Below are 450,285 nucleotides of genomic sequence, written 5' to 3' on the forward strand. Positions count from 1 at the left end.
GACGGCGCGGGCGCGATCCTGATCAATATCGGCACGATCAACGCCGAGAGCGAGCTCGCCATTCCCAAGCTGCTGGAGGTGGCGCGCGACCAGGCCAAGCCGCTGGTCTTCGACCCCGTCTTCGTCGAGCTCTCGCCCCTGCGCCAGCATGTGGCCCGCGAGGTGCTGCGCTTGCGCAACATCGTCGTGCGCGGCAACGCGACCGAGATGGCGGCGCTCGAAGACACGCTCCAAGCCGCGCGCGGACATGAAGTCGCGCACGAGCATGATCTGACGCTGGTCACGACCGGCAAGATCGACCGCATCGAAGGCCCGTGCGGCGCGTTCTCGGTCGCGCATGGCCACCCCCTGATGACGAAGGTCACCGGCGTCGGCTGCGCGGCCGGCGCCCTGATCGCGGCCGCTTGCGCGGTCGAGAGCAACCCGGCCCTGGCAGCAGCCGCGGCGCTGACCGCCTACGGCATCGCCGGCGAGATCGCCGCCGAACGCAGCAATGGGCCAGGCAGCTTCGCTGTCGCGCTGATCGACGCGCTGGCGGGCATCGACGAGGCCACGCTGCGGGCGCGGATGGGAGAAGAGGGTTGAGCGTCGATATCCTGCTCTACGGTCTGGTCGATCCGCAGATCGCCAGAGGCCGCTCGCTCGCCGACCTCGCCCGTGCGGCCGCCAAAGGCGGCGCGACGCTGATCCAGTACCGCGCCAAAGCGGCCTCGACGCGCGAGATGGTGCGGGAGGCCCGAGCGATCCATGCGGCGCTCGCCGGCACCGGCGTGCCGCTATTGATCAACGACCGCGTCGATGTCGCTTTGGCGGCCGGCGCGGAAGGCGTGCATCTGGGCGCCGACGACATGGAGCTTGCCGACGCCCGCCGCCTGCTCGGCGAGAACGCGATCATCGGCGCGACGCTGGGAGAGGCGGCGGAATTGCCCTACCTCGCCTCCGCGCGCATCGATTATGCCTGCGTCGGCCCGGTCTTCGCCACGCAGCACAAGGGCGATGCCGACATCCCGCTCGGCCTCGACGGCTACGCTGCGCTGCGGCGGCAGGCAGCCGAGGCGCTGGGTTCCCTCCCGGTCGGAGCGATCGCCGGCATCAATGCGGCCAATGCCGCCTCGGTGATGGCCGCCGGTGCGGACGGGGTCGCCGTGATCGGCGCGATGTTCGGGGCCGACGATGTCGAGGGCGCGACGCGGGCGTTGCGGGCTGCGGTCGAAAAGCGCGGCTGACAAACACCCCCGTCATTCCGGGGCTTCGCGCAGCGAAGAGCCCGGAACCCATAACCGCTGTGGTCCCAGAACGAGGCGGGCCCGTCGGCTGCGTGTGTTCGGCCACCTGCGGTTATGGGTTCCGGGCTCGGCCCTGCGGGCCGCCCCGGAATGACGGCGCGGTGGGTGTCGTGAATCCCGCTCTTACTGCGTCGGCGTGAGCGGCAGCGGGACCGGCTTCGGACGCGGCTTGGGCTTGGCGGCGGGCTTCGGCTCGCTGGTGATGCCGAGACGCGCCCGGATCGATGCGGCCCGCGCCTCGGTCATGCGCGCGCCGCAGAAGCCGAGCGAACCCTCGCGCTGGAAGTCGCGGCAGGTCAGTTCGCGCTCGGCCGAAAAGCTCGCCTGCTCGCGCGCGATGGCGCGCTGGTCGGACGCATCGCCCTTGGCGCCCAGCACACGATAGCCCTCGCGCACCGCTCTTTCAGCCGTGCCGCGGGCGGATTCGATCTCCTTGGCGCGAGAGACGAGCGTGCGCGAATCCGGCCCCCACAGGCCGCGCGGATCGATCCGACAGGCGGCGGCCTCGACGACGCAGGGCTGCGCCGGTTCAACCACGAGGAAAGCGCCATCGAGCACATCGAAGACGATCGGGCAGATCGAGGCCTCGAGCTTATAGCGCGGCACGCCGGCGGGTCTTCCCAGCGATGTCAGCGGCACCGGCGCATCGCCGAACGAGATCGCACAGGGCTCGACCAGATTGCTGGCCTGGAACCCCTCGGCCTTGAGCTTCAGCCCGTAGCCCGCCGCGGTCTTGTCGAAGACCGCCTCGCCGAAGCCGCCATTGCGCCTGAGCGTCCGGCCAATGATCGCCTCCTCGCCCGCGACCTTGATCGCCGGCATCACATGGGCGCGCGGTGTCCCCGCTGCGCCGCCGGAGGCAGGCGGCGCAGCCTGTTGGGTGCCGGCCTGGTTCGGCGGCTGGGCGCCGGGCAATTGCAGCGGCTGGGCGCAAGCGAGCGTCGTCCCGCCGACAAGGGCGAGCAAGGCAAGGCTCGAAGCAAGGCGCAGATGTCGGTTCACGTCACAACCCTGGCGAAGGCTCGACCGAGCGAAGGCATGCAAGTCCAAAGAAGGCCCGGCAAACCCGAAGAAAGCTTGGCATTCCGCCTTGAATGACGGGGGCCGCGCCGGCACGCAAGGACACAAGCGCAACACCGGCTGGGAATGATCCCGTCGCGACTCCGCCCGGCCATAGCGACGGCGCCAGATTCTTAATCGGCTCTCGTGTCTTGCAAGGGCGGGAACACCCTCACTATATACGCCGCCAAGAGGCGGTTTAACGACCGTTCGACGTGGAATGCCGGTTTCGCTCGCCGCAGTAGGCGGGGGCGGCCCGGTCCATGGGCCGGAAGGCGGCGCCCAGGCGTCGCGGGCCGGCGATCTGCTCAATTTAAAAGGGATCCCCTCCATGGGTAAAGTTATTGGTATCGACCTCGGCACGACAAACTCCTGCGTCGCGGTCATGGAAGGCTCTACACCCAAGGTCATCGAGAATTCGGAAGGTGCCCGCACCACGCCGTCGATCGTGGCCATCACCGATGACGGCGAACGCCTCGTCGGCCAGCCGGCCAAGCGCCAGGCTGTCACCAACCCCGAGCGCACCTTCTTCGCGATCAAGCGCCTGATCGGTCGGACCTTCGACGATCCGATGACGCAGAAGGACATGCATCTCGTCCCCTACAAGATCAAGAAGGCGGCCGCGGGCGACGCCTGGGTCGAGGCCGACGGCACCGACTATTCGCCGTCGCAGATCTCGGCCTTCACCCTGACCAAGATGAAGGAGACCGCGGAGGCCTATCTCGGCCAGCCGGTCACCCAGGCCGTCATCACGGTCCCGGCCTATTTCAACGACGCCCAGCGCCAGGCGACGAAGGATGCCGGCCGCATCGCCGGCCTCGAAGTGCTGCGCATCATCAACGAGCCGACCGCGGCTGCCCTGGCCTATGGCCTCGACAAGAAGTCGGCCGGCACGATCGCGGTCTATGACCTCGGCGGCGGCACCTTCGACGTCTCGATCCTCGAGATCGGCGACGGTGTCTTCGAGGTGAAGTCGACCAATGGCGACACCTTCCTCGGCGGCGAGGATTTCGACATGCGCCTCGTCGAATATCTCGCCGAGGAGTTCAAGCGCGAGCAGGGCATCGACCTGAAGAAGGACAAGCTCGCCCTGCAGCGCCTGAAGGAAGCTGCCGAGAAGGCCAAGATCGAGCTCTCGACCACGGCCCAGACCGAAATCAACCTGCCCTACATCACGGCTGACGCTTCCGGTCCGAAGCATCTCGCCATCAAGCTCTCGCGCGCCAAGTTCGAGAGCCTGGTCGACGATCTCGTCCAGCGCACCATCGAGCCCTGCAAGAAGGCGCTCAAGGATGCCGGTCTTTCGGCGGGCCAGATCGACGAGGTCGTTCTCGTCGGCGGCATGACCCGCATGCCGAAGGTCCAGGAGGTCGTGAAGCAGTTCTTCGGCAAGGAGCCGCATAAGGGCGTCAACCCCGACGAGGTCGTCGCCATCGGCGCCGCGATCCAGGCCGGCGTGTTGCAGGGCGACGTCAAGGACGTGCTCTTGCTCGATGTGACCCCGCTTTCGCTCGGCATCGAGACGCTGGGCGGCGTGTTCACGCGCCTGATCGACCGCAACACCACGATCCCGACCAAGAAGAGCCAGGTCTTCTCCACTGCCGAGGACAATCAGCAGGCGGTGACGATCCGGGTCTTCCAGGGCGAGCGCGAGATGGCGGCCGACAACAAGATGCTCGGCCAGTTCGACCTGATGGGCATTCCCCCGTCTCCGCGCGGCATGCCGCAGATCGAGGTGACCTTCGACATCGACGCCAACGGCATCGTCTCGGTGACGGCGAAGGACAAGGCCACCAACAAGGAGCAGCAGATCCGCATCCAGGCGTCTGGCGGCCTGTCGGAGGCCGACATCCAGAAGATGGTCAAGGATGCCGAGGCCAATGCCGGCGAGGACAAGAAGCGCCGCGAGTTGGTCGAGGCCAAGAACCAGGGCGAGAGCCTGGTGCACTCGACCGAGAAGTCGCTGAAGGACTATGGCGAGAAGGTCACGGCCGCCGACAAGACGGCGATCGAGACCGCGCTCGACGCGCTGAAGGCGGCCCTGGCGGAAGACAACGCCGAGACCATCTCGGCGCGCACCACCGACCTGATGCAGGCTTCGATGAAGCTGGGCGAAGCCATGTATGCGGCGAGCCAGACGGAGGGCGCCGCCGCAGCCGATGGCGGCGACGAGCATGCGGCTGAAGCCAAGAAGGACGACGTCATCGACGCCGACTTCAAGGACGTCAGCGACGACAAGGGCGACAAGAAGAAGAGCGCCTGATTGCACGACTCCTTTCGCTGAGCGACATGGCCGGGCTTGACCCGGCCATTGCGTTCGCAGAAGGCGTCCTGAAGGAAGATATCGCTCTTCTGTCGGAGGTGGCCGGGCCTAAGCCCGGCCATGATTTCGAGGAGTGCGAAGGGGCGGCTGTTTGATGTCCAAGCGCGACTATTACGAGATCCTCGGCGTTTCCAAGACCGCCAGCGATGCTGAGCTGAAGAGCTCGTTCCGCAAGCAGGCGATGCAATGCCATCCTGACCGTCATCCCGGCGACAAGGGGGCGGAAGCCCGGTTCAAGGAACTGAACGAGGCCTATCAGGTTCTGTCCGACGAGCAGAAGCGCGCGGCCTATGACCGCTTCGGCCACCAGGCTTTCGAGAATGGCGGCGGGGGTGGCGGCAATCCCGATTTCTCCGACTTCATGTCGGACATCTTCGACAGCTTCTTCGGCGATGCCAGGGGCGGCGGACGCGGCGGCCCACGCGCAGCCAATGGCCGCGAGCGGGGCGCCGACCTGCGCTACAATCTCGAGATCGGCCTCGAGGACGCCTTCACCGGCAAGAACGCCTCGATCCGCGTGCCGACCTCGATCGCCTGCGAGGCCTGCACCGGCAGCGGCGCCAAGCCGGGCTCCAAATCGCGGCAATGTCCGACCTGCGGCGGCCATGGCCGCGTGCGCGCCAATCAGGGCTTCTTCTCGGTCGAGCGCACCTGCCCGACCTGCAATGGCCGCGGCGAGATCATCGACGACCCCTGCAAGATCTGCCAGGGCGCGGGCCGGGTCACGCGCGAGCGCACGCTCGCCGTCAACATCCCGGCCGGCGTCGAGGACGGCACCCGCATCAGGCTCGCCGGCGAGGGCGAGGCCGGCCTGCGCGGCGGACCGGCGGGCGATCTCTACATCTTCCTCTCGATCAGGCCGCACGCGATCTTCCAGCGCGACGGCGCCGATCTGTTCTGCCGCGTGCCGCTCGGCCTGACTTCGGCGGCGCTCGGCGGCGAGATCGAGGTGCCGACGCTGACCGGCGAGCAAGCCCGGGTGAAGATTCCCGAAGGCACGCAGACCGGCAAGCAGTTCCGCCTCAAGGGCAAGGGCATGAGCGTGCTGCGCTCGCGCGAAGTCGGCGACCTCTACATCCAGGTGTTGATCGAGACGCCGCAGAAGCTCACCGCCCGCCAGCGCGAATTGCTGCTGGAGTTCGAGCGCGAGAGCTCGCATTCGACCCATCCCGAAGCCGCCGGCTTCTTCGGTCGGGTGAAGGACTTTCTGGGCGGACTCGGCGGCGCGGCATGACCCTGACGTCATTGCGAGCGCAGCGAAGCAATCCAGTCTCGCAGAGCACGGCGGCCCCTGGATTGCTTCGCGGAGCCTGTACTCGGGCTTGCCGAAGGCAAGACCCGGGTGCTCGCAATGACGGGCAGCGGTAAAGCACACAAAAAAACGGGCCGCCTTCCGGCAGCCCGTTCTTCGACCGAAGCCTGATCGCGATCAGACCTTGTCGATCACCTTCTTGACCGCGTCCTTGCCCTTGCCGAGCGCCTGCTGAGCCTCGCCCTTGCGCTCCTGCGCCATGCCCTCGGCCTGGAGGCCGGGCTTGTTCAGCGCCTTTCCGGCGGCCTGCTTGACGTTGCCGGCGGCCTCATTGGCCATGCCCTTGATCTTGTCGGCGGTGCTGCCCATCATCTTGATCCTTCTCATGAATTCGCGCCGCCCTTGCGGCCTGAGATGAAGAAACCAATGGGCCGAACGAAGGTTCCCGGGAATTTCCCGCGGTTCACGGAACGCCTGGCAACTCCGTGGAGACGCTTTGCGCCGCCATTGCGCGCAAGGCTTCGCTGGTTGCGGCATCGGCCGGAAAGAAGGTCTCCAGCGCCAACTCCGACAATGTGATGTCCACCGGCGTGCCGAAGACCGTCGTGGTCGAGATCAGGGACAGCACCGTCTCGCCCAGCCGCAATTGCAGCGGCACCACGATGGCGGGCTCGGCGTCGACCTCCTGCGCATGGCCCTTGCGCGCAGGCTCGACCGGCGCGGGATAGGTCAGCAATTCGGCCAGGAGATCGGCCAGCACCGGATCGGCCGTGGCCCTGATCTGCTGGCGCAGCCGCGCGAGCAGATGCATCCGCCACTCGCCCAGATTCACGATGAGCGGGGCGAGCCCGTCCGGATGCAGGGAAAGCCGCAGCACATTGACCGGCGGCCGCAGCAGATCAGCATCCGCGATCAGGCCAAGCAGCGGCGCAACCGCGGCGTTGGCGGCGAGCAGCGTCCAATGGCGGTCCACCGCCAGCGCCGGATAGGGCTCGTGGCCCTTGAGCACGAGGTCGATCGCCGCCTTCGCCGCTTGCAGGCCGGGATCTTCCAGGGAGCGCTCCAGATAGACCGGCGCATAGCCCGCAGCCAGCAGCAGCGCATTGCGCTCGCGCAGCGGCACGCCGAGATGCTCGCAAAGCAGCAGAACCATGTCGCGGCTCGGCTGCGAGCGGCCGCTTTCGAGGAAGCTGAGATGCTTCTGCGAGATCTCGGCCTCGAGCGCGAGATCGAGCTGGCTGAGCCGTCGCAATTGCCGCCAGTCGCGGATGAGCGAACCGACCATGGGCTGATGATGCTTGTTCATGACGCCAAACCTATCCGAGAGCGACCCGCTTTCAATTACCTCGCGCTTAATCGACCCGCCGACACGATCCCGTCAGCATGGCCTCCATCGACCACGGCCCCAGGCTCAAGACCGCCCCGGCCACAACCAAGGAGACCAGAGCGATGTCCATGATCCAATCCTCGCGCTTCCTGCGGAACGCCCTTGCCGCTGATGCCGCCGCCTGCGCCGCGACCGGCCTGCTGCTCGCCACAGCCGCCGGCCCGCTTTCCAGCCTGTTCGGCTTCCCCGCGGGCTTCCTGCGCGGCGCTGGCCTGGTGCTGCTGCCCTGTGCGGCGCTGCTCGCCTGGCTCCGCGCCCGCGAAATCCTGCCGCGCCTGGCCGTCCACGCCGTGATCGGCGTCAACATCCTCTGGGTCGCCGACAGCATCGCGATCCTGGTCGCGGGCTGGTTCCAGCCAAGCGGGCTCGGCATCGCCTTCGTGCTGGCGCAGGCTGCAGCCGTCGCGCTGATCACGGAGCTCGAGGTGATCGGCCTGAAGCGCTCGGCGGCCAGCTCTTCCGCCAATGCCGCGGCGAGTGTGTGACCAGCAGCCCGTCTGGAGCATTTCCGCGTCTCTCCGAATCGCGAAAATTCTCCATCCTCTTGTTTTAACGCATTTTCTTCACGCGAACCGGTGTCCACTTCGCTCGAAAATGCTCTAGTCGGGGTGCCGGATTTCCGGCACTCCGACACGCAACTGTCATGCAGCCTGACTAGCCGATTGGATTCGCGCTATCCCCTCAACGGAAGCAGGATCGATCCATGCGCCAGTCCTTCATCCTCGCCGCCCTCGCCTCCGAGCTGCTCTGCGGCGCCGCCACGGCCGAGCCGATGTTCAACCGCATCGCGACCTTCTCCGTGCCGCTCAACCTTCCCGCGGACCGGGACGCCATGCAGAAGACGGTCGCCGAGATCATCGCGGCCAACGAGGCCGGCACCCTGCTCGCCTATACCGATGGCGAGCAGAAGGCCGTCGGGCTAATCGACATCGCCACGCCGAACGCACCCAGGCCCGCCGGCTTCGTTCCCGTCGGGGGTGAGGCGACCTCGATCGTCATCCTCGGCGATCTCGCCTTCGCGGCCGTCGTCACCTCCGGCGACAACTTCAAGGAGCCGACCGGGCATCTCGCCACCATCGACCTGAAGACCAGGCAGGTCGTCGCAACGTGCGAGCTCGGTGGCCAGCCCGACTCGATCACGCTCAGCAAGGACAAGAGCCGAATCGTCATCGCGATCGAGAACGAGCGCGACGAGAAGCTGAACAAGGGCGCGCTGCCGCAATTGCCGGCCGGGAACCTGACCCTGATCGGCGTCAAGGACGGCGCGGCCGATTGTGCCTCGCGCCAGGTCGTCGACCTCACCGGCATCGCGGCTGTCGAGCCGACCGACCCGGAGCCCGAATTTGTCGACGTCAACCAGGACGGCCTCGTCGTGGTGACGTTGCAGGAGAACAACCACATCGCCATCGTCGATGTGAAGACAGGCAAGCTGGTCACGCATTTTCCGGCCGGCACGGTCGATCTCAAGGAGATCGACAAGACCCGCGACGGCCAGATCAAGCCCAGCGAGGAGCTGAAGGGCGTGGCGCGCGAGCCCGACGCCGTGCGCTGGCTCGACAATGACCGCTTCGTCACCGCCAATGAGGGCGACTGGAAGGGCGGCTCGCGCGGCTTCACCATCTTTCGCAAGGACGGCACGGTCGAATTCGATTCAGCGGCGACAGTCGAACATATCGCGATGCGCCTCGGCCACTACCCCGAGCGCCGCTCGGCCGCCAAGGGCAGCGAGCCGGAGGGCATCGAGGTCGCGAACTACGGCAATGACCGCCTGATCTTCGTCGGGCTGGAGCGCGCTTCGCTGGTCCTGGTCTACAAGGATGAGGGCCCCGGCCGGCCGCCGCGCTATCTCCAGGCGCTGCCGGGCGGCATCGCGCCGGAGGGCCTGCTCGCCATCCCGCAGCGCAACCTCTTCGTCTCGGCCTCCGAGGCCGATCTCGGCGAGAAGGGCGGAGCCCGCTCCGCCGTGACGATCTATCAGCGCGGCGATCAGGCCGCCGCCTATCCGAGCATCGTCTCCAGCGATGTCGAGGGCGCGCCGCTCGGCTGGGGGGCGCTGTCGGGGCTGGCGGCGCATCCCACGACGCCCGGGCGTCTCTTCGCCGTCATCGACAACGCCTATTCGCCCTCGCGCATTGTCGAGATCGACGCCAGCCAGAAGCCGGCCCGGATCGCCGCGGCCCTGACCGTGACCAAGGACGGCAAGCCCGCCGCCTATGATCTCGAAGCCATCGCGACGCGCCCCGCCGGCGGCTTCTGGCTCGCCTCCGAGGGCAACCCCGAGGCCAAGGACAAGCCGACGCAGAACATCCTGCTGCGCGCCTCGGCCACAGGCGCGGTCGAGGAGGAAATCCTTCTCCCCGAGGATCTGGCGAAGCAGGCCACCCGCTTCGGTTTCGAGGGCGTCGCTGTGACCGGCTCCGGCGCGGAAGAGACCGTCTGGCTCGCCGTGCAGCGCGAGTGGAAGGACGATCCCAAGGGCAAGGCCAAGATCCTGAGCTACAAGCCTGCGACGAAGACATGGGGCGTGCTGCACTACCCGCTCGGCAAGCCGGCCGACGGCGCCTGGATGGGCCTGTCCGAACTGACCGCTCTCGGCAACGAGACTTTCGCCGTGATCGAGCGCGACAACCTCTTCGGCGACAAGGCGGTGAAGACGCTGGCGACCTTCTCGGTCAAGGGCCTGACGCCGGCACCGATTGGCTCGACCACGATCCCGACCGTGGAGAAGGCGCCGCTGCGCGACCTCACGCCCGATCTGATGAAGCTCGGCGGCTACGGCCTCGACAAGGTCGAGGGCATGGCGCTGGACAAGGCGGGCGACCTCTTCGTCGTCACCGATAATGACGGCGTCGACGAGTCCTCCGGCGAGACGCAGTTCTTCGCCTTCGGCAAGATCACGCGCTGAGCAGCAACAAAAAAGCCCCGGATGCACGCATCCGGGGCAGGCGCCTGACCGCGATCGGGGCCAGGTGGGGAGGAAGGGTTACCAGCCGGCGAGCACCGCGCCCTTGAAGCGCTCGGCGACGAAGGCCTTGATCTCGGGGGTGTGATAGGCGTCGACCAGGGTCTTGACCCAGGGCTTGTCCTTGTCGGCGGCGCGGACCGCGATGACGTTGACGTAGGGACCCTTCGGATCCTCGCGCAGGATCGCCGAGGTCGGCTCGATCTTGGCGTCGACGGCGTAGTTGGTGTTGATCGCGGCGGCGGCCACGTCGGCCAGCGAACGCGGGGTCTGCGCCGCCTCGATCTCGATGACCTTCAGCTTCTTCGGGTTCGAGACGATGTCGGCTGGGCCCGGCTTGAAGCCGACGCCGTCCTTCAACTTGATAATGCCCTTGTCCTGCAGCAGCAGGAGCGAGCGGCCGCCATTGGTGGGGTCGTTCTGGATGGCGATGGTGGCGCCGTCGGGCACCTCGCCCCAGCTCTTGTACTTGGCCGAATAGATGCCGAGCGGGAAGTTCACGGTCAGGCCGACGCTGACGATCTTGTAGCCGCGATCCTTCACTTGGTTGTCGAGATAGGGCTGGTTCTGGAAGGAATTGGCCTCCAGCTCGCCGGCGTCGAGCGCCTGGTTCGGCACGACATAGTCGGAGAACTCGATGATCTTGAGATCGATGCCCTGCTTGGCGACGAGCGGCTTCAGCTTCTCCAGGATCTCGGCATGGGGACCGGGCGAGGCGCCGATGCGCACGACCTGATTCTGCTGGGCGAGCGCCGGCACGGCAAGCGTCAGGGCAAGAGCGGCAGAGGCTGCCAGCGCGGCGCGGCGAGTGATGATGGACATGGGATGGGCTCCTTCGGTTGTGCTTGGGATTGCGGATCGAAAATCTCAGCCCTCATCCCAAGGAGCCGGCGCAGCCAGCGTCCCGAAGGATGCGCCTCAGGATGAGGGCCGGGGTTAGGGTTCAGGCGTGGCGCAGGCGCTTGTTGAGGCGGCGGGCGAGCCGATCCCCGATGCTCTGGACGGTCTGGACCAGGACGATCAGGACGGCGACGACGGCGGCCATGACATCGGGCATGAAGCGCTGATAGCCGTAGCGGATGCCGAGATCGCCGAGCCCGCCGCCGCCGACCGCGCCGACCATGGCGGAGAAGCCGAGCAGGCTGACAATGGCGAGCGTGAGCCCCAGCACGATCGCGGGCAGCGCCTCGGGCACCAAGACCTTGCGCACGATCTGGACCGGCGTCGCGCCCATCGAGCGGGCGGCCTCGACGAGGCCCTGATCGACCTCGCGGATCGCCCCCTCGATCAACCGCGCGATGAAGGGCGTGGAGGCGACCGTCAATGGCACGATCGCGGCCGCAGTGCCGATCGAGGTTCCCGCCAGCAAGCGCGTGAACGGGATGATCGCGACGACGAGGATGATGAAGGGCGTCGAGCGCGTGGCGTTGACGAGCGCGCCGAGCACCGCGTTGGCGAAGGGCGCGGCAAACAACTCGCCGCGCTTGCTCGTCGCCAGGAAGACGCCGAGCGGCAATCCCAGCAAGGTGCCGATCCCGGCTGCGACCGCGACCATGGTCAGCGTGTCGGCCGTGGCCTGGAGGATGAGCCGGATGATTTCAGGCGACATGGCCGATGACCTCCACCTTGAGTTCGAGGCTTTTCAGCGCGCCGAGCACGGCACCGAGTTCAGGCTCGCGCGCCGGCACCGAGACCAGCAGGCTGCCGAAGGGCTTGCCGGCAATGGCGTCGATGCGCCCGGCCAGGATGTTGACGTCGACGCCGATGATCGAGCTCAACCGGCTGATCACCGGGGCTGTCGCGTTCTCGCCGGTGAAGGTGATGCGCAGCACCGCGGCGTCGCCCGACCGGGGCTCGATGCGAAGACGGCTGGCGAGATGAGCCGGCAGATCAACGCCGGTCACCGCCTCGACGAAACGCGCCGTGGTCGGGTGCTTGGGCTGCGTCAGCACGGAGAAGGTGTCGCCCTCCTCGACGATCCGCCCGCCCTCGATCACCGCGACGCGGTCGCAGATTTCCTTGATGACGGGAATCTCGTGAGTGATCAGCAGGATGGTGACGCCGAGTTCGCGGTTGACCTGCTTGAGCAGCGCCAGGATCGATTGCGTCGTCTCAGGATCGAGCGCCGAGGTCGCCTCGTCGCAGAGCAGCACCTTCGGCTCGGTCGCGAGCGCACGGGCGATGCCGACGCGTTGCTTCTGGCCGCCGGACAGCTCGGCCGGATAGCGCTCGCGCTTGTCGGCGAGGCCGACGAGATCGAGCAGGCGCTCGACCTGCACCGTGATCTCCGCCTTGGGCGTGCCGGCGATCTCCAGCGGCAACGCGACATTGTCGAACACCGTGCGCGAGGAGAGCAGGTTGAAATGCTGGAAAATCATGCCGGTCGTGCGGCGCCGCGCCCGCCAGCCGGCCTCGCTCAGGCCGGTAACGTCCTCGCCCTCGATCAGGATGCGGCCGGAGCTGGCGCGCTCCAGCCCGTTGACCAGCCGGATCAAGGTCGACTTGCCGGCGCCGGAGCGACCGATAACGCCGACGATCGCGCCCTTGGGCACATCGAGATCGATGCCCGCAAGCGCCTCGACCTCGCTTTGGCCGCGACGGCCGGCGAAAACCTTGCCGACCCGCTCGAAGCGGATGATCGGTTCAGGCAATGGCGGGATATCGATCCCGACGCGAAAGGCGTCAGGCTTCAAAGGGGCGTTCATCATGGCCTCAGAAATGGGTGTGGCAGGACCAGTGGGCAATGCCGAGCTGTTCGTGCGTCACATCATGAATGGATTGGCGCAGGGCCTCATCAGCAGCAGGATCGCACGCTGCCTGCGCAGGCACAGGCACCGCCCTGGCGAACCAGGACGACAGCCAGCGCCAGAGAACGGCGAGCGAGCCCATCGCGGCCTCGTCAGGATGCCAGCCGCGTCGCGCTGTGGCGGCGCGGAGCGGCGAGCTGACGGGCGGCAAGTTCGGCCGCGCTCGGCGTGGCGAAGCGATGGCCCTCGAGCGCATGGAACGCGGCGGACGCGGCGATGAAGGTGAAATAGCGCTCGTCGGGACGGCGATTGACCAGGCCCGCCTGGGTCTCGCCAACCTCGATGACATAAGCCTGCGACGCCTGGACCTGGGACTGCTGGCCGTAACTGGAATGAATATGCGACATGGTTCTGCCTCCGCCGCTCTTGCGGCGCTTGATGGACATCTGACGGATGGAAGAGAGCCGGTGAGCCGGCCTTCAGCGCAGGATCAGCGTCGACAACAGCCCATATCGCGGGCGAGGCGGGGTTCGTCAGGTCGAACGATCAGCATGGCCATGGTCTTCTCCTCATAACTGGAGCCCACGACCACGTCGTGGCGCTTTAGCGTTTGGTGACGCGGCGCAAGCTGCTCGCTCAAATCCCCGCGGCCATCGAACCAAGCCCGATGACAAGCCATAATCTGGCCGGAGATATCCTCTTTGTCAACCCAATCGTTCTTTTAAAGAAACGAAACAGGAGAAAAGAATTTTCCCGCAAGCAGCGCCGTGGCGAAAAATCCTTCGCCGAAGCACCGTGACGGTCGCTGCGCGAGTGCGCGGCTTCACTGGCGCAGCTTGACGGGCGCAGGAATGCGGGTGCATCTGCCCGGCATGCCGGCTTTCGCCTCCCAGCTCGCACGACTGCGCCGCTCCACGCTCGGAGCCTGGCTCGCCGTCGCCTATGCGCTGGCGGTGCTGGCTGCGGGGCTGGCGCCTTCCGCCGCGCTCGCCCATCCCGGCCTCGACGGCGCGCTGCTCTGTTCCGGATTGAGCGCTCCCGGACCTGATGCACCAGAGCCTGCCGGCGAGCTGACGCATTGCAAGGGCTGCCCGGTCAATCCGGTGATCGCCGGCCCGGCGCCGACAGCCCAGGGCATGATCGTCCGGCTGGCCGTTCAGGCGCCTGCCGCTCAAACCATCATCCCAGCGCCGCCGCGCATGGCCGCGTTCGGCCTGCCGCAATCGCGCGCGCCGCCGGTCGCGGCTCCCTTCCGTCTCTGACGGTTCCTATCCGCTTTCATTCGGGCAGGCGCATCAGGCCACCCTGCCGTTTCGCATCCCTGCCCTTCGGGCATGGTCGATGCAGCCATTCAGGATTTTTCGATGAACAAGATTTCGATGAACAAGATCTTGCATATGCTCGCGGCCCTCGCACTGACAGTGAGCGGCGCCGCCGCCTTCGCCCATGAATACAAGGCCGGCCCGCTCAAGATCGGCCATCCCTGGTCGCGCGCCACGCCCGCCGGCGCGAAGGTCGGTGGCGGCTATCTCTCGATCGAGAATACGGGATCAACGCCGGACCGGCTGGTCTCTATCTCCGTGCCCTTCGCGGACAGCGTCGAAATGCACGAGATGGCTGTGGTCGACGGCATCATGACCATGCGGCCGCTCGAAAACGGGCTCGCGATCGCGCCCGGCGCCAAGGTCGAGTTCAAGCCCGGCGGCTACCACATCATGTTCATGGATCTGAAGCAGCCGCTGAAGCAGAACGAGATGCTCAAGGGCGTGCTGAGCTTCGAGAAGGCCGGCACGGTCGAGGTCGCGTTCAAGGTCGAGGCCATGGGCGCCAAGGCCCCTGCCCTCGGCGCGCATACGCATTGAGGAGCGGCAAGACCGCAAAAACAAGAGCGCGGGGAACCCTTCTCCCGGATGGGAGAAGGGCAGGGATGAGGGTGTGCCGCTCATTGTCGGGGCGAGACAGTGCCGCAACGCTGTTTTTACCCGACAGCGTCAGAGACGATGCGGAGCCGCTTGCGTGATCTGGTTGTCTGGCCTGCCCTCACCCCTGCCCCTCTCCCATCCGGGAGAGGGGTTCCCCGCGCTTGATGCCTCACACCTTGGCGCGCGGATCGATCTTCGCGACGCGCGCCAGCAGGTAATCGACCTCGGTCTTCGCCTTGGCTGAGATCGACGAACCCGGCTTGCGCTGGGCGTCGCTCGCGAGGATGCCGCGCTTCATCATGGTATATTTGCGCACGGCGAGGCCGACGCCGAGCTGCTGCTCATAGCGCAGCAGCGGCAGATGCGCGTCGAAGATGTCGTGGGCGGCGTCGCGTTGGCCGGCCTTCTGCAGCTTGACCACGTCGATCAGCAATTCGGGGAAGGCGTAGCCGGTCATCGCGCCATCGGCACCGCGTTCCATCTCGAAATCGAGGAACATGCCGCCATTGCCGGTCAGGATCGAGATCGGCCGCAACGAGCCCTCGGCCTGGAACTTGCGCAAGGTCGAGATCTTCTCCAGCCCCGGCCAGTCTTCATGCTTCAGCATCACGCAGGAGGGGTGGTCCATGACGATCTTGCGGATCACCGCCGGCGTCATGATCACCGAGAGCGTCAGCGGGTAGTCCTGGATGACGAAGGGGATGTCGGTGCCGATCGCCTCGATGGCCTGGGCGTAATAGCCGACGATCTGGTCGTCGGTGCGCAGGGATGGCGGCGGCGCGATCATCACGCCGGCGGCGCCGAGCTCCATCGACTGGCGCGCCAGCGAGCGCATGGCGGCAAAGCCCGGCGCGGAGACGCCGACGATGACCGGCTTGCCCGGCATCTTGGCCACGGCGATCTTGACGATGCGGACCGATTCCTCGGGCTCGAGCTTGGGTGCCTCGCCCATGATGCCGAGCACGGTCGTGCCGTCAGAGCCAATGCCGTCATAGAATGCGAACAGCCGCTCGGTCGAGGTCCAGTCGATCGTGCCGTCGGGATTGAACGGCGTCGGCGCAATCGGGAAGACGCCGCTGGCGTCGGGGGTCAGGCTCATGGTTTTGGCTTTCGAATGGACTGTGTCGATGGACTTCGATTCGGCTCTCAGACGATGCGGGTGCGCACGCTGCCGATGCCGGCGATCTCGCCTTCCAGCACGTCGCCCTTGACCACCGCCGCGACGCCCTCGGGCGTACCGGTGAAGATAAGGTCGCCGGGCGCGAGCACGACGAGGCTCGACAGATAGGCGATCGTCTCAGGCACGCTCCAGATCATCTTGGCGAGGTCCGAGCTCTGGCGAGGCACGCTATTGACGACAAGCTCGATCTTGCCGGCGCTGGGATGGCCGACATGGCTCGCGGGCGCGATCTCGCCGATCGGCCCCGAAAGGTCGAAGCCCTTGCTCATGTCCCAGGGCTTGCCGGTCTTCTTGGCGGCGGCCTGCAGGTCGCGCCGCGTCATGTCGAGCCCGGCGGCATAGCCATAGACATGGTTCAGCGCCTCGGCCTCGGGGATGTCATGCCCGCCGGTGCCGATCGCCACGACCAGCTCCATCTCGTGGTGCAGGTCCTTGGTCTTGGTCGGATAAGGCATGTCGGCGCCGTTGATCAGCAGCGCGTCGGCCGGCTTGGTGAAGAAGAACGGCTCCTCGCGATCGGGATCGCCGCCCATCTCGCGGGTATGCTCGGCATAGTTCCTGCCGACGCAGAAGACCCGGCGCACGGGGAAGAGCCCGCCGCCGGCGACCGGCACCGCGGTGACGGCAGGCGGATCGATCACGTAATTCGTCATGGCTCGGGGCTCCTTCGGATATTTCCGCTGCCGTTCATGCGGGAGCGGAGCGTGCGGGGCAAGGGCCTCGACTCTCGGGACGGGGCTGCATCTGCGACATCGCAAAGACCGGCGCAAGGGCGTTTTGCGGCGCATCATTGCAACCATAGCGGATTGCCCCCTACAGTAAGGCCGGGTCGGCATGAGCCGACCTGAACTGAGACTGAAGGAACAGCACGTGAGCACGGGTACCGTGAAATGGTTCAACGAAACCAAGGGCTACGGATTCATCACGCCTGATCAGGGCGGCAGCGATGTTTTCGTGCATATCAGCGCGGTCGAGCGCTCTGGCATGCGCGGCCTGAACGAAGGTCAGAAGATCAGCTACGATCTCGAGGCCGACCGCAAGACCGGCAAGTCCTCGGCGGTCAATCTCAAGACTGCGTGAGACAACCCCTAGACGGGAAGCCGATCGGCGGCGTCGCTTCCCGAGCCAATGCGAATCTCTATCGATCTACCAGGACTGAAGACGATTCCCGGCATGCCCGTCGCCAAGAGGCGGCGGTCGAAGGGCAAGGGCCAGCCCCAATGGCCCGATTTCCGCGGCGGCTTCTTGTCAGCTGCGACCTGGCGCCGGCCGAAACAGCCGGCCCTTCTCAGCCACCAGCACGATCCCCAGCGCGACCAACCCGCACAGCGAGAAGCCCAGCGTCAGCGGCACCACCGTGCCGTCGAAATGCTGGCCGATATAGAAGCCGATCAGCGCGCCGCCGACCGTGGTGACGAAGCCCTGCACCGAGGAGGCCGTGCCCGCGACATGGCCGAGCGGGTCCATGGCGAGCGCGCCGAAATTCGGCGCCAGCAGGCCGAAGCAGAACATCGCGCCGCCCTGCAGGGCCGTGAAGCTCCAGAGCGATTCATGCCCCGCCAGCGCGATCAGCGCATGCGTGCCGGTGAAGGCGATATAGCCCAGCAGCGCGGCATGCGAGACCCGGCGCATGCCCAGCCTGACGACGATGCGCGAATTCACCAGCGAGGCCACCGCCATGAAGCCCGCGATCAGCGCGAAGATGATGGTGAAGAGCTGCGGCGCCGCGAAGACATCGACGAAGACCTGCTGGGCCGAGTTGATGAAGCCGAACAAACCACCGATGACGAAGGCCATGGCCGACATGTAACCGACAGCGACGCGCGTCGTCAGCGTGGTGCGGAAGGCGGCGACGACGCTGTGAAACTCGATCGGCTTGCGATCTTCCTCATGCAGCGTCTCGGGCAGCCTGAACGCGGCCCAGAGCATCACCGAGGCGCCGAAGATCGTCAGCACGCCAAAGATCCAGCGCCAGGGCGCGACCCAGAGGATGGCCTGGCCGATCGAGGGCGCGAGGATCGGCACCGCCAGGAAGACGATCATGGCGAGCGACATCACCCGCGCCATGTCGCGGCCGGAATAGCAGTCGCGCACGATCGAGACCGCGAGCACGCGCGTCGCCGCCGCGCCGATGCCCTGGACGACGCGCGCCCACATCATCGCCTCGAAGGAGCCGGCGAAGGCCGCCGCGATGCTCGCCAGCACATAGAGCCCGAGGCCGAAGAGCAGCACCGGCCTGCGGCCGAAGCGGTCCGACAGCGTACCGTAGACGATCTGCGCGACGCCGAATCCGAGCAGATAGGCGGTGACGATCCATTGCCGGTGATTCGCCTCCATGATGCCGAGCGTCTCGGCCATTTCGGGCAAAGCCGGCAGCATCGAGTCGATCGCGAGCGCGTTCACCGCCATCAAGGCGGCGGTCAGCGTCACGAAGGAACGGAAGCTCATGCCGTGGCGCGGCAAGGCGGGGTCTACGATTGCGGTCATGTCAGCCTGTGCGGGCGCTCATCCGCGCACGGCGGACATGGAAAGCTCAATTGCCCCTAGAGCGCCGAGTTTTATGCCCTCCGCCAATGCGGGACAACCCGGCTTTGCTGCAGCGCGTCATGCACCGAGCGGGAAGCGCGCTGGAGCAATTGCTCCAGCTGCTTTGTCTTAACGCGTTTTCTTCACGCGAACCGGTGCCCACTTCGCTCGAAAACGCTTTTTATCTCAACGCGTTTTCTTCACGCGAACCGGTGCCCACTTCGCTCGAAAACGCTTTTGTCTCAACGCATTTTCTTCACGCGAGCCGGCGCCCGCTTCGCTCGAAAACGCGTCAGGCCTGCTTCTGCTGCTCGGCGATCAGTGCATTATCGATCTCATCGGCCCGCAGCGCCGCCGGGCGGCCGGAGATGCGCTTGCCATAGGCCTCGAAGGCCGGGCGCTTCTCGATCGAGCCGAATTGCAGGCCCCAGAGGATCTGCGAGCCGAGATAGACATCGGCCGCGCTGAAACGGTCGCCCAGCAGATATTCACCCGCCGTCACGGCCTGCTCCAGCGTGTCCATGACATCGGCGAAGCTGCCATAGCCGATCATCCGGGCCCTGTCGGCTGGCACCTCGAAACCGAGCGCCTTGTTGCTCACCGCCGCCTCCGTCGGCCCCGCGCCGAAGAACAGCCAGCGATAATAGGGTCCGCGCAGCTTGCTGTCCGGCGCTGGCGCGAGGCCGACCTGCGGGAAGGCGTCGGCGAGATAGGCGCAGATCGCGGCGCATTCGGTGACGACCATGTCGCCATGCTTCAGCGCCGGCACCTTCCCCATCGGGTTGACCGCCTTATAGGCGCCCTTCATCGGCGGGCCGAAACCCAGGATCTCGGCGCGATAGGGCGCCCCCACCTCCTCCAGCATCCAGCGAGCGATCCGGCCGCGCGACATCGGGTTGGTGTAGAGCACGAGCTCGTCCGACATGGTGTTCTCCCTGGTCTTGTGGTTTCCGCGACCCTAGAGGTTGTTATGAACCATGGGGTCGATTTGACGCTGGCGATTTTGCGCGAATGCCAGGAGTTCGAGGACGCAAAGAGTTCGAGGACGCAAACCTTCCGGTTTGCTACGAAGAACGACGCCGCAGTCGCGCAAAAGCGCCGCGCCCTGCGGGTGAGGTGAAAACGCCGGAGCTGCAGCGTCGCATCGCTTGCCGATACCCATGGTATCGCCTGCGCAATGCTCCTCCCATCTCCGTCGTTTTGACCTCATCACATCGGCCCCCATGGTTCATAACAGCCTCTAGCCCGACGAGATGGCGCGACCATGTCAGCAGCGATCTGGTCAGCAGCGATTTACTGCAGCATCAGCCCGGAAACCGTATTCGGGCAGAGCTTTGATCTTGCATCGGCTTGTTCCGAAAACCGGTTCGCACTTTTCGGACCGATGCTCGCTTTGATCTCGCATCGGCTTATCCCGAATAACCGGTTCCCACTTTTCGGGCCGATGCTCTATCCTCGCCCGCGAACACGGCGCGGGGCCCATGGATTTGTCGACAGCGCAGCGCGCAACGGTCACGGATGGCAAGATGACCATCGCCGGCGTATCCGGCCACTTCGTCCAGGCCCCGGCGCGCCGGCTCACTGTGGAGGCGAGCGGGCTTGCCGTGCTTTCGGGCTATGCGCTGCGCGACGGCGCGCTGGCCAATGACGGCCGGATCGCCGCGCAGGCTAGGCTGCCCGAGGACAGCCTCGGCCGGGCCGGCCTCAGCGAAGAAGCCGGTGAGATGCCGCTCGCAATTCGCCCCTTGCCCGAGGGCGGCACGGCGGTGCGCATGCTGCTCGTCCTGGCGCATGGCGACGAGGAGCCGGGCTATCACGCCACGCTCTGGCTGCCCGGCGAGGTCTTTTCCGCCCTGAAGCAGGATGTCGAGGCCGGCCGCGCCGGGCGGCTCTCCCTCGTCGCCACCACGAGCCTCTGGCTCGACGAGGCGGAGCGCGACGCGCCCACCGAGCGTCGCGTCGCCTGGCGGCTCGGGCCGAGGCCCGACGATGAGGGCAGCGCCCCGGCGCGCGGCCTAGTCGAGCGTATCGCCTGGAGCGCGGCGGCCCCGGCGCCCGCGCTCGCCCCGGCCGAAGAGGAGCCGGAGGAGACGGTGACCGAAGCCCTGACGCGATTGAACTGGAGCCTGAAGCAGATCGCGCTGGTGCTGGTCTTCCTGATGATCGTCGCCGCGTTGAAGTAATGCCGGCCACGATCATCAGCAGATAGGCCCCCTCAGCTGATAGGCTTGCCTCAGCGGATCGGCGGGGCGTATTGCAGGCCGCCATTGCTCCACAGGGCGTTCTGCCCGCGCGCGATCTTCATCGACGACTGCTGGCCGAGATGGCGCTCGAAGACCTCGCCGTAATTGCCGGCGGTCTTGATCACCTTATAGGCCCAGTCATTGCCGAGACCGAGCGACTGGCCGAAGGAGCCCTCGACGCCGAGCAGCCGGCGGATGTCGGGATTGGTCGACTTGCGCATCTCGTCGACATTGGCCTGCGTCACCTCGAGCTCCTCGGCCGTGACCAGCGCGTACTGGACCCAGCTGACGATATCGAACCACTGGTCATCGCCATGGCGCACGGCATAGGCGAGCGGCTCCTTCGAGATCGTCTCCGGCAGCACGACATGCTCGGACGGGTTCTTGAAGCGCAGCCGCTCGGCATAGAGGCCTGACTGGTCCGTGGTGAAGACGTCGCAGCGGCCGCTCTCATAGGCCTCGGTCGCCTCGTTGTTGGTGGCGAAGGTCACCGGCTCGAACTTCATGTTGTTCTTGCGGAAATAGTCGGCGGTGTTGAGCTCGGTCGTGGTGCCCTGCTGGATGCAGATCGAGGCGCCGCTCAGCTCGCGGGCCGATTTGATGTTCAGGGCCTTTTTCACCATGAAGCCCTGGCCGTCATAATAGAACACCGCCCGGAAATTCAGGCCGAGGATGGTGTCGCGGCTCATCGTCCAGGTCGTCGTTGCCGCGATCAGGTCGCTCTCGCCCGATTGCAGCGCGGTGAAGCGGTCCTTGGAGGAGAGCGAGACGAACTTGACCTTGCTGGCGTCGTCGAAGATCGCGGCGGCGAGCGCATTACAGAAATCGATGTTGACGCCCTTCCAGGTGCCGGACGCATCCGCGAGGCCGAAGCCCGCGAGCCCGGTGCCGATGCCGCAATTCAGGACGCCGCGCGCCTTGATCGCCTTCAGGGTCTGGGCTTCAGCCTGTCCGCCAGATGACAGCCCGAGCGCCAGCAGGAACCCGACCAGAACTCTCCCGTAACGTACCATTTTTTGTCCCCTCATGAGCGCGCAGCTTGGATGCCGGGTTCGAGGAAGCGCCCGCCTGGATCGGGGGTCAATCACTGACGCTATGATAATTGCCGGGCCGGTATTCATCCGGGAAATATGATCCCGCGCCTTCCCTTCTCCCCTGGTGGGAGAAGGTGCCCCGACAGGGGCGGATGAGGGGGCGCCGTGCCCTTTCCGGTTGGTGCCGTGTTCTTCGGCTAGACGGAGAGCTCACAGCGCCCCCTCATCCGGCGCTGCGCGCCACCTTCTCCCGCCAGGGGAGAAGGGTTTTTCCTTGCCTCTTCCTTGTCCGTCCCACGCAACCTCTCGCGCGCCGGCGCGTTTCCCTTTCTCTTGGGGAGGTCATCATGTTCGAAATTCTCGCCGCGCCGGACCATGTCGCCGCCTATCGCCTGACGGGCACGCTGACGGAGGCCGATCTCGACAGCGTCGTCGCCGATATCGAGCGCAGGCTGTCCCGCCACGAAAAGCTCGGCATCCTGGCCGATCTGACCGGCTTCGAGGACATGACCTTCCGGGCCGGGCTCAAGGATGTGCGCTATGGGCTCAGCATGGTGCGGCGATTGAAACGCTTTCCGCGCGAGGCAGTGGTCACCAACAAGGGCTGGATCGAGAGCTTCGCGGCGATCGCCAATCCGATTATCCCGCATGTCGAGGTGAAATGCTTCAAGCCGGCCGAGTTCGACGCGGCGCTGGCCTGGGCAAGCGAGATCGAGGGCGGGCCGGCGGCGTAGCGCTCGCCCCCCGGAAACACCTATCATCGCGCAGCGGGCGGGAGAGCGCATGGCCAGGATCTGCGTCTACGGCGCCGGCGCGATCGGCTGCTATCTCGGCGGGCGGCTGCTGGCGGCCGGGGCCGATCTCGGCTTCGTCGGCCGTCCGCGCAGCGCCGACGAACTGGCCGAGCATGGGCTGACGCTGACTGATCTCGACGGCGGGCAATGGCGCATTCCAGCGACAGGCATCGCTGTGGCGACCGGGCCGGAAGGCGCCGCAACGGCTGATCTGGTGCTGGTCACGGTGAAATCCGCGGCGACGGGCACGGTCGCGGCGGAACTCGCGCAGGTGTTGCGACCGGGTGCAGTGGTGGTGAGCTTCCAGAACGGACTTGGCCATGCCGAGACGCTGCGCGCCGCCCTGCCCGGCCGGACCGTCCTCGCCGGCATGGTGCCGTTCAACGTGGTCTCGCCCGGTCCGGGCGTCTTCCACCAGGCCTCGGCGGGCGGGCTCGTCGTCGCCGAGGATGCGGCGCTGGCGCCCTTCCTGCCGGCCTTCGCCAGTGCGGGGCTGCCGCTGGAGCAGCACCGCGACATGCTGCCGGTGCAATGGGCCAAGCTGCTCCTCAATCTCAACAACGCCGTCAACGCCCTGGCGAACCGGCCGCTGCGGGAAGAGCTCTCGCTGCGGGCCTATCGGCGCTGCCTGGCGCTGGCCCAGGCGGAGGCGCTAGCGCTCCTCGACGAAACCGGCCTGCGCCCGGCCCGATTGACGCCGCTACCGGCGCGCTGGATCCCGCGCCTGCTCGACACGCCCGACTGGCTCTTCGCCCGGCTGGCCGCCCGCATGCTCGCCATCGACCCGACGGCGCGCTCCTCGATGTCGGACGATCTCGCCGCCGGGCGCACCAGCGAGATCGACTGGATCAATGGCGAGATCGTCCGCCTCGCCACGCGCCATGGCCGCACCGCCCCGGTGAATGCGCGCCTGGTGGCGCTGATCCATGCGGCAGAAGCGAGCGCCGAGCGCCCGAGCTGGACCGGCGCGGCGCTGCTGGCCGAGCTGGAGGCGGCGCGCCTATTCCCCGAAGGAGACAGCGGCGTCACGGCAAGGCTCGCCAGCTAAAATTTTTTCCGATCCAACCGGATCGTTCGATTGCTCTAGATCCTTGTTTTAACGCGATTTTTTGCGATTATCGGTGGCTACTTCGCTCGAAAAGGCTCTAGGCGGCCGCGCTGCGAAGATGAACGGCAGTGAACCTTTTCGTTCAGCATCTGTTTCAACTTCGCCTGCTCTATTGCGGCATCGAGAAGAACCCGGAGGAATTCATGCGTCAATTTCTGATCGCCGCAGCCATTGTGCTGGGAGCGGCCGCGACACCAGCGGCAGCGAGCGAGGCCTTCACCGGCGCAAGCGCGCTCGACAAGGTCGAAGTCACCTATGCCAGGCACAACCGCGAGCATCGCATGTGGGAGATCCAGCGGACCCAGGAGATGCAGGCGCGGCGCGGCTACCGCCATCACGATCGTGGCTATGATCGCGGCTATGGCCGCCACCGTGGCGGCCCGCCGCCCTGGGCCCCGGCCCATGGCCGCCGCGACCGCGACCGCTGGTAAGCTCCAGTTTTGACAGAGGGTCCGGCCGAAAGGTCGGGCCCTTTTTTGTTTTGGGGGAGGCGCGGAAAGACCTTGCCCTAACGCCTTCCCCGCCGCGTCCCGCGCCCCTCTCCTGCCCCCAGCGGCCGCGAATCCGGCCTTGGTCCCATCTCGTCGAGTGTCGGCTTCTTCGGGCGGGCGACCGGCTTGGCTTCTCCACCGCCCCAGTTATGCGGGCCCATATCGGCATCGGTCGGCTTTTTCGCGCGCGTCGGCAGGTTGGCGTTGGCGCCGTAGCTGCGCTCGCCCTTGTATTTGCCGGCTGAGGCCTCGACGTCGCCCTGGCGGGCGAGCGGGTCGTCGGAGATGGCGAGTTCGGTCGCCTGGAGACGCTTGATCTCGTCGCGCAGGCGCGCGGCGGTCTCGAATTCGAGGTCGGCGGCGGCTTCGCGCATGCGCTTTTCGAGATCGGCCAGGGCCGCCTTGAAGTTGTGGCCGGCGACCGGCGTGCCCATGCCGGCATCGACCGTGACATGGTCGCGCTCATAGACCGAACCCAGGATGTCGCCGATGGCGCGCTTGATCGATTGCGGCGTGATGCCATGGGCGGCGTTGTAGGCCTCCTGCTTCTCGCGACGGCGCGAGGTCTCGGCCATCGCCCGCTCCATCGAGCCGGTGATGTGGTCGGCATAGAGGATGACGCGGCCGTCGACATTGCGGGCGGCGCGGCCGATGGTCTGGATCAAGGAGGTTTCCGAGCGCAGGAAACCCTCCTTGTCGGCGTCGAGAATGGCGACAAACCCGCATTCGGGAATGTCGAGGCCCTCGCGCAGCAGGTTGATACCGACGAGAACATCAAACGCTCCAAGGCGGAGATCGCGCAGGATCTCGATGCGCTCGATCGTGTCGATGTCGGAGTGCATGTAGCGGACGCGCACGCCGTTCTCGTGGAGGTACTCGGTCAGATCCTCGGCCATGCGCTTGGTCAGCACGGTGACCAGGGTACGGTAGCCCTTGGCCGAGACCTCCTTGATCTCGTCCAGGAGGTCGGCGACCTGATGTTTTGCCGGGCGGATCTCGACCGGCGGGTCGATCAGCCCGGTGGGGCGGATGACTTGCTCGGTGAAGACGCCGCCGGTGCGGTCCATCTCCCAGCTGCCCGGCGTCGCCGAGACATGCACCGATTGCGGGCGCATCGCGTCCCATTCCTCGAAGCGCAACGGCCGGTTGTCCATGCAGGACGGCAAGCGGAAGCCGTATTCCGCCAAAGTCGCCTTGCGCCGAAAGTCGCCGCGATACATGCCGCCGATCTGCGGCACGGTGACATGGCTCTCATCGGTGAAGACCAGCGCATTGTCGGGCAGATATTCGAACAGGGTCGGCGGTGGCTCGCCCGGCTTGCGGCCGGTGAGATAGCGCGAATAGTTCTCGATGCCGTTGCAGGAGCCAGTGGCCTCGATCATCTCGATGTCGAAGGTGCAGCGCTGGTCGAGCCGCTGCGCCTCGAGATAGCGGCCCATCTTGTTGAGCTCGTCGAGGCGGCCGCGCAACTCCTCCTTGATCGACTTGACGGCCTGGGTCAGCGTCGGGCGCGGCGTGGTGTAGTGCGAATTGCCGTAGACCTTGACGAATTCGAGGTCGGCGGTCTTCTGGCCGGTGAGCGGGTCGAACTCCGAGATCTGCTCGACCTCGTCGCCGAACAGGCCGATGCGCCAGGCGCGGTCCTCATAGTGGGCCGGAAAGAGTTCGATGACATCGCCGCGCACGCGGAAGGAGCCGCGGGCGAAATCGCCAAGGGTGCGCTTGTATTGCAGGGCGACGAGATCGGCGATGAGCTGGCGCTGCTCGATGCGCTCACCCAGCTTGATGCCGAAGGTCATCGCCGTATAGGTCTCGACCGAGCCGATGCCGTAGATGCAGGAGACCGAGGCGACGATGATGACGTCGTCGCGCTCCAAGAGCGAGCGCGTGGCGGAGTGGCGCATGCGGTCGATCTGCTCGTTGATCGAGCTTTCCTTCTCGATGAAGGTATCCGAGCGCGGCACATAGGCCTCGGGTTGGTAGTAGTCGTAATAGGAGACGAAATACTCGACCGCGTTGTCGGGGAAGAAGCTCTTGAACTCGCCATAGAGCTGCGCGGCCAGCGTCTTGTTCGGCGCCAGGACCAGGGCGGGACGCTGCGTCTTCTCGATGACCTGCGCCATGGTGAAGGTCTTGCCGGAGCCGGTGACACCCAGGAGCACCTGGTCGCGCTCCTGCCGCGAGATGCCGTCGACGAGATCGGCGATCGCGGTCGGCTGGTCGCCGGCGGGCTCGTATTCCGAATTCATGCGGAAGCGGATGCCGCCTTCGGATTTGTCGGGGCGCGGCGGGCGATGCGGCGTCCAGGCCTTGCCGGGATCGATAAAGGGGCTGCCTGTCTCCAGCAGCATCTGCAGCGACTGCGCCGTCAGGCTCGCAGCGGTCTCGCCCTCGACGCCGTCAAAGGCGGAATCGGCCTTCTTGCCGATTTTCTTCTTCGGCGCGCCATCGCCGGGGCGCGCTTCATAACCGGCCTGCGGCGCGTCGGAAAAGCCGGCGGCGCCGCCCGGGACCGCATTGCCGCGGTTGATCGCCGGGTTGAGCAGATCGGCAAGGTAGCCTTCCAGCGGCTTCAATTCCTGGCGCGAGGCCTTGGAATTGGGCGTGCGCGCGCTGGCGGGCTTTTTCGCGGGCTTCGTCTTGGCGTCGGGAGCAGAGGTCTTGGACATGGCGGCAATATGGGACGGAAGCCGCCCAAGCGCGAGAGGGCAAGGCGCATGGCGGGTCGCATAGCTGACAGGAGATGGCAGGAGGAGACGGCTGTGCGGCGCGCCTTGCCGTGCCTTGCGCGCAAAGCCGGTCCCGCCTGCTGGCCCAGCCTCGCCTAGGAGGCATTGACTCCCAGAGACGCGCTGCAAGAATGCGGCTATAATACGGCCATTGGGGACCGTTCATGTCGGGACAACACTTCGACGCCGGACGAGACGCGCTCGATTTCATCGATGTGCTGACGCGCCTCAACGATCCCCAGACGATCATCACCTCGCTGCGCGACAAGCTCGCCAGCTTCGGCTTCCACGCCTTCCTGATCACCGGCCTGCCGGAGACCGGCGACAGGATCGCCCCGCTCGTGTTGCTGAATGGCTGGCCCGATGGCTGGTTCGAGCTCTATGTCCGGCAGAACTATGCCGATGACGACCCGATCGCGGCGCATTGCAAGACCACGATAAACCCTTTCGTCTGGGACGAGGTCTATCGCCAGGAGGTCGCCAGCGCGCGCCAGCAGGAGATCATGCGGCGCGCCAGCGACTTCAAGATGATCCACGGCTTCTGCGTGCCGATCCACAATGAGGACGGCTTCAAGGCCGTCGTCACCATGGCCGGCGACAAGCCCGACCTGTCGCGGCAGTCCCGCTCCGCCATCCACCTGATGTCGCTCTATGCCCATGCCAAGGCCGAGGCCGCCATGCACGGCACCCAGGGCCATTGCCTCACCGTGCGGGAGCGTGAGGTCCTGACCTGGATGGCTGTCGGCAAATCGACCGAGGGCGTCGCGGAGGTGCTCAATATCCGCGCCGGAACCGTCGAGGCGCATTACCAGAACGCCGCCCGCAAGCTCGGCGCCCGGGGCCGCACGCGCACGGTGGTCGAGGCGCATCTGCGCGGCGAGATCCAGCTTTAGTCTACAGCCCAACGAAAGCGCTGGCACTCCCGGAAAACCGGGATTCCGCCCGGCGCGGATAGGCAGAAAGTTCTTCCTCACGCCGCTGGGGAAGAGCACATGATTCACATCATAGACGCCTCCAATCGCCGGCACTATGCCGACCAGATTGAGGAACATTTCCGCATCCGGCACCGCATCTATGTCGAGGAGCGCCGCTGGATGGAGCTGGAGCGCCCCGACGGGCGCGAGGTCGACCAGTTCGACACCGACGACGCGGTCTATCTGCTGGCGCTGAAGCAGGGCAAGGTGATCGGGGGCTCCCGCCTCGTGCCGACCCTCTGCCCGCATCTGATGAGCGAGGTCTTTCCCTTCCTCGCCAATATCCGCGGCCTGCAGCGCGGCCCCGACATCGTCGAATGGACCCGGATCTTCGTGGTTCCCGAGTATCGCGGCCGCGAATCCGCCGTACTGCACACCGTCCTCGCCGGCATGCTCGAATACTGCCTGGAGCAGAATTTCAGCGCGATCACCGTCGTGATGGAAACCTGGTGGATGCCGCGCTTCCTGGAGCTCGGCTGGGAGGTCAAGCCGCTCGGCCTGCCGACGATGATCGACGGCATGTCCTGCATCGGCACGATGATCAGCGTGACCGAAGAGGCCTGGCGCAACACGCTGGCATTCAAGCGGATTGCGGCCCCGACACTGGTCGACCGGCGGCATGGGCCGCACATCATCAAGGAAAGGCGAACCAACCATGTATGACGAGAACGCCTATTCGGCCTTGTCCTCCGAGGAACGGCAAGACCTCGGAAACGCGCTGGCGACCCTGGTGACGCTGATGAATCGGCACCGGCGCTACGCCCCGCTGCTGGAGGTCGCGTCCCATTTCGACCTCCCCGACGATCTCTGGCTGCTGACTCAGGTCATGGGCCTGGACGATGCCGGGCGCTCAGCGCTGGTGCAGCTCTTCCTGCTGACCAATGGGGCGGTCCAGGCCAAGCCGTTGAGCCAGGACGCCGTCATGCTGGTGAGCCACGATCTCGGCGCCATCTACGAGCGGACCCGGGACCGCGAGCGCGGTGTGGCCTCTCCTCACGATGCGTGAGGTCCGGCTTCCGGGGCCAGCGGGGAACCCCTCTCCGGCATCGAAGTCGAGTCTACCGACTTCGACACTTTGAGTGCTGAACTCGGGTAAGCCCGAGTTCAGTGAGAGGGGCAGGGGTGAGGTGTCGGCCGTTTGACGCTTTGGCCGTGACCTAACCGCTGCTCCCTCGTCATTGCGAGCGCAGCGAAGCAACCCAGGGGGACGTAGAGCGAGCCCTCCTGGGTTGCTTCGCTGCGCTCGCAATGACGGCAAAGTTCCGCGCAACTGGTCCAGGGGCCTGCACCTCACCCCTGCCCCGCGCCCGACTTACGCCCTTGCCAGCCAAGCCTCCATTCCCGCCGCCGCCGCGACGCCGGTGGCGAAGCAGGCCTGCAGCAAGTAGCCTCCGGTCGGGGCTTCCCAGTCCAGCATCTCGCCGGCGACGAAGACGCCAGGCAGCGCCTTCAGCATGAAATCGGTGGTGACCGCGCCAGCTTCGATGCCGCCAGCGCTCGAAATCGCGCGCGTGATCGGGGCGAGGCCGGCGAGCGTGAGGGGAGCGGCCTTGATCAGTGCCGCCAGGGCCGCTGCATTCTCAGGCAAGCGCGGGCTCGCCTCGCGCAGGAGCGCGATCGCAGCCGGCGACAGGCCCGCCGCCTTGCGCAGATGGTTGCTCAGCGTCTCGCCCTTGCGGCGCTTCGCCAGACGCTCGACGAGGCGAGCGGTCTCCATGTCGGGCCGCAGATCGAGCGTGACCACCGCCCTGCCCTCGCGCAGGATCGCCTCGCGCAGCAGGCCCGACAGCGCATAGACCGCACCGCCCTCGATGCCTTCGGCATCGATCATCGCCTCGCCGGTGGCCTGACGCTCACCGAAGCGGATGACGATGCGCTTCAACGGCGCGCCACTGAAGCGCTCACGCATCGTCGCCGACCAGGCCACCGTGAAACCGCCATTGGCCGGCAGCAGCGGCGCGACGGCGACGCCACGCTCCGCGAGCCGAGGCGCCCAGCCGCCATCCGAGCCAAGGCGCGGCCAGCTCGCGCCGCCGAGCGCCAGCAGGGTCGCGCCGGGCCGGATCGTTTCGACCCCGCCGTCGCGGGTCTGGAAGCTGAGCGCGCCATCAGCGCTCCAGCCGGTCCAGTGCATCCCCGATGCGAGTTTAACGCCCTGCCCCTCCAGCCGGCGCAGCCAGGCGCGCAGCAGAGGCGAGGCCTTCATCGCCCTGGGGAAGACGCGCCCGCTCGTGCCGATGAAGCTGTCGGCGCCGAGATCGTCGGCCCAATCGCGCAAGGCCTGGGGCGGGAAGGCGCGGATTGCTGGTTCGAGCCAGGCCTGCGCTCCGCGATAGCGCGTCAGGAACTGATCCAGCGGTTCGGAATGGGTCAGGTTCAGCCCGCCGCGGCCGGCAAGCAGGAATTTGCGCGCCGGCGAGGGCATGCGGTCATAGACTGTAACGGCGTGGCCGGCGGCGGACAGCCGCTCGGCGGCGATCAGGCCGGAGGGGCCTGCGCCGATGATCGCGATGTCGGGTGTCGGCATGGACTCAAACTCCTGCAGCCCGGCTCCGGTTTCGGCTGCCGGGCGGCGGCGAGCGGGATCAGGCCTGCGATGTCAGCTCCTTGTGCACGAGGTGCACCCAATAGGTCGAGCCCAGAGCGAGAATATCGTCGTTGAAATCATAGAGCGGGGTGTGGAGCAGATTGCCTTTGCCCTCCGCCGCGGTGCCGTTGCCGATGCGGATGAAGGCTCCCGGCCGCTGCTCCAGCATGAAGGCGAAATCATCGGCGCCGGTGTTGAGCGGGATCTGCCTGTCCATCTTCTCCGCGCCGACGAGGTCGCTGGCGACCGCCGCCGCGAGCACCGTCTCGTCAGCGGTGTTGATCAAGGGCGGATAGCGGCGCTTGTAGACATAGTCGGCGCTGCAGCCCTGGATCGCCGCCACGCCCTCGGCGAGCACGCCCAGGCGCTGCTCCAGAATGTCGCGCACCGCGGCTGAGAAGCAGCGCGCCGTGCCGGTGACGACGACCTCAGCGGGAATGACATTGGGCGAGGAGAAAGCGCCGGCATTGATGTGGCCGACGCTCAGCACCGCCGGTTCGACGGCGGGAACATTGCGGGCGACGATCGCCTGGACGCCGAGGATGAAATTGGCCAGCGCGATCGTCGGGTCGGTCGCGGTATGGGCGCCGGAGCCACCATGGCCGCCAGTGCCGCGGAAGGTCACGACCCAGGTGTCGCTGGCGGCGAGCATCGGCCCTTGCCTGATGCCGAACTCCCCGGCGCGGCGGCCCGGCTGGTTGTGCATGCCGTAGACGGCATCGACCGGAAAGCGCTCGAACAGCCCCTGCTCGAGCATGACGCGGGCACCGCCCAACCCTTCCTCCGCCGGCTGGAAGATGAAATGGACCGTGCCGCCGAAATCCCGGTGCTCCGCCAGATAGCGCGCGGCACCGAGCAACATGGCGATATGTCCGTCATGCCCGCAGGCGTGCATCTTGCCGGGAATGGTCGAGCGATGCGGGATCTCGCTCTTCTCCTCGATGCGCAGCGCGTCCAGTTCGGAGCGAAGCGCGATGGCGCGCTGTCCGCCGCGCTCGCCCTTCAGCGTGCCGACCACCCCGGTCCCGGCCACCCCCTCATGAGTCTCGATGCCCCAGCCGCGCAGCGTCCGCGCCACCAGGGCCGCCGTCCTGACCTCCTCGAAGGCGATCTCGGGATGGGCATGAATGTCGCGCCGGATGGCGATGAGGTCGGCTTCGAAAGCCTTGATGGCGGGAAAAACGGGGCTGTCGAGCACGGTCTCGAATCCTGGCGGGCGTATGAGCGGCCAAGATTAGAGAGGAACCCTACCTGCAACAATCGACGGAGTCGCAGATCCCCGCTGCAATGGCAAAGCGGTCCGCATTCGCCGCCGTGGCAATCCCTAAGCTCCGTCATTCCGGGGCTTCGCCCTCGGGTCCGACCTTTGGTCGGCCCAAGGATAAACTCCGCGAAGAGCCCGGAACCCAGAACCGATGAGGGTTCCAAGAGGCGCTCGGACATCAGAGCTTCGGCAATGAGCAACAACGGTTCTGGGTTCCGGGCTCAGGCCTTCGGCCTGCCCCGGAATGACGCGCGCTCTTAGCCGCGCGCAAACGTCTCGTCGAAGGCGTAGCCCGCGCCGCGCACCGTACGCAGCGGGTCCTTGGCATCACCGGGCGTGATCGCCTTGCGCAGGCGGCCGACATGAACGTCGACCGTGCGCTCGTCGATATAGACGTCGCGACCCCAGACGGCGTCGAGGAGCTGTGCGCGGGAATAGACCCGGCCCGGCGCCTGCATCAGGAATTCGAGCAGGCGGAATTCGGTCGGGCCGAGATGCAATTCCGCGCCGGAGCGGCGGACGCGGCGCGTCGTGCGGTCGAGTTCGAGATCGCCGGCCGCTAGCAGCCCCGCGACATGGCCAGGCTTGGCCCTGCGCAAGAGCGCCTGGATGCGCGCGATCAGTTCAGGCAGCGAGAACGGCTTGACCACATAGTCGTCGGCGCCGGTGGCGAGGCCGCGCACGCGCTCGGTCTCCTCGCCGCGGGCGGTGAGCATGATGATCGGCACGCGCTCGGTGTCCCGGCGCGTGCGCAGGCGGCGGCAGAGCTCGATGCCCGACAAGCCCGGCAGCATCCAGTCGAGCAGGACGAGGTCGGGCGTGTGGTCGCGCAGATGCAGCTCGGCATCGTCGCCGCGTGCGACGCTGTCGACCTCGAAGCCCTCGGCTTCGAGGTTGTAGCGCAGGAGCAGGGTGAGCGGCTCCTCGTCCTCGACGATCAGGATGCGTGCGGGCATGTCTCAGTTCCGTTCCTGGCATTCAGCCGACACACACCGTCATGCTCGCCCTGGTGGCGAGCATCCACGTCTTGAACACAGGTCTCGACCAGCGAAGACGTGGATGGTCGGGACAAGCCCGACCATGACGGGAAAGCTGCCGGTGCGTTCATTCCATCAGCTCCCCGTCACCGCCTCGACATTGATGTCGGTGGTGTCGAGCTTCGGGCGGTTGAGATCGAGCGACTCGCCGGTGACGAGATAGTGGATCGTCTCGGCGATGTTGGTGGTGTGATCGCCGATGCGCTCGACATTCTTGGCGCAGAACAGGAGATGCGTGCAGAAGGTGATGTTGCGCGGGTCTTCCATCATATAGGTCAGCAATTCGCGGAAGAGCGAGGTGTAGAGCGCGTCGATCTCGTCGTCGCGGCGCCAGACCTCCATGGCCTTCTGCTCGTTGCTCGCGGCATAGGCGTCGAGCACGTCCTTGAGCTGGGCCTGGACGAGCCGGCTCATATGCTCGAGCCCGACCACGGCGCGATGCGGCGGCTGGAACTGGCCGGAGATCGCGACCGCGCGCTTGGCGATGTTCTTGGCGAGATCGCCGACGCGCTCGATGTCGGCGGCGATGCGGATCGCCGAGATCAGTTCACGCAGGTCGTTCGCCAGCGGCTGGCGCCGGGCGATGGTCAGGACCGCGCGCTCCTCGACATCGCGCTGGAGGTTGTCGAGGCGCTGGTCGGCGCTGATCACCTTCTGGGCGAGCGTGGTGTCGCGGCGCACCAGCGCCACGGTGGAATCGCCGAGCATGCGCTCGGACATGCCGCCCATCTCGGCGAGGCTGCGGCGCAGCGCCTCGAGTTCGGCGTCGTAGGAGCGGACGATATGTTCGGTCATCGCGGCGGATCCTCTGGAAGCGAAAACAGGGTTCGATAGTCAGCCGAAGCGGCCGGTGACGTAGTCCTGGGTCTGCTTCTTGTGCGGGTTCATGAAGATGGTGTTGGTCGGCGCGAACTCGATCACCTCGCCGAGATACATGAAGGCGGTGTACTGCGAGATGCGCGCCGCCTGCTGCATGTTGTGGGTGACGATGACGATGGTGAAATCGGTCTTGAGCTGCTCCAGCAGATCCTCGATCTTGCCGGTCGAGATCGGATCGAGCGCCGAGGTCGGCTCGTCGAACAGGATCACCTCCGGCTTCTGCGCGATGGTGCGCGCGATGCACAGGCGCTGCTGCTGGCCGCCCGAGAGGCCCATGCCGGACATCTTGAGCTTGTCCTTGACCTCGTCCCAGAGGGCGGAGCGGCGCAGCGCGCCCTCGACGCGGTCGTCGAGCTCCGACTTCGGCGGCTTCTCATAGAGCCGGATGCCGAAGGCGACATTGTCGTAGATCGACATCGGGAAGGGCGTCGGCTTCTGGAAGACCATGCCGATGCGCGAGCGCAGCTCGTTCACATCGACATCATTGGAGATGACGTTGCGGCCGTCGAGGATGACCTCGCCGGTGGCGCGCTGCTCGGGATAGAGCGAATAGATGCGGTTGAAGATGCGCAGCAGGGTCGACTTGCCGCAGCCCGAGGGGCCGATCAGCGCCGTGACGTGACGGTCACGGAAATCGAGATTGACGTTCTTCAGCGCCTTGTGCTCGCCGTAGTAGAAATCGAGGTTCTTGACCGCGATCCTGACCGGGGCTTCGGCATCGAGCGTTTGCGGGCTCAGTTCCAGCGTCGAAAGCATCGACTTCTTCCTTCAGATCGAACGCGACGAGGGTTCAGGATGGCCGTTCACTTGCTGCCGCGCACGATACGGCGCGCGATCAGCGAGAGCAGCAGGATCGAGACGGTGATGATCAGCGAACCGGCCCAGGCGAGCTGCTGCCAGTTCTCGTAAGGGGCCGAGGCGAACTGGTAGATCGTCACCGGCAGGTTCGAGACGCCGCCCGAAAGCGTCGGCGAGAACCAGAAATTGTTGTTCAGCGCGGTGAAGATCAATGGCGCGGTCTCGCCGGCGATGCGGGCGAGCGCCAGCAGGATGCCGGTGACCATGCCCGATTTCGCCGCCCGCCAGGTGACGCTGGTGATGACGACCGAGGGCGGGGCGCCAAGCGCCGCGCCAGCCTCGCGCAACGGCCCCGGAACCAGCCGCAGCATGTCCTCAGTGGTGCGCACGATGACCGGGATCGCGATGATGCCGAGCGCGACGCCGCCGGCCCAGCCAGAGTACCCGCGGAAGGGCTCGACCAGGATGACGTAGACGAACAGGCCGATCAGGATCGAGGGCGCCGAGAGCAGGATGTCATTGATGAAGCGGATCAGATTGGCGAGCTGCGAGCCCTTGCCGTATTCGGCGAGATAGGTGCCGGCGAGCACGCCGATCGGCGTCGCCACCGCGATGCCGAGGAAGGTCAGCACGATCGAGCCGACGATGGCGTTGGCAAGGCCGCCGCCCTCGGAACCGGGGCCGGGTGTGACCTGTGTGAAGGTCGCGAGCGAAAGCCCGCCGACGCCCTTCACGATCAGCATGCCGAGGATCCAGAACAGCACGAAGATGGCGAGGAAGGTGAAGCCGGTGGCGATCAGCTTCATCGCCTTGTCGGCGGTGCGGCGTGCCGGGCGCACGCGGCCCCATTCGGCACGAGGCGTCTGGGAGGCGATGGAGGGGGTCGTCATGCTCATGGTCGGCGGCCTTATTCAGTAGCTCTTGCTTATCAGTAGCTCTTGACGCGCGAGACGAGGATGCGCGCGATGACGAGGACGACGAAGGTGACGAAGAACAGGATGCAGCCGAGCGCGATCAGCGCGTTGAGCTGCAGGCCGAGCGCCTCGTTGAACTCATTGGCGATGCGCGAGGCGATGGTCGAGCCCGGATCCAGGATCGAGGCCGAGAGCCGGTTGGCGTTGCCGACGACGAAGGTCACCGCCATGGTCTCGCCGAGCGCACGGCCGAGGCCGAGCATGACCGCGCCGATGATCGAGACACCGGCCTGGGGCACCAGGACATGGCGCACGACCTCCCAGGTGGTCGCCCCAATTCCGTAAGCGCTTTCGCGCAGCACGGAGGGGATCTGCTCCAGCATGTCGCGCGTGATCGAGGCGATGAAGGGGATGATCATGAAGGCGAGGATGATGCCGGCGGTGAAGATGCCGAGCCCCGAGGGCGAGCGCGAATAGAGCACCGTGCCGACGAGTGGCAGGCCTTCGACGATGTTGGAGAGCGGCACCTGAACATAGGCGGCGAAGAGCGGCACGAAGACGAACAGGCCCCACATGCCATAGATGATCGAGGGCACGGCGGCGAGCAACTCGATGGCGGTCGCGACCGGCTGCTTGAACCAGGGCGGGGCGAGCTGCGTCAGGTAGACCGCGATGCCCAGCGAGAGCGGCACTCCGATGACGAGCGCGATCAGCGCGGTCGAGAGCGTCCCGACGATCGCCGGCCAGGCGCCGTACTGGTCGTTCTGGGTGTCCCAGACGCTGGAGGTGATGAAGCCGAAGCCGAATTCGCGGAAGGCCGGCCAGCCGCCGACGACCATCGACAGCATGATGCCGGCGAGCAGCACCAGCACGAACAACGCGGCCAGGAAGCTGGCATTGCGGAAGACGATGTCGAACGTGCCCTTGGGGGTCTTGCGCAGCGGCGCAGCAGCAGCGGGCATCGTCTGGGTCACGGCGGTCATCCGCGGGGCTCCGGTAGCATGGGTTGTCCGTCATTCCTGGGCGGAGCGAAGCGCAGGCCCGAGAAGCCCGGGGCTGCGCCTCCTGAATGAGATGGCCGGGTCAAGCCCAGCCATGATGGCGAGCGATCAGAAGATCGGCTTGCCGGAGTTGTCGACGACGCCCTTCCAGGCAGCGCGGACCATGTCCTTGACGTTGCTCGGCAGCGGCACGTAGTCGATGCCGGTCGCGAGCTGGTCGCCGCTCTTATAGGCCCAGTCGAAGAACTTCAGCGCGGCCTGCGCCTCTTCCGGCTTTTCGGGCTTGGCATGGACGAGGATGAAGGTCGCCGAGGTGATCGGCCAGGCCTGCGCACCCTTCTGATTGTTCAGCGAGATGCCGAAACCGGGAGCCTCGTTCCAGTTGGCGTTGGCGGCAGCGGCCTGGAAGGCCTTGTCATCAGGCGCCGGGTAGTTGCCGTCGGCGTTCTGGACCAGCGCGAAGGCGAGCTTGTTCTGCTTGGCATAGGCGTATTCGACATAGCCGATCGAGTTCGCGACCTGCTTGACCGAAGCCGAGACGCCCTCATTGCCCTTGCCGCCGATGCCGACCGGCCACTGGACCGACTGGTTGGCGCCGATCTTGGTCTTCCAGTCAGGCGAGACGCGCGACAGATAATCGGTCCAGACGAAGGTCGTGCCCGAGCCGTCCGAACGGTAGACCGGGTTGATGCTGGCGTCTGGCAGGGTCACGCCGGCATTGAGCGCGGCGATCTTGGGGTCGTTCCACTTCTTGATGTCGCCGAGATAGATTTCGGCGATGAGCTGGCCCGTGAGCTTCAGCTTGCCGGCCTCGATGCCGGCGACGTTGATCGCGGGGACGACGCCGCCCATCACGGTCGGGAACTGGATCAGGCCTTCCTTGGTCAGCTCCTCGCCCTTCAGCGGGGCGTCGGTGGCGCCGAAAGCGACAGTCTTGGCCTTGATCTGGCGAATGCCGCCACCGGAACCGATCGACTGGTAGTTGAGACCGATATTGGTCTCCTTCTTATAGGCTTCAGCCCATTTGGCGTAGATCGGGAAGGGGAAAGTCGCGCCGGCGCCGGTGATGTCGGCAGCCTGGACCGCGCCGGACAGCCCGATCGAAGCGGCCGCGAGAATGAGAATTTTGCGCATTGAGATGTCCTCTCTGGATCGCACGTTTAGCGATCCCGTCAGAACACCTTCTGTGTGACAGACGGATGACATCCTGTCATCAAAGCTGTCACAAACGATCAGGACGAACTCCGTGACACCGGTCCGAGGCGCGGAAAGATCGCCTTGAAAGTCGCGCCCTGTCCCAGCAGGCTCTCGATGGTGAGGCGCCCGCGATGGCGCAGCACGATGTGCTTGACGATGGCCAGGCCAAGGCCGGTTCCACCCGCTTCGCGGCTGGCGGCGGTGTCGACCCGGTAGAAGCGCTCGGTCAGGCGCGGCAGGTGTTCGGGCGCGATGCCGGGCCCGTCATCGCGCACGCTGACGCTCGCCTCGGTCGCGCCGTCGATGACATCGATCGCGACCTCGCCGTCCTTGCGGCCGTATTTGATGGCGTTCTCGACCAGATTCTCCATCAACCGCAGCAATTCGTCGCGGTCACCGGCGACCTTCACCGGCTGCTCGGGCAGCGACAGGCGCAGATTCACATTGCGCTCGCGCGCCATCAGCGTCAGCGAATCGACGATCTCGCGCGAGATGCCGGCGAGATCGACCGGGGTTTCAGGCGCCAGATGGGCGCGCAGTTCGATGCGCGAGAGCGAGAGCAGATCGTCGACGAGGCGCGCCATGCGCAAGCCCTGCTCGCGCATGATCGTCAGGAAGCGATCGCGCGCACCCGCATCGTTGCGGGCCGGGCCCTGCAGCGTCTCGACGAAGCCGAGCAGCGAGGCCAAAGGCGTGCGCAGTTCATGGCTGGCATTGGCGACGAAATCGACCCGCATGCGCTCGGTGACGCGCTGCTCGCTGAGATCCTCGAAGGTCAGCAGCAAGGAGCGACGCCCGCCCGCAGTCCGCAACGCCGCGATATGGATCCGAAAAGTGCGCTCGACCGGCACGCGCTCGACCAGTTCGATGACGCGGCGCCCGCCCTGGCTCGAGACCTGCTCCATCGCCCCGATCAGATCGGGATCGCGCATGACGAGCGTCAATTGTCGGCCCTTGTCGAGCGCCGGGATCAGCGCGTTCATCGCCGGGCTCAGCGCCTGGACGACGCCTTGCGCATCGAGCAGCACGACGGCCGAGCCGAGCGCCTCGATCAGGGCGAGCGTGGCGGGGGCATTGGGGTCGACAGTCTCGAACATCGGGCGCGGCACCTTGCGCTGTCCTCTCGCCACCGAGGCGGGCGCGAGAGCCGGACGACGCGAGAGGATGCCTTCCTGATCGGATCGCCGGCGCACGTCAATTCCCTTGACCCCGCCCACGGGCTAGCTTGCCAGCCAAGGACCAGGAGAAAACAGATGGCCAAGCGCGTATCCATGACGAAAGCCAAGGCGGCCGGCACGAAGGTGCCCAAGCGCGGGGCCACAAAGAAGCAGTCCCCGACACCGGCACCCGCCAAACGAAAAAAGGGCGTATCCGACACCTTCGACATCGAGGCGGAGACCTTGCCCCAACACATCCTCGACGCTGCCTTCCACAGCGGTGGCTACCCCTATGACAAGCGCATGAAGCGCAAGCATTACAACAAGGAGATGGAGCCGCTACAGATCGAGTTGCAGAAGCTCCTCGCCTGGGTGCGCGAGAGCGGCGAGCGCATCGTCATCGTGCTCGAAGGCCGCGACGGCGCCGGCAAAGGCGGCACGATCACCCGCTTCACCCAGCATCTCAACCCGCGCCAGGCGCGCGTGGTTGCTTTGCCGAAGCCCTCCGACACCGAGAAGGGGCAATGGTATTTCCAGCGCTATGCCGCGGAAATGCCGGCGGCGGGCGAAATCGTGTTCTTCGACCGCTCCTGGTACAACCGGGCCGGCGTCGAGCGTGTGATGGAGTTCTGCGCGCCCGACCAGACCGACGCCTTCCTGCGCGAGGCCCCTGTCTTCGAGGGCATGCTGACGCGCGACGGCATCCGCACGATAAAAATCTTCCTGACGATCAGCCGCGAGATGCAGATGATGCGGCTGCATGCGCGCTGGCACGATCCGCTCAAGCGCTGGAAGCTGTCGCCGATCGATTTCGAGGCGATCCCGCGCTTCGACGCCTATTCCGAGGCCTTCGACGAGATCCTGGAGCGCAGCTCGACCGCATGGGCGCCGTGGAGCGTGGTGCGCGGCAACGACAAGTTCCGCACCCGGCTCAATGCCATCCGCCTCGTGCTCCAGGCCATTCCCTACAAGGACAAGGACGAAGCGGCGATCGGTGAACTCGACCACAAGATCACGCTGAGCGCGACGCGCTATCTCGACAAGGGCGGGGAGAAATAGAGGTTGTTAGGGGCTCTGGCGAGGTTCAGCGCTCCCGCCGCCTGATCCGCCTGATCATCTCGTTCAGCGCCAGCAGAACCAGCGCCAGGATGAAAGGCAGCAGGTAATAGATGATGCGGAAGAGCAGCAGCGCGCCGAGCACGCCCTCGTAAGGCAGGCGGCTCAGTGCGACCAGCATCGTTGCCTCGAAGACGCCGAGCCCTCCCGGCGCGTGGCTGGCGATGCCGATCAGGCAGGCGAAGACATAGACCGCCAGGAAGCTCGGATAGTCGATATTGTGCCCGCCCGGCAGCAGGACGAAGAGCACGGCCGCGGCCGCACAGACCTCGCAGGCGCCGAGGCACATCTGGCCGAGCGTGATCCCTAAGCCCGGCAGCGGCAGGTTCCAACCGCTGACGCGGATGGTGCGCTCGCCGCTCGCGATCCAGGCGAGGTAGCCCAGCGTGCCGACCGCCACCGCCGCGCCGACGCCCTGCACCACCAGCGGCGAGGTGCGCGCCAGCCGCGCGACGCCCTCGGAATCATAAAACAGGCAGGCGCACAGGATCGCGCCGAGGCCGAGCCAGAAGGTCAGGCCCGCGATCACCGTCAGGCTCGCGACCTCGGAGGCGCGCACCCCCTTGGGCGAATAGATCCAGTAACGCACCGTGCCGCCGGTCACGATCGGGAAACCGAGCGTGAAGGAAACGGAATAGCTGGTGAAGGAGGCGAGCGCCGTGGTGCGATAGGGGATGGAGAGCCCCAATCGCTTCAGCGCCAGCGCGTCATAGCCGGTGAGCAGGAGATAGCTCAGCGCGGTGAAGCCGAGCGCGAGACCGAGCTGGCGCTGGCTCGCATTGGCGAAGGCCCCGGCGAGCGCGCCGGGCTCGATCTCCCGGATGATGAACCAGAGCACGACCAGCGAGGCGCAAAAGATCGTCGCGCTCGCCAGCGGGCCGAGCCACCACCAACGGCTGCGCCTGCGCAAGGGCATACCTGGCTCATGCGGGCCGAAGGACATATGCGAACTCGCTCGAAGGCTGATCGGGACCGCACGCTGCTGCGCCAGATCCCCGGGCGGGGCGACAGGCCGCAGGACGCGACCTTGCCCGACAGATAACGCCTCGACCGGGATGCACAAGCCGGAACGGCGCGGCGAATGCGCGCCATGAGGCTGGCGCAGGTCGCGCCCGGCGGCTTTTCCGGGACGCGCCCCATTGCAATGAGGCAGCCTTTGCGGCCGCCTCATTGCGTCAGGAATCCCGCCTGGCAACGGAGGCGAAGAGCTGATCGGGCCCCTCGACCTCGACCAGGCGCCGGTTCTCGATCAGCCAGAAGCGATTGCCCACCGTCCGGGCGAAGCTGCGGTCATGCGAGACCAGCAGGCCGCTCGCCTCATGTGCCATCAACTCGGCCTCCAGCGCCTCCTGCCCCTCGATGTCGAGATGGTTGGTCGGTTCGTCCAGCAGGTAGAAGTTGGGATTGGCCAGGCGCAGGACCAGCATCATCAACCGCGCCTTCTGCCCGCCGGAAAGGCGGCCGATGCGACCGTCCTGCATCTCGATTGTCAGGCCCGCGCCGGCCAGCAGGGAGCGGGCGCGCTGATCGCCGACATCGAAGCGCCCGCCGATTGCCGCCCCGGGCGTGTCGTCAGGCGCAAGCTCGGACAGGTTTTGATCGCTATAGCCGAGTTTCAGAGACGGCGTCGCCCTGATCGCCTCCAGCGCTCCTTGAGGTTCCACGATCGCGCGCCTGATCAGGCTGACGAGGCGCGACTTGCCGGTCCCGTTGGCTCCGAGCAGGACGATGCGATCGCCCTGGTTGATCCAGCGCTTGCCCGTTTTGAACAGCAGCGTCCCGTCGGGTGCCGCGATGGTCGCATCGTCGAGCGTGACCAGGACCTTGGCATGGGTGCCGCGATTGGCGAGCCTGATCGCCCCCGCCGAGCGCTCGCGATGCGCGGGCAAGGCGGCATCCTCCAGGCGCTCGGCTCTGTCCTTGAGCTGCTTGGTCTTGACCACCAGGAGGTCGCTGCCGGAATTGATCCCGATATTCCGGAGCTTCGCGGCCTGCCGGCGCAATTGCTGAGCGGTCTTCAGGTCGCGCTGGAACCGGCGCTCCTCCGAGGCATCGACCTCGTCGAGCGCAAGCCGCGCCCGTGTATAGGGCAAGGCGAAGACCTGGGAGCGCTCCGGGCGCAGGAACAGCGTCCGGTTGGTCGTCGCGTCCAAGAAGGCGCGGTCATGGCTCGATATGACCACGGGCACCTCGCGCGGCAGGGCATTGAGCCAGTCTTCCAATTGGCTGATCCGGGCGAGATCGAGATGGTTGGTCGGCTCGTCCAGCAGCAACAGATCGGGCTCCGTCACCCAGATGCGCGCCAGCATCGCCAACCTCTGCCAGCCACCGCTCAGGCGCGAGAGCGGGCGCTGGCGCAGCGGCTCGGGAACCTCGAGCGAGTCGAGCACCACATCGACGCGCCAGCCTTCGCTGTCGGCCTGCTCCGCCGGCAAGGCCTGGCGGACGAGGTCATGGAAGGCCGTGTCAGCGAACCGGGCCGGGATATCCTGCTCGACATGCCCGACGCGCAAGCCGCGCGAGCGCGTGATCTCGCCCGCGCTGGGCTCGCCCCCACCTGCGAGACAGTGCAGGAGGGTCGACTTGCCCCGGCCATTGGCGGCGACGAGGCCGAGACGGTCATTCGCCCCGATCGTCAGGTCCAGGTTCGAAAAGAGCGGCGCGCCCAAGGTGACGCCGAGATTCCTCAGATTGATCAATGCCATTGTCGGTCTCTGCTCTGCCCGAGCCGTGACCAGCATGCGCCGCTAAAGACGCGCGATGCGGGACCGGGGGCCGCAGCCTCCCAAGCTCGGTATGTGTGAAGAGGCGCGAGCCGCGAGCCATTGAAGGCTCAGCGCTGCGCTACCACGAAGGGCAGACCGGGAAGAGAACCGTGAAGCAATCGTCTCTGGTCAGCCCTGCAAACAGCTTTGCAGGGCGTTGACCGGGCCACGCGTATGATGGTGACGAACAAACGTGATCACGCGGCCCTCCTTTCTCGACGAGTTGCCGGATAAACCTAACGCCGTGCGCGACGGCAAGCAATCCTTGCCAGTTCGGGCGCGTTGTTTGCGCTCAGAACCACGCCGTCGGGAGCCGCCTCCAACATCCTCAGCCGGTCTTCCGGAACACCCGCAGCGTCTTGAAGCTGGCAACCTCGTCGACCTGCGCCGTCCTGGCCCAGTCGGCGATAATCGGCTCGGCCGAGGCGTAGGCGAAGGAGCCGGTGTAGAACAGGAGATAGCCGCCGATATCGGTCTGGGCGGTGAAGAGGTCGATCACCTCGCGATCGGTCAACGCGCCATAGGCGTCGTTGGCCTCGGTCCTGAACTCGCAGGCATGGAACAGCGTCACGATATCGAAGCGCGGCAGCAGCCGGGCGTTGCTGGTGTAGATGTCGCCGAAATAGGCTGAATAGGTCTTGGTGATGGTCGGGCTTGCCGTCGCCAGCTTGACGAAGGCGTCATATTCCTTGGGCGAGGCGGTGATGCCGAGCACGGTGTTGTTCAATTCCGGCTCCGCGCAGCGGATGCCGACATAATGATGCCCGCCCGTGCCGAAATGGTAGATGCGCTTGCTGGTGAGCCCCTCCTCCTCCAGCCATTCGACGAAATGCACGTCGCAGGGGCATTGGTCGACGCGCAGGCCCCAATAGACGTCCCAGATGTTCATCGTTGCGGCTGTCATCGATGTCGGCTCCTTGGCATGAGCGCCGGCGCTCCCACCGGCGGCTTGAGGGAAGGATGAGGTCGCAGGCACAGGAGCCTGCGCCCCCGCTGAACCCTTGCTGAACAGCGCTTCATGGCGCCCTACTCAGCCAGCTCGGCATGCGCGCCCGCGCGCGCCTTGTCGGCTCCGGCCATGCGCACGACGCCGCCGGCCCGCTTCAGAACCAGACGATGCGTCGCGGCCTCGGCGAAACCGGCGCTCTGGCCGAAGGCGAGGATGATCGCGTCCGGCCGTGCCGCGCGCAACTCCTCGATCAGCTCCAGCGCCATGTCGGTCTCGAGCGCGCTCGTCGCCTCATCGAGCAGGATGATGTCGGGCGCCTCCAGCTCGGCACGAGCGAGCGCAAGGCGCTGCCGGTCCCCGGTCGCGAGTTCCTTGTCCCAGTCACGAACCTCGTCGAGCCGCGGCGCGAGAGCCGACAGGCCATAGCGTCGCAGAGCCTCCAGCAGAGGCTCGGAGGGACGGGTCAGCCCGGTATCGAGCACGGCCCGCAAGCTGCCCTCGGTCAGATGCAGCTTCTGCGGCACGACCGTCACCAGCGCCTCCCGCGGCAGCGCGATCTCGCCCCGCCCCCAGGGCCAGAGGCCGGCGATCGCCTGGATCAGGGCGGCCTTGCCGAGGCCGAGCTCGCCCGAGAGATGCAGCGTCGCGCCCGGCGGCAGCGACAGCTCGATATCGGCGGCAAGCGTGCGGCCGTCACGGTCGATCAGCGTGACCCCATGCAGCCGCAGCAGGCCGTCGGGGCTCGGCATCACGCTGAGATGATCGCCCGGAGGCTCGCCATCGACGCGCTCAAGCGCATCGGCGAGTTCGTTGACGCGCCGTGCGGCCGCAAGCCATTCGGCGATGCGCATGAAGTTGTCGAGCAGCCAGTTGAAGGCGTTCTGCACCGCCACGAAGGCAGCCGCGACCTGCACGACACCGCCGAGCGACATCTCGCCGGAGAGGTATTTCGGCGCGGCCAGCAGCAGCGGCACCACCGGCACGAGCGCGCCGCTGCCATTGGTGATCCAGGTCAAACGGCCGCGTTGGCGGATCATCGCGAGCCAGCGCTTGACGAGGCCGTCATAGGTCTGCGCCACGGCGCGGCGCTCGCTGGGTTCGGTACGGGCGAGCGCGATCGTCTCGCCATGGTCGCGGATGCGCATCAAGGAGAAGCGCAGCCGCGCCTCGCCCTCATTGCGCGCCGCGATCAGTCGCGGCAGGCGGCGCCCGACGATGCTGATGAGGAGGGAGACGAGTACGGCATAGACGATCGCCGCCAGGACCATATAGGCGGGGATCGTGACCCGGCCGCCGCCGGTCACGATCTGCAGCGCGCCGCCGATCTCCCAGAGGATCTCGATGAAGGTGATGATGGTGATGACCGCCGTGAGCAGGCCGATGGCGAAATCGACCACCGGCTCGGTCGCCCAGCGGACATCGTCGGCGATGCGGTATTCGGGATTGGCCGGCTCGTAACCGGAGAGGCCGAGCCGGAAGAAGCGGCGCTCATTGATCCAGCCATCGGCCAGCTTTGCCGTGACCCATTGCCGCCAATGCACCTGGAAGGTCTCGCGGGCGACGAGGATGACGACGCCGAGCCCGGCCGCGATCAGGACCAGCACCGGAAAGACCGCCATCGCAATCAGCGCGCTCTCGCTGTCCTTCTTCTCCAGCGCGTCGAAGAACCAGCCGTTCCAGCGATTGACGGTGACATTGGCGAAAACGGAGAGAATGATCGCAACTGCGAGCAGGAGTGACCAGAACCAGGCGCGGCGGGCGCTCGCGCCCCGCCAGAAGCCGCCGGTCAGCCCGGCGAAACGCCAGGCGACCTGCCGGTCACTCGGCAGCCCGGCCACGCCCTGCATGTCGTCCGAGCTCGGCAACAGCGACGGATCCCCCCAGACCACGCAACCGGATCGTCCCGCCGCAAGCGAGCCTTAACAGACACTTAGCCGCGACCGAATGAACTTGACATGAACGGCTGATGAACGGAAGCAGCCGGCGCAGCCCCCCTCCCGGCCGCTCGGCCTTTCCTTAGAATCCCTCTAAGATACTGATATTGAATATATATTTCGTATGCTGCATTGCATTCGAGCCATTGACTCGCCAACATCGCGCCTTAAAGACAAGCCCGTTCGCGGCAGGCCGCCACGGCTCCCCTGGCCACCCAGATCGCCGAACCCGAGCAACCACCGCGGCGCGGGCCAGCGGCCGCCTGACGGGAAGCCACCACAACCTCATTCGCCACTAGGCCGAGATGTGACCATGACGCGCCAATCAACCACCGGACATCGCCGGGCGCTGCGCCTCGCAGCCGCTGCGACGTTCCTGTTCATCCCCGCCCTTGCCCATGCGCAGGCCTCGACCATGCCGCACGACCTCTCGCCCTGGTCGATGTTTATGGCCGCCGATATCGTCGTGAAATCGGTGATGGCGGGCCTGGCCTTCGCCTCGGTCGTGACCTGGACGATCGGGCTCGCCAAGACGCTTGAATTGAGCGCCGCCAAGCGCCGACTGCGGCAGGCGACCCGGATCCTGGCAAAGCAGACTACCCTCAGTGAGGCTTCGCTGGCACTCGCCAAGGCGCAAAGGCTCGGCCGCAAGCTGATCGAGGCCGCGGTGGAAGAGATGCACGCCTCCAAGCAGGCCTATGACAAGGACGGCATCAAGGAGCGCGTCGTCTCGCGGCTGCACCGGATCGAGCTCGCCGCCAGCCGCGAGATCGCGCGCGGCACGGGCTGGCTGGCGACGATCGGCTCGACTGCGCCCTTCGTCGGCCTGTTCGGCACCGTCTGGGGCATCATGAATTCGTTCATCGGCATCTCCAAGGCGCAGACTACCAACCTCGCCGTGGTCGCTCCGGGCATCGCCGAGGCGCTGCTCGCCACCGCGATCGGCCTCGTCGCCGCCATTCCCGCCGTGATCATCTACAACCTGTTCAGCCGCGGCATCGCCGGCTACCGCGCCGAGGTCGGCGACGCCGCCGCGACCGTGGCCCGGCTGGTCTCGCGCGATCTCGACCGCGGCCGCAGCGCGCTGCAGCGCGCTGCGGAGTGACGCCATGGCCGGCGGCATCAATGCGAATGGCGGCTTCGGCGACGACGACCTGCCCGAGGCCAGCGAGATCAACGTCACGCCGTTCATCGACGTGATCCTGGTGCTGCTGATCATCTTCATGGTCGCAGCCCCGCTCTCCACTGTCGATGCGCCAGTCGAGCTTCCGGTCTCGACCGCCAAGCCTCAGCCGCGCCCGGAGAAGCCGGTCTTCCTGACGCTGAAGGCCGATCTCGCGATGGTGCTGGGCGAACAGCCCGTCGCCGCCGAGCAGCTCGCCACGGCGCTCGACGCCCAGACCAGGTCCGACCGCGAGCAGCGCATCTTTGTCCGCGCCGACCAGTCGGTCTCCTATGGCGAGGTCGTCAAGCTGATGAACACGCTGCGCGCGGCAGGCTATCTCAAGATCGCGCTGGTCGGGCTCGAAGGTCCGAATTCGCCCGCCCCGGCCACCGGCGAGATCCCCACGGCTCCGGCTTCGCCGACCGGCCCGCAGCCGTAAAAGCCCCAACCCCACGCCGAGGGCAGCCGCAGCGGCCGCTCCGGAACAACCGTTCCCCCGAGAACGCAGTCCAAACCGCGGCCTCTGCGGCGGCCTTGGTCGGGCCGCCGCCTGCCCTGCTTGCCCACAGGTGATCTGCATGGCCCGCGCCCCGGCCCCGTCTTTGCGTGCATGGCGGCGGCGAGCCAGCTAGGCCATGCTTAACGGGCATGACCGAAGCCGCAGTTGCGGCGAACGGCTCAGCGTGATGCAGCAGACGCATGAGCATGAGGGCGCAGATCCTCATGCCTGATGCGTGAGAAGGGAGGATCGCCCGATGATCTATGAAGAGCGCGACTATCGCATCAAGGCTGGCAAGCTTGGCGAGTTCGTCAAGATCTATGGCGAGCACGGCCTGCCGCTGCAGAAGGAGCATCTGGGCAATTTCATCGCCTATTTCACCACCGAGATCGGCGAACTGAACCATGTCGTCGCGCTCTGGAGCTATCAGAGTCTCGACGAGCGCACGGCCAAGCGCAAGACGATGCTGGCCGATGCGCGCTGGCAGGACTACCTCAAGCGCGTCGATGGGCTGATCGACATCCAGAACACGCGCATCCTCAACCCCGTTTCCTATTCGCCACTGCAATGAGCACCGCATCGCAATCCGGCGCGGCCGGACATTTCACCGCCGAAACTCCCGACGGCGCCGTACTGCACGCGACCAGTGAGGGCCAGGGCCCGACGCTGCTGCTCGTCAGCGGGCTGGGCGGTACAGCCGGCTTCTGGAAGAGCAATGCCACGACGCTGGCGCGCTCCTTCCGCGTCATCCGCTTCGACCAGCGCGGCATCGGCGCGAGCACGCGCGGCACCGCCGCCTGCACCATCGACCAATTGGCACAGGACTGCCTTGGCGTGCTCGATGCCGCCGGCGCCGATCGCGCTGTCCTGCTCGGCCATTCGACCGGCGGCTGCATCGGCCAGGCGCTGGGCCGGCTCGCGCCCGAACGGCTCGACGGGCTGATCCTGAGCGCGACCTGGCTCAAGCCCAGCCGCTATATGACCAGCCTGTTCGGCACCCGTCGCGCGATCCTCGACGAGAACCCGCACGCCTATGCCGCGACCGCTGCGCTGATGGCCTATCCGCCAGCCTGGATCGAGGCGAATTGGGGCACTTACGAGGCCGCCCTCGCCGCCGCCCCGGTGACGGCGCAGGCGCGGCAGGTCGTACGTGAGCGCATCGACGCGCTGATGTCCTTCGACGGCTCCGCCAGCACCGCCTCGCTGATGATGCCGATCCTGGTCCTGGGCGCGCGCGACGACATGATCGTGCCAGCCTTCCTGCAGGAGGAGCTGGCGGCAGCACTGCCTGGATCGCGCAAGACGATGCTCGACACGGGCGGGCATTTCTTCCCGGTCTCGCGACCCGACGCCTTCACCGCGAATGTCGCGGAATGGATCGGCGAGCTCTTATGAAGCCGCGCCGCCTCGTCCTGATCGGCTTCGGCGCGATCGCCGGCGATCTCGCTGCCGCGCTGCTCGACGCGCCGCAGCCGGGCAATGCGCTCGGTGTGCTGCTGAGGCCGGGATCGGCCTCGCGCCAGCGCCTGCCACAGAACTGCACGCCACTCTCGGACCTTACGGAGCTTGCAGCCTTCGCGCCCGACCTCGTCGTCGAGGCGGCAGGCCATGAGGCGGTGCGCGGCAGCGTTCCGGGATGTCTTGCGCTTGGCCTTCCCGTGCTGATCTCCTCGATCGGCGCCTTGCATGACGAGGCTTTGCTTGCGAGCCTCGTCGCCACGGCGCGCGAGCATGGCGGGCGCTTGCTGCTGCCCTCGGGCGCGCTCGGTGGGCTCGACTATGTCCGCGCGGTTCGGCATGCGAGCGAGCTGACGCTGCGCTATGAATCGCGCAAGCCTCCCGCCGCCTGGAGCGCGGAGCTCAAGGCGCTCGGCCATGATCCCGACAGGCTCGACGCCCCCGTGACCCTGTTCTCGGGCAATGCGCGCGAGGCAGCGGCCGCCTATCCGCAAAACCTCAATGTCGCGGCAGCGCTGGCGCTGGCAGGGCCGGGCTTCGAGGCGACCGGCGTCGATGTGGTCTGCGACCCCACTGCGACCGGCAACACCCATGTCGTGACCGCGCGCAGCGAATTCGGCACGATGCATCTTGCCATCGCCAACCGGCCCTCGCCGAGCAATCCGAAATCCTCCTGGATCGTCGGCCGCTCGCTGCTGGCGGCGATCGAGCAGTTCTTCGCGCCAGTGATGATGCTGTGACGGCCAGTCGCACCTGATATATAAATACGGCGCAATCCCGTGACGAGACGAAGGACGGACAGGATGAAGCTTGCTGGCAAGATCGCGATCATCACCGGGGGCGGTTCCGGCATCGGCCACGAGGCGGCGAAGCTCTTCGCTGCAGAGGGCGCGGTCGTGATCGTCGCCGACCGTGACGGGGCTGCTGCGGAACGCGTCGCGACCGAGATCAAGAGCAATTCCGGCAAGGCGACCGCACATACGATCGACGTCAGCAAGGAAGCCGAGATCAAGGCGATGATCGACAGGGTCGTCGCCGATCATGGCCGGCTCGACATCCTCGTCAACAATGCCGGCTTCGGTTTCGCCGGCACGGTCGTCACCACATCGGAAGCCGACTGGGACGCGCTGATGGCGGTGAACGTCAAGGGCGTGTTCTTCGGCTGCAAATACGCCATTCCCGTGATGGAGAAACAGGGCGGCGGCGTCATCGTCAACACGGCGTCTGCCGTCGCCAATGTCGGCATCACCGACCGCGCAGCCTATGTCGCCTCCAAGGGCGCGGTCGCCGCGCTGACGCGGGCGATGGCGATCGACCATGTCGCAGCGAAGATCCGGATCAACTGCGTCGCACCGGGCACGATCGAATCGCCCTATTTCGCCAAGATCCTGAGCGGACCCGACGGCGCCGAACTCCGACGCGGCCTAGAGCAGCGCCAGGCGATGGAGCGACTGGGACAGCCCGTCGAGATCGCCAGGGCGATGCTCTTTCTCGCCAGCGACGAGTCGTCGTTCTGCACGGGAACGACGCTGGTTGCCGACGGCGGTTGGACAGCGCGCTGATATATTATAAAGAGCGGCCCGCTCTCCAGACTCCGACCGACAGGATTTTCGCGCATGTACGGACTTGAAGGACGCAAGGCGATCGTCACCGGCGCCGCTCATGGCATCGGCCGGGCCATCGCTGCGCGGCTGCTTGCCGAGGGCTGCGATGTCGGCATTCTGGATTTTGATCTCACGGCCGCCGAGGCGACGGCTGAAAGCCTGCGCAAGGATGGCGGCAAGGTCGCGGTGGCGGCCGGCGACGTCTCGTCGAGCGCTCAGGTGGAGGCCGCCGTCGCGAAGCTGCGCGCGGCGCTCGGCTCCATCGACATCCTGGTCAACAATGCCGGCATCCTGAAGGTCGGCAAGCTGCTCGAGACCAGCGAAGCGGACTGGAAGGCGCATTTCTCGGTCAATGTCGACGGGCTGTTCCACATGACGCGCGCCGTCGCGCCCGAGATGATCGGGAACCGCAAGGGCGCAATCGTCAACATCGCCTCCTGGATGGGAAAATCGGGCGTAGCTTCGTACAGTGCCTATTGCGCCTCGAAATTCGCGATTGTCGGCATCACCCAGTCGCTCGCGACCGAACTCGGCGAGCACGGCGTGCGCGTCAACGCCGTCGGGCCGGGCCTGATTGTCGACACCAAGATGCGCGACGAATCCGAGATCAAGCGCAAGGCCGAGGGGCTGCCCGACGCCTATGAGCGCGCGCAGGCGATCCCCCTGCGGCGGCCGGGCCTTCCCGACGACATCGCCAAGGCCGTCGCCTTCCTGTCCTCAGACGAAGCAGACTACATCACGGGCGAAACGATCAGCATCACCGGCGGCCTCTGGAACGACTGAGCGCGCCCTATCCCGGCTCGCCATATCCGGATTCGTCGAGGGCTGCGGCCTGCACCAGCAAAGGCCTGTAGTCGTCAAGCTCGACGGCGGCAAAGCCGGTGAGGCACAATTCGGCGAGGACAGGCTTTGCCGCCGAGGCCGCGCCAAGCCCCAGCAACGCGCCGCGCAAAGCTGCAACAATCGCGGGATCGAGCCCGGCCGAAGCAGCCAGCAACGGCATCGGCGTCGGCTGCGTCGTCGCGACGACGCGCAGCCTTGCCGCTGTCCCCGGCTCGTGGCGCTTCAGCACATCGTGGAAATAGGAATCGAGCGGCCCGATATCGATGCGGTCGTCGAGCACGGCCTCGATCACCCGGCGCGGCGTCATCAGCTCGCCAACGCTTTCACGATAGAGCGATGCACCAGATTTGACATAGGGCAGCAGGTGTCGGCGCAGCGCCTGGAAGCCGGATTGCGAATGCCTCGCCGTCCAGCCGATGCGGCCACCAAACGAATCCTCCAACGTCCGGAGCGGGCCGTCGGCGCACACGATCAGATCGCTGGCGTAGAGAGGTTTTCCGGATGCGAGCGGGTTTGCGGGAATGGGCGCCGCGATCGGCTGCACGGAAAAGCCGCCACTGGCGAAGGGAAAGCCGCAGATGAAGGCGAGGCCGAGATCCTCGCGCCGCCAGAGCGCTTCGAGCGGCGCGGGCGCGGCATGCTCGATCACCGCAAGCGGCACGCCGGCCTTCTCCGAGACCAGTGCGAACAGTTTCGTCCAGGCAGCGCGAACACCGGCGTTGACCGCATACATCCGCGCATTGGCGACGAGCATCGGCCTGACCCCGTTCAGGCGAAGCGCAGGCGCTGGCCGATGCCCAGCCGCTTGCCCTTCTCCAGCATGGCGTGGCCGAGCGCGATATCCGACAGCGACAGGCCGCGATGCCAGAACAGGATGGTCTCGTCCTCGCTCTCGCGGCCAGTTTTCAACCCGGCGACGATCTGGCCCATCTCGGCATGCAGCGTCGCCTCCGAGAGCTTGCCGGCCTCGACATGGGCGCGCAGGCTACCGAACTTGCCGCCCTTGCACTGGCCCCAATCATCGACGACGAGCTTGCTCATGATGTCGGTCAGCGAGAACTCGACCGCGCTCATCGTGCCATAGGGCACGACGAAGGCGCCCTTCTTGATCCACTGCGTCTTCAGCATCGGGTCGGGCTGGTCGAGCCGCGAGGCTTCGACGACGATGTCGGCGCCCTCGACGCAGGAGCGCCAATCCGGCGTCGCGATGACGCGCTTGCCGAGATCGGCGGAGAGTTTCGCCGCAAAACCGTCGCGGCTCTCGGGCCGGCGCGAATGCACGCGGATCTCGTCGAAATCGAAGAGATGGTCGAGCAGGCGGACATTCCAATAGGCGGTACCACGTGCGCCGATATGGCCGAGCACCTTGGAGCCCTTGCGAGCGAGATATTTCGCGCCGATGGCAGTGACCGCACCGGTGCGCATATCGGTGATGCCCGACGCATCGAGGATCGCCTTGGGGCTGCCGTTGAAGCGGTCGAACAGGGTCAGCACCGCGAGTTCCGAAGGCAGGCCGATCTTGTAGTTCTCGACGAAATCGCCAACGACCTTGACGCCGGCTGCGTCGATCTCGCCGCCGAGCGCACCGCGCAGCACGTTGAAATGGCCGTTCGCGGCCCTGGGCTCGAGATGCATGCGCGGCTCGATCACCGCCTCGCCGCGCCCCTGCGTCGCCAGTGAGCCTTCGATCGCAGCCAGGATCTCGTCATCGGTGATGGCGAGCGCCTCGATGTCGAGGCGGTTCATATAGGTGATGTAGATCGGCGGCATGGCAGCGGGCGCGGACATGGCTCTTGCTCCTCGGGATCAGACCGTTCGACTAGAGCATTTTCGAGCGAAGTGGACACCGGTTCGCGTGAAGAAAATGCGATAAAACAAGGAGGTAGAGTCGGATGATTTCAGATGGAATCACTAGGTGAGCCCATCTGAAATCATCCGGCTCCGGCAGCTTCGGTCAGTGGGAAATGGCAACGCACGCGGCGGCCGGAGCCCAGCTCGCGCAGCTCCGGCATCTCGATCTTGCAGCGCTCCGCGACCTGCGGGCAGCGCGTATGGAAGCGGCAGCCGGAAGGCGGATTGATCGGGCTCGGGATCTCGCCCTTCAGGATGATGCGCTCGCGGCGCCTGGCCGGATCGACGGAGGGGTTGGTCGAGAGCAGCGCTGCCGCATAGGGGTGGGCCGGGGCCTCGAACAGCGCCCTGGTCGGCGCTTCCTCTACGATCTGGCCGAGATACATCACGATCGTCCGGCCGGTCAGCCGGCGCACGACATTGAGGTTGTGGCTGACGACGAGATAGGTCAGCGCGAACTCCTCATGCAGGTCGCGCATCAGATTGAGCAGATCGCCCTGCACGGAGACGTCGAGACCAGCGGTCGGTTCGTCGGCGACGATGATCTGCGGCTCCAGCACCAAAGCGCGCAGGATCGCGACGCGGCGCGCCTGTCCGCCCGAGACCTGATGCGGAAATTTGTCGAGTGTCGCCTCGGGCAAGCCGAGGCGCTTGAGGATGCGCAGCAAGCGGGCGCGGCCCTCGACCATCGGCAATCCGTGGATCTTCAACGGCTCCTCGGCCAGCGCCCGGATGCGCATGCGCGGCGAGAGCGAGGCGACCGCCTCCTGCTTGAGCATCTGCGCCTGCCGGCGGAAGCCGAGCGGATCGCGCGCGAGCCGCGCCGCCAGCGGCTCCCCGGCGATCGTTACGCGGCCGGATGAGGCGGGCAGCAGCCCCATCAGCACGCGGCAGAGCGTGGTCTTGCCCGAGCCGGATTCCCCGACGAGGCCGACGATCTCGCCGCGGTCGATCGCGAAGGAGACGCCGTCGAGCGCCCGCACCTTGCCGTCATAGACGAGCGAGACATCGTCGAAGGCGATCAATGGCGCGCGCTCAGCCACTGGTGCGCTCATGGCAGCACCTCGTATGGCAACACCTCGGCCGAGCGAATGCAGGCCGCCTGCCGGCCCTGTCCCATGGCCGCAAGCGGTGGGTGCCGCTCCAGGCAGATATCGACGGTGTGGGCGCAGCGGCTGGCGAAGATGCATTGCGTCAATTCGCTCAGCGGATTGGGCACCTCGCCGGGAATCGTCGCAAGCCGGCCCTCGTCGCCATCCTCGATCTCGCAGTCGAGCAGCGCGCGGGTATAGGGATGGCGCGGAGCCCGCAGCACCTCGGCGACCGGGCCGGTCTCGACGATCGCGCCGCCATACATCACGCAGAGATCGTCGCAGAGCTCGGCGACGAGCCCGAGATGATGCGAGATGAAGACGATCGAGCCGGAAAAATCCTGCCTGAGCCGGTCGAACAGCGCGACGATCTGGGCTTCGACCGTGGCGTCGAGCGCCGTCGTCGGCTCATCCGCAAGCAGCAGGTCGGGCTCGACCGAGAGCGCCATGGCGATCATCACGCGCTGGCGCATGCCGCCCGATAATTGGTGCGGATAGGCCTTCAGGCGCAGATGCGGATCGGCGATGCCGACCTTGACCAGCATGACTTCGCTGCGAGCAAGCGCCTCGCGCCGCGACAGTTCGGGAAAGCGCCGCCGCAGCACATCGACCATATGGGTGCCGACAGTGAAAAGCGGGTTCAGCGCCGTCATCGGATCCTGGAAGATCATGGCGATGCGCACACCGCGCCAGGCCTGCATCTCATTGGCCGGGAGCGCGAGCAGATCGGTACCGTCGAAGCGGATCTCGCCGTCGAGCCGGCTGACATTGCTCGGGAGCAAGCGCAGCAAGGCGGAGGCGAGCGTCGATTTGCCGGAGCCGGATTCGCCGACGACGCCGAGAATGCGGCCGCGCCCGATCTCGAGGTCGAGCCCGCGCAGGATATGAGCCGGGCCGCGCTCGGTCATGGCGTCGAGCGTCAGCTTGCGGATGCTGACGAGGGGAGATGCGTCAATCATGTCGCCCCCCTCTGTCATTTCGAGGCTTCGCCCTCGGGTCCGACCTTTGGTCGGCCCAAGGATAAACTCCGCGAAGAACCCGGAACCCACGACCGGGTGACACGGTTCGGCAACCGAAAAACGCTCGCCCGGTCGTGGGTTCCGGGTTCGGTCCGATGGACCGCCCCAGAATGACTGTGGTGGTGCCCGCCATCGCTAGCGCTCCCCGTCGAGGCGCGGATCGACCGCGTCGCGAAGCGCCTCGCCGAAGAGCGTGAAGCCGAGCGTGGCAAGAGCGAGCGCGCTGCTGGCGATCACCACGGGGAGCTTGGAATCGGAGAGATAGGCATAGCCGTCATAGATCAGCGTGCCCCAGCTCGCGAGCGGCGGCCTGACGCCGAGCCCGATGAAGGACAGCCCGGCCTCGATGGTGATGACCACGGGAATATCGATCGAGGCGAGCACGACGAGCGGCCCGGCGATATTGGGCAGGATATGCGAGAAGACGATGCGCCAGGAGGATGCGCCGAGCAGCCGCTCGGCCTCGATATAGGGCGCATTGCGCACGGTCAGCACCTGGGCGCGGGCGACACGGCCGAAATGCGGGATCAGCGTGACCGCGACGATGATCACCACGAGCATGGTCGAGGGGCCGAAAACCGCGACGACCGCCAGCGCCAGCACGAGGCTGGGGAAGGACGAGATCACGTCGAACAGGATCAGGATGAGCCGCTCGGACCGCGCCGGCAGCGAGGCCGCGAGGATGCCGAGCAGCGTGCCGGCGATGAGCGCCGTCGAGATCGCGGTCAACGCCACCGCCATCGCGACGCTCGCGCCATGGACGAGGCGGCTATAGAGATCGCGCCCGAGATGGTCGGTACCGAGCCAGTGCTGGGCGGTGGGGCCGGAGAAGCGGTTCAGCACATCCAGCGCATCGGGATCATGCGTCGCCACCAGCGGCGCAAACACGGCCGACAGCACCACGACCGCGACGATAACGAGCCCGACCGCGCCGCCGAGATGCGAACCGATGCGTCGGACGGTGCCGGCTGTCACTGCCAGCGCATTCATTGCCCGGCCGCCTGCTGAGCGCCATCGCGGCGGATGCGCGGATCGATCGCGGAATAGCTGAGATCGACGAGGAGGTTGGTGACGACGAAGATCAGCACCACGACCAGCACGGCACCCTGCAGGACAGGGAAATTGCGGGTCGCGATCGCATCGAAAATCAGGCGGCCGAGGCCCGGTCGCGCGAAGACGATCTCGACCAGCACCGCCCCGCCGAGCAAGCGGCCGATGCCCATGCCGAGCACGGCGATGGTCGGGATGCAGGCGTTCTTGAGCGCGTATTTATAGGTCACCATCCGGCTCGGCAGGCCGTAGGCGCGCGCGGTGCGGATATAGTTCTCGCCCATCACCTCCAGCATGGAACTGCGCATGAGGCGCGCGATGAAGCCGATCCAGCCGACGCTCAGCGCTGTCGTCGGCAGGATCAGGCGCTTGGCCTGGTCGAGCCAATCGCCGGGCTGACCGGCGCCGAGCACGGGCAGCCAGTCGAGCCAGATCGAGAAGATCAGCAGCAGGAAGATCGCGATGACGAAGGAGGGGATCGCGATGAAGGCGACGCTGATGAACGCCAGCGCATGATCGAGCGCCGAACCGCGATGCGTCGCGGCATAACAGCCGAGCGGTACGCCGATCACGACCGCGAGCCCGATCGAGGCGAAAGTCAGAATGAAGGTGTAGGGGATCACCGCGCCGACGATACCCGTGACCGGCCGCCCGGAGAGCACGTCGGTGCCGAGATTGCCGGTCAGGACATGGCCGAGAAAGGTCGGCAGGCGGCGATACCAGGGCTGGTCGAGCCCCATCTCGACGATGAAGCGCCGCGCATATTCAGGTGTGGCCTGCGGACCGAGCAGGGCGGTTGCCGGATCGCCCGGCACGATCGCCGAGAGCGTGAACAGCAGCAGCATCGCGCCAAGCACGATCAGCAGCGTCGTGACGAGACGGCTCACGAGGTAGCGCGCGGTGTCGCTCATTCCTGGACCTGCCGCGGATGACTCCGCGTCTCATCAAAAAGCGCACCGTCATCCTGGGCGGCTGAAAGCCGTCCCGGGATCCATCGGAGGGCTCGGCGGTCTAGGATGGATCCCGGGACGGCTTTCAGCCGCCCAGGATGACGAAGAGGCTGCCTTGAAGCGCCGATCATCGCCGAGTAACCGGCCAACCGCTCAAACGCTCGTGAAGCGGTCGAGCTGCCAGTCGAGCGCGCCAGGCAGATAGGCCGGCTTCACCGAGGCGCGGCGCACCGCGAAGGCGACGTCGTTGGTCAGCCAGACGAAGGCAGCGGACTTGTCCATTTCCTGCTGCGCCTTGATGACGATCGCGGCGCGCTTGGCCGGATCGGATTCGACGATCGCCTCCTGATAGAGCCTGTCGAATTCCGGGCTGTTGAAGCGCTGCCAGTTCCAGGTGCCGATCTGGCTGGAGACGAACCACTGCATCAGGAAGTTGGGGTCGAGCTTGCCGTTGAAGCGCATCATGAACAGATCGAGATTCTTGCCGGCCTCGCCCTTGCCGGCGTCCCAATAGGTGCCGCCTTCCTGGACATCGAGCTCGGCGGTGATGCCGACCTCCTTCAGCAGCGCCTGCGCCACCAGCGCCATGGTCTGGTAGGCTGGTTGGTTCAGGATGGTGATGCGGGTCTTGATCGCGGTCTGGCCGGCTTCCGCCAGGAGCTTCTTGGCTTCAGTGACATTGCGCTTATAGACCGGCGCCTCCGTCCAGGCGCCGAGGATCGGCTGCATGACCAGCGTGTTCAGTCGCGGCGCCTTGCCGTTGAAGCCGGCGAGCAGCATCTGGTCGACATCGAGCGCGAGCCTGACCGCCTGGCGCACGCGCAGATCGGTGAAGGGCGCCTTCTCCATATTGATGCCGAGCCAGACATAGGCCAGCCCCGGCGACTGATCGACGACGATGCCTTGCGCCGAGCGCATCGGCTCGGCAATGGCCGGTGGCAGCACTGCGAAATCGAGCTCGCCCGAGCGCAGCGCCAGTTCCGCCGTCTTCGGATCCTGGATGAAGTTGACCTTGATCTCCTCGAAGGTCGGCTTTGCGCCCGAATAGGTCGGATTGCGCTTCAGCACGGCACCGCGCTGCTTCTCGACCGAGACGACCTGATAGGGCCCCGAGCCGACCGGCTTGGTGTTGTGCTCGACGCCGCGCGCCATCACCGCCTTCTTCGAGACGATGCAGCCCGAAGCGTCGGCGATCGCGATGGCGAGCAGGCCGGCATTGGGCTGCGAGAGGTTGATCTTGCCGGTATATGTACCGGTGACCTCGACGCCGGTCAGGCCGGTCCAGTCGCCCTTATAGGGCGAGATCTTGCCGTCGACGGGCGCAACGGCGAAGCGCTCGAAGGAGAATTTCACATCCTCGGCGGTCATCTCGCCGAAGCCGTCGGTGAACATCTGCCCGGGCTTGAGCGTGAACTCGATCAGGGTCGGGCTGACCTGCTTCAGCTCGGCTGCGGCATCGAGCTCCGTCTCGACCGAGCCGTCCTTCTGCTTGATCAGGCGCTGATAGACGCAACGGATGACATTGGCGTCATGCGGGCCGCCACGGAAGGCGGGATCGAGCACGGTGATGTCGCGCTCGATGCGCACCGCGATGCTGGTCTTGGCCTGCGCCTGGGCCGGCATCGCGCCGAGCAGAGGGCTCGCAGTGGCGGCGACCGAGCCCGCCACGAAGGCGCGCCGGGAAACGCTGAGCTCCAGATCGTTCTGCATGATCGCTCTCCTCTGTCCATCGATCTTCCGACGGCGTCCGTCGGCAAACGAACGAGCGGCCGGGAAGATCCCCCTTGCCGCCATCGTCCGCCGGATCGAGGGGTGAGGTAAAGGGCTGCGCTGCCAGTTCTGTCAGCAATCGCAACGGCAATGCTCACATCTTCGCGCCTTTTGTGGATGGGAGGGCTGTTGCGCGGCTGTCGAGGCTGCGGCTACCGTTCCAGCTGAAGCGCCGCCGGCGCCGCATGCCACCGCCTGCACATCGCAAGGCATCGACGGAGATCCTTCAGCGTGAGCGAATTCCTTCTGGGCGCCGCGCCGGTCGGGCTCGGCTTCGTCATGGCCGCCAGCCGCCCCGGCACGACGGTCGCGCTGGCGCCTGACGCGCGCGACAAGGTGGTCGCGGCGCGCAAGGTGGTGGAGCGCTATGCGCAAGGCGATGCGCCGATCTACGGGCTCAACACCGGGTTGGGTGGCAACGTCGCCTTCCGCCTGGACAAGGCTCAGATCGAGGCGTTCCAGGTCCAGATGGTGCGCGGGCGCTGCATCGGCATGGGCGAGCCTTTTCCCGAGGCGACGGCGCGCGCCATGTGGCTGTGCCGCTTGATCGGCCTCGCCCAGGGCGGCTCGGGCATCTCCCCGCCGGTGCTCGACACGATGGTGGCGATGTTCAATGCCGGGTTGACGCCGGTCATTCCCGGGCGCGGCTCGATCGGCGCCGGCGATCTCGGGCTCTGCGCCCATCTCGGCGCGGCGGTGATCGGGCGCGGCGAGATCTTCGTGAAGGGTGAAAAGCGCGCCGCCATGGAGGCGTTCACCTCGGCCGGGCTGCAGCCGGCGACGCTCGCCGCCAAGGACGGGCTCGCGATCCTGAATGCGAGCGCGGTGAGCTGCGGCCACGCCGCCAAGGTGCTGGCCGAGCTCTCCGACATCCTGCTCGCCTCCGTCGCGATCGCAGGGCTGACAGATGAGGGTTATGCGGCCAATCCGCAGATCTTCGACGCCAGGCTCGCAGCCGCCCGGCCGGCCGGTGGCCAGGAGCGGGCGGCGGCGATGTTCCGCGCGGTTCTCGCGGGCAGCTATCTCCATGACGAAGGCGCGGCCCGCTCGATCCAGGACGCGCTCTCCTTCCGCGTGCTCGCGCAGATCTACGGGCCAGCGCTGACGAGCTTCGAGACGGCGGTCGAGAGCGTCGAAACCGAAATCAATGCGGCGGCCGACAACCCGCTGGTCATGACCGATGACGATTTGATCCTGTCCACGGCGAATTTCCATACGCCGGCGATCGCGCTGGCTTTCGACATGATGGCGATCGTCAACACGCATCTGGCGACGGCCAGCGCCTACCGCACCATCAAGATGATGAACCACCATCTTTCCGGCCTGCCAAAATATCTCTCGCCGGTCGGCGGTGCCTCGAACGGCTACAACTCGCTGCAGAAGACCGCCTCCTATCTGCATGGCGAGATCCGCCTCAAGGCAGCACCTGCGAGCTGCGATGCGCTGCCGGTCTCGGAGAGCGTCGAAGACCATGCGCCGCAGACGGCATTGACGATCCGCAAGCTGGAAGAACAGCTCGTGCCCCTGCGCATGCTGTTTGCGATCGAGGCCGTAGTCGCGGCCCAGGCCGTCGATATCGGCAAGCGGCCCCGGCTCGCCCCCGCCACCAGGGCACTCTACGAGGCGATCCGCGAGAGCGTGCCGATGCTGGTCGAGGATCGCGAGACAGGCTCCGATGCGATGAAGGCGCTGGCGGTGATTGCGCAGCCGAGCTTCGTCGCCGCTCTGCGCAGGGCAATGCCGGCGGATGCGGCGGGTGCCTTCGCATTGTCGCGGAAAGGCTGACGGCGGACGCCTTGCGGCATCGTTCCTGCTTTCCTGCCTGCATTGCGGCAGAAATGGACAGGGACGACAGAACCTGCATCGCAGCGGGCAGAAATCCGTCGCGACTGCCTACAAAGGCCGCTCGGGCGGCTATCGCTGGCATAGGCAGAGGCTATTGGACGATCGCCGCGCTGCCTCGTTATCGTTCTCTTGCGAGCTGGGCCGTGGAGGCAAAGCCGCGGAGGCCGTTTGGGGGCGTTCTCATGTCCGATGCCGGCAGCGGCTCCGGCCCTGTGCGGCACGACCAAGCTATGATCTAGTTCGAGGCGGGGCGGATCGCGAAAAAAGATGCGACCGACGATTAAGACAGTCGAGGCAGTGGGAGACAATGATGACGAGTTCAGCATTCCGCCGGCATCTCGCCGTGACGACCGCGCTTGCAGCCTTCGCGCTGGCGCCGTCCATGGCGTCGGCGCAGACGCCCAAGAAGGGCGGCAGCATCCACGTCGTGGTGCAGCCGGAGCCGCCGATGCTGATGCAGGGGCTGAACCAGAACGGCCCGACCAACATGGTCGCGGGCAACATCTACGAATCGCTGCTGCGCTATGACGAGAAGCTCCAGCCGCAGCCTTCGCTCGCCAAGAGCTGGGAGATCTCGCCCGATTCCAAGGTTTATACGTTCAAGCTCCAGGACGGCGTAACCTGGCATGACGGCAAGCCCTTCACCGCCGACGATGTGGTGTTCTCGCTCGACAAGTTCCTGCGCGAGGTGCATCCGCGCTGGCGCCCGATCGCCAACGGCCAGGTCGAGAAGATCGAGAAGATCGACGACCTCACCGTCAAGATCACGCTGAAGCAGCCCTTCGGCCCGCTGATCCTGTCGCAGGAGGTCGGCGGCGCGCCGATGATCCCCAAGCACATCTATGACGGCACGGATTACCGCGCCAACCCTGCCAACAACACGCCGATCGGCACCGGGCCGTTCAAGTTCAAGGAGTGGAAGAAGGGCTCCTATATCCACCTCGTCAAGAACGAGAACTACTGGCAGAAGGGCAAACCGAACCTCGACGAGATCTATTGGCAGATCATCCCCGACGCGGCTGCCCGCGCCGTCGCCTATGAGACCGGCAAGATCGACGTGCTGACCGGCGGCTCTGTCGATGTCTACGACGTCGCCCGCCTCTCCAAGCTGCCCAATAGCTGCGTCACCACCAAGGGCTGGGAGATGTTCGCGCCTCATGCCTGGCTGACGCCCAACATCGCCAAGGGCGGCCCGCTCGCCAACAAGCAGTTCCGCCAGGGCATGATGTTCGCGATCGACCGCGAATTCGGCAAGGACGTGGTCTGGGGCGGGCTCGGCAAGCTGCCGACCGGACCGATCTCGTCGAAGACCAAGTTCTACTCGGCCGACGTGCCCAAATATGCCTACGACGTCGCCAAGGCGAAGGAGCTGATCAAGGCCTCGGGCTACAAGGGCGAGCCGATCAAGCTGCTCGCCCTGCCCTATGGCGAGGTCTGGAGCCGCTGGGCCGAGGCGATCAAGCAGAACCTCACCGATGCCGGGGTCAACGTCTCGATCGAGACCACCGATGTGCCGGGCTGGACCCAGAAGGCCAGCAACGGCGATTTCGACATGACCTTCAACTATCTCTACCAGCTCGGCGATCCGGCGACGGGCGTGGCGCGCAACTACATCTCGACCAACATCGTCAAGGGCAATCCCTTCGGCAACCAGGGCGCCTATGTGAACCCGGAGGTCGACAAGCTTTTCGCCGACGCGGCGATCGCGCCCTCGGACAGCGCTCGACAGGACCTTTACACGAAAGTGCAGAAGATCCTCGCCGACGACGTGCCCGTGCTCTGGCAGCTCGAGATGGATTTCCCGACGATCTATCGTTGCAACGTCAAGAACCTCGTCAACAGCGCGGTCGGCGTGAATGACGGCTTCCGGGATGCGTGGAAGGAGTGACACGGTCCGCAAGGATCGTGTCATCCCGGACGTCGCACAGCGGCGATCCGGGATCGCATGCAGAGTGAGGCTCCAAGCCGTGCTCTCTCCTGGTGACGGTCCCGTGTCGGCGCAGCGGCACGTCGCGCCGCAGCGCGCACGGGATGACACGCTTCACGAAAGCCTTGAATGAACCTCCTCCACTTTCTCTCCGGCCGATTGGTGAAGGGCGTTCTCGTGCTCTTCGCCATCGCCGTGCTGAACTTCTTCCTAATCCGCGCCGCGCCGGGCGACCCGGCGCAGGTGCTGGCCGGCGAAGCGGGCGCCGCCGACGCCCAGTTGCTCGAACAGCTGCGCCAGCGTTTCGGGCTGAACGAGCCGATCACGACGCAGCTCTGGATCTACATCAAGGGCTACATGACCTTCGATCTCGGCTTCAGCTATCGCCAGCAGCAGCCGGTGCTCAGCCTCGTGCTCGATCGGCTGCCCGCGACGCTGCTGCTGACCGGGGCCGCCTTCGCGCTTTCGCTCGCGCTCGGCATCGTCATGGGGGCGCTGGCCGCAAGGCGCGCCGGGCGCTGGTCGGACAGCCTGATCACGACGCTGTCCCTTGTCTTCTACGCAACGCCGCTGTTCTGGATCGCGTTGATGAGCCAGATCGTCTTCTCGCTGAAGCTCGGCCTCGTGCCCAATGTGGGGTACGAGACGATCGGCGCGAATTACACGGGGCTGGCGCGGGCGCTCGACATCGGCCACCACCTGATCCTGCCGGCGCTGACGCTGGGCCTGTTCTTCACCGCGCTCTATGCCCGGATGATGCGCGCCTCAATGCTCGAGGTCGCCGGCGCCGATTTCGTCAAGACGGCACGGGCCAAGGGCCTCTCGCCAGGCATCGTCTCGCGGCGGCATGTGGCGCGCAACGCGATCCTGCCCGTGGTGACGCTGGCGGGGTTGCAGGCCGGCCAGCTCGTCGGCGGGGCGGTGCTGACCGAGACGGTCTTCGCCTGGCCCGGCATCGGCCGGTTGATGTTCGACGCGCTGGTGCAGCGCGACTATTCCGTGCTGCTCGGCGTCTTCTTCATGTCCTCGGCCATGGTCGTCGGCTTCAACATCCTGACGGATCTGGTCTACCGCATCGCCGATCCGCGTATCGAGGCGGGAGCATGAACTTCCTCAAACGCTTCTGCCGCAATCGCGGCGCCGTGCTCGGCCTGGTGATCCTGCTCGCGGTCGTCGCCTTCGCGCTGCTGGCGCCCTCGCTCTATCCGAGCTCGCCCTGGCGCATGGTCGGGCGGCCCTTCATGGCGCCCTTCGCACTGGAGCGCTTCCCGCTCGGCACCGACACGCTCGGCCGCGACATCGCGGCAGGCATGGTCCATGGCGCACGCGTCTCGCTGATGATCGGCGTCGTCTCGACGATCGTCTCGCTCTTGATCGGCGTGCCGCTCGGGGCAGTCGCCGGCTATGCCGGGGGCTTCGTCGACGACGCGCTGATGCGCTTCACCGAGTTCTTCCAGACCATTCCCTCCTTTGCGCTGGCGATCGTGCTGGTTGCGATCCTGCAGCCGCAATTGAGCTCGATCGTGCTCGCCATCGGCGTCGTCTCCTGGCCGCCAGTGGCGCGGCTGGTGCGCGGCGAGGTGCTCTCGCTGAAGACGCGCGAATATGTCCAGGCCGCCGTCACGATCGGCCAATCGACGCCGCGCATCATCTTCAGCCAGGTGCTGCCCAACACGGTGGCGCCGATCATCGTGATGGGCTCATTGATGATCGGCTCGGCGATCCTGCTCGAATCCGCCCTCTCCTTCCTGGGACTGGGCGACCCCAACCTGATGAGCTGGGGCTATATGGTGGGGGCGGGGCGCACGCGCCTGCTCGACGCCTGGTGGATCAGCTTCTTCCCGGGCTTTGCGATCTTCCTGACCGTGCTGGCGCTCAACCTCGCCGGTGAGGGGCTGAACGATGCGTTGAACCCGCGCCTCGCACGAGGCCGCGAATGAGCGCTATCTCTCCAAAGGCCCCTCCCGTTCTCTCCATCGAGGCCTTGACGCTGGCCCTGCCGGCACTGGCCGACCGGACCCATGCGGTCGAAGGCGTGACGCTTGCGATCGCGCCCGGCGAAACGCTCTGCGTCGTCGGCGAGTCCGGTTCGGGCAAATCGATGATCGCCCATGCCGTGATGGGCCTCCTGCCCAAGGCGGTGAAGCCTGCAGGCGGTGCGATCAGGCTCGCCGGACGCGACCTGCTCAGCCTCGACGAGCCTGCCATGCAGGATGTCCGCGGGCGCGAGATCGGCATGATCTTCCAGGAGCCGATGACCTCGCTCAACCCGGTGATGCGGGTCGCCGACCAGATCATCGAGACCTTCGAGGCGCATGGGCTGCACGGAGCCTCCGAACGGCGCGCGCGCGCCATCGCACTCCTGGCCGAGGTCGGCCTGCCCGACCCCCCGCGCCTCGCCAAGGCCTATCCGCACGAGCTCTCGGGCGGCCAGCGCCAGCGCGTGATGATCGCGATGGCGCTGGCGCTGGAACCCAAGCTCCTGATCGCCGACGAGCCGACGACCGCGCTCGACGTCACCACACAGGCGCAGATCCTCAAGCTCCTCGACAATTTGCGCCACAAGCACGGCACGGCGGTGCTGTTCATCACCCATGACATGGGCGTCGTCGCCGAGATCGCCGACCGCATCGCCGTGCTGGAGAAGGGCGTGCTGGTCGAGGAAGGCACGGCCGACCAAGTGCTGGGCGCCCCGCGCCATGCCTATACGCAAAAGCTGCTCGCCGCCGTGCCCTCGCTCGTGCCGCCCGTGCGACCGGCCTTGCCGGAGAGCCCGCCCGTGCTCAGCGTCGAGGCGCTTGGCAAGATCTATCGCAAGCGCTCCTTCTTCGGCACGGCGCGCGAGGTCAGGGCAGCCGAGGACATCTCGTTCTCGCTGGTCCGGGGCGAGACGCTCGGGCTCGTCGGCGAGTCCGGCTCCGGCAAGTCGACGGTCGGGCGCTGCTGCCTCAGATTGATCGAACCCAATAGCGGGCGGATCGTACTGAGTGGTCAAGGCTCGGGAGATCTCGTGCTCAGCGATCTCGGGCCCGCCGCGCTGCGCCAGCACCGCAAGCGCATCCAGATGGTGTTCCAGGATCCCTTTGCCTCGCTCAACCCGCGCCAGACCGTCGGCCGCATCATCTCCGACGGGCCGGTGGCGCATGGCGTGGCGCGCGTGACCGCCCTGATGAAGGCGCGCGAATTGCTCGAACTCGTCGGCCTCTCCGCCAATGCGGTCGACCGCTACCCGCATGAATTCTCCGGCGGCCAGCGCCAGCGCATCGGCATTGCGCGTGCGCTCGCGCTCGAACCCGACGTGCTGGTGGCGGATGAGGCGGTCTCGGCGCTCGACGTCTCCGTGCAGGCGCAGATCCTGTCCCTGATCAAGGATATCCAAAGCCGGCTCGGTCTCGCCATCCTGTTCGTCACCCACGATCTGCGCGTCGCTGCGCAGATCTGCGACCGCATCGCGGTGATGCAGCGCGGCCGCATCGTCGAGACCGGCCCGACGGCGGCTTTGTTCGCCGCCCCGCAGCACGAGTATACGCGGCAGCTGCTGGCGGCCGTTCCCGGCGGCGGGCGGTTCGGGCACTAATGAGCGCTCCCTCGTCAATCCTGGGTGGAGCGCAACGCAGCCCCGAGAATCCTGGGGCGAGGCGATACTGGTTTTAGAGATGGCCGGGTCGAGCCCGGCCATGACGCGCAAAGCCCTGCCTGCCGCCTGTTCCACCTGCCGGAGCCCAGCCCATGCCTCTCGATCCCGCCCTTCGCGACAAGATTCTCGCCTCCGTCGAGGCCGGTTTTGCCGAGCAGATCGCCTTCACGCAGGAACTGATCCGCTTTCCCTCGCTGCGGGGCCAGGAGCACACCTGCCAGGACTTCGTCTTCCGGGCATTGAAGGATCGCGGCTTCACCATGGACCGCTTTGCGATGGACAAGGCGGCGATCGCGGCCCATCCCGGTGGCGCGCCATTCTCCGACACGCATTCCGATGCACCGATCGTCGTCGGCATCCATCATCCGCGCGCGGAGACCGGCCGTTCGCTGATCCTGCAGGCGCATGTCGACGTCGTACCGACCGGCCCTGTCGACCAGTGGACGCATGCGCCCTTCGACCCGGTGATCGAGGGCGACTGGATGTATGGCCGCGGCAGCGCCGACATGAAGGCCGGGGCCGGCGCCAATTTCTACTGCCTGGACGCGCTGAAGCGCATCGGCCTGCAGCCGGCTGCGACGCTCTATCTGGAGTCCGTCGTCGAGGAGGAATCGACTGGAAACGGCGCGCTGATGACGCATTTGCGCGGCTACCGCGCCGATGCCGCGCTGATCCCCGAGCCCGAATACGAGATGCTGGCCCGGGCCAATGCCGGCGTGCTCTGGTTCCAGTTCGAGGTCCGCGGCGTGCCGGTGCATGTGCGCGAGATGGGCGCTGGCGCCAACGCCATCGACGCCGCCTATCGCGTCGTCGCGGCGCTGCGCAAGCTGGAGGAAGAGTTCAACGCCGAGAAGGCCGGCCGCGAGCATTTCGAGGACCAGCCCCACCCGATCAACCTCAATATCGGCAAGATCGAGGGCGGCGACTGGGCGTCCTCGGTGCCGTGCTGGTGCCGGGTCGATTGCCGCGTCGGGCTCTATCCCGGCGTGACCGCAGAAGAGACCGCCAAGCGCATCGAGGATTGCATCCGAACCGCGTCGCGGGCCGATGCCTTCCTCGCCAACAACCCGCCGAAGGTGACCTTCAACGGCTTCTGGGCGGAGGGTTATGTGCTCGCGCCCGGCAGCGAAGCCGAAGCCGTGCTCGGCCGCGCGCATGAGGCGGCGCTCGGAGCGCCGCTGAAGAGCTTCATGACGGCAGCCTATCTCGATGCCCGCGTGCACGCGCTCTACGACAAGATTCCGGCGCTCTGCTACGGCCCGATGGGCGAGAACATCCACGCCTTCGACGAGCGCGTCAGCCTGGCCTCGCTGAAGCGCATCACCGGATCGATGGCGCTGTTCGTGGCGGAATGGTGCGGCGTCGAGGCCGTCAGCGGCTGAAGCACCACAAACGCGCGCGCGGTCCTGCTCCGGCAAAAGATCGCCGGATCGGTCCGGAGCCGGCTTTGCCCTGGCGGCCCAACAAAGCTGTTGTCGAATGGTCGCCGCGGGGCCAAGGGCGTCGCCAATCGGCCTGGGATGCGTGACACTCTACCAGCTTCGGTCGCGCCTGATTCGCGCCAGGCGCACTCGATTTCGCGCAGCCATGGAGACGCCACCCCACGATGAAGAAGGCCAAGCGCACGCCCGGCGAGGCTCGCTTACAGATCGCTGCCATGCCGATCAGGCGCATGGACGATGGCACGACCGAGATCATGCTCGTGACCTCGCGCACGACGAAGCGCTGGATCGTGCCCAAGGGCTGGCCGATCAAGGGATTGAAGAACCACGAGGCGGCAGCGCGCGAGGCTTTTGAGGAAGCCGGGGTGATCGGAAAGATCAGCGCCAAACCGGCTGGCCGCTACATCTACTGGAAGCGCATGCGCGACCATTTCGTGCTGTGCATGGTGAAGCTCTATCTGCTCGAAGTCGAGCGGCAGCTCGAAAGCTGGGCCGAGCAGGGCCAGCGGCGCAGCCAGTGGTTCAAGCCTGAAGACGCCGCCGATCTGGTCGACGAGCCCGAATTGAGCACGGCCATCCGCAAACTGGCCGCACCAGTGCCGGGCTGATCAGAGGCCCGATTGCGGAGCCGGCATCAGACGCCCCTCCTGCTGGGCCTGCGCCTCCTGCGCCTCACGCAAACGGCTCTCGCGCAGGGCATTGGCGCTTTCCAGGATCGGATAGCCGATCGATGCGACATGGCCGTGGATGCGCTTGAGGTCGCGGATGATGTCGAGATGGATCGCGCTGGTCTCGATCGATTCCGCCCGCCCACTACGCAGCCGCTGGAAATGGCTTTCGGTCGCGCGCCGCTCGGCATCGCGCATCATCGCCTTCTCCGCGAAAAGCTGACGCGCCAAAGCGAGATCACGGCTGGCGAAGACGTTGAGCGCCAGCACCAGGCCCGATGAGACGCGCTGGTGGAAGTCGCGGATCTCGGCCAGGCCTTCGGGCGAGAAGGCATAGCGCTTGCGGATTTTCTTCTCGGCGAGTTCGCGCAGGTTCTTGTCGATGATGTCGCCGATATGCTCGAGATTGGTGATCAGCGTGATGATCTCGAGCAGGCGGCGGCTCTCCTCCTCGGTCAATTCGTTGCGCGACACCTGGACGAGATAGAGCTTGATCGATTCATGGATCGCATCGACCCCGTCATCGGCCTGGGCGATGGCGCGCGAGAGCTTCAACTCGTCCTTTTCGAGCAGCGTCATCGTATCGCGCAGCATCAATTCGACGCGGTCTCCGAGATTCAGCGCCTCACGCATCGCGCAGGCCAGAGCTTCTGAGGGACTGTCGAGCACGGAGGGATCGAGATGGCGCGGCCGCACGGTCGCGTCAGGCGCCTCCTTGCCCGGCATCAAGCGTTCGACCAGCCGCGCCACCGGCGCGACGAAGGGCAGGAACACAAGCGCGCCGACGAGGTTCAGCGCGACATGGAACTCGATGGCGAGACGTGAATCGAGCGTCGGCAGCGTCTGGAGCCAGCCTGCCAGAGGCGCGACGAAGGGCAGCACCAGGAGCGCCAGGACGAGCCGGGTGAACAGATTGGCGACAGCGGCCTGACGCTGCAGCGCGGGCGCGCCGAGCTGGTCCAGCACCGGGATCAGCGCATTGCCGAGATTGGCGCCGATGACGAGGGTCAACGCGGTCGCAGGCGGAAACAGGCCGGACGCCGCAAAGGTCGCGATCAACAGGATGATGGCGATGCTGGAATGGGTCAGCCAGGTCGCGGCGACCGCGACGAGGACCGCCAGCAGCGGTTCATGGCCGATCGCGCCCAGCAGCGTGCGAAAGACCGGTGACTGGGCCAGGGGAGCCGCTGCCGCGTTCAGTTCGATCAGCGAGAGCAGGATGAGCCCGATACCCACGAAGACGCGGCCGATATTGCGGGCGCGGTCCATCGCCTCATTCGCCAGATAGAGCGCGACGCCGATGGCCAGGCAAAGCCCCCAGATCCAGCCCAGATCCATCGAGATCACGAAGGCGGCGAGCGAAGTGCCGAGATTGGCTCCGAGCAGCACGGCCAGCGCCATTGCCGGCACGATCAGGCGGCGGCCGGCGAAGGAGGAGACCAGCAGCGTCGTCGCCGTCGAACTCTGCAGCACCATGGTGACCGCGATGCCGCTGCCGAAAGCCGCGAAGCGATTGCGTGTGAAGCTCGCCAGGGCATGGCGCAGCGAGGCCCCGAAAGCCCGCATCGCGCCCGTGCGCACCAGCCTGACCGCCCAGATCAGCAGCGCGACGCCGCCGGCAAGGTGGATCAGGACTGTGGTGGCGCTCTCGCTGCTTGTCATCGCCGTGGGGTCTTTCTCCGATTCAGGCCGGAACTATAGCGCAAAATTCCTAGTTTTTCATTAGCCAACTTATCTTTAATGACGGAAAAACATGCCGACAATGCGGCAAGATCGGTGAAATTTCGCGCATCGGAATTACGGTTGGCGCAATGCGAGCCAGCCGCGCCTCAGCGCGGCGCGCGCGCCGTCTCCGGGACGCGCTCGGCGCGCGGCGAATGGCAGAAACGCAAGCGATAAGCCCGCGAGAAATGGCTCGCGCTGGCAAAACCGCAAGCAAGCCCGGTCTCCAGCACCGAGAGGCTGGTCTGGCGCAGCAGGTCGCGGGCCCGGTCGAGCCGCAATGCCAGATAATGCTCGCCGAGCGAGCGGCCAAGATGCAGCCGAAACAGCCGCTCCAGCTGGCGCAGGGAGACATTCGCCGTGCGGGCCAGCTCGGCGCGGGGGACGGGATTCTCGAGGTTCTGCTCCATCCGGGCAACGACGCGCAGGAGCGGCGCATGAGCGATGCCGAGCCGCTCGCGCAGGGGCATGCGCTGCGGCCCCTCGCCTTCCCGGACATGGGTCTGCAGGAACCATTCGCTGACCGCGAGTGCGAGTTCGCTGCCATGCTCGCGGGCGATGACGGCGTGCATCATGTCGAGCGGGGCAGTGCCGCCGCTCGAGGTCAGACGATCCCGGTCGATCTCGTAAAGCGAGCGACGCAGATCAAGATTGGGATAGTCCTCGAGGAAGGCCGGGGCGTGCTCCCAATGCAAGGTGAAGCGGTAGCCGGAGAGCACGTTCGCCCGCGCCAGGATATAGGGCCCGCCCGAAACGCCGCCGAGCTTGACGCCGCGCCGCGCCAATTGCCTGAGCCAGGCGAAGGTCGCCGGATGCTGGAAGGCGGCCGGATTGCCGCCGGCGCAGACGAAGACATAGTCGAAGCGGATCTCGTCCCCCAGCCCATAATCGGCCTGGATGCTGACGCCGTTCGAGGCCGGCGCCGGCAGGCCGTCGATCGAGACATGGCTCCAGCGGTAGAGATCACGCCCCGAGAGGCGGTTGGCCGCCCTCAAGGGCTCGACCGCCGAAGCATAGGCGAGCAGCGCGAAATCCGGGATCAGCAGGAAGCCGATATGGGCCGGGCCCTGGCCGTCGCTATTAGTCAACCTGGCGTCGCTGGTGGTCATGTTGACCAGCCTATGATCGTCAATCTCAGGAAGACAAGTCCGGAGCGCCGCTGGCCGCCGGACAAGCCCTCCGGACCTGATCGCTCATGCGCTATTCCGTCTTCTCGCTGCTCGCCCAGACGCTGGCCGGCCATAAGGGCTGGAAGCCGGCCTGGCGCGACGCCGCGCCCAAGCCCGAATACGATGTGCTCGTCATCGGCGGCGGCGGGCACGGGCTGGCGACGGCCTATTACCTCGCCAGCCAGCACGGCATCAGCAATGTCGCGGTGATCGAGAAGGGCTATATCGGCTCCGGCAATGTCGGCCGGAACACCACGATCATCCGCTCGAACTATCTCCTGCCCGGCAACACGCCCTTCTACGAGCACGCGATGAAGCTCTGGGAGGGGCTGGAGCAGGACATCAACTACAACGCCATGGTCAGCCAGCGCGGCGTGCTGAACCTCTACCATTCCGATGCGCAGCGCGACGCCTATGCCAGGCGCGGCAACGCGATGCGGCTCGCCGGCGTCGATGCCGAACTGCTCGACCGCGAGCAGGTGCGCGCCATGGTTCCCTTCCTCAACTACGAGACCGGGCGCTTCCCGATCCAGGGCGGGTTGCTGCAGCGGCGCGGCGGCTCGGTCCGGCACGACGCCGTCGCCTGGGGCTATGCCCGCGCCGCCGACCAGCGCGGCGTCGACATCGTCCAGAACTGCGAGGTCACGGGCCTCTCGATCGAGAATGGTCGCGTTACCGGGGTCGAGACCTCGCGCGGGCCGATCAAGGCGAAGAAGATCGCGCTCGCCGTCGCCGGCAACTCCTCGCGGCTTACCGCCATGGCGGGGATGCGCCTGCCGATCGAGAGCCATGTGCTGCAGGCCTTCGTCTCGGAGGGCGTCAAGCCATTGATCGACAATGTCGTGACCTATGGCGCCGGCCATTTCTACGTCAGCCAGTCCGACAAGGGCGGGCTCGTCTTCGGCGGCGACATCGACGGCTACAACTCCTACGCCCAGCGCGGCAACCTGCCGGTGATCGAGGATGTGATGGAATCGGCCATGGCGCTGTGGCCCGGCGTCGGACGGTTGCGCGTGCTGCGGCACTGGGGCGGCATCATGGACATGTCGATGGATGGTTCGCCGATCATCGACCACACCCCCGTCGACGGGCTCTATCTCAATGCCGGCTGGTGCTATGGCGGCTTCAAGGCGACGCCGGCTTCAGGCTGGTGCTTCGCCCATCTGATCGCGCGCGACGAGCCCCATCCAGTCGCGACCGCCTTCCGGCTCGACCGTTTCGCCACGGGCCGCGTCATCGACGAAAAGGGCGTCGGCGCCCAGCCGAACCTGCACTGACGGGGTCCCAAACACAGCCATGCGAATCCCCTGCCCCCATTGCGGCGCCCGCGACGCCCAGGAATTCACCTATCTCGGCGACGCCAACCCCAAGCGTCCCGACGGGATGGAAGCGACCGAAGCGGCGATGTTCGATTACGTCTATCTGCGCGACAACCCGGCCGGCCGGTTTCGCGAGCTCTGGTATCACGGCGCCGGCTGCCATGCCTGGCTCGTGGTGACGCGCGACACCCGGACCCACGCGATCGAGGCCGCCGAGCCGGCGAAACCGACCAAGGCCGGAGCCGCGGCATGAATACGCAGCCCTTCCGCCTCGGCACCGGCGGCCTGATCGACCGCACGCAGGCGCAATCCTTCCGTTTCGACGGCAAGCGCTACGAAGGATATGCCGGCGACACGCTGGCCTCGGCTCTCCTGGCGAATGGCGTCCGGCTCGTCGGCCGCTCGTTCAAGTACCACCGCCCGCGCGGCATCCTCTCGGCCGGAGCGGAGGAGCCCAATGCACTGGTCGAGCTGCGCGCCGGCGCAAGGCGCGAGCCCAACACCCGCGCAACAGTCGCCGAGCTTTATCATGGGCTGGAGGCGCGCAGCCAGAACCGTTGGCCCTCGCTCGCCTTCGACCTGCTTTCGGTCAACTCGCTCTTCGGCGCCGGCCTGATCGCGGGCTTCTACTACAAGACCTTCATGTGGCCAGCGGCCTTCTGGGAGAAGCTCTACGAGCCGCTGATCCGGCGGGCCGCAGGGCTCGGGCGGGCCGCGGCCCATGAGGATCCCGACCATTACGAGAAGGCCTTCGCCTTCTGCGACGTGCTGGTGGTCGGCGGCGGGCCGGCAGGCCTTGCCGCCGCGCTGGCCGCGGGGCGCAGCGGCGCGCGCGTCATCCTCTGCGACGAGGATTTCCGGCTGGGCGGCGCCTTGCTTGCCGAAAAACGCGAGATCGACGGCCGGCCGGCGGCTGAATGGCTCGCAGCGACGCTGGCCGAACTCGCCAGCCTGCCGGATGTGACGATCATGCCGCGCAGCACGGTCTATGGCGTCTACGACCATGGCATCTATGGCATGGTCGAACGTGTGAACGACCATCTGCCGGTCCCGCCAGCGCATCAGCCGCGCCAGCGCGCCTGGCGCATCAACGCCAAACGCGCGATTCTGGCGGCGGGTGCGATCGAGCGGCCAATCGTCTTCGCCGGCAACGACACGCCTGGCGTGATGCTGGCCGGCGCAGTACGCACCTATGTCAACCGCTATGGTGTGCTGCCCGGGCGCGAGGCTGTCGTCTTCACCAGCGGCGACGATGGCTGGGCCACAATGCGAGACCTCGTGGCGGCCGGAGCAAAGGTCGCCGCGATCGTCGATCCGCGCGCCGAGATCGATGCCGGACTGATGGCACTGGCAAGCCGAACCGGCACGCAGGTAGTCGCAGGGAGCGTGGTCAGCAGCGCCTCGGGCGGCCGGGCGCTCGACCGCGTCACCATCCGGGACGCTTCGGGGCGCGAGCAGAGCATCGCCTGCGATTTGCTCGCGGTCTCGAATGGCTGGAACCCGACGCTGCATCTGACTTCGCACCAGAATACGCGACCGGTCTGGGACGAGGCCATCCACGCCTTCATACCGGGCCAGATGCCCGCGACCCTTTCCGTTGCCGGCAGCGCGGCCGGGCGGCTCTCGCTGGCGCAGGCGCTGGAGGACGGCGCGCGGCAGGGTACGGAGGCCGCGACCGATTGCGGTTTTGCCGCGAAAACCGGGACGCCGTCGCCAAAGACCGATCCGGAAGGCATCGCGATCTCGCCCGTCTGGTGGGTGAAGGGCGGCAAAGGCAAAGCCTTCGTCGATTTCCAGAACGACGTCACCGACAAGGATGTCGAGCTCGCCGCCCGCGAGGGCTTCAAGCCGGTCGAGCATCTCAAGCGCTACACCACGCTGGGCATGGCGACCGACCAGGGCAAGACCTCCAATATCGCTGGCCTCGCGATCATGGCCGAGCTCACGGCCAAGACCATCCCCGAGACCGGCACGACGATCTTCCGCCCGCCTTATACGCCGGTGGCGATCGGCGCGCTCGGCGGCCATCATCGTGGCCGCGACTTCAGGCCGACGCGGCTCGCTCCGACGCATCAATGGTCGCAAGACGAGGGCGCGATCTTCGTCGAGAGCGGCGCCTGGATGCGGGCGCAATACTATCCCAAACCCGGCGAGACCGACTGGCTGACCACCGTGAACCGCGAGGTTCTGGCGGTGCGAAACGGCGTCGGCCTCTGCGACGTCTCGACGCTGGGCAAGATCGATATCCAGGGAGCGGACGCCGCCGAATTCCTGGAGCGCGTCTACATCAATGGCTGGAAGGCCCTGCCTGTCGGCAAGGCGCGCTACGGGCTGATGCTGCGCGAGGACGGCTTCGTCATGGATGACGGCACGACCTCGCGGCTCGCCGAGACGCATTTCCTGATGACCACCACCACGGCTAATGCCGGCAAGGTGATGCAGCATCTCGAATTCTGTCACCAGGTGCTCTGGCCCTCGCTCGATGTCCGCATGGTCTCGGTCTCCGAGCAATGGGCGCAAGCAGCGATCGCCGGGCCGAAGGCACGCGAGGTGCTGCAGCGCGTGGTCGACCCGCAGCACGACATCTCGAACGAGGCCTTCCCCTATCTCGCGGCGCGCGAGATCACGGTCGGCGGCGGCATTCCAGCGCGGCTCTTCCGGATCTCGTTTTCGGGCGAGCTCGCCTATGAACTGGCGGTGCCCGCCGATTACGGCGATGCGATGATGCGGGCGCTGATGGCGGCGGGCGAGCCGCATGGCATCTGCGCTTACGGCACCGAGGCGCTCGGCGTGATGCGCATCGAGAAGGGCCATGTCGCCGGTAACGAGCTCAGCGGCCAGACCACGGCGCGCGATCTCGGCCTCGGCAAGATGATGTCCTCGAAAAAGGACTATATCGGCCGCGTCATGGCCAAGCGCGAGGCGCTGGTCGAGGCGGAGCGGCCGAGCTTCGTCGGCTTCAAGGCGGTCGATCCCGGCCAGCGACTGCGCGCCGGAGCGCATTTCATCGCGCTCGGCCGGCCCGCGACGATGGAGAATGACGAGGGCTACATGACCTCGGTCGCCTATTCGCCGAACCTGAAGCACTGGATGGGGCTAGGCCTGCTCAAGAACGGCGCGAGCCGCATCGGCGAGCGCATCCGCGCGGTCGACCCCGTCCGCAACGGCGATATCGAGGTCGAGATCTGCTCGCCCGTCTTCGTCGATCCCGAAGGAACGCGCCTGCATGTCTGACGCAGCGACGAAGTCTGACGCAGCGATGAAGCCTGGCTGGACGCCCAGGAGCGCCTGGGCCGGCATCCTGTCCGAGGGGTCTTTCGGCGCGAAGGGCCCGGCGGGCGTCATCGTAACCGCTAGGGAAGGAGTAACCGCTAGGGAAGGACTTGGCATCGCCAGCCTGATCGCGCCGGAGGACGGCGAAGCGGCGTTGAGCCAGGCGGTCAAGACGCGCTTCGGGCTCGACCTGCCGACCACGCCTCGGACAGCCGTCTCAGCCGGCCGCACGCTGGTCTGGGCCGGCCCGGGCCAATGGCTGTTCGTGACGGAGAACCGGGCGGGTTTCGCCAACGATCTTCAGGCACTGTCGGGGCTGGCTGCGATCGCCGATCAAAGCGACGGGCGCGCCGTCTTGACCCTGTCGGGCGGCAAAATCCGCACCGCGCTGGCCAAGGGCTGCATGATCGACCTGCATCCATCCGCGTTCCCGGTCGGCAGCGCCGCCTTGACAAGCATCGCTCATATCGGTGTGCATCTCTGGCGGGCCGAGGACGGTCCTGACGGAGCGGTTTTCGAGTTCATGGTCGCGCGCAGCATGGCGGGCAGTTTCTGGTCCTGGTTCTCGGCTTCAGCGGCCGAGTTCAACTGCGCGGTTCGCGTCGGGCGAGGTTGAGCGCAGCGCATCGCGCGCAGCCCGCCTCACCTCTTGCCATTCCTGTTCTTGCCATTCCTGTTTCGATTTGAAGGGCCGCCTCCCCGGCGGCGTCAATCATGCTCGACCGTACCGCGATCCTCACCCTCTCCTGCCCGGACCGCCCCGGCATCGTCGCCGCCGTCTCAACCCTGCTGTTCGAGGCCGGTTGCAACATCCTGGACGCCCAGCAATTCGACGACACCGAGACCGGCCGCTTCTTCATGCGCGTCGTCTTCAACCGTCTCGAGGACGGGCAACAGCCCGCAGTGATCGCCGCCTCGGTCGACGAATTGGCCAAGCGCTTCGGCATGGCCTTCACGCTGCGCGAGCGTGGGGCAAAGAAGCGCGTCATGCTGCTGGTCTCAAAATTCGACCATTGCCTGGCTGACCTGCTCTATCGCTGGCGCATCGGCGAATTTCCGATGGAGATCACCGGCATCGTCTCAAATCACGGCCGCGACAGCATCGCCTCGACCGATATCGGAGATTTGCCGTTCCATCACTTGCCGGTGACGCGCCAGACCAAGATGGAACAGGAGGCCGAAATCTGGCGCTTGGTCCAGGAAACCAGAACCGATCTTGTGGTGCTCGCGCGCTATATGCAGATCCTGTCTGACGGTTTCTCGGCCAAGCTTCTCGGCCGCTGCATCAATATTCATCACTCCTTCCTGCCCGGCTTCAAGGGCGCCAAGCCCTATCACCAGGCCCATGAGCGCGGCGTGAAGCTGATCGGGGCGACGGCGCATTACGTCACGCCCGATCTCGATGAAGGCCCAATTATCGAGCAGGACGTCGAGCGCATCTCGCATCGCGACACGCCCGACGATCTCGTCCGCAAGGGCCGCGACATCGAGCGGCGCGTGCTGGCCCGCGCCGTCCTCCATCATTTGGAGGATCGCGTCATCCTCAATGGCAAGAAGACCGTCGTCTTTACCGATTGAACGGCATAAAATTGCGCTTTATGAGCCAATCTCAAACATATCGCAGCGTTGCGCGCATGCGATGACTCGCGCGCGCCGCACGTTGGAAGTATCGTCCACATCCGCCGTTGCGCTGCACGGTTGACGCATCGATTGGCACATGCCTTGCTCAGGGCAATCGGGGAAAGAGCGGTGCGGTAAGCGCCGCCTGTCGATTTTTGTCGCTTGAAGTGGAGGTAACGAATGAAAGATCATGATCTGCGACGACTGATCGAAGGGGTCAAAACTGGTGCCCTGTCGCGGCGATCCTTCATCAAGAAGGCGGCGGCTGTCGGACTGGCAGCTCCCTTCGCGAACCAGCTGCTGGGATTCAGCGGCGTCGCGATGGCGCAGAACGCCACCATTGAATACAAGCCGACCAAGGCCGGCGGCGGCGGGCCGCTGAAGATCCTGCTCTGGCAGGCCCCGACGCTGCTGAACCCGCATTTCGCCTCCGGCACCAAAGACCAGATCGCCTCGCGCATCTTCTTCGAGCCGCTGGCCGGCTGGGACAAGGAAGGCAACCTGATCCCGCAACTCGCGGCCGAGACTCCGAGCAAGGCCAATGGCGGCCTCTCCGCCGACGGCACGAGCGTCACCTGGAAGCTGAAGCCGGGCGTGAAGTGGCATGACGGCAAGCCGTTCACCGCCGACGACGTCGTCTTCACCTGGGAATACGCCAAGGATCCGGCGACCGCCGCCTACACCACCGGCTCCTACAAGGACATCACGGTCCAGAAGATCGACGACCTGACCATCAAGGTCATCTTCAAGGAGCCGACGCCGTTCTGGGCCGATCCCTTCGTCGGCGTGGCCGGCCAGATCCTGCCGAAGCATCATTTCGCCGATTATGTCGGCGCCAAGTCGCGCGACGCGCCGGCCAACCTCAAGCCGGTCGGCACCGGTCCCTATAAATTCGTCGACTTCAAGCCGGGCGACATTCTCACCGGCGAGCGCTTCACCGACTATCACGTCAAGAACCAGCCGCATTTCGACACGCTCGAGGTGAAGGGCGGCGGTGACGCGGTCTCGGCGGCGCGCGCCGTGCTGCAAACCGGCGAATTCGACTATGCCTGGAACCTGCAGGTCGAGGACGAGGTCCTCAAGCGCATGGAGACCGGCGGCCGCGGCAAGGTCAGCGCGGTGACGGCGGGCGACGTCGAGTTCATCATCCTCAACACCACCGATCCGTGGACCGAGGTCGATGGCGAGCGTTCGAGCATCAAGACCAAGCATCCGACGCTCACGGACCCGAAGGTGCGCGAGGCGATCAACCTGCTGATCGACCGCGACTCGGTCCAGAAGTTCATCTATGGCCGCGGCGGCATTGCCACGGCGAGCTTCGTCAACGCACCGGCCCAGTTCAAGTCGCAGAAGCTCAAATACGAGTTCAGCGTCGACAAGGCGAACAAGATCCTCGACGACGCCGGCTATAAGCGCGGCGCCGACGGCATCCGCGAGAAGGATGGCAAGAAGCTCAAATTCGTCTTCCAGACCTCGATCAACGCCCCACGCCAGAAGACCCAGGCCATCATCAAGCAGGCCTGCCAGCGCGCCGGCATCGAGCTGGAACTCAAGTCGGTCACGGCCTCGGTGTTCTTCTCGTCGGACGTCGCCAACCCCGACACCTACACCAAGCTCTATGTCGACATGGAGATGTACACCACGACGCAGCCGCAGCCCGATCCGGAGCGCTTCCTCCAGCAGTTCCTCTCTTGGGAAATCGCCAACAAGGAGAACAAGTGGCTGGGCCGCAACGTCTCGCGCTACTCCGATCCGGCGGCCGACGAGGCGTTCAAGGCCGCCCAGAAGGAGCTCGATCCGGCCAAGCGCGCCGCGCTGCTGATCAAGGTCAACGAGATCTTCTGCGAGGCGAATGTGATCCTGCCGCTGCTGTCGCGCACCCGCGTCGCCGCGTCCGTGCATAATCTCGTGCATGATCACAGCGGCTGGGACGTCGACACCTGGAACGTCGCGGCCTGGTATCGTAGCTGAGACCCTGGTCCTTCGCGGAGCTAGCGCTTCGTGAAGGGCCTGTTCGCCGCCTGCAGGCACCAGCGTGCCTGCAGGCGGCGAGCCATTTTCGTCCGCGGGCCAACCGCGTGCTCACAGAGACCATTTCATGGCCAGTTATCTGCTCCGGCGCCTGTTGATCGCCATTCCCAGCCTGCTCGGCATCAGCGTGATCCTGTTCACGGTGCTCGCGATGGCGCCGGGCGATCCGTTCTCGGAAATGGCGACCAATCCGAACGTGCCGCCTGAGGTGCGCGAGGCGCTGCGCGCCAGCTTCGGCCTCAACGACCCGATCATGGTGCGCTATCTGCGCTGGCTGACATCGATGATGCAGGGCGACTGGGGCTTTTCCTTCGCCAGCCGCATCAATGTCGACAAGCTGATCCTGCAGCGCGTGCCGACCACCCTCTTTGTCGTCGGCTCCTCGCAGATCCTGGCGCTGCTGATCGCGCTGCCCGTCGGCATCTATGCTGCGACGCGGCCCTATTCGGTGTTCGACCAGATCGCCAACACGCTGGCCTTCGTCGGCTTCTCGCTGCCGACCTTCTTCACCGGCCTGCTCTTCATCCTGGTCTTCTCGGTCGCGCTGGACTGGTTCCCCTTCGTGTATCGCTCCGACATCGCCGCCACGGGCTGGCGCTGGTACTGGGAGATGTTCCGCCAGGCGATCATGCCGATCATGGTGCTCGGCCTGTTCCAGGCGGCCTCCTACACGCGCTATGTCCGCTCGGCGGTGCTCGACGTCATCCGGCTGGATTACGTCACCACCGCCCGCGCCAAGGGCCTGAGCGAGAGGAAAGTGACGCTTCGCCATATCACGCGCAATGCGCTGATCCCGGTCGTCACGCTCGTCGCCCTGCAGATGCCAGCCGTGTTCGGCGGCGCCATCGTCACCGAGCAGATCTTTCGCATTCCAGGTATCGGCTCGCTCTTGATCGACGCGATTCTCGCCAACGACACACCGGTGATCATGGCCGTGACCTTCGTCTTCGCCTGCCTCGTCGTCATCTTCAATCTCATCGCGGATCTTCTTTATGGCTGGCTCGACCCTCGCATCTCCTTCAGCTGAACCCATGGCGGTGCCAGCGAAAACGAGCGCTGCGGTCTCGCCGGGGCGCGAGACCTGGCGGCGTTTCCGCCGCCACCGGCTTGCCATGGCGAGCTCGGTCGTACTCGCCATATTGGTGCTCGGCGTCGTCATCGGCCCCTGGCTCTGGCCCATTGCGATCAACGAGATCGACTTCTCGGCCCAGCTCCAGACCCCGTCCTGGGCTCATCCCTTCGGGACCGACGATCTCGGCCAGGACATTCTGGCGCGGATGATCTATGGCGGCCGCATCTCGCTCGCCGTCGGTCTCGCGGCCATGTTCGTCGCGACCTTCGTCGGCGTCGTCATCGGCGCGCTGGCAGGCATGTCGCGCCGCTATGTCGACTCCTTCCTGATGTGGGTGACCGACCTGTTCCTGTCGCTGCCGCAGCTGCCACTGCTGCTGCTCGTGATCTATCTCTTCCGCGAGCAGCTCAAGGCGGCCTTCGGCGTCGAGGGCGGCGTCTTCGTGCTGATCGTCATCGTCATCGGCGGGCTGAAATGGATGCCGGTGGCGCGGCTCGTGCGCGCCCAGTTCATGTCGCTGCGCGAGAAGGAGTTCGTCGAGGCGGCGCGCGCCCAGGGCGCGACCCGGTTCCGGCAGATGGTCCACCACATCCTGCCGAACGCGCTCGGCCCCGTGATCGTGGCGGCGACCATCGAGGTTTCCTCGGCGATCATCGCGGAATCGACGCTCTCCTTCCTCGGGCTGGGCTTCCCGCCCGACATCCCGACCTGGGGACGCCTGCTCTTCGACGCCAAGGACCATCTCGATTCCGCCCCGCACTGGGCTCTGTTCCCCGGCGCTGCGATCTTCCTCACCGTGCTCTCGATCAACTTCATCGGCGACGGCCTGCGCGACGCGCTCGATCCGCGCCGCGTCATCTGACACAACCATAGAAGGCACCCCTCATGACAACCCCTCCCATCCTGTCCGTGAGCAACCTGACGACGTCCTTCCGCGTCGAGGGTCTGTGGAAGCCGGTCGTGCGGAACGTCTCCTTCGACATCGCACCGAAGGAGACGCTGGCGGTCGTTGGTGAATCGGGCTCGGGCAAGAGCGTGACCGCCCTCTCGATCATGCGATTGACGCCATCGGGCAACAGCCGCATCGAGGGTTCGATCAAGCTGAGCGGGCAGGAGTTGCTGACCCTGCCGGACCCCGACATGCGCAAGATCCGCGGCAACGACATCGCGATGATCTTCCAGGAGCCGATGACCTCGCTCAACCCGGTGCTGACCATCGGCTTCCAGATCGCCGAGGCGCTGATCCTGCATCGCAACCTGTCGCGCTCGGCGGCCGAGGCCGAGACGATCCGCCTGCTGGAGAAGGTCCGCATTCCGGCGGCGAAGTCGCGCTTCCACGAATATCCGCACCGGTTCTCGGGCGGCATGCGCCAGCGCGTGATGATCGCCATGGCGCTGGCCTGCAAGCCCAAGCTCCTGATCGCCGACGAGCCGACGACCGCGCTCGACGTGACGATCCAGGCGCAGATCCTGGAGCTGATCAAGCTGCTGCAGGAGGAGGAAGGCATGTCCGTCCTCTTCATCACCCACGACATGGGCGTCGTCGCCGAAATCGCCGACCGCACGGTGGTGATGTATAATGGCGAGGCTGTCGAGACCGGCGCAACCGAGGACATCTTCGCCCGCGCCCACCACCCCTATACCCGCTCCCTGCTCTCGGCAGTGCCGAAGCTCGGCTCGATGACCGGGCGCCGGCGGCCGATGCGCTTCCCCGTCGTCGATCGCTTGACCGGCGAATCCGATGTGCCGACCGAGACGCCCGATACGGTCGAGGCGAGCGAGCGGCCGGTGATCGAGGTCAGCAACCTGACCACGCGCTTCGAGATCCGCTCCGGCCTGCTCGGCAAGGTCCAGGGCCGCGTCCATGCGGTCGAGAACGTCTCCTTCAGCGTACAGGCCGGCGAGACCCTGGCGCTGGTCGGCGAGTCCGGCTGCGGCAAGTCGACGACCGGGCGCTCGGTGATGCGCCTGATCGAGCCGCTGGCGGGCTCCGTGCTGCTCGACGGCGTCGATGTCCTCAAGCTCAACCAGCATGACCTGCGCGAGCAGCGCAAGCGCATGCAGATGATCTTCCAGGACCCCTTCGCCAGCCTGAACCCGCGCATGAATGTCGGCGCGGCGATCGCGGAACCCCTGCTGATCAACAAGCTCGCGACCCGCTCGGAAGCGCGCGACAAGGTCGCCGAATTGCTGCGCCGCGTCGGCCTTCAGCCCGACATGGCGAGCCGCTTCCCGCACGAATTCTCGGGCGGTCAGCGCCAGCGCATCTGCATCGCCCGCGCACTCGCGGTCGAGCCGCGCCTGATCGTGGCGGATGAATCGGTCTCGGCTCTCGACGTCTCGGTCAAGGCGCAGGTGATCAACCTGATGCTCGAGCTCCAGGCCAGGATGAAGCTCGCCTATCTCTTCATCTCGCACGACATGGCGGTGGTGGAGCGGGTGAGCCATCGCGTCGCGGTGATGTATCTCGGCGAGATCGTCGAGATCGGCCCGCGCGAGGCGATCTTCGGCAATCCGCAGCACCCCTACACCAAGCGCCTGCTCGCCGCCGTGCCGATCGCCGATCCGACGCGCCGTCACGAGAAGAACCCGGTCTCCAACGACGAGATCAAGAGCCCGGTGCGCGCGGCCGACTATATCCCGCCGATCCGGCAGTACCGCGAAGTCTCGCCCGGCCACGCCGTGATGATCTGGGGCGAGGAGTGGGAGAAGCCCACCGTTCAGGGCATCGCCGCCTGAGCTTTTTGAGCCCGTGAAGAACAGAAGCCCGCGGCAGCGATGCCGCGGGCTTTTTGTTGGCCTGGAGCGCCTCACCTGTCATTCCGGGGCTTCGCCCTCGGGTCCGACCTTTGGTCGGCCCAAGGATAAACTCCGCGAAGAGCCCGGAGTGACGCCAAGCGTCCTGCGCTGAACCGTCAGGCGCCGCGGCCGATGCCGTGATAGGTGAAGCCCAGCGCCTTCATCTCCTGCGGCCGGTAGATGTTGCGCAGGTCGACCACGACCGGGCTCTTCAGGGACGCCTTGACGCGCTTCAGATCGAGCGCGCGGAAGGCGTTCCACTCGGTGATGATCACCAAAGCGTCAGCCCCCTCGATACAGTCATAGGGGCCCTCGGCGAAACCGACATTCAGGACCTGGCGCGCCTGCTCCATGCTCTCGGGGTCATAGGCGATGACCTCCGCGCCTGCCGCCTGCAAAGCCGGAATGATGTCGAGGGAGGGTGCATCGCGCATGTCGTCGGTGTTGGGCTTGAAGGCCAACCCCAGCACGGCGATGCGCTTGCCGGCGACCGAGCCGCCGCAAGCCGCGATGATCTTCTCGGCCATGCGCTTCTTGCGCCTGCCATTGACCTCGACCACCGTCTCGATCAGGCGGGTCGGGCTGTTCGCGTCCTGGGCGGTCTTGACCAGCGCGAGCGTATCCTTCGGGAAGCAGGAGCCGCCATAGCCGGGGCCGGCATGGAGGAATTTCGCACCGATGCGATTATCAAGGCCGATGCCGCGCGCCACGTCCTGGACATCGGCGTCGAGCTTCTCGCAGAGATCGGCCATCTCGTTGATGAAGGTGATCTTCATCGCAAGGAAGGCGTTGGCGGCGTATTTGATCAGCTCCGAAGTCCGGCGGCTGACGAAGAGCAGCGGGCCCTGGTTGATGTAGAGCGGCCGGTAGATCTCGGTCATGACATAGCGGGCATGATCGCTGTCGGTGCCAATGACGATCCGGTCAGGGCGCTTGAAATCCTCGATCGCCGCGCCCTCGCGCAGGAATTCGGGGTTGGAGACGACGTTGATATTGGCTCCGGGGCGGACCTCGCGCAGAATCCGCTCGACCTCGTCGCCGGTGCCGACCGGCACCGTCGATTTGGTGACGATGACGGCGTTCTCAGCGGCGAGTACGGCGATCTCACGGGTCGCCTCATAGACATAGGTCAGATCGGCATGGCCGTCGCCGCGACGCGTCGGGGTGCCGACCGCGATGAAGATCGCATCGGCATCGCGTGCCGCTTCAGCGAGATCGGTGGTGAAGGAGAGGCGCCCGGCGCGCATATTCGCCTCGAGCATCGTATCGAGACCTGGCTCGAAGATCGGCACCTCGCCGTTCTTCAGCCGCGCGATCTTGGCGGGATCCTTGTCGACGCAAACCACGTCATGGCCGAAATCGGCGAAGCAGACACCCGAAACAAGGCCGACATAGCCCGACCCCACCATGACAAGGCGCATCCACCATCTCCCAAACACCGCGCACCGGTCAGTCCCGGCGGCCGGTCAGAATTTCCAGCGGTCTAGCATTGCGCCGCACAAGGGCAAAGCGCGCGCGGCCGAAAGCCCTCCACTCAGGAGAGCTACCCTGATCGGCGCTCAGCGAGCGGGTCGTCAGCAGGCGTCACGGAATGCGTTCAAGATCCAGGAGCCAGGCGGCGGCCGATGCATCGCTCGGCGCCCGCCAATCCCCCCGCGGCGACAGCGAACCGCCCGAGGACACTTTCGGACCATTGGGCACGGCCGAGCGCTTGAACTGGCTGGTCTCGAAGAAGCGCCGCACGAAGACCGTGAGCCAGCGCTTGATCGTCGGCAGGTCATAGGCGACCCGCTTATCCGCCTCGATATTGGGCGGCCAGTCGCCGCGCCCGGCATCCGACCAGGCGTGCTGCGACAGGAACGCGACCTTGCTCGGCCGGAAACCGAAGCGGGTGATGTAGAACAGGTTGAAGTCCTGCAGCGCATAGGGGCCGACGAAATCCTCGGTCCTCTGGCTCGGTCCGTCGCCCTCGCCCGGCACGAGCTCGGGCGAGATCTCGGTCGCAAGGATGTCCAGCATCGCGGCCGAGGCATCCGCACCGAAGCGCTGCGATTGCGCCACCCAGCGGATCAGATGCTGGATCAGGGTCTTCGAGACCGAGCCGTTGACGTTGTAATGGGACATGTGGTCGCCGACGCCATAGGTGCACCAGCCAAGCGCCAGTTCCGAGAGATCGCCCGTGCCGAGCACGAGCCCGTTATTCCGGTTGGCGAGACGGAACAGGACGGAGGTGCGCGCGCCGGCCTGCACGTTCTCGAAGGTGATGTCGTAGACGGGTTCGCCCTTGGCGAAGGGGTGGCCGATATCGACCAGCATCTGCCGGCAGGCCGGCGTCATGTCGATTTCCTGCGCGGTGACACCAAGCGCCGTCATCAGTCGCCAGGCATTGGCCTTGGTGCCCTTGCTCGTGGCAAAGGCCGGCAATGTGTAGGCGAGGATGTTGCTGCGCGGTAGGCCGAGCGCATCGAAAGTCTGCGCGGCGACGATCAGGGCCTGCGTTGAATCCAAGCCTCCGGAGACACCGATGACGATCTTCTCGACGCGCGCGCTCTCCAGCCGCTTGCGCAGGCCATGCGACTGGATGTTGTAGGCCTCGAAGCAGAGCTCGTTCAGCCGCGCATCATCGCTCGGCACGAAGGGGAAGCGCTCGATCGTGCGCTCCAGGCCGAGATCGGAGGCGCGATCGGGAGCGAGCTCGAAGCTGACGGTGCGGAAATTCAACCGGTCGCGCAGCGCATCGGCATTGTCGCCGAAGGTGTTCTGGCGAATGCGGTCCATCACCAGCCGCTCGAGATCGATATCGGCGACGATGAGCTGCGGCTCGGCGGCGAAGCGCTCGGCCTCGGCCATCAGCACCCCGCTCTCATAGATCATCGCCTGGCCGTCCCAGGCGAGATCGGTAGTGGATTCGCCAGGCCCCGCCGCGGAATAGGCATAGGCTGCGATGCATCGGCCGGAATGGGCCTTGCACAAGGCGTGGCGCCAGTCGGACTTGCCGATGGTGACATTGCTGGCGGAGAGATTGAGCAGCACGGTCGCGCCGGCCAGCGCCGCGAAGGAGCTCGGCGGCACCGGCGTCCAGACGTCCTCGCAGATCTCCATATGGATGGTGAAATCGGCGATATCGGCGGCCTTCAACAGGATGTCCGTGCCGAAGGGCACATCCTGGCCGCAGAGCACGACGCTTGCCACCGCCGCACGCTCGCCCGAGGCGAACTGCCGGCGCTCATAGAATTCGCGGTAGTTCGGCAGATAGGTCTTCGGCACGGCGGCAAGGATACGGCCGCGATGGATCGCAATCGCGCAATTGAACAGTCGCCCGTCGACGCGCAGCGGCGCCCCGACGACAGCGACAGGCTGCAGCGAGCGGCTCTCCTCGACCAACACTCCAAGCGCGGCCAGCACCGCATCAAGCAAAGCATTCTGCTGCAGAAGATCGTCGATCGCATAGGCGCTGATGCCAAGCTCCGGAAACAGCGCAAGCGAAGCGCCCTGCGCATCGGCGCGGCGCAGCAGGTGAACCGTCTCGGCGACATTGAAGGCGGGATCGGCGACCTTCAGCCGCGGCGCGGCGCAGGCGATGCGCACGAAGCCATGGGTGTGGATGTTGAAGAAACTCATCGCCGATCCAATCCGCCAAGGCGGAGAGCCCAAGGCCGAATACCTTATCGCGCAGGCAGGAGTGGCCGGGCAAGAGCCCCGAGCGCTGGAGAGGTGCAGGAAACAAACGCCAAGAAGACAATGCGATTCTTCACATTTGCGTCTATAGGAAGTCTAATGCAGTCAGCGCGCAGGCCAAAAGCTTCCTATGCGCATAAGATGAACAGTACAGCCAACGGACAAGGGCGGCCACCTGTCGAGAACCACTAAATGTTTGATAAGCTTTGCCTCTTCGCCCATTTCGACAAAGACGACCTCGTTGCCGACTACGTTATCCACTATCTGCAGGCCATTCGCAGCGCGGGCTTCCCGATCGTCGTCATCTCGACCTCGAAGCTGTCAGCCGAGGATGTGGCGCGGCTGAAAAGCGTCGCCCATGACGTGATCCTGCGCGAAAATCGCGGCCATGATTTCGCGTCCTGGGGGCTCGGGCTCGAGCGTTACGCCGACCAGGTCACAGGCCAGCTCCTGATCGCCAATGACAGCGTCTATGCTCCGGTCGGCGATTTCGGCGAGGCGCTTCGCCGCCTGACCAGCGTTGAGGCCGATGCCTATGGCATGATCGAAAGCCTCGAGATCGCCCGCCACCTGCAGAGCTGGTTCCTCCTGCTCGAAAAACGCGTCCATGCGCATCCCGATTTCCGGGCCGTGTTCGCCCAGGATTTCAGCACGCTGGTCAAAACGGACATCATCCGCAATGGCGAAATCGGCCTCTCCCAGACCTTGTTGAACAACGGCTTCCGGCTGCATGCCCTGTTCAGCGGCTTGTCACGAACCGGCCGCGCCATGCACATGTCCTCCAACTACAGCCATTTCCTGTGGCGCGAACTGATCGAGAATGAGGGTATCCCTTTCCTCAAGATCGAGCTGCTCCGCGTGAACCCCTGCCGCATCGCCGACCTGGCTGAATGGCCCGAGATCGTCGGGCGCCACGCACCGGAGCTGGTGCCTATGATCCAGGATCATTTGGAACGCACGGTGACCGGACAAGGCAGGAGCATAGAGGCCATCCAGCGCATCTCCGTGACTCACAACGACATGCAGTCATTCATTCGCCGAGACTACGCCTACGCATCGACGCGCCGGCCCATTGCAGGCTTAGGCAATCTGCTGCTGCTGGGCGGCGTCAGGATGAAGCGGCTGCTCATGCATGCGGTTTACCGCAGCCTGGCGCCGATCCGACACAAGCTCGGCCCCCTGAAGCGCAAATTTCCTCCGCAGTGAGCAGGCTTCCGATCTCGCCATCGGCGGACCAACGCGATTGACAGCCGTGCCCTGTCCTGATTTGGACAGGGCGAACGAAGGCGTTCAACTTGAATTGTCGGCACCAGAATTCGTCGGTGCGGCGAATGAGGACGGCTTTGGCTGTTCCATCGGCTGGCGCCGGATGAGGGACAGGGATTGATGTCTTTGCGTTTCCTAGTCACCGGCGGCGCCGGCTTCATTGGTTCGGCCGTGGTCAGAAAACTGATCGCCGAGACCGAGCACCAGGTTTGCGTCGTCGACAAGCTGACCTATGCCGGCAATCTCGCTTCGCTCGCGCCGGTCGCACAGAGCAATCGCTATCGCTTCGAACAGGCCGATATCGGCGATGGCGAGCGCATGCGCGCGATCTTCGCCGATTTCGCCCCCGACATCGTCATGCATCTGGCCGCCGAGAGCCATGTCGACCGTTCGATCGACGGCCCCTCGGCCTTCATCGACACCAATATCGTCGGCACCTTCGCGCTGCTGCAGGAGGCGCTGCGGCATTGGCGCGGTCTCGACCAGGCACGCAAGGCCGCCTTCCGCTTCCACCATATCTCGACTGACGAGGTCTTCGGCTCGCTCGGTTCCGAGGGCTTTTTCCGCGAGGACACGGCCTATCAGCCCAACTCGCCCTATTCCGCCTCGAAAGCGGCCTCCGACCATCTCGTGCGGGCCTGGCACCACACCTATGGCCTGCCGACGCTGATGACCAATTGCTCGAACAATTACGGCCCGTATCACTTCCCGGAGAAGCTGATCCCGCTGATGATCATCAACGCGCTCGAGGGCAAGACGCTGCCGGTCTACGGCAACGGCCTGAATGTGCGCGACTGGCTTTATGTCGACGACCATGCCGACGCGCTGCTGAGCGTGGCGCAAAAGGGCGTCGTCGGCGAGACCTACAATATCGGCGGCCATAACGAGATGGCCAATATCGACGTGGTCAAGGGCATCTGTGCCCTGCTCGACGAGCTCAGGCCCGATCCGGCCGGCCCGCGCGAGCGCCTGATCACCTATGTCACCGACCGACCGGGCCATGATGCGCGCTACGCGATCGACGCCGGGAAGATCGGCCGCGAGCTCGGCTGGAAGCCGAAGCAGACCTTCGAGACCGGCTTGCGCCATACCGTCGAATGGTATCTGGCCAATTCGGAATGGTGGGGAGACATACGCAGTGGCGTTTATCGCGGCGAGCGCCTCGGCGCGGCCTGATTTCAGCCACGAACAGGATCGAGACCCGCCCGCATGTTGAGCGTCGAAGCCACCGCCATCCCGGATGTGAAGCTGATCTCGCCGAAGAAATTCGGCGATCATCGCGGCTTCTTCTCCGAGACCTATAACCGCGCGAGCTTCAAGGAAGCCGGCATCGACCTCGAATTCGTGCAGGACAACCACTCCCTGTCGGCGACCGTCGGTACGCTGCGCGGGCTGCACTTCCAGTCGGCGCCCTTCGCGCAGGACAAGCTGGTGCGCGTCACTAAGGGCCGCATCCTCGACGTCGCCGTCGATATCCGCGCCTCCTCGCCCACATTCGGCCGCCATGTCGCAGTCGAGCTCTCGGCTGAGAACTGGAAGCAGCTCCTGGTTCCGGTCGGCTTCGCGCATGGCTTTATCACGCTCGAGCCCGATACCGAAGTGCTCTACAAGGTGACCGCGCTCTATGGCCCGCAGAACGACCACGGCATCGCCTTTGACGATCCGGCGCTGGGCATCGACTGGCGCATCCCTCATGACCGGCTCGTCCTGTCCGACAAGGATCGCAAGCATCCGCGCCTTGCCGACCTGCCGCGCTATTTCGGCTGAGGCGCCATGAGGATCGCGGTTACCGGACAGGCCGGCCAAGTTGTGCTCGCCATGCTGGAGCGAGCGCCGGCAGGTGATGTCGTCATCCCGCTAGGCCGCCCCGGCTTCGATCTGGAGCGGATCGAGACGATCGCCCCCGCTCTTGCGGCCTGCCGACCCGACATCGTCGTCAACGCCGCAGCCTTCACCGCCGTCGACCTCGCCGAGAGCGAAGCCGAAACCGCGATGCTGATCAATGGGCAGGCCGCCGGCGAAGTCGCACGCGCTTCTGCCGCGCTTGGCGTGCCGGTGATCCAGATCTCGACCGATTATGTCTTCGATGGTGCGCTGGACCGGCCGTATCGCGAGGATGATACGGTCGGACCGATCTCGGCTTACGGCCTCAGCAAGCTCGCCGGCGAAGCGGCGGTCGCGGCCGCAACGCCGGACCACGCCATCCTGCGCACGGCCTGGGTCTACAGCCCCTTCGGCAAGAATTTCGTCCGTACGATGCTGCGCCTGGCCGAGACCCGCAGCGAGATCGGCGTCGTCGCCGATCAACGGGGCTGTCCGACCAATGCGCTCGACATTGCCGACGCCGTCTTCACTGTTGCGAGGAACCTGTTGGCCCGGCCGCAGGATAAGCACCTGCGCGGCGTCTTCCATATGAGCGCCCAGGGTGAAGCCGTCTGGGCCGATGTCGCCGAGGCGATCTTCGCGCAACGCGCCGCCATGGGGGCAGGTCCGGTCACGGTCAAGCGCATCGCGACCAGCGATTATCCGACGCCGGCAACGCGCCCGGCAAATTCGCGACTCGATTGCACCAAGCTTGCTACCATCCATGGCGTGACGCTGCCCGAGTGGCGCGGATCGCTTTCGAGCTGCCTGACGCGGCTCATGACAGAACAGACGGGATAAACGACGATGAAGGGCATCATCCTGGCCGGCGGTTCCGGAACGCGGCTCCACCCGATGACGCTGGCGATGTCGAAGCAGCTCCTGCCTGTCTACGACAAGCCGATGATCTACTACCCGCTCAGCACGCTGATGCTGGCGGGCATCCGCGACGTGCTGATCATCTCGACCCCGACCGACCTGCCGAACTTCAGGCGCCTGCTCGGCGACGGTTCGGATTGGGGCATGACGCTGAGCTATGCCGAACAGCCCAATCCTGGCGGGCTGGCACAGGCCTATATCATCGGCGCCGATTTCGTCGCCGGCGAGCCCTCGGTGCTGATCCTGGGCGACAACCTGTTCTACGGCCACACGCTCCCGGAAATGATGGCCTCGGCCGCCGCGCGCGCCAAGGGCGCCAGCGTCTTCGCCTATCATGTGCGCGACCCGGAGCGTTACGGCGTGGTCGATTTCGACGCCAACGGCAAGGCGAGCTCGATCGAAGAGAAGCCGAAGGCCCCGAAGTCGAACTGGGCTGTCACAGGCCTGTATTTCTACGATGCCCAGGTCGTCGAGATTGCAGGGAATCTCAAGCCCTCGCCGCGTGGCGAGCTCGAGATCACCGACGTCAACCGGGTCTATCTTGAGCGCGGCGAACTCTCGGTCGAAACCATGGGACGCGGCTTCGCCTGGCTCGACACCGGCACGCCCGACAGCCTGCTCGAAGCCGGTGAGTTCGTGCGCACGCTGGAAAGCCGCCAAGGCCTTCGCATCGCCTGCCCGGAGGAGATCGCGGCAAGGCAGGGCTGGATCGACGCGCGACAGCTCACCAGCCTCGGCGAGCGCCTCGCCAAGGGCGATTACGGCCAGTATCTGCTGCACGTGGCCCGCGACATCAGCGCCTAGAGCCGGGCCGGCGTGGCTTACGCCCCTCTCCAGGATCACACTGACGACCGCGCCCCGGGCACTGTCGCAGCGGCAACCGTGCTCTATCGGCCGGACGCCGGAGTACTGGATGAGCTGCTGACGCCGCTCGAGGCCGACGGCTTGCGCCTCTTCATCTTCGCCAATGGACCGCTGGACGAAGAGATCGAACGCAGGCTCGCGCAGTCCCCTCATGCGGTGCTCATCCGCGCGCCGGAGAATATGGGTCTCGGGCACGGTCTCAACGCCGTCACCGAGGCCGCGGCGGCGGAGGGTTTTGCGTTCATCCTGCTGCTGGATCAGGACAGTGTGCCTGCGCCCGGGATGGCGAGTGCCCTGCTCGCGCATCTGCAAGCCCTCGCTGCGTCCCCGACGCTTCCCCCCGCCGTTATCGGTCCTCTCCTCGTCTCGCCGGCCGAAGAGGGCTATCTCGCCCCCTGGTATTCACGACGCGCGGCGAAGGACGGCGTGGCTGAAGGCGCCGTCGACTTTCTCTCGACCTCGGGCTCCCTGGTCTCGCTTGCGGCATGGCAGGCGGTCGGGCCGTTCCGGGCGGACTACTTCATCGACGGAATCGATGTCGAATGGTGTTTCCGCGCCTGGAGCTACGGCCATGGCTGCTACCTCGCGGAAAAGGTGACGATGCCGCATCGCTGGGGCGGCGCGGCCGAAAACGGCAAGCGCCAGCCGCAAATCCTGCGGCAATCGCCGCTGCGCTCTTATTACTATCTCCGCAACGGCCTCTACGGCCTGCGGCTGGCGCATATCCCGTGGAGCTGGCGCCTTCGAACAGCAGCCCGGGTCACGGCGCAGGCGGCGCTGCTGCTGCTGGCGCACCGCTTCGACCGCCCCATCCGGCGTCTCGTCTTCGGAGCCTTGCGAGATGGCCTGCAAGCACGGCTGGGCCCGGCTCCGCAGGGGATCTAGCAGCGCCTCAGCCCAGAATGCGCCCGCGCAGGTCACGGACGGTGAAACCGCGCGCCCAGGCCGCGATGGTGAAACAGCGCTCGACCGCGTGATGCAGGGTGCCGTCGAGCTGACGCTCCTCCGGTTCGAAATCCTCAGGCTGCAGCTTGAGCTCGCGCAACGCAGCAAAAGCCGCCGGCCTGAACCAGAACATCGAGCCTTCGAAGAAGCCGAGACGAACCGCATCCGCAGGCGCGTCCATCCGCCCAGCCAGCTCCCGCACGCGAGCCTCGTTCTTCATCCAATAGGGTGGGCTCGTGCGGAAGCAATTGCGCCAGCCGACCATGCCGGTCGACGGATCTTCAAAATCCGCAAGAACCCGCAAGGCCGCATTGCGTTCGCCACACAGCATGTCGAACAGCAGCTTGCGACGAATCTCGCCGTCAAGCAGATGCGGGCTGCGCTTGGTGTGCAGCTTGAGCACCGCATCATAGCCATCGAGCGCGCCGGAGCCGAGCACCGTCAGGAAGGGAGCGATGTCGCGGCCCCGGTTCTCGCATGGATGGAGAATGACATCGGGCACGCCAGCGAGATATTGCTTCGTGATCTCCATGCGCTCCGCCGGCAGTGTCACGTGAAGCGGAACGATGCCGGGCAAGACGGCCCGGCATGCGAGAATCTCGTCAAGCAGCTCGGCGTAATAGGCGTGTGCGATCAGGGCGACCTTGATCTCAGGAACCCGTGAAACCGGATTTACGCCGGCCAACGCCGCCCGCAAGCGGCGGCCTGGCCCGGACACGAACAAGGCTCCCAGTGTTACGGTCGCGATCTTGTCCATGACGTGACGCGCAAAGGCGTAGGGGTATTTCAAGGCGTAAGGGTATTTTCTTAAGGCGCTCATTGCAGACCTTGCCTCACAGCCTGATCAGAGCGCGCGAGGGCAAGCCGATTGCGGACCTGCCCATCCGCGCGTTCCGTCGCATTCCCGCCAACCGTCGCGCCTGCAAGCGCGCGCTGGCGTATCGTTGTCGATATCGCTCCACCAGGCGCGCTGCCGCCGGGCCAAACACCGCATTGGAACGCCGCATTTGCCCGGTCGAGGCACTTGCCCGGTCAAAGCGCCTTGATCTTGAAGAAGGCGAACACGACCATCTTCAGCAGCAGCCAGCCATGCGAAAACCGCGAGATCTGCGTCTCGCCATAGGTCCGCGCAGCGTACCGCACAGGCAGGTCGACGGATTTGAGCGACATCTTGGCCGCACCGAAAATCAGGTCGAAATCGCCGAACGGATCGAAATCACCAAAATAGGCCCTGCCTTCCTTGAGCCGTTCGTAGTCGACCCGGCGCATCACCTTCGTGCCGCAAAGCGTGTCGGTGTAGCGCTGATTGAGCAGCCAGGAGAAGAGGATCGAGAAGGTCCTGTTGGCCATGAGATTCAGGAAGCGCATCGCCTCGTCCTCCATCGGATAGACGAGCCGCGAACCGTTGATGTACTCGCCCTTGCCGGAGACGATCGCCTCCCAGAATTTCGGAAGCTGTTCGGGCGGCATGGTCAGGTCGGCATCCAGGATCATCAGAACATCGCCGCGGGCGACGTCGTAGGCCGTGAAAACCGCGTCGGCCTTGCCCTTCCCGGGCTGTTTCATCACCTTGATGTCATATTGAGGATAAGCGGCCTGCACGCGCAGGCACTCCTCATAGGTGTCGTCCTTGCTGTTCCCCTCGACGAAAATGATCTCGATATCGTCACAAAAGCGCGGAATGCGCTGGACGGCGGGTTCAATGTTGCCCTTCTCGTTGCGTGCCGGGACGACGATCGAGACCGATTTGAGTCCATCGTCCTTCATGACCAGCGAACGCGCCACCAGATAGTGACGAAGCGCCAGAGAGCGCACCAGCGGAAGATGGCTGACGAAGCGGTTCAAAGCCGAGCCAAGCCCGAAAAGCCTGAAAGGCGAGATCAGGCGCGCCTCGGATTTCACAGGTTCGAAATCAGCGAGCTCGGCAAACGCCCGCAAATCAGCAGGCGACAACACATTGGAAGGTTCCGACGGCATCCTGATGCCAAGCGCCTCCGCGCCCGACAACAAGGGCTGCCAGAGATGCGAGAAATAGGCGACGACGAGGCGCGTCTTGCGGTCACACAGCCGATGAAGCGACGCGATCAGCGCCTGCACATCCTTGATGTGGCCGAGCGTGTCGACGATCAGGATATAGTCGAACGGCCCTTGAATGGCTGCCAGCGTCTGCGGATTCTCGACATCGCCAACGATGAAATCCAGACCCGCATGGCGGCTGCGCGCGACCTCGATCATCTTCGGGCTGAAATCGACCCCCACGCCGCGCGACGGCTTCAGCGCCGCCAGCGTATCGCCGATGCCGCAGCCGATCTCGAGGACCGACTTGCCCTCGGGAATGATGAAGCGCAGATATTTATTGTCCTCCTCATGGAAGAACGCGGCCTTCTCGCGCCATTGGGCGCGCTGCTCGGCAAAGCGCTCGGAGCCTTCGAAGACCGCGAGCCCTTGACCCGCGAGATCAGGAGTTTCCTGTTTGAACATGGACGATCGAGCCTGAAAGTTGTCGTGCCTGGTTGAGCCTGGTTGAGGTCAACGGCGTCTGTGAAAGATCATCAAACCGCTGTCACGATCCTGGGTCGCCGTGAAGCGCGGATCGGACGAAAGTCTCTCCGCGACGACGCCCGATATACGGTTGAACAGATCGGGATCGCGCTGGCGGTCAGGGGTGAAGGTTACGAGATAGTCTGCGTCGAGGCTGTCGATCCTCGCCAAGGCCTTGTCGAGATCAGCCTCCGCGTAGCCAAGGCTCGTATAGTAGCATCTATATCGCGCCTTGCGTTGCTGCTTCGCCGAAAAGAAGGCGGCAGAATTCGCATTGAATGATGGATACTCCACGCCAATGATCGCGTATCGATTTGGCCTCGACGCGGAACAGCTTTCCGTCACGGCGCGCGCAAGAAGATTCTTGCGATCGGCGTCAAGGTTGACCGGCTTGAGCCAGACTGAGGGCTGGAGCCCGAGCGGATTGTAGCCATGCGCGAAGCTGACCGCGTAGACCGCGTTGCAGCCGACGGCGATGAGGGCCAGGAGCTGGAGCCAGCGCCACCGCAAGACCGTCAGCGCCCAGCCCAGAAGGACGGCAATCATCGGCAGCGTCGGTGACAGAAAGCGCGTCTCTTCGTTGATCTGCATGGCGAGACCGAGAACGGTGAGCGCGATCGTGCCGATCAGAGCTCCCGCATAGAGGAAGCCATTGTCGAGAGCGAGGAGCGGCCATTGATAGCGCGGCGCCTTGACGACGTTCGCGAGCGAAACCGCGAAGGCCAAGGCAATCGGCACGCCAATGACAACAGCAATGAACGGCCAAGGCGACAGCGCCAAGGCGAGTGACTGCGTCCAGAGGGAAAGCTTGCTGCCAAGCGTTCCGACGCTGCCATAGGCCAAGGCGACGTCATTCGAGGTCGCATTGCGAAAATGCTGGGTCATCGGGGTCCAATTGACCCAGTACCAGCCGACACAGGCAGCACACACCAGGACAGCAGCCAACCCGAGCAGGAGCACGTGAACAGGTCGTGCGGCCTGCCTGGCATCCTTTCGGATCAAGCAGGCGACGATGCCGTAAGCGATAAAGGGTATGGCGAATGAAAAACTCGATGCTTTGACCAGCATCGCAAACGCCATGATGAGAACGCCCCATAGAATGGTGCTCGTGACAGCTCGCTGCTCGACCTTCCATATGAGGTCCAACATGATGGCGACGCTCAGCATCTGCAGCGTCTCGGTCAGGAACTGGTGCGACAACCCCAGCGACAGCGAACTGCCGCCAAAGGCGAGTACGCCAGCCAATTGAGCCAGCACGCCACAGCCCATGCGGGCGCAAATCCTGGCGATGAGCAGCAGCGTCGCGAGCTGCGCCAACACGTTGACCATCAAAAGCGCGGGTTCGACATCTCCCAGCCAACGCGACAACGGCGCGAAGAACTGAGCGACCCAGGCGAGCAGAGGCGGCTTCGAGCCGAAGGCGGCGAGAGAGGCCCTGAGCCACTCCCAGCCATTGCCACGACGCGATTGGGCAAGATCGAGAGCGACCTCGCCATACCAGGCCTGATCCCATGGCCAGACCGACGTATCGCGCAGAACCCAGAGGAAAGTGCTGCCGATCAGGCCCAGCACCACAATCACAACGGCTGGGTTGATCCGCTGCGTGGTCACGCCATGAGACATATCGAGAGGAAAACCATACAAGCCGCGTCCAGAAGCTCTCCTTGCAGACGAGCAGCAGTTCAATGTCAAGGGCGCGGATGAAGACAGCTGATGTTTGGCTGCTTGTAGCAGTCCGGACTATTGGCCGAGTGGCTCAAGAGCCTCACAACAGCCCCAATCAAGCGTTGCAGCGGTGCTGGAATGAATGCACGCCGCCTCGCATCCCGATACCCAAATCGAAGGAAAACGCGCCAGCAAGATCGCCCGTTGTTATCGAGCAAAATGTCCCGTTCTGCCCGCGAGCCAGCTCGCAGGAATCTCCGCCTATCGGCCGCTCAGCCTGGTTTTGAGCCATCGGATCGGGGCAGTCGCCTGCCAACTCGTCGATGTCTTCATCCCCTCCAGTTGCCTGCTGAGCAGGGCGATCTCACTGCCGAGCGTGGCGATCTCAGCGCGATATCGAGCCGACGACTCGTCCAGCTCGTGCATTCGTTCCTCGCTGGACAGAAACTCTCCACCTGGCTCGGCGTCGAGCGGAAGCTCGAAATAGGTTACGTTGTCTGACTGAGTGCGATCTTCCGTCAAAACCGAGACACCTTGAATATAGGCGGATTTCAGAATCCTGAATCCCTCCTTCGACAGCCAGTGCTCGAAAAGTTCGCGGCTCATGAAATTTCGCCAACCGGGGTGATCACGGTATGTCCCCGTCGGATTTTGGTCGAACCCGCTATAATGGCAGAATGCGCGCCCTCCCGGCATCAATATTCGCCTTATCTCCTTGATATAACTTCTGATGATATCGCTATCGAAATGCACCATTGCGTCGAACGAGTAAACAAATGACGCAGTCGCGCCTTCTATAATGCGCAAATCCGCCCCAGAATTTCGAAAAACTTCAACAGACTTTGAATTCTTGAATCGCTCTTTCAAGAATTCTATATTTTCCTGATTGATGTCAGTCGCAAATATCTTTCCGCTAATTTGAGCTAGCTTTTCTGTATTTCTCCCGTGGCCCGCCGCTATCTCGACCACATGCTCAAAATTCGCGGATTCAATGATGGGCCAGATCACTGCCGCCCACTGCGTATCCATGCTCTGCTCGGCAGAGTCATAGTACTCGCCATGGGTCCAGTCCCGCCCAACGATCGCAGCCAAGGAGATAATTTCCGAACGCATTCGCCACCTGTCGTTACGCGTCGATCCGGCAGCCTAGGACAGGAAGACATCAGATACAAACGGACACAATTTCCGAAGCGCGCACCGCATGGCTCACGGTGAGCGAGCGTTTCGAACGGCATCGGCCAAGGCTGCTTGCCCCTGAGTTTTCCAACGGCTACACGAACAGGCCGCGCAGAAAGTGGTTGAAACTCTCCAGAATGACTGAAAATACGCTTCCACTGCTCGACGTCAGCATGGTGGTCAACATTCATGCAGGGGGTGGCTACCTGCGGCGAACCATGCGCTCGCTGGAGGCCGCCGCCAGAAAAGCCCGTTCCTCCGGCTTGGAAATCGAGCTGTTGCTGGCGCTCGATCGATCGCCGCCCGAAACCGTGGCGTGGGTCGAAGCCTATCACTCCGACGCTTTTGAGCGCATACGCGTCATTCGGCTGGACAACGGCTCTCTAGGGCTGTCGCGCCAGGACGGACTGCGCCATGCCCGCGCGAACTACATTCAGTTTTGCGACGAAGACGACCTCATCTCGAGCAACACGACGCTCGTCTCGCATCAGACGGCGCTCAAGCATTCTCCCCGGACGATCGTCGTCCCCGAATATCTTTTCGGCTTCGGATCGCTTCATCTCCTGGCGGTCTACAACGGCAGCGCAAGCATACCGCCGATCGCCTTCTTCTCGCAGCATCCGTACATATCGCGACTTTTCGTCCATCGCAGCATCGTCGATCTGAACCAGTTCATCGATGTCCGCCTCGGGCCGGGCTACGCATATGAAGACTGGCACTTCAACGCCACGGCCATCGCCAAGGGCGCCGAGTTCGTGGTCGCTCCGGCCGTCATCCTGTTTTATCGGCATCGCGCGAACAGCCTGTCATCCAACATGAACAGTCAGTCGGCGCGCCTGATCCCGCCGAGCCCGCTGTTCGAGCCGCAAACCTATCTCGCCCTTGCAGCTCCCGGCGCACGGCGCTTCCTCCGATACGGCCAGGACGCGGTCGATTGCGAGACCGAACGCTTGCGTTTCCTGATGTCGCTCTCGAATTGCGAGGAAGTCAGGCTCGCCAACCTGATCGATCCGGCCATTTCACTGGGATCGATGGAGCACTGCCCCGTCGTCTCCACGCGCAATGGCGACTTCGCAGCCGGTGTCGGTTATTTCGAGGCATGCCGACGCGTTGCCGGGCTTCGCTTTACCGAAGTCGGTATCGTCTCGACGCCGACATCTCCGCAAGGCAAGGCGGTTTTCGCCGCGCTCAAGGCACTTTCGGATATCGATAGTGCCACGCGAAGCCTTGTCCTCGTCGATGATCCCGCATTTGACGAGGACATGCCTTCGATGGCCCTCGGCAATGCCGTCATCGTCAATCTTGCGCATCTTGTCGAAGGGTTGTCGGCCGACCAGCGCGATCTCGTCGCCTATCGCCTCATCGAGATCGCCGCCATCGGCGCGCGGCTTCACCTCGCATCCGACACGATGTCAGCACGGATCCTGGGCCGTTATGGGCGGTTGTTGGCGGATCGCGAAAAGATCTTTTACAGGGCGGATGATCGAGCAGTGCCCTTTCGAGGCGTCAGCATGGTCCAACCCGACCCGTTCGACTTCCTTTCGGAGTTCCTCGACGAGGCGACCCTGGTCATCCACTCCTCGGAAACGGGGCAGCAGCGCGATCGAGACAGGCTTGATCGACGCGCGGACATCTGGCGCATCGCCTACTCTCCGGTGGAGTTCGACGCTCAACGGCCCGCTCGACAGTCGTTGAGCCACCGCATTCTGGCGATTGGCCTCACAGCACCGGAAGCGGCGCAGCTGCAGCAACTGTGTCCTGCCGCTGGGCTCAAGGTACGCCTCGTCACGGCCACCGAAATTCCGGCGGAGCACGAACTCGCAAATTTCGATCTGGCTTTGGTCATGAACGGGTCGACGGCGACGTATGACGAACTCCTCGCCCTGCTTCGTGCCGGATTGCCCATTGTTGGGGCCGATATCGCCCCCCTGTCGGAGGTCGTGGGCAGAGGCGCCGTCTCCTTGACGATTTCCGCGTCCGACAGCACAAGGCTCGCCGAGGCGAGGGACTGTTTCGCCGCATTCTATCGTGACGCCTCACTGCGCGAGCGCTTGGCGCTTGGAATTCGGACTTTCCTGGAGACGCACCACTCGCCGGCCAGCCATCGTTCTTGCATCGCAGAACTTCTGAAGACACCGGCAGCCCGCCTCTCCAGCCATTCGTTCAATTAAGATAAACGCCAGATAATCGGCGAAGGGACAAAATCATGACAAAGAAAACTGCCTTGATTACTGGCGTTACCGGGCAAGACGGCGCCTATCTGGCGGAGCTTCTGCTTGGAAAAGGCTATACCGTTCATGGCGTGAAGCGGCGCTCATCGTCGTTCAACACGAAGAGGGTCGACCATCTCTACGTCGACCCACATCGGAAAGACACGAATTTCTTCATGCACTATGGCGACTTGACGGACTCGACCAATCTGATCCGTATCGTCCAGGAAACCCAGCCGGACGAGATCTACAATCTCGCGGCCCAGAGCCACGTAAAGGTTTCGTTCGAAACGCCGGAATACACGGCCAACGCGGATGGCATCGGACCCCTGAGGCTGCTGGAAGCTCTGCGTATCCTGGGGCTCGAGAAGAAATCCAAGTTCTATCAGGCTTCGACATCCGAGCTTTATGGCGCGGTTCGCGAGGTTCCCCAGAGCGAGACGACGCCCTTCAATCCGCAATCGCCCTATGCTGTCGCCAAGCTCTATGCCTACTGGATCGTCGCCAATTATCGCGACGCTTACGGCATTCATGCCTCGAACGGGATTCTGTTCAACCATGAGAGCCCTATTCGCGGCGAGACTTTCGTAACGCGCAAGATCACCCGCGCCGTCGCGGCAATCGAGTTGGGCCTGACGGACAGGCTGTATCTCGGGAATGTCGACGCCAAGCGCGATTGGGGGCATGCACGCGATTATGTCGAGGGCATGTGGCTGATGCTTCAGCAGCCCGAGCCCGACGACTATGTCCTGGCAACCGGTGAGATGCACTCGGTTCGTGAGTTCGTCGAACTGGCGTTTGCGCATGTCGGACGCACCATCAGATGGGAAGGCGCCGGCGTCGACGAGAAGGGCATCGACGCGAAATCTGGCGCAACGCTGGTGGAGATCGACCCGGAATATTTCCGGCCGACCGAGGTCGAGCAACTGCTGGGGGATCCCACGAAAGCCAAGACCAAGCTGGGCTGGTCTCACAAGACGGGCTTCCAGCAATTGGTTCAGGAAATGGTAGCCAGCGACCTCATCGAGGTCGAACTGGAGAGAAAGGGCGGCGTTCGCCATAGCTGAAGCAGTTTGCGGCGCATTCAACTCCAAGATTGCTGGATGGACGGTTTGATCGACATGGACGAAAGCCTATCCGTCGCATTGTCGGCGCACGGCCTATCCGCGGACGCCCGCATCCTGGAGTTCCGCTCGCGGGCAATCAGCGCGCCGACTCTGCGAAAGGCTCTCACACCCGACATCGTCGCGATTTTCCTGAGACGCGACTCTGCCGATCAAGAGCCTTTCTGGCCGTTCTGGCCGCTTGCCTTCGATCTGGGCTTCGTACCCGTCGCGTGTGACGCATGCGGCGATCTCTTCCTGCGTTCAAGCCACGTCACGGGTATTTCGCGCCTGGGCGGCAAGGCTCGCGGCCAGGTCACGATGTCCTCGCTCGGCTCCAACGGCCGTTTTGCCAACCAGATCTTCCAGCACGTCTATGTCAAATTCTACGGTCTACGCTATGGCTGCAGAGTAACCTTTCCCGAATGGGACGGGAACGGCATCTATACCGTCGTAGACCCCAAGCCAGAAGCACCGCTACCGACCGAGCTTCGCTACTATGCCTTCGACAATGACGACATCGACCTCTGGAAATTGGAGGCGCCGCCGGTCGATGCCGATTTCTGGGGTTATTTCCAGGAATTACCTGCTTGTTGGGCGCCTCATCGCCAGCTTCTGCGCCGCCTTTACGAGCTCGAGGAGGCTCAGGCAGCCGATGTCGAACGAAGGCTTTCCGCGCTTACGGAAGGCGACACGCGCCCGCTGATCGCGATCCATGTTCGCCGCGGCGATTATGTCGAACTGCACAAGAACGGCCTGCCCTGGTACCGCCCGGTTCCCGAAGCCTGGTATGCCGACTGGCTCGATGCCGTTTTTGCCAAGCATCCAGACGCAGTCCTCTACGTGGCGACCGACGCGCCCGACGAGGTCCTGCCGGCATTCGCGCGCTTTCGCGCGAAAAGCCTGAGCGACGTTGAAACCGTACCGGGCCTGCCACCCGCAATGCTTGATTTCGAGATCATGCGGCGGGCCGGCCAGCTCGCCGTCTGCAATTCAAGCTTTTCGCGCATGGCGGCAATCCTGGCGCCGGACAGCCAGAACGCCGTCATCGCCGATTTCGACGGGCAGCGCCTCACGCCATTCGACGCCTGGAGCTTCGAGCCATTCTGGTCACGCTTTGAAGGCAAAGGCCTGGAGAAGCAGTCGCCTATCCTGGGCTATGGCGCAGAGCCCAGGCGCCAACGCAATCTCGAGCTACGGCGACAAGCGGCACTGGGGCTGCAGACCTATCGTGATCTCACCAAGCTGGCGGCCGACTACAACAATCTCGCCGAGCGCCATCAGCAATTGGACCATGAGCACAGCCACTTGCTGTCACAGATCGGTCGAGAGGCCGTCAAGGCTGCCGACTTGACCGCGCAGTTGCAGCAGGCTCGCAATGAATCCGCCCATCTTCAGATTGCCATCCGGGGTGAGATCCTCCGGCGGCCAAGCCGGATCGTTCATAGGAGCCTGTTCCGTTCGCTATATCTGGGCACTCGTGTGGGCCGGCGCTTGCTGGGCCCGACATCAGGCTTCGTGACCGCCCATCTCAGCCCGATGATCGATGCCTTGCGGGAATACCGCCACCGCGAGGCACTCCGGCTTGGGAGGCAAGCGGCCGGGAGTCTCTTGCGCCGCTTCTCGATATTGCAACCGGCATCGGTCGCCTCGCCACAGGCCCCGGCGCAGCGGGCCAAGACGCCCAACAAGACCCGCGCCTGGCAGGAGACCGGCTCGCTCTCGCCGGTCGTCGTCAACCGCCCCTTTGAGATGTTGCGCCCAGACGGCCCCGATTTCGCCGAGCAGATTGAACAATCTGCGGCCGAGATTCTCGCAATACCGGCCAGAGGGCTCGAGGCGCTCACGATCGAGCAGTGGCTGACGGCCGGCCTGCTGCTCGCCGAACAGGATATCGATGCGCTGGTAACGGACGCATCACCGGAAGCCGGCCTGCTGTTCGTACGACGAAGCGCCATCCTCCAGGGTTTACCGGCCAATAAGCGCCTCAAGCGTGGCCTCGCGCCAAAAGCCTGGATCGCCCGGCTGCGCGACGGGCTGTCCTCAGGCTATTCCTGCGCCTCGCTGCAGCCTGGCGCCAACGATGTTGTCGCCACCGCGCTCGGCCCACACCATCCGCTTTTGGCAGCGGATGCCATCGGCGGGGCGGAACGTCTCGAAGCAGCCTTGCTGTCGCTGCCGACCCGTCGGCGCGACGACGAGCGGCCGCATTGTCTCGTGGTCGTGCCGTGGCTGCCGATGGGAGGCTCCGAGGTCGTTCTCCTCGACGTCTTGGGCCGTTTGGCAAAGGACTGGCGGATAACCATCGTCACCATGCTGCCAAGCGAGCACGCCATGCGCGGCCTGTTTGCAACCGTGGCGCAGGATATCCTCCATGCCGGCGATCTGCTGGACGCGGACCGGTTGGTCGCAACGCTAGCGGCACTGGTCCAGGTCGAGGGCTCCCGTGCCATCCTGACGAGCAACTCGTCGCTCACCTATGAGCGCGCCCCGGAGTTGAAGGCCCGTTTCCCCCATCTCGCCTTCATCGACATCGTGCATAATGATCTTGCCGAGGGTCATATCCGGAACGCGGCGCGGTATTCGGCGGCTTTCAGCACGCATATCGCGATCAGCGCCAAGGTCCGGAACTCCCTGGTCGCACGCGGTATACCGGCCGAGCGCGTAAAGCTGATTCCGAATGGAATCGACACCGACCTGTTTCAGCCAGCAGCGGACCGCGCATCGCTCAAGGCTGAGTGCGGCGTGGCCGCGGGCGACATCCTGCTCGGCTTCGTCGGCAGGCTCAGTGGTGAAAAGCGACCTGACAAATTCCTCGACGTCGTCTCGCGACTGTCGGGAGCTTTGCCGATCAGGGCAATCATGGTCGGAGATGGCGAGGAACTACCACAGCTGCAAAAGCGCATCGCTACTGAGAACCTGCCGGTCCGCATCATTGCCAAACTGGACCGTTCCAACCTGCCCCGTCTCTATGGGGCGCTCGACATCCTCGTCATGACCTCGTCGATCGAAGGCATGCCGCTGGTGATGCTCGAGGCCCTGGCCTGCGGAACCCCGGTCGCAAGCACTCGCGTCGGCGACGTGGAGCGCATCATTCGCGACGGGGAGAACGGTTTCCTCGCCTCTGTCGACCATGTCGAGGTTCTCGCAGACGGCATTCGCGGCGCGGCCCAAGCGGGGCGGCTTGCAGGCATGCGCGACCAGGCTCGCGAAAGCATCATCACCTCCGGCATGACGCGAGACGCCATGCTGGACGGCTATGCCGAGGTCATGTCCGGAGTCCTGGCGCGCGCCTGACCGGCACTGCCATCAATCAAGGATGCAAGGGCTCGGGATCGGAACGATGAATTTGGCGCCCCATTGGCGCACATGGCTCATCGATTCGACGATCTCCTGGCGAATATTCCAAGGCAGGATCAGAATGTAATCGGGACGATGCTCGTCGATCGCCTCGGCGCCCAGAATGGGGATTCCGGTGCCGGGCACGAAGCGGCCCTGCTTATGCGGATTGCGATCGACGACGAAGTCGAGGATATCCGTCTTGATCCCGCAATAGTTCAGAAGCGTCGTTCCCTTCGCCGCAGCGCCATAGCCGCAGATGCGTGCGCCACCGGTCTTGAGTTCGATCAGAAGCTTGAGCAGGCTCCGCTTCGTCTCGCGGACGGATTCCGCAAAGGCCGTGTAAAACTCATCTGTGTGCAGACCTGCGGCGAGCTCCTCGGCACGCAGCGCTTCGAGCGCGCCGGTTTCCGGAAATGGCGCAGCCTGGTGGCACACGAAGAGACGCAGCGAGCCGCCATGCGTCGATAGCCTCTCCGCGTCATAGACCCGCAGGCCGGCACGCGCGAAGAGCGGTTCAACCGCCAGAAGCGACAGATACGAATAGTGTTCGTGATAGATCGTGTCGAATTCGCAATGCGTGACGAGTTCCAGCAGGTGCGGAAATTCGAACGTCGCAGTTCCTGCAGGCTTCAACAGATTGGCGAAGCCCGATACGAAGTCATTCGGATCGGGCACATGGGCGAGAACGTTGTTGGCCGCGATCAGATCCGCCTGCCAACCGTCCTGGGCCAAGGCTGCTCCCAGCTCGGCGCCGAAAAAACCGACGCGCGTTTCGACATTGAAATTGCGCATGGCAGCTTCAGCGCAATTCGCGGCGGGATCGACGCCCAGACACGCGATTCCGCGAGCAACGAAGTTCTTCAGGAGATAGCCGTCATTGCTGGCGATCTCGATCACGCGCGATGCGGCACCAAGCTCGAAGCGATCGATCATCGCCGCGGCGTAGCGCTCAGCATGAGCCAGCCAGGAGGTCGAGACCGACGAGAAATACGCATAATCCTCGTTGAAATGGACTTCGCGGCTTTCGAAATCCTCAAGCTGCACGAGCCGGCATTCCGAACAGACGAAGGCTCTCAGAGGGTAAAACAGCTCGGCCTGCCGGCGCGCAGCAATGCGCGGAAAGGCGTTGGAGATCGGAGACAGCCCGAGATCGGCGAATGTCGCCGTCAACGCCGCGCCGCAAGAGCGGCAGACCGCACCGGAAAGTTCCATGTTCGACATTGCGCAGGATCTCGAGACTTCGATCAGAGGCATGACCCCATATACGGGTTCGGAAACCGGGGCCATCATGCAGGCTTGATTTTGAGCGGCCGGTGGTCAGGGCCGATCTGCGGCACCTAGAGCACTTCCGCGTTCTCCGAACCGCGAAGCGCCCTAACTACTTGTTTCATCGCATTTTCTTCACGCGAACCGGTGCCCACTTCGCTCAAAAATGCTCCGGCTGCATGAAGGCTTCGATCTCGCCTCGGCAGGCCCAACGCATGTCGGCTCCGCCGAGATAGGCGCCATACCATGCCGCAGTCGCTTCAATCGCTGCGGAGGCTTTCAACCGGTCGCTCCAACCCAGCGTCTCGCGTGCAAGCGTGACATCGAGAGCCAGCGTCCTGGCCTCGGTGGGGCCGACACTCTCCTGTGCCAACCATGCGCCTGGATGTCCCAATGCGCGGCAAAGCTGCCCGACGACATCGGCCACAGTCAGGCTACCCTCCGGGCCAGGGCCGATATTCAAGGCAGGCGGCAACGGGCCATTTGCGACAAGCGCCTGCGCATAGACGAAATATCCGGCCAGACAATCGAGCACATGCTGCCAGGGCCGCGTCGATTGCGGGTGGCGGATCGAGACATGAGTGTGATTCTGGATGGCCCTGACGATGTCGGGCACGAGCCGATCCTCGGCGAAGTCACCGCCGCCGATGACGTTTCCGCCCCTCGCCGTCGCCAGAGGGATACCGGCAGCAGAGAAATAGCTGCGGGCATAGGTGCCGGCGATCAGTTCCTGAGCCACTTTCGACGCTGAGTAGGGCTCGTCACCCCATAGCGGGTCCGTTTCGCGGAACGCGGCCCCCTCATTGCGGTTGCGATAGACCTTGTCGGTGGTGACGATGAGAATAGCGCGCAGGCCGTCCCGATGCCTGAGAGCCTCCAGCAGGTTGACAGCGCCGCCGACATTGCTGGCGAACGTATCGACAGGGTCGCGATAGGCCCTGCGGACCAGTGCCTGCGAAGCGAAATGCAGCACGATCTCGGGCCGCGCCCGCTCGACGCAATCGCGCAGGGCCGCAATGTCGGCGAGATCGCCGATCGTGCTGGTGACGTCGGCATCGACGCCGGCCAGTTCGTAAAGAGACGGTGTCGTGTCGGGCGCGCGCGCGAAACCGAAGACATGCGCTCCCATCGCCGACAGCCAAAGCGCAGCCCAGCTGCCCTTGAAACCGGTGTGGCCCGTCAGCAGGACGCGCCGGCCCTTCCAAAAGCCTGCGTCGACCACCGTGCTCACGGCCAGACCTTCCAAGGTGCGCGGCCGCTGCTCCAGAGCTCTTCCAGCAGGTTTCGATCGCGCAAGGTGTCCATCGCCTGCCAGAAGCCGCGATGGCGATAGGCGCCCAGTTGCCCTTTGCTGGCGAGTGCCTCGAGAGGGGCTCCCTCCCACGACACCTGGTCACCGTCGATCATGTCGATGACCTGCGGGTCCAGCACGAAGAAGCCGCCATTGATGAAGCCGCCATCGCCTGGCGGCTTCTCCATGAAGCGCTTGACCGTGGTTCCGTCCAGATCGAGCGCGCCATAGCGGCCCGGCGGCACGACGGCCGTCAATGTCGCCAGGCGGCCGGAACGAGAGTGGAAGTCGACGAGCGCCGGGATGTCGATGTCGGCGAGCCCATCGCCATAGGTGAAGCAGAAGGGCTGCCCCGGATCGAGATAATCGCGGACCCGCTTGAGACGACCGCCCGTCAGCGTCGTCTCGCCCGTATCGACCAAGGTGATGCGCCAGGGTTCGACGGAGCTCTGATGGTAGGTGATGCGGTTCTCGATCGCGTCGATCGTGACATCGGAGTGATGCAGCACGAAATTCGCGAAGTACTCCTTGATCATATAGCCCTTGTAGCCAAGGCAGATCACGAAATCGCGGATGCCGTGCTGGGCATAGACCTTCATGATGTGCCACAGGATCGGCCGTCCGCCGATCTCGATCATGGGCTTGGGCCGCAGAACCGATTCCTCGGAAATGCGGGTTCCGAGCCCGCCGGCGAGGATGACGGCTTTCATGCCGCTAATCTGCGCTGCCCCGTCGCCGCTCACGGCAGACGCTTTCTGGCCGTGACGTGGAAGCCGACGGTGAATTCCCGCATGAAGGCCTTGCTGTCGAGCACGTAGAAATAGCGCGCAAGCGTACTGCCCATCAGCTCCGACAGCGCCGCGCCATGGTCTCCGTGCAGGTGCTTGTGCCGCTCAAAGGTCCAGGAAAAGCGAGCGCATTCCTGCGCAAGATGGGCAAACCAGCCATGATTGGGCTCGATCGCTTCGACATCGCAGCCGAACTCGTCGAGGAACTTGCGATACCAATGGTCGGTGTAGCCGCCATAGAAGTGATAGGGCTCCTGATGCAGCCCGGAGCCCAGTGGAGCGGACAGGAAAAGCCGCCCGCCGGGCTTCACAATCCTCGCCATCTCGGCAAGAGCCTCGACCGGGCGGGGAACGTGCTCGAGCACCTCCGTACAGAGAATCACGTCATAGGAATTGTCCGGCACGGGGATGGCCGTGATGTCCGAAACGTAGTCGATCTCCGTGTAAGTGCCTTCCGGGCCCTTATATCCGTCATACTGCGCGAAATCGTGCGTTTCATAGGTACAATGCGCGAAAAGATGCTTGTAGGGAGCGGTTCCCGCGCCAACGTCCAGCACTCTCAAACCTGCCTCGACGCTTGCAGCCCTGTCGGCAACCCAGGCATCGCGCGTAGCGGGATTGTAGAGATGGACCGTGTTCACATCGACGCCGCTTTCGTCTGCGGCGCTGCGGATGTGCTCGAGCAGGCCAGGGACGGAGCTTGCCCCGGCCGACGCACCAGGAAACGGTTGGAAACCGGCCTCGACGTCGGCTCGCGTGCGCAGTGAAGCCTGATTCAATTCTGACGGCTGGCCATGCGCCTTATCGTTGTGACGCTTGACCTTGTAGAGTTGGAACAGGAGTTCGGGGAGGAGGAGGAGGGCAGATTTCCAGCCGAATGTCCGGCGCGTCACGCTCGCAAGAAAGCGCGCGAAAGGCGCGTAACGTATCTGGTTTCCGTCGAGCGAACGGCGCTGCAGGCGGGCTTCGTCAACGATGCCAGCGCGAAACAGATCCTGTTTGCTCAGGAGCATCTGCCCCTTCGCAGCCATTTCGATCGTCACCGCGACATCATGGAAATCAAAGGCATCAGGCAGGCGAGCGATCGCTGCCTTGATCGCATGGCTGCGATGTACGCCATAAATCGCACATGGCGCCATATTGACCGTGCGCGTGAGTATGTTCAGCCGAGGATCATGAGATGAACTGGCGACATATCCCATACGATCCGAATAACGATCGATGAAGTGGTAATAGACCCTGAAATCCGTGAATGCCGTCACCCCGGCAGCATCACTGTCGAGCAAGGCAACGCATGCCTCGAGAAATCTCGGCTCCCACCAATCGTCGTCAGCCAACCAGACAAAGTATTCCGTTGAGCACTGCGCCATAACGGCCTTGAAATTCTCACCCGCAGTCAGAATATTCTTCTGGCGAATGACCTGGATATCCTGGAACTTGGAAGCTGAGTTCTGAATGTATGACGCCGTATGATCCGTCGAAGCATTTTCGGAGATGACGACCCGGAAATCTCGGAACGTCTGGGCCGCGAGGCTTTCCAGCGCGCGCGCAATCGTCCTTTGTCCGTTATGCGTCGGGACGCCTACCGTCACGCGCGGCGAAATCGTCATATGCTCAGCTGGCAGATCCTTATAAACCAGACCATCTACGTAAACAGAGTTGATGATATCGCGATAATATATCTTGTAACCCGCCTGCTCCAACTTCTGCCTGACCCCGATAGCGCCGGCTCGGACCCTTTCATTGTCTCTGAAGTCCGGATGCTCATCCTCCAGCTCTACGAGAACAACCTTCGGGCGCCAGCGCTCGATCGTGAAACCGGCGAAAACCTGAGCCTCTAATCCCTCGACATCGACCACCAGTAGATCGAAGCCCGGCTCGATCGCAGCCTTGCCTAGGATAACATCGAGCCGTTCGGTCGCAACTTTGCGAGACTGTCCCTGGTGAAGACCCTTGGCCCAACCGATTTGATTGTAGTCGGCGACTTGAGCTTCGGACAGCGTGGTCAGGGTATCGCCAATATGAAGATCCGCCTCGCCCGCAACATCGGATGCGGCCATTTCGATGACGGTAACCTTGTGATTGGCAGCATGACGCTGACGGCATTTTTCCGCGAATTCCGGGACGGGCTCAATGTAGAGACCACCCCAACCTACATCCGCCAGACAAGAGGTGTTCGAATAGCTTTCGCCATCATACGCTCCGACCTCGACGAAAATGCCATCGCGCCGCTTTCCGAACAGGGCTTCCCATTTGCCGCTGAGGTTGGGGACCTGACAGGTCGTAGGCGGGTTGTAAAAACGCGATGCCATCTCGATTCCCGATCTGCCCATGCTGGAACAAAGCCAGCTTTCGGGTGCATAGTCGGTTCGACCATCGACCTCAAGGCAGGTCGATGTGAGAGTGACGCAATGTTTTAGCCAAGATGGGGCAGAAACGCACCTAACCCATGAAACTCGAAGCCCTGCCCCTGCCCGGCGCATTTCGTATCGTTCTTCAGCCTGCAACAGACGAGCGCGGCTTCTTTGCGCGCCGCTTCTGCGCCGCAACCTTCGCCGATCATGGTCTCGAAACTGATTTCGTGCAGCGCTCGGTCTCCCACAACAACCGCTGCGGCACGCTGAGGGGACTGCATTTCCAGACACCCCCTCATGCCGAAACCAAGATCGTACGCTGCACCCGCGGGGCGGCCTTCGATGTCATCGTCGATCTGCAACCGGGCTCCGCGACCTTCGGACGGTGGCACGGTGAGGTTCTAACCGCCGACAATCACACCGCCCTCTACATTCCCCGAGGCTTCGCCCATGGCTTCCAGACGCTCGAAGATCGCACCGAGATCGACTATGAGATCACGCCTGCCTATGTGCCCGGCTTCGCCAGTGGAGTGCGGTTCGATGACGTCGACATCGGCATCACATGGCCGATCGAAGCTCCGATCATGTCGGAGCGCGACAGGAATTTGGCCACGCTGAAAGAGATTTCGGCCGCCGAATCTTTCCGGCTCCCGTGCTGACTCAGCCCGCCGACTGCGCGCGCCATGCGACGGAGGGTCATCAGATGAGCCCCTTCAAAAGGACCGAGCATGGGAAAGCTTGCCTCTGCGTACCGCAGACGGCATTGCTCTGATCATTCTCTTCCCCCGCCTAGGCCAGACATCCATCCGCGCCAATTCCGCATTCCAGGCCAGTTAATGTCGAAAAACCTATCGACCAGAATGGTTGTCTTCGCCAGCGGGCCTGTCGGCCATCACGCTGTCATGCACCTGACGGAGCATTGGTCGTCGAATCTGGCCGGCGTCGTCTCCGCCGGCCCTGATCCGATACTGGCGAAGCTTTTAGAGACACAATCGGCATCGCTAATCGTATGGGACCCCAAGCTTGCCCAAAAATGCCGCGATGTCATCGCCGCCCTTAAGCCAGACATTATCGTCCTAGCGTGGTGGCCCTATATTCTCAAAACGGCGGAGCTCTGTCTCGGACAGGCATACACGCTAAACATGCACCCCAGTTATCTTCCCCATTGCCGCGGAAAGGACCCGAATTTCTGGGCTATCATTGAGCGGCGGCCTTTCGGCGTCACCATCCACCATGTCGACGAGGGCGTGGACACAGGAGACATCGCGTTCCAGCGGATGATCGAGATTGGATGGGAGGATACCGGCGAAACGCTTTATCACCGGGCAAAGGACGCAATGACCCAGCTTTTTGCCGATGTTTGCCCCCGCATCCTCGCACTGGATATCCCGCGACTGCCGCAGTCTCATGCAGAAGGGAGCTTTCACCTGAGGCGGGAGCTTGATAAGGCGAGTGAAATCGATCTCGAACGACTTTATACGGGGAGAGAGATTCTAGACCTTTTGCGCGCGCGGACATTCCTCCCCCATGCAGGCGCGCATTTCGGCGAGTCCGGGCAGATTTACGATGTTCGCGTGAGCATCCAGAAGCGGAGTGATGCTGTTGAATCCGGTTGAAGAATTCGAGATCGAGAAGCGCAAATTCATCGAGGCGCTTGGCCAGGACGTCGAGCTGCGTCAATTGACCAAAGCTTGGTTCGAGCGCGCTTCGAAACAGCGCTACTCCTATCATTTCACCTGGCTGGGGCGCCCCGTCATCCAGTTTCCGCAAGACCTCATCGCGATGCAGGAGCTGATCTGGACGATCAAACCCGAACTGATCATCGAGACCGGCGTGGCCCATGGCGGTTCGCTCATCTTCTCCGCTTCGATCCTCGAGATGCTCGGCGGTGTGGGGGAGGTCGTCGGGATCGATATCGACATCAGGTCGCATAATCGCAAGGCGATCGAGGAGCATCCGATGAGCAAGCGGATCACGCTCATCGAAGGCGATTCCTGCAGTGCAGCTGTCCTGGAACAGGTGGAAAAGCTTGCCGCCGGAAAATCGCGGATCCTGGTGATCCTCGACAGCAATCACACCAAGGACCACGTCGCGCGGGAACTCGAACTCTACCAGCACTTCGTCATGCCGGGCAGCTATCTCCTGGTGTTCGACACGGTGATCGACGACATGCCCGATTCCTTCTCGGCCGATAGGCCATGGGGCCCGGGCAATGGCCCCAAGGTTGCCGTCCTGGAATTCCTTGCCAAGAACAAGCGGTTCTCCGCCGATCTGTCCATTGATGACAAACTGCAGATCACGGTTGCGCCGAACGGGTTCCTGCGCTGCGTGGCCGCGCCGTGAAACGCATTCCCGTCGCCGGACCGTCGATCACTGCCAGAGAGATCGACTATGTCACGCAGGCCGTTACCTCGGCCTGGTATGGCGACGCCGGGATGTTCCATGGCCGGTTCGAGGCCGCCTTCGCCAGCCATTGCGGGCGGCGCCATGCCATCTCCCTGCCCTCCTGCACCTCGGCGCTTCACCTCGCCCTAATGGCGCTGGATATCGGGCCCGGCGACGAGGTCATCGTGCCGGACGCGACCTGGATCGCCTCGGTTGCGCCGGTACGCTATGTCGGCGCCACCTCCGTCTTCGCGGATATCGACAGAGATAGTTGGTGCCTCTCGCCAGAGGCGTTCGAAGCCGCGATCACGCCGCGGACAAAAGCGGCGATCGTGGTCGATCTCTATGGATCGATGCCGGACTGGGATCGCCTTAACGCCATCGCAGCGGCCAATGGCGTCGCTCTCATTGAAGATGCCGCGGAGGCGATTGGGTCGCGCTGGCGCGACAGGCCTGCCGGCGCCTTCGGCGTGATGTCCGCCTTTTCCTTTCACGGCTCAAAGACTCTCACCACAGGTGAAGGCGGCATGCTCGTGCTTGATGACGAGAAGCTGTTGGAGCGTGTGCAGCGCTTGCGCGATCACGGCCGGGCGCCAGGCGATACGATGTTCTTCAACGATGAGGTCGGCTGGAAATACAAGATGTCGTCCATGCAGGCCGCCCTCGGCCTGGCGCAGCTGGAGCGCGTGGACGAGCTCGTCGACGGTAAGCGACGCATCTTCAGTTGGTATCGCGAGGCTCTGTCGGACTGGAACGGCGGCAGGCTCAACCCGGATGTCGACGGTCTCTACAATTCGTACTGGATGTCGACCGTGGTGCTCGACCGCGAGATTGGCATGACAAAGGAAAAGCTGATCCCGCTGATGCGGCAAGAGGGTATCGATGTCAGGCCATTTTTCTACCCACTCAGCCAATTGCCAGCGTTCCAGGATACTCCAGAAGCAGCAATTGCCCGAGACCGAAACACGGTGGCGGCGACCGTCACGCCTTACGGCATCAACCTGCCAAGCGCCTTGAGCTTGACGAGGGACGATATCGAGCGCGTGGCTTCCGCCCTGAAAAGACTGACGCTGTGAGCGCCCTCACATCGCCCGCTTCTCCAGCGTGATCTGCAAACGGAAGCCAAGAAGCGGCCCGAGCACGGGCAGCAGCGCGTCTTCGAAGCGCAGGGTCTTCTCGGTCAAGGCCGCCGGCCATAGGCACCAGGATTTGAAGCCGCCCGAAAGCGGATAGGCCAGCAGACTGAGCCAGCGGATATCGACGACAGCCAGATCAGGAACGGCGGCGACGACCTTGTCGCGCCCCTGCTTGGAGGCAAACATCAAGGTCGGGATCGCCTGATTGGAGTCGAAGGGGTTGTTGCCCGACTGCGCTTCCGGCTTGAACGGATCGGCATCCATGATCACCGGCTCCTGGTGCAGATGCGTGTAGAACTGCTTGGCGACGACGCTCATTCCCGGCTCGATCATGGCAAGCCGCCCGCCAGGCCGCAGCACGCGTGCCGCCTCAGCCAGGAACGCCACCGGGAACTGCAGGTGGTGCAGCACGTCCAGCATCACGATTCCAGCGAAGTGATTGCTCTTCAATGGCAGGCGATGAGCGTCCGCCACCAGATCGATGCCCGGGAACGGCACGATATCGATTGAGGTGACATCGCTCCGGCCGTGCTTGAAATGGGCGGAGCCGCCGCCAATGTCGAGCAGCGGCCCATCCGGGCAGCTCGTTTCCAAGCGCCGATGGAAATCCGCATAGATCATCCGCAGCGTCGGCTTTTCGTCCCAGATCCGCTTGTGCTCGATCAAGAGATCCGCTGACGAGGCGACATCGACGGATGTCAGGTTGTCAGTGTTCAAGGCGAAACTCTCCAAATCCAGCCAAAGCTAGGTTGCCAGGCAGCAATGCGGTTCTCCGCAGCCTGGGAATCAAACGCGCTCGAGCAACTCGTTTTGCGTCAGAAACCAGCGATACGTCATCTCGATGCCCGATCGAAGATCGAAGCGCGGGCGCCAGCCCAAAGCATTCAACCGCGATATGTCGGTGCATTTCCGCGGCGTGCCGTCAGGCTTGGACGGGTCGAACACGAAGCTGCCTTCATAACCGACGACCTCCGCGATCTGCTCCGCCAACTCCCGAATGGTGACATCGACGCCGGTTCCGACATTGAGGTGCAAGGCGTCGGAATAATGCTCGACGATATGAAGGCTCGCATCGGCGAGATCGTCGACATGGAGGAATTCGCGGCGCGGGGTCCCGCTGCCCCAAATCTCGACGGCGCCGATTCCGCGCGTCTTCGCCTCATGGATCTTCCGCAGCAAGGCCGGCAAGACATGGCTGGACTTGAGATCGAAATTATCGTTCGGGCCATAGAGATTGGTCGGCATCGCCGAAATGAAGTCGCAGCCCTGCTGCAGACGATAGGATTCGGCCAGCTTGAGCCCGGCGATCTTTGCAATCGCATACCATTCATTGGTCGGTTCGAGCGAGCCGGTCAGCAGGGCCTCTTCACGGATGGGCTGATCGGCGAATTTCGGATAGATGCAGGTCGAGCCCAGGAACAACAGCTTCTCGACGCCCAGCGATGCTGCGGCGTGAATGACGTTCATGGCGATCGCGAGATTGTCGAAAAGAAAATCGGACGGATATGTCTTGTTCGCAAGGATGCCGCCGACCTTGGCCGCAGCGAGGAAAACAACCTCGGGGCGCTCCTTGGCCATCCATGCCTCAACTTCGGCCTGCCGCCGTAAATCGACATCCGCGCGACCCACGGTGATCGGCGCGATGCCGCGCGCCTCCAGGGCCCGAACCAAAGCAGAGCCGACCATGCCGCGATGGCCCGCGACCCAGACCCGCTTTCCTGCTAGGTTATAGAGCTTGTCCGGCATCAGGGCGCCTTTCCGCGAAAACTACCCTGCGGCAGATATCCCGTCGAAGAGCCGATCACAAGGACACTGTCTCCGCCCACGCACTTACCGCCCGTCCTGCGAGAGAAGCTTGGAGACGGTCTTGGACAGATCAATTTCGGGATTCCAACCCAGCTGCGATCGCGCGCGCTCAATGTCGAGAACCGCATAACGCAGGTCAAAAGGCCGTGCCGGCGCAAAATTCAGATCGAGTTTCCGGCCCGTCAAAGTCTCCAGCAAAGCAATGACATCGCATTCCGTCATGCCGTGCCCGGAGCCGATATTGAAAACACCACGTGGTCGAAACCGTGGGTCATCGAAGCGAGCAAGCAATTGCGCGAGCTGCTCGACATCGAAATAGTCACGCATATTCCGGCCATCGCCAAAAATCGTGAGAGGGCGTCCCAGGTTCATATTGCGAATAGCCGCCGCGACGAGACCATGCCCTTTGTCAAACTGCCAACGCCCAACTGGATTGGCCACCCTCAGTATCGTGACGCCCAGTTGGTCGGCCTGCGCGAAGAAGGTGAGCATGTTCTCCATCAGCAACTTCCCCAGCGCATAAGCTGTGGGCGGCGACGGCGGCGCGGTCTCGGGGATCGGGGCCTCATGCCCCCGCCCATAGATCTGCCCGCCGCTGGAGGCGAAGACGACATGGCAATCTGGATTGACGGCGCGCAACCTCACCATCAGGGCCGCTGCCTGCGCGGCCTGACCGAACTCGTGTGAAGGGTCGAGGGGGTTGGACGCGGGAAGCGAGTTCGAAGCGAGATAAACCAGCACCGTCGCGCTTTCGAGCACCCGCGGCAATTCTGGAGCATCGGCGGCCAGGGCTGCGATGCTCGGCGCATGGAGGGACAGGAAATCACGGTCGGGGTTGCGAGACACCACGCAGGCCGCAATGCCCCTGGCATGCAATTCCTGACACAGGTGACGGCCGATAAAGCCCGTCCCGCCAAAGATGCAGATGGTCAATTCAAGCACTCCGCAGAGACAGCTCGGCAAAGGCCGCGCCGCCACGAGACTGCGAGTAAGGCTGCTTTTTCATTGAGGCAACGCTTCTCTTAGCGTCCATCCAGACACCTCCCGGAAACAGCCCGCAAACGCGGGAAACCCAACTTGCAGGCAAAGCGCATTGGCCACCAGCAAACGGCGCCCCACACAACTCAAAGCGCGCGGCGCCTTGTCGATGGCGTTGACCGCCAAGCTCATGTAGGAAGGCGCGCGCCACGGCACAGCGAAATCGGCATCTGAACCATGAATTTCAAGAAATTGATCATCGCAGCGAAATTAGTTGTTGGCGCCGCGTTTATCGGTTTCATTCTCTACAAAATCGACATCAAGAATATCACCAACACCATATATAATGCCGATTTATCTTTTTTTGCATTGTCGATCATCTACCTATCCGCGGCCGTCATCTTCAATGCACTTCGTTGGGTTTTTATCAGCCGCGGCCTTTCCCATAGCGTCGAGCCGAGAATCGCGATCATCGGCTATTTCGAAGCCATGTTTTTCAACCAGATTCTCCCAACCGGCTTCGGTGGAGACGCCATTCGCATCGTCCGAGCCTATGATTCCGGTATTGTCGCAGGTTGGGCCACGATCGGCGTCCTGATCGACCGCGCCTTCGGACTGCTGGCCGTCGGACTGGTGTTGCTCGCCGCCCTCGTCAATCATAGCTCGCAGGTTGCGACGGCTCCGACATTTCCGCTGATCGCGGCCTGCGCTGCGCTCATCGTGGGTGGGGCCGCAGGAGCCGCCGGGCTGGGCATGGTCTTGCGGCCGGAAGCCCTTCCAGGCTGGACCCGGCCTTTCGTCGTCTTGCTCAAGGCCTTTGCCGATGTCTTCAAATCACCCAAAGGGTTGGGCTATGTCTTCGCCACTTTGATCGCCTCAAGTGGCCTGACAGTCGCATCGTTCATGGCCTGTGCGAACAGCCTCGGTGTCCAGGTGGGGTGGTGGGACTGCGCCATCATTCTTCAGGGCATGGTGCTTGCCTCATTGATCCCGATCTCGATCGGGGGATGGGGCCTTCGAGAAGGCGCCGCCATCATTCTTTTCGGCGCCTTGGGCATCGGTACCGAGGCAGCCGCCGCGACATCGATCCTCTTCGGCCTCGTCTTGACCGTGGTGGGCCTGATCGGGGCGGCGGTCTGGATGTTCAGCGGCTATCGCCGCGTCGATCTGGCAGCGCGCCTGAACTCCATCAAATCAGCTGAAAAGACTTGAGCGCAGCCGCGCGCGGTCGCAGTTCCAACCGGCTCTTCTTCCCGATCAAGCCGCTCTGACGGCCACTTCGCGAAGAGCCCCATTGGATGGAGGCTGCGCAAGGACCTGTTCCCAGGTGATCGCGCGATGATCGCTTGAAGCAGCGAGGGTGATATCGCGATCGGGCATCAGAAGCGCCAGCGCCTCGAGCGCCCCTCGCGGCATCCATACGGTCAGCCGGTATCGCCACATCCGATAAGCCAGTATCCCGGCTTGAAGCATCGTCACGCCAACAGTCTTCGCGAGCGCCTGCAGTGCGCCGGGCACGGCGTTGACGGCATCGACGGCGCAAAACCTCTCGCGCACGAGCATCGAGCCGCCCTGTTGCTGGACGCCGTTCAACGCCGAGACGGACTGGCCGTGGACCGTGTAGTCGTACAGTGCTTCTTCAACCATGGCGGGCTTGAAGAAACGCAGCCAAATCCCCCAAAGCGCATAGTCCTCGCAATGAGCGGTCCTGGGGTCATGGGAATAGCCGCCCAGCAATTGATAGATGTCTCGCCGGGCGAGCACGCTGCCATGAGGAAAGGGGCAGCCAATCTCGACAAAGAATTTCAGAATGCCACCCCAGTCGCCCGGGCGCACATGAGTTTCGAGCGGCCTCCCTGCAGGCGTCACCAGTGTCATGCCCGTCGCGGAAATCGTCAGGTCGGGGTCTTGCAGGAACTGCTCGAATTGCTTTTCGATCTTACCCGGCAGCCATTTATCGTCCGCATCCAGCCGCGCGATGTAGGGATGGTGGCTGCTCGCAAGGCCACGGTTCAAGGCGTGGACGAGCCCGCCATTGCGACCGGCCCGCACAAATCGAACCTCCTGCACAAGAGCTGGCGAACCGATCCGGGAGGAAAGGCTGGCGATCGGCACGGGGCTGCCGTCATCGACGATCAGGGTCTCATATGCTCCCGGGAAACGCTGATCGCGGATCGATTCGATCGACCGACGCAGCAAGCGGAGATTCTCCGTGCTCGGCTCCTCGAAATACACCGGAAGCAGAACGGTGGTACCCAGATTCTGGTCCCGCCTCATCTTCGGTTCTCGGTCATTTGGCTTTCGAAAATGGAGCGGACCTCGACGAGACGCTCGACCTCCGCAGGCGATAATGCCGCCCTTTCCTCGAAATCGAATGCGGCGAGATCGCGGACGAACCGCTTCAGGCCAAGTCGCCTGGCGGTGAGGAGGCCTTTTTCAAGAACCATCCTCTCGCATTGTTCGAAATGCTCCTGGTTTCGCTTTTCCTTCTGATTGCCGTCTCCGATGATCCGATACTCGCAGAGAACCTCAGGCAGCAGAAAGAACCGAGCCCCTGCATCCAGCAGGCTCACCAGGAAGTCCCAGTCTTCGAGATAGTCGATATCCTCCTGGAATCTCAGCGGGTTCGCAGTCAGAAATGCCGTCCGCATCGCATAGCAATGAATCGGGATGAAATTTCCGGCGACGAGAGCGCTCACCGGCAGTTGCTGATGCCCCGGCTGCGGCGGATTCCACGGCACACGGCTGTTGGCGAGGGCCACGCCGACATCGCAGCCCGTCCGGCTGAGCAGAGCGGCCAGACGCTCGGCGTAGAGCGGATAGATGATGTCGTCGTCATCGAGGAAGAAGGCGAAATCATAGGCGCCGGCATTGGCTCTCACATAGTCCAATCCGACATTCAGCGGGTAGCCTCGGCGCCGCTCCCTGTCGGGCGCTCCAATCACCAGCGCGTCCAGCTGTTGGGAGGCGAGCCATGCTCGCACCTGCGCCTCGACATCGTCTCCGCCGTGGACAACGACACAGGGACGCGTGCTGACGGTCTGGTCGAGCACCGACGCAACCGTTTCCGCGAGCAGGTGGAGACGGCTGCCTTGAGTGCGGATGATACAAAGGCCCGCAGTCAGCGGGCCTGCCAGCGGGGCGCCGCGATCATCGGACTGCCCGGCTAGCTGTTGCGCAAACAGATTCAGGAACCCGCGCATCGCACGCGCTGTCGACAGCGAGGGATTGGCCGCGGCTGCCTTGCAAGCGGAGGCCGGCAGCCAGCGGTGGCGATGCAGGTATTCGGGAATGACCAGGACCGGCTCATCCAGGGCAACCCGCAGCAAGGCCTCATAATCGATTGCGCGATCATCGGCCTCGCCTTCCCGATTCAAAGGTAGATCGCAGCGAACCGCCACGAACTGGCCGGGCGCCAGCCCGCTTTCAAACAGTCGATCGGGACTTGCGTTGCGATTGCGCCGCAGCACCTCGCCATCCCCGGCGATATCGACGGGGCTGGCCAGAATGGACCGGCATCTCGGGAAATGGGCACTATAGAAATCCAGGGCCGCGGTAGCGTGGACCTCGATCTCATCGGCTTCCTCGAGGCTGAAATGCCACTCCGCCCCGGCCTTGAGGAGCGCTTCCTTCAGGCTCCCCCCTGCACCATGCGATGACGCGCTCTCCAGCTCCACGACGAAAGCCGACATATCGGCCGGAAACAGATCAAGGGCGGATTCGGAGTTGAGGTCGGCAACCCCGCCGACGACGATCCAGGTGATCCTCCGCACCCCAACCGCCTCGTAGTCCCTGCCCATCAGCGCCTTCACCGAGGCTGCACATGAACGGAAATGCTCCGTCTCCCCGGCACGGACGGTCACGATCGCGTAGCGCGGCACTGCCTGGCTGCAACGCGCATCCCGGTGCGGCTCCGTTTTCGCAAATGCGCGGCGGATCAGCTCGACTGGCGCCGCCTTCCGCAGAATCTCGATCGTCTGCGCTGGCGGGCGAATGCCGTATCGCCGCGTCAATTCGCTGGTCGCGGCGTGGAAACGCATGTCGCTGGCGAGTTGATCGTCCGGCGTGACGAGACGCGGCGCGAAACGCTCGTCCTCGGCCAGAACACGGCCGCCATACCAGCTGCCATTGAACCAGCCATCCGGCTCGCTTCCCTCCAGCAGGGGCTCACGGGCCTGTGCCCGGGCCATCAGAACAGCATCGGCATCCGATTTCAGTGGATCATTGGCGCGCTGCCCAGTCTCCGACTGCGCGCCGCTCACAATGGAATGCACGAACGGATCGAGGCCGAGGAAAGCCAGAATCGGCCTTTCGCTCGCATAGCGGTCCGGATCGAAATCCGGGCTAGGCCAGCGCCCCTTCGCCGCTCCGAACTGGAGATAGTCACGAATGGGCTCCAAGCCCGAAGCTGCCGCCTCAGGATAGGCCTGGCGGTACCAGGCCGCATCGAACAGGCCGGATTCCGCAATGATGCGCTCAAGCCCGGACAGGTGGCGCTCGTCCCACCAAAGCCTGAGCCTTTCCGGCAGAAGCCGCCTGACCAGCCTCCGCTGAAAGCTCATCCGCCTGAGGTAAAGAACCCGCCGAAGGCCAGCAGTGGTGCGTCGCGCCTCCTCCATGCGTTGCTTGGTTTCATGGAGTTCAAGCAGCACCTGCTCGAGCCGTGCGGATAGCAGGTCCGAGCTCGACACAAGGCGCCGCCGCAGCTCCGATCGTTCAGCGTGCCTGCGCTGCTCGGCGCGAACACGCTCAAGCTCGGCTGCAGGAGCCTGCTCGCCTCCGCGAGCACCCTCCGGCGGAGGGACCGAGCCGACGCCACAGGCCGTATCGCGATGGGCGCCGCAGCTCTCGGCATCCTTCGGCGCTTGGCCGTTCACGGCGCTGACGTCCAAGTCGAGGTTCCTTCGGTAGGCATGTCGATTTCCAGGACGGCCAAGCCCCATCGATAGTAGCTGTCCATTACCCGATCAATACCTTTAGCAACAAACGGACAAGTAAGAATAAACCAATAGCTTTTCAGCTGCTGCTATCGAATTTCGCCGCGGAAAATCGAGCTCTCATAGCCGCGAAGCGCATTATAAGCGCCGGAACGCGGCAATCTCGACGGGTTTGATTGCTGAAAGCAGCGCGCCATTGCAAGAACATGACGTACCAACCCAGCCGCTCCCGCATCCGGCATCACCGGCAGCCAACCCTGCACTGCTTTGGGCCTCCAACATCATGAAGGCATCAGCAATAGCGGCGCCCGTGAGATGCCCTCCAGAGCATGAACCGCATTCGCCCTCCGATCTTGCCAGTCAGGGGCGATCTATGGTCTGACGCGCTCCAAAGGCGTATTGCCGCCGGACCCGACCCCGGAGGAGAACCAACATATGCGATTTATCGCGCTCGGCTCTGCCGATGTCGCCGGCGGTTTCAACTCCTGGCGCATGTGGTGGATGCTCGCGAAGAACGATGTCGCTCGCCGCTACCGGCGCTCGCGGATCGGGCAGCTGTGGCTGACGCTCAGCATGGCGGTCACCGTGCTGGGCATGGGCCTCGTCTACTCGCTGCTCTTCAACACGCCGATCGCATCCTACCTGCCCCATGTCGGCGTCGGGCTGGTGCTGTGGGGCATGATTGCCGGCATCATGACCGAGAGCTGCCTGAGCTTCACCGAGAACGAGAACATCATGCGGCAGATCGCGTTGCCGCGCTTCACCTATCTGCTGCGCACGATCGCCCGTAATCTTCTGGTTTTCGGCCACAACCTCATCATTCTGCCGATCGTCTTCGTGGCTTGCGGAACGGCGATCAACGCGAACATGTTCCTGTTCCTGCCCGGCCTGCTCCTCGTGCTCGCCAACCTCGCTTGGGTCGGCTACCTGCTCGCCATCCTGTCGGCACGTTTTCGCGATATCCCACAGATCATCCAGAGCCTGATTCAGGTCGCGTTCTTCGTGTCGCCAGTGGTCTTCAAGCCGTCGCAGCTCCCCCCCAATCATCCGGTCCTGATCCTGAACCCGTTCGCGAGCATGCTCGACGTGATGCGCGAGCCCCTGCTCGGACACCTGCCCAGCCTCACCGCCTACGCCATCCTGCTCGGACTCCTGATCGTCGGATGGCTCGTTTCGCTGGCCTTCGCAGGCAAGTACTCACACCGCGTCGTCTACTGGCTCTGAGGGCCTCATGGCACATATCGTTCTGGACAAGGCGAGCGTCGAGCTCGCCGTCTATAATTCTCGCGGGCGTGCGCTCAAGCACGAGCTCTTCCGCCGCACGGTCGGGGGCGGCGTCGAGGACCGGCGCGATTCCAGCGTCCAGGTCGTCAAGGCACTGCGCGAGGTCAGCTTCGAGGCCCGGGATGGCGACCGGATCGGGCTCATCGGCGGCAATGGCGCCGGCAAGACCACGCTGCTGCGCGTCCTGAGCCGCGTCTACCCACCGACCAGCGGGCGCGCCGAGATCGACGGGCGCGTATCCTCCCTGATCGACCTCTCCATGGGGATGGACACCGACGCGACCGGCTATGAGAACATCATCATGCGCGGCGTCATGCTCGGCCTTCACCGCAAGCAGGCCGAGGCGATAACGCAGGATGTCGAGGAATTCAGCGAACTCGGCGAGTTCCTCGACCTGCCGATCCGCACCTATTCCAGCGGCATGATGCTGCGCCTGGCATTCGCCGTCAGTACCGCGGTGCAACCCGACATCCTGATTCTGGACGAGGTGATCGGCGTGGGCGACGCCGCTTTCGCGGAGCGGGCCGAACTGCGCATGCACAACATGATCAGCAATGCCAACATCGTCTTCCTCGCATCCCATAGCGACGAGACGATCAAACGCTTCTGCAACCGGACGCTCTGGATGAAATCCGGAACCCTCATGGCGGACGGAACGCCCGAAGAGGTTCTGGCCGCCTATCACGCCGACGGACATCACGCTGCCGGCGAATAAAGCAGGGTGGAGGCCCCCGAACAGCCAGTCCATTTCGCTTTCCCGCCCCGCTTCCCCAACGCCACCCTTCATGCAAGGTTGCGCGTCGGGTTTTGCCTGCACGGGAGCGCGCCATGGGTTGGGTCATTCTGGGGCTGCTCGCAGCCGTCGTCGTCTACCTGATCATCACCTATAACGGCCTGGTCGCGATGCGGCAGCGCGTCGGCCAGGCTTTCGCCGACATCGATGTGCAGCTGAAGCAGCGGCACGACCTGATCCCGAACCTGATCGAGACGGTGAAGGGCTATGCCGCCCATGAGCGCGGCACGCTCGATGCCGTGATCGCGGCGCGCAACGCGGCCCAGGGCGCAACCGGCGTGCATGCGCAGGCTGCCGCCGAACAGCAATTATCGGGCGCCGTCGGCCGGCTCCTGGCGCTGGGCGAGGCCTATCCCGATCTCAAGGCCAGCGCCAATTTTCAGCAGCTCCAGGTCGATCTCGGCAATGTCGAGGACAAGCTCGCAGCGGCGCGACGCTTCTTCAACAATGCGGTCGGCGAATTCAACGGCGCGATCCAGGCTTTTCCGGCCGTGCTGTTTGCCCCGCAAATGGGCTTCACGCCGCGCGAGTTCTTCGATGTCGGCGAGGCGGCGCGGACCCAGCTCGATGCGCCACCGACCGTGAAGTTCTAGAGACGGGCCAGAACAACCGGCAAACGGGGCGGCGGCGATGGTCGGCCAGGCCTTCGGGCTCTACACACATCAGCGCAACAACCGGATCCGCTCCGGTTTCCTGCTCGTCGGGCTGTTCCTGCTGGTCTACCTGACCTGCTGGGGCCTGATCCTGGTCGGCTACGGCTATGGCGGCGTGCCGCGCGGGCGCAGCGCCTTCAGCGAGGCGACGCGATTGTTCTGGTCGTGGTGGCCCTTCATCACGATCGCCACCGCGGCCTGGATCTTCATTGGCTTTCGCATCAATGTCGGGCTGATCGGCGCTGCGGCCGGCGCGACCGAGGTGTCGCGGGAGGACAACCCCAAACTCTACCGGATGCTGGAGAATCTCTGCATCTCGCGCGGCCTGACCATGCCGAAGCTCGCCATCGTCGAGAGCGAGGCGCTCAACGCCTTCGCCAGCGGCGTCAACGACAAGCAGTTCACCGTCACGGTGACGCGCGGCCTGCTCGACCAGCTCGACGACGCCGAGGTCGAGGCGGTGCTCGCCCATGAATTGACCCATATCCGCAATGGCGACGTCAAGCTGATGGTGATCGCTGTCGTCATCGCCGGCGTGATCTCCTTCGTGGGCGAAATCATCTTCCGCAATCTCGGGCGCGTGCGGGTCTCCTCTGACGACGCCAAGAAGGGTAATTTCGTCGCGATCCTGATCGGTTTCGCGGTGATCGCGATCTCCTGGCTGCTCGCCGTGCTGATCCGGCTCTCTTTGTCGCGGGCGCGCGAATATCTGGCGGATGCAGGTGCGGTCGAATTGACCAAGAACCCCGATGCGATGATCTCGGCGTTGCTCAAGATCGCCGGCCGCGCCGATATCGACGGCGTGCCGTCGGGCGTGATGGATATGTGCTTCGAGAACGATCCCGACGATTTCGCCGATTTGTTCTCGACCCACCCCTCCATCACCAAGCGCGTGCAGGCGCTGGTGGAGACCGCCGGTGGGCGCGTGCCGATGATGCCGCCGCAGCCGCCCAAGCTGGCGGACCGGCAGACCCTGCCGGCCATGGTCGAGGAATCCGCCGCACGCGGTCCCTGGGCGCGGCCACCGCAGGGCTAAAGCGTTTTCGAGCGAAGTGGACGCCGGTTCCCCCGCGACAAACGCGAAGCGTTTGCGCGGAGAAAACGCGTTAGAACAAAGAGCGAGAGCAATTGAACGATCCGATCGGATCGGACATTGCTCTATTGTCAACGGCCTCCAGCCCTGACAGATGGCGTTGTCCTCCGCCGTCATTCCGGGACATGGCGAAGCCATGGGCCCGGAACCCAGAACCACTGAGTGTCCTCGCGAAGCGACCCGGCTGCCCGTGCCTTCTCAGGCAGCGGCATCGGTTCTGGGTTCCGGGCTCGATCCTTCGGATCGCCCCGGAATGACGGAGCAGCCTCAACCATAAGTCGGCGTCAAACGCCGTCAGTATAATCAGCCCCGCGCGATCAATTTACCCGGATCGATCTCGAAGACCAGCGGGTAGAAGGTCTCCCAGCGGCTCCAGCGTTGCGAACCCGCCTCGCTGACCGCCCAGAGCCTGCCGTCAGTGGCGCAGCCGAGATCCTCGATGCCGCCCGGCGCCGCATAGCTCGCCAGCACGGCGCCGCTGCGCGGGTCGAGCCGATGCAAGGCGCCCTGCCTGTTTCCGGCACTTTCCGAAATCCAGAGCCCACCCGAGCGATCGAAGGTCGCGCCCTGGGCCAGGAGCGGCAGAGGCAGGCGCCGGGCGGCATCTGCGGGGCCGAGCGGCTCACTGCCTCCTTCGAGGATGCGCGCCAGCGGGATGGCATAGAGCGTAGCCTCGCCCTGGCGGCGAAACGGGCCGAACCAGAGCGCATCGCCATCGCAGGCCAGGAAGGAGGGGCCCATCGCCTTGTCGACGCGTCGCTCCCCGATGATGGCGGGACTGCCGCTGCGGAGCGAAGCCGGGAGATCGAGCGCCAGAAGCCGGCCGGAATTGGCGACGAAGAGCGTCGTGCCGCGTGCCGCCAACCCGCCGGGATGGCCATAGGTTTCAGGCAGATCGAAACTGCCGGCAAGCCGGCCATCGCCTTGCGCCAGGCGAAACACCCGGGAGAGGCCATTGTCCTGTCTGGGATCGACGCTGCGATAGGCCGCGACGAGGATCTCAGCTCCTGTCACGGTCAGCCCCTGCGGCACATAGCCCTCATTCAAGCCGGGCGCCCAATAGCGCCTGCCGATGGCCTGTGCGTTGGGGACGAGGCTCGGCGGACGCTGGTCGTAGCGTGGCGGCTCGCCGGCGATGACAGGGCGATCCTGGGCGCGAGAAAGGCTTGCGCAGAGCAGGCCCGCAGTTGCGCCGGACACGAAGCTCCTGCGATCCGGCAAACTCTTGCTATCCGACAAGCCCGCCATGGCGTGCTCAGCAACCGTCCTTGGCCCAATCGAGGGCTTCCTCAAGCCGGTCATCCCCCCAGAACAGTTCCCCATCCTCGGTGACGAAGGTCGGCGCCCCGAAGATGCCGATCGACTTGGCATATTCGGTCTCGGCCTTGAGACGGCCCTTGACCTCCTCGCTGCGGGAGGCCGCGTAGGCGACGCCGGGATCGGCGCCTGCCGCCTTGAGCGCAGCGTTCAGCACGGCCTCTTCGGCAATGTTCCTGCCCTCGCAGAACTGCGCTCGGAACAGCGCCTTCGAGAAGGCCGGCATCCAGCCGGCCTCGCGCCCTGCGAGCGCGAGCCGCGCCGCGATCAGCGAATTCTGCGGGAAGGTCTCGGGCCGCACGAAGGTGAGCCCGTGGCGGCCGCCGCGACGAGCCATGTCGCGCCACATATAGCGGCCCTTATTGGGGAACAGATTGAACGGTGACGTCGTCCAGCCCTGCGCAGCGAAGATTGGCCCGAGCAGAAAGGGGCGCCAGCGCAGTGTCACGCCAGCCTCCTCCGCCAGAGCCTCGATCCGCAACGCACTCAAGCAGGAATAGGTCGATGCGAACTCGTACCAGAAGTCCAGAACAGGACGCTTCGGCATTCAGCCTCCAAGTCGATGATCTAGGTTGAAATCGCGCGTCCGGAGCTTCGGCTTCCAGACATCCAACTGCAAGGGCAGTCGGTGCGGTCTGTCGCTCGCGATGGGCGTCATCAACACCGATCCATCACGGGAAGACGCGGGATCGATCAGAAGGTTCCGATTGCTTCGCCGCTGAGGCTGCGATAGTGCGCCATTGCGTTCAAAACGCGGCCCGACGGGACGCGGGAGCGCGCAGCAACAGGAAGATTGCCCGATGTCCGATAAAAGCGTGAAGAAGGTCGTTCTCGCCTATTCCGGCGGCCTCGACACCTCGATCATCCTGAAATGGCTGCAGACCACCTATCGATGCGAGGTCGTGACCTTCACCGCCGATCTCGGCCAGGGCGAGGAACTCGGACCGGCGCGCGACAAAGCGCTGCTGCTCGGCATCAAGCCCGAGAACATCTTCATCGAGGATCTGCGCGAGGAATTCGTGCGCGACTACGTCTTCCCGATGTTCCGCGCCAATGCCGCCTATGAGGGCGTCTATCTGCTGGGAACCTCGATCGCGCGCCCGCTGATCGCCAAGAAGCTGATCGAGATCGCCGAAAAGCTCGGTGCCGACGCCGTCTCCCATGGCGCGACCGGCAAGGGCAACGATCAGGTCCGCTTCGAATTGACCGCCTATGCGCTGAAACCCGACGTCGTGGTGATCGCGCCCTGGCGCGAATGGGACATGCGCTCGCGCGAACAGCTCCTGGCCTTTGCCGAGCAGCACCAGATCCCGATCGCCAAGGACAAGCGCGGCGAAGCGCCGTTCTCGGTGGACGCCAACCTGCTGCACGCCTCCTCGGAAGGGAAGGTTCTGGAGGATCCCGCGCAGGAAGTGCCGGACTATGTCTATTCCCGCACGATCTCGCCGGAGGACGCGCCGGACAAGCCGACCGTGATCTCGATCGAGTTCGAGAAGGGCGATGCAGTCGGCATCGACGGCGAGAAGCTCTCGCCCGCGACGCTGCTCGCCAGGCTCAACGATCTCGGCCGCGACAACGGCATCGGCCGGCTCGACCTGGTCGAGAACCGCTTCGTCGGCATGAAGTCGCGCGGCATGTACGAGACGCCCGGCGGCACGATCCTGGCCGTCGCGCATCGCGCCATCGAATCGATCACGCTCGATCGCGGTGCGGCCCATCTCAAGGACCAGATCATGCCGCAATATGCGGAGCTGATCTATAACGGCTTCTGGTTCTCGCCGGAGCGCGAGATGCTGCAGGCGCTGATCGACAAGAGCCAGGAATTCGTCGCCGGCTCGGTGCGCCTCAAGCTCTACAAGGGCGGCGTCCACGTCATCGGCCGCTCCAGCCCGTATTCGCTCTACGACCAGGATCTCGTGACCTTCGAGGAAGGCGCCGTCGCCTATGACCACCGCGACGCGGCCGGCTTCATCAAGCTGAACGCGCTGCGGCTGCGCACGCTCGGCCAGCGCAAGAAGAAGCTGGGGCTGTGACGATCAGCTGAAGCGCGGTGTCATCCCGCACGCGCCGCGGCACGAAGTGCTGCTGCGCAGATGCGGGACCGCGCGACGCGTAAATTCCGTTAACCCGCCAGATCATTCCAATCCGGATTGTCGCGCTCGATCAGCGCGACTTTCCATGCTCTGCGCCACTTCTTGATGACCTTCTCCCGTTCGATCCCCTGCGACGGATCATCGAAAGTCTCGACGTAGACGAGGCGGTCGATGTTGTACTTCGCCGTATGACTGGAGAATTGGTGGCTCTTGTGCTCCGCAACGCGACGTTCAAGATCATTGGTGAAGCCTACATAAAGCGGACCATTCTTGCGGGTCGCGAGGATGTAGACGGCGTAGATGCGGGCGATCATGCGAACTCCGTCGCGGATGGCGAGGGAGTTTAATCCTGCTTGCGGTCCCGTGTCTGCGCAGCGGCACTGCGCGCCGCAGCGCGCACGGGATGACACTGCGTATGTGAACCACCGCCCCATTCGCGCGTTGAGCCTGCACCCCTCCCCCGAGTGCACCTCATGAAGCGCCTGACTCTCCCTGCCCTGCTGATCGCGACATGCCTTGCCGCGCCGGCGCTCGCCCAGACCGCGCCGACCGCCGGACCAACCTCCGGCACGCCGCCGGAGAAGCCGGCCTCGACCGAAATCGCCTCCTGCAAGACGACGGCGCTTCACACGATCTCGGCCAAGGATCCGGAGATCAAGGACATCTATATCGACGAGGATGGGGCGACGATCGCCACCGCCGAAACCAAGGTCGAGGACACGCCGATCACGCGCATCATCATGGGCGAGGCCTATCTGCGCACCGATCGATCGGACAAGCCGCGCCGCTTCCTCTGCCTGCTCGGCGAGAAGGGCAAGGTGCTGCTGACCTTCTTCACGGTGCGGTAAGACCCGAGCGCGGCCGCAGAGCCGGCGCGTTAAAGCGTTTTCAAGCGAAGCACCAGTTCGCCTGAAAACGCGCTAAAATAAAAATCTAGGGCTATTTCTGGTCGATGACCCTGGTCAAGGGCCTGTCCTTGCCGTCGGCGAGCTCCTCGTGCCAGGCACCGTCCTTGTCCTGATAGACGATGCCGTCGGTCGTGCCGGCCAGGGTCTGCCGCGCCGCCGCGCTCGTCGCGGCCTTGAGAGCGGCATCATGCGTGCGAAACGTCTCGGACAAGGCGTCGCCGACCCTGTAGGCCCAGCCGCCATCATGCTCGACAACTTCATATCTGACCGTGACCATCGCGCGTCTCCTGTTTCGACAAGTGAACTGCGGTCCGTCGTTCCTGTTCCTAGAGCCGGATGATTTCAGATCGGATCACCAAGTGATCCGTTCTGAAATCTGAATCCGTCTCTCATCAAGAAGTTAGAGCAGGATCAATGCGAAAAACCGGTTCCCACTTTTTCGCATCCTGCTCTAGCAGCCGCCTACCTCTACTCGCCCGCGGCGCTATCGGCAGCGCGCAGGCCGTCCAGCACCGGCATCGAGGTGATGTTGTAGCCGGCATCGACATGGTGGATGTCGCCGGTCACACCGCCGGAGAGATCCGAGAGGTAATATAGCGCCGAGCCGCCGATCTCCTCCAGCGAAACCGACTTGCGCAAAGGCGAGTTGGCGCGCTGCCAGGAATACATGGCGCGTGCATCCGAAATGCCGGCGCCGGCCAGCGTCCGCACCGGCCCGGGCGAGAGCGCGTTCACGCGGATGCCCTTGGGCCCGTAATCGGCCGCGAGATAGCGCATGCTGGCCTCCAGCGCGGCCTTGGCGACGCCCATGACATTGTAGTTCGGCATCACCCGGGTCGAGCCGCCATAGGTCAGCGTGATCATGCTGCCGCCCTTGGGCATGCGCTGCGCCGCGCGCTTGGCGACCTCGGTGAAGGAGAAGCAGGAGATCACCATGGTGCGCGAGAAATTCTCGCGGCTGGTGTCGGCATAAAGCCCCTTCAATTCGTTCTTGTCGGAGAAGCCGATGGCATGGACGACGAAGTCCAGCGTGTTGCGTTCCGGATCGCCGCCCCAGGCTTCGTCGAGCGCGGCGAAGGTCGCATCGACCGTGGCGATGTCCTCGACATCGCAGGGCAGGACGAGCTTCGAGCCGATGCTGTCCGCCAGCGGCTTGACCCGCTTGCCGAGCGCATCGCCCTGATAGGTGAAGGCCATCTCGGCGCCATGCGCGTGCAAGCTGCGCGCGATGCCCCAGGCGATCGAGTTCTGGTTGGCGACACCCATGACGAGGCCGCGCTTGTTGTGCATGAGGGGGAGCATGGGGATATCCCGAGAGGTCAGCGTCGAGGACTTGTCAAACGGCAGTATCAGTCAAAGCGCTTCAATGAACACGCGAGCGCCCGGAATCATGCAAGCGCCCGAGACGGGCGCCAGCACTATAAATGCTTCTTCACCGCTGCTGCGGTATCCTTGGACGAGGCCAGCGGCACGATCTCGAAGCGGGCGAGATCGGCCCATTCCAGCACCCATTCCTGCAGCAGCGTGACGTCGTCGCATGCCATGATCTGGAAGCAGCGGGCGAAGTCGGCGGAAATCCAGCTATCGACATAGGTCAGGCCTTCGGGCGCCAGGCGGCCGCGCTCGTGGAAGCGGGCATAGATCTCTTTCACCCGGGCCTGGTCGAAATGCTCGATCACCATGAAGAGCATGGGACGTTACGCCTCCAGCCGCTTCATCACGATCGTGGCGTTGGTGCCGCCAAACCCGAAGGAGTTCGACAACACGCAGCCGAGGCCTGCATTGTCGATGCGCTTGCGCACGATCGGCATGTCGGCGAAGGCGGGGTCGAGCTCCTCGATATGGGCGCTCTCGCAGATGAAGTCGTTGTTCAGCATCAAGAGCGAGTAGATCGCCTCCTGAACGCCGGTCGCGCCGAGCGAATGGCCGGTCAGCGACTTGGTCGCCGAGATCGGCGGAGCCTTCTCGCCGGCCCCGAAGACCTCGCGGATCGCCTCGATCTCCTTGGCGTCACCGACCGGGGTCGAGGTGCCATGCGGGTTGATGTAGTCGACCTTGGCCTTGACGGTCTCCAGCGCCATCCTCATGCAGCGCACCGCGCCCTCGCCGGACGGGGCGACCATGTCGTAGCCGTCCGAGGTCGCGCCATAGCCGACGATCTCGCCATAGATCTTGGCGCCGCGCGCCCTGGCGTGCTCCAGTTCCTCCAGCACGACGACGCCGGCGCCGCCGGCGATGACGAAACCGTCGCGCTTGACGTCATAGGCGCGCGAGGCGCGCGACGGCGTCTCGTTGAAGTCCGACGACATCGCGCCCATGGCGTCGAAGAGCACGGACAAGGTCCAGTCGAGCTCCTCGCAGCCGCCGGCGAAGATGACGTCCTGCTTGCCCCACTGGATCAATTCATAGGCATTGCCAATGCAGTGATTGGAGGTCGCGCAGGCCGAGGAGATCGAATAATTCACGCCCTTGATCTTGAACCAGGTCGCGAGCGTAGCCGAGGCGGTCGAGGACATGCCCTTGGGCACGGCGAAGGGGCCGACCTTCTTGGAGGAGCCGCTTTCGCGCGCCTTGTCATAGGCGTCGATCAGGGCACGCGTGGAAGGGCCGCCCGAGCCCATGATGATGCCGGTGCGCTCATGGCTGACCTCGGGCGTCTCGAGGCCCGAATCGAGGATCGCCTGCTCCATGGCAACCTGGTTCCAGGCCGAGCCGCCGCCATGGAAGCGCATGGCGCGCCGGTCGAGCACGGTCGCCGGGTCGAGCGTCGGCGCGCCGCCGACGCGGCTGCGGAAGCCGTGCTCGGCGAATTCAGGCATGAAGGAGATGCCCGATTTGGCCTCGTGCAGCGAGGACAGCACTTCCTGCGTATTGTTGCCGATGGACGAGACGATACCCATCCCGGTGACCACAACGCGTCTCATGCTCGCTTCTCCAGCTCGATATCTCATGCGGCCGGCGCTCCAGGGCCCCGGCTCTTTTCTGTCGTCACCGCGCAAATGGACCGCGCGGCAGGCGCACGCAAGGCTGTGCGGCGCTTTTCCTCAAGCGGTTTCGGGCTTGAACAGGCCGACGCGCATGTCGCTGACCGTATAGATCCGCTTGCCGTCGGCCTCCAGCCAGCCATCGGCGATGCCGAGCACGAGTTTCGATTTGAAGACGCGCTTGAACTCGACGCCGTAGACCACCTGCTTGACTGATGGCAGCACCTGGTCGGCGAACTTGACCTCGCCGACGCCCAGCGCCCGGCCCCGGCCGGGCAGGCCGAGCCAGCCCAGGAAGAAGCCGGTGAGCTGCCAGAGCGCATCCAGGCCAAGACAGCCCGGCATCACCGGATCGCCCTTGAAATGGCAGTCGAAGAACCAGAGGTCGGGGCGCACATCGAGCTCGGCGCGCACCAGGCCCTTGCCGTTGGGGCCACCGGTTTCGCTGATCTCGACGATGCGGTCGACCATCAGCATGGGCGGCAGCGGCAATTGCGCATTACCGGGCCCGAACAGCTCCCCGCGACCGCAGGCGAGGATCTCCTCGTAGCTGAATGACGATTGCCGCTCCATTCTCGTTCCGCTCCGTTCCGTTCCGGCCGTCAGGGACGGCGGTTCATCTGATCTCGCGCCGTGCCTAACACGGCGCTGCGCGGGAACGGAAGGGCGCAGGCGCAGCGATTCCGGCAAAGTCAGGGACGGCGCCAACCTTCGAAGGCTGTGACGGCCGCCACGAGCATCAGCAAAACCCCAACCGCCCGGCCGATCAGGAGCGTCGCATGAGGCCGCGCCGCGAGAGCCCCGCGCCCTCCGCCCGCCACGACAGCCAGCGAACCATAGACCAGCGCCTGCGTCAGCGCGATGATCAGGCTCAAAATGGCTGCCTGGAGCCAGATCCGCCCCGCTTCGGGCTTCAGGAACTGTGGAAACACCGCGAGCATGAACAGATAGGCCTTTGGATTCAGCAGATTGGTCAGCGCCCCCTGGCTGAAGATCGTCCAGGCCGTTCGCCGCTCGGCAGGCTCGACCCTGCCCAGCGCGGCGCCGTTCCGGAACAAACAAAAACCGAGCCAGGCAACATAGGTGGCGCCAAGCAACAGCATGATGTTGAAGGCGGCAGGCACGAGCTGCAGCACGATGCCGACGCCGAGCACGCCGATGACGACGTGGCAGATTCCCGCCGCGATGACACCGCCTGTCGCGAAGAATCCGCCGCGGCGCCCCCCAGCGAGCGAATTCGCCAGCACGAACGCCATATCCATGCCCGGCACGATGACGATGCCGAGAACGAGCGAGAAAAACAGCCAGAGATAGCTCGTATCGGACATGGCGCCGCTCCCGGTGGACCGGAGCATTGCGACAGCTTGCCTCACGAAGCTGTCAGGAGGCGCGCGCCATCCGGAAAACGGCCTCAAGCTTGCGGGGCACGGGCTGAAGCCTTACATCAGTTATAATCTATTCGCGACGCAGCATCCGCGTCAGCCAACCCTATGAAGAGGCCCGCCCAAGGCATGACCGATCTGATTTCCCAGGACCAGGGCTACGGATCGAGCGCGCGACAAGGCTGCCCGTTCCATGATGTGCGCCAGCGCCTGCGGCGCGTGGGCTTGCGTCCGACCCGCCAGCGCGTCTCTCTGGGCTGGCTCCTGTTCGCCAAGGGCGACCGGCATGTCAGCGCCGAGATGCTCTATGAGGAGGCGATGAAGGCGCGCGTGCCGGTTTCACTCGCCACTGTCTACAACACGCTGCACCAGTTCACCCAGGCCGGCCTGCTGCGCGAACTCGCGATCGACGGCGCCAAGACCTATTTCGACACCGACAACAGCGAGCACCATCATTTCGTGGTGGATGGCGAGAACACGGTGATCGACATCCCGGCCTCGGCGGTGGACGTCGCCGAACTGCCGGAGCCGCCCGAGGGTTACGAGATCGCCCGGGTCGATGTCGTGGTGCGCCTGCGCAAGATCGCCAACTGAGGCAGAGGCCCCTTCGCCTAACAGGACAAGCGCGGCAAGAAGGGCGCCTCCGACGTCGTGGCGATACCGAGATTCGCGCGCCTGCGTCCGCCTCCCCTAGTCGATCTTCTCATTGGGGTAGACGCCCCAGAGCCGGTCCTGGCGGAGATAGCCCTCGACCTTGCCGATGCCGACACGGCACCAGGCATTGCCGCAGCTCGCGACATTGGTGATGACGCCCGACTGAAGCTGCGCCACCACGGCCGATTTCTCATCGGCGGAGGCGCGCAAGGTGAAGGTCTCGTCCTTGGCCTTCGACCACGGCGCGACAAGCGCGGTGCGGCGGCCCGACAGCAGGCTGTGCAGGACCCAGCCCTCGGAGCCGTCGGCGTCGCGCACGCGCCGCCAGGTTTCGAATTCGGCGACGATCTCGACCGGCAGGCCGGCGCGCTGATAGACCCAGCGCGTGCGATGTTCCTTGGACGGGCCTTCGCGCAGATTCACCCGGTCCGACTTCAGGCTGACATAGCGCGGCACGGGCAAACCCGTGACCGAGCCCGCCTGCGTATCCTGGGCCAGCGCGACAGAGCCCCCGCTCATGGCCGCGAACATCGCAAGGCCAAGCCAAACACCGCGCACCGACAAACCCAGCATCCGTCCAATCTCCGTCCCACAACAAGGCCGACGCGCCGGACACATCCGGCGAAGGGCCATGTTGTCATCCGCCGCGCCGCCACTTAGACAACGAGGCAAGCACGCGCGGTCACGCCACCCCTCATTCCTGAAGCCCTGCGGTTAATGGCGGGTTGAGGCCAAAAGGCGGCGAAGCACAGGCAAGCGCTGGAGGAGACGTTCATGACGAAGAAAAAGCCGCTGGTCGTCGTGACGCGCAAGCTCCCTGCCGTGGTCGAAACGCGCATGCGCGAGCTGTTCGACGCTCGCCTCAATATCGACGATACCCCGATGAGCCAGGCCGCTTTGGTCGAGGCGGTGAAGACCGCCGATGTGCTGGTGCCGACCGTGACCGACCGGATCGACGCCGGGATCATCGCCCAGGCCGGCGACCAGCTCAGGCTGATCGCGAATTTCGGCAACGGCGTCGATAATATCGACGTGACCAGCGCGGTGCAGCGCGGCATCACCGTGACCAACACGCCTGGCGTGCTGACCGACGACACCGCCGATATGACGATCGCGCTGATTCTCGCCGTGGCGCGGCGCATCGCCGAGGGCGCCCGCGTCATCCCCGACGACGAATGGGCCGGCTGGTCGCCGACCTGGATGCTCGGCCGCCGCATCACCGGCAAGCGGCTGGGCATCGTCGGCATGGGCCGGATCGGCCAGGCGGTCGCGCGCCGCGCCGCCGCCTTCGGCCTGTCGATCCATTATCACAACCGCCGCCGCCTCGACGCTCGCATCGAGGAGAAGCTCGACGCGACCTATTGGGATTCGCTCGACCAGATGCTGGCGCGGATGGATATCGTCTCGGTCAACTGCCCGCATACGCCGGCGACCTACCATCTGCTCTCGGCCCGCCGATTGAAGCTGATGAAGCCCGACGCGATCCTGGTGAACACGGCGCGCGGCGAGATCGTCGATGAGACCGCGCTGGCGCGCATGCTGGAGGCCGGAGAACTCGCCGGTGCGGGGCTCGACGTCTTCGAGAGCGAGCCTGCCGTCAATCCGCGCCTGCTCAGGCTCGCCCGCCAGCACCGTATCGTGGTGCTGCCCCATATGGGCTCGGCCACGCATGAAGGTCGCGCCGATATGGGCGAGAAGGTCATCGTCAACATCAAGACCTTCATGGATGGGCACAAGCCGCCGGACCGGGTGCTGCCCAGCATGCTCTGAGACGAGCGGAGACCGGCGTCGCCGTCTCAGGCCGCGGCAGGCGCGCCGAGGCCGGCCACGACATCGGGCCAGAGCCCGAAATCGTCGATGACCTGCACCGCGCCGGCTTCACTCAGCCGGGCGGCGCTGCGTTGCTTGTCGTGAGAGACGCCGGTGAAGCCGATGACGGTCATCCCGGCGGCACGCGCCGCCAGCACGCCCGGCACGGAATCCTCGATCACGAGGCAATTGCGCGGCGCAACCCCCATCTGATCGCTCGCGAACAGGAAAACATCGGGATGAGGCTTGCCGCGGGCGACCTGCGAAGCCGAGAAGATATGAGGGTCGAACAGATCGACGAGACCGGCAATGCCGAGGTTGCGCCGCAACGGGGCCAGGCTCGTCGACGACGCGACGCAGCGCAGGCCGGCGATCGCGTCGACCGCCTCGCGCACGCCCGGCAGGGCGCGCACTTCGTTCTGCAGCCGCAACGCGACGGCCTCCTCGATCCTTGTCTCGAAATCGGCCGGCAGCGGGCGGCCATGCGCGGCCTCGATGATCCTGACGCCGTCCGACCACGGAATGCCGACGATCTGGTCGACATAGTGGTCGAGGGTCCATTCCGTCAGGCCGAGCGCATGGCAGGCAGCAAGGCTGACCTCGCCATAGAGCGTCTCGGTGTCGATGAGCGTGCCATCGCAGTCATAGATGATCAGATCGAAGCCCATCGTCGCGATCAGCTTCAGCCCGCGCGCGCCGCGTCGAACTGACCGGTCTTGCGGAAGCGCCAGAGATAGGACGGCACCACGGCCTCGACGGAGCTCGGCGCGATGCCGAGGCCGGCGAAATCGCGCGCCTCCGCCTTCGCCGCGGGGGAGACGACATTGTCGCTCTCCAGCAGCGTGACCTGATCACGGGTCAGCTTCAACTCGTTCGGCAGCAGCCCGAGCGTCAGCATGTCGACGATCTCGATGATGCGCGCCTGCAGCCGCGCCAGCGGGAATGGCAGCGAGACCAAGAGGCGCTTGCGGCCGGTGACCTCGCAGATATAAGCGACGAGCTGCCTGAAGCTCTTCACCTCGGGGCCGCCCAACTCATAGATGCGCCCGCCGGCGACCGCACCATCAACGGCCAGCGCGATCGCTTCCGCGACATCGCCGACGAAGGCGGGCTGGAATTTCGTCTCGCCACCACCGACCAGCGGCAGCACCGGCAGCATCCGGGCGAGCGAAGCGAAGCGGTTGAAGAAACCGTCCTCGGGTCCGAACATGATCGAAGGCCGCAGCACGACCGCGCCAGGCACTAGCGCAAGGACGGCAGCCTCGCCCTCGGCCTTGCTGCGGCCATAGCTCGACTTCGCATCCTTGCTGGCGCCGATCGCCGAAATCTGGACCAGCCGCGGGACACCCAACGCCGCGCAAGCCTGGGCGACGGCGCGCGCGCCATTGGCATGGACGCCGGCAAAGCTCTGGCGGCCGCTCTCCTGCAGGATGCCGACCAGGTTGACGACGGCGTCCGCGCCCTTGATCGCAGCCGCGACAGAATCGGGATAGCGCAGATTGGCCTGAACGCCATGGATCTGGCCGACGGTGCCGAGCGGCTGCAGGAAGCCGGCGAGATCGGGCCTGCGCACCGCGACGCGCACGCGATAGCCGCGCTTGACGAGGGCGCGCACGACATGGCGCCCAACGAAACCCGAACCACCGAAGACCGTGACGAGCTGCTGGCTCGGAGGGGACAGATCGTTCGCCATGCTCGTCATGCCTCATGCGCGTTGGTTGGAACGCTCCTAAAGCATTTCGCCCCGATCTGGAAAGGCGGTTTGGGACGCAGCCTGCAGGAATTGAGCGCTACAAGGGAATCGAGCGCGACAAGGGCCTGGACGAGCTCTGCGGAGGCAACGGCCGGAGCTTGAAACATCCTCGCAGCGCCGGGGCCGGCTCGCTCGAACCGTCGTGACGAAATCGCTGCCCCGTCGAGGGCAGGCAGCGCCTTGAAAATGGGCAGTTTTCTGGCTTTTTTGTTCCTCTTTGAGGGCAAGATTAACTCGGCCTTCAATCACCCCCGCTAAAACACACGAAATTTGTCGATATTGCGCGATCGGCCAGGGGATAAGATGAAATCAATTCGGGTCAAAATTCTCGGTCTGATCGGCATTGTCGCCTTCGGCGCCATCATCGCACTGGCCAGCGCGCTCATGGCGATTTCCAGCCTCGAGACGATGAATCTGCGCGTCTCTCGCCAAAATGACACGATGCTAGCTACGGAGCGGCTCAATGTCGCGATCAACCAGCTCAGCGAGGATTCCCGGCTGGCCTATATGTCGCGCAACCCCCATGAGGCGAAGCTCGCCGCCACGGCCATGGAGAAGGGGTTGGGCAAGGTCGACGACCGGCTCAAGATTCTCCTGAAGACCATTCCCGAGACCGAGCGATCGCGGACTGAAAAGATCAGCAAGCTGATCGAGGAATTCGTCGCGAACCGGGTCGAGACGATCCGCCTAGTCCAGGAGGTCTCCGGACGGGCCGCCGACGCCTGGGGCAATGGCGACGCCAGCCGGCGCAATCGCGCTGCCCTGATGGAGGAACTGGCCACGTTCAGCCAGGCCAATGAGGAAACCAGCGACGCGATCGAGGCCGCGACAGCGGCCTTCGCCTCGAAACTGCGCATCATCCTGCCCGTCGCCCTGCTCCTGCTGCTGGGTGCTTCGATTGCCGGCGCCCTGGCATTTTCGCGGCGCGCGATCATCAAGCCGCTGATCGATCTCAGCGGCGTGATGCAGCGCCTGACTGAAGGCGACACCAAGATCGACGTGCCCCATGTCGCACGCCAGGACGAAGTCGGGACCATGGCGCGCGCCGTCTCGGTGCTGCGCGAGAGCACGGAGAAAGTTGCCCTGTTCCAGGAGCAGGAGCGCGAATTGGCCGCAGCGCGGCTGCGGGCGGCGGAATCGATGGCCTCCGTCGTGACGGATGTCGGCGAGGTTGTTGCGGCTGCGGCGTCGGGTGATTTCTCGGCGCGGCTGCAGATCGAACATGCCGACGAGCAGATGCAGAAGCTGGTGGCGGGGATCAACGAGATCAACGCGGTGGTCGACAGCGCCACATCCGAGTTCGCGGCCGCCCTGCAGGCGGTGGCCGGCGGCGACCTGACCTCCCGGATCGAGACCGCCTATCGCGGCAAATTCGCCGAACTCAAGGGCGCGATCAACGAGACGGTGGACCGCCTGTCCACGACGGTGCGCACGATCCAGACGACCTCTGCGGATGTGGGCTTAGCCGCCCGCGAGATCACCATGGGCGCCGATGATCTCTCCAAGCGCACCGAGGAGCAGGCGAGTTCGCTGGAGGAGACTGCCGCCACGACCGAGGAGCTCGCAGCCTCGGTGAAAGCCTCGGCCCAGGCCTCGAAGCAGGCAGCCGCGATCGCAACCGAGGCGATGCAGGCCGCGCAGACCGGAGGCACGATCGCGACCGAAGCGGTCGCTGCAATGGCACGCATCGAGAGCGCCTCGCAGAAGATCTCCGACATCATCCGGGTGATCGACGATATCGCCTTCCAGACCAACCTCCTGGCGCTGAACGCGGCGGTGGAAGCGGCGCGCGCCGGCGATGCCGGCAAGGGCTTTGCCGTGGTGGCCTCGGAGGTGCGCACATTGGCGCAGCGCTCGGGCGCTGCCGCCAAGGACATCTCCGGGCTGATCTCGTCCTCCAACATGGAGGTCGGCGCCGGCGTCAAGCTCGTGCGCCAGGCCGGCGACGCCCTGACCCAGATCCTGGCCGCCTCGCAAAAGGTCGCGGCCACCATCGCCGAGATCTCGGCGGCCTCGGGCGAGCAGGCCAACGGCATCGACGAGATGAGCCAGGCTGTCGCCCATCTCGACGAGATGACGCAGGCCAATGCCGCGCTCGCCGAACAGAGCGCGGCCTCGGCCGGTTCGCTCTCGGGCCGCATCGTCCAGCTCAACGACCTCGTCGCCGCCTTCAGGACGGGACCTGAGGGCGCGACCGCCTCATCGGCCAGCTACGCCCCGGCGCCGCGCCCGGCCGCCAGGGCAAGCGCTGCCCCGGCTCATGAAGCGGCCTCCGAGCCCGAGCGCCTGCGCAAGCTCGCCGAGGCCGCCTTCGGCCAGACCAGGGCAGAAGCTCCAGCCAGATCCGCTCCCGCCCCAGCGCGCACCGCCGCACCGGCCAAGCGCGCCGTCAACGGCCGCGCCAATGACGCCGGATGGGAGGAGTTCTGAGCGGCGAAACGGCGCCCTCAGGCCTGGTCCAAACTCTTCCGTCAACGAAACGACATGAATGTCGATCTATGCGTTGACAGGACCATCCGGCCCCCGTAAACGAACCGCCGTTGCCCAGGTGGCGGAATTGGTAGACGCACCAGCTTCAGGTGCTGGCGCTCGCAAGGGCGTGGAGGTTCGAGTCCTCTCCTGGGCACCACTCTTTCTCTCAAGCAGGAGAAAGAGTCATGATCTCGCAAGATCTTACGGCGCGTCGGCCTTCACAGGGCGGCTCCGCATCTGCCCCTTGCGATGATCCATCCCTCCACTACCAAGTAGGGATTTTTCAGGCTCGATCGTCGTGCGCTGGCGCAGGCTGCGCCAGGTCGCGCGACCGGGCCGAGGCACGATACGCCAGCCCTGATCGCTGCGCCTTCAAGCAACCCGATCAACGCGTTTTAGTCGCGCCACCCTAGCTGCCCCTCGTGCAATGCCGACCCTGCCGGGCGGCGTGCATGCGCTGATGCGGGCGTTCGTCGAACTCAACAGAGCTGCGCGGGATCACGGCCTGACATAGGTCCAGCCTCGCTCCTGCAATTCCATCACATGGACGACGCCGGATTTCACCACCGTCGCCTCGGGAATAAGGGAAATGTCCTTGTTCTCCGCCTTGCTCATATTGCCCTGGGTATTGCCGCAGGCTTTGAAGGAGATCGCCGGGGTGCTCGCCGCGATTGCCTTGATGCGCGCTTTCACCGGTGACGTGTCATCGCGCAGCATGTTCAGGCCGGGCCCGAAGGTCACGATTTCGATCTCCACTTTCTCGCCGCGCTCTTGATAGTACTGCGCGACATTGGTCGCGTTGTTGAGCGCCAAATTCATCGTCCCGGGTTCATTCGTATTCACCTGCAGGACGAGTCGGTGCGCCTTCTTTTCAACAGAAGGTCGCTTGGACGTTTGCGCCGAGGTTTGCTTCACGTCCTCCGCTGCCACGGGCGCAAAGGTGATGAATAGTGCGACACCAGCCACCAGGGTGGAGCCGACAACGTCTCTAAAGCTGATCATCATTGTCTTTCGCCCATGAGTTTGAGGACTATTCGGGACGCGGCTTGGCGGCTTGGCGTGGCCAGTTGCAGGCGGCAGCCAGCTTGCTACGCACCGCCTTGAGGCCGCTAAGGGAGAAATGCCCTTCATGGACGGCGCCGGATCGCGCGGAGAGTCGGATCGCCAGCGCGCCCTCTTCGGGGAGCGACTGCAGCAAACTCACAACATCGCCCCTGAACGCGATGCCTGTCCCGAGCGAAGCCCTGCCGGCTGCAACCCGCACGGGCTGGCTGCTATTGAGGCGGTAGGACAGGTCGTAATCCGTACTGCCGCTGGCGAGGGCCGGCCCCCCGACGACCATCTCCGTCCGGCCGCCACGGCAGAGAACCGAGAGCTGCGCCAGGGACGTACCGGCGTTGTCGCGGGACAACGCGGTGGCAGTGACGATCGGCGTATAATCCACCGGTGACGTCGTCTCGCTGATGACCCAGTCGTCGCCGCCTCGCGGAAGCTTATCCAAGCAGGCCACCCGCTCCGCCTGCTCGAGCTGCGAGCAGGCGCGAGACCGTGTCATGGGATCGGCAGCGCTCTGGGCGAGAGCGGTCTGGCTCACCAGCGCGAACGCTACTGTCACCATGATCACTCTCACCGTAACGCTCGTGGAGCGGAGGCCCGGCGGTCGAGCCACTCCTGCGCCCCCGCAAAACGGTCCAGACCGGGGACTGTCGCAGCGAGATTGATCGACTTCCATTTCTCGTCGAAGCCCGGCCCCTGGAGCTTCTCGATACGGCTGAACAGGAGGTCGACGAAGCGAGCGACGCGATCATAGCGGTTGGTCTGTTGGGCCCAATTGAACGCAACCAGAGCCGTCGGCACCGCAATCGTCGCCACCCGCTCATTGGGCTTGATGAGGCCGGGATATTCGCGGGCCTCCAGCACGGCCGGAAGATAGTAGTCCTCGAACTTGCTCTCGTATTGGACCGCGAGGAACTTGAAGCCGGGCTCGAAGCGTCCGCGCACGAAGGCGTCGACTGGCTTGGACGTGATGAAAACGACGGCGGCGATCTCGCCCTTGCGCATCTGCTCGAGAGCGACCGGATGAGGAATGAACATTTTCTCTGCATTGATGCCGAGGCGGCTGAAGATCATGGGCCCGGAATAGGCGGCAGCCGTGCCCAGCGTATTGAAGTTCACTTTCTTGCCGTTCAGGTCCTGCAGGGTCTGTATCTCGGGTCGGACGAGGATATGCAGTTCCGAGGGGAAGAGATTCAGCAGGTAAGTGATCTTGCGCCGGATCTGGGGGACCTGGATCCTGTATTCTTCCAGCGCATCGGAGTTGATGATCGCCGTATCGACACCACGCAGATAAAGCAGCGCGTTCAGGTTTTCCGTGGCGCCACGGGTGACGATCGGCAGCAGGAGCATATTCGGCCCGTCATCGACGACGCGGGCCATCTCGGCCCCGAGACGCAGCGGCGCACCCTCGATCAATCCTGCGGCAAGGCCGACTGTCCATGCGTTGATCTTCTCCTGCTCCGTCGCGGGCGCAGGTCCGCGCGACGGCACGGCAATACTGCGGGTGTTCGCCTGGGGCGTCTGCGCCTGCACACTGGTTGGCTGGAGCGTCGGCGCAAGCGCAGTCAACGCGGCCAGCAGGAGCCAGAACCGTCCCGGCACAATCTTCATTCCCAAATCCTCATTTGCCCAAATCCTCTTTCGAGCGTGAAACCCAAAGGCGGGAGCAGCGCCTTCGTCGGGCATTACTGGAGCAGCGCGCCGACGCGATCCTTTGCCTCCTGAATGCCGCCGGCCTGCGCCTTCGCGTAGAGCTCGCGGGCCCTCGTCACTTCGCCGCGCGTGCCATAGGTTCCCCAGGCTGAAAGAATGCGGGGATCGTAGGTCTCCGCGAGCATGAAGCTCGCTCGTGCGCTGCCCATCTCGATCGCGCGCTCGAGCACGATCCGCGCAGAGCCGATATCCCCCTGGCCAAGCAGTGCACTGGCGCGAGCGATCAGCCGTATCGCCTCCTGGCCGACATGCGCCTCCGCGACCGCCGGCTGCTCGGTCCCGACGACCGCCACTTCTGGCGGATGCCGGGTATCCTGACTGATCGCCAAGGGTTCGGTCGCTGCAGGCGCGAAGACGCCAAATCGCGGCGCTCTCGATTCCAAGGTCATTGCCGCAGCGCGATCGCGCTCTTGCTGCAGGGTTTGGCGCAGTTCCGCGATTGCAGTCTCTGCTGCCTGCCTGGACTGGCCTGCTTCGTCCTGCGCCTTGCGCAGTTGCGCTTCCAGCGCCTCGCTGTCTTGCCGCGCCGTCGACACCTGGTTCGCCAGCGCGACACCGCGTGCGCGCTCCTCCTCAAGCGCTTGACGTTGCTCTGCCCTGGTTGCCGTCAGCGCCTGTCGCGCAGCTTCAACCTCGGCGAGAGCAGCCACCTTCTGCTGCTCCAGCTGGAGAATTTGCGCATTCCTCGCAGTCTCCGACTGCTTGAGCTGTGCGGTTTCGCTGACGGCCTTGCGCAGCTGCGCCGCCAGCGCCTCGCTGTCCTGGCGCGCAGCCGCAACCTGGTTCGCCAGCGCGGCGCCACGCACACGTTCCTGCTCGAGCGCTTGACGATGTTGCCGCGTTGCCGTGGCCAGCGCCTGCCGCGCGGCCTCCGCCTCGGTTGATAAAACAGCCGCCTTCTGCTGCTCCTGCTGGAGGAGCTGAGCACTCCTCACAGTCTCCGACTGCTTGAGCTGTGCGGTTTCGCTGACGACCTTGCGCAGCTGCGCCGCCAGTGCATCGGTCTCCTGTCGCGCCGCCAACAGCTGGTTTGCCAGCGCCGCGCCACGTGCGCGTTCCTGCTCGAGCATTTGGCGTTGTTGCGCCGTGGTCGCGGTCAGCTCCCTGCGGGCAGCTTCAGCCTCAGTCAGTGCTGCCGCCTTCTGCTGCTCCTGTTCGAGCGATTCTGCGGTTTTGGTAGCATCCGCCTGCTTGGATTGCCCGGCTTCGGCCACCGCCTTGCGCAGTTGCACCGCCAGCGCCTCGCCGTCCTGCCGCGATGCCGATAATTGGCTCGCCAGTGCGGCAGCGCTCACGCGTTCCTGCTCGAGCGCTTGATGGTGCTGCGCGCGGGTTGCGGTCAGTTCCGTTCGCGCGGCTTCGGCTTCCTGCCCGAGGGCGGCCGTTCTCTCGCGCTCCTGTGCCAATGCATGGTCATTCCCGGTCGCCAGGGTGCGGAGCTGCGCGGTGAGGCTTTCGATTGCGCGCCGGGCCTCGGCAAGCTCCCGCGATATTGCAACGGCCTGCTCTCCGTTCTGCGATCGCTGGATTGCGGGTTCCGGGGCCTCGGCAATCCGTGATAGGCGCCCCTGCGCGCCGGCGGCATCGGCATTGCTCGGAGGCAGCGCCGTATTCGAGACCTGGCTCGGCGCCAAACCAGCCCGCGCAAACTGAGTAGGCTTCGGTTGGTCCAGGTCAGGGATCACAACGACAAGCAGGAGACCCACCGCAGCGACACCGCTCGCCAGCGCGATATAGCGGCGCCGACGTCTCGCACGCTCGGCCTGGGCCGATTTACCGCGTTGATTGCTTCTCGCGGGAGGTGACTCTCGGGCGCCAGTGGCTGCCGATACGTCAGCGCGATGGGGGTTGGCGGGCGGCTTTGCGCCGCCCCACTGACCAGTCCAGTGAGTGGCATCGTATGGCTCGGTCGCGCCACCCTTTCCGATGACGATTTGCCGATCTTCTTGTGCGCTCTCTGTCACGTCGCGCATGGAACAGACGCCTATTCAGTTGGCGGCACCACGCCCTCGCAGCGATCGAGATGACCCCGGTTCGGAGGAGAACAGAAGGCGGGCATAGGGGCAGGAGATCGCACTAACGGGGTACCCCGCCTATGCCGCGCGTCCATATGCGGCTTGGGCGACACGTTGGTCCCTTTTCCCAGGCGTCGAAGACGCAGAGCAGCTGCCTGAGGAGGTCGGGGCGAGCCCTTGAGGCCCTGCTTCGCCAACGACACCTGTCCTGCCGCCATCGCATGACCCAGCCCTTGCCGCGACGCTGGTTCCCGACCCGCCAGGACAGTGTCGCCTTGCGGGCCGAACCGCACTATGCATAATGCACAATGCGTAATCTGGATTCACGCGATCCCCTCTTGCGTGTGCTGACGAGCGGCGGGCGACCATGCGGCCTTACCTTCTGGAACTGGCGGGCGTCTCCAAGGCCTTTGAAACGGCCGGCCGGCGGGCGGAGGTCCTCAGCACTGTCGATCTCAGCGTCGCCCGCGGTGAGTTCGTCTCGCTGATCGGCCCAAGCGGCAGCGGCAAGTCGACCATTCTCAACCTGCTTGCGGGGCTGGATAAGCCGAGCGGCGGGAGCATCCGCTATGATGGCCGCCCCTTGGACGGCATCAGCCCGCGGATCGCCTATCTGACGCAGCATGACAGCCTGTTTCCGTGGCTTTGCGTCGAGGACAATGTCGCCCTCCCCCTCGAGATCAGGAACATCGACCGGCAGGCGCGGCGCCAGGCCGTAGGCGACATCCTGAGCAAGGTCGGCCTCGCGGGTTATGAGCGGCATTATCCACGCCAGCTCTCCGGCGGGATGCAGAAGCGGGCCATGCTGGCGCGCACGCTCATCTACGAGCCCGAGACCATCCTGATGGATGAGCCGTTCGGTCCGCTGGACGCGCAGTTGAAGCTGGTGCTTCAGGCGGAGCTGATGCGGCTCTGGTCGGGGTCCGGCAAGACGATCCTGTTCGTCACGCATGACATCGTCGAGGCGATCACCTTGTCGGACCGGGTGGTGGTGCTCTCGAAGCAGCCGACCCGGATCAAGCATATCGAGGAGATCGCGATCGCGCGCCCGCGCGACGTCCGCGATGTGCGCTTCGCGCCCAGTTTCGAGGCCCATTACAAGGCGCTCTGGGACGCCATCGAGATCTTCGGGGCAGCCGAGCATGCCGTCGCGGAGCCCATCTCGTGACGACGCCAGCGCTCGATCTGCCCGCCCCCGCAATGAAGACGACCGCCCCGTCGATGCTGCGCCGGCCGCGCGACCCGGTGCCGGCTTATCGGATCCTGTTCTTCCTGGTCGTGATCGGGGCCTGGCAAGCGGTTTCCGGACGGCTGGTGAGCCCGTTCTGGGTCAGCAGCCCCCTGGAGATCGGCGCGACCTTGTGGGCCTGGTCCTTATCCGGGCTGCTCTGGCGGCATCTCTTCGTCACCTTCCAGGAAACCGCCGCCGGCTTCCTGATCGGCGCCAGCCTCGCCATCACCGGCGCGCTGCTGGTCGGGCGCAGCGAGACGGCGCGGCGCACGCTCGATCCCTTCATGACGGCGATCTACGGGGTTCCGAAAGTCGCGCTCGCGCCCTTGTTCATCATGTGGTTCGGCATCGGCCTGACGCCGAAGATCGTACTTGCCGCCGTCAGCGTGTTCTTCCTGGTCTTCTTCAACACGCTGAGCGGCATTCGGGAGGTCGACCGCCGGCTCGTCGAGGCCATGGTCCTGATGGGCGGAAGCCGCGCCGATGTGCAGAGGAGAGTGGTGCTGCCCGCCAGCCTGCCCTGGATCTTCACCGGGCTGAAGCTGGGCCTGCCCTATGGTTTCGTGGGCGCGGTCGCAGCCGAAATGATGGCCTCGAACCAGGGCATCGGCTTCCTCACGCAGGATTCCGCCGGGCAGTTCAACACGGCCGGCGTTTTCGCCGCGCTGTTTGCCCTCATGGTCGTGACGACCCTCTTGAATGCCGGCCTCGGCGCGCTCGAGCGCCGGCTTTTCCGGTGGCGTTGACGCTTCAAGCCAGAAACAGGCCCGGCCAAGAAACGGGCTCAGGGAGGACAGCATGACCACGCGACGCAGCTTCATCCGATCGGCTCTGGCGCTGCCAGCGCTCGGCCCGCTGACTATGGGCTCCGCCCTGGGACAAGCGCAGCCAGGCCGCCGTAAGCTCACCATCGGCGTCGGCGGCTTCACCTTCGCCTATCTGCCCCTCTTCGTGGCGGAGGCCGCCGGGCTGTTCCGCGACGAGGATCTTGAGGTCTCCCTGGTCCAGACCGGAAGCGGCACCACCGCCATGGCGGCCATGCTCGGCGGCAGCTTCCAGATCACCGGCCTCGTCCTCAGCGATGTCATCCTCGCCGCGAGCAAGGGCCAGAAGATGACGGTGTTTGCGCCCCTGATGACGCAATATGCCAGCGACGCCATCATCAGCAGGGCGGCCGCCGAGCGGGTCGGCATGAAGCCGGACATGCCCCTGCCCGAGCGCCTGAAGCGGCTCAAGGGCCTCACGCTCGCCGTCAGCGGCCGCGGCAGCGGGATCGACAAGATGTGGCGCTATCTCCTCGGCCAGGTCGGGCTCGACGCCGACAAGGACGTGACGCTGACCGTGATCAAGCTGGACCAGATGTATCCCGCGCTGCGAGCCGGCCAGATCGACGGCTACAACACCACTGCGCCCTCGAACAACCGGGCGGTGCAGGAAGGGCTCGGTGTCTGGGTCGCCCGGCCCTCACAAAGCGAGGTCCCCGGATTGGAGAACTTCATCTACACGATCCTCGCGATCGATCCGGCTTTCCTCCAGGCCGAGCGGCCGACCGTGACGCGCTTCGTGCGCGGGCTCGCGCGCGGCCTGGCGCTGATCCATGCCGATCCCATCGCGGCGGCGAAAGCCGTGCATGCCAAGATCTGGGCACAGACCGATTTCGACCTGCTCCTGGCGACAATACGGGACCAGAGAACAGCCTTCGCACCCCGCATGACGCTGAGCGAGGCCGCCTACACCCAGAACCGCGACTTCATGCTGCGCTTCGGCGACGAGGTACGCGCGGTGAAGTTCGGCGACGTGATCGATTCCAGCCTGATCGACGCCGTCGCCTTGTAACGCTGCGGAGCCCCCGCAGGCCCCTTCTCTTCGATCGAGGATGACACCGCCATGAAGACGATCCTGCTCGTGATGGACATGATCAACGACCTCGTCCATCCCGATGGGCCGAACGCCAAGACCTATGTCGCCTGCGGCATGGCCAAGGGCTTGTACGAGAACACAATCACCGCGATCGCAAAGGCGCGGGCTGCAAATGCGGCCATCGGCTATGTCCGTGTCGGCTTCTCCCCGGACTACAGGGAATGCCCGCCAGCCTCGCCGATCTTCTCCCGCGCCAGGGAGGCCGGCCTGTTCAAGCTCGGAAGCTGGGGAACCGAAGTCTTCGCCGGCTTCTCGCCGCAGCCGGGTGATTTCGACATCGTCAAGCACCGCGTCAGCCCCTTCTACGGGACGAATCTCGAGCCCGTTCTCCGCGCGCATGATTTTCGCCGGCTCGTCCTGTGCGGCGTTTCGACCAATGGCGTCGTGCAGGCGGCGGTGCGCGAGGGGCACGACCGCGACTATGCCTGCACGATCCTGGAGGATTGCTGCTGCGGCGCCACCGAGGACGAGCACAACTTCGCCCTCGCAGGCCTGCGGCGCTACGCGGAGATCAGCACGTCGGGATCCGTATCCTTCTGATCCAGCTCTCAGCGGTCCGCGTGACAGCAGGCCCTTGCTGGCTTATGTCGTGGATAATGCACTCCTGCCGCCCGGCATCGCGCGGCAGGTGGATGCACGTTGACGAGCGGAGCCAGCGGCCGAATGACGATGGAATACCGGACCAAGGAAGAGCAGGTCGCTGATTTCCTGCGCGAAGGGATCCTGTCCGGCCAGTTCCCACGGGGGACGCGTCTCAAGCAGGTCGAGATCGCCGAGCTCCTGAAGACGAGCATCACGCCGGTTCGGGAAGCGCTGAAGCTGCTGGAAGCCGAGGGCTACATCACCGGCAGCTCCTATAAGGGCGCCACGGTCGTTCCCTTCGACGTCACCGCCTCCTCCGAGATCCTGATGCTGCGGATGCTGCTGGAAGCGCAGCTCGTGCGCGGCGCGGTCGAGAAGCTGCAGACATCTGATGTCGAGAAGCTGCGCACGCTTGCCGCGGAATTCGAGGCCGCGGCGAAGAAAGGCGACAGTTCGGCCGCCCGGGCGATCAATTACCGCTTCCATCGCCGCATCTACGATATCGCCGACCTGCCGCACACCTTGCACTTCGTGCAGATCCTGTGGGCGCGCTACCCGTTCGACCTGATCAACCGCCTCTCCGGCCGGGCCGAGCGTGCCGCGGCCGAGCATGCCGAGCTGCTCGACCAGATGATCGCCGGCGACACGGCAGGCGCGATGCTGACCACGCGCCGCCATATCGAGACCGGCTGGGCGGAACTGCGCACCTCGCTGAACGAATGATCTGAGCCCGCCCCTTCGCGGCCGTGCGCTCAGCGCGGATCGGCACGGCGCATTTTGCTCTCCCAATAAGTGCATTGTGCATTGTTTTGCGTGGAGAGCTCATGTAGGCTGCCCGGCAATAATCAAAACAAGAGAACAGAGGGAGGATGACCGTGAAACGCCTGCACTCAATCGCTGCCGCCGCGCTGGCCGTCGCATCCATGATGGTTGCCCCGAGCGCCAATGCCCAATCCGCTTCGGCGGGGATCGATACGGCGCAAAAGACCGTCACGGTCGGCGCCTTCACGCCGGTGACCGGACCCGTACCGTTCTACTCCATCCTGACCCACGCCGCCGAAGCCTTCTTCAAGAACCTGAACGAGACCGGCGGCATCCGTGGCTGGAAGGTCAATTACGTCACCTTCGACGACGGCTATGAGCCGGCCCGAAGCGTCGCAGTGACCAAGCGATTGGTGGAGGAGACCAAGGTCTTCGCGCTGGCGGCGCCGGTCGGCACCGCGACGACGGTCGCCGTCATCCCCTATGCGAAGGAAGTCGGGCTGCCGATCATCGGACCGATCGGCGGCGCCAGCGCCTTTTTCGTCGAGCCGAACCTCTTCCCGCTGCTTCCCGATTATGGCTGGTCGGCGGCCTCGAATGCGGAATTCGCGCTCAACGACCTGAAATTCAAGCGCATCGCCTTGCTCTGGGAGAATGACGAGCTCGGCCGTTCCGCCAAGCGCGGCTTCGACCAATATCTCGCCGACCGCAAGATCGAGCCGGCGGAGTCGATCCCCTTCGAGGTGAAGACCACCGATTTCACCCCCCATATCCGCCGCCTGGTGAATTCGGGGGCCGAAGGCGTCATCCTCTTCGGCTCGAACGCCAATCTCGCCGCCGCGCTGAAATCGGCCGACCGGCAGGGGCTGAAGGTCACCTGGTTCGCGCCCTTCTTCACCGCCGACCCCTCGACCGTGAAGCTCGCCGGAGACCTGCTCAACGGCGTCTATTTCTCGTCCTGGCTGCTGCCGGTCTCGGGCGACGATGCGCAGGTGAAAGCCTATCGCGACTCGATCAAGAAATATTATCCGAACGATCCCGTCGGCGTTTTCGGCCTCAATGGCTGGAGCAACGCCGCCCTCTTCGCGACGGGGTTCGCGAAACTGCTCGACAGCGGCAAGCCGCTCACCCGCGAGAACCTGATCGCGGCGATGAACACCCTTACCGATGCGGATGTCGGCGGCTCGCGAAAAGTCTCCTTCAAACCCGGCGACCATCGCGGCACGCGCCAGGAAGCGATCATCCGGGCGAAGGATGGCGGATTCGAGCTGGTCAGGGATTTCCGCCCCTACCCTGCCGTCGTGTTCGACGCGAAAGCTGAATAGTCTTTGTCGCTCACGATCAACGCGCCCACCGAACCCAAGGGTTCCAGGAGTTAGTAATGGTTGATGTTCCCTTGAGCGGGCCGGCACGGCTCGAACGACAGGTCGCGCTGGTCACCGGCGCGGCGGGCGGCATCGGACGGGCTACCGTCGCCGCGCTGGCGGAGGCGGGAGCACGGGTCGTCGCGACCGACATCACGGAACCCCAGGGCGCGTGGCCTCAAGGCGTCAGCTTCCGCCGCTGCGACGTCTCCTCCGCCGCGGCGACGGATTCCGTGATCGACGCGATCCTCGAGGAACATGGCCGTATCGACATCCTGGTCCTCTGCGCCGGGACGATCTCACACGCCCCACTGAGCGACTCCACCGAGGAGGAGTGGCGTGCGATCCTGGACGTGAACCTGTTCGGCGTGGTCAACCCCGTGCGCAAGCTGTTCCCGGTGATGGCCCAGCAGGGCTATGGCAAGATCGTGGCGCTGGGCTCGATCGCAGCCAAGATCGGCGGCGTCGCCTCCGGCCCTTCTTATGTGGCGGCCAAATCCGCCGTGCATGGGCTGATGAAATGGGTCGCCAAGGCCGGCGCCGCCAAGGGCGTCTACGCCAATGTCGTGGCACCTGGGCCGGTGGAGACGCCGATGTGGTCCAAGGTCACTCAGAGGGCCGCGCCCTCTCCGCATGGCAGCGTGCCGCTCGGCCGTTACGGCCAGCCGGAAGACATTGCGCAGTCCATCCTGTTCCTGTGCTCGCCTGCGTCGAACTGGATCACCGGGACGGTGCTCGACGTCAATGGCGGCATGTTGATGGATTGAGACCATGACCGAAAACGCGACCATCGGTTTCATCGGATTGGGCGTCATGGGCGGCCCGATGTGCCGCAACATGGCTCTCAAGCATGGCGGGCGGCTCATCGCCTTCGACCTCAACCCGGCCTCCTTCGATGAGGCCCTGGCGGATACCAAGGCCGAGCGCGCCGCTTCGATCACGGAGGTCGCACGCGCGGCCGACATCATCTTCCTCTCCCTGCCCGGCGGAGCGCAGGTCAAATCGGTCTGCCTCGGCGCGGGCGGGATCAGCGCCTCCGCCCGTGCTGGGGCGATCATCGTCGATCTCAGCACCACCGCGGTCGAACTCGCCCGCGAGGTCGCGCGGGACCTCGCCGCCCACGGCATGGAATTCGCCGATGCACCGGTGGCGCGGACGCGGGAAGCGGCGAGGAAGGGGCAGCTCAGCGTGATGGTGGGAGCCCCCGAGCCACTCTATGAGCGCATCCGCCCATTGATCGACTACATCGCGACCGACGTCACCCATGGCGGCGAGATTGGCTGCGGGCAGGTCCTGAAGCTCGTCAACAACATGTTGGTGTTCGAACATGTCGTGGCACTTGCCGAGATGATGGTCGTCGCCGAGCGCGCTGGCGTGAAGCCGGAGGTGATGCTGGCGGCCGTCTCCAAGGGCTCCGGCGACAGCTTCGTCCTGCGCAATCACGGCATCAACGCCATGCTGCCGCACAGCTTCCCGGACAAGGCGTTTCCGCCGGAATATGTGCTCAAGGACATCTCCTACGTTCTTGAGCTTGCACGCGGCTGCGAGGTCACACCGCATCTCGCCGAGATGACGCGGCGCTATTACCAGGCCTCGGCCGAGACTGGCGGCAGCGGGCGCTATTTCCCGGCGGTGATCGAACTGATCGAGAAGGGCGGCGCGCCCGCCGGCGAGCAGGTGAAGGCATGAGCTTCAACCTGCTGCGAACCGGCGGCGACCTGCTTTCGCTCATCTGGGCCGGAACCGTCGCGGGCTGCCTCTATGCGTTGGGGGCGCTCGGCCTCGTCATGATCTTCAAATGCTCCCGCGTCGTGAACTTCTCGCATGGCAATGTCGCGGGGTTGGCTGCCTTCCTGGTCTACGGCTTCTCGACGGGATCGCTGCTGCAGCTCTCCTGGGGCTCCGCCGTGCTGCTGGCGCTCGTCATCATCGTCGCGCTCGCGGCTCTGACCTATGCGCTCATCGCGCCGTTGATCTTCGAGTCCGAGCTGACCAGCACCATCGCGACGCTGGGCATCGGTCTGATCGCCCAAGGCATCATCCAGCTGCTCTTCGGCGCCGATATCGTGAGCATGGATCTGCCGATCCCGAACTGGCACATGACGCTGCTCGGGCAGCGGATCACCTCCTATGATCTGACGATCCTCGCCGCGACAGGCGTCATCGTCACTGGCCTGTTCCTGGTCATCGACAAGACCCGGCTCGGCATCGCCTTCCGGGCGGTTTCAGCGAACCCCTTCGCAGCGGAGATCTGCGGCCTCAGCCTGCGCTCGGTCCATGTCTTCGCCTGGGTCGTGGCCGCGGCGCTCGGCGTGACGGCGGCGCTGCTGATCGTCCCCACCACCTTCCTGAGCTCGACCACCGTGTCCTCCTTCATGCTGCAGGCTTTCGCGGCGGCGGTCGTCGGCGGCTTCAGCAGCCTGCCCGGAACGGTGCTCGGCGGGATCGTGGTCGGCATCCTCGTCAATCTGTTCAGCTTTTATGTCTCGCCGGAGTTCAGCAACACCTTCCTGCTCTGCGTGATCCTGGTGACGCTGAACATCTTCCCGAACGGCCTGCTCGAAAGGGGAACCGGATCCCGTGTCTGACGACGTCCTTTCGGCTCCACCCGGCGCAGCATCGGAGCGTGCCGTGAGCGAGCGACCCTGGCTCATCGGCGCCTCGGCTTTGCTCGTCATCGCGCTCATTGCGCTGCCTTTGGCTGTCCAGGGTTTCTGGCTCTACAGCCTCGGTCTTTGCTTCGCCAACGGCCTGGGCGTGCTCGCCGTGACCTTCCTCGTGCGATACGCCGGCGAGGTCTCGATCGGCCACAGCTTCTTCGTCGCGGCCGGGGCGTATACGGTGGCGATCGCCGACCGCTCCTTCGGATTATCGGCTCTCGTCAGCGTCTGGCCGGCGGTCGCGCTGGGGGTTCTGCTGGGCATCGGCTTCGCCTTCCCGTCGCGGAAGCTGTCGGGGATCTATCTGGCGGTGACGACGATGGCGCTCGCGCTGGCGCTGCCGGAGCTGATCCTGCAGGCCGGCCCCTGGACCGGCGGGTTCGAAGGGCTCTACGTCTCCCGCGAGCTTTTGCCGGGCGTCCCGAAACCGCTGCAGCAATATTACTTCGCGCTGGCGGCCCTGGTCGTCGCAACCGCGATGCTCGGCAGGTTCCGGCAATCGCGGCAGGGGCTGGCGCTGCTGACCGCCCGCTCCCATCCGGCGGCGGCCGAGGCCTTCGGCATCGGCCGGGACTGGGCGCGCGTCTCGGCCATGGGCATCAGCGGCGGCCTCGGCGCGGCGTCGGGTGCAGCCCTCGCCTTCACCAGCTCGACCGTGTCGCCCAACAGCTTCACGCTATGGACCTCGATCTTCCTGCTCGTCGGATCGGTCGTCAGCGTCTACGGGCTGACGCTTGGGCGCGCCTTGCTCGGCGGCGCTTTCGTCACGCTGGTGCCCCAGCTCCTCGCCGGATCGGGCGACTGGATTCCGATCCTCTACGGCGTAGCCCTTCTCGCCGTCATCCTGGCCGGCCACTACCTGCCGCGCTGGCGCGCCGCCGGGGGGTCCGCATCATGACCAGCGCCAGCGCCCCCGCGCAGCTCGAGGCGAGCAACCTGTCGCTGAGCTTCGGCGGGCTCTCGGTCCTCAAGGATATCGGCGCAGTCTTCCAATCCGGCGAGATCACCGGGCTGATCGGCCCCAATGGCGCCGGAAAGACCAGCCTGTTCAATTGCCTGGCCGGTCTCTACCGGCCGCAGCAAGGGAGCATCCGCTTCGCCGGCACGGATTTCGGCGCACTCCCCACAACCCAGCGCGCCCGGCATGGCATGGCCCGCAGCTTCCAGCATGTCGCGCTGTGCCCCGATCTCACGGCGATCGAAAACGTGATGTTCGGTCTCTCGCGCCTGGGCAGGAGCGGCTGGGCCGGGGCTCTGCTCGGCCTGAAGCTGGCGCGAGCGGAAGAGGCCGACGCACGACACCGCGCCGAGCAAGCGCTGAAACGGCTCGGCATCGCCGAAGTCGCCGACATGCTTCCGGCAGAACTGCCGCCTGGCATCCTTCGCCTGGTCGAAATCGCGCGGGCGATCGCCGGCACGCCAAAAATCCTGCTGCTCGACGAGCCCGCCGCCGGGCTCAACGCGGCGGAGACACGCGAGCTCACGCGGGTTCTGCATCAGCTCAGAACACCCGATCTGGTCATGGTCGTGGTCGAGCACGACATGGATCTCATCATGGAGATCTGCGACCGGATTTATGTCCTCAATTTCGGGAAACTGATCGCACACGGCACGCCGGATGCCGTCCGCAGCGATCCGGAGGTCGCCCGGATCTATCTGGGAGAGGACGATGACTGATCTGCTCACTGTCAGCGGCCTCTGCGCGCGATATGGACGCTATGTCGCCGTCAGCGATGTCGGGCTGAGCGTCAAGACGGGCGCCGTGGCGGCTCTGCTGGGAGCCAACGGGGCCGGCAAATCGACCACGCTGAAGGCCATCGCCGGCCTCGTCCGCGCCGAAGGCTCGATCATCTTCGACGGCGAGGCAGTGGAGAGCCTCAGCACCCGGCAGCGGGTCCATCGCGGCATCGTCTATGTCCCCGAGGGCCGGCAGATCGTCGCTACCTTGTCGGTCGGCGAGAATCTGACGCTCGGCGGCTACCATGTCGATGGCAGCCTGCGCGCGCAGCGGCAGCAGATGGTGTTGGACCTGTTTCCCGAGATCGCCAATCGCGTCAACCGGCCGGCCTGGATGCTGAGCGGCGGCGAACAGCAGATGCTGGCGATCGGGCGGGCGCTGATGGCCGGGCCGCGCCTGCTGCTGCTCGACGAACCGTCCCTCGGCCTGGCCCCGCTCCTGGTCAAGCGCGTCTTCGAGCGGCTCGAGGTGGTGCGCGGCCAGACCAATCTCTCGGTCGTGCTCGTCGAGCAGAATTTCCGGATGAGCGTGCAGCTCGCCGAGGAAGTCTATTTCATGCGCGGCGGCCGGATCGTGAGCCGCCACCCTGCATCCGCGCTGCGCACGCCTTCCGCACGCCAGGATGCGATCAACAGCTATCTCGGCCCCGCCCAGGGCCATGACGAGCCGGCGGCGCTGATCTTGCCGACCTAATCAAGCGCCGGCGCAACACGAGTCAGAACTGCAGGCATTGTGCCTGATGCATTATCAAGCCCTGAGCACACCAAGGTGACTGCGATGCCGACAGCCGGTGCGATGCCTCCCTATGAGCTCTACGCCATCCGCTATGCGACCAACCGCAAGCGCACCCGGGGCCAGAACTTCATTTTCGAGGCGCAGCCTGAGATGCTGCAGCCCATGGACTTCTACAGCTGGGTGGCGATCGGCGAGGCCGGAACCTTCGTCATCGACACCGGCATGGCCAGGGCCAAGGCGGAGAAGCACGGGCACGACTATCTGCACTGCCCCATCGACAGCCTGCGCCTTCTGGGCGTCGCGCCGGAACAGGTGGAACAGGTCGTCATCACCCATCTCCATTACGACCATATCGGGAATGTCAGTGCTTTTCCGAAGGCGCGCTTCGAGCTGCAGAAAGCCGAGATGGACTTCGTCGTCAGCCCCTTCATGCAGAAGAGCTGGTGCCGCCGCGCCTATGAAGTCGATGAAATCTCGCATTTCGTCGCGCTTTTGCATCAGGATCGGCTGGTTCTTCACGGCGCGGACAAGCAGATCGCTCCGGGGCTCTCGGTGCATCTCGTCGGCGGGCACTGCGCGGGGCAGGAAATCGTGCGGGTCTGGACCCGCCGCGGCTGGGTCGTGCTCGCCTCCGACGCGCTGCATTATTACGAGGAGCTGGAGCGCGGCGTGCCGTTCACCGTGGCCTTCAATGTCGCGGAGATGCTGACGGCCCATGACCGGATGCGCGAGCTCGCCGAGTCCGACGCGCATATCGTCGTCAGCCACGACCCGCTTGTGAGCGAGCGTTATCCCGCAGCCAGGCCGGATCTGGCGGACCATATCCTGCGTCTCGACTAGCCGTTCCACCCGCTTTCCCGGGAGGAAGGAAAGCCCGTCCTTCTCCGCCGCGACTGGCAGAAGCAGCATTGACCACCTCGTTCAATTAATGCATTGTGCATTCTCTGAATTAAGAGCGAGGACTGACCGGGAGAGCCAGGGATCGGAAGGCCCCTTCCGATCCGGCCCTCCAAAGAGCTCGCATCCGAACCGCAGGATGAAGCCGCGGCGGCCATCCGCCGTCCTGACTTCATCCGGCAGGCGACATCCGCAGCCGGCTGACAGCCGGGCTGCCATTGAAAGGACATCCACCATGAGCGTCGTCGAAGCCCTGAAGCCCGAAGCCCTGAAGCCCAATGCGAATGTCGGAGACGCTCCGGCGGAGGGAAAGATCACCGACCAGGCGGTCGCCGAGGCGCGCAAGATGATCGGGCTGCAATTGCGCCCTGAAGGGCCCTATCTGCAGGACGCTACGGCGGACACGCTGCGCAATTTCTGCAACGGCATCGGCGATCTCAACCCGATCTATCGCGAAGCGGACTATGGCGGCGCGAGCCGCTACGGCTCGCAGCTCGGCCACCCGATGTTTCCGATGGCCTTTGGCTGGGTCGGCCGCACGCGCTGGGGCCTGCCCGGCGTCCATGGCTTCTATGCCGGCAATGACTGGGAGCTCTTCCGCCATATCAGGCCGGGAGACCGCATCACGGCGATCGAGCGCGTCGTCGGCGTCGAGGAGAAGGAGAGCAAGTTCTCCGGCCGTCTCGTGCTGCAATATGTCGAGGCGAGCTACAGCAACCAGCATGGCGAACTGATCGCCCGTGCGCTCGGCACCTGCACGCGCCACGAGCGCAAGGCGGCGCGCGACGCCGGCAAATACAAGGACATCGTGCCCTACGAATACACGCCCGAGGAGTTCCAGCAGCTCGATCAGGCGATCATGGATGAGGAAAAGAACATACGTGGCAGCCACATTCGCTACTGGGAGGATGTCGTCGAGGGCGAGACGCTGCCCAGCATCGTGCGCGGCCCGCTTTCGCTGATGGACACGATGGGATTTCTCGTCGGCTGCGGGCGCGGCCACACCCATGGCGTCGTCTTCAAGGCGGCGATGAAGCATCCCGGCCATTTCTTCCGCAATCCGGAAGCTGGCGGCGGCATCGAATACACCGGCATCGGCCATCATCGCGAGTCGGTCGCCAAGGAAGTCGGCGTTCCCGGCACCTATGATTATGGCCCGCAGCGCTCATCCTGGATGTGCAGCCTCGTGACCAACTGGATGGGTGACGCCGCCTTCCTCAAGCGCGTCCGCACCGAGATGCGTCGCTTCAACACCATGGGCGATTCGACTTGGTGCAAAGGCAAGGTCAGCCGGAAATACATCAAGGACGGCCATGCCCTCGTCGATATCGAGATCTGGGGCGAGAACCAGCGCGGCGAACTCACGACGCCGGGCCTGGCGACCGTCATCCTGCCGGCGCGCGACGTGAACATTCGCGTCGCCTTTGATGGCGCAGCCCTCGACCTGGACCTCCCTGTCGTCCGCTGAAATCGAGGCACGCCGTGCTCAAGCAGTCGAACCAGCAACCGCTCGCAGGGGTCAGGGTCGTCGAATGCTCGCATGGCGTGGCGGCGGCTTATTGTGGCCGCCTCCTCAGCGTCATGGGAGCTGAGGTGATCCTTCTCGAACCCCGGGGCGGGCATCGGCTGCGAGGCGAGCCTCCCTTCCTGGCCGAGGCGCCGGACATAAGCGCGCTCTTTTCCTATCTCACTGCGGGGAAGCAGAGCGTCATCTGCGACCTCGCGGAGGATATGGGGCGAGCAGAGCTGGATGCATTGCTGGCCGATGCGGATATCCTGATCGACGACACCCCCATCGCGGAGCGGCATGCGCGCGGGCTCGATCCCGACGATCTCTCCCGGCGATTTCCGAAGCTGATCCCCGTCTCGGTCCTGCCTTTCGGAGCCTATGGGCGCAAGGCCGAGTGGAAGGCCGAGGAAATCAACGCCATCCATGCCACGGGCGAGGGCTTCCTTTTACCGAATGGGTTGTCGGTGGAGCTGTTCCCCGAGCGCCCACCGCTGAAGATCTACGGGCACTTCACCGCCATGCAGGGCGGCGTCGCGGCCACTCTCGCCGCGCTCTCGGCGCTATGGGCCGGGCAAGGCCAAGCCGTCGACATATCGGTTCAGGATGCCGGCCTGGCCGTTGCCTGTTTTGCGGTGCAGCGGCTCGGCGACGGCTCGCTCGAACACCGGGTCGAGCGCTCCTTCAAATATGGCGGCGTGCTCGAATGCCGTGACGGCTTCGTCGAGGTCCTGACATTGGAGGAACGCCAATGGACCGCGATGGTCGAACTGATGGGCCATCCCGCCTGGGCGACGGACAAGGCGCTTGACGATGCCCTGGAGCGCAGCCGGCGCGGCGCCGAGATCAACCGGTACATCCGGGCCTGGGCCCGCGAGCACGACGTCGAAGAACTGGTCGGCCGCGCCCAGAGGCTCGGCGTGCCGATGGCGCGCTACAACGCCCCGGCCGACATCCTCTGCGACCGCCATGAGCAGGCCAGGGGCCTGTTTCAGCCTGTCGAGATCCCCGCTGTCGGGACAAGGCCAATGCTGGTGGCGCCATTCCATTTCGGCGGCTCTCCGCTTCGGCTGACAAGCGGCCCTCCGGCTCTGGGCGAACACATGGCTGCCGGCCCTGCCGTCAGGGCGCGCAAGGTCATGGGAGCAGCCGAATGAAGCCCTTGTCCGGCATCAGGATCGCGGATTTCACGGTTCACGCGGCTGGGCCGTTCTGCACGCATATGCTGTCGCAGCTCGGCGCCGAATGCATCAAGATCGAGAGCGCGCTGCGGCCCGACATCTTCCGCAAGCCTCACCCGGTCTATGGACGCAATGGCCCGGCCAGCTTCGATCAGGTAGCGTCGAACAAGCTCTCCGTGCGGATCAATCTGAAGCATCCCGAAGGCATCGCGCTCGCCAAGCGACTGGTCGCCGTCTCGGATGTCGCCGCGGAGAGTTTTCGCCCCGGCGTGATGGCGCGCCTTGGCTTATCCTATGACGCCTTATGCGCGGTGAAGCCCGACATCGTGCTGGTTTCGGTCTCGTCCTCAGGTCAGACCGGCCCTGATTCTCATTTTGCCGGCTATGCTCCCTTGTTCGGCGCCTGGGGCGGGCTCGGCTATCTCACCGGCTATGCCGACGGCCCGCCGGTCGAGATGCGGCATGTCATGGACCATTCGGTCGGGCTGAATGCCGCGATGGCGACGATGGCTGCGCTGCTGCAACGCCGACGGAGCGGCAAGGGCACGCATGTCGATGTGGCGGCCCGTGAAGTGGCGTCTTCCCTGATCGGAGAAGCGCTGCTCGAGGCCGCGACCGGCGGCGCGCCCCGGCGCATGGGCAATGACGACCTGCGCATGGCTCCGCACGGCGTCTTTCCCTCACGCGATCACGATCGCTGGCTGACGATCGCGGTCGGTACGGACCGGCAATGGGCGGCGCTCGCCGGACTCATCGAACAGGCGGGGCGCTCAGTCGACCCCTGCTTCGCCGCGGCAGCCTATCGGCAAGCCCATGGGAGCGAGCTCGATACGCTCGTCGCGAGCTGGACCAAGCAGCAGGACGCGACTGCTGCAGCAGAGGTTCTGCAGCGCGCCGGCATTCCAGCCCATGTCTCCTGGACGACGCGCGACATCGTTGAGGACGAGCACCTCCAGGCGCGCAACGCCATTGTCCACGTGGCCGAGCCCGACGGGCGCATGCGCGCGGCGGTCGGCGTGCCGATGCGCTTCTCCAGGACCTCGGATGTCGGCATCGCGCGCGGCACGCCCCGGCTCGGCGAAGATGAGGACTACGTCTTCGGCGAGCTTCTCGGCATCGGCCGGGCCGAGCGCCAGCGCCTGGTCGAGACACAGGTGATTTTCTGATTGCGGATTGGACAAAACGCTGTGACGGAGCAGAGCAGATTGATAGCGGAAGCCGCCCCCGCCCCGCAGGACTGGTCGGCGTGGATCGGGAAAAGCGAAACGGCGCGCGACATCATCACGGTCGAACGCGCCACAGCGCTCGCCGCGACACTCGACGTACCGGCCCCGGCCGCGGGCGATGCGCTCCCGCCCGGATGGCACTGGATCTTCTTCAACGGTTTCGTACCGCGTAGCGAGGTCGGCGCGGACGGCCACCCCAAACGGGGTGGCTTCCTGCCTCCCGTGCCATTGCCGCGACGGATGTGGGCGGGCGGGCGCATCGACTACCTCTCCCCGCTGATCCTGGGACGGATGGCGACCAAGACCAGCGAGATCACGAAGATCGAAAACAAGTCGGGGCGGCGGGGCAATCTCGTCTTCGTCACCGTCCGCCACACCTTCAGCATGGAGGCCAAGCCATGCATCGTCGAGGAGCAGGACATCGTCTATCGCGATCCGCCACAGCCCGGCGCACCGCCCCCCGCGCCTGAGCCCGCACCGGCCGACCCGGCGCATGTGATCGAACTCAGCCCGGATCCCGTCCTGCTGTTCCGCTATTCCGCGCTGACCTACAACGGCCACCGCATCCATTACGACCGCAGCTATGCGCAGTCGGAGGAAGGCTATCGCGACCTCGTCGTGCACGGTCCCTTGCTTGCGACCCTGCTCCAGGGCCTCGCCGGCACAGCCCGCCCTGATGCGATGCTGCGGCGGTTCTCGTTCAGAGGCCTGGCGCCGGTTTTCGTCGATGCGCTCTTCCGGGTCGAGGCAAGCCCGGGCGCCGGGCCGGACGATCTCCGCCTCTGGATCCGCGATTCCGGTGGCGGCCAGGCCATGGCGGCAAACGCCATCTTCGCTCGAGACACGCCATGAATCGCACCATCCTCACTGGTAAGACCGTCCTCGAGATCGGTTCGATGCTGGCTGCACCCTTTGCCGCCCATATCCTCGCGCAGCTCGGGGCCGAGGTGATCAAGCTGGAGCCGCCCGCCGGCGACCCGACCCGCAACCTCGTCCGCGGCGGGCCAAGCGGAACCTACATCGCCTATAGCCGCGGCAAGAGGAGCCTCTGCCTCGATCTCGGCACCGATGAGGGCAAGGCGGTGTTCGAGCGGCTTCTACCGAGGGTCGACATCGTCCTCCACAATCTCGCCCCGGGCTCGGCGCGTCGTCTCGGCGTCACCTACGAGAACTGCGCAAGGCACAACCCCGACATCGTCTTCTGCCATATCCGCGGCTACAATGACGGCCCGCAGGCCGAGGACCTGGCCTCGAACCCGATCGCCGAGGCGGCGACGGGCGTGATGCATGCGCATCGCATCGACGGGCGACCGACACGGCTCGGCCCCTCCTATCACGACCAATTCGCCGGCTGCTATGCGGTGATCGGAATCCTCGCTGCCTTGCTGGACCCCGCCACGGGAGCCGCCCAGCGCAAGATCGAGGTCGGCCTCTATGAGGCGGGCTTGCACGTCGCGGCCCGGGACTTCGCCGGCATCCAATTGAAGCTGCACCTCACCGGAAAGCCCGATCCGGAACCCTCCGGCGAATTCAGCATGCCCGGCTATGGCGCTTACGAGACCACGGACGGGCGCTGGATCTATCTGGTGATGCTGACGGACAGGCATTGGAGCGATTTCTGGGCGGCGCTGCGCCAGCCGGTCGATCCGAACCTGGCGACGCTGAGGCAACGCAAGAAGGAACGGCCTCATGTCGAGGCGCTGGTCCGGGCCGCCGTCAAGCGTTGGTCCTATGACGAGATCGCGGCGCAGCTTGCTGCCGCGCGCTTCGGCTTCACCGAGGTGCTGCCGATGGAGCGCGTGCTGGAGACGCCGCAGGCCCGCCATGGCGACAAGGTCGCCCATATGCTCTTCCAGGACATGGCCTTCGATCTGCCGGACCTGCCGTTCCAGAGCGACGCTCCCGGCGCCGCCGAACTGCCGCCGCCGCTGCTCGGCGAGCATACACGCGAGATCCTGCGCGGGCTCGGCTTCGGCGACACCGAATGCGACGCGATCATCCAGTCCGGAGCCGCGATCGAGCCTGTTCCGGGCGCGCCGGTCTGGGCGCCGCTGCGCGCGCCGGCGGCCTAGACGGAGCAGCGCATGGTTCTCGAACGAAGCTTCCTGTTCGTGCCAGGCGACAGGCCCGAACGGTTCGGCAAGGCACTTGGGGCGGGAGCGGACCGGGTCATCATCGATCTTGAAGACGCCGTGCTGCCTGACGCCAAGGAGGCCGCGCGCGACCATATCGCGAATTGGGCCTCGTCCGCCGAGGCCAAAGAAGTCGCGGTCCGGGTCAATGCGATCGGCACGGCGTGGAACAGTGACGATCTGCGCCTCGTCGCGTCCCTGCCGAACATCGTCGCGGTCATCCTGCCCAAGGCTGAAAGCCGCAAGACAGTCGAAGCGGTAGCGGCGCGCCTCCAGCGCCGGCAGCAGCTCATCGCGCTGGTCGAGACCGCTCTGGGCTATGTCGACCGCCTCGATCTCGCACGCTCGCGCGGGCTGAGCCGACTCGCCTTCGGCTCGGTGGATTTCTGCAGCGAGACCGGCATTCGCGGCCTGGGCAGCGAGCTCGACCCTGTTCGCATCGAGCTGGTGATCACGTCGGCGGCGACGGGGCTGCCTCCCCCGATCGACGGCGTGACGCTCGAGGTCAAGAACGCCGATCTCCTTGCCGCGGATATCGAGCGCGCAAGACGGCTCGGCTGCGGCGGCAAGCTCTGCATCCACCCCGCCCAGGTCGCGGCCGTGAACGAGGGCTTCTCCCCCACCAACGACGAGATCGACTGGGCGAAGCGCGTCATCGCAGCCGCCAGCGCAAGCGGCGCCGTCACCGTCGACGGCAAGCTCGTCGACAAGCCGGTGCTGGACCAGGCGCGCAAGCTCCTGGCGGCCGGCGGCCGCCATCCAGCTCCGACCTAGCGCGCGAGCTTCGTGCGCATGTCCTTGACCTGGGCCGGCGTCACCGCCGGGGCGGCGTTGCCCCAGCTGTTGCGCACATAGCTGAGAACGCTCGCAACCTCGGCGTCACCCAGATTCCAGGCGAAGGACGGCATCGCCGGAGTCGTCGGCCTTGCCTTGGTCGTCCCGGCCTGGCTGCCCTCGAGCACGACGCGGATCAGGGATGTCGGATCATCGCCGTTGACCACCGGCGCCTTGGCCAGTTTCGGGAATAGGAAGGGTGCGCCCTCACCCGAGCTAACATGGCAGGCCGAGCAGCGGTCAACGAAGATGGCCTTGCCGGCCAGCATCAGGGGATCGCCGGCATCGAGCGGTCGCGGCGGGGCAGTGCCTGCGCCCTTGATGTCCTTGAGATAGGTCGCGACCGCGTTCAGATCGGCATCCGCCCAATATTGCGTCGAGTTCGCGACGACCTCGGCCATCGGGCCGGACGCGATATCGAAACGGTTCGCACCGGTTTTCAGATAGGCGACGATATCCTCGGCCGCCCAGCCACCGATGCCCTTATGGGCGTCATTGGTGATGTCGGGCGCGACCCAGCTCTGCAGGTTCCCGGCACGCAGGAACTGGTCGGTCTTGTCGGCGCCGAGCAGGCTCTTGGGCGTATGGCAGGTGCCGCAATGCGCGGGTCCGTTGACGAGATAGGCGCCGCGATTCCATTCGGCTGATTTGGCCGGGTCGGGCTTGAACTCGCTGGGCGAGAAATTCAGCAGGTTCCAGCCGATCATCACCGTGCGGATGCTGAACGGAAAGGGCAACTGGTTCGAGACGACGCGGTTGCTGACCGGCTCGATCTTCTGGAAATAGGCCCAGAGATCGGCGATATCGGCCTCCGTCATCGCGGAATAGGCCGGATAGGGCATCGCCGGATAGAGCCGCTTGCCGCCCTTGCCGACGCCCTCCTTCAGCGCACCACGAAAATCGGCAAAGCTCCAATTGCCGATTCCGGTCTCGCGATCGGGCGTGATGTTCGATGGGATCAGCTTGCCGAAGGGCGTGTCGAGCGGCGCCCCGCCGGCAAAGGGCTGACCGCCGGGCTTGGTGTGGCAGGCAGCGCAATCGGCCAGGACGGCCTTGTAGCGGCCTGCATTGATGCGGTCGAACAGGTCGGAGGCGAAGCCGGTCGCGCTGACGAGAGCGGCCGCGACGACGCCAGCGAGAAGCGCTGCCTTCTTCATGCCTGCACCAGCTTGCCGGGATTCTTCAGATAGTGGTTGCGGATGGCATCCGCAGCCCAGAAGGCGAGCGCGCCGACAGGGCCGGTCGGGTTCTTGCCGGCGTTCTGCGGGAAGGCCGAGGCGCCGACGACGAAGACATTGGGCACGTCCCAGCTCTGCAGATGGCGGTTGACCGCGCTGGTGTTCGGATCCGTCCCCATGATCGCGCCGCCGGTGTTGTGCGTGCTCTGATAGGGCACGGAATTCCAGCCCTTGCGCGCCCGGCCGACCACCGCCTGCTTGCCGCCGAGCGTGGTCGCGATCTGCTGCATGCGGTCGCTGACCCAGTTCGACATGCGGATGTCGTTGTCGGGGAAATCGAAGGTGACACGCAGCAAGGGCCGGCCGAAGCGGTCCTTATAGGTCGGATCAAGGTCGAGATAATTGCCGCGCGCGGCGTAGGACGAGCCTTGCGAGCTGAAGGTCAGCGTATTGCCGTAATTCTCCTTGGCCGCCTTCTTCCAGGCGCTGCCCCAGCGCGGCGTGCCTGGCGGCGTCGGCCGATAGGCGATCGGCCGACCATTGGTCGGGATGCAGTTGATGCCGGCGCCGCCGACGAAGTCGAGAGCGCCATGGTCGAAGGCGTCGCCATTGTAGTCGTCGACGGTCTGGCCGAGCGCCCCCGCCGCGATGAAGGGGTTGAAGTGCTTGCCCTCGAAGAAGACCTGGGTCGAGGCGTTGGTCTGATAGGCATAGTTGCGCCCGACCGTGCCCGTACCGGTCGCGGGATCATAGGGCGTGCCGATCTTGGAGAGCAGCATCAAGCGGACATTGTGCAGGCCATAGGCGTTGAGCAGCACGATATCGGCGGGCTGCTCGCAGATCTCGCCGGTAACGTCGACATAGGTCACGCCCTTGGCCGTCTTGCCGTCGGATGCAAGATCGACCTTGAGCACCTCGCATTCCGTGCGCGCCTCGAAATTCGATTTGCGCATCAGCACCGGCAGGATCGTGGTGTGGGCGCTGGATTTCGAATAGTTGGCGCAGCCGAAACGCTCGCAGAAACCACAGAAAGTGCACTGCCCCATCGCGATGCCGAGCGGATTGACATAGGCCTTGGAGAGATTGGCCGAAGGCGTCGGGAAGGGATGCAGGCCGATCGAGCGGGCGGCTTCCGCAAACAGCGTCGGCGCATAGGTCATCTGCATCGGCGGCAGCGGATATTCCCGGCTGCGCGGCCCCTCGAAGGGATTGCCGCCGGCCTCGATCTTACCGTTCAGATTGCCGGCCTTGCCGGAGATGCCGGCGAGATATTCGAAGCGGTCGAACGCATTCTCCAGCTCGTCATAGGTGACGCCCCAATCCTGCACCGTCAGATCGGCGATGCGGCCTGCGCCATAGCGCTCGGTCAGATGCGTCTTCAGGACGAAATCGCTCGGGAAGAAACGCCAGGTGTGACCGTTCCAATGCGTGCCCGCGCCACCGACCCCGGTGCCAGGCAAAAAGGAGCCGTAATCGCGCATCGGCAGCGCCGTCTGCGAGATGTTGTTGCGCATCGTCATCGCTTCCTGCGCCGGCTGCAGGAACAGGTCCTTGCGGATGGCGTAGCGCAATTCGTCAGGCGCATAGGCAACGTTGAAATCAGTCGCCGTATCGCGCCAAGGCCCGCGCTCGATCGCGACGACATCGAGCCCGGCATCGGTCAATTCATGCGCCAGGATCGCGCCCGTCCAGCCGAGGCCGACGATGACGACATCCTTGCGGGGCAGTTTCTTCACCATCGTGCCTGATCCCGCCAGTTACTTGCTGCCAACCTTCCACTCCGGCCGCCCGGCGATCGAGAGCGGCGGCAGAGGGAAGGGCTGGTTATGGGCCGTGACGTAGTCGCGGTAATCGTAGCGGGCGCCGGGGAAGCCGAGCAGCTTCCAGCCCGCCATATCCTTGTTGCCGCCATAGATCGGGTCGGCGAAGAAGCCTTCCATCGTGTTCTGCAGCAGCAGGTTGAAGAAGCCGGCGGCTGCGGGATAAGCAACCTTGCCGGTGTCGAAATCGCCCAGCACCTTGTCCTGATCGGCGGGAGCGAGATCGGCAAAAGATTTGCCGGCGAACTGACTCCGAGCGTGCTGCGCCAGCGCGGCAAGCCCGGCGCGGTAGCGCGCCACCGGCGCCTCGGCACCCTGATAGCCCTGCGTCGGCAGACCGGGCAGGAACGGGCCTTGCGTATAGAGCCGCTCGGACGAGCCGTAGCTGCCGGCAAGCTGGCGGTCGATGAAGGTCGCGCAACCCGCCTCCTTGCCGCCGATGCTGAGATCGTCGGCCGGAATCAGGCGGTCAACGATGGCCTCGACCATGCGCGCCTCGTCAGCTGTGAAGACATACCAGCGCCCTCCGGGCAGCGGCTGCGGCGGCAGTGCCGCGAACGGCTTCCAGGGCAAGGTTCCGGAGTGCTCGGCCGCCTTCGCGCCTGCGATGGAGGCCACGAGCAAGGTCATGCCTGTCGAAGAAAGGAAACCGCGGCGACTGGGGCGAAACGGTGTGGATGGTGTCATGCAGGCCTCGACTGTCCGCATCGCTGGTCGGACAAGCCGCAGCCATTGCTAACCAGGCGAGGCTCTACTTTTGATTGAGAACAATCAACATCCGATCAGAGCGGTACTGCCATCCGCCAGATGCATGGGGCTGCCCATGGGAGCAGCCGCCCATGCTGGTGGCCTCTTCCATCGCTGCGCGTCATATGCTGAGACATGAGGGGCGATCAGCTTGTCTCGACGCGACACCGGGCCGGCTCAAGCAATTACGAAGCGAGCCATCACGAAGGATGAAGGCATTCCGATGCAAGTTCTCGATCACAATACCCAGCCCCTGGAAAAGTGGCGCGACGGCGTGATGACCCTGATGCGGGCCTCGGCAACGGTGCAGAGCAAGCAGTTATGCATCTTCGATCAGTTCTGCGACCCCGGCCTGGGAGCCCCGATGCATATTCATGCGGTCGAGGAGGTGCTCGAGGTTTACGAGGGCACAGCCGAGATCTACCTGCGCAATGAGAGCATGATCGTGACGGCCAATCAGTCCGTGCTGATCCCGGCCGGCGCCCGCCACGGCTTCAAGAATGTTGGCACCGGCATTCTGCGCGTGCGCGCGACCCTGGCCGCCGCCATTTTCGAAGCGTCCTATGACGACCGTAATGAATTGTCGCGGCGGTATGTGCCGCAGGATGCATGACGCCTCCCTGCGAGCGCGGTTGGGCGCTTAGGCTACTTGGCCGCTTTCGACCTTGGCCGCTTTCGATGCGGTGTCCTGGATGAGTGGAACGATGAGGCGGTCGATATCGCCCGGCTCGGGGATGTGAATATATTCGATCGCACGGACCGAGGCCTTGAGACCGCTGAGCACCGAGTCCGTGCCCGATGCAAAGACGATGACATCGGCATCGTCACGAGCCAGGGGCGCATCGCCTGAGCCGGCTCCCGCCGAGCGCAGATTCGAGACATGAGGCGCGAAGCGCAGCACGCCCGCCTTCATGATCGGCAGGAATTCGGGAAACCGCGCTACCAGGAGCACGCGCGCCATCGGGTCGATGGAGGCGAGCGCTCGCCTGGTTTCCTCCGAAGGAATGAAGCGGATCGAGACCACGCGTGCGCCCGGCAGGATGCTGGCAACCTCGCGGTGCCGGTTGACGAAGGTGACGACCAGATCGGCCGAGGCCGCGCGCGCCTGAATCGCGCGATCGCGCTGGATCGCATCGATCGTCATCGGCTCCACCGTGGCGCCCTGCCCCAAGCGCGCCGCGATGGCATGGGCGTAGCGCGCCGTCGGCCCGGCGAACAGGCCAACCATGACGACGCTGGCGCTGCGGCCGAGCCGGGCCCGCGAGGCCAGTCGCGCATGGATCAGCGACGCCAGATCGGAGGCGCGCAGGCCCAGCGCCATGCCCTCGTCGATCAACGCATCGATGCGGCGATGAAGCGTCATCAGATCGGGTCGTCCCACTAGGCCGGCCTGACTGCTGCCGGCCACGCTGGTGCCGGCTCCGGCGCGCGTCTCGATGAGCCCGAGCCCCTTCAGATCGCCATAGACCTGGCTCACCGTCATCGGAGCGACGCCGACCCTTGCGGCTAGGTCGCGGACTGACGGCAAGGCTTCGCCGACAGCCAGATCGCCGCAGGCGATGCTATATTCGATCAACCCCTTGAGCTGCTGACGGATCGAAATCGGCAGGTCGCGATCGATCTTGAATTCCATGCCCACCTGCCCCAATCGAGTGTTCTAGTCGAATATAGCAGGTACACTGGCCAGCTGCCCTGACAAGCCACCGAACATTCCCCCCTTCGCTCCATACCATGCAACCCGCACGCGATTGACACCGCTTTGCCGGCCATGGGAGTGTTCTAGTACGATGCTACGCTCGGCCTTTCCGCCCGTCAGAGTTTATCTCCCTCGGCAGCCTTCGGCGGTCGCGGCGCGAACGGCTTCGGCCTCGTGAGCGGATACATCCTGAAGCGTCTCGCCGCGATCGTGGCGTTGGCATTCGGCATCAGCGTCATCGCCTTCCTGATCATCAGACTGATACCCGGCGATCCGGTCGTGGCCATGCTCGGCACGAGCGCGGGAGACAAGGCGCTGATCGAGCGCCTGCGCGAACAACTCGGCCTGACCCAGCCCCTGCACCTGCAGTATTTCGTCTGGATCGGCCATGTGCTGCGGGGCGATTTCGGCTATTCCTACGCCAACCAGCAGAGCGTGAGTTCGCTGCTCGCCTCCAGCTTTCCGGCTACGATCCAGCTCACGCTCGCCGCGCTGACGCTGTCGCTCAGCGGCGGCACCGCGCTCGGCATCCTCGCGGCCCTGAAGCGCAACCAATCGGCCGACACGGCCAGCATGGGGCTCGCTTTGGTCTGCATGTCGGTTCCGAGCTTCTGGCTGGGGCTGCTCTTGATCCTCGCCTTCGCCGTGACCTGGCCGATCTTCGACGTCGTCGGCGGCACCTCATTGAAGGGGCTCGTGCTGCCGGCGGTCACGCTCGCGCTCGGGTCGCTGGGCTTCAACGCCCGCTTCGTGCGCTCGAGCATCATCGCGGCCCTGTCGCAAAATCACGTCACCACCGCCCGGGCCAAGGGCGTGCCGGAGTTCAAGGTCTTCGTCAGGCATGTGATGCGCAACGCGCTTCTGCCGATCCTGACCATCACCGGCCTTCAGGTCGGCCAGTTGCTCTCGGGCTCGGTCATCGTCGAAACCGTGTTCTCGCGTCCCGGCGTCGGACGCCTGCTGATCCAGGGCATCCTGGCGAAGGACTACATGACCGTTCAGGCCATCATCCTGATCATCGCCATCATCTACGCCGTCGCCAACTTCATCGTCGATATTCTCTACCCCGTGCTCGATCCGCGCGTCGCCAACCGCTAGCAAGGATCGCGTGCAATGCCCGACGTCGCCTCGACCGCAGCAACGCTCCCCGCCGGCCAGGGCGACCCCGTTGCCGCAGCGCCGCCGGCATGGTCACGACGGCGCGCAACCTTACGCGCGCTGCGCCATCGCAGCCTGTCGACCGGCCTGCTGATCTGCACAGTCCTGACGCTGGCGGCGTTCTTCGCCCCCCTGCTGACCTCGATCGATCCGACCATGCAGGATCCGATGGCGACCTTCACGCCGCCCTCCCTGATCTATCCGATGGGAACCGACGCCTTCGGCCGCGACCTCTTCGCCCGCGTCCTGTTCGGCGCACGCACGACCATGCTGGCAAGCCTCGCGGTGGTGGTGCTCGGAGCCTTTTTCGGCACTGTGACCGGCCTGGTCGCCGGCTATTTCGGCGGCGCGATCGGCTTCGTCATCATGCGCCTCAACGATCTGTTGCTGGCTTTCCCCGGCATCCTGCTTGCCCTCACCGTCACGGCGATCCTGGGGCCCGGCCTCGTCAACGGCGTCATCGCGATCGCGGTGATCCTCGTCCCGGTCTTCGCCCGGCTGGTGGAAGGGGCGACCGTCGAGGTCCGCAACCTGCCCTTCGTCGAGGCCGCGCTTTGCGGCGGGGCCTCCCCCTTCAGGATCATATCCCGCCACATCCTGCCCAATGTGATGTCCGGCGTCATCGTGCTGACCACCACCTGGCTCGGCATCGCGGCGCTCTGGATCACGGCGCTGGGCTTCATCGGGCTCGGCGTGCAGCCGCCGACGCCCGAACTCGGCGCCATCCTGAATGACGGCCAGAACTACATCACGCTCGCCTGGTGGATCACCGTGTTCCCCGGCCTGTTCCTGTCCCTGTTCGTCGTCAGCGTGAACCTGATCGGCGACGGGCTCAGGGATGAACTCGATCCGACGCTCGATCGCAGCTGATGCCTCACGATGGGAGAGACGAGATGAGTGAACGACAGCGCAACACCAGGATGAAGACGGCGCTCGCGACCCTCCTTGCCGCCGGCAGCCTTGCCCTCAGTGTCGGCGAGCTCCAGGCGCAACCGGCCGCCCCGAACAAGCAGGCCAAGCTCACGGTCGGCTGGGCCGAGCCGATCGACACGCTCAACCCGGCCACGACCGGCGCGCGCAATGTCGGCCCGCTCCTGGCCAACATCTTCGACACGCTGATCTGGCTGACGCCCGATTTCAAGATCGTGCCGCATCTGGCGAGCAAATGGACGATCTCGGAGGACGGCAAGACCTACAGCTTCACGCTGCGCGAGGACGTCAAATTCCATGACGGCACGCCCTTCGATGCCGAGGCCGTCGTCGCGAACATCAAATACATCACCGACAAGAGCACCCAGTCCAAGGTCTCGATTGGCCTGCTCGGCCCCTGCAAGACGGCGACCGCAACCGCGAAATACACCGTCGAGTTCAGCTGCGAGACGCCCTATGCGCCCTTCCTGGGACAGCTCGGCGTGCCCTATCTCGGCATGCAGTCGCCCAAGGCGATGGCCGAATACGGCAAGGATCTCGGCTTGCACCCGACCGGGACCGGCCCGTTCTCCTTCGTCAGCTACGAGCCCAATCAGAGCCTGATCCTCAAGCGCAACGAGGATTACAACTGGGGCCCCTCGGTGCTCGGCCATAAGGGCCCGCCCGATATCGCGCAGGTGCTGTTCCAGATCGTGCCGAACCCGCAGGCGCGCGTCAGCCAGTTCCAGAGCGGCCAGTCGCAGATGATGCAGCAGACGCCCGGCGTCTACTGGAACGCCTTTCAGAAGATGGACAGGTACACGGCGATCCCGGTTCCGATCACGGGGCTCGGCATCTTCGCGCCGATCAATGCAAGCAGGTTCCCAACCGACGATCTCGCCGTCCGCAAGGCGATCCACTACGCGATCGACAAGAAGGGCGTGATCCAGCTCGCCGAGGCCGGTGCCTTCCCGCCGAGCCTGACGCCGCTGCAGCCCAGCATGATCGGCTACGATGCCTCGCTCGAAAGCGTCTATTCCTACGATCCGGCCAAGGCCGAGGCCGTGCTCAAGGAGGGCGGCTGGACCAAGGTGAACGGGTTCTGGGAGAAGGGCGGGAAGCGCCTGACGCTGACCGTGACCGCGATCTCGACCTCGACCTCCTATCCGCTGCTCGCCCAGGCCATGCAGGGCTATCTGCAGAAGATCGGCATGGAGGTGAATGTCCAGCAGCTCGCCTCGCCGGCCTGGCTCGCGGCCAATATCAACGGCGATATGTCGCTGACGCCGCTGCAATATATCGGCGTCGATCCCGATGCGCTGCAAACCTGGTTCACGCCTGGCCAGTACTTCAACTGGAGCCATTTCTCCGACCCCAAGCTGACCGCCCTGTTCAAGGACGGGCAGCAGGAGCGCGATCCCGCCAAGCGCCTGACGATCTATCATGAGGTCCAGAAGATCCTGATGGACCAGGCCGTCATGCTACCGATCCGCCAGAACATCGACCTGGTGATGACGACGAGGAAGCTGACCGGCGTGACCTATACGGGCGGCGGCTTCGAATATCTCGGTGCGGCCTCGCTGGCCGACTGAGCGCCCGGAAACTCAGAATCCGGGCGCGAACGACCCGATCGCGCCCGGATGACCCGACATGACGAGACAGGAGTTCGCCAGTGACGACGCTCATTCGGGCCGACAGGCTCATCGATGGAACCGGCTCGGCGCCTGTCCAGCACGCCGTGCTCGTGGTCGAGCAGGGCAAGGTCGTGGCTATCCATGCCGGCCGGATCCCGGACGGGTTCTCGACGGAGAATGCCGAGATCCTCGATTTCCCCGGCTGCACGATCCTGCCCGGGCTGATCGACACGCATGTCCATCTCAACCTGCCAGGTGACGGCACCACGCTCGAAGTAGCGATGCGCGAGCCCGAGGGCGTGCTGATGGCGACCTCGACCTTCGCCGTCGGCAAGGCGCTCGCGGCAGGCATCACGACGGTCCGCGATGTCGGCGCACTCAACAGCACGGCGATCCATCTGCGCCGGGCGCTGGAGCTCGGCCATGGCGAAGGCGCGCGCGTGCTCGCCTGCGGCCAGCCCATCACCATCACCGGTGGCCATACCTGGTATTTCGGCGGCGAGGCGGATGGCGAGGACGGCCTGCGCCGCAAGGTCCGCGAGATGGCGAAACTGGGGGCGGATTTCATCAAGGTGATGGCGAGCGGCGGCGGAACGCTGAACACGCAATCCTGGAAACCGTCCTTCACGCCCAGGGAGCTGGCGGTCATGGTCGACGAGGCGCATCGCAGCGACCGCAAGATCACGGCGCATTGTCTGTGTGCGGCCTCAATCGACGATGTCGTCGCAGCCGGCTTCGACCAGATCGAACATGCCGGGTTCATCACGGACGGCAAGGGCAACCAGTCCTACGACCCGGCCGTGGCCGAGCGCCTCGCGCGCTCGGGCATTCCCGTGACCAGCACGCTGGCGGTCGGCGGAGCCGTGCTCAGGGCGATGCTCGCCAGGGAGGAGCGCACACCGACCGAGGAGGCCTTCCTGGCGCGGTGGCGCAAAACCTTCGCCGCCAATCTCGACCAGTTCCGCAAGCTGCGCGAGGCGGGCGTGACATTCGTCGCCGGCACCGATGCGGGCTGGCGCTTCACGGCGATCGACGATCTGCCGCTGGAGCTGGCGTTGATGCATCAGGGCGGCATGAGCGCCATGGAGGCGATCATTGCCGGCACGGGCCTGGCCGCGACGGTTATCGGCATCGACGATCATGTCGGCAGGCTGACGCCGGGCCTCGCCGCCGATGCAATCGTCGTCCGCGGCAACCCGCTCGACGATCTCGGGGTGCTGCGCGATGTCCGCTTCGTCATGCGGGGCGGTCAGCCGAAACGGCGCCCGGACCGCGTCGTGGCCTGAGAACGCCTCGCCTGTCCACATGTATGCGAGCCGGACCGATCCGGCCCGTTGAACGCCCGGCCGATTTAGGGCGGCCACGGGCGCACTAGCGTTACGAGCGTCGGCTCATGCCGTCGCGGCGCTCATAGCGCGCCAGAAAGAGCGCGATCCCCTCCTCGATCTGCTCCTCGATTTCGGCCTTCGGGGGCAGTTCCAGGGACAGCATCCCTCTGACATCGAGATCTCCCCGGACGATGCTCAGGAATTGCCGGGCAGCCAGGCTTGGATTGGGGACATCGAGGAGAGCCTTTTCATCCGCCAGGGTGAAAAAGCGCGCGAGCCGTTCTGTCAGGACCACTGGCCCGGCCTCGAACACGACGCGGCCGATCCCCGGAAAACGCGGGACCGCCCCGATAGCGGCGCGCCACAGCTGCACGCAGCGCGAGGCCATGAAGATGTCGATGAAGTTCCGGGCGACACGGCGGAGCGCCGTCGCGACGTCGCCAACCTCGGTATCCGAGAGCCAGATCGTGTCGGTGACGCGCTTGGCTTCATCGGTCAGCACAGCCTCGAACAAGGCTTCCTTATTGGCGAAATGAACATAGAGCGTCGCCTTGGAGACGCCGGAGACTCGCGTGACCATGTCCATGGTGACGGCGTCGAAGCCGTGTTCAAGGAACAGATCGCACGCCGCGACCAGGATCTGCTCGACCTTCCGGCTGCGGCGATCAGGTCGCGCCTCAACGCTTTTCATGCCACCTTCCGGCGGGTTGCTGTTGCGGGTTCCTGGCGTCATGCCGTTTTCGCCCCCCTTTTTTGAACTGTACCGTTTAGTTTCCTCTTGACTCCTGACAGGACGCAGGGCATCCGTCAACGAAATAAACTGAACCGTTTAGTTTAGCAGGTATTCGATGGCACAGTCTCGACAAGACAGGCTCGATCACGTCGCATTCGGACGGAACCGTCCGAGTGCGAAAAACGTGATCGATTCTAAAAGTTTAGAGCATTGCTCCAGCGAAAAACCGGTACCCACTTTTTCGCGCAATGCTCTAGGGCGACCGCGGCGCGGCGTCGGGCCGGGTTTGGGCGTCCTTGCGCTGCTGGCTCTCGCCGGCTGCAAGGATTCCGCGCCGGCTGATGCGCAACCGCCATTGGCGGTGCTGACGCAGACGGCCAAGCCCACACCGCGCGCCCAGACCGTTTCGCTCACGGGCGAGATCAAGGCCCGCATCCAAAGCGATCTGTCCTTCCGCTTCGCCGGCCGCATCGCGACGCGCAGCGTCGATATCGGGGACCGCGTCGTGGCCGGCCAGGTTCTCGCCACGCTCGAGACCACCGAGCAGAAGGCCGACACGGATTCGGCGACAGCGAGCGTGCAAGCCGCCGAGGCGACGTTGCGCCAGGCGAGCGCCACCTTCGAGCGACAGAAATCGCTGCTCGCCAACGGCTATACGACGCAACGCAGCTACGACAATGCCAACGAAGCCTATCGGGCAGCGCAAGCCTCGCTCGACAGCGCAAAGGCCAATCTCGCCACCGCGCAGGACCAGCTCTCCTACACGGCCCTGCGCGCCGAAGCACCCGGCATCATCACCGCGCGCAATGCCGAGGTCGGGCAAGTCGTCGAGGCGGCGCAGGCCATATTCACCGTCGCCCGGGACGGCGCGCGCGATGCGGTTTTCGACGTCTATGAGGCGCTCCTCGTGCAGAAGCCGGCCGACGGCAATGTCGAGATCGCCTTGATCTCGAATCCCGCCATCAAGGTCACTGGCACGGTGCGCGAGGTCGCGCCCGTCGTCGACCCGACGACCGGGTCGGTCAGGGTCAAGATCGGCATCGATCAGCCGCCGCCGGAGATGACGCTCGGCGCCGCCGTCTCCGGGGTCGGCCATTTCCAGCCCCGGGATGTCTTCGCGCTGCCATGGACGGCTTTCTTCACGCAAGGAGGCAAGGCGGCAGTCTGGGTGGTCGATCCGAAAAGCCGCGCCGTCTCGCTCAAGCCCGTCGTCATCGACATCTATCGGACCGGCGAAGTGCTGATCCGCAGCGGATTGAGCGCCGGCGATGTCGTGGTCACCGGCGGGGCGCAGCTTCTCAGGCCGGGCCAGATCGTCGCGCCCACCGCGCAGCAACCGACGGCGCTCCTGCCGGCCAAGGCGGGGAATGCAGGATGAAACACATCGCCACATTCGCCGCCGTGGGAGCCGCCCTGGCGCTCGCGGGCTGCAATTCCGAGAAGAACTCGAACACGAAAGCGGCACCGCCTGCGCGCCCCGTGCTGTCGATCGTCGTGAAGCCCAATAGCGACAAGACGATCGGCTTCGCCGGCACGATCCAGCCGCAATATCAGACGGAGCTGGGCTTTCGTGTGCTCGGGCGCTTGGTCGCGCGCAACGTCAATGTCGGCGATCTCGTCAAGGCCGGGCAGAGCCTGGCTCAGCTCGACCCCTTCATCCTCGCCCTGGCGCTCCGCGCCACCGAGGCCGATCTGGTCAAGGCGCGCGCGCAGCTTGCGAACGCCACCGCCGCCGAAAACCGGATCTCGATCCTGCTCGGGCGGCAGATCTCGAACCAGGCGGACTTCGACACCGCGCAGCAGGCCAAGGAAGCAGCCGCCGCAGCGGTGCAACAGGCCGAGGCCAATCTGGCAAAGGCGCGCGAGCAGCTCGGCTACACCACGCTCAGCGCCGATATCGACGGCGTGGTGACCACGACCGATGCCGAGGTCGGGCAGATGGTCGCCGCCGGCAAGCGCGTGGTTTCGCTCGCCCGGACGGATATTCGCGAGGCCGTGGTCGATCTTCCCGACGACCGCGCGCAGCTCCTGGCGGCGGGCGCGCCGTTCGAGGTTCATCTCCAGGCCGACCCGCTGGTCAAGGCCAATGGAAAAGTCCGCGAAATCGCGCCGCAGGCCGACGCCGCGACCCGGACCCGGCGGATCAAGATCACGCTCGAACAGGCCAGCGAGGCGTTCCGGCTTGGCGCGACGGTGACGGCGACGCCGTTGGAGGCAACGGCATCGACGATCGACGTGCCGCTCTCGGCCCTGCTCGAGCGCGGCGGCGCAACCCGTGTCTGGATTGTCGATACCGCCGCGAAGACTGTGAAGACGGTGCCGGTCCAGGTCGCGGAGCGCAATGGACGTAGCGCCCGGATCGGCGGCGGGTTGGAGGCCGGCGCACGCCTCGTCGTCGCCGGCGTCAACAGCCTGTCCGAGGGGCAGGCCGTCAAAATCCAGGCCGACAAGACCGATGAGAGGACTACCCGGTGAAGAGCTTCAACCTCTCCGACTGGGCGCTGCAGCACCGCTCGCTCATTTGGTACTTCATGATCGTGGCTTCGGTCATGGGCCTGTTCTCTTATTTCAACCTCGGCCGGGCCGAGGACCCTGACTTCACCATCAAGACGATGATCATCCAGGCGCGCTGGCCGGGCGCCACCGTCGAGGACACGATCAGCCAGGTCACCGACCGGATCGAGAAGAAGCTCGAGGAGCTCGACAGCTTCGATTACGCCAAGAGCCTCAACATGCCGGGGCAGACGACGATCTTCGTCAACCTCAAGGACACGACCAAGGCCAAGGACATCCCCGCGATCTGGGTCAAGATCCGCAACATGATCGGGGACATCAAAGGGCAGTTTCCCGACGGCATCGTCGGACCCTTGTTCAACGACAATTTCGGCGACGTTTATGGCAATGTCTACGCCTTCACCTCGGACGGGCTGAGCCAGCGGCAATTGCGCGACTATGTCGAGGATGTCCGCGCCAAGGTCCTGACGGTTCCCAATGTCGGCAAGGTCGACCTCGTCGGCGCGCAGGACGAGGTCATCTACCTCGAATTCTCGACGCGCGAGATCGCGGCGCTGGGCATCACGCAGCAAATGGTCGTTGACACGCTGAGGGCGCAGAACGCGATCTCGCCTTCCGGCACGATCGAGGCCAAGGGCGAGCGCATCAGCGTACGCGTCGGCGGCCAGTTCGCCTCCGAAGACAGCCTGCGGGCGATCAATCTGCGCATCAACGACCGCTTCTTTCGGCTTGGCGACGTCGCCACCATCAGCCGCGGCTATGTCGATCCGCCGACATCCCTGTTCCGCGTCGGCGGGCAACCCGCGATCGGCCTTGCCATCGGCATGAAGCCCAACGCCAACCTGCTCCATTTCGGCGAGGCGCTGAAGGCCGAGATGGCCAAGATCGAGGCGGAGCTGCCGATCGGCGTCGGCGTGCATCTGGTCTCGGACCAACCCGCGATCGTGGAGGAGGCCGTCGGCGGCTTCACCAAGGCACTGGCCGAGGCGGTCGCGATCGTGCTCATCGTCAGTTTCATCAGCCTGGGCGTGCGGGCCGGCTTCGTGGTGGCGCTGACGATCCCGCTCGTGCTCGCCATCACCTTCGTCTTCATGGAGCTCACCGGCATCTCACTGCAGCGCATCTCGCTCGGCGCGCTCATCATCGCGCTCGGCTTGCTCGTCGACGACGCCATGATCGCGGTCGAGATGATGGTGGCGCGGCTCGAGGTCGGCGACACGCTCCAGAAGGCCGCGACCTATGTCTACACTTCGACGGCCTTTCCGATGCTCACCGGCACGCTGGTGACGGTGGCGAGCTTCATCCCGGTCGGTCTCAACGGCAGTGCCGCGGGCGAGTTCACCTTCACGCTCTTCGTCGTCATCGCCGTGTCGCTGCTCGTCTCCTGGGTGGTCGCGGTGCTGTTTGCGCCGCTGCTCGGCGTCACGCTGCTGCCCAAGACGATGAAGCAGCATCACGAGGGACCCGGGCGGCTAACCCGCGCCTTCAACCAGCTGCTGCGCGCCTGCGTGCGCTGGAAATGGCTGACGATTGCAGCGACGGTGGCGCTGTTTGCCCTCTCGGTCGGCGGCATGCGCTTCGTCCAGGAACAGTTCTTTCCGTCCTCCGACCGGCGTGAACTGATCATCGACTGGACCGTCCCACAAAACGCCTCGATCACGCAGACGCGCGACCAGATGGATCGTTTCGAAAAGCAGGCCCTCGTCGGCGAGCCCGATATCGAGCATTGGTCGTCCTATGTCGGCCAGGGCGCGGTGCGCTTCGTGCTGTCCTACGACGTCCAGCCGGCGAGCCCGAACTTCGGACAGATCGTCATCGTGACGAAGGACATCGCCGCGCGCGATCGCCTGCGCCCCAAGCTGAAGGCCATTCTGGCCCGCGATTTCGTCGGCACCGACGCCTTCGTCCATCTGCTCGACATCGGCCCCCCGGTCGGGCGCCCGATCCAGTATCGGGTCAGCGGACCCGACATCCAGACCGTGCGCGCTCTGGCGCAGAAGGTCGCCAGCACGATCGGGCCGAGCAAGGATCTCGGCGACGTCGTCTATGACTGGAACGAGCCCGGCCGTGTCGTCAAGGTCGATGTGCTGCAGGACAAAGCGGCCCAGCTCGGCATCACCTCGGAAACGATCGCGACCGCGCTGAACGGCGTCGTCAGCGGCGCGACCACGACACAGGTGCGCGACAGCATCTACCTGATCAATGTCATGGGCCGAGCGCGCGACGCCGAGCGTTCCTCGATCGACACGCTGCAGAACCTGCAGGTCCAGAGCAGTGCCGGCAAAACGGTCCCGCTCGCGGCGATCGCCAATTTCCGCTACGAATCGGAGCAGCCCGTGGTCTGGCGGCGCGACCGCCTGCCGACGGTGACGGTCAAGGCCAACGTCGTCACCGCGTTGCAGCCGGCGACCGTGGTCAAGGCGCTCGAACCGAGCCTGCGCGAGATCATCACGACGCTGCCGGCCGGCTACAAGATCGTCACCGGCGGCGCCGTCGAGGAAAGCGCCAAGGGCCAGGGACCGATCGTCGCCATCGTGCCCGTCATGCTCTTCGCCATGGCCACGATCCTGATGATCCAGCTGCAGAGCTTCCAGCGATTGTTCCTGGTCGTCGTGGTGGCGCCGCTGGGCTTGATCGGCGTGGTCTCGGCGCTGGTGCCCAGCGGCGCACCGCTCGGCTTCGTCGCCATTCTGGGCGTGCTGGCGCTGATCGGCATCCTGATCCGCAACTCGGTCATTCTCGTCGTCCAGATCGAGCATCTGCGGGAGGAGGGCCGGGATGGCTGGACCGCCGTGGTCGAGGCGACCGAGCACCGGATGCGGCCGATCCTGCTCACTGCGGCAGCCGCCAGCCTCGCGCTGATCCCGATCGCGCGCGAGGTCTTCTGGGGGCCGATGGCTTACGCCATGATGGGCGGTATCATCGTCGGAACGGTGCTGACGCTGCTGTTCCTGCCGGCGCTCTATGTCGCCTGGTTCCGGCTGAAGGAGCCAAGCACCGAGCCCGAAGCGTCGACGGAGACGGGCCACCAAGCGGCCATCGGCTGAGCGCGGTCATCCCGGCCGCCTCACTCCGCCTTCAATCCCTTGTGAATGGCGCAGATATAGTCCGGGCCGATCCCGCAGCAGCCCCCGATGATCCTGGCGCCGCGCCGGCGCCAGTCCTGGGCCCAGCCGAGATAGCGTTGCGGAGCGACATCCTCGCGCAACGCGGAGATGCCCTCATTGGCTGCCGCCTCGCCGGTCTTCTCCGGGAAGGCGTTCGCATAGACGCCGATCGCGATGTCGCTGTTGCCCAGTACTTGCGCGGCGATGTCGACAGCGGGGCCCATCACCTCCGGCCGGCTGCAGTTGAACAGCACCGCTTCCGCGCCCGCCTGCCGAACCGCGGCAATCGCGTCGGCCACGGCTTCGCCCGAGCGCAGCCGGGCCTCGGTCCGGTTGATCTCATCATCCTGCAGCGTGAACGAAACCCAGATCGGCCTCCCGGTCGAGGCGACCGCGGCGCAAGCCGCCAGGGCCTCCGCGATGCAGCTCTGGGTCTCGGCCAGGAAGAGATCGACATGGGGCAGCAGGGCCTGCACCAGAAGGTCGAGCATCGCCGGCGCGCGCGCAGCGTCGAACAGCTCCGGCTGATAGGAGCCGAACAAGGGCGGCAGCGAGCCCGCGATGCGCACGACGCGCCCCGTCCGTTCGGCCTCCTCATCGGCCGCCTGCCGCGCCAGTTTGCCGGCGAGCGCCGCCAGCCGCGCGCCATCGCGTGCGAAGCGCTCCTCGCCGATATGGAACGGCACCAGCGCATAGCTGTTGGTGGTGACGATCTCCGCCCCGCTGACGATGAATGAGCGATGCGCCGCGAGCACCGTGTCGGGTGCCTCCATCAAGGCCAGCGCCGACCATTCAGGCTGGCGGAACGGCGCGCCCATGCGCTCCAGCTCCCGCCCCATGCCGCCATCCAGCACGGTCACGCCAACGCTCGTCGTCATCTCACTCTTCCGATCCGATAGAGCATTGCGCGAAAAAGTGGGTACCGGTTTTTCGCAAGAGCAATGCTCTAAACTTTGAGAATCGATCACGTTTTTCGCATTCGGACGGAACTGTCCGTATGCGACGTGATCTAGGGGATTTCAACGCGCGGAGCGCCTGGCTTCGAGCGCGGCATATCCCTTGATGTCCTCCGCGAGGCTGATGGCAATATGCTGCCGCACCGCCGCTTCGGCCTGGTGCGGCGAGCCGCTCAGAAGGGCTTCGACCAAGGGGCGATGGCTTTCCTCCAGGGGATAGCGTTGCGGCCAGTGCTCCTCCGACCAGCGATAGAGCCACTCCATCTTGGCAGACAGGGCAGAATACCGGTGGATCAGATGCTGGTGCCCGGTCAGCTCGACAATGGCGCGGTGCAGATCGAGATCCGCAGCCACGCGCTGATCCAGCGGCTCCGCTTCCGCAGGCCCGAGCCTTGAGAAGGCTTGCCGCAGCCGCTGCGCCGCGGCTTCTGTCGAGCGCTCCGCTAGGATGCGCGCGGCCAGGCCCTCCAGCGCCTCGCGCAGCGTATAGATCTCCCATATGACCTGCGCGTTCAGCGGCGCCACCCGCCAATTGGAATATGGCGCGCGGACGACGAGCTCATTGCCCTCCAGAGTGAACAGCGCCGTGCGGATCGTCCCCCGGCCGACGCCGAGTCTGTTCGAGAGCGCGACCTCGGTCAGCGTCTCGCCGGGAGCGAGCCGGCCACGCACGATGTCCTCTTGGAGGCGCAGCGTGGCGATGTCGGCCAGACTCAGCCGCTCGATGGGCAGTGAGAGATGGGGATCGGACGACACGGCGTACCTTCAGTTCAATCGACAGGGCCTGCAGTTCAATCGACAGGACCTGCCGTTCAATCGACAGGACCGGCCTGGCCCCGGACGAAACGGCGACAGCGCTCGGAAACCGGATCGAGGAAGACCTGCTGCGGCGGACCCGCCTCCTCGATGCGGCCTTCATGCAGATAAATGGCGTGGCTGGAGACCTCGCGCGCGAAGGCCATCTCATGCGTCACGATCAGCATGGTGCGCCCCTCCTCGGCCAAGGCGCGGATGACGCGCAGGACCTCGCCCACCAATTCGGGATCGAGCGCCGAGGTGGGCTCGTCGAACAACAGGGCGCGGGGCCGGCTCGCCAGCGCCCGGGCGATCGCCACGCGCTGCTGCTGGCCGCCGGAGAGATGCGCCGGCCAGGCATCGCGCTTATCCGCCAGACCGACCTTGGCGAGCATGGCCTCGGCCTCCTCGCGGCATTCGGCGCGGGGCCTGCCTTGCACATGCAGCGGCACCTCCATGACATTCTGCAGCGCGGTCATATGCGGCCAGAGATTGAAGCTCTGGAACACGAAGCCGATCTGCCCGCGCAAACGGCGAACCTTCTGCCGCTCCGCACGCGAAAACCGGTGCGCCGCGCCGGTCAGGACGATCGTCTCGTCTCCGACCGTGACCTCGCCCTGATCGGGAATCTCGAGGAACGGGATGCAGCGCAGCAAGGTGCTCTTGCCCGAGCCGCTGGAGCCGATGATCGAGATGACATCGCCATCGCGAGCCACGAGGTCGATGCCGCGCAGCACCTCCTGCCTGCCGAAGCTCTTATGGATATTGGCCAGTCGGACCGTTGTCGGGGTTCGGACCGTTGTCGGATTCATGCCGGGCTCCGGTCGAGGGCAGGGCTGCGATGGGTCGAAAGCCGGTCTTCCAGCCAATGGACGAGGCGCGTGATCACGGTGACGAGCACGAGATAGATCACCGCCGCGCACAGGAAGACCTCGATCGCGCGATAGGTCTGCGAGACCTCGGCCCGGGCGATACCCGTCACCTCCATCAAGGTCACGACGCTGGCGAGCGAGGTCGCCTTGACCATGCTGGTCACCTCCGCCCCATAGGCCGGCAGCGCCTGGCGGAAGGCCAGCGGCAGCACGATGCGGCGCAGCATGGTCGGGCGCGACATGCCGGCGACCTTGGCGGCCTCGATCGCCCCGCTCGACACGGCGCGCAGGCCGCCGCGCAGGATCTCCGAGGTGTAGGCAGCGTCATTCAACATGAGCGCCAGGACGGCGCAGACATAAGGCTCGCGCAGGAGCGGCCAGAGCAGCGAATGCCGCAGCGCCGGAAACTGGGCGAGCCCATAATAAATCAGGAAGATCTGGATCAGCAGCGGCGTGCCGCGAAAGATGTAGACATAGAAATTCGCAAACTGCGCACCGAGCCAGGACGAGGCCCGCAAGCCCGAGAGCATGAGCGCCAGGACCGCGCCCCCGCCTAGGGACAGCACGGCGAGACTCAGCGTCAGCGGCATGCCGGCCAGCAGCTTCGGAAACACCTCGGCGATGAAAGCGAGATCCATGCCGCTAGCCCCCCACCCGCATGGCCGGCTGGCCGCGCATGGCCCGCCACTCCGCGATGCGGAAGACGAGCCCTGAGACCGTGGTGATCGCAAGATAGATCGCGCCGCCGGCCAGGAAGAACAGGAAGGGCAGTTCCGTCGAATTCGCCGCGACGCTGACGGCCCGCAAGGTCTCGACCAGGCCGGTCACCGAGACCAGCGCCGATTCCTTGATCACCGACTGCCATTGATTGCCCAGCCCCGGCAAAGCCGTCCGCAGCGCCTGCGGCGCGATGATACGCCGGAACATGGTCCAGCGCCTCATGCCCGTGACGCGCGCAGCTTCCAGCGTTCCCAATGGGATCGCATGGAAGGCGCCACGCAGCACCTCCGCCTGCGCCGCGCCGGAGATCAGCCCGATGGCAAGCGAGCCTGCAACGAAACCGCTGATCTCGACGGGGCCGGTATGGCCGAACTGGTTCGCGATCGCGGTGACGATCTGGCGGCCGCCGAAATAGAACAGGTAGATCACCAGCAGGTCCGGAATCCCACGCAGCACCACGCCATAGATGTCGGCGGCCCGGCGCAGCACGGGCGGCCCGGCGATCTTGGCCCAGGCGCAGAGTGTGCCCAGGACGAGCCCGCAGGCGAAGGCGCAGGCCGAGACGGCAAGGGTCGTCAGCCCCGCGGTCAGCAAAGCGTGCCCCCAGCCTCCGGGGCCGAAACCTAGCAGGGTGAAAGCCTCGCCCATCTCAGCCGTATCGTCCGCCACGTCAGAGCGCGGGCGTGATGTCGATCTCGAACCATTTCAGCGCGAGGCGCTTCAGCGTGCCGTCCTCCGCCACCGACTTGAGCGCCTTGTCGAACAGCTCCTTCAACTCGGGATCGCCCTTGCGCAGCCCGACCGCCGAGCCCTGCCCGAGCAGGCCGCCGGCGAAGACATAACCCGAGGCGATCATCTCGCCATTCGACTTTTTGGCGGAGGCGTTGAGGTTGATCGCCGAGGCCATCACCGCATCGACGCGCCCGCTCTTAAGGTCGAGGAAGGTATCGGGCCCGGACGAATAGGTGCGGATGGTGACGACGTCCTTGAGGTATTTGGTCAGGAAGTCGTTCTGGATCGTCGCGACCTGGACGCCGATGGTCTTGCCCGCGAGCGGCTTGGCCATCTCCTCGACCGCCGCCTTCGTCGCAGCCTCATCGGCCAGCTGGATCCGCGTGCCGGTACCCGGCAACGACTTGACGGCGCCGTCCTTCATGATGGCGAGGCCGGAGGGAGCCGCGGCGTAAGGCGTCGAGAAGGCGATGACCTCCTGGCGCTTGGGCGTGATCGAGACCGCGTCCATGATCGCGTCGTATTTGCCGTCGGTGAGCCCGGCGATCATGCCGTCCCAGGCCTGCGCGATCATCTCGCATTTGATGTTCATGCGCGCGGACAATTCCTGCAGCAGTTCCGGCTCGAAGCCGATCAGGCGGCCGTCGGGCGCATGCATGTTGTAGGGGGGAAAGGCGCCTTCCGTGGCGACGCGGATGACCTTCCAGTCCTTGGCGCTGGCGCTGCGGGGCGCGGTGCCAAATACGAGTCCGGCGGCGGCGCCGAGGCCGAGGGTGAGAAAGGACGAACGGGTGATCTTCACGCCGGAATCTCCAACGAAGGGGTTTGAACAGGGCTAGAGGCTATTATGAAAGGACATCGACCGCGGTGCGCACGAGCGCCGCCACGCCCAGGCCGATGCAACGCTCGTCGGGCTGGTAGTCGGAGTTGTGCACGCGGTCGTTGCGTCCGGGCTGGGACGCGCCGACCAGCAATTGGCAGGACGGGATGCGCTCGGAGAAATAGGAGAAATCCTCCGCGCCGAAGCGGCCTTCGAGCTGGTCGATCATGTCCGCCCCGAACTGGGCCGAGACGGAGCGAACCGCGGCATCGACCACGCCGTCGTCATTCACCAGCGCCGGCGCGCCACGGATATAGGAGATCTCGCAGGTCACGCCCATGGCCGCGCCTACACCCTCGCAGATGCGGCGGAAGGTGGCTTCCATCGTGTCGCGCGAGGCCGCCGAGCGGCAGCGGACCGTGCCCTGGAACATGCAGCTGTCGGGGATGATGTTGTGGGTCGAGCCACCGGCAATGTGGCCGATCGTCAGCACGGCCGACTGCGATGGGTCCATAACCCGGGAAATCGCCGTCTGCAGCTGCATGATCATGGCCGAGGCGGCGACGATGGGATCGACTGCCGCATGGGGGCGCGCGGCGTGGCCGGAGCGGCCATGGACGACCACGTCGAACTCGTCGCTCGACGCCGTCGAGGCGCCGCGGACATAACCGAACCGACCGACCGGCATCTCCGGCCGGTTGTGGAAGGCGAGCGCCATCGCCACGCCATCAGCGGCACCATCGGCGACCATCGCGGCTGCTCCGCTCTCGACCGTCTCCTCCGCCGGCTGGAAGACGAGGCGGACGCTGCCGCGCAGCATCGGCGCCAGGTTCTTCAGCACCATGCCCGCCCCAAGCAAGGTGGCGGTGTGGATGTCATGGCCACAGGCGTGCATCTTGCCAGGAATGGTGCTGGCGAAGGGCAGGCCGGTCAGCTCCTCCATCGGCAAGGCGTCCATGTCGGCACGGATCAGCAGGCACGGCCCGGGCGCCCCGCCCTCGATCTCCGCCACCACGCCGACGCGCCCGACGCCGCGCTGCGGCTTCAAGCCGATCCGCTCCAGCTCCGATGCGACCAGCGCCGCCGTCCGCACCGTCTCGAAGCCGATCTCGGGATGGGCGTGGATATCGCGGCGCAGGGCGATGAGCGCCGGCTCGATCGCTTCCACCTGGTCGGCGATGGCGCGGGTCAGTTCGTTCGGGCGATCGTGGGACATCAGCACGCTCAAGGCCATTTTTGAAAATTGCGGCGGCATCTAGCCATAGATCCACCCCTCTCGCAATATGATCGAGGATCGACAATCGACAATATCGGCCTATCCTGTGCGCGATGATCCCTGCCGAAGAGACCCCGATGCACGCCGCCACGGTTCTGGCCCAACTCGACCATTACCTGGACCCGGTGACCGGAGGGCTCGCGCCGTCGATCCATCCGGCCGTCACGCATGCCCCACCCGGAGACGCGGCGTTGCGCCCCGGTTCGACCGCCTCACGCTATGCGCGCTCCGGCAATAGCGGCGCCTCGGTCGCGGAGCGCGTATTGGCCCAGCTCGAAGGCGGAGCGGCCGCCGCGGTCTTCAGCGCCGGCTCCTCGGCAGCCCAGGCTGTCCTGGCCAATCTGCGTCCGGGCGACCATCTCGTGCTGGATTCGGCGGCCTATTATGAATTCGGCGCCATTATCGAGACCTTCGGCCAGCGCTGGGGCGTGACCGTGGCCCGCGCGGATATGTGCTGCCCCGAGGCGGTGCGGCAGGCCATGCGCCGGGGCGAGACGCGGCTCGTCTGGGCGGAGTGTCCCAGCAACCCGCTCTGGCGCGTGCCGGATATCGCCGCGTTGGCGGCCATTGCACATCGGGGCGGCGCGCAGCTCCTGGTGGACGCGACGGTTGCGACGCCGGTGCTGTGCCGGCCGCTGGATTTCGGGGCCGATCTCGTCCTGCATTCCGCAACCAAATATCTGAACGGCCATGGCGATCTCGTCGCCGGCGCGCTCATCACGGCGCAGACCGGAACGGCATGGCGGGAGATCCTCGCCTCCCGGGAAGCGCATGGCAGCATCCTGCCCCCCTTCGAGGCCTGGCTCCTGCTGCGCGGCATGCGCTCGCTCGCCTTGCGCGTCGAGCGCGCCTCACAGACGGCGCTGAAGATCGCCACGACCCTGGCCGCACATCCCGGAATCAGCGCGGTGCATTATCCCGGCCTGCTCGGCGACCCGCACCATGAACTGGCGCGGCGGCAATTCCTGGACGGGTTCGGCGGCATGCTGTCCTTCGAGATCGCCGGCACCGCGGCGGATGCGCTCGCCCTATGCGAGCGGACGGCGGTGTTTCGCCGCTCGACGTCGCTGGGCTCGACGGAAAGCCTGATCGAGCATCGGCGCAGCACGGAGGGCGAGCGCTCCGCCTGTCCAGACGCGCTGATCCGACTCTCGATCGGCCTGGAGCATGCGGAAGACCTGATCGCCGATCTGCAGCGCGCTTTGAGCGGCATGCGCCGCATGGCGGAGACGCCCTCCGCCGAGATGATCTAGAAGAACGACGGTCGCTGCCCCAGGCGATTGTCTGAAAGGAACCGGCATTGGCATTCCTGAGCGAGAGCGAGCCCGCGCGCGGCGTTCCCCTGGCCGTCGCTCCCGGCATTTCCCGCATCGTCGCCAGGAATCCAAGCCTGATGACCTATCACGGCACGAACACCTACCTGATCGAGACCGGCGACGGCTTCATGGTTCTCGATCCCGGCCCCGATGATGTCGGCCATCTCGACGACATCCTGAGGGCGACGAGCGGCGCCGTGCCTGCGATCCTGCTCAGCCACACCCATTCCGACCATCTCGGCGCGACGGCGGCGCTGAAGGCCCGCACCGGCGCCAAGACCTATGCATTTCATCTTAGCGCCGACGACGCCTTCATACCCGACATCCTCCTGCGGGACGGCGACAGTGCGATGGGTATGCTCGCCATCCACACGCCGGGGCATGCCAGCGACCATCTCTGCTTCGCCTATCGGGATGGGATCCTGTTCAGCGCCGACCATGTGATGTCCTGGTCGAGCAGCATCGTCTCCCCGCCGGGCGGCGACATGGCCGACTATGTCAGGAGCCTGCGCCTGATGATGGCCCGCGACGACCGGCTCTATCTGCCGGGACATGGGCCGCCCTTGCCCGATCCCAGGCCCTATGTGCAGGACTTGCTCGACCGCCGGCTCAAGCGCGAGAACGAGATCGCGGCTGCTCTCGCCGCCGGCCCGCTAGGCACCCGGGATCTGGTCGACCGGCTCTATTCCAAGACCGATCCCTGGCTGCAGCTCGCGGCCGAGCGCAATGTCCTGGCCCATCTCCTCAAGCTGAAATCCGAAAAACGCGTCGAGGACAAAGGAGATTTGTGGGTCGCTCTGGAGGCGTGAACGCCTTGTCCGGCCGCAAGCCGACCGCGCCCAAAGCCCATGTCATTGTGACGAAAATCTTTGTGACGAAGATCTTGCCGATGAAGACATGGTCTCGAAGCAGCCCCGCCCTATTCTCGCTGAGATCGTGCTCATCACAGGGATGGGTCGAGCACCTGCTTCCCTGTGAGCGGCCGGGCGCGCCGGAGCGGGCTGAGTGGATAAGAGGTAAGCCGTGGAGATGATCGCGATCATTCTGGCCCTGTTGCTGGCCGTCGTGGTCAGCGGCATGCTTGCGCGGCTTTCGCCTGCACCGCTGCCGCTCCCCCTCATCCAGATCGGGCTCGGCGCGCTCATCGCCTCGGTGGCCGATCTCAGCGTCCAGCTGCAGCCCGACATCTTCTTCCTGCTGTTCCTGCCGCCGCTGCTCTTCCTCGATGGCTGGCGCATCCCCAAGGAGGGGCTGTTCAGGGACAAGGGCACGATCCTGGAGCTCGCCTTGGGCCTCGTCCTCTTCACCGTGCTGGGCGTCGGCTTCCTGCTCAACTGGCTGATCCCGGCCATGCCGCTCGCGGTGGCCTTCGCGCTCGCCGCGATCCTTTCGCCGACGGATCCGATTGCGGTCTCCGCCATCGCCGCCCGGGTACCGGTTCCCAAGCGATTGATGCACATCCTCGAGGGTGAATCGCTGCTCAACGACGCCTCGGGCCTGGTCTGCATGCGCTTTGCCGTCGTAGCCGCCCTGACCGGCACGTTCTCGCTGGTCGGCGCCTTCGGCACCTTCCTCTGGGTCGCGATCGGCGGCATCGCGATCGGCGTCGCGGTGACCTGGAGCACGACGCGCGCGGTGAACTGGGTCACGCGCCGGCTTGGCGAGGAGACCGGCTCGCAGATCCTGATCAGCCTGCTGATCCCGTTCGGGGCCTATCTCCTGGCCGAGCACCTGCATTGCTCCGGCATTCTCGCAGCCGTCGCGGCAGGCATCACCATGAGTTATGCCGACCAGAGCGGACAAATCCTCGCGATTACGCGCGTGCGTGGCCACGCCGTCTGGGACACGGTCCAGTTCGCCGCCAATGGCATCATCTTCGTACTGCTGGGAGAGCAGCTCCCTTTGATCGTCGCAGGCGCGGCGAAAGCCGTGCGCGAGACCGGGCACCATGACCCGGTCTGGCTCATCGCCTATGTCGTCGTCATCACCTTCGCGCTGGCTGCGCTCCGGTTCACCTGGGTGTGGGTGTCGCTGCGCTTCACGCTCGCGCGGGCAGCGCGCCGCGGCGAGAAGCGCTATGTGCCCGGCCTGCGCCTGGTCGCGGCGACCTCGCTTGCCGGCGTACGCGGGGCAATCACGCTTGCCGGCGTGCTGACGCTGCCATTGACGATGAATGACGGCTCGGCCTTCCCGGCCCGCGACCTCGCCATCTTCCTGGCGGCAGGCGTGATCATCCTGTCGCTGGCCGCGGCCAGCATCGGCCTGCCCTTCCTGCTCAAGAACCTGGAGCTGCCTCCCGAGCCCTCCCAGCAGGAAGAGGAGGACCGGGTTCGCAACGCCGCCGCCGAAGCAGCGATCAAGGCGCTGGAGAAGGTGCAGCACAAAATGGGCAGCGGCCGTAACGATGCCGACCTTTATGTCGAAGTCGGCGTGCGCCTGATGGAACTCTACCGTGAGCGCATCGACGGACGCTCCAAGACCGGCGCGGAAGCCGATCTCGCCCGCAAGGCCGATGCGATCGAGCGCGAATTGCGCCTCGCCGGCCTGCGCGCCGAGCGGGACGAAATCTACCGCGTCGCCCGGGCGCGCGGCACCTCGGACGAAATCGCCAGGAAGCTCGTCAGGGAAATCGACCTGCTGGAAGCGCGGTTCGGCCCGGCTTGAGCGTCACCCGGCTCGCAAGACGCATGGCGAGGCTCCGCACCTGATCGTCAAGCTCGGTGGAGAATTGCCTCATTCGCGGGCAACCTCCCTCCATGAGGGAAAGCGCCGCTACCCCGATAAGACTAAAGGTTGAGACCCCAGGGCCGCGCGCCCCATATTCTCGGTTGCCCGCGCAACCAGTCCGCCCTAACTCTTTGAAGACTTGGTATGTCCTGCCAGTCACGGGAATGCGCCCTTGACTGCCCGTCGAGGGTGCGCCTTGCAGCGCAGGTCACCAACATAAAGTTTATAATAATAATAAGAAGCATCAATTCCGAGCAAATCGGAAGAGTGAACCATGCAATAGGGATGGAAACCATGACGATGAAGAAATGGCTCGCCGCCGCAGCTTTCAGCGCTGCTATGACCGGGGCGGCCTATGCCCAGCAGACCGTCAAGATCGGCATCAGCGGCCCCTATACTGGCGGCTCGGCCGCCATGGGCGTCAGCATGCGTGATGGCGTGAAACTCGCCGCGCAGGAGATCAACAAGGCCGGCGGCGTGCTCGGCAAGCCGATCCAGTTGATCGAACGCGACGACGAGGCCAAGAACGAGCTCGGCGTCCAGATCGCGCAGGAATTGATCAACAAGGAGCAGGTGGTCGCGACCGTCGGCTTCATCAACACCGGCGTCTCGCTCGCCTCGCAGCGCTTCTACCAGGAAGCCGAGATTCCCGTCATGAACAACGTGTCGACCGGCACCCTGGTCACGCAGCAGTTCAAGGCGCCCGAGCACAAGGCGAACTACGTATTCCGCAACGCCGCCAACGACACCATCCAGAGCTCGATGATCGCCGAAGCCGTCAAGAAGAACGGCTACACCAAGGTCGCGATCATCGCGGACTCGACCAATTACGGCCAGCTCGGCCGCGCCGACCTCGAAAAGGCGCTCGCAGAACGCGGCCTGAAGCCGGTCGCCGTCGAGAAGTTCAATATCGGCGACACCGACATGACGGCGCAGGCCCTGCGCGCCAAGGATGCCGGCGCCGATGTGGTGCTGACCTATGCGATCGGCCCCGAGCTGGCGCAGACGGTCAACGCCGTCGTCAAGCTCGGCTGGAAGGTGCCGGTCCTGGGCTCCTGGACGCTGTCGATGGCGAGCTTCATCGATGCCGCCGGCGCCAATGGCGAGGGCGTGATGATGCCGCAGACCTTCATCCAGCTGCCCTCGACGCCGAAGCGCAAGAGCTTCATCGAGGCCTATCAGGCGGCCTATAAGGTCGACCGCATCCCCTCCCCGGTCTCGGCCGCGCAGGGCTATGACTCGATGTATCTGCTGGCCGCCGCGATCAACCAGGCCAAGTCGACCGACGGCCGCAAGGTCCGCGAGGCACTCGAGAACCTGACCACCAAGGTCGAAGGCGTCGTCACCACCTATGACAAGCCCTTCAGCGCCACCGACCATGAGGCGATCACGGCCAACATCCCCGTGCTCGGCATCGTCAAGGGCGGCCGCGTCGTGCCGGCCAACCCGGCCGATCTCGAAGGCGCGGGCGCGCTGCGGGTCAAGCCGAAGTCCTGAGCGACGGCTTTCATCAAAGAGTTAGAGCAGGATCAATGCGAAAAACCGGTCCCCACTTTTTCGCATCCTGCTCTTAGGAACAAACCCTCCCCGCCAGGCGGGGAGGGTTCTTCATTACCGGTCGGAGTGTCGGTCCCTCCATGCAGAACTTCTTCCAGATCCTCGTCTCCGGCATTTCCGTCGGCATGATCTACGGCGTCATCGCCTTCGGCTACCAGCTCACCTTCGCCACCTCCAAGACGCTGAATTTCGGCCAGGGCGAGGCGCTGACATTGGGCGCGCTCGTCGGCCTGACCTGCGTGAATGTCCTGATCGGGCTGCATCTGGGCACGCTCGCGGCCTATCTCATCGCCCTGCCCTTCGTCTTCGCCTTCGGCCTCGCCCAGGGCGCGGTCGTCGAGCGGCTCGGCGTCAGGCAAGCCATGAAGACCAAGTCCGAGGCCGGCTGGATCATGGCGACGATCGCGCTCGGCATCATCTTCAAGAACATGGCCGAAAACATCTGGGGCAAGGACCCGCTGAAATTCCCCTCGCCCTTGAGCGAGGATCCGCTGACGATCGCGGGCGTCAATATCCGCCCGATGGAGATCGCGATCGTGCTCGGCGCGCTCGCGATGATGCTCGCCGTCGAGGCCTTCAACCGCCGCTCGATCTACGGCAAGGCGGTGGTGGCGACCTCGAACGACCGCGACGCAGCCGGCTTGATGGGCATCAATACGCCGCTCGTCATCACCTTCTCCTATGCGCTGTCCTCGCTCGCGGCGGCGCTGGCGGGCGTGCTGATCGCGCCGATCACGCTGACCGGCGCCAATATGGGCGCGGCTCTGGGCCTGAAGGCCTTCGCGGTCGCGATCATCGGCGGATTGTCGAGCGGGCTCGGCGTCGTCGTCGGCGGCCTGATCCTCGGCATCACGGAAAGCATGACCGGCTTCTATTTCGACACCGGCTACAAGGATGTTCCCGGGCTGATCCTGCTGCTGCTCGTCCTGTCGCTGAAGCCCGCCGGGCTCTTCGGCAAGACCGCGATCAAGAAGGTCTGAGCCCGCCATGAAGACGCTTCTCTTCATCGCTGGCGTCGTCGCGCTGTTCGCTCTGCCCTTCGTCGTGACCTCGTCCTACTACCTGCCCTTGATCACCACGATCGTGATCTATTCGATCCTGGTGCTCGGGCTCGACATCGTCTTCGGCTATACCGGCGAGGTCTCGATCGGCCATGCCGCGCTCTTCGGCGTCGGGGCCTATACGGCGGGCCTGCTGTCCATGCATTTCGGCCTGGGCTTCTGGTGGGCGCTGCCGGCCGGTATCGTGATCACGGCACTATTCGGGGCACTGCTCGCCTTGCCGGCGCTGAAGGTGACCGGGCCCTATCTCGCCATGGTGACGCTCGCCTTCGGAACGATCGTCGTCACCCTGATCAACGAGATGACCGATCTCGGCCCCTGGCTCAATCACCTAAACCTGACCAACGGCCCGCTCGGCATCGAATTGCGCACGCCGCTCTTCATCGATCTGCGCGACTATATCGACCTCTCGCTGAAGCGGTTGAGGGAGGTCGAGTACTATTACATCTCGGCCATCGCTCTGGTGCTGACGGTGGTGGTGATCAACCGCATCATCGCCTCCCGCTATGGCCGGGCTTTCGAGGCGCTGCGCGATTCACCGATCGCCTCGGACTGCATGGGTGTCAGCGTCTACAAGCACAAGGTCCTGGCCTTCGTCATCAGCGCCGGCTTCGCCGGGCTGGCTGGTGCGCTCTATGCCTATTTTCGGCAGTATATCGCGCCGGAAGCCTTCAACTTCGCCACCTCGATCGAATTCCTGCTCGCCGTCGCCATGGGCGGGCGCAAATCCAGGATGGGGCCGATCATCGGCTCGGCCATCGTCGTCTTCCTGCCCAATATCCTGGCCGATCTCGAATTGTTCCGGATCACCGCCGGGCTGATCGCGCTTGGTGCCGTCGCGGGCGGCTTTTACGCCTGGCGCAACGATCCGAGCCAGGCGCGCAGCATCGGCATCGCCGTGGCGCTCTGCGTGCTGTTCTTCGTGTTCTCGCTCTTCCTCGAGCGCATCGTCGACTACAAGCTCACCATCTACGGGCTGATGATCCTGTTCGTGGTCTATTACCTGCCCGACGGCATCATGGGCTTCGTACGGCAATTGCTCACGCGCCTGTCATTGCGGCGCGGCGGCCGCGCGCTGGTGGCCAGGGAAACCGGAAACGAAGCCCGGGTCTGGGGCGCCACCGCGACCAGCACGCCGCCTGGAGGCACCCTGCTCGATGCGCGGGCGGTGCTGATGCAGTTCGGCGGCCTGAAGGCGCTGAACGCCATCGACATGGCGGTGAAGCCCGGCACCATCCACGGGCTGATCGGCCCCAACGGCTCGGGCAAGAGCACGATGATGAACGTGCTCACCGGCATCTACACGCCGACCGGCGGCGAGATCCTCTTCGAAGGCAAGAGCCTGGTCGGCCGGAACTCGCCCGAGATCGCGGAGCAGGGCATCGCCCGCACCTTCCAGAACGTCCAGCTCTTCGGCGAGCTGACCTGCCTGGAGAACGTCATGGTCGGCCTGCATCACACCTATCGCAGCGGCCTCTTTGCCGTCGCCCTGGGATTGCCGCAGGCCCGCAAGGAAGAGAGCGCTGCGCGCGAACGCGCCGCCAGCATCCTGCAATTCGTCGGGCTCGACGCCCTGGCGAATGAGGAGGCGCGCAACCTACCCTATGGCAAGATGCGGCTGCTCGAGATCGGCCGCGCGCTGGCGCTCGACCCCAAACTCCTGCTGCTCGACGAGCCGGCCGCGGGGCTGACCGCGCCCGATATCAAGGAGCTCATCGAGATCATCCGCAAGATCAAGGCGCATGGCATCACCGTCGTCCTGATCGAGCATCACATGGATGTGGTGATGAGCATTTCCGACACGGTGACCGTGCTGGATTTCGGCCAGAAGATCGCCGAGGGCGTGCCCGCCCAGGTCCAGGCCGACCCGCGTGTGATCGAGGCCTATCTCGGCGGCAGCGCCGCCACGGCCCATTGAGGGGACGAGACCATGCTCCAGGTCCAGAATCTCGTCGCCGGCTATGGCAAGGTGCAGGTGCTGCACCAACTCTCGATCTCCGTGCCCAAGGGCCAGCTCGTCACGCTGATCGGCTCCAACGGTGCCGGCAAGACCACGACGCTGCGGGCGATCTCCGGCATGATCAAGCCCGATGCCGGCGAGATCCTGCTGGCCGGCCGCAACATCGCCGGCATGGCCTCGCATGAGATCACCAGGCTCGGCATGGCCCACTCGCCCGAAGGCCGACGGGTCTTCCCCGCCTTGAGCGTCGACGACAATCTCCAGCTTGGCGCCTTTCCGCGCCTGACCGGCGCGCGGCCCAAGGGCGATGTCGAGCAGGATCGCCAGCGCATGTTCGAGCTCTTTCCGCGCCTGAAGGAGCGCCGCGCCCAGCTCGCCGGCACGCTCTCGGGCGGCGAGCAGCAGATGCTGGCGATGGCGCGGGCGCTGATGCTGGGGCCAGAAGTGCTGCTGCTCGACGAACCCTCGATGGGGCTCGCGCCGCGCCTCGTCGAGGAGGTCTTCGCCACGATCGCGCGGCTGAAGGCGGCCAAGATCACCATGCTGCTGGTCGAGCAATTCGCCGCCGCCGCGCTGGATGTCGCCGATTACGGTTATGTGCTGGAAAACGGCCGCTTGGCCAGCTCCGGCGAAGCCACCAGCCTGAAGAACGATCCGGCGGTGCGTGCAGCCTATCTTGGCGGCAGCCATTAGGAGCGGCGGGGATACGGGGTCAGCGGAGACTATCCGCAAGCGGGCCGCGACAGGCAATTCGCCCGCACCGGACTCGAAGAAATCGGCAATCAGCTCATCGACTTGGCATGCCGGTTGCTAGCCTTCCGGAGATCTGCCGCGTCGCTTGAGGTTTCCGCGTTCGATGCTTGCGCCTGCCCCATCCGGAGCTGTCATCGCCCAGCCCCTGACGCTGGACGGCATCACGCATAGCTATGGCGCAGGTCTAGCGGTCGACAATGTCACGCTGGAGGTGAAGGGCGGCGAACTCGTCGCTCTGCTCGGGCCGTCGGGCTGCGGCAAGACCACCTTGCTGCGGATCGTCGCCGGCTTCATCGAGCAGAGCAACGGCAAGGTCATCATCGGCGACCGCTCGATCGATACGCTGCCGCCGAACCGCCGCGAGATCGGCATCGTCTTCCAGAATTATGCGCTGTTCCCGCATATGACCGTGGCGCAGAACATCGCCTATGGGCTCGCCGCGCGCGGCGAGAGCCGTAACGTGCAAGCCGAACGCGTGCGCGAAATGCTGGCGACGGTGCAGATGGCGGCCTTCGCCGAGCGCAAACCGCGCCAGCTCTCGGGTGGCCAGCAGCAGCGCGTGGCTCTGGCGCGCGCGCTCGCCATGCGGCCGCGCATCCTCCTGCTCGATGAGCCCTTCGCGGCGCTCGACAAGAACCTGCGGCTCGACATGCAAATCGAGATCAAGCGATTGCAGCGGCAATTCGCACTGACCGCGATCATGGTCACGCATGACCAGGACGAGGCGATGGCGATCGCCGACCGTATCGCAGTGATGAATGCCGGCCGGATCGAGCAGCTCGGCGCCCCGGTCGAGATTTACGACCAGCCGGCGAGCCTGTTCGTCAACAGCTTCATCGGCTCCAGCAATCTCGTGCCCGGCACGATCTCAGGCAAGGTCGAGGGCGGCTATGCGGTCGCGCTCGCCAATGGCGCGGCCTGGCAGGTGACGTCGCCGGCGCGGTTCTCGGCAGGGCAGCCGGTCATCGTCTCGGTCCGGCCCGAACAGATGCTACTGGCGGATGAGGCCTCCCCCGCGCGCTTTCCCGTGGCGCTCAAGCTCAGCCTGCCGATCGGCGGCGAGATGATCCACGACGTGACGGCAGCCGACGGCGCCTCGCTCAAGATCGCGATGCCGCGCCGCCCCGGCATGGTCGCGAGCACGGCGGCAAGCGCCTTCTGCGGGCTTGGCGAGCATGCCCGGCCTGTCCTGTTTCCCGCCTCGCCCTCCTGAAACGCCAACCTCGAACGCGGAGACCAAGCGCATGACCGTCACCACACGTCGCGAGCTTCTGGCTGGGGCTGCCGCGCTCGGCTTCGCCTCCGCCCTGCCCTTTCGCGCCAGCGCCGCCGGCAGCCTCACCGCCGCGATCTATCCCGGCACCTGGGAGGAGGCCTATCGCGGCGTACTGGCCCCGGCCTTGAAGAAGAGCGCCGATATCGACGTCGCCTTCGACTCGCTCTTCGCGGTCGACCAGGTCGCCAAGGTGCGCGCCGCGCGCGGCGTGCCGCCCTTCGACTGCTTCGTGCTCGACCCCGGCCCGGCCGCCTCGGCAATGCAGGCCGGCCTGTTCGAGCCGATCGACGCCAGCAAGCTCACCAACGCCGCCAAGGTCCCGGCCGGGCTGATCACTTCGCATGCGGTGACCTGCAACGCCCAGGTCGTCGGCATCGCCTACAACCCGAAGAAGTTCGCGACGCCGCCGAAGAGCTGGGCCGATCTGTTCAAATCACCTTATGTCGAGCGCCTCGGCCTGACCGGCTTCCAGACCACATTCGGCACGGTCTCGATCATCGAGATGGCCAAGGTCTTCGGCGGCTCCGAGACCAATGTCGAGCCGGTCTTCGCCGAGTTGAAGAAGGCGGTCGAGAAGGCCGCGGCCGTCGCGGCGCCCGCCGCGATGCCCGGCCTGTTCCAGCAGGGCCAGATCGACGTGATGTACACCAACACCAACACGGTCGCGATCCTCAAGGGGCGCGGCGTCAGCATCGAATTCGTCAAGCCCGAGACCGGTGCGATCACCTTCCAGACCACGCTGCATATCGTGAAGGGCGCCGACAACGTCGCCAGCGCCTATAAATACATGGACATGGCGATCTCGGCCGAGGTCCAAAGCGCGCTGCAGAAGCAGCCCTACAACATGATCCCGATCAACAAGGACGTGAAGCTGGTCGAGACGCTCGACATCAAGTCGGTGGACGAGCTGACCAAGATGGTCACGCATGACTGGACCAAGATCAACCCGCAGCGCGCCGCCTGGATCGAACGCTTCAACAAGGAGATCACCAAGTAGGGGGTAGCAGCCATGGCTGGAGCGGCAGTGGCAGGCGGCACGGCAGACAAGGTGGATTGGCGCCTCGCGGCGCCGCTCGGCCTGACCTATCTCGCCTTCTTCGCCGCGCCCTTCGCGATCCTGCTCGGCATCAGCTTCTATGCCGATGCCGAGCAGACGCGGCTGGGCCTCGACAGCTGGGCCAAATTCTACGGCGATGCCTTCTATCTGAAGGTGATCGTCGACACGCTGAAGCTCGGCGTCTTCGCGGTCACTGCGACGACCTTGCTCGCCTACCCGCTGGCGCTGCTGTTCCGGGCCGTGGGGCCGCGCGCACAACGCGTCCTGATCTTCATCATCCTGATGCCGCTCCTGACCTCGGTCGTGATCCGCACCTTCGCCTGGATCGTGATCCTGGCGCGGGAGGGCGTGGTCAACCAGACCCTGCTGGCTCTGGGCGTCACGGCTGCTCCGCTCAACCTGCTGCAGACCGAGCTCGGCCTGGTGATCGCGCTGACGCAGATCGAGATGCCCTTGATGCTGCTGCCCTTGCTCACCGTCATGAACCAGATGGACCAGAACCTGGTCGACGCCTCGCGCGCGCTCGGCGCCTCGAAATGGCGGACCTTCTTTCGCGTCATCCTGCCTTTAACCCTGCCGGGCTGGATCGCCGGCGCGACACTGGTCTTCGCCTCGGCGACGACGGCCTTCATCTCGCAATCGGTGATCGGCGGAGCGCGACTCGTCTACCTGCCGGCATTGATCTGGCAGCAATCCATGGTGGTCTATAACTGGCCGTTCGCCGCCGTCGCCTCGCTGACGCTGCTGTTCACCGTGCTTGCCGGCATCATGGCGCTGGGCTGGCTCGGCCGCTTCGCCAGGACGGGTTGAGGGCAAAGGCGATGCAGCGCTCGACCTTCAGCGACGTCACCTATGCATGGGCCATCGGCCTGCTCGCCGGCTTAGGCGTCCTGATCCTGATCGGGCCGGTGCTGATCGTGATCGCGACCTCCTTCACCACCTCGCAGACACTGCGCTTCCCGCCGCCCGAGCTCTCGCTACGCTGGTATCGCGACCTGTTCGATCCCGTGCGCTCGGCGCAGATCCACAGCGCCGCGCTGAACAGCGTCTGGGTCGCGGGGCTTGCGACCATCATCGGGGCGGTGATGTCGGTGCTGGCGGCCTTGGCGATCACGCGGGTGGCGCGGCCCTCGGCGCGCATCCTGGAGGCGAGCTTCCTCTCGCCATTGATCCTGCCGACGCTCTCCTATGGGCTGGCGGCCTTGATGTTCTTCTCGGTCATCGGCATCAGGCCCTCGCTCAACCTCCTGATCGCCGGCCATCTCGTGGTGATCGCGCCCTTCATCTTCCGCACCACGCTGGCGAGCCTGACGCAGCTCGACCCCGCTCTGCTGGAAGCCTCCGCCAATCTCGGCGCCAGCCGGTTCTTCGGCTTCCGCCGCATCACCTTGCCATTGATCGCGCCGGGCATAGCGGCCGGCTGCTTCCTCGCCTTCATCTCCTCGATGGATAATGTGCCGGTTTCGCTCTTCCTGTCGAACGCGCGCACCGGCATGCTGCCGATCCGGATGTGGGGCATGATGGAATCGACGCTGGACGTGCGCATCGCCGCGATCGCTGGCGTTCTGATCCTGGCGACGCTGATCCTGATGATCGTGATGGACCGCTTGACCGGGCTGACGAAACGCATCAGCGGATGACGAGTGGAGACTGGCCTTGACCTATGACCGCGACCTGATCGGCTACGGCGCCAACCCTCCCGACCCCAAATGGCCGGGCGGCGCGCGCATCGCCATCAACTTCGTGATGAATTACGAGGAGGGCTCGGAACCCTCGATGCAGGATGGCGAGGGCTATACCGAGACCGCCCTGACCGAATCGAGCAGCCTCAGCATGGCGGTGAAGGGGCGCGATCTCGCCGGCGAAGGCATGTTCGCCTATGGCAGCCGCGTCGGCTTCTGGCGCTTGATGCGGCTCTTCCAGGAGCGCGGCCTGCCTTTGACCGTGTTCGGCTGCGCGCTCGCTATCGAGCGCAACCCGGAGGCCGCGGCCGCGATCCGGAGCTCGGGCTTCGACGTCTGCTGCCATGGCTGGCGCTGGATCAAGCACTACGAACTCAGCGAGGAGGAGGAGCGCGAGCATATCGCCAAGGCGATCGCCTCGCTCGAAGCCACGATCGGCGAGCGCCCGCTCGGCTGGTATTGCCGCTATGGGCCGAGCGTGAACACGCGCAGGCTCGTGGTCGAGGACGGCGGCTTCCTCTACGATTCCGATGCCTATGACGACGAATTGCCCTATTGGAAGGTCGTCGACCGCAAGCCGCATCTCGTCGTGCCCTATTCGCTCGCCAATAATGACGGCAAGTTCGGCTCGGGCTACTTCGCGACCTCGTCCGACTATTTCGACTGGCACAAGGACGCCTTCGACATGCTCTATGCCGAAGGCGCGACGCAGCCCAAGATGATGTCGGTGGGCCTGCATATGCGCCTGATCGGCCATCCCGCCCGGGCGGCAGGGCTCGCGCGCTTCCTCGACTATGTCCAGGGCCATGAAGATGTCTGGATCACTGGCCGTCTCGACATTGCCAAGCATTGGGTGAAGACGCATCCCTTTGCCGGCACCCTCGCCTGAAGGACCCTATCTTGACCTCGCATGATCTGATCGTCGCGCTCGGCGACACGCACTACCGCGTCGAACGGCCCTTCGGCTCCTGGCCGCAGAACACCGGCTTCGTCACCGACGTCACGGTCGATTCCCGAGGCCATGTCTTCGTGATGCTGCGGCACGACCCGCTGGTGCACCCCAATGATCCCCGCGTGATCGAACTGGCATCCGACGGGACCTATCTCGGCGGCTGGGGCGGCGATCTGATCGCGGATTCCCATATGCTGACGGCGGATGCCACTGGGCGCATCCTCTGCGTCGATCGCGACATGCACGAGATCATCATCTGCTCGGCCAAGGGCGAGCGGATCAGCGGGCTGGGCCAACGCGGCCAGCCGCTCGCGCCCTTCAACCACCCCACCGACATCCATGTCTCGGCCTGGGGCGAGATCTATGTCGCGGACGGCTATGCGGCGAGCCGGGTGCATCGCTTCTCGGCTTATGGCGTTCATATCCAGAGCTGGGGCGAGCATGGCGACGGCGACGGCCAGTTCGGCTGGCCGCACGCGATCTGGACACATGCCGATGGTCGCGTGCTGGTCGTCGACCGTACGCATGACCGCGTCCAGATCTTCGACCGCAACGGCAACCATCTCGGGAACTGGACCCATTTCCGCGACCCCGTGGCGATCTGGGGCGACGAGGACGGCAACAGCTATGTGACCGATACCCAGCCGACCCTTCAGAAAATCGGCCCCAAGGGCGAGAAGCTCGGCCGCTGCCGCCCGTTCCTGAACGGCGCGCATGGCATCTTCGGCACGCCCGAGGGCGATATTCTGTTGGCCGAGAGCAGCCCCAGCCGCCTCACGCGGTTGCGGCGGCTTTGACGATCGCGCCGATCTGCGCGGCTTGAACAGGATGGCGCGGAGGGGCCGGCCCTCGTGATCAGCGTGGCAGCGGAGGCACCGCTGCGCTGAAGGCGCGGGCGATCTCCGTGCGGGTCGCGATCCAGATTGTCCCGCGCCGCCCGGCCAGCAGATGCAGGATGTCGCGGAAGGCGGCGAAGCGCGCCGGGCGCCCGACGATGCGCAGATGGAAGCCGATGTTCAAAAGCCGCGGCAGGCCGCGCGCCGCCTCGTCCTCCAGAACGCCAAGCGCATCCTCGACATAATCGACCATCTCGCGGGCACGGACGAAGCCGTTGGGATGGAAGAACTTCATGTCGTTGCTGTCGAGCGCATAAGGCACGACCAGCAAGGGGCCGCTCGCCGGCGAGCGATCCCAGTAAGGCAGATCGTCGTCAAAACCGTTCGAGGTGTAGAGGAAGCCGCGCTGCGCCAGCAATTCGCGCGTCCAGGGGCTTTCGCCGCCCCTGCAGAAAAAACCCAGCGGCCGCTGCCCGGTCGCGGTCGTGATCGCCTCGACGCAGCGCTCGATATCGGCCGCTTCGCGTTCGGGATCGTCGTAATCGGCATGCGGCCGCCAGCGCCAGCCATGGACGGCCGGTTCATGGCCGCGCGCGACGATCGTCTGCGCCAGCCCCGGCAGGCGCTCGACCGCACGACCGCAGAACAGGAAGGTTGATCGGATCGCGCTTTCATCTAGCGCAGCGAGCATGCGCCAGAGCCCGGCGCGCGTGCCGTAGCCGAAGATCTGCTCCTGGCCCTGGTCGCGCTTGCCGGGTGGAACGACGCTGATCACCTCGCCCATGGTCTCCGAGCGTTGATCGCCGTCGCCGACCTGGAGCTCGGCGCCTTCCTCGAAATTGACCACGACGGAGACGGCGAGGCGCGCGCCGTTGGGCCAAGTGAAATCAGGCCAGACGCCGCCATAGCCGAGGAGATCGCGTTCGCTCATGACGGCAAACCTAGCTGCGACCGGCGCCGCGGCCAATCACGCGCAATGCGTTTTCGCCCGCCATCATGATTGCGAGAGCACAGCTCAGATCTCGGCCGCATCCAGCCGCCGGTACAATGGCAGTGCGAGCGGCGCGATCCGGCGCACGATGCTGCGGAAGGGCTGCCGCCTTGGCTCCGACAGGGGCAGGCCCAGCGTCTCGATCGCCACGCCTTGCGTCGCCCGGGCGAGTTCGCGCCCAAGCGAGATCGACAGCGCCACTGCGCGGCCGTTGCAGCCGACCCAGCCGAAGCCGTCCGGCCCCAAGCGATGGATGCGCGGAAAACCCGGCACCTGCGGCGTCAACAGATTGTCCGGCGTCATGCCGACATAGCCCGACCAGACATAGTCGAACTCGACATCGCCGAGCTGCGGCCAGAGCCGCTTCAGGCGCTCCGCCACAGCCGGCCGCAGATTGGTGCCGCCGGCTCCGGGAAAGACCGCCGCGCCACCGGTGACCAGGCGATTGCGGGCGTCCCAGCGCGCGAAATAGAGCTCGCGATGGGTGTCCGACATGGCCTGCCGGCCTGGGATGACGGTCTTGGCGATGTTGTCGCTGAGCGGCTTGGTCGCCATCTGCCAGGACAGGACGGGGATGACCTCATTGGCGATCCCGGGTGCGAGGCCTGACTCGAACTCGCCGGTATAGGCGTTGGTCGCCAGCACCAGCGCTGGTGCCGTGACGGAGCCCCGCGCGGTCTTCACGCTCCAGCGGCCGTTCTCATGCGCCATCGCGGTCGCGGGAGAGCGGGCATGGATGACCGCGCCGAGCTTCAGCGCGACCTCGGCGAGACCACGGGTGAGCGCGAGCGGATTGATATGGCCGCCGGTCGGGTTCCAGAAGCCGCCGAACCAGGCCTGTGACCCCAGCATCTCGGCGGTCGCGGCGCGATCGAGAAGCGCGACCGGCGCTCCGATCGCGGACCACTCCCTGACCCGCTTCTCGGCGAGCTTGAACCGGCCGGGCGAATGCACCGGCTGCACCCAGCCGGCCTGCTCGGCCTCGGCGGGGATGTCGTATTTGCCGATGAGGTCGAACAGGTACTGGGCGCTGTCGCGCAGCATCGCGTTGAAGCGCTCGCCTGCCGCGCCATGGCGCTTGACCATGGCGGAGGGGTCATGGCCGGCAAGCGTCGGGATGACCTGGCCGTTATTGCGCCCCGAAGCGCCCCAGCCGGGCTCGGCGGCTTCCAGAACTGTGACGCTGACTCCGCTCTCGCGCAGATGGATCGCGGTCGAGAGGCCGGTGAAGCCGGCTCCGATGACCACGACATCAGTGACGACATCCCCTTCCAGCGCGGCGAGGACCGGGCCAGGCTGGGCGGTCGCGGTCCAAAGCGAGGGCGGCCAGGTGACGGAAGAGGAGGCTGTCATGGGGTGGGTCTCGTCAGGCGAAGACGAAGGCGCAGCGTGGTGCGCTTTCGGGTGAAGAGCGCCATCCTCGCCTCGCTTTGTCCCTGCCGCAAGTCGGCGCCTTCCCCCAAGACGGCCAGGGCGAGATGTATTTGCTATAAATCAACTGGAAAAGAGAATTAACTCATCGTTCTTTTGCGTTTTCTTTCCTTCTGTTGAAAGTTTCATCTTCGAAACGCTATGTGTGCAGCGCAGCGCGATCTGCCGGAAACGCTTTGGCGCGCCGGTTGCGCGGCCGGGCCGGTTCGGCTGAACTCGGCGCCTGCTGGCTTTGGATTCAAGGGGGCGTCATGCCACTCAAGCATGTTCTCGGTATCGACCACGTCATGGTTACGGTGCGCGATCTCGATGCGTCGGCCGCCGCCTGGAAGCGCCTGGGGTTCACGGTCTCGCCGCGCGGCACGCATTCGCCGCATCTCGGTTCCGGCAACTACACGATCATGTTCGGCGAGGATTATATCGAATTGCTCGGCATTCTCACCGAGACCGAGCACAACAAGCCGATGCGGGATTTCCTCAGAACCCGCGAGGGCGTGGAGCGCGTCGCCTTCACGACCGACGATGCCGCCGCCGGCGTCGCCGAATTGCAGGCGCGCGGTATCGCCGCGGACGGGCCAGTGCATTTCGGCCGACCGGTCGAATTACCCGGCGGACGTGTCGGCGAGGCCAAATTCAACGTCTTTCGCTGGCCGCTGGACGAGAATCCGGGCGGCCTGCGGATTTTCGCCTGCCAGCACCTGACGCGCGAGACGGTCTGGGTCCCGGAGTGGCAGAGCCACGCCAATGGCGCGACCCGCATCCGGCTGGTTGAAGTTCTCACCGCCGATCCCAAGGCGGCGGCCGCGCATCTGAGCCGGCTGATCGACGAGCCCGCCTCTGAAGTCGAGGGCGGGTGGCAAGTGCCCTCCGGCGGCAAACGCGCCGATGTGCTCTTCTCCGAGGCTGCCGCCTTCGCCCGGCGCTACCCGCAGGCGGCGCGCACTGGGGCTCCGCCCGAGGGGCTGGCTGCGGTCGTGCTGGAAAGCGTCGATATCGAGCTTACAAAGGCCGCGCTCGGCGCAGAGGCGCTCGCCCATGACGGCGCCGTCAGCGTGCCGGCGAGCGCCGCCAACGGCATCGTCGTGAGTTTCGTACCCCAGTAGAGCGCGCCTTCTTTTTGGGCGGCGCCGTTGTTGACGGGCGCCGCCATGGCTCGCATCGTTTCCCTTACGTGATCGCAGGACCAAGGATTTCCGTCATGGACATGACCCGCCGCGCCGCGCTTTTGACCAGCGCCGCCATTGCCGCGAACGTGCTGAACCCGATGCGCCCCTTCGCGCAGGCGACGCCACGCAAGGGCGGGGTCTTCACGGTGCATTACGGCGCGGAGCAGCGCCAGCTGAACCCGAGCCTGCAGGCCTCGACCGGCGTCTACATCATCGGCGGCAAGATCCAGGAGCAATTGGTCGATCTCGACGCGGCCGGCCAGCCGGTCGGCGTGCTGGCCGAGAGCTGGGAGGCCGCGCCCGACGGCAAGACCATCACCTTCAAACTGCGCAAGGGCGTGAGCTGGCATGACGGCAAGCCCTTCACCTCGGCGGATGTGCAGTTCACCGCCATGGAGATGTGGAAGAAGATCCTGAATTACGGCACGACGCTGCAGCTCTTCCTCACCGCCGTCGATACGCCCGACCCGCTGACCGCCGTGTTCCGCTATGAGCGGCCGATGCCGCTTGCCCTGCTGCTGCGGGCGCTGCCCGATCTCGGCTACATCTCGCCGCGTCATCTCTATGAGGGCAAGGGCGATATCCGGCAGAACCCGGTCAATCTCGCGCCGATCGGAACCGGCCCGTTCAAATTCGTGACCTATGAGCGCGGCCAGCACGTCATCGCCGACCGCAACGCCGACTACTGGCGGCCGAACGCGCCCTATCTCGACCGCATCGTCTGGCGCGTCGTCACCGATCGCGCCGCAGCGGCCGCCCAGATGGAAGCCGGCCAGATCCATTACAGCCCGTTCTCAGGCCTGACGATCTCGGACTCCGCCCGCCTCGCCAAGGATCCGCGCTTCATCGTCTCGACCAAGGGCAATGAAGGCAATGCCCGTACCAACACGGTGGAGTTCAACTTCCGCCGCAAGGAGCTCGCCGATATCCGCGTCCGCCAGGCGATCGCGCATGCGCTCGACATCCCCTTCTTCATCGAGAATTTTCTGGGCGATTTCGCCAAGCGCGGCACCGGACCGGTGCCCTCGGTCTCGACCGATTTCTACCCGACCGATAACGGACCGCAGTACCCGTTCGACAAGAAGCTTGCAGCCAAGCTCCTCGACGAGGCCGGCTTCAAGGCTGGCACTGGGGGCACGCGCTTCTCGCTGCGGCTGCTGCCCGCGCCCTGGGGCGAGGACATCTCGCTCTTCGCTACCTTCATCCAGCAGTCGCTCTCCGAGATCGGCATCAAGGTCGAGGTCGTGCGCACCGATGGCGGCGGCTTCCTGAAGCAGGTCTATGACGACCACGCCTTCGACCTCGCCACCGGCTGGCACCAGTACCGCAACGACCCCGCCGTCTCGACGACGGTGTGGTATCGCTCCGGCCAGCCCAAGGGCGCGCCCTGGACCAACCAATGGGACTGGACCGACCCGACCATCGACAAGATCATCGACGATGCCGCCACCGAGGTCGATGTCGCCAAGCGCAAGGCGCTCTATGGCGATTTCGTGCGCCGGGCCAATACCGAAATCCCGATCTGGACGCCGATCGAACAGATCTTCCTGACCGTGATCAACGCCAAGGCCCGCAACCACTCCAACACGCCGCGCTGGGGCTCCAGCTCCTGGCATGATTTGTGGTTGGCGGAGTGAGCGCCTCAACCACCGAACCCGTCGCTTCCGGCCGATTTCCATGCGCGTTCTCGTTCTAGCGGGGCGGCGGCTCGCCGCCTCGATTCCGACGCTGGTCCTGATCCTGATCGGCGTGTTCCTGCTGCTGCAATTCGCACCGGGCGACACGGTCGATGCGATGATGGCGCAGATGGGCGGCGGCGATGCGGCGACCGCGCGCGAGCTGCGCCGGTTCTATGGCCTGGACCTCTCGGTCTGGGCCCAGCTCGGCAATTATCTCTGGCGATTGGTCCGGTTCGATCTCGGCTTCTCCGCCATTTACGGCAAGCCGGTCGCGACCGTGATCGCGGAGCGGCTGCCGGCGACGATCCTGCTGATGACCGCCTCGCTCTCGCTCGCCTTCTTCTTCGGGCTGATCCTGGGCGTCGTCGCCGCGCGCGGCGTCAACCGCTGGCCGGACACGCTGATCTCGACGCTCGGCCTCGTCTTCTATGCGATGCCGACCTTCTGGTTCGGGTTGATGGCGATCGTTGTCTTCGCGATCTACCTGCAATGGCTGCCGGCGGGCGGATTCGAGGACATCACGATCGCCCATACCGGTCTGTCGCGCACATTCGATATCGCGCAGCATCTCGTCCTGCCGACGCTGACGCTCGGCCTGTTCTACATGGCGATCTATCTGCGCATCATGCGCGGCTCGATGCTGGAGGTGCTGAACCTCGATTTCGTACGTACGGCCCGTGCCAAGGGCATGGATGAGACGCGGGTCGTGGTGCGCCATGTCCTGCGCAATGCGCTCCTGCCGATGGTGACGCTGATCGGCCTGCAGGCCGGCACGATGCTGGGCGGTTCGGTCGTGGTCGAGAGCGTGTTCTCGCTGCCGGGCTTGGGCCGTCTCGCCTACGAATCCGTCGTCCAGCGCGACCTCAACACCTTGCTCGGCATCGTCTTCGTCTCGGCGCTGCTGGTGATCGCGGTCAATTTCATCGTCGACCTGCTCTATGCCCGGCTCGACCCGCGCATCACCACGGGGGCCTGAGGCGATGGCGCTGGTGAAGCTCTATGTCCGCAGCCCCTCGGCCATCATCGGCCTGTTGCTGCTATTTGCCGTGCTCGCCATGGCCGCCAGCGCGGGCTGGCTCTATCCCAAGGATCCGCTGGCGCTCGCCGGGCGGCCCCTGGTCTGGCCGTTCAGCAATCCGCGCTTCCTGCTCGGCACCGACAATTCCGGCCGCGACATCGCCGCCCAGATCTTCCACGGCGCGCGCATCTCGCTCCTGATCGGCGTGGTGGCGACGGTGATCTCGATCATGATCGGCATCACCATCGGCGCCTTCGCCGGCTATTATGGCGGCTGGGTCGACACTGCGCTGATGCGCGTCACCGAAGCCTTCCAGACGCTGCCGAACTTCCTGCTGCTGCTGGTGCTGGTCGCGGTCTTCGGCTCGACCATCACCACGGTGACGGTCGCGATCGGCATCGTCTCCTGGCCGGCCTCGGCGCGGTTGACGCGCGCCGAATTCCTGTCGCTACGCAATCGCGAATTCGTCCAGGCCGGGCGCACGCTCGGCCTCAAGGACGCCAAGCTGATCTTCGGCGAGATCCTGCCAAACGCCCTGCCCCCGGTCATCGTCTATGCCAGCGTGGTGATGGCGGTCGCGATCCTGCTGGAGAGCGCGCTCGCCTTCCTCAAGCTCTCGGACCCCAACGTCGCCTCCTGGGGCAATCTGATCGGCGCCGGCCGCGATGTGCTGCGGGTGCAATGGTATGTCTCGGCCATTCCCGGCATCGCGATCCTCGTCACCGTGCTCGCCGTCTCGCTGGTCGGCCAGGGGCTCAACGACGCGCTCAACCCGAGGCTCAGAGGCCGATGAGCCCGATCCTCGTTCTCGACGCCGTCAGCGTGAAGCTGCCGAAGGGTGCGGACCGCTCGCACGCTATGAGCGATGTGACGCTTTCGGTCGCCGCGAATGAAATCCTCTGCGTCGTCGGCGAATCCGGCTCCGGCAAATCGATGACCGCCAATGCGATCATGCGGCTGCTGCCGGGCGGGGTCGAAATCGACGGCGGGCGCATCCTGTTCGAGGGACACGACCTCGCCGGCGTCAGCGAAGCGCAGATGCGCCGGGTGCGCGGCGCCGGCATCGCGATGATCTTCCAGGAACCGATGACGGCGCTGAACCCACTGCGCTCGATCGGCGACCAGATCGGCGAGATGTTCGAGATCCACACGGAGCTCTCGAAAGCCGAGATCGGCGCGCGCGTGCTGGCGCTTCTCGAAGAGGTGCGCATTCCCGATCCCGTGCTCGCCGCAAAAGCGTATCCGCACGAACTCTCCGGCGGCCAGCGTCAGCGCGCCATGATCGCGATGGCGCTGGCGCTCGATCCGAAAGTGCTGATCGCCGACGAACCGACAACGGCGCTCGACGTGACGACGCAGGCGCAGATCCTCGAACTGATCCGCGACCTGCAGAAGCGCAAGGGCACGGCCGTGCTGTTCATCACCCATGATTTCGGCGTCGTCGCCGAGATCGCCGACCGGGTCGCGGTGATGAGCCAGGGCCGCGTCGTCGAGCAGGGCAGCGTCGGCGACGTGCTGGAGAACCCGCAGCACGCCTATACCAGGCAGCTCATCGCGGCCGTGCCGCCGCTGAAGGCGCCGCCGCCGCGCGCGCTTTCGGCCGAGCCGATCCTGAGCATGGAGCATGTCTCCAAGACCTACCGCACCGGCGGCTTCCTCGGGCGCGGGCAGCGCGTGACCCATGCGGTCAGGGATGTCTCGCTGGTGCTGCCCAAGGGCGGTACGCTCGGCATCGTCGGCGAGTCCGGCTCCGGCAAATCGACGCTTGCGCGCTGCCTCGTCCGCCTGATCGATCCGGAAAGTGGCGAGATCCGCCTGAACGGCCGCGATCTCGCTTGCCTGACCCGCGAGGAGATGCGGGCGGAGACCCGCCATATCCAGATGGTCTTCCAGGACCCCTTCGCCTCGCTCAATCCGCGCCGCAAGGCTGGCGAACTGGTGGCGCAGGGGCTGATCGTGCATGGCACGCCGCGCGCGCAGGCTCTGATCCGCGCCAGGGAGCTCTTCGCGCTGGTCGGGCTCGACCCGTCAGCGACCGACCGCTATCCGCACGAATTCTCCGGCGGCCAGCGCCAGAGGATCGGCCTTGCGCGTGCCCTGGCGCTGGAGCCGGATGTGCTGGTGGCGGACGAGCCCGTCTCGGCGCTCGACGTTTCCGTCCAGGCGCAGGTTCTGAAGCTGCTCGCCGAATTACGCCAGCGGCTTGGCCTGTCGATCGTCTTCATCACCCATGATTTGCGCGTCGCGGCGCAGGTCTGCGATCTCGTCGCGGTGATGAAGAGCGGCGAGGTGGTCGAGGCCGGCTCTATCGGAGACGTCTTCGGCAACCCGCAGCATGCCTATACGCGGGCGCTGCTCGCCTCGATTCCCGGCCGCGACTTCGGATTGAAGCGCGAGGCCGTGACGGCATAAGATCAAAGCTTCGCCGCGATCGCGAGCGTCTCATAGCCCGCGGAAGACCGGCTCGCGCTTGCCGAGAAAGGCCGCGACGCCCTCGCGGAAATCCTGCGTCCGCGTCGCCTCCAGAAAGCGCCGGCGCTCGTTCTCCAAATGCGCCTCCAATGGCGTGGCGAGCGCATCGTCGATCAGGCGCTTGAAGCTGCCATAGGCTGCCGTTGGGCCCGCTGCGATGCGCGCGGCGATCTCGCCTGCGCGGCTTTCGAGCTCGGCTTGCGGCACGACCTCGGCGACGATGCCGGCTGCGAGCGCGGCCTGTGCATCGAGAACCTGCCCGAGCAGCATCATGGCGAAGGCGCGTCCGCGCTCGACCTTGCGCGGCAGGAACCAGGTGCCGCCGCAATCGGGCGGCGCGCCGATGCGGTCATAGGCGATGACGAAGCGGGCCTTGTCGCTTGCCAGCAGGATGTCGGCGCTGAGCGCAATGCTCAGACCGGCACCGGCTGCCGGCCCCTGCACGACGGCAAGGACAGGCGCGGGGCAGGCGCGCAAGGCGAGGATCGCAGGGTGGAGCGCTCCGAGCAGCGCATCGACGACCTCAGCCGGTTCGTCGCCGAAACTCGCGACATCGCCGCCGGCCACGAAAGCGCGCCCTGCGCCGGCGAGCACGATGCAGCGCAAGCCCGCATGCGCGACGACGTTTGAGACAGCCTCCCGAAAGGCCGTCGCGGTCGCGACATCGATCGCGTTCAGCACATCGGGACGGTTGAAGGTGATGCGGGCGATGCCGCTTGCCGCATCGAATGTCCCCGTGACCAGTGCATCAGCCATGAGAGACTTTCCTTCCTGCATTCGCCACTTCGCTTGAAAACGCTTTAACGGGCCGCGCCATAGAGGCTCTCGATCTCATGAGCGTATTTCGTCTGGATGCTGGAGCGGCGGACCTTCATCGTCGCCGTGACCTCGTCATCATCATGGTCGAGCTCCTTCGTCAGCAGATGGAAGCGGCGGATATGGGAGACCTGGGCGAGCTGGGCGTTGGCCGCAGCGATCTCGCGCTCGATCAGCTCGCGCACGCTGGCATGTTCGGCCAGGCTGCGGAAATGGGTGTAGGTCAGCCCGGCCTCCTCCGCCCATTGCCCGACCGTCTCGGCATCGATCTGGATCAGGGCCGAGACATATTTGCGCGCCTCGCCGATGACGATGCATTCCTTGACGAAGGGGCTGGCCTTGACCGTGTTCTCGATCTCGGAGGGGCTGAGGTTCTTGCCGCCGGCCGTGATGATGATGTCCTTGAGGCGGTCGACGATCTTAAACTGATCCTGGATGATCTCGACGACGTCGCCGGTGTGCAGCCAGCCATCGGACGAGATCGCGGCTTGCGTCGCCGCTTCGCCCTTGTAGTAGCCGGAGAAGACGATATCGCCGCGGACGAGCAATTCGCCCTCGTCGCTGCGGGCGAGTTCCGCCCCCGCCACAGCCGGACCGACACAGAGCGGCACGAGTTCCGACAAGCGCTGGCCGGCCGCCATGCCCGAGGTCTCGGTCGCGCCATAGACTTCGACCAGCGGCACGCCGATGGTGCGGAAGAAGCGCACGATCTTCGCCGGAATCGGCGCCGCGCCCGTCATCGCGACCTCGGCCCGGCGCAGGCCGATATAGTTCTGCAAGGCGCGGAAGATCAGCCAATAGGACAGAGCGAAGGTCAGGCGCTGCGCCAGCGTGCGCTTGTCGCGCGCGACCTCGGCGAAGGGCTCGCAAGCCGCAAAAGCGCGCTCGAACAGCTTGAGGCGAAAGCCTCCGGCCTCGGCCAGCTTGATGTGGATCGCCGAATTGAGCTTTTCCCAGATGCGCGGCACGCCCAGGAACATGCTGGGCGCAACCTCGCGCAGATCCTCCTGAACGGTGCGGATCGACTCGCCGAAACTCACCAGCGAGCCGTTATAGACCGGCGCCATCGTGGTCAGCATCTGCTCGGCGACGTGGCAGAGCGGCAGGTAGGAGAGATGGCTGGTGGCCGCCGTCAGCCCGATCCGCTCCGAGACCGCGATGGCCTGGGCGCGGATGTTGCGATAGCTCAGCATCGCGCCCTTGGGCTTTCCGGTGGAGCCGGAGGTGTAGATGATCAAGCCGATATCGGAGAGGGACTGTCGCGCCAGCACGGCATCGATCGTGCCCGGCTCGGCTCGCCGCGCGGTGCGGCCGGTGTCCTCCAGGCTCGCGAAGCTGGTGACGAAATCGGTGGGATAGGAGCGGATGCCCTTGGTCTCGACCACCACGACGCGGCGCAAGCCAGGCAGTTCACTGCTGCGCTCCAGCACCTTGTCGACCTGCTCCTGATCCTCGCAGATGACGATCTCGGCGTCGGAATGGCCGAGCACATAGGCGACCTCATTGGCCGGGCTGGTCGGATAGACGCCGACCGTGACCGCACCGACGAGCCCGGCGCCAAGCTGGGCCAGCACCCATTCGACCCGGTTCTCCGAGAGGATCGCGACATGGCCGCCCTCGCTCAGGCCGAGCGCGCGGAAGCCTGCACCGACTGCCGCGGCGCGCTCGAAATAATCGCGCCAGGTCATGGGCTTCCAGATGCCGAAATCCTTCTGGCGAATGGCGATGCGCTCTGGGATCAGGTGCGCTTGCTCGCGCAGCATCTGGGGAAGGGTGAGTTCGGGCAGCGTCACGGGGCGCGTCCTCAGGAGAGCCAGCGCTTGCGGCGCTTGTAGTGCTTGATGTCGCGGAAGCTCTTATGACCGGCCGCGCCCGCCCCCATGCCGAGATAGAACTCGCGCACATCCTGGTCGCGCATCAGCGTCTCGACCGGACCGTCGATGACGATCTTTCCGGTCTCCATGATGTAGGCGTAGTGCGAGACGGCGAAGGCAACGGCCGCGTTCTGCTCGACCAGCAGCATGGAGGCGCCCTGTTCGCGGTTGATGCGGGCGATGATGGTGAAGATCTCCTCGACCAGCATCGGCGACAGACCCAGCGAAGGCTCATCGAGCAGGATGAGTTGCGGGTCGGCGATCAGCGCGCGGCCGATCGCCAGCATCTGCTGCTCGCCGCCGGAGAGATAGCCGGCGAGCCCCGAGCGACGCTCGCGCAGGCGCGGGAAATAGTCGTAGACGATGTCGAAGCTTTTCGGTGGAGCCCGACGCCCCGTCAGCGCGAAGGTCGCAGCCGTCAGGTTTTCCTCGACGGTCAGGTCCTCGAAGATGCGCCGCCCCTCCATGACGTGGAACAGCCCCTTGCGGACCAGCGCATGCGGGGCGAGCGGGGCGATGTCGGCGCCGTCGAAGCGGATGGCGCCGCCGGTGACGGCGCCATCCTCCAGTTCGAGCAGGCGCGAGATCGCCTTCAGCGTCGTCGACTTGCCGGCGCCGTTGGAGCCGAGCAGCGCGACGATCCGGCCGCGCGGCACGGAGAGCGACAGGCCGCGCAGGACCTGCACGGTCTTGTTGTAGATGACCTCGATGTTGGACACGTCGAGGATCGGCGGCGCGGCGCTCGTCATCGTCAGCTCGGCTTCGAGACGTTGATCCAGTCGCCCTGCCCGACCATGACCTTCTTGGCGGCGTCGTACTGGTAGACACGGCCAACCGGGATCGAGTTGCCGGTGATCGTGATCGGCGCGCCGATCAGGCCGCCGGTATCGAAATCCTTGATCGAGTTGAGCGCGGCCTTGAGGTTGGTCGCGGTCATCTCCTGCTTGGCGTCGAGACAACGCTTGCCTGCTTCGCAGAACAGCATGGCGGTCAGGAAGCCCTGCATATAGGCGGTCGAGACGTATTCGGGCCGCATCTGCCGGATCTTGGCCAGCATCGGCGCCTTGGCATCCTCGTCGAAATAATAGCGATAGGGCATCACGCCCATGAAGCCGTTGGCCGCCTCGCCGACCTTGGCCCAGAGCGAATTGTCCATCGACCAGAAGGTGCCCATGAACTTCGTCTTGAGGCCGAGCTGCTTGGCCTGCGTCATGAACTCGGGCAGAGGCGCCAGCACATAGCCGTGGAAGATGGTGTAGTCGGGGTTGGCGCGGCGCAGTTTCAAAACCTCGGTCGAGACGTCGACGGAGGTCGGCGGGGTGACGATCTTCTCGGCGATGGTGAGGCCGAGCTTCTTTGCCATCGCCTCTGTGGTCGCGATCGGGTCACGGCCGAACTCGGTGTCGGAATTCACCAGCGCGATCTTCGCGCCGGGCTGCGTCTTGGCGATATAGGTCAGCAACACGCTGATCATGTCGGAATAGTCGGGACCGGCGATGAACTGGTTCGGATAGGCCTTGGCGTCGTTGAGCTCGGTCGCGAAGGAGGCGCCGGCCATGATCATCGAACCCTTGCGGTTGAGCTCGGGGTTGATCGTCTTCGCGAAACCGGTTGAGTCGCTGTAATAGAAATTCGCCGCGTTCGAGCCGGTGAGCTTGTTGAACACGGCGACCGACTGGTCGACCTTGTAGGCGGTGTCCTCATAGACATAGCGGACCTTGCGGCCGGCGACGCCACCGGCATCGTTGACGAGCTTCACATAGTCGGCGATGCCGTCATTGATGCCGATGCCGGCGAAGGCGAAGACGCCGGTGAGCGGAATCGACCCCGCGATGACGATCTCATTGGCCTGAGCGAGCCCGGGCCGGATGCCGGCGGCGAGCCCACCCGCTGCGATGCCGGCGGCGAGAGCCTGTCGTCTGGTGATGGTCATGGTTGCAGTCCTCCCTTGGTTTTTTCGTTGTCAGGTCTTGAACGGCCAGAGGTGGAAGAAGCGGCGGATGCGCCGCCAGATCTCGGCGAGCCCATGCGGCTCCAGGATCAGGAAACCGATGATCAGCGCCCCGAAGACGATGGTCCGCACCGGCGAGAGGATCGCGACCGCATTGGGCATCCAGGGCGAGAGCAGACCGACGACGAGCTTCAACGCCTCGGGCACCAGCGTCATGAAGACCGCGCCCAGGATGCCACCGAGGATCGTACCCATGCCGCCGACGATGACGGCGGCGAGGAAGAAGATCGAATAGACGAAGGGGAAGCTTTCGGGCGTCACCACGCGGAAGAAATAGGCCCACAAGCCGCCCGCGACACCGGCATAGAAGGAGGAGAGGCCAAAGCTCATCAGCTTGTAGCGCAGCAGCGGGATACCCAGCACCTCGGCCGAGATGTCGCGGTCGCGGATGGCGATGAAGGCGCGCCCGATACGGGTGCGGAAGAGATTGGCGGCGGCGAGCACCATGATGCAGGCCAATGGCGCGATGACCCAATAGAGCGCAAAGGGCCTGGCCAGTTCGAGGCCGAAAAGCTGCGCCGGCGGGATGCTCAGGCCGCGCGTGCCGCCGGTGACCGCAGTCCAGTTCTGGAAGACGAAATGCAGGATGAAGGAGGCCGCAATCGTCGCGATGGCGAGGTAGAGCCCCTTGACCCGCAGGCTGGGCACCCCGACCACCATGCCGACCGCCGCTGTGACGAGGCCGGCCGCCAGCAGATTGAGCAGGAAGGGCGTCCCCAGCCTGGTCTCGGCCAGCGCCACGACATAAGCGCCGACGCCCATGAAGGCGGCCTGGCCGAGGCTGACCAGGCCGGTATAGCCGGTGAGGATGTTGAGCCCCGTTGTCGAGACGATATGGATGCCGACGAGGCAAGCGAGATAGAGCCAGTAGTCGCTGGCGGCGAAGGGGAAGGCCAGCAATGCGACCGCTCCGAGCGCCAGCCACAGGCGCTGCATGGCTGTGTCGAACAGCGCCTGATCGGCGCCATAGCTGTCCTTGAGCGCACCGATCCGCATCAGAGTCGCTCGATCTCGACGGTGCCGAACAGCCCATAGGGCCGCACCATCAGAATGATCAGCAGGAGGCCGAAGGTCGCCAGCAATTTGTATTCGCCGCCGATGAAGGTGCCCGACCAGGCTTCGACGAGGCCGACGATGAGGCCGCCGACCAGCGCGCCGGCGATTGAATCGAGCCCGCCGACGATGACGACGACCAGGGCCGACAGGCCGAATACGCCCATGGTCGGCGAGATACCGCCGACCGCGCCGACGAGGATCCCTGCGCCCGCTGCCGCCACACCCGCAACGATCCAGGCGGCGGAAAATACTTTTGGCACGTCGATGCCGCAGGAATAGGCCGCGCCCTGGTCGGTCGCGGTGGCGCGCAAGGCCACGCCGCCGCGCCAGAAGCGGAAGGCCAACACGAACGCGGCGATGACGATGCTGGCGACAGCGAAGCCGATCGCGATCTTGCGCGAGACATAGGCGTCGCCGATGAACAGCGGCGTCGTGCCCATGAAGTCCGGCAATTGCGTCGGGGCCGCACCCCAGATGATCTCGACGAGGCCGACGAGCACCGAGCCCAGGCCGATCGTGACCATGAAGACCGAGATCGCGCTCTCGCCCAGCATCGGCCGGATGATCGTGCGTTCGACGATGGCCCCGAGCAGGCCGCCGCCGATGAGCGCCAGCGGGATGGCGAGCCAGACCGGCAGGCCGAAGCCCGCCGCGAAGGAGAAGAACAGATAGGCTCCGACCATCAGCATCTCGCCGATGGCGAGGTTCACCACCTTGGTCGCCTTGTAGATCAGCACGAAGGCGAGCGCGGTCAGCGCCAGCAAGGCGCCGGAGCCGAGCCCCGCCAGCGTCACCTCGCAGAAGAAGAGCCAGTCGAACTCCATCACGCCGCCTCCGCCCCCGCGATACGGGCCTTGAGCTGGCCGATGTCGCCAGCGCCGAGATAGGCGCGGATGACCTGCTCATTGGCGGTCACCTCGGCAGGAGCGCCGCGCGCGATCACCTGCCCGAAATTCAGCACGACGACATGGTCCGAGATGTCCATGACGAGGCCCATATCGTGCTCGACCATCAGGATCGTCACGCCCCATTCCTCCTTCACGTCGAGGATGAAGCGGGCCATGTCCTCGGTCTCCTCGCGGTTCATCCCCGCGACAGGCTCGTCCAGCATCAGGATCTTGGGGCGCATGGCGAGTGCGCGCGCCAGTTCGACGCGCTTGCGCAGGCCATAGGCGAGCGAGGCGACCGGCTGGTTGCGGATGTGGTTGATCTCGAGGAAATCGATCACCCGCTCCTCGATCTCGGCGCGAACCTCGATCTCCTCGCGCTGGGCGCGGCCCCAATAGAGCAGGCCGTCGAGCAGATTGGTGCGCATATGGACGTGGCGGCCGAGCTTGATGTTGTCGAGCACGGTCATGCCGCGAAACAGCGCGATGTTCTGGAAGGTGCGGGCAAGCCCGAGCTTGGCGCGCTCCGGCGGATGCAGGCGCGAGATATCGCGCCCCTCGAAACGGATCGCGCCGAGTTGGGGCCGGTAGAAGCCCGAGATGCAGTTGAACAGCGAGGTCTTGCCGGCGCCGTTGGGCCCGATGATCGCCGTGATCGAGCCCTCAGTCACATCGAAGCCGACATCGGACAAGGCCCTGAGCCCGCCGAAGTTCAGCGTCAGGCCGCTGACCGACAGTGCCACATCACCAATGCTGGTCATCGCCGCAACCTGCGACAGGCCGACCCGGTCCTCATCCTCGTTCTCCTCCCCATCTAACCCGCGTGCCTTGGGCATCTTCGGGTGGCTTCATTTCAGTAAGGCGGTCGCAAGACGCTCCTGGCATAGACCCGCTCGACCGGCTCATCGAGGTCGCGCCCGGCGCGCTCGAAGCCCTTGCGCCAATCGGCGATATGGCGGCCCATCCAGAGCGCCGCCTGTACGGCATCGCCGGCCTTGAGCGCATCGATCAGATGACGATGCGCCGCGACGAGCCGCCCCGCGCCTTCGGGAACCCGCCGGACGATCAGCTCCGTCGTCGGAAAGAACAGCAGCCCGGCCGGCTCGCGCGCCAGTTCGAGCACGCGGTTGCGCGTCGCCTTCGCCAGCAGCTGGTGGAATTCGGTGTCGAGATGGGAGAGCCGGGCAGGATCGTCCAGCGCCGCTTCCGCCTGCGCCTGATTGGCTTCCAGCAGCGCGATGATCGCGGCATCGGCGTTCTCGGCGGCCTGCTCGGCCGCCGCGATCTCGAGCACGCGCGCCGTGGCCCAGAGCTCGCGGAAGGTGACTTCGTGGAGGATCAAAGCCCGGCTGATGCGGGAGGACAGGCCGCTATAGCGCGGCAGACTGGCATAAAGCCGCCGGTCCGCGCCGCGCCGCACCAGTCCGCTCTGCTCCAGCACGCGGATCGCCTCGCGCACCGTCGAGCGGTTGACGCCGAACTGGGCGCAGAGCGCAGCCTCCGTCCCGACGCTGTCGCCCGGGCGCATGCGGCCCGACATGATCTCGCGCTCGATCGCGTCGGCGACCAGTTGGTAAGCCGACGCGACCTCAATCTTGTCGAAGCGTTCGAGGGCAGCGACCATCTTCATCCTGTGCCGGGCTTTACCGGGCGACGCTTGTCCTATTGTCCGACAAAGTCAACGTGCGGAAACTCACGGACGAGCCTACCAAGATTTCAGTTTGTCGGACAAAGTCGAGCTCGTTAGCATCGCCGCCAGCGGGCGGCGCTTTTCCAATGACAAGCCCGATATGTCTCATCCTGGGAGGGTCTGATGCCCGAGGCCTATATCGTCGCGGCGGCGCGCACAGCCGGAGGGCGCCGCAAGGGCCGTGTCTCGGGCTGGCACCCGGCCGATCTCGCCGCCGTCATCCTCGACGAGCTGATCGCGCGCACCGGTGCCGACCCGGCGCTGGTCGAGGATGTGATCATGGGCTGCGTCGGCCAGGTCGGCGAGCAATCGACCAATATCGCGCGCGGCGCCGTGCTCTCCTCGCGCCTGCCCGAAAGCGTGCCGGGCGTCTCGATCGACCGGCAATGCGGCTCCTCGCAGCAGGCCCTGCATTTCGCCGCCGCCACCGTGATGTCGGGCCAGATGGATGTGGTGATCGCCGCCGGCGTCGAATGCATGACGCGGGTGCCGATGACGCTCTCCTCGGAGTTTCTCGCCAAGGCGGGTTATGGCGAGGCCAAGAGCCTGCGCCAGCAGCTGCGCTATCCCGACATCGTCTTCAGCCAGTTCAGCGGCGCGGAGATGGTCGCGGAGAAGCATGGTTTCAGCAAGGACGCGCTCGACGCCTTCGGCTTCCAGAGCCAGCAAAAGGCGATCGCAGCGACCCAAGGCGGGCTGTTCGGTAGGGAGATCGTGCCGATCGAGATCACCCTCCCCGATGGCGGCCGCGACATCCACGCGATCGATGAAGGCATCCGCTTCGACGTGACGCTGGAGGGCGTGAGATCGGTCAAGCTGATCCAGGACGGCGGGCGGCTCAGCGCCGCGACCGCAAGCCAGATCTGCGATGGGGCCTCGGGCGTGATGGTGGTCAATGAGCACGGCCTGAAGGCGCTCGGCATCGCGCCGCTCGCGCGCATCCATACGATGACCGTCTCGGGCGGCGACCCGGTGATCATGCTGGAGGAGCCGCTCTTCGCCACCGACAAGGCGCTGAAGCGCGCCGGCTTGCGCATCGGCGACATCGATCTCTACGAAGTCAACGAGGCCTTCGCCTCGATCCCGATGGCCTGGCTCAAGCATAGCGGCGCCGACCCCGACAAGCTCAACGTCAATGGCGGCGCGATCGCGCTCGGTCATCCACTGGGTGCCTCGGGCACGAAGCTGATGACGACGCTGGTGCATGCGCTGCATCAGCGCGGCAAGCGCTACGGCCTCCAGACCATGTGTGAGGGCGGCGGCCTGGCGAACGTCACCATCGTCGAGCGGCTCTGACGCCGCCATTCGCGCGGCAAGGCCTGGTGAGCAGGCGGATGGTGAAATCATCGCCGGCCTTGCCTTCCGCCCGCCGCAGCGTCACCTAAAGGCGATGCATCGTCGTCTCGTCTTCGAGGAGCCTGTCTCGCGCGCCGCGCTATGGAGCCGGCGGCTGGCCTGGTTCTCGCTCGCCGTGCTGCTGCTGTCGGTGCTGGTGTTCCGGGCGGGCGAGCCGAGCCTGCAGGGGCTGGCTCCGATCCTGGGCGCCTATGGCTTCGTGCTGCTCGCGCTGCTCCTGTCAGTATTGGCCTTCATCCGCATCTGGCAATCCGGCCATCGCGGCGTCGGCATGGCGGCCCAGGCTTTCGCCCTCGCCCTGCTGCTGCTCGCGCCGGCAGGCTATGTCGGCTTCAAGCTCGTCACGCTGCCGGCCTTGAACGACATTTCGACCGATATCGACGACCCACCCGCCTTCAGCCGCTCGCGCGTCGCGCTCGATGCGCGCAAGGGCCGTGTACCGCCCGATGTCTCGCCTGAGCTGCGGCGGGCTCAGCGCCAGGCCTACCCCAAGACCTTGCCGATCATTCTGGAGGTGCCAGCGGAGATGGCTTTCGACATCGCCAGGCGCGCGGCGCTCAATCGTGGCTGGCAGGTGCTCGAATCGGCGCGGCCGGGCGGCCGCAGCGGAGCCGGGCGCATCGAGGCGGTGGCGCGCACGCGCCTGCTGCGCTTCTCCGACGACATCACCATCCGGGTGCGCCCGCGTGCCGATGGCAGCCGGATCGATATCCGCTCGGCCTCGCGCCTCGGCGCGCATGATCTCGGCGCCAACGCCGCGCGCATCGCGGCCTTCGCTGAAGAGGTCGAGTTGTTGGTCGAGACCCGCTGAAATTAGATTCGCCGATAGCGGCTCGTCAGCAGCGGCAAGGCGTCGTCGCAGGAGACGGTGCCGCGCAGGACGAGATCCTCCAGCTGCGCCAGCACCGATAAGCTCGCCGCCCCGTGCAGGGCCGGGGCGAGGCCCTGATAGATCGCCGGCACCATCTCGGCGATGCGCTCGTCACCCACGCTCAACCGGTTGAGGATCGCCGCCTCGCGCTGGCGGCGATGCTGCACCAGGCCGCGCAGGAGGCGTTGCGGTTCCATGACGGGACCACCATGGCCGGGCCAGTAGAGGCGGTGCTCCATGCCGCGCAGTTTCTCGATCGAGGCCATATAGGCCGCCATCGAGCCATCGGGCGGAGCAACGACGCTCGTCGACCAGGCCATGACATGGTCGCCCGAGAACAGGCTCGCCTCCTCGGCAAGAGTGAAGGCGACATGGTTGGCGGTGTGGCCGGGGGTATCGACCGCCGTCAGCGTCCAGCCTGGCCCGGAGACATGGTCGCCGTCGCCCATCAGCAGGTCGGGCGCGTAAGTGCGGTCAGCCGCGGCATCGAGCGGATTCACCTCGCCGAGTGCAAGCTCGCGCGCCGCGCGATGCGGGCCGCAGCCGACGATGCGCGCGCCAGTCGCTGCCTTGACGGCGGGGACGGCCGGCGAATGGTCGCGATGGGTGTGGGTGACGACGATATCGGTCACGGTCTCACTGGCCACCGCCGCGAGCAGCCGCGCGACATGGGCTGGGTCGTCCGGCCCCGGATCGATGATCGCGACCCGGCCGCGCCCGACGATATAGGTACAGGTGCCGGTGAAGGTCATCGGCCCGCCATTCCCAGCGATGACGCGCCGGACCAATGGCGAGAGCTCCGCGATCTCGCCCGGCGGGGTCGTGGCCGTCCTGTCGAACTCGATCTCGCCGCTCATGCCGCTGCCTCGCCTTGCGCTCCGGGCCGCCCATGCGCACAGCTTCCGCGCGCTTGTGAGGCTTTGCCGCATTTCCTATAGACGGGAAAGATGGTCGCGCGGCGCGGCCCTGCTGAACAGGATCCAACGCGGATGGCAGACATGCTCCCCCTTCAAGCTCCCACCCTCGTCCATGCGGCGCTCCCGGCGGTCTCGGGTCCGCGAGCCGCTGTGGCCCGCAACATCGCGCTCGCCGTCGCCGGCAGCCTGCTGCTGGTGCTCGCCGCCAAGATCAAGGTGCCGTTCTGGCCGGTGCCGATGACGCTGCAGACGCTGGCGGTGCTCAGCCTGGGCGCGGCCTATGGCTCGCGGCTCGGCGCGGCGACGGTCGCGCTCTACATCGCCTATGGCCTGGCCGGCCTGCCGGTCTTCACCAATACGCCTCCGGTCGCGGCCGGCCCACTCTACCTGGTGGGACCGACCGGCGGCTTCCTCGTCGGCTTCGTCCTGGCGGCGGCTGTGGCCGGCTGGGCAGCGGCGCGCGGCGCCTCCTTGACCCGTCTCATCGTCGGTCTGCTCACGGCCGAGGCGCTGATGCTGGGCCTTGGCTGCCTGTGGCTGGCTCTCGGCGCGCAGATGGCTGGCGGCGCCACGGGCGTCGGTTTCGCCAAGGCCTTCGCCTTCGGCGTTCAGCCCTTCCTGATCGGCGATGCGCTCAAGGTCGCGCTGGCGGCCTGCTTTGTCGGCACCGGCTGGTCGATGCTCCAGCGTCGCGGCTGAACCGCTCGCAGCAACGCAATGTGAAGGCCGGGGGAAACCCCGGCCTTTTTCATGTCGAGATGTCGGGGACGTGCTCTGAAGGGCTCAGCCGGCCGGGCGCGAATCGCCGCAGCTCTTGGGCATGTTGAACGGCCGCAGCGGCTCGCCGCATTTGTCGCAGGCCGCCAGCATGGTCGCCAGGCCGAGAATGCCGATGATCTGGAAGAGACGCTTACGCTTCATGATGTCGAGACCGCTGCTGAATTGGCCCGCAGCGTACAGGGCCTGACCGCGCTTCGCCATCACGGAAATGCTTGCTGGCCGCTCGGGGCGTGAATCGAGACAGCGCCACCGCTGGAACCCAACTCCATCGCTTGCGGGCTACGATCTGTAGCCGACCGCGCGCACCAGTGGACTGCGCGACGAAACCGAGGGCTGCCGCAGGGAAAGGTCGGGCGTTCTGGTCGTGATTTCATCGAGGAACATGGGTTTGGCGAAATAGTAGCCCTGCGCGAGCCGGATGCGCGTGGCGGCTTGGAGGTATACGAGCTCCTCAGCAGTTTCGACGCCCTCTACGATGATTGACATGTCCAGCGCGTCGGCTAGCGATTCAATCGTCTTCAGAATGCTCTGGCTGCGCGGGCGCTGGTGAATCGCGGTTATGAATGAGCGATCCACCTTGATCTCGTCGGCCGTGATGTCAGCGAGCGCCGCCAGCGACGAATATCCGACACCGAAATCATCAATGGAAACGCGCGCTCCAATCTCGCGAATCATCGGCAGGACCTGCGTCTGGAACCGGCTCTTCGAAAGAAACGCTTCCTCAGTCAGCTCGATCATGAACCGTTGGGCGCAGCCGGTGGTTTCGATGGCGTCGACCAGCGAGCGCATGAATACGGGCTCGTCCGCCTGGCGCGCGGCAACGTTGAGGCTGATGGTTGAGGCCGCGCCGAACGCGCCGTCGATACGGTCGATTGCGCCTGTTGCTTCGGCAAGAACGAGATGCGTGATCTCGTCCATGAGCCCCAGCTCTACCGCTAGATTGACGAAGTCACCCGGCGGGTGGATCGTGCCCTCCTCGTCTATCCAACGCAGCAGCACCTCGACGCCGACAACCTCGTTCGAACGAAAATCGACCTTCGGTTGATAGGCGCAGCGGAGGCGTCGGTCTCGCACGGCTAGCCGAAGACGCTGTTCGATCTTCATCCGTTCGCTCGCGGCGTGGTCAACGCCGGGGCTGAAGAACTGCACGCTGCCTTTGGTGGTGCCCTTGATCCGGTACATCGCTCGGTCGGCATTGGAGCAGAGCGCGTCATAGGAGCGGCCGTCGGCTGGATAGAGGCTGACGCCGACCGAAGCGGAGGTGAGGATTTCGCTGCCCTCGATGAAGTAGGGCTCCTTCAGCCTGGCGAGGAAATGTTCGACCCTGGCGGCGATCTCTTCCATCGGCCCCGCGGGCGAGAGCAGCAACACGAACTCGTCACCCCCCACGCGCGCTATCAGATCGCAGGGGCGCAGTTCGCGGCTGAGGCGCCGGGCGACCTTGACCAGCAGCGCGTCGCCGACGGCGTGTCCGTAATAGTCGTTGATGTTCTTGAAGCCGTCGAGATCGAGAAAGGCCAGGGCGAAGGTCTGTTCGCGATCCGATGCCGTCAGCGCTGCCACGCTGCGCTCAAGCAGGCCTCTATTGGGCAAACCGGTGAGATCGTCGAAATAGGCACGCCGGAAGAGATCGTCCTCAAGCGCGCGCTGTTCGGTGACGTCAAGGGAAAGGCGGACCTGATGTGGCACCCCACCGATGGAAAGCGAGAGTTGCTGCACATCGATGGTGCGGCCGGCCAGCGCGGCATCTCGCTGGCCCGCCGGCAAGGCGGCATGAGCCAAACCCTGGCGGTTCGAATAGATCGATATGTCCTGGCTTGCGGCGGCAATTCCGACCGGAATGCCGTCAAGGACTTCCAGCAGGGTTTTGAAGTCGATCGATGCGGTCATCTGCGATCTGTCGCGGCTAGAGCAGGATGCAAAAAAAGTGGGAACCGGTCTTTCGCATTGATCCTGCTCTAACTCTTTGATGAGAGACGGATTCAGATTTGAGATGGGATCACTCCGTGATTCCATCTCAAATCATCCGGCTCTAGCGCTTGAGAATCTGCAGGCGCGCGTCTTCCAGCAGGCGCGAGACGCCAGAGCCCGGCAATTCGCTGGAGCTGTCGGGCACCGGAGGCTCGCGGACGGGGGCGGCACTTGCCTCCTCGTCCTTCACCGTGCCGCGCCACCGCGCAACGACCGTTGTAATGAACTCGCGCTGCGTCGCCACCTCATCGTCAATGGCCGAAGGGGCGGTGGATTCGCTGCGCGGCACCGCCGACTCGCCCAGCCGCCGAAAGGTCAGGCGGGCCGGCATCGGCATGCCCTCGCCGAAGCCGACCACCTCGCCGGTGCCGAGGGAGGGCACGAAATCGAGCAAGTTTGCTCCAGCATCGGCCACGGCCGAGCGGAGCAGCGCTTGATCGTGGTCGTTGGCCATACGCATCGCCAGCAGGGTGGAACACTGCGAGATGATGGTGGGATCGAGCTCAGCCGGCCGCTGGGTGACAAGGCCAAGGAAGACGCCGTATTTGCGGCCCTCTTTGGCGATGCGGGCCAAGGCGCGGCGGGTCGGGCCAAACCCGAGGCTGTGATCGGCAGCAGCGTAGCGGTGTGCTTCCTCGCAGACAAAGAGCAGCGGCATTGCACCGTCGCTCCATAGACCGAAATCAAAGGCGAGCCGGCATAGCACGCAGACCACCGCATCAACGACTTCCACCGGCAAGCCGGCGAGCTGCATGACGCTGATGGGCTTACCGTCGGGCTCGAGTCGGAAAAGATGAGTGAGCAGGCCAACCATGGTGTCGCCACCGACGCTGGCATTCTCAAACATGAAGGCGTAGCGCGGATCGTTCTTGATGGTCTCGATCCGCGTCATCAAGCGATGATAGTTCATGCGCGAGGATCGGTTCTCGAGCTTGCCCATGCGATCATCGATGAGCGCCAGCAAATCCTGCAGCAGATAGGGTACCGGCGTATCCACCGTGTAGCCGGTACGCTTGGGATTGCTTTTCTTGAAGCCGAGCCGATCGGTGGCAGGCTTGTACTGAAGGTAGGTACTCTTGGCGATTGGGATAAGCTCGGAGAGTATTTCCAATTCCTCGGCCACAGCGGGACGGCCGCCATAGATGACGTCGGTCAGTTCCTCGAAGCTGAACAGCCAGAAAGGCAGCTTCAGATTGCGAGGGCTGATGACATTGGCCCGTTCACCGAAACTACGGCCATACTCATTGTGACCATCAAGCAGGAAAATCCGCACATCCGGTCGTGCGTTGAGGATTTCCTGAAGGATGACGGTGACGCCGCTGGATTTACCCACGCCCGTGGAGCCCAGAATCGCGAAGTGCTTGGAGATCAGGCTATCGACGTCGATATGGGCCGAGATGGAATTGTCGTGGTTGAGATGACCGATATTGATCGTGCGTTGGCCAGCCGGGGTGTAGATCAATCGAAGATGCTCGCGACTGATGAGATGGGCCGCGTCGCCGATGGCGGGGTAGTCGGAAACACCGCGGCGAAAGGATTGCGATCCGTCGAGATTGCTGACGATTTCGCCCATCAGCGCGACCCGCGCCACCGCATGGTGCTCCCTGGCGGCTTCGGGAGCGGAAGGCCGCGTCGTAACCTCGGTGATCATGCCAATGAGGGACAGGGGACCGGCATCGATAGCCAGGAATCGACCGACAGTCGCCCTCGCGCCCTTGTCGGGCCAGGGCGCAGGCAGATCGATCTGGGCCTCCGAGCCGCGCACGGAAAGAACGTGGCCGACGGGACCAGCCATTCTGGCGGAGTCCGGGCCTCCATGGTCGTCGCCAAGCTGGTTCACGAGAAGCCCCCTCAAGCAGAAAATGGCCTGCACAGGAACTAAGCATGAAAGGGCTTACGAAGAGGTTGATCCGATTCCCGCAAACAAGACTGTTTAAAATTTGAGTTTCCGCGCCATTAATCCTGCTTCTCCGCGCCCGCTGTTCTTGATGAACTTACGTCATTCATTAATTCTGGACGAGGTCGTCGACGAACAGGAAACCGGCGGGAGCCTTCTCAAGGAAGGCGAGAACGATGAGAGCAGGGTGCATGGGCTCGATTTAATCGACACCGGTCTTCATCTGATGGCGCGCGGCGCGATCTCGTCGACGGATCGGAAATGGTTCCCGCCGAGCTTCCCGGATATTTGATGCAGACACCGACCAAAGCTGCGCCAGGCGCCCGATCTCGAAATCGGAGAGAGCGGTCCGGCCGGGCTGCTTTGCCCGGCCGTGGATGGCGGCGATGTGCCCTTCGACCGAAGCCAACCACCTCGCGAAATTCTCTCGGGCTTGCCCTTCCGTGAGCAGGGCCGGTCAAACCGGCTTCTCCTCCCTCTTGCCGAAATCCAATCGGCAGTCGAAGGGGAGCGCTTTTCGCGCCCGCCAGTTGCAGGCCTTGCGGTCTTGCGACAGCTTCGCCATGCGCAATGCATATGCCATGTGTACGCCCTTTCCTAGGAAGGGGCGGCCCAAGGCCGAAATTCGCGCAAAATCAACAATATTCAGGAAATCCAGTGGTCGGAATGGCAGGATTTGAACTTCCCCCTGCGCAAATCCGATCGTTGAAATTGCTGCTATTTTCGACTTCAGACCGTTCAGTTTTGTACCTCAGCTTTGTACAAAGAAACAAGGCAATCAATCACAGAATGTTGGGTCGGAAAAATGGGAAGGAGCGTATCCAGGGCGCTCGATCAAGTTTTCCCCCGTACCCATCACGTCCGCCACTGCCTACCTGACAGCGTATCGAACTAACAGGGTATTAAAGTATTGGATTGATGCGTCCAAGGTTCTCCGACCGCCAAGACTATGATGGCTTATCGCTTTGAGCAAAGAGCCCGTCTAGCTCCTCTCGGTGAACACCATTCCGGCTGAATTCAAGCACCACATTAGCACGCGCGGTGGTACGATCATGTGTATTCCAGAAATCAGGAGACGGCCGGCACTCTCCGATACGTGCGTGGGCGGGTATCTCTTCGATGCTGTCTTCAATCACACAGACGGCACCGATGCCGGCGTCGGGCCCCTTACGGCTCGTAGCAACGATGTCACGTAGCGTACTCGCCAACGCCCACCCATACCCGAGGTAATCAGCTCGGCGACGCTCCACCACCCTTGCGTCAAAGCTTGCGAACGTACCCTTGTTTGCTCGGAACACGCTCAACTGCTTTTTCTTCCAATCGTCTCCGGGGATCGAACCAATCGAGCCCTCAATCTGTGGATTGGTCCGAGGAGGAATAAACGCCAGCACAATCGGCTCGGCATCATGGACGCATCCGAAGGGACTATCCGGACGCTCAACCGCCTCCTCTTCACAGCCCAAGCGCCACATGGTTCAGGCAGCTAGATAAGAAATGAGGTCCTGAGGCGCTCCGGAGGCAACGATACCGTCACTGTTGCTAGGAACAAATCTGTCGCCTACACGCATCGTACAGCCAAACCGACCATCGCCTTCGACGGTGATTGCCGCATGCTTGCCTCCAAACGACCACTCAAAAACAACTTCGGATGATCCATCTGACCAGACAGCCGGCATCGGTAAGTCAGCGGGAAAGGCGGCGGCTAGCAGCGATGCATCCCGGAACGCCGGACCCAACCCCGGGGCACTGTCTGAAAGGCGCCTGAGTTCGAAGTCGATCCGGTGCGAGGTGGCAAGCCACAGCTTCTCAGCATTTGTGCTGCGACTGGAGACGCCCGCAGGAGCGGCAAGAGATGAAGAAGACAATATGACGGAGGAGTATAAGCCCAATACAAGGATTGCCGCAGCACTCAACTGGGCAGCCTTAGGGACACCCCCAACCTCGTAAGGCCCAGAGGCCCATCGCCTAATGCCACCTTCGGCAACTACATCGCCCGATGGTAGCAGATTGGACGCGACGCCAGAAGACAACGCACCAGCGAAAGCGCGGCGCGACACCCCTTCAACGGTTTCGACGTTCAGCATCAGTACACCACTCAATCGCCTGCCAAAACAGACAGCGCCCCGGTCTCGAACAAGCGCGCCCCTTCTTCAAAGAGCCCGCTGAAGATAGTTTTTGCTTGGGCATCTGAAAAGGGGTTCCTGGGCTGCTGCGCCGTGTTCAGATCTATTTGCAATGCCGCGGCATAAAGATTGGCAACCGGCGCTGCCGGGAGCGGCTGCGACTGCCCCACAGTCAGGTTAATGGCCTGAAAATTCTGCACACTCCAGGCCATTATTCGATTTATAAGGACGCTCTCGTCATCAACACGCAACGCAGACTGTCGATTAACTCGGAAAAAAAGATCAACTGCATCGTCAAATGCAATCGGTATTCCAGTTAAATTTATTATTTGTTTTGCCGCACCAACGGGACCATCTGCCGACCTGATCAGGTTGAAGACTACTGCCAAACGATTTGCAGGCACAGTGTCTATTTTAGTCACGATGTCAGCCAGGGCCTGCGATGCCGCTGGCACGTCGAGGATCGCCGGAGGCTCACTCGGAAAAGTAGCCGAGGGGACGACAGCCTCCTGTGGCAACAGAAACACGTCTAAGCGACCTGGCTGGCTCTGCATTGTCAAACCGAACTCGCCCAGCTTCCCGCTCGCGTTCGACTGCTCCAGCCCACTCGGCAACTGGTTGTACTGAGAATTGGACGGCTTTGAATCCGTGAGCCTCGTAAAGACACTCGACGCATTCTCGACACTCGCCGATGCGGTGAAAAACACAGCTTGAAGAGACTGAGCGTTCCAAGCCATGTTTGGCCCCCCTTGTCGGTCGCTCTTAGCGTACTAACGGATACCGAGGCAACGCTTGAAACCAAATGGAGATAAGCGCCGGACCGCACGCTATCGCTCGGTCCCTGCTGATCTGCGCGTATGCAACGTTGCTACTCGGCAGCGTCGCGCAGTTTGAGCGCGAGATCATGCTGGAGCGGCAGCGGGAGGGCACCGCCAAGGCCAAGGCGGCAGGCAAATGCAAGGGCGGGGCTCCCACGGCCAGGGCGAAGGAAGCTCACGTGGCGCAGTTGCCGGCGCAGGGCATCAGCCTATCGGAGATAGCCTGGCGGCTGGGCATCGGCAATGCAAGCGTTCATCGCATACTAAAAGCGCGACGGCCTGACAGCGCTGCCGTGGCTTCGGAGGAAAAAGTGCAGTGACTGCACATTGCGGCCAGCCTCACACTGATAGCTCGTACCATCGCCGAATGTCGTGATGCCGTTAGCGGCCAGCGACATACAGCCCAGAGGGGCAGTCACAGCACTTTTTGTCGGCGTCAAGATGCCGTTTGTGAGATCCCCAACTGAGCATCCTGCCATTCCTTTAATGTTTGGCCGCTTCCTGCGAGCCGCCACGCAGTGCGACCATTCGCGTTTCGATTGGCGATAACAGCTGCTGCGGCGCTGGCACTTGGGAATGCAACATCCTCCGCAAACTCAAGCAGATTGGGGTCGGACGATGCGACAATGCGGCCGTCCTTGATAAGCTGTTGTCGAAGAATGCCGTAGGAGTTGACCGCGAAATCGCTCTTGGTGGTCGCGAGAGACCCGGCAAGGACGGTGAACTCTCCATCGGCTTCGACCGCACGAGCTTGGTAGCCGTGCTTGCTGCTCAACAGGACGAGTTCCAGCTGCGCGGCCGGCTGCGTGACGCCCACAGATGGCAAGACGCTGCTCACTGGCTTGGCGCGGGGCCTGAGGAAGTCGAAGCCTACCACGGGCAGAACGACCTGCACCTGTGAGATAAAGAACTCCATGTCAGCAATGTCGCTCTCAGGCAAAGCCTTCGGGCTTGGCTCATTGCCATTGGCGACGTTGGCGCGGTCTGCCTGCTTCGTCAGGGCGATGAACCTATTCTCCAGATACCGCACATGCGCCTTGGTGAGGTTCATGTCTTTGGATGTGACAAGGCAGGCTCGGGTCCAGAAGTCCTTGGAGGCGTCCTTCGCGTGCGACTTGATACGGTCCACAACACTGTCGCCTTCACCAATGTACACGCGGGACTTCGTAGGTTGGTCCGGGTCGTCTCCCACGAGGAAGTACACCCCCGTCCTGCTGGCCTCATCGCGCTGAAGTGCATCGCCAAGTCGCGAACGCGGCGCGACGAGCACGTGGCCTGTCCAGTTCATGATCTCTGCGGTGAGAATGCCAGTCGGCGAGCCCTCAACCAAATACAGCCGCACACTGCGACCTTGAACAGTCATCTGGCATCCTCAGAACAGAGACGTAACATCGCGACTCCAACACTGCGGAGAGTTCTCTGTGGGATCAAGATCAGCCGCGCTTGCCTGCGTGAGTCTCGACAGTTATTTTCGCGTCTGTCTCTCAGGGCAGGGACGCAAATAATCGGATCATCGGATGGCTGGCCTTTGCCGCGGCTCCGGGTTGCGGCAAGCCGGCGACCCGTGAGATGCGCTGGCCAAATCGACTTTTCCTCGCGCTTGCCGAAATCTGCTCGGCAATCGAGGGGGATCATCTTTCGCGTCCGCCAGTTTCCAGTCTTGGGGTCTCTCGTAAGCTTAGCCATGCGCAGCGCAAACGCCATGTGTACCGCCCTTTCCTAGGAAGGGGCGGCCCAAGGCCGAAATTCGCGTAAAATCAACAATATTCGGGAAATCCAGTGGTCGGAGTGGCAGGATTTGAACCTGCGACCCCCTCGTCCCGAACGAGGTGCTCTACCAGGCTGAGCCACACTCCGATTAGCTGGTGCCGGGCTTATAGCCAGCGTCGGGCGCGGGCGCAACAGCCTCCGGGGCATTGTGACGCCGATTTCTGCAAAGAGATATTCTGCCGCGGTGCGAATGGTTGCGCGCGGCTGCGCCGCGTTCTAGAAGGCGCGGCACGTTGGGGCGTCGCCAAGTGGTAAGGCAGCGGTTTTTGGTACCGCCATTCGGAGGTTCGAATCCTCCCGCCCCAGCCAGTTCCCCGCAAAAACCTCCAAATCGGCTGCCGCAGTCAAACTGGTCGTGATTCAGCGGCCGCCCCTGATTGCGCAGGGCGGTCCTGAACCGCATCCGCCGGCTGACGTGCTGACGGATCCAGTTTCGGCAGGGTGATCGTCACGCGCAGGCCGCCCTCGCGGCGATTCGCCAGCGCGATCTCGCCGCCATGGGAGGCGATGACAGCGCGGGCGATCGTCAGGCCCAGCCCCGAGCCACCAGTTTCGCGGCCGCGCGATTCCTCCAATCGCACGAAGGGCTGGAAGACGCGCTCCATCTGCGCCTCGGGAATGCCGGGGCCGTCATCCTCGACCGTGATCGCGAACTGTGTCGGCGTTTCCGCGATCACGACGACGGCGCTGTCGCCGTACTTCACCGCATTGCCGACGATATTCCAGAAGGCGCGCTTGAGGGCGAGCAGGCGGCCGAGCACGCGGCCATGGGCGCGCGCCTCGAGCGTGATCCGGCGGCCCTGATCGGCCTCGTCATCGACGATGGTTTCCAGCGCCGAGACGATGTCGATCGGGCGAGCAGCCTCGCTGGAGTCGCCGCCGCGCAGGAATTCCAGTGTCGAATCGATCATCGCCTCCATCTCGGAGAGGTCGGCGTCGACGAGATCGCGCGTCGCCTCGTCCTCGAGCAATTCGGAGCGCAGGCGCAAACGCGTGATCGGGGTGCGCAGATCATGCGAGACGGCGGCGAGCGCCTGGGTGCGCTCGCCGACGAGGCGCTGGATGCGCTCGCGCATGGTGTTGAAGGCGCGCGCGGCGCGGCGCACCTCGGCCGGGCCGGACTCATCGAGCGGCTGGGGCGTCTGGTCGAGGCTGAAGCGCTCGGCGGCGATAGCGAGATCGCGCAAGGGCCGCGTCGCCCAGCGCAGCAGCAGCACGGCGACGACGATGATGCCGATGCCGAGGCAGATCATCACGGTCATCAGCCCGTCATCACCATGCTGAGCCGCGCCCGCCGTCGACGAAAAATTCACCCAGGAGCCATCCTCGAGCCTGACCGAGACCAGCATCATATGGCGGTAGGCATCGGCCTCGCCCGAGCGGAGCGCGCCATCATCGGCGAAGCCGAGGCGGAAGGATTCGGCCGCGAGATCAGGCACGAGCTCCTTGAGCCGGGCTTCCATCGCCTTGGTGCGCTCGGTCGCCGGCGCCGTGCCCAGAACCAGGCTGACCTTGCTCCAATGCACTTCGAGGCTCGCGCTCGACAGGTCATGGGCGACGCGGTCGCGCTCGGGCTCCTGCGGAATGCTGGCGATGGCGCGCTTGATCGAAACGATGCGCTCGGCGAGGCCGCGAGCGCTCTGCTGCGTCGCCTGGCTCTCGACGCCGATATGATAGGCCCAGTAGCCGGCGAGATGGAAAGCCAGCAGCGCCACGACGAGGACCAGGATGGCCCGGCTCGCCACCGTGTCGGGCAGACCCCGTTTCAGCATGCTCCTCACGCCCGCTGCCCTGCGCGCGACCTGACATCGGGCGTGAAGATATAGCCCGCGCCCCTGACCGTCTTGATCAATTGGCCGCCCTGGGCGTCGGCTTCCAGCTTGCGGCGCAGTCGGCTGATCTGGACATCGATCGTCCGGTCGAAGGGATCGTCGCTGGTCCTGGCCTTGGCGTATTGCATCAGCGCCTCGCGCGAGAGCACACGGTTGGCATGCTCGACGAAGACGACGAGCAGGTCGAATTCGCCTGTGGAGAGATCGACCAGCGTGCCCGAAGGCGAGACCAGTTCGCGCCGGCGCAGATCGACGCTCCAGCCGTCGAAGGCCACGGACTGATTGACCTGGCCGGCATCCGCCTTGCGCGTCGCCCGGGCGCGCCGCAGCACGGCGCGCACCCGCGCCAGCAATTCGCGCGGGCTGAACGGCTTGGTGACGTAGTCATCGGCGCCGACCTCCAGGCCCAGGATGCGATCGCTCTCCTCGCTGCGGGCGGTCAGCATCACGATCGGCACCTGCGAGGTCGCGCGAATATCGCCGCATAATTCGATGCCGGAGCGACCCGGCAGCATCAGATCGAGAATGACGAGGTCGATCGCCGTATGCGCCAGGATTTCGAGCATCACGCGGCCATCCGGCGCGCCCGTCACCTGATAGCCGTGACGCTGCAGGAAGCGCGCGACCAGCAGGCGGATCTGCGGGTCGTCATCCACCACCAGGACATGGCCGTGGTCGTCGGCCGTTGCTGTGACGGGTGCCTGATCCAAATCCGGTTATCCCTGCCTGCGCATCAGCTGCACATGTCGTCTGCGGGAGCGAAGAGCCCCCAGTCTCATTTGCAGGATAGCGCCACTCGGCTCTGCGTGCGCGGCCGGCATCGCAACAATTTGTAACGGACGCGGGCCGGGCCCGGTTGCTACCCAAATGCCATCGACGCTCAGGACACGCCACCCCGCGATGCGCCCAAGACTGCTCCTCATCACCTTGCTCGGACTGACGCTTGGCGCCTGTTCGGCCGCGCCTGTTCCGCGCTATCTGGCGCGACCGGCCGATCCCGATATCCGCGTTCCGGCATTGGCCTATCAGAGCGTCGGCGCGGGGTCGGCCACGCTGCGCCCGGCAGAGCCCAAGGACTGGCGCGAGCTCAATCGTCAGGTCGGTCCGCGATCATGACCAAGACGAGAACCGCCTTGCCCATCCCTACCTCCATCCAAGCGGCCCGGATCTCCCGCCTCGCCTTGCTGGCCGGTATCGCCGGCCTGCTCGGCGGCTGCGCCAGCTTCTCGCCCGATGGCGGCGTCGGAACGGCGCAAGCCATCGTCTATTCCGAGCTGAACAAGGATGTCGTCAAGATCGGCGACGATGCCTCCGCCGGCACAGCCAAGGTGCGGGTCGACAAGCTTCTAAAGGCGCCGTTGACGGCCGACAGCGCCGTCCAGATCGCACTGCTCAACAATCGCGGCCTGCAAGCCGCCTTCAACGAACTCGGCATCGCCGAGGCGCAGATGGTCGCGGCCAGCCTGCCGCCCAATCCGCGCTTCGGCATCTCCAAGCTTTCAGGCCGGTTCGAGATCGAGATCGAGCGCCAGGTCGCGGGAAGCCTGCTCGCGCTTGCCACCTTGCCGGCGCGGGCGGAGATCGCGCGCGATCGCTTTGGCGCGGCCCAATTGCGCGCGGCCGAGGCCGTGCTGAAGCTCGCCGCCGAGACGCGGCGGCAATATTATCGCACTGTGGCAGCCAATGCCCAGGCAGCCTTCTTCCAGGAGGCCAAGGCGTCATCCGACGCGGCCTCCGAATTGTTCAAGCGGCTGGGCGAATCCGGCGGCGTCAACAAGCTCAACCAGGCACGCGAATTCGCCTTCGACGCCGAACTCGGCGCACAGCTTGCGCAAGCCAGGCTGCAGCAGCGCCAGGAGCGCGAGCGGCTGGTGCGCCAGCTCGGCCTCTGGGGCGATGACCTCAAGTTCAAGCTACCCGGCACCTTGCCGCCCTTGCCACCGCTGAAGACCGTCAAGGCTGTTGAGGCCGAGGCGCTGCGCAAGCGCATCGACGTGCAGGTCGCGCGCTCCGAGCTCGACCTCCTCGCCAAGTCGCTCGGCCTGACGCAGGCGACCCGTTTCGTGAACGATATCGATCTCCTGGGTCGACGCACCTATGACCGTGGCCGCAGCGTCCTGGCCAATGGCGAGATCGAGCGCGAAGCGAAGCGCAGCCGCACGCTGGAGCTCGAGATCGAGATCCCACTCTATGATTTCGGCCAGTCGCGCATCGTCCAGGCCGAGCAGACCTATATGCAGGCCGCCAACAAGCTTGCCGAGAAGGCGGTCAATGTCCGCTCCGAGGCGCGCGAGGCCTATACCGCCTATCGCGGCTCCCACGAGATCGCCCGGCAGTACCAGACCAACGTGCTGCCCTTGCGCAAGATCATCCAGGACGAGGCGCTGCTGCAGTATAACGGCATGCTGATCGACGTGACCCAGCTCATCGTCGATGCGCGCGGCCGCATTCTCTCCAATGTCGCCGCGATCAACGCCCGGCGCGATGTCTGGATCGCCCATACCGATTTCAAGCACGCGATCATCGGCGGCGGGGTCGGCGGAGGCGGTGGAGCCGTCGTTGCTTCGGCCGGCGGCGGCGGCGATGCGCCAGCGCACTGAACCCAGCGATAGGACATCGACATGACCGCATTGTCACGCAGGGGATTCATCGGCTCGTCGGGCCTCGTGCTCGCGGGCGCGGCCGCCGTCTCCGGGCGAACCGCCTTCGCCTCGGTGCCGGAAGCGCCGACCATGGCGGAGGCGACGACGCAGGCCCCGCTCGTGCCGACATCGGGGCCCGACTACCAGCCGGTCGCGACGCTGAACGGTTGGACCTTGCCCTGGCGGATGAAGGAGGGCTGGAAGGAGTTCCACCTCGTCGCCGAGCCGGTCGAGCGCGAGCTCGCACCGGGCATGAAGGCCTTCCTCTGGGGCTATAACGGCCAGTCGCCGGGGCCGACGATCGAAGCCGTCGAGGGCGACAAGGTCCGCATCTTCGTCACCAACAAGCTGCCGGAGAACACCACCGTCCATTGGCACGGCCAGCGCCTGCCCAACGGCATGGACGGCGTCGGCGGTTTGACGCAGCCGCATATCCCGCCCGGCAAGACCTTCGTCTACGAGTTCGAGCTCCGGCGCTCGGGCACCTATATGTACCATCCCCATTCCGACGAGATGGTGCAGATGGCGATGGGCATGATGGGCTTCTTCGTGGTGCATCCGAAGGACCCGGCCTTCCGCCGCGTCGACCGCGACTTCGTCTTCCTGCTCAACGCCTTCGACATCGAGCCCGGCTCCTATGTGCCGAAGGTCAACACCATGCTCGATTTCAATCTGTGGTGCTGGAACAGCCGGGTCTTTCCCGGCATTGATCCCTTCGTCGTCGGCCTCAACGACAAGGTCCGCATCCGCTTCGGCAACCTGACCATGACCAACCACCCGGTCCATATGCATGGCTACGAGTTCAAGGTCTCCTGCACCGATGGCGGCTGGGTCGACCCTGCCGCCGCCTGGCCGGAGGTCTCGGTCGATTGCGCGGTCGGCCAGATGCGCGCCTTCGACTTCGTCGCCGATGAGCCGGGCGACTGGGCGATCCATTGCCACAAATCGCACCATACGATGAACGCCATGGGCCATTCGGTGAAGACCTATATCGGCGTCGGCAAGAAGGACCTCGCCAAGCGGATCGCCAAGATCGCGCCCGGCTACATGCCGATGGGCTCGAACGGCATGGGCGAGATGGGTGGCATGGAGATGCCGCTGCCCGACAACACCTTGCCGATGATGACCGGCTTCGCCCAGTTCGGCCCGGTCGAGATGGGCGGCATGTTCTCGGTGGTGAAGGTGCGCGATGGGTTGGCGAAGGGCGACTACAAGGATCCCGGTTCTTACAAGAACCCACAAGGCACCGTGGCCTACGAATATAAGGGCGCAGGCCTGACCGAGGCGCCGCGCGCGCAGCCGCCTAAAGCCCAGATCGCGCCTGGCGCCAAGCAAACACCTGGCGCCAAGATCGAGCCGACGGAGTGGCGGGTCAAGGATCCGCGCAAGCCCAGGCTCGGCCCGGACGGCAAGCCGCTGCCCGCCGCCAAGAACCCGCATTCCAACCACTGACCTAAACCACCGGACAGGAGCGAACGCATGAAGCGGACGATGTCGATACCGAAACTGGCCGCTCTGGCCTTCCTGCTCTCGACCGGAGCGGCCTTCGCCGCGCCAGGCGCTGCCGGCCACAGCCACGGCCATGGCGACGAGACCGCCTATGGCAAGCCCGGCGACCCGAAGAAACCAACCCGCCTGATCCAGATCTCGATGGGCGAGCGCGACGGCAAGATGCAGTTCATTCCCGACAGGATCGAGGTGCGGCGCGGCGAGCAGGTCAAGTTCCAGCTGCGCAACAATGGCGAACTCGACCATGAACTCGTGCTGGCGACGCTCGAGGAGAACCTGAAGCACGCCATCGAGATGCAGAAGAACCCCGACATGGAGCATGACGACCCGAACGCCAAGCGCCTCGCGCCAAAGAAGACCGGCGAGATCGTCTGGCAGTTCACCAAGGCCGGCGAGTTCGATTTTTCCTGCCTGATCCCCGGCCACCGCGAGGCGGGCATGACCGGCAAGGTCGTCGTCAAGTGATGAACCTTGCTCCCAAACCAACGACGGAGACCATGATGCGCAGACTTCTCACGATCGCCTTCGTCAGCCTCGGCCTTGCCGGGGCAGCGCTGGCGCAGGACGCTCCGCTGGTGAGCGCGACGGTCAAGAAGGTCGATGAGGCCCAGGGCAAGATCACCCTCGATCACGGACCGATCAAGAACCTCGACATGGACGGGATGACGATGGTGTTCAAGGCGGCCGATCCCGCCATGCTCAAGGATGTGAAAGCCGGCCAGAAGGTGATGTTCACCGCCGACCGGGTCAATGGCCAGATCACGGTCACGAAGCTGCAGAAGGCGAAGTAATACCAACGGCCTTTGACCCCGACTTATGGCTGGGGTTCCGCCGTCATTCCGGGGCGATCCGAAGGATCGAGCCCGGAACCCAGAACCGATGCCGCTGCTTGAGAAGGCACGGGCAGCCGGCTCGCTTCACGACGATACGCATCGGTTCTGGGTTCCGGGCTCACGCCTTCGGCGTGCCCCGGAATGACGGGAGAGAGCAACGCCGTCGCTCAGCACTTAAAGCCCGTTTGGAAAGGTGAGCCCTCACTTGAGGAGCCGCGTAGCGGCGTCTCGAAGGATGTTCCAGCGGACTCCGGTGATGGCTCTGTCCTACCCACCTATACGCCGTCATCCCGGGCGTAGCGAAGCGGAGACTCGGGATCCATGCCGGAGCGCTGCCTGGCAAGGCTCAGGAATGGATCCCGGATCGGCGCCGCTACGCGGCTTGTCCGGGATGACACCGTGGTTCCGAGGATGAACGACCTGCGCCACAAGGCTGTCAGGAAACCTCCCGAGCCCTCACGCCGACGCACGCAACCTGGCGCAAGCCATCCGGATACCGGCTCTAGGCAGGCAGCACCGCCTCCTCATGGCAGGCGCAGTCGGCCTCCTGCCGCGCCTTGCGCTTGGGCTTGCCGGGCACTGGCGCGAGCGACGCGGCCGGGTCGGCGAGATCGGCCAGGATCGGGCAGTCCGGGCGGCCATCGCCGTGGCAGGTCCGGGCGAGATGCGAGAGCGTGCGCGCCATCGCCTGGAGCTCGGAGATCTTGGTTTCGAGATCCTGGACATGCTTCATCGCGACGCTTTTCACATCGGCGCTGGCGCGGCTCTTGTCGCGCCAGAGCGCCAGCAATTCGCGCACCTCCTCGATCGAGAAGCCCAGATTCCGCGCCCGCTTGACGAAGCGCAGCGCGTGGACATCGTCATTGGCATAGACGCGGTAATTGGCCTGGGTGCGGATCGGCGCGGTGATCAGCCCGATGCTCTCGTAATAGCGGATCATCTTGGCGGTCACATTCGAGGCCTTGGCGGCTTGTCCGATGTTCATGGCCCGTCTCCTAGAGCCGGATGATTTCAGATGGGATCACGCAGTGATTCCATCTGAAATCTGAATCCGTCTCTCATCTAAAAGTGAGAGCAGGATCAATGCGAAAAACCGATTCCCACTTTTTCGCATCCTGCTCTTGCGATCGCTTCACTCGGCCGGCGCGAGTTTCGCTGCGGGGGTTTGCAGCGGCGCCGTGGCTGCAACACCGCCGAAGCGCCTGAGCCGCAGCGCGTTGGTCAGCACGCTGACGCTCGACAGCGCCATGGCGAGGCCTGCAAACATCGGCGACATCAGGATGCCGAAGGCCGGATAGAGCGCGCCGGCGGCAACCGGGATCAGCACGATGTTGTAGCCGAAGGCCCAGGCCAGATTCTGGCGGATATTGGCGATCGTCGCCTGCGACAGCGCGATCGCCTTGGCGACGCCGTTGAGATCGCCCGACATCAAGACGACATCGGCGCTCTCGATGGCGATGTCGGTGCCCGTGCCGATGGCGAGGCCGACATCGGCCTGGGCCAAGGCAGGCGCGTCATTGATGCCGTCGCCGACGAAGGCGACCTTGACGCCGCCGGCCTGGAGGGTCTTGACGACCTCGGACTTGCCCGTCGGCAGAACCTCCGCCACGACCTCGTCGATGCCGAGCCGTGCGGCGATGGCCTTGGCCGTGCCCTTGTTGTCGCCGGTGATCATCACGACGCGCAGGCCAAGCGCGTGCAATGCGGCGATGGCCGCGGGCGTGGTCTCCTTAATCGGATCGGCGACGGCGATGATCGCTGCGAGCTTGCCGTCGATCGCGGCATAGAGCGGCGTCTTGCCCGCAGTGGCCAATCGCTCGGCCTGATCGGCGAAGGCTGCGAGATCCAGGCCCAGGCGGCGCATCAGGCGGTCGGCGCCGACCTCGATCGCCAGGCCCTCGACCTTGGCTTTGACGCCGAAGCCGGGCTCGGCGGCGAATTCCGCCGGCTCCGCGAGCGCAAATCCGCGCAAACGGGCCGCCGCGACGATCGCTTCAGCGACGGGATGCTCGGAGCGCGCCTCGACCGAGGCGACCAGACGCAGCACCTCGTCTTCCGCGAAGCCCGGCGCGACCGAAAGGTCGGTCAATTCGGGGCGGCCCTTGGTCAGCGTTCCGGTCTTGTCCAGCGCCACGATCCTGGCATCCTTCAGCGACTGCAGCGCCTCGCCCTGGCGGAACAGGATGCCGAGTTCGGCGCCCTTGCCGGTGCCGACCATGATCGAGGTCGGCGTCGCCAGCCCCATCGCGCAGGGGCAGGCGATGATCAGGACCGCGACCGCGTTGACCAGCGCGAAGGCGAAGGCGGGGCTTGGACCGAAAACCAGCCAAGCGGCAAAGGTCAGCAGCGCCAATGCGATGACGGCAGGCACGAACCACATCGTCACCTTGTCGACGAGCGCCTGGATCGGCAGCTTCGAGCCCTGCGCGGCCTCGACGGTGCGCACGATCTGGGCGAGCAGCGTGTCGGCACCGACCTTGCGCGCGGTGAAGCGGAACGCGCCGGTTCCGTTCACGGTACCGCCGGTGACAGTCGCGCCCGGCTCCTTGCGTGCCGGGATCGGCTCGCCGGTGATCATCGCCTCATCGACATAGGAGAGGCCTTCGAGAACCTCGCCATCGACCGGGATACGCTCGCCGGGCCGCACGATGACGATGTCGCCGGGCACCACGGTCTCGATCGCGACATCGACCTCGGCGCCATCGCGCAGCACGCGGGCGGATTTCGCCTGCAGCGACATCAGGCGGCGAATGGCCTCGCTGGTCTGGCCCTTGGCGCGCGCCTCGAACCAGCGCCCGGTCAGGATCAGCGTGACGATAACCGCGCCGGCCTCGAAATAGGTGTAGTCCGTGCCGTCAGGCAGCCAGTCCGGCGCGAAGGTCGCCACGGTCGAATAGAGATAGGCCGCGCTGGTGCCCAGCATCACCAGCGAATTCATGTCGGGCGCGCCGCGCAGCAGCGCCGGCCAGCCCTTGCGCAGGAAGCGCAGGCCCGGGCCGAACTGCACGAAGCTCGCGAGCAGGAACGAGATCACCTTGATGTTGAACTCGCCGACCTTCCCCGCCAGAAAATGATGCAGCGTCTCCGAGAGATGCATCCCCATTTCAAAGACGAGCAATGGCATGGTGGCGATGGCCGCCGCGATGACGGCCCGACGCAAGCTCGTCTGCTCGACCTCGCGCGCCTGGCGCTCGCGATCTGCCATATCGATGCCGGCCTGGATGGGCTCGGCGGCATAGCCGGCGGCCGTCGCCGCAGCCGCGAGCCGGGACGCGATGTCCGCTCCCCCCAGAACGCGCACGGAGGCCCGTTCGGTCGCCAGGTTGACATTCGCCTCGAGAACGCCGGGCACCGCCTTCAGCGCCTTCTCGACACGGCCGACACAGGAGGCGCAGCTCATGCCGGCGACGCTCAGTTCGACCGTGCTCTCGGAGGGCTCGTAGCCAGCCTTGCGAATGGCCGCGCCGATGGCCGCTGGATCGACCTTCACTGAGGACAGGACGACATGGGCGCGTTCGGTCGCGAGATTGACCGCGACCGATTCCACACCTTCCACCGCCGCGACCGCGCGCTCGACCCGGCCGACACAGGAGGCACAGCTCATGCCGCCGACAGGAATGTCGAGCTGCGTGCTGCGCCCGGCCGTCGTTTTCAGAACCGTGTCAGTCGACATGACGTCACTCCAGACTTATCTGGCGAGAGATATGCTCCTTCCCATAATGGGAAGGTCAAGAGCCTCTCGCCAGCCTAGAGCAGGATGCGAAAAAGTGGGCACCGGTTTTTCGCATTGATCCTGCTCTCACTTTTAGATGAGAGACGGATTCAGATTTCAGACGGGATCACGAAGTGACCCCGTCTGAAATCATCCGGCTCTCGCGCGGAGATGCCGCGGGCGAATGCGCGGTCGCGGTTTCGCCGCCTCAGGCTGCGCTGACGATCGGGAAGCCGCGGATCTGCTCGCCGACCTCGCTCTTGATGGTCAGGCGCGCATGCGTTGCGTCCTTGATCTTGCCGCCGGCGATCAGGGTCGAGGGCATTTCACCCGGCTCGGTTGCGAGGTTACGGATCTGGTAGTCCTCGGCGCGCGGGCCGATCGCCTGCACGACCACGCTCTCAGCCGGCGGCGGCGCGACGACGGCCCCGCCTTTCAGGAAGCTGATCTCCCAGCGCGTCTCGTCCAGGCGCTTGACCTCGGCCTCGAGCCCGCCGTCGAGCGCAACCAGCGCGCCTCCGCGTGCGCCAAGTTTCGGCGGCAGCACTGCCGCGCCCGGCAGGAGCGATTCGCGGGTATGGAAATGCGTGCCGTGAACGACGCGCATGCGGACGCGATAGGCGCCTTCGACATGGCCGCTGGCGAGCACGGAGGAGACGTTTCCGCTGGCCGAGATGGCGAGGGGATGAATCCGGCCCTGGGTGTCGATCGCATCGACCTCGACCTCGTTCAGCGGCGGCGCCTTGTAGTCGGGCACGCCGGCCTCGCTGAAGACGATTTCCCATTGCCCGGCATCGCGCGCGACGATGTCCACCATCTGACCGTGGCCCATATGGATCGATGCTGGCTGCGACATGTTCGGTCTCCGCTTCATTCGCGCCGGCAGGCCCATCCCGCCGGCTTGGCTATCGCTCCGCGCCAAGGGCGTCGGAGGAATTTGGGGCGTCAGAAGAATCTTGGGTGCCAGAAGAATCTGGGCGTCAGAGGAATTTCGTGACCGCCTTGAACTCCTTCAGGAGCTCGCGCGCATCTGTGGGGATGTGACCGGCCGCCTCTTCCAGGCAGTGGTCGATATGCTCCTGGATCAAGATCTTGCGCGCATTGGCGACGGCGTTTTCGACCGCCTGCAATTGCTGCGCGATCTCCAGGCATGAGCGCACATTCACCACCATCTCGATCGTCGAGCGCAGATGGCCCTCGGCCCGCTTCAGCCGGGTGATGATCTCCGGATGGCGGTGGTGATGGATTTTCTCGTGCGGTTCGTTTTTCATCTTGATCCTATCCCCCTGGAGGGGTTATAGCCAAATACGACGACTGGCAAGTGGAAGCTGAATTCTGGCCCTTACGAGCCTTGTCGAAAAGCCAGCACCTTCGCTGGCATGGCTTGAGCTGGATTGATGTCGATGGCCGATACTCCTCATGGCTTGACGCTCGCTTTGCTGCCGGACGAATCCGGCGAGCAGCATAAGGCCGCGCGCCAGTTCTGCCTCGACGTGATCAAGGAATTCTACGGCTCCGACTATCGGGTCGATTGGCATGCCGACCTCGACTCGCTGACGCTGGGGCCGGAGCAATCCTGGTTCAGTGCGCGCAACCGTGGCGCATTCTGGACATTGAGCGCGCCGGACGGGTCGCTCGTTGCGGCGGCCGGCCTGTATTGCCTGACATGGAAGCCAAAGCTGGCAGCAGCCTTCGCCACGCGCTATCCTCACCCGGAACAGGTCACGCAGCTCGTTCGCGTCTATATCCGCAAGGACCAGCGCGGCCGCCAGATCGGACGCTGGCTCAACACGCTTGCTGAAGCCGAAGCCAGGCGCCTGGGCTTTACGACTCTCTATTTGCACGCCAACGCCGACACTGCGGCGACGATCGGTTTCTGGCGGGGACGCGGTTATACCGAAATCGCGAGCGACGAGGCCACAACCCATTTCGACAAGAGCTTGTCGAACACACCAGCTTGATCGGGCAAGCGCCGGCACAAGTCCAGGCGCCTCCCCGGGATCGAGAAGACGAGGACAGGAAGCAAAGCGCCCTCGACCAGAGCCGGTTGGACCGGCCGGTGCGGCGGCTCAGCGGCATGTCCGGATCTGAGGAGCACTGTCGTGCCGTCATTCACCGAACTGCTGGCCCAGGGGGCCGGCAATGCCTGGCTGTTCATCCCGAGCGCGATCCTGCTCGGCGCGCTTCACGGCCTCGAGCCCGGCCACTCCAAGACGATGATGGCCGCCTTCATCGTCGCTGTGCGCGGCACCGTGTTCCAGGCCGTGCTGCTCGGGCTCGCCGCGACGTTCTCGCACACGCTCGTCGTCTGGGCAGTGGCTCTGGGAGGCATGTACATCTTCAAGGGCCTCGATCCCGAGACCACGGAGCCCTATTTCCAGCTCGCCTCGGCGGTCATCATCATCGGCATCGCTTCCTGGATGTTCTGGCGAACCTGGCAGGACCAGCAGCGCGCCAAGCAATATGCGCGCGAGGTCGAGGCCTATGAGAAGAACAAGGCCAAGACCGCGCTGTCGCATCGCGTCGATACCGGCCACGGCTTCATGTCGCTGGAGATCCCACCGGAGAAGCCGGCGCATTTCCGCCTGACCGTCATCAGCGGCGACAAATGGGCCGGCGAATACGTCAAGATCACCACCGAGCGCCCCGACGGCACCAGCCAGGTCTTCAGCTTCCTCGATCGCGACGGCTATATGGAATCGGCCGAGACGATCGCCGAACCCTATGATTTCATGGTGCGGCTCAGCCTCGACCATGGCGACCACGAACATGATTACGACGTCTCGTTCCTCCAGGGCATGGCGGGCACCGATTCCCTGCACCGCCAGGAGAAAGGCCTCGCCGTCGCCACCGACGGCTATATGGACGCGCATGAGCTCTCCCATGCCAACGACATCCGCAAGCGCTTCACCAATCGCGAGGTGACGACCTGGCAGATCGTGATGTTCGGCCTGACCGGAGGGCTGATCCCCTGCCCCGCCGCGATCACGGTCCTGCTGCTCTGCGTCCAGATCAAGCAGTTCACGCTCGGCGCGGTTCTCGTGCTGTGCTTCTCGATCGGGCTTGCGATCACGCTGGTCACGGTCGGAGCGGTTGCCGCGATCAGCGTCCGGCAGGCGACGAAGCGGGTGAGCTGGCTCTCGACCGTGGCCGGCCGCGCGCCGTATTTCTCCAGCGCGCTGATCGTCCTCGTCGGACTCTATACCGGCTATCACGGCTGGACCGGGCTGCAGGCGCAGCATCAGGCTCCGGCCGCGCAGAGCACGCCAGCCACCCAGCCAAAGGCAGGTTGAGCGACGCCAGGTTGAGCGACACAACGCATCAGGGGGAGCGTCCAAGACGCTCCCCCTGATGCGTTTAAGATGAGAGCGCTTTCGAGCGAAGTGGGCACCGGGTCGCGTGAAGAAAGCGCGTCAAAACAAAGAGCTAGAACAATTCCCGGTCAGGAAGCGAACGCACCCTCGCGCTGTGCGATATGGCAGCGCACCAGGGACCCGTCCCCGAGCGGAGCCAGCTCTGGCGGCTGCGCATGGCACAGCGCCTCGGCCTGGGGGCAGCGCCCATGGAAGCGGCAGCCATGCGGCGGGTTGATCGGGCTCGGCGGCTCGCCCCCCAGCGCGGCTGCGCCATAGAGCCCGTTCTCCTCCAGCATCGAGGCCGCGATCAGGGCCTTGGTATAGGGGTGGCGGGGTCGCTCGAAGAGCTCGTCGCGCGGCGCCATCTCGACGATCTGGCCGAGATACATCACCGCGATCCGGTCGCAGAGATAGCGCACGACCCGCAGGTCATGCGAGATCATCAGCAGAGTCAGCGAGAAGCGCTTCCTGAGATCGAGCAGCAGGTTCAGGATCTGCGTCCGCATCGAGGCATCGAGCGCCGAGGTCGGTTCGTCGCAGACCAGAAAGCGCGGCTTCAGGATCAGCGCACGCGCGATCACGACGCGCTGGAGCTGCCCGCCGGAACACTCGCCGGGCACGCGGTCGTAGAAGCTCTCATCGAGCCCGACCTCGCGCAGCATCTCCAGCACCATGGCGCGGCGTTGGCCGCGATCGCCCATGCCATGCGCGCTGAGGGGAGCGTCGAGGCTATGGCCGAGCCGCATGCGCGGATCGAGCGCGCCGAACGGATCCTGGAAAACGAGCTGCGCCTGCTTCCTGAAATCAAGCAGGTCATGGCCGCGCAGCTGCGCCACATCCTTGCCGGCGATCGTGATCGAGCCGCTGTCGGCGCTCGTCATCCGGACCAGCAACCGGGCGATCGTGCTCTTACCGCAACCGGATTCACCGACGAGGCCGAGCACTTCGCCCTCTGGAATCGACAGGGAGACATGATCGACCGAATTGACCACGCGCCGGCCGCCCGGGCCCCAGCCGGCAACCGGGTAGGTCTTCACGAGATCATCCACGACCACGAAGGGCGCAGGCTCCCGATGCGGAACCTCGATCGCGTTCGGCGAGGCAAGGTTCGGCGAGGCATGGGCAACCGATGTCGCGATCATGCCCTGTGCTCCACGGCAGGCATCGTGGGAGCAGCGTTGACGCTCCAGCAGCGCGCCTTGTGCTGGCCGCTGCAGCATTCCAGGCTCGGCTCGGCGCTGCAGCAGGCATGCGCGTGCTCGGACGTCGCCGCGACGCTGCAGCGGGGCTGGAAGCGGCAGCCGCTAGCGATGTCGCGCGCCGAGGCGGCGCCGCCGGGAATCGAAACCAGCGCGCCGGTCTCGTCCCGCTGCAGTAGGGAGCAGCGGATCAGCGCCTTGGTATAGGGATGGCGCGGTGCGCTCAGGACCTCGCGCGTCGGCCCTTCCTCGACGAGGCGACCAGCATACATCACCGCGACCCGCTCCGAGAGCGCAGCCACCACGGCAAGGTCGTGCGTGATCAGAAGCACCGCCATGTTGCGCTTCCGACGCTGCTCGTCGAGCAGGCGCAGGATCTGGGCCTGGACGGTGACGTCGAGCGCTGTCGTCGGCTCGTCGGCGATGAGCAAATCGGGATCGGCGCTGAGCGCGGCCGCGATCATCACGCGCTGCGCCATGCCGCCCGAAAGCTCATGCGCATAGCAGCGCAGCCGCGTCTCCGGCGCGGGAATGCCGACCTCGCGGAAGAGCGCGACGACCCGCTCCAGCGCAGCCTCACGGCTGAGGCCGCGGTGGATACGCAGGCTTTCGGCGACCTGATCGCCGACGCGACAGGTCGGATCGAGCATGGCGAGCGGCTGCTGGAAGATCATGCCGATGCGGCCGCCTCGCAGCGCGTTCAGGGCGGCGGGCCGCATCGCGCCGACATCGTCGCCACCGAAGCGGACCGAGCCGCTCGTGATCGAAACCGAGGGCGGCAGCAGCCGCAGGACCGACAGGGCGGTGAGGCTCTTGCCCGAACCGGACTCGCCGACGAGCGCCACGACCTCGCCGCGCCTGATCTCGAGGTCGAGGCCGTCGATGACCGGACGAGCCCCCGTTCCGATCCTGACCTTCAGCCCCTCGATCGTCAGCAACGGCTCCGCGCCGGGCGCAGCCACAGGCTGAAGGTTCACGGCTGGATGCATCTCGGTCCCGATGGCGGCTGGTGCGATCATGCCTAGTCTCCTGCCGTCTTGCGCTTGGTCTCCAGGCCCTGGCCGATCCAGGTCACGCTGAGCGCGGTCAGGAAGATCGCGAGGCCGGGGCAGATGACGAGCAGCGGGGCACGCTCGAGATAGGGCTGGGAACTCGCCATCATTGCCGCCCAGTCGGCATGGGGCGGCTGGACGCCGAGCCCGATGAAGGACAGGCCGCCGACGGTAATGAGCTTGTGGCCGAAGCGCAGGAACCCCATCGCCGCCAAGGGCCGGATCGCGTTGGGGATGATGTGGCGCAGGATGATGAAGCGGCGCGAGCAGCCCAGGATCTCGGCGGCCCGGATATAGGATTTGGCATTGATTTCGATCGCGAGCCCGCGCGCCAGCCGGGCGAAGGGCGTCCAGCTCACCACCGTCAGCGCCACGATCAGCGTGCCATAGCCCGGCCCCATCAGCGCGATCAGGAAGATCGCCACGACGACGTCGGGAAAGGAGATCAGCAGATCGACGATCCGCATTGTGATCTCGTCGACGAGGCCGCCCTGGCGCGCGCTGATCACGCCGACCACCGTGCCGATCACCGCCGACAAGACCAGGGTCACAGCGGCGATGATGATGGCGAAATGGCCGCCGACCAGGAGGCGGCTGAGCTGGTCGCGGCCGAGATGGTCCGTGCCCAGCCAATGCCGGCTGCTCGGCCCCTGCAAGCGCTGCAGCAGGCTCTGCGAGGCAGGATCATAGGGTGCCAGCCAATGCGCGCAGCAGAGCAGCAGCAGGACCATGGCGAACATCACCACGCCGGCGGAGAAGACCCAGTGCCGCTGGCGCGCGAAACCTAGCGCGCGGCGCAGGATGGAGGGGCGCGAGGCAGCCTTGTTCGCGACATCGAAGAGCGGTGCGGCCATGGCGTCAGGCATGTGCATGGGCCATCCTCACCATCGGATTGAGCACCGCGTAGAGAATGTCGGCGAGCGTATTGATCAGCACGGACAGGGCGACGATCGCGACGAAACTCGCCTGCAGGACCGGAATATCCTTGTTGATCACCGCCTCGTAGATCAATCGGCCCATGCCGGGGATAGCGAAGATGACCTCGACCACGACCGAACCGCCGAGCAGGCCGGCAAGCCAGAGCGCAAACAACGTGACCACGGGAATGGCGCCGTTGCGCACGCCATGGCGCAGCACCGTCTGCGTCATGCCCAGGCCCCGGCTGCGCGCGGCGGTGATGTAGGGAGCCTGCAGCACGTCGATCATCGCCGCGCGCGTCACCCTGGTGAAATAGGCCAAAGGCCGCAGCGCCAGCACCATCGCCGGGAGCACCAGCGACGACATGCCGTCCCAGCCCGCCGAAGGCAGCCAGCCGAGATAGAGCGCGAAGACCAGGATGCCCATCGGCGCCATCCAGTATTCGGGGATCGCGACCAGCGTCTGGGTGATGAAGGTCGCGGCGGTGTCGATGGGCCCGCCCGGCCTCGTCGCCGCCGCCGTGCCCAGCGGTACCGCGATGACGATGGCGATGCCGAGCGCCGACATTGCGAGCGTGATCGAAACCAGCAGAGCGCGGCCGATCTGGTCGATCACCGGAGCGCGGCTGGTGTAGGAATAACCGAAATCGCCATGCAGCGCCGCGTTGAGCCAGCCCAGATATTGCGCGAGCAGGGAGCGATCGAGCCCAAGCTGCTGGCGCAGCGCCTCGACCGCGGCCTGATCGACCTGGAAATCGGCCACGCGGGAGCGCAGGACCAGCACGGCCGGGTCACCGTCGCTGAGATAGGGGATCAGAAAGGCGAAGACCGACACCACCAGCAAGGTCAGCAGCAGAACGGCCAGTCGGCGGGTAACGAAGAGCCACATGGCAGGTTCCTCTCCGCAGCGATGCCAAAAGTTTGGCGCATTGCTCTTGCGAAAAATCGGTGTCCACTTTTCGCGCAAGGCTCCAGGGTTTGCAGCGGAGGCGTCCGCGAGAATCGTGGGACGCCTCCGGTGTTGGCGAAGCGGCAGTTCACTCGAGTGAGAGTTCGGGCGTCAGCGTATACTGATACAGCGGATGGATCTTGTAGTTGCGGACTTTCGCACTGTAGGCGTCGTTGCCGGCCTCGTGGATGACGAAGATGTTCACCGCGTCATTTTGCAGATCCTGAGCCAGTTCCGAATAGACGGCGTAGCGCTTGGCGGGGTCGGCCTCGCCGGCGACCTTGGCCAGTTTCTCGTCGAATTTGGCGTTGCAGTAGTGCGACAGGTTGTAGCCGCCGCCGCAACCATAGTCCGATTGCAGATATCCCGCGGGATCGGCGACATCGACCAAATGGCTGCGCGAGAGCAGCGCCAGATCATATTTCCCCGCGATAATATCTGGCTCCAACGCCTTGTATTCGGCGACGCGGATATTGGCCTTGACGCCGATCGCATTGAACTGGTCCTGGAGGATCGCCGCGAGATCCTTGAACTCGATCTTCTCGACATAGGCGAAGAGATCGAGCGTCAGCGAACCGGGCTTGATGCCGGCCTCAGCCAGGAGAGCCTGCGCCTTCTTGGGATCATAGGCCGCAGGCTTGGCGCCCTTGGGAGCCCAGGGTTCGGCCGGAGCGAAGGGGCCGACAGCGGGCTGCACCGAGCCTTCATAGACGCTGGCCGCGATGCCCTGGAGATCGAGCGCCATCTGCAGGGCCTGGCGGACCTTGGGATTGTCGAGTGGCGCCTTCTTGGTGTTGATCAGCAAGGTGCTGGTGCGTGGCGTGGCGATGCTCTCGATCTTGAGGCCCGCGGTCGATTTCAATGTGGCCAGCGTCGAGGCCGGAACCGCCGCGCCGACATGGGCCTCGCCAGTGCGCACCTGCGTGGCGCGGACATTGGCGTCGGGGATGAACTTGATCTCGACCTCCGCCAGCTTGACCGCCCCGCCCCAGTATTTGTCGTTGCGCTTCAGCGACATGCCTTGCTGGCCGTTGACCCGGGTGATGACAAAGGGGCCGGTGCAGGTGCCGACGGGGTCGATCTTGCCGTCCTTATAGGCCGCCGGCGAAAGGATGCCGGTATTGGCCGCAGCCAGCCGCAGCGGCGTCAGCACGGAGGCGACGGGCGTGGTCACGCGCACCGTGTCCTCATTGATCGCCTCGACCGACTTGATCAGCTTGGGCGAAAAGGCGCGTGCCGGCGCGGTGACCTTGAGCACCGCATTGAGCGCGGCAGCGGCGTTTGCCGCCGTCAGCGCCTGGCCGTCCTGAAAGCTGACGCCCTTGCGCAAGGTGAAATCCCAGGCATCGGGCGCGGTTTGCGTCCACGAGGTCGCGAGCGCAGGTTTCAGCTTGCCGTCGAAATCGATGCGCGTCAGCATTTCGAGACAGCCCGCCTTGGACAGGACGTTGGCGTCGTCGGTTTCGAGCGCGAAGCCGGCGCGCGGCGGGAAATTCTCGGCGATGACGAATTTTCCGCCCTGCGCGGAAGCCGCCCCCGCAACGCCGAGAGTGGAGAGGAAGGCTGCAACAAACCCTGCTCGCGTGATCATGCTGACGACTCCGTTGTTGTTCGCTGTTCCCGTCTCGCCGACTTGCTCTCGCGATATCGGATGGAGCGCCCGCGAAGGCGGCCCCGCCGAGTTCATGATGCCGTCGATCTGATATGTTATAACATTAAGCTACGATAGCGCTCCCGCATGCCTTGCCGGGCCGGCCCGCTCGTTTTCGCGGACGGCTCAATCGCGGGAGCCATCCACCTTGTCGCAATTCGAGACCCAGCCTGGGGCCCCGTATTGTATGGAATTTCCCGCCGACGCCCGAGATTCAGGCAGCGTCTGGCGGATTTCAGGCAGAAGCGCCTGCCAGCAGCGGCGTATAGCCGGCCTTGGTTACGATCGCCTGGATCGCGGCGCTGTCGCTGGCGCCGGTAATGGTGACACGCTTGGAGGCAGGGTCGGCGGTGACGGAGGAACCCGGCAGCGCCTGCTCGATCGCGCCCTTGATCGTGCCGGCGCAGTGGCCGCAGGTCATGTCGTCGACGAGGAGGATCACCGCCTGATCCGGCGTCGCGCCGGTCTCTGTCGTGGTGGGGGCCGCATGTTGGCTGCATGAACACATGAGAAGCGTCCTTTGTGGTTTGGCTGATGGTGAGATCAGGCTGCGCCTTGCCCTGATGGGAAGGTCAAGCGTGTTCCGGCGAAAAATTTCGATTGGCGGGAGCAGTGGCCTGCGGGCTGTCCTCGCCCTTGAAGAAACCCAGCAACCTCAGCGCGTTGAGCGTGACAAGAACCGTCGCCCCCGTATCCGCCAGGACCGCGATCCAGAGCCCGGTCGCGCCGATGATCGTGGTGACGAGGAAGAGCAGCTTCAGCCCGAGCGCGATGACGATGTTCTGGCGGATATTGGCCATGGTCGCGCGCGACAGCCGGATCAGCCTGACGACATCGCCGACGCGGCTCTTCAGCAAGGCAGCGTCGGCGGCCTCGATGGCGACATCCGTGCCCGAGCCCATGGCGATGCCGGCATCGGCTGCAGCGAGCGCCGGCGCATCGTTGATGCCGTCGCCGACCATCACGACATGACCCGCCTGCCGCAAGGCGCGCACGGCCTCGACCTTGGCCTCGGGCATCATCTCGGCCTGGACCTCGATGCCGAGCTGGCCGCCGATGGCTTCGCCGGTGCGGCGGTTGTCGCCCGTCAGCATGACCGCGCGCAGGCCGAGCGCCTTGAGCTCCGCAATTGCGGCGCGGGCGTCCGGGCGCGGCTCGTCGCGCAGGGCGATCACCCCTGCGACGATCTCGCCCTCGAGCACGACCACGACGGTCTTGCCCTGTGCCTCCAGTGCTGCGATCCGATCAGCCATCTCGGTGGGCAGCGCCGCCCGCTCAGCCGCGAAGCGCGGCGCCCCGATGAAGATCGGTGTTTCGCCCAAGAACGCTTCCATGCCCTTGCCGGGAATAGCGCGCGTGGCCGAGACCACGAGCTTGGCAGCCCGGTCGTCCTGCGCCCGCGCCACGATGGCCTCCGCCAGCGGGTGGCTGGATTCGCGCTCGACTGCGCCAGCCAGTGCCAGCAGGCGGCCGGCATTGGCAGCACCCGGCACGATGTCGGTCACGACCGGCCGGCCCCAGGTCAAGGTGCCCGTCTTGTCGAAGGCGACGATCTGGGTGCGGGCCAGCGCCTCGACCACCGCGCCGCCCTTGACCAGCAGGCCGCGCCTGGCCGCCATCGACAGGCTGGAGGCGATCGCCGCCGGCACCGAGATGACCAGCGCGCAGGGGCAGCCGATCAGCAGCAGCGTCAGGCCGCGATAGATCCAGACCGACCATTCCGCACCGGCAAACAGCGGCGGCAGCACCGCCACGAGCAGCGACAGGCCGACGATGCAAGGCATGTAGATGCGCGAGAAGCGATCGATGAAGCGCTCGGTCGGGGCCTTGGCGTCCTGCGCCTCCTCGACCAGCGCCACGATGCGGGCGATGGTGTTGTCCTCCGGCGCACGCTCGACCTTGATGCGCAGCGCCGCTTCCTGGTTGATCGAGCCGGCGAAGATCGCAGCGCCCGGCTCCTTGCCCTTGGGCATGGATTCGCCGGTGATCGGCGATTCATCGACGCTGGAGAAACCGGCGACCACGCTGCCATCGGCCGGGACACGGTCGCCCGGCCGCACCAGCGCGATCTGTCCGATCCGCAGCGAGGCGGCGGCGACTTCGCGCACGCTGCCGCCGTCATCGAGCAAAGCCGTCTTGGGCACGAGCGCCGCAAGCGCGCGAATGCCGGAGCGCGCCTTGTTGGCAGCAACGCCTTCGAGCACCTCGCCGACGGCGAAGAGGAAGACCACGACGGCTGCCTCCTCGATCGCCCCGATGAAGAGCGCGCCGGCGGCGGCGATCGTCATCAGCATCTCGATGGTGAAGGGCGCGCCTGCAAGCGCGGCCATCACGGCACGCTTTGCGATCGGCGCGACGGCAATCACCGTCGCGAGCGCGAAGACCGCGAAGGAGGCCTGCGGGAACACCAGACCGACGGCATAGGCGGCAGCAAGAAGCAGGCCGGCCGTGATCGCCACCCTGCCCTTCGACGTCGTCCACCAGCGGCGCGGCGCCTCGGGAGCCGCAACCGGGGCGGCCTCGCTCACGGTCGAGGGCACAGTGAGCAGCGTCGGCTTGTAGCCGAGCCGGCTGAGCTGAGTATCGATCGCTGCGACCCCGCTGCTGCCCGCGCCGAGGCGCAAGGACAAGGTCTCGTTGGTGATCGAGATCCTGAGATCGCTGACCCCCGGCATCTTTTCCAGAGCCGTCCGGATGGTCGCGGCGCAGCTGCCGCAATCCATGCCGGCGACTTTCCAGCTCAGAGCATCGGCCGCGACGACCTCGGCAGCCCGGTTTGCAGCGGAGTGGGCATGAGCATGGGCGTGATCGTGGCCGCGGTGATCATGGCCGTGATCATGTCCGCAGGCGGAATGGTCGTGCGCATGCTGTTCGGCAGGCTTGGGAGCCGGCGCAGCATGGTCATGGCCGCAGCCGCACTCATCCACGGCAGCTTGCACCGGCGCATGGCCATGAGCGGCGTGGTCGTGAGCGTGGTGATCATGTCCGCAGGCGGAATGGTCGTGCGCATGCTGTTCGGCAGGCTTGGGAGCCGGCGCAGCATGGTCATGGCCGCAGCCACATTCATCCGCGGCAGCTTGCACGGGCGCATGGTCATGAGCCTTGTGGTCATGAGCGTCGTGGTCATGTCCACAAGCAGAGTGGTCATGCGCATGCTTTTCGGCCTGCTTCTGAACCGGCACAGCGTGGTCATGAGCGTGGTGGTCATGGCCGCAGGCCGAGTGGTCATGCTCGGCCCCGGCGTGCACTGCCGCCGCATGGTCATGCTTGCCATGCGAATGGTCGTGATGCTCATGGCCAGCATGGTCTTGGCCAGGATCGCTGTGGACATGATGGTCGTGGCTGCGGGCCTCTGCCGGCTTTGCCTTGGCGGCCTGCAATGTCGGCCCGAAGCCCAGCCGCTTCACGCGCGCCTCGATGGCGTCCGCAGTCGTGGTTCCCTCCGCCAAGGCCAAGCTCAGCGTCTCCTTGGTCACCGAAATCTTGATGTCGGAGACGCCCGGCAGCTTTTCGAGCGCGGTCCGGATGGTCGAGGCGCAGCTGCCGCAATCCATGCCATCGACCTTCCAGGTGATGGATTTCGACTGCGATTCCAGTCCCTTGAGGGCTTCCGCGGGCAGCGTCATCAGAGATCTCCTTGACCAGTGATGACGAGCTTAATTGCTCTAGTCACTAGAGGTTCAAGGGGTATTTTGCAGGCTATGCGGGATTTTCTTCGCTCTGGGAAAGGCGGCGCGATCACAGGCCGGCTCAAGGTCAGCGATCGCACCGTCCCGGAGTTGGACCTCAGAGCGTTTTCGAGCGAAGTGGACGCCGGTTCGCGTGAAGAAAACGCGTCAAAACAAAAGGCTGGAGCAGTTTCCGATCCAATTGGATCGGAAACTGCTCTAGAACGCCAGTTGCACTTTCATCGCGCGCGAGCGGTCCGCCGCGAGTTCGAAGGCCTCGACCGCACGCTCGAACGGCAAGGTGGCGCTGACCAGCGGCTTCAGATCGACGAGGCCATTGCTCATCAGATCGACGGCGAGCTGGAATTCGGCATCGAAGCGGAAGGTGCCGTGCAGGCGCAGTTCCCTGGCGACGATGAGGTTCATCGGCAGGGTCATGTCGCCGCCGAGACCGACCTGCACGATGACGCCGCCAGGGCGCATGGCATCGAGCGCGCCGGCCAAGGCGCGGCCATTGCCCGAAGCTTCGAACAGGACGTCGAAGGTGCCTTTGTCGGCGGCATAGGCCCCGAGCGCTTCAGGCTGCGCCGCGATGTTGACGGCCTGCGTGGCTCCTAGAGCCCGGGCCGTCACTAGGGGCGCATCCGCGACATCGGTCGCGAGGATCTGGGCCGCCCCGCCCAGGCGCGCGACCACGACGCAGAGCGCGCCGATCGGCCCGCAGCCCGTCACCAGCACGCGCTTGCCAAGCAGCGATCCAGCCTGCTTGCCGGCATGCAGGCAGACGGCGAAAGGCTCGGCCATCGCGGCTTCGCCCATGCTGACAGTGTCGCCGACCGGCACCGCCTGATAGGCGTTGACGGTCAGGCTTTGCCGGAAACCGCCCTGGGCATGGGGGAAGCGCATCGCGCTGCCGATGAACTGCATGTTCAGGCATTCATGGCGCATGCCTTCATGGCAATAGCGGCAGGCATTGCAGGGCTGGCTCGGATTGACCGCGACGCGCATGCCGGGAACGAGGTGCGAGACGCCCTCGCCGATCTCCTCGATCACACCGGCGATCTCGTGCCCGAGCGCCATGGGCTGCTTGATCCGCACCGTGCCGAAGCCGCCATGCTGGTAGTAATGCAGATCCGACCCGCAAATGCCGCCCGCGGCAATGCGGATGCGGACCTGGCCGGCTTCAGGCGCAACGACCGCGATATCCTCGATCCTGAGATCGCGAGGAGCGTGAATGATGACGCCTTTCATCGGGATGGCCTCCTTCAAGCCGCCAAAGCGAGGCCGGCGCGCAGCCGCTCGCCCGTGCTGCGGGAGAACAGCACGGCCTCGGAGAGATCCGGCACGACCGAAACCGGGTCGCCGGGTTTGAGCTCGCTATAGCCTTGCGTGGTGATCATGATCTCGCCCGCCACCGCGCCTTCCTCGTCATGGACGGTCGCCGCATGGCTCAGCTTGACCGCGACGACCGATTCCGCGCCGACATGCTCGACGAGGCTGACCGTGCCGGCGAGCTGGCCCTGCCCGTCGGGCGCAGCCAGCGTCAGCGCGTTGGGCCGGATGCCGAGCAGGACCGGGTCACGCCCGGTGCTGCGACCGGCCGCCGCCAGCGCATGCGGCAAAGCCAGGGTCGCCTCGCCGAGCTTGATCATGCCGGCATCGATGCGGCCCTCGATCAGGTTCATCGGCGGGGTGCCGATGAAGCGCGCGACATAGGTATTGGCGGGCGAGGTGTAGATCTCGCGCGGCGTGCCGAATTGCTGGATCACGCCGTCGCGCATCAGGGCGATGCGCGTGCCCATGGTCATGGCCTCGACCTGATCATGCGTGACATAGACGAAGGTGCCGCCGACGCGCTGGTGCAGGCGCGTGATTTCCGCCCGCATCGCCGAGCGCAGCTTGGCGTCGAGATTGGAGAGCGGCTCGTCCATCAGGAAGACCTCGGGCTGGCGCACCATGGCGCGCCCCAGCGCGACGCGCTGGCGTTGCCCGCCCGAGAGCGTGCGCGGGTAGCGGTCGAGCATCTCGGTCAGGGAGAGCGTCCGCGCCGTCTTCTCGACGAGTTCGCTGACGGCCGGCGAGCGCTCGATGCGGCGCTTGGCAAGCCCGCCCAGGAGCGGGATGTGGAACCACCATTTGAACTGCCGCATGATCAGCGGGAAGGCGATGTTCCGTCGCACGCTCATATGCGGATAGAGCGCATAGGACTGGAAGACGAAGGCCATGTCGCGGGCGCTGGGCGGCAATTGGTCGACACGCCGACCGCCGACATGGATTTCACCGCTGGTTGCGGTCTCCAGGCCGGCCAGCATCCGCAGCAGCGTGGACTTGCCGCAGCCGGAGGGCCCGAGCAGTACAAGGAACTCGCCGTCCTCGACCTTCATGTCGATGTCGGAGATCGCGACCTTGTTGCCGAAATGCTTGGCGACGTGGTTGAGCGTGATCGAGGCCATTTATGTTTCTTTCTCAGCCCTTGACGCTGCCAGCAGTCATGCCGGCGACGACATAGCGCTGGACCATCAGGTAAAAGGCGACGGCCGGCAGCGTGTACATCACGCCGATGGCCATGACGGTGTGGATCGGGGTCGAAAGCTCGCCGACGAAGCTGGCGAGGCCGACCGAAGCGGTGCGCAGCTCCTGGCTCAGCACCAGCGTCTGCGCAAAGACGTACTCGTTCCAGCCGTGGAAGAACGCGATCACCGATGCCGCGGCAAGCGTCGGCGCCACCACCGGCAGGACGATGCCGAGCACGATGTCGATGCGCGAGCAGCCGTCGATGCGCGCCGCCTCCTCGATCTCGATCGGCACGCCGTCGATCGCGCCCTTCAGAATCCAGGTGATGACCGGGACCGTGAAGGCGGCATTGGCGAGGATCAGCCCGCCAAGCGTGTCGAGCAGCAGGAGCTTGGCGAAGATCGCGTAGAGCGGCACGACCAGCATCGCCTCCGGCAGCATCTGCGTGGCGAAGAGCACGAAGCCAAGCAGGCCCTTGCCGCGGAATTTGAAGCGCGACAGCGCATAGGCCGGCAGGATCGCCAGCAGGATCGACAGCACCATCGTGCCGACCGCGACGATGGCGCTGTTCCTCAGCCAGAGCAGCACGCTCGTCTTGGCGAAGGTCTCGGCGTAGTTGAACGCCTGGCTCGGGTCGGGGAGCGCCTGCGGCCGGTCGGCGAAGAGGTTCGCCGAGGAGGTCAGCGAGGTGACCACCATCCAGTAGATCGGGAACAGCGCGGCGCTGAGCAGCACCATGATCAGCGCCATGCGCACGGCGTGGGAGGCAGGCGATCTCATCAGCGGCGCCCCTGCGCGCGCTCGGTGCGCTGCGTGTACCAGAAGTAGACGAAGGTCACGACGAGGGCGATCGTGAGACCGATCATGCCGACCGCGGCGGCCTCACCGAGCTCGCGGGTGACGAAGCCGCGCGTATAGAGTTCGATGACGAGCGTCTTGGTCGCGCCGATCGGCCCGCCCTGCGTCATCACCCAGATTAGGTCGAAGCGGCGCAGCGACCAGATCGTGACGAAAAGCGCGAGCAGCGCGACGGTCGGCTGGATCGTCGGCCAGACGGCAACCTTGAAGACGCTGAGCCGGTCCGCCCCGTCCATCGTCGCCGCTTCCCGCACCTCCTCCGAGACGCCCTGCAGAGCCGCGAGCAGCACGACCGAGGCAAAGGGGAAGATCTGCCAGACCGTGGTGAACAGGATCGCCGGCATGGCGAGCTTGGGATTGTCGAGCCAGCTCTCATAGCCGATCTCGAAGTCCATCAGCTTCAGGACGTGGTTGAAGATGCCGTATTGGGCGTTGAGCATCCAGGCGAAGATAGTGGCGACGGCCACGGGCGGCGCCGCCCAGGGCACGGTGACGAGGGCTCGCGCCAGCCCGCGCCCGCGGAACGGCCGGTCGAGCAGCAGCGCCGCCCCGAGACCCAGCGCGATCGCGCAGACGACGCAGGCGACCGTATAGAGCGCCGTGATCCAGAGCACCGAGGCGAAATCGCTGGAGGTTGCGAGGTCGTGATAATTGCGCAGGCCGACATAGCGGGCATCCTGCGGCGCCAGCAGCGAGGTCTGGGTGAAGCTGAGCACGAATTCGCTCAGCAGCGGATAGCCCTGGAACACCGCCAGATAAAGCGCGACCGGCGCGATGAAGAGATAAGGCGTCCAGCGACTCTCCCGGTCTCGCGCCCCGCTTCGCGGGGAGCGGCCGGCCATCGCGGTGCCGAGCTTGGCGGCGTCGGTCATCGCTTCACTGCCGCTCGATGCGCTTCAGCGCCAGCGACTGCGCCTCGTCCAGCGTCTTCTGGACATCGGCGTTGCCGACCAGGATCTTCAGCACCTGCTCAACGACAACCTGCTGGATTTCAAGCGTCTTGGTCTCGAAGCCGAGCACGAGTTGCGGCAGCGCGTAGGGTGTTTGCGCGTCATAGACGCCGAGCCAGGGCGAACGCTCCAGATCCGCCTTCGGCCGCTCGACCGGGGTCGCGACGCTCGCGGCGCCGAGGATACCCTGCAGCTCGGACTGCGCGGCCTGCTGCAACATCCAGTTGATGAAGACGCCGCAGGCTTTCTTGTTCTTGGTGTTGGCGTTGACCGACAGTGCGGTCAGGATCAGGCCCTGCTGGCGGTTCGGGAAGGGCGAGGGCGCGGCCGCGAACTTCAGGTTCGGGTTCTGCGCGGCGAAGATGCCGGCGACACCGCCATTGTCGATGTTCATGGCGATCTTGCCTTCCCAGAACATGCGCCGATAGGTCGCCGCATCGGCGCCCTTCGGGATCACGCCGGCATCGTAGACCTGCTTGTAGGCGGTGATGGCCTCGACGACCTTGGGGCTGTTGACGGTGAGTTGCTTGCCGTCGGCCCAGTTGCCGCCGAAGCCGTAGACGTAGTTCGTCAGGTCCTGCCAGAAGCCGGAACGCTCGGGCATCGTCGCGCGGAAGGCATAGCCGAACTGGCCCTTGCCCGTCGCCTCCTTCGCCGCGGCGAGGAACTCAGGGAAGGTCTTCGGCGGCTCGCCGCCCTTCAGCAGCGCCGGATTGTAGATGAGCTGGTAGTTGGCCAGCTCGAACACGACGCCATAGCGCTTGCCCTCGACATTGAGGAATTTGTCCGGAGCCTGGAAGGTGTACTTGCTCGCATCGACGATGTCGTCGATCGGCAGGATCCGCTTAGCGGGGAGGGCCGCGAAAAAGTCGGTCTGGTCGAAGCGCACGAGGTCCGGCCCGCCGCCGCCGCCCATCTGCGTGAAGACGGTATTGGCGAGCTGGGAGAACGGGATCGCGACCGGCTGCACCTCGACCTTGTCCTGCGAGGCGTTGAACTTCTCGATCCAGGCCTTCAGCTTGTCGCCCCGGCCGGCTTCCGCAAAGGTCGCGGCCGCGAAGGTCACCGTCTCCTTGGCCTGCGCGAAGCTGCGCGTCACGTTCATGGCCGCGGCGCCCGATGCAGCCTGCAGCAATGTGCGTCTCGAAATCCCAGTCATGGCGTTCCTCCGATAGGCCCAAAGGGCGAAAGCGCCCGGTTTTCCAGGTCGCGATGGTTGAAGCAGCTCGCTCAGCCGCGGATTTTTGTCTCTCTCCACGTCAAGCGGCATTCCAAATGCCGCTGCCCGCTCGATCCATGAATTCCAGCCCGGACGACAGGCCGCATCTCCAGCCAGCGAAGGTGGGATGGAGCGCTCGCTCCACTCGGTGCCCCCGAATTCTCTCCGGGGCATGCCGTCTGACTTTCCTCCGCTTCGGAACTTCTTAAGCCTGGTTCCGTCGCGAGCGATGATAGACATATTGTGATATTTTACAATATGAGCCAGCCCACCGTCATCACGAAGAGCATGGCGGCGAAGCAATCCAGCGGGCTGTGTCCCACGTCACCTTGGATTGCGTCACTTCGTTCGCAATGACGGTCTGGGGCAATTTCCGATCCGGTTGGATCGTTCAATCGCTCCAGACCCTTGTCTTAACGCGCTTTCTTCACGCGAACCGGTGTCCACTTCGCTCGAAGACGCTTCAATGCGCGCCGGCGCTGACGAAGTTGCGCAGCTCCGGCGTCTGCGGATCCGCGAACAACGTCTTCGACGGTCCGCTTTCCCAGATCTTGCCCTGGTGCATGAACACCGTCGTGCTCGCCACGGTGCGGGCGAAATTCATTTCATGCGTTACCAACAGCATGGTCATGCCGCCCTTGGCGAGCTTCTCCATCACCAGCAGCACCTCGCCCGTCAGCTCCGGATCGAGCGCCGAGGTGACCTCGTCGAACAGCATCACCTTCGGACGCATCGCCAGCGAACGGGCGATGGCGACGCGCTGCTGCTGCCCACCCGAGAGATTGTCGGGATAGCTGTCGAACTTTTCGGAGAGGCCGACCTGCGCCAGCACGTCGCGCGCCAGCGTCATCGCCTCGGCCGTCGAGACACCCTGGGTGATGCGCGGCGAGAGCATGATGTTCTGCCCGACAGTCAGATGCGGGAAGAGGTTGTAGCTCTGGAAGACGATGCCGACATCCTTGCGCAATTCGCGCAGGCGCTTGGGGTCCTGGTCGACAGTGTGGCCAGCGACCTCGATGCGGCCGGCATGGAAGACCTCGAGCCCGTTGATGCAGCGCAGCAGCGTGCTCTTGCCCGAGCCGGAGCGGCCGATGATCGCAACGACCTGGCCTGTGTCGACGCTGAGCGAGACGCCTTTCAGGACCTCGAGCGCGCCGAACTTCTTGTAGACGTCGTCAATGACTACGGCTGGCATTCATCACCTTTTCGAGATGTCGGCTGAGCCTGGAAAGCGGGAAGCAGATGGCGAAGTAGATCGCTCCCACCAGGGTGAAGATCTGGAAGGCCTGATAGGTCGCATTGTTGACCAGCATGCCGGCCCGCATCAGGTCGACGAAGCCGACGACCTGGACGATCGAGGTGTTCTTCACGAGCTGGACGAGGAAGCCGACCGTCGGTGGCAGCGAGATGCGCGCGGCCTGGGGCAGGATGATGTAGCGGTATTGCTGGCCGCGCGTCAGCGCCAGCGAGGCCGAGGCCTCCCATTGCTGGCGCGGCACGGATTCGATCGAGCCACGCCAGATCTCGGCGAGATAGGCCGAGACGTAGATCGCCAGCGAGGCGGAGGCTGCAAGGAAGGGCGGCAACTCGATGCCGACTGCCGAGAGCCCGTAATAGCTCATGAACAGCACCATGAGCACGGGAATGGACTGGATCACCAGGATGTAGCCGGCGGCGAAGCGGCGCAGCAGCTTCACCCGCGACAGCCGCATGATGGCGAGAACGCCGCCGAAGATGCCGCCGATGACGAAGGCGATGGCGGTGAGCGCTATTGTCCAGCTCGCGGCGCGGAGGATGAAATAGGCCTCGGGCCAACCGAAGGTCTGCATCAGGCTGCCTCCCCATGCGCTTCGGTGACACGGGCGAGCCCGGAGACCTGGGGAAAGATCCTGCGGCCAAGCCAGTTCAGGAAGAGCTTCAGCGAGAGCGCCAGCACGAGGTAGATCACGGTGACGATGATGTAGGTCTCGAAGCTGCGGAACGTGTCCTGCTCGATGATCGCGGCCGTGCCCGAAAGCTCCTGCACCGAGACGAAGGAGCAGATGCTGGAGGCGAGCATCATCAGCACGAACTGGCTCGACAGCGCCGGCCAGACGCGGGCGAAGGCGGGCTGTAGCACGACATATTGGAAGACCTGGCGCCGGCTCATCGCCAGCGCCAGCCCGGCCTCGATCTGCGATTTGTGGATCGAGTCGACGCCGGCGCGGATGATCTCGGTCGCGTAGGCGGCGAGGTTGAGCGTCATCGCCAGCATGGAGGCTTCGAGGCCGTTCATGCGGATGCCGATCTGGGGCAGCCCGAAGAAGATCATGAAGAGCTGCACCAGGAAGGGTGTGTTGCGCATCAGCTCGACATAGGCGTCGACGATGTAGCCGGCCCAGCTATCCGCGAGGCTGCGTAGCGCGCTCATCAGCGTCGCCAGCACAAGGCCGAGCGCGATCGCGACGAAGGACAGCGCGATGGTGAGCATGACCCCGTTCAGGATCATGGGCCATTTGGAAATGACGTCTTGGAAGAGCAACCGCGCGCTCCTTCGGCAGCGATCACGCCGCAACCGGACAAAATCGTCCGATCGCGACAAGCGTGACCGTCAGGAAAAACAGAGCATGGCCTGTGCGAAAACCGGTTCCCGCTTTTCGCGCCATGTTCCCGAGATCGAGGATTGCCGGCACGCTATACGAGGCAGCGCGCCGGCATTCGGGTCAAGCGGATCAGAAGGTCGGGAGCGCCGGCAGCGGGCCGCCGACCCACTTCTCGGAAATCGTGTTCAGCTCGCCGTTCTGCTTGACGTAGTAGATGAAGTTGTTGAGCCACTGGCGCAGCTCATAGGCGTCCTTGCGCATGGTCATCGAGTTGGGCTGCATGCCGAAGACGAATTTGAGCTCGGTCTCGGTCTCGCCGCGCGCCTTCATGGCAGCGTTGGCCTGGGCGTCGGGACCGGCGATCGCCTCGACCTGGCCGGAGAACAGCGCCTGCATGGTGGTGGCGTCGTCCTCAAAGCGCAGGATGGTGAGGTTCAGCTCCTTCTCGCGGCTGGTGAATTCGCGCTCGACGCTGGAGCCGCGATTGACGCCGACCTTCTTGCCCTTGAGGTCGTCCCAGGTTTTGATGGCGACGTTCTTCTTGGCGTAGATGCCGGTCTGGAAGGCGCTGTAGGGGATGGAGAACATCACCGCCTTGGCGCGCTCGGGCGTCGGCGCCAGCGTGGCGACGAGGAAGTCGACCTTGTTGGCTTCCAGCGCCGGAATGCGGGCCGGCGGGGTGAGCTGCACCATCTCGACCTTGACGCCGAGATATTTGCCGATCAGCGCGATGACATCGGCATCGTAGCCGATCGCATTGCCCTGCGAGTCGACGGAGCCGTAGGGCGGGGCGCCGATCAGCACGCCGATCTTGACCGAGCCGCGCTTGATGATGTCGGTGATCGTCTGGGCCGAGGCCTGGCTTGCGGCAAGCATGCCGGCGCCGAGCGCGAGCAGCGTCCCGGCGACCTTGAGATGTTTCATCAGGTTCATTGGTTGCGTTTCCTTGGGCTTCGCGGATGGGTTTGCTTTTTGCCCCGGCTTCGTTCGGCCGGTTGCTTGATCGTCAGGTCGCGGAACGTCCTTCTCTCACGACATCCTTGCTCTCACGACATTCTCGAGCGAGTGGCCGGAGAAGCACCGCTTGATGTTGTCGGCCATGGTCTGCTGGCGGCGGCGGATGGTTCCGCTGGTCCAGCCGGACATGTGCGGCGTCATTAAAACGTTTGAAAGCTCGTGGAAAGGTTGTTTCGACGGCAAGATTTCGGCCTGATCCGGGCCGGGATACTGATACCATGTGTCGATGATCGCACCGCCGATCCGGCCAGCCTTGAGCGCCTCGAACAGCGCCGTCTCGTCGATGGTCGGGCCCCGCCCGACATTGACGACTACGGCGTCCGGCTTCATCGCCGCGAAGGCTGCGGCCCCGACGATACCCTTGGTCTCCTCAGTCAACGGCACCGAGACGATGATGGCGTCGGCCGAGCCCCAGAACGCATCGAGCCGGTCGAGCGTGAAGGCGCGATCGACGAGATCCGAGGTCGCCACGGCGCTGCGATTGGCGACATGGACGTTCATCTCGAAGGCCTTGGCGCGCCTTGCGATCGCCTTGCCGATATGACCGAAGCCGAGCAGGCCGATGGTCTTGCCCGCGATCTCACCATGAACGCGCTCGGGAGAGCCCGCCCAATAGGCCCAGTCGCCCCGGCGCAGACGCTGGTCGGCATCCGCGAGCGGAATGCTGCGGGCAAGCAATGCGCTCATCACATATTCGGCGATCGCCTGCTCATGGCCGAAGCAGTTGCAGACGCTCGCCGAGGCCGGGAGCAGGCCGAGATCGACCGCGTCATAGCCGGCGCCGGGCACATGGAAGAGCTTCAACCGCGACGGAACCGGCAGGCTGGCACCGAACTTCGTGCCGATGATGACATCGGCATCGGCATAAGCGCGCTCATCGGCGCCAACGCCGAGGACATCCGGCAGGATGCGGATATCGGCCTGCGGGCCGACGAGGTCGGCGAAACCGCTGCTGAAGGAGGCGGCGTTCTCGCCGTGGAAGATGATGCGCATGGGCGGGCAGGACTTTTCGTGTTTCAGGGACTTGTCGGGTTTCAGGGGCTTCTTGCGGTTCAGGCGCCGAGCAGGGGCTCGATGCTGCAATCCAGGAGAGAAGGGTCGATCCGGCTCTCCATCTCGTCGAACATGCCGTCGACGAAGGCGATCAGCGCATCCGAGGCCGCGACCGCGCGGTCGACATGCTTGGTGGCGACAGCGTTGAGCACGGCAAGATGATGGTCGATCGTGCCGTCGAGATTCGTCTTCTCGACCATGTAGCTGTGATGGATGAAGCCGATGCGGCGGAAGATGGTGTGGAGCGGCCGCAGCGTATGCTCCAGGAAGGGCTCGCCGGCGGCGGCCAGCACCATCTGATCGATGCGGCGGTCGAGCGTGTTGAACTCGGCAAGCGTCAAGCCATTGCGCTTCTCGCGCAGCAAACGCTCCATATGCAGCATCTGGTTGCGGTGCGAGGGTCCGGCGCGTTCGGCGGCGAGCCTGATGACGAAGCGCTCGATATCGCGGCGCAGATGTAAAAGCACGCGCTCGCGGGCAAGGTCGATCGGCGCGATCTGCAGGCCGTGACGCGGGCGGATGATGATCAGCGTGTCGGCGGCGAGACGGTTCACCGCGTGATGGACCGGCGTCCGGCCGAAACCAGTCATGTCCTGGAGATCCTGCATGGCGAGGAAGCGCCCGGGCGCGAGCTCGCACTTCACCAGCAATTCCTCGATGCGGTGATAGGCCAGTTCGAACAGATTGACGCGGTTGCGGCGCGGCGGAGCGCCGGCTTCTCCCACCTCGATCAGGGCCGGCCGACTCGCGCGCTTGGCCATACTCGCATCTCCTCCGCCGTGGAGCTCATTGGTGCGGCTCCATCTTGGCATCGACCATAAACATGTTGTGATATTTTACAAGCGCTCCTATGGTCGCCCTGCTTTGACCTGATGCCTCCACTTGGAGCTATGGTCGACACGACAATCAACCAAGGCGTTCCCCTGCGCAAGCCGGCGAAGAACGCCAGCCGCCATGGGAGGCAGGCCTTGAAGATCACCGCCATCGAAACGCTGCGGACCGAGGAGTTCGCCAATGTCCTGTGGGTGCGCGTGCATACCGACGCCGGCGTGATCGGGCTCGGTGAGACCTTCTACGGCGCCGGCGCGGTCGAATCCCACCTGCACGACACGCTCGCCATGCGGCTTCTGGGCAAGAACCCGCTGCATATCGAGGCGCTGCATCGCGAGATGTCGAACTTGCCGATGGCGCAGGCCTCGACCGGCGTCGAATCCCGCGCAACCTCGGCCGTCGACATCGCGCTCTGGGATGTCTTCGGCAAGGTCTGCGGCCAGCCGGTGCACCAGATGCTCGGCGGCCTCTGCCGCGACAAGCAGCGCATCTACAACACCTGCGCCGGCTACAACTATGTCCGCTCGCACAACATCAAGCCGGTCTCGACCTGGAATCTCGGCGAGACGGAAGGTCCTTATGAGGATCTCGACGGTTTCATGAACCGCGCCGACGCAGTCGCCGAGAGCCTGCTCGAAAGCGGCATCACGGCGATGAAGATCTGGCCGTTCGACCCGCCCGCGATCGAGAACCAGGGCCTCTACATCACGCCCGCGCAGATGAAGAAGGCGGTCGAGCCCTTCGAGAAGATCCGCAAGGCCGTCGGCGACAAGATCGAGATCATGGTCGAGTTCCACTCGCTCTGGAACCTGCCGACTGCGATCAAGATCGCCCGCGAGCTCGAGCAATACAGCCCGACCTGGTACGAGGATCCGATCCGGATGAACTCGCCGCAGGCGCTGGCCGAATACGCCCGCTCGACCACGGTGTCCGTCTGCGCCAGCGAGACCCTGGGTTCGCGCTTCCCCTATAAGGACATGCTCGACCGCGACGCCATGCACATCGTCATGGCCGATCTGTGCTGGACCGGCGGCCTGACCGAAGGCCGCAAGATCGCGGCGATGGCGGAAACCTATCACCGCCCCTTCGCGCCGCATGACTGCATCGGCCCAGTCGGCTTCATCGCCGCCATCCACGCCTCCTTCAGCCAGCCCAACACGCTGATCCAGGAATCGGTGCGCGCCTTCTATACCGGCTGGTACAACGAGCTCGTCACCACCATGCCGGTGATCAAGGACGGCTATGTCCTGCCGATGGAGGGCGTCGGCCTCGGCGTCGAACTCCTGCCCGCCGTCTTCGAGCGTTCGGACCTCACCGTCCGCCGCACCAGCCTGTAAGGATGGCCGCGATGAGCAATCCTCTCTTCGACCTCAGCGGCAAGACCGCTCTCGTCACCGGCTCGTCGCGCGGGCTCGGCCGCGCCATGGCGGAAGGACTGGCCGTCGCCGGCGCGCGCATCCTGATCAACGGCACGGACCCGGCGCGTGTCGCCGAGACCGTGGCGGAGTTTCGTGCGCTCGGCCATCAGGCCGAGCCTGCCCCCTTCAACGTCACCGACGAGGCCGAGATCCTGCGCGCTTTCGAGGCCTTCGACACGGCGGGCATCGCGGTCGACATCCTCGTCAACAATGCCGGCATCCAGTTCCGCAAGCCGATGGTCGAGCTCGCCACGGCCGACTGGCAGCGCGTGATCGACACCAACCTGACCTCGGCCTTCATGATCGGGCGCGAGGCTGCCAAGCGGATGATCGCGCGCGGCCACGGCAAGGTCATCAATATCGGCTCGCTGACCAGCGAACTCGCCCGCGCCACGGTCGCGCCCTACACGGTCGCCAAGGGCGGCATCAAGATGCTGACGCGGGCCATGGCGGCGGAATGGGCAGAGCACGGCATCCAGGCCAATGCGATCGGGCCCGGCTACATGATCACCGACATGAACCAAGCCTTGATCGACAATCCGAGCTTCGACGCCTGGGTCAAGGGCCGCACCCCGGCCAAGCGCTGGGGCAAGCCTGGGGAACTCGTCGGCACCGCCGTCTTCCTGGCCTCCGAAGCCTCGAACTACGTCAACGGCCAGATCATCTATGTCGATGGCGGGATGTCGTCGGTCCTCTAGAGGCTGTTAGGGCCTCTGGGCTCGAACCCCGGCCGTCATTGCGAGGAGCGTAGCGACGAAGCAATCCAGAGGGCTGCGCCCCACGTCTCCCTGGATTGCTTCACTTCGTTCGCAATGACGGGCTAGAGGACGCGACCGGCCGCCCTATGGCGCGCCGAGCATCATCTGTCCCAGAGCGCGGGCGGTCGCGCTCTGCTCCTCCGCCGAGAGAGCGCTGAGCAATCTGCGCTCCGTCTCGGCATGGTCGCGCATTGCCGGCTCGACCAGGCGGCGGCCCGCTTCGGTCAATTCGACGATGACGCCGCGCCCATCCGTCTCGTCGGCCATGCGGCGGATATGGCCGGCCTTCTCCAGCTTGCGCAGCAGGTTCGACAGGCCGCCCGAGGTCAGGATCAGCGAGTCGAGCAGGGCCTTGGGCGACATCCGGTAGGGTTCGCCCTCGACGCGCAAGGTCGCGAGCACGGCGAAGGCGGGATATTTCAGGCGGTGTTTCGCCAGCGTGCGGTTGACCGCCGTCAGGAAGACCTCGTGCAGATGCAGCAGGCGACCGACCACGGCCTTGCCCGAGCAGTCGATCTCGGGGAACTCGCGGCGCCAGCGCTGCATGCCCGCGCCGACGCGATCGCTCTCCCAGAGCGCAACCGGCTCTTCGGTCTCGATACGTCGCTGGGCGTCGTTGCGCATGCCGATCCTCCTGATCCCGCCTCCTGATCCTGCCCTTCCGACCATGATGCGCGCCGCGCCGCAAGGGCGATTGCAAGGGTTTGAGGCGTCCAAGGTATCTTTCATTTATCTTTCTTGAAAGATAAATTGAGCCATGCCATGCTCCCCTGGAATGGCGGGCGAAAGGCCCTGCCCTTCGCGCCGAGAAGCCGCGGAACAGCGGTTGGCGCCACGCAACAGACGGGGACCTGCAACCATGCGCCACAAGTTCTGCTTCGCGACCGCCACCGCCATCATCTGCGCCGGCTTCTCGCTCGCCGCCCGGGCCGAGGAACTCGTCGTCGGCTCCTTCGGCGGCTCCTTCGCCGACAACGTCAAAGCCTGCCATGTCGCCGCCTTCGAGAAGGCGACGGGGGCCACCGTCTCGCTCAAGCTCGGCAATTCATCGCAATTCGCCGCCGCGATCCGCGCCACCGCCGGCAAGCCCGACATGGACATCGTCTATATCGACAACTCGCTGGCCGCCCAGACCCAGGGCGAGAAGCTCAACGAGATCATCGACCGCAAGAAGCTCAAGAATGCCGGCGACGTCATCGCCTCGGCCTGGGGCAAGGACGACGCCTATGTCGTCGCCATGGTGGGCGCGACCGCGCTCGTCTACAATCCAAAGCTCGTCAAGACGCCGCCAACCTCCTGGCTCGACATCGCCGACCCGGCCTACACAGGCAAATACGCGATCGGCGACATCAGCGGCACCGCAGGCCTGCACTACCTGCTGGCACTGAACAAGCTCAAGGGCGGCACGCTGGAGAACATCGATCCCGGCATCGAGGCGATCAAGCCGATCGCGAAGGGCTCGGCCGTGCTCTACACCCAGGCCGACCAGTTGCTCTCGCTGTTCGAGCGCGAGGAGATCGCCATCGCGCCCTGGTATCCCGACCGCGCCGGCGTCGCCATCGACAAGGGCCTGTCGCTCGCCGTCGCCTATCCCAAGGAAGGCGCGGTCGGGATCCTGCCGGCAGTGATCATCCCCAAGGGCACGGCCAAATCGGAGCTGGCGCATAAATTCCTCGACCAGATCCTTTCGGCCGAGGGTCAGGGCTGCTTCTCGGAGCGAGCCTATATCGGCGCGGTCAACACGAAGGTGAAGCTCTCCGACAAGCTCCAGAAGATCGTCCCCAATGGCGAGAGCCTGGAGAAGGCCTGGTTCATCGACCCCGAGATCATCGCCAAGAACAGCGCGAACTGGACGCGCCGCTGGCAGCGCGAGGTGGCGCGCTGAGCTTGGCGCGGACAGAGGAGAGCAGCCGGTGAGCGCGCTGAGCTTCGAGCGGCTGGGCAAGTCCTATGGCGAGGCCGAGGTCGTCAGGGAGGTCTCGCTGACGATCGCGGAAGGCGAGTTCGTCTCGCTGCTGGGACCGTCCGGCTGCGGCAAGACGACGATCCTGCGCATGGTCGCAGGGCTCGTCGCACCAAGCCGCGGCCGCATCCTGATCGGTTCCGACGACGTCACGGCGCTGCCACCCAACAAGCGAGGTCTGGGGCTCGTCTTCCAGTCCTATGCGCTGTTTCCTCATCTCACCGTCTTCGAGAACGTCGCTTTCGGCCTGCGCCGCCGCAAGGTCTCCGGCGCGGAGCTCGACCGGCGCGTCAAGGAAGCGCTCACCCGCGTCAGGCTGGACGCCTATGGCGAGCGTTTTCCGCGCCAGCTCTCGGGCGGCCAGCAGCAGCGCGTCGCGATCGCACGCGCCATCGCGCCGCAGCCGCGCGTGCTGCTCTTCGACGAGCCGCTCTCCAATCTCGACGCGCAATTGCGCGACGAGATGCAGATCGAATTGAAGCGCCTGCAGCGCGGGCTCGGCATCACCACGCTCTTCGTCACCCACGACCAGGGCGAAGCGCTCTCCATGTCGGACCGCGTCTGCGTGATGGCCAAGGGCGTGATGCAGCAATTCGCGACGCCGGAAGACATCTATCACCGGCCCGCCACCGGCTTTGTCGCGAGCTTCATCGGCAGGCCGAACCGGCTCCAGGGTACAGTCGCAACGCGCAACGGCCAGGGCGGCAGCTTGCAGCTGGGCACCGGTCTCACCCTGCAGGCGGCCCATATCGACGCAGCCGTGGGCGCCAGGGTCGATGTGGTCATTCGCCAGGAGGCGATCCGGCTGCGAAGCGGTCAGCCCGAGCCCGATGCGCTGGCCGGCACGGTCGCCCTGCGCTCCTTCAGCGGCGCGCGCGTGCAATATGTCGTCAAGCTCACTGAGGGCGTCGAGCTGATCGCCGAGACCACGTCCAGCGGCCCGGATTCGGCGCTCGACCCCGGCACTCCGGTGTCGCTTGTGATCGATGCAGGCTCCGTCTTCGCGATGGCCTCAGAGGGAGCGGCCGCATGATCGCGCCCCGACACGGGCTGATGCTGCTGGCGCCGCTCGCGCTGGTGCTGGCGGGCTTCTTCCTGCTGCCCGTGCTGATGATGCTGCCGACGAGCTTCCGGGAATACGCGCCGGGAACGGGCATCGCGCCGGGCGTCTGGACGCTGGAGAACTACACCCGCATCGTCACCGATGATTACTATCGCGAGGTGATCTGGCGCACGCTGGGGCTCGGGCTCTTCGTCACGCTGGCTTGCCTGCTGCTCGGCTATCCCCTCGCCTTCCTGATTGCGCGCGGGCCGGAGCGCTGGCGCGTGCCGCTGATCCTGCTCGTGATCTTCCCGATGATGCTCAACCTCGTGGTGCGCTCCTTCGGCTGGATCGCGCTGCTGTCCAATCGCGGGCTCGTCAACAACCTGCTGATCCAGCTCGGGCTGATCGCCACGCCGTTGAAGCTGATGTTCAACCTGACCGGATTGATGATCGGGCTGACCCATATCTACCTGCCCTTCATGGTGCTGATGCTGGTCGCGGCGATCCGCAACGTGCCCCGCGATGTCGAGGCGGCGGCCGCGACGCTGGGCTCCAGCCGCCTGCACGTCTTCGCCGCGGTGACGCTGCCGCTCTCGGCGCCAGGCATTCTCGCCGGCTCGATCCTGGTCTTCGTGCTGACGATCAGCGCCTTGGTGACGCCGCGCATGCTGGGCGGGCCGACCTACAAGGTCATGGCGACGCTGATCTATGACGAATACATGCAGCTTCTCGACTGGCCGAGCGGCTCGGCGCTCTCCTTCGCGCTGACCGCGATGGCGATCGGCGTGATCTGGCTGTCGAGCCGGCTGACCAAGCGCTGGGCGGGCATGGCATGACGAGCGCCAGCGACAGCGACGACCGGCCGGGTTCGGCCGTGACCATGGCGGCCTTCGCCGTCATCGTCGTCCTGCAGATTCCGGTGATCGTGGTCGTGCTGGCCGCCTTCAGCACGACCTCCTATCTCACCATCCCGCCGCAAGGATTGACGCTCGCCTGGTTCGGCAAGGTGCTGAGCGACCCGAGCTATCTCTCGGCGATCCGGATGAGCCTGATCCTGGCTTGCGGCTCCACGGTGATCTCGCTCGTGCTCGGGGTCGCGGCCGCCTATGCGCTGTTCCGCAAGGCGCTGCCGGGATCGGAGGCGATCACCTCCGTGCTGATGGCTCCGCTCGTCCTGCCGGCAGTCGTGATCGGCGTCGCGCTGCTGCAATATTACAGCCTGACCGGGCTGCGCGGCAGCCTGTTCGGCCTGCTGATGGCCCATGTCGTCATCACCGTGCCCTATATCGTGCGCTCGGCACTGGCGAGCCTTTCAGGGCTCGACCTCGCCGTCGAGGAGGCCGCGCGCGTGCTCGGCGCGAACGGCTTCGAGGCCTTCCGGCTCGTGACCTTGCCGCTGATCCTGCCCGGCCTCGTGGCCGGCGCGCTCTTCGCCTTCATCACCTCGCTCGACAATGTCCCGGTGACGATCTTCCTGATCAGCGCCAACCAGACGACGCTGCCGGTGCTGATCTTCTCCTCGGTCGAGATGGGGATCGACCCGAGCGTCGCCGCCGTCTCGACGCTGCTCATCGCCGCCACCGGCATCATCCTGCTCATCGCCGAGCGCCGCTTCGGCTTCCATCGCTTCGTCTGAACACGAGTTGAAAAGACCATGCCTCTCACCAGCAAGGGTTTCCCGCTCTTCCTGACCTTCGATCTCGATGCCGAGACGATGTGGACCGGGCGCGATCCGGCCTATGCCAACCGCCCGATCCTGATGTCGCAGGGCGCCTATGGCTGGAAGGTCGGCACCGGCCGCGTGCTCGACCTGCTCGACCGCTACGGCGTCAAGGCGACCTTCTTCGTGCCCGGGCTGATCATCGACCAGCGCGAGGGGCTGATCGAGGAAATCCTGAAGCGCGGCCATGAGCTCGCCCATCACAGCTACAGCCACAAATGGATTTTGAGCCTCACGCCCGACGAGGAGCGCGAGGAGATGGAGAAGGCCTTCCAGTCGATCCTGCGCGTCAGCGGCAAGCCTCCGCGCGGCTGGCGCTCGCCGGCGGCCGAGATCAGCCCGATCACCATGCCGATGCTGGTCGAATACGGCTTCGACTACTCCTCCAACTTCTTCGACGACGACTCGCCCTATCTGCACGAGGTCGAGGGCCGGGAGACCAAGATCGTCGAACTGCCCTTCCGCTGGGTGCTCGATGACGCGCCCTTCTTCCAGTATTCAATCGTGCTGCCCGGCCGCACCATGCAGGCCCCGTCCGCGCTGCTCGAAGCCTGGAAGAGCGAGTTCGACGTGCTCTATGCCGAGGACCGGATGATGATGATCGGCATGCATCCCGAAATGATCGGCCAGCCATCGCGCATCAAGGTGCTGGAGGGGCTGATCGAGCATGCCCTGAAGCATAAGGATGTCTGGATCGGGCGCTGCGACGAGATGGTCGACGATATGCGGCCTGGTCTGGAGACAGCGCGGGCGGAGGCCAGGCGATGAGCGGCGCGCTCGCCGGCCGGCGCATCCTGATCACCGGCGCCGCCAAGGGCATCGGGCTTGCAACGACCGAGCGCTTCATCGGGGAAGGCGCGCGCATCGCGGCACTTGACCGGGACGAGGTTGCGCTGGCGGCTTTGGCCGAGCGTTTCGACCGCAGCCAGCTCCATCCGGCCAAGGCCAATGTCGGCGACCCGGCTGCCGTGGCGGCTGCCGTGGCCGAGAGCACTGCTGCTCTCGGCGGGCTCGACGGCATCGTCAATGCCGCCGGCATCGATCTCGTCGCCGCTATCGAGACAATGGCGCTCGCCGACTGGAGCCGCGTGCTCGCCGTCAACCTGACCGGGCCGATGCTGGTGATGCAGGCGGCTTACCCGCATCTCAAGGCGGCCGGTGGCGGCACCATCGTCAATGTTTCGTCGGGCGCCGGCCTCGCGCCGCTGAAGCACCGCACCGCCTATTGCGCCTCGAAAGCCGGTTTGCAGATGGCGTCCAAGGCGCTCGCCATGGAGGCGGCGGAATTCGGCATCCGCGTCAACACGATCTGCCCGGGCGCCGTCGAGACGGAACTCTTTCGCTCCGGCATCGATGCATCGCCCGATCCGCAGGCAGCCTATGAGGCCGTGCGCGCCCGATACGCGCTCCAGCGCGTCGCCGCGCCCGACGAGATCGCCGCCGCGATCCTGTGGCTGACCTCAGCTGAATCCTCCTACGTCACCGGCACGGCGATCGCCGTCGATGGCGGTCGCACCTTTCATTGAGGAGCCACTGATGACCGCCAGCGCAGGCCGCTTTTCCGGCAAGGTCGTGGCGATCACCGGCGCCGCCCATGGCATCGGCGCAGCCACCGCCCGGCGCTTCCTTGCCGAAGGCGCGCGCGTCGCCGTGATCGACCGCGAAAGCGAGGGTTTTGCGGAGAGCTTCAAGGACGTCCCGGCCGAGCGGTTGCTGACGATGGCGGGCGACTGCACCAATGCTGCCGTGCTCGCCGATTTCCATGCACGTGCTGTCTCGGGCTTCGGGCCGGTCGACATCCTGTTCAACAATGTCGGCCAGAGCGGGCGCGAACGCGCCGCCCAATTCCATGAATCGGAGGAAGAGGTCTGGCGCTTCGTGCTGGAGGTCTCGCTCTTCACCACGATGCGGATGTCGCGCCTCGTCGTGCCGGCGATGCGCGAGCGCGGCGGGCGGATCGTCAACATGTCGAGCGATGCCGCTTTCGTCGGCGATGCCGGCCTGACCGATTATGCCGCCGCCAAGATGGGCATCATCGGCTTCACTCGCGCCTTGGCGCGGGAACTCGCGGCCCATCGCGTCACCGTCAATGCGGTGGCGCCCGGCGCGATCCGCACCCGCGCCCATGACCGGCTGACGCCTGCCGTGATCGAAAAGATCAAGGCGACGACACCGGCCGGCTTTATCGCCGAGCCCGAGGATGTCGCGGGCTGCGTCGCCTTTCTCGCCAGCGAGGACGCCCGCTATGTCACCGGCCAGACGCTGCTGATCGATGGCGGCCGCTGGATGATCTGAGGGGAACACCTATGACCGCCATTGCCGACCTTTCAGCGATCGACCTCGCCGCCGCGATCAGGGAGAGGAGAATTTCACCCGTCGAGGCCGTCGATGCCGCGCTTGCCCGCATCGAGGAGAAGGCGGAACTCAACGCCTTCATGGCTGTCTGCGCCGAGCGAGCGCGCAGCGAGGCGAAGGCGGCCGAGGCCGCGATCATGAACGGCGCCTCGCTCGGCGCGCTCCACGGCATTCCCTTCTCGGTCAAGGACCTGACCAATACGGAGGGCGTCGCCACTACGCAGGGTTCCGCGCTGTTCGCCGGCACGCTGCCCTCTTCCGATGCCGTCGCGGTCGCCCGGGCGCGGGCAGCGGGCGCGATCCTGATCGGCAAGACGACGACGCCGGAATTCGGGCACAAGCCTTTCACCGAAGGACCGTTCTTCGGACGCACGCTCAACCCCTGGAGCCACGCCCATAGCTGCGGCGGCTCTTCGGGCGGCGCGGCGGTCGCGGTCGCGGCCGGAATGGGGCCGCTGGCGCTCGGCTCCGATGGCGGCGGCTCGATCCGGATTCCGGCGGCCTGCTGCGGCGTCGTGGGCCTCAAGGCGACACTCGGCGCGATTCCAAACCTGCAGGCGCCCGATCTGTTCGGAGCCAATTCCTATGTCGGGCCGATGGCGCGCGACATCGCGGATACGCGGCTGATGTTCGAGGTGCTGGTCGGGCCCGACCGGCGCGACCCTTACGGCCAGGTCGAAGCCCTGCCGCGCCGCGTACTGGGCGAGGCCGAGCGCCCGCGCATCGGCTTCCTGCTGCGCTGTGGCAATGTGCTCGATCCGGAGGTCGAGAGTTCCGTTCTCGCCGCGATGAAGCAGGCCGAGGCACTCGGCATGATCATCGAGCCGATCGAGCTCGATCTCGTCTCGCTCGAACCGCATTTCCTGGTGCTGCTGCGCTCGCTGCTGCTGGCGCGTTTGGGCGGCCATGCGGCGCGCTCACCCGAAAAACTCGACCCGACGCTCATCGCCACGATCGAGGCCGGGCGCGCCTACAGCGCCGCCGATCTCTATGAGGCGCAGTTCGCACGCACGGCCTGCTTCACCCAAATCCAGGACATCCTGTCCCGCTTCGACCTCATCGCGTCACCGACGCTGTCCGCCCCTGCCCTGCCGGTGGGGCTCGATCCGCTCGGTCGCATCGCAGTCGCGGGGCGCGACGCCGGCACGATCCGCGGCGCTTGGTATCCCTATACCTTCCCCTTCAACCTCACCGGCCATCCGGCCCTGTCGATGCCTTGCGGCCTCTCCGGGAGCGGCCTGCCGATCGGCCTGCAGCTCGTCGGACGCTGGCATGAGGACGGCTATCTGCTCGCTATTGCCGCGCGCCTGGAAGCCGCGCTCGGCTTTGCAGCACGCCCGCCCGCCTAGACCATCCCCTTGCCGGCATCCGAGCCGCGCCGCGCCTGGCGCGCCCTCAAGCTCAGGATCGCAGCGAGCGCCAGGCCGATCACGAGGAAAGAGACGCCGGTGGTGACGGTGCCGAGCGCATAGATCTCCGGCGTGGTCACGGTCGAGGTCAGCGCCTGGAGTTCGAGCGGCAGGGTGTTCTTCTCGCCGATCGCCTGCGAGGAGCGCGCGATCTCATCCCAGGACAAGGTGAAGCCGAAGAGCCCGACGCCGATCAGCGAGGGCAGGATCACCGGCAGGATGACATGCCGGAAGGTCTGCCAGGGCGTCGCGCCGAGATCGCGCGCCGCCTCCTCCAGCCGGCTGTCGAAGCGGTTGAAGATCGCGAACATGATCAGCAGGCCGAAGGGCAAGGCCCAGGTCAGATGCGCACCGAGGCCGGAGGTGAAGATGCCCATGGCGGTGGTGTAGCTCTCGGCGATGAAACCCGGCGCATAGGCCTTCATCACCTCGTCGAAGAGGCGGAATTGCAGGGCGATGCCGAGCGAGGTCACGATCGAGGGCACGATCAGGCTGGCGATGGTGACGTAGAACAGCAGGTTCTGGCCCTTGAAGCGCTTGCGGAAGGCCAGCCCCGCCAGAACCGAGAAGACCATGGTGATCAGCATCACCGTCAGCCCGAGCTGGAGCGAGCGCCAGAAGGCCGATTTGATGTCGACGATGCCGCCGCCGCTCCAGAGCTTGCCGAACCAGTGCAGCGAGACCCCGTTCATCGGGAAGGTCATGCCGCCGGTCGGCCCCTGGAAGGAGAGGACGAAGATCGCGATCATCGGGCCGTAGAGGAACAGCACGAACAGCCCGAAGAAGGCGGCGAGCCAGTAGAAGGAGGCGGGACGGCCCTCGCGCATCAGGATTCAAAGCTCCTTCCGAATGTCGACGAAGCGGTTCAGCGCCGTGATGATCAGGAGCGTGATCGCAAGCAGGATCACGGCGTTGGCCGCCGCCGGCGGAAATTGCAACGCATTCAGCCGCGTCTCGATGATCTTGCCCGCCGAGGCGATCTGCTGGCCGCCCATCACGCCGACCGTGATGAAATCCCCCATCACGATGGTGACGACGAAGATCGAACCGATGACGATGCCGGGTTTGGCGAGCGGGATGACCACGTTCCAGAGCGTCTGCCAGCCACTGGCGCCGGCGTCATAGGCGGCCTCGAGCAGGCGCTTGTCGATGCGCGCCATCGAATTGAAGATCGGGATCACCATGAAGAAGGTGAACAGGTGCACGAAGGCGAGCACCACTGAGAATTGCGAGAACAAGAGCCATTCGATCGGCTGATTGATCAGGCCGGCATTCATCAGGGCGCTGTTGACGAGGCCGTTGCGGCCGAGCAGCGGCACCCAGGAGATCATCCGGATGACGTTCGAGGTCCAGAAGGGAATCGTGCAGACCAGCGCGAGCGTCATCTGCATGGTCACGGACTGGACGTGGAAGGCGAGGAAATAGGCGATGGTGAAGCCGATCACCAACGTGATCGCCCAGACGATCAGGCAGAACTTCACCGTCGAGAGATAGGTCTTCAGGATCGTACAGAGTTCCGGCAGTTGGTCGTAGCAGCCCTCGAAGGTCTCGACATAGGAGCGCGTCGTGAAGCTCGGGATGATCGAATAGTCGTTGTAGTCCCAGAACGAGACCATCACGACGAAGAGCAGCGGAACGACGAAGAACAGCGCGAAGACGCCGGCAAAGGGCAAGGCCTGGAGCCAGGCCGGCGGCGCGTAGGCGGTTTTCGTCGCTGGCATGGGTGGGATTGCGCTCAGTTCGGGTCGCGAATTTCATCACCGAAACGCCCGCTGGCCGGCGGACGCTCGCATTGACGCGTCATTCTCGGGCTTGCCCCGAAAACCTCATGACCAGTTGGCTGGAATCAGAGATGGCCGGGTCAAGCCCCGACCATGACGGTTCTGATCACCTCACGCAGCGATGAACTCGTTCCATTTGCGGACCATGTAGTCGTTCTCGTCCATCACCGCGTTCCAGCAGGCGACATTGCCCATGCGGTCGTCATAGGAGCCGCCGTCACGCGTGGCGCCGGCCTTCTCCAGCAACGAGCCGTCAGGCGCCTTGATGTCCTTCTCGGCAGCCTTGCCCTCCATCCAATAAGCCCATTCATAGGGCTCCATATTGGCCTTGGCGGTGGAGAGGACGGCGGAATAATAGCCCTGCCGGTTGAGATAGGCGCCGGCCCAGCCCGACAGGAACCAGTTGACGAATTCATAGGCGAGCTCGGCCTTGCGGCCCGTGACCGATTTCGACAGGCAGAAGCCCGAAGCCCAGGAGCGGTAGCCCTCCTTCAGCGGCTGGAAGGTGCAGGCGATGCCCTTGGTGCGCACCGCCGTGACGGCCGGCGACCACATCGACTGGATCACCGTCTCGCCCGAGGCCATCAGGTTGACGCTCTCGTTGAAATCCTTCCAGAAGGCGCGGAACTGACCGCTCTTCTTCGCCTCGGTCAGGACCTTCATGGTGAGGTCGATCTCGGCGCGGGTCATGTTGCCCTTGTCGGGATATTTGTAGAGGCCGGCCGCCTCGACCACCATCGCCGCATCCATGATGCCGATCGAGGGGATGTTGAGGATCGAGGCCTTGCCCTTGAATTCCGGGTTCAAGAGCTCCTTCCAGCTCTCGATCGGGCGCTTGATCAGATCGGGGCGGATGCCGAGCGTGTCGGCGTTGTAGACGGTCGGGATCAGCGTCACCCATTGCGTCACGCCCGAGGCGAACTTTGTCGAGTTCGCGCCCTCGACGAACATCACCTTCTTGGGCGCGGTGCCCTGGTCGCCGATGACCTTGCCATTGGGCAACTGGCCCTTGGTGAAGACCGGCGTGATATTGTCGAACTCCTTGATCTTGCGGGCGTCCATGCCGAGGATGTTGCCGGACGGCACGAGCTTCCTCAGGCTGAAATATTCGGTGTCGAGCACGTCGAACGAGTTCGGCTGGGTGATGACGCGCTTGGTCACGTCGTCGGTCGTCGCCGAGATGTATTCGATCGTGATGCCGGTATCGGCCTTGACCTTCTTGGTGATGTCGTCGGCCTGGTTCACAGCCGTTCCGAGATAGCGCAGCACCTTGGGCTCCTGCGACCAGACCGCAGGGAAGCCGGTGATCGCGCCCGAACCGGTGGCCACGCCAGCAGCGGCGCCGGCGCCCTTCAGCAGCGTGCGCCGCGAGACGCCTTTCGTATCCTTCGTCGTCCTACCCATCACTCTTTCCTCCTCGTCTATCTTGCTCATCGAGCTTGCTCGTCGGTCTTGTTGTCAGGGGGCGGTGCCAAGCCGGTGGATGTCGGCCTCGCGCCAGCTGACGGCGACGGTGTCGCCGGGGTTGAACGGCTCGGCATCGAAAGCGGCTTCGCTCAGATTGGCGGTCAATTCCGTGGCGAAATCCGCCGCCAGGCCGATCTGGACATAGGAGCCCTGATATTCGACATCGCTGACCACCGCGGTACGGGCTGCGCCGTTCACGGCCTTGGTCAGGCGCAGCTTGTCGGTGCGGACCGCGATCGCGCCTGATGCATCGGCGACGATGTTGTGGCCGCCGATGAAGCGGGCGATGAAGGCGGTCGCCGGCGCATTGAAGACCTCGCGCGGCGTGCCGGCCTGCTCGATCAGACCCTGGTTCATCACCACCATCAGATCGGCCAGCGCCATCGCCTCGTCCTCGCCATGGGTGACGTGGATGAAGGTGATGCCGAGTTCCTTCTGCAGCTTCTTCAGTTCGGCGCGCATCTTGATGCGCAGGAACGGATCGAGTGCCGAAAGCGGCTCGTCGAGCAGCAGGATCTGCGGCTTGGTGATCAGGGCGCGGGCGAGCGCGACGCGCTGCTGCTGGCCGCCGGAGAGCTGCGCCGGCAAGCGCTCGGCATAGCGCTCCATCGCGACGAGCTCGAGCAGGCGCATCGCCTCCGCCCGGCGCTCTGCCTTCGCGACGCCACGCATCTTCAGGGAGAAGGCGACATTGTCGACGCAGGAGAGATGCGGAAACAGCGCATAGCTCTGGAACATCATCGCCGTGCCGCGCCTGGCCGGTGGCAGATCGGTGACGTTGGTCGGGCCCAGGATGATGTCGCCTTCGCTCACCGCCTCATGGCCGGCGATCATCCGCAAGGTCGAGGATTTGCCGCAGCCGGACGGGCCGAGCAGGCAGCAATAGGTGCCGGCCTTGACGCGCAGATTGATCGCGTCGACGGCAACCGTCGCGCCATAGCGCTTGGTGACCTGAACGAGCTCGAGATCGGAACCGCGCAATCCTGCCTCCTGGTTGGGCATGGGCCCCTACAAGGGGCGTGCCAAACGCCGAGCGGCCATCGCGGCTGTGCATGCCGGGTGGCGGCAGCGCGATTTTCGTGGACACAGTGTCCCGGAAAAGCCGGCAAACCGCTGAACGATTAGGCATTCGCACAAATCAGAAGCAGGTCTTGCCTGCCGCATCCGAGCCGCCGCCCTTGCCGGCAAAGCTGCACGGATCGCATCTTGCCGAGCCAATTCGTCACGGAAGCGCGCATATCTGCGGTGCCATGCACGCAGAACGCGCTTGATCGAGGCGATCTTCCGGCAGAGTAAAGATGACGAGATGTCGATCGCGCCAGGGCTGGCCGGTCATCAGAGTGAGGGGATCACCATGGTTTCGCGCAGGGATATCGCCACCGCCATCGGCGCGGCGGCCGTCGGGATAGCGGCTGCCGGCATCGTATCGCCGGCTGCAGCCCAGGCGCCGGCGACCGGAGGCGAGACCGCCTTCGAGCGCATCCGCCGGACCAAGAAGCTGCGCATCGGCGCGGTGGCGGGAGCGGCCCCCTATTACAACAAGGATATCTCCAGCGGTCAGTGGGGCGGCTTCTATATCGACCTGTCGAAGGCGCTGGCCGAGGAGCTCGAAGTCGAGCTTGAGATCCTCGAGACGACCTGGGGTAATTCCGTCCTCGACCTGCAGGCGAACAAGATCGACATCTTCTTCGGCCTCAACCCGACGCCGAAGCGCGCCCTGGTGATCGATTTCTCGGTGCCGGTGTTCAACAACGCCTTCACGATGATCACGAAGAAGGGCCTGGGCAAGAAGACCTGGGACGATTTCAACAACCCCGCCCTCAAGATCACCGTCGATGCCGGCTCCTCGCAGGACCAGGTCGCGACACGGCTCTGCTCGAAAGCGCAGATCTCGCGCTTCAAGAGCGTCGACGACGCAGCTGCTGCCATCATGACCGGCCGCGCCGACGCGCAATGCATCGTGATGATGCTCTCGCTGACCATGCTCAAGAAGAACCCGGCGCTCGGCGAGCTCGTGGTGCCGACCCCGGTCTTCGCCACGACCTCGAATGCAGGCTTCCGCCGCGAGGCCGACCAGACCTGGCCCAAATATGTCAACACCTGGCTCGAGTTCAATCGCGGGCTCGGCCTGATCCGCAGCGTGATCATCAAGAACATGGAGTCGGTCGGCATCACCGAAGCCGACATGCCCGCCGGCGTCCAGCTCTGAAGGCCTAGCGCCCGCCAGCCAACGACCCTGCCTGCCCCATGCGGGCCGGCAGGGTTGCCCGACATCGTTCCGTGGCGATCCTGCCCGGAGCAATGCCCTCGGGCCCTCTCTTGGATGCTTCACCATGTATCAATGGGATTTTGGCTCGCTCTGGAGCTATCGCTGGCTGTTCCTCAACGGCTTGTGGGTCACGGTCGGCTTCACCGTCGCCATCGTCGTGCTCGGGCTGCTCATCGGGCTTGTGGGGGCGCTCGCGAAACTCTCTCCCTTCGCTCCGCTGCGCTGGCTCGCGCTGGCCTATATCGAGGTCTTCCGCTGCACGCCCGTGCTGGTGCAGCTGGTCTGGTTCTACTACGCCCTGCCGATCCTCAGCGGCATCGAGATCTCGGCCGTCACGGCCTCGATCCTGGCGCTCTCGCTCTATGGCGGCTCGTTCTACGCCGAGATCATCCGCGGTGGCATCGTCTCGATCGACCCCGGCCAGCCGGAAGCCGCCGCAGCGCTCGGCATGACCCCGTTCCAGTCGATGCGCCGGATCATCCTGCCACAGGCGCTGAAGCGCATGATCCCGCCGCTGATGAACCAGTCGATCATCCAGTTCAAGAACACCTCGCTGGTCTCGGTGCTGGCTGTGCCGGACCTGCTCTATCAGGGCCAGATCGCGGCGCATGACAGCTATCGGCCGCTGGAGGTCTACAGCGCCGTGGCGATCGCCTATTTCGTGCTTCTCTTCCCGCTCACGATCATCGTGCGGCAAGGCGAGAAGAAGCTGTCCACGAGCGATTGAGGCTAGGCGATGGACACAAAACCCAAGATCGAGACGCCCAAGATCGAGGTTGCCGCGCTGCGCAAGCAGTTCGGCGAGCTCGTCGTCCTCAAGGACATCAACCTGAAGGTCGCGGCCGGGAGCGTGGTGGCGCTGATCGGCCCCTCCGGCTCGGGCAAATCGACCCTGCTGCGCTGTATCAACCTGCTGGTGACGCCCGATGGCGGACGCGTGCGGGTCGGAGAGGACAGCTTCGCCTTCGGTGTCGGCAGCAAGCCACCCAGGACCAGGGAACTCGCCCGCTTCCGCACCAATACCGGCATGGTGTTCCAGCACTTCAACCTGTTCCCGCACATGACGGCGCTCGGCAACGTCATGGAAGCGCCGATCACCGTTCGCAAGAAGCCCAAGGTACAGGCGCGCGAGCAGGCGCTGGCGCTGCTTGCCAAAGTCGGGCTCGCCGACAAGGTCGATGAATATCCCAGCCGCCTGTCGGGCGGGCAGAAGCAGCGCGTCGCCATTGCGCGCGCGCTCGCCATGGAGCCCGAGGTGATGCTGTTCGACGAGGCGACCTCGGCGCTCGACCCCGAGCTCGTCGGCGAGGTTTTGGGCGTGATGCAGAAGCTGGCCTCGGAAGGCATGACGATGGTGATCGTCACCCATGAGATCGCCTTCGCCCGCGAGGTCGCTGACCGCGTCATCTTCATGCGCGACGGTGTGGTCGTCGAGGAAGGACCGGCGCGGCAGGTCATCGATGCGCCACGCGAAGTGGCGACGCAGGCCTTCCTCGGCCATTTCCATCGCGGCGGCGCGGCTCAAGCCCCGGCTGAAAAGGCGCTGTGATGCCCAGCCTCGATCGTGTCTATCTCGTCACCGGTGCCGCGAGCGGAATCGGCCGGGCAACCGCGCAGCTGCTGGCCGGACCCGGTATCGGCCTCGTGCTCCATACCGGCACCAATCGCACCGGGCTCGACGCAGTCGCCGAGACGGCTCGCACTGCCGGGGCCAAGGTCGAGACCATCCTTGGCGACATGGCTGCGAAGGCGACCTGCGACCAGATCGTGGCGCTCGCGGCCGACAGCTTTGGCAAGCTCGACGGCCTGGTCGCGGTTGCCGGTCATGCCCGCAGAGCCGGCATCATGGATCTGCCCGAGAGCGAGATCGGGCAGGCAATGGACGAATCCGTCGCCGCCCTCATGCGGATGGCCCGCGCCGCACGCCCGCTGCTGAAGGCCAGTGGCAGCGGCCGGATCGTCGCCACCTCGTCCTTCGTCGCCCACGCCCTGCGCACCGATCTCCAGCCCTTCGCCGCGACGGCTGTGAGCCGCGCCGCGCTGGAGACGGTGGTGAAGCTGATGGCGCATGAACTCGCCGCTGATGCCATCACCGTCAACGCCGTCGCGCCCGGGCTGATCCGCAAGGACGAAGGCAGGGGCAGCAAGCTCAGCCTGGAGGCGATCGCCCGCATGGAAGCGATCATTCCGCTCGGGCGGCGCGGCCTGCCCGAGGAGGTCGCGACCATGATCGCCTTCCTCGCCTCGCCGGCTGCGTCCTACGTCACCGGCCAGATCATACACGTCAATGGAGGGCTCGCATGAGCCAGGACATCATCAACCAAGCTGTCGTCGAGCGCATCAGGCTCTTTTTCATCGAAAGCCCGATCAAGATGGCCCGGCTCCAGGGCGTCGGGAACGTCAAGGGCACGGTCAAGCGCGTCCTCGTCGAGTTGACGGCAAGCGACGGCGTGGTGGGCTGGGGCGAAGCTGCCCCCTGGGAGGTTTTCACGGGCACGGCGGAAGCCGCGCTGGCGGCGATCGACGTCTATCTGCGCCCGGTGCTGATGGGCCGCCCCGTCAAGCGCGTGCGCGAGACCATGGCGTTGCTCGACCGCGCGCTCGTCGGCCATGCCGAAGCCAAGGTCGCGATCGAGATGGCGCTGCTCGACATCGTCGGCAAGGCCTCGGGCCTTTCGGTTGCCGACCTGCTCGGCGGGCGGGTGCGCGACACGATCCCGCTCTCCTTCTCGATCGCTGATCCGGATTTCGCCGCCGATCTCGAGCGGATGCGCGCCATGGTCCCGGCCGGCAACGTGATCTACAAGGTCAAGACCGGCGTGAAGCCGCATAAGGAGGATCTCGCCCATCTCGAGGCGATGCGCTCCGAATTCGGCGACGCGATCGACCTCAGGCTCGACTACAATCAGGCGCTGCAGCCTTTCGGCGCGATCAAGGTCCTGCGCGATGTCGACGCGTTCGCACCGACCTTCATCGAGCAGCCGGTTCCGCGCGACAATCTCGACGCGATGGCCGCTTTCGTCGCGGCGCTGGACACGCCGATCCTGGCCGATGAAAGCTGTTTCGACGCCCGCGATCTCAACGAGGTGATCCGCCTCAAGGCCGCAAACGCGATCTCGGTCAAGCTGATGAAGGCGGGCGGGCTGCTCAAGGCGCAGGCCATCATGGCGATCGCCGACCAGGCCGGGCTGCCGGGCTATGGCGGCACGCTCTGGGAGGGCGGCATCGGGCTTGCCGCCGGCACGCAGCTCATCGCCGCGACGCCCGGCATCTCGCTCGGCTGCGAGTTCTACATGCCCCACCATGTCCTGACCGAAGACGTGCTGGAGGAGCGCGTCGCCAACCGCAACGGGCATGTCGTGGTGCCAAACGGGCCGGGGCTCGGCATCCGCGTCAGCGAAGCCTCGGTGCGCGCCAATGCGCGCATCCTGGCCGAGCGCTGAGGCTTTTCATACTGGCGGCCTTCAGCGCTGACCGATGGCGTTATTCTCCGCCGTCATTCCGGGACATGGCGCAGCCATGGGCCCGGAACCCAGAACCGTTGCGTGTCATCGTGAAGCGAGCCGGCAACCGGTGCCTTCCCAAGCAGCGGCATCGGTTCTGGGTTCCGGGCTCGATCCTTCGGATCGCCCCGGAATGACGGCGCAGCCTCAGCCGTAAGTCGGTGTCAAAGGCCGTCAGTATCAGTCGACGATGAAGAGCTTGGCGCCCTTCGTCGTGCGCGAGCGATGCGCTTCGGCTCCGTCGGCGACCTGATAGCTCATGCCCGGCGTCAGCACCGAGACGCGGCCATCCTCCAGCGTCGTCTCCAGCTCGCCTTCGAGGCAGAGGATGACGTGGCCCTTGCTGCACCAATGGTCGGCGACATAGCCCGGCGAATATTCGACGATGCGGACGCGGATCTGATTGTCCTGCGGCCCGAAGAAGCGCGTGCGCCAGGTCGCCTCGCCCTCCTCGCCGGCATGGCGGGTCGGTTCGACCTGCGACCAGTCGACCGTGGAAAAGGCGATCTCGGACATCTTCATGGGAGTGGCTTTCTCATGGACTTGGCTTTCTCATGGACGTGGCTTGCGCTTCAGGTTGAAGGCGGATGCGGCAGAGGCGGATGCAGCCGGGCTCAGGCGACGCTGAGACCTTCGACGCCGTGCTTGCGGATGAGGTCGGCAACGAAGCCCGAGCTTCTGGCGGCCTCGACGAATTTGGTGAGATAGGCAACCGCATCGCTCGTCGCCTTCGGGACGCCGATCGCCTGCTGAACCGCCATGAACTGGCCGTCGAGGATGCGTGTACCAGGTGTCCGCGCCACATCGCTGTTGAGCCGCGGCCGCAAGCCTGCGAGCGCATCGAGCTTCTTGTCGCTGAAATCCGCCAATGCCTCGTCCATCGTGGTCGAGCGCACCAGTTCGGCATGGGCGATGTTGCGGTCGAGCCAGAGCCCATAGGCGGTGCGGCCGGTGACGGCGATCCGGACGCCTGCCGCATCAACCTCGGCCGGGCTCTGGAAACGCGATCCTGCAGGAACGAGATAGGTCGCCTCGATCGCGGCATAGGCCGGCGTGAAGCTGATCACCTCCGCGCGCTGCGGCTCGGCCCCGATCAGGCCGATATCCCATTCGTCGCGCGCCGCTGCATCGGCCAGCAGGCCCGGCGATTCATAGGGCACATAGCGCAGCGCGACACCGAGCGTGTCGGCGATCGCGCGGGCCATGTCGGGCGAGACGCCGGCGGGGCCGCCATCCGGCGTGCGGCTCGATACCAGCAGGAAATTCGACAGGTTGATGCCGGCGCGCAGCACGCCACCGGGCGCCAGACGCTCGCGCAACTCTTGAGGCATCCGCAACTCTTGCGGCATCGTGCCGATATCGGGGCGAAATGACATGGCGGCGTCCTTTATCGTGGCAGAGCCGTTCTTCATCGTGACAAAGCATTGCGCGAATGCCGCGCAAGATGCCGCACCGCCAGACAATGGACTACACGATATCCTGGGGCTCGCGCAGCTGCGTGACGCGCATCCCGGCTATGAGCATCGCCTCAAAACGCCGCAATCAGCCGAAATGGCAAGCCAGCGCGCCAGCCGCCACAGCGCGCAAGGGGGGCCGTTCGACCCGGCAGATATCGGCCGCCATGGCGCAGCGCGGATGGAAGGCGCAGCCGGGAGGCGGCGCGATCGGGCTCGGCACCTCGCCCGACATCGGCCGGCGCGCGCGATTGGGCTTCTCGACATCGGGAATCGTCTCGAGCAGCAGCCGCGTATAGGGGTGGCGCGGATTGCCGAAGACCTCGTCTGCCGGCCCCGTCTCGACGAAGCGGCCGAGATACATGATCGCGAGCTGGTCCGACATGTGCCGCACGACCGAGAGATTGTGGCTGATGAAGAGATAGGTCAGCCCGAACTCCTTCTGGAGTTTGACCATCAGGTTGAGGATCTGCGCCTGCACGGAGACGTCGAGCGCCGAGGTCGGTTCGTCGCAGACCAGGAAATCGGCCTCGGTCGCAAGCGCACGCGCAATCGAGATGCGCTGGCGCTGGCCGCCGGAGAAGGCATGCGGATAGCGGGAAGCATCGGTACGCGACAAGCCGACGATCTCCAGAAGGTCGCCGACGCGCTGCGTGATCGCCGCCTCGTCCTGACGCAGCTTCAATTCGCGGATCGGCTCGGCAATGATGTCGCCGACGCGCCAGCGCGGGTTCAGCGAGGCGTAGGGGTCCTGAAAAATCATCTGCACGCGCGGCGGGCCGATCGTGCCGTCGAGGCGCGTGATGTCGGAGAAATGCAGCGCGCCTTCGGTCGGCCGCTGCAGGCCCACCACCATGCGCGCCAGCGTCGATTTCCCGCAGCCGGATTCGCCGACGATGCTGAAGGTCGTGCCGCGCTCGACCGTGAAGGAGACGGTCTCGACCGCCCGCAGGATACGGCGCGGCTCGCGCGTCAGCAGGCGCGACAAAGCCGGAGCCGAGACGTCGAAGCGGCAGGAGGCCGCCGAGACGGTGAGGATAGGGCCGCTCTCACGCATGCGCCGGCTCCATCAGCGGGAAATGACAGGCGGCGGCATGGGCCGAGACCGGCAGGCCAGGCTTATGTTCGCGGCAGAAATCGCTTGCGAACCCGCAACGGGGATTGAAGGAACAGCCTTCCGGAATGGCGTTCAGACGCGGCATCGCGCCGTCGATCTGGTTGAGGACGGCGTTGCGGGTGTGGACGCTCGGGATCGAGGCCATCAGCCCGGCCGTGTAGGGGTGATGCGGCCGGCGCGTCACCTCCGCAACCGGGCCGATCTCGACGATGCGCCCGGCATACATCACCGCGACCCGATCAGCCGTCTCGGCAATGACGCCCATATCATGCGTCACCAGCATGATCGCCGTGCCGTGCTCGCGACAAAGGCGCTTCAGCAGCGTCGTGATCTGCGCCTGGATCGAAACGTCGAGCGCCGTGGTCGGCTCGTCGGCGATGATCAGCTTCGGCTCGGCGCAGAGCGCGAGTGCGATCACGACGCGCTGGCGCATGCCGCCGGAAAACTGGTGCGGATACTGGTCGATCCGCGTTTCTGCGGCGGGGATGCCGACTTCTTTCAGGAGATCAAGCGCGCGCTTGTGCGCCTGCGCCTTGCCGACCGGGAGATGCGTCAGGATCGTCTCGACAAGCTGGTCGCCGACGGTCAGCAGCGGATGCAGCGAGGTCAGCGGATCCTGGAAGATCGCGCCGATCTGGCGGCCGCGCAGCTTGCGCATCGGCTCGGGCGGGAGATTGTCGATACGCCGCCCATCGAGATGGATCGATCCGCCGCTGATGCGCCCCGGCGGATCGAGCAGGCCGATCACCGCCGTTCCGGTCAGGGATTTGCCGGCGCCGGATTCGCCGACCACGCCGAGGATCTCGCCGGGCGCGATGTCGAAGGAGACGCCATCGAGCGCCGTCAACGGGCCATGCCGGCCATCGAAGACAATGCGCAGATCGCGCACCGAGAGCAGCGGCGAAGCGACGGCGTTCATAGCCCCACCCCCGCGCGCTCGACCGGATAGCTCGAGGAGAAGATCTCGCTCATCGGTGGATTGCCATGGGTGCGCTGCGGATAGCGCGCCATCACGCCTTCGAACTGCTTCTGAGCACGGAGCTTGTCCGCCGCCTCGTCGACGCCCGGGATCACACGCTCCTCCATCACGAAGCGTCCGTCGATGATCACGGTCGCGAAATCGCGGCCATGACCAGCGAGCAGCATGGTCTGGATGGGGTCGATGACCTGGCCGAGATGCGGGCAGTCGAGATCGAAGACGGTGATGTCGGCGCGCGCGCCGGGCTGGAGCCGGCCGAGATCAGGGCGGCCCAGCGCATCGGCCCCGCCAATCGTCGCTGCATCGTAATAATCCTCGCTGCGCGCCGCATGGGCGCTGCCGGCCATGGTGCGAGCCAGGATCATGCCGACCTGCAGGTTCATGATCATATCGGGCGGGCTCGTATCCGTGCCCATGGCGAGCCTCACGCCCATCTCGCGATAGCGGCCGAAATGGTCGATGGCATTGCCGTGCCGGCCTGAGACCAGCGGGCAATGCACGATCGTGGCGCCCGCATCGCGAATGATCTCGAGGTCGCGGCCGGGGCGGTCGACATGGCGGCTGCCCGAGACATAGGTGCCGTGCGGCAAGAGCGAACGCTGGTCGAGGAAGCCGAGGCTCTGCAGCCATTCCGGCGGACTCATGCCATGCTGGGCCAGCACGAGGTCGTACTCGATCTTCGACTGGCAGCAATGCAGGCGCACCGGCACCTTCAAGGCGCGCGCGGCAGCAGCCGTGCGACGCAGCAATTCGGCAGTCGACGTCTCGATTCGATCCGGCGCCAGCATGGTGCGGATCAATCCGCCGGCCGCGCCTTCGTTGCGCTCGCAGAACTCGATCGCGGCATCGAGCTCGGCCAGGCCGCGCGGCTCGTCGTAATGCGTGGTGATGCGGCCATCGGCCTCGACCAGCTGATTGCCGGTGCGATAGGCCGGGCCGAGATAGGCGCGCAGGCCAAGGCCGGCGGCCGCTTCTGCCGCATCCTGGAATTCCTCGGGCGTCTCGCCCCAGGCACGGTAGAACAAGGAGGCGATCGGCAGCGCGGTGGTGATGCCGTTGCGGATCAGCGTGGCGAAGGCGTGCTTCTTCTGGAAGGCCAGCTCCTCGCGCGAATACATCTCGTAGGGGCCGGCTTCGAGATAGGAGCGCGGCCAGACGCGGCCCTTCTTCCAGGCCGGCTGGTTGTCATAGGCCAGGATCGTGGTGTCGAGGTCCGAGAGCGCGTCACAATCGACGAAGCCCGGCCCGATCAGCGCATTGCCGTAGTCGATACGGCTGGAAACCTCGCCCGGAAAACCATGGCCGATGAAGACGACTTCACCATCCTCGAAGACGATCTCACCGTTCTCATAGAGGCGATGGCGCCCCTGCGCGTGGCCGACGAGCCAGCGCGCGGTCAGGAGGATGCGCCCTTCCGGGCGTTTGGCGGCGCGCAAGCTCACGGCGCGGTCCTGATCGAGACGCCGTCACGCGCAACGACCTTGCCGCGCTTGACGACGCGGCGCTTGGGCGAGCGGGTGACGACAGCTTCCGCGACGGTCTCGCCCGGCAGGATCACGACATCGGCAGTGCTGCCCTCAGTCAGCCCGTAGCCTTCGATCTCCATCACCTTGGCGCCCTCGTTGGTGCAGACATCGAGCGCCATCCTGAGTTCATCGTCGCGGCGGAAATTATTGCGCAGGCCGACGAACATGGCGCGCTCCAGCATGTCGGCATTGCCATAGGGCCCCCAGGTGTCGCGGATGCCGTCATTGCCGGAGCAGACGCGCACACCGGCTTCGATCAGCTTGCGCACCGGCGGAGCCGGGCGGCTGGCGGGCGCCGTCGTCATGATCGCGATGTCGAGCTCGGCGAGCTGCGCGATCAGCGGATCGACCAGCGCGGCATCGACACCGAGGCAGAAGGCGTGGCTGACCGTGACCTTGCCTTTCATGCCAAGCGCACGCGTGCGCTCGACGATCAGGTCGAAGGAGAACAGCCCCATGTCACCGGGCTCGTGCAGGTGGATGTCGAGCGGCTTGCCGTATTTTTGGCAGAGCGCGAACACGGCATCGAGATGGCCCTTGGGATCGCGATCGATGGCGCAGGGGTCGAGCCCGCCGACGATCTCGCAGCCGGCCTTCATCGCCTGGTCCATCAGCTCCAGCGTGCCCGGCCGGCGCAGCAGGCCCGATTGCGGGAAGGCGACGAGCTCGATGTCGACGATGTCGCGATAGTCGTCGCGGGTGCGCATCACGCCCTCGACACCCCATAGGCCATGCTCGGTGTCGACATCGACATGGCTGCGGATATGGGTCGAGCCCATCAGCGAGGACTGGATGCTCTGCCGGGCCGACTGCCTGTAGGGGTCGATGTTCAGGCGCTTCTTGTTCTCGCGCTCGTTGTCGATCTTGTCGAGGAGCTTGGGACCGACCTCGTTCTTGTACCAGGGCAGGCCCCAGAGGCTCTTGTCGAGATGGGTGTGCGCCTCGACGAGGCCGGGGATGACGATCTCGCCGCGACCGTCCTCGACCGGCACATCGGCGGGCGCCGCGATGGCGGAGGCAATGCGGCTGATCTTGCCGTTCACGACCAGGATGTCGGTGGCGGCATTGCCATAAGGGCGAACGTTGCGAAGGAGTAGGGAGGCGGTCATCTCAGGCGTTTCCTCGTTGTTTTTTAAGCGTCACGGTCGAGCTTGCCGCCCCGTCATGCTCGCCCTTGTGGCGAGCATCCACGTCTTGGACACGCCCCTCGATCGAGGAAGACGTGGATGGCCGGGACAAGCCCGACCATGACGGGAAAGGGCATCGCCTCGCCGTCATCACCGCAGCTTCGGGTTCAGCGCGTCGCGCAGCCAGTCGCCCAGCAAGTTGACCGAGAGCACGATCAATCCGAGCTGGAGCGAGGGGAAGACGACCAGCCACCAGGAGCCGGAGAAGAGATACTGGTTGCCGATGCGGATCAGCGTGCCCAGCGAAGGCTGTGTGATCGGCATGCCGACGCCCAGAAAGGAGAGCGTCGCCTCCGACAGGATGGCGAGGCCGAGATTCAGCGTTGCCGCCACCATCACGGGGGTGAGCGTGTTGGGCAGGATATGGCGGGCCATGATCCGTGTCGCCGCGACTTTGATGATGCAAGCGGCCAGCACATATTCCTTGCGACGCTCGACCATGGTCGAGGCGCGGACCGTGCGGGCATATTGCACCCAGTTCGTCAGCGAGATCGAGACCACGAGCACGACGGCGGCGAAGGGCTCGCGCAGCGCCGGCGGCAAGAGCTCGCGGAAGATCGCGCTGACCAGGATCGCCATCAGCAGCGTCGGGATCGAGAGCACGGTATCGCCGAGCCGCATCAGCAGATTATCGATGCGCCCGCCATAATAGCCGGAGACCAGTCCGATGCTGACGCCCAGCGCCATCGAGACGATGACGGCGGCGATCCCGATGATCAGCGAGACGCGTGTGCCGTAGAGGATGGCGGAGAGCACGTCGCGCCCCTGCGGGTCGGTGCCGAGCAGAAAGGGCCACTCGCCATCCTTGGCCCAGATCGGCGGGATCTCGGCCTTATCGATGAAGATCTGCGAGAGGTCGTACGGGTTCTGAACTGCGATCAGCGGGGCCAGCAACGCCGTGGCGATCAGCAGGACGAGCACGATCGCCGAGAGCCAGGCCGCCGGCGTGCGCCGGAAACTCCAGCCGATATCGCTGTCGAGGAAACGCCGCAGACGGCCGGGCTTCTTGGCATCCAGGGCCTTTGCAGATTCAGCGGGCATTGGCGGCTCCCGAGATCGCATCTTCGCGCAGGCGCGGATCGACATAGGCGTAGAGCAGGTCGACCAGCGTGTTCAGCGAGACGAAGATGAAGGAGACCACGATCAGATAGGCGGCCATCACCGGGATATCGACGAAGGTCACGGCCTGGACGAAGAGCAGGCCCATGCCCGGCCACTGGAACACCGTCTCCGTCACCAGCGCGAAGGCAATCAGATTGCCGATCTGCAGCCCCGTCACGGTGATCACCGGCATCAGGCAATTGCGCAAAGCGTGGCGGAAGTGGACTGCGCGCAGCGTCAGTCCGCGCGCCCGGGCGAAGCGGATGAAATCGGTGCGCATCGTCTCCAGCATCTCGGCCCGGACCAACCGCATCACCAGCGTGATCTGGAAGAGCGAAAGCGTGATGCCCGGCAGGATCAGCGCCAACCGGCCAGAGGGTGTGAGGAATCCCGTGCTCCACCAGCCGAGCTGCACGACCTGGCCGCGCCCGAAGGCCGGCAGCCATTGCAGCGTCACCGAAAACAGCAGGATGAACAGGATGCCGAGCGCGAAGCTCGGCAGCGAGACGCCGAGCACCGAGACGAATTGCAGGAATTTGGCCAACCAGCTGTCGCGCTTGATGGCGGTGTAGACACCCAGCGGAATTCCGACCGCGAGCGACAGGAAAGTCGCCACCAGCACCAGCTCGAAGGTCGCGGGGAAGCGCTCGGAGATCAGCGTGAAGACCTCCTGCTGGTTGCGGTAGGAGATGCCGAAATCACCATGCAGCGCATTGCCGACAAAGGTCGCGAACTGCAGGAAGAAGCCCTTGTCGAGCCCGAGCCTGATGCGCAATTCGTCGCGCTGCGCCTGGCTCGCCTGCTCGTTCAGCATCAGTTCGACGGGATCGCCGACGAAGCGGAAGATCAGGAAGGCGAGGAAGGCGACCGCGAGCATGACGCCGGCCGCGTTCAGCAATCGTTTGAAGAGGAAGGCCGGCATCGTCGTTCTGCTCCCTAAGCTGCGCGAACCCTGCCGTCATTCCGGGGCTTCGCCCTCGGGTCCGACCTTCGGTCGGCCCGAGGATAAACTCCGCGAAGAACCCGGAACCCACGACTGGGTGCCGCAAGGACAAGCGGCGATTGCAGCCGCTCGCCCGGTCGTGGGTTCCGGGTTCGCGCTCGCGGCGCACCCCGGAATGACAGCGACCTCACTTCATCGTCGTCAGCCACAGCCTCGGCTTGTTGTCGGAAGCCTGCACGGTCGCGGCCACGGTGTTGCGCATCGCCCAGGCCATCGGCTGCTGGTGCAGCGGGATGAAGAGGTGCTCGGCCTTGGCGATCTTGAGCGCCTCCATCATCATCGGGATGCGCTTGCCGTTGTCGAGTTCGACGCCGGCCTTGTCGATCAGCGCGTCGATGCGCGGATCGCCCCAATTGCCCCAGTTGAACACGCCACCCGAACCGCTCTTCGAGCGCATCACCTGGATCAGGATCGAATAGGCGTCGATCATCGGCTCATTGGCCCAGCCGAAGGAGATCACGTCGAACTCGCCCTTGACGCGCTTGGGCGTCTGCTGGCTGCGCGGGCCGAGGCTCAGATTGGGCCGCAAGCCGGCGCGCGACCACATCGAGGCGACCGCCTGGCAGAACTCCTCCTCATTGACGAGACCGTCGCTCTGGCAGTTCATCTGGAAGGAGAAGCCGTTGGGATAGCCCGCCGCCGCCAGCAGCTTCTTGGCGCCGTCGAGGTCGAAGGGCAGGCGCACATCCTGCGAAGGCTCATAGCCGGGAATGGCCGGAGCGATCAGGGCGCCGGTGTTGCGCGACAGGCCGCGCATGGCGCGCTTCTGGACGGCGTCGATGTCGATGGCGCGGTAGAGCGCCTCGCGAACGCGGATATCCTTGAGCGGATTTTTATCCTTCACATCGCTCTCGAACAGCGTGTCCTTGAGATTGAGCGCGAAGATCACGGTGCGCAGTTCATTGGTCTGCAGCACCTTGACCTCGGGCGAGGCCGACAGGCGCGGCAGATCCTGCAGCGGAGCAACATTGGTGAAGTCGATCTCGCCCGAGAGCAGCGCCGCGACACGGGTCGAGGCCGAGGCGATCGGCAGGAACTCGATCGTGTCGATGTTGTGCTGGGGCTTGTCCCACCAGTTCGGGTTCTTGACGTAGACGGTCTTGGCGTCGGCGCGGCGGCTCTCGACGATGAAGGGGCCGGTGCCGTTGGCGTTGTCGGTGGCATAGCCCTTCACGCCCTTGCCGGAATCGGTCGGCAGCAGCGAGTTGTTGGCGACGAGCCAGGCCTTGTTGAAGATGAAGATGTTGGTGAGGTCGTTCAGCAGCAGCGGGTAAGGGCCGTTGACCTCGATCTCGACAGTGTAGTCGTCGATCTTTTTCGAGGATTTGTAGGCCGGCAGATTGCCCTTGAGCGGCGAGGCATCGTTGGTGACGCGCTCCAGCGAAGCGACGACGTCGTCGGCCGTGAACGGGTTGCCGTTGTGGAACTTCACGCCCTGGCGGAGCTTGAAGCGCCAGACCGTCGGCGAGACCGTCTCCCAGGACTCCGCCAGTGCCGGCTCGATCTTGAGATCGCCGGTGTAGCGCACCAGCCCCTCATAGACATGGTTCAGCACCGAAAGCGTGAAGGTGTCGCCATAGGAATAGGGGTCGAGCGAAGCGATCTCGCGCGCCGCGCCCCATTTCAGCGTCTTCGCCTCGGCCGCGCCAGTCAGCGCGAAAGCGGCGATGGCCGCCAGCATCCAAGCTCTCTTCATCGAAACTCTCCCTTTCGATGAGCCCGCTGCGCGTCTTTGGCGCTCGCCCGGCCCGCCACCCTCGTCGATGCCGCATTCTCAGCCAGATTGGCGCTTTCCGCGGCAATTCGTGTGCGATTAATAATCAATCTTGCATACGATTATGATATCGTATTGTATGCGATTATTGAAGACAAGCGAAAAACTGGAGCGGAGCCGAATCCCGTGACATGGAGTGAGCCTCAGAGGGCTGAACCAGGACAGAAACGGGCTGCGATGACCGATTCCCGCCAACCCGGATTGCGCGCGCAATCGGTATACAGAGCGCTCCGGCGCGCCATCATCGAACAGGCATTGAAGCCCGGCATGAAGCTGCCAGAGGATTCGATCGGCGAGCAGCTCGGGGTGAGCCGCACCCTGGTGCGCGAGGCCTTCGGTCGATTGGCCGTCGAAGGCCTGGTCGAGCTCAAGCCCAATCGCGGCGCCTCGGTGGCCTATCCGACCCTGGAGGAAGCGCGCGACGTCTTCGATGTGCGCCGGGGGCTCGAGCGCCTCGTCGCCGAGAACCTCGCCGGACGGCTCACCGCCGCACAGGCCGCCGAGCTCGAGGATCATGTCCGGCAAGAGGACAAGGCGCATGGCCAGGACGGGCCTGAATCCATCCGGCTCGCCGGCGAGTTCCACATCAAGCTCGCCGAGATGACCGGCAACGCCCTGCTGCTGCGCTATGTCCAGGAGGTCTCCTCGCGCTGCTCGCTGATCCTGGCGATCTATGGCCGGCCGCATTCCTCGGAATGCGCGGTCTCGGAGCATCGCCAGCTGATCGAGGCCCTGCGGGCGGGCGATGGCGCACGCGCCGCCCATCTCATGGACCACCATCTCCAGGCCGTGGTGACGCGGGCCCTGCTGACGCCGCGCGCCGAGCGCGACATCCGCGACCTGCTCGCCCCCTATGCCCTCAGCGAAGGACTGAACCCGCCGTGACCGACCTGTCGACAGAGCCGAAGCCCATCGAGGCAGCCCCGCCGGTCGTCACCTTCGATTTCGCGAAGCTTTCGCCGCGCGAGCGCTACAAGCTGCTGATCGGTGCGGTCGTGCCGCGCCCGATCGCACTGGTGACGACGGTCGATGCTCAGGGCGTCGTCAACGCCGCGCCGTTCTCGTTCTTCAACTGCCTCTCGGCCGATCCTGCGATCCTGGCGCTCGGCGTCGAATACCGGCCGACCGGCGGGCAGAAGGACACCGGCCGCAATGTCCGCGAGACGCTCGCCTTCACCGTCAACATCGTCTCCGACGCGCTGGTCGAGGGCATGAATATCTGCGCCGTGCCGTTCGAGCCCGGCATCGACGAGCTGACTCAAGCCGGCCTCACCGCCATGCCCGGCGTCAAGGTGCCCTGCCCCTGGATCGGCCAGGCGCCGGCGGCGTTCGAATGCCGCCACCACACCACGCTCGGCATCGGCAATTCGCGCGAGATCATCCTGGGCGAGGTGGTCTATGCGCATTTCCGCGCCGATACGATCGATGCCGAGAAGCTCTATGTCGATCCCGCCGCACTCGACGCCGTGGGCCGCATGGGCGGCCATGGCTATGCGACGACACGCGACTATTTCGACCTGCCGACCATGTCGGCAGCGACATGGCAGTCCGATCCCGCCGCGGCGAACCGGCGGCGTTAGTTCAGTCCTTCACGACGAGGGGTAAACGGGGCTAAGTCAAAGCGGGCGGCGCAGGCTGGCGCCGCGCCCTCACGCGAAGCGGCCCCGATTTGAACCTCAAATTTCTCGAAACCTTCGTCTGGGTCGCGCGATTGCGGAATTTTTCGGTCGCGGCCGACAAGCTCTGCACGACCCAGGCCGCCGTCTCGAACCGCATCGCCACCCTGGAGCGCGAGCTCGGCGTGCGCCTGTTCGAGCGCGATCTGCGCACCGTCAGCCTGACCTCGCATGGCCAACGCGCCTTGCCCCAGGCCGAGGCGATCGTGCGCATGGTCGGCGAATTGGAGCGGCTGATCGCCGATACCGGGCAGATGCGCGGCACGGTCATGATCGGGGCGATCGACTCGATCGTCTATGCCTGGCTGCCGCGACTGATCGAGCGGGTGAAGGTCGCTTATCCCAATATCACGATCGATTTGAACGTCGACACCAGCCTCAACCTCGCCCGCCAGATCCAGGACGGCCAGATCGATCTCGGCCTGATCATGGGGCCCGTGGTGGCGCCCCATATCCGCAACATCGAGCTGTGCACCTTCGAATGCGTGTGGGTTGGTTCGCCGCGCCTTGCCCTGAAACCGGGGCGGCTGGCCATCTCCGATTTCGGCGACTATCCGATCTTCGCCCATTCCAAGGGCTCCCAGCCCCATCAGGCTATTTTGCGCGCGATCGAACTCGCGGGGCTCGATGCGGGGGCGGTGCGCATCTTCAACGCCAACTCGCTTGCCACCGTCACGCGGCTGCTGCGCGACGGCGTCGGCGTCGCGGCGCTGGCGCAGGTCGTGGTGCAGGAGTTCCTCGACAGCGGCGAACTCCGCACGCTCGATGTCGACGCCCGGCTGCCGGCACTGCATTTCCATGCCGTCTTCGCCGACAATCCCGGCAATGCCCTGCCGGCGCTGATCGCGGACATGGCGGTCGAGATCGCGGCCACGCAACCAACCGCCTGACGGCGTCGCCCCTGCCCGCGAATGCGGCAGGGGCTGACCATGCCGGTCTCATAAGCAATTCTTGTCGAGGCGAACAAGAATTTCGCGTTTGCCGCGCTTCGCCAGGTTTGGTCTGCTGCGAGACGGCCGCAACAGAGCATGATGTTACCCGGCAACCGGGCTTCCTCGTCACGCGTCACGCTCAAGGCCTTTGCAGGGAGAACGCCGGTGAAAGTCTCGCTCATCCAGATGAACTCGCAGGATGACAAATCCGCGAACCTCAAAATGGCCAAGGCGCTGATCGAGAAGGTCGTCGCCGAGGAGAATCCCGATCTCGTCGTCCTGCCGGAATATTACGCCTTCCTCGACGGCAGCCCGGAGGCGATGCGCGACAGCGCCGAGACCTTCCCAAATGGCGAGAGCTACCGCCTGATGTCGGGCCTGGCCGAAAAGCACGGCATCACGCTGCATGCCGGTAGCGTCTGCGAGCGCGACGGCGACGACTATTTCAACGCCACCATCGTGTTCGGGCCGGACGGAAAGCAGATCGCGCATTACCGCAAGATCCACCTGTTCGACGTCGATGCGCCCGGCGGCGTCAGTTACCGTGAATCCAACATGGTCTCGCGCGGCAAGGACATCGTCACCTACAAGGTCGACGACACCACCGTCGGCTGCGCCATCTGCTACGACATCCGCTTCCCCGAGCTCTTCCGCAAATTGCGCGACGCCGGCGCCGACATCATCGTCCTGCCCGCCGCCTTCACGCTGATGACCGGCAAGGACCATTGGGAGCTGCTGGCGAGGGCGCGCGCCTGCGAGACGCAGACCTGGTTCCTGGCGACCGGCCAGACCGGCACCCATGCCCAGGGCAAGAACGCTTGCTACGGCCACTCCATGGTGATCAATCCCTGGGGCCATATCGCAGCGCAGGCCTCCGACGGCGTCGGCACGACCAGTGCAAGGCTCGATTTCGATTACACGGCCAAGGTCCGCGCGGCCGTGCCTGTCGCCAACCACCACGTCGTCGCCTGAGCGGAAAGCCCATCATGTTCATCGTCAATCCCATGCCGGCGCAGATCTCCGCCGACCTCGTCGCCCTGCTCGAGCAATGCGAAGTCGCGACCATCGGCCATGTGCTGCATTCCGGTTTCGTCGATCGTGAGATCCGCGCGGTCCTGCCGACCAAGCGCGTCGCCGGCACCGCCGTCACCATCCGCATCCCGCATGCGGACTCGACTGCCCTGCACTACCTGACCAAGATGGTGCGGCCGGGCGATGTCGTCGTCATCGACCGCTGCGGCGACACCAAGCATGCCTGCTGGGGCGGCGTCGTGACCCATTCCATGAAACTCGCAGGCGTGACAGCGGGCGTGATCGACGGCCCGGCGACCGACTTCTCCGAGATCGTCAAGACCGACATGCCGATGTGGTGCCGCGGCCCCTCGCCGATCACCACCAAGATCCTCGGCACGGAGGGCGCGATCAACGTGCCGGTCAGCGTCGGCGGCCAGACGATCGAGCCCGGCGATGCCGTGCTCTGCGACGAAAGCGGCGTCGTCGTGCTCAAGGCCGCCACCGCGGAAGCCTATGCCCGCCGCGCGATCGAGATGCAGCAGCAGGAGCTCGTGCTGCTGGAGCGCCTGCGCAAGGGCGAGAAACTGCCCGACATCTCCGGCGCGACCGCCATGGTGGAGGGCAAGCTCGCCAAGGCCTAAGGACCGGAAGAATCGACTGAACAGCCTGACGACGGGCGGATAACCGCCCGCGCATCACAAGAGAGGGGATTTCGCATGCAGATTTCGACCAAATTCGCCATTGCCGCCGCCATCGCGGCAGGGCTTTCGTCCCATTCCGCCATGGCCCAGCAGACCGTGACGCTGATGGCCTATTCCGGCCTGTTCCAGGAGCGCTACACCAAGGCGGTGGTCGAGCCGTTCATGAAGGCCAATCCCGGCATCAAGATCGAATATTTCCCGATGCCGAACTCGGCCCAGATGCTGGGCAATCTGCGCGCCCAGAAGGCCGCGCCGCAGGCCGACGTCGCGATCATGGACGTCTCGGTCTCGAAGGCCGCAACCGACGAGAAGCTGCTGGTCAAGATCGACGAGAAGACCAGCCCCAACGTCGCCGACCTGTTCTCGGCCGCGCGCATCGCCGATGTCGACGGCGTCGCGGTGACCTTCGACAACCTGGTGATGCTCTACAACTCCGACGTCGTGAAAGAGGCGCCCACGAGCTGGATGGATCTCGCCGACAAGAAATACGCCGGCAAGGTCGCGATCCCCGGCATGCCCGATATCCAGGGCCTCTCGCTCGTCCTGATCCTGGAGAAGGCGCGCGGCGGCTTCAACCATATCCGCAGCGTCGACAAGGGCATCGCGGCGATGGGCGAGATCGCGCCCAACGTCCAGACCTGGGAGCCCAAGCCGGAGGTCTATCCGGTGATCATCTCCGGACAGGCGGTTATCGGAGCCGGCTGGAACGCGCGCGCCCAAGTCAATGCCGACAGCTCCAACGGCAAGCTCAAGGCCGTGCTGCCGCAGGAAGGCAGCGTCTTCCAGATCAACACGATCAACCATGTAGCCGGCGGGCCGGGCAAGGACGCCACCGCCAAGTTCATCGACTACGCGCTGAGCCCCGAGGCGCAGAAGGCCTTCACCGAGAGCATGTTCTACGCTCCGACCAACGCCAAGGCGCTGATTTCGGAGGCGGCGATCGCCCGCACCGCCGTCAAGTCGATGGACAAGGTCATCCCGGTCGACTGGATCGCTCTCGCCAAGGTCCGCGAGCCGATCATGGACCAGTGGCGCCGCAAGGTGATCCCGCTGAGCCGCTGATCGAACCGAAGGGCTTGTACGATAGGGCTTGCATGATCATGACCGACCGCATCACCGCTCCGGCCGCCGGCCAAGCCGGCGAGGGCTTCCTCTCGCTCAAGGGGCTGACCAAGAGCTATGGCGGCTTTGCGGCGGTCGACAATCTCGATCTCGAGGTTCCCAAGGGCGAGCTCGTCGCCTTCCTCGGCCCCTCCGGCTGCGGCAAGACGACTTCGCTCAGGATGATCGCCGGCCTGGTGCCGGCGACATCGGGCCGCATCGTGGTCGGCGGGCAGGACCTGACCGAGGTCCCGACGCACCGCCGCGACATGGGCCTGGTTTTCCAGAGCTACGCGCTGTTTCCGCATATGAGCGTGGCCAGGAACGTCGCCTTCGGGCTGGAGATGCGCAAGGTCGGCAAGGACGAGATCACCCGGCGCGTGAAGGAGGCGATCGCGCTCGTGCATCTCTCCGGCAAGGAGGAGCACCGGCCGAGCCAGCTTTCCGGCGGCCAGCAGCAGCGCGTGGCACTGGCGCGCGCACTCGTCGTGCGCCCTTCGATCCTGCTGCTCGACGAGCCGCTCTCCAATCTCGACGCCAAATTGCGCGACGAGATGCGCAATGAAATCCGCGACATCCAGAAGCGGCTCGGCATCACCGCGATCTTCGTGACGCATGACCAGGTCGAGGCCTTGACTATGTGCGACAAGGTCGTGGTCATGAACCAGGGCCGGCTCGAACAGGTCGGCACGCCGGTCGATCTCTACGAGACGCCGAAGACCGCCTTCGTCGCCGGCTTCGTCGGCCGCAGCAACCGGCTGAAGGCCACGGCCCGGGACGGCGTGGCCGAATTCGCCGGCGAAAGCTTCGCCGCGCAAGCCGGCCTCTCCGGCCCCGTCGAGATCATGGTCCGCCCGCACCGCGTCGCGCTGTCGGCAGCGGGCGCGGATGTGACGGCCGGCGACCACCGCGTTTCCGGCGTTGTCGCGCGCACCATCTTCGCCGGCGATATCCTGCAATACGACGTCGATGTCGCCGGGCAGATCGTCTCGGTCGAGCTGGCGACGCGCGGCGGCGAGACCGTGCTGCAACCGGGCGCCGCCGTGATCCTGTCCTGGCGCCGGCAGGACGTCTTCGTCTACGGAGCCGCAGCGTGAGCGCGGCTGCCGCCATCGCGGCCCCGGCGCCGGTCTCGGACGCGCGCAGGAGCGGCCTTGCGCTGGTCGCCCTGCTGATCGCGCCGATAGCGCTGGTCAATGCGCTCGGCTTCCTCGTGCCGGTGCTGAATCTGGCGCGGATGTCGTTCTACGAGGTCGAGCCGACCGGCGCGATGCGCGAGGTCTATACGCTCGCGACCTGGCTCACTGTCTTCCAGGACACGTTCTACGCCGAATTGATCCTGAACAGCATCACGGTCAGCCTCGGCATCACGCTGCTGACCCTGGTCTGCTCCTACCCGATCGCACTTTATCTGCACCGCTCCAGCGGCACCTGGCGGACCATCCTGCTCGTGCTGGTGATCTCGCCATTGCTGACCTCGGCGGTGGTGCGCACCTATGGCTGGATTGCGATCCTCTCCGATAGCGGGCTCGTCAACAACGCGCTTTCCGCCATCGGCATCGCGCCGCTGCGATTGATGTTCAACAAGACCGGCGTCGTCATCGGCCTCACCGAGATCCTGATGCCCTATATGATCCTGGCGCTGCTCGCCGGTTTCGGTAGGCTCGATCCGCGCGTCGAGGAAGCCGCCTCCACATTGGGCGCGCCGCCCTTCACGATCTTCCGCCGCATCATCCTGCCATTGACACTGCCGGGCATCGCGCTCGGTTGCCTGCTCTGCTTCGTGCTCGCGGTCTCCTCCTTCATCACGCCGAAGCTGCTTGGCGGCGGCCGCGTCTTCCTGCTCGCCACCGAGATCTATGATCAGGCGATCGTGACGCTGCACTGGCCGCTGGCTGCCACGCTCTCGATCCTGGTGCTCGTCATCTTCGGCGGCGCGCTCGTGCTCTATACCCGCGCTCTACGCGCGATCATGTGAGGGAGGCTGATCATGGATGAACGTCCCGTCTCGCTCGCCCTGAAGCTCATGGCGCTCACGATGTTCGTGTTCCTGCTGGCGCCACTGATCGTCGTCGTGCCGATCTCGTTCTCCGGCGACAGCTACATGATGTTCCCGCCCTCGAGCTGGAGCCTAAAATGGTATCCGGCGATCTTCGCTGATGGGAAGATGACCTCGGCCTTCTGGACGAGCCTGCTGCTCGCCTTCGTAGTGACGGTCTTGAGCCTGCTGATCGGCTTGCCGGCGGCCTATGCGCTGGTGCGGCTCAAGCCCCGCGGCTCGGAAGCGATGAGCGCGCTGTTCACCGCGCCGCTGCTGCTGCCCACCATCGTGCTCGGCCTCGCCATCCTGATCGTGTTCTCACGCTATGGCCTGCTCGCGACCTTCCAGGGGCTGGTCGCCGCTCATCTCGTGGTGACATTACCCTATGCGATCCGGGTGCTGGCGACCGCACTCGCGACCCTGCCGATCCCGATCGAGGAGGCGGCGGCGACGCTTGGCGCCTCGCCCTTCACCGTGTTCCGCCGCATCACCTTGCCGATGATGAAATCGGGGCTGATCGGCACGACGGCGCTCTGCTTCCTGGTCTCCTTCGATGAGGTGGTGCTGTCGCTGTTCATGACCGGCCCGCGCATCTCGACGCTGCCGGTGGCGATGTATCACCATGTCGAGCAGCAGGCCGACCCGCTGGTCGCGTCGCTCTCGGTCCTGCTCGTCATCCTCACCTTGCTCGTCGTGCTCGTGGTCGACCGGACATCCGGCCTCGCCAAGACTTTCGTGAAGTGACGCGCAAATGAGTTTCAAACACATGGAAACCGCGCGACCAGGGAGGCCAGATGGTCCCCATTTCCGCTGAGACGGGCCGCTAGAGCGTTTTCGAGCGAAGTGGACACCGGTTCGCGTGAAGAAAACGCGACAAGACAAAGAGCTAGAGCTGTTCAACGATCCAATTGGATCGTTGAACAGCTCGGGAGCGGCCGAACCGAACACCAATTCCAAGACATGACCTGCTCGCCCTGGCGAGCGGGAGCACCGGAGCTTTGCCTCATGCAGCAAGATATCCGCATCGCCGTCGACATCGGCGGCACCTTCACCGACATCGAAATCCTCGATGCAAGCTCGGGCGCGATCCATCAGATCAAGACGCCGAGCACGCCGGCCGATCCCTCGATCGGCCTGTTGACCGGCATCCGCCAGGCCTCCGAGCGCTTCGGCTTTCCGATGCAGGCGGTGCAATACCTGCTGCACGGCACGACGATCGCGACCAATGCCGTGCTCGAACGCAAGCTGCCATTGGGCGCCATCGTCACCACGGCGGGCTTCGAGGATGTCATGCAGATCGGCCGGCATGGCCGCACCGATGTCTATGCGATCACCCTTGCCCAGCCCGAGCCGCTGGTCGCGCGCCGCTTCTGCTTCGGCGTGACCGAACGTGTCAACGCCGAGGGCAAGATCACGGTGCCGCTCGACGAGGACGGCGTGCGCCGCATCGCGACCGAGCTCGCCAGGGCCGAGGTGAAGTCGGTCGCGGTCTGCCTGCTGCACGCCTATGCCAATCCTGCACATGAGCGCCGCATCGGCGCGCTTCTCACCGAGCTGCTGCCGAATGTGGCGATCACGCTCGCCTCCGACATCTCGCCGGAGATCCGCGAATATGAGCGCATGTCGACGACGGCGCTCAACGCCATGCTGGTGCCGATCGTGCAGCGTTACACCGACCGGCTCGCCGGACGGCTTAGGGATGAGATCCCCGAGGCCCAGGTCTATCTCGTGCAGTCGAATGGCGGCGTCTCGGGCCTTGCCAAGGCGGGACGCGAGCCGGCGCGATTGCTGCTCTCAGGCCCGAGCGGCGGGGCGGCCGCGGCCAGGCGGCTCTCAGTCGAGCTCTCCGAGCCCAATCTCGTCGCCGTCGACATGGGCGGCACCTCCTTCGACGTCTCGGTCGTCCATGACGGCCAGATCTCGATGGTCAATGAAGGCGAGGTCGATGGCTTGCCGGTGCGGCTGCCGATGATCGAGATGCGCACCATCGGCGCCGGCGGCGGCTCGATCGCCTGGGTCGATGACGGCAACCGCCTGCGCATCGGCCCGCATTCGGCCGGCGCCGACCCCGGCCCGGCCTGCTACGGCAAAGGCGGCACCCGCCTGACCGTGACCGACGCCAACCTGTTGCTCGGCCGTCTCGACGGGGCGAGCTTCATGGGCGGAGCGATGCCGCTCGACCGCGAGGCCGCGCGCAAGGCGGCGCAAGAGATCGCCGCCAGGCTCGACCTCTCGATCGATCAGGTCGCGGCCGGCGTCATCGACGTGGCCAATTCAGCGCTCGCGACCGCGACACGGCTCTCGCTCTTCGAGAAGGGCATGGACCCCGAGGATTTCGCGCTGCTGTCTTTTGGCGGCGCCGGCGGGGTGCATGCCTGCGAGGTCGCGGAAGAGCTCGGCATAAACCGCGTGATCTTCCCGGCTCATGCCTCGACGCTCTCGGCCTGGGGCATCCTCTGGTCCGACATCGCCCATGATCTCAGCGCCACGCAGATCGGGCTCTTCGCCGAGCTCGCGCCATCGCTCAGTGACAAGGCGAAGCGCCTCATCGCCGAGGCGCAGGCGCTGCTGGCAGAGGACGGCGTCGCCCCCGAAGCACAGCGCTTCGAATGGGCCGTCGACCTGCGCTATGCCGGCCAGGCCTTCGATCTGCGCGTGCCCCTGGACGGGGCGGATTTCTCGGCGATTGGCGTCGCCAAGGCGACCGCGGCGTTCCACGACCTGCATCGCCAGCGCTTCTCCTATGATGAGCCACAGGTCGCGGTCGAGATCGTGGCGCTCAGGCTGAAGGCGGTCGGCGGGTTGGCGAAACCCGTGCCCGCGCGCGGCGGCCTTCATCAAACAGAGGCCTCGACCCGCAGCCGGCCCGTCCATGGTCGCCATGGCGCGGTCGCGACACCGGTCTGGAACCGGGATGCGATCAGCAGCAGCCAGCCCCTCGCCGGCCCCGCCATCGTCGAGGAACCCTATACCTCGGTCTATCTGCCAGCCGGCTGGACGATCCTCACCCATGCCTCGGGCGCGCTCGTCGCCGACCGCAGCGCCAGCCATTGAGGTCTGACACCATGAGCGATCTTCAGCACGGCATCGACCCGATCCGCCTCGAAGTGATCCGCAACGCGCTCGTCGCGGCAGCCGAGGAGATGAGCATCACGATCTGGCGCACCAGCCGCTCGACCGTGGTGCGCGAGATCCTCGATTTCTCCACCGCCGTCTTCGATGCGCAGGGCAACAACATCGCGCAATCCGCGCGTATTCCGGTCCATCTCAACTCGATGTCGGACTGTCTGCGCACGATCCTCGACCGCTTCATCCCGCTCGAGCACTGGAACGACGGCGACGTCATCGTCACCAATGATCCCTATTCCGGCGGCCAGCACCTGCCCGATATCCAGACCTTCCGGCCGGTCTTCGTCGATGGCAGGCGCGTCGCCATCGTCGGCACGCTCTGCCACCATGTCGATGTCGGCGGCGGCGCGGCCGGCAGCTACTATGCGGGCGCGACCGAAATCTTCCATGAAGGCATCCGCATCCCGCCGCTCAGGCTCGTCGACAAGGGCGTGCTGAACAGCGGCGTCTTCGAGATGCTGCTGCACAATGTCCGCCAGCCCGACGAGACCCGCGGCGACCTCAACGCCCAGATCGCGGCGCTTGGCATCGGCGAGCGCGCGGTCGCACGCATGGCGAAGAAATACGGCTCAGACCCGCTCGCTGCGGCGATGGCGGCGATCCTCGACGGCTCGGAGCGGATGATGCGCGCCGCGCTAAAGGCATTGCCGGATGGCGAGGCCTGCTTCGTCGAACTGGTCGATGATGATGGCCAGTCGGACGAACCGATCCGGCTCCAGGTCAAGATCACCAAGACGGGTGAGACGATCGGGCTCGACTTCGCCGGCTCCAGCCCCCAGGTGCGCGGCCCCGTCAACAACACGCCGGCGATGACCTGCTCGGCGGTCTATTACGCGCTGCTGGCGGCGCTCGGCGGCGACATTCCGGCCAATTCCGGCTGCTACCGCGCCGTGACCGTGACGCTGCCTGAAGGCAGCGTCGTCAACGCCGCCTTCCCCGCGCCGGTCGCGGGGCGCATGGTCGTCAACCACCGCATCGCAACGGCCGTATTCGGCGCGCTGGCGCAGATCGTGCCCGAGCGCATTCCGGCGGCCTATTATGCGATCTCCTATGTCTACGCGTTGCAGACGACCAACCCTGCCGGCAAGCGCCAGGTCTATTTCGACATCGAGGTCGGCGGCTGGGGCGGCCATGCCAAGGGCGACGGCGCCAGCGCCCTGTCCTGCGGCCTGCACAACAACACCAATGCCCCGATCGAAATGGTCGAGGCGAAATATCCGGTGACCTTCACGAAATACGGACTGATCCCGGATTCGGGCGGCGCCGGCCAGTTCCGCGGGGGCCTGGGCCTCGTGCGCGAATGGCGGCTCGATGCGGCGGAAGGCACGCTCTCGACCAATTTCGAGCGCTTCCGGCACGCCCCCTATGGCATCCAGGGCGGCGAGCCCGGCTCGCTCAGCCGCACCACGGTGACCCGCACTGACGGCTCGCAGCTCTCGCTGCGCTCGAAAGTCTCCGGCATTCCGCTGACGGCCGGCGACATCGTCACCATCGAGACCTCCGGCGGCGGCGGCTTCGGCGACCCTCGGAAGCGCGACCCGCAGCGCCTCGCCAAGGATCTCGCCGACGGCATGGTCAGCCCGCAACAGGCGGCCTCGCTCTATGGCGCCGAGATAAAGAAGGGAGCCGCGGCATGAGCGCTCATCAGCCAGCGGACGGCGTTCCGCTCAGCCTCGCGCAGGTCGAGACACTGACGCGACGGGCCTTGCTCGCCTGCGGCGTCGACCCGCGCAACGAAGCTGCGATCACCGCCTCCGTGGTCGCAGCCGAGGCCGAGGGCATCCATAGCCACGGCCTCGCCCGGCTGCCGACCTATTGCGAGCATGCCAGGGTCGGCAAGATCGACGGCCGGGCGCGGCCGGTGCTCGACAGCCCCAAGCCCGGCCTGGTCCGTGTCGACGCCAAGGGCGGCTTTGCCCATCCGGCGATCGATTTTGGTCTGCCGGCGCTATGCGAGGCGGCGAAGGCCCAGGGCATCGCCGCGCTGGCGGTGACCAATTCCTATAATTGCGGCGTCGTCGGCTACCATGTCGAGCGCATCGCTCGGGAGGGCCTGCTGGCGCTCGGTTTCGTCAATGCGCCGGCCTCGATCGCGCCGATGGGCGGCACCCGACCGGTCTTCGGCACCAACCCGATCGCCATCGCCGTGCCCCGCGCCGGCCGCCCGCCACTCGTGCTCGACCAGTCTTCGAGCGTCGTCGCCAAGAGCGAGATCGTCGTCCATCAGCAGCGTGGCGAACCGATCCCGCTCGGCTGGGCGCTCGACAGGGACGGCAACCCGACGACCGATCCGAAGGCGGCGCTGGCGGGCGGCACCATGGTACCGGCAGGCGGCTACAAGGGCGCGGGGCTTGCCCTCATCGTCGAGATCTTCGCCGCCTGGCTGACCGGGGCCAATCTCTCGATCGACGCCTCTTCCTTCGCCGACAATCTCGGCGGCTCGCCCCGCACGGGCCAATGCTTCATCGCGATCGATTTCGGAGCGCTGACGGAAGACGGCGCATCAAGCCGTCTGGAGCGCCTGTTCAGCGCGATCACCGGGCAGGACGGCGCGCGGCTTCCCGGCGAGAGACGCAATGGCGCGCGCCAGCGCACCGCACGCGATGGCGTCGTGATCTCGCGCAAACTGTTCGAGACGATCGAGGCTTATGCGGCGGCGGCATGACCATGCCCCAACCGCATCGTCCTCCAACGCTGCGGCGCGCCTCAGTCGCCTTCGCCCGGCCCATAACCCGGCAGCCGCGAGACGACGCCGACGATCGGGCGCAGATGCTGCTCCAGCACTGCGCGCGCCTGCGCCTCGTCGCCCGCCTGCAAGGCCGCGAGCAAGGCGCGATGCTCGATCCGGATGCGATCGACCCGGTTGGGGTCGACGCTCATCGCCGTCATCGCGACACGCTGCTGCCGCGAGCCGAGCGACTGATAGAGCTCGGACAACACCTCGTTGCCGAGCGCACCGACCATGGTGAAATGGAAACGCCGGTTGAGCTCGACGCGCGGAAAATGATCGCCGCCGGCGAATTTCTCCATCTCATCGAGGATCGTCGCCATCTCGGCTGGGACGGGAATTTTCTGCTGGCAGATCCGGGCAACCGCATAGCCTTCGATCATGCGCCTGGTCTCGTAGAGGTCGACAAGCTCTTGCGCCGTCACCTGCCGGACGAGCGCGCCGCGGCGCGGCAGCAGGTCGATGAAACGCTCGGCCTCCAGCCGGTGGAACGCCTCGCGGACGGGCGTACGCGACACCTTCATCGCGGACGAAATCTGCTCCTCCTCGATGAAGGAGCCGCCGGCGAAATGCCCGCGCAGAATCTCTTCCCGGACATAGAGATAGACCCGCTCACGGGCGGGCTTCGTGACCGATGGCTGCGCCTGGCGCGGCTTCATGTTTCCATCCGTTTGCAGCATGCGACCGCATTTCATAGCGAGCGGGGTCGTAGACATCAAAACATCCGCCACGTATACATGAGGCATCATGAAATTGCACGACGAGCGGAAAGACCGAATAGAGGCTTGCGCGCAGCCGGGACTGGCGCAGGATGTGCCTGCTCGGGCCGCCGGGCGCACCGCACCATGATGGCGCTTTTCTTGCTCAGCGCGGCGACGCCCGAAACCGGCGCCGAATGCGGCCCGAAGCAAAGGATCAGCGCATGACGATCTCCCGCCGCACCGTCCTCGGAGCAGGCCTCGCAGCTCCGCTGCTGGCATCGCCTCTCCTCTCCCGGCCTGCGGCGGCGCAGCGCGCCAACGGCATTCTCCGCTTCGGCCTCTCGGCCTTTCCGCCCAACCTCCAGCCCTGGGTCTCTACCGGCGCATCGGCCGGCACGGTCAAGATGCTGACGCATCGCAGCCTGGTCACCTATGACAGCAAGGGCGAATTGCGCGGCGAGCTGGCGGAATCCTGGGCGATCGACGGGGACGGCGCCTGGGTCTTCAAGCTGCGCCAGGGCTGCCTGTTCCATAATGGCGAGCCGGTCACTGCCGAGGACGTGAAGTGGTCGATCGAGCAGATCGCCGGCGAGAAATCGACGGCCTATATGCGCTCCCAGTTCCAGGGCATCGAGCGGGTCGAAATCCCTGACCCGCGCAGCATCCGCATCGTCACCAAGGAACCCCAGGCGACGCTGCCGACCTGGTTTGCCAACTACAACACCTTCATCATCTGGCGGAACTCGACGGCGAATGAGCCGATCGGTGCCGGCCCCTTCCGACTCGTCGGGCAGGAGCGCGGCAGCTCGCTTAGCCTCGTGGCCTTCGAGAAGTTCTACAAGCCCGGCTTCCCCAAGCTGAAGGGCATCAAATTCATCGTCTATGCCGACGAGAACCTGCGCAATGCCGCGCTGCAGTCCGGCGATGTCGACATGATCGAATATGTGCCGTGGCAGTCCATGGCCGCAGTCGAGGCCGATCCGCGCCTCAAGCTCGATACTGTCGAAGGGCCGTTCATGGACGTGCTCTTCAACGGTACGAAGCCGCCCTTCAACGATGCGCGCGTGCGCCGCGCCGTCGCCCACGCGATCAAGCGCGAGGACATCGTCAAGGTCGCCTTCTTCGGCCGCGGCAAGCCGCTCGAAGGCCTGCCGATCGTCGAGGGCACGCCCTGGTACGACAAGGAGCTGGCGCATGGCTGGAACTACGACCCCGCTCGGGCCAAGGCGCTGCTGACCGAAGCGGGCTATGCCAGCGGCTTCCAGACGACGCTGCTCTCAACCGCGCAGTTCGGCATGCACAAGGACACCGCCGAGGTCGTGCAGCAGCATCTGGCGGCGATCGGCATCCAGTGCGAGCTGCAGCTGCCGGACTGGTCGACCCGCGTCTCCAGAGGCTCGCGCGGCCAGTACGACATGGCGATCCACGGCGTCTCCGCCGACAACAACGATCCCGACGGATTGACTGTGGTGCTCGACACCTCGCTCTCGCCGACCCATGGCCGCTCCTTCAAGGTCGATGCGCCGCGCACCGTCGCCGCCCTGGCGAAGGGCCGCGCCGAATTCGACCAGGCCAAGCGCGTCGCGATCTACAAGGAGATGCAGCGCGCGGCGTTGGAGGAGGTGCCGCTCGTCGGTCTTGCCTGGCGTGAACAGGGCTATGGCATGGACAAGGGCGTCAAGGGCTTCACCAACCTGCCCGGCGCGCTGACGACGTCGTCCGGCGGCATGCTCGAAGAGACCTTCTTCGGATGAGCGCTATCTGGTTCGCACATCGCATCCTGATCGCGCTGGTCCTGGCCTGGATCGTCGCGACGATCGTCTTCATGGCGCTGCACATGGTGCCAGGGGATCCCGCCGAGCTCCTGCTTTCGACCGGCGGCACCTCGCCCGACCCTGCGACCGTCGCAGAGCTGCGCGAGAAGCTCGGGCTCAACCAGCCTATCCTGGTGCAATATGGCAGCTTCCTCGCCGGCTTGCTCAGGGCCGATCTCGGCAATTCGCTCGTCGACGATTATCCGGTGCTGAGCGAGATCGCGCTCAGGCTGCCGCGCACGCTGGAGCTCATCTTCGCCGGGACGCTGCTTGCGATCGCGATCGGCGTGCCGGCCGGCGTCTATGCGGCGCTGCATCGCGGCGGCCGGTTCGACCGGATCGCGTCCGGCGTCACCGCCCTGCTGCTGGCGATACCGGTCTTCGTGGTCGGCACGCTGCTCGTGCTGCTGTTCGCCCAGACCCTGCGCTTGATGCCGGCCGGCGGCTTCACGCCGCTGACGCAGGACCCCGTCCTGCATCTCAAGCTCCTGACCCTGCCGGCGATCGCCATCGGCAAGGGGCTGGCGGCCGTGCTGTTCCGGATGACGCGGGCCTCGATGCTCGACGCGCTGGCCAATGACTATGTCCGCACCGCGCGCGCCAAGGGCCTCGCGCCCGGACGCGTGCTCTTCGTCCATGTGCTGCGCAACGCGCTGAACCCGGTCGTCACCGTGCTCGGCCTGCAGATGGGCACCTTGCTGGGAGGCACCGTTCTGGTCGAATACGTCTTCAACTGGCCAGGCCTCTCGACGCCGCTGCTGCGCGCGGTCGAGGCGCGCGACTACCCGATGGTGGTCGGCATCGTCCTGACGATCTCGGTGCTGTTCCTGCTGATCAACCTGATTGTGGAACTGATCCACGCCCTCCTCGATCCCCGGGTCAGCGCACCATGAAGCGGCTCTGGTTCCCCGGCGCCTTCGTCGCGCTGATCATCCTCATCGCCATCGCCGCGCCCGTGCTCGGCCTGCCCGACCCGGTGCGGCAGGACATCGCCCGGCGACTGGCCGCGCCGACCGTGACCTCCTGGCTCGGCCGCGACGAATTCGGCCGCGACGTGCTCTCTCGCCTGATCTGGGGCGCCCGCACCAGCCTGGGCGTCGCCTTCGCCTCGGCGCTGACGGCGGGCTTCATCGGCGTCGTGCTCGGCCTGATCGGCGGCTGGTCGCGCGGCACCGCCGCCTTCCTGTCGGTGCGCAGCATGGACATCATCCTGTGCTTCCCGCCCGTGCTGCTGGCGCTGCTCGTGGTGACCTTGCTCGGACCGGGCGCGGCGACGCTGATCCTCGTCCTTTCCGTCCTGTATCTGCCGGGCTTCGCGCGCGTGACCTATTCCGAGGTGCTCTCGGTGCGCGGGCGCGACTATGTCGAGGCGACGCGCGCACTCGGCGGGCGCACCTGGTACATCCTGCTGCGCACGGTGCTGCCCAACATCGCCGGCCCGATCCTGGTGCAGTTGTCGCTGGCGGTCGCCGCTGCCGTGGTGCTCGAGAGCGGCCTGTCCTTCCTCGGTCTCGGCGTCGTGCCGCCGGCTCCGTCCTGGGGCCTGATGATCCGGGGCGCGCGCGCCACCATGGAGCAGGCGCCGCTGCTCCTGGTCTGGCCCTGCGCCGCGCTGACGCTGACGATCCTCGCGATGAACCTGCTCTGCGACGCGCTGCGCGACGCCGTCGACCCACGCACGTCGGGACGTTGACCCGCCGGGACCTCTTTACCACCAGCCTCGACACAGGAACCTGACCCATGGCTGCAAAGACCGATCCGCTCGTCCATATGGGCACGATCTCCGGCGGCGAAGCCCGCGAGATCCTGAAGACGAATCCCGTGATCCTGCTGCCGATGGGCAGCCATGAGGATCAAGGCCCGCATGCGCCGATGGGCGATTATCTGCTGGCCGAGAAGATCGCCGAGCTGGCCGCCATCCGCGCCACCAAGGCCGGCACGCGCACGCTCGTCGCCCCGGTCCTGCCCTTCGGCGGCGCCGACTGGTTCGGCTCGATGACCGGCGGCATCGCGATCTCGCAGGCGACGCTGACCACCGTCATCGCCGAGATGGTCGACAGCCTGCATCGCAACGGCCTGACCCGCATCATCGTGATCAACGGCCATGGCGGCAATGTCGGGCCGATCGGCGAGGTCGCGCGCGAGCTCTATCTGCGCGAGCAGATTGTGCTGCCGAGCCTCTATCTCTGGCGCATCGGCTACGGCCTGCTGCCCTCGATCGTCGGCGCCGAGAAGGCCGCCGCCGTCTCCGGCCATGGCGCCGACCCGCTGACCTCGATCGGCCTGCATCTCTTCCCCGAATTGATCCGCAAGGATCTGATCCCGGAGGGCAAGCCGTTGAAGCGCGACCCCATCCTCGACCTGCCCTTCACCGGACTGGGCACCGCAAGCTTCGAGGGCGCGGAAGTCGCAATGCCCAACGAATATGACGAGGTTTACAATCTCGGCGTCGCCAAGGGCGATCCCAAGCTGTGCTCGGCCGAGACCGGGGCGGCGCTGACCGAGAAGCTGACCGAGATCTGCGCCCGCTTCATCGCGCATTTCGCCAGCAAGATCGAAGCCTGAGCGTCCGTTTCCGATGAGGATCGGCGGCGCATCGGCGCCGCCGGCCAACAACCCCTGCAGGAGGTGTCCCCATGCCGACACGGCGTCTCGTCATCCAGGCCGGCCTTGCCAGCATCGCCGCCCCCGCGATCGTTCGGGCGCAGGGCCTCAGCGGCTCGATCACGCTGATGTCCTATAGCGGCATCTTCCAGGACAATTACACCAAGACCGTGATCGAGCCGTTCCAGCAGGCCTTTCCCGGCATCAAGGTGAACTTCGCACCCGGCGGCACCTCGGCCCAGATGGTCGGCAGCGTGCGCGCCCAGAAGGCCGATCCGCAGATCGACGTCGCGATCATGGATGTGACGACCTCGAGCATCGGCAATAGCGAGGGCCTGTTCGAGAAGCTGACGCCAGCGGAATTCCCGGTGCTGAACGAGCTCCTGCCCGAGGCGCGGGCGGGCGGCGGCGAATACGGTCCGGCCGTCACCTTCGACCATCTCGTGCTGGTCTACGACACCCAGAACCTCAAGCCTCCGCTCACGACGCTCGCCGATCTCTGGCGGCCCGACCTCAAGGGCCAGCTCGCGATCTCGGCCCCGCCCAATATCCAGGGCCTGGCGCTGACCGCGATGGTCGAGAAGATGACCGGCGGCGACTATCGCAAATCGATCGATGGCGCGATCAAGAAGCTGCGCGAACTCGCGCCTTCCGTGAACACCTTCGAGCCCAATCCCGACGGCTACTCGCTGATCCTCAACGGCGTGGTGAAGGTCGCCACCGGCTGGAACGCGCGCTCGCAGCTCTATGCCGACCAGACCGGCGGCAAGATCGCTGCCTTGCTGCCGCCGGAGGGCTCGGTCTTCCAGATCAACACGATCAATCTGACCGCCGGCTCGAAGAACCGCGCGGCCGCGGCCGCTTTCATCAATTACGCCCTGTCGCAAGCCGCGCAGAAGGCCTTCACCGAGCGCATGTTCTACGCGCCGACCAACGCCCAGGCCGCGATCGACCCCAAGGCCATCGCCCGCACCGCCGCCGCGCCGGAAAGCCGCGCCCGCATGATCGGGCTCGACTGGAACGACGTGCTCAAGGTGCGCGACCAGTGGAACAACCGCTGGCGGCGCGAGGTGATCGCGGCGGCACGGTGAGCAGAACCACCCAATGAGCTATCTCAAACTATCCGGCCTGCAGAAGCGCTATCGCGATTCCGTCGCGGTCGATGACGTCTCGCTCTCCGTCGAGCAAGGAGAGGCCGTCGCACTGCTCGGCCCCTCCGGCTGCGGCAAGACCACGACCTTGCGCATGCTGGCGGGGCTGGTCGATCCCGATCGCGGCGCGATCCACCTCGACGGGACCGAGATCACGCGGCTGCCGGCGCATCGGCGCAATATGGGCTATGTCTTCCAGTCCTATGCGCTGTTCCCGCATCTGTCCGTCGCGCGCAATGTCGGCTTCGGGCTGGAGGAGCGCGGCGTCAACAAGGCGGAGATCGCGCGGCAGGTCACGGAAGCGCTGGCTCTGGTGCGGCTGGCCGGCCTTGACGGGCGGCGGCCGCGCGAACTCTCGGGCGGGCAGCAGCAGCGCGTGGCGCTGGCGCGCGCATTGGTGATCCGGCCCGCCGTGCTCCTGCTCGACGAATCCCTCTCCAATCTCGACGCCAAGCTGCGCGACACGATGCGCCACGAGATCCGCTCGATTCAGCGCTCGCTCGGGATCACCACCCTGTTCGTCACGCATGACCAAGTCGAGGCGTTGACGATGTGCGACCGGATCGCGGTGATGAATCGCGGGCGGATCGCGCAGATAGGCTCGCCCGAGGACATCTATGAGCGCCCGGCGACCCGCTTCGTCGCCGAGTTTGTCGGCCGCGCCAATGCGCTGCCGGCGACGCGCGACGCGGAAGGCCGCGCCGTGCTCTGGGGCCAGGCTCTGCCGGTCAAGGCCCCGGCAAGTGGTGAATTCGACCTGTTCGTCCGGCCGCAACGCATGCGGATCGTGCCCATCTCCGAACCCGTTGCGGATGGCATGGCGCGCGTCACCGGCCGCGTGCTGCGCAGCGTCTTCGTCGGCGACCATGTCGAGGTTCTGCTCGAGGGAGCAGGCGGACAGCTCACGATCGAAACGCAATCGGGCACGGCTGCCTTGCCGGAGGGCGCCGAGGTCGCGGTGATCTGGCAGGCGCGGGACACCTTGCCCTTCGCCCGCGAAACGCCATGACCAGTGCAGCGCGCCTGAAGCTGCTGGTCCTGCCCGCGGCGCTGTTCGTGCTCGCGGTCTATGCTTGGCCGACGCTCGGCCTGTTTCGAAATGCCTTCCACGAAACCGGCCCGACCGGCGCAATGATCGAGGCCTGGTCGCTGAAAACCTCGCAGGAGGTCTTCAGCGACGGCTTCACCTTCGAATTGACGCTGAACTCGCTCTGGCTCTCGCTCAGCGCGACCCTGATCGCGCTGATGCTGTCCTACCCGGTCGCGCTGTTCCTGTTCCGCACCAATTCGCGTTTCCGCGGGCTGCTTGCTGTGATCGCGATCATGCCGATGCTGATCTCGGGCGTGGTGCGCGTCTTCGGCTGGCTCGCGATCCTGGGCGATCGCGGCCTCGTCAACACGCTGGCCCAGTCACTCGGCCTGATCTCGACGCCGCTCAAGCTCGTCTTCAACTGGACCGGCGTCACCATCGGCCTGGCCGAGAGCATCATGCCCTATATGATCCTGGCGCTGCTCGCGGGCTTCGGCCAGCTCGACCGGACACTGGAAGAGGCCTCGCGCAGCCTGGGAGCCTCCCCAGTGCGCACCTTCTGGCGCGTGACGCTGCCGCTCAGCCTGCCGGCGCTGGCGCTGGCGGCGGGGCTGGGCTTCGTGCTCTCGATGTCGGCCTATATCACGCCAAAGCTGCTCGGCGGCGGGCGCGTCTTCGTGCTGGCGACGGAAATCTTCGAGCAGGCGACAACCAACACGAATTGGCCGGTGGCCTCGGTGCTGGCGATCTATACGCTGGTGCTTCTGCTCCTGCTGCTCGTCGCCTCCAACATCGCCGCAAAAGGATTGCAGCGATGAACGGCGCCGGACGCGTTCTCTCCAGCCTTGCGGCGATCGTCTATGTGCTGATCCTGGCGCCGATCGCGATCGTCGTGGCGCTGGCCTTCTCCGCCGATAATTTCATCCTGTTCCCGCCCTCCGGCTATTCACTGCGCTGGTTCAACCAGCTCGCGCATAATACGCCCCTGCTGAACGCGCTGTGGCTCAGCGTGCAGATCGCCTGCGTGGTCACGCTGCTCTCGCTGGCGCTCGGCGTGCCCGCGGCGCTCGCGCTGAACAAGGGGCAGTTCCGCTGGCGCGGCGCATTGACCAATTTCTTCCTCGCGCCGCTGCTGCTGCCGACCCTGATCACCGGCCTTGCGCTGCTCCTGTTCTTCACGCCCCTGCGCTTGACCGCGACCCTGCCCGGCCTCGTGCTCGGCCACATGACCGTGACCGTGCCCTTCGTGATCCGGATGATGACGACGGCCTTCGCGACCTTGCCCGACGATATCGAGGCCGCCGCCGCGACGCTTGGCGCAAAACCCTGGCGCGTCGTCTGGCGCGTGACCCTGCCGCTGGCGACGCCGGGGCTGATCGCCTGCGCCTGCCTGTCCTTCCTCCTGTCCTTCGACGAAACGGTGATCTCGCTGTTCCTGTCGGGACCGCGCGCCGCGACCTTGCCGGTCGAGATGGTGCGCTATGTCGAGGGCCGCACCGACCCGCTGGTCGCAGCCCTGTCCGTCTTGCTGATCGTCGCGACGCTGATCGTCGTCGTCATCGTGGAACGTCTTGTCGGCGTCGCGCGCGCCGTTGGAAAATAGGAGAACACCATGCCCGATTACCGCATCGCCCCCATGCCCGAGCAGCTGCCGGCCGCGCTCGTCGAGAAGCTCCAGAAGGTCGAAACCGCGACCATCGGCCATTCCCAGCACTGGGGCTTCATGGATCGCGGCATCCAGCCGCTGCTGCGCGGCAAGCGCATTGCCGGCGCCGCCGTGACGCTCGCCATCCCCGGCCAGGATTCGACGCTGCTGCACCATACGCTCGGCCTGCTGCGGCCCGGCGACATCCTCGTCGTCGACCGGCTCGGCGACGACAAGCATGCCTGCTGGGGCGGCGGCGTTACGGTCGCGGCCAAGGCTGCGGGCGCGATCGGCGGCATCGTCGATGGGCCCTGCACCGACCTGACCGAGATCGAGGACAGCGATTTCCCAATGTGGTGCCGGGGCATGTCGCCGATCACGACGCGGCTCTACAATCTCGGCGGCACGCTGAACCTGCCGATTTCCTGCGGCAATGTTCCGGTCAAGGCCGGCGACGTCATCCTGGCCGATGAATCGGGCGTGCTGGTGCTGCCGCGCGACGAGGCCGAGGCGATCGCCGATGCCGCGCTCGCCCGGCAGGAACGCGGCGAGCGCAGCCAGGACCGCGTCAAGGCCGGCGAAAAGCTCGGCGACCTTTCCGGCGCGACCAAGATGGTGCTCGACGCCATCGCCGCGGCGAAGGGCTGAGACGACACCGTGACCTCCTCTCCCCCTGCCCCGCGCGTCGCGACCTTCACCTGCGAGAAGAAGCCTGCCACCGGCTCGCGCGGCATGGTGGTGACGAACCATCCGCTGGCCTCGGCGGCGGGTTCGCAGATGCTGCTGGCCGGCGGCAATGCCGTCGATGCCGCCGTCGCCTCGCTCTTCGCGCTCACCGTCGTCGAGCCGATGATGGTCGGCATCCTCGGCGGCGGTGTTGCGCATATCCGCATGGCCGATGGCCGCCATGTCGTGCTCGACGGTCTCTCGACCGCGCCGCTCAAGGCGAGCGCGGAGATGTATGACTGCCTCTCGGACGAGGTCGGCCGGCAGCGCGACGTGCGCGACCGGCTCAACGTCGTCGGGCCGAAGGCGGTCGCGGTTCCCGGCGCGCTCGCCGGCTGGTGCGAGGCCTTGGCGCGCTTCGGCACGCTCTCGCTTGAGGAGGTGCTGCAGCCGGCGATCGGACTGGCCGAACGTGGCTTCGTCACGACGCCCTATCTCTCCAACTGCATCAGCGACAATGTCGCCGACCTCGCGCGCGATCCCGGTCTTTCGGCGCTGCTGCTGGTGGGAGACAAAGCGATAGAGCCCGGCACGCGGCTGGTTCAGGCCGACTACGCCAGGAGCCTGCGCCTGATCGCCAAGCAGGGACCGGCTGCGCTCTATGACGGTCCGCTCGGCAAGGCGCTGACGGATTTCATGGCGGCGAATGGCGGCCTCATCGAGCAGGCCGACCTTGCCGCCTACAAGGTCGCGACGCGCGAGCCGGTGCGCGGCTCCTATCGCGGCTACGAGATCGTCGGCCCGCCGCCGCCCTCCTCCTCGGGCGTGCACATCGTGCAGATGCTCAACATCCTCGAGGGCTACGACATCGGCTCGCTCGGCTTCGGCTCGGCGGATGCCGTCCACCTGCTGGCTGAAGCGCTGAAGATCGCCTTCGCCGACCGGGCTGTGGCCACCGCCGACCCCGCCTTCATCAAAGTCCCGGTCGAGCGCCTGATCGACAAGGCCTATGCGGACGAGCGGCGCACGCTGATCGCGATGGACAAGGCCAAGAGCTGGAGCGCTGGGCTCTCGGGCGGTGAATCCGCCGACACGACCCATGTCACGGTCGCCGATGCCCAAGGCAATGTCGTCACCTCGACCCAGACGATCAACGGCCTGTTTGGCGCCTGCACGCAGATCCCCGGCACGGGGATGCTGACCAACAACTACATGTTCAACTTCGACCCGCATCCCGGCCGCGCCCTCTCGATCGCGCCCGGCAAGCGCGTCTTCACCTCGATGGCGCCGATGATGGCGCTGCGCGACGGCAAGCTCGCCTTCGCGCTCGGCCTGCCCGGCGCGCTGCGCATCTTCCCCTCGGCGCTGCAGGCGATCGTCAACCTGATCGACCACGGCATGAGCCTGCAGGAGGCGGTCGAGGCGCCGCGCGTCTGGACCGAGGGCGGGGCCCTCGAGCTGGAGGCCGCGATCCCCGACAGCGTCGCAGACGAGCTCACGGCGCGCGGTCACAGGATCGTCCGCATGCCGCGCGTCGCCGGTGGCATGAACGCCATCTCCTTCAACCCCGACGGCGCGCTGACGGGCGCCGCCTGCTGGCGCGCCGACGGCACCCCCGTCGCGATCTCCGGCGGGCTCGCCCGCGCCGGCGTGCGCTTCACCATTTGACCCATCTGCGACCGGATCCCTGACCATGCCCGAAACCATCGTTCTGCTCGACATGACCTCTCCCGACCGCGCCAAGAAGCTGCGCGCCCTCCTGCCGCCCGGCTTTGTGCTGACCCACGGCACGGCACGCGGCGACGAGCACATGAAGCAGATCATCGCCGAGGCCGACTACGCCATCTCCGGCCAGGTCGGCGTTTCCGCCGATGTGCTGCGCGCGGCGAAGAAGCTGAAACTCCTGCATAAATGGGGCGTCGGCGTCGACAATATCGACGTCGCCGCGGCGAAGGAGCTTGGCATCAAGGTCGCCCGCACCACCGGCAGCAATGCCGTGCCGGTCGCCGAATTCACGCTCGGACTGATGCTCTCGGCGCTGCGCTATATCGGCTATGGCCATGCCGAGCTGAAGAAGGGGCATTGGGCCACCGGACATCTGCCGGGCGAGACCTTCATGCTCTCGGGCAAGACGGTCGGCATCGTCGGGTTTGGCGCCATCGGCAAGAATGTCGCCAGGCTGCTCAAGGGTTTCGGCTGCACCATCCTCTATTCCAAGCGCCAGCCGCTCAGCGCCGCCGAAGAAGCCGCACTCGGCGTGAAGCACGCCACGATGGCCGAGCTTCTGGCCCAGTCCGACGTCGTCTCGCTGCATTGCCCGCTGACGCCGGAGACCACCAATCTGATCGACAAGGCCGCCTTGGCCGCGATGAAGAAGACCGCCGTGCTGATCAATGTCGCGCGCGGTGGCGTCGTCAACGAGGCCGATCTGGTGGTGGCGCTGCGCGCCAAGGACATCGCCGGCGCGGCGATGGATGTCTACTCGGTCGAGCCGCTGCCGGCCGAGAGCGAATTGCTGACGCTCGACAACATCGTCGTGACGCCGCATCTCGCCGCCATGGCCGCCGATAATTTCGCGCCGACGGTGACGCGGATGTTCGCCAATATGGCCCATGTCTCGCGCGGCGAGCCGGTGCCGCCGCTCGATCTCGTCGTCTGAACGAAAAATCGCCGGAGCGTTTTTCGCTCCGGCGATTGTGTCTTTCGAGACGTCAGGCCGCTTCGGCCAGCCTCTGGACCGGCGGGTGATCGACCTGCTTCAGCGGCTTATTGCCGGTCAGCTTGCGCATCAGCACGTAGAACACCGGCGTCAGGAAGATGCCGAAGGCGGTGACGCCGATCATGCCGGCGAAGACCGCGACGCCCATGGCGTGGCGCATCTCGGCGCCGGCCCCGGTCGACGTCACCAGCGGCACCACGCCCATGATGAAGGCGAGCGAGGTCATCAGGATCGGGCGCAGGCGCAGGCGGCTCGCCTCGATCGCGGCCTGGACCGGCGTCCTGCCCTCGAACTCCAGTTCGCGGGCGAATTCGACGATCAGGATCGCGTTCTTGGCGGATAGTCCCACCAGGACGACGAGGCCGATCTGGGTGAAGACGTTGTTGTCGCCGCCCGTGTACCAGACGCCGGTCATCGCAGCGAGCAGGCCCATCGGGATGATCATGATGATCGCGATCGGCAGGGTCAGGCTCTCATACTGGGCGGCCAGCACCAGGAAGACGAGCAGAATCGCCAGCGGGAAGACGAGCAGCGACGAGTTGCCCGCCAGGATCTCCTGATAGGTCAGCTCGGTCCATTCGAAGGCGAAGCCCTTGGGCAGCGTCTCCTTGGCGATGCGCTCGGCAGCGGCCTGGGCTTGCCCCGATGAGTAGCCCGGGGCGGCGCCGGCATTGATGTCGGCGCTGAGGAAGCCGTTATAGCGCATGGCGCGTTCCGGCCCGGTATCGTTGCGCACGTTCAGCACGGCGTTGAGCGGCACCATCTCGCCCGATTTCGAGCGGACCTTCAGCTTGCCGATATCCTCGGCATAGGCGCGGAAGGGCGCATCGGCCTGGACGCGCACGGTGTAGGTGCGGCCGAACTTGTTGAAGTCGTTCACATAGGACGAGCCGAGATAGATCTGCAGCGTCTCGAAGACATCGGTCACGGCAACGCCGAGCTGGCGCGCCTTGGTGCGGTCGATATCGGCATAGAGCTGCGGGACGTTGACCTGGAAGCTCGAGAACATGCCGGCGAGTTCGGGCGCCGTCGCGGCCTTGGCCATGAAGGCCTTGGTCGCCTCGTCCAACGCCTTGTAGCCGAGGCCGGCACGATCCTCGATCTGCAGCTTGAAGCCGCCGATGGTGCCGAGCCCCTGGACGGGCGGCGGCGGGAACATGGCGATGAACGCCTCCTTGATGCCGGCGAACTCCTTGTTGAGCTGCATGGCGATGGCGGCACCATTGAGATCGGGCGTCTTGCGCTGGTCGAAGGACTTCAGCCCGACGAAGACGATGCCGGCATTCGAGGAGTTGGTGAAGCCGTTGATCGAGAGGCCGGGAAAGGAGATCGCGTTCTCGACGCCGGGATGCTTCAGGGCGATCTCGTCCATGCGGCGGATGACGTCCTCCGTGCGGTCGAGCGTCGCGGCGTCAGGCAGTTGCGCGAAGCCGACGAGGTACTGCTTGTCCTGGCCGGGCACGAAGCCGCCGGGGATGGTGCGGAACAGGCCGACGGTCAGCGCCACGAGGCCGATATAGACCACCATCATCACCGTCTTGCGGCCGAGAATGCGCTTCACGCCGCCGCCATAGGCCTGCGAGGAGCGGTTGAAGAAGCGGTTGAAGCCGCGGAAGAACCAGCCGAAGACGCCATCCATGACGCGGGTCAACAGGTCCTTGGGCGCATGGTGCGAGCGCAGCAGCAGCGCGGCAAGCGCCGGAGACAGCGTCAGCGAGTTCACCGCCGAGATCACCGTCGAGATCGCGATGGTGAGCGCGAACTGGCGGTAGAACTGGCCGGTCAGGCCGCTGATGAAGGCCAGCGGCACGAAGACCGCGACGAGCACCAATGCGATCGCGATGATCGGGCCGGAGACCTCGCGCATCGCCTTGTAGGTCGCCTCGCGCGGCTCCAGGCCTCCTTCGATGTTGCGCTCGACATTCTCGACCACGACGATGGCGTCGTCGACGACGATGCCGATCGCCAGCACCAGGCCGAACAGGCTGAGCGCGTTGATCGAGAAGCCGAAGAGATACATCACCGCGAAGGTGCCGATGACCGAGATCGGCACGGCGACGAGCGGGATGATCGAGGCCCGCCAGGTCTGCAGGAAGACGATGACGACGAGCACGACGAGCGCGATCGCCTCCAGCAGCGTATGGACGACGGCCTCGATCGAGGCCCGCACGAACTGGGTGGTGTCGTAGACGATCGAGTAGTCCACGCCCTCGGGCATGTTCTGCTTGATCTCCTGCATCACCTCCCGGACACGGTCTGCAATGGCGATGGCGTTCGAGTTCGGGGCCTGGAAGACCGGGACCGCGACGGCCGATTTGCCGTTGAGCAGCGAGCGCAGCGCGTATTCGGCCGCACCGAGCTCGATGCGGGCGACGTCGCGCAAGCGGGTCACTGCGCCCGACGCACTGGTCTTGATGATGATGTCGCCGAACTCCTCCTCACTCTGGAGGCGGCCCTGCGCATTGACCGAAAGCTGCAGGTCGAGCCCGGGCGCGTTCGGCGAGGAGCCGATGACGCCGGCGGCCGCCTGAACGTTCTGGGCGCGGATCTCGTTGACGACGTCGCTCGGCGAAAGGCCGTGCTCGGCCATCCTCTGCGGATCGAGCCAGACGCGCAGCGAATAATCGCCCGAGCCGAAGAGCTGGACCTGGCCGACGCCATCGATGCGCGCCAGCCGGTCCTTGACGTTGAGGACGGCGTAGTTGCGCAGATAGGTCATGTCGTAGCGGCCGTTCGGCGAGGTGATGTGGACCACCATCGTCAGGTCGGGCGAGCTCTTGATCGTGGTGACGCCGAGGCGGCGGACCTCTTCCGGCAGCCGCGGCTCGGCCTGGCTGACGCGGTTCTGGACGAGCTGCTGGGCCTTGTCGGGGTCGGTGCCGAGCTTGAAGGTGACGTTCAGCGTCATCACGCCGTCGGTCGTCGCCTGGCTCGACATATAGAGCATGCCTTCGACGCCGTTGATCTGCTCCTCGATCGGCGTGGCCACCGTCTCGGCGATGACGCGCGGGTTGGCGCCAGGATACTGCGCGCGCACCACGATGGTCGGCGGCACGACCTCGGGATATTCCGAGATCGGCAGGACGCGCAGCGAGAGCAGGCCTGCGACGAGGATCAGCACGGAGAGGACGCCGGCGAAGATCGGCCGGTCGATGAAGAATTTGGACAGGTTCATGGCACGCCCCCCTTTGGAGCGGATGTCTTTGAGACGAAACGCGTCGTCGTCCCGGGCCGGCGCGGCTTTGCCGTTTGCCCGGGACGACGTGGCGTTTGTGTTTGCGGGCTCAGCGTTGGGCGAGTTCGGTCTTGGCCGCGCGCAGTTCGGACTTTTCCGCCATCGGCACGGATTCGGGCGCGACGGTCGCTCCCGGCCGGATGCGCTGCAGGCCATTGACGATGATCCGCTCGCCGGCCTTCAGGCCGCTGGTGACGATGCGCAGCCCGTCATTCGACGCGCCGAGCGTGACCTCGCGCCAGGTGGCCTTGCTGTCGGCGCCGACGACGAAGACGAACTTCTTGTTCTGGTCGGTGCCGACGGCGCGATCGTTGATGACCAGCGCCGGCTCGGAACGGGCCTGCCCCATCTGAACCCGGACGAACTGGCCCGGCATCAGCTTGCCGCCGGGATTGTCGAGCACGGCGCGCACGCGCACCGTGCCGCTGGCGGCGTCGATGCCGTTGTCGACGAAGCGCAGCTTGCCGGTGAAGCTCGCGCCTTCGCTGGTCGCGGTCGTGAGCCTGACCGGGATTTGTTCGAGCGAACGATTGTCCTCCGGCAGCGAGGCCAGGGCGTCGAGCACCGTCTTCTCGTCAGCATTGAAGGCGGCATAGATCGGATCGACCGAGAGCAGCGTCGTCATCAGCGGCGCGCCAGCGCCCGCCGCGACGAGATTGCCGATAGTGAGGTCGAGCCGGCCGATGCGCCCGCTGATCGGCGCGCGGATCTGGGTGTAGTCGAGGTTGAGCCGCGCGGTCTGCTGGGCAGCCTGGGCGGCGCGCAGATTGGCCTGCGCCTCCCGCAGCGCATTGAAGCGCGTGTCGAGATCCTTCTGCGAGACGTTGCGGCTCGCCATCAATTGCTGGCCGCGCTCATTCTCGCCGGCGGCCAGCGCAACCCGGGCTTCCGCCGCCAGCACCTGCGCCTGCGTCCGTTCGAACTCGGCGAGATAGGGAGCTTGGTCGATGCTGATCAGCAGGTCGCCCTGCTTGACGAGGCTGCCCTCGCGGAAATGCACAGCCTCGACCACGCCGGAGACGCGCGAGCGCACCTCGACGCGCTCGATCGCCTCCAGCCGGCCGGAGAACTCGGCCCAGGCGACGAGATCGCGCTGCTCCACGGTCGCGACCGAAACCGGGGTCGCCGGCGGGGCGGCGGGCGGGGTGTCGCCCTGCGCGTGATTGGCGGTGGCGTTGACGATGATGACGGCCGCGAGCGAAACGCTGGCGGCAAGGCCACCCAAAAGGCGACGACGGTTCGTTCCCTGAAACATGGGTCCATTCCTTCCAAGAGATAGACGATGAAAATTGCTGCCGGCAGCGCGCCTAGAGCCGGATCCGATCAGGTCGAATCGACCTGATCGGTGAATCCGTCTCTAATATTTGATAGAGAACGCGTTATCCGATCAGGTTGCATCGCAACCTGATCGGCGCGTGCTCTCGGCGGCGCAGTCAGGGCATAGAATTCAGTGACATGGTTGCATGCCAGACAGAGGCAGGAGCCTTCCTGGGGAGCGCCGGCATAGGCATCCGGCCATTGCGTCGGGCCAGTCTGCACATGGTGGCGGACCGTCACACCCGCTTCCTGCAACCGCGTTGCATAGTGCGCGGCTTCGTCCCGCAGCGGATCATCCTGCGACGAGATCAGGAGCGCAGGTGCGAGGCCCGCCAGCCGCGAGGCGTTGAGCGGAGCCGCGTAAGGGTGAGCCGCCTTGTCCGGCGTGCCGAGATAATCGGTCCAGCCATCGGCCCAGCGGCAGCCGACCGGACCAGCCTCGGCCGTCCGCAGCGAATAGGTGCCGAGGCAGGCATCGAGCATCGGCGAAAACAGGATCTGGCCGGCAAGCTCCGGTCCGCGACGATCACGCGCCATCAAGGCAAGCGCAGCTGCAAGGTTGCCGCCGGCTTCCTCGCCCGCCACATAGAGCGGCGCATGTTTCGAGGCCCAGCGGGCACGGCCCTTGGCGAGCGTCTGGAGCGCGGCATAGGCGGCCTCGAGCGCCTCGGGAAAGCGGTGGCCAGGCGCCAGCGGATAATCGATCGACATGACGATAGCCCCGGCCTCGGCCAGCGCCGTCGCAACCGCCTCGCCTTCCGCCAGCGAACCGCTGCTGAAGGAACCGCCATGGAGATGCAGGACAAGCCCGGCCTCGGGCTCGATCTCGGCCGGGGCATAGAGCCGGGCGGCGAGCGAGCCCTGCGCAGCCGCAATCGTCTCCTGCCGCCAGAAGACGGCGCGCCGGGTACGAAGTTGCGGAAGGGGCGAAATGGACATGGGGCGGCCAATTGGTGTTGCAGTGCAGCGTGATTTAAGTGATGCTCGTGGAGCAATAAATGGCATATTTGCTCATTCATTATTTCCACAGGGAAACAATGACTGAGCGGCCTGGGAGAATGGGATGGACCAGCTCAACGCCATGCGCGCCTTCGTCCGGGTCGTCGAGGCCGGCACCTTCACGCGCGCCGCCGATCTGCTCGACATGCCCAAGCCCACCGTGACGAAACAGATCCAGCAATTGGAGGCGCATCTGCGCGCCAAGCTGCTCAACCGCACGACCCGGCGCGTGACCGTGACGATGGACGGAGCCGCCTATTACGAGCGCGCCCTGCGCGTGCTGAGCGAGATCGACGAACTCGATTCCAGCATGGCGCTGTCGCAGGCCCGGCCGAGCGGGCGGCTGCGCGTGGATTGCAGCACCTCGCTGGCGATGGCGGTGCTGATACCCGCATTGCCCGGCTTCCATGCGCGCTATCCGGAGATCCAGCTCGATCTCGGCCTGAGCGACCGCCCGGCCGACCTCGTCGCCGAAAATCTCGACTGCGCCATCCGCGCCGGCGAGATCCAGGATCAGAGCCTGATCGCGCGGCGCATCGGAGAGATGTACCTGATCACCTGCGCCGCGCCCGACTACATCGCCCGCCACGGCACTCCACACCATCCCAGCGAGCTCGAGGCCGACCACTACATCGTCGGCTACCGCTCCGCCGGCACCAGCCGCACCGTGCCCTTCACCTATGTCGACGCCAAGGAGAGCATCGAGGTCCGGGGGCGCTATATCGTTTCGCTCAACGAGGGCGCCGGCTACGTCGCCTCGGCGGTGGCGGGGCTCGGAATCATCCAGGCGCCGAGCTTCATGGTGCAGGAGCATGTTACCGCAGGGCGGCTCGTGCCGCTGCTCTCGGGCTGGTGCTCGGCGCCGAAGCCCCTGCACATCGTCTATCCGCCGAACCGCCATCTCAGCAACAAGGTGCGCGTCTTCGTCGACTGGCTGGCCGAGCTTTTCGGCAAGAACGACCTGATCCAGCGCAAATCCAGCCTGCCGCATAGCGAGGCCTGCGCGGCCGGTTAGCCGAATACGATCTTCGGTCTGATGCTCCAGCTAAAAGGTCTCGGCCCATGGCCTGAGATCGACCTCCATCGTCCAGGCATTCCTCGGCTGGCGCAGCACATCGAGATAGCTCTGCGCGATAGCGTCAGGATCGAGCGTATTGTCGGAGGCGTCCGGCCGCTTGGCGCTGCGCACGCCGCCATCGATGACGAAATGCGCGACATGGATGCCTTTCGGCCCAAGCTCGCGCGCCGCGCTCTGGGCAAGGCCGCGCAGGGCGAATTTGCCCATGGCGAAGGGTGCCGAGCGGGCAAAGCCCTTGACGCCGGCCGTGGCGCCGGTGAGCAGGATCGCGCCCCGCTCCTGCGGCAACATCCGCCGCGCCGCCTGCTGCACGACCAGGAAGGCGCCGAAGGCGTTGACCGATAGCGATTGCGCCACCGTCGCCGGATCAAGCTCGGTGAGCGGCCCGCGCACGGCCATGCTGGCATTGTAGATCACGATATCGGGCTCGCCGAGCCTGGCCTCAACCTCGTCGAAAAGCCGCGCGACGCCGACCGGATCCGAAGCGTCGGCCGCGAAGACCGATGCGCCGGTCTCCGCCGCCAATGGCGCGAGCTTCTCGATATGGCGCGCGGCCAGCGCGACCTGCACGCCGCTGGCCGACAGCTTGCGGGCGAGCGAGGCGCTGATGCCGGGGCCGGCCCCGACGATCAGCGCGGTACGATAGGGAAAGGCCGTCATGGGCTGGCTCCTGCGACAGGTTCGGTGGGATCAGGCCGCGACGGGCTTCAGGCGCGGCATCGCCGTGCCACGCAGCGTCACCACGAAGGCGGCAGCAAACAGGCAAAGCGCCCCGGCGATGAAGAAGGCCGGCAGATAGCTCTCATAGACCGTCCGGCTGAAGCCTGCGCCATAGGCGGCGAAGGCCGCACCGATCTGGTGCCCGGCAAAAATCCAGCCGAAGACGAGATTGGACTTCTCGCCGAAGCGATCGGCCGCGATCTTGATCGTCGGCGGCACGGTCGCGACCCAGTCCAGCCCATAGAAGACGGCAAAGAGCGACAAGCCGTAGAAGGAGAAATCGGTGAAGGGCAGATAGAGCAGCGAAAGCCCGCGCAGGCCATAATACCAGAACAGCAGCCAGCGGCTGTCATAGCGGTCCGAGAGCCAGCCCGAACCGACCGTGCCGATGAAATCGAAGATGCCGATCATCGCGAGCACGCCGGCCGCCGTCACCGCCGCCATGCCGTAGTCCCCGCACAGCGAGACGAAATGGGTCTGGACGAGACCATTGGTGCTGGCCCCGCAGACGAAGAAGGTGCCGAACAGAACCCAGAAGGTGTGCGTGCGCGAAGCGTCCTTGAGCGCAACTAGCGGCGACATCAGCATGGCGCCGAAACTCGCAGCCTGAGCCGGGGCCGGCACGAGCGCGTCGGCGCCATAAGGGGCGAGCCCGATATCGGAGGGACGATCGCGCATCAAGGCGAGCACGGCGACGACCGCGACGACCAGCATGGCCAGGACGAAGACGAGCGCACTACGCCAGCCGACCTGCTCGGTCAGGCTCGCGAGCAATGGCAGGAAGACGAGCTGGCCCGTCGCCGTGCTCGCCGTCAGCAGGCCAAGCACGAGGCCCCGCCGATGCGAGAACCAGCGCGTCGCGACCGTCGCGCCGAGCACCATGGCGGTGAGCCCGGTGCCGAGGCCGACGACGATGCCCCAGAGCAGCACAAGATGCCAAAGCTGCGTCATGAAGAAGGAGCCGAGGATGCCGCTGCCGATCAGAGTGAGCGCAACGGTCGCGACCCTGCGCACGCCGAAGCGGTTCATGAAGGCCGCCGCAAATGGCCCCATCAAGCCAAACAGCATCAGGCGGACCGCCAGGGCCGAGGAGATGTCGGAGGTCGCCCAGCCGAATTCGCGCTGCAGCGGGGTGATCAATACGCCGGGAGCGCCAACCGCGCCGGCCGTCACCAGCATGGTCAGGAAGGTCACGGCGGCGACGACCCAGCCGTAATGGATTCCGCGTCGCGCCAGCAGCCTCGCGAGCGCCGAGGTCGGGGTCAAACTATCGGCGAAGGACGCCATGGCAGTCTCCTGTTGTGGGTATCTACCCGCAAATTGTCGAGAAAATCAGATCCGATTCAGGATCTCGCGTAGTTCCTGCGTGGCCTTGACGCCCATTCGCGCTTCCAGGGCCGCCTGCGCCGTCTCCCAAAGCGGCGCGGCCTCCTGCAGAACCCGACGCCCCGCCTCGGTCAGCGTCACCGTCGCCTCACGCCGATCCTTGCCGCTGCCGAGCTTCACCAGGCCCATCCGCTCGAGCACGCGGACATTGCGCCCGATCGTCGAGCGATCGAGCTCCATCCGCCGGCCGAGCTCGGTCAGGATGACGGGCTCCAGACGCGCGATCGAGCGCAGCAAGCTGAACTGGGCGATGTTGATGCCCAAGGGCGCCATCGCCTCGTCGTAGAACGCCGCCATCCGCCGGGTGGCGGATCTCAGGACGGTGCAATAGCAATCAATGCTCATGATGCGGGTATATGCCCCTACCATGAGCGAGGCAAGTCCCCGCGAAGCTGGAGCGGCCCTGCAGCACGCGCATATTGCGGCTGCGAGGGTCTCAGCTCAAAAGATGAATTCGTCCAGCGCATCCGCAGGCGCGGCCGCGACGGAGGGCGCCGCTTCCTGATCGGGAATGCCGCACTCAGCCATCACCGCCTTATGGATCGCGCGCTCGGCAGCCATGGTGTAGCTCGGCCAGACATGCTGCTGGAACAGGTCGCGCAGGCAAGCCACCACCCCCTGATCAAGCTCCTCACCCGTCGTGGAACGGCCGAGCTCGTCGGCCGCGGAGGCAATCAGATCACTCATCGCCCCAGTGTTGGAGAAGGACAGCCTCGCCTCGGCAAGAACGCTACAGAAGCCGCTGCCTTCCCGCGCCAACTGATCGAGCGTCGCGCCAAGACGATCACCCGTCTGGCGCATGGCGGAAAGCGAACCGCGCATCGCCTGGTCGAGCGCGGCGAAATGAGCGGCATCGAGCCTGCCATCGCATTTGAGGCCGGCGGCGGCCGCCTGCATCTGCGCAAAGGTCGGCGCCAGGCGATCCGCGTCGCCGGCGATCTGATCGGCGGCGAGTTTCAGCTCCTGGGCGATGACGACGAGGCTGCGCCCACCCGTGCCGATACGGGCCGCGCGCAGGCCCGCATTCATGCCGATCAGCACGATGCTGGTCACGGTGTCGGCCAGATTGGCGACCGTCTGCTGGCAGGTGTCGAGCACCGTCGCGAGGACCTCCGTGACGCGATCGACCCCGGACCGCGCCCGATCGCATTTGCCGAGCAGATCAGAGGCCTGCGCCAGATCGGCCTCGAGATCGGTGAGGAAGGAGGCTGAGCTGGCACCGTCTCCCTGATACAGCGAGCGCACGAGGTCGAGCAGACCTCCCGTGTCGCCGGCGAGCAGCGCCAGCGCCGCCTCGATCGCCTCGGCATCGCCGCCGAGCGTGGCCGCGCTCTCCTGAAGCTGAGCCGATTGCAGTCGGCGCAGCGTCAGAATGCCCGCCTGTCTTTCGCCTTCGCTCAATCCGGCGCCGGCACCGGTCCCTTCCCTGAGCGTTCCGACCAGCCGCAGCCCCGCAAGCGCGTGCTCAAGCCGCTGCCTGATGCTGTCGCCCGATTGCAAGGCGATGATCGCGCCACCGGCGGCGGCCGCGATCCTGCCGGAATGGGTCGCGGCATCATGCGTCAGCGCGACGCTGCGCTGCTGGCGCTCCGCCACGACGGCCAGCGTCTGCTCCAGATTCGTGGCCAGGTCCGAGAGAGCGTGGCCGTAACGTCCGTCGAAATCGCGCTGCGCCGCAAGCGCTGCGCCGAGCAGGCCGCTCAGGCGCTCATAATCGCGGGCACAAGCCTGGATGGTGCGCTGCGCCTGCGTCGTCAAGGTCATGATCTCGCTGGTGAAGTCACCGAAATCGCGCCCCGCGGCCTGTATCGAAACGGCCTCGATCCGGGCGCTGCGGGCGAGGATGGTGATCAGGCGCATATGGTCGAGCAGGCGATCCAGCGCCTGGGAGGCCGCGTTGCCATGCTTCGCCAGCTCCCGCAGCGTCGCCGTCTCGCCCTGGAGACCATCATTGATCGCTCGCAACTCGCCGGCGAGCCCGGCCAGGGCCGCGCCGGCTTGGGCGATCTCGCTGCCGGCCAATTCGCTCGACAAGGTCGACAGCCGCTCCTTCAAGGTCTCGAACAGGCTGAGGCCCTCGCCGAGCTGCCGGCCAGCCGTGGCGAAGGTGAGATCGATCTCGCGCGCGCTCCCTTCCAGCGAATGGATCAGCATCGGCAGCACCGCATCCCCCTCAAGCATCACACCCCCACGCATCCCGATGCCGACCTCAAGCGCTTCGCGCATTTCTCACGCCCCCGCCAAAGTCGCATGCGGCCAAGCCATGATCTCCTGCGGCACGCGCGCAAGCTTGACGATGCGCTCCGCCGCGCCGAGCTCTATCGCTTCCTTGGGCATGCCGAAGACCACACAGCTCTCCTCATCCTGCGCCAAGGTCCTGGCGCCGGCCTTGCGCATCTCGAGCAGGCCTCGGGCGCCGTCATCACCCATGCCGGTCATGATCAGGCCGAGCGCGTTGGCGCCGGCATATTGCGCCGCCGAGCGGAACAGCACGTCGACGGAGGGACGGTGGCGCGAGACATGCGGGCCGTCCTTGATGGCGATGCGATATTGCGTGCCGGAGCGCTGCAGCAGCATGTGGTGGTTGCCCGGTGCGATCAGGACGCGGCCGGTGGAGAGCTCATCGCCATCCTCGGCTTCCTTGATCTCCATCGCGCAGATGCCGTTCAGGCGCTTGGCGAAGGCGGCCGTGAACTTCTCGGGCATGTGCTGGACGATGGCGATGCCGGGGCAGAGGGCGGGCAGCGCCTGCAGCACCTCGCGCAGAGTCTCGGTGCCCCCGGTCGAGATGCCGATGCAGACGATGCGGTCGGTCGCATGCCGGACACGGCCCGGCACCGGCGGCGGCATGATGACATCCGCGGTCAGCTTCTTCTCGACGGGAACGCGCGCCTCGCGCAGCCGCACACGCGCCTGCGCCGCCGCCCGAACGGCATGGCGCAACCGGTCGGCGGTCTCCATCAAGGCGTTGCGCGTGTCGATGCGCGGCTTGGGCAGGACATCGACCGCACCGGCTTCAAGCGCATCGAACAGCGCCTTGGAACCGGCCTCGGTCAAGGTGGAGCAGATGATCACGGGGATCGGCCGCTGCGCCATGATCTTGCGCAGGAAGGTGAGCCCGTCCATGCCCGGCATCTCGATATCGAGGATCATGACGTCGGGCAGCTCGGTCTGCAGGCGGCGCGCGGCGGCGAAAGCGTCGGCCGCCGTCCCCATCACCTCGATGCCGGGGTCTTCGCTCAGGATCGTACTGAGGACCTGGCGCACGGAGGCGGAATCATCGACGATGAGGACGCGGATGGGCTTGCGGGTCATGCCGCCGACCTCCCGAGCGCTGCCGGGTAGGCCTGATAGATGGTCGGCACGACCGATCTCAATCCGGCGATGCCGCCGCCGGCCATCGATTCCGAATGGCCCAGCATCAGATAGCCCCCCGGCCGCAGATGCGAGACGAGGCGCGCCAGCACGGCGGCCTGCGTCGGTTTGTCGAAATAGATCAGCACATTGCGGCAGAGGATCACATCGACGTCGCGGTCGAACGGGTAGCTGTCGTCCATCAGGTTCAGATGCTCGAAGCGGACCCGCCGGCGCAGTTCCGGCGCAACCCTGACCAGATCCAGATGCGTATCCTTCGAGCGCATCAGATAGCGCTGCTGCATGGGCGCTGGCACCGGCGCTACGAAGGGACGCGGATAGATCGCGGCCCGGGCCTCACGCAGCACTTCGGTCGAGATGTCGGTTCCCAGGATCGAGAAGCGCAGCTCCTTGCCGGCCTTTGCCCGGCCGGCATTGACGAGGTCCTGCAACACCATGGCGGCGGTATAGGCCTCGGCCCCGGACGAGCAGGCGGCGCTCCAGAGCTTGAGGTTCAATGGACCGGGTCCCTGGCGCTGGGCGAGCTGGGGCACGGCGACATCGCGCAGAAACTCGAAATGGCTCGGCTCGCGAAAGAAGTCGGTCTTGTTGGTGGTGACGCAATCGATCAGCTGGACCAGCTCGCCATCGAGGCCGCCATGCTCGAACAGATGCGCGCCATAGGCCGCCAGGCCCGAGAGCCCCAACGCCCGCACGCGCTTGCGCAGCCGCCCCTCCACCATGGTGCGCTTGGTCTGGGGCAGCTTGATGCCGACGCGCGTCTCGATGACCGCTACGATCGCCGCGAAATGCCTGTCGGTCAGATGATCATAGGTTTCCGGCGTGGCGGGCTTCATCGTGTCAAGCCGCGCTCTCGGTGGCCAGGCCGGCAAGCACCGGCAGGTCGTCCGATTCCATCAGGCGCTCGAGGTCGAACACGACGATGAAGGCCTCGCCCTTGCGACCGATGCCGGCGATGTAGTTCGACTGCCAGCGGCCGCCGACATCGGGAGCCGCCTCAGTATGGTCGTCATCGAGCCCTGTAACCTCGAAGACGCGGTCGGCGACGAAGCCGACGCCCAGCGTGCGGCCCTTGACCGGCACGTCGAGGATGATGATCCGGGTGGCGTCTGTCGGCTCCATGCGAGGCAAGCCGAGCTTGGTGCGCAGATCGACGATCGGATAGCCGGTGCCGCGGACATCGATCATGCCGAGCAGGAAACTCGGCGCGTGCGGCAGCTTCGAGACCGGGCGCATGTCGAGGATTTCCCGGACATTGCGAATATCGATGCCGAACAGCTCCTGGTCGATGCCGAGCGTCAGATATTGGGCGGTGTCAGCCATGATGGCCTCGCGATGATGCAGGGGAAGGCAGCAGGCCAGACGGCCCGACCGGGCGACCCGGCCCCGCCGGAGAGCGGAGCCGGGCCATCCGATCAGGTGCGGTGAAAGGCGGCGTCGTGCTGGTCCTCGCCGCCATCCATCTCGAAGGTGAAGCCACCATTGGCGATCTTCCTGGACGGGCGGGCGGGCACGGCTGCGGCCGCAGCCTTCTTGGGCCGAAGCGCCGCCGCCATGGTCGAGGCCTTGCCGCGCAATTGCTTGACCGCCCTGTCGACGACGACCGGCTTGCCGGCCGCATCTCCCGCCAGCCGGAAGAAGGCGATTGTGGTCTGGAGCTGCTCGGCCTGGGCTGCGAGCTCCTCGGAGGTGGCCGAGACCTGCTCGGAGGCCGCCGCATTCTGCTGCGTGACCTTGTCGAGCTGCTGGATCGCCTGATTGATCTGGGTCGAGCCGACATCCTGCTCGCGGCAGGCGGCTGTGATCTCCTCGACCAGCTCGGCGGTCTTCTTGATGTCGGGCACCAGCTTGGCCAGCATCGAGCCCGCCTCCTGCGCCACCTTCACCGTATCGGTCGAGAGTGTGCCGATCTCGGCGGCCGCCGCCTGGCTGCGCTCGGCCAGCTTACGCACCTCGGAGGCCACCACCGCGAAGCCCTTGCCGTGCTCGCCGGCGCGCGCCGCCTCCACCGCCGCGTTCAGCGCCAGCAGATCGGTCTGGCGTGCGATCTCCTGCACGATCGTGATCTTGGCCGCGATCGTCTGCATCGCATCCACCGCGCGGCCCACCGCAATGCCGCTCGCCTCGGCGTCCTTGGCCGACTGCGCCGCGATCTTCTCCGTCGTCGAGGCGTTCTCGGCGTTCTGCTTCACATTCGCCGCCATCTCCTCCATCGAGGACGAAGCCTCCTCCGTCGAGGACGCCTGCTCAGTCGAGCCTTGCGACAATTGCTCCGCGCTCGCAGACAGCTCCTGCGAACCAGAGGACATGTTCTCGGCGGCTCCGGTCACCTGGCCGACGACCTCGCGCAGCTTGACCACCATGTTCTCGAGCGCGATGCCGAGCGTGTCCTTCTCCGATAGCGGCTTGGCTTCAACAGTCAGATCGCCATTGGCGATCGAGTCCGCGACAGCGGCCGTCGCGTTGAGATTGGCGGTCATGCTGTTGAGCGCGGTGACGAGATCGCCGATCTCATCCTTGCTCTTGACCGCGATGGTCTGGCTGAGATCGCCGATCGCCACGGCATTGGCCAGGCCAACCGCGCTCGACAGGCCGCGGCTGATGCTGAGCGCGATCCAGCTCGCGGCTGTGACCGCAATGAGAAGCGAGGCAAGCACGATCGAGATCAGCAGGGTCTTGGCGAAGGCGGCAGCTTCCGCAGCGGCGACCGCAGCCGAATCCGCCGATTTCGCAACGAACGCGCCATAGCTGTCCAGCGCCGCGGTGAGTTCGGTCGCTGTGGCGGCGCCGACCGTTGTCGTCGAATTGGTGGCCTTGATGGTGCCGGCCTCGGCAGCGATCGCGACCGTACGCAAGGCCGACGTGATGCCCTTGTCGTAAGCCGCCAGCATGGGGCCGGTCGTCACGCCAAACCGAGCCAGATCCTCGGCCGCCTTGGCAAGGCTCGCACGTACGGTCCGCGCCTGCTCCTCGACAGTCTTCTGCTGCTGTTCGACCTCGGCAACGGTCGGCAAATTGAACGTGAGAGCCGCCGAACGCGTCAGGCGCAGCCATTCGAGGCGCACGTTCTGGAAAGCCAGAGCCGCGCGCAGCAGCTCCGGCGCCGCATCCGGCTTCGTCGCTTCCGCGATCGCCGGAGCGGTGGTCGCGGTGACGGCCTGAATCAACGGCATCGTCTCGGTCTGCCAGGCTTCGGTGGCGCGGTTGCTGGAATTCAGCTTGGCGTTCTTGAGCGTCTCATCCTGCACAGCCGCGAAACGATTGGCCTTGTCCGTGATCTGCGCGAGATATTTCCTGCCCTCCTCGCTCGCGACACGGAAGAGTTCGTCCTTCTGCGTCATGGCCGCGTTGCGGCGCTCCACCGCCCTCGCGGCGGCGCTCTCGGTGTCCTTGTCGGTCGCAGCGAGAACCGCATTCTTTTCGGATCTGATCGATACGTTGAAAGCATCCGAGATATTTCCGATCGCATCGATCCGCTTCGTCCAGGTGACGAGCGTGCCCTGCGTTTCGGTCATCTCGGACAGTTTTTGGTAGGATAATCCGCCAGCCGCCATCGAGAGGGCGATCACGACGCCGAAGGCCCCAGCTAGTTTGGTCTTGATGGTCATACGCATGGCGGAGCTCATGAAGAGAGGAAAATCGCGAAGGGGTTGCTAGGCGACGGCGGTCGGCGTCTAGGTCGCGACGCCCCAGCCAAGCCGGAGCGTCGCGGATCAGTTAGGAGGCGCGGCGGAACTGGGCGTCCTGAGCATCCTCGGTATGGTCGAGGTCGAAGGCGAACCCGCCTCCAGTCGTCATCTTGTTCGAGCGGGCGGGAGCCGGCTTCGGCGCCGCCTTCTTGGGCGAGCCGGCGCGAGCCATCTGCGCCGCCTTGGCCTTGAGCTGCCCGACAGCGCGGTCGACCTCCTTGCCGCCTTGCTCGATGCGGAAGAAGGCGATTGTGGTCTGGAGCTGCTCTGCCTGGGCTGCGAGCTCCTCGGAGGTGGCAGAGACCTGCTCGGAGGCCGCCGCATTCTGCTGCGTGACCTTGTCGAGCTGCTGGATCGCCTGGTTGATCTGGGTCGAGCCGACATCCTGCTCGCGGCAGGCGGCCGTGATCTCCTCGACCAGCTCGGCGGTCTTCTTGATGTCGGGCACCAGCTTGGCCAGCATCGAGCCCGCCTCCTGCGCCACCTTCACCGTATCCACCGAGAGCGTGCCGATCTCGGCGGCCGCAGCCTGGCTGCGCTCGGCCAGCTTGCGCACCTCGGAGGCCACCACCGCGAAGCCCTTGCCGTGCTCGCCGGCACGCGCCGCCTCGACCGCCGCGTTCAGCGCCAGCAGATCGGTCTGGCGTGCGATCTCCTGCACGATGTTGATCTTGGCCGCGATCGTCTGCATCGCCTCGACCGCCTTGCCGACTGCAATGCCCGAGGCTTCCGCATCCTTGGCCGATTGGCCGGCCATCTTCTCCGTCGTCGAGGCATTCTCGGCGTTCTGCTTCACATTCGCCGCCATCTCCTCCATCGAGGAGGACGCCTCCTCCGTCGAGGACGCCTGCTCCGTCGAGCCTTGCGACAATTGCTCGGCGCTCGCCGACAGCTCCTGCGACCCAGCCGACACGTTCTCGGCAGCCTGGATGGCGTCGCCCACAACCTGGCGGAGCTTTTCGACGGTGCCGTTCAGCGCCGCCATCAGATCGCCGACCTCGTCATTGGTGCTGGGCGTCACCGTGCGGGTCAGGTCGCCGGCCGCGACGGCGTTGGCCAGGGATACCGCGCTAGAGAGACCGCGGCTGATGCTGATGGCGATCCATGCCGCGGCGATGAGGGCGATCAGCAGGGAAGCCGCAACAGTGCCGATTAGCAGCGAGCGGGCCAGTGCGGCCTCCTGCCGGGCACTCTCCGCAAGCGAATCCATCTGCGTTATCGTCAGCTTCTGATAGTTCTCAAGAGCTTCGATCGTTTCGTTGAACGCCGCCCGACCTTCGCCGCTGGCGATGCCGATGACCTTGGCGTTGCTGGCGTCCCTCATCAGCGGCGCAGCCTGATCGACGGCCTTCAGATAGCGATCGAGTTCGCCGGCCATCGCGCCGGCGGGAATACCGGCCGAAGCGAGCTTGTCCTTCAGCTCGTTCCCGACGAGCTTGATCGAACGGGATGCGGTGGTGATGTCCTGAAAGGCCGTGTCAGCCTCTGCGGCAGTAGCCGCATCGAGTCCTGCGGGCATCGCCTGTGCAATGCGCAGCATCTCAATCTTGACGTTCTGGAGGCTTGCGTTCGCCAGCGGCGCCTCGGCGCCGTTTGTTCGGGCGATTTCAGCCGTGACTCCCTCGAAGATGCTCGACAGGGCCTTGGAAGCCGGCAGGGCACCCGATTTCCAGAGCTCTGAAGCGCGATGGCCGGAGCCCTCTGCCAACAGCTTGGCGACCTGATCATCAAGGTCTGCAGCCTTGCTCAACTTGACTGTTACGGTATCGAGGAGACGCTTGCCTTGCTCGCTGGCGACCGCATACAGTTCATCGCGCAACGTGGCCACGGTCTGGCGGCGCGTAACCATCGCGCGCTGGTTGTCGACAAGCTCCTTTTCGGTCGTGGCAAGACGCATGCGGGTCAGCGCCCGCTGAGATCCTTGTATTGCATCGACCGCGTCGGAGGCCTTGCGTGTACGCTGGGATTGCTCGACCAAGCGCTCCTGTGTTGCCGTCATCGAATTCAATCGCGTATAGCCGATTCCACCTGTGAGCATCGTCAGAGCGATGATGACGCCGAAGGTCGAACCCAATTTCGCCTTGATCGAGAAACGCATCGTAAGCCCCCAAATGGAGAAAAATGCTCAGCCCAGGATGCGGGCCATGTCGGGAACGATGACGAATTCGTCGTTCCACTTGGTGATGAAGCGGATGAAGTCCGGGCGCCATTGGCTGCCCAGGCGCGGCGTCTGCTGGGCGTGTTTCGTCGAGACCTCGGTGACCTCGTAGACCTTGTCGGCAAGCAGCCCGAGCGTGACCGGGTCGCCGTCAATCTCGACCTCGACGACGACGATGCGGGTGTCGGGCGTCTGGGAAGTCCTGGTCATGCCGAAGCGGATGCGCAGATCGGCGAGCGGGATGACGTTGCCGCGCACATTGATCAGCGCGGGCAGGAAGGAGCGGGCGCCGGCGACGCGCGTCACCGGAACCGGATCGATGATCTCGCGGACCATGTCGGTCTCGACGGCGAAGATCTCGTTGCCCAGGCCCACCATCAGCACCTGCAGGCGGGTCTCGATCGCAGGTGTCGGACCTGTGGCCGGGGTCGCTTGACTCTGAACCTGTTGCATCACGCGGCCTCCGGCGTTCTGTCGCTCTCGGCGCGGCCCTGGCCGAGCATCACGAGCTGGGCGACGTCGAGGATAAGGGCTGCCGAGCCATCGCCGAGGATGGTGGCGCCGGAAAACATCGTGACGTCGGCATGGAGCTTGGAGAGAGACTTGATCACCGTCTGATGGCTGCCGATGATCTGATCGACGACGAAGCCGATGCGGGTGTCGCCCATCATGGTGATGATGATCTTCTGGTGCGGATCGGCCTCGCCCTCAGCCTCGAAGAGATCGCGCAGGCGCAGGAAGGGCACGAGATCGCCGCGCACATTGAGGAAGCTGCGTCCCTTGGAACGGGCCTCGATCGCCGGCGTCAGCTCGACGCATTCCTCCACCGCCGAGAGCGGGATGATGTAGCGCCCCTCGCCGACGCGGATCAGCAGGCCCTCGATGATGGCCAGCGTCAGCGGCAGACGCAGCGTCACGCTCGAGCCGTGGCCGGGAATCGTGGTGAGGTCGATCGTGCCGCGCATGGCCTCGATCGTGCGTTTGACCACATCCATGCCGACGCCGCGGCCCGACAGCGCCGAGATCGTCTTGGCCGTCGAAAAACCCGGATGGAACAGGAACTGGTGGATCTCGTGCTCGCTCAGGGGCGCGCCCGGCTGGATCAGCCCCTGCTCCTCCGCCTTGGCGCGGATGCGCGCGGTGTCCAGGCCCGCCCCGTCATCCTGTACCGTGACGAGCACCTGCGCGCCGACATAACGCGCGGCAAGCTCGATGCGCCCGGTCACCGACTTGTTCGTGCCTGCACGCCGCTCGGCGCTCTCGATGCCGTGGTCGATCGCATTGCGAATGAGATGGACGAGAGGGTCGGCAAGGCGCTCGATCATGGTCTTGTCGAGCTCGGTATCCTCGCCGATCGTGACGAAATCCACCGGCTTGCCGAGATCACGCGAGAGGTCGTGGACAAGGCGGCGGAAGCGGCCGAAGAGCGAGCCCATCGGCACCATGCGCACGCCCATGGTCGTGTCGCGCAGGCCCGACGCCAAGCGCTCGATTTCCTCGGCGATCGCCTTGATGGCAAGGTCCGTGCCGGCATGGGCAAGCTGGCTGAGCCGTGCCTGGGCAATGACGAGTTCGCCGACGCGGTCCATCAACTCGTCGAGGCGCTCGGCCTGGACACGGACCGTCGAGCTCTTGTCCTCGGCGCGACGATTGAACTCGATCTTTTCTTGAACCGGACGCTCGACAGCGACAGGCGCCACCTCGTCGGCAGGCTCGCGCCGCACGGGTGCGATGGCGGCCGGCATCGACATGTCGAGCGGCGCCATTTCCGGCGCGGGCAGATCCAGTGCCGAGATGGTGAGCTTCATCTCGTCGCGCACGAACATGAAGACATCCTCGATCTCGTCCTTCCCGCAGGCGCTGTGCAGCGTGACGGTCCAGGCGATCAGGCAAGCCTCGGGATCAAGCGCGGCCAGCTCGGGAACCGCATCGAGATTGGCCTGCACGCTGCAGGGACCGAGTGCGCGCAGATCGTCGAGAAGAACGAGCGGATTGGTGCCGTTGCGCAGGATTTCGGGCTCGAAGGCGATCTCGATCAGCCAAGCGGTCGGCGTGGGCGCCGCTTCGCATCCGACATCAGTAACCGGCTTATTGTCTGCCGCGGCGGCAGGCCCGCCAATCAGGCGCTGCAATTCCTCGACAATCGCCTCGCCGATGATCGGATCGGTCGAATCCGGATCGTCGATCAGGGTGCGGATATAATCTTTGGCCGCGAGCGAGACGGTGACGATGTCGCGGTCGGCGTCGATCTTGCCCTTGCGAATGAGGTCGAAGGCCGTCTCAAAATCATGGGTGAAGGCCGCGACCCTGTCGAAGCCGAACATCGCGCCCGACCCCTTGATCGTATGCAGCGCCCGGAAGGCGGCGTCGATCAGATCGCGGTCCTGCGGCGTCTGGCCGAGATCGAGCAGCACGGTTTCCAGGCTGTCGAGCAACTCGGCCGCTTCCTGACGGAAGGTCTCGGTCGGATCGAGTTCCATCATGTGCGCACCAGCTTTGCGACGACGGCAAGCAACTGCTCGGGCTTGAACGGCTTGGTGATCCAGCCGGTCGCACCGGCGGCCTTGGCCTCCTGCTTGACGGCATCGTCAGATTCCGTGGTCAGGAAAACGATCGGCACGCCCATGAAGGAGGGCAGTGCGCGCAGGCCCCGGATCATCGCCATGCCGTTCATCACCGGCATGTTCAGATCGGTGATCACAAGGTCGAAGCTCTGCGTCTTGGCCTTGGCAAGCCCTTCCGAGCCGTCGCCGGCCTCGACCACATTATGGCCGGCCGGACCAAGCACGAGCTTGATCATCTGCCTTACGCTGGGGGAATCATCGACGGTGAGAATCGTCGCCATGGCAATCAGACCTCGCTGATGAGAATGCGGTCGGCGGAAGGCGACAGGGCAAGGCCAGCCCGCGCCAGCGTGGTGCTCAGGACCTCCGGCACACCCTCCAGCCGCAGGAGGCGCCCGGATTCAGCCGCCGTCTTGCTGGCCGAGACCAGGAGTTGGACGGCAGCGATGTCGCAAGCTGTGATCGCGGAGCAATCGATGACGAGATCGCCGCTCGATTTGAAGGCGGCGACCACTTCAACATGGAAAGGCCTGATCGAGCGCAAGGAGCAGTCGACTGGCATATTCACCGCTGGCATGAACACTCACTTTCCGTTGAGTCACATCGCCACGAGACAAAGCGATATACCCAACCACGCAACACTACTTACTTCCTCAAGCTTGCGCACAGAGGACCGCAACCCGAGCACTAAACCCGCGGAATTATTTGAAGCTTAACGACCAATTACCGCTGACTATTCTCGGTTAATCCTGATTGATGTATTAACCTCGAATCTTATCTTGCGCCGATCGTCACAACCCTGCGTCCAGCGAATCCGGCTTGCGCCGGACGTAAATCGACTGCATGATTCGTAATATTGACCGTCGTACTTCTTCAGAAGGTTCGGTCAACGGAAGTGGGACATGGGGCATTCAGCATCGAGCCCGCCGGAATCCAGATCCGGCGGCGGTTACGGCTACACTCACGCGCTATCCAAGACTTGCGCGCGATCCAAGACCGGTCGAGCGGGGCCGCTTTCGTGGCTTGCCGTCTCCCTCGTCTGTCTCGCGGAGCGCGCCGATGTCGGCTGACTATCATAAAGGCGCGGTTCATCCGGCTCGCACGCGGCATTTCGTGGCGCACGACATTGACGAGGCGATCGAGCATTTCGCAGCCTGCGGTTTCAGGCTCGCGCTTCAACCACTGGGCGCCCGCTCGGGACGAATCGAGTTCAACGCGATCAGCCGGGCCTGCGACGGCATGTTCTTTTTCCGCACGAGCTTCGAGGAGCCGGTGGAGATTCGGCACCACGAGGTTTTCGACGGCTTTCAGATCGTGACGCCGCTGAGCGGCTCGACCACGATCATGCTTGGCGATGACAATATCGAATGCGCGCGCTCGGGCTCCATCCTGCTCGACATGCGCGAGGTGAAATCAGCGCGCCGCTCGGCCCGGTCGGAGAACTATTCAATCCAGATCGAGCAGCGCCTGCTGACGCATCGCCTCTTCGAGCTCACCGGCGCGCCGGTCTTGCGCAGGCTGCGCTTCGCGCCGCAATTCGATGCTCGGGACCATGCGTCACAAGCCTTGCGCGCCTTCCTCTCCGCGCTCGATCGAACGATGCTGCTGCCCACGCTCGAGGAGGCACCACACAGCGCCGGCAAGCTCTCGGCGCTGCTGATCGACCTCATTCTCGAGATTCTTCCGCATAATTATCAAGATGCCTTGTCGCGCCACGCGAAGATCATCGTTCCCAAACATGTCAGGCGGGCGATCGACTATATCGAGCGCCATGCCGATGGTTCACTTTCGCTGGAGGAACTCGTCCCCGTCTCCGGTGTCAGCCTGCGAGCTCTGCAATATGGCTTCCAGAAATTCCTTGGCGTCTCGATCTCGGAATATGAGCGCTCGGTGCGCCTGGACCGCGCGCGCCGCGACATCGAGCACAATCCAAGCGAGCGCGTCGCTGTGGTCGCCAAGCGCTGGAATTTCTCGAACTTCACGCGCTTCAACACGCAATTCGAAGCCGCTTTCGGGATCAGCGCCGTCGCCTTGCGCGCCAGCCGCAACCAGCATGCGGAGCAGCACGAAACCGGCGAGTGACGTGGTCGGACCGTCTTAGAGCGTTTTCAAGCGAAATGGACACCGGTTCCCTCGCGACAAACGCGAAGCGTTTGCGCGGAGAAAACGCGTCAAAACAAAGAGCTGGAGCGGTTGAGCGATCCAATCGGATCGGAAACTGCTCTAGCCCATCCAGCCCTTGAGCAGGGCCTGCGCCCAATCCTCGCGGCCATTCGCCTGTGCGCGGCGGGCGGCTGCGGCCCAGTCATAGGCAATCGCCTGGAACGCGACCCCGACCTTGTCATCCTCCACGGTCACAAGCGCGAAACGGGCATGGGGCGAGCCGCTTTCCGAGACATGGGCTGGCGCGTCGGGATCATCATAGGCCGGGCAGCCGACACTGCCCGGGTTGACGATGGTGGCGCCGCTCCCCAGCCGCAGCAGACGCGGCAGATGGCTGTGGGCGCAGAAGATCAGTCGCGAGGCGTTCCCGTCCAGCCTGCCTTCGACCTCCTCCAGGGATGCCGGCAGCAGGCGGCCCGCCACGACGCTCTCGAGCAGATAGGTGTTGTCGTCCTGCGGGCTGGCATGGATGCACAAAGCGCCCGCAACGGACAGGCTGAAGGGCAGCGCAAGCAGCCAATCGCGCGCCTCCTGATCGAGCTGCGACCAGGCATAGGCGTCGGACAAGCCAAGTCCGGCGAGGCTGGGCGCGCCGAGCACCCGGTCGTGATTGCCCCGAACATGGTGGAACCCGCTCTTGCGCAGCAGCGCGACGGACTCGGCCGGCCAGAGCGGGCTCGACGCGCAATCACCGAGATTGACGACCGCATCGAGCTCCAGCCCGGCGAGCCGCTCCATCACGGCCTCCAGGGCCGGGAGGTTGCCGTGAACATCCGCGATGACGCCAAGCCGCATGTCGGGACCAGCCTTTCCCTATCGATGACCGCCCCGATTCGCCCGGGAGCCGTGACAGGCTAATACCTCTCGAAGCTTCCCGCACGAGCGATTCATCCAATCCTGATGCGAGGCTCATGCTATAAGGCCTCATTATGGAATGAGGCGGATGCGCGCACGGCAACTCGAAGTCTTTCGCATGGTGATGCGCTGCGGCACGCTGACCAGCGCAGCCGAGGCGCTCAACGTCTCGCAGCCGGCCTTGAGCCAGATCCTGCTGCACACCGAAGACGAGCTCGGCTTCAAGCTGTTCCTGCGGGTCAAGGGCCGATTGATCCCGACGCCCGAGGCGGAGGAGCTCTACCCGGAAGTCGACCGGCTGTTCAGCGATCTCGAAGGGTTGAGGCAGCGTGCCGGCGACCTGCGCCAGGGCAAATCCGGCGTGGTGCGGCTCGCGGCCTCGGCGCCGCCATCACTCGCGCTGGTGCCGGAAGCCTTGCGCCATTTCCGGGCGGCCCATGCCGATATCCGCATCCTGTCCTATGTCGTGCCGGCCGAGGTGATCGTGGCGATGCTGGATCGCGGCCAGGCCGGCCTCGGCATCGCGATGACCGATCAATCGTTTCCCCTGATCGACACGGAGATCATCGGCCACACCCGGATCGTCTGCGTCCTGCCCTCGGCCCACCCTCTCGCCTCCCGCGAGGCGATCGGCCCAGCCGATCTGCGCGGCGAGACACTGATTTCCTATCGCGCCGAATCCCTTCCCGGGCAGTTGCTGCGCGCGGCGCTGGGGCGCGAGGGCGTTTCCTTCCAGCCGGAGATGGAAATCGACGTCTCGATCATCGCGCTCGCCTTCGTGCAACAGGGGCTCGGCATTGCAATCGTCGACGGGCTTTTGCCCTGGCACAGCTTTCCGGGGCTGGTGACCCGCCCCTTCCGGCCGAATGTCGCCTTGCCGCTTTGCCTGCTGACGAGTTCGCGCCGGCCGCTTTCGCGCAATCACGAATTGCTGCGGACCCATCTGCGCAGCGCCTGCAAAAGCCTCGGCCTCGAACAGCACGAACCCTGATTCCATAAGCCAGGCTTATCCGCCTGTCGCATTTTGCTCTTTGACGGTGCCGCCCCCTGCCCTCAGATTGCCAACTGCATTCTCGCGAGCGGACGGTTTCATGAGCTGGCGTATCGGCGTCGACATCGGCGGCACCTTCATCGACTTCTGCGCAATGGAGACCGGCACCAACCGGTTCGAGACCATCAAGGTCCTGACCACGCCGAACGAGCCCGGCAAGGAGCTGCTTGACGGCCTGAGCCTCCTGCAGGAGCGCCATGGCGTGGCGCCCGAGGAGGTTATCTCCTTCGTCCACGGCACCACGGTCGGCATCAACACCATCATCCAGCGCAAGGGCAGCCGGCTCGCCCTGATCACCACCGCCGGCTTCGAGGACGTGATCGAGCTCGCCCGGCTGCGCATGCCGGAGATGTATTCGCTGTTCTGCGCCAGGCCCGAGCAATTGATCCCGCGCGACCTGATCCATGGCGTCAGGCAGCGCCAGCTCGCCAATGGCGCGGTCGCCGAGGAGCTCGACCGCGCGGCGCTGGCCGATGTCATCGCGACAATCCGCAGCAAGGACGTGGACGGGGTCGTCATCTCCTTCCTGCACGCCTATCGCAATCCCACTCATGAGGCGCAGGCCAAGGCGCTGATCGCAGAACTTGCGCCGGAACTCTTCGTCTTCACCTCCAGCGAGGTCTGGCCGGTGATCCGCGAATATGAGCGCAGCACGACTGCGATCCTGAACGGCTATGTCCATCCGCGCGTCGCGGGCTATCTCGGCGCGCTCGAGGCAGCTCTCGCCTCACGCGGCGTGCCGGCCGGGCCGATGCTGACCAAATCCAATGGCGGGCTGATGAATGCGCAGACCGGCAAGCGCGCCTGCGTCAACATGCTGCTCTCGGGCACGGCATCGGGCGTCATCGGCGCGGCCTATCTCGCCGAACAGGCCGGCATCGCCCATGTGCTGACGCTCGATATCGGCGGCACCAGCGCCGACCTCGCCTTGATCATCGATGGCAAGCCGCAATTCGGCACCGGCGAGACCGTCGGCGACTTCCCGCTCTTCGTGCCCAGCGTCTCCGTCACATCCATCGGCAGCGGCGGCGGCTCGATCGCCTGGGCCGATGCCTTCGGCGTGCTCAAGGTCGGGCCGGAAAGCGCCGGCTCGACGCCGGGCCCGGCCTGCTATGGCCGCGGCGGCACGCGCGCGACCGTCACCGACGCGATGGCCACTTGCGGTTTCCTCGGCCATACGCCGATCGCCTATGACCAGATCGGCATGCGCCGCGACCGCGCCGAGGCCGTCATCGGCGAGCTCGCCGGGCTCTTGGGCCTCGCCTCGCAAGCGACGGCGGAGGCGATCATCGCGGTGGCGGTCTCGGAGATGTTCGTCGAGGTCAACAAGCTCGTCGCGCGCTATGGCGTCGATCTGCGCGAATTCACGCTGATGCCGTTTGGCGGCGCCGGCCCGATGCTGGGCTGCTTCCTGGCGCGGGAGCTCGGCATTCCCCATGTGATGGTGCCGCAACGGCCAGGCGTGGTCAGCGCGCTCGGCGGCCTGATCGCCGATGTGAAGGGCGACTTCATCCAGACGATCTTCGCGCCCTCCGCAGCAGAATCCTTGCCGCGTCTCAGGGAAGCGCTTCTCCGGCTCAAGGCCGACGGCTCGAGCTGGATCAGGGATGAGCAGGGCTTCACCGGCCAGGTCATCGAGACCCTCTCGGCCGATATGCGCTATCATGGCCAGTCCTTCGAGATCGAGGTGCCGCTCTCCGAGTCCTGGCTGGCGGAGGGCGACATTGCCGCGATCGACGCCGCCTTCCACCGCCAGCATCTGGCGATTTACGATTTCAACGACGAGGCCGGCGAGGTCCAGATCGTCAATCTGCGCCTCGTCGTCAGCGGGACGACCGAGCGGCCAGGTCTCGCCCCCGTACCGGAGGCCGCATCCGGGACCGTCGCAGCCGAGCGGTTGATCCCGGTCTGGCTCGACGGAGCGAGCCAGGAGGTTGCGCTCTATCACCGCAACGCGCTGCGCCATGGGCACAGCTTTTCCGGCCCCGCCATCGTGGCGCAGGACGACACCACCATCTGCATTCCCGCCGGCTTCGAAGCCCATGTCGATGGCTGGCTGAACCTTCACCTCACCTTGCGGACGGAGGCTTGAGCATGGTCGACAAGGTGACATTGCAGGTTCTGGCGAACCATTGCCGAGCGGCGGCCGAGAACATGGCCTACACGCTCTACCGCACGGCGCATTCGACCTTCGTCAAGGAGACCGAGGACTTCACCGTGATGGTGATGGACAGGACCGGCCGCGTCGTCGCCGTGCCGATGGATCTGGGCGCGACCTGGTATCCGGGCATGAACTACAACCGCGCCATCGAGCTCGTCGACGAATACCGGCCGGGCGACATCGCCTTCACCAACGACCCCTATAGCGGCTACCTCGCGACGCACGCCCCCGACACGCATCTCTGGAAGCCGATCTTCCATGAGGGCGAGATCGTCTGTTTCGTCGGCGGCCATGTCCACAACACCGATATGGGCGGCGCGGTGCCCGCCAGCCTGTCGCGCTCGCTGACCGAAATCCACCAGGAAGGCATCCGCTTCCCGCCGATGACGCTGATGCGCGATGGCGTCTTCGACGAGAAGGTGCTGCGCATCATGATGATGAATGTGCGCAAGCCCGACCTCAATATGGGCGACCTCAAGGCGCTGGCCGGCGCGCTCAACACCGGCGAGCGCAAGATCCAGGCGATGATCGCCAAGTTCGGCGCCAAGGGCTTCATGGAGGGGCTCGACGGGCTGATGGACTATGCCGAGCACCAGGCCCGCGAGATCCTGCGCTCGATCCCGGACGGCGAATATTTCTTCTCCGACTATGCCGATGAGGACAGCGTCGACGGCAATCCCTGCCGGCTCGCGCTGACGCTGACGATCAAGGGCTGCGAGGCGGTGCTCGATTTCACCGGCTCCGACCCGCAGCTCGGCTCCTCGCTCAATGTTCCCACCGGCAGCGACCCGCGCCACACCCTGCTGCTCGTCGGCGTCTATTACGTGCTCTACACGCTCAACCCGCAGCTCCTGCTCAACTCCGGCCTGACGCGCCCCTTCACCTGCATCGCGCCCGAGGGCACGGTGCTGAACCCCTCCTTCCCGGCGGCGGTGGGCATGCGCAGCCTGACCTGCGGGCGGGTGCGCAGCCTGATCTTCGGCGCCTTCAGCCTCGCCATTCCCGAGCGCATGCCGGCCGCGCCGGCGGGCTCGAGCTCGATCGTCAATGTGATGACGACCGACGAAAAGACGCATCGCAGCATCATCGCCGCGATCAATCCGGTGGTCGGCGGCGGCGGTGGCATGCCCCACCGCGACGGCCCCAACGGCTCGGGCGCCGACGCCGCCTATCTCAAGAACACGCCGATCGAGATCACCGAGACGGAGGTGCCGATCCAGTTCGTCCGCTATGGCCTGCTGCCCGATTCCGGCGGGGCCGGGCGCTGGCGCGGCGGGCTTGCGACCGTGATGGAGTTCAAGGTCTTCGCGCCCAACACCCGCATCACCGCGCGCAACCGCGACCGTTCGATCTTCCGGCCCTGGGGCACGCTGGGCGGGCTTTCGGCCGAGCCGTCGAACTTCATCATCAATCCCGGTGCCGCCAATGAACGCGTGCTCGGCAACACCGACATCGCCGTCACCGAACCCGGCGACATCATCCATATCCACTCGCCAGGCGGCGGCGGCCGCGGCTCGGCCCTGGAGCGGGAGCCCGAGCGCGTGCTGCTCGACGTCGCACGCGGCTATGTCAGCGTGGCGGCGGCGAAACACCGCTATGGCGTGGTGATCCGGGACGGAGCGGTCGATGCCGAGGCGACAGCTGCGCTCAGGGCCGAGATGAAGCCGAACGCGCATGGCGGGCATTTCCATTTCGGCCCGGAGCGCGACGCTTTTGAGCGCGTCTGGCATGCCCGGAACTACGCGGCCCTGACGCGCCTGCTAGCGGCCCTGCCGGTGCATTGGCGCTTCTTCACCAAGACGAAGATCTTTGCGGCGATGCGCGAAGCCGGCTCGCAAGCTGACGTCACGAGCGCTTTCGGTAGCGTCCGGCTCGATTATCCGCAGGTGCCGGAGATCGCGCTCGCGGCGGAGTAAGGCCGGACTGACTGAAAACCTTGCGCTGTTGCGCACACTCAATAGCCCGCCGCCCAATGAGCGAGATCGTTTGCGCTTTCCTCGCCTGCGAACATGCCAAGAATGCGCTCGCCGAGGAGCGGGCCGAACTTGAACATCTGGCCGTCACAGTTCGTGACGACGAGGCCGCGCCCGGTCTGCGCGACCTCGAAGCGCCGCGTGGCCTCGAGCACGTAATAGCCGACCTGGATGCGTGTCGGCCGATAGGCCTCGAAGTCGCGGAAGTAAGGCTCGAAAGCGCCAAGGATGGCGCGGCTCTCATTTTCCAGATCAGAGCCGAAGCCGTCCTTTTCGGGACGCGCCAGCCGGCGATGCGCGGAGTAACCGATCTTGAGGCCGGCGCCGCGGCGATCGGGCAGCGTATAGCCAGTGTGGTCGCCAAGGGCCGCGATCGCGGGGGCGTCTCGCCAGCTTTGCTCGTATTGCGCCGGCGGCTCGACATAGCAGAGCCCCTGCCGATAGACCGAGGCCTCGCCATAGCGCTCCGGCAGCAGCGTCGGCCGCCAGGCCCCGGCCGCGACCAGCAGCAGATCGCCAGCAACCTCAGAGCCGTCGACGCGGACAGCGATGCCGGCATCGAGATCGACCCGCGCGACGCGGCAATCATGCTCGATGATCCCGCCATGGTCGCGCACCCATTGCGCCAGCTCGGTCACGATACGGCCGGCGAAGAGCGGCCCGCCGGGAAAGGAGACCACGCCCCAGGCATGCGCGGGCAAGCTCAGATGCGGGCAAAGCGCCTCGACGCCGTCGCGGGAGAGCACCTCATGGGGCAGCCCGACGGCCTTGAAGGTGTCGAGGGTCTTCTGCGCGTAGTCGCCGGCCTCCAACGAGATCGCGATTGCGCCCGTATTCTCGAAATGCACCGTACCGAGATCCGACCAGAGCCGATCCCAGGCTGAAAAAGCCTCGGTGACCATGCGCGTGTAGCCAGCGGCAGAACCGTAGGGGTAGCGGATCATGCGGTGGTTATCGAAGGAGGCCGCCTGTGGGTTGGGCGCAGGCCCCTGCTCCAGGACGATGACGTCATGACCGCGCTTGAGGGCAGCCCGAGCAACCGACAAGCCGACGATGCCGGCCCCGATGATGACGATACGGCTCATGATTAGCTGTCCTCGGGAACGTGGCGCCTTCAGGCGCTGGCAGGAGCAACCGTCACGGCATCGCCGGGCTTGATCTCGCCGGGGACCAGGACGTCGCAGTAGATTCCGAAATTGCGGTTGTGACGCTTCACCACCGTGCGCAGCAGCTCGACATCGAGCGGGATGCCGTCCTGCGCGATGGTGATGAAACCGCAGCGCCCACAGGGGATGCTGCCCTTCAGGACGACGTCGCCGATGCGGATTTCGCGGCCGAGCCAGCCATTCTCCGGAATCGGCTCCTGTCCGTCCGGCCAATCGACGACGATGTTGGGTCGGAAGCGGCGCTCGTCGACGACGCTGCCCGGCATCTCACGCTCCAGGCTCCGCATCGCGGCCGTGCTCAGGAGATGGATCGGCGCATGCTCATAGCGCGGCCGAAACCCCTCCTGCCCGCGCCGGACGAACGGCTTCAGTTGCGCCGGGAAGCCGAAGAGCGAGGACAGCTTCTCGATGACCTCCGCATCATCCGGCTTTGCCCAGGAGGTGCCGTCAGCCGAGATGGCAGCACCATCCAGAGCCGTCCAGCGGGCATATCCGCGGGAAACTTCGATGAAATGCTTCTCGCGGCCGGGCGAAGCGATGCGCTCGCTGGACGCATCGACGACGCCCCAGAGCCGATCGCCGACGACGCCGGACGCGTCGAGCGGGGCGACATCCAGCCGCTCGCCAGCCATCGAACTGACCGGATAGCGCCAGAGCGCCGCAACGCTGCCGCTCATGGCAGGTCGAGGCGCGGGTCGAGCGCATCACGCAAGCCGTCGCCGACGAAGTTGAAGCTGGTGACGGCGAGCGTGATCGCGGCTCCCGGCAGGATCGCGAGCCAGGGCGCGCTGGTGAGGTAGCTCTGGGCGCCCTCCAGCATATTGCCCCAGCTCGGCGTCGGCGGCTGGATGCCGTAGCCGAGGAAGGAGATATAGCTCTCGGCCAGGATCGCATGGGCGACGTTCAGCGTCGCGGCCACGACGATCGGCGCGACCGCGTTCGGCAGCAATTCGCGGAACATGATGCGCACATTGCTGGAGCCCATCGCGACGGCCGCCACAGCGAAATCGCGCGTGCGCAACGAGCGCATCTGCGCCTCGACGACCCGCGCCACCTCCATCCAGGAGGTCATCGCGATCAGCATCACGATCGAGGGAACCGAGGGCGAGATCAGCGCCGAGATGGCAAGCAGCAGGAAGATCGAGGGAAAGCACAGCATCGCATCGACGAAGCGCATCAGCGTGGCGCCGATCACGCCTTCATAGAAGCCCGCGACCATGCCGACGCAGATGCCGATCGCCATGCTGATCACCATCGCGGAGAAGCCCACCGCGAGCGAGATGCGTCCCGCCATCAGCAGGCGCGCGAGGATGTCGCGCCCCAGCGGGTCGGTGCCCAGCACATGCGGCCCGGAGAAGGGCGGTGCGAAGCGCTGGCGGATGTCGATGAAGGTGTCGTTATAGGGCAGCAGCATCGGACCAACGATGCAGGCGAGTGTCATCAGGACGATCGCCGTCGCGCCGAAGACCGCGAGCTTGTGGCGGCGGAAACGGCGGAAGCCCGGGCTGTTCCAGAAGCTCGGCGGCGGGGCCAGGCTGGGTTCAGCCGTGCTGATCAGTTCGGTGCCGCTCATCAGCCATTCCTCGCGATACGGGGATCGGCAATGCCGTAGAGCAGATCCGCGATCAGGCTGCCGAGCAGGACGAGCACGGCGGTGAACATCAGGATGCCCATCACGACGGGATAGTCGCGATAGCTGATCGAATCGAGAAAGAGCCGGCCCATCCCCGGCCAGGTGAAGACGGTCTCGGTCACCAGCGCCCCGCTGAGCAGGGTGGGCACATGCAGGCCGGTGATGGTGATCATCGGCAGGAGCGCATTGCGGAAGGCGTGGCGCAGCAGGACGCTGCGCTCGGGCAGGCCCTTGGCGCGGGCGGTGCGGATATAGTCCTGGTTGACCACCTCCAGCATCGAGGAGCGCATATAGCGGCTCCAGACCGCGGTCGAGACCAGGGCCAGCACGATGCAGGGCCCGATCAGATGGTGCAGCTGGTTGAGGAAGGAGCCGTCGCCGATGGTGTAGCGATTGCCCGAAGGCAGCCAGCCGAACCCGACCGAGAAGACATAGATCACGACCAGGCCGAACCAGAAGGTCGGGATCGAGAGCGCAATCATCGCACCGATCGTCGCCAGGCTGTCGAACAGCGAATAGCGCTTGATCGCGCCCAGAATGCCGATCCAGGCGCCGAGCAGCATGGCGAGCAGCGTCGAGGTCAGCATCAATTCCAGCGTCGCCCCGATATGGGAGGCGATGATGTGGAGCACCGGCTGCTGGTCGCGATAGGACAGGCCCCAATCGCCGCGCAGCATGCGCCAGAGCCATTCGGCATATTGCACCGGCAAGGGCCGGTTGAGGCCGAGCTGCTCGGCGATGCGGTCGAGATCGGCCTGGGTCATCTCGCCGCTCGCCGCGAATTGCGAGAGCGGCCCGCCCGGGGCCAGATGCAGGATGGCGAAGCCGATCATCGAGACGATGAGCAGCAGGACCAGTGCCTGCATCAGCCTTTGCACGAGGAACGTGCTCATGGTGCGTGGTTCCGGGCGGAGCGCATCATGATCTCAGCGCGCCCAGTACCAGACGCCCATGTTCCAGGTGTTCTGGCGGGCGTTGATGTTGGGTTCGTAGCCGACGAGGCCTTCCTTGTAGCCCTCGATCGGAGCGTACTGGAAGATCGGCAGGATCGGCAGCTCGTCGCGGGCGATCTCCTGCAGCTTCCAGTAGATCTCCTTGCGCTTGGCCTGGTCGAAGGTCTCCTGGCCGGCCTTGAGCAGCTTGTCGACCTCGGCGTTCTGCCACTGCATCTGGTTGGCGCCGCTGCCGTTCTTGGCCGGGATCGCATCAGACGCGAAGCGCGAGGCCGGATCAGGGTCGATCACGGTGCGGAAGGCCGTGCCGACGAGCAGCGACTGGAATTTCGAGCGGGTGTAGAAATCGCCCCAGATCACGGCCGCCGGCATGTTGCTGATCGTCATCTTGACGCCGACCTGCTGCCAGTCCTGCATCATCAATTGCTGGCACTGCTCGCGCAGTGCGGCGCCCGTCGTGGTCGAAACCGCGAATTCGAGCGGCACACCATTCTTCATGCGCACGCCCGAGCCCGAGCGCTTCCAGCCAGCCTCGTCGAGGATCTTGTTGGCCTTGGCGAGATCATATTGCTGCTTGGGCAGGTTGGGGTTGTAGGCCCAGGATTCCTGCGGCGCGAAGGACTCGGTCGGCTTGTGGGTGCCGTAGTAGATGACGTCGATGATCGCCTGCTTGTTGATCGAGGCGTAGAGCGCCTGGCGCACCGCCTTCTCGGCCAGGATCGGGTTCTCCAGGTTCGGCATCAGGATCTCGAGCGAGGCGTTCGGGATCATCACGACCTTGCGGCCCGGCAGCTTCTTGGCTTCCTCGTAGAAGTTCGCGGGGATGCCGGTGCCGATGATCAGATCGACCTGGCCGGTGCGGAACTGGGCGTAGAGCGCGGTCTGGTCGGGCACATATTTGAGGACGGCCTTCTCCAGATAAGGGCCCTTGCCATGGTACTTCTCATTGGCGACGAGGGTGATGTTGTCACCCGGCTGGCGCGTGCCCCATTTGAACGGGCCGGTGCCGACAGGCGCACCGTTGAAGGGGGCGGTGTTGGGGTCGCTCGCCTTCTCCAGCAGATGCTTGGGCACGATGAAGGTGTTGGAGAGCAGCGCGAGATAAGGCGCATAGGCCTTTTCCATGCGCCAGGTGATCTCCAGCGGCCCGGTGACCTTGATGTCCTTGACCAGGGCATGGCCGACGCGGGTACGGCTCTTGAAGCCCGGCGCGTTGATGAGTTCGAGGGTGTATTTCACATCCTCGGCGGTGAAGGGCGTACCGTCATGCCAGGTCACGCCCGCGCGCAGCTTGACCTTCCAGGCCAGGCCGCCTTCCGAGATGCCGCCATTCGCCTCGCTGGGGATCTCGGCCGCAAGGTCGGGCATCAGATTGCCCTGCGGATCGGCCAGCCACATCGTGTTGAAGACCTGCATCCAGACGGTCTCGTCGACCTCGATGCCGGGCATCAGCGGGTTGAAGGCGGTCGGCTCCTGCGACAGGCCGACGACGACCTGGCCGGTCGGCTTGGCTGGCGGCGGCGGGGCGGCCTTGGTCTGGGCGCGGGCACCGAGGCCGGAGGCGGCGAGCAGGGCCCCAGTGCCGAGCGCAAGAATTTCGCGGCGATGCAAGGCCGGCATCGGGAAGGTCGATTTGATCGTCTCGTCGGAATGCTTGGTCATCGAGAAACCCCTCTGTTCTTTGTTTTGCGGAAGGCAATCCGAACCGGCGCGACGCGCGCCCCGGCCTGATCCAGATCAGTTCGACCGTTTGGCCACGCGCTCCCGCTTCGTCTGGCGGGCCGCTCATGGTTGGCCGATCTTTTGGTTGGCCGATCCTTTGGTTGGCCGATCTTGCAACCTTCCCCCTAGGTTAGGCTTGCGGCGCCCTCATTCGGATACTGATCGCTGCCGCACGCCGGATAGAATCTGCCGATTCGACCGCCATCGACGGCATAGGCTTCTGCGCCGGCTCGGCTTCTCGCCGGAGCCATTCCCGGCCCACTCTCAAGTCCAGTACCAACTGCCGGCATTCCAGGCGTTGGAGAGTGCGTTGACGTTGTTGGCGAAGCCGATGAGCCCGACCTTGGTGCCCTCGACCTGAACCGACTGGAAAATTGGCAGCATCGGCAGATCGTCAAGGATCAGCGCCTGCGCCTCCCGGTAAATCTCGGCCCGCTGGGCCATATCGGTCATGGCGATGCCTTTCGCCAGCAAGCCGTCGACCTTGGGGTTCTCGTACTGGCTGACATTGGAGCCCGTACCGGCCTTGAGCGGGATCGCGTTGCCGCCGAAGCGGTGCATCACGTCGGGATCGGAGGCGACCGTGTAGGTCGTGTTGGTCATCAGGCTGTCGAACTGGGACTCTGCCCAGAACTTCGCCCAGAGCACCGCGGCCGGCATGTTCTTGATCGTCATCTCGGCGCCGATCTTGGCCCAGTCCTGCACCAGCAGCTGCTGTGCCTGTTCGCGCGTCGGATTCCCGGTCGTGGTCGAGTTGGTGAAGGCGAGACGCACGCCGTCCTTCACGCGCACGCCGTCGGGGCCGGGCTTCCAGCCGGCCGCGTCGAGAATGGCCCTGGCCTTGGCCGGATCATGGACATGGCGCGGAAGCGCGTCGTTAAAGGCCCAGCTCTGCGGCGGCATGAAGCTGGAAGCCGGAAGGGGGAGCCCGTAATAAAGCGCCTCGACGATCGCCTTCTTGTCCATGCCGAGATAGAGCGCCTGCCGGACCGCCTTCTCCTTCAGTGCGGGATGGGCGAGATTGAGCGTGAGGTTCTCGACGGAAGCCCGTGGGCAAAGATGCACGACGACGTTCTTGAGCGTTTTCGCCTCGGCGTAGTGGTTCGGCGGAATGCCTTGGAGGCCGATATAATCGATCTCGCCCGTCCGGAACTGCGTGTACATCGCGTTGAGGTCGGGCACATAACGGAAAACCAACCGCTCCAGATAAGGCCCTTCGCCGAAATAAGCCGTGTTGGCCGCGAGCAGGACATGACTGCCGGTCTTGCGCTCGACGAACTTGAACGGGCCCGTGCCGACGGGATTTGCATGAAAGGGCGTCGCGTTCGGGTCAGTCGCACCATCGAGCAGATGCCTGGGCACGATGAAGGTCCAGGCGAGGAAGGACAGGAACGGCGCAAAGGGCTCCTTCATCCGCCAGCTGATCGTGCTGCCTTCCGTCTTGACGTCCTCAAGGAGACTGAAGCCGGAGCGGCTGCGCGTACGGAACTGCGGATTCCGGATGAGATCGAAGGTGAACCGGACGTCTTCGGCCGAGAAATCCCGGCCGTCATGCCATTTGACGCCCTCGCGCAGCGTCACCTTCCAGACCAATCCATCGGCGGAAATCCCGCCATTGGCCACGGTCGGCACGTCCTTGGCCAATACGGGGACGAATTTGCCAGCCTGATCCAGCGCCCATAGCGGGCTGAACAGATTCCACCAGACGCCCTGATCGACCTCGTTCGCCGGCATCAGCGGGTGCAGGACGGTGATCTCCTGCGAATAGCCGATGACCGCCTGTCCCTTTGGCGCGGATGGCGGCCCCTTCGGCTTCGGCACCGGCTGTGCCTGGAGTTGCGAGCCCCAGGGCGCGAGCGCCAGGACAGAGGCACCCAGCAACAGCGCGCGGCGGGAGACGGCACCGCCCTCGGACGGCTCAGCTTCACGGCGATCTGTCATCGCATGGCCCCCTGTTGCTGCGGACGGCGATCCGCGCATGGATTGAAATATTCATTTTATTGATTTTCACGTCAAGCCAATTGCACGAACCGCAGATATGGAGCGAGATGCCCACTCCTGGCGGAAAACGCCACGTCGAACGGCTTGAAGCAATTTTTGTATCAATGCCGTTGAAAGAACGAGATTTTCGAGGCTTGAGGCTCTGCCGCCAATTGCATGGCTCCGCGCAATCCCATATGAATCTTATTCATTAAGATGGAAATATGAGCATCATGCCCGCGAATAGCGCACGCGACATCAAGGTGGCCGAGGCGATGCCTCCCCCCGAGGGCGGCGCCAAGCAGATTGGCGAGAGGCTGCGCAACCTACGCGGCGAGCGTAATCTCACCATTCTCGATCTTGCGGCAAAGGCCGGCGTCTCAGCCGGCATCATCAGCCAGATCGAACGCGGCAACTCCAACCCGTCGATGAAGACGCTGCAACGCATCAGGGCCGCGCTCGGCGTGAATCTCTGGGAGTTCCTGGCGCAGCGCGAGCCGCAACCGACCGAAGACCCGCCCTTCGTGCGGCGCGGCGCACAGCGGCCGCGTATCGTCGTCGGTGAGACGCGGCTGGTGAAGGAACTGCTCTCGCCCCGCAATGACGAGAATCTGCGCTTCATGATCGTGACGCTGCCGCCGGGCGGAAACAGCGAGGACGTGCTCATCGGCACCGGGCAGAAGGGCGGCTATGTCATGTCGGGCTGCATCGAGCTGACCGTCGGCGAGCGCACGGCCAGGCTTGCCGAGGGTGACAGCTTCCAGTTCAAGAGCGATGCCCCGCACCACATTGCCAACCGCTCGGATGCGGACGCCAAGCTGCTCTGGATCATGAGCGTCCTCGACACGCATCTTTAGAGCCCAGTTTAGAGCCCAACCCTTCCCCTGAAATACGCCACGCCAAGGAAAGCCAGCCCATGTCGCCTCCGGTCACGCGCATTCGCAGCGATGAGACGCTGCCGAATTCAGCCGACGTCGTCGTCATCGGCGGCGGCATCGCCGGCATCACCACCGCCTATCATCTCGCTAGGAAGGGCCATTCCGTCGCGGTGGTGGAAAAGGGCTATGTCGCGGGCGAGCAATCGAGCCGGAACTGGGGCTGGTGCCGCCAGCAGAATCGCGACCTGCGCGAATTGCCGCTGGCCCAGCGCGCCGTCGAGATGTGGAACGGGCTCAACGAGGAGCTCGGCGCGGATACGGGCTTCCGACGCACCGGCCTGGTCTATGTGACGACCAAGCAATCCGATCTCGACGCCTGGTCCAACTGGACCGACAAGGCACGCGAGATGCAGATGCATAGCCGCGTGCTCTCCGCCGCCGAAGCCAAGGCGATGTCGCCGGGCTCGACCGAGAATTGGGTCGGCGGCATCCATTCGCCGACCGACGGCAAGGCCGAGCCGGCGCTCGCCACCCCAGCCTTCGCGGAAGCGGCCCGCAGGCTCGGCGTGACAATCCACCAGGATTGCGCAGCACGCGGGCTTGAGACCTCGGCGGGCCGCGTCTCGGCGGTCGTCACCGAGAAAGGCACGATCCGCACCAGCACCGTGCTGGTCGCCGGCGGCGTCTGGACCTCGATGTTCTGCCGGCACCACGGCATCGACATGCCCTTGGCCGGCGTGCAGTCGACCTCGTTCTTCACCGCGCCGGCGCCGGAGGTCACCGTCGGTGGCATCTCCACGCCGGACGTTACCTTCAGGCGCCGGCTCGACGGCGGCTACACGATCGGCATCAGCGGGCGCGGGCTGCTTCGGCTCAGCCCGCAGGGGATGATGTACGCCAAGCCGTTTTGGGCCACCTTCAAGAAGCGTCACAGGCTGCTGACCATCCGCGCCGACAAGACCTTCTTTTCGGGCCCCGAGGCCCTGATGCGCTGGAGCAACGACAGCATCTCGCCCTTCGAGAAAATGCGAACCTACGACCCGCCGCCGCAGGAAAAGCTGATCAGCTTCGCGCTGAAGCGCATCGGCGAAATCTATCCGCAGCTCGCCGATGTGAAGATTGCGCACAAATATGGCGGCCTGATCGACTTCACGCCCGACTGGGTGCCGGTGATCTCAGCGATCGACAAATTGCCGGGCCTGCATGTCTCGGCCGGCTTCAGCGGCCATGGCTTCGGCGTCGGGCCGGCGGCCGGCCGGCTCGCGGCCGACATCATCGCGGGCGACGCGCCGATCGTCGATCCCCACCCCTATCGCTACAGCCGCCTCGTCGATGGCAGCGATCTCGGCGAACCCGGATTGATGTGAGCGGCGCCAACGGTCCCTTTTCCCCTTCGGCGCAGCTCCATCCGGACCGCGCCACAACTCGGATATCCCTCGACATGATCACCCGTCACGAGAAGAGCGCCCGGCTGAGCCGCGTCGTCGTCGCCAACGGCTTCGCCTTCCTCTCCGGCATCACGGCCAAGGATCGCAGCGGCGGCGCCAAGGAGCAGACCGCTGACATCCTGGCGCAGATCGACCATTTCCTCGCGCTCGCCGGCACCAGCAAGTCGAAGATCGTCACAGCCAATATCTGGCTGAAGGATATCGGCGCGTTCAATGAAATGAACGCAGCCTGGGACGAGTGGGTCGACCCCGAAGCTCCTCCGGCGCGCGCCACCGTCGAGTCCCGCCTTGCAGCCGAGGCGATTCTCGTCGAAATCCAGGTGCAGGCGCTAGTGGAACGAATTTGACATTTGCTACCCGCCCGATATCGGCCGCGCGGCAAATGTCAAATTCATAAGTTCCACTAGAAAACCAAAGATTTGCTAGTGGTTTTGGTGATTCCGACATTTGCTCCGAGCTCGATATAGATCGGGGAGCAAATGTCGGAATCAAACCACTAGTCTGACGCAGATCGTGCTGCGAGGGTGGGCGAAGGAGACGGACGAAATGCGCACCCTGCAGGACACCGCCAAGGCATTGGCAAACGAGACGCTCACCGCCCGCGCCCTCGTGGAGGAATGCCTGGCGAAGATCGCCGACCCCGCCGGCGAGGGCGCACGCGCCTTCATCTGCGTCTCGGCGGACGCAGCCCGCAGCTCCGCCGACGCGCATGACGCGCTGCGGCGCGCCGGCCGCGCGGCCGGCGCCTTCGCCGGCATCCCCTTCGCGGTGAAGGATCTCTACGACGTCGCCGGCGAACGCAGCATGGCCGGCTCGCGCGCGCTCGCCGACAGCGCGCCGGCGAAAGCCCACGCACCGACGATCGCGCGCATGCTGGCAGCCGGGTTCATCCCCATCGGTCGCGCCAACATGACCGAATTCGCCTATTCCGGCATCGGCGCAAACCCGCATTACGGTACGCCGCTCAGCCCCTGGGACCGCGCCTCGCGCCGCATCCCCGGCGGCAGTTCATCCGGCTCGGGCGTGGCGGTCGCGGATGGGATGGCGATCGTCGCACTCGGTAGCGACACTGGCGGCTCGTGCCGCATTCCAGCCGCGCTTTGCGGCATCGTCGGCTACAAGCCGACCGCGCGGCGGGTGCCGCTCGACGGCGTCATCCCGCTTTCGGGCAGCCTGGATTCGCTTGGACCGCTCGGCGCCAGCGTCGGCTGCTGCGCCATCGTCGACGGCGTGCTGGCGGGCGAGACGCCTGCCTTGCCCGCGGCGCGGCCAGTATCGGGCCTGCGCCTGGCGATCCCGACCCAGATCGTGCGTGACGGCATGGATGCGACGGTTTCCGCCGCCTTCGACAAGGCGATCACACGGTTGAGCGAACTCGGCGCACGCATCGTCGAAATCGATTTCGCGCCGCTATCCGAGATCGGCCAGGCCATGGTCACGGCCAAGGGCGGTTTCGCGGCGCCCGAGGCCTTTGCCTGGCACCGTGAGTTGCTGGCGAGCAAGGGCGATCTCTATGATCCGCGCGTGAGCAGCCGGATCGCGACCGGCGCGCAGATGCTGGCCGCCGACTATATCAATCTGGTTCGGGCGCGGCGCGCTATCATCGCCGCGATGGATGCGCAGACGGCCGAATACGATGCGCTGGTGATGCCGACCTGCCCGATCATCGCGCCACGCCTCGACGAGCTCGCCGGGGATGCCGAGTATTTCCGGCTCAACGCGCTGCTGCTGCGCAATCCGAGCCTCGGCAATTTCCTCGACCGCTGCTCGATCAGCCTGCCCTGCCACGAGCCCGGACAAGCGCCGGTCGGACTGATGCTGACGGGCGAAACCGGTGGCGACCACGCCTTGTTTTCGATCGCGGCCGGGGTCGAGGCCGCCCTGCGGCATTGAGACCGACGCAGGCGCAAAGATGATCCAATGCCGGCGGCCGCTCGCGCGCTAACGTCGCGACGAGACTGTCCCCCGGAGCCTTGGATTCATGTCACCGACGATCGAACGCATCGCCAGCGACGAGCGCCTGCCGACCGAGGTCGATGTCGTGGTCGTCGGCGCCGGCATCGTCGGCAGCGCCGCAGCCTATTACCTGGCGAAGCGCGGCCATTCCGTCGCGCTGCTGGAGAAGGGCGTCGTCGGCGGAGAACAATCGAGCCGCAACTGGGGCTGGTGCCGGCAACAGAACCGCGATGCGCGCGAATTGCCGCTCGCCATGCGCGCCATGGAATTGTGGGAGCGCTTCAACGGCGAGATCGGCCGCGATATCGGCTTCCGGCGCAGCGGGCTGGTCTATGCCAGCAACGATGCCGACCAGATCGCGCAATGGGAGAAATGGCGCGGAACGGCCCGGCAATTCGGCATCGACACGCGCATGCTATCAGGTGCCGAGGCCAGCGCCATGACAAGCGGCACCGGCAAATCCTGGCTCGGCGGTGTGCATTCGATCAGCGATGGCAAGGCCGAACCAGCCCTGGCCGCGCCGGTGCTCGCTCATGGCGCAAGACTGAACGGTGCGACGATCCATCAGGATTGCGCGGCGCGCGGGCTCGACATCACCAATGGCGCCGTCACGGGCGTAATCACCGAGAAGGGGTCGATCCGGACCCGCTCCGTCATTCTCTCCGGCGGCGCCTGGGCTTCGGCCTTCTGCCGCCGCCACGGTCTCCGCTTCCCCCAGGCGAGCGCCCGCCAGTCAATTCTGCGGACGGAGATCGCGCCGCAACTGCTCGATGCGCTCTACACGCCCGACTGCGCGCTGACACGCCGGCTCGACGGCAGCTATACGATCGCGATCAGCGGCAAGGCGACGCTCGATGTGACGCCGCAGGGCCTGCGCTATGCCCGTGACTTCATGCCGATGTTCGTCCGGCGCCTGAAGGCGCTGGAGTTCGGGATCGGCCCCTCCTTCTTCAAGGGGCCCGAAGCCATGATGGGGAACTGGGCCTTCGACAAGGAAACGCCGTTCGAACGTATCCGCGTGCTCGATCCCGCCCCCAGCCGCAGCGCCATCGCATTGACGATGGCGCGGGCTCGCGCGCTCTATCCCGCACTCAAGGATGTCGGCGTCCGCGAAAGCTGGAGCGGCTATGTCGATTCGACGCCCGACGCCGTGCCGGTGATCTCGCCTGTCGCCGGGCTGAAGGGCTTTGTGCTCGCGGCCGGCTGCAGCGGACATGGCTTCGGGCTCGGACCCGGCATCGGCCATCTCGCCGCCGACCTCGCAGTCGGAGACACGCCGATCGTCGATCCCAGCCCCTTCCGGCATTCACGGCTGATCGACGGTTCGAAGGGCGAGATCGGCGAATTCTAGCCCGACTCAACCACGCGCCAGGCCGTGGCCGTATCGTAGAAGAAGCGCTCCTCGGCGATGCGGTCGCCGCGCCAGCGCTGGATCGCGAGTTCCTCGAGCCGCCTGGTGACCCCGTTCTGGTCGGTCGCGTCGAACACCCAGTTGATCACCACCCTGTCGCCATCGACGAGAACCGCACGGGCGGGGTGGGTGTGCATTCGCTGCAATCGGGCCAAGGCCTTGGCCTCATGGGCCATCAGAACATCTCGCCCCCGGCGTGGCTCGGCCGCGTTCTCCTGCATCGAGGCGTCCTCGCAGTAGAAGTCCCGGATAGCGCCGACATGATCGCCGCTGACGACGGCGGCGACGAAGGCCTCGACACGCTTGCGATCAGGCATGCGCTGCTCCCTGCTGATGTTACCCAGCAGTCTTCTACTCCGTTTTCTGCGGGCGGCATCGCTTGAAAGCGCAGGGTCCGTCAGGCGGCCAACGTATCGGCAAGCCGTGCGATCATCGCCATCGCGCCGGCGAGTTCGCCGTCGGTGATGTATTCCTCCGGCTTGTGGGCGCGGTTGACGTCGCCAGGCCCGCACACGATCGCAGCGATGCCCGCTGCCTGATAGAGCCCGGCCTCGGTGCCGAAGCTGACCGCCTGCTGGCGCGGCATCCCTGACGCCGCCTCGCTCAGCGCGACCAGCGGATCGGCCTCGTCGAGATCGAGCGGCGGGTAGTCGCTCATCGTCTCGAAGCCGAAGCCGACGCGATGGCCGGTCTTCTCGGCTGCCGCGCGAATGCGCTCGGCCTCCCCTGGCAGGAAAGCCAGCAGGCTGGCCGGCTCCTGGCCGGCGATGGCGCGCGCCTCGATCTCGAAGACGCATTGCGCCGGCACGATATTGATGCCGGTGCCGCCATGGATGGTGCCGACCTGGATCGTCGAATAGGGCGGCGCGAAGGTGGACGCGAACGGGCCTTCGCCGGCATGCCGCAGCGCCTCGGCCTGCACGGCCGCGATCAGCTGCGCGGCATAATGGATCGCGTTGTCGCCGAGGTCGGGGCGGGAGGAGTGCCCGGCCTTGCCGTCGACCGTGACGCGCTGAGCGATCTTGCCCTTATGCCGCAGCACCGGATGCAAGCCACTCGGCTCGCCGACGATGCAGCCCGCCGGCTGCGGACAGAGCTCCGGCAGCCGCGCGATGAGATGGCGCACGCCGACGCAGCCGACCTCCTCGTCATAGGACAGCGCGATATGGACCGGGCGCGCCAGCTTGCGCGAGACGAGATCAGGGACGCTCGCCAGCACGCAGGCGACGAAACCCTTCATGTCGACAGCGCCACGCCCGATCAAGCGCTCGCCATCGCGCCGCAAGCTGAAGGGATCGCCGAGCCACCCCTCGGGAGCCGCCGGCACGACGTCGAGATGCGCCGACAGGATGATGCCGCCGGGCACGCGCGGTCCGATCGTGGCGAAGAGGTTCGAGCGGTCTCCCTCCGGCCCGGGCAGGACCACGCTCTCGACGCCGTGGCCGGCAAGAAAGCCGCGGACATGCTCGACGATTGCGCCGTTCGGCGTACGGCAGATGGAAGGAAAGGCCACGAGATCGGCCAGCACGGATTCGACAGTCATTGGGTATCCGCCATCAGGTCATATGCGCTCGGTCGAGCGACGATGGCAGGAGCCTAACAGAGCCCGCCGGCCATCCCGCGCATCCTTTCGCCTGCTGCGGCAATCCATGCCGAACCGGGCCATCTGATCGGCAGAATCTTCGCTGGGCCGGATACGATTCCATCTCCGTACCCGCGCATGCACCCTAGTCTTAGGTGCAACGTGGCGGATTGGGCCGTCGCGGCCACATCCGAAGACGAGAGACGCAATGAGCACCGCTCGGCCGAAATTCATCACCTTCGACTGCTACGGCACGCTGATCGATTTCCAGATGGGGCCGGCCGCGCGGCGGGTCTACAGCTCCAGGCTGACGCCCGAGGTGATGGACGGGTTCTACGAGAGTTTTCGAGGCTATCGTCTCGACGAGATCCTGGGCGCCTGGAAGCCGTTCGACGAAGTCGTCCACAACGCGGTCGAGCGCAGCTGCAAGGCCTGGAACGTGACGTTCGACCCGGCAGATGCCCAGAGGATCTATGACGAGATTCCGAGCTGGATTCCGCATCCCGACGTGCCGGCCGGCCTCGCCAAGGTCGCCAAGGAAATCCCGCTCGTCGTCCTCTCGAATTCGATGACGGACCTTATCCCTTATTCCATGGCCAAGCTCGGCGCGCCCTTCCATGCCGCCTATACGGCGCAGGAGGCGCAAGCCTACAAGCCGCTGCAGCGGGCCTTCGAATATATGTTCGACATGCTGGGCTGCGGGCCGGCCGACGTCATGCATTGCTCGTCAAGCCTGCGCTACGATCTGATGACCGCCTACGACATGAAGATCGGCCAGCGTGTCTTCGTGAATCGCGGCCATGAGCCGGGCATCGATTTCTACGGCTATCGCGAGATCAAGAGCATCGAGCAACTCCCCGGCCTGCTCGGGCTTTGACGCGCATGCGCGATTTCAATCCCGATAGCGTCGCCTTCGCCAAGGGCCATTTCATCGCCGGCGCCGTCGTCGATGAGCCCGGCGAGCGATTGAGCGTCGCAAGACCATCCGACGCGGTGGATTATGCCGAATTGCCGATCGCGTCGGTCGAGACGGTCGATCGCGCGGTCAAGGACGCGACCGAGGCGGTGAAGCGCAGCGGCTGGGCGACGCGGCCGCCGCGCGAGCGGGCGCGCGCCATGCAGCGCTGGGCCGAATTGATCGAGGCGAAGGCCGAGGAGCTGGGGCAGCTGGAGGCGCTGGGCTCGACCCGGCCGATCGCCCAGGCCGTGACCGGCGACGTGATGGGCACGGCGGAAGGCATCCGCTTCTTCTCCGAATATGCCGACAAGCTCGGCGGCGAGGTCGCGGCGACGCGAACCGACCATTTCGGCATGATCGTCTCCGAACCCTATGGCGTCGTCGGCGCGATCACGCCCTGGAATTTTCCCCTCAGCATGGCGTCCTGGAAGGTCGGCCCGGCGCTGGCCGCAGGCAACGGCATCGTGCTGAAGCCCTCCGAGCTCACGCCATTCTCGACCGTGCGGCTGGCGCAACTCGCCATCGAGGCCGGTATTCCCGCCGGCATCTTCAATGTCGTGCAGGGCACGGGGGCGGTCACCGGTGATGCGCTGAGCCGCCATCCCGGCATCGCAAAGCTCTCCTTCACCGGCTCGACCCGCACCGGCATCGCGATCATGAAGGCAGCGGCCGAAAGCGGTATCAAGCCGGTGACGCTCGAGCTCGGCGGCAAGAGCCCGCAATTGGTCTTCGCCGATGCCGATCTCGACAAGGCGTCCGACTGCATAGCCGGCTCATTGCTTGCCAATGCCGGACAGGCCTGCGTTGCAGGATCGCGCCTGATCGTGCAGCGGCAGGTCGCCGACGCGCTGGTGGCGGCGTTGAAAAGCCGGCTCGCGCGCGTGGCGCCCGGCCCGACCTGGAAATCCTCGACCGGCTTCGCGCCGATCATCTCGGAATTGCAGGCGCGCCGGATCGACACCATCCTGGCGCGCAGCCGCGAGCAAGGCGCCGAGGTGCTGCTGGGCGGCAGCCGGATCGAGGGGCATGGCGGCGCGTTCTACCAGCCGACCCTGCTCGCAGGCGTCACGACCGAGAATGCCGCCGTGCGAGAGGAAATCTTCGGCCCGGTCCTCACCATCCAGAGCTTCGAGACCGAGGAAGAGGGTTTCGCGCTCGCCGACCATCCCGAATACGGGCTGGCGGCCGGCGTCTACACCGCCGATCTCGGCCGAGGCTTGCGGGCCGTGCGCCAGCTCAAGGCCGGCACGGTCTGGATCAATCGCTATAGCCGCACGCTCGACTTCATCCTGCCGACCGGCGGCTATAAGAGCTCCGGCATCGGCAAGGATCTCGGCCGGCAGGCTGTCGAGGCCAATCTGCGGCATAAGACAGTGCTGATCGATATCGGGGGGTGAGGCTGCCGTCGGCGCCGCGCCTTCCTTCCCCACGCTCTTTATACGTCATGCTCGGGCGTAGACTCGAGCATCTCGCGACGAGAGAGCCTCTCTTTGCCGATGCCCCATCCGGCTTGAGATTCTCGGGTCTACGCTACGCTCCGCCCGAGAATGACGGCGTAGGATCATGACATTGACCGGCTAATAGCTCGCCCGCAGCAGGCCGAGGGTGGGGTGAAGCTTGTCGATCGCCTCGATCTCGGCGCGCAACTCGGCGATGATCCAGTCGCGGATCTCCTTCACGATCGGCCGGGCGGGACGGTTGGGCGGCGTGACCAGCACGCAGACACGGGCTCCCGCCGTCAGCCGGTCGGAAGCCGGCGTCAGCGCGCCCGAGATCAGCGCATGCGAGACGACCGTGCTCCAGCCGAAGGCGATGCCCTGCCCGAGCAGCGCCGCCTGCACGACCACCGCGTAATCGGAGAAGCTCAGCGTCTTGACCGGGCCGGAGCGGCCGGTGGCGAAGGGCGGATACTGGCTCGGCCAGTCCAACGAACTGTCGGTCAAGTGGATGATGGTGTTGCCGTCCTCGGCGGAGCCCGGCCCGGCCGATCCCGGCCGGCAATAACCTGGACTGCACACCGGCAGCATGACTTCCCGGATGACGAGCGAGCCGGGCTGGACGACCTCGTCGGCTGCTGCGAAGCGCATACCGAGATCGACATTCTCGACCGGACCGCGCAACGACCCGGCGATCATCTGGAAGCGCAGATCTGCGGCCGGAAAACGCCTCTGGAAGCGGTCCATGCGCGGCATCAGCCAATGCGTGGTGAAGGCCGAGGAGACGGAAAGGGTCACCGTCTCCTTGCCGGCGCGCAAGTGCTCGATCTCGCGCAATCCCGCCTCGATGCTGCGGAAGCCGTCGGAGACGCGACGGTACAGCGTCTCCCCCTCCGGCGTCAGGACCGCGCCCTTGCCGCCGCGCTCGAACAGCCGGACGCCGAGATAACTTTCGAAGCGCGCCAGCATGCGGCTCACCGCCGGTTGGGTGACGTTCAACTCATCCGCCGCGCGCGTGAAGCTGCCGCCGCGGGCCGCCGCCTCGAACACGAAGAGCGCATTGCTAGACGACACCATGCGGCGCAGATCTGACATTACATGAGGTTATGGCTTTCCTGATTATTTGGCAATTGCCGTCTCGCGCCGAAACCCCTTTCATGAGCGGGTCGAATGCAGCTTGCGGCGACGGGTTCGCAGAGGCCCGCGCCGCCAGACGGCATGCTCGGGACGGCACGGCCAGGTCATAAGCCATCCTTATGGCGTAGCCTGAAATCGGTCCTTGTCCGCGCCCGCCAGCAGCCGCTGTATTCATGACGGGAGAATTCAGAATGGCAGAGTTGGGCGGCGAGCGCGTCGAAATCCGGTCCGCGAGCAAGATCTACGGATCGGTGCGGGCGCTCGACGACGTGTCGCTCGATGTCGCGCCCCATGAATTCGTCTCGTTGCTCGGCCCTTCCGGCTCGGGCAAGACCACCTTGCTCGGCATCCTCGGCGGCTTCATCCAGCCTTCGGGCGGGTCGATCCATTTCGGCGGGCGCGACGTCACCTTCACCCCGCCGCACAAGCGCGACATCGGCATCGTCTTCCAGAACTACGCGCTGTTTCCGCATATGAGCGTCGGCGAGAACGTCGCCTTTCCCCTCAGGGCGCGGCGCTTGCCGAAATCGACCTATGCCGAACGCGTCAGGGGCGCGCTCGCGATGGTCGATCTTGCCGGCTATGAGGAGCGCGGCATCGCCCAGCTCTCGGGCGGCCAGCGCCAGCGCGTCGCGCTCGCCCGCGCCATGATCTTCGAGCCGCGCCTGATCCTGATGGACGAGCCCTTGTCGGCGCTCGACAAGCAATTGCGCGAGACCATGCAGATCGAACTGCGCCAGCTCCACAAGCGGCTCGGCGCCACCATCATCTATGTCACGCATGACCAGCGCGAGGCGCTGACGATGAGCGACCGCGTCGCCATCCTGAAGGACGGCAAGCTCATCCAGATCGACGCGCCGGCCCGCCTGCACGACCACCCGGCCAACGCCTTCGTGGCGAGCTTCATCGGCGAGGCGACCTTGCTGCCGGTCAAGCGGATCGATGCCTCAAGCGTTGCGCTCGCAGGCGCGGTGCTCAAGACCAGCCGCCCGATCGCACCTAACGGCGATCTCGTGCTGGCGATCCAGACCGAGAAACTGCTGATCGAGGACGGTACCGGCGCGCCCGAGCGCAACCGCTTCTCGGCCCGCGTGACCGATGTCGTCTTCCAGGGCGAGAGCCTGCGCGTCTTCCTCGCGCTCGACGACGGCGCCGCCTTGAGCCTGCGCCAGCCCAGCCATTACGAGGCCGCCCGCCGCATTCCTCCGGTCGGCGAGCGCCTCGCGGTCAGCCTGCATCCGCAAGACACGATCATCGTCCCGAAAACGGACGGCTGATCGAGCCCTTTATCCGTCCAACTGTCCAAATCCTTCCAACTACCCAAGAGAAGTCGACGCCATGGCGCTCAGTGATTTCAAGGTTCTCACATTCGATGTCGTCGGCACGCTGATCGACTTCGAAAGCGGCGTTCTCAATGCGGTGCGCCGCATCGGCGGGCCAGCGGCAGCGAAGCTGAGCGACGACGAGATCTTCGCGCCCTATCTCAGGGGGCGCGAGCTCAACTACGAGCGCTCCAGCGAGGTGATGAAGCTGGTCTACATCCACCTTGCCAAGGAACTCGGCCTGCCTGCCGACGAGGCTTCCGCCGACTCCTTCCAATACGCCATTTTGCAGCATCCGGCCTTCCCGGATTCCGTCCAGGCGCTGGCGCGGCTGCGCAAGCACTACCGGCTGGTCGCGATGACGAATGCCGACCGCTCGACCTTCACCTTCTATTCGCACACGCTCGGCAACCCGTTCCACGACAGCGTCACCGCCGATGAGGCGATCCATCCCAAGCCCGATCCGCTGTTCTTCGCCTTCAATCGCGGCCGCCAGTCGGCCTTCGGCTACAAGCAGGAGGAGATCCTGCATGTCGCCCAGAGCCAGTATCACGACATCGGCGTTGCGAAATCGCTCGGCTACAAGACCTGCTGGATCGAGCGGCGCCAGGGCCAGAAGGGTTTCGGCGGCACGCCGGCCGTTCCCGAGCTGACCAGGCCCGACTACCATTTCCCGACCTTGGCGGCGCTCGCCGACGCGGTCGAGACCGAAAAGGCGTAAGCGCCGGTGCCCAGCGGAGCGCCCTGGCAAGCTCTCGATCCCGCGCCGTCGCTCTGGCAGGCGACGGCCGCGCCATTGCGCGACCTACCGCCTTTGCAGGGCGACGCGCAGGCCGATGTCGTCATCATCGGCGCGGGCTATACGGGGCTGTCGGCGGCGCATCACCTGGCGCAAAGCGGTCTCCAGCCGATCGTGCTGGAGGCCAACCAGCCGGGCTGGGGCGCGAGCGGCCGCAATGGCGGCGTCATCACCGCGAAATTCCGCATCTCCTTCCCCGCCATCGCATCGGCCCATGGCCGCGAGATGGCGCGGCGCATGTACGATATCGCGCTCGAGGCGACCGATGTCGTCTCTGAGCTCGTCGATGAGTTCGGCATCGAGAACGCGGCCCTGACGCGCTCGGGCCAGGTCAAGGCGGCGCATAACCAGGAGACCCTGAATTACGCCATCACCGAGGCGCAATGGCTGAAGGCCGAGCTCGGCGACACCACCATGTCGGTGCTCAGCGCCGATCAGGTGCGTGAGGAGACCGGCTCGGACGGCTTCATCGGCGGCGTGCTCAATGCCGGCTCCGGTGGCATCCACCCGCTGAACTACCTGCATGGCCTCGCCAGGGGCGTCACCAAACGCGGCATCGCGATCCATGCCGAGACGCCGGCCTTGCGGCTGCGGCGCGAGGGCAGCGGCGTGCTGGTCGAGACGCCGGGTGGAATCGTCCGGGCGCGGCAGGCGATCATCGCCACCAACAGCTATTCCGACCTGACCCCGGCGACCGCCTCCTTCCGTACCACGCTGATCCCGTTCCGCAGCGCCATCATCGCGACGGACAAGCTCTCGCCCAATCTGGCGGCGAGCGTGATGCCGACGCGGCGGACCTATACCGAGACCAAGCGGATGATGCGCTGGTTCCGCATGGTCGACGACCGGGTGATTTTTGGCGGACGCGGCGCCTTCGGGAAGAAGGATTCAGCTTCGGCCTTCCGCGCCCTGCACAAGGCGATGACCGGCATCTTTCCGCAGCTTTCGGAGGTGCCCCTGGCCTATCGCTGGTCCGGGCTGGTCGCGATGACGCTCGACTCGGTGCCCCATGTCGGGCGTCTCGACGACCGCGTGATGTTCGCGATGGGCTATAATGGCGCGGGCGTCGCGATGTCGAGCCTGATGGGGCGCTACCTTGCTGCCTACGCGCGTGGCGAGGCGCCCGATGTCGGGCTGCTCGACGCCGCCCGGATGCGGCGCGTGCCCTTCTACCCGCTTCGAGAACCGGCCGTCCGCATGGTCGCCGGCTGGTATCAGTTTCTAGACGCGATCGGACGGTAGCTCGAAGATCCGATCCAAAAACAGGGGACTAGACATGCTTAAGCACGATTTGGCCAAACGACGCCTGAACACCCGGCTTGCCTGCGCGACTGCAGGTCTCGCCATGGCGCTGATGAGCACGGTCCCGGCATTCGCCGCCGAGCAGATGCTCTTCGTCTCGCAGGGCGGCGCCTATCAGAAGGCGCAGACGATCGCGATCCTCGACCCCGCCGCCAAGAAGCTCGGCATCACCATCAACCAGGACAGCGTGCCCGACGCCTGGCCGATCATGCGTTCGCAGGTCGCCACGGGTAAGCCGACCTGGGACGTCGTCGACGTCGCCACCAATTTCTGCCTGCGCGGCGGCGAGCAGGGCATCGTCGAGAAGCTCGACTTCAGCAAGATCCCGAACGCGGCGGCGATGCCGGCGGAATATCGCAGCGACTACTCCATCGCCTACGAATTCTATTCCAGCGTGATGGGCTACAGCCTGAAGAAATTCCCGGACGCGGCCACCGCGCCCAAGACCTGGGCCGATTTCTGGGACGTGAAGAAATTCCCCGGCCGGCGCTCGCTGCGCAACCACCCGCTCGCCACGCTCGAAGCCGCGCTGATGGCCGACGGCGTCGCGCCCGACAAGCTCTACCCACTCGATGTCGACCGCGCCTTCAAGAAGCTCGAGGAGATCAAGCCCAACATCACCGTCTGGTGGACCTCGGGCGCACAGTCGGCCCAGCTCCTCAACGATGGCGAGGTCGACATGGTGATGGCCTGGAACGGCCGCATCAGCGCGCTGGTCAAGGAAGGCGCCAAGGTCACCTACACCTATAACCAGGGCATCCTGCAGAGCACCTCGCTCTGCGTGCTCAAAGGCGCGCCGAACCTGCCGACCGCGATCAAGTTCCTGAACGAGGCGGTCGATCCGGTGCACCAGGCCAATCTGCCGATGCAGATCGATTACGGCCCGGCCAACCCGAAAGCCTATGACACTGGCGTGATCCCGGCGGCGCGCGTCGCGGAACTGCCGAGCGCGCCGGCGAACGCCAAGGCCCAGGCGCTGATGTCCTATGCCTGGTGGACCTCGGCTGCCGGCGAAGCGGCGGAAAAGCGCTGGCTCGCCTTCACCCAGAAGTAAGGAACGTCATTCTCGGGTCCGCGCCAGGCGCGGACCCGAGACCTCTTGAAATGATGCTTGGGTCGAGCTCAAGCATGACGGAAGAGACGAGATGAGCGCGATCGACCCATCCCTCCGCTACCAGCGCCGCGAACAGGGGCTGATGCTCCTGCTCGCCTCGCCGGCCGTGATCGTGATCGTGGCGCTCGTCGTGCTGCCCGTGGGCTGGCTGATGGGCCAGTCCTTCTATGATGGCGGCTTCACGCTGGAGCACTACAAGCGCATCTTCAGCGAGGACATCTATTGGCGCAGCTTCCTGCTGACCTTCCGCATCGCGTTTACGGTCACGGTCCTGACGCTCATCCTGGGCTATCCCGTCGCCTATGCCGCCGCCCATGCCAAGCGGCCCTGGGACATGCTGATCCTGTCCTTCGTCATCCTGCCGTTCTGGACCAGCGTCCTGGTGCGCGCCTATGCCTGGCTCGTGCTGCTGCAACGCACGGGCGTAGCCAATCAGGTGCTCGAGCGGTTCGGGTTGATCAGCGACCCGCTGGCGCTGGTGCATAACGAGCTCGGCACGGTGATCGCGACCGTCCACATCCTGTTGCCCTTCATGGTGCTGCCGCTCTACTCGACCATGCAGAAGATCCCGCGCGACCTGATGCTGGCCGGGGCGAGCCTCGGCGGCGGACCGCTCCATACCTTCCTGCGCGTGTTCCTGCCGCTGTCCCTGCCCGGCGTCGTCGCCGGGCTGACGCTGGTCTTCGTGCTGACGCTCGGCTTCTACATCACGCCGGAGCTGCTCGGCGGCGGCCGGACGATCATGATCTCAATGGTCGTGAGCCGGAATGTCGAGCTCTACAATCAATGGGGCGCGGCGAGCGCGATCGGCGTCGTGCTGCTCGTCTGCGTGCTGGCGATCTTCATGTTGGTCGGCCGCATCATCCCGCTCGACAAGATGCTGGGGCAGAAATGAAACATCCCCTCCTCCCGCGTCTCGCCTTCGGCCTCTTCGTCGGGCTGGTGCTGGCCTATCTGATCGTGCCGCTCGCGATCATCGTGCCGATGTCGTTCTCCGGCACGCGCTTCCTGACCTTCCCGCCGCCGTCCTTCTCGCTGCGCTGGTATGAGGAGTATTTCGGCAACCCGGCCTGGATGCAGGCGACCAAGGTGAGCCTGACGATCGCAGCGCTGACGGTTGCGCTCGCGACGCCGCTCGGCGTGGCCGCCGCCTATGCCATCAGCAATTCGCAAAGCCGGCTGATGCGCTCGCTCCACATGGTGCTGATGCTGCCGCTGATCGTGCCGATCATCATCATCGCGATCGGCATCTTCTTCGTCTATGCGAAGGTCGGCCTGATCGCGACGCTGCCCGGGCTCGTTCTCGCCAATGTCATGCTCGGCCTGCCCTATGTCATCACCTCGGTGGTCGCCGGGCTGCAGAGCTTCGATCCGGCGCAGGAGATGGTGGCACGCAGCCTCGGCATGAACCGCCTGCGCGCCTTCCTCAGCGTGACATTGCCGCAGATCAAGGCCAGCGTCTTCGCCGGCGGCATCTTCGCCTTCATCTCGGCGATCGACGAGACGATCATCTCGCTCTTCGTCTCGGGCGGGCAGTATCAGACGCTGACGCGAAGGATGTTCACCGCGCTGCGCGACGAGATCGACCCGACCATCGCCTCGATCTCGACCTTGCTGACGGCGGCCTCCTTCGTGCTCGTGCTGCTGGCAATGAGCGGGCAGAAGAAGGCGGCGTAACAAGTATAGGACGCTCAACCCATAGCGCCTGTTTTGAAACTCGCTCTGGTGAGCCGGCTGGCGCGGATTTCGAGAACCGGAGCGCCGCGGACTTCATGTCCGTGAGCACCGGAAGCGCAGAAAGCTGCGTCAGACGGCCGCCGGAGTAGAGTTACGCGGCGGCTCAGTGCCGCCAGTCCTGATAGCGGTAATAGGCCCCCACGAAGGGCAGGAACCAGGGCGGGCCGAAATGACCGGGCACGGCCGGCCAGTCGAGCCCGGCCAGCGGGTTCGCCTTGGCGTCGCCGCCCATGACGCGCGCCATGATCTGCCCCATATGCACCGACATCTGCGTGCCATGGCCGCTATAGCCCAGCGCGTAGAACAGGCCGTCGCGCTCGCCGGCGCGCGGCAGGCGGTCCGAGGTCATGTCGACCAGCCCGCCCCAGCAATAATCGATGCGTGTGCCGGCGAGCTGGGGGAAAAGCTCCAGCATCCGCGCCTGCAGGATCGCACCGCTCTTGGCGTCCGATTTCGGGCTCGACAGCGCAAAGCGCGCCCGCCCACCGAAGATCAACCGGTTGTCGGGCGTCAGGCGGAAATAGTTGCCGATATTCTTGGTCGTCGTCGCGGTGCGCCGCGTCGGCATGATCGAGGTCGCGAGATTGTCCGAAAGCGGCTCGGTCGCGATGATGAAGCTGCCGACCGGAACGATGCGCCGCCGCAACCAAGCGAAGGGACCCTCTCGGGAGGCGCCAGTCGCGAGCAGAACCTGCCCGGCCTCGATCTCGCCGCGCGTCGTCACGACCCGGTGCGTGCTGCCGTTCAAGCGGTGAAGGCCGGTGACGCGGGCATTCTCGAAGATGCCGGCGCCGCGCCGCGCCGCCGCATTCGCAAGGCCCGCGCCGAAGCGGCCCATATGCATATGGGCGCCGCGCGGGAAGACGAGGCCGCCATGGAAGCCGTCCGAGCCGATCTCGGTCCTGGTCTCTTCCGGCCGCACGATGACGAGATCGGGCTCGACCGTGCGCTGCAGCAATTCGGCGCTTTTTTCGAGCTTGGCGAAATGCTCGGGCTTGGCGGCAAGCTTGATCTTGCCGGTGCGACGGAAATCGCAATCGATCGCCTCCTCCGCGACCAGCGCCTCGACCTGATCGACGGCGGCGTCAAAAGCGCGATAGAGCGCGCTCGCACGTTCAAGCCCGAGGCTCGCGGCAAGGCCTGCGAGATCATGCGCCGTACCGTTGTTGCAATGCCCGCCATTGCGGCCCGACGCCTCGCCAATGACGCGGCCTGCTTCCAATACAGCTACGCTCGCGCCGGATTTCGCCAGCGCCAGCGCCGCCGACAGGCCGGTGAAACCGCCGCCGACGATGGCGACATCGACCTTGCCGGCGAGTGGTCCAGCCGTATCCGCCTCGAAACGCGGCGCCGAATCGAGCCAATAGGGTTCCAGTTTCATGAGCATACGGGTCCGCGCGTCGGCATGAGCTATCAGGGTTCGTGAAGCGTATCGAGCCAATTCAGGGCAAACGTCGACCCTGGATCAGATCCAGCCCCGCCGCCCCAGCTTGCATCAAGTTAAGCCTCTGTATTGTATGAATTTTACTATTCTCGAATGCTCCCGACGGACCTATACTTGCGTTCCATTTCGCACGAGGCCAGCAGCGGTGGTTTACAGAACGGCCAAGCGCAAACTCGACTACGACATCGACATCCGGGCGATGACCGAAGCCGATCTGGTGCAGGCGCATCAGCTCTCGATCGGCGTCGGCTGGCCGCACCGCCCCGAGGATTGGCGGCTGGTGCTCGAGGTCGGGCACGGCTTCGTCGCCTGCGACGCGATCGGACGCGCGCTCGGCTCGGCGATGTGGTGGCCCTTCGGCGAGCATTTCGCCACCTGCGGCATGGTCATCACCTCGCCCAGGCTGCAGGCGCAGGGCGCGGGGCGGCGCCTGATGGACACGATCTTCGAACAATCCGGCGCGCGCGATCTGCGCCTCAATTCGACACGGGCCGGCTACCGGCTCTATCGCTCGCTCGGCTTCGAACCGGTCGGGCGCATCTTCCAGCATCAGGGCCGGGCCCAGCTTTCAGAGCCCCCAACCGGGGACGAGATTGCAGTGCGCAGCGTCGTCGCAGCCGACCGCGACGCCATCGCCCGGCTCGACGGCATGGCCTATGGCGCGGACCGGGCGCGGGTGATTGCGGCCTTGATGGCGCAATCGGCCGGGACGATCGTCGAGCGCAATGGCGAGGCGGTCGGCTTCGCGCTGTGCCGGCGCTTCGGCCGCGGCCATGTCGTCGGGCCGATCGTCGCCGAGGACGACGCGATGGCGATCGCGCTGACGAGGCCGCATGTCGCCGCGCATGAAGGCGCCTTCCTGCGCGTCGACACCGCCCAGGAGCAAGGCTTGTTCGGCGGCTTCCTCGAAGCCAGCGGCATGATGATTTTCGACAGTGTGACGACGATGATCCGCGGCCGCAATCACGGGGCGCAGGGCGCGGCACGCACCTTCGGGCTGGTCAACCAGGCCTTGGGCTGATTTGGCGCTGAGCTGAGCACATTGTTTTGTCGCGTTTTCTTCACGCGAACCGGTGTCCACTTCGCTCGAAAACGCTCTGGCGGTCAGACTTCGAACAGCACCGGCAGCGGATAGCCCGATTTCTGGATCGGCGTCTTGATGACGATGTAGCTGAAATATTTCGAGATGCCGAGATTACGGTCGAGCAGCGTCTCGATCAGCGACTGGTAGTGCGTCAGCCCGCGCGTCACGAACTTGACCAGATAGTCGTAGCCGCCGCTGACCAGATGGCATTCCACCACCTCGTCGACCCGCCGCAGCGCGGTCTCGAAGCGGATGAAATACTCCTTGGTATGGTCGGCCAGCGTGATCTCGGTGAAGACCGTGATGGTCTCGCCGAGCTTTTGCAGGTTGATCGTCGCGCCATAGCCGGAAATGAAACCGGCCTGCTCCAGCCGCTTCACCCGCAGCAGGCAGGGGCTTGGCGACAAGCCCACAGCATCGGCCAGGGTGACATTGGTCATCCTGCCATTGTTCTGGAGCTCGACCAGAATCTTCATGTCGATGCGGTCGAGCCGCACGCCCGGTGTCACGACGAAAGCCTCACCATCACGCTCCTCAAGCCGGACGGTCTCGTCTCGCCGGCCGGGAGAGCGTAGACGGTTCGGCTGGCCTCGGCAAAGCGAGGATCATGCCGGCATCGCCGCGCTCAGCGCAGCTCTGCCTTGACCTCGGGAATGGCGAGCATGTCGTCGAGCGTCTGGCGCAGGCGCGCGACGATCAGGTCGATCTCGCTTTCGCTGCAGCAGAGCGGCGGAGCGAGCCCGATGATGTCGTCGGCGAAGGCCCGGAAGATCACGCCATTGGCGTAACCGCGCGCAAAGAGATGCTCCGGCAGCCTGGCCGCGCGGGAGAATTTCTCCTTGCTCGCCTTGTCGGCGACGAGCTCGATACCGGCGAGCAGGCCGCGCGCCCGGACCTCGCCGACGAGAGGATGGTCGGCGAGCGTTGCCAGCTTCTTTTCGAAATAAGCGCCGACGCGCTGGCCATTGGCGAGGATGCCGCCCTCGTCATAGAGCCGTAGCACCTCGAGCGCGACGGCGGCCGAAACGGGATGGCCGGAATAGGTCTGGCCATGACCGACCGGCCCACCGTCCGGGGCATTGTCCTTGATGCCCTTGTAGACCTTCTCACCGATCGCGAGCGCACCCAGCGGCGCATAGCCTGAGGTCAACCCCTTCGCCATCGTCATCATGTCCGGCACCACGCCTTCCGCCTCGCAGGCGAACATCGGCCCGGTGCGGCCAAAACCGGTGATGACCTCGTCGGCCAGGAAGAGGATGTCGAGTTCGGCCGCCGTGTCGCGCATCGCCTTGAGCCATCCCTTTGGCGGCACGATCACGCCGCCCGATCCGACGACCGGCTCGCAGAAGAAGGCCGCGACATTGTCCGCTCCGAGTTCCTCGACCTTGGCGCGAAGCGAGGCGACGCTGGCCGCGATCACCGCCGCATCGTCGGAACCGGTCGGATTGCGATAGGCGTAAGGAGCGGCAACGTAGTGCTGGACATGGGAGGGGAAATCGAAATTCGCATGGAAGGCCGGCAGCGCAGTGACGCCGGCACCCGTCGAACTCGAGCCGTGATAGCCGCGCTCCAGCGAGAGGATCGCCTTCTTCGTCGGCCGGCCGGTGACGTTGTAGTAGAACTGGATGAGGCGCAGCGCGCCATCGATCGCGTCCGACCCGCCCAGCGAGAAATAGATGTGATTGAGGTCGCCGGGCGTGATCTCGGCGAGCTTGGCCGCGAGCAGGATCGTCGGCTCGCTGCCGAAGCTGAAATAGCCGGTCGCATAGGGCAATTCACGCATCTGCGCGGCTGCCGCCTCGACGATGCTCTCATGCCCATAGCCGACATTGACGCACCAGAGGCCGGCGAAGCCGTCGATCAATTCATGCCCGTCCGCATCGGTGATGAAGGCGCCCTTGGCCGACTTCATGATGGTGACGCCGCGCTTCTCATGACCGGCCCAGTTTGCCACCGGATGGACCCAATGCATGCGGTCGAGAGCTTCGAGCGAATTGACGGTCATGGGCACAGGCCTTGGTGAGTGGATGCTCTGGAGAAGGAAGGATCGGGCGCGTCAGACCGCGGCGGCCTGGATATAGGTGCCGCGCGCAGCCCGAGGCCTCTCGGGCTGCGCCAGGTCTCGCAGATAGCGCCCCGGCGTCACGCCGCAGATGCTCTTGAAATGGCGCGAGAGATGGCTCTGGTCGAAGAAGCCGGCCTCGGATGCGGCCTGCGCCATCGGCACGCCCTCGCGCAGCAGCGCCTTGGCATGGCGAATGCGCCGGTGACAGATGAAGCGATGCGGCGTCAGGCCGACCTGCCGGCGAAACACCGTGACGAAGCGACAGACGCTCAGGCCCGCGAGAACGGCGAGGTCCTCAAGATAGACGCTGTCGGTGAAATGCCGCTCGATATGGACAAGCGCACGCCGGATTCCGGGATTGACTCCGGGCGGGAGCTTTTCGCCGAGATCAAGAACGGGCTCTTGCATGGACCAGCTTTCCTCGCTCACGGCACTGATGCCGCTTCGTCACAAGGCTAGAGGCAAGCCGCCATGCTGTTGGCGCGACGTGGCGGGCCGCGATGACATCCCCTGCGCTATTGGCTCACGGCGACAGCAGATCATGCTTCGAGCGTTCTCGATCACCCCATGGGCAATAGACCTACCCACGCAGAGGTGCCTCGGCACGGTGGTCCGCTAGAGACGGATTCAGATTTCAGATGGCATCACGAAGTGATCCCAGCTGAAATCTGAATCCGTCTCTCATCTAAAACTGAGAGCAGGATGCCGTCTCCGGCTAGATCATACCGGTGATATGGGCGGTGATCAGCACCCGGGGATCGCTCCAGAGCGCATGGCCCTTGGGAAGCTGCGCCTCGGAGGAGACATCCAGCACAGCGGCCGAAACCTGGCCGTCGTCGAGCGCGGCGAGCAGCGCATCCTGATCGAGATGATCGCGGCCACCTGCACTCAGCAGCCTCACGCCACGCGGCAGTTTCGCAAAAAGCGCGGCATTGAGCCCGACGCGCGCCTCTCCGGCCGGCGGCGGCAGGCACACCAGGATCTCGCTGCGGGCGAGAAATTCCGCCATCTCGTCGGGGCCGGCAGAACAGGTGACGCCGTCGATCTCGTAGCGCGAACCGCTCCAGCCCGCGACCTGGAAGCCAAAACCCGCGAGCTTGCGGCAAGCGGCCTCGCCAAGCGCACCCAGCCCGAGAACGCCGACATGGCGGCTCGAAGCCGGCAGGATCCGCATCTGCTGCCAGCCCTGGCTGCGCTGCATGGCGATATAGGGCACGAGGTCGCGATGCAGCGCCAGCACCGACATGGTGACATATTCAACCATGCCATCGACGATGTCCGGCTGATCGGACTTGGAGAGAAGCGCCATCATATCCGCCTTGATCCTTTCGCACCCGGCCGGCTGAGACTCAGCCGAGTGCCTGGTTGATCACCGCGTAGAGCCGCGCGGGACCTGACGGAACCGGTTTTTCGCCGCGTACCATCGAGGTCACGGGGCCTGCAGGTTTCAGGCCGTTCTGCATCAGCCAATCCTCCAGCCCGGTATCCAAGGGAACATCGATCCGCAGGAACTGGCCGCGTCGCTCATAGAGCCAATGCGCGATCAGGGTTTGTGCATCGCCGCCATTGGCGGCGACCACCGGGCCGATGACATGCCCCCGACCGAAGCGGCGCAAGACGCTGAAGCCGACAGGTTCGCCGTCTCGCTCCAGCACGATGCATTCGCCGCAAGCGAGGAGCACCTTGAGCGCCGGCTTGCGCGGCAGTCCCGTCGCCTGCGTATCGAACCGCTCCAGCAGCGGCAGGTCATCGGGGCCGCCGAGGCGCAGCGTCTCGCCGGGTTGCAGCACCGGCGCGGCGTCGGCGCGCGAGACGCCATGGTGCTGGAGCACGCCGCCCCAGGGCACGAAGCCGTTCCTGGCGTAAAGCGGCTCGCCCGCTACCGTGGCGTTGAGCAGTTGCGAGCGCCCCTGCGTCTGTTCGAGCAGGGCGCGTATCAAGCGCTTGCCGATGCCGCCGCCCTGCTGCGCGGGCGAGACGATGATCGAGCCGAGCGTGGCGTGCGTCTCGCCATAGGGCCACCACAGCGCCGACGCCACGATCTCCTCGCCCAACGTCGCCACGACGCCATGGCCGAGATCGATCAACATCTCCCAGTCTTCGGCGCGATGCGGCCAGCCGACGGCGTGCGACAGCGCCTGGCAGGCGACGGCATCGGCCAGCGCAACCTCGCGCAGGACCAGGGCCTCTTGAGGGGCAGTGTCGGACATGACGGACTCCAGGGCCGGGACCGCGGCGCGAGCGTTCACGCTCAGCCGGCGACCTCCTGCACGACATAGAACTTGGCGACGTGAACGCTGCTGTCCCAGGCGCAGGGCGCGCCATGGACGACGAAGACGCTGTCGCCTTGATCGACGCGCGTGACGGTTCCATCCGGCCCGGTCAGATCAATGCTGCCCGTCACCACATGCATCAGCTCGTTGAGGCGGTGCGGGCGCAAAATCCGGCGATAGGGCGTCGAATCCCAGGTTCCGGCCCGGAAGCGCGTAGCCTCGTCGGTGAAGGCGTTGAAGCTGCGGCATTGCGGCGTCGGCCCGACCAGCGCCTCGGCCGGCGGCGCGGCGGAGGGTGAAAGCGGTGCATCCGCCAGGATCTCCTGCAGACCCGGCGCCGCCGAACTTACTCCGCTGGCGGCGCAGAAGACGAGGCGCGTGCCAGGCTCCGCCTCGACCTTCACCGCGGTTCCGCGCGCGATCACGGCGCCGCGGCCGGGCGAAAGCTCCAGGGCGGCCTTACCGGGCTCGGCAAGGCGCAGATGGCCGGAGACGACCACGACGAATTCGGTATGCGGAAACGCTGCGCTCTCATAGGCACCCGCCAGATTCACCCGGCCCGCAGTCATGGCGTCGGGCCCTGTCCAGGCGATATCGCGCCCGGCGCCGAAGGGGTCGTTCTCGCCCAGCGCGGCTGACCGGAAAGGCGTCGCGAGCGGCGCATCGCCAGCCCGGTTGAGAAGAAGGATTCCTGAGGACATCAGCCGCTGTTCCGTTGACTCGAGATGTCCCGAGCTAACGCGAATGGCCCGGGCGTGATTGGACGGTTTTGTCGGCGCATACCGGACATGTTGCCATGCGCGGCCGATCCGGCTCAGAGCGTCCGGGTCACCTTGTTGAGATGCGGGGGATTGTCAGGATCGAGCCCGCGCGCGACCGCAAGCGCGGCAATGCCGCCATAGAAAGCCCGCGCCTGGACGAGCGGGGCGAGCGCGGGGGAGACGTCAGGCGGCATCGGCAGGGCCGCGCTGACATTCGAGCCATGTCCGGCATAGGCGATCTCGGCGCCGAAGCGCGCGAGCGCCGCCGCGACGGACAAGGTGCTGTCGCGGCCCTCATCGGCTGGATCGAGCACGATCGCCGGGAAGCCGGGGCCGACCAGCGCCAAAGGTCCATGCAGCACTTCGGCGGCACTGAAGGCCTCGGCGTGGATGCGGCAGGTCTCCTTGAACTTCAGCGCCATTTCCTGCGCAATGCCGAGGCCGAGGCCACGGCCGATCACATAGAGGCTGGCGGCATCCTTCAGCCCCGCGAACATGGGCGACCAGTCGCAATCGCCCGCCTCGGCGAGCCGCCGCGGCGCCTGCTCCAAGGCAGCGACGAGCGCCTCGTCCTGGCTCCAGGCCGCAGTGAGATGAAGGAAGGCGATGCAGGTGGCGAGGAAGCTCTTCGTCGCAGCGACGCTTTTCTCCGGCCCCGCCCGCAACGGAACCAGCACATCGACCAGATCCGCCAGCGGCGAAGCCTCGTCATTGACGAAGCCGACCACCAGCGCGCCGCCGCGCTTGGCAGCCTCGGTCAAGCGCAGGGCGTCGGGGCTATGGCCGGATTGCGAGACGGCGATGAACAACGCGCCGGAGAGATCGAGCCTGCCGCCATAGACCGAGGCGAGGCTCGGGCCCAGCGACGCCACGGGCAAGCCCAGCGTCCGCTCGATCAGGTATTTGCCATAGGTCGCGGCATGGTCCGACGAGCCGCGCGCACAGCTTGCGACGAAGGCGGGTCTTTGCCGGCGCAAGCGCTCGCCAAGCTCTGCCATGACCACGGCATTGCCCGCGATCTGCCTTTCGGCGACCAATGCAGCCTCGGCGGCCTCGCTCGTCAGAAGCGCTTCAGGCATCGATGCGACCATGCTCCTCGAGCAGCGTCTTGCTGATATCGGCGACCCGGCCGCGAGCGAGCCGCACACCGGCACCACCCACCCCCTGGACGGAGAGTGTGCCGCACGCAATCCCCTCGGCAAGCGCCTGGCCCGGTGGACGGCCCGCAATCCAGGCCGCGATGAAGCCCGCGTTGAAGGCATCGCCCGCACCAGTCGTGTCGAGAACCGGGCCTCCCTGTGGCGCAGGCAGGTTCAGGCTCTGCTCGCGCTGAAACAGGCGTGCACCGGCCGCACCATCCTTGATGACGACGACGGGGAAATGACGGGCGAGCCGGCGGCCCGCCTGGTCGAGATCCTCGCAGCCGGCAATCGCCCGGGCCTCGGAGGCGTTGGGCAGGAAGATATCGGTGCCGGTCGAGCGCAGGACCAGATCAGGGTCGTGGATCAGGGCGTCGTCCCAGCTCGGATCAAGCGAGACGGTGAGGCCTGCGAGCTTGGCGAGCGAGACCAGTTCCGGACTCTCGGCGAGCGTCGCGAATTCGGCGATGTGCAGATGGCGCGCCTCGGCATCCGCCAAGGCGGCTTCGAGGGTGGTGGGCCGCGCCTTGCCGGCCCGGCGCGACAGGAAGGCGCGTTCGCCTGCTTGCACCATCACCACGGTGGGTTGCGGCCCGGCATCGGGCGCCCGCTCGAGCCAGCGCAGATCGACACCGCTCTGCTGCAGAGCCGGTGCAATGACCTCCGACAAGGGATCGGTTCCGATGCGCGCGAGCAGCGCCGCCCGCTCGCCCAGCGCCGCCAGATGGGCCGCCGTGATGAAGCCGCCGCCCCCGGGCACGACCGAGACATCCTTGGCGAAGCGCTCCTCGCCGAGCCGGGGCAGCGCCTCCAGCCCCCGGAAGACGAGATCGCAATAGAGCCGGCCGATGCTGAGGACGAGATTGCGTCCACCCTTCATAGTGCGCGCTCGCTTGCAGCATCAAACAGCGTCAAGGCAGCCACGGGCGCGCCGAGCCGCACTGCCTCGCCGACAGCCGGGGGCGACTTGGCGGAGGCTGAGGCCAGGATCAGCCCGCTACCGAACTCGACATGGACGAAGGTCTCGGAGCCGAGCGGCTCGATCACCGCCACAGTGCCGGTCAGCACGAGATCGGCCGGCTCATCGCCCGCCAGAACCCGCAATTGCTGCGGCCTGACGCCGACAAGGACATCCGCGGGGATCCCCTCTGGGCTGCCCGGCAAGGCGACAGGTTTCTCGCCCAGTGTCAGCGTCGCAATCCCGGCCTGGGTCGTCACGCAGCCGGGCAGGACATTCATGGTCGGCGAGCCGATGAAGCGGGCGGTGAAGACATCGGCGGGCTTCTCATAAAGCTCCATCGGCGCTCCGACCTGGAGGATGCGGCCATCGCGCATCACGACGATGCGATCGGCCAGGGTCATTGCCTCGACCTGGTCATGCGTGACGAAGACGATGGTGGTGCCGAGCCGCTGGTGCAGGCGCTTGATCTCGAGCCGCATCTGCGCGCGCAGTTGTGCGTCGAGATTGGAGAGCGGCTCGTCGAACAGGAACACCGTGGGATTGCGCACCATGGCGCGGCCGATGGCGACGCGCTGACGCTGGCCGCCGGACAAGGCCGAGGGCCTGCGCTCCAGCAACGGCTCCAGCCCGAGAATGCCGGCGACCTGCTCGACCCGCTTGCGCTTCTCGGCCTTGTCGAGCTTGGCCGTATGGAGGCCGAAGCCGATATTCTCGGCGACGCTCATATGCGGGTAGATCGCATAATTCTGGAACACCATCGCGATGTTGCGATCCTTCGGCTCCAACCGGTTCACGACCCTGCCGCCGATGCTGATCTGCCCGCCGTCGATATCCTCCAGCCCCGCGATCATGCGCAAGGTCGTCGACTTGCCACAGCCGGAGGGGCCGACGAAGACGACGAACTCGCCATCGGCGACAGCGAGGTCGATGCCGTGGACGACCTGCGTCGCGCCATAGCGCTTGACCAGCCCTTGAAGTTCGATACCCGCCATTACGCCGTTTCCATCAGAGCGGCGAAGGCCGCGTCGAGTTCCTGCCGCGCCGCTTGTTCGCGCATGGCGATGTCGGCTGCAGCGCCATCAGCCGCAGCGAGCCTGGCGCGATAGCCCGCCAGCGCCTTGCCCAGCGCTTGCGGTCCTGGCCCGCCGAAGCGCTCGCGCACCGCGACGAAGTTTTCCGGCGAGACCACGCCCGCAAAATCGCCTGCCGTCAGCGCCGGCTCACGGCCGGTGTGATGGCGGAAGGCCTCAAGGAAGGGGGCATAGCCATCGCGCGGCAGATCGCCGTCGAGCGCGACGACGGCACGCGCGACACTGGCTGCAATCTCATGTGCGGCTCGGAAGGAGAGCCCCTCGCGGCGCACCAGCGTATCGGCGAGTTCGGTGATGGTGATGCAGGAGCGGCGGATGTTCTCGGCGACACGGCGGCCGTCGACGCTCATCGATGGCAGCAGCGCGGCGAGCAGATCGAGCACGCGCTCGCCCGTGGCGAAGGCCTGGTAGCCGGCCTCGTTGGTCTCGCCTTCCGCGTCGTTCATGTCGGTGAAAGGGGTGTTGTGGACGACGTCCCTGACCAAACGGGCGCGTGCCATCGCCTGCGAAGAGAGATGGCGCAGATGTTCGATCGGCACCGGATTGCGCTTCTGCGGCATGATCGAGGAGATCTGCACGAAGGCATTGGGCACATAGAGCTGGCCGACCTCGAAGGCGGTCCAGACCTGGAGGTCCTGGATCAACCGGCCGAGATGCAGGAAGACCAGTTCGACCGCGCTATAGGTCGCGGTGACGTAGTCGATCGCGGCGATGCAGCCATAGGAGTTTTCCAATGGCGCGGCGAAACCCAGGAGATGTGCGACGCGGGCCCGGTCGAGCGGGAATCCGGAGGTGGTGATCGCGGCCGCGCCCATCGGCGAAAGGTCGAGCAATTCGCGCGCCTGGATCAATCGCTCATGGTCGCGCAGCATCACCTCGATGCCCGCCGCCAGATAATGCCCGAAGGTCGTCGGCTGGGCCGGCTGGCCATGGGTGTAGGCAACGATCAGCGTCGCCTTCTCGCGCTCGGCCAGGGCCAGCGTCGCGGCGATCAGCGCGCGCAGCTTAGCCGCAAGCCGGTCGAGGCGCGGCTTCAGCGCCAGTTTGAACAAGGTGTGGTCGATGTCGTTGCGCGAGCGGCCGGTGTGCAGACGGCCGGTGTCGTCGGGGCTGAGCCGCTTGCGCAGCTCCGCTTCGATCAGGAAGAAGAAATCCTCGACCTCCCCGGTATAGCTCAGCGCGGCCGGGTCGATCTCGGCATCGATCTCATCAAGCGCCCTAGCGATCCGGCCAGCGGTCTCGCGCGGCAGGATGCCGGTCTCGGCCAGCATGACGAGATGGGCACGGTCGATGGCGCGGAAAGCCTCGACATGATGGGTCTTGGCCCCGTCGAAGAGCGGGCGCAGCACGGTTTCCTTGTAGACCGGATCGGGGAAGACGGAGGCGTCGCTCAGGCGCGGATCTGCATGCTGACTCATCGGATCAACCCTTCAGACCGGCCATCACCACGCCGCGCACGATGTAGCGCTGCAGCACGAGGAAGACCGTCAGCGTCGGCAGCGTCGCGAGCGCCGCGCCCGTCATGATCAGCTCCCACTGGATCTGCGACTCCACGGCGAAGCTCGAGAGGCCGACGGGCAGCGTGTAGAGTTCCTTGCTGGTCGTCACGATCAGCGGCCAGATGAAGGCCGTCCAGTTGCTCAGGAAGGTGAAGATCGCGAGCGCCGAGAGCGCCGGCGTCACCAGCGGCATGGCGATGCGCCAGAAGATCGCGAATTCGTTGAGCCCGTCGACGCGGGCGGCTTCGAGGAAGTCGTCGGGCACCGTCTCGAAGAACTGCTTCATCAGGAAGGTGCCGAAGGCCGTCATCATGCCCGGGAACATGATGCCCCAATAGGTGTCGAGCCAGCCGAAATTCCGGGCCATGACATACCAGGGAATGACCAGCATCTCGGTCGGGATCATCAGGGTCGAGAGGATCGCCAGGAAGACGATGTAGCGCCCGCGGAACTGAAATTTCGCCAGGGTGTAGCCGACCAGGCTGTCGAAGAAGACGTTCGACAGCGTCACCGCCGTGGCGATGCCCAGCGAATTGCCGAACCAGCGCAGAAAGCGCCCGTCGGACAGCACCGTGACATAGTTGTCGAGCGTCGGATGGGCCGGCACCAATCTGAGATCATAGACCTCGGAGGCGTCCTTCAGCGAGGTCGAGAACATGAAGAGCAGCGGCGTAATCATCAGCACGCCGCCCGCGAGCAGCAGCAGCCAGATGGCGATGCGGCCGGGTTGGAAACGGCCAGACTTGGCAAGGACAGACTTGGCAAGAAAAGACTTGGCAAGAGCTGGCATGGCAAAGGACAGCGCGGCCATCAGCGGTCCCTCAGCAGGCGCAATTGCAGGAAGGAGACGGCGAGCAGGACGAGGAAGAGCACCACCGTCTGCGCCGCCGCATAGCCCATCTCGAAGGAGGAGAAGGCGGTCTGGTAGATCATCAGCACGAGCGGCTTGGTGGCGTTCAAAGGCCCGCCGGGATCGCCGCTCGTCATGTTGTAGACCTGGTCGAAGATGCGCAGGAAGCCGATCGAGGAGAACACGACGAGGAAGATGATCGTCGGTTTCAGCAGGGGAATCGTGATCCGGCGCAGGATCGTCAGATTGGAGACGCCGTCGATGCGGGCCGCCTCGTAATAGGTGTTCGGGATGGCGCGCAGGCCAGCGAGGAAGATCACCACCTGGAAGCCTAAGCCCGCCCAGATCGCCGGCGCCAGCACCGAGGGCAGAGCCTGGCTGGTCGAACGCAGGAAGGGCTGCTGCGGCAGGCCGAAGCTTGAGAGCAGATCGTTGATCATGCCGATCGGCACCGGCTGGTAGAACCAGCGCCAGACCCAGGCCATGGCGGCCGCCGTCGTCAGGAAAGGCAGGAAATAGAGCGCCCGGATAAAGCCGTGCAGGAAGCGGACTCGGTCGAGGTGATAGGCGATGGTGAAGGCCAGGATCAGGCTCACCGGCGTGCCGATGGCGAGATAGAGCACGGTGTTGCGGAAGACCTGCCAGAACACGACATCGGCCCAGAGCCGCTGGAAGTTCGCCAATCCGACGAAGCCGGGCTTGGAGAACAGGTTCCAATTGGTCGTCGACAGATAGAACGCCTCGACCGTCGGATAGAAGCGGATCAGCGCGTAGAACAGGATCGGGACGGCCAGGAAGGCCCAGGCCCAGACGACCTGCTTCCGGCGCAGGGAGAGCCCGCCCCAGAACCGGCCGCCGGAGGTTTCCTGTTGAATTGGCATGCTCATCGCGACGAGATCTGAACTCTACGGGAAAACTGTTTTTGGTTGCCCCGCCCCGTCATTCCGGGCGGAGCGAAGCGGAGGCCCGGAATCCATCGGAGGGTTCCGGAGCTCTAGGATGGATTCCGGATCGGCGCGGCTTCGCCGCTTGTCCGGAATGACGATGCGGTTCCGAGGAAACTCGCCCCTACTTCTTGTAGAACTTGTCGAGGATCGCCTGTTCGGCCTTGGCCGCGTCAGTGAGCGAGGCCTTGGCGTCCTGGTTCTGGATCAGCACGCGGTTGATCATGTCGAGCGAGACCTGGCGCTGGCCCATCTCGTCGACGAAGACCGTGGCATGGGAATAGTTCAGCGCCTTGAGGAAGGGTCCGTAGATCGGGTGATTCAGGTTCTTCTCGGTCTCGGCCGCGGCCTTGCGGGCCGGCAGTTCGCCGACGGTCTCGAGCCAGAGCTGCATCGCCTCGGGCGAGGTGACGAAGGCCATGAACTTCTTGGCAGCTTCGAGCTTCTCGCCGGTTGGCTTGGCGGTGATGGCGTTGACCCAGTAGCTGGCGAAGTTCGCCTTCTTGCCGTCAGCGCCCGCGGGCAGTTCGGCGACGCCCCATTCGAAGGCCTTGATCGCCCCGAACCCGCCGAGCCGGAACGAGCCGTCGATGGTCATCGCGGCGCGGCCGGCGCGGAAAGCGGCCTGACCTTCATCCATGAAGCCGACCTGGCCGACCTTGTGGACGCGCTGGAGATCGGCATACCAGTTCAGGGACCTGGCGCCAGCCTCGCTGTCATAGGTGACCTTCCGGTTGTCGTCGCTATAGGGCGCGCCGCCATTCTGGCGCAGCAGCGTCTCGCGCCACCAATGATAGTCCTGCCCGGGGAAATCGAGCGTGATACCGGCCGAGAGCATGTTGCCGGCAGCGTCGCGCTTGGTCGTCTTCTTGGCCGCATCGAGGAGTTCGTCGATCGTCGCGGGCGGCTTGGCGGGATCGAGACCCGCTTCCTGGAACAGCTTCTTGTTGTAGAACAGCGCCAGCGAGCGCACCGCGGTCGGCAGGCCGTAATACTCGCCGTCGCGCTTCATCGCGGAGACGATCGGATAGAATTCCTTCTCGATCATCGCCGGCGGAAAGGCGTCGCGCGGCAGCGGCTGGATGAATTTGGCGGCGACGAAATTGTCGAGCCAGCCATAGAACAGCTGCACCACATCGGGCCCCTGGCCGGCGGGAACCGCGGCCGCGATCTTGGTCTGGTAGTCGGCATAGGGGAAGGTCGTGTGCTTGACCTTGATATTGGGATTGGCAGCCTCGAACCGCTTGATCAGCTCGTTCATCGCCTTGATGCGGGCGTCGAAGACATATTGCCAATATTCGATCTCGACCGTCTGAGCCGCCGCGCCGGTGACCGCACCGAACGAAACCAGCAGACCCAACAGCATTCCTCGAAAGCCGCGCATGATCCTCTCCCCTGTCGTGACGACGCCTGTGCCCTTGCCCTCGAATTCGGCATTCAAGACGTGCGACCGTCATGCTCGCTCCAGCCCCACCATCCTGTCAATCTATTAATTCACTTGAGTTGGATTAATCGAAAGCGCAGCCTGTCGATCTCAACAAGCACTGGCCCATCATGCCTCACCGCCGCTCTTCCCCGTCCCGCAGCGTCGCCGTCGGTACCAATCCCGAGCGAACGCGCAGCCATAACCGCCGCGTGGTGCTGGAGACGGTGCGCCAGCACGGCCGGCTCGGCCGCTCCGACATCGCCGCCCTGACGCGGCTGACGGCGCAGGCGGTCTCGAACATCGTCGCGGAGCTGGTCGACGAAGGTTTCTTGATCGAGTTGGGCCGCCGGCGCACGGCGCGCGGCCAGCCGCCGATGGAGCTCGCGGTCAATGCCGATGGCGGCATGACAGCCGGCATGGAGATCGCGGCCGACCACATCACCACCGTCCTGGTCGATCTCGCCGGCGAAGTCCGGGCGCAGCGCATCGTGCCCTTGGGCGATTCCGCGCTCGAGGCCGTGCAGGCGCTCGCCGCTGCCGAACTCGCCCTTGCCCGCACCGGGACGGGATTGCCGCGCCGCCTACTCGGCTGCGGCGTGGTGATGCCGGGCCCGTTCGAGATCGAGGGGATGAGCTCGGTCGGCTCATCACCCCTGCCGGGCTGGGCCGGGCACGATGCCGGCCAGCTCCTGTCATTGGCGCTGCTGACACCCGTCACGATCGAGAACGACGCGACGGCGGCCGCCGTCGGCGAGCATCTGCACGGGCTGGGGCGGAACCTGCGGCATTTCTGCTTGATCTATTTCGGCGCGGGCCTTGGGCTGGGCACCATCATCGGCGGGCAACCCTATCGCGGCGCCTTCGGCAATGCCGGCGAGATCGGCCATATCCCGGTCGTCCAGAACGGGCTCGCCTGCGCCTGCGGCGGCCAGGGCTGTCTCGAACGCTATGCTTCGACGCACGCGCTGAGCGAGGCCCTGCGTGCCGCCGGGATAGCGCATGCCGGCCCCGACGAGGTCGCGCAGTTGCATCTGGCCGGGCACCCCGCCGTGCTGGGCTGGATTGCGGAAGCGGCCCGACTTCTCGCGCCGATGCTGGTGATGTTGGAAAACCTGTTCGACCCGGAGACGATCATCCTGGGCGGCGGCTTGCCGGATGGCGTCATCGACGCCTTGATCGACGCGATGTCGCCTTTGGCCGTCTCGGTCTCGAACCGGTCGGGCCGCAGCGTGCCGCGCGTGCAGCGCGGCGCGACCGGCAGGCTCACCGCGGCGCTTGGCGCAGCCGCCTTGCCGCTGCTCGACACGATGACGCCGAAACTCGACCGCACCGTTCTGCATGAGCAGGACGAAACCGCGGCAGCAGAAGAGGCCTCCTAACGATCAGCCGGCGGTCGCTCTCGCAAAGAAGTCGACCGGTCCCATCTGGCCGCCCTTCAGGACGATATCGAGATCGTCCAGGCGAGGATCGTCGCTATGGGTCCGGCAGAGCGGCGCGCCCGAAGCCAGCGGGCCACGATAGGACAGCCCCCAGATATCGAGCGATTTGACGGCGAGGCTCGACGTGTCGCCGCCGGCGACGACGAGCCTGGACAGGCGCGCTTGCGCAATGATGCCGCGCAGCAGCAGGCCGGTTGCCGCCGCGACGCTGCCGGCATTCTCCGGAGCCTGCGACGGACGCTCGGTGATCAGCATGACATGGCCCTCCGTCAATCGCCGGAGAGCCTCCTGCCGCAGCGCCTCGGCATAGGCTTCGTCATCGAGGAGTCTGCGCGGCTCGATCGCCAGTTTCGCAAAGCCCGTCGCCACTTCGACCTGCGCCCTGGTCACGGGCGAAAGGCTGCCAACCAGCGCCAGCACGGGACCATCGCGCCGCAGCGGAACGGCCCTCGCATCCGCGGCCTCCTCCTGGACACCCCACAGGCCAGCCAGCGCCTGGGCGACGGAGCTCGGACCGACGGCAAGCATCGGCTGCGCCTGCGCCCGCTGCGAGATCAGCTTGCCGATGACCGGGAGATCCGAGGCGCGGGCGACATCGAGCAGGACTGCGCCAGGCTCGGTTGCGAGACAGGCCGCGAGCGCATCCTCCGCCCCGCCCTCCCAATTGCGATAGTCGAGCAAGGCGATCCGCTCCAGCCCCTGCGCCATGAGATGTCGGCGCAGATCCGCCTCCGCCATCGGCGTGACCGGGTGCACGCTCATCGTCGGATGGCGGTCGATCCTGTGGACCACACCGCCGATGCCGGCCGCGGCGAACAGGTTTCCGAACAGGCAGTAGCGGCCGAGATTGGGCTGGCCGCCGAGGATCGGCAGGAACGGATTCTGGAAATAGGGGCGCAGCGCCTTCACCGCCGCGCCGATGCTGCCGACATCTGGTGCGCTGTCGAAGGTCGAACAGCATTTATAGTGCAGCAGCGTGACGCCCTGCCCCGCGAAGAAGCGTCCGGCCTCGTCGAGCTCGGCTGCCATCGCGACGGGTTCCATCGAGCGGGTCGCCCCGGCGATGCCGATGGCGTCGAGCGGACCGGCAGCGATCAATTGCTCCGGCGTCGGAATCCGCAGGAACAGCAGCGCGCGCCGCCCCTGTTCCGCCAGCGCCGACAAGGTGTCGGTCGCGCCGGTGAAATCGTCGCCATACCAGCCATAGAGCGGCGATGAGTTTGTCATCAGGGTCTCAGCCAGCGAGCTTGCCGAAGAAATCGAGCGCCTGCCGCAATTCGCCCTGCGTCCTGGCGGCGTCCTCCAGCGAAATGCCGGCTGCCACGGCGTCCCAGGCCTGGCGGATGCTGACCACGCCGGCCGTCGGTCCACCGGGATGGGCGAGGATGCCGCCGCCGGCCATGAAGAGCAGATCGGAATGGCCGATCGCATCCCAGGTCGGCTGGGCCGTACCGGCCCATTGGCCCGAGGAGAAGGCCGGCATGACGCGGTCATCGATGCCTGCGCTCAACGGCGTCACGCAATCCCTGGCGGAGGCGACGACCTCCTCGTCCTCCTGCGCGAATTTGCCCTGCAGGCCGTGGACATGCATGTGATCGACGCCGGCGAGCCGCCAGAGCGTCTGATAAGCTTGGAACGAGATACCGAGCATGGGGTGGCGCGAGAGCGCGCCATAGCCATTGCGATGGCCGTGCACAGTGAGATAGGTCGAGCGCCGCAGCGTCTCCATGGCCGAGAACCCGCACCAGTTCAGGCTCATCATGACGCAGGTGCCGCCCTCGCGCACCACCAGATCAGCATGGCGGCGCATCGCGTCGGTCTCGTCGGTGATGTTGAAGGCGACCATCACCGCCTTGCCGGTGCGGTCCTGATGGCGGCGCACGGCTGCCATCACCGCTGGCACGCGCTGCGCCAGCGGCGCATGGACGGGATCGGCCGAGATCTCGTCATCCTTGATGAAATCGAGGCCTGCCTCGCAGAGCTTGGCGACGAGCGCCGCCGTCTCCTCCACGCTCAGGCCGACATTGGGCTTGATGATCGAGCCGACCAGCGGACCTTGCGGGACACCCGTCAGCCGGCGCGTCCCGACGATGCCCTGGCTCGGCAGCGGGAAGCGGGCCCGGAAGGAGGCGGGCAGCGTGATCGTATCGAGCCTGAGGCCCGTGACCTCGCCGAGATCATAGAGATTGCCGGCGACGATCGCGGCCAGGGTCGCCAGATTGGCGCCGACATTGTCGACCGGAAACGAGATCGCGACACGGGCCCGCCGCCAGGGACCGGAGACGCCTTTGCGGGCGAGCCAGGCATTGGGCAGGCTCGGCGTGGCGACCGTTTCAAGCTCCTCGACCTTGGTGACGACGGCGCTCGCCCGCTCGCGCAATTCGTCGGTCTCACCGGCGACGCGGGTGAAGGTGCCGCTGGACTGCTCGCCCGCCATCACCTGTGCCACCTTCCTCGGATCGAGCGGTGTCTCGATCAGATAGGTCGCCTCGAAACGCTCACTGGTCATCTCGTCGATCCATCGTTGGGCCTGCCATCGTTCGGCTTGCCATCGTCCGGCCTGCCGTCATTACACGAAGGCGCGGCCGAATAAGCAATCCGGGGAACCGCCCGCGAGACACAGGATTGCTTCACCGCGCTCGCAATGACGAGGGGAAGGCCCCACCTCGCCGTCCCGCCCTCAGAGCTTGCTGAGATCGGGGAATGGACGCACGGGATCCTTGCCGTCCCAACTCTCGGCGGCCTCGCGGATCAGGCGGAACATCTCGCCCTTGGGACCGGCAACCTCCGACAGCTCGATCACGGTGCCGGGATGGTAATGCGTGTCGAAATAGATGAAGCGGCCGCGCTCGCCGACTTCGCCTGACATCACCGGCTTGAAGCCCTGCCCGATCAGGCGTTCGAGATCGGCATCGTAGCTGTCGGTCCAGTAGGCGACATGCTGCAGGCCGCTATGCCCGGCTTGGGTGAAGTCGCGATACATCGAGGGCACGTCGTTGCGGCATTGGATCAGTTCGATCTGGAGCGGCCCGGAATTGGCCAGCGCGACCGAATTATGCGGCTCGTAGCTCTCACCCTTGTAGCGGTAATTCTTGATCGGAACCTTCGGGTTGTAGAAGAACGGCCCGACGCCAAGGACACGGCTCCAGTAGTCCATCGCCGCCTCGATATCGGGGACGACATAGCCAGCCTGGCGGATCTGGCCGAAGAAACGGCTCATGGGAATGCCTCGCGTTCGAAGAGCGGTGAAGGATCAGAATTTCAGGAAGCCGGTGGAGATCCACGGCACGGCGGCGACCACGACGAGGCCGATCAGCAGGGCCAGCATGTAGCCCCAGATGTATTTCAGGCCCTCGTCGGGGTTGATCTTGCTGATCGCGCAGGCGCCGTAATAGCCAACGCCAAAGGGGGGCGCGAAGAGGCCGATGCCCATCGCGAAGATCACCACCATGGCGTAATGGACCTCGTGGACGCCGACCTGCTTGGCGATCGGGAACAGGAGCGGCCCGAACAGCACGATCGCCGGAATGCCCTCCAGCACGCTGCCGAGGATGATGAAGGCGACGATCGAGATCGCCAGGAAGCCCCAGGTTCCGCCGGGCACAGCCGCCATGATCTTCGCCAGATCCTGCGAGAAGCCCGACTGGGTCAGGCCCCAGGCCATGGCCGTGGCGCAGCCGACAATGAAGATGATCGCGCCCGTCAGCGAGGCGGTGTCGACCAGCATGCGCGGCAGCCGGCGCCAGTCGAACTGGCGGTAGACCAGAAGCCCCATCACGACGGAATAGGCGATGCCGATGGTCGAGACCTCGGTCGCCGTCGCCACGCCCTCGACGACCGCGGCGCGAATGACGAAAGGCAGCGAGACGGCCGGCAGCGCGACCAAAGCGAGCTTGCCGATCTCGCGCTTCGAGTAGCGCGCGACATGGCTGAGATCCTCGCCGCGATAGCGCCACCAGATCACGAAGCAGAGCGCGGCGCCGAGCACGACACCGGGCAGCATGCCGCCGGTAAAGAGCGCGGCGATCGAAACGCCCGTCACGGAGCCGATGGTGATCAGCACGATCGAGGGCGGGATCGTCTCGGTCTGCGCGCCTGTCGCCGAGAGCAGGGCGACGAGGTCACCGGGCTTGGCGCCGCGCTTCTGCATCTCCGGGAAGAGCACCGGCGCGATCGCGGCCATGTCGGCGATCTTCGAACCCGAAATGCCCGAGACGAGATACATCGCCCCGACCAGCACATAGGACAGGCCGCCGCGGACATGGCCGAGCAGCGAGGCGAGGAACTGGATCATGGCGCGGGCCATGCCGGTCATCTCGATCAGCGCGCCCAGGAAGATGAAAAGCGGCACGGCGAGCAGGATGAGATGGCTCATGCCCTCGTCGAGCCGCCCGACCATGACGATCAATGGCGTCGCGGTGGTCAGAGCGAGATAGCCGAAGGTGGCAAGCGCGAAGGAGAAGGCGATCGGCACGCCGGAGAAGACGTTGAGCGCCACCACCCCGACGAAGAAGACCACGAGGTTGAGCTTGCCCAGCGGCTTCAGCATGGGGCCGGCAAGCCAGAACAGCAGGACGAGGGCAACTGTGAGGCCAAGCGCCAGCAGGACGGGCTTGAGCGAACCGAAGCGCAGCAGCCGGAAACACGCCGCCAGCAGCATCAGCCCCATGCCGACGGGGATGGCCGCCGCGCGCCAGGCATTGGTGATCTCCAGCGCCGGGGTGACGATGAACCTCTCCTCCTCGGCATATTCCAGCGCGTGAGGCAGGATCATCAGCAGGAAGGCGATCGAGGCGGTGATCGCCAGCGCCTCCAGAAGGCTGCGCGCCCCTGGCCCGACACGGCTGACGAGGCCGGTCATGCGCATATGCTCGCCGCGCCGGAGCGCGACGACCGCGCCCAGCATCGACAGCCACAGGAACAGGATCGAGGCGAGCTCGTCCGACCAGATCAAGGGTTTGTGGAAGACATAGCGCGCCGTCACGCCCGCGCCGAGGATGACGATCTCGATCAGGACAAGTGCGGCCGCCACGGCCTCGACGAGGCCGCCGACCAGGCGGTCGAGCTTGCCGGCGAGATGCGCAATGCCATTCTCGGGGGCAAGCGCAGGCGACAGCACCGCATGTCCATGCATGACTGGGTTCTCCATCGGCTCGACCGCGCGACGCGCCGGCCTCAGGCCAGCTTGCCGACGGCGCCTTCGAGTAGCCCCCAGGCCTCGTCCCCGAAGCGCCCCTGCCAATCCTTGTAGAATCCGGCTTCGCGCAGCTTGGCGCGGAAGGAGTCGGGATTGGTCTTGTTGAAGGCGAGGCCCTTCGCCTGCAGATCGGCCTGGACCGTTTCGTTGAGGCCCTTGATGTCGGCGCGCTGCTTGACGCCGGCCTCGTTGATGGCGTCGCTGACGATCGTCCTGACGTCGGCCGGCAGGGCGTTCCAGGCGCGGCCATTGGCGATGAACCAGAAGCCGTCCCAGATATGGTTGCTGACGGCGCAGTTCTTCTGCACCTCATAGAGCTTGGCGACCTGGATGATCGGCAGCGGGTTCTCCTGCGCGTCGACGATCCTGGTCTGGAGCGAGGAATAGACCTCGCTGAACTGCAGGCTGGCGGGAGCGGCTTCCAGCGCCTTGAACATCGCGATCGAAAGCGGGCTCACCGGCACGCGGATCTTCAGGCCCGCCATGTCCTTGGCGGTCTCGATCGGCTTGCCTGATGTCGTCATCTGGCGGAAGCCGTTGTCCCACATCTTCTCGAAGGCGAAGAGGTTCACCTTGGCGATCGCGGCACGGACATGGGCGCCGAGCGCGCCATCCATCGCCTTCCAGACCTGGTCGTAATCGGCAAAGGCGAAGCCCACCGCATTGATCGCAGCGACAGGCACCAGCGTCGCGATCACCAAGGCGGACGGCGTGAAGAAGGTGATGCCGCCATTGCGGACCTGGCTCAGCATGTCGGTGTCGCCGCCAAGCTGGTTGTTGGGGAAGATCTTGATCTCGACCCGGCCGTTGGTCTTCGCCTTGATCTGTTCGGCAGCCTCGGCGGCACGCACGTTCAAGGGATGGCTGAGCGGCAGGTTGTTGCCGTATTTCAATTCGATCTCGGCGGCGCGCGCGATATGCGGCATGCCGATGAGGGGAATGGCCGGCGTGGCGGCAAGCGTGCGCAGCACCGTGCGGCGGGTCAATGACGTCATTGTATCCTCCCTGGATCGCCTTGCGACCTGATTGTTCGTCGTCTTCTTGCCAAAACGATAGGAATTGCCGATGAGGTCCGTCAAACTCATTCTCTGATGGTTTTTGATTGGATTTGAATGCCTCTCTCTCAGAATGACAACGCTATGGACGAGGGCGCGGAGAGCCTGCCGCGCCGCCGACTCATGGCACGGATGGACGATGTGGCGCGGCTCGCCGGCGTCTCGAGCGCGACCGTCGACAGGGTCTTGAATCAGCGCCCCGGCGTGCGCGCGGTCACGGTGCAGCGCGTCCTGAAGGCGGCTGGCGAGCTCGGCTACGTCATGGATGGCGCCCTGCCGGCCAGTGCGCTCAAGCCCTTGCGTCTCGCCTTCCTGATCCCCGCCGGCACGAACCGCTTCCTCGGCATGCTCGGGCGCTTGATCGGCAGCTCTCAGGACCAGCTCGCCTCGTTCAACATGCGGGCGCGCGTCGACTATATCGAGAGCTTCAAGCCCGAATTGCTGGCCCAGCATCTGCGCCGCATCGGGCGCGATGTCGACGGCATCGCCTTCATGGCGCTGGAGCACCCGACGGTGCGCGAGGCGGTCGACTGGTTGGCCGAACGCGGCGTGCCGACGGTGACGCTGATCTCCGACATCGCCAAGACGCGGCGCGTCGCCTATGTCGGGCTCGACAACCGCTCGGCGGGGCGCTCGGCCGGATACCTCATCGCCCGCTTCATCGGAGCCAAACCCGCCAAGGTCGCGATGATCGCCGGCAGCCTGAGCTATCGCGCCCATGAAGAGCGCGAGATGGGCTTCCTACATCTGTTCGAGGAGCTCTTCCCGGCAATCGAGGTCGTCGGCCTGCGCGAGGGCCATGACGACGAGGCCAGGAATTATCGCCAGACCAAAACCCTCCTGGCGCAGCATCCCGATCTCGCCGGCATCTACAATATCGGCGGCGGTCCCGAAGGCATCGCCAGGGCGCTGAAGGAGGCCGGCCGGCAGCATGAGGTCGTCTTCGTCGGCCATGGCCTGACGCCGGAGACGCGGGCCTTGCTCATCGAGGGCGCGATGGACGCGGTCATCACCCAGAACCCGCAGACGGCGCTGATGGATTGCGTCGCGATCTTCGCCAATCTGCGCGCCGGGCGGCCGGCCTTGCACGGCACGGCAAGCCCGCGCACCGAGATCATCCTGCGCGAGAATCTGCCGTGAGCGACGGTGGCCTCAGGCCTTGAAGTGCATGCTGACCAACACGGTGATCTCCGCCCCCGCGGGCAAGGACGCCGCGACACGCAAAAAATTGCCGAAATGGGCGACGCGCTGGAAGGTGACGGCGTTCTCCACCGCCGGCAGGTCGAATTCCGAGCCTTCCGGAGCCCAATGCATGCCGTCGGCCGAGATCTCGATGCGCGCTTTGGGGAGTTTGCCCTTGGGTGGCTTCAGCGCCCGCACGAAGATGACCGCCTCCTTCGCCCAGCCGGCCTCATAGGGTTCGGTCGCGCTCATCCCTGTCCAGATCTCGTTGCGGGCGACGATGGCGGTGAGGTTCTCGGGCAGCATCAGAAGTCTCCCGACAGGCAGACGGAATCGAGATAGGCGAAGGCGCGCTTGTCCGTGTCGGTCTCGGCGAAGAAGCCGATATTCAACATGCACCAGAGGTTCTTCATCGCCGGGATGCGGATGCAGTCATAGGTCGACATGTCGAAGACGCGGTCATTCACCTGGAAGCGCGTCGCCTGCATGGTCGCGAGGTCGAAATCGAAGCGCAGATAGTGCCAGTTCACCTTGGTCGGGATCTCGTTGTAGCAGAGCCGCTGCTCGCCGCCCGGCAGATCCTCCCAGTCAGTCGGCGCGAGATGGTAATGCGTGATCGTCTTGCCGGCCGTGCCGATCGGCTTGATCGGCGTCGTCTCGCGCTTGAACTGCCATTTCTGCAGGTGCACGCCGTTTTCGGCGTTGAGGAAGCGCAGATGCGGCATCACGCGATTGCCGCCCGCACCATGCTGGTCGCCGACCTGGAGATCGTAGAGGAAGCCGAAGGAGCGGATGTCGGTCTCCGAGAGCTGGAGCTCGGTCGCCTCCGGCTTGAAGGTGAAATAGGTCTCGAGCCGGATCGGGCCGGCCTTGCGGAAGGTCAGGCGCTTGATCGCGACGTTCTGCGCGCCCGTCTTCGGCCGCGTCGCGATCTTCAGCGCATAGGAGCCGTCGACCCCGCCATGCGAGCCGAAATCCCAGTTCGGCAGGGTCGAGAGCATGGCATGGCTGTGCTGGGCGTAGCCCGGCAGCATCGCGTCGAGCGAGTGCTCGTAATTGCCGACGAGCTGGGTCCAGCCACACATGCCGCGGTCGAAATCATCGAGGCAGATGATGCGCGGCAGCGGGTCGAAGCGGCTGAGTTGCGGGTCGGCCTCGCGGATGGCACGGCGCATGTCGTCGAGCTGCGAATTGGGTGAGGTCATTGGTTTCTACCCCTTCACCGCGCCGGCAGTCAGGCCGGCGACGAGATGCTTCTGCATGAGGATGACGAAGGCGAGCACCGGCAGGAGCTGGACGGTCGAGGCGGCGAAGAGCACGCCCCATTCGACGCCCTCGACCGCACCGATCATCTCCGAGATCACCAAAGGCGCGGTCTTGGCCTTGGTGGTGGTGAAGATGAAGGCGAAGAGAAACTCGTTCCAGGCATAGACGATGACGAAGACCGCGACCGCGAGCATGCCTTGGGCCGCCATCGGCAGAATGACGCGCCAGACGATCTGCATCTGCGAAGCGCCGTCGATCATCGCCGCCTCGTCGAGCTCGCGCGGGATCTGGTCGATGAAGGTGCGCATCACGATGGTGCCGAGCGAGACGAAGAAGGTGGCGTAGAGCACGATCAGGATCAGATGCGTGTCGTTGAGGCCGAGCCAGTTCACCACCGGAAACAGCGGCAGCGTGATCACGATCGGCGGGATCAGGCGGATGAAGATCAGGAAGAAGGCGCTGGCCTGCAGGCCCTTCGAGGCATGGCGCGAATAAGCGAAGCCGGCGAGCAACGAGACCAGGACGGCAAGCACGGTTGCGCCGACCGTGACGATGAAGCTGTTCCAGAGCCCGAAGAAGAAGTCGCCCCAGCGGCTCCAGAGCAGTTCGTAATTCGCCAATGTCGGCGCGAAGCTGAAACGCGAGGTCAGCGAGAAGATATCGCGGTCCGATTTGAAGGAGGACATCGCGATCAAGGCGATCGGCAGAACCGACCAGGCGACGATGACGAGGACGCCCAGCAGCTTCAGGGCCGCGCGAGGGAGGGAGGGTGATTTAGACATGCTTGCCGAACATCTCCCTGTAGAGCCGGCGCAGATAGAACAGCGCGAGCAGGAGCGAGGCGAGCACGAGCAGCCAGCCTGTGGCGGCTGCCGAGCCGAAGGCGTTGTAACGAAAGGCCTCGAGATAGAGATAAACCGCCAGCACCTCCGTGGTACGCGCCGGCCCGCCGCCGGTCATCAGCCAGACCTCGGAGAACAGCCGGAAGGCGAAGATGTAGCGGAACAAAGCCGCGATCAGCAGGGCCGGCATCAGGAGCGGCAAGGTGATGCGGCGAAACGCGGTCCAACTGCTGGCGCCGTCGATCGCGCCGGCCTCGTAGAGATCGCTCGGGATCGAGAGCCTGGCGGCGTAGATGATGATGAACGAGAAGGGCAGATGCAGCCAGATCGAGAGCAGCGAGACCATGAACAAGCCATGGCTCGGCTTCACCGCCCATTCGATCGGCGGCAAACCGAAGAAGGAGAGCATCTGGCTCATCATCCCGACATCGGGCTCGAACAGATAGCGCCACATCACCACGGCCGAGACCTCGCTGACCGCATAGGGCGCGAGCACGATGGCGAGCAGGATCGGCCGGAACGGCACGCCCGAGGCGAAGAACAGCGCCATCAAGAGGCCAAGCAGCAATTCGAGATGCACGACCACCGCGACGACGATCACCGTGTTGACGAGCGCGCGCCAGAAATAGGGATCGCCCAGGACTTTGGCGTAGTTGGCGAGGCCGACGAAGCTTGCCGCCTGGCCGAAGGAGGACTGGTTCAGGCTGAGCCAGAACACGTAGATCGCCGGCAGGAAGATGATGCCGCCGACCATGAGCTGGACGGGGCCAACCAGCGCGATGGCAGAAAGGGGTGTGCGCGCGGTCATCAGGCGATCCGGAAACGCTGGAGCGCGTCGCGATCGATCTCGACACCGAGGCCAGGGCCCTGCGGCACGGCGAGCTTGCCGTCGACCAGTTGCCTGCCCTCGCCGACGATCGGATGCGTGAAGGCATCGCGCAGCGGGTTCTCATAGACCATGCACTCGAAGGTGCGGAAGCTCTCGGCGGCCGCTGCTAGCTGGAGGCTGGCGGCGACGCAGATCGCGCCGGACCAGCCGACATGGGGGGCGTAGGCCGTGTTGAAGGCAGCGGCGAGTTCCGCGATGCGCCAGGTCTCGGTGATGCCGCCCGAGCGCGTCACATCGGGTTGGATCAGCCCCAGCGAACGGTCCTGCAGCATGATCAGCGCCTCGGAGGCGACATAGTCGCTTTCGCCCGCCGCGAGCCTGATCGGCAGATGCTGGGCGAGTCGACGATAGCCCTCGCGATCATGCGGCGCGATCGGTTCCTCGAAGAATCCATAGCCGAGATCGGCCAGCGCCCGGCCCACGATCAGCGCGTCATCGACATCATAGGCCCAATTGGCGTCGACATAGAGGGCGATGTCGTCGCCCGCGAGCTTGCGGATGAACCGCGCCCTGGCGATCGCATCCTTCAGCGGGTGGCCGAGCTTGACCTTGATCTCGCGGAAGCCGGCTTTCAGCGCAGCAGTGACTTCCGCCTCGACCGTCGCATCGTCGAGCCAGTTGATCGAGGAGGCATAAGCCGCGACCTGCGTGCGCCCGATGCCGCCGAGCAGCTTGTGGATCGGCAGGCCGGCCTGTTTGCCGGCGATGTCCCAGAGCGCGATATCGATGCCCGCGATCGCCTCGACCAGCTGCCCGCCGGGCCGGCCAGAAAGCGCAGCGCGCATCGCCTTCCAATGAGCGCGCCGGTCAGCCGGGTCCTTGCCGATCAGGCGGGGACCGAGCACCTCGTCGATCAACCGCGCATAGCCGGCCGCGCCGCGCCGCGCCAAGGCCTCGCCGAACCCCACCACGCCGTCGCTGGTCACGACCTCGACGACGACAAGCTCGATGGCGGGATAGTCGCCCTGCGAGGTGCGCTGCACCTTGGCAAGCGTGGCGCGCAAGGGATGCGCGATGATCTGCGTGATGCGGCTTGCCGTCATGGCGGCGCTGTCCTCCCCAGGACATTGAACTTATATGAGACATTAAACTTATCTGATAGGTTGATCAGTTGCAAAGATGAGCAGCATCTGTCAATCATCAATTCATGGAGACGATGATGAACGACGCCGCCCTTGCAGCCGCGATCGACAACGACCCGTTCGGCGGGTCCGATGTCGTGCCGACGCGGCTCGGCGACGCGCTGATCGCGCGCATCACCCAGGCGATCCATGACGGGCGCTTGAAGCCGGGTGACGCGCTCCCCTCGGAATCGCGGATCGCGGCCTCCTTCGGCGTCAGCAAGCCGATCGCGCGCGAGGCCATCCGCCAGCTCGCGGCGATGGGCGTGGTTCATATCCAGCAGGGCAAGGTCACGCGCGTGCAGGCGCTGAACGCCGCCCCGCTCGACCGCTTCTTCCGTTTCGCCGTCAGCGGCAGCAAGACCGGGCTGATCGAGGCGGTCGAACTGCGCCGCATCCTCGAGCCGCCGATCGCCGCTCATAGCGCCGAACGCCGCAGCGACGCCGATCTCGAGCGCCTGCGCGAGATTCTGCAGCGCATGGAAGCCGCGCTCGGCGACGTGCCGCTCTGGATCGAAGCCGATCTCGATTTCCACGAGGCCGTTGCCGCATCAGCGGGCAACCGCCTGCTCGATTTCCAGATCAGGGGCCTGCGCCCGGTGATCCGGCAGGTGATGGAGATCTTCAATTCGCGCGAGGCCCGCACGCAGGCCGATTGGCGCCAGACCTATGAGCGGCATGTCCGCGTCGTCGAGGCCATCGCCATCGGCGACACTGCTGCGGCCCAGGCCGCCATGAACAAGCATTTCGAAGCGGCTGAAGCCGCCATCGCGGAAATCGCGGCATCCCGGGAGGAATATCATGACGGCAGGACAAGGGCTCGACCGTAGGAAACTACTCGGTGGCATCGCGGGTCTGAGCTTCGCCGGGCTGAAGTCCGCGCCCGCCCTCGCGCAGGCCGGTCCGCTCAACGTCTTCGCCCACCGCGTCATGCAGACGGTCGCGACCGGCGCGCAGGGCGGCGACATCACCAGGGATTGGAGCCAGAAGACCGGCACCACGATCCAGTGGACGACCTTCGATACCGGGCCGCTGCAGGAGCGGCTCTTCCGCGAGGCGAGCCTCGGCGAAACATCGGTCGATGTCGGTTTCCTCTTGAACACCCAGGCGATCCCGCGCGCCGCCAACCTGTTCGAACCGCTCGACGACTATCTCAAGCGCGACCCGCTGGAGGATGCGGCAGACATCTTCCCCGGGCTGATGGAGGGGATGAAGGTCGGTGGAAAGCAGCTCGCCATCCCCTTCCGCCATGCCTCCTCGGGCCTGCACTACAATGAGGAGCTTCTGGCCGAAAAGGGCTTCAGCAAGCCGCCAGCGACGATCGAGGAGATGATCGAGATCGCGCGCGCCTGCACCTATCGCCGCAGCGACGGCACGGCGGTGACGGGCCTGTGCATGCCAGGCGTGACCTATCCCAATGTGATCGACATCGCGCGGGCCTGGGACGGCGATTTCATTACGGCCGACTTCAAATGCGTCGCCGACCAGCCGGCCATGCTGAACGCGATCAAGCTCTTGCGCGCACTCTTCGAAAGCGGGGCGTTTCCGCGCAATTTCGCGACGCTCTCGCCCGAGGACGTCAATGTCTGGATGCAGACCGGCCGCGCCGCGATGAGCCTGCAGAGCATGGGTCGCAACCGCATCTACAACGACCCGCAGAAATCGAAATTCCCTGGCAAAATCAAGACGGTCGCGGTGCCGGCCTCGAAGACGCTCGCCGGGAAATACGACGCTGCGCCGGCCAAGGTCGAGTTCTGGGGTCTCGTCATCCCCAGGAACGCCAGGCGCAAGGAGCTCTCCTGGAGCTTCATCAAGGCGATGGTCTCGAAGGAAGCGACGCTGAAGGCCGCGCTCAACGGCAATGGCCCGGTGCGGGCCTCGACCTATGCCGATGCAGGCTTCGCCGGCACCGTGCCCTATGCGACCGAGGAGCTGAAGGTGCTGAAGGTGGCGCGCGTGCCGATGCCCGCCTTCGACGAAGCCGCACGTGCCGGCGACCTGTTCAAGGAGGAGGCGGAAGCCGCCGTGCTTGGATTGAAGACGCCGGAGGAGGCGATGGCCTCGCTGGTCAAGCGCGTGCAGCCACTGCTGCCCGCCTGAGATCGAACACATCACAACGCGCGAGACAGCGCGAGCCAAACCCTTGGAGGAAAGCCATGACCACATCCATCTCCCGCCGCGCATTCGGCCTGATCTCGGGCGCCGCCGCGGCGTCGCTCGCCTTGCCGGGCATCGCCCGCGCCCAGGCAAAAACCGTCACCGCGCTCGGCCACCGCGTCCACCAGACCTCGGCCACGACCGGGCCGGGCGGCGACGCAACCGAGGCCTGGCGCAAGCAATCCGGCGCAACCGTCAACTGGGTCACCTTCGGCGACGTCAACGCCATCCATGAGCGGCTGCTGCGCGAGGCGACTTTGGGCGAGACCACGATCGACGTCGCCTATCTGCTCAACGGGCGGGCCGTGCCGCGCAATCTCAAGCTGTTCGAGCCGCTCGACGCCCTGCTGAAGGATTCAGCCATCGAGGCGCTGGATGATTTCGCGCCGGGCCTGATCGCGCCGATGAAGCTCGACGGCGCGCTGCACGGCATCCCCGTCCGCCACGCCACCAACGCGCTGATCTACAATGAGGCGATCCTGGAGGAGCGTGGCGTCAGCAAGCTGCCGGCAAGCTTCGAGGAATTGGCGGAGCTTGCTCGCAAGCTGACCTTCAAGCGCGACGACGGCACGCAGGTGAACGGCCTCGCCTTCACCGCCGTCTTCGCCTCGAACTTCCTGACGCTCGCGCGCTGTCTCGGCGGCGACTACATGACCCCCGACGGTAAGCTCGTCGCCAATGAGCCCGGCATGGTCAAGGCGCTGACGCTGCTGGCCGATTTCTACAAGGCCGGTGTGCTGCCGCGCAATTTCGCAACCGTGAACAATGAGGAGATCACGACCTGGATGCAGCAGGGCCGCGCCGCGATGACGATCAACCCCTTCGCCCGGCTGGTAACCTATAACGACCCGGCCAAGGGCAAGTATGGCGGGCGCTTCAAATCGCTGCTGCCGCCAATGGCCTCGGATCTCGCCGGCAAAGTCGCCTATGCACCGACGACCGAATTCTGGTCGCTGGTGATCCCGAAGAACGCGAAGCAGAAGCCGCTGAGCTGGGAGATGATCCGGGCGCTGTCGTCCAAGGCCGGGACCTTGGCCATGGCCCTGAACGGCAACGGCCCGACGCGGGTTTCGACCTATACCGACGAGAAGCTGAAAGCCGCGATGCCCTATGCCGCCGATGAGGCTGCGGCGCTCAAGGCCTCGCGCATCCATCTGCCCGCCTTCGACGAGCAGGCCCGCGCCCACGACATCTTCCTGGAGGAGACGCAGGCCGCCGTGCTCGGCATCAAGCCGCCGCAACAGGCGATGGATGACGCGGTCAAGCGCGTGAAGCCGCTGCTCGGCTGATGGGCGGGACACTGTCAGGACGCGTCGCCCTCGTCACGGGCGGAGCGCGCGGGATCGGGCTGGCGATCGCGACGGCGCTCGCGGAAGCCGGCGCGCATGCGGTCCTGCATGATCGCGACTGGGAGGCGGCCCAGGCCGCGACCGCAGCGCTTCTCGGCAGCGGAGCCTTGGCCTCCAGCCTGATCGCCAATCTCGCCGAACCGCTGGCTCCCGCCGCCATGCTGAGAGAGCTCCAGGCGCGCGGATCTGAGCCGGACATCCTCGTGCTCTGCGCCTCCGCGGAAATCCGCGAGGGCTGGGACGCTGTGAGCGACCAAGCCCTGCAGGCCCAGAGCGAGGTCAACCTGCACGCGACGGCGCGATTGATCAGGAGCTTCCTGCCCGGCATGGTCGCGCGCGGCTTCGGCAGGCTCATCGCGATCGGCTCGGTGCAGGAAGCGCGCGCCAATGCCGACTGCATCTACTACGCCGCGACCAAGGCGGCGCAGACCAGCATGATCCTCACCCTCGCCCGCACGCTGCGCGCGCCGGACGTGACCTGCAACGTGATCCAGCCCGGCGCCATCCGGACGGAGCGCAACCGCGCGATCCTGGCCGAGCCCGGTCGCGAGGCGCTCGCGCTGGAGCGGATCCCGCTCGGACGGATAGGCGCACCGCAGGACTGCGCCGAGATTGCGCGGCTGCTGTGCTCGCCCGAAGGCGCCTATATCAACGGCGCCGAGATCGCCGTTGATGGCGGCATGCGGCTGTGACCGCGCTCAGAGCATGATGCCGAAAAGTGGAAACCGGTTTTCGGACGACATCATGCTCTAACTCTTTGATGAGAGGCGGATTCAGGTTTCAGACGGGATCACTTTCTGATCCCGTCTGAAACCATCCGGCTCTAAGCCGACAGCAACCGCCCTTCGGCGATGTCGCGGGCCCTGTCCTCTGCGGTGCGTTCCGAGGGCGGACCGTAGCCGCCAGCACCCGGCGTGATGATCTCGACGATCTGCCCCGCTTCCAGCGCGCCGTCACCCTTGACGAAGGGACCGACGCCGTCGCTGAAGGCAAAGGAACCGCCCTGCCCGGATTCGCCGCCGGCGATGCCCCAGGGACGCGAGTTCAGGCGGGAATTGTCGACATTGAGGCGGCAGGGCGCCTCGGCACGGTAGACGCGGCGCAAGCCCATGCCGCCGCGATGGCGGCCCTGGCCGCCGGAGCCGTCGACCAGTTCGTAGCGCAGCAGGGTCAATGGATACTCGACCTCCAGCGCCTCGACCGGCAGGTTCGAGGTGTTGGTCATGTGGACATGGACGCCGTCGAGACCATCCTTGGTCGCACGCGCGCCCGAGCCGCCGCCGATGGTCTCGAGATAGACCCAGAGATCGCCGCTGCCGGGCCTTGCGCCCATGAAGGTGGCGGAGGCAACCGCGCCCGAGCAGGCGGCGATGACGCGTTCCGGCACGGCTTGGGCAAGCGCACCGTGGATCAGATCGACGACGCGCTGGCAGGGCGCAATGCGCCCGTTCACCGCCGCCGGATGCAGGCAGTTCAGCACCGTGCCTTCCGTCGCCGTGATCGTCAGCGGCCGGGCGAGGCCGGCATTGGGCGGGATCGTCGGATCGGCCACGGTCTTGACTGCATAATATACTGTCGAGAGCAGCGCGGTGTAGACCATGTTGAAGCCGGCGCGTGCCTGGGGCGGGCTCTCGAAGGCGAGCTTCATCTCCTCGCCCGCGACCGTGATCGCAACCGAGAACTCCATCGGCTGCTCGACCTCGGGATTGTCGAAGAGATCGGCGAAGCGATAGACGCCATCGGGAATCGAGGCGATGCCGGCGCGCATCTTGCGCTCGGCATAGTCCTGCAAAGCCTTGCCGGCCGACAGCACGGTCGTGCGGCCATATTTGTCGCAGAGCGCGCGCACGCGCTCGACGCCGAGGCGGTTCGCCGCCATCTGGGCGCGCAGATCGGAGAGGCGCTCGCGCGGGACCTGGCAGTTGAGCAGGATCAGCTCCTGCACGTCCTTCATCAGCACGCCGCCGTCATAGAGCCGGATCGGCGGGATGCGCAGGCCCTCCTGATAGATATGGGCGTGGCCGCGATCGGCGAAATCGGAATGGTGCGCCGTGTTGACCGCCCAGGCGACCATCACGCCGTCATGGAAGACGGGCTCGGCCAGGACGATGTCGGGCAGATGGGTGCCGCCGCCCTCATAGGCGTCATTGCCGATGAAGACGTCGCCGGGCTTCATCTCGGCGACGGGATGGCGCTTCAGGATATGCGGAATGATGCCGATGAAGGAGCCGAGATGCATCGGGATGTGCTCGGCCTGGCAGAGCGTGTCACCGGCGATGTCGAAGAGCGCGGTCGAGCAGTCGCGGCGCTCCTTGATATTGGTGGAATAGCTCGCCTTGACGAGCGCCTCGCCCATTTCCTCGGTGATCGAGGCAAAGGAGGAGCCGATGACCTCGACGGTGATGGGATCGACGGTGACGGTGGCGCTGACGTTCATCACGGCGTCTCCAGGATCAGGTTGAGATAGGGCTCGACGGTCGCGATCATCCCCGGCAACAGCACGGTGGTCGAATCCATCTGCTCGATGATCGCCGGCCCCGCGATGACATTGCCGGATTTCAGCTTGTCGCGATCGTAGATCTTGCACGCCACGAAGCCGCCGGCCTCGGGAAACCAGACCTCGCGGCTGCCGATGATCGCATGGCCCGATTCCGGCCCGGCATCGGCTTGCGGCCGGAACTCAGCCTTGGGCACGAAGCCTATCGCCTCGACGCGGTAGGTCACGAGCTGCACCGCCTCGCCTTCGGCAACGAAGCCGTAGAGCCGCTTATGCGCCTCGGCGAAGCCATCGGCCAGGGCTGCGATGGTCGCGCTCGAGATCGGGCCTTCCGGTACGTCGATCGACAATTCGTAATTCTGGCCCTGATAGCGCAGATCCGCCGTGCGCCGGAGCTTGCGGTCGCTGGGCGCGACCTTCTCCTCGGCGAACCAGTGCTCGCCCTGCGCGACCAGGCCGGCATAGGCCTCGGTCATCGCACCGACCAGACCGTCGCCCAACGTGGCAAGCCGGGTGGTGGCGAAATTGGCGCGCAGATCGGTCAGCAGCAGGCCGAGCGCGCAGCCGATGCCGGGATTGCGCGGCACGACGATGCGCTTCATCTCCAATTCGCGCGCCAGCCGCGCCGCATGCAGCGGACCGGCGCCGCCAAAGGCGACGAGCGCGTAGTCGCGCGGATCATGCCCGCGCTGGACCGAGACGACGCGGATCGCCTTGGCCATATTGGCGGTGACGACCGAGATGATGCCCTGGGCGGTGGCCATCACGTCGAGGCCGAGCTGGTCGGCGAGACGGACGATCGCCTGTTTCGAGAGATCCTGCCGGATCGGCATGCGGCCGCCGAGCAGATGGGTCGGGTTCAGCGTCTGCAGTACGACATTGGCATCGGTGACGGCGGGCTCGGTCGCGCCACGACCATAGCAGACCGGACCGGGATCGGCGCCGGCACTGCGCGGGCCGACCTTGAGCAGCCCGCCGGAATCGATCGCGGCGAGCGAGCCGCCACCAGCCCCGACGGTGTGGATGTCGAGCATCGGCGCCTTGATCGGGTAGCCGTGGACGATCGCGTCGCTGGCGAACTTCGCCTCGCCGCCGCGCAGCAAGGCGACGTCCGAGGAGGTGCCGCCCATGTCGAAGGTGATCAGGTTTTCGATACCGGTCATCTGGCCGATCGCCTGCGCGGCGACGACGCCGGTCGACGGCCCCGACAGCACGGTGCGCACCGGCAGGCGGGCGGCCATGTCGAAGCCGATGACGCCGCCATTGGACTGCGTCAGATGCGGTGTCGTGGTGACGCCGAGCTCCATCAGCCGGTCGGCAAGGCGGCGGATATAGCCCTGCATGACCGGGCCGAGATAGGCATTCACCACCGCCGTCGAGATGCGCTCATATTCGCGGAACTCGGGCGCGACCTCGTGCGAGGCGCAGATGAAGGCCTCCGGAAATTCCTCGGCGACAATGCGCTTGGCGGCCTGCTCATGGGCGGGATTCACGAAGCCGTAGAGGAAACCGATCGCCACCGCCTTGACGCCGGCCGCTTTCAGCGCGCGGGCGGCAACACGCACGCCCTCTTCATCGAGCGGAATCTCGACCGAACCGTCATGGCGCAGGCGTTCCGAGACACCGAAGCGCAGATCGCGGGTCACCAGAGGCGGCGCCTTGTCGACCTGGAGATCGTAGAGATCGGGGCGCTTCTGGCGGCCGATCTCGATCAGATCGCGGAAGCCCTCGGTGGTGATGAGACCGGTCTTGACGCCGCGATGCTGGATCAGGGCATTGGTGCCGACAGTGGTGCCATGGCCGAAATAGGCGACTTCGCTCGGCTTGGCGCCGACGCGTTCGGTGCCTTCCTGCGTGCCGCGCGCGATGGCGCGGGAGGGATCATCCGGGGTGGAGGGCACTTTCCAGACCGCCACCTCTCCGGTCGCGTCGTCGAACAGACAGACGTCGGTAAAAGTTCCCCCGGAATCGATCCCGATCCGCCAAGCCATGAAGCCACTCCCGCCTTCAGTTCGATGTCACGCGCCAGAGCCGGATGATGTCAGATGGGCTCACACAGTGATCCCATCTGACATCTGAATCCGTCTCTCATCTCAAAGTGAGAGCAGGATCAATGCGAAAAACCGGTGCCCACTTTTTCGTATCCTGCTCTTGCCATACCGGGCGGCGTCGACCATGCCGCGCCGTGGCCGAAGCCCCCTTGATATCCGCAGACCATAGCGGCGTGATCGGCGCCGGCGGCAAGCGCCTCATCCAGACCCGCGCCATGCAGCAGGCGCAGGATGAAGGCGGCGATGAAGCCGTCTCCAGCGCCCAACGTATCGACGATGCGCGCCTCGCTGATACCGTGAGCGTGGAAGACGCCGTCCGACAAGGCCATCGAGCCGCGCGCGCCCCGGGTCACGACCGCGATCCGCGCGCCCTGACCGATGCAGCGCTCCAGCAATGCGCGGCACTCCGCATCCGAGCCATTGGGAAAGGACAGGAAGGCGATATCGAGCGCCGGCAGCGTCGCCGCCAGATTGGCGTCGGTCCAGCGCTCGGAAAAATCATAGGACAGCAGGCGGGCGGCGCCCCGTATCGTCTCAAGTTCGGCCTCCAGTTCGCTATAGACGCTGGAATGGACGAGATCGAAGCCCGCGACATAAGCGAGGTCTTCAGCGCCGAAGCCGCCCCATTGCCCGCGCACGCCGCGCTCCGAGCGCAGGAAGCGGCGGTCATTGCCGTCATGGCCGATGAAGGCACGCGCATTGCCGCCAGGCAGGACGCGGCACTGCGTGGTGTCGACGCTCTCCTGCCGCAAGGCGTCGATCAACAGCATGCCGGCCGCGTCCGTGCCGATGCAGCCGAGATAGCCGGCCTGTGCGCCAAGCCTGCGGGCGAGCACCGCGACATTGACGGCGTTGCCGCCTGGAAACTGCAGGCCCCGATCGACATAGGTGTCGACCGTATTGTCGCCGAGGCCAAGCAGCCTGTGGGCCATCGCCGCGCTCCGCTCAGTAAGCCACTTTCCACATATAGCGGCGGGTCGTCAGCGGCTGGTTGTGCAGCACCGAGAGATGCACCGACAAGCGCTTCAGCGCCGATTGCAGGATATAGGGCGCCACGATGGGGCGGATTTCAGGCGCGATGCCTTTCATCGCGAAATCGCGGGAATCATATTTCATCACGCGCTCGGCATAGGTGTCGCAGAAGCTCGAGACGCGCTCCATCAGCGGGCGGCTCGGATCCTCGCCGGTGATCAGGATCAGCGGCGTCGAGCGATCGACGATCTCGAAGGGGCCGTGGAAGAACTCGGCCGCCTCGATCGGGTAGCTGTGCAGCCAGAGCATCTCCATCAGGATGCAGACGCCGAAGACATAGGCCGTGGTGAAGCCCGGCCCCGAGGCGACGTGATAGAAATTCCGGTCCTTGGCGTAGAGCGCCGCATCGGCCGCGGCGCGCTCCTCGTTCTGCTCGGCCGCGTCGGCAATCGCGCCCGGCAGCGCATCGAGCGAGGCGAGCAGCTTGTCGCCAAGCGGCCAGCCTTCCTTCTCCGTCATGATGCCGCCGACCAGAGCCTGCATCAGCATGAACATGGCGATGAAGGATTCGCTGGTGTCGCCGACGATGAAATGCTGCGGCACGGCCTGCGCCAGCGGCTTGTCGGCATATTGGCTGAAGGCCACGACCTGGCAGGGCTTGTCCTTCAGGAACCGCGCGGCAGCGACCGTCTCCGGCGTCGTGCCCGATTTCGAGGCGAGCAGCACCAATGTGCGACCATCGAGCCGGGGCGGGTCGATCGCCATGAACTCGGCCGGGAAGTAGCGGCGCACCTCGATGCCGGGCGAATAATGCTCGAGCCAGTATGTGATGCCGAGCATGGCGCGGTTGGCCGAGCCCGCCGCGACGAAATAAATCCGGTCGACGCCGCCAGCGAGCTTGCGGCCGAGCGCGAAAGCCTCGGGCACCGCAGCCTGCGTCTGAGCGAGGCCCTCCAGCACGCGGGGGCGGTCGTAAGCGATGGACATGAGAGCAAGCCACTTCCTGACGGACGAGAATTGGTATATACCAACCAGCTATACCAATTGCTGTCAAGCATAGTCCAATCAGCACGGATATGTCGTCACCTGGGTTGGCCTGGCGCGTTTTTCGGCTTCCAGTGATAGGAACCGGGCGCTATCCCAGTTCAACTGCGACGACGGGAATCCGAGAGACGCCAGCCATGCGCGAACCCGTGAAGCGGGCCAAGCCGATCTATGTCGAGGTGCAGGACTACCTGCTCGACCTCATCAACGGGCCCGATTGCGGCCCGGGAGACCGGATTCCGTCCGAGCGCGTTCTGGCGGACACGCTGCGCATCAACCGCATGACCGTGCGCAAGGCAATCGACAAGCTCGTCGAGCGCAATGTGCTGGAGCGCAACGGCACCAGCGGCACGCGCGTCCCCCTGGTCCAGGTCACGCGCCCGATCGAAGTCAGCTCCTCGCTCGGCATCACCCGGATCATCCGCAACTCCGGCGGCAGTCCGGGCAACAAGCTGCTGCATTTCGGCGAGGAGGCGGCGACCGAGAGCATCGCGCGCCGGCTCGATCTCACTGCTGGCGCCGACCTCATCATGTTCCGCCGGCTGCGTACGGTGAATGACGAGCCGTTCTGCATCGAGACGAGCTATCTGCCGGCACTGCGCTTCGCCGGGCTGGTCGCGGAGGATCTCGTCGCCGGGCAATCGCTCTACGCATTGCTGAAGGCCCGCTACGGCGTCGAGGCCAGCGCACGCGATCGCGAGATCGGCGTCGGTACCGCGACTGACATGGAAGCCCGCCTGCTCTCGCTCAAGCCCGGCTCGCCCACCCTCGTGCTGAGGCTGGTGGCGCGCGACGGCAGCGGCGCGCCGATCGAATACATGAAATCGGTGAACCACCCCCACCACGTCGTCTTCCGCAATTCCACGCCGACCCCGCAGGACTGACCATGCCGCCGCTCATGCCCCGCCCCCGCCGCGAAGCCGGCTCGCCCCCTTCCATCGGGGAGAGCCCCTGATGGGCATCACCATCGAGACGATCGACCCCGACGCCACGCTGCCTGGGAGCAGCGATGTCGTCGTCATCGGCGGCGGCATCATCGGCATCATGACGGCGATCTTCCTGGCCAAGGAGGGGGTTTCCGTCACCGTCTGCGAGAAGGGCGAGGTCGGCCACGAGCAGTCCGGGCGCAACTGGGGCTGGGTCCGGATCATGGGCCGCGACGCCAGCGAAATCCCGCTCGGGCTGGAGAGCATGCGGCTCTGGTCGGAGATGGACAAGCTGGTCGGCGGCGATACCGGCTTCACTCGTTCGGGCATCGTCTATGTCGCCGACACGCCCGGCAAACTCGCCGAGCACGAGGCCTGGCTCGACCATGCCAAGCAGTACCAGCTCGATTCACGCCTGCTGAGCGCGCGCGAGATCGAGAGCGTACTGCCCGGCTGCAAGCGCGCTTTCGCAGGCGCCCTGTTCACACCGAGCGATGCCCGCGCCGAACCACAAAAGGCCGTGCCGGCCATGGCGCGCGCGCTGCAGCGGCTCGGCGGGCAGGTTCTGACGCGCTGCGCCGTGCGCGGCATCGAGACCAAGGCCGGCCGGGTCAGCGCCGTGGTGACGGAGCGCGGCACGATCGCCTGCCAGCGCGTCGTGCTCGCCGGCGGCGCCTGGTCGCGGCTCTTCCTCGGCAATCTCGGCATCGACTTCCCGCAGCTCAAGGTGCTGGGCTCGGTCCTGCGCACCGAGCCCCTCGATGGCCCGCCCACCCATGCCGTCGGCGGCTCGGACTTCGCCTTCCGCAAGCGCCAGGACGGCGGCTACACCATTGCCCATCGCGGTGCGAGCGTGGCCGAGATCGTGCCCGACAGTTTCCGCCTGATGACCGATTTCCTGCCCTCCCTCGTCAAGCAGCGGCACGAATTGAAGCTGCGGCTCGGCCAGCGCTTCCTGGAGGAAGCGAAGACGGTGCGGCGCTGGACGCTCGACGAAACGACGCCCTTTGAAAAAACCCGCGTGCTCGACCCGGCGCCTTACGACACGATCCTGAGCGAAGCGCAGGCCAATCTCGTCGCGGCTTTCCCCGCCTTCAAGGACATGAAGGTCGCACAGGCCTGGGGCGGTTTCGTCGATGCGACGCCCGACGCTGTGCCGGTGATCGGCGAAGTGCCGCGCCTGCCCGGCTTCTTCATCGCCAGCGGCTTCTCCGGCCATGGCTTCGGCATCGGCCCGGGAGCGGGCCGGCTGATCGCCGATCTCGTCGCAGGCAAAACCTCGATGATCGACGCCAAGCCGTTCCGGTTGGAGCGTTTCGCGCGGCTGGAGCGGACAACGCGGGCTGGGTGACCGCTCCGTCATGCTCGCCCTTGTGGCGAGCATCCACGTCTTGACCACGACCTGCGACCAGCGAAGGCGTGGGTGGTCGGGACAAGCCCGACCATGACGAGGTTAGCGTAGCGGCCCGAACGCCGCAGCCTCAGGAGAACGACGTCTCTTCCATCGAATAGGCCGAGAAAAAGTTCGTGCTGCCCGGATAGCTCTTGAAGCCGGTCACGCCCTTGACCATGCCATAGCCCTGCGAGCGCCAGGCAAGACCGACGAGGGGCGCCTGTTGGAGGGCTACCTTCGTCAGTTCGGCATAGATCGCCTTGCGCTTGGCCGGATCGAATTCCGAGCGGCCCTTGACGAAGAGCGCGTGGATTTCGGGCGTCGGCATCTGCCAACTACGGGCCATATTGGCTGGCAATTCGCCGTCGATCAGCGGCGCGAGGCCGTCGGGGTCGTTATTGTCTGCGGTTGTGCCCTGGATCATGAACTCATAGCGGCCCTTGCCGGCGGCATCGATGCGGCCAGCCCAGTCGGGCAGGTTGAGCTTCACCTCGATGCCGATCTCGCCGAGATGAGCCTGCACCACTTCGGCGGTAGATTTGTGCATCCCGTATTGCGCTGTCGAGAGCAGCGTACAGGAGAAGCCCTTGGGCAATCCCGCTTCGGCCAGCAACTTCTTCGCCTTCTCGGGATCGTAATTCCAGAACTCCGAGAGCGTCTTGTCGAAATAGGGGCTCCCGGGCGATATCGGGATGCTTTCCAGCTTGCTACCTCGGCCGAAAAAGGCTGCCTGGACGATCTCCTCGCGGCGAATGGCATGGGCGACCGCCTGGCGCAGGCGCACATCCTTGAACGGCCCGCTGCCGCCATTGAAGTTGATGCCCATGAAGGGGCCGTCGGCGGCGACCAGGGTCAGGCGCGGATCCTTCTCGATCACGCCCATATGCTGCCAGGGTACATATTCGATCAGGTCGATATCGCCGGCCTGCAGCGCCGCGACCCGCAGGTTCTCATCGGCGTAGGCCGTCAGCTTGACGCCGGCGAGCTTGGGCAGGCCGGGCTTGTAGTACTTGTCGAACTTGGCGACCTCGATCGAGACGCCGCGCTCCTGATCCTTGAGGGTGAACGGTCCGGCGCCAACGCCCAGACCGGCCCGACCCTCGATCGAGTCCTTGGCGATGATCGGCATATGCGGGCTCGCCAGCCAGATCGGCAGCGTCGCCGTCGGCTCCTTCATGACGATTTTGACCGTGCCGGCATCGGGCGTCTCGATCCGCTCGATGCCGCCGAACTCCGACTTCATGAAGGCGGTGGAATTGGGCGCAGCGACCTGCTCGAGGGTCCATTTGACGTCTTCCGCCGTCACCGGCTTGCCGTTGTGGAAGGTCGCCTTGCGCAGCTTGAAGATCCAGCCGGCCGGGCCGTCCTGCGTCCAGGATTCCGCCAGTTCAGGCCTGACTTCGCCCTTGTCGTCGAAACCCGTCAGGCCACGGAAGATCAAGAGCTTGACCGTCAACGCGGCGGTGCCGGTATGGACCCAGGGCTGCAGGCTCGGCGGGAAGCTCGACAGGCCGAAGCGCAGCACTTTCCCCGAGGCTTGCGCAAAGGCGGAGCCTCGAACCAGCGGCAGGCTTGCCCCGGCAGCAAGGAGGGCACGGCGCGAAATCATCGTCATCGGAAATCCCCTTTTTTTATCAGCCTGAAGCCAGCATGGATTGGTGTATACCAAACTGTCAATCGCGGCCCTCGACTGGCGCGGCGCGCCCTGCATCGGGCGTGCCATTGCATCACGGCGATCGAACGGAGCCGACAGCCACAGGCAGCCTATTCTTCTCCGTCATGGATGCCATCACGAAATAATCACCCGAGCCGAACACCCCGCGGAGCAAGCCGTTTCCGAGCGGTTCGGCTTCGCGCGCCGCCAAACACGGGCCGCGACAGGCGAAAACGGTCTCATCGAACATGGCTGGACGCCGCTTGGCCTCGCGTTTGATCGTCTTGACAGCAGTGAAAGGCTTGAATGGTATACACCAAGCCGCTCCTCCCGAGCCGGCCAACCGATCGCCGGCCGCATGACGAAACCCGTCGAGCCCGGCGCACCACGCCTGAAGGAGGCCTTCCGTGAGCGAGATCATCAAAGTCAAATCCGGCAGCAAATACGAGGATTTGAACAGCTACTCGCGGGTCGTCGTCGCCGGTGACATGATCTTCGTCTCCAACACCGCCGGCCGCAACTACAAGACCCGCGCCATCGCCAGCGATGCCAAGGGCCAGGCCGAGCAGGCCTTCAGCAATATCGAGGGCGCGCTCGCCGCAGTGGACGCCTCATTGAAGGATGTCGTCGCGATCAAGGTCTTCGTGCCCGATATCGCTGACATGGAGCAGGTCAACGAGGTTGTGGGCCGCAAGTTCAGGGGCATCGACCCCGCCAACACCACGACCTGCACGCCGCTCGGCCAGCCCGAGCTCAAGGTCGAGTTCGAGGTCACCGCCTATAAGCGCCGCAAGCCCGACGAGGCCGAAAAGCGCATCAGCGTCGACCTCTCCTGAGGTTCGGCCCGATGCCTGACGTCGTCATCGTCGGAGGCGGGATCAGCGGCGCGGCGGCGGCCTATGAGATCGCGCGCGCCGGCCATTCCGTGACGCTGTTCGAGGCGCGCAGCCTCGCGGCGATGGCCTCCGGCTGGACGCTTGGCGGCGTCAGGCAATCGGGCCGCGACCCCGCCGAATTGCCGCTGGCGAAGGCGGCCGTCGCACGCTGGGACGGACTCGATGAGGAGCTTGGAGCCGCGACCGGCTATCGCCGACGCGGCAATCTGCGCCTGGCGCGGACGGAAGCCGAAGTCGAGGTGATCCGCGAGCTTGTCGTCCAGCAGCGCGGGCTTGGACTCGAGATCGACTATCTGCCGGACAATGCCGCCATCCGTGCGATCGCGCCGGCGATTGCTCCGTCAGTCCTCGCCGCATCCTTCTGCCCGGGCGACGGCCATGCCGACCCGATTCCGGCGGTGCGGGCCTTCGCCGCCGCGGCTGCGCGCCATGGCGCGGTGATCCGTGACGGCGTCGGCGTGCGGGCGCTGATCCGCTCCGGCGAGACGATCACCGGCGTCGAGACGAATGATGGCGAGATCGTCTCCGCCGGACGCGTCATCCTGGCGACAGGCGTCCATGCGCCCGAACTGCTGGCGCCGCTCGGGCTCGACCTGCCCCTGCGGATCAGGCTGGTCTGCGTGCTGCAGAGCGTGCCGCTGCCGCCCTTGTTCGAGCAGGTTTTCGGCGTCGCCAATGCAGATGCCGCCGGTCGGCAGGAGATCGACGGGCGCCTGCGCGTCACCACCGGCATCGGCGACTGGCCGCATGAGCCCGGCTCCTGGAGCCCCGACAATCTCGCGCCGCGCGCAGCCGACATCGCCACCTTGATCGATCGGGTGACACAGGTTCTACCAGTTATGGCGGATGCCGGAGTCTCGCGGATCTGGGGCGGGCTGATCGACCTCACGCCCGACGCACTCCCGGCGATCGACGCCCATACCGGGATCGACGGGCTGGTCGTCGCGGCAGGCTTTTCCGGGCATGGCTTCGGCATCGGCCCGATCACCGGCGAAATCCTTGCCGATCTTGCGCTGATGCGGCAGCCGCGCTTCGATCTCAGCCCCTTCAGGCTAGGCCGCTTCGCCGGTTCCACCGCCCCAGATTCCGTGCTGACCTTGCACGGCTAGAGGACAGTCCGATGCTTGCCGCCACCGAACGCGTGATCCTGATCTCCGGCGCCAATCGCGGCATCGGCCGCGCGGTCGCGCAGGCGCTGTATGAGGCCGGCTACAAGCTGAGCCTGGGCGGGCGCGATCTCGCTTCGCTCAAGGCGATGAGCGCCGATTGGGACGAAACCCGCATCCATATCGCGCACTACGACGCGCAGGATTGGGCGACGCATCGGACCTGGACGGATGCGGCGGTTGCGCGCTTCGGCCGGATCGACGGGCTCGTCAACAATGCCGGCATGCACAGCGCCATTACGTTGCGGGAACCAGACGAAGCCGTGCTCGACGCGATCTGGGCCGTGAACTGCAAGGGCCCGCTCAGCCTGATCCATTGCGCGCTGCCGCATCTGGAGGCGAGCGGGGCAGGCCGCATCATCAACATCGCCTCGATGTCGGGCAAGCGTGTGCGCAACGATGCCGTCGCCTACAACATGACCAAGCATGCGATGGTGGCGCTGACCCATGCGGCGCGCCGGATCTCCTGGGACAAGGGCGTGCGGGCAACCGCGCTCTGCCCCTCCTTCGTGCCCACCGACATGACGGCGGCGAGCAATGCGATGAACCGCCAGGACATGACGCAACCGGGCGATCTCGCGCAACTGGTTGCTACTGTCCTCGCTCTGCCTAACAATGCATCAGTCGCGGAGTTGCTGGTGAATTGCCGGCTGGAGGATACGCTCTGACGGGTTTGGCCCGAAGATTGCGGACAGGTGTCGGCGAAACCGCCGGACGCATCGAATATCCAAGAAAAGCAGGGGAACAACGATGAAAAAAACCGGACTGGTGATCGCCGCCGCGCTCGCGGGGGCCCTGTTGGGCTCGCCGGCACTGGCTCAGAAGACAGTGCTGACCGTCGGCATGCAAAGCACCGATGCAGGCGTGCTCGATCCGCATCTGAACTCCGGCACGCCCGGCAAGGCGATGCTGCAATGGATGTTCAACGGCCTGGTCCGGATCAAGCCCGGCGAGCTCTCGCCGGAGTTCATGGAGCCTGATCTGGCCGAAAGCTGGACCTCCTCGACCGACGGCAAGGAGTGGACCTTCAAGCTGCGCCAGGGCGTGCAGTGCCATCACGGCTATGGCGAATTCACTGCGGAGGATGCGGTCTATTCGCTGGCCCGCGCCGCCAACAAGGAAACCTCGGCCTTCTCCTCCGACTACGCCGCCTTCGACAAGGTCGAGGCGCCCGACAAATACACGGTCAAGATCACGCTGAAGCAGGCCATTCCGAGCCTGCTCGGCATCGTCATGAACTATCATGGCGGCAACATGGTCTGTAAGAAGGCCGCCGAGGAACTGGGCAAGGAAGGCTTCGCCAAGAAGCCTGTCGGCACCGGCCCGTTCATGTTCCAGGAATATGTGCCGCAGCAATACGCCAAGCTCGTCGCCAACCCGAACTATTTCCGCGGCAAGCCGAAGCTGACCGAGATCCTCTACCGCTTCATCCCGTCCGATTCCTCACGCGATCTCGCCTTCCAGTCCGGCGAGCTCGACATGATGCTCGGCCGGCAGGAACAGGCCTGGGTCGACCGCATGAACGCGCTGCCCGGCGTCAAGGTCGTCGCCATGGGCCCGGCCGAGATGTCGATGCTGCATCTCAACATGAGCCAGCCGCCGCTCGACAACCTCAAGGTCCGCCAGGCCATCGCCTATGCGATCGACCGCAACGCGATCTGGCAGTTCCGCGGCAAGAACATCTCCCGGCCGGCCGTCTCGGTGGTGCCGTCGGGCTATCTCGGCACCGACGAGAAGGCGCCGCTCTACCCGTTCGATCTCGCCAAGTCGAAGGCGCTGCTGGCCGAGGCCGGTTTCCCCAACGGCGTCACGGTCAAGGCGATCAACACGACGCTGCCCTCAATGTTGAGCTTCACCGAAGCGACGCAGGCGCTCCTGAAGCGGGCCGGCATCACGCTGGAGATCCAGCCCGTGGAGCACGCGACCTTCCACCAGCAGATCCGGCAGGACCTGTCGCAGGTGGTCCACTTCCAGGCCGCGCGCTTCCCCATCGCGGATGTCTATCTCTCGCAGTTCTTCCATTCGCGCGCGATCGTGAAGACGCCGACGGCGGTGACGAACTTCTCGCACTGCAAGGTCGCCGATGCCGAGATCGATGCGGCCCGCTCGGAAACCGACAAGGCCAAGCAGCTCGCGCTCTGGAAGACGGCGCAGGAGAAGATCATCAAGGAAGTCTGTGCGATCCCGGTCAACGAGATGATGCAGCTCTGGGCCTATAAGGACAGCCTCGACCTCGGCTACGACCTCAAAGCCTCGCTCAATCTCGGCCCGCCGGTGCTCGAGACGACGCGCTTCACCAAGTGATCCCTTGAGGAGCGGCCGAAAACGGCCGCTCCTTTTCTCCTGCTGATAGCGGCATCATGGGCGCCTTTCTCGTCAAACGGCTCGGCTTTGCGGTCGTCACGCTCTGGGCCGTGCTCTCCCTCGTCTTCGTCGTGGTGCGGATCGTGCCGGGCGACCCGGCGCAGGTCATCCTCGGCGACCAGGCCGACGCCACCGCGATTGCGGCGATGCGGACACGGCTCGGTCTCGACGCATCTCTCATCGAGCAATACTGGACCTTCCTCAGCGGCGCGATCCGGGGTGACTGGGGCGTCTCGCTCGTCACCGGCCGGCCGGTGATCCAGGAGATCCTCGCTGTCCTGCCCTGGACGCTGGAGCTGACCGTGGTCTCGATGCTGATCGGCGTCGCTATCGGCGTGCCGCTCGGCGTCTGGGCCGCGATCAACCGCAACCGCATGCCCGATTATGTGACGCGCATCGCCTCGCTCCTGGGCTTGTCCTTCCCGCCCTTCGTCTCGGCCATCATCCTGCTGATCCTGTTTGCGATCATGCTGCGCTGGTTCCCGGTGATCAGCGCCCGCTCCGGCTCGGCCTCAGCCTGGTTCCAGTCGATGGCGCTGCCGGCGCTCAATCTCGGATTGATCATGGCGGCCTACATCACCCGCGTGGCGCGCTCGGCGATGCTCGAGGTGATGCAGGAGGATTATGTGCGCAGCGCCCGGGCCAAGGGCGTGCCCTGGCGTGTCGTCGTCTGGCGGCATGCGCTGCGCAACGCATTGATCCCCGTCATCACCATCGTCGGCCTGTATCTCGGCATCCTGATCGGCAATTCGGTGCTGACCGAGATCGTCTTCAACCGGCCGGGCCTGGGCAAGCTCATCGTCGGCGCGCTGAACCAGCGCGACTACACCATGCTGCAGGGCATGATGGTGATCTACACGCTGATCGTCGTGCTGGTGAACATCGCCACCGACCTGACCTATGCCTTCGTCGATCCAAGGGTGAAGTTGTCATGAGCGCCTCGGTCCATGATGCCGGCCAGGCCGCCCCGCCGCGGCTGCGCTGGCTTGCCGCCACCATCGGCGCCTTCAACGCCAACAAGACCTCCTGGGTCGGCCTCGTCATCGTCGTCGCGGTGATCCTGGCCGCCGTGTTCGCGCCCGTCATCGCCCCGCACGACCCGCTGGAGCAGAACATCCTGTCGCGGCTGCAGCCGCCGCATGACGACTACTATCTCGGCACCGATTATTTCGGCCGCGACATCCTTTCGCGGCTGCTCTACGGCGCGCGGATCTCGCTTGTCATCGGCGTTGCCTCGACCGTGATCGCGCTGGTGCTAGGGTCGCTGATCGGCATCCTGGCCGGCTGGTATGGCGGGAAGTTCGATGTCGTCGTGATGCAGACGATGGACATCCTGCTCGCCTTCCCCTCGCTCATCCTCGGCCTGATCCTGGTCGCCATGCTCGGCCCCTCGATGGAGAACATCACCATCGCGATCGCGCTGACCTCGATCCCCTCCTTCGCCCGCATTGCGCGCGCGCCGACGATCTCGGTGAAGGAGCGCGACTATATCGAGGCCGGAAGAGCGCTCGCCTTCTCCGACGTCCGGATCATGGCAGGCCATATCCTGCCCAACATCTTCCCGGAGATCCTGGTGATGGGCTCGCTCTGGCTCGCCAACGCGATCCGCACCGAGGCTTCGCTCGCCTTCATCGGGCTCGGCGTCAAGCCGCCGACCGCGACCTGGGGCGGCATGATCCGCGAGGGTTTCGAGAACATCCTCGACAGCTACTGGCTCGTGCTGGCGCCGAGTCTGGCCATTCTGATCATCGTCTTCGCCCTCAACATCCTCGGCGACGGTCTGCGCGACGCCATCGACCCCAAGCTGAAGGGCGAACGATGAGCCGGCCTGTCCTCTCCGTCCAAAATCTGCAGACGGCCTTCCGCGTCGGCGGGCAATGGCGCTGGGCGATCGAAGATCTGAGCTTCGACGTCGCGCCGGGCGAAACCGTCGCGATCGTCGGCGAATCCGGCTCGGGCAAATCAGTCACCGCGCTCTCGATCATGCGGCTCGTCTCCGCCGCGAATGGCCGCATCGAAGGCAAGATCGCGCTCGAAGGCCGCGACCTGCTGGCGCTCTCGGAAGAGGAGATGCGCAAGGTCCGCGGCAACGACGTCGCGATGATCTTCCAGGAGCCGATGACCAGCCTGAATCCCGTGCTGACTGTCGGCTACCAGATCTGCGAGGCGCTGCGCTATCATCGCGGGCTCGACAAGGCTGCAGCCGAGGCCGAGGCACTGCGCATGCTAGAGAAGGTGCGCATCCCGTCCGCCAAGACGCGCTTCGGCAACTATCCGCACCAGCTTTCCGGCGGCATGCGCCAGCGCGTGATGATTGCGACCGCGCTCGCCTGCAAGCCAAAGCTCCTGATCGCCGACGAGCCGACGACTGCGCTCGACGTCACGATCCAGGCGCAGATCCTTGAACTGATCAAGACGCTGCAGGACGAGGAGGGCATGTCGGTCCTCTTCATCACCCATGACATGGGCGTCGTCGCCGAGATCGCCGACCGCGTCGTGGTGATGTGGAAGGGGCGCAAGCTCGAGGATGCGCCCGCTCCCCAGGTCTTCAATGCGCCGGTGCACGGCTACACCAAGGCGCTGCTCGCCGCCGTGCCCAGGCTCGGCGACATGGAAGGGCATGGCAGGCCGCTGCGCTTCCCCCATATCGACCCCGATAATGGCGAGGTCCGTGGCAAGCCGGTCGAGGCGGCCGACACGGTCAAGGCCGAAGAGGCGCCGCTGCTGGAGGTCTCCGGCCTGACGACACGCTTCGGCATTCGTGGCGGCCTGCTCGGGCGTTTGCGCGGCCGGGTCCATGCGGTCGAGAACGTCTCCTTCACGCTGCAGCGCGGCGAGACGCTGGCACTGGTCGGCGAATCCGGCTGCGGCAAGTCGACGACCGGGCGCTCGATCCTGCGCTTGATCGAGCCCACGGCCGGCACGGTTCGCTTCGAGGGCCGCGACGTCACCGGTTTCGGCAAGGGCGACCTGCTCAATGTCCGCCGCGACATGCAGATGATCTTCCAGGATCCCTTCGCCAGCCTGAACCCGCGCAAGAGCGTGGGCGCGGCCATCGCCGAGCCGATCGTCGTCCATGGTCTCGCCAAGGGCGCGGAGGCCAGGGAGCGCGTGGCGGAGCTGATGCGTCGCGTCGGCCTCTCGCCCGCCATGGGCACGCGCTACCCCCATGAGTTCTCGGGCGGGCAGCGCCAGCGCCTCGCCATCGCGCGCGCGCTCGCGCTCTCGCCCAAGCTGGTCGTGGCGGATGAGGCGGTCTCGGCGCTCGACGTCTCCGTCAAGGCGCAGGTGCTCAACCTGATGCTCGACCTGCAGGCCGAGTTCGGCCTCGCCTATCTCTTCATCTCGCATGACATGGCGGTAGTCGAACGGGTCAGCCATCGCGTCGCGGTGATGTATCTCGGCGAGATCGTCGAGCTGGGCACACGCGAAGCCGTCTTCGCCAACCCGCGCCATCCCTATACGCGCAAGCTGCTCTCGGCCGTGCCGGTGCCTGATCCGGCGCGGCGATCCCTGCGTCGCGAACTCGCGATCGACGAGATTCCGAGCCCGATCCGCTCGCTCGACTGGCGCGCTCCGGCGCAGGCGCTGGTCGAGGTCGCGCCCGGCCATTTCGTCAGGCAAGCGGTGTAACGGAGCCTATTCGACATGATTCCCGGATGAGGGGAGTCCCAGCGCTGCCCTCATCACTCGAGTATTTCCGCGTTTCTCCGAAACACGGAAATGCTCTACCTCCTTGTTTATCGTATTTTCTTTACGCGAACCGGTACCCACTTCGCTCGAAAATACTCTAGGCACCGATGCGGCGGCTATCTTGCTGCTTTTCCGATGGCATCAACCAATTGGCTCATCGGGAAACAGATATGCTCCGTGCAGCGTCCAGGCGTCCTCGCCCATCGCTATCCACCGTGCTGATTTGGATCAGCTTCACGATCCTGTTCTGGATTTCGCTCTGCGTGGCGGCCGGCCGCGCCATCTGGTTCTGGTGATCACGCATCGTCCTTCGCGCCGAGATAGGCTCCGAGGAGATAGCCGCTCTGAAGCGCGGCAAGATAGCCAATCAGGACGAAGATGCTGAACAGCGTAAGGCTGCCCAATATCAGCCATAGCAGCACCATGGCGACCACCAGCACGGCGCTGGCCGCCAGAATTGCGATATAGCTGTACGATAGCCCAATCAATATGCCGACCAGGAACAATATCCCTGCAATTATCATAATTCATCGCCGGCCATACGCATCCCCAGCGGATACGAAGGCAGCTTAAATTGGCGCATCGACAAACATCAAGTCGGCGTTGTGGAAATTATAAGTAGATTTATTAAATCTATACTAAAATTTTATTCACTATTTCAAATCAACACCCTGCACGACAACCACATCAAGCCATAAATTGACGCCGTCACCGGCGACAAGCCACACGCCGCCGCCTGGCCTGGCGGAGCGTTTCGCAGAGGCGCGCTTGGACGATCGACGAAATCGACGCTCCACCCGTTTGCGGGTCGTTTCGGCTCAGCCGGCGCGGAAACGGCTTGCCGCAGCCGAAGCCCCAATCCGCTCATCCTCGGCGAAATGTTCGCCGATCACCGCCGCGCCGTCCGCGATCGCCTTGCGGATCAGCCTGACCGCCTTTTCGGTGTCGCGCCGGGCCAGCGCCTCCAGCAGCAGATCATGGTTGTGCGGCTCGCCCAGCCGGGCGGAATCCACAGGGAAGAGATAGTTCAGGCTCGGCCCGATCTTGAGCCAGAGCGATTCGATCACCGCATAGAGCGCCGGCATCGCCGCGCGCTCATAGAGCATCAATCGGAATTCCTTGTTCTCATGCAGAGCCTCGCGCGCCGCGTTGCGCGCCCGGGCATCCTTGAAGCGCTCATTGATGGCGCGCAGGACGATGAGATCCTGCTCGGTCAGCAATGGCGTCGCGCGCTCGACCGCGAGGCTCTCGACCACCATGCGGATGTCGATGATCTCGCGATAGCCCTCGAGCGAGAGAGCCGGCACTGTGAAGGACTGCGCCGGCGCCATCTCCAGCGCACCGCTGGCGACGAGCTTCAGCAGCGCCTCGCGGACCGGGGTGGGGCTGGTGCCGAGCCGCGCGGCGAGATCGCGCGCGACCAGCCTTTCGCCGGGCTTCAGGCTGCCTTCCATCAGCGCCTGCTTGAGCGTTCTTTCGACATGCCCGGTCAGGCCGCCCTTGGGCGCGATCGGCAATTGGTCAAGGCTCACGAAGCGGCTCCGTCGGCGGAAGCGCGGAAGATGTCGCGGCGCTTCGTGATTGGCAATGGCTGGCCGCAACGCCCGACAGCGCGGCGTCGCGCCTTCGTCGCAGCCTCCCAAACCATGGCTGATCTGCCCATCAAACGTTCTCCCGCCTGCCGCAAATTCAGACGCAATATCTCTTGCGGTCAATGTTACAGAATATATTCTGCAGCGCGACGGAATTCTGGCGCGGCCGACAAGGCCGCCATAAAAAAGGGGATTGCCATGCGACGGATCCTATCTGGAGTGCTGGGCCTGGGCCTGCTGGCGGCAACCGCCGCGTCGCCCGTCCTCGCTGCCCCCAACGAGCTCGTGATCGGGCGCGCGGCCTCGGCGGCAACGCTCGACCCCGGCTTCCTGCGCGAGGCGGGCACGCTGGTCGACAACATCTTCGACACGCTGATCCTGCGCGACAAGGAGATGAAGCTGATCCCGGGCCTTGCCCTGTCCTGGGCCGCGATCGACGACACAACCTGGGAGTTCAAGCTCCGGCCCGGCGTGAAATTCCACAATGGCGAGGCCTTCGACGCCACCGCAGTCAAATTCACCTTCGACCGTGTGATCGACCCCGACGCCAAGTCGCCGACGATTTCCTATGTCCGTTCCGTGGTCGGCGTCGACGTGGTGGATTCGTTGACCGTGCGCGTGCGCACCAACGGCCCCGACCCGTTGCTGCCGACGCGGATGAGCCGCTACCCCGCCTATATCGTGCCGCCGAAATACATCGCCGAGGTCGGCAAGGACGTCTTCGCCCGCAAGCCGGTCGGCACCGGGCCCTACAAGGTCACCGAATTCGTCCAGGACGACCGCGTCGTCATGGTCGCCAATCCCGATTACTGGCGCGGCAAGCCGACGATCGGGCGCGTCGTCTGGAGGCCGATCCCGGAGGCGACAGCCCGCATCGCGGCGCTGGTCTCCGGCGAGGTGCAGTTGATCGAGGGCGTGCCGGCCGAGCTCGTCGGGCTGGTCAAAGCGAGCCCCGAGCTCAATCTCGAGCAGGTCCGCAATGGCGGGCTGACGATCTATCTCGGCCTGAAATCGGCCGAGAAGCCGCTCTCCGACGTCAAGGTCCGGCGCGCGCTCTCGATGGCGATCGACCGCAAGACCATCGTCACGGAGATCCTCAAAGGTCTGGGCACCGCGACCGGCAGCCAGACCAGCCCGGCCGATTTCGGCTACAAGGCGATCGAACCGCCGGCCTTCGATCCGGCCAAGGCCAAGGTGCTGCTGGCGGAAGCCGGCTATCCCAATGGCTTCTCGATCAAGATGCAGGTGCCGCGCCGCTACATCTCCTCGGCCGAGGTCGGCCAGGCGATCGCGCAGCAATTCGCCGCCATCGGCGTCAAGGCCGAGCTCGAAGTGCCGGAATGGTCGGTCTATGCGCAGCAGGTTCCGGCCGGCAAGCAGGCGCCGATCTACATGCTGGCCTGGGGCTCGACCCAGACGCTCGACGCCGACGCCGCGCTCTTCGCGATCCTGCGCACGGGCGAGCCCTATTCGACCGTCTCGATGCCGGCGCTCGATGCGCTGCTCGACCAGAGCCGCAAGATCGTCGACGCCGATAAGCGCAAGGCCGTGCTGCTGGAGATCCAGGACAAGATGGTCGAGGATGTGCCGCTGCTGACGCTCTACCAGGAAGACTCGCTCTATGCGGCGCGCAAGGACCTCGTCTTCAAGGGACGCCCCGATGCCCGCCTGCCCCTGTTCGACCTGAAGTTCGGTCCGTGACACCAGAGCTGAGACGCTCTTTTGCCGGCATCGATGGCTGGGTCGGCGCAATACTCTTGATCGCCGTCCTGCTGCTGGCCGCGCTCGGCCCGCAGCTCTGGTCGCTCGATCCGATCAAGGGCGTGCTGACCGCGACCTTCAAACCGCCCGGAACCATCGTCTCCGGGCAATGGCACCCGCTCGGGACCGACCAGCTCGGCCGCGACCTGCTCGTGCGGATCATGGCCGGGACGCAGCTTTCCCTCGGCATCGTCGTGATCGCGGGGCTGATCTCGGCGCTGATCGGCACCGGCCTCGGGCTGCTGGCGGGCTACGCCGGCGGCTGGATCGACATCGTCATCATGCGGCTCGTCGATATCCAGCTCTCGATCCCCTTCATCCTGCTGGTGCTGCTGGTGATCGCGGTGCTGGGCCCCAGCATCGCCAATGTTGTGATCGTGCTCGGCGTCACCGGCTGGGCCATCTTCGCCCGCGTCGCCCGCGCCCGCACGCTGGAGGTGCGCGAGCTCGATTATGTCGAGGCAGCGCGCGCGCTCGGCGCCTCGCGCCTGCGCATCGTGCTGCGCTATATCCTGCCCAACATCATCACGCCGCAGATCGTGCTGCTGACGCTCGATCTTCCCCGCCTGATCGTGCTCGAAGCCTCGATCGGCTTCCTCGGCCTGGGCGTGCAGCCGCCCGTGCCGACGCTCGGCAACCTGATCGGCGAAGGGCGCTCCTATCTCCTGGTCGCGGACTGGCTGGTGATCTATCCCGGCCTCGTCATCGCGGCGCTGGTGATCGGCTTCAACTTCCTCGGCGACGGCCTTATCCGCCTGACGCAAGTGCGGGTCGACTGAGCCATGCTGCGCTTCCTCGGCAACCGCCTGCTGCAATCAGCCGTCGTCCTGCTCGGCGTCTCCGCAATCGTGTTCTTCTGCCTGTTCCTGGCGGGCGACCCGGCCGCGCTGATGATGTCACCCGACGCCAGCCGCGCCGAGATCGACACCTTCCGCAAGGCGATGGGCTTCGACGATCCCGTCCTGGTCCAGTATCTGCGCTATCTCGGCAAGGCGTTGACCGGCGATTTCGGCCTGTCGCTGCGCTTCCAGCGGCCGGTGCTGGAGCTGGTGCTCGAGCGCCTGCCGGCGACTGCCTTGCTCGCAGTGGCGGCGCTGGCCTGGAGCACGACGCTCGGCTTCGTCTTCGGCGTGGTCGCCGCGATCAAGCCCGGCGGCCTCGTCGACTTCCTGGTGCGAACCGTGGCGCTGGCCGGCCAGGCCGTGCCGGTATTCTGGCTCGGCCTCGTGCTGATCCTGTTCTTTGCGATGAAATGGCGGCTGCTGCCGACCGGCGGCTATGGCGAGGCGCGCCATCTCGTGCTGCCGGCACTGACGCTCGGCGCCTATTACACCAGCGCGGTGACGCGCCTGGTGCGTGCGAGCCTGATCGACGTGATGGGCGAGGACTATATCCGCACCGCCCGCGCCAAGGGCCTTTCGCCGGGTCGCGTCATCATCGGCCATGCGCTGCGCAACGCGCTGATCCCGGTGCTCACGGTGCAGGCGATGTATTTCGCCGCCCTGCTCGGCGGCGCGCTCGTCACCGAGATCATCTTCGCCTGGCCCGGCATCGGCCGGCTCGCAGTGCAGGCGATCCAGAACCGCGATTTCCCGCTGGTGCAGGCGGTGGTGCTGCTGGCCTCGACCGTGTTCGTGCTGGCGAACCTCATGGTCGATATCGCCTATGTGCTGCTGAACCCGAGGATCAGGCTGTGACCGGGCCGGAGACGATCGCGCGCCTTCGCGGCCGCACGCTCGACCTGCTGGCGGAATGGACGCCGATCCGCTCCTTCGCCGGCAACGAGGCCGGGTTGAAGGTGATGGCGCAGACCCTCGTCGCCCATCTGCGCGACGATCTCGGTGCGACCATCATCGCAGACGGCCTGAAGCTCGATCCGCCGGTCGTCCATGCCCGGATCGAGCGCGGCGCACCCGTCACCATCCTGCTCTACAATATGTATGACGTGATGCCGGCCACACCCGAGGGCTGGAGTGTCGATCCCTTCATCGGCGGCGTGATCGAAGGCCCCAAAGGCCCGCGCTATGTCGCGCGCGGAGCGGAGAACAATAAGGGCCCGATGGCGGCGATGCTGGTCGCACTTGGCCATCTCATCGCGACCTCCGGCCTCGATGCCAATATCGAGATCCTGCTCGAAGGCCAGGAAGAGACCGGCAGCGGTACGCTCAGGCGTTACCTGACCGCTCAGGACACGCCGGTGCGCCGGGCTTCGACGGCGCTCTTTCCGTCTTTCTGCGAATATGGCGGTGGGCCGCCGCGGATCTATTTCGGCTTCAAGGGCCTGGCTCAGGGCAGGATATCGGTCGAAAGCGGTGCCTGGGGCGGGCCGGTGAAGCCTTGCCACGCCTCGAATTCGCCCTGGATCGCCAACCCGATCTGGGAACTCGCCAAGGCGCTCGCCGGCCTCGATGGCGGCTCGCGCGGAGCGGTCACCCTCCCCGCCCCACTCGCTCCCGTGCTCGACGAGCTGGCCGCCACCTTCGACCCGCAGGCCGAGCTCGCCTTCCGCGCGACCAGCCGCTTCTCCCGCAACGGCTCGCCGCGCGAATTGCTGGAGCATGTGCTGACAGCCGCTCATCTCAATCTGGCGGAGGTTTCGTCGTCTCCGCCGGGCGGGCGCAGCGTCATCCCGACGGGTGCCAGCGCGCGCTTCGACATGCGCCTGCCCGCCGGGCTCGACCCGGATGACGAGATCGCTCGCCTCGTCCGGGATTGTGCACCGGCCTTGCTTTCGCTCGACGACGCCTATCCCGGCTGCTGGTTCGATCCCGCCGCGCTCGGCTTCGCCGAACTCGCGGGGAGCTACCGGGCGCTCGGAGCCAAGCCACAATCCTGGCCCTGGGCCATCGGCGCAGCGCCGGCCTATGCCTTCACGGGGGTCAGCGACGCCTTCGTCATCGGCGGGCTCGGCCATGGCGGCAACGCCCATGGCCCCGACGAATTCGTCGAACTTTCCGGCATCGACCGCTTCATCCAGTCGCTGCTGCTCTGGCTGCCGGCGATCGCGACCAAGGGCCGATCATGAACCACAGCATCACCATCCGGAGTATCTCGCGATGACACCCGACGATTTCCCGCGCGTCGAACTCGGCTTCTTCCCGACGCCGATCGACGATTTGCCGAACCTCTCGACTGAAGCCGGCATCACGCTCCGAATGAAGCGCGACGACTATTCCGGCTTCGGCGGCGGCGGCAACAAGGTGCGCAAGCTCGAGTTCCTGCTCGCCGACGCGCTGGCCAAGAAGGCCGGCGTGCTGATCACCACCGGCGGACACCAGTCCAACCATGCCCGCATGGTCGCGGCCGCGGCGCGGCGCTTCGGCATGGAAGCCGTGCTGGTGCTGCGCGGCAACCCGCCAACCGAATATCAGGGCAATCTCCTGCTCGACCGCCTCCTCGGTGCGACGCTCGAATTCCTCGAGCCGACAGCTTATTTCACCCAGGTCGATCCGCGCATGGCCGCCCATGCGCAAGCAGCGGAAGCCGCCGGCAAGACCGCCTATGTCATCCCGCTCGGCGGGGCGAACCCACTCGGCGCGCTTGGTTATGTCCGCGCAGTCGAGGAGATGTCGCGCCAACTCGACGCCGCCGGGCGCCAGCCGCCCGACATCGTCGCCGCGCCCACCGGCTCCGGCGGCACGCTGGCGGGCCTCTATGTCGGCATCCGCCGGTACTGGCCCAAGACCAGGATCGTCGGCATCAGCGTCAGCCGCGACGCCGCCTGGTTCCAGGAGCGCATCGCCGGCATGGCCAATGATTGCGCCGCGCTGCTCGGCTGGCCGCAGGACTTCAAGCCGGCCGATATCTGGATCGAGGACGGCTTTGTCGGCTCGGCCTATGGCGCGCCGAGCCCGGGCGGCATCGCCACGATCAACCGTGTCGCCCAGAGCGACGGCGTGCTGCTCGACCCGGTCTATACCGGCAAAGCGATGGACGGCGTGCTCGCGCTGGCGGCAAGCGGCAAGATCCCTGCGGGCAGCGATGTGCTCTTCGTGCATTGCGGCGGCAGCCCGGCGCTCTACCCCTTCGCCAAGGTGTTGACCGAGGCGCCGGACGCCTTGCCAGCATGAGTCTTGCCGGCATGCGCGTGCTCGATCGCGCGGCGGTGATCGCGGCCGGCGGCGCGGATTTCGGCCTCGCGCTTGCCGATGTCCGCGACGCCTTCGCGCTGCTGCGCGCGGGCGAGGCCGAGATGCCGGCAGAGACCTCGGTTGCGCTCGGCTCGCCGGATCTGCCCGGCCGGGCCTATGCCCTGCCCGCCTCGCTCGGCGGCCGCTTTCAGGCCGCAGGCGTGAAATGGACGGCGCATCGGCCGGCGCTCGGCGACGGGCAGCCGATGATCACCTCCTCCACCATCGTCAATGATCGCCGGAGCGGCCTGCCGCTCGGCATCGTCGAGAGCGCGCTGCTGACCGCGATGCGCACCGCTGCCGTCTCGGGGCTGGCATTGGAGAGCTTGATGCCGGTGCCGCTGCGCAGCGCCGCCGTGCTCGGCGCCGGCTTCCACGCCCGCACGCATCTGGAGATGCTGGCGGCGCTGCATCCGGAGCTGGAGCGCGTGCTGATCTGGAACCGGACACGCTCAAGGGCCGAGGCGCTGGCGGCGCGGAATTGGCCCTTCCCCGTCGTGGTGGCAGCCAGCCCGGAGGAGGCTGTGCGCTGCGACGCCGTCCTGACCTGCACCAATGCCAAGGAGCCGATTCTCGACGCTGCCGCGCTGGCACCCGGCCGGCTGATCGTCCAGGTCGGCTATCACGAGGTTTCCTTCGAGGCGATCGACAAGGCGGACCATGTCGTGGTCGATCTCTGGGGCGAGTTCCGGCTCAAGAGCGCCAAGAGCTTGTTCCAGATGCATCGCGCCGGCCGCTTCCCCGAGGAGCGTGTCGCTGCCGATCTCGGCACGGTGCTCGCCGGCGGCTTCACGCCGACGCCCGGCAGCCTCGTCTATCTCTCGAGCTTTGGGCTCAACATCTTCGATATCGCGCTCGCCGCCCGCGTCATCGCCACGGCGAGGGCCGCGAATTCAGCGCCAACCACGCATCGGGACAGGAGCGACTGGCCATGGCTGTGACGATCGACGCCAAGGCGCTGCAGGCGCGGCTCGGCGAAGCCGGGCTTATCCTTGTCGACGTGCGCGGCATCGAAGCCTGGCGCGAGGCGAGCCTGCCCGGCGCCATCCATCTCAATGTCTACGACTACTTCATCCCGCAAAGCGACGAGGCCGGCATCGCCTCGCTCGCTGCGGCAACCGAGGCGGCGTTCGAGAGCTTGAACCTGTTCGCGGCGAAGACCGTCGTCTTCTTCGAAGAGGACACCGGCATGATCTCGCCGCGCGGGCTCTGGTTCCATGAGTTCCTCGGACTCGAAGGCGGTTTGATCCTCGATGGCGGCATCAAGGCCTGGCGCACTGCGGGCCTCACAATCGAGCCCGGCAAAGGTCCGGCTGCGATCATCGCCCCGGCAGAAGAAGGCGCCGTACCGAGCCGCCCGTTCCGGCGCGAGCTGATCACCTCGATCGACGAAACCGGCCAATCCACGATGCTGCTCGATGTGCGCCGGCGCAGCGAGTTCACCGGCGATTTCGTCCATCCCTGCTGCGCTCGCGCCGGCCGCATCCCCGGTTGCAGTCACATCTTCTGGGAGGATCTGGTCGAGGGCGGCGCCTATCGCGCGCCGGCCGAGGTCACCGCACTCGCCCTCAAGGCGGGCTTGCGCAAGGATCAGCCGATCGTGACCTATTGCCACCGCGGTGCGCGGGCAGCGACGGCGCTGTACGCGCTCAGGCAAGCGGGTTTTGAGGATGTCCGCGTCTTCGTCGGATCCTGGCACGAATGGGCCGGGCGCAGCGACCTGCCGATAGCGAGCGGCGAATAAAGCCGCGCCTCGGTTTCAAAGCGTGGGAAGCGAGGGCTGCAGCGATTTCGGCGTCGACGAAACCGACAGTCGGCCACTGGGATGACGACCGCTGAAGTGTCATGACGGCGGCGGGAATGGACCTGAAGCCGCATGACATGCGGAAGGCTCGCAAACCATGCCCGGCTCTCGCGGCGCCCCTGTCGCCGCATGGCTTGCGCCCGTCAATTCCGGCGCTCTAGGATCAGCCGACCGACATCGCGGCGGCGCTCTATTCGCGACCATTCCATCTGCTCGAACGGAAGGTTCCAGGCATGAGGCGTCGTACATTTCTTGGCGCCGCGGCCGGTGCCGCCGTATCGGCGCTCGCGAAGCCCAGCCTTGCGCAGCCGGCGAAGGTGCTGAAATTCGTGCCCGAGTCGGATGTTGCGATCGTTGACCCGGTCTGGACGACGGCGACGGTAACGCGCAACCACGGCTATCTCGTCTTCGACACGCTCTATGGGCAGACCAGCGACTATAATTTCGAGCCGCAGATGGTGGCCGGCCATACGGTCGAGGACGACGGCAAGCTGTGGCGGCTGACTTTGCGCGAGGGCTTGCGTTTCCACGACGGCGAGCCGGTGCGCGCGCAGGATGTCGTGCCGAGCGTGCGCCGCTTCGCCGCCCGCGACGCCTTCGGTCGCGCCTTGATGGATGCGACCGACGAGCTGTCGGTCGAATCGGACCGCGTCGTGAAATTCCGTCTGAAACGGCCTTTCCCGTTGCTGCCGGCAGCGCTCGGCAAGACCGGAACCTCCATGCCGTGCATCATGCCGGAACGCTTCGCGGTCACCGATCCCAATAAGCAGGTGACGGAGATGGTCGGCAGCGGTCCGTTCCGCTTCAGGGCCGACGAGCGGGTCTCCGGCGCGCTGACGGTCTATGAGAGGTTCAGCGGCTACGTCCCGCGGTCGGGCGGCTCCGCCAGCTTTACCGCAGGTCCCAAGCACGTCTTCTTCGACCGCGTCGAATGGCGCATCATGCCCGACCCTTCGACGGCGGCCAATGCGCTCAGCGCCGGCGAAATCGATTGGTGGCAGAACCCGACGCCTGACCTGCTGGGCGTGCTGAAGCGCAAGGCTGGAGTCAAGATCGAAGGGCTCGATCCCGCTGGCGGCATCGGCTGCCTGCGCTTCAACTGCCTGCATCCGCCTTTCGACAATCCGGCCATCCGGCGGGCCCTGCTCGGCGCCATCGACCAGACCGAATACATGACTGCGGTCGCTGGCGACGAACGCTCGATGTGGAAGGACCATGTCGGCGTCTTCAGCCCCGACACGCCGCTGGCGACGACGATCGGCACGGACGTCCTGGTCGGCAAGCGGGATTTCGAGAAGGTCAAACGCGAACTCGCGGCGGCCGGCTACAAGGGCGAGCGCGTGGTGATGCTCGATCCGACCGATTATCCCTCGACCCACGCGCTGGCGATGGTGGCGGCCGATGCGCTGCAGAAATGCGGCATGAACGTGGATCTGATCTCGAGCGACTGGGGCACTGTGGTCCAGCGCCGCGCCAGCCGGCAGCCCACCGACAAGGGCGGCTGGAATATCTTCTTCACCTATCTGAACGGCACCAACAATTTCGATCCGGCCAGTCAGCTCGGCATCCGCGGCAATGGCGACCAGGCCTGGTTCGGCTGGCCGAAATCGCAGCGCCTGGAAGATCTGCGCGCCGAGTGGTTCGTCGCCAAGGACCTTGCGGCCCAAAAGGCGATCTGCGCCGAGATCCAGAAACAGTTCTTCAGCGACGTGCCCTATATCCCGCTGGGCGCCTATTACGAGAAGACGGCCTGTCGCGGGCTGACCGGCATGCGCAACGGTTTCGCCCAGTTCTACGACGTCAAACCGGCATAATGCGGCTCCACATGCGTATCGCTGTCCTGCAATTCGCCCATGAGACCGTCACCTTCCTCCCAAACGACACGACGCGGGAGGATTTCATCTATCCCGGCTCGCCGGCGAGCGGCGAGGCACTGCTCGCCACCGACCCGAAGGGCTATATGGGCGGCTTCGTACAGGTCGCGCGCGAATATGGCGATGTCGAGCTGATCGGCATCACCTCCCCGCTCTGGCCACGCACCGGCACGGGATCGGGCTGGATCACCCGGGATGCCTACGAGCATTTCCTCGGCATCATGATCGCGGAACTGAAGACGCAGCAGAGGCTCGACGGCGTCTATCTGGCGCTTCACGGAGCCCTGGCGGTACGCGGCGTGCCGCGCCCCGAAGCCGATATCGCGCAGCGCGTCCGCGAGGTGGTCGGCAGGCAAGTCTTCATCTCCTCGACCTTCGATCCTCATGGCAATGAGGACGAGGCGTTCCTGCAGCAGGCCGACATGGCCTTCACCGTCAAATACTTCCCTCATTACGACATGCACCTGCAGGGCGAGCGCGCGGCGCGCATGCTGGTCAGGGCGATCCGCGGCAGCTTCGCACCGTTGCATCGCACGGTCCGAATTCCGATCATCGCTCCGACCGTCGTGATGTGGACTGGCGCCTCGCCCTGGTCCGACCTCATCCAGCGGGCGCTGATCTGGGAGGCGCGGGAGCCCGATGTCTTCGTCAATGTGTTCTTCGGCTTTCCCTGGTCGGACGTGCCCGATGCCGGCATGGGGCTCCAGGTCCTGACCAATAACGACCCAGCCCTCGCCGACCGCGTTATCCGCGACATGGCGGACTGGACCTGGCGGCGGCGCGAAGCGCTGCTCAACACCGTCAAGATCCACGCGATGAAGCAGGGCGTCGCACTGGCCCGCGAGGCCGTGGCATCAGGCAAAGCCCCTGTCGTGCTCGCCGACTATAGCGACCGCTCGGGCTACGCGACCTGGCTGCTGCAGGAGATCATCGAGCAGAAGCTGGAGCGCACCCTGATTGCCACGATCGCCTCGCCCGACATCATTCGTTCGGTGCTGGCGGCCGGGGCCAAGCCGGGTGATGCGTTCGATGCGGAGATCGGCGGCCTGTTCGATGAATCGGCCGGCGAGCCCGTCCGCATCTCCGGGACGATACGCTATCTCAGCCACGCCACGACGGCACGAGGCACTGGCAATGAATGGATCTGCGTCAGCTTCGGCAAGGGCAATGTCGTGGTGCTGAGCCCCTATCTCGTCCAGATCATGGAGCCGTCGGAGCTCTGGCAGCTCGGCTTCAAGCCTGATGAATTCGATGTGATCGCGATCAAGTCGCGCGCGCATTTCCGCCGGGGCTTCGACGATAGCGGTTTTGCCCCGACGATCCTTCTGGTCGAACCACCGCAACCGTTCATGGGCACGGTGCATCTCCAGGCGCTGCCCTACGAAAATCTCACGCTGACGGACTATTATCCCTACGGCAATCCGCGTTTTCCGCCGGCGGATTGGAGCTAGCTGCCCCGTCATCGTCACGAGGCCAAGCGGCACGCCGGCTAACATGCCGACACCAATGCCCTGCATCGAGATGGCCTGTTCTTCAGGCCGCCTCGGCCGGCATAAAGAACATTTTTCTCCGGCATGTTGAAATTTGGAAGCGCCATTGCGTGTACCGCCATGGACTTCAGCTGCGTCGAAATCGTAAAACCCCACAGCTGTTCTTTTTTAAGAACGATCTGGAGTCGCTTTCATGCCGATATCGTTCGCTCGTATCAGCACTGCCTTTCGGTCCCTGGCCGTTGTCGCCGCGCTGGGGCTTGCCAGCCCGTCGCTTGCGGCCGGGCAGGTCACGGTCGGCGTCGGCGACAATATCCTCGGTCTCGACCCGACTGATCTCAATGACTCGGTCTCGCTCTCGGCCAGCCGGCTCTTCTTCCAGGGGCTCTATGGCTTCGACCGCGAGCTGAAGCTTGTTCCGGTGCTGGCCGAGAGCACCGAGGTCAACAGCGACTCGACCCAGTACACCGTCCACCTGCGGCGCGGCGTCAAATTCCACGACGGCACGTCCTTCGATGCTGCCGCGGTCAAGCTGAACTATGACCGGCTGCGCGACCCGGCCAACCATCTCAAGCGCCAGAGCCTGCTGGAAGCCGTCGACAAGGTCGAGGTTGTCGACGAATTCACCGTCCGTCTCGTCCTGAAGGCGCCATCGGGCGTGCTGCTCAACTATCTCGCCCATACCGGGGCCTCCATCCTGAGCCCCAAGGCCATCGCGCAATACGGGGCCGAGCTATCGCGCCACCCGGTCGGCACCGGCCCCTTTGTCTTCACCAGCTGGACGCCCGATACGCTCAAAGCCGCGCGCAATCCGCAATATTGGCGTCAGGGCCTGCCGCGGCTCGACGGCGTCACGATCCGCAGCGTTCCCGAAAGCGGCGCAAGGCTGGCCTTGCTGCGTTCGGGCGAAGCGCAGTTCGTGTTTCCGCTGCCGCCCGAGACGGTGCAGCTCATCGAGCGCGACGAACGCCTCGCCATCGACAAGACGCCGTCGATCGTGATCCAGTATGTCGCTCTCAACACCCGCAAGAAGCCGTTCGACGATCCGCGGGTCAGGCAGGCCCTGAACTACGCGATCGACAAGACGGCTTTCATCAAGGTCGTCTATAACGGCTTCGGCATTCCCATGGACGCGCCGGTGGCGCCGGGCATCGCCTTCTACAGCAAGCAGGGCGTCTGGCCCTATGATCCCGCCAAGGCCAAGCAGTTGCTGGCGGAAGCCGGCTATCCGAACGGATTCGAGACCGAGATCTGGAATTTCAGCAACACGCTGAACAACCGGGCCTCGCAGTTCCTGCAGCAGCAGCTCGCCCTCGTCGGCGTGAAGGTCGCGGTCAACCCGCTCGAGGCCGGCGTCGCGACCACGCGGCTCTGGGGCGCCAAGACCCCGGAGGAAGCCGAGGTGCGCATGTTCTTCGGCAGCTGGGCGCCTTCGACCGGTGACGCCGACTGGGCGCTGCGGCCGCTGCTTGCGAGCCGCAGCTATCCGCCGGCGCTCTACAATCTGGCCTATTTCAAGAGCGACGCGGTCGATGCGGCGCTTCTGAAGGGGCTGTCCACGGCCGATCCCGCGGAGCGCAAGATCGCTTATGACGCGGTCCAGAAAGTGGTCTGGCAAGAGGCGCCCTGGATCTTCCTCTCGGTCAACACGCTGGTGGCCGGCCGCGACAAGCGCCTGACAGGTCTCACCCAGCAGCCCGATACGGCGCTGACCTATGAGGAAGCAGACCTGAAATAGGTGCTGCTCGCCATGAGCGAGCCGGAACTGCTCGACGTCCAGGATCTTTCTGTCAGCTTTCCCGCAGACAGAGGTCGGACAACTGTGGTTCGCGGGCTTGGGCTGACAGTCAGGCCGGGCGAGACCGTGGCGCTGGTGGGTGAATCAGGCTCGGGCAAGTCCGTCGCCTCGCTGGCGATCACCCGGCTTCTCGACTATGGACCCGGCCGGATCGATACGGGCCGCATCCTCTATCGCGATAATGGCGGCAAGGTCCGCGATCTCGCGCAGGAAGATGCGGAGACGATGCGGGGACTGCGCGGTCCCGAGATCGCCATGGTGTTCCAGCAGCCGATGAGTTCGCTCAACCCGGTCATGCGGATCGGCGACCAGATCGCCGAGGCGATCGTGCAGCACCGCCAGCTCGACTGGACGGCAGCTCTCGCCGAGGCGCAGCGCCTGCTCGAACGTGTCCGCATCCCCGATGCAAACCGGCATCTGCGCTCCTATCCGTTCGAGATCTCGGGCGGCATGCGACAGCGGGCGATGATCGCCATCGCGCTGGCGAGCCAACCGCGGCTTCTCATCACGGACGAGCCGACGACGGCTCTCGACGTGACGGTCCAGGCGCAGGTGCTGCACCTGCTGCGCGAACTCCAGCGCGACCTCGGCACCGGCCTGCTGTTCATCACCCATGACATGGGCGTCGTCGCCGAACTCGCCGACCGCGTCGTGGTGCTGCGTGCCGGCGAACGTCTCGAAGAGGGCGAGGTCGGCGCGCTCTTCGCCACGCCTTCCCACCCCTATACGCGCAGCCTGCTCGCCGCCGTGCCAGTGCTCGGCAGCCTCAATGACGAGGCCCTGCCGGTGCCGTTCCCGGAACCGCCCGCGCCGACCGGGCCGCAGGATACCGTGGCAGCCGCAGCGCCGGTGCTGGAGCTGCACGACCTCGTGACGCGGTTCGACATCAGGGGCATGCTCGGCCGCGTCCGGGCCCGGGTCCACGCCGTCGAGCAGGTGAGCCTCGATATCCGCCCCGGCGAGACGCTCGCGCTGGTCGGCGAGAGCGGCTGCGGCAAGAGCACGCTCGGGCGCAGCATCGTGCGTCTCGAAGAGCCGTCCTCGGGGCGCATCCTGTTCCGGGGCGAGGATGTTCTCGCCACGGCGGCGAACAGCGCTGCGGACCGCGCTTTGCGGCGCGGCATCCAATATGTCTTCCAGGATCCGTTCAGCGCGCTCGATCCGCGTCTCACGGTCGGCTTCTCCGTGGCGGAGCCGATACGCACCCATGGCCTCCTCGAGGGCACGGCCGTCATACGGCGGGTCGAAGAGCTGCTCGAACTCGTCGGCCTCCCGCGCGCCTTCGTCTCGCGCTATCCTCACGAGCTCTCGGGCGGCCAGTGCCAGCGCGTCGGGATCGCGCGTGCGCTGGCCTCGGAACCGCAATTGATCATCGCCGACGAGGCGGTCGCGGCGCTCGACGTGTCGATCCGCGCGCAGATCGTCAACTTGCTGATGGATCTGCAGCGAAAGCTCGGCCTCGCCTGCCTGTTCATCTCCCACGACATGGCGGTGGTCGAGCGGATAAGCCACCGTGTCGCGGTGATGTATCTCGGGCAGATCGTCGAAATCGGACCACGTCAGGCCGTGCTCGCCTCGCCGCAGCACGCCTATACGCGCCGCCTGCTCAGCGCCGTGCCGGTGCCCGATCCCGCGCGACGCCGCGAGGAGGTCGCGATCGACGACAGCGAAGTGCCAAGCCCGCTGCGGGCATTGGATGACGTGCCGGAGGTCGCTCCGCTGGTTCAGGTCGGGCCTGGCCATTATGTCGCCCGGCACCGCGTGGGAGGTCTCTATTGAGGAGAATGCGATGCGCGCCACACTGACCCGCGGAACGGGTGAGAGCCGATGCCTGTCTTCTTCCTGAAGCGGCTCATCGGCGCGGTGCCGGTGCTGTTTGCCGTGTCGCTGTTCGTCTTCGGCTTCGTCCGGCTGCTGCCGGGCGACCCGGCGCGGCTGGTGGCGGGTGCGGATGCGACGGAACAGGAGGTGGCATCCGCGCGCGAGGCGCTCGGGCTCGACCGGCCGATCTGGCAGCAGTACCTGCGTTACACTGGCGCGACCCTTCACGGCGATTTCGGCATCTCCAGCCGCACGCATGAGCCGGTGATCGCAGTTATCGGGGCGCGCTTCCTGCCAACCCTGTGGCTCACTCTGGCAGCGATGGGGTGGGCAACCCTGACGGGGGGCCTGCTCGGCGTGTGGGCCGGGGTCAAACGCGGGCGATGGCAGGACCAGGCCGCCATGCTGGTGGCGATCGGTGGCCTGTCCTTTCCCGGCTTTTGGCTTGGTCTGCTGCTGATCGATCTGTTTTCGGTGCATCTCGGCTGGCTGCCGACCGGTGGCTATGACGGATGGCGGTCGCTGCTCATGCCCTCCTTCACGCTCGGCGTCGGGGTGGCTGCGGTGCTTGCCCGCTTCACACGCTCGGCCTTCGTCGATGTCGCCGGCGAGGATTTTGTCCGCACGGCGCGCAGCAAGGGCCTGACCGAACGCCGCGTGATCTGGCGCCACGCGGCGCGCAACGCCTTGATCCCGGTCGTGACCCTGACGGGGCTGGAATTCGGAACGCTGCTTGGCGGCGCGATCGTGGTCGAGACGGTGTTCGCCTGGCCGGGCCTGGGCCGTCTGCTCGTCGACAGCATCTCCTTCCGCGACTACCCCGTGATCCAGGCGCTGATCCTGCTCCTGTCCGCCGAGTTCGTGCTGATAAACCTCGTGGTCGACCTCCTCTACGGTGTGCTGAACCCTGCGATCCGGTTGCGATCATGACAGCGCCTGCCATCCGCTCGCCCGCTCGGGAATTCTGGCGGCGTTTTCGCCGCAGGCACACAGCGCTTCTGGCGGCGGCGATCATCGCTCTCATCGTCTTTGCAGCGGCGTTTGCGCCGTATATCGCGCCTTACGATCCGGCGGCCGCCGACTATGATGCGCTCCTGCAAGCGCCGACATGGGGCCATCTTGCCGGAACCGACTCCTATGGCCGCGACATCCTGAGCCGGATCATCTGGGGAGGCCGTGTTTCCCTCGCCGTGGGCCTGATCTCGGCCTTTGCCGGCGGCTTTATCGGCACGATCATGGGGCTTGTCAGCGGTTGGAGCGGCGGCTGGATCGACGCTCTGCTGATGCGCCTATGCGACGTGCTGTTCGCCTTTCCCGGCCTCCTCCTGGCCATCGCCGTGGTGGCGCTGCTGGGGCCGGGAGTGGGAAACGTCATCTGGGCGGTGGCCGTGTTCAGCGTGCCGGTTTTCGCCCGGCTCGTCCGCGGCAGCACGTTGGTGCTGAAGCAGACCCAATATGTTCAGGCGGCCCGCAGCATCGGCGTGTCCAGGTTCAGGCTGATCCTTCATCATATCCTGCCCGGGGCCCTGCCGGCCGTGATCGTCTATATGAGCCTGCGCATCGGCTCGGCGATCCTCGTCGGTGCGGCGCTGTCTTTCATTGGGCTAGGGGCGCAACCGCCAAGCTCCGAATGGGGCGCCATGTTGGCGGATGGGCGCAGCTATCTCGGCGTCGCCGATCACTTGACCCTGTTTCCGGGCCTCGCCATTTTCGTCGTCGTGCTCTGCTTCAACATCCTCGGCGACGGCCTGCGCGATGCTCTGAACCAGAAGCTGCAATGAGGGTCGAGAGCGGCCCTCACCCTTCAGAGCGTTTTCAAGCGAAGTGGACACCGGTTCGCGTGAAGAAAACGCGTTAAAACAAGGATCTAGAGCGGTTGAACGATCCAATTGGATCGGAACTGCTCTAGCCTTCGCCCAGCGTCCAAAAGCCTCGCAGCTGCCGGGGGCTATTCCCGAACTGCGAGGCGAGGAGGTCCCGTCTCCGGGTTTGCATGGCGCTACAGAAAGCGGCCGTCAGGCCGCCTTCTTGGCCGCGTCGAACGGGATCTCGACGTCGACGGCGAGCGTCGAATATTGCGCGCCGCGCTCCATCTTCACGGTGACCTTGTCGTGATCGATCTGCATGTGCATCGAGATGGCGCGCAGGATTTCGTCCCGCAGCTTGGACACCAGGTCGGAATCACCGACCGCCGCGCGCTCATGGGCGAGGAGAACCTTCAATCGCTCGCGGGCGGCGGGGGCCGACTGGGTGCGGGAAAACAGGCGACGCAAGTTCATGCCGCTTTCCTTCCGAAGATCTTGCCGAAGAAGCCGCGCTTTTCGCCCGGGATCATGATCGGCAGGTTTTCACCCTTGAGCCGGCGCGCCGCCTCGAAATAGGCGATCGACGGCGCGCTGCGATCATCGGCCAGGGTGACGGGAGAGCCGAGATTGGATGCGCGCAGCACATCCATGCTTTCCGGGATGATACCGAGCAGCGGGATCGACAGGATTTCGAGGACGTCGTCCACCTTCAGCATGTCGCCGCGTTCGGCGCGGGCCGAGTCGTAGCGAGTGAGCAGGAGATGCTTCTCCATATGCTCGCCGTTCTCGGCCTTGAGCGTCTTGGAATCGAGCAGGCCGATGATGCGGTCGGAATCGCGCACCGAAGAGACCTCCGGATTGGTCACGACGATGGCCACGTCGGCATGGCGCATGGCCAGCGTCGCGCCGCGCTCGATACCGGCCGGGCTGTCGCAGATGACCCAGTCGAAGACGCTCTTCAGGGCATTGACGACCTTCTCGACGCCCTCCGGCGTGAGGTTGTCCTTGTCGCGCGTCTGCGAAGCCGGCAGCAGGTAGAGCGTCTCGACGCGCTTGTCGCGGATGAGCGCCTGGGTCAGCTTGGCTTCGCCCTGGATCACGTTGACGAGGTCATAGACCACCCGTCTTTCGGCGCCCATGACGAGATCGAGATTGCGCAGGCCGACATCGAAATCCACGACCACGACCTTGTCGCCGCTCTTTGCAAGAGCAGCCCCCAGCGCCGCGGAGGACGTCGTTTTGCCAACGCCGCCTTTGCCGGATGTGACCACGATGACTTTGCCCATAGACCTCTCCTGTTTGTAGTGACGCGACGTGAGCGATTCTAAAAGTTGAGAGCATTGCTCATGCGAAAAGCCGGTACCCACTTTCGCGCAATGCTCTAGGCGAGCGACCCGACCTTGAATGTTTCGCCTTCGAGCCAGATCTGGACGGCCTTGCCGCGCAGTTCGGGTTCCATGTCCTCGGCCGTCTTGTAGAAGCCGTCGATGGCGAGGAGTTCAGCTTCGAGCTTGCTGCAGAAGATGCGCGCGGACGCGTTGCCCATCGTGCCGGCGAGCGCTCGTCCCCGGAGCGTGCCGTAGATATGGATCGAACCTCCCGCGACGACTTCGGCGCCGGATGCGACCGACCCGATGACGGTGACGTCGCCCTCGGGAAAGAACAGCGACTGACCGGAGCGTACGGGCTGGGTCACGATGATCGAAGGCGTGGTCTTGATCGGCAGCGGGTCGGAGCGAATGATGCTCTCGGACACGACGGCTTCCTTGATCGGCTCCGCGACCGGCGCTTCGATGTCCGATGTCGAGCGCCCTCCGGATATCGCAGGCGGCAGATCCGCGCCGAGCAATGAGGTGCGGGCGCCTTCAATGCCCATGATTCGTACATTGCGAGCGCACAGCTCGCCGACGAGATCGCGGAGCTGCGAACGGTCGAGCTCGATGCCTTCGATATCGAGCACCACCGGCCGCCTCAGGAAGAACCCGGCGGACAGCGCAGCCAGCTCGTCGAGCCGCACCAGCCAGTCCTCGAGGGGCAGCTCGGGGGTCAATGTGAGCGCAAGGTAGGAGCGCCCCTTGAGGCGGATCGGCCTGGGTTTCGTTAACACGGCGGTCATCTTGGTAAATTTTCGGTAGCCCCGGTGTATCGGGCGAATGGTTAACAGATGGTAAATCGCAGGGGCGAGCCGACGGTCATGAGCCACCTTTGACAGCGGATGAGGCGTGGCAAGCGCAGCGCGTTTTCAACCGGTCAGGCATCAAAAGCCGCTGACATTGAAGGCATCCGCGGGACGCCGAAAATGCTTCTCGGCAGGGCCCGAAACCGTTCGCGGCAACGTTCGCCCGAGCGGCCATGCGAGGCAGCGCTGCCCAACGGCATCGGCCGCGCGCAGGCGAATGCGACAGCATCCGCGTGGCTTGCTGTCGACCGCGAGCTTCAACATCGCGAGATCGCGGATCCGCCGGTCATGCCGCAGCGGGCGCGAACGGCCCGGATATGTTTCGGCTTACTGGAAGACTTCGGTCCGATGAAGATTTGGGTCCGATCATGCGATCGGCGGTCGAGGCCTGCCGTGGAATTTATCAGAGGGCTTACGGGCGCCGAAGAGTTCAAGCTCCTGACGAGAACGTCATCGTCATCCGCTTCGATCGATGTCACGGGCTAAAACGACAATGCCGCTTCGCACCATTGATAGCAGGGCGCGGCGTCCTCCGCCGCACCCTGCCTTTCTCGCGTCACGCCCTGAGCCCTAGAGCAGGATGCGAAAAAGTGGGAACCGGTTTTTCGCATTGATCCTGCTCTCACTCTTAGATGAGAGACGGATTCAGATTTCAGTCGGGATCACTTGGTGATCCCGACTGAAATCGTCCGGCTCTAGTATCCCTCAGCCCTTCTTTGGCGGGGAGGCGGGCCAGCTTTTGATCAGGGTGTCGTAATCGATCGTCTCACCTTTCGGCTTCTCGTTGGCGAGCTTGCGCTGGGGCGCCAGCGTGCCGGCCTTCTCCGCCTTGGCGAACCATTCCTCGGCCGTGGTGCGCGGGTTCAGCTTGGGGCCGCAATCGCCCTGCACGCCCGAGCGCTCGATCCGCTCCATCACCGAATCCTGGGCGGCGGCGAGGGCGTCCATCGCCGCCTGCGGCGTCTTTGCCCCCGAGGAGGCGTCGCCGATATTCTGCCACCAGAGCTGGGCGAGGCGCGGATAGTCCGGCACGTTGTTGCCGGTCGGGGTCCACTGCACGCGCGCCGGCGAGCGGTAGAACTCGACCAGGCCGCCGAGTGCAGGCGCGCGCTCGGTGAAGCTCTTGTCCCAGATATCGGTCTCGCGGATGAAGGTGAGGCCGACATGGCTCTTCTTCAGGCTGACCGTCTTGGAAACGATGAACTGCAGATAGAGCCAGGCAGCCTTGCGGCGCTCGACCGGGGTCGAGTTCAGCAGGGTCGCCGAGCCGGCGTCCTGGTAGCCGAGCTTCATCCCGTCCTTCCAGTAGGCACCCTTGGGCGAGGGCGCCATCCGCCATTTCGGCTTGCCGTCCGAGCTCATCACCGGCAGGCCGGGCTTGACCATGTCGGCGGTGAAAGCTGTGTACCAGAAGATCTGCTGGGCGATCGTGCCCTGCGCCGGCACCGGCCCGGACTCGCCGAAGGTCATGCCTTGCGCCTGCGGCGGGGCATATTTCTTCAGCCAGTCGACATATTTGACGATCGAGTAGACCGCCGCCGGGCCGTTAGTGTCGCCGCCGCGCTCGACCGCCGAGCCAACCGGGCGGCAGCCTTCCATGCGGATGCCCCATTCATCAACCGGCAGGCCGTTCGGGATGCCCTTATCGCCATTGCCGGCCATGGAGAGCCAAGCGTCGGTGAAGCGCCAGCCGAGCGAGGGATCCTTCTTGCCATAGTCCATATGGCCGAAGATCTTGGTACCGTCGATTTCCTTGACATCGTTGGTGAAGAACTCGGCGATGTCCTCATAGGCAGACCAGTTCACGGGAACGCCGAGGTCGTAGCCGTATTTGGCCTTGAACTTTTCCTTCAGGTCGGCGCGCTGAAACCAGTCATAGCGGAACCAGTAGAGGTTCGCGAACTGCTGGACCGGCAGCTGGTAGAGCTTGCCGTCCGGTCCGGTGCCGAAGGACTTGCCGATGAAGTCGTCGATGTCGAGGCCGGGATTGGTGACGTCCTTGCCCGGCCCGGCCATCCAGTCGGTCAGGTTGGTCGCCTGCTTGTAGCGGAAATGCGTGCCGATCAGATCGGAATCGTTGATCCAGCCATCATAGATGTTCTTGCCGGACTGCATCTGCGTCTGAATCTTCTCGACCACGTCGCCTTCCTGGATCAGGTCGTGCGTCAGCTTGATGCCGGTGATCTCGCTGAAGGCCTTGGCCAGCACCTTGGCCTCGTATTCATGGGTGGTGATCGTCTCCGAGACGATGTTGATCTCCATGCCGGCGAAGGGTTTCGCCGCGTTGATGAACCATTCCATCTCCTTGAGCTGGGCGGCCTTGTCCAGGGTAGAGGGCTGGAACTCGCTGTCGATCCATTTGCGCGCCTCCTCGGGGCCGGCCATGGCGGGTCCGGCGGCAAGCGTCAGCGCAAACAGGCTGGCGCCGGCCATGCGGTGAAGATTCGTCCTGAGCGTCGTCATCGTTGTCCTCCGGTGCTTTTATGCGTTGCCGCCCCTTTTCGGGTTCGGTCGTTTCTTGTTGTTGGGCCTATCCTCACACCCAGCGGAACACCGCCGCGGCATAGAGGAGCGCAAGGCCGGAAGCCCACCCCAGGCCCGGACCGACGAGGCCGAGCCAGGCGAGGTGAATGAAGGCACTGCCGAGCAGCGAGATGAAGAGCCGGTCGCCACGGGTGGTGGCGATGCGCAGCGCGCCGACGCGCTCGGTCTCGGGGCGCCAGATCGCCAGCAGCGTCAGCAGGACGAGAAGCGAGGCGATGCCGGCGAAGAACAGGCCGGTCTGCCAGGTCCAGGCCATCCAGGCGAGGTCCATCACACCCTCCCCAGGGCGAAGCCCTTGGCGATGTAGTTGCGCACGAACCAGATCACGAGCGCGCCGGGGATCAGGGTCAACACGCCGGCCGCCGCGAGCACGCCCCAGTCCATGCCGGCGGCCGAGACGGTGCGCGTCATGGTGGCCGCGATCGGCTTGGCGCTGACGCTGGTCAGGGTGCGCGCCAGCAGGAGCTCGACCCAGGAGAACATGAAGCAGAAGAAGGCCGCGACGCCGACGCCAGAGGCGATCAGCGGCAGGAAGATCTTCACGAAGAAGCGCGGGAAGGAGTAGCCGTCGATCGCCGCCGTTTCGTCAATCTCGCGCGGCACGCCGGACATGAAGCCCTCGAGGATCCAGACCGCGAGCGGCACGTTGAACAGGCAATGCGCCAGCGCCACGGCCCAGGGCGTGTCGAACAAGCCGATCGCCGAATAAAGGTTGAAGAAGGGCAGCGCGAACACCGCCGGTGGCGCCATCCGGTTCGAGAGCAGCCAGAAGAACAGATGCTTGTCGCCGAGGAAACGGTAGCGCGAGAAGGCGTAAGCCGCCGGCAGGGCGAAGGAAATCGAGAGCAGCGTGTTCAGCGCCACGTATTTCAGCGAGTTGAGATAGCCGTTGTACCAGCTCGGGTCAGTGAAGATCTTGCGGTAGTTGTCGAAGGTGAAGACCTGCGGCCAGAGCGTCAGCGCGTTGGTGATCTCGGTGTTGGTCTTGAAGCTCATGTTGACGAGCCAGTAGATCGGCAGCATCAGCCCGACGAGGTAGAGAACGAGAATGAGACGGCCGCCGCGCATCAGGCTCTCCCCCCGTTCGCGTCGGCCTTGGCGTCGGCCGCGGTCATGACCGTGTAGAAAACCCAGCACACGGCCAGGATGATCAGGTTGTAGACGATCGAGAGCGCCGCGGCCTTGCCGAGGTCGAACTGCCCGAGCGCAAGCTTGACCAGTTCGATCGACAGGAAGGTGGTGGAATTGCCCGGGCCGCCGCCGGTGACGACGAAGGGCTCGGTATAGA

At 65.4% G+C, this 450,285-nt stretch carries 405 protein-coding genes, 3 tRNA genes and 1 pseudogene (2 of these 409 only partly in view); 208 read left to right on the plus strand and 201 right to left on the minus strand.

What is annotated here, in order from left to right; genetic code table 11:
• Window positions 1-585, plus strand: partial view of a hydroxyethylthiazole kinase gene (locus ACSQ3P_RS11790; protein ID WP_436165752.1) — the 3' portion only. It extends 189 nt beyond the left edge of the window; the window shows 585 of its 774 coding nt (coding positions 190-774); its start codon lies off the left edge, out of view; the stop codon is at window positions 583-585.
• Window positions 582-1,226: a thiamine phosphate synthase gene (thiE, locus tag ACSQ3P_RS11795; RefSeq protein ID WP_436165753.1), complete on the plus strand. Its 645-nt coding sequence runs from the start codon at window positions 582-584 to the stop codon at window positions 1,224-1,226. Before ACSQ3P_RS11790 ends, thiE begins: the two co-directional genes overlap by 4 nt.
• Before the next feature lie 183 nt (window positions 1,227-1,409).
• Here the strand turns inward: thiE and ACSQ3P_RS11800 are convergent, their stop codons facing one another.
• Entirely contained in the window at window positions 1,410-2,288 is an 879-nt protein-coding gene (locus ACSQ3P_RS11800; protein ID WP_436165754.1) for a hypothetical protein, read from the minus strand.
• 388 nt (window positions 2,289-2,676) lie between these two features.
• Here ACSQ3P_RS11800 and dnaK point away from each other — a divergent pair, with 388 nt between their 5' ends.
• Together dnaK and dnaJ are read left to right on the plus strand one after the other, a co-directional pair.
• Window positions 2,677-4,608: a molecular chaperone DnaK gene (gene dnaK / locus ACSQ3P_RS11805; protein WP_310159316.1), complete on the plus strand. Its 1,932-nt coding sequence runs from the start codon at window positions 2,677-2,679 to the stop codon at window positions 4,606-4,608.
• Between the two features lie 154 nt (window positions 4,609-4,762).
• On the plus strand, window positions 4,763-5,902 hold the full coding sequence (gene dnaJ / locus ACSQ3P_RS11810) for a molecular chaperone DnaJ (protein WP_436165755.1): 1,140 nt from the start codon (window positions 4,763-4,765) through the stop codon (window positions 5,900-5,902).
• Window positions 5,903-6,097: 195 nt separating this feature from the next.
• On the opposite strand, the gene ACSQ3P_RS11815 is transcribed toward dnaJ, so the two are convergent.
• Both ACSQ3P_RS11815 and ACSQ3P_RS11820 read right to left on the minus strand, forming a co-directional pair.
• Window positions 6,098-6,289, minus strand: coding sequence for a CsbD family protein (locus ACSQ3P_RS11815; RefSeq protein WP_436166242.1), 192 nt, complete (start codon window positions 6,287-6,289; stop codon window positions 6,098-6,100).
• Window positions 6,290-6,383: 94 nt separating this feature from the next.
• The gene (locus tag ACSQ3P_RS11820; protein WP_436165756.1) at window positions 6,384-7,226 is read right to left on the minus strand and encodes an MmyB family transcriptional regulator; all 843 of its coding nucleotides are present in this window, start codon (window positions 7,224-7,226) and stop codon (window positions 6,384-6,386) included.
• A 143-nt stretch (window positions 7,227-7,369) separates the two neighbouring features.
• Here ACSQ3P_RS11820 and ACSQ3P_RS11825 point away from each other — a divergent pair, with 143 nt between their 5' ends.
• Window positions 7,370-7,792: a hypothetical protein gene (locus tag ACSQ3P_RS11825; RefSeq protein ID WP_436165757.1), complete on the plus strand. Its 423-nt coding sequence runs from the start codon at window positions 7,370-7,372 to the stop codon at window positions 7,790-7,792.
• Window positions 7,793-8,010: 218 nt separating this feature from the next.
• Window positions 8,011-10,212, plus strand: coding sequence for an esterase-like activity of phytase family protein (locus ACSQ3P_RS11830; RefSeq protein WP_436165758.1), 2,202 nt, complete (start codon window positions 8,011-8,013; stop codon window positions 10,210-10,212).
• Window positions 10,213-10,290: 78 nt separating this feature from the next.
• Here the strand turns inward: ACSQ3P_RS11830 and ACSQ3P_RS11835 are convergent, their stop codons facing one another.
• From ACSQ3P_RS11835 to ACSQ3P_RS11855, 5 genes are all read right to left on the minus strand, one after another.
• Window positions 10,291-11,091, minus strand: a complete 801-nt coding sequence (locus tag ACSQ3P_RS11835) for a MetQ/NlpA family ABC transporter substrate-binding protein (RefSeq protein ID WP_069689674.1) — start codon at window positions 11,089-11,091, stop codon at window positions 10,291-10,293.
• 121 nt (window positions 11,092-11,212) lie between these two features.
• Entirely contained in the window at window positions 11,213-11,878 is a 666-nt protein-coding gene (locus ACSQ3P_RS11840; protein ID WP_069689673.1) for a methionine ABC transporter permease, read from the minus strand.
• Window positions 11,868-12,974, minus strand: a complete 1,107-nt coding sequence (locus ACSQ3P_RS11845) for a methionine ABC transporter ATP-binding protein (protein WP_436165759.1) — start codon at window positions 12,972-12,974, stop codon at window positions 11,868-11,870. The genes ACSQ3P_RS11840 and ACSQ3P_RS11845 overlap by 11 nt, the downstream gene beginning before the upstream one ends.
• Window positions 12,975-12,981: 7 nt before the next feature.
• Entirely contained in the window at window positions 12,982-13,158 is a 177-nt protein-coding gene (locus ACSQ3P_RS11850; protein WP_436165760.1) for a hypothetical protein, read from the minus strand.
• Between the two features lie 10 nt (window positions 13,159-13,168).
• On the minus strand, window positions 13,169-13,423 hold the full coding sequence (locus tag ACSQ3P_RS11855; RefSeq protein WP_436165761.1) for a hypothetical protein: 255 nt from the start codon (window positions 13,421-13,423) through the stop codon (window positions 13,169-13,171).
• A gap of 206 nt (window positions 13,424-13,629) precedes the next feature.
• On the opposite strand from ACSQ3P_RS11855, the gene ACSQ3P_RS11860 reads away from it, so the two are divergent.
• The 3 genes from ACSQ3P_RS11860 (at window position 13,630) to ACSQ3P_RS11870 (ending at window position 14,878) form a co-directional block, all read left to right on the plus strand.
• Complete coding sequence (locus ACSQ3P_RS11860; RefSeq protein WP_436165762.1) at window positions 13,630-13,815, plus strand: hypothetical protein; 186 nt, start codon at window positions 13,630-13,632, stop codon at window positions 13,813-13,815.
• 52 nt (window positions 13,816-13,867) lie between these two features.
• On the plus strand, window positions 13,868-14,278 hold the full coding sequence (locus tag ACSQ3P_RS11865; protein ID WP_436165763.1) for a hypothetical protein: 411 nt from the start codon (window positions 13,868-13,870) through the stop codon (window positions 14,276-14,278).
• A gap of 102 nt (window positions 14,279-14,380) precedes the next feature.
• Entirely contained in the window at window positions 14,381-14,878 is a 498-nt protein-coding gene (locus ACSQ3P_RS11870; protein WP_436165764.1) for a copper chaperone PCu(A)C, read from the plus strand.
• A 229-nt stretch (window positions 14,879-15,107) separates the two neighbouring features.
• Here the strand turns inward: ACSQ3P_RS11870 and ACSQ3P_RS11875 are convergent, their stop codons facing one another.
• Window positions 15,108-16,037 carry a dihydrodipicolinate synthase family protein gene (locus ACSQ3P_RS11875; RefSeq protein ID WP_436165765.1) on the minus strand — a complete coding sequence of 310 codons (930 nt, stop codon included), beginning with the start codon at window positions 16,035-16,037 and terminating at the stop codon, window positions 15,108-15,110.
• Between the two features lie 47 nt (window positions 16,038-16,084).
• Window positions 16,085-16,771: a fumarylacetoacetate hydrolase family protein gene (locus ACSQ3P_RS11880; protein WP_436165766.1), complete on the minus strand. Its 687-nt coding sequence runs from the start codon at window positions 16,769-16,771 to the stop codon at window positions 16,085-16,087.
• Window positions 16,772-16,988: 217 nt separating this feature from the next.
• On the opposite strand from ACSQ3P_RS11880, the gene ACSQ3P_RS11885 reads away from it, so the two are divergent.
• Window positions 16,989-17,198 carry a cold-shock protein gene (locus ACSQ3P_RS11885; RefSeq protein WP_054210450.1) on the plus strand — a complete coding sequence of 70 codons (210 nt, stop codon included), beginning with the start codon at window positions 16,989-16,991 and terminating at the stop codon, window positions 17,196-17,198.
• 168 nt (window positions 17,199-17,366) lie between these two features.
• Here the strand turns inward: ACSQ3P_RS11885 and ACSQ3P_RS11890 are convergent, their stop codons facing one another.
• Both ACSQ3P_RS11890 and ACSQ3P_RS11895 read right to left on the minus strand, forming a co-directional pair.
• Window positions 17,367-18,605, minus strand: coding sequence for a multidrug effflux MFS transporter (locus ACSQ3P_RS11890; RefSeq protein WP_436165767.1), 1,239 nt, complete (start codon window positions 18,603-18,605; stop codon window positions 17,367-17,369).
• 331 nt (window positions 18,606-18,936) lie between these two features.
• The gene (locus ACSQ3P_RS11895) at window positions 18,937-19,569 is read right to left on the minus strand and encodes a glutathione S-transferase family protein (RefSeq protein WP_436165768.1); all 633 of its coding nucleotides are present in this window, start codon (window positions 19,567-19,569) and stop codon (window positions 18,937-18,939) included.
• 556 nt (window positions 19,570-20,125) lie between these two features.
• Between ACSQ3P_RS11895 and ACSQ3P_RS11900 the strand changes: the two genes are divergently transcribed.
• Complete coding sequence (locus tag ACSQ3P_RS11900; RefSeq protein ID WP_436165769.1) at window positions 20,126-20,827, plus strand: hypothetical protein; 702 nt, start codon at window positions 20,126-20,128, stop codon at window positions 20,825-20,827.
• A gap of 50 nt (window positions 20,828-20,877) precedes the next feature.
• Here the strand turns inward: ACSQ3P_RS11900 and ACSQ3P_RS11905 are convergent, their stop codons facing one another.
• Window positions 20,878-21,900, minus strand: coding sequence for an amino acid ABC transporter substrate-binding protein (locus ACSQ3P_RS11905; RefSeq protein ID WP_436165770.1), 1,023 nt, complete (start codon window positions 21,898-21,900; stop codon window positions 20,878-20,880).
• A gap of 368 nt (window positions 21,901-22,268) precedes the next feature.
• On the opposite strand from ACSQ3P_RS11905, the gene ACSQ3P_RS11910 reads away from it, so the two are divergent.
• From ACSQ3P_RS11910 to ACSQ3P_RS11920, 3 genes are all read left to right on the plus strand, one after another.
• Window positions 22,269-22,655 carry an STAS/SEC14 domain-containing protein gene (locus ACSQ3P_RS11910; RefSeq protein WP_436165771.1) on the plus strand — a complete coding sequence of 129 codons (387 nt, stop codon included), beginning with the start codon at window positions 22,269-22,271 and terminating at the stop codon, window positions 22,653-22,655.
• Between the two features lie 49 nt (window positions 22,656-22,704).
• Window positions 22,705-23,763 (plus strand): 2-dehydropantoate 2-reductase, encoded by a 1,059-nt coding sequence (locus ACSQ3P_RS11915; RefSeq protein WP_436165772.1) that lies wholly within the window; start codon window positions 22,705-22,707, stop codon window positions 23,761-23,763.
• A 203-nt stretch (window positions 23,764-23,966) separates the two neighbouring features.
• Window positions 23,967-24,254 carry a hypothetical protein gene (locus ACSQ3P_RS11920; RefSeq protein ID WP_436165773.1) on the plus strand — a complete coding sequence of 96 codons (288 nt, stop codon included), beginning with the start codon at window positions 23,967-23,969 and terminating at the stop codon, window positions 24,252-24,254.
• A gap of 77 nt (window positions 24,255-24,331) precedes the next feature.
• Here ACSQ3P_RS11920 and uvrB read toward each other — a convergent pair whose 3' ends face one another.
• Complete coding sequence (uvrB, locus tag ACSQ3P_RS11925; protein ID WP_436165774.1) at window positions 24,332-26,983, minus strand: excinuclease ABC subunit UvrB; 2,652 nt, start codon at window positions 26,981-26,983, stop codon at window positions 24,332-24,334.
• Between the two features lie 224 nt (window positions 26,984-27,207).
• Here uvrB and ACSQ3P_RS11930 point away from each other — a divergent pair, with 224 nt between their 5' ends.
• From ACSQ3P_RS11930 to ACSQ3P_RS11940, 3 genes are all read left to right on the plus strand, one after another.
• Window positions 27,208-27,936: a helix-turn-helix transcriptional regulator gene (locus ACSQ3P_RS11930; RefSeq protein WP_436165775.1), complete on the plus strand. Its 729-nt coding sequence runs from the start codon at window positions 27,208-27,210 to the stop codon at window positions 27,934-27,936.
• A 99-nt stretch (window positions 27,937-28,035) separates the two neighbouring features.
• Window positions 28,036-28,680, plus strand: a complete 645-nt coding sequence (locus ACSQ3P_RS11935) for an acyl-homoserine-lactone synthase (protein WP_436165776.1) — start codon at window positions 28,036-28,038, stop codon at window positions 28,678-28,680.
• On the plus strand, window positions 28,673-29,023 hold the full coding sequence (locus tag ACSQ3P_RS11940) for a hypothetical protein (protein WP_436165777.1): 351 nt from the start codon (window positions 28,673-28,675) through the stop codon (window positions 29,021-29,023). Before ACSQ3P_RS11935 ends, ACSQ3P_RS11940 begins: the two co-directional genes overlap by 8 nt.
• A 306-nt stretch (window positions 29,024-29,329) precedes the next feature.
• Here the strand turns inward: ACSQ3P_RS11940 and ACSQ3P_RS11945 are convergent, their stop codons facing one another.
• The 9 genes from ACSQ3P_RS11945 to ACSQ3P_RS11985 form a co-directional block, all read right to left on the minus strand.
• Complete coding sequence (locus tag ACSQ3P_RS11945) at window positions 29,330-30,544, minus strand: TIGR03862 family flavoprotein (RefSeq protein WP_436165778.1); 1,215 nt, start codon at window positions 30,542-30,544, stop codon at window positions 29,330-29,332.
• 58 nt (window positions 30,545-30,602) lie between these two features.
• Window positions 30,603-31,802, minus strand: a complete 1,200-nt coding sequence (locus ACSQ3P_RS11950; RefSeq protein ID WP_436165779.1) for a M20 aminoacylase family protein — start codon at window positions 31,800-31,802, stop codon at window positions 30,603-30,605.
• 323 nt (window positions 31,803-32,125) lie between these two features.
• Window positions 32,126-32,824 carry a phosphate regulon transcriptional regulator PhoB gene (phoB, locus tag ACSQ3P_RS11955; protein WP_069689660.1) on the minus strand — a complete coding sequence of 233 codons (699 nt, stop codon included), beginning with the start codon at window positions 32,822-32,824 and terminating at the stop codon, window positions 32,126-32,128.
• Window positions 32,825-32,980: 156 nt separating this feature from the next.
• Window positions 32,981-33,700, minus strand: a complete 720-nt coding sequence (gene phoU / locus ACSQ3P_RS11960) for a phosphate signaling complex protein PhoU (RefSeq protein WP_436165780.1) — start codon at window positions 33,698-33,700, stop codon at window positions 32,981-32,983.
• Between the two features lie 39 nt (window positions 33,701-33,739).
• Window positions 33,740-34,540, minus strand: coding sequence for a phosphate ABC transporter ATP-binding protein PstB (gene pstB, locus ACSQ3P_RS11965; RefSeq protein ID WP_092171015.1), 801 nt, complete (start codon window positions 34,538-34,540; stop codon window positions 33,740-33,742).
• A 47-nt stretch (window positions 34,541-34,587) separates the two neighbouring features.
• A complete protein-coding gene (pstA, locus tag ACSQ3P_RS11970) occupies window positions 34,588-35,478 on the minus strand; it encodes a phosphate ABC transporter permease PstA (RefSeq protein ID WP_436165781.1) in 891 nt (296 codons plus the stop codon).
• 32 nt (window positions 35,479-35,510) lie between these two features.
• Window positions 35,511-36,479, minus strand: coding sequence for a phosphate ABC transporter permease subunit PstC (gene pstC / locus ACSQ3P_RS11975; RefSeq protein WP_436165782.1), 969 nt, complete (start codon window positions 36,477-36,479; stop codon window positions 35,511-35,513).
• A 126-nt stretch (window positions 36,480-36,605) separates the two neighbouring features.
• Window positions 36,606-37,631, minus strand: a complete 1,026-nt coding sequence (gene pstS / locus ACSQ3P_RS11980; RefSeq protein WP_310159275.1) for a phosphate ABC transporter substrate-binding protein PstS — start codon at window positions 37,629-37,631, stop codon at window positions 36,606-36,608.
• Window positions 37,632-37,729: 98 nt separating this feature from the next.
• Window positions 37,730-38,791: an ATP-binding protein gene (locus tag ACSQ3P_RS11985; protein ID WP_436165783.1), complete on the minus strand. Its 1,062-nt coding sequence runs from the start codon at window positions 38,789-38,791 to the stop codon at window positions 37,730-37,732.
• Window positions 38,792-38,947: 156 nt separating this feature from the next.
• Between ACSQ3P_RS11985 and ppk2 the strand changes: the two genes are divergently transcribed.
• The gene (ppk2, locus tag ACSQ3P_RS11990; protein ID WP_436165784.1) at window positions 38,948-39,910 is read left to right on the plus strand and encodes a polyphosphate kinase 2; all 963 of its coding nucleotides are present in this window, start codon (window positions 38,948-38,950) and stop codon (window positions 39,908-39,910) included.
• A gap of 25 nt (window positions 39,911-39,935) precedes the next feature.
• Here the strand turns inward: ppk2 and ACSQ3P_RS11995 are convergent, their stop codons facing one another.
• From ACSQ3P_RS11995 to ACSQ3P_RS12010, 4 genes are all read right to left on the minus strand, one after another.
• Complete coding sequence (locus ACSQ3P_RS11995) at window positions 39,936-40,883, minus strand: lysylphosphatidylglycerol synthase domain-containing protein (RefSeq protein WP_436165785.1); 948 nt, start codon at window positions 40,881-40,883, stop codon at window positions 39,936-39,938.
• Window positions 40,884-41,142: 259 nt separating this feature from the next.
• Window positions 41,143-42,672, minus strand: a complete 1,530-nt coding sequence (locus ACSQ3P_RS12000; RefSeq protein WP_436165786.1) for an ABC-F family ATP-binding cassette domain-containing protein — start codon at window positions 42,670-42,672, stop codon at window positions 41,143-41,145.
• Between the two features lie 388 nt (window positions 42,673-43,060).
• Complete coding sequence (locus ACSQ3P_RS12005) at window positions 43,061-43,636, minus strand: hypothetical protein (RefSeq protein WP_436165787.1); 576 nt, start codon at window positions 43,634-43,636, stop codon at window positions 43,061-43,063.
• A gap of 122 nt (window positions 43,637-43,758) precedes the next feature.
• Window positions 43,759-45,546: an ABC transporter ATP-binding protein/permease gene (locus ACSQ3P_RS12010; protein ID WP_436165788.1), complete on the minus strand. Its 1,788-nt coding sequence runs from the start codon at window positions 45,544-45,546 to the stop codon at window positions 43,759-43,761.
• Between the two features lie 484 nt (window positions 45,547-46,030).
• On the opposite strand from ACSQ3P_RS12010, the gene exbB reads away from it, so the two are divergent.
• From exbB to ACSQ3P_RS12045, 7 genes are all read left to right on the plus strand, one after another.
• A complete protein-coding gene (exbB, locus tag ACSQ3P_RS12015) occupies window positions 46,031-46,720 on the plus strand; it encodes a tonB-system energizer ExbB (protein WP_436166243.1) in 690 nt (229 codons plus the stop codon).
• A 4-nt stretch (window positions 46,721-46,724) separates the two neighbouring features.
• A complete protein-coding gene (gene exbD / locus ACSQ3P_RS12020) occupies window positions 46,725-47,219 on the plus strand; it encodes a TonB system transport protein ExbD (protein ID WP_436165789.1) in 495 nt (164 codons plus the stop codon).
• A 316-nt stretch (window positions 47,220-47,535) separates the two neighbouring features.
• A complete protein-coding gene (locus tag ACSQ3P_RS12025) occupies window positions 47,536-47,850 on the plus strand; it encodes an NIPSNAP family protein (protein ID WP_436165790.1) in 315 nt (104 codons plus the stop codon).
• Window positions 47,847-48,674, plus strand: coding sequence for an alpha/beta fold hydrolase (locus ACSQ3P_RS12030; protein ID WP_436165791.1), 828 nt, complete (start codon window positions 47,847-47,849; stop codon window positions 48,672-48,674). The genes ACSQ3P_RS12025 and ACSQ3P_RS12030 overlap by 4 nt, the downstream gene beginning before the upstream one ends.
• Window positions 48,671-49,477, plus strand: a complete 807-nt coding sequence (locus tag ACSQ3P_RS12035) for an aspartate dehydrogenase (protein WP_436165792.1) — start codon at window positions 48,671-48,673, stop codon at window positions 49,475-49,477. The genes ACSQ3P_RS12030 and ACSQ3P_RS12035 overlap by 4 nt, the downstream gene beginning before the upstream one ends.
• Before the next feature lie 63 nt (window positions 49,478-49,540).
• Entirely contained in the window at window positions 49,541-50,299 is a 759-nt protein-coding gene (locus ACSQ3P_RS12040) for an SDR family oxidoreductase (protein WP_436165793.1), read from the plus strand.
• A gap of 54 nt (window positions 50,300-50,353) precedes the next feature.
• Complete coding sequence (locus tag ACSQ3P_RS12045) at window positions 50,354-51,124, plus strand: SDR family NAD(P)-dependent oxidoreductase (protein WP_436165794.1); 771 nt, start codon at window positions 50,354-50,356, stop codon at window positions 51,122-51,124.
• Window positions 51,125-51,131: 7 nt separating this feature from the next.
• Here ACSQ3P_RS12045 and ACSQ3P_RS12050 read toward each other — a convergent pair whose 3' ends face one another.
• The 7 genes from ACSQ3P_RS12050 to ACSQ3P_RS12080 all read right to left on the minus strand — a co-directional run bounded on the left by ACSQ3P_RS12050 (window position 51,132) and on the right by ACSQ3P_RS12080 (window position 58,855).
• Window positions 51,132-51,938 (minus strand): phosphate/phosphite/phosphonate ABC transporter substrate-binding protein, encoded by an 807-nt coding sequence (locus ACSQ3P_RS12050; RefSeq protein ID WP_436165795.1) that lies wholly within the window; start codon window positions 51,936-51,938, stop codon window positions 51,132-51,134.
• 14 nt (window positions 51,939-51,952) lie between these two features.
• A complete protein-coding gene (locus ACSQ3P_RS12055) occupies window positions 51,953-52,954 on the minus strand; it encodes an ornithine cyclodeaminase family protein (RefSeq protein WP_436166244.1) in 1,002 nt (333 codons plus the stop codon).
• A 161-nt stretch (window positions 52,955-53,115) separates the two neighbouring features.
• Window positions 53,116-54,090, minus strand: coding sequence for an oligopeptide/dipeptide ABC transporter ATP-binding protein (locus ACSQ3P_RS12060; protein WP_436165796.1), 975 nt, complete (start codon window positions 54,088-54,090; stop codon window positions 53,116-53,118).
• Entirely contained in the window at window positions 54,087-55,085 is a 999-nt protein-coding gene (locus ACSQ3P_RS12065) for an ABC transporter ATP-binding protein (protein WP_436165797.1), read from the minus strand. The genes ACSQ3P_RS12060 and ACSQ3P_RS12065 overlap by 4 nt, the downstream gene beginning before the upstream one ends.
• Window positions 55,086-55,280: 195 nt before the next feature.
• A complete protein-coding gene (locus ACSQ3P_RS12070) occupies window positions 55,281-56,135 on the minus strand; it encodes an ABC transporter permease (RefSeq protein ID WP_436165798.1) in 855 nt (284 codons plus the stop codon).
• Complete coding sequence (locus tag ACSQ3P_RS12075; protein WP_436165799.1) at window positions 56,132-57,106, minus strand: ABC transporter permease; 975 nt, start codon at window positions 57,104-57,106, stop codon at window positions 56,132-56,134. Before ACSQ3P_RS12075 ends, ACSQ3P_RS12070 begins: the two co-directional genes overlap by 4 nt.
• 192 nt (window positions 57,107-57,298) lie before the next feature.
• Complete coding sequence (locus tag ACSQ3P_RS12080; protein ID WP_436165800.1) at window positions 57,299-58,855, minus strand: ABC transporter substrate-binding protein; 1,557 nt, start codon at window positions 58,853-58,855, stop codon at window positions 57,299-57,301.
• A gap of 291 nt (window positions 58,856-59,146) precedes the next feature.
• Here ACSQ3P_RS12080 and ACSQ3P_RS12085 point away from each other — a divergent pair, with 291 nt between their 5' ends.
• The 7 genes from ACSQ3P_RS12085 to ACSQ3P_RS12115 all read left to right on the plus strand — a co-directional run bounded on the left by ACSQ3P_RS12085 (window position 59,147) and on the right by ACSQ3P_RS12115 (window position 68,374).
• On the plus strand, window positions 59,147-60,700 hold the full coding sequence (locus ACSQ3P_RS12085; RefSeq protein WP_436165801.1) for an HAL/PAL/TAL family ammonia-lyase: 1,554 nt from the start codon (window positions 59,147-59,149) through the stop codon (window positions 60,698-60,700).
• A 442-nt stretch (window positions 60,701-61,142) separates the two neighbouring features.
• A complete protein-coding gene (locus tag ACSQ3P_RS12090) occupies window positions 61,143-62,648 on the plus strand; it encodes an ABC transporter substrate-binding protein (protein ID WP_436166245.1) in 1,506 nt (501 codons plus the stop codon).
• Window positions 62,649-62,816: 168 nt separating this feature from the next.
• Window positions 62,817-63,794 (plus strand): ABC transporter permease, encoded by a 978-nt coding sequence (locus ACSQ3P_RS12095; RefSeq protein ID WP_436165802.1) that lies wholly within the window; start codon window positions 62,817-62,819, stop codon window positions 63,792-63,794.
• Entirely contained in the window at window positions 63,791-64,627 is an 837-nt protein-coding gene (locus ACSQ3P_RS12100; RefSeq protein ID WP_436165803.1) for an ABC transporter permease, read from the plus strand. The genes ACSQ3P_RS12095 and ACSQ3P_RS12100 overlap by 4 nt, the downstream gene beginning before the upstream one ends.
• Window positions 64,624-66,264: an ABC transporter ATP-binding protein gene (locus ACSQ3P_RS12105; protein WP_436165804.1), complete on the plus strand. Its 1,641-nt coding sequence runs from the start codon at window positions 64,624-64,626 to the stop codon at window positions 66,262-66,264. The genes ACSQ3P_RS12100 and ACSQ3P_RS12105 overlap by 4 nt, the downstream gene beginning before the upstream one ends.
• 152 nt (window positions 66,265-66,416) lie before the next feature.
• On the plus strand, window positions 66,417-67,706 hold the full coding sequence (locus tag ACSQ3P_RS12110) for an ArgE/DapE family deacylase (RefSeq protein WP_436165805.1): 1,290 nt from the start codon (window positions 66,417-66,419) through the stop codon (window positions 67,704-67,706).
• Between the two features lie 224 nt (window positions 67,707-67,930).
• Window positions 67,931-68,374: an NUDIX hydrolase gene (locus tag ACSQ3P_RS12115; protein ID WP_436165806.1), complete on the plus strand. Its 444-nt coding sequence runs from the start codon at window positions 67,931-67,933 to the stop codon at window positions 68,372-68,374.
• On the opposite strand, the gene ACSQ3P_RS12120 is transcribed toward ACSQ3P_RS12115, so the two are convergent.
• Window positions 68,375-70,096, minus strand: coding sequence for a Na/Pi cotransporter family protein (locus tag ACSQ3P_RS12120; RefSeq protein ID WP_436165807.1), 1,722 nt, complete (start codon window positions 70,094-70,096; stop codon window positions 68,375-68,377).
• A gap of 167 nt (window positions 70,097-70,263) precedes the next feature.
• A complete protein-coding gene (locus ACSQ3P_RS12125; RefSeq protein WP_436165808.1) occupies window positions 70,264-71,265 on the minus strand; it encodes a GlxA family transcriptional regulator in 1,002 nt (333 codons plus the stop codon).
• Between the two features lie 86 nt (window positions 71,266-71,351).
• On the opposite strand from ACSQ3P_RS12125, the gene ACSQ3P_RS12130 reads away from it, so the two are divergent.
• The 9 genes from ACSQ3P_RS12130 (at window position 71,352) to ACSQ3P_RS12170 (ending at window position 83,379) form a co-directional block, all read left to right on the plus strand.
• Window positions 71,352-72,602, plus strand: a complete 1,251-nt coding sequence (locus ACSQ3P_RS12130; RefSeq protein ID WP_436165809.1) for a sarcosine oxidase subunit beta family protein — start codon at window positions 71,352-71,354, stop codon at window positions 72,600-72,602.
• Between the two features lie 19 nt (window positions 72,603-72,621).
• Entirely contained in the window at window positions 72,622-72,897 is a 276-nt protein-coding gene (locus ACSQ3P_RS12135) for a sarcosine oxidase subunit delta (RefSeq protein WP_436165810.1), read from the plus strand.
• Complete coding sequence (locus tag ACSQ3P_RS12140; RefSeq protein WP_436165811.1) at window positions 72,894-75,878, plus strand: sarcosine oxidase subunit alpha family protein; 2,985 nt, start codon at window positions 72,894-72,896, stop codon at window positions 75,876-75,878. The genes ACSQ3P_RS12135 and ACSQ3P_RS12140 overlap by 4 nt, the downstream gene beginning before the upstream one ends.
• Window positions 75,871-76,533: a sarcosine oxidase subunit gamma gene (locus ACSQ3P_RS12145; protein ID WP_436165812.1), complete on the plus strand. Its 663-nt coding sequence runs from the start codon at window positions 75,871-75,873 to the stop codon at window positions 76,531-76,533. The genes ACSQ3P_RS12140 and ACSQ3P_RS12145 overlap by 8 nt, the downstream gene beginning before the upstream one ends.
• 98 nt (window positions 76,534-76,631) lie before the next feature.
• The gene (gene purU, locus ACSQ3P_RS12150) at window positions 76,632-77,495 is read left to right on the plus strand and encodes a formyltetrahydrofolate deformylase (protein WP_436165813.1); all 864 of its coding nucleotides are present in this window, start codon (window positions 76,632-76,634) and stop codon (window positions 77,493-77,495) included.
• 222 nt (window positions 77,496-77,717) lie between these two features.
• Window positions 77,718-79,508 (plus strand): peptide ABC transporter substrate-binding protein, encoded by a 1,791-nt coding sequence (locus ACSQ3P_RS12155; protein WP_436165814.1) that lies wholly within the window; start codon window positions 77,718-77,720, stop codon window positions 79,506-79,508.
• 127 nt (window positions 79,509-79,635) lie between these two features.
• Entirely contained in the window at window positions 79,636-80,595 is a 960-nt protein-coding gene (locus ACSQ3P_RS12160; RefSeq protein ID WP_436165815.1) for an ABC transporter permease, read from the plus strand.
• The gene (locus tag ACSQ3P_RS12165; protein WP_436165816.1) at window positions 80,561-81,502 is read left to right on the plus strand and encodes an ABC transporter permease; all 942 of its coding nucleotides are present in this window, start codon (window positions 80,561-80,563) and stop codon (window positions 81,500-81,502) included. Before ACSQ3P_RS12160 ends, ACSQ3P_RS12165 begins: the two co-directional genes overlap by 35 nt.
• Window positions 81,503-81,525: 23 nt before the next feature.
• On the plus strand, window positions 81,526-83,379 hold the full coding sequence (locus tag ACSQ3P_RS12170; RefSeq protein WP_436165817.1) for an ABC transporter ATP-binding protein: 1,854 nt from the start codon (window positions 81,526-81,528) through the stop codon (window positions 83,377-83,379).
• 176 nt (window positions 83,380-83,555) lie between these two features.
• Here ACSQ3P_RS12170 and ACSQ3P_RS12175 read toward each other — a convergent pair whose 3' ends face one another.
• On the minus strand, window positions 83,556-84,860 hold the full coding sequence (locus ACSQ3P_RS12175) for a UDP-glucose dehydrogenase family protein (protein WP_436165818.1): 1,305 nt from the start codon (window positions 84,858-84,860) through the stop codon (window positions 83,556-83,558).
• Window positions 84,861-85,023: 163 nt separating this feature from the next.
• Window positions 85,024-87,060, minus strand: coding sequence for an NAD(+) synthase (locus ACSQ3P_RS12180; protein ID WP_436165819.1), 2,037 nt, complete (start codon window positions 87,058-87,060; stop codon window positions 85,024-85,026).
• A 249-nt stretch (window positions 87,061-87,309) separates the two neighbouring features.
• Here ACSQ3P_RS12180 and ACSQ3P_RS12185 point away from each other — a divergent pair, with 249 nt between their 5' ends.
• From ACSQ3P_RS12185 to ACSQ3P_RS12210, 6 genes are all read left to right on the plus strand, one after another.
• Complete coding sequence (locus ACSQ3P_RS12185; RefSeq protein ID WP_436165820.1) at window positions 87,310-88,323, plus strand: rhamnan synthesis F family protein; 1,014 nt, start codon at window positions 87,310-87,312, stop codon at window positions 88,321-88,323.
• A 180-nt stretch (window positions 88,324-88,503) separates the two neighbouring features.
• Complete coding sequence (gene rfbB, locus ACSQ3P_RS12190) at window positions 88,504-89,559, plus strand: dTDP-glucose 4,6-dehydratase (RefSeq protein ID WP_436165821.1); 1,056 nt, start codon at window positions 88,504-88,506, stop codon at window positions 89,557-89,559.
• Between the two features lie 33 nt (window positions 89,560-89,592).
• Complete coding sequence (gene rfbC, locus ACSQ3P_RS12195) at window positions 89,593-90,150, plus strand: dTDP-4-dehydrorhamnose 3,5-epimerase (protein WP_436165822.1); 558 nt, start codon at window positions 89,593-89,595, stop codon at window positions 90,148-90,150.
• A 6-nt stretch (window positions 90,151-90,156) separates the two neighbouring features.
• Window positions 90,157-91,047, plus strand: coding sequence for a dTDP-4-dehydrorhamnose reductase (gene rfbD / locus ACSQ3P_RS12200; protein WP_436165823.1), 891 nt, complete (start codon window positions 90,157-90,159; stop codon window positions 91,045-91,047).
• Between the two features lie 6 nt (window positions 91,048-91,053).
• Window positions 91,054-91,929 (plus strand): glucose-1-phosphate thymidylyltransferase RfbA, encoded by an 876-nt coding sequence (gene rfbA / locus ACSQ3P_RS12205; protein ID WP_436165824.1) that lies wholly within the window; start codon window positions 91,054-91,056, stop codon window positions 91,927-91,929.
• Window positions 91,930-91,941: 12 nt separating this feature from the next.
• On the plus strand, window positions 91,942-92,874 hold the full coding sequence (locus tag ACSQ3P_RS12210; RefSeq protein ID WP_436165825.1) for a glycosyltransferase: 933 nt from the start codon (window positions 91,942-91,944) through the stop codon (window positions 92,872-92,874).
• Between the two features lie 7 nt (window positions 92,875-92,881).
• Here ACSQ3P_RS12210 and ACSQ3P_RS12215 read toward each other — a convergent pair whose 3' ends face one another.
• From ACSQ3P_RS12215 to ACSQ3P_RS12230, 4 genes are all read right to left on the minus strand, one after another.
• On the minus strand, window positions 92,882-93,754 hold the full coding sequence (locus ACSQ3P_RS12215) for a rhamnan synthesis F family protein (RefSeq protein WP_436165826.1): 873 nt from the start codon (window positions 93,752-93,754) through the stop codon (window positions 92,882-92,884).
• Between the two features lie 212 nt (window positions 93,755-93,966).
• Window positions 93,967-95,415: a glycosyltransferase gene (locus ACSQ3P_RS12220; RefSeq protein WP_436165827.1), complete on the minus strand. Its 1,449-nt coding sequence runs from the start codon at window positions 95,413-95,415 to the stop codon at window positions 93,967-93,969.
• 48 nt (window positions 95,416-95,463) lie between these two features.
• Window positions 95,464-97,119, minus strand: coding sequence for an ArnT family glycosyltransferase (locus ACSQ3P_RS12225; protein WP_436165828.1), 1,656 nt, complete (start codon window positions 97,117-97,119; stop codon window positions 95,464-95,466).
• 282 nt (window positions 97,120-97,401) lie between these two features.
• Window positions 97,402-98,232 carry a methyltransferase domain-containing protein gene (locus ACSQ3P_RS12230; protein WP_436165829.1) on the minus strand — a complete coding sequence of 277 codons (831 nt, stop codon included), beginning with the start codon at window positions 98,230-98,232 and terminating at the stop codon, window positions 97,402-97,404.
• Between the two features lie 119 nt (window positions 98,233-98,351).
• On the opposite strand from ACSQ3P_RS12230, the gene ACSQ3P_RS12235 reads away from it, so the two are divergent.
• From ACSQ3P_RS12235 to ACSQ3P_RS12245, 3 genes are read left to right on the plus strand one after another with little or no spacing between them, the layout of a single operon-like run.
• Window positions 98,352-100,487 (plus strand): glycosyltransferase, encoded by a 2,136-nt coding sequence (locus ACSQ3P_RS12235; protein ID WP_436165830.1) that lies wholly within the window; start codon window positions 98,352-98,354, stop codon window positions 100,485-100,487.
• Between the two features lie 35 nt (window positions 100,488-100,522).
• Complete coding sequence (gene gmd, locus ACSQ3P_RS12240) at window positions 100,523-101,593, plus strand: GDP-mannose 4,6-dehydratase (RefSeq protein ID WP_436165831.1); 1,071 nt, start codon at window positions 100,523-100,525, stop codon at window positions 101,591-101,593.
• A 36-nt stretch (window positions 101,594-101,629) separates the two neighbouring features.
• Window positions 101,630-104,926, plus strand: a complete 3,297-nt coding sequence (locus ACSQ3P_RS12245; RefSeq protein WP_436165832.1) for a glycosyltransferase — start codon at window positions 101,630-101,632, stop codon at window positions 104,924-104,926.
• A 12-nt stretch (window positions 104,927-104,938) separates the two neighbouring features.
• Here ACSQ3P_RS12245 and ACSQ3P_RS12250 read toward each other — a convergent pair whose 3' ends face one another.
• From ACSQ3P_RS12250 to ACSQ3P_RS12265, 4 genes are all read right to left on the minus strand, one after another.
• Complete coding sequence (locus tag ACSQ3P_RS12250; RefSeq protein ID WP_436166246.1) at window positions 104,939-106,183, minus strand: methyltransferase domain-containing protein; 1,245 nt, start codon at window positions 106,181-106,183, stop codon at window positions 104,939-104,941.
• 214 nt (window positions 106,184-106,397) lie between these two features.
• Window positions 106,398-107,468, minus strand: a complete 1,071-nt coding sequence (rfbG, locus tag ACSQ3P_RS12255) for a CDP-glucose 4,6-dehydratase (RefSeq protein WP_436165833.1) — start codon at window positions 107,466-107,468, stop codon at window positions 106,398-106,400.
• A complete protein-coding gene (rfbF, locus tag ACSQ3P_RS12260; RefSeq protein WP_436165834.1) occupies window positions 107,465-108,238 on the minus strand; it encodes a glucose-1-phosphate cytidylyltransferase in 774 nt (257 codons plus the stop codon). Before rfbF ends, rfbG begins: the two co-directional genes overlap by 4 nt.
• A 29-nt stretch (window positions 108,239-108,267) precedes the next feature.
• Window positions 108,268-110,628: an FkbM family methyltransferase gene (locus ACSQ3P_RS12265; RefSeq protein ID WP_436165835.1), complete on the minus strand. Its 2,361-nt coding sequence runs from the start codon at window positions 110,626-110,628 to the stop codon at window positions 108,268-108,270.
• Between the two features lie 137 nt (window positions 110,629-110,765).
• Between ACSQ3P_RS12265 and rfbC (ACSQ3P_RS12270) the strand changes: the two genes are divergently transcribed.
• The 4 genes from rfbC (ACSQ3P_RS12270) to ACSQ3P_RS12285 all read left to right on the plus strand — a co-directional run bounded on the left by rfbC (ACSQ3P_RS12270) (window position 110,766) and on the right by ACSQ3P_RS12285 (window position 114,131).
• Entirely contained in the window at window positions 110,766-111,329 is a 564-nt protein-coding gene (gene rfbC, locus ACSQ3P_RS12270) for a dTDP-4-dehydrorhamnose 3,5-epimerase (protein WP_436165836.1), read from the plus strand.
• Between the two features lie 201 nt (window positions 111,330-111,530).
• Window positions 111,531-112,286 (plus strand): formyltransferase family protein, encoded by a 756-nt coding sequence (locus ACSQ3P_RS12275; protein ID WP_436165837.1) that lies wholly within the window; start codon window positions 111,531-111,533, stop codon window positions 112,284-112,286.
• Window positions 112,273-113,013, plus strand: coding sequence for a cephalosporin hydroxylase family protein (locus ACSQ3P_RS12280; protein WP_436165838.1), 741 nt, complete (start codon window positions 112,273-112,275; stop codon window positions 113,011-113,013). Before ACSQ3P_RS12275 ends, ACSQ3P_RS12280 begins: the two co-directional genes overlap by 14 nt.
• Entirely contained in the window at window positions 113,010-114,131 is a 1,122-nt protein-coding gene (locus ACSQ3P_RS12285; RefSeq protein ID WP_436165839.1) for a DegT/DnrJ/EryC1/StrS family aminotransferase, read from the plus strand. The genes ACSQ3P_RS12280 and ACSQ3P_RS12285 overlap by 4 nt, the downstream gene beginning before the upstream one ends.
• A 6-nt stretch (window positions 114,132-114,137) precedes the next feature.
• On the opposite strand, the gene ACSQ3P_RS12290 is transcribed toward ACSQ3P_RS12285, so the two are convergent.
• From ACSQ3P_RS12290 to ACSQ3P_RS12300, 3 genes are all read right to left on the minus strand, one after another.
• Complete coding sequence (locus ACSQ3P_RS12290; RefSeq protein WP_436165840.1) at window positions 114,138-114,908, minus strand: class I SAM-dependent methyltransferase; 771 nt, start codon at window positions 114,906-114,908, stop codon at window positions 114,138-114,140.
• 69 nt (window positions 114,909-114,977) lie between these two features.
• A complete protein-coding gene (gene fcl / locus ACSQ3P_RS12295) occupies window positions 114,978-115,937 on the minus strand; it encodes a GDP-L-fucose synthase (RefSeq protein WP_436165841.1) in 960 nt (319 codons plus the stop codon).
• A gap of 84 nt (window positions 115,938-116,021) precedes the next feature.
• Window positions 116,022-116,930 carry an NAD-dependent epimerase/dehydratase family protein gene (locus ACSQ3P_RS12300; RefSeq protein WP_436165842.1) on the minus strand — a complete coding sequence of 303 codons (909 nt, stop codon included), beginning with the start codon at window positions 116,928-116,930 and terminating at the stop codon, window positions 116,022-116,024.
• 282 nt (window positions 116,931-117,212) lie between these two features.
• Between ACSQ3P_RS12300 and ACSQ3P_RS12305 the strand changes: the two genes are divergently transcribed.
• Window positions 117,213-118,187, plus strand: coding sequence for a lysylphosphatidylglycerol synthase transmembrane domain-containing protein (locus tag ACSQ3P_RS12305; RefSeq protein WP_436165843.1), 975 nt, complete (start codon window positions 117,213-117,215; stop codon window positions 118,185-118,187).
• 45 nt (window positions 118,188-118,232) lie between these two features.
• Here the strand turns inward: ACSQ3P_RS12305 and ACSQ3P_RS12310 are convergent, their stop codons facing one another.
• Complete coding sequence (locus ACSQ3P_RS12310) at window positions 118,233-119,252, minus strand: glycosyltransferase (RefSeq protein ID WP_436165844.1); 1,020 nt, start codon at window positions 119,250-119,252, stop codon at window positions 118,233-118,235.
• Window positions 119,249-121,867, minus strand: a complete 2,619-nt coding sequence (locus ACSQ3P_RS12315) for a hypothetical protein (protein ID WP_436165845.1) — start codon at window positions 121,865-121,867, stop codon at window positions 119,249-119,251. Before ACSQ3P_RS12315 ends, ACSQ3P_RS12310 begins: the two co-directional genes overlap by 4 nt.
• Window positions 121,868-122,347: 480 nt before the next feature.
• On the opposite strand from ACSQ3P_RS12315, the gene ACSQ3P_RS12320 reads away from it, so the two are divergent.
• The 4 genes from ACSQ3P_RS12320 to ACSQ3P_RS12335 all read left to right on the plus strand — a co-directional run bounded on the left by ACSQ3P_RS12320 (window position 122,348) and on the right by ACSQ3P_RS12335 (window position 125,678).
• Window positions 122,348-123,136: an ABC transporter permease gene (locus ACSQ3P_RS12320; RefSeq protein WP_436165846.1), complete on the plus strand. Its 789-nt coding sequence runs from the start codon at window positions 122,348-122,350 to the stop codon at window positions 123,134-123,136.
• Window positions 123,137-123,143: 7 nt separating this feature from the next.
• Window positions 123,144-123,911, plus strand: coding sequence for an ABC transporter ATP-binding protein (locus ACSQ3P_RS12325; RefSeq protein WP_436165847.1), 768 nt, complete (start codon window positions 123,144-123,146; stop codon window positions 123,909-123,911).
• A 113-nt stretch (window positions 123,912-124,024) separates the two neighbouring features.
• Window positions 124,025-124,582 carry a LemA family protein gene (locus ACSQ3P_RS12330; protein WP_310159174.1) on the plus strand — a complete coding sequence of 186 codons (558 nt, stop codon included), beginning with the start codon at window positions 124,025-124,027 and terminating at the stop codon, window positions 124,580-124,582.
• 37 nt (window positions 124,583-124,619) lie between these two features.
• A complete protein-coding gene (locus tag ACSQ3P_RS12335; RefSeq protein ID WP_436165848.1) occupies window positions 124,620-125,678 on the plus strand; it encodes a M48 family metallopeptidase in 1,059 nt (352 codons plus the stop codon).
• A 360-nt stretch (window positions 125,679-126,038) separates the two neighbouring features.
• Here the strand turns inward: ACSQ3P_RS12335 and ACSQ3P_RS12340 are convergent, their stop codons facing one another.
• Window positions 126,039-126,935, minus strand: a complete 897-nt coding sequence (locus ACSQ3P_RS12340) for a hypothetical protein (protein WP_436165849.1) — start codon at window positions 126,933-126,935, stop codon at window positions 126,039-126,041.
• A gap of 55 nt (window positions 126,936-126,990) precedes the next feature.
• Window positions 126,991-127,599, minus strand: coding sequence for a 2-hydroxychromene-2-carboxylate isomerase (locus ACSQ3P_RS12345; RefSeq protein WP_436165850.1), 609 nt, complete (start codon window positions 127,597-127,599; stop codon window positions 126,991-126,993).
• 253 nt (window positions 127,600-127,852) lie between these two features.
• On the opposite strand from ACSQ3P_RS12345, the gene ACSQ3P_RS12350 reads away from it, so the two are divergent.
• Window positions 127,853-129,085 (plus strand): argininosuccinate synthase, encoded by a 1,233-nt coding sequence (locus ACSQ3P_RS12350; protein WP_436165851.1) that lies wholly within the window; start codon window positions 127,853-127,855, stop codon window positions 129,083-129,085.
• Between the two features lie 89 nt (window positions 129,086-129,174).
• On the opposite strand, the gene ACSQ3P_RS12355 is transcribed toward ACSQ3P_RS12350, so the two are convergent.
• Entirely contained in the window at window positions 129,175-129,459 is a 285-nt protein-coding gene (locus tag ACSQ3P_RS12355; RefSeq protein WP_436165852.1) for a GIY-YIG nuclease family protein, read from the minus strand.
• Window positions 129,460-129,618: 159 nt separating this feature from the next.
• On the opposite strand from ACSQ3P_RS12355, the gene ACSQ3P_RS12360 reads away from it, so the two are divergent.
• Window positions 129,619-129,993: a hypothetical protein gene (locus ACSQ3P_RS12360; RefSeq protein WP_436165853.1), complete on the plus strand. Its 375-nt coding sequence runs from the start codon at window positions 129,619-129,621 to the stop codon at window positions 129,991-129,993.
• A gap of 91 nt (window positions 129,994-130,084) precedes the next feature.
• Here ACSQ3P_RS12360 and ACSQ3P_RS12365 read toward each other — a convergent pair whose 3' ends face one another.
• The 6 genes from ACSQ3P_RS12365 to ACSQ3P_RS12390 form a co-directional block, all read right to left on the minus strand.
• A complete protein-coding gene (locus ACSQ3P_RS12365; protein ID WP_092171229.1) occupies window positions 130,085-130,330 on the minus strand; it encodes a DUF2188 domain-containing protein in 246 nt (81 codons plus the stop codon).
• Window positions 130,331-130,521: 191 nt separating this feature from the next.
• Window positions 130,522-131,355: an enoyl-ACP reductase FabI gene (fabI, locus tag ACSQ3P_RS12370; RefSeq protein ID WP_436165854.1), complete on the minus strand. Its 834-nt coding sequence runs from the start codon at window positions 131,353-131,355 to the stop codon at window positions 130,522-130,524.
• 116 nt (window positions 131,356-131,471) lie between these two features.
• Window positions 131,472-131,744, minus strand: coding sequence for a DUF3303 domain-containing protein (locus tag ACSQ3P_RS12375; protein WP_069689586.1), 273 nt, complete (start codon window positions 131,742-131,744; stop codon window positions 131,472-131,474).
• Between the two features lie 6 nt (window positions 131,745-131,750).
• Complete coding sequence (fabB, locus tag ACSQ3P_RS12380) at window positions 131,751-132,977, minus strand: beta-ketoacyl-ACP synthase I (protein ID WP_311911674.1); 1,227 nt, start codon at window positions 132,975-132,977, stop codon at window positions 131,751-131,753.
• Window positions 132,978-133,097: 120 nt separating this feature from the next.
• Entirely contained in the window at window positions 133,098-133,610 is a 513-nt protein-coding gene (gene fabA / locus ACSQ3P_RS12385) for a 3-hydroxyacyl-[acyl-carrier-protein] dehydratase FabA (RefSeq protein ID WP_092171242.1), read from the minus strand.
• A gap of 119 nt (window positions 133,611-133,729) precedes the next feature.
• On the minus strand, window positions 133,730-134,365 hold the full coding sequence (locus tag ACSQ3P_RS12390) for a LysE family translocator (protein ID WP_436165855.1): 636 nt from the start codon (window positions 134,363-134,365) through the stop codon (window positions 133,730-133,732).
• 183 nt (window positions 134,366-134,548) lie between these two features.
• Here ACSQ3P_RS12390 and irrA point away from each other — a divergent pair, with 183 nt between their 5' ends.
• The gene (irrA, locus tag ACSQ3P_RS12395) at window positions 134,549-135,013 is read left to right on the plus strand and encodes an iron response transcriptional regulator IrrA (RefSeq protein ID WP_069689581.1); all 465 of its coding nucleotides are present in this window, start codon (window positions 134,549-134,551) and stop codon (window positions 135,011-135,013) included.
• A gap of 96 nt (window positions 135,014-135,109) precedes the next feature.
• Here irrA and ACSQ3P_RS12400 read toward each other — a convergent pair whose 3' ends face one another.
• The gene (locus ACSQ3P_RS12400) at window positions 135,110-135,646 is read right to left on the minus strand and encodes an SH3 domain-containing protein (protein WP_436165856.1); all 537 of its coding nucleotides are present in this window, start codon (window positions 135,644-135,646) and stop codon (window positions 135,110-135,112) included.
• 201 nt (window positions 135,647-135,847) lie between these two features.
• Here ACSQ3P_RS12400 and ACSQ3P_RS12405 point away from each other — a divergent pair, with 201 nt between their 5' ends.
• Window positions 135,848-136,843, plus strand: coding sequence for a 2-hydroxyacid dehydrogenase (locus tag ACSQ3P_RS12405; RefSeq protein ID WP_103720596.1), 996 nt, complete (start codon window positions 135,848-135,850; stop codon window positions 136,841-136,843).
• Between the two features lie 26 nt (window positions 136,844-136,869).
• Here ACSQ3P_RS12405 and ACSQ3P_RS12410 read toward each other — a convergent pair whose 3' ends face one another.
• Together ACSQ3P_RS12410 and ACSQ3P_RS12415 are read right to left on the minus strand one after the other, a co-directional pair.
• On the minus strand, window positions 136,870-137,550 hold the full coding sequence (locus ACSQ3P_RS12410) for an HAD family hydrolase (RefSeq protein ID WP_436165857.1): 681 nt from the start codon (window positions 137,548-137,550) through the stop codon (window positions 136,870-136,872).
• Between the two features lie 14 nt (window positions 137,551-137,564).
• Entirely contained in the window at window positions 137,565-138,575 is a 1,011-nt protein-coding gene (locus ACSQ3P_RS12415) for a complex I NDUFA9 subunit family protein (RefSeq protein WP_436165858.1), read from the minus strand.
• 363 nt (window positions 138,576-138,938) lie between these two features.
• Here ACSQ3P_RS12415 and ACSQ3P_RS12420 point away from each other — a divergent pair, with 363 nt between their 5' ends.
• Window positions 138,939-141,065: a methyl-accepting chemotaxis protein gene (locus ACSQ3P_RS12420; RefSeq protein ID WP_436165859.1), complete on the plus strand. Its 2,127-nt coding sequence runs from the start codon at window positions 138,939-138,941 to the stop codon at window positions 141,063-141,065.
• Between the two features lie 112 nt (window positions 141,066-141,177).
• Window positions 141,178-141,264: transfer RNA gene (locus tag ACSQ3P_RS12425), tRNA-Leu, on the plus strand.
• Window positions 141,265-141,605: 341 nt separating this feature from the next.
• On the opposite strand, the gene ACSQ3P_RS12430 is transcribed toward ACSQ3P_RS12425, so the two are convergent.
• The 4 genes from ACSQ3P_RS12430 to ACSQ3P_RS12445 form a co-directional block, all read right to left on the minus strand.
• Window positions 141,606-142,112, minus strand: a complete 507-nt coding sequence (locus tag ACSQ3P_RS12430; protein WP_436165860.1) for a DsrE family protein — start codon at window positions 142,110-142,112, stop codon at window positions 141,606-141,608.
• Window positions 142,113-142,137: 25 nt separating this feature from the next.
• Complete coding sequence (locus ACSQ3P_RS12435; protein WP_436165861.1) at window positions 142,138-142,725, minus strand: hypothetical protein; 588 nt, start codon at window positions 142,723-142,725, stop codon at window positions 142,138-142,140.
• A gap of 8 nt (window positions 142,726-142,733) precedes the next feature.
• Entirely contained in the window at window positions 142,734-143,774 is a 1,041-nt protein-coding gene (locus tag ACSQ3P_RS12440) for a TAXI family TRAP transporter solute-binding subunit (protein ID WP_436166247.1), read from the minus strand.
• A gap of 74 nt (window positions 143,775-143,848) precedes the next feature.
• Entirely contained in the window at window positions 143,849-145,849 is a 2,001-nt protein-coding gene (locus tag ACSQ3P_RS12445) for a hypothetical protein (protein ID WP_436165862.1), read from the minus strand.
• Window positions 145,850-146,258: 409 nt separating this feature from the next.
• Here ACSQ3P_RS12445 and ACSQ3P_RS12450 point away from each other — a divergent pair, with 409 nt between their 5' ends.
• The 19 genes from ACSQ3P_RS12450 to ACSQ3P_RS12540 all read left to right on the plus strand — a co-directional run bounded on the left by ACSQ3P_RS12450 (window position 146,259) and on the right by ACSQ3P_RS12540 (window position 164,600).
• Window positions 146,259-147,059: an ABC transporter ATP-binding protein gene (locus tag ACSQ3P_RS12450; protein ID WP_436165863.1), complete on the plus strand. Its 801-nt coding sequence runs from the start codon at window positions 146,259-146,261 to the stop codon at window positions 147,057-147,059.
• Window positions 147,056-147,868 carry an ABC transporter permease gene (locus ACSQ3P_RS12455; protein WP_436165864.1) on the plus strand — a complete coding sequence of 271 codons (813 nt, stop codon included), beginning with the start codon at window positions 147,056-147,058 and terminating at the stop codon, window positions 147,866-147,868. The genes ACSQ3P_RS12450 and ACSQ3P_RS12455 overlap by 4 nt, the downstream gene beginning before the upstream one ends.
• Before the next feature lie 52 nt (window positions 147,869-147,920).
• The gene (locus tag ACSQ3P_RS12460) at window positions 147,921-148,958 is read left to right on the plus strand and encodes an ABC transporter substrate-binding protein (protein WP_436165865.1); all 1,038 of its coding nucleotides are present in this window, start codon (window positions 147,921-147,923) and stop codon (window positions 148,956-148,958) included.
• Between the two features lie 51 nt (window positions 148,959-149,009).
• A complete protein-coding gene (locus ACSQ3P_RS12465) occupies window positions 149,010-149,582 on the plus strand; it encodes a cysteine hydrolase family protein (protein ID WP_436165866.1) in 573 nt (190 codons plus the stop codon).
• Window positions 149,583-149,705: 123 nt separating this feature from the next.
• The gene (locus tag ACSQ3P_RS12470) at window positions 149,706-150,347 is read left to right on the plus strand and encodes a GntR family transcriptional regulator (RefSeq protein ID WP_436165867.1); all 642 of its coding nucleotides are present in this window, start codon (window positions 149,706-149,708) and stop codon (window positions 150,345-150,347) included.
• Between the two features lie 152 nt (window positions 150,348-150,499).
• Window positions 150,500-151,711 carry an ABC transporter substrate-binding protein gene (locus tag ACSQ3P_RS12475; RefSeq protein ID WP_436165868.1) on the plus strand — a complete coding sequence of 404 codons (1,212 nt, stop codon included), beginning with the start codon at window positions 150,500-150,502 and terminating at the stop codon, window positions 151,709-151,711.
• Between the two features lie 56 nt (window positions 151,712-151,767).
• Window positions 151,768-152,517, plus strand: a complete 750-nt coding sequence (locus tag ACSQ3P_RS12480) for an SDR family NAD(P)-dependent oxidoreductase (protein ID WP_436165869.1) — start codon at window positions 151,768-151,770, stop codon at window positions 152,515-152,517.
• Window positions 152,518-152,521: 4 nt separating this feature from the next.
• Complete coding sequence (locus tag ACSQ3P_RS12485) at window positions 152,522-153,439, plus strand: NAD(P)-dependent oxidoreductase (protein ID WP_436165870.1); 918 nt, start codon at window positions 152,522-152,524, stop codon at window positions 153,437-153,439.
• Window positions 153,436-154,338, plus strand: a complete 903-nt coding sequence (locus tag ACSQ3P_RS12490) for a branched-chain amino acid ABC transporter permease (protein ID WP_436165871.1) — start codon at window positions 153,436-153,438, stop codon at window positions 154,336-154,338. The genes ACSQ3P_RS12485 and ACSQ3P_RS12490 overlap by 4 nt, the downstream gene beginning before the upstream one ends.
• Window positions 154,339-154,381: 43 nt before the next feature.
• Complete coding sequence (locus ACSQ3P_RS12495; RefSeq protein ID WP_436165872.1) at window positions 154,382-155,308, plus strand: branched-chain amino acid ABC transporter permease; 927 nt, start codon at window positions 154,382-154,384, stop codon at window positions 155,306-155,308.
• Window positions 155,305-156,087 (plus strand): ABC transporter ATP-binding protein, encoded by a 783-nt coding sequence (locus ACSQ3P_RS12500; protein ID WP_436165873.1) that lies wholly within the window; start codon window positions 155,305-155,307, stop codon window positions 156,085-156,087. Before ACSQ3P_RS12495 ends, ACSQ3P_RS12500 begins: the two co-directional genes overlap by 4 nt.
• Window positions 156,080-156,841, plus strand: a complete 762-nt coding sequence (locus ACSQ3P_RS12505) for an ABC transporter ATP-binding protein (protein ID WP_436165874.1) — start codon at window positions 156,080-156,082, stop codon at window positions 156,839-156,841. The genes ACSQ3P_RS12500 and ACSQ3P_RS12505 overlap by 8 nt, the downstream gene beginning before the upstream one ends.
• An 84-nt stretch (window positions 156,842-156,925) precedes the next feature.
• Entirely contained in the window at window positions 156,926-157,723 is a 798-nt protein-coding gene (locus tag ACSQ3P_RS12510) for an N-acyl homoserine lactonase family protein (RefSeq protein ID WP_436165875.1), read from the plus strand.
• A 292-nt stretch (window positions 157,724-158,015) separates the two neighbouring features.
• Window positions 158,016-159,248, plus strand: coding sequence for an FAS1-like dehydratase domain-containing protein (locus ACSQ3P_RS12515; protein WP_436165876.1), 1,233 nt, complete (start codon window positions 158,016-158,018; stop codon window positions 159,246-159,248).
• A 14-nt stretch (window positions 159,249-159,262) separates the two neighbouring features.
• Window positions 159,263-160,444: a CoA transferase gene (locus ACSQ3P_RS12520; RefSeq protein WP_436165877.1), complete on the plus strand. Its 1,182-nt coding sequence runs from the start codon at window positions 159,263-159,265 to the stop codon at window positions 160,442-160,444.
• Window positions 160,441-161,634 carry a CaiB/BaiF CoA transferase family protein gene (locus ACSQ3P_RS12525; RefSeq protein ID WP_436165878.1) on the plus strand — a complete coding sequence of 398 codons (1,194 nt, stop codon included), beginning with the start codon at window positions 160,441-160,443 and terminating at the stop codon, window positions 161,632-161,634. The genes ACSQ3P_RS12520 and ACSQ3P_RS12525 overlap by 4 nt, the downstream gene beginning before the upstream one ends.
• Before the next feature lie 21 nt (window positions 161,635-161,655).
• Window positions 161,656-162,546, plus strand: coding sequence for an acyl-CoA dehydrogenase (locus ACSQ3P_RS12530; RefSeq protein WP_436165879.1), 891 nt, complete (start codon window positions 161,656-161,658; stop codon window positions 162,544-162,546).
• The gene (locus ACSQ3P_RS12535) at window positions 162,543-163,766 is read left to right on the plus strand and encodes a CaiB/BaiF CoA transferase family protein (RefSeq protein ID WP_436165880.1); all 1,224 of its coding nucleotides are present in this window, start codon (window positions 162,543-162,545) and stop codon (window positions 163,764-163,766) included. Before ACSQ3P_RS12530 ends, ACSQ3P_RS12535 begins: the two co-directional genes overlap by 4 nt.
• A 12-nt stretch (window positions 163,767-163,778) precedes the next feature.
• Entirely contained in the window at window positions 163,779-164,600 is an 822-nt protein-coding gene (locus ACSQ3P_RS12540) for an HpcH/HpaI aldolase/citrate lyase family protein (protein WP_436165881.1), read from the plus strand.
• Here the strand turns inward: ACSQ3P_RS12540 and ACSQ3P_RS12545 are convergent.
• Genes ACSQ3P_RS12545 through ACSQ3P_RS12555 form a run of 3 tightly spaced genes read right to left on the minus strand, consistent with a single transcriptional unit; the run spans window position 164,597 to window position 168,288 of the window.
• Window positions 164,597-165,817 carry a cytochrome c gene (locus tag ACSQ3P_RS12545; RefSeq protein WP_436165882.1) on the minus strand — a complete coding sequence of 407 codons (1,221 nt, stop codon included), beginning with the start codon at window positions 165,815-165,817 and terminating at the stop codon, window positions 164,597-164,599. The genes ACSQ3P_RS12540 and ACSQ3P_RS12545 overlap by 4 nt on opposite strands.
• Window positions 165,814-167,577, minus strand: coding sequence for a GMC family oxidoreductase (locus tag ACSQ3P_RS12550; protein WP_436165883.1), 1,764 nt, complete (start codon window positions 167,575-167,577; stop codon window positions 165,814-165,816). The genes ACSQ3P_RS12545 and ACSQ3P_RS12550 overlap by 4 nt, the downstream gene beginning before the upstream one ends.
• Window positions 167,578-167,595: 18 nt before the next feature.
• Window positions 167,596-168,288: a gluconate 2-dehydrogenase subunit 3 family protein gene (locus ACSQ3P_RS12555; protein ID WP_436165884.1), complete on the minus strand. Its 693-nt coding sequence runs from the start codon at window positions 168,286-168,288 to the stop codon at window positions 167,596-167,598.
• Between the two features lie 340 nt (window positions 168,289-168,628).
• Here ACSQ3P_RS12555 and ACSQ3P_RS12560 point away from each other — a divergent pair, with 340 nt between their 5' ends.
• Complete coding sequence (locus tag ACSQ3P_RS12560) at window positions 168,629-169,018, plus strand: cupin domain-containing protein (RefSeq protein ID WP_069689570.1); 390 nt, start codon at window positions 168,629-168,631, stop codon at window positions 169,016-169,018.
• 27 nt (window positions 169,019-169,045) lie between these two features.
• Here the strand turns inward: ACSQ3P_RS12560 and ACSQ3P_RS12565 are convergent, their stop codons facing one another.
• Entirely contained in the window at window positions 169,046-170,038 is a 993-nt protein-coding gene (locus ACSQ3P_RS12565; RefSeq protein ID WP_436165885.1) for a GntR family transcriptional regulator, read from the minus strand.
• Between the two features lie 237 nt (window positions 170,039-170,275).
• On the opposite strand from ACSQ3P_RS12565, the gene ACSQ3P_RS12570 reads away from it, so the two are divergent.
• From ACSQ3P_RS12570 to ACSQ3P_RS12585, 4 genes are all read left to right on the plus strand, one after another.
• Window positions 170,276-171,199, plus strand: a complete 924-nt coding sequence (locus tag ACSQ3P_RS12570) for an ABC transporter permease (protein WP_311911691.1) — start codon at window positions 170,276-170,278, stop codon at window positions 171,197-171,199.
• A gap of 15 nt (window positions 171,200-171,214) precedes the next feature.
• The gene (locus ACSQ3P_RS12575; protein ID WP_436165886.1) at window positions 171,215-172,129 is read left to right on the plus strand and encodes an ABC transporter permease; all 915 of its coding nucleotides are present in this window, start codon (window positions 171,215-171,217) and stop codon (window positions 172,127-172,129) included.
• A gap of 23 nt (window positions 172,130-172,152) precedes the next feature.
• Window positions 172,153-173,760 (plus strand): ABC transporter substrate-binding protein, encoded by a 1,608-nt coding sequence (locus ACSQ3P_RS12580; protein ID WP_436165887.1) that lies wholly within the window; start codon window positions 172,153-172,155, stop codon window positions 173,758-173,760.
• 80 nt (window positions 173,761-173,840) lie between these two features.
• The gene (locus ACSQ3P_RS12585) at window positions 173,841-175,088 is read left to right on the plus strand and encodes an amidohydrolase family protein (RefSeq protein ID WP_436165888.1); all 1,248 of its coding nucleotides are present in this window, start codon (window positions 173,841-173,843) and stop codon (window positions 175,086-175,088) included.
• Window positions 175,089-175,179: 91 nt separating this feature from the next.
• On the opposite strand, the gene ACSQ3P_RS12590 is transcribed toward ACSQ3P_RS12585, so the two are convergent.
• A complete protein-coding gene (locus ACSQ3P_RS12590) occupies window positions 175,180-175,941 on the minus strand; it encodes a TetR/AcrR family transcriptional regulator (RefSeq protein ID WP_436165889.1) in 762 nt (253 codons plus the stop codon).
• Between the two features lie 208 nt (window positions 175,942-176,149).
• Between ACSQ3P_RS12590 and ACSQ3P_RS12595 the strand changes: the two genes are divergently transcribed.
• The 3 genes from ACSQ3P_RS12595 to ACSQ3P_RS12605 are packed head-to-tail and all read left to right on the plus strand — an operon-like array spanning window position 176,150 to window position 181,424.
• Window positions 176,150-177,241, plus strand: coding sequence for an efflux RND transporter periplasmic adaptor subunit (locus tag ACSQ3P_RS12595; protein WP_436165890.1), 1,092 nt, complete (start codon window positions 176,150-176,152; stop codon window positions 177,239-177,241).
• Window positions 177,238-178,338 (plus strand): efflux RND transporter periplasmic adaptor subunit, encoded by a 1,101-nt coding sequence (locus ACSQ3P_RS12600; protein WP_436165891.1) that lies wholly within the window; start codon window positions 177,238-177,240, stop codon window positions 178,336-178,338. Before ACSQ3P_RS12595 ends, ACSQ3P_RS12600 begins: the two co-directional genes overlap by 4 nt.
• Window positions 178,335-181,424, plus strand: coding sequence for an efflux RND transporter permease subunit (locus ACSQ3P_RS12605; protein WP_436165892.1), 3,090 nt, complete (start codon window positions 178,335-178,337; stop codon window positions 181,422-181,424). Before ACSQ3P_RS12600 ends, ACSQ3P_RS12605 begins: the two co-directional genes overlap by 4 nt.
• A 20-nt stretch (window positions 181,425-181,444) precedes the next feature.
• Here the strand turns inward: ACSQ3P_RS12605 and ACSQ3P_RS12610 are convergent, their stop codons facing one another.
• The 7 genes from ACSQ3P_RS12610 to ACSQ3P_RS12640 all read right to left on the minus strand — a co-directional run bounded on the left by ACSQ3P_RS12610 (window position 181,445) and on the right by ACSQ3P_RS12640 (window position 187,595).
• A complete protein-coding gene (locus ACSQ3P_RS12610) occupies window positions 181,445-182,362 on the minus strand; it encodes a homocysteine S-methyltransferase family protein (RefSeq protein ID WP_436165893.1) in 918 nt (305 codons plus the stop codon).
• Between the two features lie 141 nt (window positions 182,363-182,503).
• Complete coding sequence (locus tag ACSQ3P_RS12615) at window positions 182,504-183,196, minus strand: GntR family transcriptional regulator (RefSeq protein WP_436165894.1); 693 nt, start codon at window positions 183,194-183,196, stop codon at window positions 182,504-182,506.
• A gap of 56 nt (window positions 183,197-183,252) precedes the next feature.
• Window positions 183,253-184,047 (minus strand): ATP-binding cassette domain-containing protein, encoded by a 795-nt coding sequence (locus tag ACSQ3P_RS12620; RefSeq protein WP_436165895.1) that lies wholly within the window; start codon window positions 184,045-184,047, stop codon window positions 183,253-183,255.
• Window positions 184,044-184,745, minus strand: a complete 702-nt coding sequence (locus ACSQ3P_RS12625; RefSeq protein ID WP_436165896.1) for an ABC transporter permease — start codon at window positions 184,743-184,745, stop codon at window positions 184,044-184,046. Before ACSQ3P_RS12625 ends, ACSQ3P_RS12620 begins: the two co-directional genes overlap by 4 nt.
• A 4-nt stretch (window positions 184,746-184,749) precedes the next feature.
• On the minus strand, window positions 184,750-185,475 hold the full coding sequence (locus ACSQ3P_RS12630; protein WP_436166248.1) for an ABC transporter permease: 726 nt from the start codon (window positions 185,473-185,475) through the stop codon (window positions 184,750-184,752).
• 22 nt (window positions 185,476-185,497) lie between these two features.
• The gene (locus ACSQ3P_RS12635; protein ID WP_083269176.1) at window positions 185,498-186,361 is read right to left on the minus strand and encodes a transporter substrate-binding domain-containing protein; all 864 of its coding nucleotides are present in this window, start codon (window positions 186,359-186,361) and stop codon (window positions 185,498-185,500) included.
• A 43-nt stretch (window positions 186,362-186,404) separates the two neighbouring features.
• Complete coding sequence (locus ACSQ3P_RS12640) at window positions 186,405-187,595, minus strand: M20 metallopeptidase family protein (protein WP_436165897.1); 1,191 nt, start codon at window positions 187,593-187,595, stop codon at window positions 186,405-186,407.
• A gap of 137 nt (window positions 187,596-187,732) precedes the next feature.
• Here ACSQ3P_RS12640 and ACSQ3P_RS12645 point away from each other — a divergent pair, with 137 nt between their 5' ends.
• The 13 genes from ACSQ3P_RS12645 to ACSQ3P_RS12705 all read left to right on the plus strand — a co-directional run bounded on the left by ACSQ3P_RS12645 (window position 187,733) and on the right by ACSQ3P_RS12705 (window position 202,793).
• A complete protein-coding gene (locus tag ACSQ3P_RS12645; RefSeq protein WP_436165898.1) occupies window positions 187,733-188,908 on the plus strand; it encodes a trans-sulfuration enzyme family protein in 1,176 nt (391 codons plus the stop codon).
• A gap of 47 nt (window positions 188,909-188,955) precedes the next feature.
• On the plus strand, window positions 188,956-189,780 hold the full coding sequence (locus ACSQ3P_RS12650) for an MBL fold metallo-hydrolase (RefSeq protein ID WP_436165899.1): 825 nt from the start codon (window positions 188,956-188,958) through the stop codon (window positions 189,778-189,780).
• A 220-nt stretch (window positions 189,781-190,000) separates the two neighbouring features.
• Window positions 190,001-191,635 carry a Na+/H+ antiporter gene (locus ACSQ3P_RS12655; RefSeq protein WP_436166249.1) on the plus strand — a complete coding sequence of 545 codons (1,635 nt, stop codon included), beginning with the start codon at window positions 190,001-190,003 and terminating at the stop codon, window positions 191,633-191,635.
• Between the two features lie 357 nt (window positions 191,636-191,992).
• Window positions 191,993-193,195, plus strand: coding sequence for an ABC transporter substrate-binding protein (locus tag ACSQ3P_RS12660; RefSeq protein WP_069693457.1), 1,203 nt, complete (start codon window positions 191,993-191,995; stop codon window positions 193,193-193,195).
• A gap of 140 nt (window positions 193,196-193,335) precedes the next feature.
• The gene (locus tag ACSQ3P_RS12665; RefSeq protein ID WP_069689558.1) at window positions 193,336-194,235 is read left to right on the plus strand and encodes a branched-chain amino acid ABC transporter permease; all 900 of its coding nucleotides are present in this window, start codon (window positions 193,336-193,338) and stop codon (window positions 194,233-194,235) included.
• 7 nt (window positions 194,236-194,242) lie between these two features.
• Window positions 194,243-196,234 carry a branched-chain amino acid ABC transporter ATP-binding protein/permease gene (locus ACSQ3P_RS12670; RefSeq protein WP_436165900.1) on the plus strand — a complete coding sequence of 664 codons (1,992 nt, stop codon included), beginning with the start codon at window positions 194,243-194,245 and terminating at the stop codon, window positions 196,232-196,234.
• Between the two features lie 12 nt (window positions 196,235-196,246).
• Entirely contained in the window at window positions 196,247-196,969 is a 723-nt protein-coding gene (locus tag ACSQ3P_RS12675) for an ABC transporter ATP-binding protein (RefSeq protein ID WP_436165901.1), read from the plus strand.
• A 163-nt stretch (window positions 196,970-197,132) separates the two neighbouring features.
• Window positions 197,133-198,242, plus strand: a complete 1,110-nt coding sequence (locus ACSQ3P_RS12680) for an ABC transporter ATP-binding protein (RefSeq protein ID WP_436165902.1) — start codon at window positions 197,133-197,135, stop codon at window positions 198,240-198,242.
• 31 nt (window positions 198,243-198,273) lie between these two features.
• On the plus strand, window positions 198,274-199,302 hold the full coding sequence (locus ACSQ3P_RS12685) for an extracellular solute-binding protein (RefSeq protein ID WP_436165903.1): 1,029 nt from the start codon (window positions 198,274-198,276) through the stop codon (window positions 199,300-199,302).
• Window positions 199,303-199,314: 12 nt separating this feature from the next.
• Window positions 199,315-200,172, plus strand: a complete 858-nt coding sequence (locus ACSQ3P_RS12690) for an ABC transporter permease (protein ID WP_436165904.1) — start codon at window positions 199,315-199,317, stop codon at window positions 200,170-200,172.
• Between the two features lie 11 nt (window positions 200,173-200,183).
• Window positions 200,184-201,002: an ABC transporter permease gene (locus ACSQ3P_RS12695; protein WP_436165905.1), complete on the plus strand. Its 819-nt coding sequence runs from the start codon at window positions 200,184-200,186 to the stop codon at window positions 201,000-201,002.
• A 16-nt stretch (window positions 201,003-201,018) separates the two neighbouring features.
• Window positions 201,019-201,933: a polysaccharide deacetylase family protein gene (locus ACSQ3P_RS12700; protein ID WP_311911716.1), complete on the plus strand. Its 915-nt coding sequence runs from the start codon at window positions 201,019-201,021 to the stop codon at window positions 201,931-201,933.
• 11 nt (window positions 201,934-201,944) lie between these two features.
• On the plus strand, window positions 201,945-202,793 hold the full coding sequence (locus ACSQ3P_RS12705) for a hypothetical protein (RefSeq protein WP_436165906.1): 849 nt from the start codon (window positions 201,945-201,947) through the stop codon (window positions 202,791-202,793).
• A gap of 58 nt (window positions 202,794-202,851) precedes the next feature.
• Here the strand turns inward: ACSQ3P_RS12705 and ACSQ3P_RS12710 are convergent, their stop codons facing one another.
• Window positions 202,852-203,763, minus strand: coding sequence for a polysaccharide deacetylase family protein (locus ACSQ3P_RS12710; protein ID WP_436165907.1), 912 nt, complete (start codon window positions 203,761-203,763; stop codon window positions 202,852-202,854).
• An 84-nt stretch (window positions 203,764-203,847) separates the two neighbouring features.
• On the minus strand, window positions 203,848-205,176 hold the full coding sequence (locus ACSQ3P_RS12715; RefSeq protein WP_436165908.1) for an NAD(P)/FAD-dependent oxidoreductase: 1,329 nt from the start codon (window positions 205,174-205,176) through the stop codon (window positions 203,848-203,850).
• A gap of 329 nt (window positions 205,177-205,505) precedes the next feature.
• On the opposite strand from ACSQ3P_RS12715, the gene ACSQ3P_RS12720 reads away from it, so the two are divergent.
• The 5 genes from ACSQ3P_RS12720 (at window position 205,506) to ACSQ3P_RS12740 (ending at window position 211,529) form a co-directional block, all read left to right on the plus strand.
• Entirely contained in the window at window positions 205,506-206,357 is an 852-nt protein-coding gene (locus ACSQ3P_RS12720; RefSeq protein ID WP_436165909.1) for a VOC family protein, read from the plus strand.
• 95 nt (window positions 206,358-206,452) lie between these two features.
• Window positions 206,453-208,057, plus strand: coding sequence for an ABC transporter substrate-binding protein (locus ACSQ3P_RS12725; protein WP_436165910.1), 1,605 nt, complete (start codon window positions 206,453-206,455; stop codon window positions 208,055-208,057).
• 40 nt (window positions 208,058-208,097) lie between these two features.
• Window positions 208,098-209,075 (plus strand): ABC transporter permease, encoded by a 978-nt coding sequence (locus tag ACSQ3P_RS12730; protein WP_436165911.1) that lies wholly within the window; start codon window positions 208,098-208,100, stop codon window positions 209,073-209,075.
• Window positions 209,076-209,079: 4 nt separating this feature from the next.
• Window positions 209,080-209,910: an ABC transporter permease gene (locus ACSQ3P_RS12735; protein WP_436165912.1), complete on the plus strand. Its 831-nt coding sequence runs from the start codon at window positions 209,080-209,082 to the stop codon at window positions 209,908-209,910.
• On the plus strand, window positions 209,907-211,529 hold the full coding sequence (locus ACSQ3P_RS12740; RefSeq protein WP_436165913.1) for an ABC transporter ATP-binding protein: 1,623 nt from the start codon (window positions 209,907-209,909) through the stop codon (window positions 211,527-211,529). The genes ACSQ3P_RS12735 and ACSQ3P_RS12740 overlap by 4 nt, the downstream gene beginning before the upstream one ends.
• 30 nt (window positions 211,530-211,559) lie before the next feature.
• Here ACSQ3P_RS12740 and ACSQ3P_RS12745 read toward each other — a convergent pair whose 3' ends face one another.
• From ACSQ3P_RS12745 to ACSQ3P_RS12780, 8 genes are all read right to left on the minus strand, one after another.
• Complete coding sequence (locus ACSQ3P_RS12745; RefSeq protein WP_436165914.1) at window positions 211,560-212,345, minus strand: enoyl-CoA hydratase/isomerase family protein; 786 nt, start codon at window positions 212,343-212,345, stop codon at window positions 211,560-211,562.
• Window positions 212,346-212,389: 44 nt separating this feature from the next.
• Window positions 212,390-214,198 carry an AMP-dependent synthetase/ligase gene (locus ACSQ3P_RS12750; protein ID WP_436165915.1) on the minus strand — a complete coding sequence of 603 codons (1,809 nt, stop codon included), beginning with the start codon at window positions 214,196-214,198 and terminating at the stop codon, window positions 212,390-212,392.
• A gap of 11 nt (window positions 214,199-214,209) precedes the next feature.
• Window positions 214,210-215,028, minus strand: a complete 819-nt coding sequence (locus ACSQ3P_RS12755; protein WP_436165916.1) for an ABC transporter ATP-binding protein — start codon at window positions 215,026-215,028, stop codon at window positions 214,210-214,212.
• Window positions 215,029-215,030: 2 nt separating this feature from the next.
• Window positions 215,031-216,212 carry an ABC transporter substrate-binding protein gene (locus tag ACSQ3P_RS12760; protein ID WP_436165917.1) on the minus strand — a complete coding sequence of 394 codons (1,182 nt, stop codon included), beginning with the start codon at window positions 216,210-216,212 and terminating at the stop codon, window positions 215,031-215,033.
• Between the two features lie 30 nt (window positions 216,213-216,242).
• A complete protein-coding gene (locus tag ACSQ3P_RS12765; protein WP_436165918.1) occupies window positions 216,243-217,286 on the minus strand; it encodes a branched-chain amino acid ABC transporter permease in 1,044 nt (347 codons plus the stop codon).
• On the minus strand, window positions 217,286-218,170 hold the full coding sequence (locus tag ACSQ3P_RS12770; RefSeq protein ID WP_436165919.1) for a branched-chain amino acid ABC transporter permease: 885 nt from the start codon (window positions 218,168-218,170) through the stop codon (window positions 217,286-217,288). Before ACSQ3P_RS12770 ends, ACSQ3P_RS12765 begins: the two co-directional genes overlap by 1 nt.
• Window positions 218,170-218,994, minus strand: coding sequence for an ABC transporter ATP-binding protein (locus tag ACSQ3P_RS12775; protein WP_436166250.1), 825 nt, complete (start codon window positions 218,992-218,994; stop codon window positions 218,170-218,172). Before ACSQ3P_RS12775 ends, ACSQ3P_RS12770 begins: the two co-directional genes overlap by 1 nt.
• 92 nt (window positions 218,995-219,086) lie before the next feature.
• Window positions 219,087-219,857, minus strand: a complete 771-nt coding sequence (locus ACSQ3P_RS12780) for a FadR/GntR family transcriptional regulator (RefSeq protein WP_436165920.1) — start codon at window positions 219,855-219,857, stop codon at window positions 219,087-219,089.
• Window positions 219,858-220,046: 189 nt separating this feature from the next.
• Here ACSQ3P_RS12780 and ACSQ3P_RS12785 point away from each other — a divergent pair, with 189 nt between their 5' ends.
• Both ACSQ3P_RS12785 and ACSQ3P_RS12790 read left to right on the plus strand, forming a co-directional pair.
• Complete coding sequence (locus tag ACSQ3P_RS12785; RefSeq protein ID WP_436165921.1) at window positions 220,047-221,219, plus strand: acetyl-CoA C-acetyltransferase; 1,173 nt, start codon at window positions 220,047-220,049, stop codon at window positions 221,217-221,219.
• 94 nt (window positions 221,220-221,313) lie between these two features.
• Window positions 221,314-222,090, plus strand: coding sequence for a DUF1499 domain-containing protein (locus tag ACSQ3P_RS12790; RefSeq protein ID WP_436165922.1), 777 nt, complete (start codon window positions 221,314-221,316; stop codon window positions 222,088-222,090).
• A gap of 2 nt (window positions 222,091-222,092) precedes the next feature.
• Here ACSQ3P_RS12790 and ACSQ3P_RS12795 read toward each other — a convergent pair whose 3' ends face one another.
• On the minus strand, window positions 222,093-223,007 hold the full coding sequence (locus tag ACSQ3P_RS12795; protein WP_436165923.1) for an MBL fold metallo-hydrolase: 915 nt from the start codon (window positions 223,005-223,007) through the stop codon (window positions 222,093-222,095).
• A 141-nt stretch (window positions 223,008-223,148) separates the two neighbouring features.
• On the opposite strand from ACSQ3P_RS12795, the gene ACSQ3P_RS12800 reads away from it, so the two are divergent.
• Window positions 223,149-223,766, plus strand: a complete 618-nt coding sequence (locus ACSQ3P_RS12800) for a biotin transporter BioY (RefSeq protein ID WP_436165924.1) — start codon at window positions 223,149-223,151, stop codon at window positions 223,764-223,766.
• Between the two features lie 84 nt (window positions 223,767-223,850).
• On the opposite strand, the gene ACSQ3P_RS12805 is transcribed toward ACSQ3P_RS12800, so the two are convergent.
• From ACSQ3P_RS12805 to ACSQ3P_RS12815, 3 genes are all read right to left on the minus strand, one after another.
• Window positions 223,851-224,048: a hypothetical protein gene (locus tag ACSQ3P_RS12805; RefSeq protein WP_092174593.1), complete on the minus strand. Its 198-nt coding sequence runs from the start codon at window positions 224,046-224,048 to the stop codon at window positions 223,851-223,853.
• 78 nt (window positions 224,049-224,126) lie between these two features.
• Window positions 224,127-225,737 carry a putative bifunctional diguanylate cyclase/phosphodiesterase gene (locus tag ACSQ3P_RS12810; RefSeq protein WP_436165925.1) on the minus strand — a complete coding sequence of 537 codons (1,611 nt, stop codon included), beginning with the start codon at window positions 225,735-225,737 and terminating at the stop codon, window positions 224,127-224,129.
• A 142-nt stretch (window positions 225,738-225,879) separates the two neighbouring features.
• The gene (locus ACSQ3P_RS12815; RefSeq protein ID WP_092174588.1) at window positions 225,880-227,613 is read right to left on the minus strand and encodes an ATP-binding protein; all 1,734 of its coding nucleotides are present in this window, start codon (window positions 227,611-227,613) and stop codon (window positions 225,880-225,882) included.
• Between the two features lie 145 nt (window positions 227,614-227,758).
• Between ACSQ3P_RS12815 and ACSQ3P_RS12820 the strand changes: the two genes are divergently transcribed.
• The gene (locus tag ACSQ3P_RS12820) at window positions 227,759-228,007 is read left to right on the plus strand and encodes a hypothetical protein (RefSeq protein ID WP_436165926.1); all 249 of its coding nucleotides are present in this window, start codon (window positions 227,759-227,761) and stop codon (window positions 228,005-228,007) included.
• Between the two features lie 1,803 nt (window positions 228,008-229,810).
• On the opposite strand, the gene ACSQ3P_RS12825 is transcribed toward ACSQ3P_RS12820, so the two are convergent.
• A complete protein-coding gene (locus ACSQ3P_RS12825) occupies window positions 229,811-230,575 on the minus strand; it encodes a hypothetical protein (protein ID WP_436165927.1) in 765 nt (254 codons plus the stop codon).
• Between the two features lie 65 nt (window positions 230,576-230,640).
• On the opposite strand from ACSQ3P_RS12825, the gene ACSQ3P_RS12830 reads away from it, so the two are divergent.
• A complete protein-coding gene (locus ACSQ3P_RS12830) occupies window positions 230,641-230,976 on the plus strand; it encodes a hypothetical protein (RefSeq protein WP_436165928.1) in 336 nt (111 codons plus the stop codon).
• 116 nt (window positions 230,977-231,092) lie between these two features.
• Here ACSQ3P_RS12830 and ACSQ3P_RS12835 read toward each other — a convergent pair whose 3' ends face one another.
• Together ACSQ3P_RS12835 and ACSQ3P_RS12840 are read right to left on the minus strand one after the other, a co-directional pair.
• Window positions 231,093-232,019 carry a GIY-YIG nuclease family protein gene (locus ACSQ3P_RS12835; protein WP_436165929.1) on the minus strand — a complete coding sequence of 309 codons (927 nt, stop codon included), beginning with the start codon at window positions 232,017-232,019 and terminating at the stop codon, window positions 231,093-231,095.
• Window positions 232,020-232,436: 417 nt separating this feature from the next.
• Window positions 232,437-232,513: transfer RNA gene (locus ACSQ3P_RS12840), tRNA-Pro, on the minus strand.
• A gap of 147 nt (window positions 232,514-232,660) precedes the next feature.
• Between ACSQ3P_RS12840 and ACSQ3P_RS12845 the strand changes: the two genes are divergently transcribed.
• Window positions 232,661-232,735: transfer RNA gene (locus ACSQ3P_RS12845), tRNA-Gln, on the plus strand.
• A 35-nt stretch (window positions 232,736-232,770) separates the two neighbouring features.
• Here ACSQ3P_RS12845 and ACSQ3P_RS12850 read toward each other — a convergent pair.
• Together ACSQ3P_RS12850 and ACSQ3P_RS12855 are read right to left on the minus strand one after the other, a co-directional pair.
• Window positions 232,771-234,198 carry an ATP-binding protein gene (locus ACSQ3P_RS12850; protein WP_436165930.1) on the minus strand — a complete coding sequence of 476 codons (1,428 nt, stop codon included), beginning with the start codon at window positions 234,196-234,198 and terminating at the stop codon, window positions 232,771-232,773.
• Window positions 234,199-234,203: 5 nt separating this feature from the next.
• Window positions 234,204-234,968: a response regulator gene (locus ACSQ3P_RS12855; protein ID WP_092174582.1), complete on the minus strand. Its 765-nt coding sequence runs from the start codon at window positions 234,966-234,968 to the stop codon at window positions 234,204-234,206.
• Between the two features lie 190 nt (window positions 234,969-235,158).
• Here ACSQ3P_RS12855 and ACSQ3P_RS12860 point away from each other — a divergent pair, with 190 nt between their 5' ends.
• Genes ACSQ3P_RS12860 through ACSQ3P_RS12880 form a run of 5 tightly spaced genes read left to right on the plus strand, consistent with a single transcriptional unit; the run spans window position 235,159 to window position 239,200 of the window.
• The gene (locus ACSQ3P_RS12860) at window positions 235,159-235,374 is read left to right on the plus strand and encodes a hypothetical protein (RefSeq protein WP_092174580.1); all 216 of its coding nucleotides are present in this window, start codon (window positions 235,159-235,161) and stop codon (window positions 235,372-235,374) included.
• Window positions 235,375-235,391: 17 nt separating this feature from the next.
• A complete protein-coding gene (locus tag ACSQ3P_RS12865) occupies window positions 235,392-236,858 on the plus strand; it encodes a TolC family protein (RefSeq protein ID WP_436165931.1) in 1,467 nt (488 codons plus the stop codon).
• 21 nt (window positions 236,859-236,879) lie between these two features.
• On the plus strand, window positions 236,880-238,352 hold the full coding sequence (locus tag ACSQ3P_RS12870) for a multicopper oxidase family protein (protein ID WP_436165932.1): 1,473 nt from the start codon (window positions 236,880-236,882) through the stop codon (window positions 238,350-238,352).
• Between the two features lie 27 nt (window positions 238,353-238,379).
• Window positions 238,380-238,874, plus strand: a complete 495-nt coding sequence (locus ACSQ3P_RS12875; protein WP_436165933.1) for a cupredoxin domain-containing protein — start codon at window positions 238,380-238,382, stop codon at window positions 238,872-238,874.
• A 32-nt stretch (window positions 238,875-238,906) separates the two neighbouring features.
• A complete protein-coding gene (locus tag ACSQ3P_RS12880) occupies window positions 238,907-239,200 on the plus strand; it encodes a copper-binding protein (RefSeq protein WP_436165934.1) in 294 nt (97 codons plus the stop codon).
• A 544-nt stretch (window positions 239,201-239,744) separates the two neighbouring features.
• On the opposite strand, the gene cueR is transcribed toward ACSQ3P_RS12880, so the two are convergent.
• From cueR to ACSQ3P_RS12900, 4 genes are all read right to left on the minus strand, one after another.
• Window positions 239,745-240,227 (minus strand): Cu(I)-responsive transcriptional regulator, encoded by a 483-nt coding sequence (gene cueR / locus ACSQ3P_RS12885; protein WP_436165935.1) that lies wholly within the window; start codon window positions 240,225-240,227, stop codon window positions 239,745-239,747.
• 147 nt (window positions 240,228-240,374) lie between these two features.
• Window positions 240,375-242,915, minus strand: a complete 2,541-nt coding sequence (locus ACSQ3P_RS12890) for a heavy metal translocating P-type ATPase (protein ID WP_436165936.1) — start codon at window positions 242,913-242,915, stop codon at window positions 240,375-240,377.
• 247 nt (window positions 242,916-243,162) lie between these two features.
• Window positions 243,163-243,810, minus strand: coding sequence for a hypothetical protein (locus ACSQ3P_RS12895; RefSeq protein WP_436165937.1), 648 nt, complete (start codon window positions 243,808-243,810; stop codon window positions 243,163-243,165).
• Between the two features lie 124 nt (window positions 243,811-243,934).
• Complete coding sequence (locus ACSQ3P_RS12900) at window positions 243,935-244,225, minus strand: metal-sensing transcriptional repressor (RefSeq protein WP_069689517.1); 291 nt, start codon at window positions 244,223-244,225, stop codon at window positions 243,935-243,937.
• 126 nt (window positions 244,226-244,351) lie between these two features.
• Between ACSQ3P_RS12900 and ACSQ3P_RS12905 the strand changes: the two genes are divergently transcribed.
• Window positions 244,352-244,915 (plus strand): GNAT family N-acetyltransferase, encoded by a 564-nt coding sequence (locus ACSQ3P_RS12905; protein ID WP_436165938.1) that lies wholly within the window; start codon window positions 244,352-244,354, stop codon window positions 244,913-244,915.
• Between the two features lie 141 nt (window positions 244,916-245,056).
• A complete protein-coding gene (locus ACSQ3P_RS12910) occupies window positions 245,057-246,247 on the plus strand; it encodes a nickel/cobalt efflux protein RcnA (protein WP_436165939.1) in 1,191 nt (396 codons plus the stop codon).
• Window positions 246,248-246,396: 149 nt separating this feature from the next.
• Here ACSQ3P_RS12910 and ACSQ3P_RS12915 read toward each other — a convergent pair whose 3' ends face one another.
• The 19 genes and pseudogenes from ACSQ3P_RS12915 to ACSQ3P_RS13005 form a co-directional block, all read right to left on the minus strand.
• Window positions 246,397-247,452, minus strand: a complete 1,056-nt coding sequence (locus ACSQ3P_RS12915) for an ABC transporter ATP-binding protein (protein WP_436165940.1) — start codon at window positions 247,450-247,452, stop codon at window positions 246,397-246,399.
• Window positions 247,449-248,498 (minus strand): ABC transporter ATP-binding protein, encoded by a 1,050-nt coding sequence (locus ACSQ3P_RS12920; protein WP_436166251.1) that lies wholly within the window; start codon window positions 248,496-248,498, stop codon window positions 247,449-247,451. The genes ACSQ3P_RS12915 and ACSQ3P_RS12920 overlap by 4 nt, the downstream gene beginning before the upstream one ends.
• 32 nt (window positions 248,499-248,530) lie before the next feature.
• Window positions 248,531-249,427 carry an ABC transporter permease gene (locus ACSQ3P_RS12925; protein ID WP_436165941.1) on the minus strand — a complete coding sequence of 299 codons (897 nt, stop codon included), beginning with the start codon at window positions 249,425-249,427 and terminating at the stop codon, window positions 248,531-248,533.
• The gene (locus ACSQ3P_RS12930) at window positions 249,420-250,367 is read right to left on the minus strand and encodes an ABC transporter permease (protein ID WP_436165942.1); all 948 of its coding nucleotides are present in this window, start codon (window positions 250,365-250,367) and stop codon (window positions 249,420-249,422) included. The genes ACSQ3P_RS12925 and ACSQ3P_RS12930 overlap by 8 nt, the downstream gene beginning before the upstream one ends.
• Before the next feature lie 148 nt (window positions 250,368-250,515).
• A complete protein-coding gene (locus tag ACSQ3P_RS12935) occupies window positions 250,516-252,018 on the minus strand; it encodes an ABC transporter substrate-binding protein (RefSeq protein WP_436165943.1) in 1,503 nt (500 codons plus the stop codon).
• 295 nt (window positions 252,019-252,313) lie between these two features.
• A complete protein-coding gene (locus tag ACSQ3P_RS12940; protein ID WP_310158740.1) occupies window positions 252,314-252,586 on the minus strand; it encodes a heavy-metal-associated domain-containing protein in 273 nt (90 codons plus the stop codon).
• A 64-nt stretch (window positions 252,587-252,650) separates the two neighbouring features.
• Window positions 252,651-254,801 (minus strand): heavy metal translocating P-type ATPase, encoded by a 2,151-nt coding sequence (locus tag ACSQ3P_RS12945; RefSeq protein ID WP_436166252.1) that lies wholly within the window; start codon window positions 254,799-254,801, stop codon window positions 252,651-252,653.
• A 726-nt stretch (window positions 254,802-255,527) separates the two neighbouring features.
• Window positions 255,528-255,704 (minus strand): annotated as a pseudogene (locus ACSQ3P_RS12950) (heavy-metal-associated domain-containing protein); the annotation flags it as partial.
• 261 nt (window positions 255,705-255,965) lie between these two features.
• A complete protein-coding gene (locus ACSQ3P_RS12955) occupies window positions 255,966-256,997 on the minus strand; it encodes an L-idonate 5-dehydrogenase (protein ID WP_436165944.1) in 1,032 nt (343 codons plus the stop codon).
• A 14-nt stretch (window positions 256,998-257,011) separates the two neighbouring features.
• A complete protein-coding gene (locus tag ACSQ3P_RS12960) occupies window positions 257,012-258,199 on the minus strand; it encodes an ABC transporter ATP-binding protein (RefSeq protein ID WP_436165945.1) in 1,188 nt (395 codons plus the stop codon).
• 13 nt (window positions 258,200-258,212) lie between these two features.
• Window positions 258,213-259,040 (minus strand): carbohydrate ABC transporter permease, encoded by an 828-nt coding sequence (locus ACSQ3P_RS12965; protein WP_436165946.1) that lies wholly within the window; start codon window positions 259,038-259,040, stop codon window positions 258,213-258,215.
• Window positions 259,040-259,990 carry a carbohydrate ABC transporter permease gene (locus ACSQ3P_RS12970; RefSeq protein ID WP_436165947.1) on the minus strand — a complete coding sequence of 317 codons (951 nt, stop codon included), beginning with the start codon at window positions 259,988-259,990 and terminating at the stop codon, window positions 259,040-259,042. Before ACSQ3P_RS12970 ends, ACSQ3P_RS12965 begins: the two co-directional genes overlap by 1 nt.
• Window positions 259,991-259,994: 4 nt before the next feature.
• Complete coding sequence (locus tag ACSQ3P_RS12975) at window positions 259,995-261,227, minus strand: ABC transporter substrate-binding protein (protein WP_436165948.1); 1,233 nt, start codon at window positions 261,225-261,227, stop codon at window positions 259,995-259,997.
• A gap of 523 nt (window positions 261,228-261,750) precedes the next feature.
• Window positions 261,751-262,482, minus strand: a complete 732-nt coding sequence (locus tag ACSQ3P_RS12980; protein ID WP_436165949.1) for an amino acid ABC transporter ATP-binding protein — start codon at window positions 262,480-262,482, stop codon at window positions 261,751-261,753.
• The gene (locus tag ACSQ3P_RS12985) at window positions 262,463-263,116 is read right to left on the minus strand and encodes an amino acid ABC transporter permease (protein WP_092174762.1); all 654 of its coding nucleotides are present in this window, start codon (window positions 263,114-263,116) and stop codon (window positions 262,463-262,465) included. Before ACSQ3P_RS12985 ends, ACSQ3P_RS12980 begins: the two co-directional genes overlap by 20 nt.
• Window positions 263,116-263,775 (minus strand): amino acid ABC transporter permease, encoded by a 660-nt coding sequence (locus ACSQ3P_RS12990; protein WP_436166253.1) that lies wholly within the window; start codon window positions 263,773-263,775, stop codon window positions 263,116-263,118. Before ACSQ3P_RS12990 ends, ACSQ3P_RS12985 begins: the two co-directional genes overlap by 1 nt.
• Before the next feature lie 223 nt (window positions 263,776-263,998).
• On the minus strand, window positions 263,999-264,802 hold the full coding sequence (locus tag ACSQ3P_RS12995) for a transporter substrate-binding domain-containing protein (RefSeq protein WP_436165950.1): 804 nt from the start codon (window positions 264,800-264,802) through the stop codon (window positions 263,999-264,001).
• A gap of 96 nt (window positions 264,803-264,898) precedes the next feature.
• Entirely contained in the window at window positions 264,899-265,879 is a 981-nt protein-coding gene (locus ACSQ3P_RS13000) for a 2-hydroxyacid dehydrogenase (protein WP_436165951.1), read from the minus strand.
• Window positions 265,880-265,938: 59 nt separating this feature from the next.
• Window positions 265,939-266,700, minus strand: coding sequence for a GntR family transcriptional regulator (locus tag ACSQ3P_RS13005; protein ID WP_436165952.1), 762 nt, complete (start codon window positions 266,698-266,700; stop codon window positions 265,939-265,941).
• Between the two features lie 207 nt (window positions 266,701-266,907).
• Between ACSQ3P_RS13005 and ACSQ3P_RS13010 the strand changes: the two genes are divergently transcribed.
• Window positions 266,908-268,107: a mandelate racemase/muconate lactonizing enzyme family protein gene (locus tag ACSQ3P_RS13010; protein WP_436165953.1), complete on the plus strand. Its 1,200-nt coding sequence runs from the start codon at window positions 266,908-266,910 to the stop codon at window positions 268,105-268,107.
• Between the two features lie 11 nt (window positions 268,108-268,118).
• The gene (locus ACSQ3P_RS13015) at window positions 268,119-268,886 is read left to right on the plus strand and encodes an SDR family oxidoreductase (protein WP_436165954.1); all 768 of its coding nucleotides are present in this window, start codon (window positions 268,119-268,121) and stop codon (window positions 268,884-268,886) included.
• 144 nt (window positions 268,887-269,030) lie between these two features.
• Here ACSQ3P_RS13015 and ACSQ3P_RS13020 read toward each other — a convergent pair whose 3' ends face one another.
• Complete coding sequence (locus ACSQ3P_RS13020) at window positions 269,031-269,570, minus strand: MarR family winged helix-turn-helix transcriptional regulator (protein WP_436165955.1); 540 nt, start codon at window positions 269,568-269,570, stop codon at window positions 269,031-269,033.
• Between the two features lie 235 nt (window positions 269,571-269,805).
• Here ACSQ3P_RS13020 and ACSQ3P_RS13025 point away from each other — a divergent pair, with 235 nt between their 5' ends.
• Genes ACSQ3P_RS13025 through ACSQ3P_RS13060 form a run of 8 tightly spaced genes read left to right on the plus strand, consistent with a single transcriptional unit; the run spans window position 269,806 to window position 277,378 of the window.
• The gene (locus ACSQ3P_RS13025) at window positions 269,806-270,831 is read left to right on the plus strand and encodes an ABC transporter substrate-binding protein (protein ID WP_436165956.1); all 1,026 of its coding nucleotides are present in this window, start codon (window positions 269,806-269,808) and stop codon (window positions 270,829-270,831) included.
• A 28-nt stretch (window positions 270,832-270,859) separates the two neighbouring features.
• Window positions 270,860-271,942 carry an ABC transporter ATP-binding protein gene (locus ACSQ3P_RS13030; protein WP_436165957.1) on the plus strand — a complete coding sequence of 361 codons (1,083 nt, stop codon included), beginning with the start codon at window positions 270,860-270,862 and terminating at the stop codon, window positions 271,940-271,942.
• Window positions 271,939-272,790 carry an ABC transporter permease gene (locus ACSQ3P_RS13035; protein ID WP_310158803.1) on the plus strand — a complete coding sequence of 284 codons (852 nt, stop codon included), beginning with the start codon at window positions 271,939-271,941 and terminating at the stop codon, window positions 272,788-272,790. Before ACSQ3P_RS13030 ends, ACSQ3P_RS13035 begins: the two co-directional genes overlap by 4 nt.
• Window positions 272,787-273,590, plus strand: a complete 804-nt coding sequence (locus ACSQ3P_RS13040; RefSeq protein ID WP_436165958.1) for an ABC transporter permease — start codon at window positions 272,787-272,789, stop codon at window positions 273,588-273,590. Before ACSQ3P_RS13035 ends, ACSQ3P_RS13040 begins: the two co-directional genes overlap by 4 nt.
• Window positions 273,591-273,608: 18 nt before the next feature.
• Window positions 273,609-274,442, plus strand: a complete 834-nt coding sequence (locus tag ACSQ3P_RS13045; protein ID WP_436165959.1) for a polysaccharide deacetylase family protein — start codon at window positions 273,609-273,611, stop codon at window positions 274,440-274,442.
• Window positions 274,439-275,200 (plus strand): SDR family NAD(P)-dependent oxidoreductase, encoded by a 762-nt coding sequence (locus ACSQ3P_RS13050; protein ID WP_436165960.1) that lies wholly within the window; start codon window positions 274,439-274,441, stop codon window positions 275,198-275,200. Before ACSQ3P_RS13045 ends, ACSQ3P_RS13050 begins: the two co-directional genes overlap by 4 nt.
• A 10-nt stretch (window positions 275,201-275,210) precedes the next feature.
• On the plus strand, window positions 275,211-275,969 hold the full coding sequence (locus tag ACSQ3P_RS13055; protein ID WP_436165961.1) for an SDR family NAD(P)-dependent oxidoreductase: 759 nt from the start codon (window positions 275,211-275,213) through the stop codon (window positions 275,967-275,969).
• A gap of 11 nt (window positions 275,970-275,980) precedes the next feature.
• Window positions 275,981-277,378, plus strand: a complete 1,398-nt coding sequence (locus ACSQ3P_RS13060; protein WP_436165962.1) for an amidase — start codon at window positions 275,981-275,983, stop codon at window positions 277,376-277,378.
• On the opposite strand, the gene ACSQ3P_RS13065 is transcribed toward ACSQ3P_RS13060, so the two are convergent.
• The 4 genes from ACSQ3P_RS13065 to ACSQ3P_RS13080 form a co-directional block, all read right to left on the minus strand.
• Window positions 277,375-278,265: an ABC transporter permease gene (locus ACSQ3P_RS13065; protein ID WP_436165963.1), complete on the minus strand. Its 891-nt coding sequence runs from the start codon at window positions 278,263-278,265 to the stop codon at window positions 277,375-277,377. The two genes, ACSQ3P_RS13060 and ACSQ3P_RS13065, sit on opposite strands and share 4 nt — an antisense overlap.
• Before the next feature lie 6 nt (window positions 278,266-278,271).
• Complete coding sequence (locus tag ACSQ3P_RS13070) at window positions 278,272-279,159, minus strand: ABC transporter permease (protein WP_069689488.1); 888 nt, start codon at window positions 279,157-279,159, stop codon at window positions 278,272-278,274.
• A 171-nt stretch (window positions 279,160-279,330) separates the two neighbouring features.
• Entirely contained in the window at window positions 279,331-280,623 is a 1,293-nt protein-coding gene (locus ACSQ3P_RS13075) for an ABC transporter substrate-binding protein (RefSeq protein ID WP_436165964.1), read from the minus strand.
• Window positions 280,624-280,677: 54 nt separating this feature from the next.
• Complete coding sequence (locus ACSQ3P_RS13080; RefSeq protein WP_436165965.1) at window positions 280,678-281,688, minus strand: ABC transporter ATP-binding protein; 1,011 nt, start codon at window positions 281,686-281,688, stop codon at window positions 280,678-280,680.
• Between the two features lie 352 nt (window positions 281,689-282,040).
• Here ACSQ3P_RS13080 and ACSQ3P_RS13085 point away from each other — a divergent pair, with 352 nt between their 5' ends.
• The 5 genes from ACSQ3P_RS13085 to ACSQ3P_RS13105 all read left to right on the plus strand — a co-directional run bounded on the left by ACSQ3P_RS13085 (window position 282,041) and on the right by ACSQ3P_RS13105 (window position 286,398).
• The gene (locus ACSQ3P_RS13085) at window positions 282,041-282,895 is read left to right on the plus strand and encodes a transporter substrate-binding domain-containing protein (RefSeq protein WP_436166254.1); all 855 of its coding nucleotides are present in this window, start codon (window positions 282,041-282,043) and stop codon (window positions 282,893-282,895) included.
• 124 nt (window positions 282,896-283,019) lie between these two features.
• Window positions 283,020-283,682, plus strand: a complete 663-nt coding sequence (locus ACSQ3P_RS13090; protein ID WP_092174481.1) for an amino acid ABC transporter permease — start codon at window positions 283,020-283,022, stop codon at window positions 283,680-283,682.
• Window positions 283,683-283,691: 9 nt separating this feature from the next.
• Window positions 283,692-284,504 (plus strand): amino acid ABC transporter ATP-binding protein, encoded by an 813-nt coding sequence (locus ACSQ3P_RS13095; protein WP_436165966.1) that lies wholly within the window; start codon window positions 283,692-283,694, stop codon window positions 284,502-284,504.
• Window positions 284,504-285,259, plus strand: coding sequence for an SDR family NAD(P)-dependent oxidoreductase (locus ACSQ3P_RS13100; protein WP_436165967.1), 756 nt, complete (start codon window positions 284,504-284,506; stop codon window positions 285,257-285,259). The genes ACSQ3P_RS13095 and ACSQ3P_RS13100 overlap by 1 nt, the downstream gene beginning before the upstream one ends.
• Before the next feature lie 11 nt (window positions 285,260-285,270).
• Window positions 285,271-286,398 carry an enolase C-terminal domain-like protein gene (locus ACSQ3P_RS13105; RefSeq protein ID WP_436166255.1) on the plus strand — a complete coding sequence of 376 codons (1,128 nt, stop codon included), beginning with the start codon at window positions 285,271-285,273 and terminating at the stop codon, window positions 286,396-286,398.
• Between the two features lie 240 nt (window positions 286,399-286,638).
• Here ACSQ3P_RS13105 and ACSQ3P_RS13110 read toward each other — a convergent pair whose 3' ends face one another.
• The 9 genes from ACSQ3P_RS13110 to ACSQ3P_RS13150 form a co-directional block, all read right to left on the minus strand.
• The gene (locus tag ACSQ3P_RS13110) at window positions 286,639-286,980 is read right to left on the minus strand and encodes a DHCW motif cupin fold protein (RefSeq protein ID WP_069689482.1); all 342 of its coding nucleotides are present in this window, start codon (window positions 286,978-286,980) and stop codon (window positions 286,639-286,641) included.
• A gap of 92 nt (window positions 286,981-287,072) precedes the next feature.
• Window positions 287,073-287,834: a transporter substrate-binding domain-containing protein gene (locus ACSQ3P_RS13115; RefSeq protein WP_436165968.1), complete on the minus strand. Its 762-nt coding sequence runs from the start codon at window positions 287,832-287,834 to the stop codon at window positions 287,073-287,075.
• A 166-nt stretch (window positions 287,835-288,000) separates the two neighbouring features.
• On the minus strand, window positions 288,001-288,969 hold the full coding sequence (locus ACSQ3P_RS13120; protein ID WP_436165969.1) for an ABC transporter ATP-binding protein: 969 nt from the start codon (window positions 288,967-288,969) through the stop codon (window positions 288,001-288,003).
• Entirely contained in the window at window positions 288,962-289,948 is a 987-nt protein-coding gene (locus tag ACSQ3P_RS13125; protein WP_436165970.1) for an ABC transporter ATP-binding protein, read from the minus strand. Before ACSQ3P_RS13125 ends, ACSQ3P_RS13120 begins: the two co-directional genes overlap by 8 nt.
• A complete protein-coding gene (locus tag ACSQ3P_RS13130; RefSeq protein WP_436165971.1) occupies window positions 289,945-291,450 on the minus strand; it encodes an amidohydrolase family protein in 1,506 nt (501 codons plus the stop codon). Before ACSQ3P_RS13130 ends, ACSQ3P_RS13125 begins: the two co-directional genes overlap by 4 nt.
• Entirely contained in the window at window positions 291,447-292,643 is a 1,197-nt protein-coding gene (locus ACSQ3P_RS13135; protein WP_436165972.1) for an amidohydrolase family protein, read from the minus strand. Before ACSQ3P_RS13135 ends, ACSQ3P_RS13130 begins: the two co-directional genes overlap by 4 nt.
• 168 nt (window positions 292,644-292,811) lie before the next feature.
• On the minus strand, window positions 292,812-293,762 hold the full coding sequence (locus ACSQ3P_RS13140; protein WP_436165973.1) for an ABC transporter permease: 951 nt from the start codon (window positions 293,760-293,762) through the stop codon (window positions 292,812-292,814).
• On the minus strand, window positions 293,752-294,744 hold the full coding sequence (locus ACSQ3P_RS13145; RefSeq protein ID WP_436165974.1) for an ABC transporter permease: 993 nt from the start codon (window positions 294,742-294,744) through the stop codon (window positions 293,752-293,754). Before ACSQ3P_RS13145 ends, ACSQ3P_RS13140 begins: the two co-directional genes overlap by 11 nt.
• A 208-nt stretch (window positions 294,745-294,952) precedes the next feature.
• Entirely contained in the window at window positions 294,953-296,521 is a 1,569-nt protein-coding gene (locus ACSQ3P_RS13150; RefSeq protein WP_436165975.1) for an ABC transporter substrate-binding protein, read from the minus strand.
• A gap of 255 nt (window positions 296,522-296,776) precedes the next feature.
• Here ACSQ3P_RS13150 and ACSQ3P_RS13155 point away from each other — a divergent pair, with 255 nt between their 5' ends.
• The 12 genes from ACSQ3P_RS13155 to ACSQ3P_RS13210 all read left to right on the plus strand — a co-directional run bounded on the left by ACSQ3P_RS13155 (window position 296,777) and on the right by ACSQ3P_RS13210 (window position 309,858).
• Entirely contained in the window at window positions 296,777-297,484 is a 708-nt protein-coding gene (locus ACSQ3P_RS13155) for a GntR family transcriptional regulator (RefSeq protein ID WP_069689475.1), read from the plus strand.
• A complete protein-coding gene (locus tag ACSQ3P_RS13160) occupies window positions 297,481-298,179 on the plus strand; it encodes a flavin reductase family protein (RefSeq protein ID WP_436165976.1) in 699 nt (232 codons plus the stop codon). Before ACSQ3P_RS13155 ends, ACSQ3P_RS13160 begins: the two co-directional genes overlap by 4 nt.
• An 89-nt stretch (window positions 298,180-298,268) precedes the next feature.
• Window positions 298,269-299,165 carry a LysR family transcriptional regulator gene (locus tag ACSQ3P_RS13165; RefSeq protein ID WP_436165977.1) on the plus strand — a complete coding sequence of 299 codons (897 nt, stop codon included), beginning with the start codon at window positions 298,269-298,271 and terminating at the stop codon, window positions 299,163-299,165.
• 207 nt (window positions 299,166-299,372) lie between these two features.
• Window positions 299,373-300,179 carry a carbon-nitrogen hydrolase family protein gene (locus ACSQ3P_RS13170; RefSeq protein WP_436165978.1) on the plus strand — a complete coding sequence of 269 codons (807 nt, stop codon included), beginning with the start codon at window positions 299,373-299,375 and terminating at the stop codon, window positions 300,177-300,179.
• A 14-nt stretch (window positions 300,180-300,193) separates the two neighbouring features.
• Window positions 300,194-300,862 (plus strand): RraA family protein, encoded by a 669-nt coding sequence (locus ACSQ3P_RS13175; RefSeq protein ID WP_103719694.1) that lies wholly within the window; start codon window positions 300,194-300,196, stop codon window positions 300,860-300,862.
• A 75-nt stretch (window positions 300,863-300,937) separates the two neighbouring features.
• Window positions 300,938-301,984: an ABC transporter substrate-binding protein gene (locus tag ACSQ3P_RS13180; RefSeq protein ID WP_310158870.1), complete on the plus strand. Its 1,047-nt coding sequence runs from the start codon at window positions 300,938-300,940 to the stop codon at window positions 301,982-301,984.
• A 32-nt stretch (window positions 301,985-302,016) separates the two neighbouring features.
• Entirely contained in the window at window positions 302,017-303,120 is a 1,104-nt protein-coding gene (locus ACSQ3P_RS13185) for an ABC transporter ATP-binding protein (protein WP_436165979.1), read from the plus strand.
• Complete coding sequence (locus ACSQ3P_RS13190) at window positions 303,117-304,001, plus strand: ABC transporter permease (protein ID WP_436165980.1); 885 nt, start codon at window positions 303,117-303,119, stop codon at window positions 303,999-304,001. Before ACSQ3P_RS13185 ends, ACSQ3P_RS13190 begins: the two co-directional genes overlap by 4 nt.
• Window positions 304,002-304,013: 12 nt before the next feature.
• On the plus strand, window positions 304,014-304,808 hold the full coding sequence (locus ACSQ3P_RS13195; RefSeq protein ID WP_436165981.1) for an ABC transporter permease: 795 nt from the start codon (window positions 304,014-304,016) through the stop codon (window positions 304,806-304,808).
• A 261-nt stretch (window positions 304,809-305,069) separates the two neighbouring features.
• Window positions 305,070-307,118 carry a hydantoinase/oxoprolinase family protein gene (locus ACSQ3P_RS13200; RefSeq protein ID WP_436165982.1) on the plus strand — a complete coding sequence of 683 codons (2,049 nt, stop codon included), beginning with the start codon at window positions 305,070-305,072 and terminating at the stop codon, window positions 307,116-307,118.
• An 11-nt stretch (window positions 307,119-307,129) separates the two neighbouring features.
• Window positions 307,130-308,830: a hydantoinase B/oxoprolinase family protein gene (locus ACSQ3P_RS13205; protein ID WP_436165983.1), complete on the plus strand. Its 1,701-nt coding sequence runs from the start codon at window positions 307,130-307,132 to the stop codon at window positions 308,828-308,830.
• On the plus strand, window positions 308,827-309,858 hold the full coding sequence (locus ACSQ3P_RS13210) for an Ldh family oxidoreductase (RefSeq protein ID WP_436165984.1): 1,032 nt from the start codon (window positions 308,827-308,829) through the stop codon (window positions 309,856-309,858). Before ACSQ3P_RS13205 ends, ACSQ3P_RS13210 begins: the two co-directional genes overlap by 4 nt.
• 41 nt (window positions 309,859-309,899) lie before the next feature.
• On the opposite strand, the gene ACSQ3P_RS13215 is transcribed toward ACSQ3P_RS13210, so the two are convergent.
• Window positions 309,900-310,580 carry a GntR family transcriptional regulator gene (locus ACSQ3P_RS13215; protein ID WP_436165985.1) on the minus strand — a complete coding sequence of 227 codons (681 nt, stop codon included), beginning with the start codon at window positions 310,578-310,580 and terminating at the stop codon, window positions 309,900-309,902.
• Window positions 310,581-310,843: 263 nt separating this feature from the next.
• Here ACSQ3P_RS13215 and ACSQ3P_RS13220 point away from each other — a divergent pair, with 263 nt between their 5' ends.
• From ACSQ3P_RS13220 to ACSQ3P_RS13270, 11 genes are all read left to right on the plus strand, one after another.
• Entirely contained in the window at window positions 310,844-312,376 is a 1,533-nt protein-coding gene (locus ACSQ3P_RS13220) for an ABC transporter substrate-binding protein (protein ID WP_436165986.1), read from the plus strand.
• Window positions 312,373-313,329, plus strand: a complete 957-nt coding sequence (locus ACSQ3P_RS13225) for an ABC transporter permease (RefSeq protein WP_069689463.1) — start codon at window positions 312,373-312,375, stop codon at window positions 313,327-313,329. Before ACSQ3P_RS13220 ends, ACSQ3P_RS13225 begins: the two co-directional genes overlap by 4 nt.
• Window positions 313,326-314,129: an ABC transporter permease gene (locus ACSQ3P_RS13230; RefSeq protein ID WP_436165987.1), complete on the plus strand. Its 804-nt coding sequence runs from the start codon at window positions 313,326-313,328 to the stop codon at window positions 314,127-314,129. The genes ACSQ3P_RS13225 and ACSQ3P_RS13230 overlap by 4 nt, the downstream gene beginning before the upstream one ends.
• A gap of 47 nt (window positions 314,130-314,176) precedes the next feature.
• Entirely contained in the window at window positions 314,177-315,001 is an 825-nt protein-coding gene (locus tag ACSQ3P_RS13235) for a creatininase family protein (protein ID WP_069689461.1), read from the plus strand.
• A 71-nt stretch (window positions 315,002-315,072) separates the two neighbouring features.
• A complete protein-coding gene (locus ACSQ3P_RS13240; protein WP_436165988.1) occupies window positions 315,073-316,131 on the plus strand; it encodes an extracellular solute-binding protein in 1,059 nt (352 codons plus the stop codon).
• Window positions 316,132-316,144: 13 nt separating this feature from the next.
• On the plus strand, window positions 316,145-317,200 hold the full coding sequence (locus ACSQ3P_RS13245; protein WP_436165989.1) for an ABC transporter ATP-binding protein: 1,056 nt from the start codon (window positions 316,145-316,147) through the stop codon (window positions 317,198-317,200).
• Complete coding sequence (locus ACSQ3P_RS13250; RefSeq protein ID WP_436165990.1) at window positions 317,197-318,039, plus strand: ABC transporter permease; 843 nt, start codon at window positions 317,197-317,199, stop codon at window positions 318,037-318,039. The genes ACSQ3P_RS13245 and ACSQ3P_RS13250 overlap by 4 nt, the downstream gene beginning before the upstream one ends.
• The gene (locus tag ACSQ3P_RS13255) at window positions 318,036-318,824 is read left to right on the plus strand and encodes an ABC transporter permease (RefSeq protein WP_436165991.1); all 789 of its coding nucleotides are present in this window, start codon (window positions 318,036-318,038) and stop codon (window positions 318,822-318,824) included. Before ACSQ3P_RS13250 ends, ACSQ3P_RS13255 begins: the two co-directional genes overlap by 4 nt.
• 9 nt (window positions 318,825-318,833) lie before the next feature.
• Complete coding sequence (locus ACSQ3P_RS13260; protein WP_436165992.1) at window positions 318,834-319,514, plus strand: RraA family protein; 681 nt, start codon at window positions 318,834-318,836, stop codon at window positions 319,512-319,514.
• A gap of 84 nt (window positions 319,515-319,598) precedes the next feature.
• Window positions 319,599-321,200, plus strand: coding sequence for a gamma-glutamyltransferase (gene ggt / locus ACSQ3P_RS13265; RefSeq protein ID WP_436166256.1), 1,602 nt, complete (start codon window positions 319,599-319,601; stop codon window positions 321,198-321,200).
• A 25-nt stretch (window positions 321,201-321,225) separates the two neighbouring features.
• Window positions 321,226-322,191, plus strand: coding sequence for a 2-hydroxyacid dehydrogenase (locus ACSQ3P_RS13270; RefSeq protein ID WP_436165993.1), 966 nt, complete (start codon window positions 321,226-321,228; stop codon window positions 322,189-322,191).
• 52 nt (window positions 322,192-322,243) lie between these two features.
• Here the strand turns inward: ACSQ3P_RS13270 and ACSQ3P_RS13275 are convergent, their stop codons facing one another.
• From ACSQ3P_RS13275 to ACSQ3P_RS13285, 3 genes are all read right to left on the minus strand, one after another.
• Window positions 322,244-325,426, minus strand: a complete 3,183-nt coding sequence (locus tag ACSQ3P_RS13275) for an efflux RND transporter permease subunit (protein ID WP_436165994.1) — start codon at window positions 325,424-325,426, stop codon at window positions 322,244-322,246.
• 109 nt (window positions 325,427-325,535) lie between these two features.
• A complete protein-coding gene (locus ACSQ3P_RS13280; protein ID WP_436165995.1) occupies window positions 325,536-326,741 on the minus strand; it encodes an efflux RND transporter periplasmic adaptor subunit in 1,206 nt (401 codons plus the stop codon).
• A gap of 68 nt (window positions 326,742-326,809) precedes the next feature.
• Complete coding sequence (locus ACSQ3P_RS13285) at window positions 326,810-327,742, minus strand: alpha/beta hydrolase fold domain-containing protein (protein ID WP_436165996.1); 933 nt, start codon at window positions 327,740-327,742, stop codon at window positions 326,810-326,812.
• Between the two features lie 124 nt (window positions 327,743-327,866).
• Here ACSQ3P_RS13285 and ACSQ3P_RS13290 point away from each other — a divergent pair, with 124 nt between their 5' ends.
• The gene (locus tag ACSQ3P_RS13290; protein ID WP_436165997.1) at window positions 327,867-328,817 is read left to right on the plus strand and encodes a LysR substrate-binding domain-containing protein; all 951 of its coding nucleotides are present in this window, start codon (window positions 327,867-327,869) and stop codon (window positions 328,815-328,817) included.
• A gap of 30 nt (window positions 328,818-328,847) precedes the next feature.
• On the opposite strand, the gene ACSQ3P_RS13295 is transcribed toward ACSQ3P_RS13290, so the two are convergent.
• The 13 genes from ACSQ3P_RS13295 to ACSQ3P_RS13355 all read right to left on the minus strand — a co-directional run bounded on the left by ACSQ3P_RS13295 (window position 328,848) and on the right by ACSQ3P_RS13355 (window position 343,349).
• On the minus strand, window positions 328,848-329,540 hold the full coding sequence (locus ACSQ3P_RS13295) for an SDR family NAD(P)-dependent oxidoreductase (protein WP_436165998.1): 693 nt from the start codon (window positions 329,538-329,540) through the stop codon (window positions 328,848-328,850).
• Between the two features lie 30 nt (window positions 329,541-329,570).
• On the minus strand, window positions 329,571-330,887 hold the full coding sequence (locus tag ACSQ3P_RS13300; RefSeq protein ID WP_436165999.1) for an MFS transporter: 1,317 nt from the start codon (window positions 330,885-330,887) through the stop codon (window positions 329,571-329,573).
• A 45-nt stretch (window positions 330,888-330,932) separates the two neighbouring features.
• Complete coding sequence (locus tag ACSQ3P_RS13305; protein ID WP_436166000.1) at window positions 330,933-331,331, minus strand: MarR family winged helix-turn-helix transcriptional regulator; 399 nt, start codon at window positions 331,329-331,331, stop codon at window positions 330,933-330,935.
• Between the two features lie 96 nt (window positions 331,332-331,427).
• A complete protein-coding gene (locus tag ACSQ3P_RS13310; RefSeq protein WP_436166001.1) occupies window positions 331,428-333,212 on the minus strand; it encodes a hypothetical protein in 1,785 nt (594 codons plus the stop codon).
• Window positions 333,213-333,215: 3 nt separating this feature from the next.
• Window positions 333,216-334,301, minus strand: a complete 1,086-nt coding sequence (locus tag ACSQ3P_RS13315; RefSeq protein WP_436166002.1) for a protein-glutamate methylesterase/protein-glutamine glutaminase — start codon at window positions 334,299-334,301, stop codon at window positions 333,216-333,218.
• Complete coding sequence (locus tag ACSQ3P_RS13320) at window positions 334,298-335,197, minus strand: CheR family methyltransferase (protein WP_436166003.1); 900 nt, start codon at window positions 335,195-335,197, stop codon at window positions 334,298-334,300. The genes ACSQ3P_RS13315 and ACSQ3P_RS13320 overlap by 4 nt, the downstream gene beginning before the upstream one ends.
• Window positions 335,198-335,201: 4 nt before the next feature.
• Window positions 335,202-335,684, minus strand: a complete 483-nt coding sequence (locus ACSQ3P_RS13325) for a chemotaxis protein CheW (RefSeq protein ID WP_436166004.1) — start codon at window positions 335,682-335,684, stop codon at window positions 335,202-335,204.
• A 92-nt stretch (window positions 335,685-335,776) separates the two neighbouring features.
• Window positions 335,777-337,975, minus strand: a complete 2,199-nt coding sequence (locus tag ACSQ3P_RS13330) for a HAMP domain-containing methyl-accepting chemotaxis protein (protein WP_436166005.1) — start codon at window positions 337,973-337,975, stop codon at window positions 335,777-335,779.
• A 103-nt stretch (window positions 337,976-338,078) separates the two neighbouring features.
• Window positions 338,079-340,148 carry a methyl-accepting chemotaxis protein gene (locus ACSQ3P_RS13335; RefSeq protein WP_436166006.1) on the minus strand — a complete coding sequence of 690 codons (2,070 nt, stop codon included), beginning with the start codon at window positions 340,146-340,148 and terminating at the stop codon, window positions 338,079-338,081.
• Window positions 340,149-340,175: 27 nt separating this feature from the next.
• Window positions 340,176-340,586 carry a chemotaxis protein CheW gene (locus tag ACSQ3P_RS13340; RefSeq protein ID WP_244546449.1) on the minus strand — a complete coding sequence of 137 codons (411 nt, stop codon included), beginning with the start codon at window positions 340,584-340,586 and terminating at the stop codon, window positions 340,176-340,178.
• Between the two features lie 74 nt (window positions 340,587-340,660).
• Window positions 340,661-342,691: a chemotaxis protein CheA gene (locus tag ACSQ3P_RS13345; RefSeq protein WP_436166007.1), complete on the minus strand. Its 2,031-nt coding sequence runs from the start codon at window positions 342,689-342,691 to the stop codon at window positions 340,661-340,663.
• Window positions 342,688-343,053 carry a response regulator gene (locus ACSQ3P_RS13350; RefSeq protein ID WP_092171067.1) on the minus strand — a complete coding sequence of 122 codons (366 nt, stop codon included), beginning with the start codon at window positions 343,051-343,053 and terminating at the stop codon, window positions 342,688-342,690. Before ACSQ3P_RS13350 ends, ACSQ3P_RS13345 begins: the two co-directional genes overlap by 4 nt.
• Before the next feature lie 5 nt (window positions 343,054-343,058).
• Entirely contained in the window at window positions 343,059-343,349 is a 291-nt protein-coding gene (locus ACSQ3P_RS13355; protein WP_436166008.1) for an STAS domain-containing protein, read from the minus strand.
• Window positions 343,350-343,831: 482 nt separating this feature from the next.
• Between ACSQ3P_RS13355 and ACSQ3P_RS13360 the strand changes: the two genes are divergently transcribed.
• Window positions 343,832-344,854: an AraC family transcriptional regulator gene (locus tag ACSQ3P_RS13360; RefSeq protein WP_436166009.1), complete on the plus strand. Its 1,023-nt coding sequence runs from the start codon at window positions 343,832-343,834 to the stop codon at window positions 344,852-344,854.
• A gap of 141 nt (window positions 344,855-344,995) precedes the next feature.
• On the opposite strand, the gene ACSQ3P_RS13365 is transcribed toward ACSQ3P_RS13360, so the two are convergent.
• On the minus strand, window positions 344,996-345,730 hold the full coding sequence (locus tag ACSQ3P_RS13365) for a metallophosphoesterase family protein (RefSeq protein WP_436166010.1): 735 nt from the start codon (window positions 345,728-345,730) through the stop codon (window positions 344,996-344,998).
• Between the two features lie 148 nt (window positions 345,731-345,878).
• Here ACSQ3P_RS13365 and ACSQ3P_RS13370 point away from each other — a divergent pair, with 148 nt between their 5' ends.
• The 3 genes from ACSQ3P_RS13370 to ACSQ3P_RS13380 all read left to right on the plus strand — a co-directional run bounded on the left by ACSQ3P_RS13370 (window position 345,879) and on the right by ACSQ3P_RS13380 (window position 350,918).
• A complete protein-coding gene (locus ACSQ3P_RS13370; RefSeq protein ID WP_436166011.1) occupies window positions 345,879-346,781 on the plus strand; it encodes a LysR family transcriptional regulator in 903 nt (300 codons plus the stop codon).
• A gap of 100 nt (window positions 346,782-346,881) precedes the next feature.
• The gene (locus ACSQ3P_RS13375; protein WP_436166012.1) at window positions 346,882-348,933 is read left to right on the plus strand and encodes a hydantoinase/oxoprolinase family protein; all 2,052 of its coding nucleotides are present in this window, start codon (window positions 346,882-346,884) and stop codon (window positions 348,931-348,933) included.
• A 2-nt stretch (window positions 348,934-348,935) separates the two neighbouring features.
• Window positions 348,936-350,918: a hydantoinase B/oxoprolinase family protein gene (locus tag ACSQ3P_RS13380; protein ID WP_436166013.1), complete on the plus strand. Its 1,983-nt coding sequence runs from the start codon at window positions 348,936-348,938 to the stop codon at window positions 350,916-350,918.
• Between the two features lie 38 nt (window positions 350,919-350,956).
• Here the strand turns inward: ACSQ3P_RS13380 and ACSQ3P_RS13385 are convergent, their stop codons facing one another.
• The 6 genes from ACSQ3P_RS13385 to ACSQ3P_RS13410 form a co-directional block, all read right to left on the minus strand.
• Window positions 350,957-352,060, minus strand: coding sequence for an NAD(P)/FAD-dependent oxidoreductase (locus ACSQ3P_RS13385; RefSeq protein ID WP_436166014.1), 1,104 nt, complete (start codon window positions 352,058-352,060; stop codon window positions 350,957-350,959).
• Window positions 352,061-352,089: 29 nt separating this feature from the next.
• On the minus strand, window positions 352,090-352,818 hold the full coding sequence (locus ACSQ3P_RS13390; protein ID WP_436166015.1) for an MOSC domain-containing protein: 729 nt from the start codon (window positions 352,816-352,818) through the stop codon (window positions 352,090-352,092).
• Window positions 352,815-353,714, minus strand: a complete 900-nt coding sequence (locus ACSQ3P_RS13395; protein WP_436166016.1) for an ABC transporter permease — start codon at window positions 353,712-353,714, stop codon at window positions 352,815-352,817. Before ACSQ3P_RS13395 ends, ACSQ3P_RS13390 begins: the two co-directional genes overlap by 4 nt.
• Complete coding sequence (locus ACSQ3P_RS13400; protein WP_436166017.1) at window positions 353,714-354,667, minus strand: ABC transporter permease; 954 nt, start codon at window positions 354,665-354,667, stop codon at window positions 353,714-353,716. The genes ACSQ3P_RS13395 and ACSQ3P_RS13400 overlap by 1 nt, the downstream gene beginning before the upstream one ends.
• 33 nt (window positions 354,668-354,700) lie before the next feature.
• A complete protein-coding gene (locus ACSQ3P_RS13405; RefSeq protein WP_436166018.1) occupies window positions 354,701-356,389 on the minus strand; it encodes a peptide ABC transporter substrate-binding protein in 1,689 nt (562 codons plus the stop codon).
• 324 nt (window positions 356,390-356,713) lie between these two features.
• A complete protein-coding gene (locus ACSQ3P_RS13410) occupies window positions 356,714-358,390 on the minus strand; it encodes a peptide ABC transporter substrate-binding protein (protein WP_436166019.1) in 1,677 nt (558 codons plus the stop codon).
• Between the two features lie 263 nt (window positions 358,391-358,653).
• On the opposite strand from ACSQ3P_RS13410, the gene ACSQ3P_RS13415 reads away from it, so the two are divergent.
• The 5 genes from ACSQ3P_RS13415 (at window position 358,654) to ACSQ3P_RS13435 (ending at window position 364,062) form a co-directional block, all read left to right on the plus strand.
• Window positions 358,654-359,286 carry a helix-turn-helix domain-containing protein gene (locus ACSQ3P_RS13415; protein ID WP_436166020.1) on the plus strand — a complete coding sequence of 211 codons (633 nt, stop codon included), beginning with the start codon at window positions 358,654-358,656 and terminating at the stop codon, window positions 359,284-359,286.
• Between the two features lie 59 nt (window positions 359,287-359,345).
• Window positions 359,346-360,674: an NAD(P)/FAD-dependent oxidoreductase gene (locus ACSQ3P_RS13420; protein WP_311911831.1), complete on the plus strand. Its 1,329-nt coding sequence runs from the start codon at window positions 359,346-359,348 to the stop codon at window positions 360,672-360,674.
• A gap of 74 nt (window positions 360,675-360,748) precedes the next feature.
• A complete protein-coding gene (locus tag ACSQ3P_RS13425) occupies window positions 360,749-361,102 on the plus strand; it encodes a RidA family protein (RefSeq protein ID WP_436166021.1) in 354 nt (117 codons plus the stop codon).
• A 199-nt stretch (window positions 361,103-361,301) separates the two neighbouring features.
• On the plus strand, window positions 361,302-362,648 hold the full coding sequence (locus ACSQ3P_RS13430) for an amidase (RefSeq protein WP_436166022.1): 1,347 nt from the start codon (window positions 361,302-361,304) through the stop codon (window positions 362,646-362,648).
• 88 nt (window positions 362,649-362,736) lie between these two features.
• The gene (locus ACSQ3P_RS13435) at window positions 362,737-364,062 is read left to right on the plus strand and encodes an NAD(P)/FAD-dependent oxidoreductase (protein ID WP_436166023.1); all 1,326 of its coding nucleotides are present in this window, start codon (window positions 362,737-362,739) and stop codon (window positions 364,060-364,062) included.
• Here the strand turns inward: ACSQ3P_RS13435 and ACSQ3P_RS13440 are convergent.
• Both ACSQ3P_RS13440 and argE read right to left on the minus strand, forming a co-directional pair.
• The gene (locus tag ACSQ3P_RS13440) at window positions 364,059-364,439 is read right to left on the minus strand and encodes a nuclear transport factor 2 family protein (protein WP_436166024.1); all 381 of its coding nucleotides are present in this window, start codon (window positions 364,437-364,439) and stop codon (window positions 364,059-364,061) included. The genes ACSQ3P_RS13435 and ACSQ3P_RS13440 overlap by 4 nt on opposite strands.
• Before the next feature lie 80 nt (window positions 364,440-364,519).
• Window positions 364,520-365,665 carry an acetylornithine deacetylase gene (argE, locus tag ACSQ3P_RS13445; RefSeq protein ID WP_436166025.1) on the minus strand — a complete coding sequence of 382 codons (1,146 nt, stop codon included), beginning with the start codon at window positions 365,663-365,665 and terminating at the stop codon, window positions 364,520-364,522.
• A gap of 247 nt (window positions 365,666-365,912) precedes the next feature.
• Here argE and ACSQ3P_RS13450 point away from each other — a divergent pair, with 247 nt between their 5' ends.
• Together ACSQ3P_RS13450 and ACSQ3P_RS13455 are read left to right on the plus strand one after the other, a co-directional pair.
• Window positions 365,913-366,581: a haloacid dehalogenase type II gene (locus ACSQ3P_RS13450; RefSeq protein WP_436166026.1), complete on the plus strand. Its 669-nt coding sequence runs from the start codon at window positions 365,913-365,915 to the stop codon at window positions 366,579-366,581.
• A gap of 5 nt (window positions 366,582-366,586) precedes the next feature.
• Window positions 366,587-368,059, plus strand: coding sequence for an aldehyde dehydrogenase family protein (locus ACSQ3P_RS13455; RefSeq protein WP_436166027.1), 1,473 nt, complete (start codon window positions 366,587-366,589; stop codon window positions 368,057-368,059).
• 180 nt (window positions 368,060-368,239) lie between these two features.
• Here ACSQ3P_RS13455 and ACSQ3P_RS13460 read toward each other — a convergent pair whose 3' ends face one another.
• A complete protein-coding gene (locus tag ACSQ3P_RS13460) occupies window positions 368,240-369,193 on the minus strand; it encodes a LysR family transcriptional regulator (RefSeq protein ID WP_436166028.1) in 954 nt (317 codons plus the stop codon).
• A gap of 233 nt (window positions 369,194-369,426) precedes the next feature.
• Between ACSQ3P_RS13460 and ACSQ3P_RS13465 the strand changes: the two genes are divergently transcribed.
• The 6 genes from ACSQ3P_RS13465 to ACSQ3P_RS13490 all read left to right on the plus strand — a co-directional run bounded on the left by ACSQ3P_RS13465 (window position 369,427) and on the right by ACSQ3P_RS13490 (window position 375,449).
• Entirely contained in the window at window positions 369,427-370,512 is a 1,086-nt protein-coding gene (locus tag ACSQ3P_RS13465) for an ABC transporter ATP-binding protein (protein WP_436166029.1), read from the plus strand.
• 61 nt (window positions 370,513-370,573) lie between these two features.
• Entirely contained in the window at window positions 370,574-371,278 is a 705-nt protein-coding gene (locus ACSQ3P_RS13470; RefSeq protein WP_436166030.1) for an HAD-IA family hydrolase, read from the plus strand.
• Window positions 371,279-371,284: 6 nt separating this feature from the next.
• Entirely contained in the window at window positions 371,285-372,598 is a 1,314-nt protein-coding gene (locus ACSQ3P_RS13475) for an NAD(P)/FAD-dependent oxidoreductase (protein WP_436166031.1), read from the plus strand.
• 103 nt (window positions 372,599-372,701) lie between these two features.
• Window positions 372,702-373,712: an ABC transporter substrate-binding protein gene (locus tag ACSQ3P_RS13480; protein ID WP_436166257.1), complete on the plus strand. Its 1,011-nt coding sequence runs from the start codon at window positions 372,702-372,704 to the stop codon at window positions 373,710-373,712.
• A gap of 91 nt (window positions 373,713-373,803) precedes the next feature.
• Window positions 373,804-374,667 carry an ABC transporter permease gene (locus tag ACSQ3P_RS13485; protein ID WP_436166032.1) on the plus strand — a complete coding sequence of 288 codons (864 nt, stop codon included), beginning with the start codon at window positions 373,804-373,806 and terminating at the stop codon, window positions 374,665-374,667.
• Window positions 374,664-375,449, plus strand: coding sequence for an ABC transporter permease (locus tag ACSQ3P_RS13490; RefSeq protein WP_436166033.1), 786 nt, complete (start codon window positions 374,664-374,666; stop codon window positions 375,447-375,449). The genes ACSQ3P_RS13485 and ACSQ3P_RS13490 overlap by 4 nt, the downstream gene beginning before the upstream one ends.
• Before the next feature lie 163 nt (window positions 375,450-375,612).
• Here ACSQ3P_RS13490 and ACSQ3P_RS13495 read toward each other — a convergent pair whose 3' ends face one another.
• Window positions 375,613-376,890, minus strand: a complete 1,278-nt coding sequence (locus tag ACSQ3P_RS13495; RefSeq protein WP_436166034.1) for an NAD(P)/FAD-dependent oxidoreductase — start codon at window positions 376,888-376,890, stop codon at window positions 375,613-375,615.
• Window positions 376,891-377,152: 262 nt separating this feature from the next.
• On the opposite strand from ACSQ3P_RS13495, the gene ACSQ3P_RS13500 reads away from it, so the two are divergent.
• Window positions 377,153-377,974: a GNAT family N-acetyltransferase gene (locus ACSQ3P_RS13500; RefSeq protein WP_436166258.1), complete on the plus strand. Its 822-nt coding sequence runs from the start codon at window positions 377,153-377,155 to the stop codon at window positions 377,972-377,974.
• Between the two features lie 83 nt (window positions 377,975-378,057).
• Here ACSQ3P_RS13500 and ACSQ3P_RS13505 read toward each other — a convergent pair whose 3' ends face one another.
• From ACSQ3P_RS13505 to ACSQ3P_RS13565, 13 genes are all read right to left on the minus strand, one after another.
• Window positions 378,058-378,534, minus strand: a complete 477-nt coding sequence (locus tag ACSQ3P_RS13505; protein ID WP_199579204.1) for an Lrp/AsnC family transcriptional regulator — start codon at window positions 378,532-378,534, stop codon at window positions 378,058-378,060.
• 128 nt (window positions 378,535-378,662) lie between these two features.
• Window positions 378,663-380,042, minus strand: coding sequence for an aminotransferase class III-fold pyridoxal phosphate-dependent enzyme (locus ACSQ3P_RS13510; RefSeq protein ID WP_436166035.1), 1,380 nt, complete (start codon window positions 380,040-380,042; stop codon window positions 378,663-378,665).
• A 51-nt stretch (window positions 380,043-380,093) separates the two neighbouring features.
• Complete coding sequence (locus ACSQ3P_RS13515) at window positions 380,094-380,510, minus strand: helix-turn-helix transcriptional regulator (protein ID WP_069689423.1); 417 nt, start codon at window positions 380,508-380,510, stop codon at window positions 380,094-380,096.
• 307 nt (window positions 380,511-380,817) lie between these two features.
• Window positions 380,818-381,411, minus strand: coding sequence for an NAD(P)-dependent oxidoreductase (locus ACSQ3P_RS13520; RefSeq protein WP_436166036.1), 594 nt, complete (start codon window positions 381,409-381,411; stop codon window positions 380,818-380,820).
• A 40-nt stretch (window positions 381,412-381,451) separates the two neighbouring features.
• Complete coding sequence (locus ACSQ3P_RS13525) at window positions 381,452-382,312, minus strand: GNAT family N-acetyltransferase (protein WP_436166037.1); 861 nt, start codon at window positions 382,310-382,312, stop codon at window positions 381,452-381,454.
• Window positions 382,313-382,353: 41 nt separating this feature from the next.
• Window positions 382,354-383,076, minus strand: coding sequence for a cupin domain-containing protein (locus tag ACSQ3P_RS13530; RefSeq protein WP_436166038.1), 723 nt, complete (start codon window positions 383,074-383,076; stop codon window positions 382,354-382,356).
• 113 nt (window positions 383,077-383,189) lie between these two features.
• Entirely contained in the window at window positions 383,190-384,215 is a 1,026-nt protein-coding gene (locus ACSQ3P_RS13535; RefSeq protein WP_436166039.1) for an SIS domain-containing protein, read from the minus strand.
• A complete protein-coding gene (locus ACSQ3P_RS13540) occupies window positions 384,208-385,155 on the minus strand; it encodes a carbohydrate kinase family protein (RefSeq protein WP_436166040.1) in 948 nt (315 codons plus the stop codon). Before ACSQ3P_RS13540 ends, ACSQ3P_RS13535 begins: the two co-directional genes overlap by 8 nt.
• On the minus strand, window positions 385,152-386,228 hold the full coding sequence (locus ACSQ3P_RS13545; protein ID WP_436166041.1) for an ABC transporter ATP-binding protein: 1,077 nt from the start codon (window positions 386,226-386,228) through the stop codon (window positions 385,152-385,154). Before ACSQ3P_RS13545 ends, ACSQ3P_RS13540 begins: the two co-directional genes overlap by 4 nt.
• Entirely contained in the window at window positions 386,228-387,745 is a 1,518-nt protein-coding gene (gene argH, locus ACSQ3P_RS13550; RefSeq protein WP_436166042.1) for an argininosuccinate lyase, read from the minus strand. Before argH ends, ACSQ3P_RS13545 begins: the two co-directional genes overlap by 1 nt.
• A 4-nt stretch (window positions 387,746-387,749) precedes the next feature.
• Window positions 387,750-388,616 (minus strand): carbohydrate ABC transporter permease, encoded by an 867-nt coding sequence (locus ACSQ3P_RS13555; protein WP_436166259.1) that lies wholly within the window; start codon window positions 388,614-388,616, stop codon window positions 387,750-387,752.
• Between the two features lie 20 nt (window positions 388,617-388,636).
• On the minus strand, window positions 388,637-389,557 hold the full coding sequence (locus tag ACSQ3P_RS13560; protein ID WP_436166260.1) for a carbohydrate ABC transporter permease: 921 nt from the start codon (window positions 389,555-389,557) through the stop codon (window positions 388,637-388,639).
• Between the two features lie 187 nt (window positions 389,558-389,744).
• Complete coding sequence (locus ACSQ3P_RS13565; protein WP_436166043.1) at window positions 389,745-391,004, minus strand: extracellular solute-binding protein; 1,260 nt, start codon at window positions 391,002-391,004, stop codon at window positions 389,745-389,747.
• Window positions 391,005-391,174: 170 nt separating this feature from the next.
• On the opposite strand from ACSQ3P_RS13565, the gene ACSQ3P_RS13570 reads away from it, so the two are divergent.
• Window positions 391,175-392,425: an ROK family protein gene (locus ACSQ3P_RS13570; protein WP_436166044.1), complete on the plus strand. Its 1,251-nt coding sequence runs from the start codon at window positions 391,175-391,177 to the stop codon at window positions 392,423-392,425.
• A gap of 3 nt (window positions 392,426-392,428) precedes the next feature.
• Here ACSQ3P_RS13570 and ACSQ3P_RS13575 read toward each other — a convergent pair whose 3' ends face one another.
• The 5 genes from ACSQ3P_RS13575 to ACSQ3P_RS13595 all read right to left on the minus strand — a co-directional run bounded on the left by ACSQ3P_RS13575 (window position 392,429) and on the right by ACSQ3P_RS13595 (window position 398,677).
• Window positions 392,429-393,712: a four-carbon acid sugar kinase family protein gene (locus tag ACSQ3P_RS13575; protein WP_436166045.1), complete on the minus strand. Its 1,284-nt coding sequence runs from the start codon at window positions 393,710-393,712 to the stop codon at window positions 392,429-392,431.
• Between the two features lie 7 nt (window positions 393,713-393,719).
• Window positions 393,720-394,994, minus strand: a complete 1,275-nt coding sequence (locus tag ACSQ3P_RS13580) for a ribulose-bisphosphate carboxylase large subunit family protein (RefSeq protein ID WP_436166046.1) — start codon at window positions 394,992-394,994, stop codon at window positions 393,720-393,722.
• A gap of 171 nt (window positions 394,995-395,165) precedes the next feature.
• A complete protein-coding gene (locus ACSQ3P_RS13585) occupies window positions 395,166-395,705 on the minus strand; it encodes a VOC family protein (protein ID WP_436166047.1) in 540 nt (179 codons plus the stop codon).
• 33 nt (window positions 395,706-395,738) lie between these two features.
• Window positions 395,739-397,619: a TRAP transporter large permease gene (locus ACSQ3P_RS13590; protein WP_436166048.1), complete on the minus strand. Its 1,881-nt coding sequence runs from the start codon at window positions 397,617-397,619 to the stop codon at window positions 395,739-395,741.
• 41 nt (window positions 397,620-397,660) lie between these two features.
• Entirely contained in the window at window positions 397,661-398,677 is a 1,017-nt protein-coding gene (locus ACSQ3P_RS13595; protein WP_436166049.1) for a TRAP transporter substrate-binding protein, read from the minus strand.
• A 144-nt stretch (window positions 398,678-398,821) separates the two neighbouring features.
• Here ACSQ3P_RS13595 and ACSQ3P_RS13600 point away from each other — a divergent pair, with 144 nt between their 5' ends.
• Window positions 398,822-399,877, plus strand: coding sequence for a LacI family DNA-binding transcriptional regulator (locus tag ACSQ3P_RS13600; protein WP_436166050.1), 1,056 nt, complete (start codon window positions 398,822-398,824; stop codon window positions 399,875-399,877).
• Between the two features lie 12 nt (window positions 399,878-399,889).
• Here the strand turns inward: ACSQ3P_RS13600 and ACSQ3P_RS13605 are convergent, their stop codons facing one another.
• From ACSQ3P_RS13605 to ACSQ3P_RS13625, 5 genes are read right to left on the minus strand one after another with little or no spacing between them, the layout of a single operon-like run.
• Window positions 399,890-400,225 carry a hypothetical protein gene (locus ACSQ3P_RS13605; RefSeq protein ID WP_436166051.1) on the minus strand — a complete coding sequence of 112 codons (336 nt, stop codon included), beginning with the start codon at window positions 400,223-400,225 and terminating at the stop codon, window positions 399,890-399,892.
• The gene (locus ACSQ3P_RS13610) at window positions 400,225-401,124 is read right to left on the minus strand and encodes a DUF6772 family protein (protein WP_436166052.1); all 900 of its coding nucleotides are present in this window, start codon (window positions 401,122-401,124) and stop codon (window positions 400,225-400,227) included. Before ACSQ3P_RS13610 ends, ACSQ3P_RS13605 begins: the two co-directional genes overlap by 1 nt.
• A 6-nt stretch (window positions 401,125-401,130) precedes the next feature.
• Complete coding sequence (locus ACSQ3P_RS13615; protein WP_436166053.1) at window positions 401,131-401,967, minus strand: carbohydrate ABC transporter permease; 837 nt, start codon at window positions 401,965-401,967, stop codon at window positions 401,131-401,133.
• On the minus strand, window positions 401,960-402,835 hold the full coding sequence (locus ACSQ3P_RS13620; protein ID WP_436166054.1) for a carbohydrate ABC transporter permease: 876 nt from the start codon (window positions 402,833-402,835) through the stop codon (window positions 401,960-401,962). The genes ACSQ3P_RS13615 and ACSQ3P_RS13620 overlap by 8 nt, the downstream gene beginning before the upstream one ends.
• Window positions 402,835-403,959 (minus strand): mandelate racemase/muconate lactonizing enzyme family protein, encoded by a 1,125-nt coding sequence (locus ACSQ3P_RS13625; RefSeq protein WP_436166055.1) that lies wholly within the window; start codon window positions 403,957-403,959, stop codon window positions 402,835-402,837. Before ACSQ3P_RS13625 ends, ACSQ3P_RS13620 begins: the two co-directional genes overlap by 1 nt.
• A 116-nt stretch (window positions 403,960-404,075) precedes the next feature.
• Between ACSQ3P_RS13625 and ACSQ3P_RS13630 the strand changes: the two genes are divergently transcribed.
• From ACSQ3P_RS13630 to ACSQ3P_RS13645, 4 genes are read left to right on the plus strand one after another with little or no spacing between them, the layout of a single operon-like run.
• Window positions 404,076-404,867 (plus strand): FadR/GntR family transcriptional regulator, encoded by a 792-nt coding sequence (locus ACSQ3P_RS13630; RefSeq protein ID WP_436166056.1) that lies wholly within the window; start codon window positions 404,076-404,078, stop codon window positions 404,865-404,867.
• Window positions 404,839-406,137: an ABC transporter substrate-binding protein gene (locus ACSQ3P_RS13635; protein WP_436166057.1), complete on the plus strand. Its 1,299-nt coding sequence runs from the start codon at window positions 404,839-404,841 to the stop codon at window positions 406,135-406,137. The genes ACSQ3P_RS13630 and ACSQ3P_RS13635 overlap by 29 nt, the downstream gene beginning before the upstream one ends.
• 56 nt (window positions 406,138-406,193) lie before the next feature.
• Window positions 406,194-407,483 carry an ABC transporter substrate-binding protein gene (locus tag ACSQ3P_RS13640; protein WP_436166058.1) on the plus strand — a complete coding sequence of 430 codons (1,290 nt, stop codon included), beginning with the start codon at window positions 406,194-406,196 and terminating at the stop codon, window positions 407,481-407,483.
• Entirely contained in the window at window positions 407,483-408,235 is a 753-nt protein-coding gene (locus tag ACSQ3P_RS13645; protein WP_436166059.1) for an SDR family NAD(P)-dependent oxidoreductase, read from the plus strand. The genes ACSQ3P_RS13640 and ACSQ3P_RS13645 overlap by 1 nt, the downstream gene beginning before the upstream one ends.
• 131 nt (window positions 408,236-408,366) lie before the next feature.
• Here ACSQ3P_RS13645 and ACSQ3P_RS13650 read toward each other — a convergent pair whose 3' ends face one another.
• The 4 genes from ACSQ3P_RS13650 to ACSQ3P_RS13665 form a co-directional block, all read right to left on the minus strand.
• A complete protein-coding gene (locus tag ACSQ3P_RS13650; protein ID WP_436166060.1) occupies window positions 408,367-409,980 on the minus strand; it encodes a hydantoinase B/oxoprolinase family protein in 1,614 nt (537 codons plus the stop codon).
• Complete coding sequence (locus tag ACSQ3P_RS13655; protein ID WP_436166061.1) at window positions 409,980-412,031, minus strand: hydantoinase/oxoprolinase family protein; 2,052 nt, start codon at window positions 412,029-412,031, stop codon at window positions 409,980-409,982. Before ACSQ3P_RS13655 ends, ACSQ3P_RS13650 begins: the two co-directional genes overlap by 1 nt.
• A gap of 119 nt (window positions 412,032-412,150) precedes the next feature.
• Window positions 412,151-413,023 carry a PfkB family carbohydrate kinase gene (locus tag ACSQ3P_RS13660; protein ID WP_436166062.1) on the minus strand — a complete coding sequence of 291 codons (873 nt, stop codon included), beginning with the start codon at window positions 413,021-413,023 and terminating at the stop codon, window positions 412,151-412,153.
• Between the two features lie 13 nt (window positions 413,024-413,036).
• Window positions 413,037-414,050, minus strand: coding sequence for an SIS domain-containing protein (locus ACSQ3P_RS13665; RefSeq protein ID WP_436166063.1), 1,014 nt, complete (start codon window positions 414,048-414,050; stop codon window positions 413,037-413,039).
• 194 nt (window positions 414,051-414,244) lie between these two features.
• Here ACSQ3P_RS13665 and ACSQ3P_RS13670 point away from each other — a divergent pair, with 194 nt between their 5' ends.
• Together ACSQ3P_RS13670 and ACSQ3P_RS13675 are read left to right on the plus strand one after the other, a co-directional pair.
• Window positions 414,245-414,991 (plus strand): GntR family transcriptional regulator, encoded by a 747-nt coding sequence (locus ACSQ3P_RS13670; RefSeq protein ID WP_436166064.1) that lies wholly within the window; start codon window positions 414,245-414,247, stop codon window positions 414,989-414,991.
• 67 nt (window positions 414,992-415,058) lie between these two features.
• Window positions 415,059-416,384, plus strand: coding sequence for an NAD(P)/FAD-dependent oxidoreductase (locus tag ACSQ3P_RS13675; RefSeq protein WP_436166261.1), 1,326 nt, complete (start codon window positions 415,059-415,061; stop codon window positions 416,382-416,384).
• A gap of 130 nt (window positions 416,385-416,514) precedes the next feature.
• On the opposite strand, the gene ACSQ3P_RS13680 is transcribed toward ACSQ3P_RS13675, so the two are convergent.
• Window positions 416,515-418,041: an ABC transporter substrate-binding protein gene (locus ACSQ3P_RS13680; RefSeq protein WP_436166065.1), complete on the minus strand. Its 1,527-nt coding sequence runs from the start codon at window positions 418,039-418,041 to the stop codon at window positions 416,515-416,517.
• Between the two features lie 112 nt (window positions 418,042-418,153).
• A complete protein-coding gene (locus ACSQ3P_RS13685; protein WP_436166066.1) occupies window positions 418,154-418,501 on the minus strand; it encodes a hypothetical protein in 348 nt (115 codons plus the stop codon).
• Here ACSQ3P_RS13685 and ACSQ3P_RS13690 point away from each other — a divergent pair.
• The 7 genes from ACSQ3P_RS13690 (at window position 418,488) to ACSQ3P_RS13720 (ending at window position 426,139) form a co-directional block, all read left to right on the plus strand.
• The gene (locus ACSQ3P_RS13690) at window positions 418,488-418,916 is read left to right on the plus strand and encodes a RidA family protein (protein WP_436166067.1); all 429 of its coding nucleotides are present in this window, start codon (window positions 418,488-418,490) and stop codon (window positions 418,914-418,916) included. The genes ACSQ3P_RS13685 and ACSQ3P_RS13690 overlap by 14 nt on opposite strands.
• 11 nt (window positions 418,917-418,927) lie before the next feature.
• Window positions 418,928-420,085 carry an NAD(P)/FAD-dependent oxidoreductase gene (locus ACSQ3P_RS13695; protein WP_436166068.1) on the plus strand — a complete coding sequence of 386 codons (1,158 nt, stop codon included), beginning with the start codon at window positions 418,928-418,930 and terminating at the stop codon, window positions 420,083-420,085.
• Window positions 420,086-420,096: 11 nt separating this feature from the next.
• On the plus strand, window positions 420,097-420,810 hold the full coding sequence (locus ACSQ3P_RS13700; RefSeq protein ID WP_436166069.1) for an SDR family NAD(P)-dependent oxidoreductase: 714 nt from the start codon (window positions 420,097-420,099) through the stop codon (window positions 420,808-420,810).
• Between the two features lie 82 nt (window positions 420,811-420,892).
• Window positions 420,893-422,446: an ABC transporter substrate-binding protein gene (locus tag ACSQ3P_RS13705; RefSeq protein ID WP_436166070.1), complete on the plus strand. Its 1,554-nt coding sequence runs from the start codon at window positions 420,893-420,895 to the stop codon at window positions 422,444-422,446.
• Between the two features lie 56 nt (window positions 422,447-422,502).
• Window positions 422,503-423,441 (plus strand): ABC transporter permease, encoded by a 939-nt coding sequence (locus ACSQ3P_RS13710; protein WP_103721114.1) that lies wholly within the window; start codon window positions 422,503-422,505, stop codon window positions 423,439-423,441.
• Window positions 423,438-424,328, plus strand: coding sequence for an ABC transporter permease (locus tag ACSQ3P_RS13715; RefSeq protein ID WP_436166071.1), 891 nt, complete (start codon window positions 423,438-423,440; stop codon window positions 424,326-424,328). The genes ACSQ3P_RS13710 and ACSQ3P_RS13715 overlap by 4 nt, the downstream gene beginning before the upstream one ends.
• A complete protein-coding gene (locus ACSQ3P_RS13720) occupies window positions 424,325-426,139 on the plus strand; it encodes an ABC transporter ATP-binding protein (protein ID WP_436166072.1) in 1,815 nt (604 codons plus the stop codon). Before ACSQ3P_RS13715 ends, ACSQ3P_RS13720 begins: the two co-directional genes overlap by 4 nt.
• Before the next feature lie 356 nt (window positions 426,140-426,495).
• Here the strand turns inward: ACSQ3P_RS13720 and ACSQ3P_RS13725 are convergent, their stop codons facing one another.
• Window positions 426,496-426,687 carry a hypothetical protein gene (locus tag ACSQ3P_RS13725; RefSeq protein WP_436166073.1) on the minus strand — a complete coding sequence of 64 codons (192 nt, stop codon included), beginning with the start codon at window positions 426,685-426,687 and terminating at the stop codon, window positions 426,496-426,498.
• A 330-nt stretch (window positions 426,688-427,017) separates the two neighbouring features.
• On the minus strand, window positions 427,018-427,731 hold the full coding sequence (locus ACSQ3P_RS13730; RefSeq protein ID WP_436166074.1) for an FCD domain-containing protein: 714 nt from the start codon (window positions 427,729-427,731) through the stop codon (window positions 427,018-427,020).
• A 258-nt stretch (window positions 427,732-427,989) separates the two neighbouring features.
• Here ACSQ3P_RS13730 and ACSQ3P_RS13735 point away from each other — a divergent pair, with 258 nt between their 5' ends.
• From ACSQ3P_RS13735 to ACSQ3P_RS13795, 13 genes are all read left to right on the plus strand, one after another.
• Window positions 427,990-429,492 (plus strand): ABC transporter substrate-binding protein, encoded by a 1,503-nt coding sequence (locus ACSQ3P_RS13735; RefSeq protein WP_436166075.1) that lies wholly within the window; start codon window positions 427,990-427,992, stop codon window positions 429,490-429,492.
• Window positions 429,489-430,331: an ABC transporter permease gene (locus ACSQ3P_RS13740; RefSeq protein WP_436166076.1), complete on the plus strand. Its 843-nt coding sequence runs from the start codon at window positions 429,489-429,491 to the stop codon at window positions 430,329-430,331. Before ACSQ3P_RS13735 ends, ACSQ3P_RS13740 begins: the two co-directional genes overlap by 4 nt.
• A 3-nt stretch (window positions 430,332-430,334) precedes the next feature.
• Window positions 430,335-431,249: an ABC transporter permease gene (locus tag ACSQ3P_RS13745; RefSeq protein WP_436166077.1), complete on the plus strand. Its 915-nt coding sequence runs from the start codon at window positions 430,335-430,337 to the stop codon at window positions 431,247-431,249.
• Complete coding sequence (locus ACSQ3P_RS13750) at window positions 431,246-432,577, plus strand: M20 family metallopeptidase (protein ID WP_436166078.1); 1,332 nt, start codon at window positions 431,246-431,248, stop codon at window positions 432,575-432,577. Before ACSQ3P_RS13745 ends, ACSQ3P_RS13750 begins: the two co-directional genes overlap by 4 nt.
• Window positions 432,578-432,608: 31 nt before the next feature.
• The gene (locus tag ACSQ3P_RS13755; RefSeq protein WP_436166079.1) at window positions 432,609-433,622 is read left to right on the plus strand and encodes a 1-aminocyclopropane-1-carboxylate deaminase/D-cysteine desulfhydrase; all 1,014 of its coding nucleotides are present in this window, start codon (window positions 432,609-432,611) and stop codon (window positions 433,620-433,622) included.
• Entirely contained in the window at window positions 433,619-434,623 is a 1,005-nt protein-coding gene (locus ACSQ3P_RS13760; RefSeq protein WP_436166080.1) for an ornithine cyclodeaminase family protein, read from the plus strand. The genes ACSQ3P_RS13755 and ACSQ3P_RS13760 overlap by 4 nt, the downstream gene beginning before the upstream one ends.
• Window positions 434,614-435,426, plus strand: a complete 813-nt coding sequence (locus ACSQ3P_RS13765) for a sulfurtransferase (protein WP_436166081.1) — start codon at window positions 434,614-434,616, stop codon at window positions 435,424-435,426. The genes ACSQ3P_RS13760 and ACSQ3P_RS13765 overlap by 10 nt, the downstream gene beginning before the upstream one ends.
• Window positions 435,427-435,719: 293 nt before the next feature.
• A complete protein-coding gene (locus tag ACSQ3P_RS13770) occupies window positions 435,720-437,300 on the plus strand; it encodes an ABC transporter substrate-binding protein (RefSeq protein WP_436166082.1) in 1,581 nt (526 codons plus the stop codon).
• Window positions 437,301-437,311: 11 nt separating this feature from the next.
• The gene (locus ACSQ3P_RS13775) at window positions 437,312-438,811 is read left to right on the plus strand and encodes a M81 family metallopeptidase (protein WP_436166083.1); all 1,500 of its coding nucleotides are present in this window, start codon (window positions 437,312-437,314) and stop codon (window positions 438,809-438,811) included.
• 232 nt (window positions 438,812-439,043) lie between these two features.
• Entirely contained in the window at window positions 439,044-440,588 is a 1,545-nt protein-coding gene (locus ACSQ3P_RS13780; protein WP_436166084.1) for a glutathione ABC transporter substrate-binding protein, read from the plus strand.
• Between the two features lie 12 nt (window positions 440,589-440,600).
• Entirely contained in the window at window positions 440,601-442,427 is a 1,827-nt protein-coding gene (locus ACSQ3P_RS13785) for an ABC transporter ATP-binding protein (RefSeq protein WP_436166085.1), read from the plus strand.
• Window positions 442,428-442,475: 48 nt separating this feature from the next.
• A complete protein-coding gene (locus ACSQ3P_RS13790; protein ID WP_436166086.1) occupies window positions 442,476-443,399 on the plus strand; it encodes an ABC transporter permease subunit in 924 nt (307 codons plus the stop codon).
• On the plus strand, window positions 443,396-444,250 hold the full coding sequence (locus tag ACSQ3P_RS13795; RefSeq protein WP_436166087.1) for an ABC transporter permease: 855 nt from the start codon (window positions 443,396-443,398) through the stop codon (window positions 444,248-444,250). Before ACSQ3P_RS13790 ends, ACSQ3P_RS13795 begins: the two co-directional genes overlap by 4 nt.
• 234 nt (window positions 444,251-444,484) lie before the next feature.
• On the opposite strand, the gene minE is transcribed toward ACSQ3P_RS13795, so the two are convergent.
• From minE to ACSQ3P_RS13830, 7 genes are all read right to left on the minus strand, one after another.
• On the minus strand, window positions 444,485-444,748 hold the full coding sequence (minE, locus tag ACSQ3P_RS13800) for a cell division topological specificity factor MinE (protein WP_069689375.1): 264 nt from the start codon (window positions 444,746-444,748) through the stop codon (window positions 444,485-444,487).
• The gene (gene minD, locus ACSQ3P_RS13805; protein WP_069689374.1) at window positions 444,745-445,560 is read right to left on the minus strand and encodes a septum site-determining protein MinD; all 816 of its coding nucleotides are present in this window, start codon (window positions 445,558-445,560) and stop codon (window positions 444,745-444,747) included. The genes minE and minD overlap by 4 nt, the downstream gene beginning before the upstream one ends.
• 95 nt (window positions 445,561-445,655) lie before the next feature.
• Window positions 445,656-446,390 (minus strand): septum site-determining protein MinC, encoded by a 735-nt coding sequence (gene minC, locus ACSQ3P_RS13810; protein WP_436166262.1) that lies wholly within the window; start codon window positions 446,388-446,390, stop codon window positions 445,656-445,658.
• 768 nt (window positions 446,391-447,158) lie between these two features.
• A complete protein-coding gene (locus tag ACSQ3P_RS13815; protein WP_436166263.1) occupies window positions 447,159-448,886 on the minus strand; it encodes an ABC transporter substrate-binding protein in 1,728 nt (575 codons plus the stop codon).
• 103 nt (window positions 448,887-448,989) lie between these two features.
• Window positions 448,990-449,268, minus strand: a complete 279-nt coding sequence (locus ACSQ3P_RS13820) for a DUF2160 domain-containing protein (protein ID WP_069689371.1) — start codon at window positions 449,266-449,268, stop codon at window positions 448,990-448,992.
• Complete coding sequence (locus ACSQ3P_RS13825) at window positions 449,268-450,065, minus strand: carbohydrate ABC transporter permease (RefSeq protein WP_066614785.1); 798 nt, start codon at window positions 450,063-450,065, stop codon at window positions 449,268-449,270. The genes ACSQ3P_RS13820 and ACSQ3P_RS13825 overlap by 1 nt, the downstream gene beginning before the upstream one ends.
• Window positions 450,065-450,285: the end of a carbohydrate ABC transporter permease gene (locus ACSQ3P_RS13830; protein WP_436166088.1), read on the minus strand. It continues 682 nt past the right edge of the window; only the last 221 of its 903 coding nucleotides appear in the window; its start codon lies off the right edge, out of view — the gene reads right to left on this strand; its stop codon occupies window positions 450,065-450,067. Before ACSQ3P_RS13830 ends, ACSQ3P_RS13825 begins: the two co-directional genes overlap by 1 nt.

The sequence above is a fragment of the Allobosea sp. LjRoot9 genome, from assembly GCF_964252745.1.
Taxonomy (GTDB): Bacteria; Pseudomonadota; Alphaproteobacteria; order Rhizobiales; family Beijerinckiaceae; genus Allobosea.

What these genes read in the sequence shown, in the direction of transcription:
- dnaK (WP_310159316.1), top strand. Translation starts at nt 2,677, where the DNA reads ATGGGTAAAGTTATTGGTATCGACCTCGGCACGACAAACTCCTGCGTC.
- dnaJ (WP_436165755.1), top strand. Translation starts at nt 4,763, where the DNA reads ATGTCCAAGCGCGACTATTACGAGATCCTCGGCGTTTCCAAGACCGCC.
- ACSQ3P_RS11815 (WP_436166242.1), bottom strand. Translation starts at nt 6,289, where the DNA reads ATGGGCAGCACCGCCGACAAGATCAAGGGCATGGCCAATGAGGCCGCC.
- ACSQ3P_RS11820 (WP_436165756.1), bottom strand. Translation starts at nt 7,226, where the DNA reads ATGAACAAGCATCATCAGCCCATGGTCGGTTCGCTCATCCGCGACTGG.
- ACSQ3P_RS11825 (WP_436165757.1), top strand. Translation starts at nt 7,370, where the DNA reads ATGTCCATGATCCAATCCTCGCGCTTCCTGCGGAACGCCCTTGCCGCT.
- ACSQ3P_RS11830 (WP_436165758.1), top strand. Translation starts at nt 8,011, where the DNA reads ATGCGCCAGTCCTTCATCCTCGCCGCCCTCGCCTCCGAGCTGCTCTGC.
- ACSQ3P_RS11835 (WP_069689674.1), bottom strand. Translation starts at nt 11,091, where the DNA reads ATGTCCATCATCACTCGCCGCGCCGCGCTGGCAGCCTCTGCCGCTCTT.
- ACSQ3P_RS11840 (WP_069689673.1), bottom strand. Translation starts at nt 11,878, where the DNA reads ATGTCGCCTGAAATCATCCGGCTCATCCTCCAGGCCACGGCCGACACG.
- ACSQ3P_RS11845 (WP_436165759.1), bottom strand. Translation starts at nt 12,974, where the DNA reads ATGAACGCCCCTTTGAAGCCTGACGCCTTTCGCGTCGGGATCGATATC.
- ACSQ3P_RS11850 (WP_436165760.1), bottom strand. Translation starts at nt 13,158, where the DNA reads ATGGGCTCGCTCGCCGTTCTCTGGCGCTGGCTGTCGTCCTGGTTCGCC.
- ACSQ3P_RS11855 (WP_436165761.1), bottom strand. Translation starts at nt 13,423, where the DNA reads ATGTCGCATATTCATTCCAGTTACGGCCAGCAGTCCCAGGTCCAGGCG.
- ACSQ3P_RS11865 (WP_436165763.1), top strand. Translation starts at nt 13,868, where the DNA reads ATGCGGGTGCATCTGCCCGGCATGCCGGCTTTCGCCTCCCAGCTCGCA.
- ACSQ3P_RS11870 (WP_436165764.1), top strand. Translation starts at nt 14,381, where the DNA reads ATGAACAAGATTTCGATGAACAAGATCTTGCATATGCTCGCGGCCCTC.
- ACSQ3P_RS11875 (WP_436165765.1), bottom strand. Translation starts at nt 16,037, where the DNA reads ATGAGCCTGACCCCCGACGCCAGCGGCGTCTTCCCGATTGCGCCGACG.
- ACSQ3P_RS11880 (WP_436165766.1), bottom strand. Translation starts at nt 16,771, where the DNA reads ATGACGAATTACGTGATCGATCCGCCTGCCGTCACCGCGGTGCCGGTC.
- ACSQ3P_RS11890 (WP_436165767.1), bottom strand. Translation starts at nt 18,605, where the DNA reads ATGACCGCAATCGTAGACCCCGCCTTGCCGCGCCACGGCATGAGCTTC.
- ACSQ3P_RS11895 (WP_436165768.1), bottom strand. Translation starts at nt 19,569, where the DNA reads ATGTCGGACGAGCTCGTGCTCTACACCAACCCGATGTCGCGCGGCCGG.
- ACSQ3P_RS11900 (WP_436165769.1), top strand. Translation starts at nt 20,126, where the DNA reads ATGGATTTGTCGACAGCGCAGCGCGCAACGGTCACGGATGGCAAGATG.
- ACSQ3P_RS11905 (WP_436165770.1), bottom strand. Translation starts at nt 21,900, where the DNA reads ATGGTACGTTACGGGAGAGTTCTGGTCGGGTTCCTGCTGGCGCTCGGG.
- ACSQ3P_RS11910 (WP_436165771.1), top strand. Translation starts at nt 22,269, where the DNA reads ATGTTCGAAATTCTCGCCGCGCCGGACCATGTCGCCGCCTATCGCCTG.
- ACSQ3P_RS11915 (WP_436165772.1), top strand. Translation starts at nt 22,705, where the DNA reads ATGGCCAGGATCTGCGTCTACGGCGCCGGCGCGATCGGCTGCTATCTC.
- ACSQ3P_RS11920 (WP_436165773.1), top strand. Translation starts at nt 23,967, where the DNA reads ATGCGTCAATTTCTGATCGCCGCAGCCATTGTGCTGGGAGCGGCCGCG.
- uvrB (WP_436165774.1), bottom strand. Translation starts at nt 26,983, where the DNA reads ATGTCCAAGACCTCTGCTCCCGACGCCAAGACGAAGCCCGCGAAAAAG.
- ACSQ3P_RS11930 (WP_436165775.1), top strand. Translation starts at nt 27,208, where the DNA reads ATGTCGGGACAACACTTCGACGCCGGACGAGACGCGCTCGATTTCATC.
- ACSQ3P_RS11935 (WP_436165776.1), top strand. Translation starts at nt 28,036, where the DNA reads ATGATTCACATCATAGACGCCTCCAATCGCCGGCACTATGCCGACCAG.
- ACSQ3P_RS11940 (WP_436165777.1), top strand. Translation starts at nt 28,673, where the DNA reads ATGTATGACGAGAACGCCTATTCGGCCTTGTCCTCCGAGGAACGGCAA.
- ACSQ3P_RS11945 (WP_436165778.1), bottom strand. Translation starts at nt 30,544, where the DNA reads ATGCCGACACCCGACATCGCGATCATCGGCGCAGGCCCCTCCGGCCTG.
- phoB (WP_069689660.1), bottom strand. Translation starts at nt 32,824, where the DNA reads ATGCCCGCACGCATCCTGATCGTCGAGGACGAGGAGCCGCTCACCCTG.
- phoU (WP_436165780.1), bottom strand. Translation starts at nt 33,700, where the DNA reads ATGACCGAACATATCGTCCGCTCCTACGACGCCGAACTCGAGGCGCTG.
- pstB (WP_092171015.1), bottom strand. Translation starts at nt 34,540, where the DNA reads ATGCTTTCGACGCTGGAACTGAGCCCGCAAACGCTCGATGCCGAAGCC.
- pstA (WP_436165781.1), bottom strand. Translation starts at nt 35,478, where the DNA reads ATGAGCATGACGACCCCCTCCATCGCCTCCCAGACGCCTCGTGCCGAA.
- pstC (WP_436165782.1), bottom strand. Translation starts at nt 36,479, where the DNA reads ATGACCGCCGTGACCCAGACGATGCCCGCTGCTGCTGCGCCGCTGCGC.
- pstS (WP_310159275.1), bottom strand. Translation starts at nt 37,631, where the DNA reads ATGCGCAAAATTCTCATTCTCGCGGCCGCTTCGATCGGGCTGTCCGGC.
- ACSQ3P_RS11985 (WP_436165783.1), bottom strand. Translation starts at nt 38,791, where the DNA reads ATGTTCGAGACTGTCGACCCCAATGCCCCCGCCACGCTCGCCCTGATC.
- ppk2 (WP_436165784.1), top strand. Translation starts at nt 38,948, where the DNA reads ATGGCCAAGCGCGTATCCATGACGAAAGCCAAGGCGGCCGGCACGAAG.
- ACSQ3P_RS11995 (WP_436165785.1), bottom strand. Translation starts at nt 40,883, where the DNA reads ATGCCCTTGCGCAGGCGCAGCCGTTGGTGGTGGCTCGGCCCGCTGGCG.
- ACSQ3P_RS12000 (WP_436165786.1), bottom strand. Translation starts at nt 42,672, where the DNA reads ATGGCATTGATCAATCTGAGGAATCTCGGCGTCACCTTGGGCGCGCCG.
- ACSQ3P_RS12005 (WP_436165787.1), bottom strand. Translation starts at nt 43,636, where the DNA reads ATGACAGCCGCAACGATGAACATCTGGGACGTCTATTGGGGCCTGCGC.
- exbB (WP_436166243.1), top strand. Translation starts at nt 46,031, where the DNA reads ATGCCGCACGACCTCTCGCCCTGGTCGATGTTTATGGCCGCCGATATC.
- exbD (WP_436165789.1), top strand. Translation starts at nt 46,725, where the DNA reads ATGGCCGGCGGCATCAATGCGAATGGCGGCTTCGGCGACGACGACCTG.
- ACSQ3P_RS12025 (WP_436165790.1), top strand. Translation starts at nt 47,536, where the DNA reads ATGATCTATGAAGAGCGCGACTATCGCATCAAGGCTGGCAAGCTTGGC.
- ACSQ3P_RS12030 (WP_436165791.1), top strand. Translation starts at nt 47,847, where the DNA reads ATGAGCACCGCATCGCAATCCGGCGCGGCCGGACATTTCACCGCCGAA.
- ACSQ3P_RS12035 (WP_436165792.1), top strand. Translation starts at nt 48,671, where the DNA reads ATGAAGCCGCGCCGCCTCGTCCTGATCGGCTTCGGCGCGATCGCCGGC.
- ACSQ3P_RS12040 (WP_436165793.1), top strand. Translation starts at nt 49,541, where the DNA reads ATGAAGCTTGCTGGCAAGATCGCGATCATCACCGGGGGCGGTTCCGGC.
- ACSQ3P_RS12045 (WP_436165794.1), top strand. Translation starts at nt 50,354, where the DNA reads ATGTACGGACTTGAAGGACGCAAGGCGATCGTCACCGGCGCCGCTCAT.
- ACSQ3P_RS12050 (WP_436165795.1), bottom strand. Translation starts at nt 51,938, where the DNA reads ATGCTCGTCGCCAATGCGCGGATGTATGCGGTCAACGCCGGTGTTCGC.
- ACSQ3P_RS12055 (WP_436166244.1), bottom strand. Translation starts at nt 52,954, where the DNA reads ATGCCGCCGATCTACATCACCTATATGAACCGCCTCGACATCGAGGCG.
- ACSQ3P_RS12060 (WP_436165796.1), bottom strand. Translation starts at nt 54,090, where the DNA reads ATGAGCGCACCAGTGGCTGAGCGCGCGCCATTGATCGCCTTCGACGAT.
- ACSQ3P_RS12065 (WP_436165797.1), bottom strand. Translation starts at nt 55,085, where the DNA reads ATGATTGACGCATCTCCCCTCGTCAGCATCCGCAAGCTGACGCTCGAC.
- ACSQ3P_RS12070 (WP_436165798.1), bottom strand. Translation starts at nt 56,135, where the DNA reads ATGAATGCGCTGGCAGTGACAGCCGGCACCGTCCGACGCATCGGTTCG.
- ACSQ3P_RS12075 (WP_436165799.1), bottom strand. Translation starts at nt 57,106, where the DNA reads ATGAGCGACACCGCGCGCTACCTCGTGAGCCGTCTCGTCACGACGCTG.
- ACSQ3P_RS12080 (WP_436165800.1), bottom strand. Translation starts at nt 58,855, where the DNA reads ATGCAGAACGATCTGGAGCTCAGCGTTTCCCGGCGCGCCTTCGTGGCG.
- ACSQ3P_RS12090 (WP_436166245.1), top strand. Translation starts at nt 61,143, where the DNA reads ATGGCGTCGGCGCAGACGCCCAAGAAGGGCGGCAGCATCCACGTCGTG.
- ACSQ3P_RS12095 (WP_436165802.1), top strand. Translation starts at nt 62,817, where the DNA reads ATGAACCTCCTCCACTTTCTCTCCGGCCGATTGGTGAAGGGCGTTCTC.
- ACSQ3P_RS12100 (WP_436165803.1), top strand. Translation starts at nt 63,791, where the DNA reads ATGAACTTCCTCAAACGCTTCTGCCGCAATCGCGGCGCCGTGCTCGGC.
- ACSQ3P_RS12105 (WP_436165804.1), top strand. Translation starts at nt 64,624, where the DNA reads ATGAGCGCTATCTCTCCAAAGGCCCCTCCCGTTCTCTCCATCGAGGCC.
- ACSQ3P_RS12110 (WP_436165805.1), top strand. Translation starts at nt 66,417, where the DNA reads ATGCCTCTCGATCCCGCCCTTCGCGACAAGATTCTCGCCTCCGTCGAG.
- ACSQ3P_RS12115 (WP_436165806.1), top strand. Translation starts at nt 67,931, where the DNA reads ATGAAGAAGGCCAAGCGCACGCCCGGCGAGGCTCGCTTACAGATCGCT.
- ACSQ3P_RS12120 (WP_436165807.1), bottom strand. Translation starts at nt 70,096, where the DNA reads ATGACAAGCAGCGAGAGCGCCACCACAGTCCTGATCCACCTTGCCGGC.
- ACSQ3P_RS12125 (WP_436165808.1), bottom strand. Translation starts at nt 71,265, where the DNA reads ATGACCACCAGCGACGCCAGGTTGACTAATAGCGACGGCCAGGGCCCG.
- ACSQ3P_RS12130 (WP_436165809.1), top strand. Translation starts at nt 71,352, where the DNA reads ATGCGCTATTCCGTCTTCTCGCTGCTCGCCCAGACGCTGGCCGGCCAT.
- ACSQ3P_RS12135 (WP_436165810.1), top strand. Translation starts at nt 72,622, where the DNA reads ATGCGAATCCCCTGCCCCCATTGCGGCGCCCGCGACGCCCAGGAATTC.
- ACSQ3P_RS12140 (WP_436165811.1), top strand. Translation starts at nt 72,894, where the DNA reads ATGAATACGCAGCCCTTCCGCCTCGGCACCGGCGGCCTGATCGACCGC.
- ACSQ3P_RS12145 (WP_436165812.1), top strand. Translation starts at nt 75,871, where the DNA reads ATGTCTGACGCAGCGACGAAGTCTGACGCAGCGATGAAGCCTGGCTGG.
- purU (WP_436165813.1), top strand. Translation starts at nt 76,632, where the DNA reads ATGCTCGACCGTACCGCGATCCTCACCCTCTCCTGCCCGGACCGCCCC.
- ACSQ3P_RS12155 (WP_436165814.1), top strand. Translation starts at nt 77,718, where the DNA reads ATGAAAGATCATGATCTGCGACGACTGATCGAAGGGGTCAAAACTGGT.
- ACSQ3P_RS12160 (WP_436165815.1), top strand. Translation starts at nt 79,636, where the DNA reads ATGGCCAGTTATCTGCTCCGGCGCCTGTTGATCGCCATTCCCAGCCTG.
- ACSQ3P_RS12165 (WP_436165816.1), top strand. Translation starts at nt 80,561, where the DNA reads ATGGCTGGCTCGACCCTCGCATCTCCTTCAGCTGAACCCATGGCGGTG.
- ACSQ3P_RS12170 (WP_436165817.1), top strand. Translation starts at nt 81,526, where the DNA reads ATGACAACCCCTCCCATCCTGTCCGTGAGCAACCTGACGACGTCCTTC.
- ACSQ3P_RS12175 (WP_436165818.1), bottom strand. Translation starts at nt 84,860, where the DNA reads ATGCGCCTTGTCATGGTGGGGTCGGGCTATGTCGGCCTTGTTTCGGGT.
- ACSQ3P_RS12180 (WP_436165819.1), bottom strand. Translation starts at nt 87,060, where the DNA reads ATGAGTTTCTTCAACATCCACACCCATGGCTTCGTGCGCATCGCCTGC.
- ACSQ3P_RS12185 (WP_436165820.1), top strand. Translation starts at nt 87,310, where the DNA reads ATGTTTGATAAGCTTTGCCTCTTCGCCCATTTCGACAAAGACGACCTC.
- rfbB (WP_436165821.1), top strand. Translation starts at nt 88,504, where the DNA reads ATGTCTTTGCGTTTCCTAGTCACCGGCGGCGCCGGCTTCATTGGTTCG.
- rfbC (WP_436165822.1), top strand. Translation starts at nt 89,593, where the DNA reads ATGTTGAGCGTCGAAGCCACCGCCATCCCGGATGTGAAGCTGATCTCG.
- rfbD (WP_436165823.1), top strand. Translation starts at nt 90,157, where the DNA reads ATGAGGATCGCGGTTACCGGACAGGCCGGCCAAGTTGTGCTCGCCATG.
- rfbA (WP_436165824.1), top strand. Translation starts at nt 91,054, where the DNA reads ATGAAGGGCATCATCCTGGCCGGCGGTTCCGGAACGCGGCTCCACCCG.
- ACSQ3P_RS12215 (WP_436165826.1), bottom strand. Translation starts at nt 93,754, where the DNA reads ATGAGCGCCTTAAGAAAATACCCTTACGCCTTGAAATACCCCTACGCC.
- ACSQ3P_RS12220 (WP_436165827.1), bottom strand. Translation starts at nt 95,415, where the DNA reads ATGTTCAAACAGGAAACTCCTGATCTCGCGGGTCAAGGGCTCGCGGTC.
- gmd (WP_436165831.1), top strand. Translation starts at nt 100,523, where the DNA reads ATGACAAAGAAAACTGCCTTGATTACTGGCGTTACCGGGCAAGACGGC.
- ACSQ3P_RS12245 (WP_436165832.1), top strand. Translation starts at nt 101,630, where the DNA reads ATGGACGGTTTGATCGACATGGACGAAAGCCTATCCGTCGCATTGTCG.
- ACSQ3P_RS12250 (WP_436166246.1), bottom strand. Translation starts at nt 106,183, where the DNA reads ATGGAACTTTCCGGTGCGGTCTGCCGCTCTTGCGGCGCGGCGTTGACG.
- rfbF (WP_436165834.1), bottom strand. Translation starts at nt 108,238, where the DNA reads ATGAAAGCCGTCATCCTCGCCGGCGGGCTCGGAACCCGCATTTCCGAG.
- ACSQ3P_RS12265 (WP_436165835.1), bottom strand. Translation starts at nt 110,628, where the DNA reads ATGGCATCGCGTTTTTACAACCCGCCTACGACCTGTCAGGTCCCCAAC.
- rfbC (WP_436165836.1), top strand. Translation starts at nt 110,766, where the DNA reads ATGAAACTCGAAGCCCTGCCCCTGCCCGGCGCATTTCGTATCGTTCTT.
- ACSQ3P_RS12275 (WP_436165837.1), top strand. Translation starts at nt 111,531, where the DNA reads ATGGTTGTCTTCGCCAGCGGGCCTGTCGGCCATCACGCTGTCATGCAC.
- fcl (WP_436165841.1), bottom strand. Translation starts at nt 115,937, where the DNA reads ATGCCGGACAAGCTCTATAACCTAGCAGGAAAGCGGGTCTGGGTCGCG.
- ACSQ3P_RS12305 (WP_436165843.1), top strand. Translation starts at nt 117,213, where the DNA reads ATGAATTTCAAGAAATTGATCATCGCAGCGAAATTAGTTGTTGGCGCC.
- ACSQ3P_RS12310 (WP_436165844.1), bottom strand. Translation starts at nt 119,252, where the DNA reads ATGAGGCGGGACCAGAATCTGGGTACCACCGTTCTGCTTCCGGTGTAT.
- ACSQ3P_RS12320 (WP_436165846.1), top strand. Translation starts at nt 122,348, where the DNA reads ATGCGATTTATCGCGCTCGGCTCTGCCGATGTCGCCGGCGGTTTCAAC.
- ACSQ3P_RS12325 (WP_436165847.1), top strand. Translation starts at nt 123,144, where the DNA reads ATGGCACATATCGTTCTGGACAAGGCGAGCGTCGAGCTCGCCGTCTAT.
- ACSQ3P_RS12330 (WP_310159174.1), top strand. Translation starts at nt 124,025, where the DNA reads ATGGGTTGGGTCATTCTGGGGCTGCTCGCAGCCGTCGTCGTCTACCTG.
- ACSQ3P_RS12335 (WP_436165848.1), top strand. Translation starts at nt 124,620, where the DNA reads ATGGTCGGCCAGGCCTTCGGGCTCTACACACATCAGCGCAACAACCGG.
- ACSQ3P_RS12345 (WP_436165850.1), bottom strand. Translation starts at nt 127,599, where the DNA reads ATGCCGAAGCGTCCTGTTCTGGACTTCTGGTACGAGTTCGCATCGACC.
- ACSQ3P_RS12350 (WP_436165851.1), top strand. Translation starts at nt 127,853, where the DNA reads ATGTCCGATAAAAGCGTGAAGAAGGTCGTTCTCGCCTATTCCGGCGGC.
- ACSQ3P_RS12355 (WP_436165852.1), bottom strand. Translation starts at nt 129,459, where the DNA reads ATGATCGCCCGCATCTACGCCGTCTACATCCTCGCGACCCGCAAGAAT.
- ACSQ3P_RS12360 (WP_436165853.1), top strand. Translation starts at nt 129,619, where the DNA reads ATGAAGCGCCTGACTCTCCCTGCCCTGCTGATCGCGACATGCCTTGCC.
- ACSQ3P_RS12365 (WP_092171229.1), bottom strand. Translation starts at nt 130,330, where the DNA reads ATGGTCACGGTCAGATATGAAGTTGTCGAGCATGATGGCGGCTGGGCC.
- fabI (WP_436165854.1), bottom strand. Translation starts at nt 131,355, where the DNA reads ATGCTCCCCCTCATGCACAACAAGCGCGGCCTCGTCATGGGTGTCGCC.
- ACSQ3P_RS12375 (WP_069689586.1), bottom strand. Translation starts at nt 131,744, where the DNA reads ATGCTCTTCATGGTGATCGAGCATTTCGACCAGGCCCGGGTGAAAGAG.
- fabB (WP_311911674.1), bottom strand. Translation starts at nt 132,977, where the DNA reads ATGAGACGCGTTGTGGTCACCGGGATGGGTATCGTCTCGTCCATCGGC.
- fabA (WP_092171242.1), bottom strand. Translation starts at nt 133,610, where the DNA reads ATGGAGCGGCAATCGTCATTCAGCTACGAGGAGATCCTCGCCTGCGGT.
- ACSQ3P_RS12390 (WP_436165855.1), bottom strand. Translation starts at nt 134,365, where the DNA reads ATGTCCGATACGAGCTATCTCTGGCTGTTTTTCTCGCTCGTTCTCGGC.
- irrA (WP_069689581.1), top strand. Translation starts at nt 134,549, where the DNA reads ATGACCGATCTGATTTCCCAGGACCAGGGCTACGGATCGAGCGCGCGA.
- ACSQ3P_RS12400 (WP_436165856.1), bottom strand. Translation starts at nt 135,646, where the DNA reads ATGCTGGGTTTGTCGGTGCGCGGTGTTTGGCTTGGCCTTGCGATGTTC.
- ACSQ3P_RS12405 (WP_103720596.1), top strand. Translation starts at nt 135,848, where the DNA reads ATGACGAAGAAAAAGCCGCTGGTCGTCGTGACGCGCAAGCTCCCTGCC.
- ACSQ3P_RS12410 (WP_436165857.1), bottom strand. Translation starts at nt 137,550, where the DNA reads ATGGGCTTCGATCTGATCATCTATGACTGCGATGGCACGCTCATCGAC.
- ACSQ3P_RS12415 (WP_436165858.1), bottom strand. Translation starts at nt 138,575, where the DNA reads ATGGCGAACGATCTGTCCCCTCCGAGCCAGCAGCTCGTCACGGTCTTC.
- ACSQ3P_RS12420 (WP_436165859.1), top strand. Translation starts at nt 138,939, where the DNA reads ATGAAATCAATTCGGGTCAAAATTCTCGGTCTGATCGGCATTGTCGCC.
- ACSQ3P_RS12430 (WP_436165860.1), bottom strand. Translation starts at nt 142,112, where the DNA reads ATGATGATCAGCTTTAGAGACGTTGTCGGCTCCACCCTGGTGGCTGGT.
- ACSQ3P_RS12435 (WP_436165861.1), bottom strand. Translation starts at nt 142,725, where the DNA reads ATGGTGACAGTAGCGTTCGCGCTGGTGAGCCAGACCGCTCTCGCCCAG.
- ACSQ3P_RS12440 (WP_436166247.1), bottom strand. Translation starts at nt 143,774, where the DNA reads ATGAAGATTGTGCCGGGACGGTTCTGGCTCCTGCTGGCCGCGTTGACT.
- ACSQ3P_RS12445 (WP_436165862.1), bottom strand. Translation starts at nt 145,849, where the DNA reads ATGCGCGACGTGACAGAGAGCGCACAAGAAGATCGGCAAATCGTCATC.
- ACSQ3P_RS12450 (WP_436165863.1), top strand. Translation starts at nt 146,259, where the DNA reads ATGCGGCCTTACCTTCTGGAACTGGCGGGCGTCTCCAAGGCCTTTGAA.
- ACSQ3P_RS12460 (WP_436165865.1), top strand. Translation starts at nt 147,921, where the DNA reads ATGACCACGCGACGCAGCTTCATCCGATCGGCTCTGGCGCTGCCAGCG.
- ACSQ3P_RS12465 (WP_436165866.1), top strand. Translation starts at nt 149,010, where the DNA reads ATGAAGACGATCCTGCTCGTGATGGACATGATCAACGACCTCGTCCAT.
- ACSQ3P_RS12470 (WP_436165867.1), top strand. Translation starts at nt 149,706, where the DNA reads ATGACGATGGAATACCGGACCAAGGAAGAGCAGGTCGCTGATTTCCTG.
- ACSQ3P_RS12480 (WP_436165869.1), top strand. Translation starts at nt 151,768, where the DNA reads ATGGTTGATGTTCCCTTGAGCGGGCCGGCACGGCTCGAACGACAGGTC.
- ACSQ3P_RS12485 (WP_436165870.1), top strand. Translation starts at nt 152,522, where the DNA reads ATGACCGAAAACGCGACCATCGGTTTCATCGGATTGGGCGTCATGGGC.
- ACSQ3P_RS12490 (WP_436165871.1), top strand. Translation starts at nt 153,436, where the DNA reads ATGAGCTTCAACCTGCTGCGAACCGGCGGCGACCTGCTTTCGCTCATC.
- ACSQ3P_RS12500 (WP_436165873.1), top strand. Translation starts at nt 155,305, where the DNA reads ATGACCAGCGCCAGCGCCCCCGCGCAGCTCGAGGCGAGCAACCTGTCG.
- ACSQ3P_RS12505 (WP_436165874.1), top strand. Translation starts at nt 156,080, where the DNA reads ATGACTGATCTGCTCACTGTCAGCGGCCTCTGCGCGCGATATGGACGC.
- ACSQ3P_RS12510 (WP_436165875.1), top strand. Translation starts at nt 156,926, where the DNA reads ATGCCGACAGCCGGTGCGATGCCTCCCTATGAGCTCTACGCCATCCGC.
- ACSQ3P_RS12515 (WP_436165876.1), top strand. Translation starts at nt 158,016, where the DNA reads ATGAGCGTCGTCGAAGCCCTGAAGCCCGAAGCCCTGAAGCCCAATGCG.
- ACSQ3P_RS12525 (WP_436165878.1), top strand. Translation starts at nt 160,441, where the DNA reads ATGAAGCCCTTGTCCGGCATCAGGATCGCGGATTTCACGGTTCACGCG.
- ACSQ3P_RS12535 (WP_436165880.1), top strand. Translation starts at nt 162,543, where the DNA reads ATGAATCGCACCATCCTCACTGGTAAGACCGTCCTCGAGATCGGTTCG.
- ACSQ3P_RS12540 (WP_436165881.1), top strand. Translation starts at nt 163,779, where the DNA reads ATGGTTCTCGAACGAAGCTTCCTGTTCGTGCCAGGCGACAGGCCCGAA.
- ACSQ3P_RS12545 (WP_436165882.1), bottom strand. Translation starts at nt 165,817, where the DNA reads ATGAAGAAGGCAGCGCTTCTCGCTGGCGTCGTCGCGGCCGCTCTCGTC.
- ACSQ3P_RS12550 (WP_436165883.1), bottom strand. Translation starts at nt 167,577, where the DNA reads ATGGTGAAGAAACTGCCCCGCAAGGATGTCGTCATCGTCGGCCTCGGC.
- ACSQ3P_RS12555 (WP_436165884.1), bottom strand. Translation starts at nt 168,288, where the DNA reads ATGACCTTGCTCGTGGCCTCCATCGCAGGCGCGAAGGCGGCCGAGCAC.
- ACSQ3P_RS12560 (WP_069689570.1), top strand. Translation starts at nt 168,629, where the DNA reads ATGCAAGTTCTCGATCACAATACCCAGCCCCTGGAAAAGTGGCGCGAC.
- ACSQ3P_RS12565 (WP_436165885.1), bottom strand. Translation starts at nt 170,038, where the DNA reads ATGGAATTCAAGATCGATCGCGACCTGCCGATTTCGATCCGTCAGCAG.
- ACSQ3P_RS12575 (WP_436165886.1), top strand. Translation starts at nt 171,215, where the DNA reads ATGCCCGACGTCGCCTCGACCGCAGCAACGCTCCCCGCCGGCCAGGGC.
- ACSQ3P_RS12580 (WP_436165887.1), top strand. Translation starts at nt 172,153, where the DNA reads ATGAGTGAACGACAGCGCAACACCAGGATGAAGACGGCGCTCGCGACC.
- ACSQ3P_RS12600 (WP_436165891.1), top strand. Translation starts at nt 177,238, where the DNA reads ATGAAACACATCGCCACATTCGCCGCCGTGGGAGCCGCCCTGGCGCTC.
- ACSQ3P_RS12610 (WP_436165893.1), bottom strand. Translation starts at nt 182,362, where the DNA reads ATGACGACGAGCGTTGGCGTGACCGTGCTGGATGGCGGCATGGGGCGG.
- ACSQ3P_RS12620 (WP_436165895.1), bottom strand. Translation starts at nt 184,047, where the DNA reads ATGAATCCGACAACGGTCCGAACCCCGACAACGGTCCGACTGGCCAAT.
- ACSQ3P_RS12625 (WP_436165896.1), bottom strand. Translation starts at nt 184,745, where the DNA reads ATGGATCTCGCTTTCATCGCCGAGGTGTTTCCGAAGCTGCTGGCCGGC.
- ACSQ3P_RS12630 (WP_436166248.1), bottom strand. Translation starts at nt 185,475, where the DNA reads ATGGGCGAGGCTTTCACCCTGCTAGGTTTCGGCCCCGGAGGCTGGGGG.
- ACSQ3P_RS12640 (WP_436165897.1), bottom strand. Translation starts at nt 187,595, where the DNA reads ATGTCCCACGATCGCCCGAACGAACTGACCCGCGCCATCGCCGACCAG.
- ACSQ3P_RS12645 (WP_436165898.1), top strand. Translation starts at nt 187,733, where the DNA reads ATGCACGCCGCCACGGTTCTGGCCCAACTCGACCATTACCTGGACCCG.
- ACSQ3P_RS12655 (WP_436166249.1), top strand. Translation starts at nt 190,001, where the DNA reads ATGATCGCGATCATTCTGGCCCTGTTGCTGGCCGTCGTGGTCAGCGGC.
- ACSQ3P_RS12660 (WP_069693457.1), top strand. Translation starts at nt 191,993, where the DNA reads ATGACGATGAAGAAATGGCTCGCCGCCGCAGCTTTCAGCGCTGCTATG.
- ACSQ3P_RS12665 (WP_069689558.1), top strand. Translation starts at nt 193,336, where the DNA reads ATGCAGAACTTCTTCCAGATCCTCGTCTCCGGCATTTCCGTCGGCATG.
- ACSQ3P_RS12670 (WP_436165900.1), top strand. Translation starts at nt 194,243, where the DNA reads ATGAAGACGCTTCTCTTCATCGCTGGCGTCGTCGCGCTGTTCGCTCTG.
- ACSQ3P_RS12675 (WP_436165901.1), top strand. Translation starts at nt 196,247, where the DNA reads ATGCTCCAGGTCCAGAATCTCGTCGCCGGCTATGGCAAGGTGCAGGTG.
- ACSQ3P_RS12680 (WP_436165902.1), top strand. Translation starts at nt 197,133, where the DNA reads ATGCTTGCGCCTGCCCCATCCGGAGCTGTCATCGCCCAGCCCCTGACG.
- ACSQ3P_RS12685 (WP_436165903.1), top strand. Translation starts at nt 198,274, where the DNA reads ATGACCGTCACCACACGTCGCGAGCTTCTGGCTGGGGCTGCCGCGCTC.
- ACSQ3P_RS12690 (WP_436165904.1), top strand. Translation starts at nt 199,315, where the DNA reads ATGGCTGGAGCGGCAGTGGCAGGCGGCACGGCAGACAAGGTGGATTGG.
- ACSQ3P_RS12695 (WP_436165905.1), top strand. Translation starts at nt 200,184, where the DNA reads ATGCAGCGCTCGACCTTCAGCGACGTCACCTATGCATGGGCCATCGGC.
- ACSQ3P_RS12710 (WP_436165907.1), bottom strand. Translation starts at nt 203,763, where the DNA reads ATGAGCGAACGCGATCTCCTCGGCTATGGCGGCGTCTGGCCTGATTTC.
- ACSQ3P_RS12715 (WP_436165908.1), bottom strand. Translation starts at nt 205,176, where the DNA reads ATGACAGCCTCCTCTTCCGTCACCTGGCCGCCCTCGCTTTGGACCGCG.
- ACSQ3P_RS12720 (WP_436165909.1), top strand. Translation starts at nt 205,506, where the DNA reads ATGCCACTCAAGCATGTTCTCGGTATCGACCACGTCATGGTTACGGTG.
- ACSQ3P_RS12725 (WP_436165910.1), top strand. Translation starts at nt 206,453, where the DNA reads ATGGACATGACCCGCCGCGCCGCGCTTTTGACCAGCGCCGCCATTGCC.
- ACSQ3P_RS12730 (WP_436165911.1), top strand. Translation starts at nt 208,098, where the DNA reads ATGCGCGTTCTCGTTCTAGCGGGGCGGCGGCTCGCCGCCTCGATTCCG.
- ACSQ3P_RS12735 (WP_436165912.1), top strand. Translation starts at nt 209,080, where the DNA reads ATGGCGCTGGTGAAGCTCTATGTCCGCAGCCCCTCGGCCATCATCGGC.
- ACSQ3P_RS12740 (WP_436165913.1), top strand. Translation starts at nt 209,907, where the DNA reads ATGAGCCCGATCCTCGTTCTCGACGCCGTCAGCGTGAAGCTGCCGAAG.
- ACSQ3P_RS12745 (WP_436165914.1), bottom strand. Translation starts at nt 212,345, where the DNA reads ATGGCTGATGCACTGGTCACGGGGACATTCGATGCGGCAAGCGGCATC.
- ACSQ3P_RS12755 (WP_436165916.1), bottom strand. Translation starts at nt 215,028, where the DNA reads ATGACGAGCGCCGCGCCGCCGATCCTCGACGTGTCCAACATCGAGGTC.
- ACSQ3P_RS12760 (WP_436165917.1), bottom strand. Translation starts at nt 216,212, where the DNA reads ATGACCATCACCAGACGACAGGCTCTCGCCGCCGGCATCGCAGCGGGT.
- ACSQ3P_RS12765 (WP_436165918.1), bottom strand. Translation starts at nt 217,286, where the DNA reads ATGCGGATCGGTGCGCTCAAGGACAGCTATGGCGCCGATCAGGCGCTG.
- ACSQ3P_RS12770 (WP_436165919.1), bottom strand. Translation starts at nt 218,170, where the DNA reads ATGGAGTTCGACTGGCTCTTCTTCTGCGAGGTGACGCTGGCGGGGCTC.
- ACSQ3P_RS12775 (WP_436166250.1), bottom strand. Translation starts at nt 218,994, where the DNA reads ATGACCAGCATTGGTGATGTGGCACTGTCGGTCAGCGGCCTGACGCTG.
- ACSQ3P_RS12780 (WP_436165920.1), bottom strand. Translation starts at nt 219,857, where the DNA reads ATGGTCGCTGCCCTCGAACGCTTCGACAAGATTGAGGTCGCGTCGGCT.
- ACSQ3P_RS12785 (WP_436165921.1), top strand. Translation starts at nt 220,047, where the DNA reads ATGCCCGAGGCCTATATCGTCGCGGCGGCGCGCACAGCCGGAGGGCGC.
- ACSQ3P_RS12790 (WP_436165922.1), top strand. Translation starts at nt 221,314, where the DNA reads ATGCATCGTCGTCTCGTCTTCGAGGAGCCTGTCTCGCGCGCCGCGCTA.
- ACSQ3P_RS12795 (WP_436165923.1), bottom strand. Translation starts at nt 223,007, where the DNA reads ATGAGCGGCGAGATCGAGTTCGACAGGACGGCCACGACCCCGCCGGGC.
- ACSQ3P_RS12800 (WP_436165924.1), top strand. Translation starts at nt 223,149, where the DNA reads ATGCTCCCCCTTCAAGCTCCCACCCTCGTCCATGCGGCGCTCCCGGCG.
- ACSQ3P_RS12805 (WP_092174593.1), bottom strand. Translation starts at nt 224,048, where the DNA reads ATGGCGAAGCGCGGTCAGGCCCTGTACGCTGCGGGCCAATTCAGCAGC.
- ACSQ3P_RS12810 (WP_436165925.1), bottom strand. Translation starts at nt 225,737, where the DNA reads ATGACCGCATCGATCGACTTCAAAACCCTGCTGGAAGTCCTTGACGGC.
- ACSQ3P_RS12815 (WP_092174588.1), bottom strand. Translation starts at nt 227,613, where the DNA reads ATGGCTGGTCCCGTCGGCCACGTTCTTTCCGTGCGCGGCTCGGAGGCC.
- ACSQ3P_RS12825 (WP_436165927.1), bottom strand. Translation starts at nt 230,575, where the DNA reads ATGGCTTGGAACGCTCAGTCTCTTCAAGCTGTGTTTTTCACCGCATCG.
- ACSQ3P_RS12830 (WP_436165928.1), top strand. Translation starts at nt 230,641, where the DNA reads ATGGAGATAAGCGCCGGACCGCACGCTATCGCTCGGTCCCTGCTGATC.
- ACSQ3P_RS12835 (WP_436165929.1), bottom strand. Translation starts at nt 232,019, where the DNA reads ATGACTGTTCAAGGTCGCAGTGTGCGGCTGTATTTGGTTGAGGGCTCG.
- ACSQ3P_RS12850 (WP_436165930.1), bottom strand. Translation starts at nt 234,198, where the DNA reads ATGCTGAAACGGGGTCTGCCCGACACGGTGGCGAGCCGGGCCATCCTG.
- ACSQ3P_RS12860 (WP_092174580.1), top strand. Translation starts at nt 235,159, where the DNA reads ATGCGCCCAAGACTGCTCCTCATCACCTTGCTCGGACTGACGCTTGGC.
- ACSQ3P_RS12870 (WP_436165932.1), top strand. Translation starts at nt 236,880, where the DNA reads ATGACCGCATTGTCACGCAGGGGATTCATCGGCTCGTCGGGCCTCGTG.
- ACSQ3P_RS12875 (WP_436165933.1), top strand. Translation starts at nt 238,380, where the DNA reads ATGAAGCGGACGATGTCGATACCGAAACTGGCCGCTCTGGCCTTCCTG.
- ACSQ3P_RS12880 (WP_436165934.1), top strand. Translation starts at nt 238,907, where the DNA reads ATGATGCGCAGACTTCTCACGATCGCCTTCGTCAGCCTCGGCCTTGCC.
- cueR (WP_436165935.1), bottom strand. Translation starts at nt 240,227, where the DNA reads ATGAACATCGGACAAGCCGCCAAGGCCTCGAATGTGACCGCCAAGATG.
- ACSQ3P_RS12890 (WP_436165936.1), bottom strand. Translation starts at nt 242,915, where the DNA reads ATGTCGACTGACACGGTTCTGAAAACGACGGCCGGGCGCAGCACGCAG.
- ACSQ3P_RS12895 (WP_436165937.1), bottom strand. Translation starts at nt 243,810, where the DNA reads ATGTCGCAGCCAGCATCGATCCATATGGGCCACGGTCAGATGGTGGAC.
- ACSQ3P_RS12900 (WP_069689517.1), bottom strand. Translation starts at nt 244,225, where the DNA reads ATGAAAAACGAACCGCACGAGAAAATCCATCACCACCGCCATCCGGAG.
- ACSQ3P_RS12905 (WP_436165938.1), top strand. Translation starts at nt 244,352, where the DNA reads ATGTCGATGGCCGATACTCCTCATGGCTTGACGCTCGCTTTGCTGCCG.
- ACSQ3P_RS12915 (WP_436165940.1), bottom strand. Translation starts at nt 247,452, where the DNA reads ATGATCGCGACATCGGTTGCCCATGCCTCGCCGAACCTTGCCTCGCCG.
- ACSQ3P_RS12920 (WP_436166251.1), bottom strand. Translation starts at nt 248,498, where the DNA reads ATGCATCCAGCCGTGAACCTTCAGCCTGTGGCTGCGCCCGGCGCGGAG.
- ACSQ3P_RS12925 (WP_436165941.1), bottom strand. Translation starts at nt 249,427, where the DNA reads ATGCCTGACGCCATGGCCGCACCGCTCTTCGATGTCGCGAACAAGGCT.
- ACSQ3P_RS12930 (WP_436165942.1), bottom strand. Translation starts at nt 250,367, where the DNA reads ATGTGGCTCTTCGTTACCCGCCGACTGGCCGTTCTGCTGCTGACCTTG.
- ACSQ3P_RS12935 (WP_436165943.1), bottom strand. Translation starts at nt 252,018, where the DNA reads ATGATCACGCGAGCAGGGTTTGTTGCAGCCTTCCTCTCCACTCTCGGC.
- ACSQ3P_RS12940 (WP_310158740.1), bottom strand. Translation starts at nt 252,586, where the DNA reads ATGTGTTCATGCAGCCAACATGCGGCCCCCACCACGACAGAGACCGGC.
- ACSQ3P_RS12945 (WP_436166252.1), bottom strand. Translation starts at nt 254,801, where the DNA reads ATGGATTGCGGCAGCTGCGCCGCGACCATCCGGACGGCTCTGGAAAAG.
- ACSQ3P_RS12955 (WP_436165944.1), bottom strand. Translation starts at nt 256,997, where the DNA reads ATGAAAGGCGTCATCATTCACGCTCCTCGCGATCTCAGGATCGAGGAT.
- ACSQ3P_RS12960 (WP_436165945.1), bottom strand. Translation starts at nt 258,199, where the DNA reads ATGGCCTCGATCACGCTCAACCACGTCGCCAAGCATTTCGGCAACAAG.
- ACSQ3P_RS12965 (WP_436165946.1), bottom strand. Translation starts at nt 259,040, where the DNA reads ATGAGATCGCCTGCCTCCCACGCCGTGCGCATGGCGCTGATCATGGTG.
- ACSQ3P_RS12970 (WP_436165947.1), bottom strand. Translation starts at nt 259,990, where the DNA reads ATGACCGACGCCGCCAAGCTCGGCACCGCGATGGCCGGCCGCTCCCCG.
- ACSQ3P_RS12975 (WP_436165948.1), bottom strand. Translation starts at nt 261,227, where the DNA reads ATGACTGGGATTTCGAGACGCACATTGCTGCAGGCTGCATCGGGCGCC.
- ACSQ3P_RS12980 (WP_436165949.1), bottom strand. Translation starts at nt 262,482, where the DNA reads ATGCCAGCCGTAGTCATTGACGACGTCTACAAGAAGTTCGGCGCGCTC.
- ACSQ3P_RS12985 (WP_092174762.1), bottom strand. Translation starts at nt 263,116, where the DNA reads ATGCAGACCTTCGGTTGGCCCGAGGCCTATTTCATCCTCCGCGCCGCG.
- ACSQ3P_RS12990 (WP_436166253.1), bottom strand. Translation starts at nt 263,775, where the DNA reads ATGATCCTGAACGGGGTCATGCTCACCATCGCGCTGTCCTTCGTCGCG.
- ACSQ3P_RS12995 (WP_436165950.1), bottom strand. Translation starts at nt 264,802, where the DNA reads ATGAACCTGATGAAACATCTCAAGGTCGCCGGGACGCTGCTCGCGCTC.
- ACSQ3P_RS13000 (WP_436165951.1), bottom strand. Translation starts at nt 265,879, where the DNA reads ATGCGCATCATCTTCCACGGCGAGAACGCCGCCTCCTTCAGCAGCGGT.
- ACSQ3P_RS13005 (WP_436165952.1), bottom strand. Translation starts at nt 266,700, where the DNA reads ATGGCCAAGCGCGCGAGTCGGCCGGCCCTGATCGAGGTGGGAGAAGCC.
- ACSQ3P_RS13015 (WP_436165954.1), top strand. Translation starts at nt 268,119, where the DNA reads ATGAGCAATCCTCTCTTCGACCTCAGCGGCAAGACCGCTCTCGTCACC.
- ACSQ3P_RS13020 (WP_436165955.1), bottom strand. Translation starts at nt 269,570, where the DNA reads ATGCGCAACGACGCCCAGCGACGTATCGAGACCGAAGAGCCGGTTGCG.
- ACSQ3P_RS13025 (WP_436165956.1), top strand. Translation starts at nt 269,806, where the DNA reads ATGCGCCACAAGTTCTGCTTCGCGACCGCCACCGCCATCATCTGCGCC.
- ACSQ3P_RS13035 (WP_310158803.1), top strand. Translation starts at nt 271,939, where the DNA reads ATGATCGCGCCCCGACACGGGCTGATGCTGCTGGCGCCGCTCGCGCTG.
- ACSQ3P_RS13040 (WP_436165958.1), top strand. Translation starts at nt 272,787, where the DNA reads ATGACGAGCGCCAGCGACAGCGACGACCGGCCGGGTTCGGCCGTGACC.
- ACSQ3P_RS13045 (WP_436165959.1), top strand. Translation starts at nt 273,609, where the DNA reads ATGCCTCTCACCAGCAAGGGTTTCCCGCTCTTCCTGACCTTCGATCTC.
- ACSQ3P_RS13050 (WP_436165960.1), top strand. Translation starts at nt 274,439, where the DNA reads ATGAGCGGCGCGCTCGCCGGCCGGCGCATCCTGATCACCGGCGCCGCC.
- ACSQ3P_RS13055 (WP_436165961.1), top strand. Translation starts at nt 275,211, where the DNA reads ATGACCGCCAGCGCAGGCCGCTTTTCCGGCAAGGTCGTGGCGATCACC.
- ACSQ3P_RS13060 (WP_436165962.1), top strand. Translation starts at nt 275,981, where the DNA reads ATGACCGCCATTGCCGACCTTTCAGCGATCGACCTCGCCGCCGCGATC.
- ACSQ3P_RS13065 (WP_436165963.1), bottom strand. Translation starts at nt 278,265, where the DNA reads ATGCGCGAGGGCCGTCCCGCCTCCTTCTACTGGCTCGCCGCCTTCTTC.
- ACSQ3P_RS13070 (WP_069689488.1), bottom strand. Translation starts at nt 279,159, where the DNA reads ATGCCAGCGACGAAAACCGCCTACGCGCCGCCGGCCTGGCTCCAGGCC.
- ACSQ3P_RS13075 (WP_436165964.1), bottom strand. Translation starts at nt 280,623, where the DNA reads ATGGGTAGGACGACGAAGGATACGAAAGGCGTCTCGCGGCGCACGCTG.
- ACSQ3P_RS13080 (WP_436165965.1), bottom strand. Translation starts at nt 281,688, where the DNA reads ATGCCCAACCAGGAGGCAGGATTGCGCGGTTCCGATCTCGAGCTCGTT.
- ACSQ3P_RS13085 (WP_436166254.1), top strand. Translation starts at nt 282,041, where the DNA reads ATGGTTTCGCGCAGGGATATCGCCACCGCCATCGGCGCGGCGGCCGTC.
- ACSQ3P_RS13090 (WP_092174481.1), top strand. Translation starts at nt 283,020, where the DNA reads ATGTATCAATGGGATTTTGGCTCGCTCTGGAGCTATCGCTGGCTGTTC.
- ACSQ3P_RS13095 (WP_436165966.1), top strand. Translation starts at nt 283,692, where the DNA reads ATGGACACAAAACCCAAGATCGAGACGCCCAAGATCGAGGTTGCCGCG.
- ACSQ3P_RS13100 (WP_436165967.1), top strand. Translation starts at nt 284,504, where the DNA reads ATGCCCAGCCTCGATCGTGTCTATCTCGTCACCGGTGCCGCGAGCGGA.
- ACSQ3P_RS13110 (WP_069689482.1), bottom strand. Translation starts at nt 286,980, where the DNA reads ATGAAGATGTCCGAGATCGCCTTTTCCACGGTCGACTGGTCGCAGGTC.
- ACSQ3P_RS13115 (WP_436165968.1), bottom strand. Translation starts at nt 287,834, where the DNA reads ATGTCATTTCGCCCCGATATCGGCACGATGCCGCAAGAGTTGCGGATG.
- ACSQ3P_RS13120 (WP_436165969.1), bottom strand. Translation starts at nt 288,969, where the DNA reads ATGCGTGAGAGCGGCCCTATCCTCACCGTCTCGGCGGCCTCCTGCCGC.
- ACSQ3P_RS13125 (WP_436165970.1), bottom strand. Translation starts at nt 289,948, where the DNA reads ATGAACGCCGTCGCTTCGCCGCTGCTCTCGGTGCGCGATCTGCGCATT.
- ACSQ3P_RS13135 (WP_436165972.1), bottom strand. Translation starts at nt 292,643, where the DNA reads ATGACCGCCTCCCTACTCCTTCGCAACGTTCGCCCTTATGGCAATGCC.
- ACSQ3P_RS13140 (WP_436165973.1), bottom strand. Translation starts at nt 293,762, where the DNA reads ATGCCCGCTGAATCTGCAAAGGCCCTGGATGCCAAGAAGCCCGGCCGT.
- ACSQ3P_RS13145 (WP_436165974.1), bottom strand. Translation starts at nt 294,744, where the DNA reads ATGCCGGCCTTCCTCTTCAAACGATTGCTGAACGCGGCCGGCGTCATG.
- ACSQ3P_RS13150 (WP_436165975.1), bottom strand. Translation starts at nt 296,521, where the DNA reads ATGAAGAGAGCTTGGATGCTGGCGGCCATCGCCGCTTTCGCGCTGACT.
- ACSQ3P_RS13155 (WP_069689475.1), top strand. Translation starts at nt 296,777, where the DNA reads ATGACCGATTCCCGCCAACCCGGATTGCGCGCGCAATCGGTATACAGA.
- ACSQ3P_RS13175 (WP_103719694.1), top strand. Translation starts at nt 300,194, where the DNA reads ATGTTCATCGTCAATCCCATGCCGGCGCAGATCTCCGCCGACCTCGTC.
- ACSQ3P_RS13180 (WP_310158870.1), top strand. Translation starts at nt 300,938, where the DNA reads ATGCAGATTTCGACCAAATTCGCCATTGCCGCCGCCATCGCGGCAGGG.
- ACSQ3P_RS13185 (WP_436165979.1), top strand. Translation starts at nt 302,017, where the DNA reads ATGATCATGACCGACCGCATCACCGCTCCGGCCGCCGGCCAAGCCGGC.
- ACSQ3P_RS13195 (WP_436165981.1), top strand. Translation starts at nt 304,014, where the DNA reads ATGGATGAACGTCCCGTCTCGCTCGCCCTGAAGCTCATGGCGCTCACG.
- ACSQ3P_RS13200 (WP_436165982.1), top strand. Translation starts at nt 305,070, where the DNA reads ATGCAGCAAGATATCCGCATCGCCGTCGACATCGGCGGCACCTTCACC.
- ACSQ3P_RS13205 (WP_436165983.1), top strand. Translation starts at nt 307,130, where the DNA reads ATGAGCGATCTTCAGCACGGCATCGACCCGATCCGCCTCGAAGTGATC.
- ACSQ3P_RS13210 (WP_436165984.1), top strand. Translation starts at nt 308,827, where the DNA reads ATGAGCGCTCATCAGCCAGCGGACGGCGTTCCGCTCAGCCTCGCGCAG.
- ACSQ3P_RS13215 (WP_436165985.1), bottom strand. Translation starts at nt 310,580, where the DNA reads ATGAAGCCGCGCCAGGCGCAGCCATCGGTCACGAAGCCCGCCCGTGAG.
- ACSQ3P_RS13220 (WP_436165986.1), top strand. Translation starts at nt 310,844, where the DNA reads ATGACGATCTCCCGCCGCACCGTCCTCGGAGCAGGCCTCGCAGCTCCG.
- ACSQ3P_RS13225 (WP_069689463.1), top strand. Translation starts at nt 312,373, where the DNA reads ATGAGCGCTATCTGGTTCGCACATCGCATCCTGATCGCGCTGGTCCTG.
- ACSQ3P_RS13230 (WP_436165987.1), top strand. Translation starts at nt 313,326, where the DNA reads ATGAAGCGGCTCTGGTTCCCCGGCGCCTTCGTCGCGCTGATCATCCTC.
- ACSQ3P_RS13235 (WP_069689461.1), top strand. Translation starts at nt 314,177, where the DNA reads ATGGCTGCAAAGACCGATCCGCTCGTCCATATGGGCACGATCTCCGGC.
- ACSQ3P_RS13240 (WP_436165988.1), top strand. Translation starts at nt 315,073, where the DNA reads ATGCCGACACGGCGTCTCGTCATCCAGGCCGGCCTTGCCAGCATCGCC.
- ACSQ3P_RS13245 (WP_436165989.1), top strand. Translation starts at nt 316,145, where the DNA reads ATGAGCTATCTCAAACTATCCGGCCTGCAGAAGCGCTATCGCGATTCC.
- ACSQ3P_RS13250 (WP_436165990.1), top strand. Translation starts at nt 317,197, where the DNA reads ATGACCAGTGCAGCGCGCCTGAAGCTGCTGGTCCTGCCCGCGGCGCTG.
- ACSQ3P_RS13255 (WP_436165991.1), top strand. Translation starts at nt 318,036, where the DNA reads ATGAACGGCGCCGGACGCGTTCTCTCCAGCCTTGCGGCGATCGTCTAT.
- ACSQ3P_RS13260 (WP_436165992.1), top strand. Translation starts at nt 318,834, where the DNA reads ATGCCCGATTACCGCATCGCCCCCATGCCCGAGCAGCTGCCGGCCGCG.
- ggt (WP_436166256.1), top strand. Translation starts at nt 319,599, where the DNA reads ATGGTGGTGACGAACCATCCGCTGGCCTCGGCGGCGGGTTCGCAGATG.
- ACSQ3P_RS13270 (WP_436165993.1), top strand. Translation starts at nt 321,226, where the DNA reads ATGCCCGAAACCATCGTTCTGCTCGACATGACCTCTCCCGACCGCGCC.
- ACSQ3P_RS13275 (WP_436165994.1), bottom strand. Translation starts at nt 325,426, where the DNA reads ATGAACCTGTCCAAATTCTTCATCGACCGGCCGATCTTCGCCGGCGTC.
- ACSQ3P_RS13280 (WP_436165995.1), bottom strand. Translation starts at nt 326,741, where the DNA reads ATGTTTCAGGGAACGAACCGTCGTCGCCTTTTGGGTGGCCTTGCCGCC.
- ACSQ3P_RS13285 (WP_436165996.1), bottom strand. Translation starts at nt 327,742, where the DNA reads ATGTCCATTTCGCCCCTTCCGCAACTTCGTACCCGGCGCGCCGTCTTC.
- ACSQ3P_RS13290 (WP_436165997.1), top strand. Translation starts at nt 327,867, where the DNA reads ATGGACCAGCTCAACGCCATGCGCGCCTTCGTCCGGGTCGTCGAGGCC.
- ACSQ3P_RS13295 (WP_436165998.1), bottom strand. Translation starts at nt 329,540, where the DNA reads ATGACGGCCTTTCCCTATCGTACCGCGCTGATCGTCGGGGCCGGCCCC.
- ACSQ3P_RS13300 (WP_436165999.1), bottom strand. Translation starts at nt 330,887, where the DNA reads ATGGCGTCCTTCGCCGATAGTTTGACCCCGACCTCGGCGCTCGCGAGG.
- ACSQ3P_RS13305 (WP_436166000.1), bottom strand. Translation starts at nt 331,331, where the DNA reads ATGAGCATTGATTGCTATTGCACCGTCCTGAGATCCGCCACCCGGCGG.
- ACSQ3P_RS13310 (WP_436166001.1), bottom strand. Translation starts at nt 333,212, where the DNA reads ATGCGCGAAGCGCTTGAGGTCGGCATCGGGATGCGTGGGGGTGTGATG.
- ACSQ3P_RS13315 (WP_436166002.1), bottom strand. Translation starts at nt 334,301, where the DNA reads ATGACCCGCAAGCCCATCCGCGTCCTCATCGTCGATGATTCCGCCTCC.
- ACSQ3P_RS13320 (WP_436166003.1), bottom strand. Translation starts at nt 335,197, where the DNA reads ATGAAGCCCGCCACGCCGGAAACCTATGATCATCTGACCGACAGGCAT.
- ACSQ3P_RS13325 (WP_436166004.1), bottom strand. Translation starts at nt 335,684, where the DNA reads ATGGCTGACACCGCCCAATATCTGACGCTCGGCATCGACCAGGAGCTG.
- ACSQ3P_RS13330 (WP_436166005.1), bottom strand. Translation starts at nt 337,975, where the DNA reads ATGCGTATGACCATCAAGACCAAACTAGCTGGGGCCTTCGGCGTCGTG.
- ACSQ3P_RS13335 (WP_436166006.1), bottom strand. Translation starts at nt 340,148, where the DNA reads ATGCGTTTCTCGATCAAGGCGAAATTGGGTTCGACCTTCGGCGTCATC.
- ACSQ3P_RS13340 (WP_244546449.1), bottom strand. Translation starts at nt 340,586, where the DNA reads ATGGTGGGCCTGGGCAACGAGATCTTCGCCGTCGAGACCGACATGGTC.
- ACSQ3P_RS13345 (WP_436166007.1), bottom strand. Translation starts at nt 342,691, where the DNA reads ATGATGGAACTCGATCCGACCGAGACCTTCCGTCAGGAAGCGGCCGAG.
- ACSQ3P_RS13350 (WP_092171067.1), bottom strand. Translation starts at nt 343,053, where the DNA reads ATGGCGACGATTCTCACCGTCGATGATTCCCCCAGCGTAAGGCAGATG.
- ACSQ3P_RS13355 (WP_436166008.1), bottom strand. Translation starts at nt 343,349, where the DNA reads ATGCCAGCGGTGAATATGCCAGTCGACTGCTCCTTGCGCTCGATCAGG.
- ACSQ3P_RS13360 (WP_436166009.1), top strand. Translation starts at nt 343,832, where the DNA reads ATGTCGGCTGACTATCATAAAGGCGCGGTTCATCCGGCTCGCACGCGG.
- ACSQ3P_RS13365 (WP_436166010.1), bottom strand. Translation starts at nt 345,730, where the DNA reads ATGCGGCTTGGCGTCATCGCGGATGTTCACGGCAACCTCCCGGCCCTG.
- ACSQ3P_RS13370 (WP_436166011.1), top strand. Translation starts at nt 345,879, where the DNA reads ATGCGCGCACGGCAACTCGAAGTCTTTCGCATGGTGATGCGCTGCGGC.
- ACSQ3P_RS13375 (WP_436166012.1), top strand. Translation starts at nt 346,882, where the DNA reads ATGAGCTGGCGTATCGGCGTCGACATCGGCGGCACCTTCATCGACTTC.
- ACSQ3P_RS13380 (WP_436166013.1), top strand. Translation starts at nt 348,936, where the DNA reads ATGGTCGACAAGGTGACATTGCAGGTTCTGGCGAACCATTGCCGAGCG.
- ACSQ3P_RS13385 (WP_436166014.1), bottom strand. Translation starts at nt 352,060, where the DNA reads ATGAGCCGTATCGTCATCATCGGGGCCGGCATCGTCGGCTTGTCGGTT.
- ACSQ3P_RS13390 (WP_436166015.1), bottom strand. Translation starts at nt 352,818, where the DNA reads ATGAGCGGCAGCGTTGCGGCGCTCTGGCGCTATCCGGTCAGTTCGATG.
- ACSQ3P_RS13395 (WP_436166016.1), bottom strand. Translation starts at nt 353,714, where the DNA reads ATGAGCGGCACCGAACTGATCAGCACGGCTGAACCCAGCCTGGCCCCG.
- ACSQ3P_RS13400 (WP_436166017.1), bottom strand. Translation starts at nt 354,667, where the DNA reads ATGAGCACGTTCCTCGTGCAAAGGCTGATGCAGGCACTGGTCCTGCTG.
- ACSQ3P_RS13405 (WP_436166018.1), bottom strand. Translation starts at nt 356,389, where the DNA reads ATGACCAAGCATTCCGACGAGACGATCAAATCGACCTTCCCGATGCCG.
- ACSQ3P_RS13410 (WP_436166019.1), bottom strand. Translation starts at nt 358,390, where the DNA reads ATGACAGATCGCCGTGAAGCTGAGCCGTCCGAGGGCGGTGCCGTCTCC.
- ACSQ3P_RS13415 (WP_436166020.1), top strand. Translation starts at nt 358,654, where the DNA reads ATGAGCATCATGCCCGCGAATAGCGCACGCGACATCAAGGTGGCCGAG.
- ACSQ3P_RS13420 (WP_311911831.1), top strand. Translation starts at nt 359,346, where the DNA reads ATGTCGCCTCCGGTCACGCGCATTCGCAGCGATGAGACGCTGCCGAAT.
- ACSQ3P_RS13425 (WP_436166021.1), top strand. Translation starts at nt 360,749, where the DNA reads ATGATCACCCGTCACGAGAAGAGCGCCCGGCTGAGCCGCGTCGTCGTC.
- ACSQ3P_RS13430 (WP_436166022.1), top strand. Translation starts at nt 361,302, where the DNA reads ATGCGCACCCTGCAGGACACCGCCAAGGCATTGGCAAACGAGACGCTC.
- ACSQ3P_RS13435 (WP_436166023.1), top strand. Translation starts at nt 362,737, where the DNA reads ATGTCACCGACGATCGAACGCATCGCCAGCGACGAGCGCCTGCCGACC.
- ACSQ3P_RS13440 (WP_436166024.1), bottom strand. Translation starts at nt 364,439, where the DNA reads ATGCCTGATCGCAAGCGTGTCGAGGCCTTCGTCGCCGCCGTCGTCAGC.
- argE (WP_436166025.1), bottom strand. Translation starts at nt 365,665, where the DNA reads ATGACTGTCGAATCCGTGCTGGCCGATCTCGTGGCCTTTCCTTCCATC.
- ACSQ3P_RS13450 (WP_436166026.1), top strand. Translation starts at nt 365,913, where the DNA reads ATGAGCACCGCTCGGCCGAAATTCATCACCTTCGACTGCTACGGCACG.
- ACSQ3P_RS13455 (WP_436166027.1), top strand. Translation starts at nt 366,587, where the DNA reads ATGCGCGATTTCAATCCCGATAGCGTCGCCTTCGCCAAGGGCCATTTC.
- ACSQ3P_RS13460 (WP_436166028.1), bottom strand. Translation starts at nt 369,193, where the DNA reads ATGTCAGATCTGCGCCGCATGGTGTCGTCTAGCAATGCGCTCTTCGTG.
- ACSQ3P_RS13465 (WP_436166029.1), top strand. Translation starts at nt 369,427, where the DNA reads ATGGCAGAGTTGGGCGGCGAGCGCGTCGAAATCCGGTCCGCGAGCAAG.
- ACSQ3P_RS13470 (WP_436166030.1), top strand. Translation starts at nt 370,574, where the DNA reads ATGGCGCTCAGTGATTTCAAGGTTCTCACATTCGATGTCGTCGGCACG.
- ACSQ3P_RS13480 (WP_436166257.1), top strand. Translation starts at nt 372,702, where the DNA reads ATGGCGCTGATGAGCACGGTCCCGGCATTCGCCGCCGAGCAGATGCTC.
- ACSQ3P_RS13485 (WP_436166032.1), top strand. Translation starts at nt 373,804, where the DNA reads ATGAGCGCGATCGACCCATCCCTCCGCTACCAGCGCCGCGAACAGGGG.
- ACSQ3P_RS13490 (WP_436166033.1), top strand. Translation starts at nt 374,664, where the DNA reads ATGAAACATCCCCTCCTCCCGCGTCTCGCCTTCGGCCTCTTCGTCGGG.
- ACSQ3P_RS13495 (WP_436166034.1), bottom strand. Translation starts at nt 376,890, where the DNA reads ATGAAACTGGAACCCTATTGGCTCGATTCGGCGCCGCGTTTCGAGGCG.
- ACSQ3P_RS13500 (WP_436166258.1), top strand. Translation starts at nt 377,153, where the DNA reads ATGACCGAAGCCGATCTGGTGCAGGCGCATCAGCTCTCGATCGGCGTC.
- ACSQ3P_RS13510 (WP_436166035.1), bottom strand. Translation starts at nt 380,042, where the DNA reads ATGACCGTCAATTCGCTCGAAGCTCTCGACCGCATGCATTGGGTCCAT.
- ACSQ3P_RS13515 (WP_069689423.1), bottom strand. Translation starts at nt 380,510, where the DNA reads ATGCAAGAGCCCGTTCTTGATCTCGGCGAAAAGCTCCCGCCCGGAGTC.
- ACSQ3P_RS13520 (WP_436166036.1), bottom strand. Translation starts at nt 381,411, where the DNA reads ATGGCGCTTCTCTCCAAGTCCGATCAGCCGGACATCGTCGATGGCATG.
- ACSQ3P_RS13525 (WP_436166037.1), bottom strand. Translation starts at nt 382,312, where the DNA reads ATGTCCGACACTGCCCCTCAAGAGGCCCTGGTCCTGCGCGAGGTTGCG.
- ACSQ3P_RS13530 (WP_436166038.1), bottom strand. Translation starts at nt 383,076, where the DNA reads ATGTCCTCAGGAATCCTTCTTCTCAACCGGGCTGGCGATGCGCCGCTC.
- ACSQ3P_RS13535 (WP_436166039.1), bottom strand. Translation starts at nt 384,215, where the DNA reads ATGCCTGAAGCGCTTCTGACGAGCGAGGCCGCCGAGGCTGCATTGGTC.
- ACSQ3P_RS13540 (WP_436166040.1), bottom strand. Translation starts at nt 385,155, where the DNA reads ATGAAGGGTGGACGCAATCTCGTCCTCAGCATCGGCCGGCTCTATTGC.
- ACSQ3P_RS13545 (WP_436166041.1), bottom strand. Translation starts at nt 386,228, where the DNA reads ATGGCGGGTATCGAACTTCAAGGGCTGGTCAAGCGCTATGGCGCGACG.
- argH (WP_436166042.1), bottom strand. Translation starts at nt 387,745, where the DNA reads ATGAGTCAGCATGCAGATCCGCGCCTGAGCGACGCCTCCGTCTTCCCC.
- ACSQ3P_RS13555 (WP_436166259.1), bottom strand. Translation starts at nt 388,616, where the DNA reads ATGCCAGCTCTTGCCAAGTCTTTTCTTGCCAAGTCTGTCCTTGCCAAG.
- ACSQ3P_RS13560 (WP_436166260.1), bottom strand. Translation starts at nt 389,557, where the DNA reads ATGCCAATTCAACAGGAAACCTCCGGCGGCCGGTTCTGGGGCGGGCTC.
- ACSQ3P_RS13565 (WP_436166043.1), bottom strand. Translation starts at nt 391,004, where the DNA reads ATGCGCGGCTTTCGAGGAATGCTGTTGGGTCTGCTGGTTTCGTTCGGT.
- ACSQ3P_RS13570 (WP_436166044.1), top strand. Translation starts at nt 391,175, where the DNA reads ATGCCTCACCGCCGCTCTTCCCCGTCCCGCAGCGTCGCCGTCGGTACC.
- ACSQ3P_RS13575 (WP_436166045.1), bottom strand. Translation starts at nt 393,712, where the DNA reads ATGACAAACTCATCGCCGCTCTATGGCTGGTATGGCGACGATTTCACC.
- ACSQ3P_RS13580 (WP_436166046.1), bottom strand. Translation starts at nt 394,994, where the DNA reads ATGACCAGTGAGCGTTTCGAGGCGACCTATCTGATCGAGACACCGCTC.
- ACSQ3P_RS13585 (WP_436166047.1), bottom strand. Translation starts at nt 395,705, where the DNA reads ATGAGCCGTTTCTTCGGCCAGATCCGCCAGGCTGGCTATGTCGTCCCC.
- ACSQ3P_RS13590 (WP_436166048.1), bottom strand. Translation starts at nt 397,619, where the DNA reads ATGCATGGACATGCGGTGCTGTCGCCTGCGCTTGCCCCCGAGAATGGC.
- ACSQ3P_RS13595 (WP_436166049.1), bottom strand. Translation starts at nt 398,677, where the DNA reads ATGACGTCATTGACCCGCCGCACGGTGCTGCGCACGCTTGCCGCCACG.
- ACSQ3P_RS13600 (WP_436166050.1), top strand. Translation starts at nt 398,822, where the DNA reads ATGGACGAGGGCGCGGAGAGCCTGCCGCGCCGCCGACTCATGGCACGG.
- ACSQ3P_RS13605 (WP_436166051.1), bottom strand. Translation starts at nt 400,225, where the DNA reads ATGCTGCCCGAGAACCTCACCGCCATCGTCGCCCGCAACGAGATCTGG.
- ACSQ3P_RS13610 (WP_436166052.1), bottom strand. Translation starts at nt 401,124, where the DNA reads ATGACCTCACCCAATTCGCAGCTCGACGACATGCGCCGTGCCATCCGC.
- ACSQ3P_RS13615 (WP_436166053.1), bottom strand. Translation starts at nt 401,967, where the DNA reads ATGTCTAAATCACCCTCCCTCCCTCGCGCGGCCCTGAAGCTGCTGGGC.
- ACSQ3P_RS13620 (WP_436166054.1), bottom strand. Translation starts at nt 402,835, where the DNA reads ATGACCGCGCGCACACCCCTTTCTGCCATCGCGCTGGTTGGCCCCGTC.
- ACSQ3P_RS13625 (WP_436166055.1), bottom strand. Translation starts at nt 403,959, where the DNA reads ATGACGGCAAGCCGCATCACGCAGATCATCGCGCATCCCTTGCGCGCC.
- ACSQ3P_RS13630 (WP_436166056.1), top strand. Translation starts at nt 404,076, where the DNA reads ATGAACGACGCCGCCCTTGCAGCCGCGATCGACAACGACCCGTTCGGC.
- ACSQ3P_RS13635 (WP_436166057.1), top strand. Translation starts at nt 404,839, where the DNA reads ATGACGGCAGGACAAGGGCTCGACCGTAGGAAACTACTCGGTGGCATC.
- ACSQ3P_RS13640 (WP_436166058.1), top strand. Translation starts at nt 406,194, where the DNA reads ATGACCACATCCATCTCCCGCCGCGCATTCGGCCTGATCTCGGGCGCC.
- ACSQ3P_RS13645 (WP_436166059.1), top strand. Translation starts at nt 407,483, where the DNA reads ATGGGCGGGACACTGTCAGGACGCGTCGCCCTCGTCACGGGCGGAGCG.
- ACSQ3P_RS13650 (WP_436166060.1), bottom strand. Translation starts at nt 409,980, where the DNA reads ATGAACGTCAGCGCCACCGTCACCGTCGATCCCATCACCGTCGAGGTC.
- ACSQ3P_RS13655 (WP_436166061.1), bottom strand. Translation starts at nt 412,031, where the DNA reads ATGGCTTGGCGGATCGGGATCGATTCCGGGGGAACTTTTACCGACGTC.
- ACSQ3P_RS13660 (WP_436166062.1), bottom strand. Translation starts at nt 413,023, where the DNA reads ATGGCCCACAGGCTGCTTGGCCTCGGCGACAATACGGTCGACACCTAT.
- ACSQ3P_RS13665 (WP_436166063.1), bottom strand. Translation starts at nt 414,050, where the DNA reads ATGTCCATCGCTTACGACCGCCCCCGCGTGCTGGAGGGCCTCGCTCAG.
- ACSQ3P_RS13670 (WP_436166064.1), top strand. Translation starts at nt 414,245, where the DNA reads ATGCGCGAACCCGTGAAGCGGGCCAAGCCGATCTATGTCGAGGTGCAG.
- ACSQ3P_RS13680 (WP_436166065.1), bottom strand. Translation starts at nt 418,041, where the DNA reads ATGACGATGATTTCGCGCCGTGCCCTCCTTGCTGCCGGGGCAAGCCTG.
- ACSQ3P_RS13685 (WP_436166066.1), bottom strand. Translation starts at nt 418,501, where the DNA reads ATGATCTCGCTCACGGAAGGCCTCCTTCAGGCGTGGTGCGCCGGGCTC.
- ACSQ3P_RS13695 (WP_436166068.1), top strand. Translation starts at nt 418,928, where the DNA reads ATGCCTGACGTCGTCATCGTCGGAGGCGGGATCAGCGGCGCGGCGGCG.
- ACSQ3P_RS13700 (WP_436166069.1), top strand. Translation starts at nt 420,097, where the DNA reads ATGCTTGCCGCCACCGAACGCGTGATCCTGATCTCCGGCGCCAATCGC.
- ACSQ3P_RS13705 (WP_436166070.1), top strand. Translation starts at nt 420,893, where the DNA reads ATGAAAAAAACCGGACTGGTGATCGCCGCCGCGCTCGCGGGGGCCCTG.
- ACSQ3P_RS13710 (WP_103721114.1), top strand. Translation starts at nt 422,503, where the DNA reads ATGGGCGCCTTTCTCGTCAAACGGCTCGGCTTTGCGGTCGTCACGCTC.
- ACSQ3P_RS13715 (WP_436166071.1), top strand. Translation starts at nt 423,438, where the DNA reads ATGAGCGCCTCGGTCCATGATGCCGGCCAGGCCGCCCCGCCGCGGCTG.
- ACSQ3P_RS13720 (WP_436166072.1), top strand. Translation starts at nt 424,325, where the DNA reads ATGAGCCGGCCTGTCCTCTCCGTCCAAAATCTGCAGACGGCCTTCCGC.
- ACSQ3P_RS13735 (WP_436166075.1), top strand. Translation starts at nt 427,990, where the DNA reads ATGCGACGGATCCTATCTGGAGTGCTGGGCCTGGGCCTGCTGGCGGCA.
- ACSQ3P_RS13745 (WP_436166077.1), top strand. Translation starts at nt 430,335, where the DNA reads ATGCTGCGCTTCCTCGGCAACCGCCTGCTGCAATCAGCCGTCGTCCTG.
- ACSQ3P_RS13755 (WP_436166079.1), top strand. Translation starts at nt 432,609, where the DNA reads ATGACACCCGACGATTTCCCGCGCGTCGAACTCGGCTTCTTCCCGACG.
- ACSQ3P_RS13760 (WP_436166080.1), top strand. Translation starts at nt 433,619, where the DNA reads ATGAGTCTTGCCGGCATGCGCGTGCTCGATCGCGCGGCGGTGATCGCG.
- ACSQ3P_RS13765 (WP_436166081.1), top strand. Translation starts at nt 434,614, where the DNA reads ATGGCTGTGACGATCGACGCCAAGGCGCTGCAGGCGCGGCTCGGCGAA.
- ACSQ3P_RS13770 (WP_436166082.1), top strand. Translation starts at nt 435,720, where the DNA reads ATGAGGCGTCGTACATTTCTTGGCGCCGCGGCCGGTGCCGCCGTATCG.
- ACSQ3P_RS13775 (WP_436166083.1), top strand. Translation starts at nt 437,312, where the DNA reads ATGCGTATCGCTGTCCTGCAATTCGCCCATGAGACCGTCACCTTCCTC.
- ACSQ3P_RS13780 (WP_436166084.1), top strand. Translation starts at nt 439,044, where the DNA reads ATGCCGATATCGTTCGCTCGTATCAGCACTGCCTTTCGGTCCCTGGCC.
- ACSQ3P_RS13785 (WP_436166085.1), top strand. Translation starts at nt 440,601, where the DNA reads ATGAGCGAGCCGGAACTGCTCGACGTCCAGGATCTTTCTGTCAGCTTT.
- ACSQ3P_RS13790 (WP_436166086.1), top strand. Translation starts at nt 442,476, where the DNA reads ATGCCTGTCTTCTTCCTGAAGCGGCTCATCGGCGCGGTGCCGGTGCTG.
- ACSQ3P_RS13795 (WP_436166087.1), top strand. Translation starts at nt 443,396, where the DNA reads ATGACAGCGCCTGCCATCCGCTCGCCCGCTCGGGAATTCTGGCGGCGT.
- minE (WP_069689375.1), bottom strand. Translation starts at nt 444,748, where the DNA reads ATGAACTTGCGTCGCCTGTTTTCCCGCACCCAGTCGGCCCCCGCCGCC.
- minD (WP_069689374.1), bottom strand. Translation starts at nt 445,560, where the DNA reads ATGGGCAAAGTCATCGTGGTCACATCCGGCAAAGGCGGCGTTGGCAAA.
- minC (WP_436166262.1), bottom strand. Translation starts at nt 446,390, where the DNA reads ATGACCGCCGTGTTAACGAAACCCAGGCCGATCCGCCTCAAGGGGCGC.
- ACSQ3P_RS13815 (WP_436166263.1), bottom strand. Translation starts at nt 448,886, where the DNA reads ATGGCCGGCGCCAGCCTGTTTGCGCTGACGCTTGCCGCCGGACCCGCC.
- ACSQ3P_RS13820 (WP_069689371.1), bottom strand. Translation starts at nt 449,268, where the DNA reads ATGGACCTCGCCTGGATGGCCTGGACCTGGCAGACCGGCCTGTTCTTC.
- ACSQ3P_RS13825 (WP_066614785.1), bottom strand. Translation starts at nt 450,065, where the DNA reads ATGCGCGGCGGCCGTCTCATTCTCGTTCTCTACCTCGTCGGGCTGATG.